Source organism: Cellulomonas sp. HD19AZ1 (assembly GCF_004535805.1).
Classification (GTDB): Bacteria; Actinomycetota; Actinomycetes; order Actinomycetales; family Cellulomonadaceae; genus Cellulomonas; species Cellulomonas iranensis.
The window spans coordinates 1-461,373 of record NZ_SPHX01000003.1 but is presented as its reverse complement, the minus strand read 5'-3'; the positions used below and the strand labels follow the sequence as shown (position 1 = coordinate 461,373).

The following is a 461,373-nucleotide window of genomic DNA, read 5'->3' as shown; positions in this document are numbered from 1 at the left end:
GACGACGTCGACGCGCGGCTCGCCGAGGAACCCGAGGTCGCGACCGGACGTCGCGTCCGCGACGAGCACCCGCACCCGCGCCTCGGGCAGGCCGCGCTCGCGCGCGACGCGCGGCACCTGCAGCGCCGCGTACGCGGGGCTGATGTCGGGGTCGAGCCCCGACGCGGACGCCGTCACCGCGTCGGCCGGGACGGCGGCGGGGGAGACGCCCTCGCGCGCGGCGACCTCGGTGCGTCGCCGCTCGACCGTCGCGAGCAGGTCGGGGTTCTGCGGGCCGAGGTTCGACGCGCCCGACGCGAGCGCGTCGTACCCGTCGCCCGCCGCGGACGGCCGGGGCAGGAACCAGCCGGGGCCGTCGAACGCCTGGCCGACCAGGCGCGAGCCGCGCACCTGCCCGTCGACGACCAGGGGCGACCCGTCGGCGCGGTCGGGCACGACGCGCCCGACGGCCCACACGGCCGTCGGGTACGCGACGCCGAGCAGCAGCGTGAGGGCCAGGAGCAGGCGCAGGCCGCCGAGGGCCTGCCGGGCGAACGCGGTCACGTCGGTCTCCTTCAGAACCCGGGCAGCAGCGCGACGACGAGGTCGACGAGCTTGATGCCCACGAACGGCGCGACGAGGCCGCCGACGCCGTAGACCAGCAGGTTGCGGCGCAGCAGCGCCCCGGCCGCGGCGGGCCGGTACCGCACGCCGCGCAGCGCGACGGGCACGAGCGCGACGATCACGAGCGCGTTGAACACGACGGCCGACAGCACCGCGGACTGCGGCGAGTGCAGCCGCATGACGTTGAGCGCGTCGAGCTGCGGGTACAGGCCCGCGAACATCGCCGGGAGGATCGCGAAGTACTTCGCGACGTCGTTGGCCAGCGAGAACGTGGTGAGCGCGCCGCGCGTGATGAGCAGCTGCTTGCCGATCGCGACGATCTCGATGAGCTTGGTCGGGTCCGAGTCGAGGTCGACCATGTTCCCGGCCTCCTTGGCGGCGGACGTGCCGGTGTTCATCGCGACGCCCACGTCGGCCTGCGCGAGCGCGGGCGCGTCGTTGGTGCCGTCGCCCGTCATCGCGACGAGCCGCCCCTCGGCCTGCTCGCGGCGGATGAGCGCGAGCTTGTCCTCCGGCGTGGCCTCGGCGAGCACGTCGTCGACGCCGGCCTCCTCGCCGATCGCGCGCGCGGTGAGCGCGTTGTCGCCCGTGATCATCACCGTGCGGATGCCCATGCGACGCAGCTCGTCGAAGCGTGCGCGCATGCCGGGCTTGACGACGTCCTTGAGGTGGACGACGCCGAGCGCCCGCGCGGGGGCACCGGCCACGGCCTCGGCGACGACGAGCGGCGTGCCGCCCGACCCGGCGATCTCGTCGACCGCGCGCGCGACGTCCGCCGCGGGGCTGCCGCCGTGCTCGCGCACCCACGCGAGCACGGCCGACGCCGCGCCCTTGCGGACCTGCCGCGCGGGCGTCGCGCCGTCGGCCGGCAGGTCGACCCCGCTCATGCGGGTCTGCGCCGTGAACGGCACGAACGTCGCGCCCCCGACGGCCGTGCCGCGCAGGCCGTGCGCGTCCTTGGCGAGCACGACGACCGAGCGGCCCTCGGGGGTCTCGTCGGCGAGCGACGACAGCTGCGCGGCGCGCGCGAGGTCCTCGACCGTGACGCCCTCGGCGGGCACGAACCCGACGGCCTGCCGGTCGCCGAGCGTGATGGTGCCCGTCTTGTCGAGCAGCAGCACGTCGACGTCGCCCGCGGCCTCGACCGCGCGCCCCGACAGCGCGAGCACGTTGCGACGCACGAGCCGGTCCATGCCGGCGATGCCGATGGCCGACAGCAGCGCGCCGATGGTCGTCGGGATGAGGCAGACCAGCAGCGCGACCAGCACGACGAGCGGCTGCGGCTGCCCCGAGTACACGGCGAGCGGCTGCAGCGTCACGACGGCCAGCAGGAACACCAGCGTGAGCGCCGCGAGCAGCAGGTCGAGCGCGATCTCGTTGGGGGTCTTCTGCCGGGCCGAGCCCTCGACCAGCGCGATCATGCGGTCGAGGAACGTCTCGCCGGGCTTGGCGGTGATGCGCACGACCACGCGGTCGGACAGCACGCGCGTGCCGCCCGTGACGGCGCACCGGTCGCCGCCGGACTCGCGGATCACGGGTGCGGACTCGCCCGTGACGGCCGACTCGTCGACCGACGCGACCCCCTCGACCACGTCGCCGTCGCCCGGGATCGTCTGGCCGGCCTCGACCACGACGAGGTCGCCGACGGCCAGCGCGGTGCCCGCGACCTCCTCCTCGGTGCCGTCGGCGCGCAGCCGCCGCGCGACCGTCGTGCTGCGCGTGCGGCGCAGCGAGTCGGCCTGCGCGCGGCCGCGGCCCTCGGCGACGGCCTCGGCGAGGTTCGCGAACAGCACGGTCGCCCACAGCCACGCCGCGATGGCCCACGCGAACGCCGACGGGTGCAGCACCGCGAGCACCGTGCAGGCCAGCGCGCCGACCCACACGACGAACATCACGGGCGTGCGGACCTGGTGGCGCGGGTCGAGGCGGCGCGCGGCCGGGCCGAGCGCCGCGAGCAGCTGGCGCGGGCCGAACACGCCGCCGGTCCGCGCGGCGGACGTGCGGGCGGCCGCGGGGGCGGCGCTCGCGGCGGGGTCGGTGCTGACGGGTGTGGCGGTCACAGGAGTGCCTCCGCGACGGGGCCCAGCGCGAGCGCCGGGACGAACGTGAGGGCCGTGACGACGACGGTCACGACCGCGAGCAGGCCCGCGAACAGCGGGCCGTGGGTGGGCAGCGTGCCCGCGGTGACGGGCACGCGGCGCTGCCGCGCGAGCGTGCCGGCGAGCGCGAGCACGAGCACGACCGGCACGAACCGGCCGAGCAGCATGACGACCCCGAGCGTGACGTCCTGGTAGGGCGTCGCGGCGCCGAACCCGGCGAACGCCGACCCGTTGTTGTTGGCGGCCGACGCGTACGCGTAGAGGATCTCGGTGAGCCCGTGCGCGCCCGGGTCCTGCACCGACGCGGCGACGCGTGCGGGCACGCCCGCCGTGAGCGCGGCGCCGACCAGCACGAGCGCGGGCATGGTGAGCACCGACAGCGCGACGAGCGTGACCTCGCGCTGCCCGATCTTCTTGCCGAGGTACTCGGGCGTGCGGCCCACCATGAGCCCCGCGAGGAAGACCGTGAGGACGGCGAGCACGAGGATGCCGTAGAGCCCCGACCCGACGCCGCCCGGCGCGACCTCGCCCAGCACCATGTTGAGCAGCGCGGTCCCGCCGCCCAGCGCGGTGAGCGAGTCGTGCGACGCGTTGACCGCGCCCGTCGACGTCGCGGTGGTCGACGCCGCGAACAGCGCGGACGCCGCGGGACCGAACCGCACCTCCTTGCCCTCCAGCGCGGCCCCGGCCAGCGCGGGCACGGCACCGTACCCGCGGGTCTCGGCCCACGTGAGCACGGCCGTGGTCGCGGCCCACAGGCCGCCGGTCGTCGCGAGCACCGCCCAGCCCTGGCGCAGGTCGCCGACCATGCGGCCGAACGCGCGCGGCAGGCTGAACGGGACCGCGAGCAGCAGGAAGACCTCGAGCAGGTTGGTCCACGGCGCGGGGTTCTCGAACGGGTGCGCGCTGTTGGCGTTGAAGAAGCCGCCGCCGTTGGTGCCGAGCAGCTTGATCGCCTCCTGCGACGCGACCGGCCCCGTGAGGAGGGTCTGCGTGCCGCCGTCGAGCGTCGTGACGGTCTGCGGGCCCGTGAACGTCTGCACGACGCCGCCGAGCAGCAGCGCGACGGCCGCGACCGCGGCCAGCGGCAGCAGCACGCGCACGGTGCCGCGCACGAGGTCGACCCAGAACGACCCGAGCCGGTCGGTGCCCGACCGCGCGAACCCCCGCACGAGCGCGACGGCGACGGCCATGCCGACGGCCGCGGACACGAAGTTCTGCACCGTGAGCCCGGCGGCCTGCGCGAGGTGCCCGAGGGCCTGCTCGCCCGAGTACGACTGCCAGTTCGTGTTGGTGACGAACGAGACCGCGGTGTCCCACGCGGTCGTCGGGGCGAGCCCGGCGCGGCCCAGCGAGAGCGGCAGCCACGCCTGCAGGCGCAGCAGCGCGTACAGCAGCACCACGGACACGAGCGAGAACGCGAGCACCGACCGCGCGTACACCGACCACCGCTGGTCGGCGTCGGGGTCGATGCCGCCCAGCCGGTACAGCGCGCGCTCGACGCGCAGGTGCCGGGGCGAGGTGAACGTGCGCGCCAGGTGCTCGCCGAGCGGCACGTGCACGGCCGCGAGCAGCGCGACCAGCAGGCCGACCTGCAGCCAGGCCGCGACCGCGGCGCTCACCGTCGCTCCGGGTGCAGCAGCGCGCGCAGCAGGTACGCCGCGAGGCCCACGGCCACGACGAGGGCGGCGACGGTCTCGCCGCTCACGGCCGGTCCACCCGGTGCGCGAGCCCGCGCACGAGCGCGGCGAGCAGCCCGAACAGGCCGCCGGTGAGGACGAGCAGGACGAGGTCGGCCACGGGTGCTCCTCGTGGTCACCGCCGCGGGGGCGGGGCGACCGCCGTGGTCACCGCGACGAGCGTGCTCCGCGGCGGGTGCGCCGGGACCGCGTCCTGACGGTTCCCTGACGCCCGCTGACCGGGCCCGTACGTGCGCCCGTACTCGTACCCGGTCCCGGACCCGGGCCGCGCCCCCACGCCGGGGCGCCCGCGCCGGACGACGGCCGAGGGGGCGGTCGGCGTCCGGCGCGGCGGTGGCCCGGGCCCGGGGTCAGGAGGCCGCGCGCAGCGCGTCGCGCAGCTCGGCGCCCGCGCCGTCGCGCCCGAACAGCGGCAGCACGGCCAGCGGCGCCTCGACGTCCACGCGCGCGCCGCCCGCGTGCACCTCGCCCGTGCGGACGTCGGTCCACGACGCACCCGCGGGCAGGTGCACGGTGCGGGACGTCGCGCCGGGGTGCACGACGGGCGCGACGAGCAGGTCGGGGCCGAACAGGTACTGGTCGGTGACCTGCCACGCGTGCGGGTCGTCGGGGAACTCGTGGAACAGGCCGCGCAGCAGCGGCTGCCCGTCCTCGTGCGCGGCGCGCATGAGGCGGCGCACGTACGGGCGCAGCGCCTCGCGCACGCGCAGGTAGCCGGTGAGCACGCGCTCGACGTCGGGCCCGTAGCTCCACAGCTCGTTGGGGGCGCCGGACGCCATGCGCGACGACCCGTCGGCCGCGGTGACGGGCCGGCTGGGCTGCCGGTCGCCGTGCATGCGCAGCACGGGGCTGAACGTGCTCATCTGGAACCAGCGCACCAGCAGCTCGTGGAACGCGGGGTCGCGCACGTCGCCGCCGTGGAACCCGCCGATGTCGGTGGTGAACCACGGGATGCCCGCGACGCCCATGTGCACGCCCGCGACGACCTGGCGGCGCAGCGCCTCCCACGAGCACGCGATGTCGCCCGACCACACGAGCGCGCCGTACCGCTGGCTGCCCGCCCACGCGCACCGCACGAGGTTGACGACCTCGGTCTCGCCCGCGGCGCGCAGCCCGTCGTGGAACGTGCGCGAGAACAGCTGCGGGTACACGTTGCTCACCTGCGCGCCCGGGCCCGCGTGGAACCGGTAGTTGTCGAGGTCGTAGCGCCCGTACTCGGGCTCGGCCTCGTCGAGCCAGAAGATCCGCACGCCGTGCTCGTGGTAGCTGCGCCGGCACAGCTCCCACAGCGCGGCGCGGGCGCCCGGGTGGGTGACGTCGACGAACATGCTGGGCCCGCCGAACGCCATCTGGACCTCGAGCCCGCGGTCGGCGCGCACGAGGTGGTTGGCGCGCGAGAGCGCGGCGAAGTTCTCGGAGTCGACCGACACCTGCGGCCACACCGAGACCATGAGCTCCGTGCCGAGGTCGCGCAGCTCGGCGGTCATCGCGGCCGGGTCCGGCCAGAACTCCTCCTCGAACCGCTCGTCGCCCATGTGCGGCCAGTGGAAGAAGTCGGCCACGACGACGTCGACGGGCAGGTCGCGGCGGTGGTGCTCGCGCGCGACCTCGAGCAGCTCGTCCTGCGACGCGTAGCGCAGCTTGCTCTGCCAGAGGCCGAGCGCGTGCTCGGGCATCATCGGCGCGTGACCGGTCGCGTCGGCGTACGCGGACGCGATCTGCGCGGGGGTGCCGCCCGCGGTGACCCAGTAGTCGAGCTGGCGCGTGCTCTCGGCGACCCACTCGGTGCGGTTGCGCCCGAACGTCGCGCGCCCCACGGCCGGGTTGTGCCAGAGCATCCCGTACCCCGCGCTGGACACGACGAACGGCACGGACGCCTGCGAGTTGCGGTGGACGAGCTCGAACGTGCTGCCCTTGAGGTCGATGAGGTCCTGCTGGTAGAGCCCCATGCCGGCCAGGTGCTCGTCGGGGTCCGACGTGAAGCTCGCGACGAGCCGGTGGTCGCCGCCGACGTGCGCGCGGAAGTCCCGCGCGCGCAGCTTGAGCGCGCCGCCGGTGCCGTGCTCCTCGAGCAGCACGCGGCCGTCCGCGTCGAGGAACCGCACGCGGCACCACGCGACCTGGTAGCCGACCTGCCAGTCGAGGTGCTGCCCGGCGGTGAGCTCGACGGTCAACCGGCCCTGCACGAGGCGGGCGGTGGTGCCGTCGACCTCGATCGCGGGCGGCGGGCCGTCGGGTGCGGGCAGCAGCGCCCAGTCGGTGTCGAGCACGTCGCCCGTGACGGACGCGCGCACGCGCACGGCGTCGGCGCCCCAGGGGTCGACGACGAGCGTCTCGCCGTCGCCGGTCCAGGTGAGCCGACGGCCGTCGGTCCGGAAGTGCTGCACGTGGGTCTCCCGCGGTCGGTGGGTCCGGTCTCGCTCCTGTGGAGAACCGGTTCACCACGCCGAGCACGCTAACCCGCTCGCGGGTGGGGAGGCAACGGGTCGATCGAGGGGCCGGTCACGGATGGTCGCGCGCGGGGCGGCGGGGGCGGGCGGGGTGGTCGGCCGCACGTCGCGCGCCCCGCCGCCCGGTCGCGGTGGTCAGTCGCGCAGACCCCGCCCGGGCGCGGCCGTCGTGGCGCCCGGGTGCAGGACGGCGGGCAGCAGGTCGACCGCACCCGCGGCGGCGCCCGCGAGCTCGTCGAGCGCGCGCTCGACCGCCCGCGCGACCATCGCCCGCCCGGGCAGGTCGACGAGCGTGAGGTCCGGGTGCCCGGCCACGGGCTGCTCGACGGGGGAGAGCGCGACCAGGGAGACGTCGCCCGGCACCGAGCGGCCGCGCCGGTGCAGCTCGGTCACGAGCTCGTCGACCGCCGCGACGTCGAGCACGAGCACCGCCGTCAGACCGTGCAGGTCCGCGAGCGTCGCGTCCAGCCACGCGGCGACGTCGCCCCGCGCGCACGCGCCGAACCGGCCGCGCACGCCCCGGTCGTCGCACGCGCGGGCGAACCCGGTGCGGAACCGGTGCCGGAACGACAGCTCGTCGGCGTCCGGGTCGGCGGGGTCCTCCGGGCCCGCGAGCACGGCCACCTCGCGGTGCCCCAGGTCCGCGACGTGCCCGAGCATCGTGCGCGCGGCGTCGGCGAAGTCCAGGTCGACCGCGCTCAGGCCGTGCGTCTGCGCCGGCCAGCCGACGAGCACGACCGGCTGCGGCAGCGCCGCGAGCACCGGCAGCCGCGCGTCGTGCAGCCGCACGTCCATGACGACGAGCGCGTCGGCCAGCACGTCGCCCGCGAGCTCGTCGTCGCCCCGGCCCATGAGCAGCACGTCGTACCCGCGCGGCTGCGCCGTGTACATCGCCGCGCGCACGAACCGCATGAACACGTCGACGTCTGCCTCGCGCGAGCCCGGCCGGTACGACGCGAGGAGCCCCAGCACGTTGGTCCGCCCCAGCGCCAGCGCGCGCGCCGCGGGGGACGGCCGGTAGCCCAGCCGCTCGACGCTCGCGAGCACGCGCGCCACCGTCGCGTCCGGGAACCGCTTGCGGCCCGACAGCACGTTCGACACCGTGCTCGGCGCGACGCCCGCGTCGGCCGCGACGTCCCGGATGGTGGCCATGCGGGTCAGGGTATGCGGGTGGGCTGTCGACATGGCCTGTTCGCCGCGAGAGGTGTACCACCTGAGGTGGATGTATAGAGCAATTCGCTATACGACTGTATGATCCCCTTCATGGATCGCGCGCTCAACCCCTACGCGCCCGGGTCGGGCCTGAGACCGCCCGCGATGGTCGGGCGGGAAGCGCAGGTGGAGGCGTTCGACACGGTGGTGGCACGCACCGGCAACCACCTGCACAACCGAGGCATGGTGCTCTCGGGGCTGCGCGGCGTGGGCAAGACGGTCCTCCTCAACGAGCTCCGCGCCCATGCCGACTCCCACGGCTGGTTCACCGTGGCGATCGAGGCCGTTCCCGGCGACGCCGGGGCGCGTGCGGTGCGAGGAAAGCTCGCGCGCGAGCTCCTGGTGGCGGCTCGCCGCTACAACCGTCCGGGCGCGCGTGAGCGGCTGAAGGGCGTACTCGGCAGCATCGGGTCGTTCTCGGCGACCATCGGGGTCGCAGGCGTGTCCCTGGGGATCGAGACCACCGAGGGGCGTGCCGATACCGGCCAGGTCGACCTCGACCTCGAGGAGATGGTCGACGACGTCGCGACGGCGCTGCGGCCGGAGGGCAAGGGCTTCGCCATCTTCATCGACGAGATGCAGGACGTCGACGACGAGCTCCTGACGGCGCTGCTCGCCGTGCAGCACGCCGCAGGGCAGCGACAGTGGCCCTTCTACGTCATCGGCGCCGGTCTCCCGAGCCTCCCGTCCACACTCAGCGAGTCGCGTTCCTATGCCGAGCGCTTGTTCGACTACCACGAGATCGGGCCCCTGAGCCGCGACGCCGCCGGTGCTGCGCTGGCCACGCCAGCGGAGAAGGTCGGGGCGAGATACGGTGCGCAGGCGCTCGACCTCCTCGTCGAGGCGGCCGCGGGCTACCCCTACTTCCTCCAGGAGTACGGCAAGGCCATCTGGGACGTCGCTCCGGCGAAGGTGTTCACCGAGGCGGACGCCGAGCGCGCGCTCGAGCTCGGGCGCGCGCAGCTCGACCAGGGCTTCTTCCCGGCGCGGTGGGATCGAGCGACACCCGCCGAGCGCGCGTATCTGCGGGCGATGGCCGAGGACGGTGACGGGGGATCTCGGAGCGGCGAGGTCGCCCGTCGACTCGGCAAGCAGATCGGGAGCCTCGGGCCCACCCGGGCGCAGCTCATCGCGAAGGGTCTGGTGTACGCGCCCGAGCACGGCCGGATCGCCTTCACCGTCCCCGGCATGTCCGACTACATCGGGCGGCAGCACACCGAGTAGGTCGGGGCGGGCGTGAGCCGGCACGGCGCGACGAGGAGTCACGGCGACGCGGGGGCCCGGCGGGGTGGAGCGTCGTCCTGTCCCGGTGGTGCCCGGCCGTGCCGCGCGGGACGATGCGGGCATGGCCACGCAGACGTTCACCACGACCCTGCTCCTCGACGGCAACAACACCGGCGTCGAGGTGCCGCCCGCGGTCGTCGAGGCCCTCAGTGCGGGCAAGCGCGCCCCGGTCGTCGTCACCGTGAACGGGCACACGTACCGCTCGACGCTCGCCGTCATGGGCGGGCGTCACCTGATCCCGTTCTCGGCGGCGCACCGCCGCGAGACCGGCCTCGCGGGCGGCGACCCGATCGAGGTCACGCTCGAGCTCGACACGGCACCGCGGGTCGTCGAGGTGCCGGCCGATCTCGCCGCGGCGCTCGACGCGGCCCCCGGGGCGCGCGCCGCGTTCGACGCGCTCTCCCCGAGCGCCCGCAAGGCGCACGTCACGGCCGTCGAGGGGGCCAAGGCGGCCGAGACCCGCGCGCGGCGCGTGGCCGCGGTCGTCGAGAAGGTGCTCGCCTGAGCCTCGCGGCGCGGGGTCAGTTGCGCGCGCGGACGGCCGCGTCGAGCGCGCTCGTGAGCTCGGCCAGGCGGTGCCGCCCGGCGGGTGCGGGCGGGTAGCGGCGCAGGACCGCGGGCACGGGCGGTGCCGCGAGCCCCGCGAGCGTCGCGACGGCCTCGTCGGCCGCGCGACCGGCGTCGTCACCGGCGGCGACGGCACGGAGCTCCGCGACGCGCGCCACGCACGCCGCCGCACGCAGGATGTGGCCGACCTGCGTCGCGCGCGCGATCGGGTGCAGGTAGGCGGCCGCCGCCGCGTCGCCGCACGCGAGCGCGCCGAGCCGGGCGACCTCGTCGTCGACCGCGGCGGCGGCCCGGTGCGCGGCGACCGCGGCCGTGCGCTGCCGGTTGCTGCGCGCGGCGCCGTCGGTGAACGCGCGGGCGGCGGCGAGCGCCTCGCGGGGCCGCGGGTCGTCGGGGACGGCGGCCTCGAACGCGGGCAGCACCTGCGACGCGCAGTCCGCCGCGTACCGGGCCACGGCCCGCAGGTCGTCGGTGCTGAGCTCGACGTGGTCGGGTGCGGCGGTCACGTCGTCATCCTGCCGTGCCGCCGCGTCGTGCTCTCGGCGGCGCCGCGGCCGAGGCCCGCGTCGCTCTCCGATCGTCCGGCCCGGCTACGCGTCGAGCGCCGTGCTCCTGACGGGCCGGCGGCCCGTGCGCTCGGCGACGGCGGCGACCTCGTCGGACGTGTACGCGCTGCGCGTGCCCGAGATCGACATGCCGGCGGCCGCCGCGAGGGTCTTGAGCGGGTAGGGCTGCGGCGCCACGAACTCGCGGCCGTACGCGACGAGCATCCGCAGCCGGTCCTCGGCCTCGCGCATCTCGGTGCGGGCCCGCTCGATCTCGGCAAGCAGCACGTCCTGGCGCGTGGGTGACCGGTCGCCGTCGGCGACGCGCAGGTACCGCTCGAAGACCTCGCGCTGGCGCACCACCTCCTCGCGCACGGCCTCCAGCGGTGCCCGCGTCAGCTCGTCGGCGTCCGCGGGCGCCGGGGCGGGCACGGGCAGGACGATGTCGATGATGTCGTCGATCGCGTCGCGCTTCTCCATGCGTTCACCGTACGCAACGGGTTGCGATCATCGCAACGAATAGCGACGAGTGAAACACGAAGAGCGTCAGCCGTGACCCACGTCGGATCGGCGAGCAGCGCGGGTTCGTCCTCCGACGGAGGGTGGGAGCCCTGGCCGCCGCGCCGGGTAGGACCTCGGTCCCGGCTCCCGCGTAGCATGACCGCCGTGTCCGGGCCGGGTGACGTCGCGGCGCCACCTGATGGCGCCCGTCGACTGACCCGTGGGCTGGGTGCGGCGATCGCCTCGACGCTCGTCGCGCTGGTGTCGCACGTGACGGCGGGAGGCGCGCTGCCGGGCCCCCTCGGCGTCGTGGTCCCCCTGGTCTTCTCGTTCACCGTGTGCTCGGTGCTGGCCGGCGTACGGATGCGCTGGATGCGGTTGTCCGTGTCCGTCGCCGTGAGCCAGCTGATGTTCCACGTCCTGTTCGTCCTCGGTGCGACCACCCCCGGGACGACGTCGTCGTCCGCCGTCGGCCATGCCGGCCACCACGGCGCAGACGCGGCGGGCCTGCTGGCCGGCACCGCCGAGCCGGTCGCGCACCTCGCCCACGCGTCGGCGGGGATGTGGGTCGCGCACGCCCTGGCGGGCGTGGTGACGGTGCTGGCGCTGCGCCACGGCGAGGTCGTGGCGGCGCGCATCGCGGCCGTGCTGCTGCGGTTCGCGCGTCGGCTGCTCGTGCTGCTCCCGCGGCCCACGTCCGTGGTCGCGCGCCCTGCGGCCGCGGCGATCGTCGTCGCCGACGGTCCCGTCCGTCGTGTGCTCCTGCTCGCGCTGGGAGGCGTCACCCGTCGTGGCCCGCCGCTCGCCGGTCGTCCTGCCCTGACCTAGCCGGCGCGGCTGACGCGCTGGTCCGACGACCTGTCGGGGACACCTGCCCGGTGCGCGACTGCCGCGCCCCGGAGTCCCGTGGCGTGTGCCCGGCACCGCGTGAGGTGTTTCGACGTGACTTCGTCCTTCAGGCGCGCCCTGGGGCGGGCCGTGGCCGTGAGCTCGTTCGCCGGGCTCATGCTCCTCGGCTCGTCCACCGTGGCGTCCGCGCACGACCAGCTGATCGACAGCGTCCCCGGTGGTGATCGACGCCTCGAGCAGGCGCCGGTCGAGATCCGGCTCGAGTTCTCGGCCGAGGTGATGGACGTCGGGGCCGCAGTGGTCGTGGCCGACGCCACGGGCGAGGACCGGGCGACCGGAGCGCCGGTCGTCGACGGTCAGGTCGTGACGGTTCCGCTGGAGCCGGACCTGCCGGACGGCGGCTACACGGTGCGGTGGCGGGTGGTGTCCTCCGACGGGCACCCCATCACCGGATCCATCCCCTTCGGTGTGCGGGACGACCCGCCGTCGGCGTCGCCGACAGCACCGAGCGCGACGTCGTCGACCACCGCCGACCCCCAGGGCCCCCAAGCGGGGGCCGAGGGGTCCACGGCCGCGTCCGGCGACGGGCCGTTGCGCACCGTGCTGGTCGCGGCGGCCGGCGCCGGGATCGCGGCAGGGGTCTACGCGGTGGTCCTCGTCGTCCGCCGTCGGGCACTCACCCGGGCGCGCTGAGCGCGCCCCACCACCTGTCTTCCTTCCGAACGAATGAGAGCTGAGATCGTGATGTCTGTTCGACACACCCTGTCCACCCTTGCCGCGGCCGCCGCGGTGCTCGCCCTGGCCGCGTGCGGGACCGACGCCCAGAGCGCCGACACGAGCCCGACCGCCACCGGTGCGAGCAGCGCCGGTGAGTCGGTCGTCCTCGAGGACGGCTGGGTCAAGTCCGCCGACTCCGGCATGTCCGCGGCGTTCGGCGAGCTGGAGAACACCGGCGACTCCGACGTGACCGTCGTGTCGGTGACCAGCCCGGCCTCTTCCGCGATGGAGCTGCACGAGACCGTCGAGAACGAGTCCGGGCAGATGGTGATGCGCGAGAAGGCCGACGGGTTCACCATCCCCGGCGGGACGTCGCTGAGCCTGGAGCCCGGCGGGAACCACCTGATGCTGATGGACCTCGTCGAGCCGCTGCACGCCGGCGACGAGGTCGCCTTCACCCTGACGTTCTCCGACGGCTCCACCTACGAGTTCACCGTCCCGGCCAAGGACTACTCCGGAGCCAACGAGACGTACGAGGGCGGCGAGCACATGGACATGGGCGAGCACGCGGACATGGGCGAGCACATGGACATGGGCGACGAGTGATGGCCCGAGACCGGACGCCTGAGGCCGGTCGCAGCGGACCCAGCCGGCGGCAGTTCCTCCTGGGAGGGGCTGTCGCCGGCGCCGGCGCGGTCGTCGCGGTCGGTGCCGATGCACTGACCCGGCGGTCGACGAGGTCCGACGACGCGACGACGAGCCCGCCGGAGGTGGGCGAGGCGCTGCACGGCACCGAGACCGTCGACTTCCACGGCACGTACCAGGCCGGGATCGCCACGGCGCCGCCGCAGGCCTACGCCACGCTGGTGGCCCTGGACCTGCACACGCAGACCGACCGGGACGGTCTGCGGCGGATGATGCAGCTGCTCACCGACGACGCGGCCCGCCTCACCCGGGGGGTCGCCGCCCTGGCCGACTCGGAGCCGGAGCTCGCTCTGGTGCCCTCCCGGTTGACCGTGACCTTCGGGTTCGGCCCCGAGCTGGTGCGCCGCGCCACGACGGTCGACGCCCCGTCGTGGCTGCGCCCGCTGCCCGCCTTCGGGATCGACCGGCTGCAGGACGCGTGGAGCGACGGCGACCTGCTGATCCAGGTCGCCGCCGACGACCGGATGACCGTCGCGCACACCGTGCGGATGCTGCTCAAGGACACCCGAAGCTTCGCCCGGCTGCGCTGGACCCAGCCCGGGTTTCGCCGAGCTCGCGGGTCGCAGGCCTCCGGCACCACGATGCGGAACCTGTTCGGACAGGTCGACGGCACCGTCAACCCCGCACCGGGGACCGCCGACTTCGACGAGCTGGTGTGGATCCGCGACGGCTGGCTGGCCGGCGGCACCGGGGTCGTCGTGCGTCGGATCGCGATGAACCTCGACAAGTGGGACGAGCTCGACCGCAGCGGCCGCGAGCAGTCCGTGGGGCGCTACCTGTCCAACGGGGCGCCGCTGACCGGTGCGCAGGAGCACGACGAACCCGACTTCGAGGCGACCACCGCGATCGGCTTCCCCGTCATCCCGGAGTTCTCGCACGTGCGCCGTGCACGCTCCGAGGACACCCGGCAGCGGATCTTCCGCCGCGCGTACAACTACGACGACGCACCCGTCGGCGAGCAGATCTCGAGCTCCGGGCTGCTGTTCGTCTCCTACCAGGCCGACGTCGACGCCCAGTTCGTCCCGCTGCAGCAACGGCTCGACGAGCTCGACCTGCTGAACGAGTGGACCACGCCGATCGGCTCCGCCGTCTTCGCCGTCCCGCCCGGCTGCGCCGAGGGCGGCTTCATCGGAGAGACCTTGCTGACATGACCACGCCCACCGCACCGGGCCGCACGCTGCCCGCGGCCACCACGACGAGCCCACCGCGTGCCCGCAGGCGCTGGCTCGGCCCGCTCCTGCTGCGCCTGCACTTCTACGCCGGGGTGTTCGTCGGGCCGTTCATCGTCGTCGCGGCGATCAGCGGCGGGCTGTACGCCCTGACCCCGCAGATCGAACGGGTCGTCTACGCCCACGAGCTCACCGCAGCGTCACCCGACGCCGCCGCGCTGCCGCTGGCCGACCAGGTCGTCGCGGCCCGCGAGCACGTCGGCCAGGGCGAGACGCTCGTCGCGGTGCGACCCGCTCCCGAGCCGGGCGCCACGACCAGGGTCATGTTCGCCGGCACCGACCTCGGGCCCAGCGAGACCCGTGCGGTGTTCGTCGACCCCGGCACCGCCGAGGTCCGCGGCGAGCTGACGACCTACGGCACGAGCGGGGCGCTCCCGCTGCGTACCTGGATCGACCAGCTGCACCGCAGCCTGCACCTGGGTGACCCCGGCCGGCTCTACAGCGAGCTGGCAGCGTCCTGGCTGGGGATCATCGCCCTGTCCGGTCTGGCGATGTGGGTGGTGCAGTTCCGCCGCACCCGACGCCGCCGGGACATGCTGCGCCCCGGGACGGGCAGGACGCCCTACGCCCGCACCCGCAGCCGCCACCTCGCCGTCGGCATCTGGGTCATGGCCGGGGCGCTGTTCCTGTCCGCGACCGGCATCACGTGGTCCCAGCACGGCGGCGCCAACGTCACCGACCTGCGTGGCGCGCTCGGATGGTCGACCCCGGCCGTCAGCACCGCGCTGGACGGAGGCGGCGACGGCGCAGGTGACGAGCACGCAGGTCACACCACAGCGGTCACCCCGGGCGTCAGCAGCGGGACGTACGCACCCGGCGCGTTCGACTCGGTCCTCTCCGTGGCGCAGGAGGTCAACGTCAACACCGGCCTGGTGGAGATCCGGCCACCGGCCGAACCCGGCACGGCATGGGTCGTGCAGGAGATCCAGCGGAGCTACCCCACCGAGGTCGACGCCGTCGCGATCGACGGCACGACCATGCAGGTCACCGACCGGGTCGACTTCGCCGAGTTCGGCCTGATCGCCAAGCTCGCACGGTGGGGCATCGACCTGCACATGGGGTCGATGTTCGGTCTGCCCCACCAGATCGTGCTGTTCGTGCTGGCCTCCGGCATCGTCTCGATGGTCGTCTGGGGCTACACGATGTGGTGGCAGCGCCGACCCACCCGCACGCAGCATCGGCCCGGCGCGCCTCCCGCGCGCGGCGTCCTGCGGCAGGTCCCGTGGTGGGGCGCCGTGGCCGTGATCGCGGTCGCCGCGGCCGTCGGGCTGTTCCTGCCGCTGCTCGGGGTCACCCTGGCTGCGTTCCTGCTCGTCGACCTGCTGCTGGCGTGGGTCGCTCGTCGTCGCGACTCGTCGCGACGACGAGCGAGCCCGGCGAGGGCCGACGCCCACGGCGCGTGAGCAGCGCCTGGGCGACCGCGGACAGCGCGGCCACCGCGAGCGGCGGGAGGCGCAGGTCGCGCCGGGCGGGCGTGCCGTCAGCCGGCCGCCCACGACGGGTCGGCGAGCAGCGCCCGCAGCTCCTCCACGAGCCGCGCCGTGTGGAAGCCGTCCGCCGCCGCGTGGTGCACCTGCACCGCGAGCGGCAGCAGCACCCGCCCGTCGCGCTCGACGTACCGGCCCAGCGTGAAGATCGGCGCGAGGTGCGTGCCCGGCGTCGCCGTGATCGTGAACCCCGTGAACGACGTCCACGGGATGCTCGACACGTCGAACGTGGCGGCCGGCCGCGGGCCCTGCGGGAACAGCTCGCCCGACCCCGCGTGCTCGGCCACCACGGCAGCGGCCGCGGCGTGGAACGCGGCGTAGTCCGGGTCGTACGGCACCCACAGGCTCGCGAACGTCTCGCTGCCGGGGTGCATCACGGTGAACGACGGGTGCACCACGGGCCAGACGGCAGGCGCGCCGTCGGTCGTGAGCGTCATGCGGAACTCGTCGTGCCGGTTCACCACCGACGCGATCGCCCACACCTGCGTGAGGTAGGTGCGGCGCCCCGCTGCGCGGACCGCGGCGACGAACGCGGTGACGTCGACCTCGACCGTCATCGCGTACGTGCACGGCACGGCGCGCAGGTAGTGGGCGAAGTGCTGCCGCCGGGGCCAGGTGTCCAGGTCGATGAGGGCCGGAGCGTCCACGCGGTCCATCGTCGCAGGCCGGGCCCAGGGCCGGCCGCCGCTGCGCGCGCGGGGCGGCGCACAGGCGGCTGCGCGACGATCGGTGAGGACCGGTCGGGACCCGGCGACGGTCGTGAGCCGACCGGCGGGGAGGACGAGGAGGACGGGGAGCATGACGGCAGGAGCAGGGATCGCGGTCGAGCTCGTCGAGGCGCAGCCGGCGGACCTCGACGCGTTCGCGCGCCGCGTGCAGGCGGCGTTCGCGCTCGCGGTCCCGGCGGGAGCGGCGCCCGGCATGGCCGAGCCGATCCCGTCGGACGAGGACCTGCGGGAGTCGTTCGCCGCGCCCGGCGCCGAGGTGCTGCACGTCGTCGTCGGCGGGGAGCGTGTGGGCGGTGCGGTGGTGAGCGTCGACCGGGAGGCGGGGCGCGGCAGCCTCGACTTCTTCTTCGTCGACCCCGAGCACCACGGGCGGGGGGTCGGGCGCGCCGCCTGGCGCGCGATCGAGTGTCGCTACCCGCGCACGCGCGTGTGGGAGACCATGACGCCGCACTTCGAGGTGCGCAACATCCACTTCTACGTCAACGTGTGCGGCTTCCACGCCGTCGAGTTCTTCCACCCGGGTCACCCCGATCCGCACGCGCCGGCCGCGGGGTCGGGGCAGGGCCACGACGACGACCTGATGTTCCGCTTCGAGAAGCGGATGGCCTGACGGCGCCGCGCCCGCTCAGCCCGCCACGTGCGCCGTGAGAAACGTGCGGACGTCGGCCAGCTCGGCCGCGTCGATGCCGTGCGCGAGGCCCGGGTAGGTGCGGGCCGTCAGGGTGCTGTGCGCGGGCAGCCACGCGGCGGTGCGCTCGATCGCGTGCGGCGCGATGACGGTGTCGAGCTCGCCGCGGCCCCAGAAGACCGGGGGGCGCGTGCCGGCCAGCGTGGCGTCGCCGGGTCGCTCGCCGCCCGCGACGAAGCCGCCGAGCACGACGGTCGCGGCGACGCGCGCGGGTCGCGTGCGCAGCAGCTCGGTGGCCATGAGCCCGCCCTGCGAGAACCCGAGCGGCGCGACCGTCGCGTCCGGTCCGAGCTCGGCGTCGACCCACGCCCAGATCGCGTCGGCGGCCGCCGCGACCGGTGCCGGGTCGGGGGAGCCGGGCGTCGTGATCGGGAACCACGAGGCGCCGCCGTGCGGCAGGTCGAGCGGTGCGCGCAGCGCCGCCCACGGCAGGCCCGACGGCAGGTGCGGCGCGAGGCCCGCGAGGTCGTGCTCGTGCGAGCCGAACCCGTGCAGCAGCAGCACGGTCGGGGCGGCCGGGTCCGCGCCCGGCGCGGGGGAGCGGACGGCGCGCAGCGTGCTCACCGGGCCAGCAGCTCGTCGGTCGTCGTGCCCGGGACGGACACCGTGACCTGCGTGCCCCACGGGTCGCGCAGCTGCACCGCGCGGCCGTCGTCGGCGAACGCCAGGCCCGCCGCGCGCAGACGCCCGACGAGCGCGTCGAGGTCCGCGCGACCGGGCACCGTCACGGCGACGTCGCCCAGGCCGAGCGTCGAGGCGCGCGGCCCGGCGCCGCGGCTGTTCCACGTGTTCATCGCGACGTGGTGGTGGTACCCCCCGGCGGACGCGAACAGCGCGCCCGGGTAGCCGCGCGTGGTGGCCTCGAAGCCCAGGGCGTCGAGGTAGAAGGCCTCGGCGGTCGCGATGTCGCCGACCTGCAGGTGCACGTGGCCCACCTTGCCGGCCAGCTCGGGCCCCGCGTCGAGGGCCTCCTGCGTGAGGTGCTCGCGCAGGTAGCCGTTGGGGTCGAGGAACTCGGTGGACATGACGAGCTCGCCGTCGCGGTGCAGCCACAGGCTGCGGTCGCGGTCGGTGTAGAGCTCGATGCCGTTGCCCTCGGGGTCGGTGAAGTAGAACGCCTCGGAGACGAGGTGGTCGGACGAGCCGACGAACCGGCTGCGCGGGTCCTGCGCGGCGCGGTAGACGGTCGCGGCGAGGCTCGCGGCGTCGTCGAACAGGAACGCGGTGTGGAACAGGCCGGCCTGGTGCGGGTCGACGGCGGGCAGGCCCGGGGTGTGCACGAGCCGGACCATCGGCGTCGTGCCGCGGCCCAGCACGCGGTGCACCTGCTGCCCGCGCACGCGCTCCTCGAGCGGCTCCATCGCGATCGCGTCGGCGTAGTAGGTGGTCATGGCCTCGAGGTCGCCGACGTGCAGCGTCACGGCGTCCATCGAGGTGGTGGCGGCCAGGACGCGCTCGTCGGCGGGTCCGGCGGACGTCGTGGTGCTCACGGTGACCTCCGAATAGTTGTTGATACAAGTAGAGAGTACGCCGAGAAGGTTGATGCTTCAAGTGGCGAGCGTCACGGCTTCCTGTGAGGGCGGATCGCTGCGCATCGTGTTTAGACTGACTAGTCAGTTCAAAAGATCCGAGGGTGCACCCGTGACCACCACCAGCCTCACCGCACCGGACGCCGCGTCCGACGCCCCCCGCCACGCCGCCGACCCCGCCACCACCGGTGCGCCGGACGTCGCGGCACCCGCCGACGCACCCCGCGAGGGTGCCGGCACCGCCCCCGGGGCACCCCCGCCGCCCGCCGTCCTCGACGCGCGCGCCGCGCACGTCCGCGGCGCGCGCGGCGCCGTCTTCGGCCCGCTCGACGCGACCTCCGCCCAGCCCGTCACCGTCGTGCTCGGCGACCGCGGCTCGGGCCGCACGTCCTTCCTGCTCGCGACGGCCGGGCGCATGCGCCTGACCTCCGGCCGCCTCACCGTCCTGGGTCGCGACACCTCCCGGGCCGCCGCGGCCGTGCGCCAGCGCGCCGGCATCGCGGGCTTCGACGGCATCGACGACCTCGAGCCCGTCGTCTCCGTCGGCGCCGTCGTGCGCGAGCGGCTGTCCTGGGAGAGCCCCTGGTACCGCCGCACGCCGCGCGTCACGGCCGCACGCCTCACCGCGCTGCTCGGCCCCGTGCTCGGCGACGTGCCCGTGCCGGAGCCCGGCCTCCTCGTGCGCGACCTCTCCGAGGCGCAGGACCTGCTCGTGCGCGTCGCGCTCGCGCTGCTCGCCCGCCCCGAGGTGCTCGTCGTCGACGACCTCGACGCCGTCAAGAACCCCCACGAGCGCGCCGTCGTCGCGCGCTGCCTCGAGGCCCTCACCGACCCCGCGCACCCGCAGCACGTGCGCGCCGTCGTCCTCGGCAGCGCCGACCCGCGCGACACCGACCTGCTCACCCCCGACCGCACCGCCGTCGTCACGCTCACCCGCTGAGCGACGACCCGCGAGAACGAGAGACCCATGTCCGTCCTGTCCACCGGCACCGAGCTGCGGCGCTTCCGCCGCGGCGTCCTGCCGAAGATCGCGCTCGCCGTGCTCTTCGTCATCCCCCTCATCTACGGCGCGCTGTACCTCTGGGCGTTCTGGGCGCCCACCGACCACCTCGACCGGCTGCCCGTCGCGCTCGTGGACGAGGACGTCGCGGTCACCCGGGCCGACGGCACGACGCTGCACGCGGGCGCCGACGTCACGCAGCGCCTGCTCGACGGCGGTGACCTCGGCTGGCGGCTCGTCGACGCGAAGACCGCCGCCGACGGCGTCGCCGACGGCAGCTACTACTTCTCCGTGACGATCCCCGCGGGCTTCTCCGCGAGCCTCGCGACCCTGTCCGAGGACGACCCGCAGCCCGGCACGATCGACGTCGTCTACGACGACGCGAACAGCTTCCTCGCCGACACGCTCGGCAAGACCGCGATGGTCCGGGTGCGCGACGCGGTCGCCGAGTCCGTCACGCGCGACGCCGCCGACACCATGCTCGTGGGCGTCTCGACGCTCGCGGACGGCGTGCGCGACGCCGCCGACGCCGCGACGCGCCTCGACGACGGCGCGCAGCAGCTCAACGGCGGCGCGGGCGCCCTCGTGGTCGGCCTCGGTCAGCTCGCCGACGGCTCCGCACGCCTCGGCGACGGCACCGCGCAGGTCAGCAGCGGCACGGCCCAGCTCGCGTCCGGCCTGCAGACCGCGCACGACGGCGCCGGGCGCCTCGTCGACGGCAGCGGTGCCCTCGCCGACGGCCTCGCGTCCGCCGACGCGGGTGCGCAGAAGCTCAGCGGCGGCGCCGGCACGCTGTCCACCGGGCTGGGCGACCTCGCGACCGGTGCGCACGACGCCGCGACCGGTGCCGCGACCCTCGACGGCGGCCTCCAGCGGCTCGCGCCCGGCGCGACGACCCTGCGCGACGGCCTCGCGTCCCTCGACGAGAAGGCGAAGGCGCTGCCCGCGTCCGCGACGGCGCTCGCCGACGGCGCGACGCGCGTCGCCGGCGGCGTCACCGCGCTGCAGCAGCTGCGCACCGCGAATCCCGACATGACGCTCGCGCAGCTCGACGCGGTCCTGCAGTCCAAGGGCTCGAGCATCGACGCGCTCGCGGCCGGTGCCGGTGCCGTCAGCACCGGCGCGGGCCAGCTCTCGGCGTCCGCGACCCCGCTCGCGAGCGGCGTCTCCCAGCTGCACGCGGGGGCCGACCGGCTCGCGTCGGGCCTCGGCGACGCGGCCACCGGCGCGACCACGCTGCACACCGGTCTCGCCCGGCTCGACCAGGGCGCCGCCTCGGCGGCCTCCGGAGCGCGCGACCTCGCGACCGGGGCGCAGAGCCTCGCGACGGGCGTCGCGCAGCTCGACACCGGTGCGCACACGCTCGCCGACGGCACGCAGACCCTCGCGTCGGGCCTCGGCACCGCCGCGGGCAAGGCCGGTCAGCTCGCCGACGGCGCCGCGCAGGTCGCCGACGGCGCCGCGACGCTCCGCACGGGCGCCTCCACGGCGGCGGCCGGCTCCACGACGCTCGCCGACGGCACGCGGACCCTCGCCGAGGGTGCCGGCACGTTCGCCTCGACCCTGCAGGACGGGGCGGCGAAGGCCCCGTCGTTCACGTCCGACCGGGTCGAGCGCACGGCCGACGCCGTCGCGACGCCCGTCACGCTCGACGAGACCACGCACCACGAGGTGCAGGGCTTCGGCGAGGGCTTCGCGCCGTTCTTCATCGCCCTCGCGACGTTCGTCGGCGCGCTCATCACGTGGCTGATCCTGCGGCCGCTGCCGCGCCGCCCGCTCGCGTCCGGCGTCTCGGGCCTGCGCACCGTGCTGACCGGCTACCTGCCGGCCGCCGCGGTCGGCGTGGTGCAGGTCGTCGTCATGATGTTCGTGCTGGTGCTCGGCATCGGCATGCAGCCCGTGCACCTGATCGGCATGGCGGCGTTCATCCTGCTCACCACGCTCGCGTTCCTCGCGCTGCAGCAGATGTTCGTGGTGCTGCTCGGCACGGCCGCGGGCCGCGTCGTGGCCCTCGTGCTGCTCATGCTGCAGCTGTCGTCGTCGGGCGGCACGTACCCCGTCGAGACCACGCCCCGGTTCTTCCAGGCGCTGCACCCGTACATGCCGGCCACCTACGTGGTCGACGGCCTGCGCGAGCTCGTCGGCGGCGGCGTCGACCAGCGGCTGTGGGCGGCGGTGCTGGTCATGTCAGCATTGCTGATCGGCTCGCTCGCGGTGAGCGCGTGGTCCGCGCGCCGGCAGAAGGTGTGGACGATCGCCCGGCTCCACCCCGAGCTGAGCGTGTAGCGGACGACGGACCGACGGAGACGAGGAGGCACCGTGGCACGCCGACCCACCCGGCAGGCGATCCTGGACGCGGCGATCACCGTGGCGGCCCGCCGCGGCATCACCGGCGCGTCGATGGACGAGGTCGCGGAGGAGGCGCAGGTCGCCAAGGGCAGCCTCTACTACAACTTCGACTCCAAGGACGCGCTGTTCTCCGAGGTGCTGCGCACCGGGTTCACGCGGCTCGTCGACACGGTGTCCGCGGCGCGGACCGGCCTCACCGGCCGGGCCGCGCTGCGGTCCGTGGCCGTCGCGACCATGACCCTGCTGCAGACCAACCCCGAGCTCGCCAAGCTCATGGCCGCCGAGCTGTTCCGCACCGACCGCACGTGGGGCGACGCGCTCGCACCGATCCGGTCGGACGTCGCGGTGCACTTCCGCGACGTGCTGCGCGAGGTCCGCGCCGAGCAGGGTGCCGACCCCGCGACGGTCACCGGGATCTCGGGGGCCGCGCTGCTGGGCGCGCTCGCCGTCGCGAGCCTCGACTGGTTGCTCTTCCACCCCGACCTGGACGTGCAGGTGGCGGTCGACGAGGTGCTGGTCACCGTCGGGGCGTGAGCGTCCGCGCGGCGCTCGCCGCACCGGATCGCGGTCGCGGGACGCGCGCGCGGGGCAGGTCTGGTGCAATGGGTCGGTGCTGCTGCGGATCGAGTCCCGGCGCGGGTCGATCCCGAAGGCCCGTCACTGGGTCAACGAGCGGACCCGCGACCTCGGGATGTCGCCCGGCACCGTCGCGACCGTCGAGCTGCTGACGAGCGAGCTGGTGACCAACGCGGTGCGGCACGGGTCGGCCGAGGCGATCACGGTGCGGGTCGAGTCGACGCGCACGACGTGCACGGTCGCGGTGACGGACGCGGGCGACGCGCTGCCCGTGGTCCGGTCGAGCGGGCCGCACGTGCCGGGCGGGCACGGCATGCGTCTGGTCGAGCGGCTCGCGGCGCGCTGGGGCGTGCGCCCCGAGCGCGGCGGCGGCAAGACCGTGTGGTTCACGGTGCCGCTCGAGGGCTGACGCGCGACGGCGACGCCCGCGAGGCGGCCGGTCAGACCAGCTCGACCAGCGAGTCCAGGCCCGTGAGCGTGAGCACGTCGCTCACCTGACCGCTCGCGCCGCGCACCCGCACGCGGTCGGGCGCCGCCGCGGCGGCGAGCGACGCGACCAGGCCGATGAAGCCCGAGTCGATGTACTCGGCGCCCGCGACGTCGACCGTGCGGACGCCCTCGGCGGCGAGCCGCCGGCCCGTCTCGGTGCGGGGAGCGCCGACGTGCTCGGCGAGGCCCTCGACCACGAACACGTCGATCTCGCCCGTCGCGACGAGCGTCGTCGGGTCGGCGTCGTCGACGAGCAGCTGGCCGCCCGGGGAGTCGTCCAGGGTCTCGTCGTGCGCAGTCACGGCCTCAGTATGCCGGGCGTGCGCGCCGCCGCACGGCGAGATCAGGCGCGGCGGCCCGGCACGAGCTCGGGGCCCGCCTCGGGCGGGCGCGGGCGGTCCTGCGGGAACGCGCGGACCGCGAGCAGCGCGACGTCGTCGCCGCTCGACGCCGCGAGCGTCGCGACGAGCCGGTCGCAGAACTCGTCGAGCGGCAGGTCCGCCAGCTCCTCGGCCAGCGCGCGCAGCCGCTCGAGCCCCACCTCGAGGCGCTCGGTGCGCCGCTCGACCAGACCGTCGGTGTACAGCAGCACGGTCGACCCGGGCGCGAGCGCCACGGTGTGGTCGTGGCGGGCGTTGTGCGGACGCAGGCCCAGCAGCACGTCGTTGCGCCGACGCAGCAGCTCGGCCCGGCCGTCGGGGTGCAGCAGCAGCGGCGGCAGGTGACCCGCGTTCGACCAGCGCAGCGTGCGCACGCCGCGCTCCGCCTGCTCGGGGGTCTGCTCGACGCGCGCGACGACCGCGGTGCTCATGGTCGTGATCCCCAGGTCGTGCATCGCCCAGTCGAGCGCCGCGAGCACGCCCGCCGGCGGCCGCGCGATGGCGTGCGCACCGCCGCGCAGCACGTTGCGGGTCTGCGCCATCGACACCGCGGCGTGCAGGTCGTGCCCTGTGACGTCGCCGATGACGAGGCACGTGCTGCCGTCGCGCACGAGGAACGCGTCGTACCAGTCGCCGCCGATCTGCGAGCCCGTGGTCGCCGGCACGTAGCGCGCCACGAGCTGCAGGTGGTCGGGCTGCGGCAGCGCGGTGAGCAGGCTGCGCTGCAGCTCCTCGGCGAGGTCGCGGCGCACGGCCTGCAGGTGCGCGTTGTCGAGCGCGAGCCCGATCTGCGCCGTGACGTCGCGCAGCGTCGTGACGTCGGCGTCGACGAACTCGCCGCGCTCGGCGCACCGCGCGAGCGTGATGACCCCGCGCGTGTGGCCGCGCCCGCGCAGCGGCAGCACGACGAGCGTCTGCGGGGCGAGCCGCCGCAGCAGGTCCTGCGCCTGGCCCGGGCGGACGATCACCTCGGGGGCGGGGGAGCCCACGCGCAGCACGGGGCGCGACGTCGCGAGCACCTCGGCGATCACGGACGTGCCGGTCAGCGCGGGCACGCGCAGCGCGCGGTAGGCGTCCAGCACCGGCTGCAGGTCGGGGTCGGCGTGCAGCGCGGCGACGTCGTGCAGGCGCGTGCGCCACGACCCGCCGCCCTCGTCCAGCAGGCTCGCGATCGCGAAGTCCGCGAGGCCGGGCACGAGGTGCGGCAGCACGGCCTCGAGGGCCCGCACGGGGTCGGCCGCCTCGGCGAGCTCGGCCGCGACCGCAGCGAGCAGGTCGGAGCGCGCGCGGCCCTCCTCGGCGAGCGCGAGCGCGCGCCGCCGCTCGGTGATCTCGGTGAAGTACGCCGCGACGCCGCCGCGCTCGGCCACCGCGCGGACCTCGTACCAGCCGTCGAGCGGCGCCGGGTAGTAGGCGTCGAACGTGCGGGGCTCGCCCGTGCGCGCGACGGACCGGTAGGCGTCCTCGAAGTCGCTGCCGACGGCCGCGGGGAACAGCTCCCACACGTCGCCGCCCAGCAGCGTGTCGCGCGTCGTGCCGAGGATGAGCTCGGCCTCGGCGTTGACGTACCCGAAGCGCCAGTCCGCGTCGAGCCAGTAGTACCCGACCGACATCTGCTCGAGGATCTCGGTGACCCGCAGCTCGCCCTCGCGCAGGGCCGTCGTGTCGGTCGCGACGCCCACCACGTGCGTCGCCGCGCCGTCGGGGCCGGCCAGCGCGCGGCCGCGCGCCGTGAGCCAGCGGGTCGTGCCGTCGGGACGCCGCACGCGGAACTCGGCCTCGTAGACGCCGCACGTCGCGATCGCGCGGTCGAGCGCCGCGGTCACCGGCGGCAGGTCGTCGGGGTGCAGGCGTGCGTCGAACGCCTCGATGGTGCCGCCGAACGTGCGCTCGTCGTACCCGAAGACCTCGAGCAGCGTGGCGTCCCACACCAGGCGGCCGGTCGTGAGGTCCCACTCGAACGTGCCGAGGCCCGCAGCCCGCGCCGCGGAGTCGAGCAGGGCGAGCCGTGCCGCGTGCGCGTCGACGGGGCCGTCCGCCCCGCCAGCGCCCTGCGCCGATCCCCGCACGTGCTCTCCCCGCCGCCGACGCATGCCCTCGGTGGAGCGTGCCACGCCCGGGGCGCCGCGTCGACACGACGCGGACCTCGCGCGGGAGCGGCCGCGCACGGCACGATCGGTCCGGGGCCCGGTGTCGGTGCTCGGCCCTACGCTGAGCCGCCCGCCCGTCCTGCTCGCGCCCGCGCACGCCCCCGGAGGACCGATGAGCACGCCGTCCGCAGCCCCCGCCTCCGCCTCCAGCACTGAGCCCGCGGTGCCCGCGCGCGCCGACAGCCACGACGTCATCCGCGTGCACGGCGCGCGCGAGAACAACCTGCAGGACGTGAGCGTCGAGCTGCCCAAGCGACGGCTCACGGTGTTCACGGGCGTCTCGGGCTCGGGCAAGAGCTCGCTCGTGTTCGGCACGGTCGCCGCCGAGTCGCAGCGCCTCATCAACGAGACGTACAGCGCGTTCGTGCAGGGGTTCATGCCGACGCTCGCGCGGCCCGACGTCGACCTGCTCGACGGCCTGACCACCGCGATCATCGTCGACCAGGAGCGCATCGGCGCGAACCCGCGGTCGACGCTCGGCACGGTGACCGACGTGCACGCGATGCTGCGCATCCTGTTCAGCCGGCTCGGGCAGCCGCACGTCGGGTCGGCGCAGGCGTTCTCGTTCAACACCCCGACGGTGCGCGCGAGCGGCGCGATCGCGGTCGAACGCGGCGCGAAGCGCGCCGAGAAGGTGTCGTTCGAGCAGATCGGCGGCATGTGCCCGCGGTGCGAGGGCATGGGGTCGGTCACGGACTTCGACCTCACGGCGCTCTACGACGACAGCAAGTCGCTCGAGGAGGGCGCGCTGACCGTCCCCGGCTACACGATGGACGGCTGGTACGGGCGGATCTTCCGCGGCGCGGGGTTCTTCCCGGCCGACAGGCCGATCCGGGACTTCACCGCCACGCAGCTGCACGCGTTGCTGCACCACGAGCCCGTGCGCATCAAGGTCGACGGCATCAACGTCACCTACGAGGGCCTCATCCCCAAGATCCAGAAGTCGTTCCTGGCCAAGGACGTCGACGCGATGCAGCCGCACGTGCGCGCGTTCGTCGAGCGGGCCGTCACGTTCACGACCTGCCCCGACTGCGACGGCACGCGCCTCAACGAGGGCGCGCGGTCCTCGCGGATCGCGGGCAGGAACATCGCGGACGTGTGCGCGATGCAGATCACCGACCTCGCGCAATGGGTGCGCGGCCTCGACGAGCCCGGCGTCGCGCCGCTGCTCACGGCGCTGCGGGACGCGCTCGACGCGTTCGTCGAGATCGGCCTGGGGTACCTGTCGCTCGACCGGCCCTCGGGCACGCTGTCGGGCGGCGAGGCCCAGCGCACCAAGATGGTGCGGCACCTGGGCTCGGCGCTCACCGACGTCACGTACGTGTTCGACGAGCCCACGGTCGGGCTGCACCCGCACGACGTCGCCCGCATGAACGACCTGCTGCTGCGCCTGCGGGACAAGGGCAACACCGTGCTCGTCGTCGAGCACAAGCCCGAGGCGATCGCGATCGCCGACCACGTCGTCGACCTCGGCCCCGGTGCCGGCACGGCGGGCGGGCGCGTCGTCTACGAGGGCACGGTCGAGGGGCTGCGCACGGCGGACACGCTCACCGGCCGGCACCTGGGCTACCGCGCGACGCTCAAGCCCGAGGTGCGCACGCCCACGGGTGCGCTCGAGATCCGCGGCGCGTCGACGCACAACCTGCGGGACGTCGACGTCGACGTGCCCACGGGTGTGCTCGTGGTCGTCACCGGGGTCGCCGGGTCGGGCAAGAGCTCGCTCATCCACGGTGCGCTCGCGAAGCGCGAGGGCGTCGTCACGATCGACCAGACCGCGATCCGCGGCTCGCGGCGCTCCAACCCGGCGACGTACACGGGTCTGCTCGAGCCCGTGCGCAAGGCGTTCGCCAAGGCCAACGGCGTCAAGCCCGCGCTGTTCAGCGCGAACTCCGAGGGCGCGTGCCCGGTGTGCAACGGCGCGGGTGTCATCTACACCGACCTCGCGATGATGGCGGGCGTCGCGACCACGTGCGAGGTGTGCGAGGGGCGCCGCTTCCAGGCGTCGGTGCTGGAGTACCGCCTCGGCGGCCGCGACGTCGCCGAGGTGCTCGCGATGCCCGCGGCGGACGCGGCCACGTACTTCGCCGAGGGCGAGTCACGGGTACCGGCGGCCCTCGCGATCGCGCAGCGGCTGGTCGACGTGGGCCTCGGGTACGTGACGCTCGGGCAGCCGCTCACGACGCTCTCGGGCGGCGAGCGGCAGCGCCTGCGCCTCGCGACGCACCTCGGCGAGAAGGGCGGCGTCTACGTGCTCGACGAGCCCACGACGGGCCTGCACCTGGCGGACGTCGCGAACCTGCTGGGGCTGCTCGACCGGCTGGTCGACGCGGGCCGCTCGGTCATCGTGATAGAGCACCACCAGGCCGTCATGGCGCACGCCGACTGGATCGTCGACCTCGGGCCGGGTGCGGGGCACGACGGCGGGCGCGTCGTGTTCGAGGGCACGCCCGCCGACCTCGTCGCGGCACGCTCGACCCTCACGGGGCAGCACCTCGCGGAGTACGTGGGGGCGCCGGCCTGACGGCCGTCAGAGCCGCTTCTCGAGCAGCACGACGTCGAGCCAGCGGCCCGCGTGCGGGCCGTGCGTCATGAGCCCGAGGCGTTCGCGCGTGCCGACCGTGCGGAAGCCCGCGGCGGCGTGCAGCGCGAGGCTCGCGGTGTTCTGCGGGAACACGCCCGCCTGCACGGTCCACAGGCCGCCGTCTCGCGCCGAGTCGAGCAGCCGGTCGAGCAGCAGCCGCCCGACGCCCCGACCGCGTGCGGCGGGGGCGACGTACACCGAGTGCTCGACGACGCCCGCGTAGACGCACCGCCCGGAGACCGGGGAGACCGCGACCCAGCCCAGGACGTCGTCGCCGTCGAGCGCGACGTACCGGTGGTCGGCCAGGTGCCCGGCGTCGAACTCCTGCCACGTCGGGGGCTGCGCCTGGAACGTCGCGACGCCCGTGGCGATGCCGGCCGCGTACGCGTCCAGGACCCCCGGCGCGTGCTCCTCCCGCATCGCGGCCACGGTGACGCCGGCCGAGGTTGGCCCCGTCGTGCGCGCACCGGTGGTCCCCGCGGTCACGCGTCGGGCCCGTCCAGCAGGTGCGCGCCGAGGTGCGCGGTGAGCGCGCGGACGGCGTCGGGCACGAGCGTGTAGTACGCCCAGACGCCGCGCTTCTCGCGCGTGACGAACCCGGCCTCCGCGAGCACCTTGAGGTGGTGCGACACCGTGGGCTGAGTGAGCCCGACGGGCTCGGTGAGGTCGCACACGCAGGCCTCGCCGCCGTCGTGCGCGGCGATGATCGACAGCAGCCGCAGCCGTGCCGGGTCCGCGAGCGCCTTGAGCGTGCGGGCGGTGCGCTCGGCGTCGGCGGCGTCCATGGTCGGGCCGGGCGCGGGGCTGCAGCACGCGTCGGCGGCGGTCGCCGTCACCGGGATCAGGTCGAGGGGCACGTCGTCATCATGGCGCGGGGATCGACGGATGTCGATGTTGACAGCGTGGCGCGGGCGGGCCACGCTCTGGGGCATCGACCGATATCGATACGAGGAGCGTGGCCGGTGGACGACATCCGGGAGCAGGTCAGGGCGCGGTACGCGGTGGCGGCGCTGCAGGGCGGTGGCGACGCAGGCTGCTGCGGCGGCGACGCGGTCGGGGGCTGCGGCCCGGCGGGCGTGGTGGTCGACGAGCGGTTCGGGTCGGCGCTCTACGACGCGCAGGACGCCGTCGCGGTTCCGCCGGAGGCGCTCGCGGCGTCGCTCGGCTGCGGCAACCCGCTCGCGGTCGCCGAGCTGCGCGCGGGCGAGCGCGTGCTCGACCTCGGGTCGGGCGGCGGCATCGACGTGCTGCTGTCGGCGCGGCGCGTGGGTCCCACGGGCTTCGCGTACGGCGTCGACATGACCGACGAGATGCTCGACCTCGCGCGCGCCAACGCCGTGCGCGCCGGCGCGGCCAACGTCGAGTTCCTGCGCGGCACCATCGAGGACCTGCCGCTGCCCGACGGCGCGGTCGACGTCGTCATCTCCAACTGCGTCGTCAACCTCTCGCCCGACAAGCCCGCCGTCCTCGCCGAGGCGTTCCGCGTGCTCGTGCCGGGCGGCCGGCTCGGCATCTCCGACGTCGTCGCGGAGGACCACGTCACGCCCGAGCAGCGCGCCGAGCGCGGCTCGTACGTCGGCTGCATCGCCGGTGCGCTCTCGCGCGGCGAGTACCTCGCGGGCCTGGCCGCTGCGGGGTTCGTCGACGCCGAGGTGCGGTTCACGCACCGCGTCGCCGACGGGATGCACGGGGCGATCGTGCGGGCGCGCAAGCCCGTCGGGTGATCCTGCCGTGCCCGCGGGTGCGTGCAGGGCGCGAGGTGGTCAGCGCCGGCAGGTGAGGCGCGACCACGTCCACCACGCCGCCGCCGCCGCGGCGGCGCCCACGGCGACGGCGAGCGCGAGCTGCGGTGTCGTCACGGCGGTGCCGCCGCTCGCGGCCCACAGCGCCGGCGCCGCGAGCGGCATCCAGCCCCCGGCGCCGGCGAGCGCGCCGACCTGCGCGACCACGACGAGGCCGACGGTGCACCCGACCCCGGCGAGCAGCGAGCGTGCCGCGGTCGCGGCGAGCGCCACGGGCGTCGTCATCGCCCCGGTCAGCAGGACGAGCACGCACAGCCTCGCCAGGCCTGCCCACACCGCGCGGTCCGGCGCGCCGTAGCCGAGCGCGAGGCCGAGCGCGAGCAGCCCCGACGTCAGGGCGACGCCCACCAGCGCGACCCAGCATGCGTAGACCGCCAGCTTCGCGAGCGCGATGCGCCCGCGCGTCACGGGGAGCGCGAACAGGCCCACGATCGTGCCGTCCGTGAACTCGCGCGCGAACAGCCACGCCAGCACGGTGCCGCAGCCGAGCATGCCGGCGGCCGCCGTGACCTGGCCGGCGCCCGACAGCAGCCCCGTCCAGTCGAGCGCCGCCGCGGGGCCCGCCTTCGCGATCATCGCCGGGTCGCCGCCGGCCACGGCCGCGGTGATCCCGCCGAGCACGGCGATCGTCCCGCCGACGAGCGCCACCGTGGCGATCAGGCCGACGGGTGAGCGCCGGAGCTTGGTGGCCTCGGCGCGCAGCGCGGCGTTCACCGTGCCGCCGTCCCGACGCCCGCGCGACGGTCGTCGTCGTGGATGCGGTCGAAGAAGGCGCGCTCGACGTCGGGGCCGTCGGTGGCGAGCTCGCCGATGAGCCGGCCGCGGTTCATCAGCAGCGTGCGCCCCGCCGTCCGCGCGACCTCGTCGAGGTGGTGGCTGCTCACCAGGACGGCCGCACCGTCGGCGGCGCGGCGCGTGAGGTGCTCGCGCAGCAGGATCACCGAGGCCGGGTCGAGCGCGTTGCTCGGCTCGTCGAGCACGACGAGGTCGGGTCGGTGCTGCAGGGCCGCGGCCAGCCCGACGCGCTGCCGCGTGCCGAGCGACAGCCGTCGGAAGCGGCGGTCGGCGACCGGCCGGAGCTGCCACTGGTCGAGCGCCTCGTCGACGCAGCCCGGGTCGGCGTGGTGGAGCAGCGCCGCGAGGTGCAGGTTCTCCCGCGTCGTCAGCTCGGGGTAGGCCAGCGGGACCTCCACGAGGGCGCCCACGCGTGCCCACGACCTCGCGGGGGCGGTGGCGAGCGGTGCGCCCAGCACGTGCACGGTCCCGCGGGCCGGGCGCAGCATCCCGAGCGCGAGGCGCATGAGGGTGCTCTTGCCCGCTCCGTTCAGTCCGACGAGCGCCACGATCTCGCCCGCGGCGACGGACATCGTGACGTCGTGGACGCCGTCACCGTGCCCGAACCCGAGGCTCACCCGGTCGAGCCGGAGCGACGTCATCGCCCTGCCATCGCGTCGAGCGCGTGGCCGACGGCCGTGTCGAGCGGCTCCGTGCCGGAGCGCGCCCACTCGAGCAGCGCGGCGCCGAGGCCGGCGACGACCGCCGCGGACACGACCTGGGCCTGAGCCGGGGTGGCACCGCGTGCGTGGAGCGCGTCGGCCAGCGCGGCGATGGTGGGTGCCCCGCTCGTCTGCAGCGCGCCGTGCAGCGACGGCGTCGTGGCCACCAGCCGCAGTCGCGTGCGCAGCGCGTCGGTCAGCTCCGGGTCGAGCGTGCGCCAGGCCGCGCGGACGCCCTCGACGGTCGCCCGGAGCGGTGTCTCGGACGCCGGACGGTGGCGGACGGCGTCGGCGATCAGGGGGTCGAACGGGTCGTCGAGCAGCAGCGAGCCCTTGGTCGGGAAGTGGCGGAACAGCGTGACCTCGCTGACCCCCGCGGCGGCGGCGACCTGCGCCGTGCTCGTCGCGTCGTAGCCGTGGTGCTGGAAGAGGTGCAGTGCTGCGCGTTGCAGCGTCTCGTGCGTGCGGTTCCACCGGCTCACGGCGACAAATGTAAGTCACTTACATCAACGGGTCAACGCGGTCGCCACGGTGGCCGGACGGGCGTGGGGCAGACGTGCGGGCAGGGCCGCGACGCGCGCAGCCGGCGTCGGGGCGCTCGGTGTCAGGCGCCCACCGGCTCCACGCCGAGCTCCGCGAGCAGCGCCCGGACCCGCGCGCGGATCTCGTCACGGATCGGCCGGACCGCCGCGATGCCCTGACCGGCGGGGTCCTCCAGCGTCCAGTCCTCGTAGCGCTTGCCCGGGTAGAACGGGCACGCGTCGCCGCAGCCCATCGTGACCACGACGTCCGAGGCCTGCACCGCCTCGGGCGTGAGGACCTTGGGCTGCTCGGCGCGGATGTCGATCCCGACCTCGAGCATCGCGTCGACCGCGATGGGGTTGATCTGCTCGGCCGGCATCGACCCGGCGGAGCGGACCTCCACGGCACCGCCGGACAGGTGCCGTAGCCAGCCCGCGGCCATCTGCGAGCGGCCCGCGTTGTGCACGCAGACGAACAGGACCCTCGGGCGGGCGGCGTCGGCAGGGGTCTCGGCCATCGGTCGTTCTCCCTCGGGTCGTTCGGTGGTGGCGGTCGGACGCGTGCGTGCGCGCTCCGACGTCGCCACGGGTCGCTGGGCTTCGACTCCCGTCGATATTGATGGATGTCGAAGTAACCGTCAACGTACCGGGCGCGTGTGCCGGTGGAAGCAGGACGACCTCACGGGGTGCCGGTCCCGGACGTCTGCCCGGTCCCGCTTGCCGGCTCGGTGCTCGGCCCAAAGGGGCCACCTCCCCGGCCGCGCGCACCGGCCCGACGTCACGTACCGTGGACGGCGGTGTGCCGGGAAGTCTGGTCGGCGAGTCCCGTCGTCGACCCGCCCGGAGCCTGCCGTGAACCCTGACCTCCCTGCCGCCATGCCTGCGGCCGCCCTCCACGAGCCGTTCCTGCACCGCACGACGCCGTGAGCCTCGTGGCCCTCGTGGCCGGCGCCTGGGCGCTGGTCGCGGTCACCCCTGCCCTCGCCCGACTGATCGGCCCGCGCGCCGGGTGGGTCGTCGCCGCCGGGCTCACCGCGCTCGCGGTCGCGCTCGTGCATCTCCGCACGTCCGCGGGTGACGTCACCGAGTCCGTCGCGTGGATCCCCGCGGTCGACGTCGCGCTGCGCCTGCGGCTCGACGGCCTCGGGTTCCTGTTCGCAATGCTCGTGCTGCTCGTCGGGGCCGTCGTCATGGTCTACAGCACCGGGTACGTGCGGTCGCCGCGGCCCGTGGGCTTCTTCGTGCTCATGACCGCGTTCGCGGCCGCGATGCTCACGCTCGTGCTCGCCGACGACCTCGTCGTGCTGTTCGTCGCCTGGGAGCTCACGACGCTGTGCTCCTACCTGCTGATCCTCGTGTCCGGGCCCACCGCCGGGCCGCCCGCGACGCGCACGCTGCTCGTCACGGCCCTCGGTGGGCTCGCGCTGCTCGGCGCCGTCGCGCTCGTCGTCGTCCGCACCGGCACCACCGAGCTGACCGCCGCGCTCGCGTCCCCCGTGTGGGGCGACGACCCGGCCTTCGCCGGTGCGGTCGCCGTGCTCGTCGTGCTCGCGGCCATGACCAAGTCGGCGCAGCTGCCGTTCCACGCGTGGTTGCCCGACGCGATGGTCGCGCCCGCACCCGTCAGCGCGTACCTGCACGCGGCGGCCATGGTGAAGGCGGGCATCTACCTGCTGCTCGTGCTCGCGCCCGCGGCGTCGGCGTCGCCCCTGTGGTCGGGGACCCTCGTGGTGGTGGGCGTGACGACAGCGGTCATGGGCGCCGTCTTCGCGCTCCAGCGCACCGACCTCAAGGAGCTGCTCGCGTACTCGACCGTCAGCCAGCTCGGGCTGCTCGTGGCGGTGATCGGCGTCGGCACGCCGGGGGCGCTGCTCGCGGCCTGCGTGCACGTCGTCGCGCACGCGCTGTTCAAGTCGGCCGCGTTCATGACCGTCGGCGTGGTCGAGAAGCGCACGGGCACGCGCGACCTGCGCGAGCTGCACGGCCTCGCGCGCGCCATGCCGTGGACCGCCGCGATGCTCGTCCTCGCAGTCGTGAGCATGGCCGGCGTCGCGCCCGCGCTCGGGTTCGTCAGCAAGGAGCTCGTGCTCGACGCGTTCGTCACCGCCGACCCGGGCGCCGTGCTCGGCTGGGGGACCGTCGCGGTCGTCACCGTCGGCGCCGCGCTCACCGTGGCGTACAGCCTGCGGATGGTCGTCACGACCCTGCCCGGCCCCGCGCCCACGCCGCCCGCGCGCCCCGCCGACCCCGCGATGACGGCAGCGATCACGGTCACCGCGCTCGGCGGGCTCGCCGTCGGCCTCGTCCCGGGGACGCTCGACGCGCTCGTCGCGCCCGCGGCCGCGGTGGTCGGCGGCATCGACGTCGACCAGGTCCCGTACCTCACGCTCTGGCACGGCGTGACGCCCGCGCTGCTGCTGTCGGTCGCCGCGGTCCTCGGCGGCGTCGGGCTCACGCTCGTGCGCCGCCGCGTCGACGCGCTGCTGGTCGGGCGTCGGCTGTTCCCCGCCGACGGCACCGCCGTGGTGCAGCGCGTGGTCGACGGGATCATCGCCGGTGGTCGTCGCGTCGGCGACCTCACGCGGTCCGACGTCCCGGCGACGCACCTGGCCGTGCCGGTGCTCCTCGTCGGCGCGAGCACCCTGGGCCTGACCCGCCTGTGGTCCGGGCTGCCCGACGTCGGCCCCGTCACCGTGGGCGAGATCGCGCTGCTCGTCGGCGTCGCGGCCGGCGTCGTCGGCGTCGTGCGCGCGCGGCAGCGGCTGACGGCCGTCATCGCCACGGGCGTCGCCGGCTTCGGGGTCGTGCTGTGGTTCGTCGTGCTCGGCGCGTCCGACGTCGCGATGACCCAGCTGCTCGTCGAGATCCTCACGGTCGTCGTCATGGTGCTGGTGCTGCGCCGCATGTCCGGCACGTTCCGACCCGTGCGCGCGCGGCGTCAGGTCGTGACGGCCGTCGTCGCGCTCGCCGCGGGCGCCGCCGCCACGGTCGCGACGGTCACGCTCACCGGGCACCGGCCCCTGTCGGGTGCGGGGGAGTTCTACCTGCGCCGGGCCGAGGACCTCACGGGCGGCACCAACGTCGTCAACACGATCCTGGTCGACTTCCGCGCGCTGGACACGCTCGGCGAGCTCGTCGTGCTCGCCGTCGGAGCCGTCGCGATCACCGCGCTGCTCGACGCGCGTCGCGCGGTCGACCGGCGGTCGGTGCCGCTCGCCCGCACGCCGCTCGTGCCCGCCGGGCCCAACGCCGTCTTCCTCGGCGTGCTCGACCGGTACCTCGTCCCGCTCATGATCGTCGGGTCGGTGCTCCTGCTGCTGCGCGGGCACGACGCCCCCGGCGGCGGGTTCGTCGCCGCGCTGCTCGGTGCCGCTGCCCTCGTGCTCGCGTACCTGTCGGCCGCGACCGACGAGGTGCCGCGCGTCGAACGTCCGTACCTGTCGATCGCGGGCTGGGGCGTCGTCGTCGCGGTCGGCACGGGGCTGCTCGGGCTCGCCGAGGGCTCGTTCCTGCGCCCGCTGCACCTCGACGTGCTCGGCCTCAAGGTGACCACCGCGCTCGTCTTCGACGTCGGTGTGTACCTCGCGGTGCTCGGCGTGCTGCTGGCCGCGGTCGTCCGGCTCGGGCTGTCGCCCGCGTCCGACCGCCGCGCCGACGCCCGCCGGGCCCGCACGGCGCGAGACGCCGCCGCACCCGCCACCCGCACCCCGGCCGAGCAGAGCGGAGCCCCCCGATGATCCTCGCCCTGACCGTCGGGCTCCTTGTCGCGGGAGCCCTCTACCTGCTGCTGCAGCGCGACGCGCTGCGCGTCGTGCTCGGCTTCGTGCTGCTCGGCCACGGCGTCAACCTGCTGCTCTTCTCCGCCGGCGGCGTCGGACGCCGCGGCGAGCCGCTCGGGCAGGGGCCTGACCCCGCCGTGACGGCCGACCCCCTGCCGCAGGCGTTCGTGCTGACCGCGATCGTCATCGCGTTCGCCATCACCATCTACCTGCTCGTCCTGGCCGTCACGGGCACCGCGCGCGACGTGGCCGGGCCGGACGACGACGGGAGCCCGACGTGAGCGACCACCTCCTGCCCCTGCTGGTCGCCGTCCCGCTGCTCGGCGCGGGCGTCGTCCTGCTGCTGCGTGCCCGCCCGGCGTGGGTCGTGGCCACGACGCTCGCGCTCCTGGTCGCCGACGTGGCCGCGGGCGTCGCGCTCGTCGCGGCAACGCGCGGCGGCGACGTGCTGGCCCACCAGGTCGGCGGCTGGCCCGGCGGCATCGCGATCCCCGTGGTGGTCGACGCGTTCGCCGCGCTCATGCTCACCGTCGCGGGCGTGCTGACGCTCGCGTGCACCGCGTTCGCGGTCGCGTCCGGCACGGGTCGGCTGCCGCTGTTCGGCCCCCTGGTCCTGGTGCTGCTCGCGGGCGTCAACGGCGCGCTGGTCACGGGCGACCTGTTCAACCTGTTCGTGTTCGTCGAGGTCATGCTGCTGCCGTCGTACGGGCTGCTCGTGCTCGCACGGCGTCGCCGCGGCACCGAGCGGTCCGTCGTCGGGTCGCGGCTGTACGTCGCGTTCAACCTGTTCGTCTCGACCGTGTTCCTCGCGGGCGTCGCGCTCGTCTACGGCACGGCCGGCACCGTCAACCTCGCGGAGCTGGCCGGGGCCGCCGCGGAGTCATCGACCGTCGCGGCGGCCGCCGGGCTGTGCCTCGCGGCGCTGTCGATGAAGGCCGCGGTCGTCCCGGTGCACGGGTGGCTCGCACGCACCTACCCGACGACGTCCCCCGCGGTGACCGCCCTGTTCTCCGGCCTGCACACCAAGGTCGCGGTGTACGCGATCTACCGCGTCTACGCCGTCGTGTTCGACGGCGACCAGCGGTGGCTGTGGATCGGCCTCGTGCTGTTCACGGCGACCATGGTCGTCGGCGTCCTGGGCGCGGCCGGCGAGGGGCGCATGCGCGCGATCCTCGCGTTCCACATGGTCAGCCAGATCGGCTACATCCTGCTGGGCGTCGCGCTGTTCACGCACGCCGGCCTCACCGCCGGGATCTTCTACCTGCTGCACCACATGGTCGTGAAGGCGTCGCTGTTCCTGTCCGCCGGCGCGGTCGAGGAGCGGTACGGCACCGACGCGCTCGACGACCTCGCGGGCCGGGTGCGCCGCGAGCCCGTGCTCGCCGCGGCGTTCGGCGTCGCGGCGTTGTCCTTGGCCGGGCTGCCGCCGTTCTCCGGCTTCGTCGCCAAGCTCACGCTGATCCTGGCCGCGGTGCGGGCCGACCAGCTCGTCGTCGTCGCGCTCGCGCTCGTCGTCAGCCTCGTGACGCTGCTGTCGATGCTGAAGATCTGGGGCAAGGTCTTCGCCCCGACCCTCACCGGTGCCGTGGGCCGCGCCGACGACCCCGGCGGGCCGGCGACGGCCGACGGCGACGGGGGCGGAGGTGTCGCGACGCTGACCGCGACGAGCACGCGTCGTGCGCGCACCGCCCTGGCGGCGCCGGCCGTCGCGCTCGCCGGCGTCACGGTCGTGCTGGGCCTCGGTGCCCAAGGGCTGCTCGGCCTCACGGCGACCGCGGCCGACGGCCTGCTCGACACGTCCGGCTACGTCGAGGCGGTGCTGCCGTGATCCTCCGCGCCCTCACCCTCCCGGTCCGCGCCGTCGTGTTCCTGCTGTGGTTCGCCGGGCAGGTCGTCCTCTCGTCCGCGGCCGTCCTCGCCGACGTCCTGGTCTCCGGCCGGCGCAGCACGCCCCGCGTGGTCCGGCTCGACCTGGCCGACGCCGGCGACCACCACGTCACGGCGCTCGGCGTCCTCGTGACGCTCACCCCCGGCACGCTCGTGCTCGGCGTCGTCGAGCAGCCCGGCGGCACGCGCTCCGTGCTCGTGCACTCGATGTACCACCGCGACGAGACCACCGCCGTCGCCGACCTGCGCGACCTCGACGACCGGCTCGTGCGCGGCCTGACCCTGGGAGGACGACCGTGATCGTCATCGACATCGCCGTCGCGGGGCTCGCCGTGGCGTTCCTCGTGGCCGCGTGGCGCGTCGTCGCCGGCCCGACGCCCGCCGACCGCGTCGTCGCGGCCGACCTGCTGACGTTCAGCCTCATCGGGCTCGTCGCGCTCGTCGGCACGCGACTGGCCCGCGCGGGCACGTTCGACCTCGTGATCGTCGCGACCCTCGTGGCGTTCCTCGCGGCCGTCTCGCTGGCCCGTGCGCTGACGGGAGGCCATCGGTGAACGCCGCGGAGCTGGCCGGTCAGGTGCTGGTGCTGCTCGGCGCCGCGGTCTTCGTGGTCGCGGCGCTCGGCCTGCGCCGCTTCCGGGACCCCTACATGCGGATCTCGGCCGTCGCGACGGCTGGCGGCCTCGGCGTCGCGTGCGTCACCGTGGGGGCGGTCCTGCTCGACCCCTCGGTGGCGAGCGCGGCCAAGGTCGCGGTCGCGGTGGTGCTGCAGCTGCTGACCTCGGCGGTCGGCGGCATCGCGATCGCCCGCGCCGCGGTGGGGTCGGGCCACCGGTTCGCGCCGGGCACCGACACGCGCGCGCTCGACGCGCCCGACTCACCCGACGGGGAGGAGTGAGACGTGCTCATGCCGTCACGTGAGGATCACCGGGAGTGGGGTCACCGGGGAGGCGGCGTCGTGCTGCTCGCCGCGTGCGCCGTGATGGCCGCGCTGGCGTGGCTGGCACGGCGCACGCTGCACCTCGGTGACGACGACGAGGACGACGCGGCCGGGGTCGGCGTGGTCGAGCACCTGGTCGCCGTGGTGCCGCCGCTCGGCTGACCGCGGTACGGCCCCGCCCCGGGCGGGCGGGGCCGTACCGCGCGGTCAGGATCGTCGCGCGACGAGCGCGTCGACCGTCCCGGCGACGTGGCCCCACGCTGCGGGGTCGGGCAGGTGCCCGCACTCGAGCGGGACGACGTCCGTCCCCAGCAGGCGCCGCGCGGCGGGTGCGACGTGGGCGGGGGGCAGCAGCCGGTCGTGCACGCCGGCCATGACCACGGGCGGCCGCGACCGCAGGACGTCCGTGAACCGGTCGGCCTGCCGCCCGGGGACGAACCCGGGCCGCACGTGGCGCCCCACCAGCGTGAGCCACTCGACCAGCGCCGGGTCGACCCGCTCCGCGGGCGCCGCCAGGTGCTCGAGCAGCCGGTAGCTGGTCGCGGGCCGGGGCGCGGCACGCCAGCGCGCCGCGGCGGCGAGCAGCCGTAGCGGGAGCCGGGGGCGGCGCAGGCCGCCGGGGCTCACGAGCACGCGGCCGACGACGAGCGGTGACGACGCCGCGAGCGCGGCGGCGGCACCGAGCGCGTGCCCGACGAGCACGACGGGCCGGTCCAGCCGCGTGACGACCTCGTCGAGCCACGCACCGAGCTGGTGCACGCGGGCCCTCTCGACGCGGCGCCCCGAGCTGAGCCCGGGCTCGCCCGGCACGTCGGGCGCGACGACGTGCCCCCGCGCGGCGAGGGCCGTCAGCGCGGGCAGGTGCGCCGCGGCGCACGCGTTGGCCCCGGGCACGAGCACGACCGCGACCGGCACGTCGGAGTCGCCCGCCGTGAGCACGTGGGTCGGGCCGGCGACGGTGTCCCGGTGATCGCGGACGTGCGGCACGGCCCACGCGGAGAGCCGCGCGTCGCACCAGTCGTCGATCCGCCGCCGGGCGTGCGGGTCGTGCAGCGTCCGGTAGATGCTCTCCGTCATGGCGCTCACCCGCCCGGCCGGGCGGTGGGCGTGAGCGTGCGGGCAGGGGAGGTGGGGCGCACGGCGCTCCTCGGGTCGTCCGGACGTCGATGGCGCGTCGCAGCGCCAGCCGACCAGACTTCCCGGCACACCGGTGACCAGTGTAGGTCGGGCGCCCTGCTCCGCGCCCGCGGGCGTCCGGGCCGCGGGGCCCCGCCTGGTGCGTGAGAGGTCGATCCAGCACGCGGCTGGATCGACCTCTCACGGCACGGGGGTGTCAGGCCGTGACGACCTCGAGCGTGACGGGGACGTTGCCGCGCGTCGCGTTCGAGTAGGGGCAGACCTGGTGCGCGGCCTCGACGAGGCGCTCGGCGGCGGCCTGGTCGATCCCGCCGAGCTCGACGTGCAGGGTCACCTCGAGGCCGAACCCGCCCTCGCCGTTGGGGCCGATGCCGACCTCGGCCGTGACGGCCGAGTCGGTGAAGGTGACCTTGTCGCGGCGCGCGACGCTCTTGAGCGCGCTGTGGAAGCACGCCGAGTAGCCGGCGGCGAAGAGCTGCTCGGGGTTGGTCGCGCCGCCCGCGCCGCCCATCTCGCGCGGGACGGCGAGGTCGAGGTCGAGGAGGCCGTCCGACGAGCGGGTGTGGCCCTCGCGCCCCTCACCGGTGGCGGTGGCGACGGCGGTGTAGACGACGGACATGGCGGGACCTCCTGGGGAACAGCGAGAGAAAGAACAGTCGTTCTACCTATGGCGTACACTCCACCCTGAGGAGGTCGGGATGTCAAGCACGCACGACGCCGCCTACGGTTCGACCATGACCGCCGACGCCGCCCGCCCGTCCGCGCGGCCCGGCACCCGCTCGGCCGCCCGCGAGCGGCTGCTCGGCACCGCGTCCGCGCTGTTCTACGCCGAGGGCGTGCGCGCCGTCGGCGTCGACCGCGTCGTCACCGAGGCGGCCGTGACCCGCGCGACCTTCTACCGGCACTTCACCGGCAAGGAGGCCCTGGTCGTCGCCTACCTCGACGCGGTCGACGCGGGCGTCCGTGAGCGCGCCGGCGAGCTGCCCGACGCCCCGGACGACGTCGCCGCGTGGCTGCGGCGGCTCACCGCGGAGATCGGCGACGAGCTGTGCCGCCCCGGGTTCCGCGGCTGCGCCTTCATCAACGCCGCCGCCGAGTACCCCGACGCCGCGAGCCCCGTCCGCGTCGCCGTCCGGCGCCACCGGGAGTGGCTGCAGGACGCCGCCACGCGCGCGCTCGCGCGCACGGGCCACCCCGACCCCCGCGCCGCCGGCAGCCGCTGGATGGCGCTGCGCGACGGCGCGATGGTCGGCGCGTACCTCGGTGACGTCGACGACGCGCGCGCGGCCCTGCGCGCCGGCGTCGACGACCTGCTCGCGGGCCGCTGACCCGACGCGGCTCAGGCCGACGGCACCGGCGCGACCTCGGGCGCGGGTGCGTCCGCCGGAGCTGCGGCCGACGCGCGTCCCGCGACCCAGATCGTCGCGGCGCCCGCCGCCGACACCAGCAGGATCCCGGCGACGGCTCGCACGCCCAGCGGGTCGCCCAGCAGCGCGGCCCCCACGAGCGCGCCCGTCACCGGGTCCATCGCGAACAGCGTGCCGACGACGCGCGTCGAGCTCACGCGCACCGCGAGGAAGTCCAGCGAGAACGCGAGAGCGACGCCCAGCAGGCCCGACACGACGAGCACGCCCCACCCGCCGGCCGCGACGCGCGGCACGGCCGGCACCGAGAACGGCAGCAGCGCGAGCGCCCCCACGGCGACCGACAGCGCGAGCCCGTCGAGGCCCGCGGTGTCGTCGCCGACGCGGCCCGCGAGGAACGTGTACGCGCCGAACGCGACGGCCGCGCCCAGGCCGAACCCGACGCCGAGCGCGTCGACGCCACCCACCGGGCCGGCGACCAGCAGCACGCCCACGAGCGCCCCGGCCGGCAGCGCGAGCTCACGCCGCCGCGCGACGCCCGCCGCGGCCACCGTGAGCGGCCCCAGGAACTCGAGCGTCACCGCCAGGCCTAGCGGCAGCCGCTGCACAGCGGCGTAGAACAGCACGTTCATCGCGGCCATCGCGACGCCGTACAGCACGACGCCGCGCCACGCGCGCGGCGAGCGGCCCCGCAGCGACGGCCGCGTCAGCGCGAGCAGCACGACGGCCGCGACCGCCATGCGCAGACCGCTGACGCCGAGCGTCCCGACGGTCGCGAACAGCGACGACGACAACGCCGCCGACACCTGGATGCTCGACGAGCCGACGAGCACGAGGCCCAGCGCGAGCAGCGGGCCCGAGCGCGGGTGGGCAGCACGGAAGGAGGACAGGAAGGTCATGAGAGGTCCCGGGTGATCGAGCCGGACGTCGCCGGCGGGGGTGGTGTCGATCAGCGCGGGCCGTCGAGCCGCGGACGCAGGGCGTCCGCCGGGGGAGGGCCCGCTACCGGGCGCAGGGGCCGCGACGCGCGGCGCACCCGAAGCTGCTCATGGGATCCATGTGCCGGACCATAACCCCTGCGCGGGCCTCGCGGCGTCCCCGTCCCACGGCGACGGGCGGGACCGCTGCGCGCGAGGGGTCCACCCACCCCCGTGCCGGACCGTCGGCGTCACGAGGCGCGGCCCCGGTGCCACGCGGACCACAGCCGCGCGTACGGCTCGCAGCCCGCGAGCAGCTCGTCGTGCGTCCCGGTGGCCACCACGCGCCCCGCGTCGAGCAGCGCGATCCGGTCGGCCCGCGCCGCCTGGTCGAGCCGGTGCACGACCACCAGGGCGGTGCGCCCGGCCAGCACCCGGCGCGCGGCCACGTCGAGCGTGCGTGCCGCGCCCGAGCCCGCCTCGGCCGTCGCCTCGTCGAGCACGACCACGCGTGCGTCGGTCAGCGCGAGCCGCGCGAGCGCGACCTGCTGCGCGCGGTCCGGGGAGAGCGGCAGCCCGCCGGCGCCCACGGCCGTCCGCAGGCCCTCGGGCAGGTCGTCGACCCAGTCGGCGCCGACCAGGGTCAGCGCGTCGCGCAGCCGTGCGTCGTCCGCGTCCGGGCGTGCCAGTCGCAGGTCGTCGGCGAGCGTCCCCGCGAACACGTGGACCTCCTGCGTCACGGCCGCGACCGCGGTGGCGGCCCGCGGCGAGCCCGCCGGGGCGCCGTCGACCAGGACCGTGCCCGCGGTGGGCGCCACCGCGCCGGTCACGAGGCGCGCGAGCGTCGACTTGCCCGCACCCGACGCACCGACCAGCGCGACGACCTCGCCCGCCGCGACGTGCAGGTCCACGGCGTGCAGCACGGGCCGGTCGGGGTCGTACGCGAACGTCACGCCGCGCACGTCGATCGTGCCCGCGTCCGTCGTCGGCGCGTGCGTCCCCGCGTCCGCCGCCCGCGCGTCGGTCGTCCCCGGGGCGGCGTCGGGCGCGTCCCCGGCCGGGCCGTCCGCCGGCAGCACCCCGACGACGCGCGCGAGCGCCGCCTGCGCACGCTGCAGGTCGTCGACCTGCGAGAGCAGGATCCCGACGGGGTCGAACAGCCGGTGGACGAGCAGCGCGGCCGTCGTCGCGGCACCGACGGTCGCCGCGCCGGCACCCACGAGCCAGTACCCCACGACGAGCACCGCACCGAGGCCGACGAGCTCGCCGGCGTGCAGCCGGTGCGCGAACGCGAGCTGCACGCGCAGCCCTTCGACGGTGCGGTCGACTGTACGGAGCGACGCGCGCTCGACCTGCCCCTCGTGCGCGTCGGACGTGCCGAGGGCGCGGATCGTGTCGGCCGCGGTGACCGCCTCGAGCACCTGGTGCGTGCGGTCGGCCGCGGCCGCGCGCTCGGCGCGGAACACCGGGCCCGCGCGGCGCCCGAACGCGCGCACGCCCCACACCTGCAGCGGCACGGCGGTGAGCACCGCGACGGCGAACCGCCAGTCCAGCCCGGCCAGGCCGCCCACGGTCAGCAGGATCGTCGCGCCCGCGCCGCACACCGCGGGCAGCACCCGCGACACCGTGGTGCGCAGCACGTCGACGTCGCCGGAGACGCGCGCGACGAGGTCGCCCGTGCCCGCGCGCTCGAGGTGCGCGGGCGGCACGTGCAGGGCCGCGTGCACGGTGCGCTCGCGCAGGTCGGCGAGCGCGTGCTCGAACGTCCGGGCGACGAGCAGCCGGGCCACGGCGGCGAGCGCGGTCGCCCCGACGAGCGCGGCCACGAGTGCCGCCGCGGACCACCACAGGCGCGACGGGGCGGCGTCCGCCGCGACGGCGTCGACCATGCGGCCGATGAGCCACACCGGCACGAGCCCCGCGAACGCGCCGACGAGCAGGACGACCGCCGCGGCGGCGACGCCGCCGCGGTGCGTGCGCAGCACCTGCCACGCGTAGCGGCGCGTGGCGGCGGGGTCGGCGACGGGCAGCGCGGCGGCGGGCGGTGCGGTTGCGGCGGTGGGGACGGTGCCGGGGGCGGGGGTGCTCACGCGACCACCTCCCGGTAGGCGGGCACGCGCGCCAGCAGGTCGACGTGGGCGCCGGTGTCGGTGCCGTGCGCGTGCACCACGACGACGCGGTCGCACGCCGCGAGCAGCGTCGCCGACGACGTCACGAGCAGGACCGCTCGGTCGTCGCCGCGGCGCGCGTGCAGCGCGACGAGCTCGCGCGCCACGTGCTGCTCGGTGACCGCGTCGAGCGCGGTCGTCGGCTCGTGCAGCACGAGGACGGCGTGCGGGGTCGCCCAGGCGCGTGCGAGCGCGACGCGCTGCCGCTGCCCGCCCGAGAGCCGTGCCCCGGCGCCGTCGAGCACGGTCGCGAGGCCGTCCGGGAGGTGCTCGAGGACCTCGCCGACCGTCGTCGCGTGCAGCACGTCGGGGTCGGGCGGCGTGCCCGGGGTGCCGGCGGTGAGCACGTCGGCGAGCGGTGCCGTGACCAGCGCGACGTCGTGCGGAGGTGCGTGCACGGCGTCGCGCAGCGTCCGCGGGTCGAGCGCGGCGACGTCGACGCCGAGCACCCGCACGCCGGGGGTGACGCGGGTGCGGCCCGCGAGCGCCTCGACGAGCGCGCGCGTGCGGACCGCGTCGCCGGCGACGCCGACGACCTCGCGCCGTGCGACCCGCAGCGGGGGCAGCGGCGTGCCGTCGGCGGTCGTGGCGCCCGGCGTGACCTCGATCGCGACCGGGTGCGACGGGTCCGGTGCCGCTCCCGCTGCCGCGCCGGGTGCGGGGTGCAGCGGGGCGTCCTCGAGCAGCGCCGCGACCCGCCGGGCCGACGCGCGCCGGGCCGCGAGGTCCACGAGCACCCAGCCGACCGCGTCCATGGGGCGCTGCACGTACTGCGCGAGCCCCACGACCGTGACCATCTGGCCGAGCGTCATGCCGCCGTCGAGCGCGACGAGCCCCGCGGCGAGCGCGACGCCCGCGAGCACGAGCCCGGACAGCAGCGACGAGACGCCCGTGAACGCGACGCGCGCGCGGGCGGCGTGCAGCGCGGCGGCGAGCGCGTCGCGCGAGAGCGCGCGGTAGCGCGCGGCGGCGGCGGGTCGGGCGCCGACGCCGGTGAGCACGCGCAGGCCCGTGAGCATGTCGGCGGCCGCGCCGACGGTGCGTGCGGCGGACTGCTGCGCGGCGCCGGTGCGGGCGTCGAGCGGCCGCGACAGGTGGTGCAGCGCGACGAGCAGCGCGGGCGTCACGACGAGCACGCCGACGCCGAGCGCGGGCGACGCGTGGATCATGGCGACGGCCGCGACCGCGAGCGCGGCGAGCGCGGCGACGAGCTCGCCGACCGCCCAGGAGGTGCCGGCGACCTGTCCGGTGTCGGAGGTGAGGACCGCGTCGACCTCGCCCGCGGCGCGGGGTCGCGCGGTGCCGCGGTGCGCGAGGACACGGCGGACGCCGAGGAGGCGCAGGTCGTGCTCGCCGAGCGTCGTGACGTGCGTCGCGGCGAGCGCGCCGAACCGCCACGACCACGACAGCACGACGAACAACGCGACCAGCGCGCCGAGCAGCAGGCCGAGCGCGCGGCCGTCGCGGGGCAGCACGGCGTGGTCGATGACGGCGCCGACGAGCACGGGCACGAGGGCCTCGGCGACCTCGTGCAGCACGAGGCCGGTGGTCGACACGGCGAGCCGCGTGCGCCGACCGGCCGCGAGCAGCGCGTGACCGGCGACGCGGCGGACGGTCCAGGGCGTCGCGGACGCGGTGGCGGGTGCTGACGAGTCGCGCGTGCGCCTCGGCGGGGCGGAGACGGGGGAGGGCACGGCCCTAAGGTAAGGCGAACCTCATCGCAGCTCGAACCTGGAGGGTGACCGACCATGTCGACGATCGGCCAGGACGTCGCGGACGTCGACCTGACCGAGCTGGTGGCCGGGACGCGGGCGCGGCTGCTCACGGCGCTGCACGCGTCGGCGTCGCCGCGCGCGTGGGCGGCGCACGACCACGAGGACCACGAGCTGATCTGGGGCGTGCGGGGCGTCGTCACGGTGCGCACGGGCGACGAGCACCGGACCGTGCCGCCGAGCGCGGGCCTGTGGATCCCGGCGGGCGTGGCCCACGAGGTGGCGGCGTCCGCGGGCGCGCGCTTCTGGACGACGCACGTGGCCCGGCCGGTCGCGCCCGGCCTGCGGGGAGGTGCGCGTGCGGTGGCGGTCACGCCGCTGCTGCGCGAGGTGCTGCTCTACCTGCACAACCGCCTCATGCCGCAGGACGTGCGCGAGCAGGCCGAGACGCTCGCGCTCGCGCTGCTCGACGAGGCCGAGGTGCCGCCCGTGCTGCTGCCGGTGCCGGACGACCCGCGCGCGCTGCGCATCGCGCGGGCGCTCGTGGCGGACCCGGCCGACGACCGCACGCTCGCGCAGTGGTGCGCGCACGTGGGGTCGAGCGTGCGGCACATGTCGCGGGTGTTCGGCCGCGAGACGGGGATGACGTTCGCGCGGTGGCGCGTGCACGCGCGCGTGCGGGCGGCGACCACGCTGCTGCCGCAGGGGCTGCCGGTCGCGGCGGTCGCCCGCCGGGTGGGCTACCGCTCGCCGAGCGCGTTCGTGCACGCGTTCGGGGAGGTGACGGGGTGCACGCCCGGTGCCTACCTGCGGGCCGTGACCGTGCGGCCGGTCGCGGTGTCCCCGTGGGCGGATGACGACGAGGCGTGGCCGATCGCCGACACGGAACGGGTGATCGGCGACAGCGGCGGCCGCTGACGGGCATCGACGTCGAACTAAGGTGAGCCTCACCTGACTTCGACCCCGCGGCAGTGGCCCCGGGGCACGCGCGGCGCCCCGCGCCGCACCCGAGGAGACCTCATGACCACCACGTCCCGACGCCGCCCCGCGGCGCTCGCCCTCGCCCTCGTCGCCGGCCTCGCGCTCGCGGCCTGCTCGGCCACCGCCGACGGCGCGACCGGCGGTGCGCCGGCCGCCACGCGCACCGTCGACTCGGAGTTCGGCGAGGTCGAGCTGCCCACCGACCCGCAGGCCGCCCTCGGCTTCTACACCACGGACGTCGACATCCTGGCGACGCTCGGCATCCCGCTCGCGTCGTCGCAGCCCGTGCGTGACGGCTACACCGGCTTCCCGGCCTTCTTCCCGCAGGACGCGCTCGCGGACGTCGACACGTTCGTCAACTTCCCCGAGTACAGCTACGAGGCCGTCATGGCCGCCGCACCCGACCTGATCCTCAACGGGCTGGGCTACGACGAGGAGGCCGTGCAGCGCCTCGCCGAGATCGCGCCCACCTACTCCGTCAACGCGTTCGACGGCGCCGACTGGCGCGACAAGTTCCGCACCACGGCCGCCGCGCTCGGCCGCACCGAGCAGGCCGACGCGTGGTTCGCGCGCTACGACGCGCGCGTCGCCGAGGTCCGCGCCGAGCTCGACGCGCGCGACATCCACCCGCGCGTCGCCGCGATCGGCTGGTGGAGCGACCAGCTGCAGCTCTCCTGCTACGGCGTGCCGTGCCTCGTGTTCGCCGACCTCGGGCTCGACATCACGCCGCTGGCGCTGCAGGAGGGCGCCGCCCTCAGCCTCGAGCAGGTCGACCAGCTCGCCGACGTCGACGTCGCCGTCCGCAGCTACGCGCCCGGCCCCGCCGGCGAGTCGGCCGACGCCGAGACGCTGCGCACGCTCGCGACCAGCCAGGTCTGGTCGTCGCTGCCGTTCGTCGCCGAGGACCGCTACTTCCGCTACGACCTCGAGATGGACTACGGGTCGCCCAGCGGCCACGCGGCGTTCCTCGAGTTCCTCGCCGACAGCCTGCTCGGCTGACGTCGGCACGAGGGACGAGGGACGACGATGGCGCTCGACGGCGGTCTGACGCCCCGCATCTGGCGGGCCGAGGTGACGCACGTGCGCCGGCTCACGCCGGGCATGGTGCGCGTGACGCTCGGCGGTCCCGGCATGACGGAGTACCGCACCACGGGGGTGGGGGACGAGTACGTGCGGGTGTTCTTCCCGCACGCCGGGCAGGACGAACCCGTGATGCCGCGGGTGGCGGGACGGTCCTGGGAGTTCGACGACCCCGACACGGCCGCGCCCATGCGCACGTACACCGTGCGCGCGTGGCGGCCCGGCGAGGTCGACGTCGACTTCGTCGTGCACGACGGGGGCGTCGCGGCCGCGTGGGCGCTGCGCGCGCGGCCCGGCGACGTCGTCGGGCTCACCACGCCGATCGGCCTGTACGACCCCCCGGACGGCACGACGTGGCAGCTGCTGCTCGCCGACGCCACCGGGCTGCCCGCCGCGCTGCGACTGCTCGAGCAGGCCCCGCCGGGGGTCCGCACGCGCGCGGTGCTCGAGGTGCCGGACGCCACGCACCACCAGGACGTCGCGCCCGGTGCGCACGCCGACGTCACGTGGGTGCACGGCGGCAACGGCCACGGGCCCAGCGCCCTGGCCGACCTGCTGCCGGACGTGACCCTGCCCGACGGCCCCGGCTACGTGTGGGTGGCCGGCGAGACCCGCGTGCTGCGTGCGGTGCGCCGGCACCTGCGGCACGCGCGGGCGCTGCCCGGCACCGACTACAAGATCGTCGGCTACTGGACCGCGCAGGCCGAGCTGTGGCGCGAGCGGTACGACGCGCTGCCCGCGCCCGTGCGCAGCCGCCTCGCCTCCCTGTGGGACGACGCCGGGCGCGACCCCGAGGAGATCGAGGACGAGTACGACGACCAGCTGGAACGGCTCGGCCTGTGAGCACGACCGTCGACGCGGCCGACGCCCCGCCGGGCGCCTCGAGCGGCTCGGGCACCTCGGCCGCCGCGGGGGCCGTGACCCCGCCCGACCAGGCCGAGGCGCGGCCGCCCGGCGCGCACCGCGGCCGGTGGCTGGTCGCGGCCGTCGTCCTGCTCGTGGTCGCGGTCGGGGCGAGCCTCGCGCTCGGCGCCCGGCCCGTCGCGCTGGGCACGGTCGTCGACGCGTTCGTGCGGCCCGACGGGTCCGACGCGCAGTCGGTCGTGCTCGACCTGCGGCTGCCGCGCACCGTCCTCGGGCTGCTCGTCGGCGTGAGCCTCGGCCTGTCCGGCGCGCTGATCCAGGCGCTGACCCGCAACCCGCTCGCCGACCCGGGCATCCTCGGCGTCAACGCCGGCGCCCAGCTCGCCGTCGTGCTCGGCGCCACCGCGGGGGTCGTGACGCTGCGCGGGCAGCTGTGGCTCGCGTTCGCCGGCGCCGCGGCCGCGACCCTCGCGGTGTACGCGATCGGCGCGGCGGGCCGTGGCCGCCCCAGCCCGTTGCGCCTCACGCTCGCGGGCGTCGCGCTGGGCGCCGCGCTGGGCGGCGTCACGTCCGGGCTCACGCTGGTGTCCGAGCGGACCTACGACACGATGCGCGTGTGGGGCGTCGGGTCGCTCGCCGCACGCGACCTGGGGGTGGCCGCGACCATCGCGCCGTTCGTGGCCGTCGGCGTGCTCGTCGCGCTCGCCGTGGCGCGCCCGCTCAACGCGGTCGCGCTCGGCGACGACACCGCCGCGACGCTCGGCGCGCGGCTCGGGGCGACCCGCGTCGCCGTGGTCGTCGCCGTCACGCTGCTCGCGGGCGCCGCGACCGCCGCCGCCGGGCCCGTCGGCTTCGTCGGGCTCATGGTGCCGCACGTCGCACGGTGGCTCACCGGGCCCGACCAGCGCTGGGTGCTGACGCTGACGATGCTGCTCGCGCCCGTCCTCGTGCTCGTGTCCGACGTGACCGGGCGGCTCGTCATGCGACCCGCGGAGCTGCCGGTCGGCATCGTCACGGCGTTCGTCGGGGCGCCCGTGCTCGTGGCGCTCGTGCGCCGCCACCGGGCGAGCGGGCTGTGAGCGCGGCGCACGTCCGAGCCGTGCCGCCCGCACCGGCCGCTCCCGGCCCGGGCGACCTCGGCGCACCGCTCGGCCTGGCCGGTCCGCTCGACCGTGGGCGGCGCGAGCTCGTGCTGCGCTGCGGTCGCGTGAGCGTCGTCGTCGCGCGCCGCAGCGTCGTCGCCGTCACCGTGCTCGTCGTCCTCACGCTGGTGGTCGCGGTGCTCACGCTGGCCACGGGTGACTTCCCCGTCGCCCCGGCCGACGTGCTGCGCGCCCTGACCGGGCGGGCCGAGGGCAGGACCGCGACGGTCGTGCTCGGGTGGCGCCTGCCCCGCGCGGTCCTCGGGGTCGTGCTCGGTGCGGCGCTCGGCGTCGCCGGGGCGATGTTCCAGTCGCTCAGCCGCAACCCGCTCGGCAGCCCCGACATCATCGGCTTCAGCAACGGCGCCTACGCCGGTGCGGTCCTCGTGCTGCTCTCCGGGGGCACCGGCTACCTGACGGTCGCCGCGGGCGCGGTCGGTGGCGGCCTCGTCACGGCGCTCGTCGTGTACCTGCTCGCGTGGCGGCGCGGCGTGCAGGGCTTCCGTCTCATCGTCGTGGGCATCGGGGTCAGCGCCGTCATCTCGTCCGTCACGACGTGGTTGGTGCTGCAGGCCGAGGTGCGGCTCGCGGTCGCGGCGACCGTGTGGGGCGCCGGCACGCTCAACGGCGTCGGGTGGGACCAGGTCCGGCCCGCCGCGGGCCTCGGTGCCGTCCTGCTGCTCGGCGTCGTCGCCGTGTCCCGCGGCATGCACGCGCTCGAGCTCGGCGACGACGCGGGCGCCGCGCTGGGCGTCGGCGTCGAACGCACGCGGCTCGCGGTCGTCGTCGTCGGCGTCGCGCTCACCGCGGTCGCGACCGCGCTGACCGGCCCGATCGCGTTCGTCGCGCTCGCGGCGCCCCAGCTCGCGCGCCGCGTGCTGCGCGCCCCCGGCACGACGCTCGTCGGGTCGGCCGCCATGGGCGCGTTCCTGCTGGTCGCGTGCGACCTGGTCGCGCAGCGCGCGTTCGCGCCGCAGCAGCTGCCCGTGGGGGTCGTCACGGTCAGCCTCGGCGGGGCCTACCTGGTGTGGCTCCTGGTCCACGAAGCGAGGTCACGATGACGCAGCACCCCCCGGCACCCCTCAGCGCGCGCGGGCTGACGCTCGCGTACGACCGTCGCACGGTCGCGACCGACCTGTCCGTGGACGTGGGTCCCGGGTCGTTCACGGTGGTGGTCGGGCCCAACGCGTGCGGCAAGTCCACGCTGCTGCGCGCGCTGTCCCGCCTCCTGGCACCCGCCGCGGGGCAGGTCCTGCTCGACGGGCGCGACATCGCGCGGTACCGCACCAAGGAGGTCGCGCGTCGCGTCGGGCTGCTGCCGCAGACGTCGCAGGCGCCCGACGGGATCACGGTCGCCGACCTCGTGGGCCGTGGCCGGTTCCCGCACCAGGGGCTGCTGTCGCAGTGGTCCGCGGACGACGAGCGCGCGGTGCGCGCCGCGCTCGCGGCGACCGGCACCACCGACCTGTCGGGGCGCCTGGTCGACGAGCTGTCCGGCGGTCAGCGGCAGCGGGTCTGGGTGGCGATGGTGCTCGCGCAGCAGACCGACCTGCTGCTGCTCGACGAGCCGACGACGTTCCTCGACGTCGCGCACCAGGTCGAGCTCATGGACCTGTTCGCGGCGCTGCACGCCGCCGGGCGCACGGTGGTCGCGGTGCTGCACGACCTCAACCAGGCCGCGCGCTACGCGACCCACCTGGTGGCGATGCGCGGTGGCGAGGTCGTCGCGCAGGGCGCTCCCGGCGACGTCGTCACGGCGGACCTCGTGCGCGACGTGTTCGGGCTCGACTGCGTGGTCGTCGAGGACCCGGTGTCGGGCGGGCCGCTGGTCGTGCCGCGCGGGCGGGCCTGGCCGGCACCCGCGCCCGGGTCGGTGGCCGCGGCTCAGCCGCGCAGCTCGACGCCGATCTGCACGGCGTCCAGCTCGGCGAGCGCGCGGTCGAGCGTCGAGGACGGGTAGGTGCCGAGGTCGCGCAGGTGCAGCAGCTCGGCGCGCTGCGCACCCAGCAGCGTGACCATGAGCCGCTGGTCGGACGCGCGCTGCGCGGCGTGCTGCTCGTCGTCCGCCTCGACGGCCGCGTCGATGGCCGCGAGCCTGCGGCGCGCGCGCTCGACGGTCGCGCTCGGGTACGGCGTGCCGTCGGGCTGCGCGAGCCCCGGGTCGTCGAGCCGCTGCACGGCGGCCCGCCGCAGCTCGGTGCGCAGCGCGGTGAGCTGCTCGGCGTCGTCGTCGTCCCGGGCCGTGAGGCCGAGGCGTCGCGTGAGCCACGGCAGGGTGCCGCCCTGGACCAGCAGCGTCCCGGCGGCCACGACGAACGCGACGAGCACGAGCAGCGAGCGCTGCGGCGTGTCGGACGGCAGCGACTGCGCGGCCGCCAGCGTCACGGCGCCGCGCATGCCGGCCCACACGAGCACGACACCCTCGCGCGGGCCGAACCGCTCGGCCGTGAGGTAGTCGATGTCGGCGATCTTGCGGCGCACGCGCCGTCCCACGGCCTCGGCGCGGTCGGCCGGGTCGGGCAGGGCGGCCGCCGCGACGCGTCCGCCCGCGCGGAAGCCGGCGCGGAACCGTCGGCGACGACGGCCGGTCGAGCGGGGCGCCTGCGGCATGCGGCCCTCGTCGAGACGTTCCTGGGCGGACTCGAGCCAGTCCCGCAGCGCGGGCGTCCGCCGGGCGCGGCGCGCGAGCTCCCACACCGACCACGCGACGAACAGCGAGCGCACCGCGATGACGATGGTCGCGGTGAGGACGCCGAGCAGCAGCGCCGTCCACAGGCTGCCGTGCGCCTGGCGGACGTCGAGCACGAGCCCGAACACCTCGAGCCCCATGACGAGGAACACCGCGCCCTCGAGCAGCAGCTCGATCGTGCGCCACACCGCGTTCTCGGTGACGCGGTCACGCGCCCGCAGCGCGCGGGGCGCGGCGTGCCCCGTGACGAGCCCCGCGGTCACGGCCGCGACCAGGCCGGACGCGCCCAGGTGCTCGGCGGGCAGGTACGCGACGAACGGCACGACGAACGAGATCGCGACGTTCGACGTGGTCTGCGTGACGTGCCCGCGCGCCCACACGTGCAGGCGCCCCACGACGTACCCGACGACGACGGCCACGACGACCGCGAACACGAAGTCGCCCGCGACGCCCCACAGCGACACCGTGCCCGCGGTCGCGACGATCGCCGAGCGCAGCAGCACCAGGGCGGACGCGTCGTTGAGGAGCGACTCGCCCTCGAGGACCGTGACGATGCGCGGCGACACCCCCGCCTTGCGGACGATCGACGTGGCCACCGCGTCGGTGGGGCTGACGATCGCACCCACCGCGATGGCCGTCGCGAGCCCGAGGTCGGGCAGCAGCGCGTCGAGCGTGAACCCGACCGCGACGGTCGAGACCAGCACCAGCACGACCGAGAACGCGGAGATCGTGCGCAGGTCGCGCCGGAAGTCCATGGTCGGCACGTTGGTGGCCGACGAGTACAGCAGCGGTGGCAGCACGACCCCGAGCACCCACTCGGGCTGGATCTCGATCTCGGGCACGAACGGCAGGAAGCTCACCGCCACGCCCACCAGCACGAGCAGCAGGGGAGCAGCGACGCCCACCCGGGGGGCGAACGTCGTCACCAGCACGATCACGAGCACGGCGAGCACACCGGCGGCCACCAGGTCCATGCGTCACCTCACGGTCGGCGCGGCAGGGTCGTAGCCGAACCTACGCCCCCGAGGACGTCCACCCCCGCGGCATCCACCCCACCCGCCCACCCCCCCGCGCATCCACCCCACCCCGCCCGCCCCGTCCCCCGCGTCGCCCTCGTCCTGCCGACGGACAGCGCCGCGGTCGACGGACAGGCGTACGCCGCTGTCCGTCGACCCGTACCGCTGTCCGTCGGCGAGCGGGCGACCGCCGCGGCGCGAGGTCAGCGGGCGTCGTGGTGCGCGGTCGCGGCGACCGCGTCCGCCTGGCGCGCGGGGCCCACGAGCAGCCGGTTGACGACGTACAGCACGACGCCGACCGCGAGCAGCACGCCGGCGCGCGCGTACACGTCGGCCGAGCGCCCCGACAGCGGCGACGCGAGCACGAGCGACACGACCGCGCCCAGCACGGGTGCCCACGTCGGTGCCCGGAACCCGCCGCGCTCGTCGCCGTCGACGGGCGCGTCCGCGTCGTCGGGACGCCGCCGCAGCACCAGCACCGACACGTTGACCACCGCGAACACGAGCAGCAGGAGCAGCACGGTCGTGTCGGCGAGACCCGACAGGTCGCCCGTGCTCACGAGCGTGAGCGCGACGGCCGTCGTGAACGCGATCGCGACCCACGGCGTGCGGCGGCGCCGGTCCACGCGGCCCAGCCACGCGGGCACGATGCCCTCGCGCGACATCCCGTAGACGACGCGCGACGCCATGATCATGTTGATGAGCGCGGTGTTGGACACCGCGACGAGCGCGATGAGCGCGAACAGCCACGGCGGGAACGCCAGGCCCGCGACCCGTACGACCTCGAGCAGCGGCCCGCTGGACTCCCGCAGCGTCGCCGTGTCCACGAGCATCGACGTCGTGAACGCGACCGCCAGGTAGATGACGCCCGTGATGGCGATGCCCCCGAACAGCGCGCGCGGGAAGTCGCGCCGTGGCGCGCGGCACTCCTCGGCGAGGTTGACGGAGTCCTCGAACCCCAGCAGCGCGTAGAACGCGAGCGCGGTCCCGCCGAGCACGGCCACCCACGCGGGCCCGTCGGTCGTCAGGGTCATCGCACGCGACGGGTCGCCCTCGCCCGCGAGGAACGCGCGCACCCCGATCGCGAGGACGACGAGAAGCCCCGTGACCTCGACGGCCGTCAGCACGAGGTTGACGCGCACCGACTCGCTGATGCCGATCGCGTTGACCACCGCGACCAGCAGCACGAACGCCCACGCCGCGACGAGCGTCGGCACCGTCACGAGCTCGGCGAGGTAGTCGCCGCCGAACGCGCGCGCCGCGGCACTCGCGCTCGTGATGCCGCTCATGAGCACCGCGAACGCGACGAGGAACGTGACGAACGGCCGCCCGAACGCGCGCTGCGCGTACACCGCCGCGCCCGCCGCGCGCGGGTACCGGCTCACGAGCTCGGCGTACGCCGTCGCGGTGAGCGCCGCGAGCGCGAACGCCACGACGAACGGGATCCAGATCGCGCCGCCCACCTCGGCGGCGACCTTGCCGGTCAGCGCGTAGATCCCCGCCCCGAGGATGTCGCCCACGACGAACACCAGGAGCATCCGGCGGCCGACCGTGCGGCGCAGCGCGGGCTCGCCGGTGCTGTCGTCGTCCGCGCGGGGGGCGGGCTCCGCTGCGGCGGGGTCGGTGGCCACGGCGACCTCCCGGGCTCGGACGGCCGGCGGCCGTCGGTGCCGCCAGTGTCGCGCCGGGCCGGTCGGCCCGCTCGGCGAGCGGGCGCCGCACGCCCGACCTACGCTCGCAACCTCCCGGCGACGTGGCCCGGCGACCCGGCCGCGCGTGCCGGTGACCCGGGTCGCCCGCCGCCCGTCAACGACCCGTCGGTCCCCGGGGCCGGCGCGAAGGAGGACCCATGAAGGGCAAGGCCGCGTTCGTCGTCGGCGCCGGTGTCGGCTACCTGCTGGGCACCCGTGCCGGACGCCAGCAGTTCGAGAAGATCAAGTCGTGGGCGTCGGACACGTGGCACGACCCGCGCGTCCAGGGCTACGTGCAGGACGCCGAGAAGACCGCGACCGAGTTCGCGCGCACGCAGGGCGCCGCGCTCAAGGACAAGGCCGTGTCGACCGCGAAGGCCCGGTTCTCGGGGTCGGACGACGACGCGTCGGAGACGGCGGCCGGCACGTGGGAGCCGTCGGACGGCCCGCTCGTGGACGCCGACGACGCCAACCCGGACGCGACGCGTCCCTGACACGTCCCGGCACCCACGGCCCGCTCGATGGCAAGGTAGGGCCGTGGGTGTCGAGCACATCGTGGTCATGGGTGTCTCCGGGACCGGCAAGTCGACCGTCGGGCAGGCGCTCGCGGACCGGCTCGGCCGGCCGTTCCTCGAGGGGGACGCGTTCCACCCGGAGGCCAACGTCGTGAAGATGCGCGACGGCGTGCCGCTCACGGACGACGACCGCTGGCCGTGGCTGCGGACCCTGCGCGACGCGATGAGCGAGCACGCGGCGGCGGGCACGTCGACGGTGGTCGCGTGCTCGTCGCTGCGGCGCGTGTACCGCGCGGTGCTGCGCGAGGCGCAGGGCCACGTGCGGTTCGTGCTGGTCGACGTGCCGGCCGACGTGCTGCGCGACCGCATGGTGCACCGCGCGGGGCACTGGATGCCGCCCAGCCTGCTGGAGTCGCAGCTCGCGACGCTCGAGCCGCTGCAGGTCGACGAGGACGGCGTGACCGTGCCCGTCGCGGGCGCGCCCGACGTCGTGGTGGCGGACGCGCTCGCGGCGCTCGAGGCGTGGCGCCCGGCCTGACGGCGCTCCTGCGGCCGTCGCGCCGGGCGGGCCGGAGATCGGCGCGGCCGGGGGCGTCGCGCCGCCCGTAGGCTGCGGCGAGTGCCTTCCGTGCTCGTCGACCTGACCCCCGTCCGCGTCAGCCCGGCGTTCCGGCGCCTGTGGCTCGGCCTCTCGGTCGCGAACCTGGGCGCGCAGCTCACGGTCGTCGCGGTCGGCCTGCAGGTCTACGCGCTGACGTCGTCGACGCTCGCGGTCGGCGTGCTCGGGGTGTGCGCGCTCGTGCCGCTCGTCGTCTTCGGCCTGTACGGCGGCGCGCTCGTCGACCACTACGACCGCCGGACCGTCGCGCTCGTCGCGTCGGTCGTGTCGTGGGTCGCGGTGCTGGGCCTGGTCACGCAGGCCGCGCTCGGCAACGAGCACGTCGGGCTGCTGTACGGGCTGGTCGCGGTGCAGTCCGCGGCCGGTGCCGTGAACTCCCCGGCGCGGTCGGCGATCATCCCGCGGCTGCTCGAGCCGCGCCTCATGCCCGCGGCGAACGCGCTGCAGACCATCGGCTGGAACACCGCGCTCACGGTCGGGCCGCTCGCGGGAGCGCTGCTCGTCGCGGGCGTCGGGTACGCGTGGGCGTACGCGGTCGACGCGGTGCTGTTCACGTTCGCGCTGACCGCGCTGCTGCGGCTGCCGCCCGTGCCGCCCGAGCCGTCGGCGCACCGGCGCGAGCGGCTCGGCCTCGGGTCGGTGGTCGACGGCCTGCGGTACCTGGGCACGCAGCGCAACGTGCGCATGACGTTCCTCGTCGACCTGGTCGCGATGATCACGGCGATGCCGCGCGTGCTGTTCCCCGCGGTCGGCGTGCTGTACCTGGGCGGCGGCGAGACGACGACGGGCGTGCTCGTCGCGGCCATCGCCGTGGGCGGGGTGGTGGCGGGGCTGTTCTCGGGCGGGCTCGCGCGCGTGCGCTGGCAGGGCCGCATCATCGCCGTCGCGATCACCGCGTGGGGGCTGTCGATCGTCGCGTTCGGCGTCGTGCTCGTGACCGCGGGCCGCACGACGCCCGACCACGTGCTGCCCGTCGCGCTGGCGCTCGCGGTCGTGACGCTCGCGCTCGCGGGTGCGTCGGACACCGTGTCGGCGGTGTTCCGCCAGACGATCCTGCAGACCGCGACGCCCGACGACATGCGCGGCCGGCTGCAGGGCGTGTTCGTCGTGGTCGTCGCGGGCGGGCCGCGCCTGGGCGAGCTCGTGCTCGGCGCGCTCGCGACCCGCGTGGGCGAGGGCTGGGCCGCCGTGCTGGGCGGTGCCGCGTGCGTCGTGCTGCTGTGGGTCCTGGTGCGCGCGCAGCGCACGTTCTGGCGGTACGACGCGCTGCACCCGACGCCCTGACGCGCGCCTGGCGGGGCGTGGGGCCGCGTGTCGGTGCCACGCCGTACGGTTCCTCGCATGGCGCTCTCGCTCGGTCTGCTCGGCATCGTCACGCGTGACATGGCCGCGTCCCTCCGCTTCTACCGGTCACTCGGGGTCGCGATCGACGACGGGCAGGACGACGCCCCGCACGTCGAGGCGCGGCTCGACGACGGCACGCTGCTCGCGTGGGACACGGTCGAGACCGTCCGCTCGTTCGACCCGGACTACGTGCCGCCGACCGGCGGGCACCACGTCGCGTTCGCGTTCGACGCCGGCTCGCCGGCCGGGGTCGACGCGACGTACGCCGCGATGGTCGCCGCCGGTCACACGGGGCACCGCGCGCCGTGGGACGCGTTCTGGGGCCAGCGGTACGCGGTGCTGCTCGACCCCGACGGCAACGCGATCGACCTGTACGCGGCGCTCGACGCGGGCTGAGGACGGCGCGGCCAGGGTCGCGCGGTCGCGTCAGGGGCGCGGCACGTTCCGCAGGTTCGAGCGGGCCATCGCCATGACCTCGCCGAGCCCGCCGCCGAGCACCTCCTTGCTCATCGCGGCGGTGAACCCGGCGACCTGCTTGCGCGTGATCTTCGGCGGGATCGACAGCGCGCGCGGGTCGGTGACGAGGTCGACGAGCGCGGGACCGTCGTGCGAGAACGCCTGCCGCAGCGCCGCCCGGATCTGCGTGGGGTCCTCGACGCGCACCGACGGGATGCCGACGGCCTGCGCGACCGCCGCGTAGTCGACGTGCGGCGAGTCGGTCGCGTACGACGGCAGGCCGTCGACGAGCATCTCGAGGCGCACCATGCCGAGCGTCGCGTTGTCGAACAGGACCACCTTGACCGGCAGGTCGTAGTGCTTGAGCGTGATCAGCTCGCCCAGCAGCATCGACAGGCCGCCGTCGCCGGCCATCGCGACGACGTGCCGCTGCGGGCCGCCGTCGTCGCGTGCCGCGAGGGCGGCGCCGATCGCGTGCGGCACCGCGTTGGCCATCGACCCGTGCAGGAACGACCCGATGACGCGGCGCCGCCCGTTCGGGGTGACGTACCGCGCCGCCCACACGTTGCACATGCCGGTGTCGACGGTGAACACGGCGTCGTCGGCGGCCTCCTCGTCGAGCAGCACGGCCGCGTACTCGGGGTGGATGGGCGTGTGGTGCTCGACGTCCTTGGTGTACGCCCCGACGACGCCCTCCATGGCGCGGCGGTGCTTGTCGACCATCTTGTCGAGGAACCGACGGCTGCGCTTGCGCTGCACGAGCGGCAGCAGCGCACGCAGCGTCTCGCCGACGTCGCCGAGCACCACGAGGTCGTTGCGCGTGCGCCGGCCCAGCCGCGTGGGGTCGACGTCGACCTGCGCGGTGCGCACGTCGGACGGCAGGAACTGGTCGTAGGGGAAGTCGGTGCCCAGGAGCAGCAGCAGGTCGGCGCCCTCCATGGCGGCCTGGCACGCGCCGTACCCGAGCAGCCCTGACATGCCGACGTCGAACGGGTTGTCGACCTGCACGTGCTCCTTGCCGCGCAGCGAGTGCCCCACGGGTGCGGCGATCCGGTCGGCCAGCGCGAGCACGTCGGACCGGGCGCCCGCGACGCCGGCGCCCGCGAAGATCGTCACCTTGCCCGCGGCGTCGATCGCGTCGGCCAGCGCCTGCACGGCGTCCGCGTCGGGCACGACGCGCGGTGCGGGCGGCGGCGTCAGCACGTCGACGCCGTCGTCGTGCGCGGCCTGGTCGGCGACGTCGCCCGGCAGGCTCAGCACCGCGACGCCGGGCGCGCCGTACGCGTGGTGGATCGCCGAGCGGATCACGCGCGGCGCCTGCTCGGCGGTCGACACGAGCTCGGAGTACACCGAGCACTCGAGGAACAGCCGGTCGGGGTGCGTCTCCTGGAAGTACTGCGTGCCGATCTGCGCCGAGGGGATGTGCGACGCGATCGCGAGCACGGGCACGCGCGTGCGGTTCGCGTCGTACAGGCCGTTGATGAGGTGCAGGTTGCCGGGCCCGCAGGACCCGGCGCACACCGCGAGCCGGCCCGTGATCTCGGCCTCGGCGGCCGCCGCGAACGCGCCCGCCTCCTCGTGCCGCACGTGCACCCACTCGATGTCGGCGCCGTCCTCCCGCGCGCGCCGCACCGCGTCGACCACGGGGTTGAGGCTGTCCCCGACGATCCCGTACACGTGCCGCGCACCCGCGGCGATGATCTGCGAGACGAGCTGGTCGGCGACGGTGCGACGTGCCACGGGGGACCTCCGAGGGGTGGTGGGGTTCCTCCTCATCGTCGGCCCGCCACCGGGTGCCCGCACCCGCACGGGGTGTGAGCCGCGAGACGTCGGCGCCTCGTCGGTGCGCCGGGCTGGGCGGTCGTGCCCGGCGACGTGCGTGCTCAGCGGCGCAGCAGCTCGTCCAGCGCCCAGCTCAGGAGCTCGCCGGACGTGCGGCGGTACCACGCGCCGCCCTCGCCGTCGTACCCGCGGGGCTCGGCCTCGACGTGCAGGATCATGCTCATGTACATGCGGTAGAGCATGAAGCGTACGTAGGCGTCCTCGTCGTCGAGGCTCAGCGGCGCGCCGCCCTCGCGCAGCCCCGCGAGCAGGCGCGGCGCGGGGGTGTCGCGCCCGAACTGGTCGGCGCCGATCAGGTCCATCAGCGGGTCCGCCCACAGCGCGCGCTCGGGGTCGATGACGCCGACGAGCTCGCCCTCGTCGGTGACGAAGACGTTGCCCTCCCACAGGTCGCCGTGCACCAGCACGGGCGTCGTGACCCGGGCGAGCACGCCCTGGTGGCGCGCGAGCACGGTGCGGACGTCGTCGGGCCGCAGGTCGACGCCCCACCGGACGCCGTCGCCGAGGATCGCCTCGACCATGCGCCCGAACGCCTCGGGCCACGTGTCGCCGTGCAGCCGCGCCCCGGCGGGGCCGTCGGAGCCCGCGGGCTCGGCGACCGAGCGCACGTAACCGAAGCGCTCACCGGTCACGGCGTGCAGGCGCGCCATGAGCACGCCGAGCTCGTGCTGCGTGCGTGCCGCGCGCGGGTCCTCGTCGACCTTCCCGAAGCCCGACTCCTGCCAGGGCGTGCCGGGCAGGAACGACGCGACGACGACGTCGCCCGGCAGGTCCGTGCGCGAGCCGTCGAACCGCAGCAGCCGCGGCATGCGCAGCTCCGGCCGGTCCGCCGCGAGCTCGTAGACCAGCGCCTCGGAGCGCACGAGGTCCAGCTCGTACGTCATGAGCCGCTCGGTCGCGGTCGGCGCGGTCTTCACGACCACGCGTGTGCCGTCCGCGAGGTCGACCGCGTACGTCGTGGCGAAGTAGCCGCCGGTCAGCGGGGTCGCGCCGGTCAGCTCCCCGACGGGGGCGACCACGCGGGTCAGGGCGGCGATCGTCGCGTCGTCGACGGTCGGGGCGAGGGCAGCGCTGCTCACGGCCGTCACCCTAGGGGTGCGACCGGCCCCGGCCCAGGACTTCGCGCAGGGTCGCCCGGGTGTCGCGGTCCGCGCCCGGGTGCGGTGTGCTCCGCACGACCGGACCTGCCGGGCGCCGCACGACGCGCGAGGTGCGGAGCCGAGGGCCGTCAGCGCCCGGGGGTGTCGCCCGTCCGGTCGGTGGCCAGCTCGGCAGCCGCGACGGCCGCGCCCGCGGTGGGGCTCGTCGGCTGGTCCTCGACGCACGTCGCGTCGGCGAGCGCGTCCGCGCCCGCGGCCGGACCGGCGTCCGGGGGTGTCGTCGGCACGTCACCGGGTGCGTCGGACGCCGCGTCCGCGCCCGCACGCGCCGCCGCCTGCCGCCGCAGGGACGGCAGCGCGACCAGCGTCGCGACCAGCGCGGCCGCGCCCGAGGCCACGACGACGAGGAAGCCCGCGTGCGAGCCGCCCGCGTCGATCTGCGTGCCGGCGAGCGACGACCCGACCGACACCCCGACGCTCAGGCCCGTGCCGACCCAGGTCAGGCCCTCGGTGAGCCGCCCCGCCGGCACGAGCTCCGCGACCAGGGCGTTGCCGTTGATGATCGACGGTGCGATCGCGAACCCGACCACGAACATGACGCCCGCGAGCGCCCACAGCGACTGCGTGAGGAAGAACGCGCACACGCCGATCGCGAGCGCGACCACGCCGATCGCGAACCGCCGGTGCAGCGGCGACACCCAGTGCCGCGCGCCGTACAGCAGCCCGGAGATGAGCGAGCCGAGCGCGAACACCGCGAGGATCAGGCCCGCCGCTCCCTTGCTGCCCTGCTCCTCGGCGAACGCGACGGTGGCGACGTCGGTCGCGCCGAAGATCCCGCCGATCGCGACGAACACCAGGATGATCACGAGCATGCCGGGCCGCGCGAGCACGCTGCCGCGCGGGCGGGGCTCGTGCGCCGCGGCGACGGCGGGCTCGGTGCGGCGCAGCGACAGGAACGCCAGGCCCCCGAGGAGCATCGCGACGACGGGCACGATCAGCCCGGCGGTCGGCGCGACGCTCGTGGCGAGCGCGGTCGCGGCGACGGGGCCGACCACGAACACGAGCTCGTCGAGCGCGGACTCGAGCGAGTAGGCGGTGTGGATGCGCCGCGGGTCGTCGCCCAGCACGTGCGTCCAGCGCGCGCGCACGAGCGAGCCGAACGACCCGATCGTCGCGCCCGCGAGCACCGCGGTGACGTACAGCCACGCGGACGGCGCGTGCACCGACGCCGCCACGATCAGGCCGACGATGCTCGTCGCCGAGACCACGATCGCGGGGCGCATGACGCGCGCCTGCCCGTACCGGTCCACGAGGCGTGCGATCTGCGGGCCGCCCGCGGCCTGCGCGACGACCATCGCGGCGGACACCCGCCCGGCCAGCCCGTACGACCCGTACAGCGACGAGATCATGAGCACGATGCCGATGCCGACCATCGACATGGGGAGGCGGGCGACGACACCGGTGGCGGAGAACGCGAGTGCGCCGGGGCGCGCGAGGACGTCCCGGTAGGTCTGGAGCATGTGCTCATGCTCGCACCCGTCGCCGACACCCTCCGCCACGCGTGCGCGGGCCGCGGCGGTCGCCCATGATCGACGCCATGAGCGACGTGGTGGTGACCGACGTGCCCGCCGAGGGCCGGTTCGAGGCGCGCACGCCCGGCGGCGAGCTGCTGGGCCTCGCGGCCTACGTGGTCGACGACGGGCGCGTGGTGTTCACGCACACCGAGGTCGAGCCGGCGGCCGAGGGGCAGGGCGTCGGCTCGGCGCTCGTGCGCGGCGCGCTCGACGACGTGCGCGCGTCGGGGCGACGCGTGGTCGCGCTGTGCCCGTTCGTCAAGGCGTACGTCGCGCGGCACGCCGAGTACCAGGACCTGCTGGACCACCGCTGACCCGGTGACCGGATCGCACTCTCACCCCCTCCTGCAGAGCGTGAGAGTGCGATCGGGTCACCTCTCCCGTGGAGCGCGAGAGTGCGATCCGGTCACCTCTCCCGTGGAGCGCGAGAGTGCGATCCGGTCACCCGGGGTGGTGAGAGTGCGATCCGGTCACCCTCTCCGTGCGGCGTGAGAGTGCGATCCGGTCACCCTCTCCGTGCGGCGTGAGAGTGCGATCCGGTCACGGTCCCCGGGGGCGTCAGGCCTGCAGCGCCTGCGCGACGACGTCCTTCGCGGCCTCCTGCACCTGCGCGAGGTGCTCGGGGGACACGAACGACTCGGCGTAGATCTTGTAGACGTCCTCGGTGCCGGACGGGCGGGCCGCGAACCACGCGTTCTCGGTGGTGACCTTGAGGCCGCCGATCGCGGCGTCGTTGCCCGGCGCGCGCGTGAGCTTGGCCGTGATCGGCTCGCCCGCGAGCTCGGTGGCCGTGACCTGCTCGGGAGAGAGCGCCGCGAGCGTCGCCTTCTGCTCGCGCGTGGCCGCGGCGTCGACGCGCGCGTAGAACGACTCGCCGAACCGGTCGACGAGCTCGGCGTGGTGCTGCGACGGGCTCCTGCCGGTCGTCGCGAGGATCTCGGAGGCGAGCAGCGCGGGCAGGATCCCGTCCTTGTCCGTCGTCCACACCGTGCCGTCGGTGCGCAGGAACGACGCGCCCGCGGACTCCTCGCCGCCGAACCCGACGGACCCGTCGATGAGACCGGGCACGAACCACTTGAAGCCGACCGGCACCTCGAGCAGGCGGCGGTCGAGCGACGCCGCGACGCGGTCGATGAGCGACGACGACACGAGCGTCTTGCCGATCGCGGTGCCCGCGGGCCAGCCGGGGCGCGCGCCGCCGTAGAGGTACGCGATCGCGACGGCGAGGTAGTGGTTGGGGTTCATGAGCCCCGCGTCGGGCGTCACGATGCCGTGCCGGTCGGAGTCGGCGTCGTTGCCCGTCGCGATGTCGAACGGCGTCCGCCCGTCGGGGCCGGGCTGCATGCGCTCGAGCAGCGACGCCATCGCGTACGGCGACGAGCAGTCCATGCGGATCTTGCCGTCCCAGTCGAGGGTCATGAACGCCCACCGCGGGTCGACCTCGGGGTTGACGACCGTGAGGTCGAGCCCGTAGCGCTCGCCGATCGCGCCCCAGTACTCGACGGATGCGCCGCCGAGCGGGTCGGCGCCGATGCGCACGCCCGCCGCGCGGATCGCGTCGAGGTCGACGACGTTCGCGAGGTCGTCGACGTACGACGTGAGGTAGTCGTGCTTGCGGGTCGTGGGCGCCGCGAGCGCCTGCACGACACCCACGCGCGGCACGTTCCGCCACCCGCTGCGCAGGATCTCGTTGGCGCGGTCCGCGATCCACCCGGTCGCGTCCGAGCCGGCGGGACCGCCGTGCGGCGGGTTGTACTTGAAGCCGCCGTCGCGCGGCGGGTTGTGCGACGGGGTGACGACGATGCCGTCGGCCAGGCCCGGGCCGTGCGTGCGCACGCCCGCGGCGGTGCCCGCGCCGTTGTGGCGCAGGATCGCGAGCGAGACCGCGGGCGTCGGGGTCCACGAGTCGCGCGCGTCGACGTGCACCTCGACCTCGGCCGCCGCGAGCACCTCGAGCGCGGTCGTCCACGCGGGCTCGGACAGCGCGTGCGTGTCGCGCCCGATGAACAGGGGGCCGTCGGTGCCCTGCGCGCGGCGGTACTCGACGATGGCCTGGGTGATCGCGACGATGTGCGCCTCGTTGAACGCGCCGTCGAGCGCGGACCCGCGGTGGCCCGACGTGCCGAACACGACCCGCTGCGCGGGGTCGTCGAGGTCGGGCTCGCGGTCGTGGTACGCGGTCAGCAGGGCGTCGACGTCGACGAGGTCGGAGGGCTGGGCGGGGGTGCCGGCGCGCGGGTGCATACCTTGATCCTCCCGCAGCCGGGCCCCGCCGCGCACCTGCTCGGACCACCCGTGCACCGCCCCGGTCCGGGGTCGGGGGGGCTCGGTGGGTGGGCGGACCGGCGCAGGGTCGTGGGCACCGACTCGCTAGGCTGGCGCGCATGGCCAAGAAGACGACCGAGTTCGTGCTGCGCCCGTTCGAGGGGCTCCCGGGTGAGCCCGACTGGGTCGCGATGCGCGAGCTCGTGCCCGCCGCGACCGCGACGGTCCGCACGACCGCCGAGCACGGCGCGCGTGACGTCCTCGTGACGACGATCCTGCCGAACTCGTGGGCGGCGCTGCACCGCGCCGACGGCGTCGTGCTCGTCGCGCTGCAGACGGGCACGAGCTCGGGCGACGCGTCGCGCGACGTCGCGACGGCCCTGCTGCTCGCGCTCGACGCCGAGCCGGGCACCGCGATCGAGACCATCGGCCTGCCGACCCCCGGCCCCCGCCTGCAGGACGTCCTCGACCCGACCGTCCCGTTCGAGGTCACGGTCCAGGAGAGCTTCGCGTACTGGCTGGACCCCAGCACCGAGATCACGCCCGACCTGCAGGCCGCGATGGAGGACGCCGATGCCGGCATCGTCGACACGCGCCGGCTGGCGTCCGTCGAGTCCGCGTACTGGTGCCGCATGGGGGCGCGCGAGTACCTGCGCTGGGCGCAGGCCGACGACGAGCAGGTCGTGCTCGACGGCCTGGCGCGCCTGCACGGCCGCCGGGAGTCCGGGTTCGACGGCCACAAGTTCATCGGGTACTTCCGCGCCGCGGGCATCGTGGTCCCGGTGTGGGAGCTCGCGCGCGGCTCGGAGGCCGAGGACGTCGAGGACGGCGTGAAGGCGTTCGCGCCCGCGCTCGCCGCGGCCCTCGCGGACGACGCCCCGCTCGACGCTGACGCGCGCCGCGCCCGCGCGGGCCTCGTGGCACGCCAGGTCACGCTGCGCTGACCTGCCGCTCACCAGGACCGTCCCGGGCGCGCGGTGCGCGCCCGGGCCCGTCGCTCGTGAGGCGACCACCCTCCCGCGGTCGATAGGGTGGTCACCGTGACTGGCACGGGGAGCGAGGGCGTCCGACCGGGGGCCGACGCGACCGACGACGCGACCGCGACCCCCCCGACGGCGGAGCGCCGTGCGCCCGCGCCGCGCACCGCCCGCCCCCCGCGGCAGCGGGTCGCCGTGATCATCCCGGCGAAGGACGAGTCGCGCCGCATCGCGGCGACGGTCCGCGCCGCCCGGGCGATCCCGTACGTCGACCTCGTGCTCGTCGTCGACGACGGCTCGGAGGACAACACGCAGCACGTCGCGCGCGAGGCCGGTGCGGTCGTCGTGCGGCACTCGCACAACCGCGGCAAGGCCGCAGCGATGGAGACGGGCGCCGCTGTCGTCGCGATGCGCGACGCACCGGACCGGGCGCCGCGGCACCTGCTGTTCATCGACGGCGACCTCGCCGAGACGGCCGTCAACACCGCGCCGCTCGTGCCGCCGGTCCTCGAGGGCGTCGCCGACCTGACGATCGCACTGCTGCCGCCGCAGCCCGGCGCGGGCGGGCGTGGCATCGTCGTCGGTGCCGCGCGGCGCGCGATCGCGTCGATGACCGGGTGGACCCCCACGCAGCCGCTGTCGGGCATGCGCTGCCTCACGCGGGAGGCGTTCGAGGCGGCCACGCCGCTCGCGCGCGGCTGGGGCGTCGAGACGGGCATGACGATCGACCTGCTGCGGCAGGGCTTCCGGGTCCTCGAGGTGCCGTGCGAGCTGCGGCACCGTCCGTCGGGCTCCGACCTCAAGGGTCAGCTGCACCGTGCGGCGCAGTACCGCGACGTGCAGATCGCCGTCAACGCGCGCCGCGCACGCGCCGCGGTCGGCGGGCTCAAGCGGGCGACGACCCCTCGGGAGCGTCCGGCCGAGCGCTGACCTCGGCGGCGCCGTCGGGCGTCGCGCCGGGCCCGGTCGCGTCGACGTCGTCCGCGCCCGCGTCGAGCCGCCACTGCGCGGCGGCGGCCACGAGGCACGGCACCGCGACGGCGATGCCCATGGCCGGGACGATGATGCCCGAGTCGTTCATGAGGAACCCGACCGTGAGCGCGACACCCGTGGCCGCGACCGCCGGCCGCAGCAGCGGGACCGCGCGCTGCAGGCCGGCCAGGGGCGACCCCTCACCCATCAGCGCGCCGCGCCGCGGGCGCGGGCCCACGAGCACGAGCAGCACGAGAGCGACGCCGCCGATCGCCAGCACCAGGTAGCGCCACGACGTCAGGACCCGCAGGTTCACCGAGAGCTTGCGCCAGACCACGTCCCACAGGCCGCCGTCGATGACGGTGTCGAGGAACCGGCCGACGTGCGTGCGGTCCGCGGCGGGGCGCAGCCAGTCGAGGTACGCGAAGCCCAGCACGACGGCACCGCCGACGGCGCACACGATCAGCACGGTCCGCCACGAGACGCGACGGCCGCTGACGGCCACCGCGAGCATCGCGAACGCGACGAGCAGCGCGGGCGGGCCGCCGAAGTCGGCGCCCCACGACGGCGAGCCGTTGACCACGACGATCGCCAGCCCGATCCCGGCGACCGCTGCGACAGCGGCCCGGCGGTGCCCGCGGCGCAGCAGCGCGTCGGCCACGACCACGGCGACGAGGACGCCCGCGGCCAGGACCAGCGCGAACGCCTGGTTGCTCATGCCGTAGAACCGCGCCGCGAGGATGCGGTGCGCACCGAGCGGCGAGTCGACGAGCAGGTTCGAGCCCGTGACGGCGTCGACCAGGATCACGCCCACCGTGACCCCCGCGACCCCGCCCGCCGGCCCGAGCACGTACCGCCGCCACGGCCCGGCGAGGGCGACCGCCGTGACGACGGCGACCCAGCCGACCACGACCGCCCAGAACGCGGTCGCGGGCCGGTCGGCGCGCCACCACGGCACGGTCCCGGCGAGGAACGACGCGACGGGGGCGGCGCCGAGCGCGAGCGCGGCGACCTGCAGGGCCCTCAGCGCGGGACGCAGCGGTGCGCGGTCGGTGCGCCCGCGCAGCAGCAGCACCACGGCCGCGACGAGGAACAGCGCGGCCTGGCTCAGCACCATGCGCGCCGAGAAGGCGCCGTGCACGCGCGTGATCGCGCTGGCCTCCTCCTGGATGTCGAGCACGCGCGCGACGCGTGCGCCGCCGGTCGCGGGCCCGGGCGTCGGGACGATCTGCGCACCGGGGATCGTGGGCACGTCGGGCAGGCCCAGCAGCGACAGGAGGGTCGGCGTGACGTCGACGGTCTGCACGAGCCCCTGCTGCCGCGTGGACCCCGACGTGAGCAGGCTCGCGCCGTAGGCGTCACCGCCCGGGCGCGGTCCGGTCGCGGCGGCGAGCTGCAGCGCGACGCGTCCCGAGTCGGCCAACGACACCACGAGCACGGTCGCGTCCGTGCCGCGCAGGCCGTCGAGCACGGCGTCGACGTGCGCGTCGATCGTCACGGCCTGCTGCGCGCGCGTCGGCTCGACGATCGACTCGGACCCGGGCAGCTCCTGCGTGCCGCCGAGGCCGAGCCCGGGGTCCTCCTCCTCGCCCGGCGCGACGGTCGGGGTGGGGGTGCTGGGGCGGGCCGCGGTCGCCCAGCCGGGGTCGCGGACGACACCCGCGTCGACGACGACGAGCTGCGAGGTCGCGGCGGCCTCGCGCACCGCGCGCTGCAGGTCGCGCTGCTGCGCGGGCATGCGCAGGTGCGTGCCGACCGGGACGCCGTCGGCGTCGGCGAGCGCGATCGCGGCGCCCGGGCCGATGCCGGTGGCGGTGGTGCCGGACCGCTCGAGCTCGCCGCCGAGCAGGCCGAGGCGCGCGCGGTAGGACTCGCCCGCGGCGGCCGCGCGGTAGTCCTCCCAGCCGGGGACCTGACCGGACTCGCCGGGGTCGCGCAGCGTGCGGCACGTGCCGTCCTCGGCGGGCAGGTCGGCGGCGCGGTTGCCGGCGGAGACGGCGAGCCAGCCGTCGGCGGGGCACGCGCGCGAGCGCACCGAGCGGGTCGTGACGTCGCCGACGGATCCCGCGCGGGACAGGCCCCACAGCGCGGGCGTCGTGAGCGACCCGATGTCGTCCCAGCGCAGCCCGGCGACGCCGACGAGCACGACGGGCCCGGGCGCGGCGTCCGGCTCGGCGGCGTGCGCGGGCGCCGCGACGAGGAGGGCGAGGCCGGTGACGAGGGCAGCGGTCAGCGCGCGGAGGGTCCGGGGCACCGACCCAGCGTACGTGCGGGCACTAGGCTCGGCGGCGCCGCGGGCGCGGCCGCGCACCGAGCGGACGCGAAGCCCTCGCGGCGCGTGCACAGGTCCGCCGCACGCGGGCCTCGACGGCGACGACGTGCGGAGGGAGTGGGCATGACGGTGCTGCGCTACGCGTACCTCGGGCCGGCGGGGACGTTCACGGAGGAGGCGCTGCGGCAGGTCGCGTCGAGCGACGACGCGGTCTACCTGCCGCAGACGGACGTGGGTTCGGCGCTCGCGGCCGTGCGCTCGGGCGACGCCGACCGTGCGGTGGTCGCGATCGAGTCGACCGCGGAGGGCGGCGTGACCGCGACCCTCGACTCCCTGGCGACGGGTGAGCCGCTCGTGCTGCTGCGCGAGGTGCTGGTGCCGGTGCAGTTCACGCTCGTCGCCGCGCCGGGGGCGCGGCTGGCCGACGTGCGGCGCGTGTCGGCGCACCCGCACGCGTGGGTGCAGTGCCGGCGGTGGCTCGCGGCGCACGTGCCGGGTGCGGTGCACGTGCCGGCGACGAGCAACACGGCGCCGGCGGCGCTGCTGTCGGACGCGCTCGCGTCGGGGGACCCGGACGCGGCCCGGGGGCTCGCGTTCGACGCGGCGCTCGTGCCGCCCGCGGCCGTCGCGACGTACGGGCTCGCACCGCTGGCCGAGCGCGTGGCGGACAACCCGTCGGCGCTCACGCGGTTCGTCGTCGTGGGCCCGCCGGGGGAGGTGCCCGCGCCGACGGGGGCCGACAAGACGACGCTCGTGGTGCACCTGCCCGACAACGAGGCGGGTGCGCTGCTCGCGATGCTCGAGCAGTTCGCGGCGCGCGGCGTGAACCTCTCGCGCATCGAGTCGCGCCCGATCGGCGACGCGCTGGGTCGGTACTCGTTCTCGATCGACGCCGAGGGGCACGTCACCGACGAGCGGATGGGCGAGGTGCTGATGGGCCTGCACCGGCGCTGCCCGTACGTGCGGTTCCTCGGGTCCTACCCGCGCGCGGACGCGGTCGCGCCGCTCGTGCACGTGGGCACGGCGGACGCCGACTTCGTCGAGGCGCGGCGCTGGCTGTCGCGGCTGCGGGCGGGCGACGCGACCTGACGAGCGCGGGCCGGCGCGGTCGGGCTCGGCCCGACGCCCGACCTGCCCCGGCCTGCGACGGGCGTCAGCGCGCGACGCGCACCACGAGCGCGCCGGGGTCGACGCGCGCCGTGAGCTCGCGCGCGCGGCCCACGATGTCGCCGTCGACCTGCACGTGCTCGCCGCCCGCGACCTCGATGTGCAGCTCGCGCGCGCGGGCGTGGTCGATGCGGCCGATCTTGTTGGGCAGCTCGTTGCGCACGCCGACGCCCTGCAGCACGACCTCGCCGAGCAGCTGAGCCCAGCCGGCGATGCCGCCGCGCGTGTCGATGACGGCGACGTCGAGCACGCCGTCGTCGAGCACCGCGTCGGGCAGCAGCGTGATGCCGCCGGGCAGGCGCCCGCAGTTGCCGATGAGCAGGCTGCGCAGCCGCACCTGCTGCGCGGGCCTGCCGTCGAGGGCGAGCCGGACGCGCAGCCGGCGGCCGTGCAGGTGCTTGACCCCCGCGACGAAGTAGGCGATCCAGCCCATGCGTGCCTTGAGCTGGTCGTCGGCGTCGGCGACCATCGCGGCGTCGAACCCGAGGCCGGCGATGACGAGGAAGATGTGGTCGCGCGGCTCGTCGGTGTCGGCCGGCTCGTCGTCCGCGGCCTCGGCGACGTCGTCGTCCATCTCGGACTCGTGCCGCAGGACCCGCAGCCAGCCGACGTCGATGCGCTTGTCCTGGCCGTCGAGCGCGAGCTGCATCGCGCCGATCGGGTCGTTGAGCGGCACGTCGAGGTTGCGGGCCAGGAGGTTGCCGGTGCCCAGGGGCATGAGGCCCATCGGCACGCCGGTGCCCGCGAGCGCCTCGGCGACCGCGCGCACGGTGCCGTCGCCGCCGACCGCGACGACGAGGTCGGCGCCGGCCGCCACGGCCTCGCGCGCCTGCCCGACGCCGGGGTCCTCGACGGTCGTCTCGAACCACAGGGGCTCCGGCAGGTACTGCTCGCTCGCGGCCTTGCGGACGGCCGCGCGCAGCGACGTCACGTCGGGCTTCGAGGGGTTGGCGACGAACGCGACGAGCTGGCCGCGCGGCGCCTGCCCGGCGTCGGCGCCGGCGGGCGCGACGGCCGCCACCTGCGCGCGCAGGCGGCCCTGCTGGCGGTAGACCCACAGCCCCAGCGCGACCGCCACGAGCGCCAGCACACCGGCGGAGACCGCCACCCACCCGACCCACGACATGCCCGGAATCTACGGCCGTGCGGGCCCGGGCGCAGGCCGGGACGCGCCACGGGCGCCCGGGGGCGGTCGCCGGGGCCGGGTCGGTAGGGTCGGGGGGTGATCGATCTGCAGCTCCTGCGCCAGGACCCGGACGTCGTGCGTGCCAGCCAGGTGACGCGCGGCGAGGACCCCCACCTCGTCGACGAGGTGCTCGACGCGGACGCGCGTCGTCGCTCCGCGCTCACCGAGTTCGAGACGCTGCGCGCCGAGCAGAAGTCCCTCGGCAAGCGGGTCGCGCAGGCGTCGGGCGACGAGAAGCAGGCACTGCTGGCGCACACCAAGGACCTCGCGGCGCGGGTCAAGGCGTTGCAGGCCGACGCGGCGGCGGCCGAGGAGCGCGCGACCGAGCTCGCGCGGCGCATCGGCAACGTCGTGGAGGAGGGCGTGCCCGCGGGCGGCGAGGACGACTACGTCGTGCTCGAGCAGGTCGGCACGCCGCGCGACCTCGCGGCCGAGTACGGGCCGGACTTCGTCGTGAAGGACCACCTGGACCTGGGCGAGGGCCTGCGCGCGATCGACACCGAGCGCGGCGCCAAGGTCTCGGGCTCGCGGTTCTACTTCCTCACCGGCATCGGCGCGCGCCTGGAGCTCGCGCTGCTCAACGCGGCCGTGGACCTCGCGACGCGCAACGGCTTCACGCTGACGATCACGCCGACCCTCGTGAAGCCGGAGATCATGGCGGGCACCGGGTTCCTGGGCGCGCACGCCGACGAGATCTACCGGCTCGAGGCCGACGACCTGTACCTGGTCGGCACGAGCGAGGTCGCGCTCGCGGGCTTCCACGCGGGCGAGATCGTCGACCTGTCGGACGGTCCGCTGCGGTACGCCGGGTGGAGCGCGTGCTACCGCCGCGAGGCCGGGTCGTACGGCAAGGACACGCGCGGCATCATCCGCGTGCACCAGTTCCACAAGGTCGAGGCGTTCGTGTGGGCGCGCCCGGAGGACGCCGCGGACGAGCACCGGCGGATCCTCGCGTGGGAGAAGGAGATGCTCGCGCTCGCCGAGCTGCCGTACCGCGTGATCGACACCGCGGCGGGCGACCTGGGCAGCAGCGCGGCGCGCAAGTTCGACTGCGAGGCGTGGCTGCCGAGCCAGCAGCGCTGGCTCGAGCTCACGTCGACGTCGAACTGCACGACGTTCCAGGCCCGCCGCCTGGGGGTGCGCGAGCGCACCGAGGACGGCACGCGCACGGTCGCGACGCTCAACGGCACGCTCGCCACGACGCGCTGGATCGTCGCGCTGCTGGAGAACCACCAGCAGGCCGACGGCTCGGTGCGGGTCCCCGAGGGCCTGCGCCCGTACCTGGGCGGCCTCGAGGTGCTGGAGCCGGTGCGGTGAGCCGCACGCGCCTCGTCGCGCTCGACGTCGACGGGACCCTCATGTCGTACGACGGCGTGATCTCCGCGGAGGTCCGCGCGGGGGTCGCGGCGCTCGTCGAGGCGGGCGTGCACGTGGTCGTCGCGACGGGGCGCGCGGTGCACTCGGCGACGCGCGTGGCGGCCGACCTGGGCCTGACGACGGGTTACGTGGTCGCGTCCAACGGCGCCGTGACGGCGCGGCTCGACCCCGACGAGCCGGGCGGGTACGCGCTGGTGCGCACCGTGACGTTCGACCCCGGACCGGCGCTGCGGACGCTCGCGCTGGAGCTGCCGGACGCGCTGTTCGCGGTCGAGGACCTCGGCGTGGGGTTCCTGGTGTCGCAGCCGTTCCCGCCGAACGAGCTGACGGGCGAGCAGACGGTCGCGACGCTCGACGAGCTCGCGGCGGCCCCGGCGACGCGTGTCGTGGTGCGGGCGCCGGACAGCACCCCCGAGGAGTTCCACGCGCTGGTCGAGCGCGTCGGTCTGCGCGAGGTGACGTACGCGGTCGGCTGGTCGGCGTGGCTCGACCTCACGCCGGGCGGCGTCACCAAGGCGAGCGCGCTCGAGGACGTGCGTCGCGAGCTCGGCGTCGAGCCGTACGAGACGCTCGCGCTGGGCGACGGCGAGAACGACGTCGAGATGCTGCGGTGGGCCGCGTGCGGCGTCGCGATGGGCCACGCGAGCGACGTCGTGCGGTCCGCGGCGGACGAGGTGACGGGCACGATCGAGGACGACGGCGCGGTCGAGGTGCTGCGGCGCGTGCTGCGCTGACGCGCCCTGCACGACCCCGCGGCGACGCCGCCGCAGGCCAGCACGCCGCGTGCGTGGGGCCGTGGGCACGAGGTCCCAGGTGAGCGCATTCCGACGTGCCTCAGGGGCGACGTGACCGAATCGTGACCGAATCGAGCGCTGCCCTGCTTGCGACGACGCGCCGGACGGCGTTGTGTCGTTGCGCCGGTTATCGGAGGACAACGACGTTTTGGGGGATCGATGAGGCACATGCACAGGCGTGCCGGCGCACTGGTCGCCGGGACGGTCGCGGCGCTCGCGCTCGCGGCCTGCAGCACGGGTGAGGGCGGGACGCCGGGCGGCACCGGGACGTCCGGCGGCACCGCCGGCGGGTCGGTCGACTGCGCCGACTACGAGCAGTACGGCGACCTCAGCGGCAAGACGATCACGGTCTACGCCGGGATCGTCGCGCCCGAGGACACGCCCTACATCACGTCCTTCAAGCCGTTCGAGGAGTGCACGGGCGCGAAGGTCGACTACCAGGCCGACAAGCAGTTCGAGCAGCAGATCCTGGTCCGTGCGCAGGCGGGCAACACGCCCGACATCGCGATCGTCCCGCAGCCCGGCCTGCTGGCCCAGCTGGTCGCGACCGGCACGGTCAAGGCGGCACCGGAGGGCGTCGCCAAGAACGTCGAGGAGTTCTGGGACCCGTCCTGGAAGGAGCTCGGGTCCGTCGACGGCACGTTCTACGCCGCACCGTCGGGCGCGAGCGTGAAGTCGCTCGTCTGGTACTCGCCGAAGCAGTTCAAGGACAACGGCTACGAGGTCCCGCAGACGCTCGACGAGCTCAAGAGCCTCACCGAGAAGATCGTCGCGGACGGCAACAACAAGCCGTGGTGCGCGGGCATCGCGTCCGGCGAGGCCACGGGCTGGCCGCTCACCGACTGGATGGAGGACTTCGTCCTGCGCGTCGGCGGCGGCGACGTGTACGACCAGTGGGTCAAGCACGAGATCGCGTTCAACTCCGAGGTGCCGACCGAGGCCCTCGACATGGTCGGCGAGTACCTCAAGGACCCCGCCAACGTGAACGGCGGCTTCGGCGACGTCTCGACGATCGCCACCACCGCGTTCCAGGACGCGGGCCTGCCGATCCTGCAGGACCAGTGCTCGCTGCACCGCCAGGCGTCGTTCTACGCGGCGAACTTCCCGGAGGGCACGAACATCGCCGAGGACGGCGACGTGTTCGCGTTCTACCTGCCCGCCAAGGACGACTCGACCAAGCCGGTCCTCGGCGCCGGTGAGTTCGTCACCGCGTTCTCCGACCGCCCCGAGGTGCAGGCCCTCCTCGAGTTCTGGTCCACCGACACGTGGGCCAACCTCAAGGCCAAGGCCTCGTCCGACGAGACCAACGGCGGCTGGATCTCCGCCAACAAGGGTCTCGACACCGCGAACCTCGTGAACCCGATCGACAAGCTCTCGGCCGAGATCCTGCTCGACCCGGCCTCCGAGTTCCGGTTCGACGGCTCCGACCAGATGCCCGCCGCCGTCGGCAACGGCGCGTTCTGGCGCGAGGCGACCGCGTGGATCACGGGGCAGTCCACCCAGGAGACGCTCGACAAGATCGAGGCCGCCTGGCCGTGACGGGTGACGTGACGCGCGGGTCCTGACGGGCCCGCACGTCCGGTCCGCGGCCGGACCGTCCCGCCCCGCGTGGTGGGACGGTCCGGCCGTCATCCTCGGTGCGCGCGTGCGCCCCGCCCCCGTCCACGGTCCCCTGCCCTGGGAGGCTCGATGAACATCGCCGACAAGCTCGTCGCGATGGTGCTGGCGCTCGTGGCGTTCGCCGCGGTGATCGGCCTGGTCCTGCTCGTCGTCTCGTTGCTGGAACGGCGCGGCGCCCGCCGCGTCGCGTGGTTCTTCGTCGGCCCGACCGTGCTGCTGCTGCTCGTCGGGCTCGTGTACCCCGCGGGTCGCACGGTCGTGCGCTCGCTGTACGACGCGGCGGGCTCGTCGTTCGTCGGCCTGAGCAACTACACCGCGGTGTTCAGCTCGCCCGACCAGCTCGTGGTCCTGCGCAACACCGTGCTGTGGGTGCTCGTCACGCCCGTCGTCGCGACCGTGGTCGGCCTGCTGTACGCGATCTGGGTCAACGGCGCACGCGGCGAGGCCGCCGCGAAGGCGCTGATCTTCCTGCCGATGGCGATCTCGTTCGTCGGCGCGTCGATCATCTGGAAGTTCGTCTACGAGTACCGGTTCTACGACCCGACCGTCGCCAACAACCCCGCCCAGATCGGCCTGCTCAACCAGCTGCTGGTGTGGGTCGGCCTGCCGCCGCAGCAGTTCCTGCTGAACCAGCCGTGGAACAACCTGTTCCTCATCGTCGTGATGATCTGGATCCAGGCGGGCTTCGCGATGACGATCCTGTCGGCCGCGATCAAGGCGATCCCCGCCGAGATCGTCGAGGCCGCGCGCCTCGACGGCGTCACCGCCACGGAGATGTTCCGGTTCGTCACCGTGCCCGCGATCCGCCCGACCCTGGTCGTGGTCCTCACGACCATCGCCATCGGGTGCCTCAAGGTGTTCGACATCGTCCGCACCATGACCGGTGGCCTCTACGGCACCTCGGTCGTCGCGAACGAGTTCTACACGCAGTCCTTCACGGCCGGGAACCAGGGGCTCGGCGCCGCGCTCGCGGTCCTGCTGTTCATCCTGGTGATCCCGATCATCGTCTACAACGTCCGGCAGCTGCGGCGAGCGGAGGCACGATGACCACGACCCCGCCCCCGCCGCAGGTCGTCGCACCCGCCGGCAGCGACGCCGGCACCGTGCGCGGCGACGTCGGCGCCACGCTGCGGGCCACGAAGAAGCGCCTGACGTCGCCCTGGGCGACGTTCGCCGCCGTCGTGCTCGCGGTGATCTGGACCATCCCGACGTTCGGGCTGCTCGTCACGTCGTTCCGGCCCGCGGCCGACATCAACGCGACCGGCTGGTGGACCGTCCTGACGAACCCGAACTTCACGCTCGAGAACTACCAGACGGTCATGGCGGTCGACTCGTCGCAGTCGCTGCTGCCGTTCATCATCAACTCGGTCGTCATCACGATCCCGTCGGTCGTGCTGCCGATCTTCCTCGCGACGCTCGCGGCGTACTCGTTCGCGTGGATGCGGTTCCCGGGCCGGGACGCCCTGTTCGTCGCCGTGTTCGCGCTGCAGGTCGTCCCGATCCAGGTCACGCTCATCCCGCTGCTGACGCTGTACGCCGACATCGGCGTGGCGGGCACGTTCTGGGCCGTGTGGATCTCGCACACGATGTTCGGCCTGCCGCTCGCGGTCTTCCTGCTGCACAACTTCATGCGGGAGATCCCGGGCGAGCTGATCGAGGCCGCGCGCGTCGACGGCGCCGCGCACGTCACGGTGTTCTTCCGGCTCATGCTGCCGCTGCTCAAGCCCGCGCTCGCGGCGTTCGGCATCTACCAGTTCCTGTGGGTGTGGAACGACCTGCTCGTGGCGCTGACGTTCGCCGGGTCGTCCAACACGGTCGCGCCCATGACCGTCGCGCTGTTCAACCTCACGGGGACCCGCGGGTCGCAGTGGTTCCTGCTGTCGGCGGGTGCGTTCGTGTCGATCATCGTGCCGGCGCTGGTGTTCCTGTCGCTCCAGCGGTACTTCGTCCGCGGCCTGCTCGCGGGGTCCGTCAAGGGGTGAGCCGCACGCCCGGGGGCGGGCACGGCGCCGCGTAGCCTGGCGCCGTGCCCGCCCCCGCGCTGTTCGTCGTCTCCGGGCTGACGCAGTACCTCGGCGCGGCGGTCGCGGTCGGGCTGTTCGCGGTGCTCCCCGCGGGCACGGTCGCGTGGCTGCGCGTCGCCGTCGCGGGCGTGCTGCTGCTCGCGTGGCGCCGGCCGTGGCGCGTGCGCGCGCTGTGGGAGCCGCGGAGGCTGGCGGTCACGGTCCTGTTCGGCGTGGTCCTGGCGACCATGAACGTCGCGTTCTACGTCGCGATCGAGCACCTGCCGCTCGGCACGGCCGTCGCGCTCGAGTTCCTCGGCCCGGTGGCCGTCGCCGCCGTCACGGGCTCGGGCTGGCGCGAGCGCGCCGCGATCGGCGTGGCCGCCGTCGGGGTCGTGCTGCTCGCGGGCGTCAGCCTCGACACCGGCCCGGCCGCCGTCACCGGGCTCGTGGCGATCGGCGTGGCCGCGGCGTGCTGGGCCGGCTACATCGTGCTCGGGCGGCGCGTGGCGCGCGCCGGCACGCCCGGCGCGAGCGGCCTCGCGGTCGCGATGGCCGCGGGCGGGCTCGTGCTCGCGCCGTTCCTCGCGGGCGGCGCCGGGCCCGTGCTGCACGACGCCCGGCTCGCGCTGCTCGTCGTCGTCATCGCGGTGTGCTCGTCGGTCGTGCCGTACGCGCTCGAGCAGGTCGTGCTGCGACGCGTGAGCGCCGCGACGTTCGCGGTGCTGCTCGCGCTGCTGCCCGCGACCGCCGCGGTCGTCGGCGCGGTCGTCCTGCGGCAGCTGCCGCACGGCCTCGAGCTCGTGGGCCTCGTGCTCGTGTCCGGCGCGATCGCGCTGACCGCGCGCGGCGGGGGCGACCCGTCGGGCCCGAGCCCGGGCGACGGGCAGCCGCCCGCGCCGGGCTGACGGACGCCCGGCGTCGGAGGTCGCCGGGGCTAGAGGTACTGCCCGGTCGACGGGCGCATGTCGTCGGGCCCGTCCTGGCGCCCGGTCGGCACGCCGAACCCGCCGCCGGGCACCGACGGGTGGCCCGGCGGGAGCGCGCGTCGCATCTGCGTGAGCTGCGCCTGCGCGGCCATCTGCTGCGCCACGAGCGCGGTCTGGATGCCGTGGAACAGCCCCTCGAGCCACCCCACCAGCTGCGCCTGCGCGATCCGCAGCTCGGCGTCGGACGGCGCCGCGTCCTCCGCCAGCGGGAGCGTGATGCGGTGCAGCTCGGCGACGAGCTCGGGGGACAGCCCCTCCTCGAGCTCGTGCAGCGACCGCTCGTGGATCTCGGCGAGCCGCGCGCGGGCCGCGTCGTCGAGCGGCGCCGAGCGCACCTCGTCGAGCAGCTGCTTGATCATCGTGCCGATGCGCATGACCTTCGCGGGCTGCTCGACCATGCCCGTGACGTCCTCGTCGCGCGTCTCGTCGGGCTGCGCGCCCCGGCCGTCGTCGCCCCCGCCGGCCGCGGGCACGACCACGACCCGCGGCCCGTCGGGCGCGTGCTCCGCGCGTGCCGGGTCGGGGGAGGTGCCGTCGTGCCGCTCGCCGTCGCTCACCCCGCCCATCATGGTCGAGCGGGCCGCGCGGCGCAGCCCCGCGCGGCGAGCCCCGCAACTACGCTGGCGGCCATGGCGTGGCTCAGCACACCGGCGCACGCGCGCTGGCTCGAGGGCGAGACCGACCGGCTGTGGGACTTCGGGCGCGCCGCGCGCGCCCGCACGGGGTTCGCGCGGCTCGACGACGTCGGGCGGCCGCTGCCCGGCCCCGCCGAGCTGTGGATCGCGTGCCGCATGACGCACGTCTACGCGCTCGCGCACCTCGCGGGCCGGCCCGGGTCGGCCGCGCTCGTCGACCACGGGGTCGCCGCGATCTCGGGCCCGTTCCACGACGACGCGCACGGCGGCTGGTTCGCCGAGGTCGACGCCGACGGCACGCCCCGCGACACGACCAAGGCCGCGTACCCGCACGCGTTCGTCGTGCTCGCCGCCGCGAGCGCGACCGTCGCCGGCCGCCCCGGCGCGCGCGACCTGCTCGACGCCGCGCTCGCGGTGCAGGAGCAGCGGTTCTGGGACGACGCCGCGGGCATGGTCGTCGAGGAGTGGGACCGCACGTTCACCGAGCTCGACCCCTACCGCGGCGTCAACGCCAACATGCACACGGTCGAGGCGTACCTCGCGGCGGCCGACGTCACGGGCGACCGCGTCTGGCTCGACCGGGCGGCGCGGATCGTCGAGCGGGTCGTGCACGGCTTCGCGCGCGCGAACTCGTGGCGCATCCCCGAGCACTTCGACGCCACGTGGGCGCCCGACCTCGAGTACAACGCCGACATCCCCGCCCACCCGTTCCGCCCGTACGGCGCGACGATCGGGCACTGGTTCGAGTGGGCGCGCCTCACGCTGCACACGCGCGCGGCGCTGACGGCCCGCGGGGACGTCGCCCCCGCCTGGATGCTGGACGACGCGGTCGCGCTGGCCGACGCGGGCGTGCGCGAGGGCTGGCACGTCGACGGCGCACCGGGATTCGTCTACACGGTCGACTGGCAGGGGCGACCCGTGGTGCGCGAGCGCATGCACTGGGTCGTGGCCGAGGCGGTCGCGGCGGTCGCGGCGCTGCACGCCGCGACCGGCGACCCGCGCTGGGACGACCTCTACACGCAGTGGTGGGAGTACGTCGGCGAGCACGTGATCGACCGCGACGGCGGGTCGTGGTGGCACGAGCTGGGCACGGACAACCGCGTGACCCGCACGGTGTGGGCCGGCAAGGCGGACCTCTACCACGCGGTGCAGGCGACGCTGGTCCCGCGGCTGCCGCTGACGCCCGTGATCGCCCCGGCGCTCGCGGCCGGGCTGCTGGACTGACGAGCCGCGCGGGCCTCCACGACCGGGCGGCACGCCCTCAGGGCAGCAGCAGGACCTTGCCGAACACGTCGCCGCGCTCGAGCAGCTCGTGCGCGCGGGCGGCCTCGGCCAGGGGCAGACGTTCCTGCACCACCGGCCGCACCCGGCCGTCGAGCACGAGCGGCCACACGTGCTCGCGGACGTCCTGCACGATCCGCGTCTTCTGCGCGGCGGGGCGGTCCCGCAGCGTCGTCGCGATCACCGACCCGCGCCGTGCCATGAGCGCCGGCAGGTCGAGCTCGCCGCGCGCCCCCTGCTGCAGCCCGATGACCACGAGGCGCCCGCCCTCGGCGAGCAGCCGGACGTTGTCGCCGAGCGCGCGACCGCCCAGCACGTCGAGCACGACGTCCACGCCCCGCCCCTCCGTCGCGCCCTGCACCACCTCACGCACGTCCTGCGCGCGGTGGTCCACCACGACGTCCGCCCCCAGCGCGGCCACGCGTGCGCACCGCTCGGCGCCGCCCGCGGTCGCGACCACCCGGTGCCCGAGCGCGTGCAGCACCTGCACCGCGACCGATCCCACGCCCCCCGACCCGCCGTGCACGAGCACCGTCTCGCCCGGCGCGAGGTGCGCGGCCCGCATGTTCGACCACAGCGTCGCGACGGCCTCGGGCAGCCCGGCCGCGTCGACGAGGGACACGTGCGCCGGCACGGGCAGCACGTGCGTCGCGTCCACCACCACCCGGTCGGCGTAGCCGCCGCCCGCGAGCAGCGCCGCGACCCGGTCCCCGACCTGCGGGGAGGCGCCGGCGAGCGGTGCGCCGTCGTGCGTCGTCGCGGGCGGTCCCACCGCGGCGACCGTGCCCGCGACCTCGAGGCCCGGCCACGGCGGGGCGCCGGGCGGCGACGGGTAGTGCCCCGCCCGCTGCAGCAGGTCAGCACGGTTCACGCCCGCGGCGGCCACGTCGAGCAGGAGCTGACCCGGGCCCGGCTCGGGCTCCGGCACCTGCGCGACGCGCAACGCCTGCGGGCCCCCGGGGGAGTCGACCACGACGGCACGCACCGCGGCACGGTAGGCCGACCGGGTGGGTGGGTGCCCGGAGGCGCGCCGGGCGCGCAGCCCGGGGGTGCCCGATTCGCGACGAACGTGGCGTATCGGTACGGGTGACGTCCGTGGCAAACTCTGGCGGCGGGCTAATGGTCCGGTGTTCAGGTACCGATGAAGCGCAGACGGCAGTCACCTGCGGTGACCGCGTTGCGGGCGCGAGCGGTATCCCGCGTGAGCGTCCGACGTCGGGCGAAAGGGAAGGATCGACATGCTGCGACGGCTCGGAATCCGTGCCAAGGTCCTGGCGGTCCTCGCCGTGCCCATGATCGTCCTGCTCCTCGCAGGCACCTACATCTCCCTCGGCGCGATCCAGGACCTGCGCTACGCCCAGGCCACGCAGAACGTCGTCCGCACGCTCGACGTCATGTCCCCGGTGTCGGCCGCGCTCCAGCAGGAGCGGATCCTCTCGCTCACGGGCGCCTCGGCGGAGCAGATCGCCGCCGCCCGCCAGGCCACCGACCAGGCGCTGTCCGCGGCCCGCGAGGTCACGCAGGACATCGACCTGTCGCAGTTCCCGGCGTCGGTGGTGCGCGACTTCCAGGACCAGCAGAAGACGTACTCGAGCGGTCTGCAGCAGGTCCGCGACCGCGTCGACAACCAGACGCAGCGCGCGATCCTCCGCAACGGCTTCCAGGACATCGTCGACGGTCAGGACCACGTCGTCGAGGGCGTCGCGAACTCGCTGCGCGACCGCGACCTCGCCACCTACATCCGCGCCAACCGTGAGGTCGCCCTCCTCGTCGACGCGCTGGTCAACGAGTACATCACCGGTGTCGAGCTCAAGACCGCCCCGATCGACAGCCCCGTCGCGGCGCGGACGTTCGCCGACCAGGTGACCGCCACCGAGCTCGCCCGCGAGCGCGCCCGCACCGCGGTCGGCGACCTGCGCCTCGACGGCGTCGCGATCAGCACCGGTGACCCGAACGCGGCCGTCCGCTCGATGCGCGCGCTCCTCACGCAGGGCACGCTCGCCGCGTTCGGCTCGGTCGACCTCGAGCAGTGGTCGCAGGAGACCACGACCCAGTTCACCGCTCTCGCGTCGATCAACCAGTCGATCATCGACAAGGCGACCGACACCGCCGCGGACGCCGCGTCGTCCGCGCGTGACACCGCCGTCGTGACCGTCGGCATCGCGATCGCGGCCCTCGCCGCGTCCTTCCTCCTCGCGATCACCGTCGCCCGGTCGATCGTCGTCCCGCTGCGGCGCCTCACCGGCGCCGCCGCGGACGTCCGCGAGCAGCTGCCCCGCCTCGTCGAGCAGGTCTCGACGCCCGGTGAGGGCCCCGAGATCACGCTCGCCCCCATCCCGGTCCGCTCCAACGACGAGGTCGGCCGCCTCGCGCAGGCGTTCAACGCGGTGAACGCCACGACCGTGCAGGTCGCGCAGGAGCAGGCCGCGCTGCGTGGCTCGATCGCCGAGATGTTCGTCAACGTCGCGCGTCGCGACCAGGTGCTCCTCAACCGTCAGCTGTCGTTCATCGACTCGCTCGAGCGCGCCGAGGAGGACCCGGGCACGCTGGCGAACCTGTTCCGCCTGGACCACCTCGCGACCCGGATGCGCCGCAACGCCGAGTCCCTGCTGGTGCTCGCCGGCATCGACTCGGGCCGTCGCCTGCGCGACGCCATGCCGCTGTCCGACGTCATCCGGACCGCCTCCTCCGAGATCGAGCAGTACGACCGCGTCGAGCTCGACCTGCAGGTCGACCCGCACATGCTCGGGTTCAACGCCCTCTCGGCCGCCCACCTCATCGCCGAGCTCCTCGAGAACGCCACCGTGTTCTCGGAGCCCGAGACGCCCGTCGTCGTCACCACCGGCATCACCGGCGGTTCGGTGATCGTCCGGATCACCGACCAGGGCCTGGGCATGACGGACGCCGAGATCGAGGCCGCCAACACCAAGATCGTGTCCGTCTCCGCCGGTGACGCGCTCGGCGCGCAGCGCCTGGGCCTGTTCGTCGTCGGCCGCCTCGCGCAGCGCCTGGGCGCCGAGGTCACGCTGCGCAAGCGGGTCGGGGGCACCGGTACCGAGGCGTTCGTCCGGTTCCCGAACACGCTGTTCTCCGCCAACGAGGTCAACGCCTACGGCGCGCCGCCCGCGGCGCAGGTCCCGGCCCCGGCGGCGCAGCAGATCGAGGCGCCCGCGGTCCGCGAGGTGGACCTCGCGCAGCTCACCGACGGCCAGACCGACCTGGGCCTGCCGCGGCGGCGCCGGGGCGACGAGGCCGGTGCCGCGCCGCTGCCGACCGCGCCCGCCGCGGCGCGTGCGCCCATCACGGAGGCCGGGGCTCCCGCCGCCGGCCTGGTCGGGACGCCCGGCGAGCTGCCGACGCGCTCGCGCAAGACGTTCGACGAGGACAACATCGTCCTGCCCGTGGCGCCCGAGACGACGCTGTCGCCCGAGCTCTCGGTCGACACGGGCGAGTGGTCGCCGGCCGTCCTGGCCGCGCCGCGCGCCACCGGGCTGCCCACGCGGTCGCGCTCCGCCGCACCCGCTCCCGTCGCCGAGCCCGAGCCCGACGCCGGGCGGCAGGCGGCCCTCGCCGACCCCGCCGCACGTGCGGGCCTGTTCTCCGGGTTCCGCGGACGCGAGGCGGCCGTGCCCGCGCCGGACCCCGCTCCCGCGCCCGAGGCGCCGACGTCCGAGGCCGCCCCCGCGGTCGAGGTGCCGGCGCTCGAGCCCGACCCCGCTCCCGCGCCGCAGGCCGACGCCTGGTCCGCCCCGACCTGGCAGGGCGAGGCCTCCTCGCTGCCGTCGCGCGGCGGTGCGTCCGACCTCGCGCAGCGCCAGCCGCAGGACGACACGACCCCCGCCTGGCAGGCGCCGCAGGACGAGCAGCCGTGGGCGCCCGTGCAGGCCGAGTCGCAGCCGCTGGAGGCGGCGCGCGCGGACGAGCAGGCGTGGTCCTCCCCGGCGGCACCGTCCTGGGAGGCGCCGCAGGACGAGCAGCCGTGGGCGCCCGTGCAGGCCGAGTCGCAGCCGCTGGAGGCGTCGCTCGCGGACGAGCAGGCGTGGTCCATGGCGGACGCCCCCTCCTGGGACGCGCCGCAGGACGAGCAGACGGCCCACGACGCGCCGTCGACGCAGCAGGAGCAGCCCGTGTGGGCGCCCTCCTGGGACGCCGGCGCGACCGAGCGGCACCCGGAGGCGGAGCCCGACCGGGCGACGCCGGACGCCGCTGCGGTCGAGGCGCAGCCTGAGACCGAGCCCGAGACCGAGACCGAGGCTGAGCCGGCCTTCACGGCCTACAGCGGCTACTCGGGCTGGGCGGGCGGCGGCGCCGAGCGCCCCGCCGTGGAGTACACCGAGCCCTACGCGCCGTTCGGGCGGTCGCTCGACGAGGCGCGTGCGTGGCACACGGGTGCGATCCCGGTCGTGCCCGAGCCGGCCGCCGAGGAGGCTCCCGGCTGGTCGGCGCCCGCCGCCGAGCAGCAGCCCGCGTGGGCGTCCGCCGAGGACGCGCACCCCGACTGGGGCCTGGCCAGCACGCAGCAGTCCGCCGAGCCGCAGCCCGACTGGGCCGCTGCCGAGCCGCAGCCCGACTGGGCCGCTGCCGAGCAGCAGCAGCCGGTGTGGCCCGTCGCCGAGCCGGCGGCCGAGCAGCAGCCCGTCTGGGCGGCCGCCGAGCCGCAGCCCGCGTGGTCCGCCGAGCCGCAGCCGGCCGTCCCGACGTTCGAGCTCGAGCCCGACGTCGAGGAGGAGGTCGCCGCACCCTGGGCGCCCGTCGCCGCGACGCCGCCGACGACCGTCGCCCCCGTCCCGGCGCCGCCGGTCGACCCCGAGCCCGCCCCGCAACCGGTCGCCGAGGCCTGGCGCACGCCGTCGTGGCAGCAGGCGTCGCCCGCGGGGGACGCCGCGCCGGCGGCACCGTCGGCGGTCGACCCGGCACGTCCCGCCGCGCCCCTGTGGGCCCGGCCGGTCGCCGCCGAGCAGCCCACGCAGATGTTCTCGCCCGTCGAGTCCGCGGACGCCGTCGCGCCCTTCGACCCGCCGGCCGCACCCGCGCCCCAGGCTCCCGTCGCCGCCGCACCGGCGCCGGCACCGGCCTGGCCGGCCGCCCCCGCGGCCCCCGCGTCGCCGGCCGCGCAGCCCGCGTTCAGCGACCTCGTGGCGCCCGAGGAGGACAAGCCTCGACGCCGGTGGGGGAACTTCTTCAGCCGCAAGCGTGACGAGCCCGCGCCCGCGCCGCAGCAGCCGGCCGCGCCGACCCCCGAGGTCACGCGCACGCCCGTCCGCTCGTCGGCCTGGAGCCCGGACTCGGCGCCGGCTGCGCCCGCGCAGCCCGCGCCCGAGGCCACCGGCTGGCAGGCCCCGTCGTGGTCGGCTCCCGCCGCGCCCCCGCAGGCGGCACCCGCGCCGGCCCCGGCGGCGGCCGCGACCCCGCCGGAGGCGCGCACCGCGCCGTCCTGGTCGCCCCCGGAGTGGGCCGCGCGCCAGCCGGCCGCGCCCACGGCGACCGTCCCCCACCCGTCCGTCCCGCCGTCGACCGCGCCCCGCGTGGGCACGCTCGACGACGAGGTCGCGGCGATGCTCGCCCTGCGGTCGGACATCCAGGAGCAGGCTCTCTCGGAGCTGAGCCAGCTGTCCGCGTACCGGCCCAGCGCGGTCGGTGCAGGCGGTTCGGAGCGTCTCATCAAGCGTGTGCCGAGCGCGGTCCCCGCCGCGCCCGCACCGATGGAGGAGCGCCCCGTCCAGCGCGACGCCGACCAGCTGCGGTCCCGGCTGTCGAGCTTCCAGTCGGGCACGTCGCGCGGACGGCGTGCCTCCACCGGACCAGAGAACGGTGACCACCAGTGATCCGACAGCCCCAGATCTCCGGTGACCTGCGTGTCACCGGCGACACCCCGCCCGCAGTCGGCCCAGACTGCACCATGAAGGAGGAAGTGTGACCGCGCTCAGCACCGAGGCAGCCAACTTCGGCTGGCTCCTGGACAACTTCGTCCGGACCGTGCCCGGCACTCGCCACACGCTCGTGGTGTCGGCCGACGGTCTGCTCATGGCGATGTCCGAGCAGCTCGACCGCACCAGCGGCGACCAGCTCGCGGCGATCGTCTCGGGCATGTCGAGCCTGACCCGTGGCGCGTCGCGCCAGCTCCGTGCGGGGGAGGTGCGGCAGGCCATCATCGAGATGGACCACCTGTTCCTCTTCCTCATGAGCGTGTCGAACGGCTCGGTCCTCGCCGTCGTCGCCGAGTCGACGTGCGACGTCGGCCTCATCGGCTACGAGATGGCGATGCTCGTCTCCCGCACCGAGGCGACGCTGACCCCGCAGCTCATCTCCGAGATGCGCGGCCAGCTGCCCGTCGACGGCGCGACCCGGGCCCCGGTGGCCTGAGGGCACGCGGATGAGCGAACACGTCGAGTACGAGGCCAGAACGGTCCGGCCCTACGCCGTGACCGGCGGTCGCGTGCGCTCGGCCCGCTCCGACCTGCCTCTCGAGGCTCTGGTCGAGGTCATGCCGGGCGCCGTGGCGAGCACGGGCCTGACCCCCGAGAAGCGCGCGATCATCCAGCACGCGTCGGCCGGGTACATCTCGGTCGCCGAGCTGTCGGCGCTCCTCCACCTCCCGCTCGGTGTCGTCCGGATCATCGTGTCCGACCTCGCCGATGCCAACTACGTGCGCGTGCACACCTCTCAGCCGGTCGAGGTCAACACCGGTGAGTCCCCCGCCCTGTCCCTGAGCGTGCTGGAGAGTGTTCTCAATGGCATTTCCGCCCTCTGACGCCGCTGTCGCCGCTCCGGCCGGGGCTGCGGGCGCCGTCGCCCCCACCGTCGTCAAGATCGTCGTCGCGGGCGGCTTCGCCGTCGGCAAGACGACGTTCATCGGCTCGATCTCCGACATCGAGCCGCTCAACACCGAGGCCGCGATGACCGAGCACTCCGTGGGCGTCGACGACGCCGGCGGCGTGACCGACCGCAAGACGACCACGACGGTCGCGATGGACTTCGGTCGCATCGCGCTGCCGGGCTCGCTGTGGCTCTACCTGTTCGGCACCCCGGGCCAGGACCGCTTCCTCTTCATGTGGGACGACCTGGTGCGCGGCGCGATCGGTGCGGTCGTCCTGGTCGACACCGACCGGCTCGACCAGTGCTTCCCGGCCGTCGACTACTTCGAGTCGCGCGGCATCCCGTTCGTCGTGGGCGTCAACTGCTTCGACGGGATCGCCAAGCACCAGCTCGACGACGTCCGCGAGGCGCTCGCCATCCCGGCGCACGTCCCGGTCCTGTACACGGACGCGCGGTCGCGCGCCGCGACCAAGCAGGCCCTCATCGCGCTGGTGCAGCTCGCCATGGAGCGCCTGCGTCAGCGGTGAGCACGTCACCCACGGACGGCCGGACCCCCACGGGGGCCGGCCGTCCGCGCGTCCGGGGCCAGGATGGGGGCGTGCCCGCGCCCCGTCCCGTCCCGGCCGCGGAGGTGCTGCGCCCGCGTGACCCGGCGGCCGAGGTGTACGTCGACGGATCGGCGCTGAGCCGTTACGTGCCGCAGGCGCCCGAGTCGTCCGCGTGGTCCGCGTGGGCCGCGGAGCACGAGGCCACCGCGGTCGTGTCGTCGGTGTCGGTGCTGGAGGCACGCGTCGTGGCGGGTCTCGTGGGCGTCGACGCGGCGCTGGCCGTGCTGGACGCGCTCGTGCGGCTGCCGCGGCTGCGGCTCTCGGACCAGGCGCTGCGGCGCGCCGTGCTGCTGCCGGCGGGGCTGGGCCCGTTCGTGGCGCTCCACGTGGGCGCGGCGCAGGCGCACCTCGACGTGCGCGCGGTCGCGACGTACGACGCGCCGACGGCGCGCGCAGCCGATGCGGTCGGGCTCGCGGTGGTGACGCCGGGCCGGCCGACCGGGTGGTGGCGCTGAGCATCGGTCGTCGGCGTGCCGCGGCCCGGGACCGCGTGCCGTCGTCGGGCCCCGCGACGGCGGGTGAGGATGGTGCCGTGACCGCCGACCTCGACCGCCACGCCCCGCGCTGGCACGTGCGCGCGCCGCACGGCTGGCTCAACGACCCCAACGGCGTCGGCCGGTGGGACGGCCGCTGGCACGTGATGTACCAGTGGAACCCGCACGCGCCGGTGTGGGGGGACATCCACTGGGGGCACGCGAGCTCGCCGGACCTGCTGCGCTGGGACCACGAGCCGACCGCGCTGGCGCCGCGCCCCGGCACGATCGACGCGGGCGGGGCGTGGAGCGGCGTCGCGGTGCACGACGACGGCGACGTCGCGCTGCTGTACAGCGCGGTGCGCGACCGTGGGCCGAGCGCGGGCGTCGCGGTGGCGCGGCGTGGGCCCGACGGCACGTGGGTGCAGCCGGACCGGCTCGCGGCGCCGCACCCGGACGCGCCGGGTGTGGTGGACGTGCGGGACCCGTTCGTCCTGACGGTCGACGGGCGGCGGCTGGGCGTGCAGGGTGCCGGGGTCGACGGCCGGGGCGCGGTGCTCGTCTACGACGTCGCGGACCTCGACGACTGGCGGCCGCTCGGCACGCTGCTCACGGCCGACGAGGCGGGGGACCAGGCGGGCGCGGAGCAGCCCGGCGAGGTGTGGGAGTGCCCGCAGCTCGTGCGCGTCGGCGACGCGTGGGTGCTGCTGGTCTCGTGGTTCGAGCGTGCGCACGGCCCCGAGCGGTTCGGGGTGACGGCATTCACGGGGCGGCTCGACGTGTCGGGGGAGGCGCCGCGTTTCGTGGTCGAGCGCGCGGCGCCCCTGGACGCGGGGCCGGACCTGTACGCGCCGCAGGCGTACGTGGCCGACGACGGGCGCGTGCTGGTGTGGGGCTGGTCGTGGGAGGGGCGCGGTGCCGCGCACGCCGAGCGGCCCGCGCACGAGGTCGCGGCCGCGGGCTGGGCGGGCGTGCTGACGTGCCCGCGCGAGCTGGTGCTGACGCCGGACGGGACGGCCGTGACGTGCCCGGTCGCCGAGCTGGCGGGGCTGCGGGGCGGCGCGCTGCCCCTGGTCGACGGAGTGCTCGGCACCGACGAGCCGGCGTTCCGGGTCGCGGCGTCCGGGCCGGTCGTCATGTCGCTGGTCGACGGCGCGGACGAGGTGCGGGTCTGGGCGTCGGACGGGCCCGCCGAGGTGCTGGTCGACGGCTCGCTGGTCGAGGCGTTCGAGCCCGCGCGCAGCACCACGCTGCGCGTCTACCCGCGCGGTGCGCAGCGGTGGCGCGTGCAGGCGTCGGGCGACGCCGAGGCGCACGTGCTGCGGGTGCCGGGGGAGGACGCGTCCGCCGTCGACTGACCCGCGCGGTCGCGCACGGTGCGGCTGATGCGCCGACACCCGCCTCGGTCGCGGCTCGGTGTGGGAAGATCGTCGCCGCCGTTCGGCTCGTCCGCGCGGCACCGGGAGGGCTGGCTGAGCGGCCGAAAGCGACGGTCTTGAAAACCGTTGGTGCGGTGACCCCGTGCTCAAGGGTTCGAATCCCTTGCCCTCCGCCACGCCGACGCCCGGCGCCGCCCGCACACCGCGGCGCGGGTGGCCGGTGTGGTCCCAGGGGTGCGCCCCTACGATGGCGGGTCATGAGGCTCGACCCCGACTTCGTCGACGCACCGCCGCGTCGCGACCCGTCCGCCCCGCCCGAGGACTTCCCGAGCGCCACGCCGCAGGAGCGGCTCGACACCGCGCGGCGCATGCGCGGCGCCGACACGGGGCAGTTCGGCCCCGTGCCCGCGCCGGGCGTCGACCGGCAGGAGATCGAGATCCCGACGCGCGCCGGGTCCATCCGGGCGCGGGTGTACCACCCGCAGGCCGGGGTCGACGGGCCCGGGTTCGTGGTGTGGGTGCACGGCGGCGGGTTCGTGCTGGGCGACCTCGACACGTCCGAGCACACGGCGGCCGAGCTCGCGCGGACCGCGGGGCTCCCGGTCGTGAGCCTGCACTACCGGCGTGCGCCCGAGCACCCGTACCCCGCGGCGATCGAGGACGCGCAGGACGCCGTGCGGTGGCTCACCGGCCCCGACGGCGCGGCGGTCGGCGTCACGGGTCCGTTCGCGGTCGCCGGGGACTCGGCGGGTGCGTCGGTGTCGCTCGCGCTGTGCCAGCTCGCGACGCGCGGCGAGTGCCCGCGCCCGGCGTTCGCGCTCGCGGCGTACCCCGACGTCGACCACGTCGAGCTGCGCGCCGCCGCGGACAACCAGATCGGGCTGCTGTTCGAGCGGTCGTACCTGCCCGACGACGCCGTGCGCACCGACCCGCTGGTCTCGCCGGTGCTCGCGGCGCCCGAGGTGCTCGCCGACCTGCCGCCGACGCTGCTGCTCATCGCCGAGCTCGACGCGTTCCGCGACGGCGAGGAGGCGTTCGCCGAGCGCGCACGGGCCGCCGGTGCGCCGCTGTCGGTGCTCACCGCCAACGGCATGCCGCACGGGTTCCTCGACCAGACGTGGCGCTCGCCGGTCGCGCGGCGTCTCGCCGTCGCCGCGTTCGCGGCCGTCGGGCACGGGGTGCGCGAGGCGCGCTGACGTCTGCGGTGGACGCGGGCCGATGACGCCCGCGGTGCGCGCGGCCCGCTGACGCCGAGCCGAGGGCCGCACGGTCGGTCAGGACGCCCGCCCGGTTCCGGCGCGCCGTTCACCCGGGCGTCTCCCGGCGGTCGGGGCGACGGCCTACGCTGCGCGCATGGGTCACCCCGGCACCGAGGCCACCGTCGACGCCGTCGACGACGTCGTCCCTGCTCCCGCCCGCGGGCAGGTCGCCGCGTGGGCGTCCTGGGACTGGGGGTCGGCCGCGTTCAACGCGGTCGTCACGACGTTCGTCTTCACCGTCTTCCTCACGAGCGGGGCGTTCGTCGAGCCGGGTGCCGACGAGGCTGCGACCAAGGCCCTGCACAGCCAGTGGCTCGGCTGGGGCCTGGCCGCCGCGGGCCTGCTCGTCGCGCTCACCGCGCCCGCGCTGGGCGCGCTCGCCGACGCGGGCGGGCGGCGGCGCCCGCTGCTCGCGGTGACGTCCGGGATCGTCGGGCTGTCGGTGCTCGCGCTGTGGTTCGTCGAGCCGGTCGAGGGCGGCATGACGCAGGCCGTGCTGCTCGGCATCGTGCTGCTCGCCGTCGGGACCATCGCGTTCGAGATCGCGTCGGTCGCGTACAACGCGCTGCTGCTGCAGATCAGCGGCCCGCGGACCATCGGGCGCATCAGCGGCATCGGGTGGGGAGCCGGGTACGTCGGCGGGATCGTGCTGCTGCTCGTGCTGTACGTGGGCTTCATCCAGCCCGACGTCGGGTGGTTCGGCGTGACCTCCGAGGGCGGGCTCGACGTGCGGGTCTCGATGCTCGTCGCGGGTGCGTGGTTCCTCGTCTTCGCAGTCCCCGTGCTGCTGTTCGTGCCCGACCACCGCCGCCCCGGCGCACCGCCGGCGCGCGTCGGCGTCGCGGGGGCGTACCGCGCGGTCGGCGCGCACGTCGCGCAGCTGTGGCGCGAGCGCCGCTCGACGCTGCGGTTCCTCGTCGCGTCCGCGGTGTTCCGCGACGGCCTGACGGGCGTGTTCACGTTCGGCGGCGTGCTCGCCGCCGGCACGTTCGGCTTCTCGCCGGGGGACGTCATCGTGTTCGCGATCGCCGCGAACGTCGTCGCCGGCGCCTCGACCATCGCGTCGGGCTGGCTCGACGACCGGTACGGGCCGCGGCGCCTCGTCACCGTCGCGCTCGTCGTGCTCGTGCTGTCCGGGTCGGCCGTGTTCTTCCTGCACGACGCCGGCAAGAACGCGTTCTGGGTCGCGGGGCTCGTGCTGTCCGCGTGCGTCGGGCCCGCGCAGTCGGCGTCCCGCGGGCTGCTCGCGCGCCTCGCCGAGCCGGGCCGCGAGACCGAGCTGTTCGGCCTCTACGCCACCACGGGCCGCGCCGCGACGTTCCTCGCACCCGCGGCGTTCGCGCTCGCGATCGCCCTCGGCGGCGGGAAGGAGCAGTACTGGGGCGTGCTCGGCATCGTCGCGGTGCTGCTGGTCGGGCTCGTGCTGTTCGTGCCCGTGCGGTTCCCGCGCGGGCTGGGGGTCGACGGCCGCCGCGACGTCACGGAGCCCGGCGCGTGAGCGTGCTGCCCGGCCCGGGCGCCGAGGCGTGGGAGCCCGACCGGCTGCTGCCCGGCTACGAGGCGTGGACGCTGCCCGGGTGGGTGGCACCCGCCGTCGGTCCGCTCGCGCGGCAGGTCGCCGCGGGCGGTCCGGACCCCGTGCTGACGCTCGTGCGCCCGGTCGAGCGGCCCGTGCACCCGCGCGGCGTCGTGGTCCTGCTGCACGGCTACAACGACTACGTCTTCCAGACGCACGTGGTCGACGCGCTCGCGGCCGCCGGCTGGGCCGCGCTGGGGCTCGACGCGCGCCGCGCCGGTCGCTCCTGGCATCCGGGCGACGTGCCGCACTACCAGGGCGACCTGCGCGAGCAGGCGTCGGACCTCACGCGCGCGGTCACGGTCGCGCGGCGCACGTGGTCCGGGCTGCCCGTCGTCGTGCACGGGCACTCGTGCGGCGGGCTCGTCACCGCCCTGTGGGCGCACGCGCACCGCGGCGGCGCCGGGGCCGACGCGATCGTGCTCGACAGCCCGTTCCTGTCGTTCGAGCGCTCGTGGGTGCGGCCGCTGCAGGACGGTGCGCTGCGCCCGCTGGCCCGGCGCGCACCGCTGCGCGTCGTCGCCGCCGCGCCGTCGCGGTACGCCGCTCGCCTCGCGGAGCGCTGGGACTTCGACACGTCGCTGAAGTCCCCCGGGGGCGTGCCCGCGCGCGCCGGGTGGCTCGCGGCCGTGCGCGCGGGCCACCTGCGCGTCGCCCGCGGGCTCGAGATCGACGTGCCGGTGCTCGTCGCGCGAGCGGCCCGCTCGGCCGCCGACGTCGACGGGCCCGGCCTCGACACCGCCGACACCGTGCTCGACGTCGCGACGATCGCCGCCCTCGGGCCGCGCCTCGGTCGCGACGTGCACGAGCTGGTCGTCGAGGACGGCGTGCACGACCTCACGCTCTCGGCCGAGGGGCCGCGCCAGGTCTACCTCGACGCGGTGACGGACTTCCTCGACCGGCTCTGACCCGCTCCCCGGGCGACCCGCGGGCCCGCCCGCGCACCGCCACCCGAGACGTCACCGCCGCCGAGTGCGCCACCACGCCGCCGAGTGCACCCGTCGCTTCTGGTGCACTCGGCGGCGATCGGGCGCACTCGGTGCGGGTGTGGGCGTAAGGGCGTAAGGGCGGGCGTCATGCGGGGGTGCGGACCACCAGGACCGCGTCGGCGGGGGCGTCGAGGGCCTCGTAGGTGTGGTCGGTGTCGCTCGTCCAGGTGGTCGCGTCGCCCGTGGCGAGCGTGACCTGCGCACCCGCCGCCCCGACGCGTGCGCGGCCGCGGGTCACCACGAGGTGCTCGACGACGCGCGGCCCGTGCGCGGCCGACGTGTGCACCCGCCCGGGCTCGAGCCGCAGCGCGTAGACCTCGACCGTGCCGGCGTCGTCGGCGTGCGCGTCGAGCAGCCGGGCGGTGATGCCGGGTGACGCGACCTGCGTGCCGACCCGCTCGGCCAGCAGCCACGACAGCGGCAGCCCGAGCGCGCCGGACAGCGCGTACAGCGTGCCGAGCGTCGGGTTGCGCGCGCCGTGCTCGATCTCGGAGAGCGAGCCCTTGCCGACGCCGGCGGCCGCGGCGAGCGCACCGAGCGACAGCCCGCGCTCGGTGCGCGCACGGCGCAGCCGCTCGCCGATGAGTGCGGGCAGGGCGTCGGCCGGCGTGGTCGGGGCGGGGTGCGGGTCGGCGGGCACGCGACGAGCATAGGAGGCTGTTCCGTCGACGGAACACGTGGGCTACCGTTCTGTTCGTGGAACGCATGCAGCCGCACCTCGTGGGACTCGTCACGGCCCTCGTCGGGTTCACGAGCTCGTTCGCCGTCGTCCTCGCCGGGCTGCGCGCCGTCGGCGCCGACCCGCGCCAGGCCACGTCGGGGCTCGTCGCGCTGTGCGCCGTGCAGGGCCTCGCGACCGTCGTGCTGTCGCAGCGGTACCGCACGCCGCTGACCGCCGCCTGGTCCACGCCCGGCGCCGCGCTGCTCGTCGCGACCGGCACCGTGGCCGGCGGGTGGCCCGCCGCGGTCGGCGCGTTCGTCGTGTGCGGCGGGCTCCTGGTGCTCACGGCGCTGTGGCGGCCGCTCGGGCGGCTCGTCGCCGCCGTCCCCGCACCGCTCGCGCAGGCCATGCTCGCGGGCGTCCTGCTCACGCTGTGCCTCGCACCCGTGCGGGGGCTCGTCGCGGCGCCCCTGCTGGTGGGGCCCGTCGTGCTGCTGTGGCTCGTGCTGCTGCGCGTCGCGCCCCGCTGGGCGGCGCCCGCGGCGTTCGCGGCGGCGCTCGTCGTGGCCGTCGTCGTCACGACGCGTGCCGGCCACCCGCCCGCGCTCGTGGCACCGCTCGTCGAGCTCACGGCGCCCTCCTTCACGCCGGGCGCGCTCGTCGGGATCGCCGTGCCCCTCTACCTCGTGACGATGGCCTCGCAGAACGTGCCCGGTGCGGCCGTCGTCGCGTCCGCGGGGTACGCCGTCCCGTGGCGCGCGTCGCTGCTGGTCACGGGTGCCGGGACCGTCGCGGGTGCCGCGGCCGGCGGGCACGCCGTGAACCTCGCGGCCATCACGGCGGCGCTGCCCGCCTCGCCCGACGCGCACCCCGACCCCGCGCGGCGGTGGGTCGCGTCCCGCACGGCCGGCGTGTGCTACCTGGTGCTCGCGGCGCTCGCCCCGACGCTCACGGCGCTCGTCGCCGCCGCCCCGGCCGGGCTCGTCGAGGCCGTCGCGGGCCTCGCGCTGCTGCCCGCGCTGGGCTCGGCGCTCGCGGTCGCCGCGGCGGACGCCGACCGGCGGGTGCCCGCGCTGGTGACGTTCCTGCTCGCGGCCAGCTCGGTCACGATCGCGGGGGTCGGCTCGGCGTTCTGGGGGCTCGTCGCGGGCCTGGTCGCGTGGCGCTGGCTGCGTCCGCGCGTCGCGGCGCCGGTGCCGTCCCGCACCTGACCCCGCCCGCCGGCGACCTGAGCCCCCACCTGCCGTCGGTCGCCCACCGACGGTCACCCGTCACCGGTCACCACGCCGCCGACTACGCCCCCGGCGAGTGCGGGGTTGTGCCGCTGGTCGTGGCCGAGAACCGGCAGAACCCCGCGTTCGGCGGATCGGGTGGGCCGGTGGGCGGCGGGTGGGCGGTTCGTCGACCGCCGCGGGCGTCCGGTGGCGAGTGCGGGGTTGTGCCGGTGGTGGCGGCCGGGAACCGGCAGAACCCCGCGTTCGGCGGATGGGGTGGGCCGGTGGGTGGTGCGACGGCCGCGGACGACGACGGGCCGGGCGCCCTCGGTGAGGGTGCCCGGCCCGTCGGGTGCCGTGCGTCAGAACGCCGCGACGACCTCGCCGTCCGGCCAGCGCTTCTCGATGAACGCACGAACCTCGTCGGAGTGCAGCAGGCCGTCGAGCTTCACGAGCGCGGGGTTCGACTTGTCCTCCGAGCGCACCGCGAGGAAGTTCGCGTACGGGTTGTCCTCGCCCGACTCCAGCAGGATCGAGTCCTTCGCGGGGTTCAGGCCCGCCTCGAGCGCGTAGTTCCCGTTGATGATCGCGGCGTCCACGTCCTGCAGCGAGACCACGAGCTGCTCGGGCGCGGTCTCGACGAACTCGAGGTTCTTCGGGTTGTCCTTGATGTCGAGCAGGGTCGCGTCGCCGTCGGTCTCCTCGAGCGTGATGAGACCGCCCTTCACCAGCAGGTCGAGCGCGCGCGACTGGTTGCCCGGGTCGTTCGTGATGCCGACGACGCCGCCGTCGGGGATGTCGTCGACCGACTCGACCTTCTTCGAGTACACGCCGTACGGCTCGATGTGCACACCGTCGAAGTGGTCGAAGTCGAAGCCGTTCTCCTCGACCTGCGCCGTGAAGTACGGCAGGTGCTGGAAGTAGTTGGCGTCGAGCTCGCCCTCGGCGAGCGCCGTGTTCGGCAGCACGTAATCCGTGAACTCGCGGATGTCGAGGTCGAGACCCGCGTCGGCAGCGAGCTCGTCCTGCACGAACTGCAGGATCTCGGCGTGCGGCACGGGGCTCGCGCCGACCACGAGGGTCGTGGTGCCCGACGCGTCGGTCGAGCCCGCGGACGCGCCGGCGTCCGGGTCGTCGCCACCCGCGCAGCCCGTCATCACCAGGGCCGCTGCGGACAGGACGGCTGCGGTGCGGACGATTCTCTTCATCGCGGGTGTTCCTCTCAGGGTCCGTCCCCCGGTCGGGGACGACGTGCGGGGGCCGCGGTCGCGGCGGGGCGTGCTCACCTGTGGTCCAGGCGGCGGGCGACGGCGTCGCCGACGAGCTGGACCACGGTGACCAGCACGACGATGACGACGACGGACGTGTACAGGACGGTCGGGTCGAACCGCTGGAACCCGTAGGTGATCGCGAGGAACCCGAGGCCGCCGGCGCCGATCGCGCCGACCATCGCGGAGTACCCGATGAGCGCGATCACGGTGACGGTGAACCCGGAGACGATCGCGGGCAGCGCCTCGCGCACCAGCACCGCGCCGAGGATCTTCGGCGTCGTCGAGCCCATGACGCGCGCGGCCTCGACCTTGCCGGGGGCGACGTCGCGCACCGCGGTCTCGACGAGCCGCGCGAAGAACGGGATGGTCCCGAGGCTGAGCGGCACGACCGCGGCCTCCCACCCGAGGCTCGTGCCGACGATCGCCCGGGTCACGGGGATCACGGCGACGGCCAGGATGATGAAGGGCAGCGCGCGCAGCGTGTTGACGACGAACCCGAGCACGGCCGACGCCGTCCGGTTCGGCGTGAGCCCGTCGGACGCGAGCGAGCGCAGCAGCAGCCCCAGCGGCAGCCCGACGACGAGCACGACGAGCGCCGACAGCCCCACCATCTGGAGCGTCTCGACGGTCGCCTCGGGGAGCTTCTGCTGGATGACGCGGTTGGTCGTGAGCTCGATCCACAGGTCGCCCATCACGCCACCTCCTGCCCGGCGTCGGTGGTGGTCGGCACGGCGAGCGGGTCGAGCCCGGCGGCGCGCAGCCGCTCGACGACCTCCGGCACGCGCCCCGTCGGGGCGTCGACGATGAGCCGGCCGACCCGGACGCCGCCGAGCGGCTCGACCGTGGCGGACGCGACCTCGACGTCGTCGCCCAGCGCGGCGACCGCGGCGAACGCGACGCTGGTCGGCACGGCGTCGGTCGAGAACACGGCCTCGACGAGCGCGCGCCGGTCGCCGGGCGGCAGGTCGGGCACGGGCACCAGCGCGCGGGACAGCGGCGAGCCGACGGCCGTGACGACCTGCGCGAGCGCACCGGTCTGCACGACCCGGCCGTGCTCGAGCAGCGTCACGTGGTCGCACACGTCGCGGACCACGGCGGGCTCGTGCGTGATGACGACGACCGTGATGCCGAGCCGGTCGCGCAGGTCGCGCACGAGGCCGAGGATCTGGCGCGTGGTCTCCCCGTCGAGCGCCGACGTGGGCTCGTCGCACAGCAGCACGCCGGGCTCGGTGGCCAGCGCGCGGGCGATGCCGACGCGCTGCTTCTGCCCGCCGGACAGCTGTGCGGGGTAGGCGCCCGCGCGGTCGCCGAGGCCGACGAGGTCGAGCAGCTCGGCGACCCGGGCGGCGCGCTCATGGCGGCGGACCCCGGCGACCTCGAGCGGGTACGCGACGTTCGCGGCGATCGTGCGCGAGTCGAGCAGGTTGACGTGCTGGAAGACCATGCCGGTGCGGCGGCGGGCCGCGCGCAGCTTGTTCTCGGCGAGGTCGGAGATCGTCACGCCGTCGACCCGGACCGTGCCGGACGTGGGGCGCTCGAGGCCCGTGAGGCAGCGGATGAGCGTCGACTTGCCGGCGCCCGAGCGGCCGACGATGCCGTGCACGGTGCCGCGCTCGACGTGCAGGTCGATGCCGTCGAGGGCGACGACGTCACCGTCGGGCGACGCGTAGACCTTGCGGAGACCGGTCAGCTCGATCACGGGGGTCCTTCGAGGTGGTGCCGCGGGCGGGGCACGCAGGGTGCCGGTGCGGCGGGCGGGGGACGACCCGGGGCGCGGACGAGCGGCAGCGGGTCAGGGGAGCGCGCGAGGGGCGCGCGGGGTCGCCGTCAGCGACACATTCGGGCACGGCACATGCAGGCGGCGACGGCGTGGGCCGGTCGCGGCGCGTGCGTGTCGATGTGTGCCATGCCGGTCATGCAAGCACGCGGCGCGGACGCGCCCGCGCACCGTCTCGACATGTGGGACCACATGTCGAGACGGCGTGTCAGATCCCGTCGGACGTCTGCGACGGCGGTCTCACAGGTCCAGCAGCGGGATCACCGGCGGACCGGCGACGACGTTCTCCAGCGGGCGCTCCGCCAGGAGCGCGGTGAGCTGGCGCCGCGCGAGCTCCGTCAGCCGCGCCGCCGTCAGCGGCGTGCGCCGCCCCACCTCCGGCGTGACCAGCGCGTTCGGCGCCCGCCACAGCAGGTGGTCGGGCGGCAGCGGCGACGGGTCCGTGACGTCGAGCGCGGCCCGCAGCCGGCCGGACCCGAGCTCGTCGACCAGCGCGTCGGTGTCGACCACGCGCCCGTGCGCGACGTTCACGAGCAGCGCGTCGTCGTGCATCGCCGCGAGGAAGTCCTCGTCGACCAGGTGCGTCGTCGCGTCGGTGAGCGGCACCGCGAGCACCACGACGTCCGCGCGCGGCAGCAGGTGCGGCAGCTCGTCGACCCCGTGCACGCGGCCGTCGAGCGTCTCGCGCGCCGTGCGCGCCACGACCGTCACCGACGCGCGGAACGCGCGCAGCCGCGCGACGACCTCCGTGCCGACCGCGCCGGCGCCGACCACGAGCACCCGGCTGCCCGTGAGCGACCCGACCCGGCCCGGTGCGGGCGACCAATGCTGCACGGTCATCCGGCGCGCCGCGTCGTCGATGCCGCGCAGCTGCGCGAGCGCGAGCCCGACCGCGAGCTCCGCCGCGCCGTCGGCGTGGACGCCTCGCGCGTCGGCCACCGTCACACCCGTCGGCAGGACGCCCGCGAGCCCGCCGTGCCACGCACCCGCGAGCTGCACGAACCGCAGGTGCGGCGCCTGTGCGACCCGCTCGAGCACGCGGGGGTCGGGCGTGCCCGGCACGAGCGCCGCGTGCACGTCGTCGAGCGTGAGGCCCGCCGGTCCGTCGTCGGCGGTCGGGTCCCACAGGCCCGTGCGGGCGCCGCGCGGCGGGGCCCCGAACATCAGGCGCAGCTCGGTGGTGGGGAACGTCCAGGTCAGCACGGACACATCCAACCGTGTCCGGGTTGCCTGCGTATGTCCGTCCGCCGTCGCGTGCGTCACCCGCGCGGGTGCTCCTCGTGGGCGACCCCGTGGCCGACCCCGCGGACGCCCCCGCGACGTCAGTCGACGAGCGCCGCGCGCAGCGCCGTGACCTCGTCGTCGGCCAGCCCGAGCCCGTGGGTCAGGTACCCGTCGAACGACCCGAACCGGTCCGCCATCGCGTCGAGCGCGGTGTCGAGGTACTCGGCGCGGACCTCCAGCAGCGGCACGAGCAGCGCGGGGTCGCCGCCCGCGTCGGCGAACCGGTGCAGCAGCGGCCCGTACATCGCCCGGACCGTCGGGTTCACCGCCAGGTACTCCGCGCGCACGCCGTCGAGGTCGACGCCCGCGGCGAGCAGCAGCACGGTCGTCGCCCAGCCCGTGCGGTCCTTGCCGGCCGTGCAGTGGTACAGCACCGGGCCCGCCGCCGGGTCGAGCACGTGGCGCAGCAGCGTCGCCCAGCCCGCGCGGGCGGCGTCGCCGACGACCAGGTCGACGTAGGTCTCGCGCATGCGCGCCGCCGGGTCGAGCGCCGCGAGGGCCTGCTCGAGCCGCTGCGGGTGCGCCATGAGCTCCGTGAGGTCGGCCGCCGGTGCCTGCGGGTCCTGCGTGAGCACGTCGGCGTGGACGCCGCGCGCCCCGGCCGGCAGCACGTCGGGCGCGGCCGCGCGCTCGGCGGCGGTGCGCAGGTCGACGACGGTCCGCACGCCCAGCGCCGCGATCGCGGGGTCGGCCGCGATGGCCGGCGCGCGCAGCTCGGCCGAGCGGAGCGCGACGCCCCGGCGCACGGTGCGGCCGTCGGCGGTGCGCCGGCCGCCGACGTCGCGCAGGTTCGCGAGCACGTCCGACGCGACGACGTGCGGGTCGGTCGCGGTGCGGGCGCCCGGTGCGGGCGCGGGCTCGCCGGTCGGCGTCGTGGGCGGGTGCGGGGGCAGCGTCGCGTCGTCGTCCACGCCCCGAGCCTGGCACACGTCGTCCCGGGCCGACCCGCGGAACCGCCGGTCGCCGACGACGCACGAGGACCACCGGTCACCACGGGGGGCGAGGTGACCGGTGGTCGGTCTCGAGGGGAGAGCCGGCCGCGGGCGTCAGCCCGTGCGGCGGACCTCCTGGCGGTCGCGCCGGTCGCGCACGGCGACGCCCAGCGTGCCGAGCTCGGACGCGAGCGCGTCGGCCGTCGCGGGGTCCTCGTCGCCGAGGGCCGTGCGGCGCCGCACGAGCAGCGCGTCGGCGCCGTGCGGCGTGCCGGGCCGGCCCTGCACCCAGCGCCGCCACTCACCGGCGTACGGGTCGCCGTCGTCGGACCACGGGTACCCCGCGGCGCGCAGCGCGGCACCCGTGCGGCGCAGCAGCGCGTCGGCGGGGCAGCGCAGCAGCTGCCGGCCGCCGCACCCCAGCACCACGAGGTCGTCGCCGTCGGCGTGCACGTGCTCGACCGCGGCGCGCGGCACGAACCGCTCGTGGCCGTGCCGCGCCACGCCGATGCCGTCGGCCGACACCTCGACGACCCCGACGTCCTGCCGCCAGCGCTCCCAGCACCACACCCCGGCGGCGCCGCCGAGCACCGCGACGACCCCCACCTCGGGCGCGGCCGGCGCACCCAGCAGCAGGTCGCGCAGCCACGGCAGGGGGACCAGCACGGCGTCGGCCCACACCACCAGGGGCTCGAGGACGCCGCCGACGCCCGCGCCGAGCACCAGCCCCACGCCCGTCAGCACGGTCAGGGCGCGCCCGCCCAGGGCGACGGCCGTCACGGCGCCGGCGTCGTCCGTCGACCCGTGGGCCGCCGCGACCGGGGCGCGGTGCGACGACACGCCTCCCCATCGGTCACGACGCCACGGAACGAAGGGACGACGGGCGCCCGTGTCGGCGCCCCCTCGTAGGGTGGGCGCCGTGCCCGAGGGTCATACCGTCCACCGCGTCGCCCGCCAGCTCACGCTCGACCTCGTCGGGCGGCCGCTCGCCGTCTCGTCCCCCCAGGGCCGCTTCGCCGCCGGTGCGGCCCGGCTCGACGGCCGCACCATGACGCGCGCGTCGGCCGTCGGCAAGCAGCTGTTCTGCGCGTTCGGCGACGACGACGTGCTGCGCGTCCACCTCGGCCTGTACGGCGCGTGGGACCTCTACGGCGACGTCAGCCCGCTCGGCGACGGCGAGCGCGTGCGCGGCAGCCTGGGCGCGCCGCGCGTGCGCCCCGGCGCCGCGATGGACGCCCAGCCCTCGACCCGCCGCCTGCGCATGGGCGAGGACGAGACCGAGCACGCCGCCGACGACGGCCTGGAGTGGCCGCCGCCCCCGCTGGGTCAGGTGCGCGTCCGGCTCGACTCGGGGTCGGTCGTCGCGGACCTGCGCGGGCCGTCCGCGTGCGAGGTGCTCACCGCCGACGAGGCCGCGCTCGTGCGCGCCCGGCTCGGCCCCGACCCGCAGGAGGTCGAGGACCTCGACGCCGCCGGTGACGTGGTCGTCGAGCGCGTGACCCGCCGGAACGTGCCGGTCGGTCAGCTGCTCATGGACCAGGCGGTCGTCGCGGGCATCGGCAACATCTACCGCGCCGAGCTGCTGTTCCGGGCACGGCTCGACCCGTGGACGCCCGGCCGGCGCGTGCCGCCCGACACTGTCCGCGCGCTGTGGCGGGACTGGGCCGTGCTGCTCGCCGACGGCATCCGCGACGGCGTCATGCTCACGCGCGAGGACCTCGACGCGGCCGGCCGTGCGCAGGCTCGGCACGACCCCACCGCGCGGCACTGGGTGTACGGGCGCGGCGGTCTGCCGTGCCGCGTGTGCGGCACGCCCGTGGTCGTCGAGGAGATGGCCGCGCGCAAGCTGTACCGCTGCCCCGCCTGCCAGGTCTGAGCCCGGCGGCGTCAGGCGTCGGTGCGCGCCACGGGGTCGTCGCCCGTGCCGCCGTCGGCGGGGCCGTCCGCCCCGGGGTACGGCGCCGTGCGCTCACCCACCGGCACCTCGGCCGCGAGCGTGTTGGCCCGGGTCGCGAGCGGGCACGCCCACGCCGGGTCGTACGCGCACGACGGCGCGTACGCGAAGTTCAGGTCCACCACCAGGCGGCCCACGTGGTCGGTGCCGAGGTCCGCGCCCTTGATGGTGTCGAGCACGTAGCGGCCCCCGCCGTACGTCACCGTGCCGGCGAGCGCGTCGCGCACCGGCAGGAACAGCCCGCCGGCGTACCCGCGCACCGACCAGAGCGTCAGCCGCCCGAGGTCCCCCAGCTCGACCACGCCGATGCGGTCGAACCCGACGACGCCGTCGGTGCCCGTCGCGACGTCGAGACGCTGCTGGCCCGCGCGCTCCACCTCGACCTCGAACCGGTACGCCGGGTCGTACGGCGCGACGTCCAGCCCGTCGAAGACGGCCCGTGCGTCGGCCGTCAGCGGCGACGCCGGGTGGTAGGCGAACAGCTCGTCGCGCTGCTGCACCCACACCGCGTGCGCACCGGCGGGATCGTCGACCGCGAGCGCGCGGACCTGCGCGTACGTCTGCGACGTGCGACGACGCCAGTCGGCGACGTCGAGGGCTGCGGTCAGGGGCGTGGCGTCGTGCACGTGTCCACCGTCGCAAGCGCGGGCCGCTCGCGCACCTCGAACGCGCGCGCGCCGACGCCGTTCACCCGCCCGCGCCACGGCAGCCCCCGACGGCGGGGCGTGCGAGGCTGACGGCATGGATCTGCGCATCTTCACCGAGCCCCAGCAGGGCGCCAGCTACGACGACCTCCTCGCGGTCGCGCGTGCCACCGAGGACCTCGGCTTCGACGCCTTCTTCCGCTCCGACCACTACCTGGTGATGGGTGACGGCGACGGCCTCCCCGGCCCCACCGACGCGTGGACCACGCTCGCGGGCCTCGCGCGCGAGACGAGCCGCATCCGGCTCGGCACGCTGGTGTCGGCCGCCACGTTCCGGTACCCGGGCGTGCTCGCGATCCAGGTCGCGCAGGTCGACCAGATGTCCGGCGGGCGCGTCGAGCTCGGCCTGGGGGCGGGCTGGTTCGCGGCCGAGCACGCCGCGTACGGCATCCCGTTCCCCGAGAAGCGGTTCGGCCTGCTCACCGAGCAGCTCGAGATCGTCTCGGGCCTGTGGGGCACGCCCGTGGGGGAGACGTTCAGCCACGCGGGCGAGCACTACACGCTGACGGACTCGCCGGCGCTGCCGAAGCCCGTGCAGCGCTCGCCGCTCGACGCGTCGCGCGCGGGCGTGCCGATCATCGTCGGCGGCGGCGGTCCGACGCGCACGCCGGGCCTGGCCGCGCGGTTCGCCGCCGAGTACAACCAGTCGTTCCCCGAGGTCGCGAGCGTCCCGGCGCGCATCGCGCGGATCAACGAGGCGTGCGTCGAGATCGGTCGCGACCCGGGCACGCTCGTGCAGTCCGTCGCGCTCGTGATGTGCGTCGGGCGGGACGAGGCCGAGCTCGCGCGGCGCGCCGCGGCGATCGGGCGCGAGGTGCCCGAGCTGCGCGAGCACGGCATCGCAGGAACCCCGGGCGAGGCCGTCGAGCGGCTCACGTGGCTCGCCGAGCAGGGCGTGCAGCGCGTGTACCTGCAGGTCCTGGACCTCGCGGACCTCGAGCACCTGCAGCTCGTGGCCGACGAGGTCGCGCCGCACCTGCCGCGCTGACCTCGTGCGCGGACGTCAGTCCGCGGCGGCGGTCCGGGCGACCACGGCGTCGTCCGGACCGCCGCGCGTCGCGGCCGCGGCGTCGGCGCGGACCGACGCGCGGGGGTCGTGGCCCGGCGGACGCAGCAGGTGCGCGACCGCGACCACGAGCAGCACGACGAGCGTCACGTTGCGCGCCGCGAGCACGAGCGTCGCGAGCGGCCACCCGGACACCACGTCGCCGTACCACCACGGGTAGACCCACTGGGTCGCGGCGGCGACGCCCAGCAGCGTGACCGCGGTGCGCCGCCACCACGGGCGCCCGAGCGCGAGCGCGACGGCCACCGGCGGTGCGAGCCACGACTGGAACTGCGGGCTGCCGACCTTGTTCGCGACGATCAGCGTGAGCGCCAGGACGAATGCGCCGCGCAGCACGAAGTCGCCCCGCAGGACGTCGTCCGACCAGAACCGGGCGCCGTCGCGGCGCCGGCACCACCACAGCAGCGCGGTCACGGCCAGCACGCCCGCCACGAGCACCGCGCCGAGCGCGTCGGCCGTGGCCTGCGTGCCGGGGCCGTCGATCTCCCACGTGACCAGGCCGCGGTTGAAGACGTGCTCGACGCGCGTCGTGAACAGCCCCGCGACGAGCCACGGCGTGGCCGCCACGGCCTCGAGCTGCAGGCCGCGCGCGTCCTGCTCGAGCACGAACGACGCGACCTCGTCGCCGCCGCCGAGCAGGGCGACCGTGCCCACCACGAGCGCGCACACCGCGGCGCCCGGCAGCACGACCCGCCGCCAGGGGCGTCGGGTCGCGAGCAGCAGCGGCAGCACCGCCGCGCCGGGGGCGACCTTGACCCACGCGCCCAGCGTGAGCAGCGCGGTCGAGGTGCGCGGGTGCGTCAGCGCGACCAGCAGCGCGACGAGCGTCACGGGTGCGGCGACCGCGTCGAGCCGGCCGATGGCGACAGGGCCGAGCAGCACGAGGAACGCGAGCCACCACACGGCCGCGACGTGGCCGTTGCGGCGCCGGAGCAGCAGCGCGACGGCGGCCGCGTCGAGCGCCGTGACGAGGCCGCACCAGGCGAGCGCGTAGGGCGCGTCCGGCGTCACGCCGGCGACGCCGGCGGCCAGCATCGGCAGCAGCGCGGCCGCCGGGTAGACCCACGGGCCGTCGAGCACGGGCCACGTCCCGGTGGTCAGACCGGTCGCGACCCAGCGCCGGTAGAGGTCCACGTCGCCGAACGACGCGCGCGCGAGCAGCGTCGTGCCCAGGTACGTCAGCCACAGGTGGGCGAGCACGAAGGCCAGCCACACCAGGGGTGTGCGGAGACGCGTCGGGACGACGGGTGCGCTCAGGGCGGGCCTCCGGTGTCGACGGCGGGTGAGGCGGCGTCAGGGTACGGGACGCTCGTGTGCGCCAGCCCGGTCCGGCGGGGGCGGCGCCGTCCCCGGCGCGCCGCGGCACGGCGGGCCGGGGCGCGCCTCAGACCGTGCGGTGCGGCGGGACCGTGGTCGGTGCGCCGTGCATGCCGCCGGGTGCGGGAGGGAAGCCCGGGGCGGCCTCGGCGGGGTCGGCGTCCTCGCGCTCGTCGGGGGCCGGGTCGGCCGTCGGTGCGGTCGCGACGACCGGGTCCGGCGTGCCGTCGGTGCGCGCCGCGGCCTCGTCGTCGAGCGGCTCGTCAGGGCTCGTGGGGACGGACATGGTCGGTCTCCTTCCGTGGTCCGGCAGCGGGACCTCCACCGTCCCACGGGGGGTCGCGCGCCGCGCGGCGACGTGCGCCCGCGCGCCGCGACGGTCGTCCCGGACGCCGGGTCCGCGGGGTCGCTACCCTCACGTCGGCGGTGACGGCGAGAGGCGGAGGCATGAGCAGCTGGGGCTGGACGACGCACGGCGACGGGCGCACCGTCGCACCGGGCGAGGTGGTGGCGCCCGACGAGCGCCTGGCGTGGGGTCGCACGATCGGCATCGGCATGCAGCACGTCGTCGCGATGTTCGGCGCGACGTTCCTCGTGCCGCTGCTCACGGGCTTCTCGCCGCAGACGACGCTGTTCTTCTCGGCGCTCGGCACGGCGGTGTTCCTGCTGCTCACGCGCAACAAGCTGCCCAGCTACCTGGGCTCGAGCTTCGCCTTCATCGCGCCGGTCGGGGCGGCCACGGCGGCCGGCGGCCAGTCCGTCGCGGTGGGCGGGATCCTCGTCACCGGGCTCGCGCTCGTGCTGGTCGGCGTGGTCGCGCACGTCGCCGGCACGCGGTGGATCGACGCGCTCATGCCCCCGGTGGTGACGGGCACGATCGTCGCGCTCATCGGCTTCAACCTCGCACCGGCCGCGTGGGGCAGCTGCCAGGACGGCGGGTCGTGCTCGGGGTTCCGGGCCGCACCCGTGACGGCGACGGTGACGCTGCTGTCGATCATCCTCGCGACCGTGCTGTTCCGCGGGATCCTCGGGCGGCTCTCGATCCTCGTCGGGGTGCTCGCGGGCTACGCGGTCGCGCTCGTGCGCCACGAGGTCGACCTGGACCCCGTGCGGGACGCGGCGTGGATCGGCCTGCCGCCGTTCGTCACCCCGACGTTCGACGTCGCGGTGCTGGGCCTGTTCCTGCCGGTCGTGCTGGTGCTCGTCGCCGAGAACGTCGGGCACGTGAAGTCGGTCGCGGCGATGACGAACCGCGACCTCGACCCGTACGTGGGCCGTGCGCTCATGGCGGACGGCCTCGCGACGACGCTCGCGGGCACCGGCGGCGGGTCGGGCACGACGACGTACGCCGAGAACATCGGCGTCATGGCGGCGTCCCGCGTGTACTCGACCGCCGCCTACTGGGTCGCGGCGGCCACGGCGCTCGTGCTGTCGCTGTCGCCCAAGTTCGGTGCGCTGGTCGCGACCATCCCCGCGGGCGTGCTCGGCGGTGCGGCGACCGTGCTGTACGGCATGATCGGCCTGCTCGGCGCCCGCATCTGGGTGCAGCACCGCGTCGACTTCTCCGCGCCCGTGAACCTCATGCCCGCGGCCGTCGCGCTCATCATCGGCATCGCGAACTTCGTGTGGACCGCGGGTGACCTGCGGTTCGAGGGCATCGCGCTCGGCACGGCCGCCGCGATCGGGCTCTACCACCTCATGCGGCTCGTGGCCCGGTGGCGGGGGACGAGCCAGGAGCCCGCGACGCCGGCCTCGGTGCCCGGCGGCGACGAGATCACGCACTGACGGGCGCCGGTGCGCGGTGCACGTCCGCCGCGCACCGGCCCCTCCGTCGGCCGCTCGGCCGGCGGGCTGCTCAGCCGGCGGGCTGGTCGCCCTCGGCGGGCTGCTCGCCCTCGGCCGGCTGCTCGCCCTCCGCCGGCTGCTCGCCGTCCGCGGGCTGCTCGCCCCCGTCCGCCTGCTCGCCGTCCTGGGTCGCGGCGGTGAGCTCGGAGAACGGCGTGCAGCCGCTCGGCCCCACGAGCGGGGTCGCCGGGTCGAGCACGACCTGCTCGGGCGGCAGCAGACCCTCGAACCCGGACCCGACGGTGAGGTCGATGCGCGCGTCCGCACGGTCGGCGAGCTGCAGCACGGCGTCCGGCAGGTACGCGAGCAGCGTGTACGCGGCCGCGCTGCCGGCCGGTCCGTAGACGATGCGGCCGACCCCGGACACCGACGGCGCGTTGTCGGTGGCGCCGACGACGAACCCGAGCCCGGTCAGCGACTGGGCCGTCTGCCGCGCGAGCCCCGCCGTGCCGGCGCCGTTGTACACGTCCACCGTGATCTGGTCGTTCGGCACGGGCAGCGCGCCCTCGGGCGGGCAGTAGACCGCGACGCTCTCCGCCGCGGCGGTCGGCTTCGCGGAGAAGCCGCGCTCGAAGAACGGCAGCGACAGGTTGTCGGTGTACATCGCCGCCGCGCCGAGCCCGGCCACGCCCAGCCCGGCGATGAGCACGCCGAACACGACGGCCTGCCGCTCGTGCACGTGCCGGCGGCGCAGCGCGCGCGCCCGGTCCTGGTCGCTCATGCTGCGCCCCCCGTCCTTCGCTCGACCCGGTCGCCGTGCGTCACGTCAGCACCAGCACCCGCGCGTGCAGCAGCGCCCGCTGGTGCAGCGCCGCGCGCACCGCGCGGTGCAGCCCGTCCTCGAGGTAGAGGACACCCTTGTACTCGACGACGTGCGCGAACAGGTCGCCGTAGAAGGTCGAGTCCTCGGCCAGCAGCGCGTCCAGGTCGAGCGTGCGCTTGGTGGTGACGAGCTCGTCGAGCCGCACCTGCCGCGGGGCGACGTCCGCCCACTGCGCCGGGGTCGTCAGCCCGTGGTCCGGGTACGGGCGCCCGTCGCCCACGGCCTTGAAGATCACGGGCCGAGTCTAGGGGGTCGGTGGCGGCCTGCCCGGGAGCGTCCACCTCGCGTCCCGGGCCTCACCTGCGGCGCGGGCGGCCCGTCGGTGCGAGCGTGGTCCGGACGGGTGAGCGGCGGACGCCGTCGGGCCCGGTCGGCGTGCCGTCGCTACAGTCGCGGGCATGCCGTCGCTGTACGCGCTCAAGCCCTGGTACACCCGGCGGCTGCACCGGTTCGTCGCGGGTGCCGTCGCGCGCGGGACGTCGCCCGACCTGTTCACGGCCGTGGGCGTCGTCGCGGCCGCGCTCGCGGGCGTCGCGCTCGCGTTCGCGTGGTGGCCGCTCGCGTTCCTGCTCCTGGCGGCGCGGCTCGCGGGCGCCAACCTCGACGGCGCGGTCGCGCGCGCCCGCGGCGTGTCGCGGCCGTGGGGCTTCGTGCTCAACGAGCTGGGCGACCGCGCGTCCGACCTGCTGATGTTCGCGGGGCTCGCGGTGCTCGCCGCCCGCACGGGCGGCGAGCCGCTCGTCGGGCTGTCGCCCCTGACGTGGGTGCTCGTGGCGGCCGTGGCGGCGACGCTGCCGACGGTCGTGTCGGTGTCCGGCGCGGGCGCGGGGGCGCCGCGGCTCAACGGCGGGCCGCTCGGCAAGACCGAGCGGTGCGCGCTCGCGGTCCTCGGCGCCGCGCTGCCCGGCCTGCTCGCGGGGGTCGCGCTCGTGGTCGTCGTCGGCTCGGTGCTGACCGCCGTGCTGCGCGCGCGCCGGATCCACCGCTCGCTCACGCGCGGGCCCGTCGGCTCCCCGGGGACGGTCGCGTGAGCGTCGACCCCACGCAGCGCCCGGGCGTGCTCGACCCGCTCGCCGCGTGGACCGGGCTGGACCGCACGGCGTACGCGCTCGACCTGCGGCTCGGCGGCTGGCACGTCGACCTCGACGGCCGGGCCGTGTTCCTGCTCGCCCTCACCGCGGGGATCCTCGCGGTCGCGGCCGTGCCCGTGCTCGCGTCGCGCCGGCCCGAGCTGCGGCGCCGCTGGACGACGTGGGCGCTGATCCTGCCCGTCATCGGCGTCCCGATGTGGCTCGGCCCGGGGCCCACGGCCGTGCTCGCGGCGCTGCTCGCGCTGCAGGCGGTGCGCGAGTACGCCGCGATGACGCGGCTGCCGCGCCCCGAGACCGCGATCCTGCTGGTCCTCGCGGTCGCCTACCCGCTCGCGGCGTGGCTCGACCCGGCGCTGCTCGGGCTCGTGCCGCTCGTGGCGCTGCTGTGCGCCGTGCCGGCGGTGCTCGCGGGCGACGTGGACCGCGGCGTCGAGCGCGCGACCGGTGCCGCGTTCGGGTCGATCTGGTTGTGCTGGTCGCTCGCGCACCTCGTGCTCGTCGGGTCGGACGCGTTCCTGCTGTGCTTCGCGGCCGCGGCGGCCGACGTCGCCGCGTGGTGCGGCGGGCAGGGGCTCAAGCGGTTCGCGTGGGCGCGTCGACCGCTGTCGCCGCTCAGCCCCAACAAGACCGTCGGCGGGCTCGTCGGGGCGGCGATCGGTGGCACGCTCGTCCTCGTGGTGCTCGGCGCGGTGTCGCCGGGACTGGTCGTCGCGGTCGTGCTCGGCGGTGTGGGAGGTGACCTGGTGGAGTCGATGGTGAAGCGGCGGGCGGGCGTCAAGGACGCGGGCACGTGGTTGCCCGGGTTCGGCGGCCTGCTGGACCGCGTGGACTCGCTGCTGCTGGTGCTGCCGCTCGCGTGGGTGCTGGCGTGAGCGCCGACGACCGCACGACGGCCGCCGACGACGCCGCGTCCTCCCCGGCGGCGGACACCCCGGGCGCTGCGGGCGCGCCCCCCGCGCACGGTCACCACGGCGGTCACGCGGGCGACGTGCTCGCGGCCTCGGGCGACGCGCTGCGGCGCCTGCGCCGCCGGGTGGGCCTGCCGCCGGGCTTCAACCTCGCCGGTGCCGTGCGGCACACCGTCTGGCGCAACGTGTTCCACCTGGTCGGCGGGTTCCGCGTCGTGGGCTCGGCGCCGTACGAGGCGATGGTCGTGGTCGCGAACCACTCGTCGCACGCCGACACCCCCGCGCTCATCGCGGCGTTCCCCGCGCCGTACAAGCCGGTGGTCGTCGCGGCCGACGACTACTGGTTCGACAACCCGTGGAAGGCCCGCGCGCTCCGGCTCGCGATCGGCGCGGTCCCGGTGCGGCGGCAGGGCGGCGGCGGGTACGAGTCGCTGCTCGACGGCGCGACGCAGGTGCTGGGCAGCGGGTCGAGCCTCCTGGTGTTCCCCGAGGGCACGCGGTCGACCGACGGGCGGCTCGGGCGGTTCCGCAGCGGCGCGCTGCGCATCGCGCAGGAGTTCGACGTGCCGATCCTGCCCGTGGCGGTCGTGGGCACGCACGAGCTGCTCGCGAAGAAGGGCCGCCTGACGCCGGGTCCCGTCGAGGTGCGGGTCGGTCACCCCGTCGACCCGCACGGCCTGACCGACATGGCGCCGCTCGTGGCGCAGATCGAGGGCATGCTCGCGGCCGGCCCGCCCGTGCCGTCCCGGTCGCGCACGTGGCGCGTGCTGCGGGGCGTGATGTCCGGCCCCGCGGGCATGGTCGGAGCGGTGGCCTGGGGCTTCGCCGAGGCCGTAAGCCTGCCCGTGACGTCCGAGATGTACCTCGTGCTGGTCGCGGCGTCCCACCCGCGGCGCGTCGTGCCGGCCGCCGCGTGCCTCGCGGTCGGGTCGGTCGCGGGCGTGCTCGTGACGCGCGCGCTCACGGCGCGCGGTGAACGTCCGCCCGCGCCGCTGACGACGCCCGCGATGCGGGCCCGCGCCGCGGCCGACCTGGCGGTCGGGGCGCGCGGCATCTGGCGGCAGGCCCTCAACGGCGTCCCGGTGAAGGTGTACGCGGCCGAGGCGGGTGCCGCGGGCGTGCCCGCGGTGCCGCTGGCCGCGCACGCGCTCGGCGCGCGGGGTGCGCGCGCGCTCGCGGTCGGTGCGGTCGTCGGGGCGGCGGCGGGCGTCGCGGCGCCGGTGCTCCGCCGGTTCTACGGCCCGTACCTCGCGGCTGCGGGCGTCACGTTCGGCGTGGGGCTCGCGGCGGTCGTGCGGCGCTGGAGCCGCTGACCGCCGCGAGCCCGCCCGCGGGTGCCGGCCCCCTCAGCGCGACAGCAGGACCACGCCGACGACCGCGAGCACCGCGATCGCTGCCTGCACGCCCGTCGTCACGAGCGTGAGCCGGCCGGTCTCGCGGCGGGCGGCGGCGAGCGCGGCCTCGCGGTCGCCGCCGGGGGCGACGACCGGGTCCTCGAGGGTCGGGCGGCGGCGCGCCAGGACGACGGCCGCGAGCGCGACGGCCGCGCCGCCGAGCGTGACGGGCGCGGCGGGGAGCGTGGCGACCTCCCACGCACGTCCCAGCAGCACCAGCACGACGGTCGGCACCATGGGCGCCATCACGACGAGCGACGCGCGCAGCGGGGAGCCGGTGACGAGGAACCGCAGCAGGGGCGTGCCGTAGCGCTGCAGCACGAACGGCGTGACGACCACGACCACGACGACCGCGAGGATCCCCACGGTCAGGGTCAGGGCACCTGACTTCACCCAGGCGCCGAGGCCGTTGAGCGCGGCGACGAACCCGGCGGCGCCGAGCGCGTAGGGCACCATGTCGCGGGGGTCGTCGGGCGTGGGGCGCGCCGCGGTCTCGGCGACCTGCTCGGCGTACCGGGTCGCGTCGCCGAACGCGTCCTGCGCGGTCGTGCCGGAGTCGAGCACGTGGGTCTCGATCTCGGTGAGGACGTCGCCGATCACGTCGCCGGGGACGTCCCGCAGGCGCAGCTCGAGGACGAGCGCCTCGGTCCAGTCGGGGTCGACGTGCGGTGCGAGGGTCGCGGGGTCGAGGCTCACGGGGCCACCTCCGGTGTCGTGACGAACGTCTGGGTGAGGGCGGCGAAGCGCGACCAGCGCGCGCCCTCGTCGTGCAGGTGCGTGCGGCCCGCGGCGGTGAGCGCGTAGTACTTGCGCCCGGGGCCGCCGTCGCCGGGCCGCCACTCCTCCTCCACGAGGCCCGCGGCGTGCAGGCGCGCGAGCAGGGGGTAGAGCGTGCCGCCCTTGATCTCCCCGAGGCCGGCGGCGGCGAGCCGCTGCGCGATCTCGTAGCCGTACGTGGCGCCGGCGGTGAGCACGCGCAGCACGCACAGCGTGAGGATGCCGCGCAGCCAGTCGCTCGGCCAGTCGGCCGGTACGGCGGTGCCGGGGGTGTCCTCGGCGCGGGAGCGGGTGGGCATGACTAGACAGTACGACTGACTAGATAGGAACACAACCTAGGTGCTCCGCCGGGTCCGACCCGCACCTCGGTACGTCGTCGAACCCCGACCCCGGAAACGGCGAAGGGCGCCCCGACCCGGAGGTCGGAGCGCCCTTCGCGAGAGCTGTCAGGCTCGCTGAGCGGAGGCTCAGGCGGGCTCGACGTTCGAGGCCTGGGGGCCCTTGGGGCCGGCCTGCACGTCGAACTGCACGCGCTGGTTCTCCTCGAGCGAGCGGTAGCCCTGCGTCTGGATGGCCGAGTAGTGGACGAAGACGTCCGGGCCGCCGTCCTCGGGGGCGATGAAGCCGAAGCCCTTCTCGGCGTTGAACCACTTCACGATGCCAGTAGGCACTGTCATTCTCCTCATGCGTGTACTACGACCCCGACGACCGGGACCGGGTGAATCACGGTGGCCGTCGTCCGCTCCGGAGAAGGTGGACAAGCACAGCACTGCGACTACGGGTACACAGTAGCCGGACACGGGCGTGCGAAGCGAGGCCTTCACCCCAAGTCGTCCCGGCCCGGACGGCGGACGCTCAGCCCGTGGACCCCTCGGCACCCGCGAGCACGCGTGCGCGCAGCCCGCGCAGCATGCCCCGCGTCATCACCGTGCTCAGCAGGCACGACCGCTCCGCCACGAGCCGCGACGCCGCCGACGTGTACACGTACCGCTCGCGCACCACGACCCGGGTGCCCCCGCGGGGGTCCGGCCGCAGCACGAACGCCCACGAGAACCCGTACGGCGGCGGCGCGGCCCCCGCGGGCGCGTCCGGTCCGCGCAGCACGAGCGCCCGGCCCGGGTCGACGACCGCGACGTCCAGCCCCTTCGCGGGGTGCAGCCGCACCACGTCACCCACCGCGAGGTCCTGCCACGCGGGCTCCACCCGGTCGGCCGAGCGGATGTCGCAGCCGACCAGGTTCTCGAGCACGTCGTACGAGTAGAACCCGCCGCGCCCCTGCCCGATCTGCACGAGCCACGGCCACACGTCCTGCGGACGTGCCGCGACACCGATCGCGCGCGTCGCGACGAGGTCCGCGCCCGGCGTCAGGTCGTCGCCCGGCAGCGTCGCGTCCAGCTCGTCCTCGCGCGCGCCCCACTGCAGGCCCCACGCGCGCACCACGGGCAGGCCCGCGACGCCCAGCGCGAGCGTCGTCCCCAGCACCTCGCGCGGGCGCGGCAGCGGCAGGCGCAGGGTCAGGTGTCGGCGGTCCACGCGTCCACCGCACCACGCGGCGCCCGCGGGCGGTTGAGCCGAACGTCCCGTCCGCCGCGCCGGGCCGGGCGTGCCACGCTGGGTCGATGAGCAGCCAGCCCGACCCCGCCGGCACCGCCACGCCCCCGACCGGCGCCCTCACCGACGTGCGCGGCGTCCGCGTCGGGCACGTGCAGCGCGTCGGCGACGGGTGGCTCACCGGCGTGACCGTCGTCCTCCCGCCACCCGGCACGGTCGGCGGCGTCGACGTGCGCGGCGGCGGACCCGGCACGCACGAGACCGACGCGCTCGACCCGCGCACGCTCGTGCCGACGGTCGACGCGGTCGTGCTCACGGGCGGCAGCGCGTTCGGCCTCGTCGCCGCGCACGGTGCGCAGCGGTGGTGCGCCGAGCAGGGGCGGGGGTTCCCCGTGTCGCCCGTGCCGGGCCGCGTCGTGCCGATCGTGCCGGCAGCGGCCGTGTTCGACCTCGGACGCGGCGGCGACTTCACGGCGCGCCCCACCGAGCAGATGGGCCACGACGCCGCGGCCGCCGCGCACGCGTCGGGCGACGGCGCACCCGTCGCGCGGGGCGGGGTCGGCGCCGGCACGGGGGCGGCGCTCGCGGGCGCGTCCTACCGCGGCGGCGTCGGCACGGCGTCGGTGCGCCTGCCCGACGGGCCGGCCGCGGGCGTCGTCGTCGGCGCGCTCGTCGTCGTCAACGCCGCGGGCGCGCCGACGGGCCTCGGCGCCCCCGCCGCCGCACCCGGCGGTGCGCTCGACGCCGACGGCGCGCGCGTCGTCGACGCCCCCGCCGACCCGCCGCTCAACACCACGCTCGTCGTCGTCGCGACCGACGCCGCGCTCGACCCCGCCGAGACCTCACGCACCGCGACCACCGCCCACGACGGGCTGGCGCGCGCGCTCGACCCCGTGCACACGCTCGCCGACGGCGACACGGTCTTCGCGCTCGCGACCCAGGCGGTCGCGCTGCCCGCCCCGCGACCCGACCGCGTCGCGGCGCTCGTCGCGGTGCAGGCGGCCGCCGCCACCGCGGTCGAGCGCGCGGTCGTCGACGCCGTGCGGTCGGCGCGCGGCGTGCGCACGCCCGCGGTCGAGCTGCCGGGCTGGACGGACTGACACCCGGCCGACGGACCCCCGCGGCACGCCGCGCCCGGCCCGCACGGCCACGTCACCCGGACGGTCTACGTCCCGCGCGCCCGGGCGCTGCCGCGACTCGCTACGCTCCCGCTCGCACGGACCCGCGACCGGGTCCCCCCGAGCCGGGAGCCAGCATGAGCACGAGGACGCGCGCGGCAGTCGCGGTCGGGACACTGATCGGGTTCTACCTGTTCGCCGGAGCGCTCGTGGTCGGCCTCGGGCTGCTCGCGGTCCTGGCCGTCCGGTCGGGCTCGGGCGCCAACGGCGTCAAGCTCGCGGCCTTCGCGGCGCTCGCGCTGGGCGGCATCGTCGTCGCCCTGTGGAAGGTCGCCCGGGCGCGCCCGGCGCCGCCCTCCGGCCCGCTCGTGCTGCGGTCCGACGCGCCCGAGCTGTGGGGTGTGGTCGACGAGGTCGCCGCGCTCGCGGGCACGGCCGGGCCCGACGAGATCCGGCTCGTCCCCGAGGTCAACGCCGGCGTCATGGAGGACGCGCGACTGCTGGGCCTCGTCGGTGGCACGCGGCGGATGGTCCTGGGCGTGCCGCTGCTGCACGGCCTGACCGTCTCCCAGCTCCGCTCGGTGCTCGCGCACGAGCTCGGTCACTACTCGCACGACGACACCCGGCTGTCGGTGGTCGTGCACCGGGGTCGGGAGGTCATCGGCGCGACCGTCGAGCAGCTCTCGGGGTCGCTGCCCGGCTGGCTGCTGCGGCAGTACGGCAAGCTCTACCTGCTGGTCTCGGCCGCGACGAGCCGTCGCCAGGAGCTCGCGGCCGACGCGTTGTCCGTCCGCGCCGTGGGCCGTGCGACCGCGCAGTCGGCGCTGCGCGAGGTCGGCGTCGTCGACGCCGCGTGGGACTTCTACCTGGGTCAGTACGTCAGCACGGGGTGGGACGTCGGCCTCGCCCCGTCTCCCGCGGCGTTCTTCGGCGGGTTCCCGCAGCTGCTGGCCGCACGTCACGGCGAGCTCGGCGACCTGCGCACCGCGTCGTCCGACGGCCGCGGCAGCCGCTGGGACAGCCACCCGCCGACGGACGAGCGGCTCGTCGCGATGGACCGCCTGCCCGACGTCGCGCACGTGCCCGACGGTCGCCCCGCGCGCGTGCTCGTCCCGCGGCTCGATCAGCTCGCGGCCGCGCTGGCCGACGAGACGGTCGCCTACGAGGACCGTCGCCGGCTCGACTGGCCCGACCTGGTGCCGCCCGCCGTCGCGGCGGACGAGCAGCGCCGCGCCGACGCCGTGCACCGCGTGGTCGCCCGGCTGGCGGGCGTGCCGCGCGGCAGCGTGGGCGCCCTGCTCGACCTGGTCGAGCAGGGGCGTGGCGTGCAGCTCGCGCGCGAGCTCGGCCTCGAGCCCGCTCCGGTCCACGCACCGGACGCCAACGCCTTCGGCGGTGCGACCCTCGTGGACGCGCTGGCCTCCGTGCTGGGAGCCGCGCTCGTCGCCGCGGGCGCCGCGCGGTGGACGCTCGACTGGGCCGGCCCCGCCGCGCTGCGCACGACGGCCGACGAGCCCGTCGACCTCGCCGCGCACGCCCGGCGCGCGGCCGACCCCGCGCAGGTCGCGCACGTGCGCGCCTGGCTCGTCGACCTGGGTGTGGACGTCGAGGCGGTCGGCCAGGTCGCCGAGCGTGCGACCGCGCACGGCGCGAGCGTCGTCGCCGGGCTCGCGACCGTGGCTGTCGACGGTGCGCCCCACGACGTGCTGGTCCTCGACCGCGGCCTCGTCCTGGTGCCGTGCCCCAAGAAGCCCGAGGGCGGCAAGGCCCGGCTCGCCGCCTACCTCGACGTCCCGGTGCACCGCCTCGCCGAGACGCACCGCTACGTCGCCTACGAGGACGTGCGCGCGGCGACCGTCCGGCGCGCGGTGCCCGTGCACGCGGTCCTCGCGCTGCACGACGGCACGACGATCGTGCTGAAGGAGCGGTGGACGGGCGACACGCTGACGAAGCAGTCGCAGGAGGTGCTGGCGGGCCACCTGGCGTCGTTCGCGCCCCTGGACGAGGCGGCCGCCCGGACCCCGTGAGGCTCGCCCCGGCCGGGCCGCACCCGGACCGGCGCCTCGCGTCGGCCCCTCAGGCCAGGCCCAGCAGCTCCTCGCTGCGCTCCCACAGCACGCGCGCGAGCGTCGGGTCGTCGCCGCGGTGGTTGACGCGCGCGATCCGGCCGTCGGCCCAGTACTGGCCGGACGGCCAGTCGACGTCGGGCCGCTCGCCGGCCAGGCGCACGAGGTCCGCGGCGCCCTGCTCGGGCGTGCGCAGCACGCGCTGGCCGAGCGGCGACCGGTAGAACCAGCCGAACAGGTCGTGCGACGTGCCCGCGAAGCTCGTCGCGACGCCGCCCGGGTGCACGGCCGCCGACGCCAGGCCGGCGCGGTGGTACCGGCGGTGCAGCTCGCGCGTGAACAGCAGGTTCGCGAGCTTCGCGTCGGCGTACGCGCGGAACGGCACGTAGCGCCGCTCGTCGTGCCGGCCGCCCAGCACCAGGGCGTCGGCCGTCGTCAGGCGCGACACGCGGTGCGCCGCGCTCGACGTCGTCACCACCGCCGGGCCGTCCGACGCGAGCAGGCGGTCCAGCAGCAGGTGCGTCAGCAGGAACGGCGCGAGGTGGTCCACCTGGAACGTCGTCTCGAGGCCGTCCTGCGTCCACGTCAGCTCGGGGAACAGGCCGCCCGCGTTGTTCACCAGCGCGTCGATGCGCGGGTGCGCCGTGAGCAGCTCGTCGGCGAGCGCGCGCACCTGCGCCAGGTCCGTGAAGTCCGCGAGGTGCGCGGTCGCCCCGGCCTCGTCCGCGACGCGCCGTGTGCGCTCGGCGTTCCGGCCGACGACGACGACCTCGTGGCCCGCCGCGGCGAGCGCGCGCGCCGCGGCGGCGCCGATCCCGTCGCTCGCTCCCGTGACGACGACCGTGCGGGGGTGGTGGGTCACGCGGGGCTCCTCGGGGTGCGGGATCGTCGGACGGGCGTCGGCGGGGGTCAGCGGGCGTCGAGCAGCCCGCGCAGGTACGCGGCCTGCCCGGTGTGCTCGAGGCAGTCCGCCAGCACGCTGACGAGCCGCACGCCGAGCGTCACCGGCGGGTCCCACTCCTCGTCGACGACCGTGCCGAGGTCGTCGTCGTCGATCCGCTCGAGGTACGCCAGGGTCTGCGCGGTCGTCGCGTCGAGGTAGCCGAGCAGCAGCGCCGGGTCCGCGTCGACGCGCGCGACGTCGGCGGGGGACTGGCCGTAGCCGGTCGCGTCGGCGGCGAACGGCAGCGCGAGGCGCGCCGCCCAGCCGTCGGCCGTCCACACCTGCTCGACGCCCGCGAGCGGCGCGACCTGCGCGTCCTGCACGCGCGCGGTGTGCCACACGAGCCACGCGAGCGTGTTGGCGCGCGGGCCGGGGCGCCACGTGCGGCCCGCGATGTCCACGCCCTCGAGCGCGCGTCGCAGCGCGGGCGGCACCCGCTCGAACCCGTCGGCCAGCACCGTGCGTGCACCTGTTCCCGTCACGGGCCCGACGCTACGACGCGCGGCTGTGCGCCGCACGGCGACCTCGCGTGCCGGGGTCCCGCTGCGTGGGTGCCGGGCGTGGGTGCCGGGCGGCGGGTGCCGGCGTGCGTCGTGACGCGGATCAGCCGACGGTGCCGATGACGCGCAGCCGCGTCCCGAGCGCGACGTCCTCGACGCGCACGCGGAGCCCGCGCGCGGCCGGGAACGCGTCCCCGACCAGCGGGCCGAGCCGGTCGAGGTCGACCTCGACGACGGTCGCGCCGTCCTGCGTGGACGCGGTCGCGACACCGGCCGGCAGCTTCCCGAGCTGGTCTCGGACGCCGTCGGTGACGAACCCGGAGAGGTCCAGGCGCACCTTCGGGTGCGACGCGACCAGGGCCACGCGCCATCGCCGCCCCTCGACGCCGCGGTCCTCGACGCGCACGTCGACCGGTCCGGCCATCCGCGTCGCGAGGCGCACGGCCCCCGGGACGCCGGGCAGCTCGTGCACCCGGACCCGGGCGTGCACCGCGCGGTCGTCGCCGCGGACGTCGGTGACCGCGGGCGGCAGCGCGTCGGCCGCACGGGCCAGCGCGAGGGCCTCGTCGAGCGTGAGGGTGAGCTCCATGCGCCCAGGCTACGAGCGGGCGGCGGCACACGCGGGGCGGCGGGCGCACCGCTGCGGGGCCGCGTCGGGTGCGTGGCGTCGGCCGGCACGGCAGCGGGACGTCCGGCCCTGCGGCGCGCGCCGGGACGCGGGACGATGGGGGCGACGCCGTGCGTGACGGCACCGACCGAGGAGGGCGGCATGCACCTGCAGCACCAGAGGTGGAGCGACCTGAGCGCGCGGCGGCGCGTCGGCGTCGTGGTCGTGTCGGCGGCGCAGCTCGCGCTCACGGCCGCGGCGTACCGGGACCTCGCGCGCCGTGATGCCGACGAGGTCAACGGCCCGAAGGCGGCGTGGGCGCTCGCGATCCTCGTGAACTGGGTCGGACCGCTCACGTACTTCGCGAAGGGGCGCGTGCGGTCCTGACGCCGGGCCCTGACACGGTTCCGACCGGCGAGGCCGCGACCGTCACACGTCGACGAGCCGGAGCCGGACCCGCACGGCGTCGCCGACCGCAGCGCCCGCGGCCTCGCGCACCGCGCGCTTGACCGGCAGCACGAACGTCTCGCGGCGCTTGTCGGGGAACAGCGACGTGCGCCACGTCGTCGGGCCCAGAGTCACCTCGACGCGGACCGACCCGAACCCGCCCTGCCGGCCGCGCGTCAGGTCGTCGACCTCGTCCGCGACGTCGAACGGCAGGTCGACGAACACCCAGGACCCGGCCTGCCAGAGGGTGGTCTCGACGTCGTACTGCGGCACGCCGCGACCGTACCCGGGGGCGCCCACACGCGGGGTCCCGCGCCGGCGCGCCGAGCGCGGGTCAGTCGACGGTGCCGGGCGCCGCGTCGACCGCGCCCGACGCCAGGTCGCGCAGCAGCCGCGCCCCGGCCTGCACGGTGTCCGGCGGCATGCCGTCACGCAGACGGCGCGCGACGACGTCGTCGAGCCGCGCGAGCGGGTCCCGCTCCGCGACGGCCGCGAGGAACGCGACGAGCAGCGCGCGCAGGTGCGGGCGCGTGACCGCGACGGCCGCGACGTCCCCCGCGGCGCCGTCGACGCCCGCGACCGCGGCCTCCGCGAGCACGATCGCCGTGTGCCCGAGGTCGAGCGCCGGGTCGCCCGTGCGTCCCGACGCCCAGTCCACGACCACGGGCCCGTCGGCCCCGAGCAGCACGTTGGCGGGGTGCAGGTCGAGGTGCAGCACGCGGTCGCCCCCGGCCGTGCCGAGCGGCGGGGGCAGCGCGTGCAGGCGCGCGTGCAGGTCGGCCAGCACCGCGGCGACCGCGTCGGCGTCGAGCGTGCCGGCGACGTACGCCTCCAGCAGCGTCGGCCCGTCGACACGCTCCATGACCATGCCGCCCGGCTCCTGCTCGTGCAGCGCGGGCACGGGGTAGCCGTGCGCGGCGACGTGCCGGTGCAGCGCGACCTCGGTGGTGGTGTCGCGGCCGTCGAGGTAGCGGCGGCGCACGAGGCCCGGGCCGGCGTCGAGGACCACCGCCTCGCGGCCGCGCGCGACGACCGCGCCGTCGGCGGGCTCCGTGGCGGGCGCGGCGTCGGCGGGCGTCACGACGCGTGCCCGGAGCGGCGGTGCAGGTCGGCGGCGACGATCACGACGCGAGCGTAGGGCGTGGCCGACGCGCCGGGTGGCCGCCGCGCGCGGTGCACGCCGTCCGGGGTCAGGCGCAGCCCTGCTCGGTGAGCCACGCGCGCGCGGCGTCCGCCGCGGCGGCCCCGCTGCCCGTGTCCGTGTCCGGTGGGATCGGCTCCTCGCCCAGCAGCTCGCCGGTGTGCGACTCGGTGACGCCGACCGTGAGCTGCAGCGTCGCGCCCGTGTAGAGGGGGATCTGCTGGTTCACGCTCGCGTAGCCCGCCGTCGGGACGCCGAACACGTGGACGTGGTCGCGGCCGCGCAGCGCGATGAGCGTCTGCTCGCCCGAGCTCGCGGTGCGCTCGTCGACGAGCACCGCGACGGGTACGTCCAGGCGGGGCGACGAGCGGGGTGCCGTGATCGACGTGCCGCCACCGGTGACGCGTCCGCGCGTGAGCCGCACCTCGCTGCGCCGCTCGCCGGTCACGAACGTCTGGAGCACGCCGTCGGGCAGGAGCTTGGCCACGCCCGCGACCATCGGGCCCATGTCGCCGCCGGAGTTGCCCCGCAGGTCCACCACGACGCCGCACACGCCCGGCTCCGCGAGACCCGCGGCGAGGGTGTCGGTGTACGCCTGCGCGGCCGCGAGGTCGCCCGTGAACTCGGGCACCACGAGCGTCGCGACGCCGCCGTCGCGCTCGACGGACGCGGGCTGCTGCGGTGCAGGAGCGGTGTCGCCGGTGCGCGCCGGGACGAGGGTCGAGTGCGGGCCGCCGGCGACCTGCACGGCCTCGGCGAGGATCGCGTCGACGTCCTCGAGCGTCGCGGCCGTCGCGATCGCGCCGCGGGCCCGCTCGCGCTCGTCGTGCCACTGCGGCGACGACGCGTTCAGCCCGCCGTCGAGCATCGTCAGGACGGTGTCGCCGTAGCGCTGCGGCGTGGGCGGCACGAGCCAGACGTTGAAGCGGGGCCCGACGAACCACACGAGGCCGACGCCGGCGACGACGAGCAGGAGGACGGCGCTCAGGAGCGCGACGAGCAGACGGCGGGCACGACGGGGGCGGGGCACGGTGTTCCTTCCGGGGGGCTGCTCCCAGCGTCGCCGGTGCGGCGGGGCGAGCGCTTCCCCCGGGGGTCTGACCTGCGCAGGCGCCGCGTCAGCCCCTCGCACGACGGGCGACGGCGACGACTGCGACCGCGCCCGCGACGGCGAGCCCGCCCGCGACCGCGGTGAGCCCGCCGTACCCGACCTGCGCGAGCGCGACGCCCGCGAGCGCACCGCCGCCCGCACCGGCCAGCGACATCAGCGCGTCGGACACGCCCTGGACCGTGACGCGCTCGTCGCCGGGGATCGCGCCCGCCATGACCGCCGAGCCGGCGACGTTCGCGGCCGACCACCCCACGCCCAGCAGCACGAGCCCCACGGTCACCGCGCCGTGGCTGCCGCCGCCGACCCCCGAGACCACGGACGCGACGACGAGCACCGCGAGCCCGCCGACCAGCACGGCCGTCGCCCCCAGCCGGTCCGCGAGCGCGCCCATGACCGGCGACAACGCGTACATGCCCGCGATGTGCAGGCTCACGGTCAGACCCACGAGCTCGATCGACGCCCCGTGCCCGGCCATGTGGACGGGCGTCATCGACATGACCGCGACCATCACGGCGTGCGCCACGAGGATCCCGACCAGCGCGGCCACGGCGCGCGGGTACCGCCCGAGCGTCGCGAGCGCCGCGCGCAGCGGCACGTGCGGGCGCGGCCCGGCGGCACCGCCGCCGAGCGTGCGGGCCGTGAGCAACGGGTCGGGACGCAGCCCGACCCACAGCACGAGCATCGCGGCGACCATGCCGACGGCCGAGAACACGAACACGGCCGCGAGCTCGGGCAGACCCGTGAGGCGCGACGTCGGCTCGCCGAGCCGCACGAGGTTCGGTCCCGTGACGGCACCGACGGTCGACGTCCACACGACGAGCGACAGGTCGCGCGCCCGCGTCCCCGCGGTCGACAGGTCGGTGGCCGCGAACCGCGCCTGCAGGTTCACCGCGCTGCCGACGCCCATGAGCGCCGCCCCGACCAGCAGCAGCGCGAACACCTGCACGACCGCGGCGACGACCACCACGACCGCACCGACCGACGCGAGCGCGAGCCCGGCCGACAGCGACGCGCGCCGCCCGCGGGCCAGCGCGAGGCGTGCGAGCCACAGCGCGGACAGCGCCGCGCCGAGCGTCGCGGCGGTCGTCACCGACCCGGCCCACGCGTCGGACCCCGACAGCTCCACCGCGATGAGCGACCCGACCGACACGACCGAACCCGCCGCGACGCCGCTGAGCACCTGCGCGAGCGCGAGCAGCCCGACCGTGCGGCGGCGCAGGCCCGCGGGCGCGCCCGTCGGCGGGGCCGGCGCCGGGGCGAGCGGCAGCGGGGCGACCGGGACCGCGTCGGCCGGGGGAGGTGGGGTCGGGTCGGCGGTCACGACGGGAGCGTAACCAGGCGTGGACGGCCCCGGCCCCGGCCGTGGTCGCGGCCCCGCCGAGGGCGGGGACGTCAGGTGCTCGCCGTGCCGGTGCTCGTCGTGCCGGTGCTCGGCGCGTCGGTGCTCGGCGCGCCTGCGCCGGCCGGACCGCCGTCCGTCGTGTCGCCGGCCGCACCGTCCGTCGGGCCCCCGGTGGTGCCGCGCGTCGTGGGGCCGGCGGCCAGCGCCTGCGAGATCGTCGCCGCCTCCTGCGTGACCGTGGCCGGGTCGACGAGGTCCGCGGCCTGGTCGGTGAGCAGCGCGACCAGCGCGTCCAGGTGGTCCTGCGCGGCCCCGCTCGTCACCGCGCTCGCGGTGAGCTCGGCGAGCGCGTCGTCGTAGGCCGCCGCGAACGCGTCCGTCGCGAGGAACCGCGTCACGAGCGCGTTCCCGACGCCGCCCGGTCCGCCACCGCCCGGCATCCCCGCCGCACCGCCCGCCGCGTCGCCGCCGCCCGGACGCGCGGCGCGCTCGCCGTCCTGCGGGGCCTCGCCCTGCGGCGGCCAGCCCTGCGGGAGCTCGCCGTCCGCGAGGTCCGGCAGCTCGCCCTGCGGGGGCGTCGGTCGCTCGCCGCCGTCGGCCCCGGGCTCGCCGCCGGGCATCCCACCGCCCGTCCCGCCGCCCATGCCGCCGCCCATGCCGCCGGAGAACGACAGGTTCTGGTCCCACGCGACCACCGTGAACAGGCCCGTCGTCTCGTCCCAGCGCAGGTAGGAGTTGTTGCCGGGGCCGTCGATGTCGTCCCAGTTCTGCACGACGTCCTGCGCCGCGAGGTACCGCGCGAACGCGTCGACGTCGAGGTGGTCGCCCAGCTGCGCCGCGAACTCCTCGTCGCTCGCGTCGTTCACGAGCGCGAGCAGCTCGATCAGGGGCGTGTACTGCTCGTCCTCCGGCAGCGAGCTCGTGCTGCTCTTGACCTCGAACGCGTCGGCGTACGCGCTCGCGTCCTCGCCGCGGTACGACCAGTCGCCCTCGCTGTCGGCCTTGTAGGTGATGCCGGGGTTCTCGAACGTGTCGGCGTTCCACAGGTCGTCGTCGGGCAGGTCCAGCACCAGCCGCAGCCGCTCGTCGCCGCCGTTGACGCTCAGCCGCACGTACGTCGCCTGCTCGGCGGGGACGTCCGCGAGCGCGAGCACCTGCAGCGCGACGGCCTCGTTGAGCGACGACTGCGTGCTGCTGCCGCGCACCACCAGGTCGGTGCGGCCCGCGTACTGCTGGCCGTCGACGTACTTGTCGAGCCGGATCAGCCACGGCAGGCCCGCGGGGTCGTCGGCGGAGACGGAGCCCTCGCCCAGGTCGTCGCGCGCGGGGGCGTCCGCGGGGGCCTCAGCCGTGCCGGCGCCGTCGGTCGTCGCGTCCGCGTCGTCGGTCGCGCCCGCCCCCGCGTCGTCCGTCCCCGGGCGCGACGCGAGGCCGCGCAGGCTCGAGTTGCCCTTGAGGCGCAGCCCGACGTCCTGGAGCTCCTGGCCGTCGATCACGACGGTCGCCCGGATCCACTCCTTGTCCCCGGTCGCGGCGTACGCGTCGAGCATCGCCTGGTAGTCGTCCTCGTCGTACGTCACGGCGATCGAGTGCACCGTCGTCGTGTCGAACAGGTCCGCGCCCGCGGTGGCGCTCGCCGCGGCGCTCGTGCCGGACGCGCCGGACGCGGCGTCCGTCGCGGGGACGGAGCACGCCGCGAGCGTCGCCGCGAGCACCGCCGCGACCGTCGCGCGCAGCGCCCGGCGTCGTCGGTGGGTGGAGGTCGGGAGGTCGTCGTGGTGGTCCATGCGTCGACCGTGCCCTGCGGCGCTGTGGCCTCGCTGTGGTGCGCACGGGTCGCGGCCGTGAGACGCCGCCTCGGCCCGAGCGGATTTCACCCGCTGCCAGACCGGGAGGAATGACCCGTGCCCGGGCGAGCCGGTCGGGCCGGACGGGTGAAGCGGTGCGGGCGTCGGGGTGGCGCACCGGGCGCCACCTAGCGTGTGGCCGACCCGCACCCGCCCCAGCCCGGGAGACCTCGTGCACGCTCGCCCCCACCGCCCGCCCACGGGGCGCACCCGCCGCCTGCGACGCGTCCTGAGCGGCGTCCTCGCCGCCGCGCTCGCGGTCCCCGCCCTGCTGCTCGCCGCGGCCCCGGCGACCGCCGCCGGCTTCTCGGTGGCCGGGGCGCCGTCCATTGCGTCGTCCGCGTGGGTCGGGACGCCGCTGTCGGTGTCGTTGGCCGGCATGGACATCTCTCCGGCCGTCGACTCCTACCGGGTCTCGTGGCGCTGGTCGGACGGCACCCCGCGCGCGGTGCTCGAGTCGCCGGACACGGACTACACGCCGACCGCCGCCGACCTCGGCCGCTCGCTGTACGCCGACGTGCTGCTGCGCGGCGCGAACGGCGAGCTCTACGCGATCGGCACGAACCTCACCGGCGCGGTCGCGCTGCGCGGCTTCGACGAGGTCCCGACGCTCGCGGTCACCGGGTCGGGCGTGGTCGGCGAGCCGCTCACGGTCGACGTCACGGGTGCGTGGTCGCCGACCCCGGACGACGTCGAGTACGTGTGGCACCGGTACCCGGTCGACGCGGTCGTCGCGTCCGGCACCGGGCCCGCCGCCGCCACCTACGTCCCCACGGTCGACGACATCGGCTCGACGTTCTACGTCGTCGCCACCGCGTCGCGCCCCGGCTACGCCGACAACACGCAGACCTCGACCGCGTCCACGACGGTCCACCTCGGCTCGTTCGCGGGCGTCGAGCGTCCGACGGTCACGGGGACGGGCGTCGTCGGCTCGCCGTTCACGGCGGCGCTCGACGTCACGGGCACGACGCCCGCGCCCGCGTCGGTGGACTTCCAGTGGTACCGCACCGACGGCACGCCGGTCGCCGGTGCGACGTCCGCGACGTTCACGCCCGGGCTCGACCTGGTCGGCGAGCCGCTGTACGTCGTCGCGACGCTGCGCGGGCCGGGTCACCAGGACTTCGTCACGCTCGGCTCGGACTACTCCGCGACCGTGAGCCCCGCGTCCTTCGAGGGGGTCGGCCGCCCCGTCGTGACGGGCTCGGGCGTCCTCGGCACGTCGTTCACGGCGTCGCTCGACGTCACGGGCACGACGCCCGCGCCCGCGTCGGTGGACTTCCAGTGGTACCGCACCGATGGCACGCCGGTCGCCGGTGCGACGTCCGCGACGTTCACGCCCGGGCTCGACCTGGTCGGCGAGCCCCTGTACGTCGTCGCGACGCTGCGCGCGCCGGGCCACCACACGTACGTCACGCTCGGCTCGGACTACACGCGCACCGTCTCGCTCGCGTCCTTCGCACCTGGTGCCGCGCCCGTGCTCACGGGCCACCACGTGCTCACGGGCACGCTCACCGCGACGCTCGACACGTCCGCGTGGACGCCGCGCCCGCAGTCGCTCACGTACCGGTGGTTCCTCGCCGACGGCACGCCCGTCGCCGGCGAGACCGACGCGACGCTGCGGCCGACGGCCGCCCTCGTCGGCGAGAGCGTGTACGTCGAGGTCACCGCGCACGCCGAGGGGTACCAGCCCTACGTCATCGCGTCGGCCCCGAGCGGCACGATCGCCGCGGCCACCGCGGCCGTCTCGCAGCCCGTCGTCGTCACCGGCTCCACCGTGACCGTCGAGGTCTGGGGCCTGCTGCCCGACACCGACTACGCGCTCGAGCTGCACTCCACGCCCGCCGCGCTCGGCACGTTCCGCTCGTCGTCGCAGGGCGTCCTGCGCGCCACGGTCACGCTGCCCGCCGGCACGACCCTCGGCGCGCACTCGGTCGTCGTCCTGCTCGACGGCGCCGAGGTCGCCCGGGTGGGGGTCACGGTCACCGCGCCCGGTGTCGCGCCCGCCACGCCGGCCGCTCCGGTGGCGGCGGCCCCCGCCGTGGCCGCCCCCGCCGCAGCCGCGCTCGCCACGACCGGTGCGGGCGACGCGTCCGCGCTGCTCGCCGTCGTCGCGCTGCTGCTCGTCGTCGGCGCCGCCACGGTGCGGGTGGCTGCCCGGCGCTGACCTGCCCGGCCGCGAGGCCCTGCACGACCGACGGCCCCGACCCCGCGCGAGCGGGGCGGGGCCGTCGTCGTGCGTGGCCGCGGCGGGTCGTCTCGCTGATCTCGCTCTGCGGTGGTCCCGCGACGCGGGGACCGGTCGTCGCGACGCTCTCGGGCGGCTCGTCGGCTGCTGGGTGCCTGGTGGCGCAGCGGTGCCCAGCGCCGCCCACGACGAAGGGCCCGCCCCACATCGCTGCGGAGCGGGCCCTTCGGCTGCGGAGGATGGGGGATTCGAACCCCCGAGGGCGTGAACCCAACACGCTTTCCAAGCGTGCGCCATAGGCCACTAGGCGAATCCTCCAGGCTGCGGCGCTCCCGCCGGGCGGGCGCGCTGCGGGTAGGAGTCTAGCCGAGGACGACGGTGCCGTCGGACGCCGCCCGGCGCACCGGAGGTAGGGACACGCGCCGTGTGGGCGGGTCGTGGTGGGGTGGGCGCATGGTCGCGCGCACGGGTCCGTGGAGCACGCTGCCGGTGCGTCGCGTCCAGGCGGGGGACCCCAAGCTCGACGGCGAGCGCGGCGGGGACTGGCACCTGCGCGTGCCGGCGGTGCGGCAGGTGCTGGAGCACGGCTGGGACCTGGGCCCGGCGACGGTGCTGGTCGGCGAGAACGGTGCGGGCAAGTCGACGCTGGTCGAGGGGATCGCGACGACCTTCGGCATGGCGGGCGAGGGCGGGTCGACGGGGTCGATGCACCGCACGCGGCCCACCGAGTCGGGGTTCGCGCACGACATCCAGCTGGTCCGCGGGGCGGGCGCGCCGCGGCGCGGGTTCTTCCTGCGCGCCGAGACGATGCACGGCTTCTACACGTACCTCGACGAGCACCCCAGCGCCCGCGACCCCGAGTTCCACGCGTTGTCGCACGGCGAGTCGTTCCTCGAGCTCATCGGCTCCCGGATGACGCACCCGGGCCTGTACGTGCTCGACGAGCCCGAGTCCGCGCTGTCGTTCACCGGCAGCCTCGCGCTGCTGCAGCACCTGCACGACCTGGTCCGCAACGACTCCCAGGTGATCCTGTCGACGCACTCGCCGCTGCTCGCGGCGCTGCCCGGCGCGACGATCTACGAGGTCGGCGAGTGGGGCCTGCGCGAGTGCGCGTGGGACGAGCTCGACCTCGTGACGTCGTGGCGCGGGTTCCTCGACGCACCCGAGCGGTACCTGCGGCACGTCCTGGACGGCTGACGGACGAGACCGGGCGCCGACGGCTCAGCGCGCCGGCTGGACCATCGACGCCCGGCCTCGCGAGCTGCCTGTCCCGTCAGGTGGACGACGTCAGGCGTCGAACCGCTCGCCGCGCTCGCGGACCCTCCCGGCCCCGAGCCCGCCGCGCGCGTCGGCGTCCCACGTGTAGACCTCGGTGCCGGTGACGAACACGTGCTCGGCGCGCGACGTCACGTCGAGCGGGTCGCCCGACCACACGACCACGTCGCCGTCGAGCCCGGGCGTGAGCGACCCGATGCGGTCGTCGAGGCCGAGGAACTGCGCCGGGTTCACGGTCAGCGCGCGCAGGGCCGTGTCCCGGTCGAGGCCCTCCTTCACGGCGAGCGACGCCTGGTGCACCAGGAAGTTGATCGGCACCACGGGGTGGTCGGTCGTGATCGCGACCCGCACGCCCGCCCGCGCCAGCACGCCGAGGTTCTCGATCGCGCGGTCGCGCAGCTCGACCTTGGACCGCGCCGTGAACATCGGCCCGAAGATTACCGGGACGTCGCGCTCGGCCAGCACGTCGGCGATCGACGCCGCGTCGGTGCCGTGGTTGACCACGAGCCGGTACCCGAACTCGTCGGCCAGCCGCAGGGCCGTCGCGATGTCGTCGGCGCGGTGCGTGTGCTGGTCCCACGCGAGCTCGCCCGCGAGCACCGCCGCGAGCGTCTCCTTGCCGAGGTCACGCTCGAACGGCTCGCCCGCCGCGGCCGCCGCGTCCCGCCGGGCCGCGTACGTCTGCGCGTCGACGAACGCCTTGCGGATGACGGCCGCGACGCCCAGTCGCGTCGACGGCAGCTGCTTGCGCTCGCCGTACACGCGCTTGGGGTTCTCGCCCAGCGCGGACTTCACCGACACGTCGTGCCGGATCACCTGCTCGTCGACCGTGCGGCCGCCCCACGTCTTGAGCGCGACCGTCCGCCCGCCGATCGGGTTGCCCGAGCCGGGCTTGACGACGGCCGACGTCACGCCGCCCACGAGCGCGTCGCGGAAGCCCTCGTCCTCGACGTTGACCGCGTCGATCGCGCGCAGCGCCGACCCGTCGGGCGACGTCATCTCGTTCGCGTCCTCGCCGGCCCAGCCCTGGGCCTCCTCCCAGACGCCCATGTGCGCGTGCGCCTCGACGAACCCCGGCAGCACCCAGCGACCGCGCGCGTCGACCACGCGCACGCCGTCCGGCACCACCACGTCCGTGCCGACGGCCGTCACGACGCCGTCCTCGACCAGCACGGTCGCGTCCGCGATCGGCTCCGACGCGACCGGCACGACGTACCCGCCGACGACAGCGACCGACCCGCGGGTCGTGCCGATCGGCAGCCGGCCGGGCGAGGTGGCGCGCGAGGTGGACGACGGGGACGTGACGGTGCTGCGGGTCTGCTCGGGCATGACGTCCATCATGGCCCCGGTCGTGACCGCCGCGTGCGGGACCGGCCGCGCGCTGTGGAACGCACGGCCGGTGCGCGGTGTGTGGGGTGCGTGGAGGTCGCCGCGGGACCCCCGCCGGGCGGATGTCCGGATCGTCCGACCCGGTTAGCGTGGCCGCCATGACCCAGGAGCGACCGCGCACCCCCGACGACAGCCCCCCGTACGCGCCCGGCGTCACGCACGACCGCCTCGCCGACCGGTGGCCCGGCGACGCGTGGCGCGGCCCGCTGCTCGGCGTGGCCCTGGGCGTCCTGACCCTCCCCGCGGTGACGACCGTGCTGGTCGCGCTGCTCGTGCTCGCCGCCCGCGGCGAGGCCGCCTGGCTGCTCGTCGCGGGCGTCGCGCTCGTCACGTCGGTGCTCGGGGGGCTCGGCGCGGGGATCGCGCTGCGGCGCGGGCACCGCGGCGTCGTGCACCGGGTCGCGCTCCTCGCGGGCGTGTGGGGCGTCGCCGTCGTCGTCGCGGCGGTCGCGCTCGCGCTCGCGTCCGACCTGTCCGACCGCGTGGGCGTCGCCGTCATGCTCGTGCTCGGCGGCACCTACACGCTCGTGCTGGCGCTCGCGCTGTGGGGCGCGTCGCGCGTCATGCCGGCCCCCGCCGCCCCCGCGCCCGCCGACCCGCCCGCCGACGACGCGGACGACCCCGCCCCCGTCTCCGCCCCGACACCGGCGCGCGACGCCGCCGCGCCGCCCGCACCCGGCGACGCCGAGCTCGCGGACTGGCCCGCGTGGGGAGGCGACGACGCGCCCACCCCCACGGCCGAGGAGGTCGTGGTCGAGGAGGTCGTCGACGCCGAGGTCGTCGACGCCGAGGTCGTCGAGCCCGCCGCGCCGCCCGTGCCGCCCACGCGCCCCGCCGAGCCCGCGCGACCCGCCCGCTCGGCGTCGTCACGCCCCGTGCGCCCCGCGGCGCCGGACGCGACCCCGGCGCCCTCGCGGCCGCCGCGCCGCAGCGTGACCTCCGGCGGCGCGGGCGCATCGCGCCGCACCGGCCCGGCGGGCGGCGGCCCGGCGACCGAGCGCATCGTCCCCGAGGACGGCGACGGCGGCCCGCCCACGCAGCGCCTGCCCCCCGTCACGCCGTGACCACGCGCGACGCCGCCCCGGGTCCCGGGGGCGGCGTCGCCTGCGTTAAGGTGGTGGGCAGACCCCTCGTGCGGCGTCATCTCGCTGAACCCCCCCAGGGCCGGAAGGCAGCAAGGGCAGGTGAGCTCTGGCGGGTGTGCGGGGGGTCCTTGCATGCCCGGCCACGACCACGGGCACGAGCGCGGCCGCAGGCGCCGTCGCGGACCCGGCCGTGAGCGCCGCGCCCCCTCCGGGACCTCCCCGACGCCCCGCACCACGACGTGCGACCGAGGTCGTGCCGCGCCCAGCGTGCCGTCCCCCCGCGGGCGGACGGCACCCCCGCACGGACGACACCCACGCCGGACGCGGCGGCACGTGCCCCCGCCGGACGATGGGTGCCATGACCGACCCGACCATCCCCGCCCCCGGAGACCTCGTGCCGCCCGCCACCGGGACGGCTCCCGACGCGGCCCGGCCCGTGACGTCCGCGTGGACCGGCGCGGCCCCCCGCCTCGCCGGGCGCGGGCTCGTGCACCGCTTCGGCACGACCACCGCGCTCGCGGGTGTCGACGTCGACCTCGCCGACGGCGAGTCGCTCGCCGTCATGGGCCCCTCGGGGTCCGGCAAGTCGACGCTGCTGCACGTGCTCGCGGGCATCATCGTGCCGTCCGGCGGCACCGTGACGCTGCGCGGCGAGCCCGTGCAGGCGCTGTCGGAGAAGAAGCGCTCGCTGCTGCGGCGCACGCGCTACGGGTTCGTCTTCCAGTTCGGCCAGCTGCTGTCGGAGCTGTCGGCGCTCGAGAACGTGGCGCTGCCGGCGATGCTCACCGGGGCGTCCCGGTCCGACGCGCAGGCCGCCGCGGGCCAGTGGCTCGCGGCGCTCGGCCTGGCCGGCGCGGAGGGGCGCCGGCCAGGCGAGCTCTCCGGCGGGCAGGCGCAGCGCGTCGCGGTCGCCCGCGCGCTCATCACGCGGCCCGAGGTCGTCTTCGCCGACGAGCCCACGGGCGCGCTCGACCAGCAGACCGGTCACGACGTCATGAAGGTCCTCGTGGACTCCACGCGGGCCGTCGGCTCGTCGCTCGTCGTCGTCACCCACGACGCGGACGTCGCGGCCTGGTGCGACCGCCGCATCGACATGCGCGACGGCCTGGTGGTGCCGCCCGGTTCGACGACGGGCGAGGGCGTCGGCCCGCGCCCGGGCGAGAAGCCCGGCCGCGCGCTGCCCGACGACCTGGGCTCCGCGCGCGTCTCCGACGTCTTCGGCGGTGCGCGGTGAGCATCAGCCCCGTCCTGGCGCTCGCGCCCCGGCTGCAGCGCGCCGGCGGCCGCGACTCGCGCACCACCACCGTCCTGGCCGTCACGGCGTTCACCGTCACGACCGCGCTGACGCTGTCGGTCGTCGCGGCGCTGCTCGGCTTCGTCGACCGCGCCGAGAACCCCGTCACGCAGTTCGACCGTGACATGGGCGGGTTCTACGTGACGCTCGCCGTCACCGCGACGATCCTGCTGGTCGTGCCGCTGCTGACGCTCGGCGGCGCCGCGGCCCGTCTCGGCGTCGCGCGCCGGGACGCGCGCCTCGCGGCGCTGCGGCTCATCGGCGCGACGCCCGGCGAGGTCGTCGGGCTGACCCTCCTGGAGACCGCGCTGCAGGGGTTCGTCGGCGCCGTGCTCGGCACGGGCCTGTACGGCCTGCTGCTGGGCGTGTGGACGCAGATCCCGTTCCAGGGGCGTCCGTTCACGGTCGGCGACCTGTGGGTGGGTGTGCCGGTCGTGCTGCTCGCGTGGCTCGTCGTCCCCGTGCTCGCCGCCGTCAGCGGCGCGGTCACGCTGCGCCGCGTCGTCGTCTCGCCGCTGGGCGTCGCGCGGCGCGAGACGAAGCCGGGGCTCACCGCCGTCCGTGTCGTCGTGGCGCTCGCCGCGGTCGCCGCGTTCATGTTCGTGTCGATGAACGGCCAGATGTTCGCCGCGATCCTCGTGACGATGCTGCTGGGCATGCTCGCGGTCGCGTTCCTCGCGATGAACGCGATCGGGCCGTGGGTGCTCGGCGTCATGGGCCGCGTGCGGCTGCGCCGCGCCCGCACGCCCGCGCAGCTGCTGGCCGCGCGTCGCCTGCTCGACGACCCGAAGGCCATGTGGCGGATCGTCGGCGGGCTGGGTCTCGCGTCGTTCGTCGCCGGGTGCCTCACGGCCGTGCCGGCGCTCGTGTCGCTCGTGGGGGACAGCGACCCGGACGCGGTCATGCAGATGTCCGACATCCGCACCGGGGCGATCCTCACGCTCGCCATCACGTTCCTGCTGTCGGCCGTGTCGGCCGGGATCGCGCAGGCCGCCGCCGTGCTCGACCGGCGCCGCGAGCTGTCGCTCGCGCGCCTCGCGGGCGTGCCGGACGACCTGTTCGACCAGGTGCGCCGGCGCGAGGTGCTCGCACCGCTGCTGTTCACGTCGGTGGGGTCGGCGCTCGCGTCGTTCGTCATGTTCTTCCCGCTGTTCGGGCAGATCATCCTGTCCGCGCCGTCGGGGCTGCTGCTGCTCGTCGGGAGCCTGGCCGTCGGCATCGCGCTCGTGCTGCTGGCCACCGAGGCGTCGCGGCCGCTGCTGCGCCGCACGCTCGCCGAGACGGTCGTCCGCGCCGACTGAGCCGGACGCACCGCGCCGGACCGCCGGGCCCGCCCCTCCGCCGGGGCGGGCCCGGCGTGCGTCGTGGCGGCTCGGCCCGTGTCAGGTGCGGCGGTCCGGGTCGGGTGTCGCGGCACGCGACTGCACCACGAGCTCGTCGACGGCCGCCGCCCCCGCGACCGCGGCGACGCACCACAGCGCACCGGTCCACCCGGCGAGCGCGAGCAGCGGCGCCGTGAACACCGCGAGCCCGGCGACCCGGTTCGCGGCCGTGTGCCGCGGGACGACCCGCCGGAACCGCCGCACCCCGACGGCGACGGCCGCGACCTTGATCACGGCCACGCCCGCGGCGGCGGCCAGGAGCTGCACGGCCGCGTCGCCCAGCAGCCGCGCGACCAGCCACGTCGCCGCGACGAACAGCAGCACGTCGGCGGCCGAGTCGATCCGTGCACCGCGCGGCCCCGCCGTGCCCAGGCGCCGCGCGAGCGGCCCGTCGAGCGCGTCGGTGAGCCCCGCGGCCAGGTACAGCGTCACGAGCAGCGCCGGCCGGTCGACGGTGAGCGGCAGCGCGAGCGCGAGCACGCCCCGCGCGGCCGACAGCGCGTCCGGCAGCCACCGCCCCACGCGCCCGCACGCTACGCGCCTCCGGTCCGCAGCGCCCCGGACCTCCGCCCTGCCGCCACCCGGCCCCACCGCCCCGCCGCCGACCGCGGGGTTCTGCCGGTCTACGGGGCCCGTGGGCGGCGGAACCCCGCGTTCGTCGGTGCTGCTCGGCGGCATCGGGCGGGCTGGACGAGTCGCCTCGGCGACCGCGGGGCGCGCCGGTCTCGGGTCCCAGGAGCGGTGCGGGTCCGCGTCGGGCCGGCCGGCGGTCCGGGAGGTGGCCACGGGCCGACCGGCGTGAGGAGGTGCGGTGGACGACGGGGACCACGTGTCTGCGGCGGCACGTAGGCTCGTCGGGTGACGACTGCGCTGTACCGCCGGTACCGGCCCGAGTCCTTCGCCGAGGTGATCGGCCAGGACCACGTGACCGCCCCCCTGCGGCAGGCGCTGCGCTCCGGGCAGACCAACCACGCGTACCTCTTCTCCGGCCCCCGCGGGTGCGGCAAGACGACGAGCGCCCGGATCCTCGCGCGCTGCCTCAACTGCGCCGAAGGGCCCACCGACACCCCGTGCGGCGTCTGCCCGTCGTGCGTCGAGCTCGCGCGCGGCGGCCCGGGGTCGCTCGACGTCGTCGAGATCGACGCGGCCAGCCACGGCGGCGTCGACGACGCGCGTGAGCTGCGCGAGCGCGCCACGTTCGCGCCCGCCCGCGACCGGTACAAGGTCTTCATCCTCGACGAGGCGCACATGGTCTCGCCGCAGGGCTTCAACGCGCTCCTCAAGATCGTCGAGGAGCCGCCGCCGCACGTGAAGTTCATCTTCGCGACGACCGAGCCCGACAAGGTCATCGGCACCATCCGGTCGCGCACGCACCACTACCCGTTCCGGCTCGTGCCGCCCGACGTGCTCGTGCCGTACCTCGAGCAGCTCTGCACCACCGAGGGCGTGCCCGTCGGCGCGGGCGTGCTGTCGCTCGTCGTGCGCGCGGGCGCCGGCTCGGTGCGTGACACGCTCTCGGTGCTCGACCAGCTCGTGGCCGGCGCCGGCCCGGACGGCCTGGAGTACGAGGGCGCGGTCGCGCTGCTCGGCTACACGCACACGTCGCTGCTCGACGACCTCGTCGACGCGATCGCCGCACGCGACGGCGCCTCGGCCTTCCGCGTCGTCGAGCGCGTCGTCGCGACGGGCCACGAGCCGCGCCGGTTCGTCGAGGACCTGCTCGAGCGGCTGCGCGACCTCATCGTCATCGCCGCCTCGGGCGAGGCGGCCGCCGCCGTGCTGCGCGACGTGCCGGCCGACCAGCTCGACCGCATGCGCCGCCAGGCCACGCACCTCGGCCCGTCCGAGCTGTCCCGCTCGGCCGACCTCGCCAACGCCGCCCTCACCGAGATGGTCGGCGCGACGTCGCCGCGCCTGCACCTCGAGCTGCTCATGGCCCGCCTGCTGCTGCCGAGCGCCGACGACTCCACCACGGGCCTCGGTGCGCGCGTCGACCGGCTCGAGCGCGGGCTGCCGGCGGTCCCGACCGGTGCGGGGTCGTCCGCGTCGGTCTCCGCTCCTGCGACCGCCGTCCCCGTGCAGCCGCACCCGTCGGTGGCGGCCCCCGCTCCCGCCGGTCCTGTCCCTGCCGGCCCCGTCGCCGGCCTTGCGCCCGCCAGCTCTGCGCCCGCACCTGCCGAGGCGCCGGTGCGTCCGGGTGCCGCGTCGGTGGGTGGGCCGGCCGCGGCACCGCCCGCCGCGACCCCCGACGGCCCCGCCGACCCGCGCACCGCCGCCGACCCCGCGCCGGGCGCCGACCCGCGGACCGCGGCAGACCGCGTGCCCGCGGTCGACCCCGCGTCCGGCGGTCGCGGACCGGCGCGGCACCCGGCCGCCGACGCCGCTGCGGCGGGCCGGCGACCGGACGCCACCGAGCCCCCCGCGGGTCCGCGGGACGAGGGTGCGGAGCCGACCGCGTCGACCACGGGTGCGCCTGGCGGGACGACGCCGCACCAGGACGCCGCGCAGCACGACGCGCAGCAGACGGCCGCCCGCGACGAGCGGGTGCGCGACGCGGCCGCGTCGTGGGGCGCCGCCTCGACCGGCGCTGCCTCGACCGACGCTGCCTCGGCGGGCACCGCCTCGACCGGCGCTGCCTCGACCGACGCTGCCTCGGCGGGCACCGCCTCGACCGGCGCTGCCTTGACCAACGCTGCCTCGACGGCTGCCGCCTCGGCCGGCACCGCCTCGACCGACGCCGCGACTCCGTCCGCACGACCGGCCCCCGCGCCCGTCGCCGCACCGGCGCCTCCGGAGCCGGCCGCCCCCGCCACCGCGCCCGCTGCCACCGCGCCCGCGGCCGCCGCGCCCGGGGCCGCCGCTGCGGCCGCCGACACCGAGATGCTGCGCCGGCGCTGGCCCGACGTGCTGACCACGCTGCGCCGCCTGCGGCTGCCGTCGTGGGCGCTGGTGAACCAGCACGCGCAGATCCTCGAGCTGGACGCGACCACCCTGCGCCTCGGATTCGCGCAGCCCGGCCTCGTGACGACGTTCCGCAACAGCAACCACGCCGACGTCGTCGCGCGTGCGCTCGCCGAGACCCTCGGCGTCACCGCCCGCGTCGAGGCGGTGCTCGACGAGCCGGGCGGCGGCCGCGGGCATTCCGGTCCGGCGGGACCCGCGGCGCCGACGCCGCAGGTCCCCGACGTGATCTCGCCCGAGCGCGCCGCGGCGTCCTGGGGCGACCCCGCGCCTGCCGCCCCGGCCCCCGCCGGGTCGGACGCGCCCCCCGCCGCCGACGCAGCGCGTGGCACCGCACCGGCCACCGGCCACGACGACGCCCGCCCGGCGCCCGTGGGAGCCGCCGCCGCCCACGCCCACGGAGCTACGGGGGCGCCGGACCGCTCGGCCGGTCGCGCCGACGACGGACCGGGCGACCGCCCCGCCGCCGCGTCGGGCCCCGCCGCCGCGCCCGTCCCCACCGACGAGGCCCGCCCCACCGACGAGGCCCGCCCCGCCGCCGGCGCCACCCGGCCGACCCCGCCGTGGGAGCCGGACCCGGTCGCCGAGGCCGCCGGCGCCCCGGCGGCCGAGGCCGCGACGGCCCCGGGTTCCGCGACCCCGCAGACATCCGACGGGCGTCCGGCGGGGGCCGCGACCCCGGCGGCACCCGCCCCGGGGGCGCCGCCCGTCGTGGCGCACCCGCACGACGACGACATCCCGCCGGGTGACGAGCCCGACGACCCGTGGCGCGACGGCCCCCCGCGTGCGAGCGCGCCGCGCGCCGCGGCCCCGACGTCGCAGCCCGCGTCGCCGCCCGCCCGGGGTGCGGCGGCACCCGCGTCCACGGGCCGTCCCGCCCAGCGCGCGTCCGCGCCGGCCGCGGGTCAGGCGTCCGCACCGGTCGCCGGGCAGGCGCCCGCGGCGCCGCCGCCCCTCGGCCCCGGCGCGACCGCGCGCGAGCGGGGCGTCGCCGCCGCGCGCGCGGCCGCCGCGCAGTCCCGCAGCCGTGTGCAGGAGCCCGACGAGCCGTCGCCCGACGACCCGACCATCGGCCAGTCGAACCTCGTGGGCGTCCAGCTCGTGGCGCAGGTGCTCGGCGGCCGCGTGATCGACGAGCAGACCGACATCTGACGCGGCACCCGTCGGGGGCCCGCGCGGCGGCGACGGCCCGCGGCGCCCTCGCCGCCGTGACTCCGGTGAGTGCGCGCTCGTCCGCCTGGGTGAACCTGCGACGCCCTGTCGCAGGACTGCGACACCCCTGCGACGTCCCGACGATCGCCGCATGGGCGCTTCGCCCTACGTTGTGTGCCATGTCCGACGTCACGGCCCGGCCCGTCCGCCGCACCGCCACCGCCCTCGCCGTCCTGCTCACCGGCACGCTGCTCACCGCCTGCGGCGCGTCCGTCGAGGACGCCGCCCCGGCCAGCCCCGCCCCGACGCGTCCCGAGCGCACGACGCCGTCGCCGACGCCCACGGGCCCCGCGGTCCCGACCGTGCACGGCTACGGGCCCGGCGAGATCCCGCCCGTGCCGATGTTCCTGCTGCCCGACCTCAGCATGCTCGACGCGTCGCTCGCGGGCTTCGCGATCCAGGTCGACGACGCGGTCGGCGACCTGCCGGGCGTGCGCGTCGAGACGCAGCGCTGCGAGGCCGAGGGCACTCACGTGGGCGAGCTGCTCGCGTACGGCGACGGGTCGGGCACGTTCACCGGCCCCGACGGGTCGGTCGTCAACTACGGCGACGGCTCGGGCTCGTACTCCCTCAACGGCGTCGCGGTCACGGTGTACGGCGACGGCTCGGGCACGTACAGCGACGGCGCGACCTCGGTCGTGAGCTACGGCGACGGGTCAGGCAGCTACGCCGACGGCACGACGGCGGTGACGCTGTACGGCGACGGGTCGGGCACGTGGTCCCGCGGCGACCGCTCCATCACCAACTACGGCGACGGGTCGGGCACGGCGTCGGACGGCGACGTGTCGATCACGAACTACGGCGACGGCTCGGGCCTGTACGCGTCGGCGGACCTGACGATCAACAACTACGGCGACGGCACGGGCCTGGTGAACGGCACGCCGGTCGAGGTGGAGCCGCTGCCGCCGGTGCCGCCGCTGGGGAGCTTCCCGTCGATGGGCGTCATCGCGCCGGTGCCGTCGTGCGGCACGCGCCTCGTCCTGGACTCGTCGGTCCTGTTCGACTTCGACAGCGCGCAGGTGCGCCCCGACGCGGCGGCCACGCTCGACGCGGTCGCCGCCGTGCTCGCCGACGTCCCGGCGGCACGGGTCGAGGGCCACACCGACTCGGTCTCCGACGACGCGTACAACCAGACGCTGTCCGAGAAGCGCGCCACGGCCGTGGTCGCCGCGCTCGCGCAGCGCGGCATGGGCGGCGACCTCGAGGCCGTCGGGTTCGGCGAGTCCCGCCCTGTCGCGCCCAACGAGCTCGACGGCCAGGACAACCCGGCGGGTCGCCAGCTCAACCGGCGCGTCGAGATCGTGGTGCCGTCGTGACGCGGCGCCCGCGCACGGTGGTCGGCGCCCGCGCTGTCGTGGCCCCGGTCGTGGTCACGGCGGCGGTCGCCGTGCTCGCCGGCGCGTGCTCGGTCCGGGTCGTCGACGCCGACGCGACGGCCACGCCGACGGACGAGCTCGCGGTCCACGCCGAGACCGGTGCGGACGACGGCGGGGTGCAGCCGGTCCCGGCGCCCACGCGGTCGGGCGACCGCCGGGGCCTCGGCGGCACCCCGGCGGCCACGGCCGGCGCCCCGCGCGGCTCGGGTCTGCCGCCGCTGCTCGAGCGTGCCGGGCTCCAGGAGTCCGTCACGCAGACCGCGACGTGCGGCGGCGGCGACCTCACCGTCGTCGAGGTCGGTGCGACCGTCGAGGTCACGGACGACTGCGCGACGCTGTCGGTGCAGAGCGCCGACACGCGCGTCGTCGCGGGCCGCGTCGAGCACCTCGTCGTCGAGGCCGCGGGCGTGCAGGCCGTCGTCGCGGACGTCGGCACCGTCACGGTCGACGGCGCGGGCGTCCGCGTCGCGTGGGAGGACGGCACACCCCGCGTCGAGGCGTCCGGCGCCGATGTCAGCTACGGCCCCGTGGGTGTCGTCCGCCTCGACGTCGACGGCTGACGGCTCCGCACCCGTCGTCCCGGACGCCCACCCCACGCACCCGCCCCGACAGGAGGACCCCGATGAGCACCCCGACCCCGCCGCCGTACGGCACCCCGCCCGGCCCCGGCACGCCCCCGCCCTACGGCACGCCGCCCGCCGCCGCGCCCTACGGCGCTTCCCCCTACGGTGCGGGCCCGTACGGTCAGCCGTACGTCGCGCGCCGCATCAACCCCTTCGCCATCGCGGCGTTCGTCACGGGCCTGCTGGGCTTCGCGCTCATCCCCGTGGTGCTCGGCCACATGGGGCTCGCGCAGATCCGGCGCACCGGTGACGGCGGTGGCTGGATGGCCGTCATCGGCCTCGTGCTCGGGTACGGCATGTGCCTCGTGTACGCGGCGATGGTGCTGCTCGTCGGCGGCAGCCTGTGGTGGGGGACGCGCTAGTGGACGACGCGCCCCACGTGCTGCTCGTCGACGACGAGCGCGCGATCCTCGACGGCCTCGCGCCGTTCCTCGAGCGGTCGGGGCTGCGCGTCAGCACGGCGGGCGACGGGCAGCAGGCGCTCGACGTCCACGCGGCCACGCCCGCGGACATCCTGGTGTGCGACGTCCTCATGCCGCGGCTCGACGGCCGCAGCCTGGTGCGGCGGCTGCGCGCGGGCGGCGACTGGACGCCCGTCGTGCTGCTGACGCAGGTGGGGGAGTCCTACGAGCGCTCGGCGGCCCTCGAGGAGGGCGCCGACGACTACCTCAACAAGCCGTTCGACCCGCAGGAGCTGCTCGCGCGCGTGCGGGCCGTGCTGCGCCGCGCGGTGCCCGGGCAGCCGCCGCTCGCGACGGCCGAGGTGCTGGTCAGCGGGGACCTGCGCGTCGACCGCGCGGCACGGCGCGTGACGCTCGCGGGCGCTCCCGTCGCGCTGACGCCCAAGGCGTCGCTGCTGCTCGACTACCTCGTGACGCACCCGGGTGAGCTGCTCACGCGCGAGCGGCTGCTGTCGGCGCTGTGGGGGTTCGAGTCGATGGTGACGACGCGTGCGGTCGACCACCGGGTCGCGGAGATCCGGCGCGTGCTCGGGGACGACGCGGGTGCGCCGCGGTTCGTCGAGACCGTCCCGCAGGCGGGGTACCGGTTCTGCGGCACGGTGACGCGCGGGGTGCGCGCGTGAGCGTGCCGCGCGGCCTGCGGCCGTGGTTCGTCGTGGCCGGTGCGGTCGCGCTGCTGGGCCTGGTGGCGGGCGGTGCGCTCGCGCTCAGCGGGCGCGCGTGGGTGCTGGTCGTGACGACGCGGCTGCCGCTCGCGCTCGCCGTCGGCGGGGTGGTCGTCGCGGGTGCGGTCGTGGCCGTGGGGGCCGCGCGCGGTCGGCGGGTGCGCGTGCGCGCCGCGGCGGTCGCGGACGCCGAGGCCGCGGCTCGCGCGGACGAGCGCGCACGGCACCGGCGGTTCCTGCAGCGGCTCGACCACGAGCTGAAGAACCCGGTGACGGCCATCCGTGCCGCCGTCGCCGGCTTGGGCCCGGCGGCCGCGTCGGACGACGGCGCGGCGCGCGCGCACGCGACGCTCGACGCGCAGGCGGGCCGGCTCGCGCACCTGGTCGCTGACCTCCGCAAGCTCGCCGAGCTCGAGACGCAGCCGATCGAGCAGGAGGACGTCGACGTCGCGCAGGTCGTGCGCGACGCCGTGGACGACGTGCTCGCGCAGGCGCAGGCGGCGGGCCGCCCACGCCCCGCGGTGACGGTGTCGCTGCCGACCGTGCCGTGGCCGCTGCCGCACGTCCGCGGCGACGTCGACCTGCTGTACCTGGCGGTCTACAACCTGCTGGGCAACGCCGTGAAGTTCTCGCCGCCGGGCACGCCGGTGGAGGTCCGCGGGTCGGACGAGGGCGGGACCGTCGTCGTCGAGGTCGCGGACTCCGGCCCGGGCGTGCCGGACGACGAGGTGGGCGTCGTGTTCGACGAGCTCGCGCGCGGCCGTGACGCGCGCGGCACGCCGGGCTCGGGGCTGGGCCTCGCGCTCGTGCGCGTCATCGCCGAGCGGCACGGCGGCCGCGCGACGCTCCGCTCACGCGTCGGCCACGGCACGGTCGTCCGTCTGCACCTGCCCGCCGACCGCCCCTGACGCCGGCTGGTGCGTCTGCTGGTGGTCGCGGATCTGGCTGGTGCACCCCTGGTGGTCTCCGACCCGCCGTCAACTGGTCAGGGATCCCCGCAGGTGCGCTTGAGCTGGTCGCTTCTCTGACCAGTTCGCGCCGTCGAGCGGATGCGGTTCTCGCCTCGGACGTCGGACTCACCCGGCGACCTGGCCGGTCGGCCCGGTCGCGCGGCCGGTGGGGCCCTGTGGGGGTGTGACCGCGGCGGTGGCAACTGGTCACGTCTTCCGATCGGAGGTCGGCAGACGGTCACTCGTGTGACCAGTGCGCGCGGCTGGGGCAGAAGAGTGCGGCGGGTCGGGTCGGGAGGGGTGGCGGGCGGCCCGCGGCGGGGGAACTACGCTGGCGGGGTGTACGAGGGCGCGATCCAGGACCTGGTCGACGAGCTCGGGCGGCTGCCCGGGGTCGGCCCCAAGAGCGCCCAGCGCATCGCGTTCCACATCCTGGCGGCCGACCCGGCCGACGTGCGTCGGCTCGCGGACGCGCTGACCGAGGTCAAGGCGCGCGTGCAGTTCTGCGAGATCTGCGGCAACGTCGCGCAGGAGCCGCAGTGCCGCATCTGCCGCGACCCGCGCCGGCTGCCCACCACGATCTGCGTGGTCGAGGAGGCCAAGGACGTCGTCGCGATCGAGCGCACGCGGGAGTTCCGCGGCAGGTACCACGTGCTCGGCGGCGCCATCAACCCGATCGCGGGCGTCGGCCCGGACGACCTTCGTATCGCCCAGCTGATGACCCGCCTGGCCGACGGCACGGTCACCGAGGTCATCCTCGCCACCGACCCGAACGTCGAGGGCGAGGCCACCGCGACCTACCTGGCGCGGCTGCTCGTGCCGATGGGTCTCACGGTCAGCCGGCTCGCGTCCGGCCTGCCCGTGGGCGGCGACCTGGAGTACGCGGACGAGGTGACGCTCGGCCGCGCGTTCGAGGGCCGTCGCCGGCTCAGCGCGTGACGTCGACGACGACGGAGGGGACACCATGACGACCGACGAGCGACCCGTGGCGGACGCGGACCTGCGCGAGATCGGGGAGGCCGTCGCCGGCGAGTCCCGCGGGTTCCTCACCACCGTGACGGAGGTCGCGGCGGGCTCGGCGCCCGAGGCGTCGCTGCCGCTGCTGCTGCTCGCGCTGTCCGACCTGCTCGCGGCGGGTGCGCGGCTGGGTGCGACGACCGACGTCGTCCCGACGTCGCGGTTCGAGCCCGACGTCGGGCCCGACGCGGACCTCGAGCCGCTGCGCACCAGCCTCGCGAACCTGCTCGAGGGCATCGACGAGTACGTCGAGGTCGTCGACCCGCTGCTCGGCCCGGAGGTCGAGGAGTCGACGATCTCGGGCGACCTCGTGGCGATCGTCGGGGCGCTCACGCAGGGTCTCGCGCACCACGAGCGCGGCCACGTGCTCGAGGCCCTGTGGTGGTGGCAGTTCAGCTACCTGTCCGACTGGGGCGAGCGCGCGGCGTCGACGCTGCGCGCGATCCAGACGATCCTGGCCCACGTGCGGCTCGACGTCGCGGACGACGTCGCGGCCGAGGCGGAGTACGACGCGCTGCAGCCCTGACCCGGGCGCGTCGGCCGGCCGGGCGCGACCCGACCGGCGTGACCCCGCCGGGCCCGACGCCGTCAGGCCACGCGCGTGCCGCGCGGCAGCGTGCGCTGCGGGATGCGCAGCCGCCGCACCGCCGTGACGAAGCCGAGCCCGCCCAGCAGCAGGTTCGCGGCCAGTCCGTAGGGCCAGACCGGGCCGGCGTGGTCGCGTGGCAGGGGTGCGCCGTCGCCACCCCAGTCGCCGCACTCGTCGCGCACGTCGGGCTCGCCCAGGCGCAGGTCGCGCACGCCCTGCGTGCTGCTGCGCACCTCGTCGACGACCGACCCGGAACCGACGGACGTGCCGGGCAGCGCGCCGTCGGCGACGATCACGAACGGGTTGATCGCGAGCAGCCACCACGTGCCCTCGGTGTGCGCGACGGTCCGCTGGGTGGTGAACACCTCGCACGTGGGTGCGGGCGGCGTGGACGACGCGAGGTCCTCGTCGTCGAGCGACGCCCAGTACTCGTCGGGCACGCCGTAGACCTGGACCTCCTGCGTGCTCGACAGGAACGGGAACGTGAGCCCGAAGAACACGGGCGAGAACACCGTGAGGGCGGCCACGGTGACGAATGTCAGCACGGTCGACCCGGCGGGGCGCGCGGCGCGCGCCGACCAGCCCAGGCCGATGCCGCACACGGCCGCGAGCAGCAGCGCCGTCAGCACCAGCACGCGCGGCAGCGTCCAGACGGGCACGCCGCCCATGAGCAGCGCGATCACGTAGAACGGCAGGCTCACGACGAGGAACGCGCACGCCGACGCCCACGCGGCGAGCAGCTTGCCGAGCGCGATCTCGACGGGTGACAGCAGCGTGACCTGCAGCGTCGCGAGCGTGCCCGCGCCGCGGTCGCCGTTGACGGCCGTCGACGTGAGCGTCGGCGTGACCAGCAGGCCGAGCCCGAGCACGAGCACGGTGACGACCGCGCCGAGCACGACCCCACGGCTCTGCGTGTCGCGGGAGCCCTCGTCGACGAACAGCAGCACGCCGCCTGCGAGCAGCGTGATCGCGGCGACGACCGCGAACCACACGAGGAGCGCGACCTTCCACCGCGAGGACCGCACGCGCTGGCGCAGCTCGAGCGCGGCGACGGTCCGCACGCCGTGCCACGTGAGCGTCCAGGTGCCCACGGCGGGCGGGGCGGCGGGCGGGGTCGCGGCCGCGGGGGCCGGGGTCTGCACGGTCATCGCCGCTCCTCCTCCAGGGCCAGGTACGCCTGCTCGAGCGCGCTGCCGGCGGGCGCCGACGACACGACGGGCACGCCCGCGGTCACCGCGTCCCGCAGCAGCGCCGCGGCGGCGGTCTCGCCCGCGACGTCGACGAGCACGCCGCCCGTGACGGTGCCGCCGGGTGCCGCGCCGAGCGCGCGCTCGTCGGGCCGCCAGGGCACGTCCGCCGACTCGAGCCACGTCGTGAGCGCGCCCAGGTCCAGCGCGCGCACGTGCCACGTGCGCAGGCCGGTCGCGGCGTCGCCGCCGGGGCGTCCCACGACCGTGCGGCCGCGCGACAGGAACACGGCGTCGTCGGCCATCTCGTCGAGCTCGGACAGCACGTGCGACGACACGAGCACCGTGCGGCCCTCGTCGGCGAGCCGGCGCAGCAGCAGGCGCAGGTCGACGCGCGAGCGCGGGTCGAGGCCGCTGGCGGGCTCGTCGAGCAGCAGCACCTGCGGGTCGTGCACGAGCGCGCGCGCCAGCCCGAGGCGCTGCTTCTGCCCGCGCGAGAGCACCGCGGCGGGCTGGTCGGCGTACTCGTCGAGGTGCACGGTCGCGAGCAGCTCGTCGACGCGCGCGTCGGCGACGGCCCGGTCGACGCGGTACGCCGCGGCGAACGTCGTCAGCACCTCGCGCGCCGTGAGGGAGTCCCACGTGCCGAACGCGTCGGGCATCCACCCCGTGCGGGCGCGGGCCGCGGCGCTCTGCGTCACGGGGTCGTGGCCCGCGACCCGCACGTGCCCGGCGTCCGGGACGAGCAGGCCGGCGAGGACCAGCAGGAGGGTGGTCTTGCCCGAGCCGTTGGGCCCGACCAGCGCGGTCACGGCACCGGCACGGGCGACCAGGTCGACGCCGTCGAGGGCCTTGACGGCACCGAACGCGCGGCGCAGGCCGCTGACCTCGATGCCGACCGACGGCGCGGGGGTGGGAGGCGTCTCACCAGGCATGACGTCACGCTAGGACGCCCCGGGTGGCGCGCGCGTCCACCCCGGGGCGGACGGGTGCAGGGCGCGGGTCCGTCGATGGTGGTGCCGCGGACGGGCGTTGAGCAGACCGGTTCGGTCGGGTTATCGTGCCCGGGTCCGGTGGCGTCCGTGCCGTCGGCGGGGTGAGGAGGACGCTGTGCGCGGTCCCGTCCTCGTGCTCGCCGTCCTGGCGCTCGCGTCCGTGATCGGCCTGGTGTGGCGGGCTCGCAACGGTCGGTTCCGCGCGTCGGGTGGGTCGGGGTCCGCGGCCGACGACGCCCGGGACGCGCGCCTGGGCGCCGAGGACCTGGGCGTCACGCCGGGGGAGCGAGCGACGTTCGTGCAGCTCTCCAGCGAGGTGTGCGCCGCGTGCCGCAGCACGCACCGCGTGCTCAGCGCCGTGGCGGCGACCGAGCCGGGCGTCGTCCACGTCGAGCTCGACGCGGCGCAGCGGCTCGACCTCGTCGAGCGGTTCGGCGTCCTGCGGACGCCGACGACCCTCGTCCTGGGGCCGGACGGCGCCGTCGTCGGGCGCATGTCCGGTGCGACCGACCGCGCGCAGGCGCTCGCCGCGCTCGCGTCCTGTCCGCGGCCCCGCCGGGACGCCGCTGCCCGCTGACGTCGCCCGGACGTCGGCCGCGGCCCCGCCGGGGCCCTGCCGCACACCGTCCCGCGACGCACCAGGAGCACCGATGACCTCGTCCCGTCCCACGCCGTCCGTCCCCACCGCTCCCGCTCCCGCGCCCGGTGGGATCGACCCGCGAGGTCCGCGCGTGGGGGCCGCCCTCACCGCCGTGCTGCTGGTCGTCGTCCTGCTGCTGGGCGGAGGCCTGCCCGCGACCCTGCTGCTCGCGGTCGTCGCCGCGGGCTTCGCGACCGGCGCCGCGCGCGGCGTCGGCGGCACGTGGCAGGCGTGGGTGTTCGCGCACGTCGTGCGCCCTCGGCTGGTGCCGCCGACGGAGCTGGAGGACCCGCGCCCGCCGCGGTTCGCGCAGCTCGTCGGCCTGGTCATCACGGGCCTCGGGGTGCTGCTCGCGCTGCTCGGGGTGGCCGCGGCCGTGCCGGTGGCCGCCGCGCTGGCGCTGGTGGCCGCGTTCCTCAACGCGGCGTTCGGGCTGTGCCTCGGCTGCGAGCTCTACCTGCTCGGTGCGCGCCTGCGCGCGCGCACCTGAGTCGTCCGCTCGGGCCTGCGGGGGCGCGCGGTCGCACATCGTCCGGCATGCGAAACCGTGCCCGTCCGCATCCTGGGCCCGGCCTACACTCGCGGGGTCCTGCCCGTCTCCCGGAAGCGTCCAGACCCGTGGCCCTCATCGTGCAGAAGTTCGGCGGCTCGTCCGTCGCCGACGCCGCCAGCATCAAGCGCGTCGCGAAGCGGGTCGTCGAGACGAAGAAGGCCGGGCACGACGTCGTCGTCGTCGTCTCGGCCATGGGCGACACCACCGACGAGCTCATCGACCTCGCGCAGGAGGTCACGCCGCTGCCGCCGGTGCGCGAGATGGACATCCTGCTGACCGCGGGCGAGCGCATCTCGATGTCGCTGCTCGCGATGGCGATCAACACGCTCGGCGTCGAGGCCAAGTCCTTCACCGGCCAGCAGGCCGGCGTCATCACCGACGAGGTCTACGGCAAGGCGCGCATCATCGACGTGTCGCCCAGCCGCATCAAGGACACGATCGCGCGCGGCGAGGTCGCGATCGTCGCGGGCTTCCAGGGCGTCAACCCGTCGACCAACGACGTGACGACGCTGGGCCGCGGCGGCTCGGACACCACGGCGGTCGCGCTCGCGGCGTCGCTCAAGGCCGATGTCTGCGAGATCTTCACCGACGTCGACGGCGTGTTCACCGCCGACCCCCGCATCGTCCCGACCGCGCGCAAGATCGGCCGCATCGGGTACGACGCGATGCTCGAGATGGCCGCCAGCGGCGCCAAGGTGCTCGGTCTGCGCTGCGTGGAGTACGCGCGCCGCTACGAGGTGCCCGTCCACGTGCGGTCCTCGTTCTCGACGCACACCGGCACGCTCGTCACCGACCAGGAGGACCCCAGCATGGAGCAGCCGATCATCTCGGGCGTCGCGCACGACCGCAGCGAGGCCAAGATCACGGTCGTCGGCGTCCCGGACGTGCCCGGCAAGGCCGCGCGGCTCTTCGAGATCGTCGCCGAGGCCGGCGTCAACATCGACATGATCGTGCAGAACGTGTCCGCGGCCGCGACGGGCCTGACGGACATCTCGTTCACGCTGCCCGCCACCGACGGCGCCACGGCCACGGCCGCCCTGACGGCCGACCAGCCGTCGATCGGCTTCGAGTCGCTGCAGTACGACGACACGATCGGCAAGCTCTCGCTCGTCGGCGCGGGCATGCGCTCGCACCCGGGCGTGTCCGCCAAGCTGTTCGCCGCGCTGTCGGAGGCGAACGTCAACATCGAGATGATCTCGACGTCGGAGATCCGCATCTCCGTCGTCACGCGCGCCGACCAGCTGGACGACGCCGTGCGCGCCGTCCACACGGCGTTCGACCTGGACGACACCGAGACCGAGGCCGTCGTGTACGGCGGGACGGGGCGCTGACGTGGCCGAGGGACTGAGGATCGCCGTCGTCGGGGCGACGGGCCAGGTCGGCGCGGTCATGCGCCGCCTGCTGGACGAGCGCGACTTCCCGGTCGCGTCGGTGCGCTACTTCGCCTCCGCGCGCTCGGCGGGCACGACGCTGCCGTGGCGCGGTGACGACGTCGTCGTCGAGGACGTCGCGACCGCCGACCTCACGGGCATCGACCTCGCGCTGTTCTCCGCCGGTGGCGGCACGTCGAAGGAGCACGCGCCGCGGTTCGCCGCGGCCGGCGCGATCGTCGTCGACAACTCCTCGGCGTGGCGCCGCGACCCGCGCGTGCCGCTCGTGGTGTCCGAGGTGAACCCCGACGCGCTCGACGAGATCGAGATCGGGATCGTCGCGAACCCCAACTGCACGACCATGGCCGCGATGCCCGTGCTCAAGGTGCTGCACGAGGAGGCCGGCCTGCGCCGGCTGATCGTGTCGACGTACCAGGCCGTGTCCGGCTCGGGCCTCGCGGGCGCGCAGGAGCTCGACTCGCAGGTGCGTGCCGCGGTCGAGCAGGACACGCTCGCGCTCGTGCACGACGGCGGCGCCGTCGCGTTCCCCTCCCCGGAGAAGTACGTCGCGCCGATCGCGTTCGACGTCATCCCGCTCGCGGGGTCGATCGTCGACGACGGCCTGCACGAGACCGACGAGGAGCAGAAGCTCCGCCACGAGTCGCGCAAGATCCTCGACGTCCCCGACCTGCTGGTCTCGGGCACGTGCGTGCGCGTGCCGGTCTTCACGGGGCACTCGCTGAGCGTCAACGCCGAGTTCGAGCGTGAGATCACGGTCGAGCGCGCGACCGAGCTGCTGTCGACGGCCCCGGGCGTGCAGCTCGCGGACGTGCCGACGCCGCTCGTCGCGGCCGGCCAGGACCCGTCGTTCGTCGGCCGCATCCGTCAGGACGAGGGCGCGCCCGAGGGCCGCGGCCTCGCGCTGTTCATCAGCAACGACAACCTGCGCAAGGGCGCCGCGCTCAACGCGGTCCAGATCGCCGAGGTCCTCGCGGAGCGCCGCTTCGGGATCACGCGCGCCTGACGCCGCACCACCCCTGGCGTGAGAGGGCGATCCAGCACCACGTCCGGTGCGGGATCGCCCTCTCGTGCGTGCGCCGCCCCGCGGCGCCCCCGCCCGGACAGCCGTGAGAGTGCGATCCAGTCCCGCCCTTCGGGCGTGAGAGTGCGATCCAGCCCCGCCCTTCGAGCGTGAGAGTGCGATCCAGCCCCGCCCTTCGAGAGTGAGAGTGCGATCCAGCCGCCCGGCCGGTGCTGGATCGCACTCTCGCGGGAGGGGGAGGGGAGGGGTGGGGAGGGGTGCGAGCCCGACGTCCGGAGCCGCGACCTCAGCGCGTCGGTGCGGCCAGGCCGGTGCGGTACGCCCACACGACGGTCTGCAGGCGGTCGCGCGTGCCGAGCTTGGTCATCGCGCGGCCCAGGTGGGACTTCACGGTCGACTGCTCGACGAACAGCGCGTCGGCGATCTCGGCGTTCGACATGCCCTGCGCGAGCAGCCGCACGATGTCGGTCTCGCGCGGCGTCAGGAGGTCCGCCTCGGCGCCCGGCGGCGGTGCGGGGCGGCGGCGGGCGAACTCGGCGATGACGCGCCGTGTGACGGTCTGGTCGAGCATGCCGTCGCCGCGTGCGAGGCGGCGGATCGCGTCCGCGAGGTCGGCGGGGTCGGCGTCCTTGAGCACGAACCCGTCGGCGCCCGCCTCGAGCGCGCCGAACACGTACTCGTCGAGGTCGAACGTCGTGACCACGAGCACTGCTGGCAGGTCGCCCGCGCGGTCGGCGACGATCCGCCGCGTCGCGGTCAGCCCGTCGCCGCCGGGCATGCGCACGTCCATGCACACGACGTCGGGGCGCGTGCGGGCCACGACGTCGACGGCCTCGGGGCCGCTCGCCGCCTGCCCGACCACCTCGATGTCCCCGGCGTCCTCGAGCAGCACGCGGAACCCCGCGCGCACCACCGCCTGGTCGTCCACCAGCACGACGCGGATCACGCCGTCACCTCCGTCCCGTCGTGCGGTGCGGCCGGTCGGCCGCCCGGCAGGTCCTCGTGCTCGTCGGCCTCGACCGGGACGCGCGCGTGCACGCGCCAGCCGCCGTCGGGCGTCGGCCCGGCGTCGAGCGTGCCCCCGACGAGCGCGGCGCGTTCGCGCATGACCGCGAGCCCCGCGCCGCCGTGCTCGCCGCGCGTGCCGCGCACGCCACGGCTCGCGGGTCCGTTCGTCACGTCCACCACGACGGCGCCCGGCGCGTGCTCGACCCGCACCCGCACGCGGGCGCCGGGTGCGTGCTGGCGCGCGTTCGTCACCGCCTGCTGCGCGATCCGGTAGAGCGACACGTCGCCCAGCGGTGCGAGCGGCGCGACGTCGCCGGCGACGACGAGCTCGACGTCGTCACCCAGGTCGCGGGCCTGCGCGACGAGGTCCGGCAGCGCCGCGAGCCCCGGCAGCGGTGCGGTGCCGTCGGGCGCGTCGTCGCCGCGCAGCAGCCCGACCACCTGCCGCAGGTTGTCGAGCGTCGCGCGGCCCTGGTCGCGCAGCCAGCGGGCGCCCTCGCGCGCCGCGTCGGGGTCGCGGTCGACGAGCCGCTCGACGGCCGCCGCCTGCACGACCATGCCCGACAGGTGGTGCGCCGCGACGTCGTGCAGCTCGCGCGCCAGCCGCGCGCGCTCGGCCGCCACGGCCGCGTGCACGCGCGTGTCGCGGTCCCGCTCCGCCTGCTCGGCGCGCTCGCGCAGCAGCACGAGGTGCGCGCGCCGCGTCGCGACGTACACGCCGACCAGCGCCGACGCGAGCCACACCGCCAGCGACGTCGACACGTGCGTCGCGACGTCGAGCGCGGTGCCGCCGCGCACGAGCACGGCGACCGTCGCGAGCGCGGCCTCGGCGACGCCGGCCCCGGCGGCCAGGCGCAGGGCCCGCGCCGCCGGGAGCAGCGTGCCGACCGTTGCGGCGGCGACGAACGGCGCGAACGACCGCACCGACAGGTCGGGCGCCACCGCGACGAGCGCCACCTGCGTGGCGACGACGAGCGCGACGCACGCCGCGAGCCGCACGCGCCGCAGCACGAGGGCCGCGGACTGCGCGGCGATCAGCAGCAGCAGCGCGAGCCGCCGCGCGGGGGAGACCGCGAGCTCGTCGGGCAGCAGCCCGACGCTCGCGAGGCTCAGCAGCACCGCGACGACGGTGCACGTGACGGCCAGCAGCGCGTCGCGCGCCACGGGACCCCGCACCCCGCAGCGGTCCAGGAACGCGTCCCAGCGCGCGCCGGGCGCCGTGAGGTGCGTGGTCGCCATGGTCGTCATCCTCTCGTGCGGGGCCGGCGGCGGCAGGTCGCCGGCGGTCGGTCGTCAGTACGTCAGGTCCGGCGAGAGCAGGTGGACCTGCAGCGCGGCCCACGACGTCCCGACGAGCGCGGCGAGCACGACGGTCGCGGTGACCGTGCGCCACCACCCGGTGCGGGCCCGGGCCTCGGCGACCACGCGCCACGCGGCCGCGAGCACGCCCAGCACGCCCAGCGCGGTGAGCACCTGCAGCACGCGCAGCACCGCGTCCGGCACGGGCTGCAGGCCCACGAGCGTGAGCACGACCAGCACCCAGCCGGCCAGCGCGGCGAGCGTCGCGAGCGCCGCGAGCCGCGTCGTGAGGCGTGCGCGGCGGACGTCCGTCGGCGGCGTGGCCGACGCCCCGACCGGCGGCGTGGCCGACGCCCCGACGGGCTGCGCGCCGGACGTCGCCGCGGGCACCGCGCCCGTGGCCGTCACCGACCCGGCCGGCACCGCGGACCGGCGCGCCGCCCGGCGTCGGCGCACCCGGCGCACGACCGCGCCGACGGGCCACGCGAGCACCGTGAGCAGCAGCACGAGGGCTCCGCCGGCCAGGACGGGCACGACCGCGGCGCGCGCGGGCGTCACTGGCAGCAGCGTCATGGCGGAGTCGTGGCCGATCACCTCGACGCGGCCCGCGTCGTCGAGCCGCACGGCCAGGCGCCGGTCGGAGTCGACCTGGCGGAACACCCACGGCTCGACCTCCTCGTACACGGCAGGCGTGAGCTGCCCGGGGCCGGGTGTGAACAGCACGCGGTCGCCGTCGACGACCTGCGCGACCGTCGGCTGCAGCACGCCCGTGGCGGTGAGGAACGTCGAGACGAACTTGCGCCCCGGCTCGTAGCGCCCGGCCAGCGCCTGCGCGTGCTCGGCACGCGTCGCGTCGTCGACCGTGCCCGCGGCCGGCGCCTCGTCGGCGGGGAAGTAGCGGTCCGCGAAGCCCGCGAGCAGGTCCTCGCGCACCTGGTACGCGGCGCCACCGGTGCCCGTGCTGTTGAGCGACAGGAACAGGCCCGTGTCGTCGTCGGGCCACAGCTGCAGGTGCGAGTGGAACGCGGTCGTGTCGCCGCCGTGCCCCACGACCCGGTGGCCGTGGCGCGACTCGTCGAACCAGCCGAGGCCCATGCGCTCGCCCTCGGCCAGGGCGCCGAGCGTGTCCGCGCCGAGCGCGGGCTCCTGCATGAGCGCGCGCGTCGCGTCGGACAGCAGCGGCTCGCCCGTCGTCGGGTGGCCCAGGTGCGCGAGCATGAACCGCGCCATGTCGGTCGCGGGCGCGCTCAGCCCGCCCGCGGGCGGCTGGCCGACGACCTCGAAGCCCACGGGCGCGTCGTCGGACGTCGGGTAGCCCTGCGACACGCGGTCCGCGAGGTCCGCGGGCAGCGGCTGCGCGAACGTCGAGGACGTCATGCCCGCCGGTGCGAGCACGTGGTCGGCGACGTAGTCCTCGAACGGCTGCCCGCTCACGGCCTCGACGACGTACCCGGCCAGGGCGTTGCCGTAGTTCGAGTAGGCGGGCGTCGTGCCCGGCGCGTACACCTGCTGGGGCGGGTCGGTGACGAGCGACGCCCGCAGGTCGGGCACCGTGCCCTCGCCGCCGATGAGGCCCGTGAGCCGCTCCTCGAACCCGCCCGTGTGGGTCAGCAGGTCACGCAGCGTGACCGGCCGCTCGTACCCGAGGTTGAGCCCCGTGTACCGCTCGACGTCGGTGTCGAGGTCGACGCGGCCGTCCTCGACGAGCTGCATGACGGCCGTCGCGGTGACCATCTTCGACACCGAGCCGGGGCGGAACAGCGTGCGGTCGGGGTCGACGGGTGTGCCGGCGGCGACGTCGGCCTCGCCGAAGCCGCGGGCCGTGACGACCTCGCCGTCGTGCACCACGGCGACGGTCGCACCCGCGATGCGGCCCTCGGCGAGCGCGTCGGGCACGGTGGCGTCGAGCCACGCGTCGACGTCGGCGGTCGTGAGGCCCGCGGTCGACGCGGGCTGCGGGGTGCGCGGCTCGGGGACCTCGGGCGCGGCGCCGCACGCCGTGAGCAGGCCGAGGCCCGCGACGAGCGCGAGGGCGGGGGCGACGCGGCGCGCGAGCCGCCGACGGGTCGTGGCGTGCGGCGTCTCGGGCGCCGCGGGGGCGTGGGGCGGGTGGGGCAGCGCGCGGTCGGTGCGCGGTCCCGGCGGGGTGACGGGCATGGCTCCTCCTGCGCCGCGAGGGCCCGGACGTGTCCCGGGACGTGACCTCGTGGCCTGCGTCCAGGCTGGTCGCCGCGGGGTGCCCGGGTCTTCGGGCGCAGCGGGGAACCTCGCTTGCGACCTTCGGGGGAGACGACGGCGGCCGGCCCTCGCCGTGAGCGGGAGCCGGCCGTGCGTCGACGGGCGGGTGACGGTGCCGGGCGGCGGCCCGGCGCGGCGTCAGAACGCGCCGATCGGCGTGCCCTGCGCGTCGGCCTCGAGCGTGTACGAGCCGTAGGGGCCGCTGAGGTACACGCGGACCGTCACGGCGCGGTCCTCGTCGGACCCGATCCAGCCGGCGGCGATGTGCCCGCTCGTGATCTCGCCCGCCGGGATCCCCGACGCCTCGACGGCCTGCTCGTACAGCCCGGGCAGCGCCGACCAGTCCACCGCGGAGAGGTCGAACTCCTCGCTCGGGTCCGGCTGGATCGTCGCGGGACGCTCGCGGGTCGCGTTGCTCGCGACCGCCCACCACGTGTCGTACGCGGCGCGGCCGGGCGCGACCGGTGCGGTCACCCACACCTGGTCGTCGTACGCGAGGACCTCGGTGACCGTGGTCGTGCCGGCGGCGTCGGCGAACCGCTGCACCGCCTCCGCGACCCGGCCGGGCCCGCTGAGGTACGACGCGTCGCCGTGGCCGACGCCGCCCGAGCGCACGCCCAGCAGCACGTCGTCGCGCTGCTGCCACGTGGGCACCGCGACGCCGACGGCGGCGATCAGCAGGTACACGAGGAACCGCACGCCGCGGCCCTTGCGGCCGACCGGCAGGATCGGGCGCCTGCGGCCCGGCACGGGCTTGTCCGGGTCCCGCTCCCACAGGGGCGCGTCGGGCGTGGCGTGGATCCGCACGGGCGGCGCGGGCTCGTCGACGATCGCGACGTCGGGCGCGTCCTCGCCCACGCGGACGACCGCGAGCACCGTCCCAAGCAGGCGCCCCGGCATCTGCGCCGCGTCGATGAGCTCGCGCACGACCGTGCGGTACGGGCCGCGGTCGCGGGGGTCGACGAGCAGCTCGACGTCGTACTGCGGGACGTCGTTGATGACGGTGCCGGTGCGGCGCACGTCGAGGACCTTCGCACCCGCGAGGCGTCCCGCGGCGCGTGCGGCCTCCACCGCCTCGGCGTCCGGCGGCGCCATGCTCGCGAACGAGCGCGCGACGTTCACGAGCACGAGGCCGATGATCGTGATCGGCAGCGCGGCCATCCACACCCACGAGTACCGGTCGTCGCCGGTGGACCAGTGCAGGAGCGAGGCGCCGATGCCGGCACCGGCGACGAACGCGATGAGGAGACGGATCACGTACCGCACGGTAACAAGGGACGCCGCTGACCTGCTGTGATGCGGACGACACGTGACGTGCGGCGTTCCGGCGGCCCGCCCGCCGGAACGCTGCACGACGCCCCGGGCCGTCAGCCTCGCGGGTCGATCGGGAAGTTCTGGTCGAACACGTGGTCCGGGTCGTACGTGCGCTTGAGCGCGCGCAGCCGGTCGAGCGTGAGCGGCGGGAACGCGTCGAGCAGCCGCTCGGGCCGCGGGTCGGTCTCGAACGACAGGTACAGGCCGTCCATGTGCGGGTGCGCGAGGCGGTCCCACGCGTCGTCCAGGCCCGTGCGGGCCGACCGACCGGCGAACGCCGTGACCGAGAACTGCTGGTGCCGGTGCGCGTACGCCGTCGCGTCGGGCGCGACGTCGTTGCCGGCGCCGCCCGTCGCGCGCAGCTGCACGAGCATCGTCTCGCCCGAGAGCAGCAGGCGTGCCAGGTCCGCCGCCGCGACGTCGGTCATCGCGGGTAGCAGCCCCGAGCGCGTCACGGGCGGCGCGCCGCCGTCGTGGTGCCGCGCGACCGGCCCGACCACGCCCGCGTACGGCGTGAGCGTCGCGCGCTGGTCGAGCACCGGCCCCGCGCCCAGCAGCTCCTCGAGCGCCGCGACGGCCGCGGTCGTGTCGTCGTCGGCCCACACGGTCATGGCCTGCGCCATGGGCGGCCGCCCGCCGCCGCCCGCCTGCACGTGCAGGAAGCTCGTGAGCTGCCGCGGCGCGTCCTGCACCGTGCGGCCCCAGCGGTCGAGCAGCGCGGCCGGGTCCGACGCGTCGAACGTCATGGTCGCGAAGACCACGTCGGGGTACTCGCGCGCCTCGACCTCGACCCACGTGACGACGCCCAGGTTGCCGCCCGCGCCGCGCAGGCCCCACAGCAGCTCGGGCTCGTGCTCGGCGTCCACCACGTGCACCGTGCCGTCCGCCGTGACGACCTCGGCCGCGACCACGTGGTCGACCGTCAGGCCGAACGACCGGCCCAGCAGCCCGATGCCCCCGGTCGTCGCGAGGCCGCCGACGCCGACGCCGCCGTAGTCGCCCGACGAGATCGCCCAGCCGTGCGGCGCGAGCGTCGCGGCGACCTTGCCCCAGGTCGCACCCGCGCCCAGCCGGACGCGTCGCGACGCCTCGTCGACGACCATGACCTCGTCGAGCGCGGCGACGTCGAGCAGCACGCCGCCGTCGTTGGTCGAGCGGCCCGAGATGCCGTGCCCGCCCGAGCGGACCGCGAGCGGGCCGCGCTGCTGCCGGGCCCAGCCCAGCGCGTCGACGACCTGCGGGGTCGTGCGGGGCAGCAGCACGACGCCGGGCGCGCCGCGGCGCATGTACGTCGAGCGCAGCGCGCCGTAGCCCCGGTCGCCGGGCTCGACCGCGCGCACGTCGGACGGGACCGTGTCGTACGCGATGCCGTCGACGCGCTTCGCGAGCGCCGCCGCGGGGCGGACCGCGCCCGTCACGGTGCCGGACGTCGCGCGCGCGGCGTCGACCTGGTCGCGGACCGCGGGCACGACCTGCTCGGCGAACGTCTGGAGGGTGCGCGGGTCGTCGGTGCCGAGCACGAACGTGCCGATGCCGTCCTCGAGCGCGTACCGCACGAGCGTGTCGACCCACTGCTCGGGCGGGCCGTCCAGGCCGTCGCCGGGCGCGGGGGAGAAGCGCCCGTTGACGTTCAGCAGGCGCCGGATCTCGCGCGGGTCGCGGCCCGCGGCCGTCGCGGCCTCGTCGACCGTCGCGTTGCCGCGCGTGAGGTCGCCGGGCTGCAGGTAGCCGAGGGACGGCAGCCAGCCGTCGGCCTTGCGGCCGACCAGTCGCAGCATGCGCGGCTTGTACGCACCGACCCAGATGCCGATGTCGTGCGCGGGCGCGGGGCCGCGCTTGGCGCCCGCGAGACGGTGGTGCTCCCCGCCGACGCGCAGCGCGCCGCGGCCGTCGGCGTCCCACAGCGCGCGGATGACGTCGATGGCCTCGTCGAGCGCGTCGACGGCCTGGCCGGGTGTGAGGCGCGGCGTGCCCATGGCCTCGATCGCGTCCCAGAACGCGCCCGCACCGAGCCCGAGCTCGACGCGCCCGCCCGAGAGCAGGTCGAGGCTCGCGGCGGCGCGCGCGAGCACGGCCGGCGGGCGCATCGGCACGTTGAGGACGTTGCCCGACAGGTGCACGCGCTCGGTGCGCGCGGCGACCCAGGACAGCAGGGTCCAGGTGTCGAGGAACGACGGCTGGTACGGGTGGTCCTGGAACGTCACGAGGTCGAGGCCGACCTCCTCGGTGAGCACCGCGAGCGCGACCGGGGTCTGCGGGTCGGCGTTCTGCGGCGTGAGGAACGTGCCGAACCGCAGCTCGTGCCCGTAGTCGGTCATGGTGACTGTCTCCCGTGGTCGTGTTCTGCGCAGATCATATGCACGACAGACGATCTTGTGCGCCGCGCGTATGCTGCGGACGTGAGCACGCAGACGCCCGCCCGCGCCGCCGACGACCTCGGCTGGCAGCTCGGCGCGCTGCTGACCCGCTGGCGGTCGGCCGTCGGCGCCGTGCTCGACGGCATCCCCGCCGGTCCCCGCGGCTACCACCTGCTGCGCGTGGCCGTCGCGGCCGACGTGCCGCCGACGCAGGCCGCGCTCGCGTCCCACCTCGGCATCGACCGCACCGTCATGACGTACCTGCTCGACGACCTGTGCGACGCGGGCCTGGTCGAGCGCTGCCCCGACCCCGCGGACCGGCGCGTGCGCCGCATCGCCGCCACCGACGCCGGCCACGCCGCGCTCGCCGACGTCGAGGGCCGCATCGCCGCCGCCGAGGACGACGTGCTCCGCGCGCTGGCGCCGGCCGAGCGCACCGCGCTGCGCGGGCTGCTCGCGCGCGCCACGGGCCCGGCCCCCGACGGTCAGGACCTCTGCGCGGTCGTCACCCCCGCCTGACCGCCACCCCGGCCCGGCAGCCGGCCCACGACCGACCGTCACCGGCCGGCCGGCCACCACCTCGGGCCGGCCGCCGGACCACCCGACCCGCCGCTCCATCCTTGCCCTCCCCGCCCGAGCGCGGGGTTCTGCTGTTCCTGAGGGCCCGTGACCGGCAGAACTCCGCGTTCGCGGGCCGGAAGGGGGTCGCCCGGACTGGGAGTGCATCGCCGCGGACCGGTGTCGAGTGCGGGGTTCTGCCGGTGGTCGAGCCTCATGGCCGGCCGAACTCCGCGTTCGGCCGCCGAACTCCGCGCTCGGTGACGGGGGTGTGGGGCGGGGGGAGCGCGGGGAGGTGTGGGAGCGGGGGATCGCGGGTCCCTGGATCGTCGTGGCCTTCTGCGGTCCGGCGGTCGCGCGCACGCTGGCGGGACGGCGCCACCGACCGGGTGGTGTGGGAACCCGAGGAGACCTCATGACCGACATCCGCATCGCCCTCGTCACGGGCGGCAACCGCGGGCTGGGACGCGCGGCGGTCGCGGCGCTCGCGGCCGACGGCCTCGACGTCGTGCTGACCTACCGGCGGCACGAGGACGAGGCGGCGGAGGTCGTCGCGCAGGTCGAGGCGCTGGGGCGGCGTGCGGTCGCGCTGCGGCTCGACACGGCCGACCTCGCCGACGTCGAGGGGTTCGCGGCTCGCCTCGTCGACGCGCTGCGCGGCACGTGGTCGCGGACGACGTTCGACGTTCTGGTCAACAACGCGGGCCACGCGGTGCCCACGCCCCTGGGCGGCACGACCGCGGACGACCTGCAGCGGCTGTTCGACGTGCACGTGCGCGGGGTCTTCCTGCTGACGCAGGCCCTCGCGCCGCTGCTGGCCGACGGCGGCCGCGTGGTCAACGTCTCGAGCGGGCTCGCGCGGTTCGTGCAGCCCGGCGACCACTCGGCGTACGGCGCGATGAAGGCCGCGGTCGAGGCGCTCACGCGGTACTGGGCCGTCGAGCTGGGCGGTCGCGGGGTCACCGTGAACGTCGTCGCGCCCGGGCCGGTGGCGACCGACTTCGGCGGCGGGGCGGTGCGCGACGCGGCGGGCCTGCGGGACGCGCTCGGCGCGCAGGCGGCGCTCGGGCGCGTCGGGGAGGCCGCGGACATCGGGCCCGTGGTCGCGGCGGTCGCGTCGCCGGCCCTGGGCTGGGTCACCGGGCAGCGGATCGAGGCGTCGGGCGGCACGCGACTGTGACGTCGCGGGCGTCGCGTGCCCGCCCCTTGTGCACCCGCCGGTTCTGTGGTTCATTAGTCGAGTAATGAACCACAGAACCGGCAGGGAGGGGCACCGTGTTCGACGGCCGTGACCCCGTGTACCTGCAGATCGCCGACCAGATCCGCCAGGACGTGCTCTCCGGCGCGCTGGCCGCGGAGGAGCAGGTCATGTCGACCACGCAGTACGCGACGACGTTCCGCATCAACCCCGCGACGGCCGCCAAGGCGTTCGCGCAGCTCGTCGACGAGGGCGTGCTCTACAAGCGGCGCGGCGTCGGCATGTTCGTCGCGCCCGGCGCCCGTGAGCGTCTCGTCGCCGACGCGCGCGAGTCGTTCTTCGCCGACACGGTCGACCCCGTCGCCGACGCCGCGCGCGTGCTCGGCATCGACGTCGAGGACGTCGTCGCCCGGCTGCGCACCCGCGCCGCGAGCGAGCCCGCCGCACCCGTCACGGCCCCGCCCGCCACCCCCGCCGCACCCGAGGAGGGCTCCCGATGACCGCGACCACCGCCGGCTGGGGCGTCGAGCTGCAGGGCGTCACGCAGCGCTTCGGCGACGTCGTCGCGCTCGACGACGTCAGCCTGACCGTCCGCCCCGGCACCATCACGGGCCTGCTGGGCCGCAACGGCTCGGGCAAGTCGACCCTCGGCTCGCTGCTGGCCGCGTTCCGCCGCCCCACCGCGGGGCGCGTGCTCGTCGACGGCGAGGAGCCGTGGGAGAACGAGCGCGTGGTCCCCGGCGTGTGCTTCGTGCGGGAGTCCGGCGACGTGCTGGACGACTTCTCGATCAAGGACAACCTCGCGTACGTCTCCGGCGCCCGCCCGACGTTCTCGCACGAGCTCGCGGGCGAGCTGCTCGACCTGTTCGAGCTCGACCCCAAGCGCAAGCCCGGCAAGTTCTCGCGCGGCAAGAAGTCCGCGTTCGGCATCGTCCTGGGCCTCGCGTCGCGTGCGCCGCTGACGATCCTCGACGAGGTCCACCTCGGTCTCGACGCGCCCAGCCGCTACGCGTTCTACGACGCGCTGCTCGCCGACTACGCCGCGCACCCGCGCACGATCGTGCTGTCGAGCCACCTCATCGGCGAGATCGAGCGCCTGGTCGAGGACGTCGTGGTGCTCGACCGCGGGCGCGTGCTCGTCGCGCAGGACGCCGAGACGCTGCGCGCCGAGGGCGTGTCCGTCACCGGCCCCGCCGCCGCGGTCGAGGCGTTCGTCGCCGGGCGCGAGGTCCTCGCGACGCAGCGGCTCGGCGGCACCACCCAGGCCACCGTGCGCGGCGGCGTCGCGGAGGGCGACGTGCGCCGCGCACGGCAGGACGGGCTCGAGCTCGGGCCCGTGCCGCTGCAGGACCTGTTCGTGCACCTCACCGACCCGCAGCGCGCCACGCACGTCGGGGGTGCCCGGTGACCGCCACGACCGCACCCGCCGTGGCCACCCGGGCGCCGGCCCGCACGTCCCCGACCCTGCACGTCGCGCGCCGCCAGGGCGTCGCCGCGCTGCGGCTCGCCGCGTGGTTCTGGCCGATCGCGCTGCTCGCGCTCGCCGCCGTGACGATCACGGCATGGGTGGTCGAGGGGCGGGTCGACGTGTCGATCGCCGTGCACGGCCGGCAGGCGCTCGTCTGGTTCCTGTTCTCGCAGGCCATCCAGGTCGCCGCGACGTACCCGCGCGTCCACGTCGCGGCCGGAATGACCCGGCGCAGCCTCGTGCGCGGGACGCTGCTGGCGTCGGGTGCCACGGGCCTCGCGTACGCGCTGGTGCTCACCGGCGTCGTGCTGGTCGAGCGGTGGCTGCACGGCCTCGCGGGCTGGGGCTCCGCACTCCGCGAGGTGCAGCTCGCCGGCGAGCGCGCCCCGCTGTGGGCGCTGCCCATCGACACCGTCGTCCTCACGCTGCTCGCGATCACCACGGGTCTGCTCGTCGGCATCACCTACCAGCGGTGGGGCGCCTGGGCCACGCTCACGCTGCCGCTGACCGTCGGCCCGCTGCTCGCGCTGCTGTTCCTCGGCATCGCCCCGACGGGTGACGTGCCCGGGCTGGGGGACGTCGCGCCGCGTGCGCTGGTCGGCCTCGCCGGCGGCGTCGGTGCCCTCGGCGTCCTCGTCGTCGCCGCCGCGTTCGCGGTGATCGCGCGGCGGCTGCCCCTGTCCGCGCAGGCCTGACGGCGACGAGCCCGGGAGACCCACGATGACCACCACCACCGCACCGACCCGGCCCCGCGACCCGGTGCTGCGCGCGGCCGCGCGGATGGCGCGGCTCAACCTCCGGCTGTTCGCGTGGTTCTGGGTGGTCGTCGTCACCGCCGTCGTCCTCGGCGTCGTCGTGCTCTGGCGCGTCGACGGGGAGGTGGGCACCGCGGTGTCGCTGTACACCCGGCAGGGCGTCGTGTGGTTCCCGTTCTCGCTCGCCGTGCTCGTGGTCGCCGCGCAGCTGCGCGTGCACGTCGCCGCCGGGCGGACCCGGCGCACGTTCGTCCGCGCGTCGCTGGCGGTCGCGGTCGGCACGGGGGTCGCGTACGCGGTGGTGCTGCAGCTGCTGGTGCTCGCGGAGCGCGCCGTGCACGACGCCGCCGGGTGGGGCTGGCGGATCGCGGACCCGATGCTCGCCGACGAGTCCTCGCCGGCCGGCGTGCTGCTCGCCGAGCTCGTCCTGTTCGTCGTCGCCGCGAACGTGTCGGGCCTGCTGGTCGGCGTCGTGTACCAGCGGGCACCCGGCTGGTGGGGGACGCTCGCCCTGCCCCTCACGGTCGGCCCGCTGCTGGGCGTGGCCGCCCTGCTCGGCGGTGCCGGCGGGGACGCGCCCGTGGCCCGCACGTGGTCCGCCGCCGCGCCGCCGCTGCTCGGCGGGGCCGCGCTCGTCGTCGTCATGGCCGTGGCGTACGCCGCGGTCACCCGCACCGTCGAGATCCGCCAGCGCACGGCCTAGCCCCGCCCGGCCCCACCCCGCCCGCCCGCACGAGCACGACGTCACCACGGGACCGCCCGCCGGCCCCGCGGCACCGCGCACCCGCGCGCACCCGCGTCTCCCCACGTCCACCCACCCTGGAGGTCACGATGACCACCGCCCCCGTCGTCCGGGCCGAGCACCTGCGCAAGGCCTACGGCAGCACGCTCGCCGTGCAGGACGTCTCCCTGACCGTCGAGCGCGGCGAGATCTACGGCGTGCTCGGCCGCAACGGCGCCGGCAAGACCACGACCGTCGAGATGATCGCCGGGCTGCGCCGCCCCGACGGCGGCACGGTCGAGGTGCTCGGGCTCGACCCGACGCGCGACGCCGCGACGTTGCACGAGCAGGTGGGTCTGCAGCTGCAGGAGTCCGCGCTGCCGGACCGGCTGCGCGTCGCCGAGGCGCTCGACCTGTACGCGTCGTTCTACGCCGACCCCGCCGACCCGGCGGACCTGCTCGACCTGCTGGGGCTGGCCGCCAAGCGCGACGCCGCCTTCAAGGACCTCTCGGGCGGGCAGAAGCAGCGGCTGTCCGTCGCGCTCGCGCTCGTCGGGCGGCCGCAGCTCGCGATCCTCGACGAGCTCACCACCGGGCTCGACCCGCACGCGCGCCGCGAGACGTGGGCCGTGGTCGAGGCGATCCGCGACGCGGGTGTCACGATCGTGCTGGTCACGCACCTCATGGAGGAGGCCGAGCGGCTGTGCGACCGGATCGCGCTCATCGCGTCGGGCCGGGTCGCGGCGGTCGGCACGCCCGCCGAGATCGTGCGCCTCGCGCACGGCGAGCAGGTGCTGCACGTGCGCCCCGAGGCCGCCGTGCCGGACGCCGCGCTCCTCGCGGCGCTCGCGGACGTCCCCGACGTGCGGGACGCGCGCGTGGTCGACGGCGCGCTCGTCGTGCGCGGCGGCGGTGCGCTCGTGCAGGACGCGCTCGTCGCGCTCGCGCGCGCGGGGGTGCGCACCACCGACGTGCGTCTCGAGCGCGCGTCGCTCGAGGACGCGTTCGTCTCCCTCACGGGTGCGGACGCCGACCCGGCCGCGTGGACCGACGCCGACCCCCGACCCGCCACGACCGCTGCGGAGGTGTGACATGAGCCCCACGACCCCTGTCCCGGCCGGTGCGCCCGTCCCCGCGGGCGGCCCCGCCCCCACGCGTGGGCGCGGCGCGCTCGCACCGGCCCCGCACGACGCCCGCCGGCGCACGGGCCGCGGCGGCGCGCTGCTGCGCATGACCCTCGTCGAGGCGCGGCTGTTCCTGCGGGACCCGTCGGTGCTGTTCTTCTCGCTGCTGTTCCCGGCCCTGCTGCTGACGGTGCTGGGCCTGGTGATGCCGTGGGCCGACCAGCCGTACGACGAGGGCGACCCCGCGCTCGCGGGGATCTCGGCGATCACGGGGTACACGCCCACGGTCCTCAGCCTCGCCGTGGGGACCGTCGCGCTGTCGACCTTCCCCGCGGTCGTCGCGACGTACCGGCAGCGCGGCGTGCTGCGCCGGCTCTCGACGACCCCGGTCGGCCCGGCGCGGCTGCTGGTCGCGCAGGTCGTGGTCCACCTGGTCGCGCTCGTGGCGGCCGCGCTGCTCGCGGTCGGGGCGGGCGTCGTCGTGCTCGGCATCGCGACGCCCGTGCACGTCGCGACGGTGCTGCTCGCGTTCCTGCTGGCCGTGCTGTCGACGTTCGCGCTCGGGTCGCTGGTCGCGGCGCTCGCGCCGACCGCCGCGGCGGCCAACGGCTGGGGCATGACGCTGTACTTCGTGTCGCTGTTCTTCGCGGGCGTGTGGCTGCCGCTGCCGCTCATGCCGGACGTCGTGCAGGCGCTCGCGCGGTGGACGCCGCTGGGCGCCGCGACGCAGGCCATGACGGCGGCGTGGGTCGGGCAGCCGTTCCCGGGCGCGGAGCTGCTGGTCATGGGTGTGTGGGCCGCGGTGGGGCTGCCGCTCGCGGTGCGGCTGTTCCGCTGGACCTGAGGCCCGCGCGGCGCGGCGGCACGGCGCCGTCGCGCGTCGGTCGGGGGCGTGCCTGGTCGCGCTCCCACCAACCGCCGTCCCTAAGCGTTTCGCGACCTGGACGGCACCTGTGCGCCCCCACAGAGTGAGCCCGTCCAGGCCGCGCCCGGGCGCGACGCCCGTCGTCGCGACCCCCGCGGTCCGTTCCTTCGTGCAGGACCGGGCGGCGGCACCGAGGCCGCCGCCCGGGCCCACGCCGGCACCGAGGCCGCGCGTGGTCGACGCCAGGAAAGGTTCGCACCATGACCTCACCCACCCGACGGCGCGCCGTCAGAGCGGCCTGGGCCGTCCTGACGAGCGTGACGCTCGTGGCCGCGGGCGGCGCGCAGGCCGCCTCCGCGCTGTCCGGCGGCGGGCCGGCCCCGGCCGCCGCCATCGTCAGCGACGAGTACAAGACGCGGTTCCTCGAGCAGTACGAGAAGATCAAGGACCCGGCCAACGGGTACTTCAGCGCGCAGGGCATCCCGTACCACGCGGTCGAGACGCTCATGGTCGAGGCGCCCGACTACGGGCACGAGACGACGTCGGAGACGTACTCCTACTGGATCTGGCTCGAGGCCCTCTACGGGCAGGCCACCGGTGAGTGGGCACCGCTGAACGCCGCGTGGAAGAACCTCGAGACGTACATGATCCCGCAGAAGGAGGACCAGCCGACCAACGCGTCGTACGACGCGAGCAAGCCGGCCACGTACGCCGCCGAGTACAACCACCCGAGCAACTACCCGTCGCAGCTGAGCAGCGGCGTCTCGGTCGGCCGCGACCCGCTCGCCGCCGAGCTGCGCTCGGCGTACGGCTCGCCGGACATCTACCAGATGCACTGGCTGGGCGACGTCGACAACGTCTACGGCTTCGGCGCCGCACCCGGCCCCGGCTGCCAGCTCGGCCCGTCGCACCAGGGCATGTCGCTCATCAACACGTTCCAGCGCGGCCCGCAGGAGTCGGTGTGGGAGACCATCCCGCAGCCCACGTGCGACGACTTCACGTCGGGCGGGCGCAACGGGTTCCTCGACATCTTCACGGGTGACGCGTCGTACGCGAAGCAGTGGAAGTACACGTCGGCGTCCGACGCCGACGCGCGCGCGATCGAGGCGGTGTACTGGGCCAACAAGTGGGCCACCGAGCAGGGCAAGCAGGCGCAGGTCGCCGAGACCGTCGCCAAGGCGTCGAAGATGGGCGACTACCTGCGGTACACGCTGTTCGACAAGTACTTCAAGCAGATCGGCTGCACGTCGCCGTCCTGCCCGGCCGGCAGCAACCGCGAGTCCGCGCACTACCTGCTGTCCTGGTACATGGCGTGGGGCGGTGCGCTCGACACGTCGTCGCCGTGGTCGTGGCGCATCAGCTCGTCGCACGCGCACTTCGGCTACCAGAACCCGTTCGCCGCGTGGGCCCTGGCCAACGACCCGGCCCTGACGCCCAAGTCGCCGACCGCCAAGTCCGACTGGACGAAGGCCCTCGACCGGCAGCTCGAGTTCTACACGTGGCTGCAGTCGAGCAACGGCCCGATCGCCGGCGGCGCGACGAACAGCTGGGACGGCGCGTACGCGCAGCCCCCGGCCGGCACGCCGACGTTCTACGGCATGGCCTACACCGAGGCGCCCGTGTACGCCGACCCGCCGTCGAACCAGTGGTTCGGCATGCAGGCGTGGGGCGTCCAGCGCGTCGCCGAGCTCTACTACGAGACCGGCAACGCGAAGGCGAAGAAGATCCTCGACAAGTGGGCCGACTGGGTCGTCGACCACGTCGAGACCGACGGTGCGGACTGGTCGGTGCCGTCCGAGCTGACGTGGTCGGGCAAGCCCGACACGTGGAACCCGACCAACCCGGGCTCGAACGCCGGTCTCACGGTCACCGTCAAGAGCTCGGGCCAGGACGTCGGCGTCGCCGGCGACACGGCGCGCGCCCTGCTGTTCTACGCCGCCCGCTCGGGCGACACCGCGGCGCGTGACACCGCCAAGGACCTGCTCGACGCGATCTGGGAGCACAACCAGGACTCGCTGGGCGTCACGTCGGTCGAGACGCGCGGCGACTACCAGCGGTTCGACGACGTCTACACCGCGGGCGGCAACGGGGTCTACGTGCCCAACGGCTGGTCGGGCACCATGCCCAACGGAGACCAGATCAAGCCGGGCGTGTCGTTCCTCGACATCCGGTCGTTCTACAAGCAGGACCCGCAGTGGTCGAAGGTCCAGACGGCGCTGAGCACGGGTGTCGACCCGCAGTTCACGTACCACCGGTTCTGGGCCCAGACGGCCATCGCGGGCGCGCTGTCGGACTACCACCGCCTGTTCGAGAGCGACGGCACGACGCCGACGCCGACCCCGACGCCGACGGTCACGCCGACGCCGACGCCGACCGTGACGCCGACGCCGACGGTCACGCCGACCCCGACGCCGACGGTCACGCCGACCCCGACGCCCACGGTCACGCCCACCCCGACGCCGACCGGTGCGTGCACCGTGAGGTACACGGCCAGCAGCTGGAACTCCGGCTTCACGGCCTCGGTGCGCGTGACGAACAACGGCACCACCGCGCTGAACGGGTGGAGCCTGCGGTTCACGTTCGCCAACGGGCAGACCGTCCAGCAGGGCTGGAGCGCGACCTGGGCGCAGTCCGGCACGAGTGTGACGGCCACCAACGCCGCGTGGAACGGCACGCTCGCACCGGGCGCGTCGGTGGACATCGGCTTCAACGGCTCCCACTCGGGGACCAACACCGCGCCGACGTCCTTCACGCTGAACGGCGCGACCTGCGCCGTCGGCTGACGCACCCGCCGGCCCTGCGCCGGCGGACCTGACCGTGACCCCATGCACGGCAGGGGAGGGGCCGGTCCCGGGACGATCCCCCGGGGCCGGCCCCTCGGTCGTGCCCGCCGCCGTCGTGACGGCCACAGTGCCGACCGCCGCGCCGGGGGTGGGGGCAGCCCTACCCCCGGTCCGTGGGCGAGCACGGGCGCGGGCGCCGCGCCCCGCGCCCTAGGTTCGTGGTCATGACCTCCGGCCCCGTCACCGTCCCGCCCCGCGCGGGCCGGTCCACCCCGTCCACCACGGCCCTGCGCGACCCGTCCGACCACGTCCCGGCCGACGTCGACGTGCAGCACGTCGCACCCGCGCTGCGTGGCGGCCGCGCGCTCCTGCTGGCCCCCGTCTCCGCCGCCACGTGGAGCGGGGCGGGGCAGCTGGCGATCTCGACGCTCTTCACCGTGCTCGCCGCGATCCTGCTGATCACCGGCGTCGCCGTGGGCGTGGGCACCGCGCTCGTCGTGGTCGGCGTCCCGGTCCTGCTGGGCACGCTCGCGCTGGCCCGCGGCTACGGCCGCGTCGAGCGCACGCGGCTCGCGGCGCAGCTCGGTGTGGTCGTGCCGCCGCCGTCGCCCGCGCCCGCCGGGTGGGGCCGGCGGTCGTGGTGGCCCCGTGCCCGCGACGACCGCGCGTGGCTCGCGGTCGCGCACGCCGCGGTCACGAGCGTCCTGACGTCGGTCGCGGTGCCGCTGGCCGCGTCGTTCGCGGCGGTGCCGTGGGTGCTGCTGGCGACGCCGTTCGTCGACGCCTCGCGGCAGCCGTTCGACGTGATCCACGTGCCGGCGTACGTGGCGGTGCCGGTCGCGGTCGTGCTGCCGTGGGTGTCCGCGCTGGTCGTGCAGCTCACGACGCTCGCGCAGGTGCGGCTGGGTCGTGCGCTGCTGGGCGGCCGGTCGCGTGCCGACGTCGAGCGCGCCGCCCGCGAGGCCGAGACCCGCGCGAACGCGGCCGAGGGGCGTGCCGAGCACCTGCGCGAGACCCGCAGCGCGGCCGTGGACGCGGCCGACGACGAGCGCCGCCGCATCGAGCGCGACCTGCACGACGGCGCGCAGCAGCGCCTGGTCGCGCTGGGCGTCGAGCTCGGGGTCGCGCGCCGCGCCGCCGCGCACGACCCGCAGGCCGCGGTCGCGGCGGTCGACGCCGCGCACGGCGAGATCAAGGAGGTGCTCGCCGAGCTGCGCGACCTCGTGCGCGGCGTGCACCCGGCCGTGCTCACGGACCGCGGCCTCGACGCGGCGCTCTCGGCGCTCGCGGCGCGCAGCCCGGTGCCGGTCGACGTCGAGACGCGCGGCCTCGAGCCCGGCATGTGCGTGCAGGCCCAGGCCGCCGCGTACTTCGTGGTCGCCGAGGCGCTCACCAACGTCGCCAAGCACGCGCACGCCGCCCAGGTGGTGGTGCGCGCGACCGTGGCGGGCGACCGGCTGCGCGTCGAGGTCGCCGACGACGGCCGCGGCGGGGCCACCGCCGCACCCGGCGGCGGGCTCGACGGCCTGCGGCGCCGCGTCGAGGCGCTCGACGGCGCGTTCCTGCTGCTCAGCCCGGCGACGGGCGGCACCGTGCTCACCGTGGAGGTGCCGTGCGCATCGTGATCGCCGAGGACTCGGTCCTCCTGCTCGACGGGCTCACGCGGCTGCTGACCGCCGAGGGCCACGACGTCACCGGGTACCGCACGGCCGACGAGCTCGTCGCGGTGCTGGGCGACCCCGACGCTGACCTCCCGGACCTGCTGCTGACCGACGTCCGGATGCCGCCCACGCACACCGACGAGGGCCTGCGGGCCGCCGTCCACCTGCGCGGCCTGCACCGCGGGCTGCCGGTGCTGGTGCTCTCGCAGTACGTCGAGGCCCGCTACGCGCGGGAGCTGCTCGCGGCCGACGCCCGCGGCCTCGGGTACGTCCTCAAGGACCGCGTGGCCGACGTCGACGACTTCCTCGACGCGCTCGCGCGGGTCGCGGCCGGCGGCACGGTCGTCGACCCCGAGGTCGTCGCGCAGGTGTTCGCGCGGTCGCGGCGCAGCACGCTCGACGCGCTGACCCCCCGCGAGCGCGACGTCATCGGCCTGATGGCCGAGGGCCGGTCCAACGCGGCCATCGCCGAGCGCCTCGTCATCGGCCTGCCGGCCGTCGAGAAGCACGTCACGTCCATCCTCACCAAGCTCGACCTCCCGCCGGACGCGTCCGACCACCGCCGTGTGCTCGCGGTGCTGCGCTGGCTCGAGGACGCCCCCACGAACGGAACCCCGCGATGACCACGCCCACCACGCCCGCCGCACCCGCCCCGGCTGCCGCCGACACCCCGCCGCCCGTCGGCCGCCCGTCTCGCCGGGGCCGCGTCCTGACGATCGTCGGTGCCGTGCTCGCGGGGATCTGCGTCGCGCAGCTCGCGCAGCAGGGCCTCGCCGAGCTCACCGCGACGACCGAGACGACGACCGAGTCGGTGCCGGCGGCCGCCGTCGTCGAGATCGTCGCCGACGGGTCCGTGACGGTGCTCGCGACCACGGGTGACACGGTCGAGGTCGAGCGCCGGACGCGCGCCCTGTGGCGCACCCCGGACTCGTCCACCGAGCAGGGCGACGACCGCGTGGTGGTGCGCCACACGTGCGGGTGGCGCTTCATCGGCACGTGCCGCACGAGCACGTCGGTGCGCCTGCCCGAGGGCACCGACCTCGTGGTGCGCACGAGCGACGGCGACGTCGACGCGGAGGGCGCGTTCGCGGCGGCGACCGTGCGCACGTCGTCCGGGCACGTCACCGTCGTCGGGGCGCGCGGTGCGGTCACGGCGCGCTCGTCGGACGGCTCGGTGACGGTGTCCAACGTCGGTGGCGCCGTGCAGGCGCGGACCTCGTCGGGGCGCGTCGAGATCATCGGGGCGAGCGGTGCGGTCGCGGCCCGCTCGTCGGACGGCGACGTCATGGTCCGCGACGCGGGCGGCGGCGTGGAGGCACGCACGTCCTCGGGGCGCGTCGAGGTCGACGGCGCGGGCGGGACGACGTCGGCACGGTCGTCGGACGGTGCGGTGCTGGTGGCCGGGGTCGACGGCGACGTGAGCGCCGTGACGAGCAGCGGCCGCGTGACGGTGCACGGCACGGGTGCCCCGGTCGCGCTCGACATGAGCACGAGCAGCGGCCGCCAGACCGTCGACGCACCGACCGACCCGGGTGCGTCGCGCTCCGTGACGATCCGGTCGTCCGACGGCGACGTGTCCTACCTGGGGCCGCGCGGCTGACCGGCGCGTCGTGCGGTGCGCAACTCGTGTGCGCACCGCGCGACGTCCGGGTGAGCGTGGGGGCCGTGCGTGCGCACGGCCCCCACGGGTCGTCCGCGCGTCCCAGCCGACGCCCCGCCGACGACCCCGCCGGCGTCCCGCCGACGAGAGGCCCCGCATGCCGTCCGACCCTGCCCCGTCGTCCGACCCCGCCCCGTCGTCCGTCGCCGCGCTGCGTGCCGTGCTGCGCGAGCGCACCGGCCCGGACGCCGACGTCGACCCCGCGCCCCTGCACGACTCGTCGCCCGTGCACGCCGCCCGGTTGGGCGACGGCACGCGCGTGGTGGTCAAGCCCGCGCTCGACGACGGCCCCGGGCAGCGCGCGCTCACGGCGTGGGCGCGTGCGCTGGTCGCCGCAGGCGTGGGTGCCCTGGCCCCGGTCGACGGCCTCCCCGTGCCGCTCGCGGTGCCCGGCCCGGACGGCGTCGAGCACCGCGTCGTGTACCCGTTCGTCGACGGACGCCCCGTGCACCTGCCCGCCGACCTCGCGCTGCTCGGCGACCTGCTGGGCCGCCTGCACGCCGCGTCCGCACCGCTCGCCGACGACCCGGCGCTCGCCGACCTGCCGCGCTTCGCGTGGCCCGAGCACGACGCCGCGTCGGTCGCCGAGGACGGCGACGCGATCGCCGGCGTGGTCGCTCGGCTGGGGCTGCCCGACGAGGTCGCGGCGCGCTGGGCCGACGAGCTCGAGGGGTTCTGGGACGCGCAGCTGCCGCGCGTGCGGGACGCGGCGCTGCCCGCGTGGCCGGTCGCGCTCGACGTGCGTGCGGTCAACGTCGTCGTGGGCGACGACGGCCCGGTCATGGTGGACCTCGAGAACGGCGAGGTCGCGCCGCGTCTGCTGGACCTCGCGTACACGGCGCTCTTCGCGGGTCACGAGGCGGGCCCGGCGGCGCTGCCGGACGCACGCGAGTGGGCGGTGCTGCGCGACGCGTACCTCGCGGTCGCGCCGCCGCTGACGCCCGCCGAGCGCGCGCGGTGGGAGGACGCGCTGGTGTACATGCGCCTCGAGTGGGGCACGTGGATGCTCACGGAGGGCACCGACGACGCGGAGTGGGCCGACCCGGCGCGCCGGGGGTACCTCACCGACCTGCTGCTGCTCGAGCCGGGCCGCTGGGCGCTCTGACGTGCGCCTGCGCCGGGAACGCGAAGAGGCCGGACCCTGAGGGTCCGGCCTCTTGCGTCGGTGCCCGTGGACACCGTCTGTCGGGGTGGCGGGATTTGAACCCACGACCTCTTCGTCCCGAACGAAGCGCGCTACCAAGCTGCGCCACACCCCGGTGGAGCCTGGTAAGGATAGCCGACGAGCGGCCCGGACACGAAATGCGTCAGGGCGACGTGAGTGTGAGGAGCGTCGCCTCGGGCCGGCACGCGAACCGCACGGGCGCGTACGGCGACGTGCCGAGGCCCGCTGACACGTGCAGCCACGACGACCCCGCGCCGGCGGGGCGGTCGGGCCGCGCGCCCGGCCAGCCGTGCAGACCCTTGGCGCGCCGCAGGTCGAGGTCGCAGTTGGTGGTGAGCGCGCCGAGGAACGGCACCGCGAGCTGGCCGCCGTGCGTGTGCCCGGCGATCGTCAGGTCGACGCCGTCGGCGTGCATCGCGTCGAGCACACGGCGGTACGGCGCGTGCGTCACGCCCAGGTGCAGGTCGACCGCGGGGGACCGGCCGTCGGACGTCCGCGCGTCGTCCGGGCCGCCCGCGGGCGGCATGCGGTCACGGTCGAGGTGCGCGTCGTCCGTCCCCACGAACGACAGCGTGCGGCCGTCGACCTCGAGGACGTCGCGGCGGTTCGACAGGTCGATCCAGCCCGCGCCCGTCAGCCGCGCCACGAGCTCGCGCCACGGCAGCGCGACGGGCGGCCCGGCCGGTGTGCGGCGCGCGTCGGGCAGCAGGTAGCGCGCCGGGTTCTTGAACGACGGCGCGACGTAGTCGTTGGAGCCGAGCACGAACGCGCCCGGCAGCTGCAGCAGCGGCTCGAACGCGCGCAGCAGCGCGGGCATCGCCTCGAGGTGCGCCCAGTTGTCACCCGTGTCGACCACGAGGTGCGGGTCGAGCGACGCCAGGTCGCGCACCCAGTCGACCTTGCGGTGCTGCCCGGGCGTCAGGTGCAGGTCCGACACGTGCAGGATCCGCAGCGGGTCCTGCCCCGCCGGCAGGACCGGCACGGTCACCTCGCGCAGCGCGTACCAGCGCACCTCGACGAGCGCGGCCCACGCGAGCGCGGCGGCGCCGGCGAGCGCGAGCCCGCCCGCGGCGCGCAGCGCACCCGCGCCGGGGTGCGCGCTGCGCGCCGTCACGGGTTCTGGTTCCCGGGGTTGCCCTGACCGTTGTTGCCGCCCTGGCCTCGCCCGCCACCACCCGGGCCGCCACCACCCGGGCCGCCACCGCCCGGGCCGCCGGCGTCACCGCCCGGCGCGGCCGGGTCGGGCGCCGGGGGCTGACCGTTCGACAACGTCAGCGTGATCGTTGCGCCGCGCGTCGCGCTCGACGCGGACTGCTGCGCGACCGTCCCCGCCGGGTACGGCGACTGGACCTGCTCGCCCGAGACCGACACCCGGAAGCCCGCGCGCTCGAGCGCGCCGCGCGCGTCGGACTCGGACCGTCCGACGACGGACGGCACGGCGACCCGCTCGCCGAACACCTCGCGGTCGCCGGCGTTGCTGAACCCGGGGTTCTCGGCGCCCGCGAGCACCTGCGTCATGAAGCGGCTCCACGTGGGCCCGGCGATGGACGAGCCGTACGGGCCGCGGTAGTACGTGCGGCCGTTGATCGTCTGACGGTTCATCGAGCGCATCTCGCCCGGGAAGCCGACCCAGACCGCGGTGGCGCGCAGCGGCGTGTAGCCGACGAACCAGTTGTACTCGTTGCTCGAGGTGGTGCCGGTCTTGCCCGCGGCGGGGAACGGCGGCTTCGCGATGTCCTTGCCGGTGCCGGTCCAGACGTTGCTCAGCGCGAAGTTGATGGCCGACGCGTACTTGGGGTCGATGGCCCCGTCGCGGCAGTCCGCGCTCGGCACCGGGAGCTCGGCGCCCGTCGAGTCGACGATGCTCGTGATCGCGATCGGCTTGCAGTAGGTGCCGTCCGCCGCGAACGTGGCGTAGGCGGCCGCCATCTGCAGCGGCGACGTCGAGTTGGTGCCGAGGACGGACGACGGGTACGGGCTGAACGGCACGTCGCCCATCGGGCGGCCCTCGGCGTCGTTCGAGCTGGGGTTGCCGGCGCGCGTCACGCCGAGGTCCGCGGCGCCCTGCATGATGTTGCACAGGTCGAGCTGCTGGGCCATCGCGATGTACGCGGAGTTGACCGAGTTCTTCGTCGCGTCGATGACGGTCTGGTTGATGGCTCTGCCGCCCTCGGAGTTCCGGAACGGGTACTCACCCGTGAGGCGTCCGACGCACGACGCCGTGAACTCGCTGTTGTTGTACTTCAGGCGCGTGCCGTTGACCGTCTCCTGCAGCGCGTGCCCCTGCTTGAGCCACTCCAGCAGCGTGAACACCTTGAACGTCGACCCCGGGGCGAAGCCGCCCGAGCCGCCGTACCGGTAGCTCGTGTTGTAGTTGACCGACGTCTCGCGCTCGCCCTGGTTCTGCAGCGCCGAGTAGGTGCGGTTCTGCGCCATCGCGGTGATCTTGCCGGTACGCGGCTCGACCGAGACGATCGCGGAGGCGACCCCGGACGGGTCGTCGACCGGCACGCCGTTCTTCACCTCGGCGTCGGCGACGGCCTGCTCGCCGGGGACCAGCGTGGTCGTGATGGTGAGGCCGCCGCGGTAGAGCCTGCTCGTGCGCTCGGCCGCGGTCTCGCCGAAGACGGGGTCGTTCCCGATGACCTTGGTGACGTAGTCGCAGAAGAACCCGGACCCGGGCACGGCGTCGCCGGCCGTCATGCAGCCCTGCCGCAGCGGCTGCACGTTGAGGGTGTCCTGCACGGGGGTCGCGAGCCCGGCGTCGAGCTCCTCCTGCGTGATGAAGCCCTCGCGGTGCATGTCGCGCAGGACGCGGTCGCGGCGGGTCTGCGACGTCTTGTAGCGCGCCTGGTGCTCCTCCTCGGTCTGCGAGGCCGCGCCGACCGGGTCCCACTTCGCGGGCGACTGCGTGATGCCGGCGATGGTCGCGGACTGCAGGTAGTTGAGCTGGCTCGCGGGGATCCCGAAGTAGTACTGCGCCGCGGACTCGACCCCGTACACCGACGAGCCGAACGCCGCGATGTTGAGGTACTTCTCGAGGATCTCGTCCTTGGACATGTTCTTCTCGAGCGTGATGGCGATCTTCGCCTCGCGGAGCTTGCGCGCGATGCCCGGCAGGCCCTCGCTCTCCTGCGCCTCGCGCGTGAGCCGGTCGCGCTCCTCCTTGGTCTCGGCCCGGAGCGCGGCGTCGACGAAGACGTTCTTGACGTACTGCTGCGTGAGCGTCGACGCGCCGCCGCCGTCGCCGCCGACGAGCGTCGCGATCGCCGCGCGGAGCATGCCCTGCGGGTCGACTCCCGCGTGCTCGTAGAACCGGCGGTCCTCGACCGCGACGACCGCCTTCTGCATGATCGGCGCGATCTCGCTCAGGGGCACGACCACGCGGTTCTGGTAGAAGAACGTCGCGAGCAGGGTGCCGTCGGCCGCCAGGATCTCCGACTTCTGCGGCAGGGTCCGCTGCTCGAGCTCGCTGGGCACCTCGTCGAACGCCGTGGCGGACATCGTGGCCACGCCGTTGGCGGCCGCGACGCCGGGCAGCACGAGGCCCGCCGTGAGCAGGCCGCCGATCCCGGCGACGAGGACGAAGGAGAGGAGCAGCGCCAGCGCCTGGACGGCGTTGACCTGGCGTCCACGCGAGCGGGCAGGGTTCGGCATACCCGAGAGGGTACCGGCGGTGCCTGACGCCGGGCCTTCGGCGCCTTGCCCCGCGCCTCACCTCCACCGGACCTGCACACCCGGACGGGGCCGTCCGGCGGAAAGACACTTCCGGGGGCTCGTCAGGGGCGCCCGCGGGCCAGTACCTTCGGCGACACGCTGGGACGACACGCGGAGGTTGACGGTGGCAGGGCAGGGGGCGCAGGGGGTGCAGGTGCACGACGGGCACTGGACGGCTCGGGCGCAGTGCGGTCAGGGCAAGGTGGCCCCGGACGCGCTGTTCGTCGAGGGGGCGGCGCAGCGGGACGCGCGGGAGGTGTGCCACCGGTGCCCGGTGCGGCTCGAGTGCCTCGCCGACGCGCTCGACAGCCGCGCCGACTTCGGCGTGTGGGGCGGCATGACCGAGCGGGAGCGTCGCGCGCTGCTGCGCCGCCGCCCCGAGGTGGTCTCGTGGCGGGCCGAGCTGGTCGACGCCGACGACATGGCGGTCCTCGGCGTGTGAGCGCTACCACGACGCCCGCGGGGCAGGTGCGTCGAGGCCTCGGGACGGGGTGCCGGCGCGATGTCGCCCGCGGCTAGGGTGGGCGCATGGCGACCCAGTGGGAGTACGCGACCGTTCCGCTCATCATCCACGCCACCAAGGCGATCCTCGACCAGTGGGGCTCCGACGGGTGGGAGCTCGTCACGGTGATCCAGGGTCCCGACGCGGGGCTCGTGGCATACCTCAAGCGGCCCAAGGACGCCTGATGGCGACGTCGCGCGTCGCGGACCGCCTCGCGGAGCTCGGCCTGACGCTGCCCGACGTCGCGGCACCCGTCGCGGCCTACGTCCCCGCCGTGCGCAGCGGTGCGCACGTGTGGACCTCGGGGCAGCTGCCGTTCGTCGCCGGCACGCTCGCGGCCACGGGCAAGGTCGGCGCGGCCGTCGACGTGGAGACCGCCACGGGCCTCGCGCGCACGGCGGCCCTCAACGCGCTCGCGGCCGTCGGCGCGCTGCTCGCGGCGGAGGAGGGCGGCGACCCCGTCGCCGCGCTGGACCGCGTCACGCGCGTCGTCAAGGTCGTCGGGTTCGTCGCGAGCGAGGCGGGCTTCACGTCGCAGCCCGCCGTGGTCAACGGCGCGAGCCACCTGCTGCACGACGTGCTCGGCGAGGGCGGCGTGCACGCGCGTTCCGCCGTCGGTGTCGCGGTGCTCCCGCTGGACTCCCCGGTCGAGGTCGAGCTGGTCGTCGAGACCGCCTGACGGCCTCCGGCGTCGGCGCCGGACGACGAGGGGCCCGGTCCGCCTGCGCGGATCCGGGCCCCGTCGTCGTCGGGCGTGGCCTCAGCGCGCGCGGCGCTCGAGACGGTCGACGTCGAGCAGCACGACCGCGCGGCCCTCGCGGCGCACCCAGCCGCGGGCGGCGAAGTCCGCGAGCGCCTTGTTCACCGTCTCGCGCGACGCGCCGACGAGCTGCGCGAGCTCCTCCTGCGTGAGGTCGTGCGCGACGCGGATGCCCTCGTCGACGGGCTGGCCGAACCGCGTCGACAGGTCCAGCAGCGCCTTGGCGACACGACCGGGCACGTCGGAGAACACGAGGTCGGCGAGCGCCTCGTTGGTGCGACGCAGCCGGCGCGCGAGCGCCTGCAGCAGGTGCTCGGCGACGCTCGGCTTGTCCGCGAGCCACGCCACGAGGTCGTGGTGCCCGAGCTCGAGCACGACCGCGTCGGCGACCACCGTCGCGGTCGCGGTGCGCGGCCCCGGGTCGAACAGCGACAGCTCGCCGAACATCTCGCCCGGGCCGAGCACGGCGAGCAGGTTCTCGCGGCCGTCGTTCGACCGGCGGCCGAGCTTGATCTTCCCGTCCCGCACGAGGTACAGCCGGTCGCCCGGCTCGCCCTCGTGGAACAGCACCTCGCCGCGCGTGACGTCGAGGACCTTCATCGACGCGATCAGCGCGGTCGACGACCCCTCGTCCATGCCCGCGAACAGCGGTGCCGTCAGCACGATGTCCTCCGCCACGGCGGTCCCTTCTCCTCTTCCCGCGGAACCGCGGGCGTGCATCGCGTCCGACGCTCACGGCCGGACGCCCCGTCCGCCAGTGTGCCCCATCCGGGGCCCGCCGCGCGCCCGCGGGCGCACCGGGGCGTCGGTTCAGCTGCCCTCGACCGAGCGGGTGCGGCGCCGCACCGCGGCGGTCGGGTCGGCCGCCACGTGCGCCACCAGGCGCGAGGTCGTGCCGGCGAGCGCCTCCAGCACGCCCGCCTCGTAGCGCGCGAGCTGCGCGTCGAGCGACCGCAGCTGAGGAAGCGCTCCCACGTCGTGCCCCGTCGTCCCCTCGCCGAGCGTCGCGCGCAGCTCGTCGGGCCGCGGCACCTCGAGCGCGACCTCGAGCGGCAGCGCGAACGCGACGTGCTCGCCGAGCGGCCCGGGCGTCGCCGCCCCCGCGACCGTGAGGTCGATCCGGGCACGCACCAGGCGTCGCCACCAGGCCACGAGGTCGCGCTCGGCGCGCAGCGCCCGACGCTCCAGGCGCAGGTCGTGGAGCGGTCGCTCGACGCGGGACGGCATGACCGTGGTTCGGCGGGCGGCGGCCCGGCCTTGACCGTTCCGCGACGGATCACCCGATCTCTTCACCCGCTGGGAGCAACGGGAACGCTTGCCTGTGACCGGCTTTACTCTCGAGGCATGGCGCCCACCCGTGCAGAGACCGCGCTCGCGCGCACGCGCCGCGCGCGACGGATCGACCGGGTGCTGGCCGAGCGCTACCCCGACGCACGCTGCGAGCTCGACTTCCGGAGCCCCTTCGAGCTGCTCGTCGCGACCGTGCTGTCCGCCCAGACCACCGACGTGCGGGTCAACCTCACGACCCCCGAGCTGTTCGCGCGGTGGCCCGACGCGGAGGCGATGGCCGGCGCCGACCCGAGCGAGCTCGAGGAGGTCCTGCGCCCCACCGGGTTCTTCCGCGCCAAGGCCCGCTCCCTCACCGGCATCGGGCGCGCGCTCGTCGAGCGGTTCGGCGGCGAGGTGCCCGCGCGCCTCGAGGACCTCGTGACGCTGCCCGGTGTGGGCCGCAAGACCGCGAACGTCGTGCTGGGCGACGCGTTCGGCGTGCCGGGCATCACGGTCGACACGCACGTGCAGCGGCTCTCGCACCGTCTGGGGTACACCACGAGCGACGACCCGGTGGTGATCGAGGCCGAGCTGGGGGCGCTGCTGGAGCGCCGCGACTGGACCATGGCGTCGCACCGGCTGATCTTCCACGGTCGGCGCACGTGCTTCGCGCGGCGACCCGCGTGCGGTGCGTGCCCGGTCGCGTCGCTGTGCCCGTCGGCAGGCATCGGCGAGACCGACCCCGTGCGGGCCGAGGCGATGCTCAAGGGCTGACCGGAGCCCGCACGTCGCTCAGCGCGGCGGGTCGACCTGCGAGAGCCAGTCGACCAGCAGCTCGCCCACGAGCTCGGGCGCCTGGTCGGTGAGGTAGTGGCCGGCGTCGCGCAGCAGCTCGAACCGGTACGTGGTCGCGACGTGCGCGGTCCCGGGGCGCAGCGCCGCGGACGTGGCGGGCCGCAGGCCGTCGCGCCGCCCGTGCACCTGCAGCACGGGCACGGGGCGCGCGTCGCGCAGCACCGCCCGGTACCGCCCGCCGTCCGGGCGCGGCGTCGACCGCACGAGCCAGCGCACCTGCTCGAGCTGGCTGTGCGCGGCGAACGGCACCCGCGCCGCGCGCCGGTACGTCTCGACGGCCTCGGCGTCCGGCCGGCCCGCGACCCCGCCCCAGTGCGCGAGCATGCGGTCCACCAGGTCGCCGCGGGTCATGGCCCGCTCGGGGAACGACGGGAGCTGCGCGAACGCGAGCAGCGAGGTCGCCGCGGGCCTCGGGGGCGTGCGGGGCAGCGCGAGCGCGTCGAGCGGGTGCGGCGCGCCCAGCACCGCGACCGCGCGGACCACGTCGGGGTGGTAGGCGGCGGTCGCCCACGCGACGTCGCCGCCCGTGCCGGCGCCGACCACGACCGCGTCGTCGGCGCCGAGCGACCGCACGACGCCGGCCGCGTCGGCGGCGAGCGTCGGGACGTCGTAGCCCTGCGGCGGCTTGTCGGAGCAGCCCGTGCCGCGCAGGTCCATGGCCGCGACGCGGTAGCCGGCGGCGGCGAGCACGGGCAGCTGGTGCCGCCACGCCCACCACAGCTGGGGGACGCCGTGCAGCAGCAGCACGAGCGGCGCGTCCTGCGGCCCGGACAGGGCCACGTGGAACCGCGCACCGTTCGCGGTGACGAAGCGGTGCTCCCACGGGCCGTCGAGGAGGAGCGACGCGGAGTCGACGGTGGTCATCGGGTGCGAACCTACCGGTTCGCCGCGCCGTCGGGGCGGTCGTCGGCCGTGACGTCCGCGGCGCGGGCGGTGTGGACGCGGGACCTCCAGGCCAGCAGCACGGACCCGATCGCCGCCGCGACCACGGACGCCGCGAGCACGGCCACCACGACGTGCTCGTCGTGCGCGGAGCCCTCGCCGAACGCGAGCACGCCCACGAGCAGCGACACCGTGAACCCGATGCCGGCGAGCGCGCCGACCGCGAGCACGTCCGCCCACGAGAGCCCGGGCGCCAGCCGGGCGCGGGTGAAGCGCGCCAGCAGCCACGTGGCGCCGAGGATCCCGAGGGGCTTGCCGAGCACGAGGCCCAGCGCGACACCCTGGGCGACGGGGTCGCCCAGGGCCGCCCCGAGGGTCTCGGGGGCGATCGTCACGCCGGCGGCGAACAGCGCGAAGACCGGCACCGCGACGCCGGCCGACAACGGCCGCCACACGTGCTCGTACCGTTCCGCCAGCGACCCGTCCGGCAGGTCGGGGTCGTCGTCCTCGGCGGCGTCGCCGGGGGTCGCGCGGAGGCGGCGCGCGGAACCGGGCGAGGCGGGCACCATGAACCCGAGCAGCACCCCCGCGATCGTCGCGTGCACGCCCGACGCGTGGAGCAGGCCCCACGCCGCGAGCGCGAGCGGCACCAGGAGCCACGGGCTGCGCAGGCCGCGCGCGAGCGCGACGCCGAACGCCGCCACCGCGACCAGCGCCCCGGCGAGCAGGCCGACAGCGACGTGGTCCGTGTACGCGACGGCGATGACGACGATCGCGAGCAGGTCGTCGACGACCGCGAGCGTGAGCAGGAACGCGCGCAGCGCGACCGGCAGCCCGCGCCCGACGAGCGCCAGCACGCCGACGGCGAACGCGATGTCGGTGGCCGTCGGCACCGCCCACCCGACCGGTGCGCCGTCGGGGCGCGTGAGGTTGACCGCGAGGTAGATCGCGGCGGGCACGAGCATGCCCCCGACCGCGGCGACGGCCGGCAGCACGGCCGTGCGCACGTGGCGCAGCTCGCCCACGACCATCTCGCGCTTGAGCTCGAGCCCGACGACGAAGAAGAAGATCGCGAGCAGCCCGTCGGACGCCCAGTGCGCGAGGCTCAGGTCGAGGTGCAGCGCGGCCGGCCCCACGACCGTGTCGGACACCGCGCGGTACGTGCCGGGCGACGCGTTGGCCCAGACGAGGGCCGCCAGCGCCCCGAGCAGCAGCAGGACGCCGCCGGTGCGCTCGTCGCGCAGCGTGTCGCGCAGGTTGCGCTCGCCACCGACGGACGGGCGCGTGAGCAGGCGCGGGCGAGGGCGGGGTGAGATCGGCACGGGGCCTCCGAGGGGTCGACGCAGCGGCTGCCGACCAGGCTTCCCGGCGCTCCCTGCCCCCAGCGTACGGCCCGGTCGGCGCGCGTGCGCACCGCGTCCACCCGCCCCGGCGGGGGCGTCAGGCGTCCGCGGGCTCCGGCACGTCGGCGCGGTCGTCGACCGGGCGGCGGTCCTTCGGCGGGTCGAACCGGTAGCCGACGTTGCGGACCGTGCCGATGAGCTGCTCGTGCTCGGGCCCCAGCTTGGCGCGCAGGCGCCGCACGTGGACGTCGACCGTGCGCGTGCCCCCGTAGTAGTCGTAGCCCCAGACCTCCTGCAGCAGCTGTGCGCGCGTGAACACGCGGCCCGGGTGCTGCACGAGGTACTTGAGGAGCTCGAACTCCTTGTACGTGAGGTCGAGGGGCCGGCCGCGCAGGCGGGCGGTGTAGCCGCCCGCGTCGATCGTCAGCTCGCCCGACGAGATCTCCTGCGGCGCGTCGTCGTAGGCGGCGGTCGCCGCGCGCTCCATGACGAGGCGGAACCGCGTCTCGACCTCGGCGGGGGTCGCGTGCTCGAGCACGAGGTCGTCGGCGCCCCACTCGGCGGTGACGACCGTCAGGCCGCCCTCGGTGAGGACGAGCACGAGCGGCACGGTCAGACCGGTGGCGCGCAGCAGGCGGCACGTGGTGCGCGCGGTGACCAGGTCGCGCCGCGCGTCGAGCACGACGATGTCCGCGTCCGGCGCGTCCACCAGGGCGGACGGCTCGACGGGAAGCACACGGACCCGGTGGGACAGGAGCCCCAGCGCGGGCAGCACCTGTGCCGAACCCCCGGACGCAGGCGTGAGGAGCAGCAGATCCGCCACCGGTCACCTCCTGGCTGCGAGTGGGGACACGCTACAACGTGCCGCCCCGCGCACGGGCACGGTCTCGCGGTACGACCCTCGGCACCACCCGTCCGCGCGCCGCGTCCCGCCCGGGCGGGACGCGGGGTCTGCGAGAATCGCCCGCGTGCCTGCCGACCCCCGCTGGACCCGACGCGCCCCGGAGCGACCCGTGACGACGCCGCACGGCGGCCCGCGAGGTGGGCGATGAGCGTCGAGACCCGGTCGGTCGTCACGGCGGTGCTGGCCGCGGTCGTCGCGGTCGCGGGCTACTTCGGCATGCTGCCGCTCGCGGTGGTCAGCGCCGTGCTGGTGGTCGCGCTCGCGGTCGGCTGGCCCGCGCTCGCGGGGCTGCCGTTCACACCCGGCGCCGGCGCGGTCGTCGGCCTCGGCGGCCTGGGCGCCGTCGCGGCCGTGACGATCACGCCCGAGGACCCGTTCCTGCAGCACATGGCGCTCGTGCTCGCGGGCGCCGTCGTCCTGGCGTTCGTCAACGAGCTGCTGCGCCGCGACGGGCGCGTGCGCATGGTCGAGTCGGTCTCGGGGACCGTCACCGGCACGGTGCTCGCGGTGTGCGTCACGGGCTGGGTCGCGACGGCGCGCCTGACGGGCGGCGACGAGCTGGTCGTCGCGGGTGCGATCGCGCTCGCGCTGGGCTCGGCCGCGGTCGCGCTGCGCGGCCGCCCGTGGGTCGTGTACCTCGTGACCGTGGCCGCGGCGACGGCCGGCGGCACGCTCGTGGGGTGGCTGCTGCCGACCGTGCACCTGACGGCGGGCGTCGCGCTCGGCGTGGGCGTGGGCGTGCTGGTCGCGGCGATGCACGCGCTGTTCGACCGGCTGCCGGCGCTCGTGCGGCGCGTGCCCGCGCTCGCGGTGGTCGTGCTGCCGGTGACCGTGACGGGCGTGCTCGTGTACGTCGCGGGGCGCGTGCTCGCCGGCTGAGCGGGGCCCGGGACCACGCGGTGCCGGCCGCTCGGGACGATCCGAGCGCCGTGCGTCGTTAGGATCGGTGCATGACTGCGCTCGAGGGCTTCTTCATCGGCCTGCTCGTGGCCGCCACGCTGACGATCGGGTGGTTCGCGACCTTCGTCGTGTACCGCCTCTACAAGGGCCAGCGCTGAGCCCTCGGCGCTGACCGCGCCCGCGTGCCGCCGACCCGGCGGTGCGCGTCCCGTGCACGTCGCCGGCCACCGCCGGTGCGCGCCCGAGCCGAGGAGGCACTGTGCCGTTCGTGCTGCCCGAGGGCCTCGCGCCCGAGGTCTACCCGCTCGCCTGGCTGGTCGGCCGCTGGCGCGGCGAGGGCGTCGTCGGGTACCCCGGCATCGAGGAGAGCGCCTTCACGCAGGAGCTCGAGGTCACGCACGACGGGGGGCCGTACCTCGCGTACCGCACGACGATCCGCCTGGTCGTCGCACCCGACGACGCGGCCGCGCTGACGGGCGACGACGCCCCCGCGCCCGACGGCGACCCGGACGCCGCCCGCGGCGGCGCGACCGCCGACGCGCACGACGGCCCCGTGTGGTCCACGGAGTCCGGGTACTGGCGCGTGCCGCCCGAGCGCCCGTCCGACCTGCCCGAGGACCAGCACCCCGTCGAGCTGCTGCTCGCCGACCCCTCCGGGAACGTGTCGGTCTACGTCGGGGCCGTCGGCAAGGGCCGCATCGACCTCGCGTCGGACCTGATCGCGCACACCGCGTCGGGCGCGGCCGTCAACGCGGGCAAGCGTCTGTACGGGCTCGTCGAGGGCGACCTCATGTGGGCGCACGACCTCGCCGCGTTCGGGCAGCCGCTGCAGTCGTACGCGTCGGCACGCCTCAGCAGGGTGGACGACTGACGTGACCACGCAGCCCGGCACCGAGCCCGCCGCCACGCCGGCCGACGCGGACGTCGCACCGGTCGAGCCGCGGCACCGCAGCCCGCTGCTCGCGCGGCGCGGCGCCGTCGCCGGCGCCGGGCCCGACGCGGGCGTGGCCTGGCACTACGGCGACCCGACCGCCGAGCAGCGCGCGCTCGCGCGCGGCGGCGCGGTCGTCGACCAGTCGCACCTCGGGGTCGTCACCGTCACCGGGCCGGACCGGCTCACGTGGCTGCACTCCCTGACGTCGCAGGACGTCGCGACGCTCGCACCCCGCACGTCCACCGAGCTGCTGGTGCTCGACCCGCACGGCCACGTCGAGCACGCCGTCGGCGTCGTCGACGACGGTGCGACCACGTGGCTGCTCACCGAGACGGCGCCTGCGCTCGCGGCGTGGCTCGACCGCATGCGGTTCATGCTGCGCGTCGAGGTCGCCGACGTCACCGACGCGTGGGCGGCGATCGGCGAGCCCGTCGACGCCGAGGGCGCCGAGGGCGAGCCCGTGACGTGGCGCGACCCGTGGCCCCGCACGGCCCCGGGCGGGACGCGCTACGGCGCCGAGGACGCCGCGCACCCCGGGGTCGACCGGCCCTGGCGGCTCGTGCTCGTGCCGCGCGAGCGGCTCGCCGACGAGGTCCGGGCCCGCGAGGCCGCGGGCTGGCCGCTCGTCGGCACGTGGGCGTCCGAGGCGCTGCGGGTCGAGGCGTGGCGCCCGCGCGCGACCCACGAGGTCGACGACCGCACGATCCCGCACGAGCTCGACTGGCTGCGCACGGCCGTGCACCTGCACAAGGGCTGCTACCGCGGCCAGGAGACGGTCGCGCGCGTGCACAACCTGGGCCGCCCGCCGCGCCGGCTCGTCATGCTGCACCTCGACGGCTCGGGGCACCTCGTGCCCGAGGTCGGCGCGGCCGTGCGACTGCCGGGCGCCGCGGCGCCCACGGCCGGGGGCGGCGAGGCCGCCGAGCCGGGTCGCGCCGTCGGGCGCGTCACGACGGTCGCGCGGCACCACGAGCTGGGTCCGGTCGCGCTCGCGGTCGTCAAGCGCTCGGTGCCCGAGGACGCGGTCCTGCTGGTCGACTGCGACGGCGGTGCCGTGTCCGCCGGCCAGGAGGTCGTCGTCCGCGGCGAGGGCGTCACGGCCGACCGGCCCGCGCCGCGCGGTCCGCTGACCCGGGGGCTCGGGCAGCACCCGATGCTCGGCCCGTGACGCGCGCGGCGGGCGCGTCGTGAGCGCGGCGTCCTCGCTCGCGTCGTCCGCGACGCTGCGGCTGCAGGTCGAGTCCCGGGTCCGTGCCGGCTGGGCGCGCGTGCGCGCGTCGTGGCCGCTGATCCTCCAGGCGTCCCTCGCCGCCGGGCTCGCGTACGGCATCGCCCTCTACGTCGCCGGTCACCGCGCGGGGTTCTTCGCGCCCGTCAGCGCGTGGGTCGCGCTCGGGTTCTCGCGCAACCGCAACGTGCGGCGCGTCGCCGAGCTGGCCGTCGGGGTCGCGATCGGCGTCGGCGCGGGCGACCTCGTGGTGCACGTCATCGGCTCCGGCGTGTGGCAGATGGCGCTCGTGCTGCTGGTCGCGGCGCTGCTGGGCCGGTTCCTCGACCGCGGCCTGATGCTCACGACGCAGGCCGGCGTCCAGGCGATCGTCATCGTCGGGCTGCCGCCGACCACGGGCTCGCCGTTCGGGCGCTGGGTCGACGCGCTCATCGGCGGCGGCGTCGCGCTCGCGGTCGCGCTGCTCACGCCCACCGACCCGCGGCGGCACCCCCGGACGCTCGCGCAGGCCGCGGTGCAGGAGCTCGCGGCGGTGCTGCACCGGCTCGCGGGCGGCCTGCGGTCGCGCTCGGTGGACGACGTCGAGTCCGCGCTGCTCACGGGCCGGGCCTCGCAGCCCGCGCTCGACGAGTGGCGCGAGGCCGCGCGCTCGGCGGCCGACCTCGTCCGGCTCGCGCCCGCGCACCGCCGGCACCGCGGCGAGCTGCACCGGCTCGTCGACGAGTCCGTGCTGCTGGACCGCGCGATGCGCAACGCGCGCGTGCTCGCGCGGCGTGCGATCGCCGCGGTCGAGGACGGGCACGTGGCGCCCGCGCTCGCGGACGCGGTCGAGTCCGCGGCCCGGTCCACCGACGACCTCGCGTCGGCCGTCGGGTCGGGGCACGACGCACGGGCGGCGCGCGAGCGGCTGCTCGACCTCGCGGCGACGCTCGACCCGCACACGCTCGTCCCCGAGGACTGGCAGGCGCAGTCGCTCGTGCTGCTGCTGCGCTCGCTCGTCGTGGACCTGCTCGAGGCGGCGGGCGCGTCGCCGCAGGACGCGCGCGCGGCCCTGCCCGAGCTCTGACGGCGCTCCTCGGGCCCGGACGCCGGGCGCGCCCCGCGCGGGTCTGCGCGGGTCTGCGCGGCGCGCCCGGTAGCGTCCGGGGGCATGGAGGTCGCGGTCAGCGCGTTGCGCGCGGAGCTCAGGCAGTGGATCGAGACGGCGCGGTCGGGGCAGGACGTCGTCGTGACCGAGCGCGGCGTGCCCGTCGCGCGCCTGGTCGGGATCGAGTCCGCCGACCTCGTCGCGCGGCTCGAGCGCGACGGCCTGCTCACGGCCGCCGAGGGCGACCGGCCCGCCGCCGAGCCCGAGCGTGCCGCGGGGGCCGCGCGCGCGGTCTCGGGCCTCGTGCGACGGCTGCGGCGCTGACCGTGGCGCTCGCGTACCTGGACACCAGCGCGCTGGTGAAGCTGTGCGTCGCCGAGCCGGGCACCGCGCTGGTCGCGGCCGTGTGGGACGGCGCGGACCTCGTCGCGACGTCGCGGCTGGCCGACGCCGAGGTGCGGGCGGTGCTCGCGTCGGGGCGGCGCGCGGGCGCGCTCGACGACGACGCGGCGCGCACCGCGGCGGCGGCGTGGCACCGGCTGCGGCCCGGCCTGCGACTCGTCGAGACGACGCCCGCGGTGCTCGACGCGGCGGCGCGGCTCGTCGACCGGCACCCGCTGCGGGCGGCCGACGCGGTGCACCTCGCGTCGGCCCTCGCGCTGCGCTCGCCCGACCTGCTCGTGCTCGCGTGGGACGAGCACCTCGCCGCCGCGGCGCGCGCCGAGGGTCTGACGGTGCTGCCGCGCGGCTGACCGCCACGCCGTCTCGTAGGGTCGGGGCGTGAACTTCATCTGGTCGGTGCAGGCGCTGCTGTTCTTCGTCTTCTACCTGACGATCTTCGTGCTGAGCGCGTGGGCGCTGGTCGACTGCCTGCGGCGCCCGGCGGGGGCGTTCACGGCGGCGGGCAAGCGCACCAAGCAGTTCTGGACGTGGGTGCTCGTGGCCGCGGCGGTCGTCGCGTTCATCTCGGTGCCGATCCCCGGGTTCCCGTCGTTCGGCCTGAGCTTCCTCGCGCTCGGCAGCGCGGCGGCCGCGATCGTCTACCTGGTCGACGTGCGGCCCGCGGTCGGGCCGTACTCGGGACGCCGGGGCGGCGGCTCGCGGGGCGGGTGGTGAGCGGGCGCGCCGTCGCGGCGGCGGCGGTCCCGCTCGCGGACGTCGTGCGCGGCGACCTCGTGGAGTCGGTGCACCTGGGGCACGTCGTCGTGCTCGCGCCCGACGGTGCGGTGCGCCTCGCGCTCGGCGACCCCGAGGTCGTGGTGTGGCCGCGGTCGTCGCTCAAGCCGGTGCAGGCCGTCGCCATGCTCCGCGCGGGCCTCGACGTGGACGGCGAGGAGCTCGCGCTCGCGTGCGCGAGCCACTCGGGCGAGCCCGGGCACCTCGACGTCGTGCGGCGCGTGCTCGCGGGCGCCGGGCTGGGGGAGGGCGACCTGCAGAACACGCCCGACTGGCCGCTGTCGGCCGACGCCGCGTGGCAGCGGCGCACCGACGGGTACGCGCCCGCGCCGCTCACGCAGAACTGCTCGGGCAAGCACGCCGCGATGCTCGCGACGTGCCGCGCGGCGGGCTGGGACGTCGCGGGGTACCGCGACCCGACGCACCCGCTGCAGCGGGCCGTGGTGGCGACGACGGCCGAGCTGACGGGCGCGCCGGTCGACCACGTGACGGTCGACGGGTGCGGCGCGCCGCTGCTGTCGACGACCCTGGTCGGCCTCGCGCGCGCGTTCGGCGCGATCGCGTCCGAGGGCGACCCGGCGTCGCCGCTCGCGCGGGTCGCGCGCGCGATGACGTCGCACCCGTGGCACGTCGGCGGCACGGGTCGTGACGTCACGGACGTCATGCGGGCCGTGCCGGGGCTGGTCGCCAAGGACGGCGCCGACGGCGTGTACGCGGCGGGTCTGCCGGACGGCGGCGCGGTGGCGCTCAAGGTGCTCGACGGGTCGGCGCGCCCGCGCGCCGCCGTGCTGGCCGCGGCGCTCGCGGTCGCGGGGGTCGACCCGGGGCTCGTCGCGCCCGTGGGCGCGACGCCCGTGCTGGGCCACGGGCAGCCGGTCGGCGAGGTGCGCGCGACGTTCGGCGGTGCCGCGTGAGGGCGGTCGTCCAGCGGGTCACGCACGCGGCCGTGCGCGTCGACGGCGAGGTCGTGGGGCGGATCGACCGCCCGGGTCTGCTCGCGCTGGTCGGCGTGACGCCCGGCGACGGGCCCGCGCAGGTCGAGGTCGTCGCGCGCAAGATCGCCGAGCTGCGCATCCTGCGCGACGAGCGGTCGGCCGTCGACGTGGGTGCGCCCGTGCTCGTCGTCAGCCAGTTCACGCTCTACGCCGACGTCCGCAAGGGCCGCCGGCCGACGTGGAACGCGGCGGCGCCGGGGCCGGTCGCCGAGCCGCTGGTCGACGCCGTGGTCGCGGCGCTGCGGGCGCGCGGGCTCGAGGTCGCGACGGGCCGGTTCGGCGCCGACATGGCCGTCGAGCTGGTCAACGACGGGCCCGTGACGATCCTCGTGGAGTCCGCGCCCGCGTGACGTCGCCGCGCTCGCGCCGAGCGCGGCGGGGGAGCGCGCGCGCCGGGACGCGAGGAGGGCCCCTCGGAGTAAGCGTCCGAGGGGCCCTCCCGTGACCGCGTGCCCACGCGCCACCGGTCGCCCGGTGGCCGGCGCCGCTGTTGACGGTGCGGCTCCGTCCCGGCACCCGACGGTCCGGCGCACCGGTCCGCCGCGGGCGGGACGACCACGATCGACCTCGCGGTACCGGTGCGTCCCCTGCGTCGTCATCCACAGGTCGACGGGTCTCCCCGCCGAGGCGTCCACACGTTCTCCGCTCGGTCCGTCCCCGCCGGTCGCACGCCCTCCACGGGCACTCCTGGAGGAGTGTTTCCGCAGGTGGCGGGCGGTCGGTCGAGGTCGATGACCCATGTCTAGTCCTGTGCGGCGAGCGCCACAAGAGGGTGGCGCGGGGCGATTTCGTCCACCGCTCCGTCCACAACACTCTCCACAGGGATACCTGGGAATCCATCCGTCAGACACAGGGGTGTGGACAGAATCTGTGGACACGCCACCTGCCGGTCACCCGACGGCCCACCGCGCTCGGTAACCTGGACCCCGGTACGAGGCCCCTCGGAGTAAGCGTCCGAGGGGCCTCGCCGTGTCCCGGGCGGGCTCACGCCACCGCGGCGTCCAGCGCGGCGACCTCGTCGGCCGTCAGCTCGAGGTCCGCGGCGCGCACCGAGTCCTGGATCGACGCGGGGCGTGACGCACCCGGGATCGGGATGACGACGTCGGCCTGCGCGAGCTCCCACGCGAGCGTCACCTGCTGCGGGCTCACGCCGTGCGCGTCGGCGACCTCCTGGAACGCGGCGTAGCGCGTGCCCAGGTCCCGCGCGCTGCGGATGCCGCCCAGCGGGCTCCACGGGAGGAACGCGACGCCCAGCTCGGCGCACAGCTCGAGCTCGGGCTGCGACGAGCGGAACGACGGCGAGTACTGGTTCTGCACCGACGCGAGCCGGCCGCCCAGCAGCTCCTGCGCGAGGCGGATCTGGTCCGGGTCGGCGTTCGAGATGCCGGCCATGCGGATCAGCCCCGAGTCGAGCAGCTCGACGATCGCGCCGAGCGACTCGGCGTACGGCACCTGCGGGTCGGGGCGGTGGAACTGGTAGAGGCCGATCTGCTCGACGCCCAGGCGGCGGGCCGACGCCTGCGCCGCGGCGCGCAGGTGCTCGGGCGAGCCGTCGAGCGTCCAGGAGCCGTCGCCCGGGCGCAGGTGCCCGCCCTTGGTCGCGACCACGACGCCCGACGTGTCGCCGCCCCACGAGCGCAGCGCCTGCGCGATGAGCTCCTCGTTGTGGCCGACCTCGTCGGCGTGCAGGTGGTACGCGTCCGCGGTGTCGATGAGCGTGACGCCCGCGTCGAGCGCGGCGTGGATCGTGGCGACCGAGCGCTCCCGGTCGGGGCGGCCCTCGATGCTCATGGGCATGCCGCCCAGGCCGACGGCGCTGACGGGGACTCCGGCGAGGTTGCGTGTCTTCATGCGTCCATCCCACCCCGCGCGGGCCCGCGCCGCACGCCGTCGCGCGTCCGGCGCGTCCCCTCGGCCCTCGGTCAGGGCAGTCGCAGCAGCGCGCGCAGCGTGCGGACCACGCCGTTGTCCGCGTTGGACGGTGCGACGTACCGCGCGTGCGCGCGGACGTCGGGGTGCGCGTTGTCCATCGCGAACGACCACTGGGCCGCGTCGAGCATGCCGAGGTCGTTGAGGTAGTCGCCGAACGCGACCGTCTGCGCGGACGTGACCCCGAGCGCGGCCTGCACGTCGCGCAGCGCGTGCCCCTTGTCGGCCGTCGGGCTCATGACGTCCACCCAGTGCTCGCCGCTCACGAGGACGCGCGCCGCGTCCGAGAACGCCGCGAGGGCCGGCGCCACGCCCGTCTCCGCCGGGCCGAAGTCGTACACCGCGACCTTGAGCACGGTGTCCTCGACGGCCGTGAGGTCCGGCACGTGCTCGAGCAGCGCGTAGTACGGCTCGCACTGCGCGAGGAACGCGGCGTCGGTGCGCTCGACGTACGCCGACGCGCGCCCGCACAGCACGACGCCCACGTCGGCGCCGCCCGCGGCGTGCGCCCGCACGGCCCGCACGACGTCCCGTGCGGTCGCCGGGTCCAGGCCGTCGACCGCGAGCACGTCGCCGTCCCGCACCACGAGCGCGCCGTTCTCCGCGACGTACACCAGGTCGTCGCGCCCGAGCTGCCGGCGCAGCGTCGCGTACTGCCGCCCGCTCGCGGGGCACACCGCGACGCCGCGCGCCACGAGCGCGTCGAGCAGCGGCCAGAACGACGGGTCGACGCGCTTGGCGTCGTCGAGCAGCGAGCCGTCCATGTCGACGGCGACGAGGCGCACGTCGGGCACGACGTCGAAGGCGGGGGGATCGGTCACGCGCACGTGCTCGATCCTCGCACCCGCCGGGCCTCCACCCGGCTGCCCCAGCGCGACGTCACCAGTTGCGGCCGCCGCGCCCGCCGCCGCCGGTGCCCGGCTGGTCGCCGCCGCCGCGCCCGCCCGAGCCGCCCTCGCCCTCGCCCTCGGCGCCGTCACCACCGCCACCGCCCGCCTGACCGTTGCGCTCGGCGAGCTGCTGCTGGCGCTCGGCCTCCGCCTGTGCGGGGTCGGGTGCGCCCTGGTCGCCCGGGCCTGCGCCGGGCGCCGGGACGTCGTCGACGGTGCCGTCCTCGGCCGCGCGAGCGAGCTGGTCGACGCCCGTCGCGAGGTCCAGCAGGTCCTGCATGCGCTGCTCGGCGGCGGCCTGCGGCGACGACGACGCGTCGTCCTCGCCGCCGCCCTCCTGCTCGTCCTGGCCGCCGCCCCCGCCGCCCTGGTCCTCCTGGTCGTCCTCGCCCCCGCCGCCCTGCGAGGGCGGCGGCGTGCACGCCGGGTCGCCGAGCGCCTCGGCCGCCAGGGCCGCGTGGTCGGCGGCGATGCGGAGCAGGAACGAGGCGTACGACATCTCGTCGGCCAGGACGGGCGGCTCGTCGCCGTACCGGGGTTCGAGGTCCGCGGGGTCGTACGGCTCGCCCGCGGCCTGCGCCGCGAGCGCGTCGGCGAGCTTCCTCGCGTACTCGAGCTGCTCGTCCGCGCTCTTCACCGCCGAGGCCTCGGCGGCCTGCAGCGCGAGCGCGCGGTTGGTCTGCACGTCGCACCGGTGCTGCTCGGGCACCCCGGCGAGCGCCTCGTCGAGGTGCTGCACGGCGCGCGTGTACCGGCCCGCGCGGTAGGCCGCGGTGCCCGCGTTGAACGCGGCCCTCCACCGCTCGACGATCGTGCGGTCCTTGACCTGCTCGAACGCGTCGAGCGCACGCCACTCGTCGCCGTGGTCGTAGACGTCCCGTGCCGCGGCGTAGCCGGGCGCCATGCGGGAGACGTTCAGCGCGAACGCGAGCAGCAGGAGCGCGGGCAGCCAGCTCCAGAGCAGCAGCCGCCGGCGCCGCCGTCGGTGCAGCGGCATCGCGGCGATGCGCGCGCGCTTCGCGGCGCGGCGCTCCTTGCGGGTGGTCGGGCGGCCCGTGCCGCGCGCGGCCGCCCGCGCCTGCGCGGTGCGCTGGCTCAGCTCGACGGCCGCGCGGCGCGCGGCGCGGCGCTGCTCCTCGGCCTCGGCGCGCCGACGCTGCTGCTCGGCCCCGCGGCGCCGCCGGTCCCGGCGGTCGTCGTTGCTCATGAGGTCCTCCTGCGGCGACGGCTCGACGCGCGCGCCCACGTCCACGCCTCGGCGGCGAGCAGCGCGCCCGCGAGCAGCGCGAACGGCCACACCAGGTCGCGCTGCGTCGACAGGTCCGCGCGGCCGTCGGCGGCGATCGCCGCGACGTCGACGTCGGCCACGAGGTCGGCCGTCGGGGTGGGGCCGTCGCGGTGCACGTACGGCACGCCGAGCTCGGCGGCGACCTCGCGCAGCGCGGCCTCGTCGGCACGCGACAGCGCGGGGCGCGACGGGTCGTCGGGGTCGGGGATGTAGGGCGCGTCGGGGCGGGCCACGCCGTCGAACTCGCGCATCGGCGCACCGGCCGCCGTGCCGTACCCGAGCACGGCGCCGCCGTCGACGAGCTCGGCGACCTCCGCGAACGAGCCCGGCTCGGCGTCGGCGGTCTGCTCGCCGTCGGACAGGTAGAACACCAGGCGCACCATGGCGGGGTCGCGGTCGCGCGCGTCCTGCAGCGACCGCGTCAGCACCTCGAGCGCGCGGTCGCGGCTCGTGCCCGCCGACCCGGCCGTGACCTCCTGCGTCACGGTCTGCGCCCACGCGCGCACGGCGTTCACGTCGTCCGTCAGGGGCAGCTGCGTGCCCGCCTCGTCGGCGAAGCCCACGACCGCGTACGAGCCGCCGGGCAGGTCGCCCGCGAGCGAGACCACGTCGTGGCGCACGCCGTCGAGACGCTGCACGGCCGGCTCGGGCGGCAGGCCCGGGCCGCGGACCACGGGGTCGCCCGGGCCCCAGTCCTCGGCGGCCATCGAGCCCGTGCGGTCCACCACGAACCACACCTGCACGCCGACGCGCGCACCGCCGGCCTGCGTCGCCGCGGTCGTCGGCGTGAGGCCCACGACGCCCAGCACGACCACGAGCGCGGCCCGCCGCCACCACGTCCACCCGCCCGCGCGCGGCGCGTCGGACCGCCGCACGCGCAGCCGTCCGCCCGTGCGCTCGACCCGCAGCGCCAGCGCCTGCCCGACGCACACCAGCAGCACCGGCACCGCCGTGAGCAGCACGACGGCGACGGGCACGACCGTGCGGGCGTTCATGCGCGCACCCGCCAGGCCAGCACGACCGCCGCGAGCCCCGCGACGTACAGCAGCACGACCCACCCGTCGGAGTCGTCGGTGACGACGCGCTCGGGGTCGGCGTCCATCGCCGCGAGCTGGCTGGCCTGCACGCGCGCGAGGATCGCCGGCACGGCGCCCGCGTCGTCGGCGGTGGTGAACGTGCCGTCCGTCGACTCCGCGGCGAGGCGCATCTCGGTGGCGGTCGACGCCGCGAACGTCTCGCGCCCCGCGGCGTGCAGCGCGTGCAGCACGACGCCGCGGGACGCCGCGAGCGCGGCCGCCTCGGGCAGCGTGTAGATCGGGGACCCCCACACCTCGTTGTCGGTCGCGAGCACGACCGAGCGCGACCGGTCGGCGTCGAACTGGTCGAACAGCAGCGTGCACGACGCGAGCCCGTCGCCGACCAGCGACGCCTGCCCCTCGAGCCCGGACGTGCCGCGGTAGATGGCCTCCGCCTCGGGAGAGCGGGGGTCGGCGAACGCCTCGCGTGCCGCGCGCAGCTGCTCGGACACCAGCGTGTAGTCGTCGGTCAGCGGGAACACGGTCGACGACGTCGAGTCGAACACCGCGAGGGCCACGCGCTCGCCCGTGAACCCCTCGACCAGCCGCTCGAACGTCGCGACGACCCGCTCGTCGTAGTCGACCATCGACCCCGACACGTCCAGGCACAGCACGATGTCGCGGTTCGCGAGCTCGCGCGTGCGCTCCTCGACCGTGACGGGCCGCGCCGCGAGGACGCCCGCACCGACCGCGGCCGCGGCGACCGCGAGCGCGAGCCCCACGCGCAGCGCGCGGTACCGCACGCGCCACGCGCGCAGCGCCGGCACGCGCCGCAGGTCCTCGGTGTTGGCGACGCCGGTGGTCGCGCGACGGTCGCGCAGCAGCAGCCCCACGAGCACGGCCGCGGCCACGACGCCCAGCACGACCGGCACCAGCCACGGCACCTCGAGGCCCGCGCGCGTCACCACGAGCGCACCCGTGCCCGGGCCTGGTCCAGCGAGCGCGTGACGCGCGTGCGGGACGACCGGGCGAACGCGGGCACCGACGACTGCTCGAGCAGCGGTGCGAGGGGGCGCGTCTCGCGGCGCTCGCGCGCCTGCGAGGCCGTCATGGTCGTGGTGTCGACGCCCGTGCGGACGCTCGCGAACTCGCGGACCGCGGCGCGCAGCTCGAGGTGCGCGCCGCGCGCGTCGACGTCACCCGCGCGGTAGCGCCGCTCGACCTCGTCGAGGCGCGCGAGCGTCGTGGCGCGCAGCATCGCCCACGGGTCGGTGCTCGCCTTCGCCGCGGGGCGCGCGGCGGGGGCCGGGGTGGGCTCGGGCGGTGCGCCGGCGGGGCGGCGCGTCCACAGCAGCACGCCCACGAACCACGCGGCGACCAGCACGACGATCGCGCCGGCGACCCACGGCCACCACCACGAGAACGGCATCGGGTCGACGAGCTCAGCGGCCGGCACGGCGCGACCTCCCCAGCAGCGCGACCATCTCGTCGAGCACGTCGTGCGTGCTCTCGACGCTCACCGACCGCACGCCCAGCCGCCGCAGCCTGCCCTCGACCTGCGCGTGCCGCTCGGTGCGCGCCGCGGCCACGGCGTCGCGCACGGCGCGGCGGCCCCGCAGGTAGGCGGGCAGCGACCAGCCCGTCACGACGTCCCGCACGCGGCGCCCGCGCGGCGGCGCGACCACGGGCCGGCCGCGCTCGGTCGCCGCCGAGCCGCCCGCGAGCGACCCCGGCGCGGCGCCCAGACCGGCCGCGAACAGATCCGCGTCGACGACCTGCACGACCATCACCTCGTGCCGCGTGCGCAGCCGCGCGAGCGCGCGCTCGTCGGCCTCGCCCGGGCGCGCCTCGTCGGTCACGACGACCACCAGGGACCGGCGCGGCGTGCCGCGCAGCACGCGGTCCAGCAGGCGCGCCAGGGCGCCCTCGGGCGCGTCGGGGTCGAACGTGCGCTGCACGCGCCGCAGCAGCACCTCCAGGTGCGTCGTCCCCGCGCCCGACGGCACCTCGACCACACGGCCCGCGTCGCCCGCCACGAGGGACACGCGGTCGCCGCGCTGGTGCGCGAGGTGCGCGACCACGTCGGCCACGAGCTGCGCGACCTCGTGCTTGGGCTCGCCGCCGGCCGACGTCGCGGTCATGTGCCGCCCGGTGTCGACGACCAGCACGAGCGTGACGTTCGACGTCTCGACGTACCGCTTGACCACGGGCTGCGCCGAGCGCGCCGACGCCCGCCAGTCGATGTCGCCCACGTCGTCGCCCGGCGTGTAGACGTGCAGGTCGTCGACCTCGTCGCCGTGGCCCTTCCAGACCGCGCGGTGCCGTCCGTCGAGCAGGCCCGTGGCGCGCCGGAGCGTGGGCAGCTCGAGGCGCGCGCGGACGAGCGCGAGGCGGGACCGGGCGGGCACGGGGCTCAGGGCACCGGGACGGCGTCGAACACCGACGTGATGATCGACTCGGTCGACACGTCGTCGGCGATCGCGTCGAACGTGCGCACGATGCGGTGGCGCAGCACGGCGTTGCGCAGCGTGTGGACGTCGTCCGGGACGACGTGGCCGCGACCCGCGCGCAGCGCGACGGCCTGCGCGACCCGCATGAGCGAGATCGACCCGCGGGGGCTCGCGCCCATCCGCACGAGCCGGTCCAGGCCCGGGACCTGCACGGGGCCGCGGCCGCGCGTCGTCGCGACGAGGTCGACGACGTACCGGCGGATCGACGCGTCGACGTACACCTGGTCGACCAGGCGCTGCAGCCACGCCACCTCGTCGAGCCCCAGCCGGTCCGCGTCGAGCGGGCGGACCATGCGGCCGTCGGAGATGCGGTCGAGGATCTCGACCTCCTCCGCGGGGTCCGGGTAGTCCAGGACCTCCTTGAGCAGGAACCGGTCCATCTGCGCCTCGGGGAGCACGTGCGTGCCCTCCTCCTCGACCGGGTTCTGCGTGGCCAGCACCATGAACGGCGACGGCACCGCGTGGATCTCGCCCGCGATCGTGGTCTGCCGCTCCTGCATCGCCTCGAGCATCGCCGACTGCGTCTTGGCCGACGAGCGGTTGATCTCGTCGAGCAGCACGACGTTGGCGTGCACGGGGCCCAGCTGCGTCGTGAACTGCGACGTGCCGTAGTTGAAGACCTGCGTGCCCACGATGTCCGACGGCATGAGGTCGGGCGTGCACTGGATGCGGTGGAACGACCCCGACACCGCGTGCGCGAGCGTCTGCGCGGCCGTCGTCTTGGCGAGGCCCGGCACGGACTCGAGCAGCACGTGCCCGCCGCACATCAGCGCGACGACGAGCGACGTGCGCAGCTGCCGCTGCCCGACGACGCGCTGGTCGAAGACCGCGTCGATGCGCTCGCACAGCGCGATCGCACGCGAGCGGTCGGACGGGGAGACGGTGTCGCGAGTCACGGCGGGCAGGTTACCTGTGACAACGCACGCCCGCGCGCTCGGGCGTGTCGGGCGGGCACCGCGTGTCGCCGTGCCCCGCCACCACCACCACCCGCGGTCGAGTGCGGGGTTCGGCCGGTTCTCGGCACCGGGTAGCGGCAGAGCTCCGCGTTCGAGGGGGTGACGGCGGTGGGTCCGGTGGGTCCGGTGGTCGGTCAGGTGAGCCAGGTGCGGACCGCGTCGACGACGGGCGGGTCGGCGGGGGCGTGCCCGCCGGGGACCGTGACGAGCGTGACCGGCCCGGCGAGCGCCGCGAGGTGCTCGGTCAGCTCGGCGGGGCTGCCGTAGGGGTCGCTCGCGCCGCTCACCGCGAGCACGGGGACGGTGACGCGCGGCAGGTGCGCGACGCGCAGCGTCTCGGGCTTCGCGGGCGGGTGCAGCGGGTACGACAGCAGCAGCAGGCCCGCGACCGGCAGCCCGTCGGCGACCGCGACCGAGCACATGCGTCCCCCGAACGAACGACCGCCGACCATGAGCCGGTCGGTGCCGACGCCCAGGTCGGCCGCGAACGCCGTGGTCTCCTCGACGATCCGGGCCGGGGCGGCCTTCGCGCCGCGCGGCACGTCGACGCGCCGCACCGGGACCCCCACGGCGGTGAGGGCCGCGTCGAGCGCGACGAGCGTCGCGTGGTCCCGCGTCGCGCTCGCGCCCGGCGTCAGGAGCACGCCCGCGACCTCCGCCGGACCCGGTCCGTCCCGCAGCACCCGCACGTCCGCCATCCCCGCATCCTCCCGCACCCGACCGCACCGCACCGTGGCACGGACGTCGCCGTCGCGCTCCCGTGCACGCGCGACGCGGTCGGACGTCGCGCGTGCACGGACGGACCGTGCGGTGCGCCGGTGGTGCTCGATCGCTCTCTCGCGCGGGTGCTCAGGTCTGCCTGCGCGCCGGTAGGAGGTGCTGGATCGCTCTCTCGCGGGCGGGTGGTGGTGCGGCGGGTGGGTCAGGGGGTGGCGAGGAGGTCGCGGACCAGGGCCGGGACGGCCTCGTCGATGGGGGCGCGGACGACCTCGTCGGCGAGGTGGTCGTACGGGGTCGGCTCGGCGTTGACGACCACCAGGCGTGCGCCCGCGTCGACCGCGAGCGGGGCCAGGCCCGCGACGGGGTGCACCGTCAGCGTCGTGCCGATCGCGACGAACGTGTGCGCGTCGGTCGTGGCTGCGACGGCACGGGCCAGCGCGTCGTCGGGCAGCAGCTCGCCGAAGTACACGACGTCGGGCTTGAGCACGCCGCCGCACGCCGTGCACGCCGGGTCCGGCTCCGCGGCCAGCCGGTCGAGCACGTCGCGCGTCGGGACGCCCGCGCCGCAGCGCAGGCACGACGTCGTCGCGAGCGACCCGTGCAGCTCGACGACCGACGCGGGGTCGGCGCCCGCGACCTGGTGCAGGCCGTCGAAGTTCTGCGTGAGCGTCGCGATCAGCACCCCCGCGCGCTCGAGCTCGACGAGCGCGCGGTGCGCCGGGGTGGGTCGCGCGTGCCACACCGGGTGCCCGGCCCACGTGCGCCAGCCGCGTGCGCGGACGCCCGCGTCGCGCACGTACCGGTCGATCTCGAGCAGCTCGGCCGCGGCCGGGTCCCGCGTCCACACGCCCTGCGGCCCGCGGAAGTCGGGCACGCCCGACGACGTCGAGATCCCCGCGCCGGTCAGCACGGTGACGGTCGGTGCGTGGTGGTGGTGCGGCACGGTTCTCCCGGGGTCGGCGGCTGCCGTCGAGCGTAGGCGCCGTCGGCGCGCGGTCAGGCCGCGTCGAGCGCGGCGACCACGCGGTCGACGTCGTCGGAGTCGTTCCAGACGTGGAACGCGAGCCGGACGCCGCCGCCGCGCCCCGCGACCCGCAGGCCGGCGGCGTCGAGGCGTGCGCGGACGGAGCCGTCGTCGTCGGCCAGGGACACGATCGCGGAGCCGGCCGGGTCCAGCCCCAGCCGGCCGCGCAGGTCGTCCGCGAGCCCGACGTCGTGCGCGTGCACCGCGGCGACGTCGACGCGCGCGAACGCGTCGAGCGCGGGTGCGGCGCCGACCCAGCTCAGCCACGCGGGCGACGTGTCGAACCGGCGTCCGTCGGAGGCCAGGCGCATGTCGGTGCCGTAGACCGACGCCCACGGGTCGTCGCCCGCGTACCAGTTGGCCGCGAGCGGGCGCAGCCGCGCGGCCGCGGCGGGCGTCGTCGTCGCGAACGCCGTGCCGCGCGGCGCGCACAGCCACTTGTACGCCGAGCACACCGTGACGTCCGCGTGGTCCGCCGGTGCGGGGACGAGCGGCAGCCAGCCGGCCGCCTGCGTGACGTCGACGAGGCTGACCGCACCGACCCGCGCGGCCGCGGCGCGCACGGCCCCGACGTCGGCGACGCGCCCGTCGCGCGACTGCACGAGCGACGTCGCGACGACGTCGCAGCCGTCGGCGGCCGCCTCGGCCAGGTGCCCGACCGGCACCGCCCGCACGGTCACCCCGCGGTCGGCGTGCGCGAGGAACGGGTACGTGACCGACGTGAAGTCGTCCTCCGCGACGACGACCCGACCACCGTCCGGCACCGCCGCCGCGACGAGCCCGACCAGCGGCGACGTCTGCGCGCCGATCGCGACGCGCGTGACGTCGACGCCCGCGACGCGTGCGTACGCGGCGCGTGACGCGGCGACCGACACGTCGTAGGTGGCGGGGGTCGCCTCGCCCGCGGTCCACGCGTCGAGGGCCGAGCGCAGCGCGTCGGCGGTCGCCGTGAGCGGCAGGCCCGACGTCGCGGCGTCGATGTGCCCGGGGACGCGCCGGAACATCGCCCGCAGGTCGGCCAGCGGCAGGGTGCCCGGACGCGGGGCGGCGGGGGTGACGGTCGTCATGCGTCCACCCTCACGGAGCCGATGACATCACACAACGGCTAGTCATGACGGCCCTGCATCACCGACAGTTATGGTTCGGCCATGTCGCCCACCCGCCACCACGGCGCACGCGGCCGCACCCGGGCGTCCGCGGACGACCGGGACGTCCGGGCGCCCGGCACGCCAGCGCCCGTCGTCGTCACCGCCGACGGCGAGCCGCCCCCGGTCGCCGACGTCCCCCGGACGTTCCCCGCGCACGCGCTCGACGTGGCCGCGCTGCGCATGGTCCAGGCCGTCGCCGAGCACGGCACGCTCACGGCCGCGGCCGCCGCGCTCGGCGTTAGCCAGCCCGCCGTGTCGCAGCACCTGCGCCGCCTCGAGCGCCGCCTCGGCACCGCGGTGCTCGACCGCAGCGGACGGTCCGTGCGGCTCACGGAGGCGGGGCGGGTGCTGGCCCGCCACGGGGCGACCGTGTCCGCCGCGCTGCACGCCGCATCGGCCGAGGTCGCCGCGCTCACCGGGCTGCGCGCGGGCGTCGTGCGGCTCGTCGCGTTCCCGTCCGCGTGCGCGACGCTCGTGCCGCGCGCGCTCGCGGACCTGCGCGTGCGCCACCCGGGGCTGTCCGTCACGCTCGTCGAGGCCGAGCCGCCCGAGTCCGTCGCGCTGCTCGCCGCGGGCGAGGCCGACGTGGTGCTCACGTTCGCCTACGACGACCTGGCCCGGACGGTACGCGGCACGGACGACGCCGAGCGCCCGGCGGACGACGTGGCGACGGCGGCCCCGGACCCGCGCCTCGTGCACCGCCGGCTGCTCACCGACCCGACGCTCGTCGCGCTCCCGGCCGGCCACCCGGCCGCGACCGTCGACGGTCTCGCGCTCGGCGACCTCGCCGCCGACACGTGGATCGCGGGGTGCCCGCGCTGCCGGCGGCACCTGCTGACGTCCGGGCGGGCGGTCGGGTTCGAGCCGCGCGTCGCGTACGCGACGGACGACTACCCGGCGGTCCTCGGCCTGGTCGCCGCCGGTCTCGGCGTCGCCGTGCTGCCGGGACTCGTGCGCGCGACCGCCGCGGGCGTGCCGGGTGTCGTCCTGCGCCCCGTCGACGGGACGTCGGCACGCCAGGTCGACGCGGTCACGACGCGCGACCTGCTGCGCGTCCCCGCCGTCGTGGCGACCCTCGACGCCCTGACGTCGGCGGCCGCCCCCGCCTGACGGGCGCGCGACCCCCGGGTGGGTAGCGTGAGGGGGTGGACGTGAGCGGACGGCCCGAGGCCGGGGACGGCGCGCGCGGCCGCGTCGTCATGCAGGTGCGGTGGTCGGACGTCGACCTGTTCGGGCACGTCAACAACGCGGCGTTCCTGCGGTACCTCGACGACGCGCGGTTCACGCTCTTCCCGCGCATGGGCGTCGACGAGGCCGGCGCCATGACCGCGTCGCTGCTGGTGGTCGTCAAGCACGAGATCGACTACGTCGCACCCATCCGGTTCCGGCTCGCGCCCGTCGTCGTCGAGGTGTGGGTGCCGCGCCTGGGTCGGTCGTCGGTCGACTTCGCGTACGAGGTGCTCGACGGCGACGGCCCCGACGCGGGCGTCGCGCTGCGCGCGCGCTCGCGGATGGTGCAGCTCGACCGCGCGACGCACACGCCGCGTCCCTTCACCGACGAGGAGCGCGCGACGTTCGCCGCGTTCCCCGGGCCCTCCCCGGAGCTGCGCGGCTGGTGACCGCTCGCACCCGGTGACCGCTCCGACCCGGTGACGGCCGGACGCCCGTCGCGGTTGTCCGGGATCGTCCGGACCCGCGCCGGTCGGGTGCGCCGCCGCCCGTGACGCGGCGAGCATCGCCGACGGGGCGAGCGGCGTGCCCGCGGCCCCGCGGACGACGCGCGACCCCCGCGCGCGCCGGAGACCGGGAGGACCCATGGGACGCATCACGCGCGTGGCGGGCGCGGCGGCGGTGCTGGCGCTGCTCGCCGCCGGCTGCACGGCGGCCGACGAGCCGGACACGGACACGACCATCACCGACGCGGCGACGCCCGAGCCGGGCCCCGGCTCGCTGACCATCCGCTGGCTCGCGTACACCGGGTCGGGCGAGGGGGCGGTCGGCGAGACCGAGCTGACGCGCCGCCCGCACGACGACGGCGACTTCCGCGTCGAGTTCTCCGAGAACGAGGTCGGCGGCATCGGGCCCGCCGCGCAGGCCGGCGCGTGGAACGCGGCGATCGTCTCGACGCTGCTGCTGGGGCTTCCGCTGAGCGGCGAGTTCCGGTTCGAGACGAGCGGGCGCGTCGACGGCCCGAGCGCGGGCGCCCTGACGACGGCCGGGCTCATCGCGCTGCAGCGCGGCGACACGTTCCTCGACGACGTCACGATGACCGGCACGATCAACCCGACCGGCACGATCGGCCCGGTCGGCGGCATCCCCGAGAAGGTGCAGGCCGCGGCCGACGAGGGCTTCACGACCGTCCTCGTGCCGCTGGGGCAGCGCAACTCGCCGAACCAGGCCGGCGAGGTCGTCGACGTCGTCCGGCTCGGCGACCGCGAGGGCGTCGAGGTCATCGAGGTCGGCGACGTCTACGAGGCGTACGGGCACCTCACCGGCGAGCCGCTCGAGGCGCCGCGCCTGGGCGGCGACCCGCGGCTGTCGAACCAGTCGTACGACAAGGTCTCGGCGCAGGTCGAGGCGACGCTCGCGCGCTACGACACCGCGTTCCGCCGGTTCGAGGCGCTGCCCGCGGAGATCCGCACGACGCTCGCGTCGTCCGGCCTGCTCGACGCGGCCGCGACCGCGTCGGTCGACGCGAGGGACCTCGCGCAGCAGGGCCAGCAGGCCGGGGCGTTCCTCGAGGCGCAGCAGGCCGCGATGCTCGTCGAGACGCTCGTCGGCGCCGGGGAGTGGATGAACCCGCTGTTCACGCAGGGCCTGCCGGGTCTCGAGCTGCTGTTCCGCGACGCGCTCGACCTGGGCCCGACGAGCGCACGCGTGACGTCGTTCCTCGACCAGCTCTCGACGTACTCGCCGCGCACCGTCGCGGACGTCGAGGGCCTCGTGCAGGGGTACGCGGGCACGTTCGACGCGTACTCGCTCATGGTGTTCGCCCACCAGATGATCGCGAGCATCAAGGCGCGGTCCGACGCGGGCGGCTACGCGTCGCTCGAGCAGCTCTTCACCGACCTGTCCGGGCCGCTGCTGTACGCGCGGCTCAGCGAGGCGATGCTGACGTCGACGCAGGCGACGTTCGAGCTCGGCCGCGACAACCCGGGCACGCCCGTGCACGAGGACGTCGACCTGGGGGCGGTCGGCGACTTCTTCCGTCGCGGCGCCGACGCCAACCACACGGCCTTCCGCGAGATCGTCGTCGCGCCGCTCGCGCAGCAGCACGGCCTGAGCGAGGAGGACGTGCTCGCGCGGCTGAGCGGCGCCGACATGGCGGTCGCGTACGCGACCGTCGAGCGCAGCCTGCTGCCGGTGATCACCGACTACATCGGCGAGGGCAAGCCGAACGCCGACTACGCGGCCCTCGCCTACGGCGTCACCAACTACGTGCGCAACGCGGGCCTCATCGACAAGTACTACAACAACGCCGACCTGGGCCCGGGCTTCGAGATCACGGGGGTGCGGTGGCAGGCGGCGCTCAACCGCGCGCTCGACCTGGGCCGGCAGCAGCTCGGCGCCGAGGTCGACGCGCTGCGGGCGCACGACGTCGACCCGGTGCTCGGCGTCGGGTCGTACGAGGCTGCCGGGGTCATGCGCAACGGCACGGACTCCGAGCGGTTCAGCGCCGTGAACCAGTACGCCTCGGGCTTCGTGACGGCGCGGATGATCTCCTACCTCACCGGCCGCGACCTCGCCGAGGCCGCCGGCTGAGCCGGGGGCCGACGTTCAGGCCGGGTCCGCCGCGAGCGAGTCGTCGTGCGCGGGCCCGGCCGGCAGGCCCAGGGCGGCGAGCCCGGCGGCCGCACGCGTGGCCTCGTGCGCGTACCGCAGCGTGGCGGCCAGGTCGGCGGCCGTCCGGTAGCCGGCCCCCGCGAGGTCCGCGCGCCCCAGCGCGCGGTGCGTGTCCGCGAGGTTGTTGAGCACGGACACCTCGAGGTGCGGGTCGCCGATGCGGCGGCCCTGCGCGAGCGCCTCCCGGTGGTGGTCCGCGGCCGCGTCGTGGTCGCCCGTCGCGTCGAGCGCGATGCCGACGTTGGTCAGCGCGTACGCGACGACCCGGTCGTCGCCGCACGCACGGCCGATCGCCAGGGCCTCCCGTGCGGTGGCCAGGCCGTCGACGGCGTGCCCGAGCGCGAGCAGCACGTCCGACAGGTTCACCAGCGCGTTGCCCTGGCCCTCGCGGTCGCCCGCCGACGCGCTCTCGGCGGCGGCGCGGCGGTGCTCGGCCGCGGCCTCGTCGAGCCGGTCGAGGCGGCGCAGCACGATCGCCAGGTTGTCGCGCGCACGCCCGGCGTCGCGGACCCGCCCGCCGGCCACGAGACCGTCGAGCAGCTCACGCAGCAGCGCCGCGGCCTCGTCGTACCGCCCGGTCTGGGCCGCGACGATCGCGAGCGCCTGCGTGCACTCCTCGGCCTGCTCCCGCACGCCGTGCCGCTCGAACCCGCGGCGCGCGGCCGTGAGGAGCGCCGTCGCGTCGTCCCACTCGGCGCGCCACACGCTGAGCCGCCCGAGCGCGAGCGTCGCGCGCAGCACGCCGACCTCGTCGCCCGCCGCACGCGCGACGTCCCGTGCCCGGGTGTGCAGGAGGCGCGCGGTGTCCCACCGCGAGTACTGGTTGAGCGCCCACCCGAGCGCCTCCGACAGCTCGACGACCTGCTCGGCGTCCGGCCGGGTCGCGGGGTCGACGAGCAGCAGCACGTCGGCCGTGAGCCGGTCGAGCCACCCGCGGGCCTCGCGCGCGTCGACCTCGGGCCAGCCGGACCGGGTGCGGCTCGTGAGGCGCACGCGCTCGCCGCCGAGCGCGTGGTGCACGGCCCACGCGCGCTGCACCCACAGCTCGCGCAGCCGCGCGAGCGCCTCGACGCGCTCCGACGGCGGGTCCTCGTCGGCGCCGACACCCGCCGCGTACGCGCGCACGAGGTCGTGCAGCGCGACGCCGTCCGCGTCGCGGTGGACCAGGTGCACGGCCTCGAGGCGTGCGACGTCGCGCTCGGCGCCGCCCGTCGTCGTGCCCGTGAGCACCGCGACCTCGCGCGCCGACAGCGTGCGGCACGGCTGCGCGGCCAGCAGGCGCAGGGTGCGCGCGGTACGTGGCTCGAGGTCGAGGTAGCTGAGGTGGAACGCCGCGTGCACGGCCTCCTCGACGCGCGCCGTGCCGAGACGTTCCGTGACCCGGTCGGCGTGGTCGGCCAGCGACCACGACGGCGTCCCCGCGACGTGCCGGGCCGTCAGCTCGAGCGCCAGCGGCAGCCCGCCCAGCGCGTCGACGAGACGCCCCGCGGCGGCCGGCTCCGCGTCGACCCGCTGCGGGCCGACGACGGCCCGCAGCAGGTCGAGCGCCGCGTCGGCGGCGAGCGGCCGCACCGTGACGCGCTCGTGCGGCAGCGCCGCGGGCAGGCGCAGCCGGCGCCGCGACGTCACGACCACGCGCATCCCCGGGACCTGGGCGAGCACGGTCACGTGCTCGGCCGCGGGCACGTCGTCGAGCACGAGGAGCACGGTCCGCCCCGCGAGGTGCCCCGCGAGCGCGGTGCGCGCCGCGGCGACGTCGGCCGCCGCGGGCAGCCGCACGTCGAGGTGCCGCGCGACGGCCGCGACCACCGCCGTCGGCCCGGCCGGGCGGCGCGACGGCGACGACCCGTGCACGTCGAGGTGCAGCGCGCGCTCCGCGACCCCGGCCGCCACGAGGTCGTGCGCGACGGCGCGCGCGAGCGTCGACTTGCCGACGCCCGCCATGCCCTCGACCAGCACGACCGGCACGTCGCGCTCGACGACCGCGCGCCGCGCGACCTCGCGCTCGCGCGCCCGCCCCACCAGGAGCGCCGGTCCGCCGACTGCGAGCCCCTCGCCGTGCGCGGCCTCGGTCCAGCGGGCCGGTGCACCGGCCAGACCGGCCGCGGCGAGCCACGCGGATGTCTCCTCGGCGCCCAGCCCGAGCGCCGCGAGCACGTCGCGGACCAGTGCGACGTCGACGCGGGCGCGTCCCGGTCGGAAGCAGTCGTACACGGTGCTGCGGGCGGGGGCGGCGCCGGGCTCGCCGCGCGCGGCCCGCACCTGCCCGACGCGCGCCGCGATCACGGCGTACGACGGCGACCCCGCCTGCGCGCGCAGCGCGACCAGGCGTGCGGCGACGTCGTCGAGCCCCGCGTCCTGCGCCATGCCGCCCCTCCCACCGTGCGACCAGGCCCTCGACCCTAGCGACGGACCGCGCACCGGCGCGGGCGGGTCCACCCGGGACCGCGCGGGACGCACCGGAACGGCCGCGGGGGTGTCCCCCGGGTGGGTGATCTGGGTAGGTTCCTCCCCGTGCCCGAGCAGCCCCCGGCCGTGCCCACCGTCACCCCCGCGTCCGGCGCCGTCGCCGTCGTGCCCGAGGACGCCGAGCACGCCTCCGCCGGACCGGCCGGCGTCGCCCTCGCGGCACTCGCGCTCGCCGCGGTCGTGGCCGCGTGGGTCGGCCTGACGCACCTGGGCGGGCTCGTCCCGGGCGTCGTCGGGCGCGTCGCCGCCGACGGCCCGCAGGCGCGTGCGCTCGCGTTCTGGGCGCTCGCGTGGGGTGCGCTGCTGCCGTGGGTCGCGACGCTCCTCGTCGCGCACGACGGCCGCACGCCGCGGTGGCGGGGCTCGCGCGGGTGGGCGCGCGCCGGTGTGCCGCTCGTGCTCGTGCCCGTCGCGGCCGCGCACGTCGTGCTGGCGCTCGCGACGCTCGGGCCCCGCGGGACGTCGCCCGAGGAGTCGGTCGCGCAGGTCGCGCTGCTGCTGCCCGCGCACCTGCCCGCGTACGACGTGTGGGTCGGGGCGACGTGCGGCGCGTTCACCGGTCTCATCGGCCTGGTGCTCGGCGTGGCGGCCGCCGCGGGCGCCCTCGACGCGCGCGCGGGGCTGCTGCCGCGCGCGGTGTGGTGGTCGTGGCTCGTGGGCTGGCCGGCGCTGCTCGTGGGCGTCGCGCTCGTGGTCCGCTGACGCCGGACGGCGTCGGGCCGCGCGGCGTCCGGCCGCGCACGACGCCGGGGCGGGACGTCTCCGCTCAGTCCGCGGCGTCGAGCCGGGCGGCGACGTCCGCCGGGAAGCCGCCGGTCGCCAGCGGGCCCCACCGCTCGGGCGTGATCCGCAGCAGGCTCTTGCCCTGCAGGCGCATCGCGGCGCGGTACTCGTCCCAGTCGGGGTGCTCGCCCGCGATGCACCGGTAGTAGTCGACCAGCGCGTCCTCCGCCTCCGGCATGTGCAGCACCTCCGCGCTGCCGTCGACCTGCACCCACGGGCCGTCCCACTCGTCCGACAGCACGCACACCGACACGCGGGGGTCGCGCTCGGCGTTGCGGGTCTTGGCGCGGCCCGGGTACGTCGAGACGACGAGCCGCCCGGCGTCGTCGACGCCGCCGCTCACGGGGGAGACCTGCGGGCGCCCGTCGGCGCGGGTCGTCACCAGCAGCATGCGGTGCCGGGGACGGACGAAGTCGAGCAGCGTGGTGAGGTCGACGGGCGTGGCGGTCGCGACGGTGCGGGGCATGCCGCGACCCTACGTCGCGCGCGCCGTCGCCACCCGGCCGCCGTGCGGGCCGCTCAGCCCAGGCCCAGCAGCCCGCGCCACGTCCGGTAGTGCTGCACCGCGATGCCCTCGAAGCCGGGCGTGCCCCGCAGCGCCTGCGCGGCCAGCGCCGTCTCGCGCGCGAGCGCCTGCGCGCCGTCGTCGCCGAACGTCCACTGCGCGCCGCCCGCGACGGCCGGCGTGTCCGTCTCGACGCCCACCGTGAACGGCAGCCCCGCGCGCACGGCCGCGGCCACGGCGTCGGCGGACAGCGCGAGGATCCCGTCGTCGCCCTGCGCGTGGTCGACGAACGCGACGACGTCGACGCGGTCGGCGCGCGCCATCGCGGCGTCCGCCACCGACCCGTCGCCCCACGGCTCCCACGCGAGCCAGTAGGGCACGTCGACGCCCAGGCCCACGCCGGGCGGCAGCTCGGCGCGCACCGCGTCGAGCAGCGCGAGCCAGCGCGTCACGGACCCGGCGCGGTCGGTGCCCCACGCGGGCAGCGTCCACGGCTCGACGTTGAGCTGCACGTGCGTCACCGCGCGGTCGTGCGTCGCCGCGCGCATCCACTGCACCGCGAGCTGCGGCTGGTCGAGCCACGGCGGGTCGCCACCGAGCACGCCCACCGACGCGCCCTCGGCGCGCACGGCGTCGACCGCGGCCGTGAGCCACGGCGCGACGGGGCCCTCGTCGGACGCCCACGGCGCCGACAGGTGCACGGTCGTCAGGCCGTGCTCGCGGACGAACGCCGCGAGCTGCGCGGGCTCGGCGGGCGCGTAGCCGGTGCCCCGGGGGTCGACCGCGCGGTCCACGGGGTTGTCCCACACCCACATCGTGCTGGTCACGGGCGGCGGGGGCGGGGTGGCCGTCGCGACGTCCTGCGCGAACGCGAGGGACAGGCCCGCGAGCGGCAGCGTCGTCAGCGCCACGACCGCGGCCGCGCGCCGCAGGTGGTCGCGCGCCGTGCGCGCGGGGGCTCCCGCGGCGGTCTCCGCGGCGGTGCGTGCGGTCGTGCGTGCTGCGGCCATGCGACGTCCCCCCGGAGGTCGGTCGCGACCCGTGAGTGGCGTGCGTCACGGATCGCTGTGCGACCCCGATCGTCACCCGCCGGGGCGACCCGTGCGAGGGGAGCGGAGCAGGTTCCCCCGGACGGCCGCGGACGGGCCGGGACGTTCCGGGCCAACCCCGCGGTCAGGCCTCGCCCGGGAGTGCGCGACGTACGACCAGACGGGTCCACGACCCGAGGTACAGCCGGTCGCCGTCCTGCAGCTCGTGGCGCTGACCTGCGGGGATGGGTACCTCGGGGAGCGGCTCGCCGACGCGCGCGACGTACGTGCCGTTCGACGACTGCAGGTCCTCGACCCACCAGCGCTGCCCGTCGGTGTTGAGCTGGCAGTGCCGCCGCGAGACGCCCGAGTCGGCGCCCGCGTCGACCTGCGGCCGGATGTTCCGCGACGCCGACGGCCGCCCCACGAGCACGCTGCGCTCGCGCAGCGGCACGAGCACGGGCAGCCCGACCGACGGCATGGGGTCCTCGGCCTGCTGCGCGGCGTACCAGTCGGGGTCGACCCACAGCTCGGCGACCCACGCGTCGTCGCCCGGGGTCGGGGGCGCGAGCGGCGGGTCGGCGGGTGCGGTCTGCTGCGCACCGGGCGCTCCCGGCGCACCGGGCGCGGCCGTCGCGGCCGGCGATGCTGCGGGCTCGCCGGCCGGGTCCGCCGCGTCGACGCCGGGTACGGCCGGGGGAGCGGCCGGCGGCGTGACGCCGGGCGGCGGGGTCAGCGGGGTCGGGCCGGTCCCGGTGCCGGCCGCGGGGGCCGGGGCGGGGGCCGGTGCGCCGAGGTCCAGCGACGACGTCGGCGCCGCGGCCGCCGGGGCCACGGGCGTCGCGCCGGTCGTGAAGTCGTAGCCGCAGTTCTCGCAGAACAGCGCACCCGACGCCGCGGGGGACCCGCAGTGCGGGCACGTCGACGGGCCCGCCGCAGCCGGTGCGGGCGTCGCCGCCGCGGGCGCGGCCGACGCGATCGGCGTGCCGCACACGTCGCAGTAGTCGGTGGCCTCGCTCGTGTGCCCCTGCGGGCAGGTCACGGCGCTCACCGCCGCACCCGCGTGGTCTTCGTCGAGGCGGTGTCCAGGGCCATCTCGTCCAGGCGCGACGCGCCCCGCTTGAGCCTCACGGTGCCGTGCTCCTCGTCCTCGATGTCGACCACGCGTCGCAGCTTGCTCGTGGCCTCCTCGTTGCCGGTCTCGGCCGCGAGCTGCACGGCCCGCCCGAGCTTGACGGTCGCGGTCGCCTCGTCGCCCGCGGCCTTGGCGGCCAGACCCTCCTGGATCGCGTCGGCGAGCTCGGCCTGGCCCGTGTAGTGCGCGACCTCGGGGCTGATGCGGGCGGTCAGCGACGCGTCGTCCGACCACGCGGCCTTGACCAGCCCGGACGCGAGCACCTCGTCGCCGACCGCGATCTGCACGCGGGCCGCGAGCTGCTCGTTGCCGACCGTGCGCGACGGCACGCGCACCGCCACGTGGTAGTCGCGCGACTCGTCCGCCCACGCGCCCGTCGGGTAGGCGCCGACCAGCGGCGTGATGTCGGTGCGCCGGGCCGTGAGGTCCTCGACCGTCGGCGCGACCTGCCGCACGAACAGCACCTGCCCGCCCTGCGGCGTCCACACCCGCAGCTGCGCGTCGGCCACGCCGCGCGCGAGCGACGCCGCGAGCAGCGCCCGGAAGTCGTCCGCGATGTCCGCCGGGTCGGCGATGAGCTCGACCGTGCCGAGCAGCGCGGTGGAGATCTCGCGCAGCTCGTCGACCTGCCAGTGCTGGCCGACGCCGCGCGCGTCGCACTGGAACCGGCCCGTGACGTCGCGGATCGCGGCCGTGAGCTGCTCGCGCGGCTCGGACTCGTTCTTGCCGTCGGTCAGCAGGATCGCGTGCCGCTGGGTGGCCGCCGGCTGGGTCGCGAAGATCTGGTCCGCGAGGCGCAGCCACGTGCTCATCGCGGTGCCGCCGGTCGCCTTGAGCGCCGCCACCGCGCGCTTGGCCTCGGCGCGCGCGCCGGGCTCCATCTGCACGATCGCGACGCGCGCGTTCGGGTACGGGAACACGCGCTGCGCGACGTGGCTGCCGCTGACGATCGCGAACCACGTCCCGTCGGGGATGTGGTCGAGCGCGACCTGCGCGGCGTGCTTCGCGGCCTCGAGGGTCGGACCCGTCATGGAACCCGACGTGTCGATCATGACGACCTCGGCGACGCCGCCGTCGGCGGTGACCGCCCCGCCCACGCCCTCGGCGGTGACGGTGACGATCGCGTGCACGTCCGTGCCGCCGTCGGGCAGGAACTCGTTCTGGAAGACCTCGGCGCGGAACGTGGCCACGGTGCTGGCTCCTCGGGGGTGGCGAAGCGGGCGGGACGGGGTCGGCGGCTGGTCAGGCGGTCGGCGGGGCGGCGGTGCGGGGTCCTCCCGCGAGGCTACCGGCCGGTCGACGGCGCACGGTCGGGACGGTGCCGGGGTCGTCCTCGGCCGTCGTGCCGGGCGCGACGTCGGTGCCCGCGGGGCCGGCGACGCGCGCGAGCGCGACGGTCACGTTGTCGTGCCCGCCGCGCGCGTTGGCCCAGCCGACCAGGTCGCGCGCGACGGCCACGGGGTCGGGCCCGAGCCGGTCGACGGCGTCCCGGACCAGCCCGGCGACGACGTCGGGAGCCGACCCGTAGTTCCACAGGCCGTCGGAGCACGCGAGCACCCAGCCCGGCCCCGCGGGCCGGGTCGCGACGGTCCGGGCCGTCGCGTCCTCGGCGTCCGCCCCGAGCCAGCGCGTGATCGCGTGCGCGTCGCGCGAGCGCTCGGCCTGCTCGCGCGTCATGCCGCCGGCCACGAGCTCGGCCGCGAGGGAGTCGTCCTCGGTGAGCTGCTCGGCCGGCCCCGCGTCGGGCAGCCAGTACACGCGCGAGTCGCCCAGCCACGCCGCGACCAGCAGCGTCGGGCCGGCGAACGCGGCGACGAACGTGCACGACGGCGGGTCCTCGCGCGACGCCGCGTCGTCGACGGCCGCGCGCACCGCGGCGTCGGCCGCGTGCCCCGCCGCCACGAGCAGCCGCGACCACGCACCCGCGTCGGGCGCGGGCGCCTCGACCGCGCCGAGACCGCCCACGAGCAGGTCGCGCGCGGCCTGCGCGGCCGCGCGGCTCGCGCGGTCGGAGTCCGGGGCGGACGCGACGCCGTCGCACACCACGAGCACCGCGACGTCGCCCGCCGTGCCGAGCGCGAGCGCGTCCTCGTTGCGGCGGCGTCGCACGCCGACGTCGCTCACGCCGCCGACGTCCTCGGACGCACGCCGCTCGACGTGGTCGCGCTCGCGCGGTGCGCGGGCGCCGCACTCGAGGCAGTACCCGTCGGGGGCGATCTCGCCGCCGCACGCGGGGCACGGGGTGGGCTCGGCGTCCGCCGCGTCGGGGGCGCCGTCGCGTGCTCCCTGCGGCGCCGCGGCGCCGGCCACGGTCGCGTCCGGGTCGCCCGGGTCGCCGTGCTCGCCCGGGGTGGCAGGGGCGGCGGGCCTGGCGACGCCTGCGGCTGCGTCCGCCGGGCCCGTCGACGGCGCGGCCGTCCCGTCGGGCGTCGTGCTCGCGCCCGCGGGTGCGAGCACCGCGCCGCACGCCTCGCAGAACCGTGCCCCCGGGCCCGCGGCCTCGCCGCACGCCGGGCACACGGCGGCGTCGGGAGCCCCGGCCGTCACCACGCCGTCCACCGCCGCACCCGGTTCGCGCGGTCCACGAGCGCGACGCGCTCCGCCCGGTCCGCGGTGAGCTCGGCCTGCTCGCGGTACGCGCCCTCGAGCGCGGTGCGCAGGTGCGGCTCGGTGGCCTCGGCGCCGTCGAACGTCGCGCCGCGCGTCGTGCGCCCGCTCGTGACGAGCTCGAGCGCCGTGCTCAGCACGTCGACGCGCAGCGCCGCGCGGTCGGCCGGCGCGAGCGTGACCGAGCGCACCGAGTCGAGCGCCGCCGACAGCGCGCGCAGGTCCTGGCGCGACCGCGCCAGCACGCGGGCGCGCAGCAGCCGTGCCTGCGGGTAGGACGAGCGCGTCGGCGTCACGAGGTCGAGCGCGGCGAGCGCGCCGTCCACGTCGTCCGCGGCGCGGCGCAGGCGCGCGAGCCCGAACGCGGCCGGCGCCGTGTAGTTCGCGTCCGCGTACGCGCACGTCGCGTACAGCTGCTCGGCGACGAACGGCTCGTCGGACAGCTCGCACGCCGCCGCGAGCGCGAGCTTGGGCGCGAGCTCGCCCGGCACCTGCCCGTACACCGCGTTGAACGACGCGCGGGCCGCGACCGCGTCGCCCGCCGCGAGCTGCGCGAGGCCCTGCGTCCACACCGCGCGCCACTCCCACGGGTCGTCCGCGAGGATCGCGTCCACCGCGGACGCCGCGACCTCGGGCCGCCCGGCCTCGATCGCCGTCGTGGCGCGCAGCAGCCGCACCTCGACGCTCTCGTCGGGGGCCGACGCGAGCGCGACGAGCCGCTGCTCGGGGTCGGCCACGTTGACGCCCGCGAGCCACCCGGCCATCGGGTCGTCGGGGTCGACCCGCAGCGCGGGCAGCTCGTGCCACGCGAGCGGCCGCTCGACCTGGTCGGTCGTGGGCGGCTCGAACAGCACCGACGCCGCGCTGGTCAGCGGCGGGTCGCCCGCGCCGCGGTCGGCGGCGACCACCTCGCGCAGCACGCCGAGCACCTGCGCGCGCATCTCGTCGACCGTGCCGAACCGGTCTGACGGGTCCGGTGCGCACGCCTTGGCGAGCAGCCGGTAGAACGAGTCGTACCGCTGGAACACCGGCGTCTGCTCGACGGGCGGCAGCGCCGCGACGTACGTCGTGGTGTTGCCGCGGAAGTCGAGCACGAGCGTCGCGAGCGTGCGGCCGATCGTGTAGACGTCGGACGCGACCGAGGGACCGTCCTGCGCGACCTCGGGCGCCTGGTAGCCGACCGTGCCGTAGATCGCGGACTCGTCGTCGTCGACGCGGCGCACGCCGCCGAGGTCGATGAGCTTGAGCGCGTCGCCCGCCTGGATGACGTTGTCGGGCTTGAAGTCGCAGTACAGCAGGCCCACGTCGTGCAGGTACCCGAACGCGGGCAGCACCTCGAGGACGAACGCGAGCGCCTGGTCGACGGGCAGCGGGTCGACCGTGCCGGTCGCGTCCCGCCGGTCGGTGAGCAGCTGCTTGAGCGACCGCCCGCCGACGTACTCCATGACGGTGTACCCGTCGCCGTCGTGCTCGACGAAGTTGTAGATCTCGACGATCAGCGGGTGCTCGACCCGCGCGAGGAACTGCCGCTCGGCGATGGCCGCGGCGACGGCGTCCTCGTCGCCCGTGTTGAGCAGACCCTTGAGCACGACCCACCGGCCCGACACGTTGCGGTCGCGCGCGAGGTAGATCCAGCCCATGCCGCCGTGCGCGAGGCACCCGACGACCTCGTACTGCCCCCCGACGAGCGTGCCGGGCGTCAGCCGCGGGTCGAAGTCGAAGCGCGCGCCGCACTTGGGGCAGAAGCCCTGCGTGCGCGCGGGCACGCCCTCGCGGCCGCGGCCCACGGGCTCGCCGCACGACGCGCAGAACCGCTTGCGCTCCGGCACCTGCGGGTCGGCCATGACGGCCTGCAGCGGGTCGGCCACGGGGGCGGGCGGCACGCTCGTGAGCCCCGCGCCGAGGCGCGCGCGGCGCAGGCGGGTCGAGGTCGTGCCGAGCCGGCGCGTCGTGCGCGAGCCGGTCGCCGCGGTGCGCGCCGAGCCGAGCGCGGCCGACGCGAGGCGCGTCGAGCTGGTGCGGCCCGTGCGGGTCGAGCGCTCGGCGTCCGGGTCGCCGCCGGCCGCGCCGGGCGTAGGGACGCCGCCCGCGATGCCGGTGCCGAGCATGGCCGAGGGCGTGCGCGCGGCCGCGGTGCGACCGGTCGCCCCGGCGCCGGCGGCGGGGGAGGCGGCGGCGGCCGGGGGCGTGGTCGTGCCGGTGCTCGTCGACGCGGCGCCCGCGGGCGCGGGCGAGCCGCACACGTCGCACCAGCCGTCCTCGTAGCTGCCGGTGCACCCGGGTTCGCGGCACGCGGTGGCGCTGGTCATCGGGGTCCTCCCTGTCCGCCCGGCAGCGGCCGGGCCAGGTGCTCGTACTGCTCGACGAGGGCGCGGGCGAGGGCGACGTCGCACGGCGTCGCGTCGACCGCGGCGCGCGCCTCGTCGTGCGCGGCCCGCACGGTCGGGGACGCGTCGCGGCCGTTGCCGGCGGCGAGCGTCGTGGCCTGGCCGACGCGGTAGCGCAGCTCGGCGCGCTCGCGCAGCGGCTCGCTGTACGCGTCCTGCGCGGCGTCGAGCGCGCGACGCACGGCGTCGAGGCGCGCGACGTACGCGTCGAGCCCTGCGCGGTCCTCGGGGACCGGGCCCAGGCGCGAGACGTCGGGCACGGCGTTGCGCGGCGGGTCGACGACCTCGCGGCGGCACCGCTCGGCGAGCTCGTGCAGCGCGGGCTCGCGCGCCTCGAGCGCCGCGGCGGTGGTGTGCGCGTCGACGCGCGCGCGGGCCAGCGAGCGGCGCTGCGACACCGCGACCATGAGGTCGCGCTCGGCGCGCGCCGCCTGCGTCTCGAGCTCCGCGAGCGGCCCGGTGACGTCGCCGCCGCGCGCGGCCTGCTCCGACAGCCGCTGCTCGCGCGTCCGCAGGCCCGCGACCCGCTCGTGCGCCGCGGCGTCCGTCCCCGCGAGGTCCTCGGCGCGCACGAGCGACGCCCGCACGCCGCGCAGCCGCGCGACGACGTCCGCCGTGTCGGGGTCGAACGCGAGGCGCGTGCGCAGCGCCGACACCATCGCGTCGCACAGCGTCAGCGCCTCCGGCAGCGACACCGGTGCGGCGCCCGCACGCGTGTCGACGCGCCCCCACACGAGCTGCGACATGCGCTCGCGCTCGACCTCGGTCACGCGCCCCGAGTCCCACACGGCCAGCAGCTCGTCGGCGCGCGTGCGCACCGACTGCCACACCGTGAGCGCGAGCACCACGTCGGGCGTGTACCGCTGCGCGTCGGCCGTGGCCTGCGCCGCGGCGTCCAGCGCGTCGAGGCGCGACCGGCGGTCGTCGAGCCACGTGAGCAGCCCGTCGAGGTACGTCATGAGGTCGCGCGCGGGGATCGCCTCGCCCAGGCGCCCGGGCGCGACCGGCGCGACGACGTCCCCGCTGGCCATCACGCTCACGAGCGCCCGTAGACGGACGCGGGCGGCGCCGGCGCGGGGCCGAGCGCCTCACCGAGCCACCGGTCGTACAGCGCGGCCCAGCGGCCGTCGGCCTTCATCGCGTCGAGCACGCCGTTGACGTACCGCACGAGGTCGACCTGGTCGGCCGCGACGCCCAGGCCGTACGGCTCGGCGCTGAACGCGTCGCCGACGACCTTGGCGTACGGGTCCTGCGCGACGAACCCCGCGAGCACCGTGTCGTCGCCCGTGATCGCGTCGACCCGGCCCTGCTGGAACAGCGCCAGGCACGCCGAGTGCGTGCGGGCCCCGACGGCCTCGACGTCGTAGTCGGCCAGCCGGTCGAGCGTCGTCGTGCCCTCGGGCGCGCATACCCGCTGCCCGGCGAGGTCCGCCATGCCCGTCGCGTCGGACTCGGTGCTGACGAGCACCTTCTGCCCGGCCTGCAGGTACTCCGCCGAGAACGCGATCTGCTGCCAGCGGTCGCAGTTCATGGTGAACGCGCGCGCCACGAGGTCGACCTCGTGGTCCTCGAGCACGCCGATGCGGTCGCCCGCGGTGATGACGCGGAACCGCACGGCGTCGGGGTCGCCCAGCAGCGCCGCGGCCACCTGCCGCGCGACGTCGACGTCGAAGCCCTCGATCGTGCCGGTGAACGGGTTGCGGGCGCCCATGCGCAGCGTGTCGGCGGACACGCCGACCAGGAGGTAGCCGCGGTCGCGGATCGCGGCCATGGTCGACCCGTCCGGGACCGAGCCGTCGCCCGGGGCGTACGAGGTCGTCGCGTCGTCGCACGTCACGGCCTGCGGCGCGGGCGACGCGGGCGGCGGCGCGGACGCCGTGCCGGACGCGGACACCGTCGCGCTGGTCGTGGGCGTGCAGCCCACGAGCGTGGCCGCGAGCACCGCGACGACCGCCGCGGCGCGCGCGAGCCGGGTTCGGCGGCGCGCGACCGCCGCGTGCTGCGTGGTGCGTGCGCTCACCGGTACTCCTCCCGTCGGGGCCGCAGCCCGGTCCACGCCAGCACCGCACCGGCGCCGCCGACGGCCAGGAGCGCCCAGCCGAGCCACGCGCCCGCGGGCCGCAGCCCGTCGGCGACCTGCTGCCCGCCCGCGTCGACCGCGGCCGCGAGCGCACCCGACAGCGCGTCGAACAGCGCGGGCGGTGCACCCGGGTCGTCGCTCGTGACGAACGCGACCGCGCCGTCCCAGTCGCCGTCGTCGTCGCGCTGCCGGACCTCGTCGTGCGCCGCGACCCACGCGTCGAGCCGGTCCACGAGCGAGCCGTCCAGGCGCACGCCGTCGCGCTCGAGCGCGGTGCGCGCGTCGGCGACGTTCGCACGGAACGTCTCCTCGTACGACGCGCCCGAGCCGCGGCGGATCAGCGTGAACGCCTCCTGCGAGCGGGCGTCGTTGACCAGCGCGAACGCCTGCGACGTCTGCACGGTCGCGCGGTACGCGTCGTCGCGCACCTGCGCGGCCCGTGCCCCCGCCCCACCGAGGACGGCGCCGCCGACCGCGCCGACCAGCACGACCGCGACGGTCGCCGCGACGAGCCCGACGTTGAACGTGCGGCGCGTGCGACGCGCGACCCACACCTGCACGAGCGCCAGCACGACGAGCGCGAGCACGGCCACCGCGACGACCATCGGCGCCGCGAACCGGGCCGTCGCGATCTCGTCGTCCACCTGCTGCTGCTCGGCGGCGACGAGCGCGTCGAGCGCCGGCACGACGTCGTCGCGCAGCACGGCCGACGCCTCCTCGAGGTACGCCGACGCGACCGGGAAGCCCTGCCGGTTGTTCGCCCGCGCCTGCTCGACCAGCCCGGTGTACCGCGTGAGGTCCGCGCTCACGGCAGCCAGGCCGTCGGCCCCGTCGGGGCCCGTCGCGGCGAGCGACGTCAGCGCCTGCGCGCCCGCGTCGACGGCCGCGTCGTACCGCGTGCGCAGCTCGACCGGCTCGAGGCCGCCCACGAGGAACGCGGTCGTCGCGGCGGCGTCCGCGGCGACCAGCTGGTTGCGCGCGTCCTGCAGGCCGACGAGCTGTGCGGCCGCGTCGCGCGCGTCCTCCACCGCGAGCGACTGCGAGGACACGGCCAGCACCCCGAACAGCCCGGTCAGCGCGGTGACGACGGCCGCCAGCGCACCCCACACGCGCAGCCCGCGCGGGGTCGAGCCCCAGCCGCTCGTGGGGTGCGGGGGCGGTGCGGTGGCGGGCGCGGTCGGGGCGGATGGCGCCGCGGGGGACGCGGTCGTGGTCACGCGGGCTCCTCGGTGGGCTCGGAGTCGGTGCGGGGGGTGGTGCCGAGGGTGGATCGGCCCGGGTCGGCGTCCGGGACGGGCAGGTCGGGCGCGACGTCCTCGACGTCGGTCGCGAGGTCCTCGGGCAGGAGCGTGCGCAGCTGCTCGACGGTCGGCTCGGCGACGTCCCGCAGCCGCCACGCGTGCCGCAGCACCGCGCGGTCGAGCAGGTTGCGCGCGTACCGGCCGTTGCCGAAGCCCTCGTGCCGCGGCTGCGCGGCGACGATCTCCTCGAGCAGGTCGAGGCACGCGGGCGACGGCTCGAAGTCGGCACGGCGCGCGGCGAGCGCGAAGATCTCGCGCAGCTGGGCGTCGGTGTAGTCGTCGAACGTGACGGTCGTCGCGAACCGCGACTCCAGGCCCGGGTTCGTCGCGAGGAACCGCGCCATCGGCAGCGGGTAGCCCGCGACGATGACGACGAGCTCGTCGCGGTGGTCCTCCATGTCCTTGACCAGCGTGTTGACGGCCTCGGTGCCGTACTGGTCGTCGGCCAGCGCGTACGCCTCGTCGATGAACAGCACGCCGCCGATCGCGCGCTGCACGACCTCGGTGGTCTTCGCGGCGGTCTGGCCGAGGTACCCGGCGACGAGCTCGGAGCGGTCGACCTCGACGAGGTGCCCCTGCGCGAGCAGCCCGAGCGCGCGGTACAGCCCGGCGACCAGGCGCGCGACGGTCGTCTTGCCGGTGCCCGGGTTGCCGACGAACACGAGGTGCCGCGTGAGCGACGGCGTCGTCAGGCCCGCGTCGGCGCGCAGCCGCTCGACGCGCAGCAGCTGCGCCTGCTGCCGGATCTCGCGCTTGACGCGGTCCAGGCCGACGAGCGCGTCGAGCTCCGCGAGCAGCTCGTCGAACGTCTTCGCGGGCGGCGCGCCGCCCGCGTCGTCAGGCCTGGTCGCCTCGCCGACCGCGACCGCGGCCCCGGCCCCCGCCGCCCCGCCCACCTGGCCGGCCCCACCCCCGTGGGCGTGAGAGGTCGATCCAGCACCCCCGCCGGGTCCGGTCGCCCCACCCCCTGGGGCGTGAGAGGTCGATCCAGCACCCGCCCCGGGTGGCGCGCCCGCCGGGTCGGCCACCGCGACGCCCGCGGCCGCGCGCTGCACCGCGGCGGTCACCGAGGCCGCGGCGACGACGCCGAGCGCGGGCGCGCCGAGGTCGCACGCGGCGGACGTGACGTGCGCGAGCGCGTCGGCGTACGCCCCGGCGTGCGGGGACCGTGCCGTGGTCAGCGACGTGAGCAGGTCGGTCGGCGCGTGCCGCCACCGGCGTGCCGACCCGGCCGCCGCGAAGAACGCCGTGAGGTTGTCGCCGCCGCGGCCCGTCGCGGCGAGCCACGCGGGTGCGGCGCCGGGTGCGGACTCGGCGACCGCGGCGGCCAGGCGCTCGCCCTCGTCGCGCACCGCAGCCGTGTCGAGGCCGGCGGCGGAGCCGGCCGCGACCAGCGCGTCCAGGGCCTCGGCCACCGTGCCGGTCGCCGGCGCGGTCACGACGCCCCCGCCCCGGGCACGTCGAGCGACGACTGCCCGAACTTCTCGGCGAGGAACTCGCCGTGCGCCACGAGCGCCTGCGCGTCGGCGCGGTACACCGCGTCGGAGATCTTCTCGAGCGTGACCGCGAGCAGGTCGAGCTGGTCGCACAGCACCATGAGCGACGTCCGCCCGCGCGACACCACGCGTCGGTCCGCGAAGTCGCGCGGCAGCCGCAGGTACCCGTCGACGGCCTCGGGCAGGTAGCTCGTCGCGGTCGCGACGACCGTGTACGCCTGCCGGTCGCCGACGCCGAACCGGTCGAGCCGCGGCACCATGTCCTCGACCGTGCCGGTGATGCGGTGCACGCGCGCGGTGACCGCGGCGGGCACGCGGCCCTCGATGCGCGCCTCGACGTCGCGCACGGCCGTCGCGATCTGCTCGGCCGTCGGCACGGGGTCCTCCTCGACGACGACGGCCGGGCGCGCGCGCCCGAGCAGGCGCGCCACGAGGTCGCCCAGCGCGCTCATCGCCCGACCCCCGTCCCGCTCGTCGTGCTCATCCGTCCGCCCGCCGCCGTGACCGCTGCCGTGACCGTCGCCGGGCTCGCCCCCGTGCGCGCTCGTGCCGTCAGCGCAGGCCCAGGTCGAGCGAGCCGCTCGACGCGTCCGTGCCGTCCGAGCGCGACACCCGGTCCAGGTACTGCTTGGCCTTGGCGGTCTCGGTCTCCAGCACACCGACGGTCTGCGCCATCGAGTCCAGCGCCTGCACCTTGAACGTGTCGATCGAGTCCATCGCGGCGAACACGTCGGCGAACGACTGCTGCAGCTGCGGCAGCCCGATCGTCGCGCTCGCGGCCTGCTGCTGGATCGTCACCGACTGCTCGCGCAGCATCTTCGACGTCGACGCGATCATGTTCGACGTCGTGGTGTTGAGCGCCGAGATCTGGTCGAGCACGAGCTTCTGGTTGTTGAGGGCCTGCGCGACCAGCACCGCGGTGCGCAGGGCCGCGACGGTCGTGGTCGTCGCGCGGTCGACGCCCTTGATGAGCTCGACGTTGTTCTTGATGATGATGTCGATCGCGAGGTAGCCCTGGATCGACACCGCGAGCTGCGTGAGCAGGTCCTGGTGCTTCTGCCGCACGTAGAACAGCACGTCCTCGCGCAGCGCCCGCGCACGCTCGGGGTCGGTCGCCTCGGCCTGCGCGATCTTCGCGGAGAGCTGCGCGTCGAGCGCGCTCGCGACGTAGATGTACTGGTTGAGCCGGCCCATGGTGTCCCACAGGTGCTGCTTCTCGAGGTTGAGCGCCGCGTTGTCCTTGCGCAGCTCGTCCTGCCCCCGGTACAGCGCCTTGACGATCGCGTCGATCTGCTTCTGCGAGCTCTCGTAGCGGCGGAAGTAGTCGGTCAGCGAGTCGCCGAACGGCAGGAACCCGAGCAGCTTGCGCCCGACCGTCTTCTCCGACGGGTCGAGGTCCTCGACCGTGCGGCGCAGGTCCATGAGCGACTTGCCGACCTGCGACGTGCCCGACACGCCGCCCTCGCGCAGCTCGCGCACCGGCACCTGCAGCAGCCGGTTCGACGTGTCCGCCGCCTGGCGGATGTCGGTGTCGCCCATGAGGCGCACGTCGTCGCCCTTGGCGGCGAACTCCGGCGAGCCCGCCTGCACGGCGTCCAGGCCCGCGAGGTAGGCCGCGACCTTCGCGTCCAGGCCCGGCAGCGCGGCCGGGTCGACGCGCGGCGCCATCGCGGGCGCGTCGGTCGCCGCGACGGGCGCGACGGGTGCCGGCGCCTCGAGCGCGAACGCGGCCGCGGGGGCGGGCGGCTGCAGGGGGCTGGGCTCGCTCATGCTGGTCCTCCGGGAGCGCGGGCTGCGCGGCGCCGCCTGACGTGACGGTCCAGGTCAACGTACCGGACGGGGGTCCGGCGAGAACGAGAACGTCCGGGTGCTGAGGGCGGTTCCCCACCTTCAGCCACAGGCGCGCCACCGGGTCTGCGGCCGCCCCGACGTAAGGGACGCGCGCCCGCAGAAGCACGTCGTGTTGCTGCGGGAGGCCGAGGGTCGACCTCGAGGGCAGTCTCGTCGCCAGGTCGCTTGGTCGGCCGATGGTCTGGCCGCACCCGTTGGCGTGGTGCAGGCAACCCAGCTGTTGCGCTCACCGCGATGGCTGGCCCGGGTGGTCGTTGCGTGCGCGTCACCGGCGTCCTGTGCGGGCCGGTGACGGCGCTACCCGGCTTCGGGCTGCGCCGTCGTCAACGCCGCAGGACGCCCCGTCCCCCGCCTGAGGCCGGAAAGGTCAGTACCGCGCCCCCGGCGATCCCGGTCAATGCGACGGCGAGCCATGCCCCTGCGTCGACCGCCGCGTGGTCTTCCAGGACGGGGCACGCACCCGACGTCTCGTCGTCTGCACACACCGCCCATGGGCGCAGCAGCAGCAAGGTGGCTCCGACTGCCGAGACGATGAGGAGCAGCGCACCGATCGTGCGCCTGCGGACTCTTGTCGCGCCATCACAGTTCATTGGCGGTGGTCCAGTTGCAGCGATGCCTCGCGACGCCCCACACCCACGTCGTGGTGCGAGTCGGCCGGAACTTCTCAAGGTTCCACTCGCCAGTTGCAATGTTGTAGAAGCCGCCCCAGACATGGCACTCGTACTGCTGCCGCAAGGTTGCCTTCTCGTTTAGACGTGGCGCTTTGGCGGTCGCCTCTGCCCATCCTGACGAGAGCATGATCTCGATTCCCGCAGCGTTGGGGGCGTGTGTGACATTTCCCCACGTCGACTTCCACAGGTTAACACGCAACTGGCCGTTGTAGGTGTCCTGGGTGATCTTGCTAAACAAATCAATACCGAGCCAGGGGTCCGCGACCACGGGGTAGGCGGTGTGAGAGGACCGGTGCTCCACGATCTGGACGAGTGAGTTGTCGCGAATCTCGAAGTGGGTCGGGACTTCATCGCCGTTTGCGTCTCTTGCCCACGGCGGCGCCGCGCCGACGATCAATGAATCGTCCGCGTCGACATACCACACGGCCCCGTTGTCTAGCCGTTTGAACGACGCACCGTCAACGGGTGGGATGTCGAAGCTAAACTCTGTCGGTGACGTCGCGTCGTTCGCGGTGAAGACGACCTGAACAGATCCGTCCGCCTTTTCCACAGCGCCGAAGGTCGACGTGTCGCCGATGACGGCTACGTCCCCCGAGGGCAGCCGGTCGACCTGGGCACCTTCTCCTACGGGGAGGCCGACCGACAGGCCGGAAAAGGTGAGCTCTGCCGTCGTCATCGTCTCGTCAGCGTCGATCTCGACGTCACGGCGGCGATCCCCGGGCGCGAGGGTGTCCTCTGTGAACACCTCGGGGGCGACGGCGGCGACAGCGTCAACGAAATCGGCGACACCGCTCTTGCTCGCGCCTGCTCCTGGAGGTGCGACACCCGCGAATACCAGAAGGGCGGTCCCGCCTAGCGCGAGGCTCGTGCGAAAATATGGCATAATATCGCCCCCCTGATTGACGATCACACCGTCAGATTCCAATACGAAACATAACGTTAGCGGCATCGCGCAGTCTCCCGGGTCACTCGAAAGGGTGAGGTGCGAGACTGCCACCGCCGTCTCCGTGACTCCCGGTAGGGGCGGGCTCCCGTGGTGACGCGGGTCGAGGGCTGCGCAGCGCCCGATCAATCCGACGATTCGCGGTTCGCAGTGGAGCTCGGCCCGTTGATAGGTGTTCACGTGGTGTTCTCCATGATGGCGGTGACGGTGACGAAGCCGTGGTGGCCGTGTTCGTCGCGGAAGTCGCGAAAGTCGCGGGGGTGTGCCTGGTGCTCTTGATTGTGGTGATCGCGACTTCGGCGTGGGCGTGGGCGTGGGTGACGCCGCTGACGAGCGGGCCTCGCTGGTCGGCCGCCAAGACTCCAGGGCCGGGACGAGCGGCTCGGTCCATGTGTCGCGACGACCTTCGCGACCCCGCGCAGCGTGTGCATGCCGTCCGCTGCAGCCATCAGTGAGATCGTGGACGGGAGCGTCCGGAGCTGTCCCTGACGGGCTACGCCTGCTCGAGAGGTCGGGTCGGGTCGTCCAGGCGCTGCAGCGACGGTCGTGGGCCTCGCGGGCGTGGCCGGTCGGACGGTCGTCACGATCTGGTTGGCGCACGGGATGAGGTGGAACGCGTCGACCGATGACTGCCGCCGTCGGTAGGTGGAGTGGTGATCTCCTCGCAAGGGCCGCGGGCGTGTCGGGCGCGATGACCTCGGCCCGGTGGCGTCAGGCGGCGTCGTCCTTGGTACGCCGGGTCGCAGCACGGCCCCGGTCGCGCCGGTCGACCATCCTGAGCACGGCGAGGGTGTCCGATCGGCGCGCGCGGTCGTCCACGACTCGATCCGCCGCACGCCGCTCCCGGCTCGCCGAACCATCTCGCTGAACCATCTCGCCGACTGGCACCGGTGCCGGGAGAAGGGGGCGCGGGGGTGCTCGTCGAGCGGGCGGCACGCGACCGCGACGACCACCGGCAGGTGAGGCGCCCTCACCTCTCCGCCTGCGGCGAACACGGGACGTCGTGGGGGTACCCCGCCGTTAGCATCGAAACACGCCGCTCTGTCGGCTCCGTGCGCACCACCGACGCACGGCGCAGCCGGGGCACGCCGCTCGTGAGGAGTGCACATGTTCGAGAGATTCACGGACCGAGCCCGTCGCGTGGTCGTCCTCGCCCAGGAAGAGGCGCGGATGCTCAACCACAACTACATCGGCACCGAGCACATCCTCCTGGGCCTGATCCACGAGGGTGAGGGTGTCGCGGCCAAGGCCCTGGAGTCGCTCGGCATCTCCCTGGAGGCGGTCCGCGCCCAGGTGCAGGAGATCATCGGCGAGGGCCAGCAGGCGCCGAGCGGGCACATCCCGTTCACGCCGCGCGCCAAGAAGGTGCTGGAGCTGTCGCTGCGCGAGGCGCTGCAGCTCGGCCACAACTACATCGGCACCGAGCACATCCTGCTCGGGCTCATCCGCGAGGGCGAGGGCGTCGCCGCCCAGGTCCTCAACAAGCTCGGCGCCGACCTCAACCGCGTGCGCCAGCAGGTCATCCAGCTCGTCTCGGGCTACCAGGGCAAGGAGCCGGTCGCCTCGGGCGGCCCGGCGGAGGGCCAGCCGTCCGGCTCGGCCGTGCTCGACCAGTTCGGCCGCAACCTCACGCAGGCGGCCCGCGACGGCAAGCTCGACCCGGTCATCGGGCGCGAGAAGGAGATCGAGCGGGTCATGCAGGTGCTGTCCCGCCGCACCAAGAACAACCCGGTGCTGATCGGTGAGCCCGGCGTCGGCAAGACCGCCGTCGTCGAGGGCCTCGCGCAGGACATCGTCCGCGGCGACGTCCCCGAGACGCTCAAGGACAAGCAGCTCTACACGCTCGACCTCGGCGCGCTGGTCGCCGGCTCGCGCTACCGCGGCGACTTCGAGGAGCGCCTGAAGAAGGTCCTCAAGGAGATCCGCACGCGCGGCGACATCATCCTGTTCATCGACGAGATCCACACGCTCGTCGGTGCGGGCGCCGCCGAGGGCGCGATCGACGCCGCGTCGATCCTCAAGCCCATGCTCGCGCGCGGCGAGCTGCAGACCATCGGCGCGACCACGCTCGACGAGTACCGCAAGTACGTCGAGAAGGACCCGGCCCTGGAGCGGCGCTTCCAGCCGATCCAGGTCTCCGAGCCGAACCTGCAGCACGCGATCGAGATCCTCAAGGGTCTGCGCGACCGCTACGAGGCGCACCACCGCGTGTCCATCACGGACTCCGCGCTCGTCGCCGCGGCCACGCTCGCCGACCGGTACGTCAACGACCGGTTCCTGCCGGACAAGGCGATCGACCTGGTCGACGAGGCCGGTGCGCGCCTGCGGATCCGCCGCATGACGGCCCCGCCGGAGCTGCGCGAGCTCGACGAGCAGATCGCCGAGACGCGTCGCGACAAGGAGTCCGCGATCGACGAGCAGGACTTCGAGAAGGCCGCGCGCCTGCGCGACGAGGAGAAGCAGCTCGGGCTCAAGCGCGCCGAGAAGGAGAAGGCCTGGAAGAACGGCGACCTGGACGCCGTCGCCGAGGTCGACGAGGAGCTCATCGCCGAGGTGCTGGCCAACGCCACGGGCATCCCGGTGTTCAAGCTCACCGAGGAGGAGTCCAGCCGGCTGCTCCACATGGAGGAGAACCTGCACAAGCGGGTCGTCGGCCAGGACGCCGCCATCAAGGCGCTGTCGCAGGCCATCCGCCGCACGCGCGCGGGCCTCAAGGACCCCAAGCGCCCCGGTGGGTCGTTCATCTTCGCGGGCCCCACGGGCGTCGGGAAGACCGAGCTGGCCAAGGCGCTCGCCGAGTTCCTCTTCGGGGACGAGGACGCGCTCATCCAGCTCGACATGTCGGAGTTCTCCGAGAAGCACACAGTCTCGCGGCTCTTCGGCTCGCCCCCCGGGTACGTCGGGTACGACGAGGGTGGACAGCTCACCGAGAAGGTGCGCCGCCGGCCGTTCTCCGTCGTGCTGTTCGACGAGGTCGAGAAGGCCCACGCGGACATCTTCAACTCGCTGCTGCAGATCCTCGAGGACGGTCGACTGACCGACTCGCAGGGCCGCGTGGTCGACTTCAAGAACACCGTCATCATCATGACCACGAACCTCGGCACGCGGGACATCGCCAAGGGCGTCATGACCGGCTTCCAGGCCGGCGGCGACCTGTCGACGTCGTACGAGCGCATGAAGGCCAAGGTCAACGACGAGCTCAAGACGCACTTCCGTCCCGAGTTCCTCAACCGCGTCGACGACGTGGTGGTCTTCCCGCAGCTCTCGCAGCCCGAGATCTTCGCGATCGTCGACCTGATGATCGCCAAGCTCGACAAGCGTCTGCGCGACAAGGACATGGGCATCGAGCTCACGCCCGCCGCGAAGAAGCTGCTGTCCGAGAAGGGCTACGACCCGGTGCTCGGCGCCCGGCCGCTGCGCCGCGCGATCCAGCGGGAGATCGAGGACACGCTGTCCGAGAAGATCCTGTTCGGCGAGCTCAAGGGCGGCGAGCTGGTGGTCGTCGACGCCGAGGGCGAGGGCCTGCTCGGGGAGTTCACGTTCCGTGGCGTGCCGCGCGGCACGCAGGACAAGGAGCCGGTCGCCGTGGGTGCGTCGTCCGGCACGCCGGGCTCCGGCACCGACGTCCCGCCCGCCCCGTCCTCGGGTGCGCGCAGCGGCGACGCCGGCACGGGTCTCGCCCCCGCCTGACCCACCCCGCACCACCGACGGCCCCGGTCCCCTCGCGCGAGGGGACCGGGGCCGTCGTCGTGCGTCTGCGCGCAAGCACGGGCGGTGCCGCGACAGAGTCGGGGCATGAGGACACGACGGGCAGCGTGGACGGTGGTCGGTCGGCTGGTCGGCGGCGTGGTGCTGCTGGGCGGGTGCGCCGGGGCTGCGCCGCCGGGCGGGGAGCCGCCGGGCGGAGAGATGGGGCGCGGGGGCGCCGCCGAGGTAGTCGACGCCGCCGACTGCGCCGTGCAGGAGGTGGTGGTGGCGCTCGGTGCCGGCGACGGCGAGGGGCTGCCCGCGGCGCCGCGTGCCGGTGCGGTCCCGCGCGGGTTCGAGCCGGTGGCCGCGGTGGAGTGCCGGCTCGCGGCCCTGGCGCTCGTCCCGGGGCCGGCGCCGGAGCTGGTCCCCGAGCTCGGCGCGCCGGCCGTGCCCGGGGACTCGGCGGGGGCACGGGTGCCGCCCGGGAGGACGGTCGAGGCGCCGGCGCTGCCCGGGGCGGTCGAGGATGCGCCCGCGGCGCCCGGTTCGTCGAGGACCGAGGGTTCGGAGCCGACGTCGCCGGGCGTCCGCATCGACGCGGTCCGCCTCGAGGGAGACCTCGGCCCGCTGCTCGCGCAGCTGCGCCGACCCGACGTCGCAGCGCGTCCGGACCAGGCGTGCATGGCGATGTTCCAGGCCGTCCCCGTGCTGTACCTGGTCGACGCCGACGGCCGCGCGGTCCGCGTCACGTGGCCGACCGACGCGTGCGGCTTCCTGCGTGAGGGCGCGATCGAGTCCGTCGCGACGCTGACGGAGGTCGACCGCGACGAGCTCACCCTGCCCTGATCGTGCGAGCCGCCCCGGCGTCGACGGACAGCTCCACGGACCACGGACAGGTGCGTGCCGCTGACCGTGGGGCCGGGAGCCCGTCCGTCGGCGGGGGCGGCGGCGGGCGGCGGTGAGGCGTGGTCGTGTCCGCGCAGACGCCCGACGTGGCCGGGTGCCACGCGCGGGGCCGGCAGCCGGTCGAGCGTGGCGCCCGACTTGCACCTCTCCCGCGGAACGGGGACGGTGGCGCCGGGCCGCACAGCGCGGCGACCCGCCGCGGCGGGTGGACGAAGGTGGTGCCGGTGGCGGAGACGGACCTGGTCGAGCTGGTCGACGAGCACGGCACGGCCGGCGGGCGGACGACCGTCGCGGAGGCGCACGCCGCGCCGGGTCGGCTGCACCGCGCGTTCTCGGTGCTCGTGACGCGACCCGACGGCGCGCTGCTGCTGCAGCGTCGCGCGCACGCCAAGGTGCGGTTCGGCGGGCTGTGGACCAACTCCTGCTGCGGGCACCCCGCGCCCGGCTCCGACCTGCTGACCAGCGCGACCACGCGCGTCCGCGACGAGCTGGGCGTCGACCTGGTCGACGCGCACGAGGTCGGCACGTTCGTGTACCGCGCACCCGACGCCGGGTCGGGCCACGTCGAGTGGGAGCACGACCACGTGGTGGTCGGCCGCGTCGAGGGCGAGCTGGCGCCCGACCCCGACGAGGTCGTCGAGACCGCGTGGGTCACGCCCGCGCAGGCCCGGGCCCTGGTCGACGCGGGTGAGGTCACGCCGTGGTTCGCCGACGTCCTGCGGGTCGCCGCCGCGGCGTCCTGACCACGCGTCGTCGGCATCCGCACGGCCCGTCCGCACGGATCGCCGCGCCGAGTGCGGTAGATCCCCGCCGAGTGCGCCACTCGTTCCACCCGCGCTCGGTGGCGAAGTACCGCGCTCGACGGTGAGGGCCGTGCCCGGCGGTAGCGGGGCCGCGGGATGGGTCGAGCGTCAGGCCGGCGGGGCGGTGACCGTCCACCACGTCGACGCGTCGGGGGTGAACGTCGTCGTCGGGGCTTCGCGGGTGCCGGCGAGCAGGGCACCCGTCGCGGCGTGGACCAGCCGGACGCGGGAGCCCTCGCGCCACGCGCCGCCGCCGTCGACGACGACGGTCCAGCGCGCGATCGCGCCCTCGACGCGGTCGGCGACCTCGTCGCCGGGCATGGGTGCGTGCCCGGCGCGGCCGTCGAGTGCGTCGGTGCCGTCGTCTCGCCGTGCGTCTGCGTCGTCTCGCCGCTGGGCGTCCGGGTCGTCGTCTCGCCGCCGTGCGTCCGCGTCGTCTCCCCGCCGTGCGTCTGCGTCGTCGTCCTGGCCCGTGAGCGCGGGCTCCGCGTCGACGACGGTCAGGTGCCGGCCGCCCCCGGCCGTGGCCGCACCGGCCCGCGACCCCGCGGAGCCCGGCGGGCACGTGCGGGGGTGCCCGGTGCCACCGTCCACGGGCGGGTCCGGGTGGAGGTGCACCGCGTCGCCGTCGGTGAGCGCCCGGGCCGGGCCCTGCGCGAGCGCGGGTACCCACGACGAGCCGGTCGACGGTGCGGTGGCCGCGAGGGCCGGACGGTCGCCGTCGACGACGAGCAGCAGCCCCGTCGTGACGTGCACGAGCCCGACCGGCGCCCCCGCCCGCACAGCCGCACGCGGACGGCGCGAGGCGCTCGGCAGCGGCGGCGGCGTGCGCGGTGCGTACGCGTGCCGGAAGAACCCGCGCCACAGCCGGCCGTTGCTCGCGCGCCACCCGTCGGGCGTCTCGACGAGCGTCACGGCGCGACCCGGCGAGTTCGGGTCGTGGAGGGTCAGCGTGACCGCGTCGCCGTCGCGCGCGAAGCCCGTCGCGACGACCTGGTGGTTGTCGCCCGCGCGCAGCAGCGACCGCGCCACGACCATCCCCAGCACGACCGGCTGCCCCTGCGCGAGGGCGCGCAGCACGCCGGGCAGCTCGCGCCGCGTGCGCGTGCGGACGCCCGCGAGCGGGCCGTGGTCCGCGTCCGGCAGCACGGACCACGTGAGGAAGTGCAGCGCCGACGGCGTGCGGAACGAGTCGAGCTGCCGCCGCGCGAGGTGGTCCGCGACCACGTGCCCGTCCGGCGGGACCCGGTCCGGCGCGAACAGGTGGGGGCCCCACGCGGGCACGTCGCGCCCGGCGAGCGCGTGGTCGAGCACCGAGTACGCCATGCCGCCGCAGCGTCCCGCCGTCGCGACCCGCGTGCCGGTCGGCAGCGTCGCGAGCACGTTGACGAACCCGTTGGCGAACGCGTACCCGTCGACCACGTCGTCACCTCCCGACCGCACCCGCCCACCCTGCCACCGGGGGTGGGCGTCGGCGCGACGTGGCGCGGGCCGGGAGCGCCGGCACGCCACGGCCGTGCGTCCGCACCTCGGGGTGACGACCTGGCCGGGCGGCGCGTGACACGTGTCGGCACCGGGGCGCCCAGCCGGAGGTGAGCCCGTCGGTCGTCGGCTGTCGGTCCGGCGGCTCGTCGGTCGGCGTGCGCGACGGCCGGTCGGCAGGACGGTGCCCCGGCCCGTCGGCTACCGGGCGCCGACAGCCGTGTCACCCGCTGCCCCGGCCGCGGGTGAAGCAGAGCCTGGTCGGGCCCGTCACGGTGGCCGCGCGAGCCCCACGGGCGCCGCGCGGTCTACTGTGCACTGACGCGTACACCCGGCGTGCGCGTCTGCCTGGTTTCGGAGGTGGCCCGGTGCGCGGTGCTCGTGCGCTCCCCGGAGGTGCGGCGTGAGCGCGCGCCCCCGGCCCCCTGCCATCACGGACGTCGCGACCGCGGCGGGGGTGTCGTACCAGACCGTCTCGCGCGTCATCAACGACCACCCGAACGTCGCGACCGAGACGCGCGAGCGCGTGCTCGACGCGATGCAGCGGCTCGGGTACCGCCGCAACATCGCCGCGCGGTCGCTCAAGACGCGGCGCTCGGGCGTGTTCGGCGTCGTGTCGTCGGGCTCGCACCTGTTCGGGCCGACGCGCACGCTGCTCGCGATCGAGCAGGCCGCGCGGTCCAAGGGCCTGTTCGTGTCGCTCGCGACCGTCGACCTGCAGCACAAGGACGAGGTCGCCGCCGCGATCGAGCACCTGCTCGACCAGGGCGTCGACGGGATCGTCGTCGTCGCGTCGCACGACCAGGCGGCGGCCGCGGTGCTCGAGGCGCGCGCCGACGTGCCGGTGGTCGTCGCGGGACGCGTGGGCCCCGAGCACACGCTCGCGGTCGCGATCGACCAGGAGGCGGGGGCGAAGGTCGCGACGCAGCACCTGCTGGACCTGGGGCACCGCGACGTGCTGCACCTGGCGGGGCCCGCGCCGTGGGTCGACGCGCGCGCCCGTGCGGTGGGGTTCCGCGAGACCATGGCCGCGGCCGGGCTCGCGCCGCGCACGCTGTGGGCCGACGACTGGAGCGCCGAGGTCGGGTACCTCGCCGGGCGCGAGCTCGTGGACCGCGTGCGGCGGCTGCGCACGACGCTGCCGACGGCGGTTTTCGCCGCGAACGACCTGCTCGCGCTGGGCATGATCCACGCGCTGGCCGACGCGCGCGTGCGCGTGCCGGACGACGTGTCGGTGGTCGGGTACGACGACGGGGACGGGTCGGCGCACTTCGTGCCGCCGTTGACGACGGTCGCGCAGGAGCTCGACGAGCTGGGGTACCGGTGCGTCGAGCTGCTGCTCGCGGCGCGCGACGGCGTGGCGACGTCGACGGCGGTCGCGGTGTCGCCGCGGCTGCTGGTGCGCGAGAGCACGGCCCCGCCGCGCGACCCCGCGCGCGTGGTGCTGCCGCCCGTGCGCGGCGCGGTGGCCGTCACGGCGCCCGAGCCGGCGCAGCGCGGTGCCGACGGCTGATCGGCGCAGGTCAGGACGGTCGTCCGACCCGGACCTCCATGTGATCGCTCACATCCCATGACCCGTGCGGGTGTCCAGCGCCGTGGCCTGCGACGACACCCGTGACCGAAACGCAACACGAACGCGTTGACGGAACCTGTTGAGAACGTTCACACTCATCCCGTCACACACCCGGACGGGCCGTCGAGGACGACGGCCACGCTGCTCGAGGAGGAGCTGCATGAAGGGCAACACGCGTACGCGCACCGCGATCGCCGGTGCCGTCTCGGCGATCACGATCCTGGCCCTCGCCGCCTGCGGCGGCGGCGACACCGACGCCGGCGGCGACTCCGGCAGCTCGGGGGGCAGCTCGGGCGACACCATCCGCGTCGGCTTCTCGCAGCTCGGCGCCGAGTCGGGCTGGCGCACCGCCAACACCGAGTCCGTCAAGGCCAGCCTCACGAAGGACGCGGGCTTCGACCTCACGTTCGTCGACGCGCAGCAGAAGCAGGAGAACCAGATCAAGGCGCTGCGCGACTTCGTCGCGCAGGACGTCGACGTCATCGCGTTCTCACCGGTCATCGAGACCGGCTGGGACGAGGTCCTGCAGGAGATCAAGGACTCCGGCATCCCGGTCGTGCTCGTCGACCGCACGGTCGACACGACCGTCGACGACCCGTACGTCACGTGGATCGGCGCCGACTTCAAGCAGGAGGGCACCACCGCCGGCGAGTGGGTCAAGGAGAACGCGCCCGACGCCAAGATCTTCGAGCTCCAGGGCACGCTCGGCTCGGGCGCGCAGGTCGACCGCGAGGCCGGCTTCGGCGAGGTCGTCGGCGACCAGATCATCGGCAAGGCGTCCGGCAACTTCACGCGCGCCGAGGGCAAGACGGCCGTCGAGGCGGCCCTGCAGGCCTACCCCGACATGACGATGATCTTCACGCACAACGACGACATGGGCCTCGGCGCCATCGAGGCCATCGAGGCCGCGGGCAAGGTCCCCGGCAAGGACATCCAGATCGTGTCCGTCGACGGCGTCCGGGACGGCCTGCAGGCCCTCGTGGACAAGAAGTTCAACTACGTGGTCGAGTGCAACCCCGTGTTCGGGGACCAGCTCGCCGACCTCATCAAGAAGGTCGCCGACGGCGAGGACGTGCCGAAGGAGACCATCGTGATCGACAAGGCGTTCGACCAGACGATCACGCAGGCCGACGTGGATGCCCGCGCCTACTGACGCCCGCAGCACCGGCCCGGGCGGGGGACACCACCCGCCCGGGCCGGGCCCGTGCAGGCCCGCGCAGGAAGGACACCGATGTCCGCAGCACCCCCCGCACCCGTCGTGCAGATGACCGGGATCTCGATCGCGTTCCCCGGCGTCAAGGCGCTCGACGACGTCGCGTTCCGGCTCTTCCCGGGCGAGGTCCACGCCCTCATGGGCGAGAACGGCGCCGGCAAGTCGACGCTCATCAAGGCGCTCACGGGCGTCTACCAGATCGACTCCGGGCGCATCGAGGTCGACGGCCACGAGGTCCGCCTCGACGGCCCGAGCCAGGCGCAGGCCGCCGGGATCTCCACGGTCTACCAGGAGGTCAACCTCTGCGCGAACCTCACGGTGGCCGAGAACGTCATGCTCGGCCACGAGGTGCGCCACGGGCCGTTCATCGACTGGCGCGCGACGCGCCGCAAGGCCGCCGAGTACCTGCGCCGCCTGCACCTCGACGTCGACCCGCGCTCGATGCTGTCGTCGCACACCATCGCGGTGCAGCAGCTGTGCGCGATCGCGCGCGCGCTCGTCGTCGACGCCAAGGTGCTCGTGCTCGACGAGCCCACGTCGAGCCTCGACAACGCCGAGGTCGCCGAGCTGTTCCGCGTCGTGCGCAGCCTCAAGGACGACGGCGTCGCGGTGCTGTTCGTCTCGCACTTCCTCGACCAGATCTACGAGATCTCCGACCGCATCACGGTGCTGCGCAACGGGCGCCTCGTCGGCGAGCACAGGGTGGCCGACCTGCCGCGCCGCGACCTCATCGCCGCGATGATCGGCAAGTCGGGCGACGCGCTCGCCGGCATCGAGGAGAAGGCGCGCTCGACCATCACGATCCACTCCGACCGCGAGACGCCGTTCCTCACGGCCGTCGGCCTGGGCAAGAACGGCTCGGTGCAGCCGTTCGACGTCGACCTGTACGCGGGCGAGATCCTCGGCGTCGCAGGCCTGCTCGGGTCCGGCCGCACCGAGCTCGCGCGGCTGCTGTCCGGCGCCGACCGCCCCGACACGGGCGACGTGCGCGTGCAGAGCGCCCTGACCCGGCTGACGTCGCCGCTCGCGGCGCTCGCACGCGGCATCGCGTACTCGACCGAGGACCGCAAGAAGGAGGGCATCGTCGGGGACCTCACGGTCCGCGAGAACATCGCGCTGGCGATGCAGGCCCGCCGCGGCACGTGGCGGCGCATCCCGCGCCGCCAGCTCGACGACGTCGTCGCCCGGTACATCACCGCGCTGCAGATCAGCCCGCCCCACCCGAACGCGCTGATCCGCAACCTGTCGGGCGGCAACCAGCAGAAGGTGCTGCTCGCGCGGTGGCTGGCCACGGCGCCGCGCCTGCTGATCCTCGACGAGCCGACGCGCGGCATCGACGTCGGCGCGAAGGCCGAGATCCAGAAGCTCGTCACCGAGCTCGCGCAGGACGGCATGTCCGTCGTCTTCATCTCCTCCGAGCTCGAGGAGGTGCTGCGGCTCAGCCAGCGGCTCGTCGTCATGCGGGACCGCCAGAAGGTCGACGAGCTCGTCAACGCCGACGACGTCACGACCGCCACCATCCTCGAGACCATCGCCGAGAGCGGAGCACGCGCATGAGCCCGACCACGGCCCCCGGCCAGCGCGCCGCCGGACCCGCCCGCGGGTCGCGCGGTGCCGACGTCTGGCGCGAGGTCACCCACCACGGCCTGTTCTGGCCCCTGCTCGCGCTCGTGCTGCTGATCCTCGCGTGCGGCGTCGCGAGCCCGGGGTTCCTCGACGTCACGGTCCGCGACGGCCACCTGTTCGGCCAGCTCGTCGACCTCATGCGCAACAGCGCGACGCCGCTGCTGCTCGCGCTCGGCATGTGCCTCGTCATCGCGACGGGCGGCATCGACCTGTCCGTCGGTGCGGTCATGGCGATCGCGCTCGCGGTGTCGCTCACCTACCTCGACAACGCCCCCGACCCGTCGGCGCCCGGCACCGTGCTGACCGCGGTGCTGCTGGGGCTCGCGGTCGGCGGCCTGGGCGGGATGTTCAACGGCGCGATGGTCGCCGGGCTCGGCATCCAACCGTTCATCGCGACGATGATCCTCATGGTCGCCGGGCGCGGCATCGCGATGCTCATCACGCAGGGGCAGATCACGACCGTCACGAGCCCGCCGTTCAAGTCCATCGGCTCCGGGTTCGTGCTCGGCGTCCCGACGCCCGTCGTCATCGCGGTCGTCACGTTCGGGCTCGTCGTGCTGCTGGTGCGGCGCACCGCGCTGGGCATGTTCCTCGAGTCGATCGGCATCAACCGCGAGGCCAGCCGCCTCGCGGGCGTCCGCTCGCGGCGCACCACGTGGACCGTCTACGTCATCGCGGGCGTGCTCGCGGGCCTCGCGGGCCTCGTGTACGGCGCACCGACCATGGCGGCCGACGCCAACAACATCGGCCTCATGAAGGAGCTCGACGCGATCATGGTCGTCGTGCTCGGCGGCACCAAGCTCGACGGCGGCCGGTTCTACCTCGGCGGGCTGCTGGTCGGCGCGATGCTGCTCAGCACGCTCGAGCGGGCCGTCATCATCTTCCAGCTGCCGTCGCAGACCACGCCGCTGTTCAAGGCGATCGTGCTGATCGCGGTCTGCGTCGCGGCGTCGCCGACGCTGCGCGCCATGCTGCGCGGGCGACGACGCGCCGACCGGTCGGACGCCCCGGCCGCCCCCGTCGAGACGACGCCCGCCCAGGAGGTGACGGCATGAGCACCGACGAGATGGTCCGCACCGACCGGCCCGCCGGCACGGTCGTGCGCCGCGCGCGCCGCGCGCTGAGCGGGTTCGACCGCCGGTTCCTGCCCGTGCTCGGCACGGTCCTCACGCTCGCGATCATGCTGGGCGTGGGGCAGGAGCGGTACTCCACCGAGCGCGTCGACTTCATCAGCATGAAGCTGCTGTCGAACCTGCTCGTCGACAACTCCTACCTGCTGGTGCTCGCCGTCGGCATGACGTTCGTGATCCTCACCGGCGGCATCGACCTGTCCGTCGGTGCGGTCGTCGCGCTCGTCGGGCTGTCGATCGCGGAGATGTTCACCGCGGGGCTGCCGCTCGTGGTCGTGCTGCCCGTGGCCGTGCTCATCGGCACGGCGTGCGGCCTGCTCATCGGCGTCATGGTGCAGGTGTTCGACATCCAACCGTTCATCGCGTCGCTCGCGGTCATGTTCCTCGCGCGCGGCCTCGCGAACGTCATCAGCGTCAACTCCCTCAAGATCGACGACGCCGAGTTCTCCGGCCTGGCCGCGTGGAGCCTGAAGTTCGGCGAGGGGCGCGACCTGTGGCGCATCAACGCGAGCATCCTCGTGGCGCTCGCGGTGCTGTTCATCGCGTTCCTCGTGCTGCACTACACGCGCTTCGGCCGGTCGGTGTACGGCCTGGGCGCGGGCGACGGGGGCGCGGCGGTCAACCTCATGGGCCTGCGCCCCGCGCGCACGCGCGTGTGGGTCTACGTCATCTCCGGCACGTGCGCCGGCATCGCCGGCGTGCTGTTCGCGCTCTACACGAAGTCCGGGTTCAACCTCACGGGCATCGGCATGGAGCTCGACGCGATCGCGGCCGTCGTCATCGGCGGGACGCTGCTGTCGGGCGGCGTCGGGTTCGTGCTCGGCACGGGAGCGGGCGTGCTCGTCTACGGGCTCATCCAGGTGCTCATCGCGCGCGAGGGCCTCGACTCGTGGTGGACCCGCGTGTTCATCGGCGTCGTGCTGCTCGCGTTCGTCGTGCTGCAGCGCGTGCTGGCGGTCCGGCGCCGCTGAGAGGCCGCGCCCGGACGTGCGACGCGCCGGCACCCCGCGGGGGTGCCGGCGCGTCGTGCTTCGGGCGTGTCGTGCCGTGAGCGTGTCGTGCTGTGGGCCGTCGCGCCATGCGCCGTCGTGCTGTGAGGCTGCCGGCCGTCGTGCCGCGAACCGGGACGGCGGCGGGGCGCCACCGTCCCGGCCGGTGGGACGAGCGGTCGACGACACCGGGCGGAGTGCGTCCGGTGCCGGGGGGGGGACGACATCGGCCCGGTCTCGTCGTGGCCACGTCTCACGGGGCGGTCGCGTCACCGGGGAGGCGGGCGGCGGCGAGGTCAGCCCACGGGTCGGATGCGACGCGGCGTGGACCTGGATCGGCCGCGCGGGCGACGGGTCTGGACATGCGGCGGCTGCGCGACGGGCGACGGGTCTGGACGTGCGGCGGCTGCGCGACGGGCATCAGGGCCCGGACGTGCGACGGGTCGGCCCCCCGTGCGGGGTGCCGACCCGTCGCGATCCGTCGTCGGGCTCAGGCGTACGCGGCGACCACCCGGGCGCCCGACGCGCTGCGGGCGCGGGCCACCGCGGCCGTGCTCGCCAGCACGCTGCCGACCGCCCACAGCGCGAGCGCCACGACCGCACCCGCGACCGACGCGCTCGACTCGCCGAGCGCGCCGCCCAGCGCGTCGGCGACCGCACCGACCGGCAGCCAGCCCACCGACGTCGCGACCCAGGACGGGACGGTCGCCGCGAGACCCGCGACGAGGAACCCGAACCCGGCCACCAGCGCGATGCCGCGCCCCACCGTGCCGAACCACGCGGCGAGCGCCTGGTGGAACGCCGCGAGCGCGACCGCGGCGAGGCCGCCGAGCCCGGCCAGCGCGAGCGTGCGCCCGACGCCCTGGCCCGTGATCGCCCCCGCCAGCGCACCGGTCGCGACACCCGCGACCAGCGCGACCGCGGCCGGGACGCCGAGCGCGCTCAGCGCGAGCGCGAGCGCCGGGCGCGTCGAGCCGGCGGCGCGCGCCGGCAGCGGCCGGAACGCGAGGAACAGCACGAGCGCACCGACCCACAGCGCGACCGCGACGAGGGTCGAGGCGCGACCCAGCGGCGCCGTGACCGTCGAGGACGGCGCCGCGACGGGCGCCGTCACGACCTGCGCGAGGGTCGCGCGCTCGTCCTCGGGGGTCGTCGGCAGCTGGTCGACCGCCTGCGTGAGGCCCGAGCCGAGCGTCGCCGAGCCCTCGGCGAGCTGCCCCGCACCCGCGTCGGTCTGCCGCACGCCGTCGGCGAGCTGCGCGCTGCCGTCGGCGAGCTGGTCGGCGCCGCCGCCGAGCTGCGCGACACCCGCCGCGAGCTGCGACGTGCCGCCCTGCAGCTGCGACGCCCCCGACGCGAGACCGGACGCGCCCGACGCGAGGCCCGACGTGCCGGTCGCGAGCTGCCCCAGCCCACCCGCGAGCTGGTCGGCGCCGCCCGAGAGCTGCCCGAGGCCGCCCGCGAGCTCGTCGGCGCCGGTGGCGAGCTTCCGCGCACCGCCGTCGAGCTGCGTGGCGCCGCGGGCGAGCTGGCGCAGGCCGACGACCAGACCCGGGTTCTGCGGCGTGCCGTCGCCGTTCACCGCGAGGCCGAGGCTGCCCGCGACCTGCTGCGCGCCGCCGAGGAGCTTCTGCACCCCGGCGATCTGCGCGTCGAGGCCGTCGACCTGCGTCTGCAGGCCGGTGCGCTGCTGCTGCAGGACGGGCAGGAGCGTGCCGAGGCTCACGCAGGTGGGGTCGGCGGAGGTCGGCCCGCACTCGGCCTCCTCGAGGCCCGCCTGTGTCTGCGCGATCGTGGTGTCGAGCTCGGTGAGCGCCGCGGCGGCGCGCGCCCGACCCTCGGTCGAGCCCTCGAGGAGCTGCTGCAGGCCGCCCGCGACCCCCTCCGCACCGGTCACGAGCCGCGGCAGCGGCGTGACGCCGTCGGCGGTCTGGCCGAGCCCGGCCGCGAGCCGCCCCGTGCCGGTCGTGAGGTCCCGGGCACCCTGCGCGAGCTGCTGCGCACCCGCGGCCGACTGCTGCGTCCCGTCCGCGAGCTGCCGCGCGCCCGCCGCCGACTGCCCGGCGCCGTCGGCGAGCTGCGCCGCACCGCCCGCGAGCTGGCGCGCGCCGCCCGCGAGCTGTGCGGTCCCGCCGACCAGCTGGTTCGCACCGCTGCCGAGCTGGTGCACGCCGTCGGCGAGCTGCGTCGCGCCGCCCGCGAGACCGTCGGCGCCCGTCGCGAGCTGCCCCGTGCCGTCGGCGAGCTGCCGCGTGCCGTCAGCGAGCTGCGTCGCGCCGTCGGCGGCCTGGCCGAGCTGGTCCTTGAGCGTCGAGAACCCGACGAGCACGTTCTCGACGTACGTCGTGGTGAGCTGCTCGCCGAGCACGCGCGTCGCGGCGGTCGCGACCGCGTTGGCGACGACCTGGTCGACGGCGGTCGCCGAGTCGGGCGTCGTGACCTGGACCGTCGCCTGCTGCGGCGTCGACGCGGGCGTGCCCGTCTCGATGCCGGCCGCCGCGGCCTGCGGTCCCTCGCCCTGCGCGTCCGTGCCCGTGGCACCGGCCGTGGCGTCGTCCGTACCGGCCTCGGCCGACCCGCCGCCCACGGCCGCGGTGAACGACGTCGCCGCGGACGAGAAGTTCTCGGGGATCGTCACGGCCGCGGCGTACGTGCCGTCGGCGAGGCCGGCGGTCGCGTCGTCCTCGTCGGTGACGACCCAGTCGAAGTTCGCGCTCACGTCGTCGCCCGAGGTGAGGGCGCTCGCGAGCTGACGACCCAGCGGCGTGTACTGCCCCTGGACCGTGACCGGCTGGTCGAGGTTGACGACGGCGGCCTTGACGCGCGGCAGCGCGTCGGCCGGGGCCCACGCGGCCGCGAGCAGCAGCACGACGAGCGCGAGCGGCGCGGCGATCGCGACGACCACGGCCGGCCAGCGGCGGGCGGGGGAGGTGCGGGTCATGACAGGTCCTTCCTGCGCGCTCATGCGAGGGCGCCGGCGGAGGGCGCGAGCGTGGTCACGGGGGTGCCGTCGGGCAGCAGGTCGTCGGCGGGCTGCTGCCCGACCGTGCCGAGCACGAGGGTCGTGCCGCCGGCCGCCGCGTCGGCCAGCAGCGCGGCGACGCGACGTCGTTCGCGCACGTCGGTGACGACGTCGGTGCGGTCGACCGCGAGCACCGTCGGGCCCTCGGCGACGGCGGCGGCGAGCGCGTCGACGCCCTCGGTGCGCAGGTCGACGTACCCCGCGCGGCGGCGGACCGCCGCGGCGCGGACCGGCAGCAGGTAGCCCGCGACCTTGAGGTCGCCCGCCGCGGGCTCGAGCCGCCCGGTGACGGTGAGCAGCAGCGCGGCCAGGCGCGCCGGGTCCTCGGCGTGCACGACGAGCGCGTCGCTGCGCCGCACGTCGAGCTGCACGAGGTCGGCACCGTCGGCCACGGCCAGGCGCAGGTCGCGCGCCGCGACGACCACGTCGTCCGACCCGGGCCACCCGCGCATGGTGATCTCGCGGTGCAGCGACTCGCCCTCGACGTCGAACGACGGCAGCGCGCGGTCGAGGCTCTTCGGCATCCACCAGGCCTTGTCGCCGAGCAGCTGCAGCACGGCGGGCACGAGGGTCATGCGGACGACGAACGCGTCGACCGCCACTCCGACCGCGAGCCCGAGCGCGATGGGCTTGATGTTGATGTCGCCCTCGGGGACGAACGCGAAGAAGACGGCGACCATGATGACGGCGGCCGCGGTGACGACCTTGGCCGAGCTGACGAAGCCCGTCGCGATCGACGCGCGCGCCTTGCCGGAGTGCACGTAGTCCTCGCGGATGCGGGACACGAGGAAGACCTCGTAGTCCATCGCGAGGCCGAACAGCACGCCCATGAGCACGATCGGCATGAACGAGATGACGGGGCCGAGCCGCGACACGTGCAGCAGGTCGGCGCCGACGCCGTGCTCGAACACGCTCGTGACGACGCCGAACGCGACCGCGACGGACAGCAGGTAGCCGACCGTGGCCTTGAGGGGCACCGCGACCGAGCGGAACACCATCGTCAGCAGCACGAGCGACAGCCCGACCACGAAGACCGCGAACGGCAGCAGGGCCGCGCCGAGCTTGGCCGAGACGTCGATGCCGACGGCCGTGAAGCCGGTGACCGCGAGGTCGAACCCGTACTTCTCCTTGATCTCGGGCCGCAGGTCGCGGATCGCGTTGACCAGGTCGGCGGTCTTCGGGTCCGTCGGCCCCGTGGTGGGGACGACCTGCACGATGCCGGTGTCGATCGACGCGTTGGGCGTCGCGAGCGGCACGTCCTGCACGCCGGGGAGCGCGCGCAGCTCGTCGGCGACGTCCTGCATGAGCTGCAGCGGGTCGTCGCTCGTGACGATGCTGCCGGTGACGACGAGCGGGCCGTTGGCGCCGGGGCCGAAGTGCTCCGAGATGCGGTCGTACGTGACGCGCTGCGAGGACCCGGTGGGTTGCACGCCCGCGTCGGGGAGCGCGAGGCGCAGGTCGAGCGCGGGGAACGCCAGCGCGGCCATGGCGCCGACGGTCACGACGACGGTGATCCACGGCTTGGCGGTCGCGAGGCGCACCCAGCCGGCGAAGAACCGGTTGTGCTGCGCGGGCAGGTCCCACTCGTCGTCGCCGTGCGGGGCGGGGTCGGAGGCGTCGGCGGGGGTGGTGGCGGGTGCCGCGTCGCGCCCGGCTGCGGGCTGGGCGGCGGCGGGCTGCGCGGCCGCGTGGCGGCGCGCGCGGCGCGACGGCCGCGGCACGAGGCGCGTGCCGGCGACGCCGAGCATCGCGGGCACGAGCGTGATGGAGATGAGCACCGCGACGCCGACGGCCATCGCCCCGGCGACGCCCATGACGCCGAGGAAGGGGATGCCCGCGACCGACAGGCCGACCAGCGCGATCATGACCGTGAGGCCCGCGAAGATGACGGCGGAGCCGGCGGTGGCGTTGGAGCGTGCCGCGGCCTCGTCCGGTGGCAGGCCGGTCGCGAGCAGCTCGCGGTGGCGCGACACGATGAACAGCGCGTAGTCGATGCCGACCGCGAGCCCGAGCATGAGCGACAGCAGCGGCGTCGTGCTCGTGACCGACGTGAACGCCGCCGCGACCAGCACGAGGATCGTCGAGATGCCGACGCCGAGCAGCGCGTTGAGCAGCGGCATGGCTGCGGCGGCGAACGAGCCGAGCGTGAGCAGGAGCACGACGAACGCGACGACGACGCCGAGCGCCTCGGTGATGCTCAGGCCGGGGAACTCCTGCGAGAACAGCTGCCCGCCGATGGTCGCGTCGTAGCCGTCGGGCAGGGCGGCCGCGAGGTCGTCGGTGAGCGCCCGCAGCTCGTCCTTGACGTCGGCGCCGATCGCGACGCCCTCGCCGCGCAGCGACAGGACCATGATCGCGGCCTCGCCGTCGTCGCTCGTCTCGGACGCCCCGGGCGTCGTGGTGTCGAACGGCGAGACGGCGGACGTGACGCCCTGGACGTCGGCGAACCGCTGCGCGGCGTCGTCGACGGCGGCGACGACCGCGGGGTCGTCGACCTGGCCGCCGTCGGTGCCCACCACGAGGACCTGCGCGGTGGTGCCCGCCGCCTCGGGGAACGTCGCGGCGAGCCGGTCGAGCGCGGCCTGCGACTCGGTGCCGGGGATCGTCACGGAGTTGTCGAGCTTGCCGCCGAGCAGCACGGCGCCGGCGCCGAGCAGGACCAGCACGGCCAGCCAGGCGCCGATGACGGCACGGCGGCGCGCGTACGCGGCGCGGCCGAGGCGGTAGAGCGCAGAGGACACGGCTGCTCCAGGGTCGGTGGGTGCGGGGGAGGACGGCGGCGTCCGGCGACGCGGCGCACGAGATGCGACGCGCTTCGATACGAGACTGTATGCGATACGGGACCGTATGCGATACACGACTGTATCCAAGCGCTAGGATCGACGCCGGACCTGTGAGAGCCCGACGACCCCACGACGCCCCGGGAGGTGGCCCATGACCGACGCACCCGTCGACGTCGCCGCCGACCCGGCCGTGTCGCGCCGCCGGCAGCACACCCGCGAGCGCCTGCTCGACGCCGCGTTCGGCCTGTTCGCCGAGGAGGGCGTCGACGCGACGTCCATCGAGGCCGTGTGCGAGCGCGCGGGCTTCACGCGCGGCGCGTTCTACTCCAACTTCGAGAGCAAGCACGAGCTGCTGCTCGCGCTCGCGGCCCGCGAGCACCGCCGCCGCATCGCCGAGCTGCGCGACGCGCTCGCGGTCGCGCAGGCCACGTGCGCCGCGGGTGCCGAGCTCGACCTGCAGGACATCTCGTCGTTCCTCGAGATCCTGCTCGAGCGCATCTCGCACGACCGGCGGTGGCGCGTCATCAACGCCGAGCTCACGCTGCTCGCGATGCGGCACCCCGAGATCGCGCGCCGGCACCACGACCTCGACCGGCAGATGTCGGACGAGGTCGCCGACGAGATCGAGCTGCTCATGCCACGCCTCGGCCGGCGCCTCGTGCTGCCCGCCCGCCAGCTGCTGCGGCTGCTCGCGGCCGGCTACATGGCGGACCTCGAGGCCGCCGACCTGTCGGCCGACCCCGAGCCCGCGGCCCGCGCGCGCGCCGACGCGGCCGCGTGGCTGCCGATCGTCGCGGACCGGCTGACCGAGCCCCTCTGACCCCGCGGGCCGTCCGTCGTCTTCCAGGCTCGGCGTGCCCTGCGCGGGCCGAGGGGCGCGCCGCCGGGCGTCAGGGCGGGTAGGCCGCCGCCAGTGCCGCGTGCCGTGCGCGCGTGAGCGGGACCACGACGCCGTGCTTGGTGTCGGGCGGCAGCGAGAACCCCGGCACCTCGCGCCAGTCGCCCGACGCGAGGTCGTCGGTGCGCAGCGCGAGGTAGCCCTGCGGCCGCACCGAGTACTGGTCGACCCACAGGTACCAGGTGCCGTCGCGGTGGTCGCGGAAGACCAGCGGCGCCTCGACGTGCGCGTACCGGTCGTCGGCGAGCCGCGCGGCGACGACCTCGAAGTCGTCGGCGTCGAGCGCCGAGCCCGCCTCGTGGAACAGCCTGAGCGACCCGGGCGCGTCGGCGTCCTGCTTGGAGAAGCGGTGCACGCGCCCGTCGGGCGCGAGCGCGGCGGGCACCACGGTCGTGTCGATGACGCCCGTGCCGTGGTCGATGAGCACGCGCGCGGGGGTGACGGTACGGAAGTCGCGCGTGCGGGCCACGAGCACGCGCGGGTACGACGCCGCGGCGTGGTGCACGTCGTCGGGCGGGTACAGCGACGACGAGAACGTCACCGCGAACTCGCGCGTCGCCGGGTCGTACGTCGCCTCGGGGGCCCACGCCATGCCCGCCACGGGCGGCGCGACCTCGAGCAGCCACGGTTCCGACCAGCGCACGAGGTCGGTCGAGCGCCACACCACGAGGCTGCGGCTGCCGTGCCGGGTCCACGCGTCCCACCCCGCGTCGTCGCCGCCGTAGATGCGCAGGTCCGTCGCGAGCAGGAACCACTCGCCGTCGCCAGCGACGAGGTGCGGGTCGCGCACGCCCGTCGTGCCCAGCGTCGACGTCAGGACGGGGCGGCTGCCGTTCGCGCGGTACCAGCGCAGCGGGTCGTCGCCCTCGGACAACGAGAAGTAGATGCGCTCGCCGTACCCGTCGGGGTCCTCGACGTGGTGCACCAGCAGGTAGCCGTACGGCTCGTCCACCAGGGCCTCCGGGGTGACTGGATCGCGCTCTCGCGGTTCAAGAGGGGGGGCGGGCCGCCCTCCCCGGGGTCGGGGAGGGCGGCCGGGTCGTCGTCGGACGACCGTGGTCAGACGACCGTCGCGGTGCCCGACAGCGCGGTCCAGGACTCGGGCGCGAGGCGCACGGTCGTGGTGCCGGTCGCGCTCGCGGTCACGGGGGCCGCGTCGAGCGTCGTCACGTGCTCGGCGGCGACCTTCGCGGCGTGCGCGGGGCCGTGCACGGCGGGCTCGTGGTCGGCCGTGACCTGCGTGCCGCCGCCCAGCGTGAGCGCGACGCCGGGGTGCCGCAGCTCGACCTCGACGGCCTCGGCGGTGCGGTTGACGAGGAACACGCCGAGCTCGCCGGCGTCGGGCTCGCCCGCCCACGTGACCGCGGCGGTGACCGTCGGGACGTCGCCGTGGCGCGCCGTCGTGTACGTCGGGGCCTGCACGCGCACGTCGAGCACGTCGCCCTGCGCGAGGCGCGTCGTGGCCGCGAACGGGTGGTAGGTGGGCTGCTTCCACGCCTCGCCGCCCGGCTCGGTCATGATCGGCGCGATGACGTTGACGAGCTGCGCGAGGCACGCGACGGGCACGCGGTCCGCGTGGTTGAGCAGCGTGACCATGAGGTCGCCCAGGACCACGGCGTCGAGGCCCGAGTAGACGTCCTCGATGATGCGCGCGGGCTGGTGCTGCAGCGGCAGGTTCGACTCGCCCGGGAACCGCGTCTCGAGGTACCAGACGTTCCACTCGTCGAACGAGATGGTGATCTGCTTGTCCGAGCGCTTGCGCGCGCCGACGGCGTCGGCCGACGCGACGACGCGGCGGATGAAGCGGTCCATGCTGGTCCCGGAGCCGAGGAACGACGCGCGGTCGCCGTCGTGCTCCTCGTAGTACGCGTGCATCGAGATGTGGTCGACCAGGTCGTACGTGTACGACAGGACGGTCTGCTCCCACTCGCCGAACGTGTCCATGGTCATGGACGACGACCCGCACGCGACGAGCTCGATGGTCGGGTCGACGAGCTTCATGGCCTTGCCGGCCTCGGCGGCGAGCTTGCCGTACTCGTGCGCGTCCTTGTGGCCGATCTGCCACGGGCCGTCCATCTCGTTGCCGAGGCACCACAGCTTGACGCCGTACGGCTCGGTGCGGCCGTTGGCGATGCGCAGGTCGGCCCAGCGCGAGCCGGCGACGCCGTTGCAGTACTCGACGAGCGCCGCGGCCTCGGCGACGCCGCGCGTGCCCAGGTTGACGGCCATCATCGGCTCGATGCCCTCGCGCTCGGCCCACTGCAGGAACTCGTCGGTGCCGATGAGGTTGGGCTCGACCGTGCGCCACGCGAGGTCGATGAACGGCTTGCGCTGCTCGACGGGCCCGACGCCGTCCTCCCACACGTAGTTGGAGACGAAGTTGCCGCCCGGGTAGCGCACCACGGTGACGCCGAGCTCGCGCGTGAGGTCGGCGACGTCGCGGCGGAAGCCGTGCTCGTCGGCGGTCGCGTGGTCGGGCTCGTAGATGCCCGTGTAGACCGCGCGGCCGAGGTGCTCGACGAACGAGCCGAAGAGGCGGCGGTCGAGCGTGCCGGTGCGGAAGTCGGGGTGCAGCAGGACGGTGGCGTGCGCGGTCATCGGTGCTCCGGGGTCGGTCCGCGGCGCCGACGCACGGGTGCTCGGGGCGCGCGGGATTTCACAACGTTGTAAACCCGCCCAGCATACCCGCCCCGGGCACCCGCCCACCGGGACCCGCGCGGAACCGTTCCGGCGTCGGAACTGGCCAGAGAGGTGACCAGCTCCGACGGCTCGCCGCCGAGACGTGACTGGTTCCGCGGCGCCCGCCGGCACCGGGCGGTTCAGGGGCGGGGTGGTGGCGTCAGGATCTGGTGGCGGGCGGTCGTGACGGCCGTCAGGAGGTCGCGCTCCGACTCGGTGTGACGGCGCAGGTCGGCACGGCCCGACAGGGCCTGCTGCCGCAGGAACGCGAGCGACGTCGCGTCGCGCTGGAACCGGCGCATCGCGTCCGCCGCCGCCGGACCACCCGTGCGGGCCGCCCAGCCGACGGCTGTGCTGCGCCGCGGCAGCGACGCGAGCATCTCGACCTCGTGCGGCGCGAACCACCCGGCGTAGCCGTACTCGGTGAGGCGGCGCCGGATCACCTCGGACTCCTGACGGCGCAGCCACACCGCGATCCCGACGACCCCCGCGAACAGCGGCACCTGCACGACCGCGAACACCGCGAGGTACGCGTCGCCCGCCGCGAGGTTGGTGGCGTTCCACAGCCCGTGGCCGATCATCGCGGCGAGCAGACCGAGCGGGAGCAGCCACCACGCCGCCCCCCGGTGCCGCGACCGGGCCGCGAGCCCCAGCGCCGCGCCCGTGCACGCCGTGAACAGCAGGTGCGCGAACGGCGTCGCGAGACCGCGCATGACGAACGTGCCGGCCAGCGCCTCGCCCGCACGCCCGAAGTACAGGACGTTCTCGGTGAACGCGAAGCCCGCCGCGACGACCCCCGCGTACACGATCCCGTCGACCACGCCGTCGAAGTAGCGCCGCCGCGCGAGGAACAGCACGAGGACGCCCGCGCCCTTGGCGGCCTCCTCGACGATCGGCGCCGACACCAGGGCGGCCGCACCGGCGCCGGCCTGCAGGTCGCCCGTCGCGCTGGCGACCGTCCAGAGCGTCAGGTCGTTGACGACGAGCGACACGAGCACCGCGACACCCGCGCCCCACAGCAGCCCGAACGCGAGCGCGCCGAGCGGCTCGGGCTCCCAGCGGTCGAGCCACCGGATGCCGGCCAGCACCACCGCGAGCGGCACGAGCGCGAGCACCGTCCCGACGACGCCCGCCGCGACGCCGACCTCCACGAGCACGAGCCCGAGCGCGGCGAGCGCGCCGACCGCGAGCAGTGCGACGAGCAGCAGCCCGAGCACGTCGCGGGTCGTGGTGCTGCGCCGCGGGGGCACCCACTGCGGCGGGACCGCCCCGGGCGGTGCGGCCGGGCGCGAGGGGTCGTGGAGGCTCACGCGCACACACTAGGCGCGGCGCGGCGCGCCCGGCTCGGTGCGCGCAGGGCCCGTCGCTCGTGGCGACGCGGCCGACGGTGCGCTCACGGCACGTCGTCGTCCCGGTAGGTGCGCGGGACCGCGGCGGCGACCCGGCTCACGACCTCGTAGGCGATGGTCCCGGCGCTCGCGGCCCAGTGCGCGGCCGTGGGCACGCCGCCCGCACCGGGCGGGCCGAAGAGCGTCACGACGTCCCCGGGGGCGTCGCGGGCACCGGGCCCGAGGTCGACGACGAGCTGGTCCATGCAGATCCGCCCGACGACCGGGGCCGCGCGGCCGCCGACGTGCACGCGGGCCGGCCCGCGACCGTCGGTGGACGCGTGGCGCGGCACCCCGTCGGCGTAACCCAGCGGCACGAGCCCGAGCACCGTGCGGCGCGTGGTCCGGTGCTCGCTGCCGTACGACACCGTGGTCCCGGCCGGCACCGTCCGCACCGCCGCGAGGCGGCTGCGCAGCGTCATGGCGGGCGTCAGCATGCTCGCGCGCGGGTCGCCGGGCGGCAGCGGCGACAGGCCGTAGACGGCGAGGCCGGGGCGCACGAGGTCGTAGTGCAGGCGCGGGTCCGTGAGCGTGCCCGCCGACGCGGCGACGTGCCGCAGCGGCACCTCGATCCCCACGCCTCGCAGCACGTCGGTCGCGTCCTCGAACCGCGCGACCTGGTCGTGGGTGGCGGGGTGCCCGGGGGTGTCGGCGCATGCGAGGTGCGTCCACAGTCCGACGACCTCGACGTGACCGGCCCCGGCCAGGGACGCGGCGCGGCGGGCGAGCGACGCGAGCTGGTCCGCGCCGACGCCGTTGCGGCCCATGCCCGTGTCGACCTTGAGGTGGACGCGCGCGACCCTGCCGGTGTTCCGCGCGGCGGCGGCGGCCTCCTCGAGCGCCCACGGTGCGCCCACGGACACGTCGACCTCGGCGGCGAGCAGGCGCGCGAAGGGCGCGCTGGGCGTGTGCAGCCAGGTCAGGACGCGGGCGTCGGCGGGGCGCAGCTCGGTGCGCAGGCGCAGCGCGTCGGACGCGCGCGCGACGCCGAACCAGGTCGTGCCCGCGGCGAGCGCGGCGCGCGCGACGGGGAGCAGGCCGTGCCCGTAGGCGTCGGCCTTGAGCACGGCCATGACCTGCGCGCGGCCGGCGGCGGTCCGCAGCACCCGCAGGTTGTGGCGGATCGCGGCGAGGTCGACGACGGCTGCCGACTCCGGCTCGTCGTCGCCGGCCGACGGGGTCGGGGTTCGGGTCGTCGTCGCGACGTCAGCGGCGGTCACGCGTCGCCCCCGGCCAGTACACGCTGTCGGGGACGGCCCGGGCGCCGAAGATCGCCTGCCCGACGCGCACGCACGTGGCGCCCTCCTCGACGGCGATCTCGTAGTCGCCCGACATGCCCATGGACAGCTCGCCCGGGCCGACGAGGTCGGGGTCGGTGTCGCGTGCGCGGTCGCGCAGGGTCCGCAGCAGCGCGAAGCACTCGCGGACCCGCGCGGGGTCGTCGCTCAGGACGGCCAGCGTCATGAGGCCGCGCACCCGCAGGTGCGGGTAGGCGGGCAGCGCGGCGAGGAACGCGGGCAGCTCGTCGGGTGGCAGCCCGAACTTCGAGTCCTCGGCGGACGTGTTGACCTGGACGTGGACGTCGAGCGTGCGGCCGGCTGCCGCGAGTCGGCGGTCGAGCGCCTCGGCGACGCGCAGCCGGTCGAGGGCCTGGAGCTCGGACGCCCAGGTGGCGACCTCGCGCGCCTTGTTGGTCTGCAGGTGGCCGATCACCGACCAGCGGACGTCGAGGTCCGCGAGGGCGTGGCGCTTGCGCGCGGCCTCCTGGACCTTGTTCTCGCCGAGCTCGCGGCACCCCGCCTGCACGGCGAGGCGGAGGCGGTCCTCGGGGACGGTCTTGCTGACGGGCAGGAGCCGGACCTCGTCGGGGGACCGCCCGGCGCGCTCGGCCGCGGCGGCGATGCGGGACCGCACGCGGGCGACGGCGCGGCCCAGGCCGCCGACGTCGTGCGCCGTCGGGTAGCGCTCCGCGGGCGTCACGGCGGCGATGTTTGGCATAGGCCAAACGCTAACATAGGCTCAGGCTGAACCGGGAGGTGCCGCGTGGACGTGACGATCGACGGCCGGACGGCGGGCGACATCGCCGCGAGCGTGCGCGCGCTCGTCGACGGCGGAGCGCTCGCCCCGGGCGACCCGCTGCCCCCCGTGCGGACGCTCGCCGCGCAGCTCGGCGTCAACCGCAACACCGTGGTCGCCGCGTACCGGCAGCTCGCCCAGGCCGGCGCGGTCGTCACGCGCGGGCGGGCCGGCACCCGCGTCGCCGGCGCCGACCACCTGCCCGAGGAGGGCTTCGCGCGGGACGCCGTGCTGCGCGACGTCGGCAGCGGCAACCCCGACCCGCGGCTGCTCCCCGACCCGGCCGCCGTGCGCGTGCCGCCCGCGGCGCCGGTCCTCTACGGGCAGTCGACGCTCGACCCCGCGCTCGCCACCTGGGCCACCGACCACGTCACGGCGGACTGCCCGCGCGAGCTGCGCGTCTCGGTGACCGGCGGCGCCGTCGACGGCGTCGAGCGGCTGCTCGCCACGACCCTCGCGCCGGGGGACCTCGTCGCGCTCGAGGACCCGTGCTACCTCACGAGCATCAGCACGGTCCGGCGGGCCGGCTACCTGCCGGTCCCCGTGACCGTCGACGCGGAGGGCATGACCGTCGACGGGCTGCGCGCCGCGCTGACGGCCGGGGCCCGTGCGGTCGTCTGCACGCCGCGCGCCCACAACCCCACGGGCGCGAGCCTGAGCGAGCGGCGGGCCGCCGCGCTGCGCCGCGTCCTCGCGCCGCACCCGAACGTCCTCGTCGTCGAGGACGACCACTTCTCGCTGCTGTCCCGGTCGCCGTACCGCAGCGTCGTCGGCCCGCGGCACGCCCGGTGGGCGGTCGTGCGCTCGGTCTCGAAGTTCCTCGGGCCCGACCTGCGGCTCGCCTACGTCGCGTCCGACCCCGAGACCGCCGAGCGCCTCGCCGCGCGGCTCGGCCCCGGCACCACGTGGGTCAGCCACCTGCTGCAGCGCACGGCCGCGGCGCTGCTCACGGACCCCGCGACGCACGACCTGCTCGCCAGGGCGCGCGACCGCTACGCGCACCGCAACGCGGCCTTCGTCGACCTGCTCGCCTCCCGCGGCCTCGCCGCGACGGCGCCGGACGGCCTCAACGTGTGGGTCGCGCTGCCCGCCCCGTCGTCCGACGTGACCGCGCGGCTCATGCGCCGCGGGTGGCTCGCGCGCGACGGCGCGGACTTCGCGCTCGAGCGCCGCGTCCCGCGCGCTCCCCACCTGCGGCTGACCGTCCACGACCTCGACGACGACGACGCGGTCCGGCTCGCCGACGACCTCGCCGCCGCGACGCGACCCGCGGGCCGGCCCTCCCGCTGAGCCGGGGACCTCCCGCGTCCCTGCGTGCCCGCCGGGGAGGACCCAGGTCTCGCCGGCGCCCGCGTCCGGCGTCGTAGGGTGACCGCGGCCCGTGCTCAGGTCGCCGGGCCACGACGACGGGGTGGTGGCATGAACGAGGTCGAGCGCGAGGTCCGGGCACGGATGCGCGCCCAGGGGCTCTACAACGACGAGGGCCCGGGGCTCGAGGCGCTGGTCGAGGAGCGGCAGCGCGCCAAGGAGCTCACGTGGCGCTTCAACATGATGAACCCGACGGACGTCGCGGGCCGCCAGGCGCTCGCGCGCGAGCTGTTCGGACCCATGGGCGAGCGCGTGTGGATCGAGGCGCCGCTGCAGGTGTCGTACGGGTACAACGTGTCGTTCGGCGACGACGTGTTCGTCAACGTGGGCTTCACGCTCGTCGACGACATCGAGGTGACGATCGGCTCGCGCGTGATGATCGCGCCGAACGTGACGATCACCGTCACGGGCCACCCGGTGCACCCGCAGCTGCGCGCGGAGATGGAGCAGTTCTCGGCGCCCGTCGTCATCGAGGACGACGTGTGGCTCGGCGCGCACGTCGTCGTGCTGCCGGGCGTGACGATCGGCGCGGGCTCGATCGTCGCGGCGGGCAGCGTCGTGACGAAGAACGTGCCGGCGGGCGTCGTCGTGGGCGGCGTGCCCGCGCGCGTGCTGCGCCCGATCACCGACGCGGACCGTGAGTTCGCCTACCGCGCGCCGGGCACGCTGGCCTGACGGGGGGCGCCCGCGCGGGCGCCCGGCCCCGGGTCGGGCGCCCGCGCCGCGAGTCTGCGGGCGGCGCGCCGGTCGAGCTCGGCGTTGACGACCCCGCCGGTGAGGATGACGATCGCCGACACCCACAGCCACAGCACCGCCGCGAGCAGCGCGCCCAGCACCTGCGCGGCGACCTGCACGAGCCGCCCGCCGTCGACGTCGGGCCCGGACGGCCCCGCGACCTGCAGGTAGACCGCGAACGCGGCGGCCACGAGCACCAGGCCGACCGTGCCGACGAGCGCGCCGGGCACAGCCCGTCGCCACGTGGTGCCGCGCGGCAGGTTCGGCCCGTAGCGGTACAGCAGCGTCAGGTAGGCGCCCGCGACGAGCACGACGACGGGCCAGCGTGCGAGCGCCCACACCGTGCCGAACGCGTCGCCCAGCCCGAGGCGCTGCGCGATCTCGTCGCCACCGCCGAGCAGCGGCCCGACGACGACGAGCACGAGCACCGTGACCAGGGTGACGAGCCCCCCGAGCGCGAGCGCGAGCCCCAGCACGACCTGCGCGACGACGCCGCGCCGCTCGGGCACCGTGTAGGCGTCGTCGAGCGCGCGGATCGCCGCGCGGAACATGCGGCTCGCGAGCCACAGCGTCAGCAGCACCGACCCGATCGCGAACCCCGTGCGCTCCTCGCGCAGCAGACCGCGTACCAGCGGGACGAGCGCCTCCTGCGCGACGTCGTCGGCCAGCACGTGCGACACGGCCCCGACCACGGCGTCCTCGACCTGCGCGACGCGCTCGGGGTCGGTGAGCCGCTCGAGGTACCCGAGCGACGCGCCCAGCGCGGTGACGAGCGGCACGGCCGAGATCAGCGCGAAGTACGTCATCTCGGCGGCCAGGCCCGTGATGCGCACGTCGACGACGCGGCGCACGCACCGCACGACGAACGGCAGCACGTCGAGCCGACCGACCCGCACGGGGTGCCGGTGGGCCCACGCCTCCACGCGGTCGAGCGCGGTGCGCCCGTCGCGCCCGGGCAGCCGCGCGCGCACGTGCGGGACGGCGTGCGCCACGCCCAGCACGGCGGCCGGGGCGACCACCGCGACGGCGACGAGCACGAGCCACGCGGGTGCGCGCTCCGCCGTGGCCGCCGCGACCGCACCCCACGCGGCCAGGCCCGCCGCGAGCGCCACGAGCGTCGTCGTGGCCACCGCGAGCGCCGACGCCGCGGCCGACGCGCGCCGGCACGCGGCCGCCCCCAGCACCGCGAGCGCGGCGACGGCGACGAGCAGCACGGGGTCTCCGGGAGGGTCGGGGGCGTCCCGGCATCGTAGGCGCGGCGGGGTGCGTGGGCGTGCGGGGCGTGCGCCGTGCCGCGTCGGACGGGCGCCCGGAGCCGGACGCGCACCGCCCCGGTGACCAGAGGGGTGGTCACCGGGGCGGTGGGTGCGCGGCGCGGGCCGCGCGGTGCGGAGCCTGTCAGCCCCGCAGGCGGGCCCGACGTCGCAGGGCCACGGCCGCCGCGCCGCCGAGGACGAGCGCGAGCCCGACCCCGAGCGCGACGCCGACGTTCGCGCCGGTCGTCGCGAGCGGTCGCGAGGCGCTCGTCGGCGTGGTCGTGCCGGTCGCGCCGCCGTCCGTCGACCCGCCGGTGGACCCCCCACCGGTCGAGCCGCCGTCCGTCCCGCCCGCCGCGGTGACCGTGAGCGTGGCCGACGCCGAGTACGCGCCGCCGAACTCGTTGGCCGCGTAGACGCGGAACTGCGCGCCCGAGTCGGCCAGACGGGCCGGCACCGTGAGCGTGGTGCCGTCGGCGAGCGCCGCGGCGCGCGCCGTGCTCACCGTGCGCGCGTCACCGCTCGCGTCGGCGACGTCGGTCCACGTGCCGTCCACGAGCTGCTGCCACGTCACCGACGGCGCCGGGGACCCCGTGACCGCGACGGTGAACGTCGCGTCGGTGCCGTCGACGGCCGTGGTGTCGGCCGGGTCGGTCGTGACCCACGCGACAGCCCCCGCGTCGGAGCGGTCGCCGGCCTGCTGGTCGGCGACGAACGACGCGACCCACGACAGCGCCGAGTTCCAGTTGACCGTGATCTCGTTGGTCGACCAGGACTGGATGTTGTCGACGTAGCAGAGCTGCGGCGCGCACATGTGCTCCGGGTTGTACAGACCCTGGATGATCGGGTCCCACGTGCCGACGTCCGAGTTGGGGCCGCCGGCCACCGACCCGCGGGGCGGGTTGGGCAGCGACTCCGTCAGGGAGTGCGAGAACCACCGGCTGTGCTGGTTCTTCGAGAACACCGTGCCGTAGCCCGTGACGTACGACTGGTTGAGCGCGTTGCGGCCCATCAGGTAGTCCATGGACTCGACGACGGCGTCGGCGAACCGCTGGTCGCTCGTGAGGTCGAACGCCGTGCCGAGCACCACCTGGTTGTTGAGGACCGCGGAGTTCGAGCCCCACTCGTACACGCCGTCGGCGTTGCCCGAGTACGCCGTGCCGAACGGCTCGGCGGCCTGCCGCGACAGGTACAGCTCGGCGCCGTCGACGACGGACTGCCGGATCGCGGTGCGGCCCGGGATCGCGGACTCGACCGTGGCGAGGTCCATGCGGCCCAGCGCCGCGACGTCGCCCCAGAAGAAGCCGCCCTTCGTGAACAGGTCGGCCGTGTGGTACTCGTTCGCGAGCACCGCGTCCTGGTAGACCTGCTCACCCGTGGTCAGGTAGAGCTCGGCGGCGGCCCAGTAGAACTCGTCCTGGACCTCGTCGTCGTCGTACGGGCCGCCACCCGGGCTGGGGTCGGCGTTGGGGGCCGGCTGCAGCAGGTCGGGGTGCGCGACGGCCGCGTCGTACGCCACGCGGCCCGCGGCGAGCAGGTCGGCGGCGAACTCGGGGTCGTACTGCTCCCACAGGCGTGCGCCCTGCGCCGCGACGGCCGCGAAGTTGAGCGTCGCCGCGGTCGACGGGCGGTGCAGCCGGCGGGGCTGCGGGTCGTCGGCGGGCAGCAGCGGCAGGCCCGTCCAGTCCACGTCGTGCACCTTGTGGTGGACCATGCCGGCGAGCGGCTGCCCGGCCGGCACCTGCATGCGCATCATCCACTCGAGCTCCCAGCGGGCCTCGTCCAGCGGGTCCGGGACGCCGTTGGTCTGCTCGTCGCGCGGGATGTCGAGGCTGCCGTCGCCGAGCGGCGCGGCGTCACCCGTGGGTGAGGTCAGCGCGCGCTCGTACGTGCTGAGCACCTGCGCGACCGCGATGCCGCCGTTGACGACGTACTTGCCGTGGTCGCCGGCGTCGTACCAGCCGCCGACCACGTCGAGCGTGTAGTCGCACGTCCAGTCGCCGTAGAGGCCCTGCGCCTCCTCGGGCGTGATGCAGGGGACCGCGTAGTCGCCCTGGTTGGGCGTCGCGTCGCCCGGGCGGCCGACGTGGCCGGCCTCGCGGCTGTACGCCTCGTCGCCCATGATCGAGCCGTCGATCGCGATGCCGCTGCGGGCCGGGTAGAAGTAGTTCAGCGCGTCGTGGCGCAGGTCCTGGTAGAGGTCCGCGCCGATGGCGAACGGGTGGCTCGTGTCGTCGTCGGCCGTGAGCGTGTAGGTGCCCGGGGTCGTGACGTCGTCGAACTCGATCTCGTGCACGTTGACGCCGGCGGTCGGGTCGACGCCGCGGGGCGTCGTCGTCCCGGACGCCACGACGGTCGACCCGGAGGTCAGCCGCCACTCGACGGGGTCGGTCGCCTCGGTGACGAGCGTCGCGCGCTTGGGGCCCGCGGGCAGGTAGCCGACCTGGTTGACGCGCACGCGGGGCCCGGTCTCGGGCTCGTAGGCGGGCGGCGCCTCGGTGGTCTCGACGAACGACACGTCGTTGACGCAGAACGTGTACGGCGTCGCGCGGCGGCCGAGCTCGACCTGGATCCGGCCGAACGCCGCGGCGGGGTCGGCGCTGAAGGACGCGTTGGCCGTGAACGGGAACGTGAAGGTGCGCGGCTCGGACGTGAGCGACGCGCTCGCGTCGAGCACGCGGTGCCACGGGTCGCCGTACTGGCCGACGAGCACGTTGACGTCGGTCGACGCGTCGCCCGCGCCGGGCACGTACGCCGTGAGCTCGAGCACGTAGTTGCGGCCCTCGGTGACCTCGACGTACTTGCGCTCGAGGCCGGCCTCGTAGGCGGCCGCGTAGCCGCCGCGCAGGTCGATGCAGGCGCCCTGGCCGTCGGCGCTCGCGCGGGCCGTGCCCGCACCGGCGCCGGGGGCGTCGTAGAGGTCGAAGTCGCCGGTGTCGCCGCCCGCGAACGAGTGGACGATGCGCGTGCCCGACGTCATCGAGAAGTTGTCGACGCAGAACGTGTAGGGCGCCGCCTGGCCGCCCAGCTGGAACGAGATCTGCCCGGTGCCCGTGGTCCAGTCGTCGGCGACCGGCGAGTCGGGGTTGCCGGGCCGCGTGGGCCAGTCGGCGGGCGTGAACGTGAACTCGACGCGCTGCGGCGTGTCGGTGCCGTCGAGCACGACCTGGTGGCCGAACGCCGCGGGGTACCCGAGGCCGCCCTGCATCGGGATCGTGACGGGCGCCGACGCGCGTGCGTCGAACGAGACGGTGTACGTGGTGCCGCGGTCGTACGTCACGTCGTCGTGCTGGAGCGCGCTGTCCCACGGGTTGACGCCGCCCTCGGCGGTCGCGCACAGCTCGCCGTCCGTGACGCCGGAGGTGACCGTCCCGGCGTTCGCGTACGAGATCCAGCCCTGCGCGTCGCCGTCGGCGAAGTCGTGCACGCCGGAGACGGGGGCTCCGGTCGCGGTCGACGCGAGCGCGGGCAGCAGGAGCAGGGCGGCCGACGTGGCGCCGGCGAGCCATCGGGTGCGCCGCCGTCGGCGCGGGGCGTGAGAGGGAACCACGGTGTCTCCGGGGGGACGTGCGCTCCGGCGGGCGGCGCGCGGGCTGGTCGGGCGGGCGGACTGCGAACTGCGGACTGGAAGCGCTTCCACGCTCCGGCGGACGGGGCGACCTGGTCGCCGGGCGGTGGGTCAGGGGGCGGTCGGGGGTGGTGCTTCGCGGTCGCGGCGAGCGGGTCGTGCGGTGCCGGGTGGCGTCGGGACCCCCTCGTCGCGGGCCGGCGGCGGCGTCGCAGCGGTGCGGGCGCCGAGCCGGTCGGACTGGACGCGCTTCCAGTCCGGTTCCCGATGGTCTGACGCCGGCCGTCGGCGTGTCAAGGTCGTCGCGCTGCTCATCACCCTGACGGGCGGTGGTGCGCGCGCACGCCGTGACAGGGAGCGCTGCCCGTCGTGACGGGTGCACGACGCGTCCGGTGGTAGCCTCGCGCCGACCACCACGCCGCGAGGGGGCACCGATGACAGGGCGGACCGGACGGGCTCCGACCCTCGACGAGGTGGCCGAGCGGGCCGGCGTCTCACGGTCGGCGGCGTCGCGCGTCATCAACAACGCGAACCACGTCAGCCCCGCCACCCGGCGCGCCGTCGAGCGGGCCGTCCGTGACCTGGGGTACGTGCCCAACGTGACGGCCCAGGCGCTCGCGCGGCAGCGCGTCGGCGCCGTCGTCCTCGCCGCGTCGCACGACAACGCCGAGCTGTTCGGCGACCCGTTCTTCGGTCAGGTCATCGTCGGCGTGACGTCCGCGCTCGAGAACGCCGACCTCGACCTCAAGCTCCTGCTGTGCCACTCGGAGCGGGGCCACGACCGCGTGCGTCGCATGCTGCGGCGACCGCGCGCGGACGGCGTCATGGTCATGGCGCTGCGGGGTGACGACCCGCTGCAGCGCATGGTCGAGGAGTCCGGGCTGCCGGCCGTGTACGGCGGGCGTCCGCTGCACGGGCAGCCCGCGTGGTACGTCGACGTCGACAACCGCGGGGGCGGCCGGAGCGCCGCCGAGCACCTCGTGGGCCTGGGGCGACGGCGGGTCGCGTCGATCGCGGGGCCCACCGACTCGCACGCGGCCGTCGCGCGGCAGGACGGCGTGGCCGACGCGCTGTCGGCGGCGCGCCTCGACCCGACGCTCGTCGAGCACGCCGACTTCACGCGCGACGGCGGTGCGCGCGCCATGGAGCGGCTCCTCGAGCGGGCCCCCGACCTCGACGCGGTCGCGGTCGCGTCGGACAACATGGCGGTCGGCGCCGTCCAGGTGCTCCGGCGCGGCGGGCGCCGCGTCCCGCAGGACGTGGCCGTCGTCGGGTACGACGACCTCCCGGTCGCGCAGCTGGCCCAGCCCGCGCTGACCACCGTGCAGCAGCCGATCCGCGCGCTCGGGTACGAGATGGCGCGCCTGCTGCTCGCGGTCGTGGCGGGCGAGGAGCCGAGCTCGCTGCTGCTGCCGACGCGCCTGGTGGTGCGCGACTCGGCGCCCGTCGCCGTGCCCGCGCACGGGGCGTGACGCGGGCGGCGTCCACCGCGACGTCAATGCTCAGCATGCTGAGGGATTCGGCCGTAGCCTGGGCGCCATGACGTCCGACCATCCCGACGCCCCGCCGGCCCGGCCCGCGCAGGTCCGCCCCGCGCGCCGGGCCGCCCACCCCTCCGGCCACCGCGCGGGGCTAGCCGTCCGCGCGCTCGTCGGCCTCGCGCTCGTCGCCGCACCCGCGTGGGTCGCGGCGACCGCCGGGGGAGTCGTCGTCCACCAGCACGCGAGCCTCGGCGTGCTCCTCGTGTCGTCCGCCGTCGCGGGCGTGTGCGTGCTGCTGCGGGTCGTCGCGCTCGCGCACCGCCCGGCGCGGCCGGGGCGCCGCGGCGCCCGCCGCGTGGTCGTCGGCCTCGGCGCGGGCCTCGGGTACCTCGTGCTCGCGGTGCTCGCGGTCGCCGCCGCGTGGCTGCGCCCGTTCGGCGCCACCGACGCCGCGCTCGCCGCCCTGCGGCCCGACGCGACCGTCGACGTGCAGGAGCACGCCGGCTGGTACGCGTTCGTCCCGCGCGGCACGTCCCCCACGACCGGCCTCGTGTACTCGCCCGGTGCGCGCGTCGACGTGCGCGCGACCGCCGCCGTGCTGCGCTCCCTCGCCGAGCGGGGCTACCTCGTCGTCGCGCTCAAGGAGCCGCTCGGCATCGCCCTGACCTCGCCGCAGCAGTCCGCCGGCGCGATCGCCGCGTTCCCCGACGTCGCGCGCTGGGCGGTCGGCGGGCACTCGCTCGGCGGCGTCGCCGCGGCGTCCTTCGCCGCCACGCACGACGACGTCGACGGCCTGCTGCTGCACGCGTCGTACCCGCTCGGCGACATGAGCGGGGCCGACCTCGTCGTCGCGTCCGTCTCCGGGTCGCGCGACGGGCTCACGACCCCCGCCGACGTCGACGCGTCACGTGCCCACCTGCCGGCCGGCACGACGTTCACGCAGGTCGACGGCGCCGTCCACGCGTCCTTCGCCGACTACGGGCCGCAGCCGGGCGACGGCGAGCCCGGCGTCCCGCGCGCGCAGGCGCAGGCCGCGATCGTCCGCGCGAGCCTCGACCTGCTCGTCGCGGTGGACCGCGGCTGACCAGCGCGGCGACGCCCCCGACGTGCCGCGTCCCCGCACCGGGTCGATGCTGGGGACAAGGGGGCAGGGCGCGACGACGAGGCGTGCCGCCGCGCCGCCCCACGGCCGACGACGACGGGGGCTCGTCATGTGCACAGGGATCCGCTTCACCGACGCCGAGGGGCACGGCTACCTCGCCCGCAACCTCGACTGGACCACGGGCTACGGCCAGCGCGTCGTGGTCACGCCCACCGGCTACGCGCCGAGGTCGCCGTTCGGCGCGGTGCCGGACGTGCGGCACGCCGTCATCGGCATGGGCATCGTCGAGGAGGGCGTGCCCCTGTACTTCGACTGCGGCAACGACGCCGGGCTCGCCGTCGCGGGCCTCAACTTCCCCGGCTACGCGGACTACGCGCCCGGTCCGCGCGACGGCGCGACCAACGTCGCCGCGTACGAGCTGCCGCTGTGGGTGTGCTCGCAGTTCTCGAGAGTCGACGAGGTCGCCGCGGCCGCGCGGGACATGGTGATCGTGGACAAGCCGATCAACGACCGGTTCCCCAGCTCGATGCTGCACTGGATCGTCGGCGACGCCGACCGCGCGATCGTCCTCGAGCAGACCGCCGACGGCCTGCACGTGCACGACGACGACGTCGACGTGCTGACCAACCAGCCCGGCTTCGGGTGGCACCACGAGAACCTGCGCAACTACCTCAACGCGTCGCCCGCGTTCCCCGAGGAGGTCGTGCTCACGCGCGCGCGGCTGCACCCCTTCGGGTCCGGTGCGCACATGCGCGGCATCCCCGGCGACTACTCCTCGCCGTCGCGGTTCGTGCGCGTCGCGTACGCGCACGCCCACCACCCGGTGCGCGCCACCGAGGAGGAGAACGTCGTGCGCGCGTTCCGCACGCTGCAGCAGGTCCAGATGCTCGACGGCAGCGCCGCGATGGAGTCCGGCGAGTTCGAGACCACGATCTACACGGGCCTGTTCTCGTCCCGGACGTCGACCTACTACTGGTACACGTACGACGACCTGACGATCCGCAGCGTCGCGCTCGCGGACCACGCGCCCGACGGCACCGAGCTGGTCGTGGTGTAGCCGGCGCGGCGCGGGCGCCCGGGCCCGCGCGTCACGCGTCGGCGTACGACTCCACGACGGACAGGTCGAGCGCGAACTCCACCGGGTAGTCGCCGAACAGCAGCCGTCCCGCCTCGTCGGCGGCCGCCCGCACGGCGTCCGCCACCTGCGCGGCGTCCTGCGCGGGGGAGTGCACCACGACCTCGTCGTGCAGGAAGTACGCCAGGTGGGCGCGCCCGTCCCCGATGCCGCGCAGCCGGCGGCGCAGCGACGCGAGCCAGCACAGCGCCCACTCGGCGGCCGTGCCCTGCACGACGAAGTTGCGCGTGAACCGCCCGCGGTCACGGGCCCGGCGCCGCACGTCCCGCACGTCGTCGGCGTCCGCGCCCTCGGCGCCCGCCGCACCCAGCCGGTCGAGGAAACCCGCGCTCGCGGGAGGCGACGTGCGGCCCAGCCACGTCGAGACCACCTCGCCGCGCTCGCCCGCGCGCGCCGCGTCCTCGACCAGCGCGACCGCCTGCGGGTACGCGCGCGTCAGGCGCGGCATGAGCATCGCGCTCGCACCGGTCGTCGCGCCGTAGATCGCCCCCAGCAGCGCGTACTTCGCGTCGGTGCGGGTCGCGACGATCCCCGCGTCGGCGATGCCCTGGTACAGGTCGCTCGCACGCGCGGCGTCGGACATCGCGCGGTCGCCCGACATCGCGGCCAGCACGCGCGGCTCGAGCTGCGCGGCGTCCGCGACGACGAGCCGCCAGCCGGGGTCGGCGTGCGCGGCCGCCCGCAGCGACACCGGCAGCTGCAGCGCACCGCCGCCGTCGGTCGCCCAGCGCCCCGTGACCACGCCCCCGACGACGTACGTGGGCCGGAACCGGCCGTCGTGCACCCACGCGTCGAGCCACGCCCAGCCGTTCGCGCTCAGCAGCCGCGACAGCCGCTTGTACTCCAGCAGCGGCTCGACCACGGGGTGGTCGAGCTCGCGCACCTCCCACTTGCTGGTCGACGCGAGCGAGAACCCCTGGCGGCGCAGCGACGCGAGCAGGTGGGGCTGCGAGTCCGGGTTGAGGCGCGGGTCGTCGAGCAGCGTGCGGACCGTCGCCGCGAGCTCCTCGAGCCGCCGCGGCCGGCCGCCGCCCACGGGCCGCGGCCCGACGAGCGCGGTGAGCAGCGCGTCGTGCCGCACCGGGTCCCACGGCAGGCCGTCGTGCTGCATCTCGGCCGCGACGAGCGCGCCGCTCGACTCGGCCGCGAGCAGCAGCCGCAGCCGCCCGGGAGCGCTCGACCCCGCGACGGCGGCCAGCTGCGCGTGCAGCTCGGCGAGCAGCGCGGCCGCGGACGCCCCCGTGGACGCCTCCGCGGACGCCTCGTCGGGCGTCCCGGCGGTGCCGGTCGTGGGCGCCGACGCGGGCGGGGGCGTCGCGGCGCGCGCGTCGTCCTGCTCGTCGAGCTCGCGCAGCGCGTCGAGCAGGTCGGGCTCGTGGGGCGGCGGCTCGTCGGGCGGCGGCACGTCGAACGGGCCGGGCGGTGCGGCCTGCAGCGACGACCCGGCGGCGGCGCTCGCGTGGCGCAGGATCGCGTGGCACAGCCGCAGGTCGTGGCAGCGCTCGACGCGCACGCCCGCGCGCAGCAGGTCCGGGGCCCAGCGGCGCGTGTCGTCCCACACCCAGCGTGGACGGGACTCGGCCTCGGCGGCGGCGACGGCGTCGACCCACGCGTCGACGCCGACCGTCCGGGCGCCGGTCGGCCGGGCGTCCGCGTCGAGCGACGTCAGCGTGACGGTGCGCGCGGACGCGTCACGGGTGAGCAGGACGGACGCGGGCACGGCTCATCCTCGCGCGGACCACCGACACCGGGCGCCCGGTGCCAGCGGGGGCTCAGCGCGCGAGCGCCGCCCGGACCGCGGCGCCGGGCACCGCGAGCAGCGTCCCGCCGTCGTGCCCGTCGAGCGTCGCGACGAGGTCGGTCGTGTCGGGGTCGATGAGGAGCTGCACGTCGTCGTCGCCGCGCACGACGCCGGGCGTCCGCAGCGCCGCGGTGACGAGGTGGCACGGCCACTGCCGCCGGGTGACGCCGACGTCCTGCAGGAAGTGGACCACCAGGTGCTCGCCGTCGCGGTGCACGGTCGTCGCGACGGTGGCCGCGGTGTGCACGAGCACGCACTCCGCCGACGTCAGCACGGGTGTCGCCCCGGACTCGCGCATGGTTGCCGTCCCTCGGTGGTCGCCGTCGTGGTGGCCCTGCCCCTGCCCGACCGCGGCGGTGGCCGGGTCGCGAGGGACGCTATCCGGCCCCGCCGACACAGGGGGGTGGCGGAGCGGGTGAGATACGTCGCGATCGGGTGACGTGCGGCGGCGCGTGACCCGTGCGGGCCACGAACGGTGCGCGCGCGGGTGCTGCCGTGCGGCGGATCCGACGGTTTCCGCACGGTAGGTCTCCTGCGTTAGCGTCGGGAGCAGCCAGGTCGTATCGATCCGAACGTCGAAGAGGACCCCGTGGACACGCTCCCCTACCAGGACCCGTCGCTGCCCATCCCGCAGCGGGTCGCCGACCTGATCAGCCGCATGACCCTGCCCGAGAAAGCGGGTCAGATGCTGCAGCTCGACGCGCAGCCGGGCGTCGAGGACCTCGTGCTCGAGAAGCACGTGGGCTCGATCCTGCACGCGTCGCCGCAGCGCGTCCTCGAGGCGCTCGACGCGGTCGACCGCTCGCGCCTGCGCATCCCGCTGCTCATCGCCGACGACGCGATCCACGGCTACTCGTTCTGGCGTGGCGCGACGATCTTCCCGACGCAGCTCGGCGCGGCGGCGTCGTTCGACCCGGCCGCGGTCGAGGCGATGGCGCGCGTGACGGCCGTCGAGGTCTCCGCGACGGGTCTGCACTGGACGTTCTCGCCGGTCGTCTGCCTCACGCGCGACCTGCGCTGGGGCCGCGTCAACGAGACGTTCGGCGAGGACCCTTTCCTGCTGGGCGAGCTCGCGTCGGCGATGGTGCGCGGCTACCAGGGCGACGGCCTGACCGACCCGACCGCGGTCCTCGCGTGCGCCAAGCACTTCGCGGGGTACTCCGAGACGCAGGGCGGGCGTGACGCGTCCGAGGCGGACATCTCGCGCCGCAAGCTGCGCTCGTGGTTCCTGCCGCCGTTCGAGCGGGTCGCGCGCGAGGGTGCGCGCACGTTCATGATCGGCTACCAGTCGACCGACGGCGTGCCGATCGTCGTCAACAAGTGGCTGCTGCAGGACGTGCTGCGCGGCGAGTGGGGCTACACCGGCACCCTCATCACCGACTGGGACAACGTCGGGCGCATGGTCTGGGAGCAGAAGATCGCGGTCGACCCCGAGGACGCCGCCGCCAAGGCCGTCGCCGCGGGCAACGACATGGTGATGACGACGCCGTCGTTCTTCGAGGGCGTGCAGAAGGCCGTCGCCAACGGGCGCGTGTCGGAGGAGCAGCTCGACGCGGCCGTCGCGCGCATCCTCACCGTCAAGTTCGAGCTGGGCCTGTTCGAGGACCCGCGCCGCCCCGACCCGGTCCGCCAGGCCGAGGTCATCGGGTCCGACGAGCACCAGGACATCAACCTGCACGTCACGCGCAGGTCGCTCGTGCTGCTGCAGAACTCGGGCGTGCTGCCGCTGGGCGGCGGGCTCGTCTCCGACCTCGACGGCCGCGCGACGGCGCCCGACGGGTCGGCGCCCGCGCCGCTGCGGCTCGCGCTGGTCGGCCCCAACGCCGACGACGTCGACGCGCAGCTCGGCGACTGGGCGGGCCGCTCGGGCCAGGTCGACTGGATGCGCGAGGAGGGCCACCCGCGCGAGATGACCGAGACGGTCCTCGACGGCCTGCGGGGCCTGCTGCCCGAGACGTGGGAGCTCACGTACGCGAAGGGCGCCGAGATCGGCTGGCTCGGCCCGGACCCCGAGGGCGAGTTCCACCCCGACGGGCAGCCGCGCATGCCGATCATGCACGCGGCCGAGCCGGACGCGGCGATGATCGCGGAGGCCGTGGCCGCCGCCGAGGCGGCCGACCACGTCGTGGCCGTCGTCGGCGACACGATCGGCCTCATGGGCGAGACGCGCTCGACCGCGACGCTCGACCTCGTGGGCGGGCAGGTCGCGCTGCTCGACGCGCTCGCGGCCACCGGCACGCCCATGACGGTCGTCGTCATCGCGTCCAAGCCGCTCGTGCTGCCGGACTCGGCCCTGGCGGCCGACGCGATCGTGTGGGCCGCGAACCCCGGCATGCGCGGCGGGCGCGCGATCGCCGAGCTGCTGCTCGGCACGATCGACCCGGCCGGCCGCCTGCCGGTGACGTTCCCGCGGCACGTCGGCCAGCAGCCGGTGTACTACAACCAGCTGCGCGGCCAGCACGGCAACCGGTACGCCGACCTCACGCAGGACCCGGCGTTCGCGTTCGGCGAGGGGCTGTCGTACTCGACGGTCGAGTACACGGACCTGACGCTCGCGGAGCCGGTGCTCACGCGTGACGGCGTCGTGCGCGCGCAGGTCACGGTGACGAACACGGGCACGCGCCCGTCGCACGAGGTCGTGCAGGTGTACGTCAGCGACCTCGTGACGTCGCTGACGTGGGCGGACAAGGAGTTCAAGGCGTACCGCCACGTCGACGTCGCACCGGGCGAGTCGGTCGTGGTCGACGTCGAGCTGCCGGTCGCGGACTGCACGATCGTCGACGCCGAGGGCGCGCGGGTCGTGGAGCCGGGCGACTTCGCGCTGCTGGTCGGCCGGTCGTCGCGCGACCGCGACCTGCTGCGCGCGGGGTTCACGGTCACGGCCTGACCGGACGTCGCCGAGGGGCCCGGGCGGCGGGTGCCGCCCCGGCCCCTCGTGCGTCCCGCGACCTTTCTCTTGCCATGATGGAAAGTGAGTCTTAGTCTTTCCGTCATGGAAAACCACTCCACGCCGTCCGACCCTCGGAGCGCGCACGAGCTGCTCGCCGACCTCGAGGCCGACCGCTCCGCCGTCGGGACGCGGGTCGGGACGCCGACCTGGCAGATGCTCGTCGGGGGCGCGCTCGTCGCGGTGTTCGTCGCGTCCCCCCTGCTCGGCAAGGACGTCGCCACGGCGGTCCAGATCGGTTTCGTCGCCTTCGCGATCGTCACCTCGTCGTACCAGCGGCGACGGCTCGTACGTCCCCGAGGCGCCGGTCCGGCGGGCGTGCTCGTGATGCTGCTCGTGCTCGCCTTCGTGCTGCTGATGCTCAGCGTGTCCTACGGGCTCGTCGCGGGCGCTCTCGGGCCGTGGGTCGTGCTGCCGGCCCTCGCGGCCGGGGGAGCGACCCTGCTCGGCGTGCGCTACCACGATGCGCTCGTCCTGCGGCGCGTGACCGGTGTCCGCTGACCGTCGCGCGGCCGAGGCCGCGCGGTTCGACGAGGTCGTCCACGCGCCCGTCCGGCTGCGCGTCTGCGGGCTGCTCGCCGCGGCCGAGGAGGTCGAGTTCTCGGTGGTGCGCGACGCGGTCGACGTGTCCGACGCGACGCTGTCCAAGCACGTGAAGGTCCTCGTGGACGCCGGCTACGCGGCCGTGCGCAAGGCGCCGTCGTCCGTCCGGACCGACGCGCGGCTGCTCACGTGGCTCCGCCTGACGCCCGCCGGCCGCCGCGCGTTCTCCGCCCACGTCGCCGCGCTCCGCGCGATCGCCGAGGGCCTCACCCCCTGACCGGACGGCCATCCCGCGCCTCCCCACCCCGTGAGACGTCGATCCAGCCCCCCGCTGGCGTGAGAGGTCGATCCGACCCACCCCCACTGGCGTGAGATGTCGATCCAGTCCACCCCCGCTGGCGTGAGATGTCGATCCAGTTCACCCCCCCCGCTGGCGTGAGATGTCGATCCAGTCCGCCACTTCGTTCGTGACCTCTCGGCAGCACCCCCGGTTCGCCGGGAGCGGGCGATCACGCCCCGAACCAGGGGTCGTCCTGGGTCGCCGCCGCGAGGCCCGGTGACGAGCCGTCGACAGCTCGTCGACGAACGGTCGAACCTTGCGGGACGACCGGACGACCCGGACCGCGTCCGACCGGCGGGAGCATCACGATGACCCGGTGACCGTCCCGTCCGCACCGCCCGCCCACCACGTCCGTCCGTCCAGCGTGCCGCCCGTGCCGTCCGCCGTCGGCGCGCAGGTGCTGCGAGGCCCCCGGTGACCGCCGACGCCGAAGTCGCGGCACCGACCGCGCACGTGACTGCCGTCGTGCCCCGGCGCCTCGGCCAGGTCGCCGTCCCCGTGCGGGCCGTGCGGGCGGTCGACCGGGTCGCCGACGTCGAGATCCTGTTCCGCGCACCGGCGTGCCAGGGCGTCGTCGTGCGCGACGACCGCGGCGCGGGTCGAGTGGGGCTGCTGACGCGTCACCGCTTCACCGAGGTCATGACCGGGCGCCTGGGCTACGGCCGTGCGGTGCTCGCGCGCCGCGTCGTGGGGGAGGTCGCCGACTGGTCGCCGCTCGTGCTCGACGCGTCGACGAGCGTCGTCGACGCCGCGCGCGCCGCGATGGCCCGCGACGCCGCGGTCCGGCACGACGACGTCCTCGTGCCCGGCCCGTCGTGGTCCGCCGCGAGCACGGCCGACCTGGTGCAGGCCCTCACGGCGGCCGTGGCCGACCGCTCGGCCCGCGACCCGCTCACCGGCACGCTGAGCCGCGCGCACCTCGTGGCGACGACCGCGCGCTGGGCGTCCGACGCGCTGCCCGGCACGCAGCGCCGCCTCCTGCTCGCGGCGGTCGACGTGGACCGCATGGACGACGTCAACGCGACGCACGGCCTCGCCGCCGGCGACGCGCTGCTGCGGGCGCTGGCCGACCGCGTCGCGGCCGCGGTGCCCGACGGCGGCGTCGTGGCCCGTCTCGACGGCGACGCGTTCGCGGCGCTCGTGCTGCTGCCCGCGGTCCACGAGCACCGTGCGCGCGAGGTCGTCGCGTCGCTGCGGCAGCGGCTGCACGGCGCATGCGCGGACCTCGGCGTCGACGTGCGCGTCGCGGTCACCGCGTCGGTCGCGGGGTGGGCCGACGCGGGACTGCTGCTCCTGGAGGTCGAGCGCGAGCTGCGCTCGTCCCGCACCCACGGCACCACGACGTCGTCGCCCTCGTCGGGCGCCGCGCGCGCCACGCTCCCCACGCGCCACTGACCCCACCCGTGAGAGGGCGATCCGGTCCGGCGTGCGGGTCGTGGGTCAGCCCGGCCGGCGGTGGTGGAGGAGACTCGATCGCGCTCTCGCGGCAGAGGGGGGTGGCCTTCTCGAGCCGTGGGTGGGCGGCGCAGGCGGGTGGGTCGTGCGGCGCACGCTCCTCCTGCGCGTGAGAGGGCGATCCAGTCCTGCGTGCGCCTCGTGGCACCGGCTGGCCGCGGCGAACGTGACTCGATCGCACTCTCGCCGGTGGGGGTGGGGCGGGCGGGGTCCGTCAGCGGGCGGGCGGCGAGGGGCGTCAGCGGGTCGGGCGTGCCCCGAACGCCTCGGGCACGGCCTCGGCGAGCGCGCGCGTCTCGGGGTGCTGCGGGTCGCGCAGCACGTCGCGCAGCGGCCCGGACTCCACGATCGCGCCCTCGGCGAGCACGAGCACGTGCGACGTCAGGCGGTCGAGCAGGCGCACGTCGTGCGACGCGACGAGCAGGCCGATGCCGTCGGCACGCACGAGCGCGCGGATGTCGCCCGCGATCTCCTCGCGCATCGCGGGGTCGACGGCGGTCAGCGGCTCGTCGAGCAGCATCAGGTCGGGGCGCGCGGCCAGCGCGCGGGCGATCGCGACGCGCTGCCGCTCGCCGCCCGAGAGCGTGCCGACGCGGCGCGTGACGAACCGGATGGGCATGCCGACGACGGCCAGCGCGGCCTCGACGTCGTTGCTCGTGGTGCGGCCGGCCTTGCGGGCCTCGGTGAACGCGTCCTGGACGGTCTGCTCGACCGTGCGCTGCACGTCGATGCCCGCGAGCCCGTTCTGGTGCACGGTGCGCAGGCGCGCCTTGACCTCCTTGCGGCGGCGCATCGGGGTCTTGCCGACCGGGATGCCGTCGAGCGTCACCTGGCCCTGCGCGGGGCGCATGCCGCCGCCGAGGATCTCGACGAGCGTGGACTTGCCGACGCCCGAGCGGCCCAGCAGCCCGACCGCGTCACCGGGGCGCAGCGTGAGGTCGACGCCCGCGAGGACGGGCGGGCCGCCGTAGCCGGCCCAGACGTCGGTGGCCTCGAGGACTGCGCGGGTGCTGCTCATGCGTGCTGCTCGTCTCGTCTCGTCGTCGGCGCCCGGCCGGGTCGCCCTGCTGGTCCCAACGTACGGGCCGCGCCGGGAGATCCCATGATCCGCGCGCGGGTCCGGCGCGGGTCGCGGGCGGCCCGCGTCAGCCGCGCGGCCGGTACGGGCCGGTGCTGCCGCGCACCACGAGCTCGGTGGGCACGGACTCGAAGCTGCCCTCGCGGCGCCCGGACTCGATGGCCTCGAACAGCTTGAGCACGGCCACGCGGCCGGACTCGTCGAACCGCTGGCGGACGGTCGTGAGCGGGGGCCACAGCCACCCGGACTCGTCGATGTCGTCGAATCCGACGACCGACACGTCGTCGGGCACGCGCCGTCCGGCCTCGTGCAGCGCGCGCAGCAGCCCGACGGCCATCTGGTCGTTGGCGCTGAACACCGCGCTGACCGCGGGGTCGGCCGCGAGCGTGCGCCCGGCCTCGTACCCGGACGCCGCGCTCCAGTCGCCGCGCACGACGGGCGGCACGTCGCGGCCCGCGGCGCGCAGCAGCCGCTCCCACTCGGCCTCGCGCTCGGCCGCGGAGTGCGACGTGGTCGGGCCGCCGACCATGTGGACGGTGGGGTGGCCCAGGTCGAGCAGGTGCTCGACGGCCTGGCGCGCGCCGCCGCGCTGGTCGGCGTCGACCGCGGGCCGGTCGCCGGGTGCGGCGGAGTCGAGGATGACGACGGGCGTCGCGGACGGGATCTGCGTCGAGTTCTCGAGGTGGATGTGCTCGTCGCGGATGACGAGGATGCCGTCGACCGACTTCTCGTCGAGGTGCGTGAACGCCGTGCTGATGTCGGACTCGCTGGTCGAGCGCACGGGGTTGAGGACGATCGAGTAGCCGCGGTGCGCGGCGGCCTCGGCGAGCGCGTCGATCGACCGCGTGTTCCCGTACGACGCGAGGTCGTAGACGATGACGCCGATGGTGCGGAACGACCCGCGGCGCAGCGCGCGCGCCGCGCTGTTGGGGCGGTAGCCGAGGCTGTCCATCGCGGCGAGCACGGCGTCGCGCGTGCCGGGGGCGACCTTGGGGCTGCCGTTGGTCACGCGCGACACGGTCTGGGTCGACACGCCGGCGAGGCGTGCGACGTCGATGAGGGACACGCCCCGGCCGTCCGCGGCGGGTGGCTCGCTCGTCATCGTGGGGGTCTCCGGTCGCTGCTGGCGTCGTGGGGGACCGTACCGCGACGCCGGTCGGCAGCTGTGCCGGGGGTCCGGATCGCGGTCCGATCACGGTTCGATCACGTCGGTTGACGGGTCTCGACGGGCCCATGTTAACGTCAACACATCCGATGTCGACGTTAACACCGTCGACGGGTCGCCGACACAGGAGTCGGCAGCCGAAGGGAGACGACGATGTCCGTGGCGGCAGCACCGCCCCCGGCGCTCGCGGAGACAGCCCCGCGCCGCCGGACCCAGCGCTCGTTCACGGGCCTGTTCTTCACCGCGCCGTTCCTCGCGGTGTTCGCGTTCGTGTTCGTCACGCCGGTCCTCTACGCGCTCTACCTCAGCTTCTTCCGCGACCGGCTCGTGGGCGGGCGCTCCTTCGTGGGCGTCGAGAACTACGTCCAGGTCTTCGGCGACGCGAAGTTCTGGGAGGGCGCCGGACGCGTCGGGCTGTTCCTCGCCGTCCAGGTGCCGGTCATGCTCGCGCTCGCGCTCGTCGCGGCCCTCGCGATCGACAGCGCACGGCTGTACGGCACCGGCTTCTTCCGCATCGCGATCTTCCTGCCGTATGCCGTGCCCGGCGTCGTCGCCGTCCTCATGTGGGGCTTCATGTACGGCGACCGCTTCGGCCTCGCCGGCAACATCAACGACCTGCTCGGCAGCCAGGTGCTCGCACCGCTCACGCCGCAGTGGATCCTGGTCGCGATCGGCAACATCGTGACCTGGCAGTTCGTGGGCTACAACATGCTGATCTTCTACTCGTCGCTCAAGACGATCCCGAGCGAGCTGTACGAGGCCGCCGCGATCGACGGCGCGGGCCCCCTGCGCATCGTCCGGGCCATCAAGATCCCCGCCCTGCGGGGCGCGATCGTCATCGCCACGATCTTCTCGATCATCGGCTCGATGCAGCTCTTCAACGAGCCGAACATCCTGCGCACGATCGTCCCGAACGTGATCTCGACCTTCTACACGCCCAACATGTACGCCTACAACCTGTCGTTCGTCGGGCAGCAGGTCACCTACGCCGCGACCGTCGCGATCGTCATGGGCGTGATCACGGGCGTGATCGCCTACGTCGTGCAGCTGCGCGGGCAGCGGGAGGCCACGCGATGACCGCCGCCACGACCCCGCGCCTGCGCCGCGCCGCGGCCCCGCGGCTCGACACCCGCGCCGACCGTCCCGTGCGCCGCTCGCCGGGCCTGACGATCGCGATGACGCTGTTCCTCGTCTACTCGCTCGTGCCGCTCGCGTGGCTCGTCATCAACGCGACCAAGACGCAGCCCGGCCTGCTCGACTCGTTCGGCCTGTGGTTCGCCGACGACTTCGCGCTGGTCGACAACGTCCGGCAGGTGCTCACCTACAACGACGGCATCTTCGTGCGCTGGTTCGCCAACACGCTGCTGTACGTCGTGGTGGGCGCCGGGGGAGCGACGGTCCTCGCGACCTTCGCCGGCTACGGCCTGGCCAAGTTCGACTTCCCCGGCAAGCGCGCGGTGTTCGCGGTCGTGCTCGGGTCCATCGCGATCCCCGGCACCGCGCTCGCGGTCCCGACGTTCCTCATGTTCTCCGAGCTGGGCCTGACCAACACCATCTGGGCGATCATCATCCCGTCGCTCATCTCGCCCTTCGGGCTGTACCTCGTGTGGATCTTCGCGCAGGACTCCGTGCCCACCGAGGTGCTCGAGGCGGCCCGCGTCGACGGCGCGAGCGAGCTGCGCACGTTCCTCACGATCGCGCTGCGCATGATGGTGCCGGGCATCGTCACCGTGCTGCTGTTCGCGGTCGTCGCGACGTGGAACAACTACTTCCTGCCGCTGATCATGCTCAACGACCCCGCGCTGTTCCCGCTGACCATCGGTCTGCAGAACTGGAACGCGCAGGCGGTCGGGGTCGGCTCGACGCCGATCTTCCACCTGGTCATCACCGGGTCGGTGCTGACGATCCTGCCGATCGTCGTCGCCTTCCTCCTCCTGCAGCGCTACTGGCAGTCCGGCCTCACCGCCGGGAGCGTCAAGGCGTGACGAGCGTCCCGGGCGCGGGAGTGCGCCCGGGCACCCCACCCCCCGGCCCGTCGGGCCCACACGATGAAGTGGAAGGACACCCCATGGATGCACGGACCCACCGGCGGCCCCGCGCGGTGCTCGCCGCGGTCGCGCTGGTCGCGACGCTCGGTCTGACGGCCTGCTCGGGCGGCGACGACGGCGGCAGCGGGGGCGGCGGGGGCGGCGACGCCTCGGCCGACGCGGTCGACGCGGCCCTGGAGAAGGGCGGCGAGATCACGTACTGGACGTGGACGCCCTCGGCCGAGGCGCAGGTCGCCGCGTTCGAGGACGCGTACCCGAACGTCAAGGTCAAGCTCGTCGACACCGCGGCGGCCGCCGACCACAACCTGCGCCTGCAGAACGCGATCACCGCCGGCAGCGGCGCGCCCGACGTCGCGCAGCTCGAGTACCAGTCGCTGCCGCAGTTCGTGCTGCCCGGCAGCCTCGTCGACCTCACCGAGTACGGGTTCGCGGACCTGGAGGACAAGTACACGGCCTCGACGTGGGGGTCGGTGACCATCCAGGACGGCATCTGGGGCCTGCCGCAGGACTCCGGCCCGATGGCGCTGTTCTACAACAAGCGCGTCTTCGACGAGAACGGCATCACGGTCCCGACGACGTGGGACGAGTACGTCGAGGCGGGCCGCAAGCTGCACGCCGCGGACCCGACGAAGTACATCACCAACGACGCGGGCGGCGACGCGGGCTTCGGCACGTCGATGATCTGGCAGGCCGGCGGCCGGCCGTTCCAGGTCGACGGCGAGACGGTGACGATCGACCTGCAGGACGAGGGCGCGCAGCGCTGGGCCGACACGTGGAACACGCTCGTGCAGGAGGAGCTCGTCTCGGAGATCTCCGGCTGGAGCGACGAGTGGTTCGCCGCGCTGGCCGACGGCTCGATCGCGTCGCTGCCCATCGGCGCCTGGATGCCGGGCGTGCTGGAGTCCGGCGCGGCGGGCGGGTCGGGCGACTGGGCCGTCGCGCCCATGCCGACGTACGACGGCGGTGAGGCCGTCACGGCGGAGAACGGCGGCTCGGCGCAGGTCGTGCTCGAGCAGTCGAAGAACAAGGCGCTCGCGGCCGGGTTCCTGCGCTGGCTGAACTCGTCGCAGGACTCGATCGACGTCTTCCTGGAGTCCGGCGGCTTCCCCGCCACGGTCGCGGACCTCGAGTCCGACGACTTCCTCAACCAGGAGTCGGAGTACTTCGGCGGGCAGCAGATCAACAAGGTGCTGGTCGACGCCGCGAACTCGGTCGGCAAGGGCTGGCAGTACCTGCCGTGGCAGGCCTACGCCAACAGCATCTACTCCGACACGGTCGGCCAGTCGTACCTCAACCGCGCCGACATCAACGACGGCCTCAAGGCGTGGCAGGAGCAGAACGTCACGTACGGCCAGGAGCAGGGCTACACGGTCGAGGCGGGCTGACCCGCCGGGTGCGCCCGGCCGGCACCCCCTCGGCCGGCCGGGCGCACCCGCCCCTCGCCCTCGCGCGCCCCGCCCGCACCACCCGAGCACCACCGCACCACCCGGAAGGACGCACCCGTGCCCGCACAGCCCCGCATCCGCTACGGCGGCGACTACAACCCCGAGCAGTGGCCGCAGGAGGTGTGGGACGAGGACGTGCGGCTGATGCGCCGCGCGCACGTGACGACGGCGACGGTCGGGGTGTTCTCGTGGTCGCGCCTCGAGCCCCGCCCGGGGGAGTACGACTTCGCGTGGCTCGACGACGTGCTCGACCGCCTGCACGCCGGGGGCGTGCGCGTCGACCTCGCGACGGCGACCGCGTCGCCGCCCGCGTGGTTCGCGCAGCGCTACCCCGACGCGCTGCCGGTCACCGAGGACGGCGTGCGGCTCGCGTTCGGGTCGCGGCAGCACTACTCGCCGTCGTCCCCGGACTACCGGCGGCACGCGCTCGCGCTCGTCGAGCAGGTGGTGCGGCGGTACGCCGACCACCCGGCGCTCGAGATGTGGCACGTCAACAACGAGTACGGCTGCCACGCCGCGCTGTCGTACGACGTGCACACGGTCGCCGCGTTCCGGGCGTGGCTGCAGGACCGCTACGGCACGGTCGACGAGCTCAACCGCGCGTGGGGCACCGACTTCTGGTCGCAGCGCTACGCGGCGTTCGACCAGGTGGGCGTGCCGTCGGCCGCCCCGTCGTTCCGCAACCCCGGTCAGCTCCTGGACTTCCGGCGCTTCAGCTCCGACGCGATGCTCGCGCTGCACCGCGCCGAGGTCGAGGTGATCCGCCGCCACAGCCCGGACGTGCCGATCACGACCAACTTCATGGGCTTCTTCCCGCACACCGACTACTGGGCGTGGGCGCGGCACGTCGACGTCGTCAGCGACGACTCCTACCCGGACCCGGCCGACCCGGCCGCGCACGTGCGGCTCGCCGCGCAGCGCGACCTCATGCGCGGCCTGGGCCAGGGGCGGCCGTGGCTGCTCATGGAGCAGGCGACGAGCGCCGTCAACTGGCGCGAGCGCAACGCGCCCCGCCCGCGCGGGCAGCACCGCGCGCACTCGCTGCAGGCCGTCGCGCGCGGCGCCGACGGGGTCCTGCACTTCCAGTGGCGGCAGTCCGCGGCCGGGGCCGAGCGGTTCCACTCGGCGATGCTGCCGCACGCGGGCGAGGACACGCGGCTGTTCCGCGACGTCGTCGCGCTCGGCGAGGAGCTCGCGGGCCTGTCCGACCTCGTGGGGCAGGGTGTCGACGCGCGCGTCGCGATCGTCCTCGACTGGGACGCGTGGTGGGCGCTCGACCAGCCCGCGACGCCCGCGCGGCTCGACTACGTCGACCGGTTCCTCGACTGGTACGCGCCGTTCCTGCGCCGCGGCGTGACGGTCGACGTCGTCGCCGCGGGCGCCGACGTCACCGGGTACGACCTGGTCGTCGTGCCGCTGCTGCACGCCGCGCAACGCGAGCACCTCGAGGCCTACGACGCGTACGTGCGCGGCGGTGGGCACCTGGTCGTCACCTACGCGACCGCGCTGGTCGACCAGGACCTGCACGTGTACCTCGGCGGGTACCTCGGGCCGCTGCGCGCGACGCTCGGCGTGCGCGTCGAGGAGGTCGCGCCGACGGCCGGGCCCGACGGCACGTCCGGCCCGGGGCTGCGCCTCGCGGGCGAGGTCGCGGGCGACGCGGCGCTGTGGCAGGACGTCCTGGTGGTCGACGACGCGCAGGTCGTCGCGACGTTCGCCGACGGGCACGCCGCCGGGGGAGCGGCCGTCACGCGCCGCGCGTGCGGCGACGGCGTCGCCTGGTACGTCGCCACCCAGCCGGCCGCGGACGTGCTCGACGCGCTCGCGGACCGCTGGCTGCGCGAGGCCGACGTGCCCGCGCTGCTCGCCGCGCCGGTGGCGGGGGTCGAGGCCGTGCGCCGCGGCGACCGCCTCGTCGTCGTCAACCACACCGCCGCGCCCGTGTCGCTCGACGTCGCCGGGCGGCGCGTGGACCTCGACGCGCACGACGCGCACGTGCTGGACGCGGGGGCGGGCGCGTGAGCACGTTCGAGATCGGCGAGCGCGACTTCCTGCTCGACGGGCGCCCGCACCGCGTCGTGTCCGGGGCGCTGCACTACTTCCGCGTGCACCCCGACCTGTGGGCCGACCGCATCCGGTCCGCGCGCCTGCTGGGGCTCAACACGATCGAGACGTACGTCGCGTGGAACTTCCACGCGCCGCGCCGCGGCACGTTCGACCTCACGGGCCCGCGCGACCTGGGTCGGTTCCTCGACCTCGTGGCCGCCGAGGGCATGCACGCGATCGTGCGCCCCGGCCCGTACATCTGCGCCGAGTGGGACAACGGCGGCCTGCCCGCGTGGCTGCTGGCCGACCCGAGCATCGGCGTGCGGCGCCACGAGCCCGGGTTCATGGCGGCGATCGGCGAGTACCTCGACGCGGTCCTGCCCGTGGTCGCGGCGCGCCAGGTGGACCGCGGCGGGCCGGTGGTCGCGGTGCAGGTCGAGAACGAGTACGGCGCGTACGGCGACGACAAGGGCTACCTGCAGGCGCTCGTCGACCTCACGCGCGCGGGCGGCATCACGGTGCCGCTGTTCACGTGCGACCAGGCCGACGACGCGATGCTCGAGCGCGGCGGGCTGCCCGGGCTGCTGCGCACCGCGACGTTCGGGTCGCGCGCGGCCGAGCGGCTGGCGATCCTGCGGCGGCACCAGCCGACGGGCCCGCTCATGTGCATGGAGTTCTGGAACGGCTGGTTCGACTCGTGGGGTCTGCCGCACCACGTCGCGCCCGCCGAGGCGAACGCGCAGGACCTCGACGACCTGCTCGCCGCGGGCGCGTCGGTCAACCTCTACATGGTGCACGGCGGCACGAACCTGGGGCTGACGAACGGCGCCAACCACAAGGGCACCTACCTGCCCATCACGACGTCGTACGACTACGACGCCCCGATCGCCGAGCACGGCGCGGCGACGGCCAAGTACCACGCGATGCGCGCCGTGCTCGCGCGGCACGTGCCCGTGCCCGACGAGCTGCCGGACACCCGTCCGCCCGCGCCGGTGCTGGCGGTCGCCCTGACGCACCGCGCGCCGCTGGCCGCGCTCCTCGACGTCGTGGCGGGCGTGCCGCGCGCGTGGGACCACGTGCCGACGGCCGACGAGGCCGGCCACTGGAACGGGTTCGTCGTGTACCGCACGCGCGTGCGCGCCGACGACCGCGTGCTCGTGGTCGGCGAGGTGCGCGACCGGGCCGTCGTGCTGCTCGACGGCGAGCCGGTCGGCGTGCTGTCCCGCACGGCGCACGAGCACGTGCTGGCGCTGCCGGCGCGCGCGGGCGAGCTCACGGTGCTCGTCGAGGACCAGGGGCGCGTCAACTACGGCCCGCGCATCGGCGAGCCCAAGGGGCTCGTCGGCCCCGTGCGCACCGCGGTGCGCGAGCTCACCGCGTGGACGACGTCCGCGCTGCTCGTGGACCCGCTGCCCGCGGCCGCGACCGACCGGCTCGCGCCCGTGCCCGCCGCCGAGCCGGTCGCGGGCCCCGCGCTGCTCGCGGGGACGTTCGACGCCGAGCCCGGGGTCGACCACTTCTGGTCGACCGACGGGTGGGGCAAGGGCCTGGTGTGGGTCAACGGCACGCTGCTCGGGCGGTACTGGTCGGCCATGCCGACGGGCACGCTCTACGTGCCGGGGCCGCTGGTGCGCGAGCGCAACGAGGTCGTGGTCCTCGAGCTCGGCGGCGCGGCCGACGCGGTCGTGCGGTGCGTCGCGGAGCCCGTGCTCGGGCCGGTCGACGTCTGACGGGACCGTCGGTCGACGAGGTCCGTCGGGCGACGAGGTCCGTCGGGCGACGAGGTCCGTCGGGCGACCGTCGCCAGAGACGACCCGCCGCCGTCCCGGTCCGTGGGACGTGGCCGTGACGAGACCGGGCTGACATCGCTCATCCGCCGTGAGGGTGACGTCAGCCCGGTCTCGTCGACAGTGCGTCTCGCGGTACGGGCGGCTCGGTGAGGGCCGTCGGACCCGGGCGGACCGGTCGCGCCGGGCGGGACCGGTCGCGGGCCGGGCGAGGGCGGGTCGACGCCGGTCGGTGCCGACGGGAGCCGGTCCGTGCGGTGCTCAGCGTCGCCGGGCGACCAGCACCGCGTCCCGCACGGCCACCTCGACCCCGTCGTGCTCGATCGTCCGCTCGAGCACCTGCGGCTCGATCGCGTCCCACTGCGCCGGGTCGAGGTCGGCCGCCACCTGCTCGGCCGTGTGCCCGAGGCGCGCGAGGTGCGGGCGCGGCACGGGCCCGTCGACGTCCGACAGGTCGTGCCCCACGACGAGGAGCGTGCCGCGGGGCGCGACCGCGTCAGCCAGCCACCCCCAGCCCCGGCCGCCCTCGGCGTGCAGGTAGTGCGACGTCACGAGGTCGTACCGGGCGGGCGGCACCCACGTGCGCAGGTCGGCCTCGACCCACGTGACGTCGAGCCCGCGCCTGGCGGCCTCGGTGGCGCCCCGGTCGAGCGCCGTGCGGGAGGCGTCCACGGCGGTCACACGCCAGCCGCGCGCCGCGAGCCACAGCGCGTCACCGCCCTCGCCCGCACCCGCGTCGAGCGCGGTGCCCGGCGGCAGATCGCACGCGACCTGCGCGAGCGACGCGTTGACCCGCCCGCTCCACAGCGTGCCGCGCGTGCGGTACCGCTCCTCCCACCACGCGGGGTCGAGCGTCACCGCGGGGTCGTCGAGGTCGTCGTGGCGCTGGTCGTGGTGCATGGTCTCTCCTTGGTCGTGGAGCTGGTCCGTCGGTGGGGTGGGCTGGATCGCGCTCTCGCGGTGGTGTCGTGCTCCCGGGGTGCGCCGGTGCGCCCTCTCGCGACGTGGGGGCGGCGCCGGCGGTGCGGTCCGGGGTCAGGGGCGGGTCGTGACGCGGGCAGCGCGGGCGGCGGCGACGTCGGCCGTCACGAGCGACGCGTTGACGTGCGCGCCCGCGAGCGAGCCGGCCGCGATGCTCGCGGCGAGCGCGTGCTGCGGGCCGGTGACATTGCCCGCGGCCCAGACGCCCGGCACGGACGTCGCGCCGGTCGCGTCCACCGCCACGGCGCGACCGACGTCCTCGCCCAGGAAGTCGAGCGCGGTGGTCTGCAGGCCGAGGCCGTCGACCACCGCGTCGTCGAGCACCGCGCGCGTCCCGACGAACACCGCGTCGCACGGCACGACGTCGCCGTCGGCCGGCACGAGCCCGGTCAGGGCGTCGTCCTCGACCTGCACGGACGCGACCCGGCCGGGCACGACGCGCACGCCGCGCGCGGCCAGGTCGGCGCGCTGCTCGGCGTCGGGCGCGAACGCGTCGTGCGTGAGCAGCGTGACGTCGGCGCTGAGCTGGCGGACCAGCAGCGCGGCGTGCACGGCGCGCGGGCCGGTCGCGAGCACCGCGAGGCGCCGGTCGCGGACCTCCCAGCCGTGGCAGTAGGGGCAGTGCAGCACGTCGTGTCCCCAGCGCTCGCGCAGGCCCGGGACGTCGGGCAGCACGTCGCGCATGCCCGTCGCGACCACGAGCCGGCGTGCGCGGTGCGTCCGGTCGTCGGTCGTCGTGACCTCGAACGCGGGCTCGGCGGCGGGGCCGGGCGCGGGGACCGTCCGCGCGGCGACGACCCGGGCGCTCGCCACCTCGACGCCGTAGCGGGCGACCTCGTCGCGGCCCGCGGCGAGCAGCGCGGACGGCGGCGTGCCGTCGTGCGTGAGCAGGTTGTGGGCGTGCGGCGAAGTCGCGTTGCGCGGATCGCCGGCGTCGAGGACGCGCACGGTGCGGCGCGAGCGACCGAGGCTCAGCGCGGCGGACAGGCCCGCGGCGCCGCCGCCGAGCACGAGGACGTCGACCGGGGTCAGGGGTGCGTCAGGCATGGCACGAGCCTGCGCGGCGTTGTGCCGTCTTGACAAGAGCCGTTGCCATCATGGCAAATGGAGCCGTGGACGACCTCGACGCGGTGCTCGACACCGTCGGCCCCCGGCTGCGCGCGCTCCGTGAGCAGCGCGGCGCGACGCTCGCCGACGTCGCGGGCGTCACCGGCGTCTCCGTCAGCACGCTGTCGCGCCTCGAGTCGGGCCTGCGTCGCCCCACGCTCGAGCTGCTGCTGCCGCTCGCGCGCTTCCACGACGTGACGATCGACGAGCTCGTCGACGTCCCCGCGGGCGACGACCCGCGCGTGCCCGCGCACCCCACGGTCCGTCACGGCGTGACGTACGTGCCGCTGAGCCGCCGCACCGAGGGGCCCCGCGCGTTCCGCATGGTCTACCCGCCGCGCGTGCACGCCGACGCCGACCGTGAGCCCCGCGTGCACGACGGCTACGAGTGGCTGTACGTGCTCTCCGGCTCGCTGCGGCTCGTGCTCGCCGGGCGCGAGCTCGACCTGGCCGCGGGCGAGGCCGCCGAGTTCGACACACGCGTGCCGCACTGGCTCGGCAACGTGTCCGGCGGCGCCACCGAGGTGCTCGCGGTGTACGGGCCGCAGGGCGAGCGCATGCACGTGCGCGCGCGTCCGCGGCGTCGCGACTGACCGGTCACCGTCCGGTCCGTGGGACGGCCGGCGGGCGAGCCCGGGCTCGCGACCGGTGCAGGGCTGGCCCGGCGGACCGAGCCCGGTCTCGCGGTGGCCGCCGCCCGGATCGTGGATCACCGGGGCGTCCGTGGCGCGCCAGGCGGTCCGGTGACGGAGCGCCTGGGGCACCGTCACCCGGCTCAGCCGAGCGTCGCGGCCACCACCAGCAGCACCGGCACGCACAGCACCGTCGAGACGAGCCCGGCGTCGCGCGCGAGCGCCTCGCCGTGGCGGTAGCGCATCGCGTACACCAGCACGTTCTGCGCGGTCGGCAGCGCCGCCATCGCGACGACCGCGAGCAGCGCGGGCGCCGGCAGCCCCAGCGCGGTGCCGACTCCCCACGCCACGAGCGGGTGCACCGCCGCCCGCAGCGCGACGGCGAGCGCGAGGTCGCGCCGGGGCGCGCGGCCCCCCGTGCCGCGCGGGGCCGCGAGCGACAGTCCGAACGTCACGAGCGCGAGCGGCGCCGCGGCCGCGCCGACCAGCCGGAACGGCTCGTACAGCGCCTCGGGCGCCGACCACGGCAGGGCCGCGAGCGCGAGGCCGGCGAGCGTCGCGAGGATGATCGGGTTGGTCAGCGTGCGACGCGCGACGGCGGCGGCGCGGAGCCGCGCGGGCACCGGATCGGCCGGGACGGCCCCGGTGCCCGTCGTCCCGCGGTCGGGTGCGTCGACGGCGCCGTCCCGCGCCGCGTCGTCCTGACCGGCCCGTTCGCGCGCCGCGTGCGCGTCGAGCACCGTGAACGCGACGGGTGCCAGCACGAGCAGCTGGAACAGCAGCGTCGGGACGACCGCGACCGGGTCGTCGAGCAGGTACACGGCGAGCGGCAGCCCGATGTTGCCGGCGTTGACGTAGGACGACGCGAGCGTGCCGACCGTGACGTCGGCGGCCGGGCGCCGCCAGACCACGCGCAGGACCAGCGCGGCCGTCGCCGCGACGAGGGCCGTGCTCGCCCACGTGGCGGCCGCCGTGCGGGACACCAGCAGGTGCAGGTCGGCGTGCGCGACGGTCGACAGCAGCAGCGCGGGCGTCGCGACCGCGAACACGACGCGCGCGAGCACGGGCGCCGCGCGCTCGCCGAGCACGTGCCACCGCCCGAGCGCCCAGCCGAGCGCGACCACGGCCGCCATGGTGCCGAGCGCGGTGAGCACGGCGGTCATCGACGCGCGTCCCGGGTCACGCGTCGATCCTCGCACGGGGCGCCCGCGCCTCGGAAAGCGCTAGCCGTCGGGTCGCGCGCACGGCTCTCCGCACGGCGCGGCCCGCCCCGGTGCCGACCTCGTCCGGGATGTCCGACCACGTCACGCGCGTGTGACACCGCGCGCGCGGCGGTGCGACGGCGGCAACGCGCACGCAACGCCCGCGACACGTCCGGCTGCGAGCCTTCCCGGGCGCAGGGGGCGCCGCCTCGGTCACGCCGGATCTCCGGCGTCGGCCGTCCGTCCCCGGAAGGACCCGCCCATGCGCGACCGCTCACCCCGCACGAGGGCGCGACGCCGTGCGCTGCACGCGACCGTCGCCGCCCTCGGCCTGCTCCTCGTCGCCGCGGCCCCCGCCGCCGCCGCGCCCGCCGTCGACGAGGTCGCCCTCACCGGCCCGACCGCCGCCGTCCCCGCGGGCGCGTCGGTCGACGTGCGGCTCGACCTGCGAGCGGCCGCCGACGTGTACGCCTACGAGGCGACGCTCGCGTTCGACCCCGCCCTGCTCGCGTACGACCAGGTCACCGACGTCCCCGCCGGCGGTTTCGACGACGTCACGACGGCCCCGGGCGGCGTCACCGTGCGGCACACGCGTCTCGGCACGTCGCCGTCCCTCACGGGCGACGTCACGACGACCGTGCGTCTCACGGCCCTCGCCGGCGGCACCGCGACGGTCCGGCTCGCCGACCTGACGCTCGTCGGCTCCGACGCCGCCACCGACACCCGGGCGGACGCCGCGTCGCTCGACGTCGTCGTGACGCCCGCCCCGACGCCGACGCCGACCCCGCCCGCCCCGACCGCACCCGCGCCGTCGCCCTCCGACGGCGGCGCCGCGGCGCCGTCCCCCTCGGCGACGACCCCCGCCGGCGCGGCCGCAGGCACGGGCACCGGCACCGGCACCGGCGCGGGCGCGGGCGCGCTGAGCGCCACGGGTGCGCAGGTCGCGGGCGTCCTCGCGGTCGCGCTCGCCGCGCTCGGCCTCGGTGCCGTGCTCGTCCGCCGGCGGGCGGTGGCGTCCCGATGACCCGACCGACCCACCCGACCTCGTCCGCACGCCCGGACCCGCAGACCCCCACCTCCCCGACCCGCAGGAGCCGACCCGTGCACCGACAGCACCAGCGCCGCGGCGTCGCGGCCGTCACCGTGGCGGGGGGCCTCGTGCTCGCCGCCGCCCTCGCGACCCCCGCGGTCGCCGAGCCCGTCCCGGCTCCGGGGCCGGCGAGCGCGACGTTCCTCACGCCGTACCTCACCGAGCTCGACGTCACGGGCGACCGGCAGGTCACCGCCGCCGACCTCGACGTCGTCGCCGCGCACCTCGGCGCGACCTCGGCGTCGCCGGGCTGGTCGGACGTCGCCGTGGCCGACGTCGACGGCGACGGGACGCTCACGGTCGCCGACCTCGCCGCCGTCGCGCAGCGCATGGTCTACGACGACGGCCCGTTCGAGCTCGTCGAGGCGAGCGTGCTCGACATGCAGGCGGCGATGAACGCGGGCGTCACGACGTCCGTCGCGCTCACGCAGGCGTACCTCGACCGGATAGCCGCCTACGACCGGACCCTCGTCGACACGGGTGCCGGCGGGCGTCCGCTGAGCTCGGTCATCGCGGTGAGCGACGTCGCGCTCGCGGCCGCGGCCGCCGCCGACGCCGAGCGTGCCGCGCACGGCATGACGAGCGCGCTGCTGGGCGTCCCGGTCGCAGTCAAGGACAACTACGACACGCTCGACATGCCCACCACCGGCGGCTGCGGCTGCTGGACGGACAACCGGACCACGACCGACGCGACGATGGTCGCCGGCCTGCGGGACGCGGGCGCCGTGATCCTCGCGAAGGCGAGCCTCGACGAGTTCGCCTACGGGTTCGTGTCCGAGTTCTCGGCGGGGCAGCCCGTCGGCTCGACCGTGCGGGTGGCCAGCCCGTACGCGACGTCGCGCAGCGCGGGCGGCTCGTCGGGCGGCACGGGCGCGGCCATCGCCGCGAACCTCGCCGGCATCGGGTTCGGCACCGACACGGGCGGCTCGATCCGCGTGCCGTCGTCGTACAACCAGCTCGTCGGGGTCCGGCCGACCGTCGGTCTGGCGAGCCGCGACGGCATCATCCCGCTCGCGCTGAGCCAGGACACGGGCGGCCCCATGACCCGCTCGGTCCTCGACGCGGCCGTCGCGCTCGACGCCGTCGTCGGCGTCGACGAGGCCGACCCGGTGACGGCCACGCAGGCGGGCCACGTGCCCGAGTCGTACACGGCGGCGCTCGACCCCGAGGCGCTCGACGGCACGCGCATCGGCTACGTCGCGTCGATGGTCGGCAGCAACCGCACGACCGTGCGGCTGTGGGCGCAGGCCCGTGCGGCGCTCGAGGCGCGGGGCGCGACCCTGGTCGAGATCCCCTCGTCGCCCGAGCTCTCCGCGGTCCTCAACGAGCCGAGCGGCAGCACCAACGAGTTCCGCCGCGACCTCGCCGCGTACGTCGAGCGGCACCTCGCGCCGCAGGTGCAGGCCCGCACCATCGAGGACATCCTCGCGACCGACCACTTCGTGACGTCGCGCCGCGGCGTGTACGAGCAGCGGGCCGCGGTCACCGACGAGCAGTACGACGCGTGGGCGGGCCCGACGGGCAGCCACACGGTCGCGCTCGCGACGGGCCGCGCGTACGTCACGCAGCTCATGGACGACCTCGACCTCGACGCGATCGCCTACCCGGGCGGTGTGCCCTACGGCACGCAGGGCACCAACATGCGGCTGAGCCCCAACACGGGCCTGCCGGCCGTGACGGTGCCCATGGGGCAGGCGACGGCCGAGGACGCGACGGTCCCGGGGGCCGGGGTCAACCTCGAGCTCGTGGGTCGCGCGTTCGACGAGGGCACGCTGCTGGGCCTCGCGTACGACTTCGAGCAGACGACCCGGGCACGCACGACGCCCGCGCTGTACGGGCCGCTCGGCTGAGCGGCGCCGCGTGGTCGCGTCCCCCGGGGCGGGGCCACGCGGGACGACGACGGCCCCCGCCCGGTGCTCCGGGCGGGGGCCGTCGTGCGTGCGGCAGGGGTCAGAGGCCTGAGTCGCGCATGGTGCCGGTGAGGCCGCCGTCGAGGTGCACGACGATGCACTGCAGGACGTCGTCGCCGGCCGCCCAGCTCTCCGAGGTCGGGTACAGCAGCGTGTAGTCCAGCGCGGAGTCGAGGTACTCGGTGCCGACGAAGCCGGCGAACTCGCCCTCGCAGTACTGCGTGTAGAACTCGTCACCGGCCTCGTACTGCTCGTCGGTGAGCTTCGTCTCGGCGTAGATCTCCGCGTCGTGCTGCTCGGAGCACGGCGTCGCGGGCAGCGACGAGAACTCGGTCGCGTCCGACGAGTCGAGGTAGTTGAGGCAGTCGCCGACCTGGAGCGAGAACACGTCGGCCTCGGCGGACGCGGTGATCTCGCCGCCGGGCTGGTCGCGCTGCGCCTCGGGGGCGGAGTCGCCCGTGACGGCGTCGAGGATGGAGCCGCAGCCCGAGAGCGTCACGGCGAGCGCGACGACGGCGAGCGGGGCGAGGGCGGAGCGGAAGGTACGGGAAGTCACGTCCAGCGATCCAACCAGGACGTTCGTCCGGTGGATACCGAATTGGGCGCGCGTCCGGGTGAATCCCTGTGAGGCTGCTGTGGGTCGCGTCACGTCTCACCCGGACGGGTGTCCGTGCAGGTCACGCGCGGCGGAACCCGTGACGCGCGTGACGCCCGGCCGTGAGCGCGACCTCGCCGCCGCCCGCACCGTCCACTGGTCACATCGGGCGCTGGCTCGCCCACGCGACACCGACCACTGGTCAGATCGAGCGCCGCGTCACGGCGTGTCGGGCTCCGAAGTGACCAGTGGTCACCCGGGAGGGGTGGTGTCGGGCTCCGAGGTGACCAGTGGTCGCTCCGGGGTCAGGGGGTCAGCGCCGGTTGCAGGTCGCGCAGCGCCGACCGGACGGCGGCGCGGAACGCGGTCGACCCGGCGACCTCGGCCGGGAACACGTCGCGCAGCGCGAGCAGCCCCTCGACCGGGTCCGGGCCGGTCGCCGCGGCCGCCAGCCGGTCCGCCACCGGGTCGTCGAGCGCGACCGCCCGGCCGCCGACCACGAGGTCGCCGGCCGCGGCCGCGCGCACGTACGCGACCCACCCGGCGACCGCGTGCGCGGCCGCGTGCGGCACCGCGCCGGCGGCCAGCCGGTCGGCCACGGTGCCCAGCAGGCGGACGGGCAGCTTCTGCGACCCGTCCATCGCGACCTGCACGGTCGTGTGCCCGGTGCGCGGGTTCGCGAACCGGTGCAGCACCTCGTCGCGGTACGCCCGCAGGTCCGTGCCCTCGGGCGCCACCAGGGTGGGCAGCACGTCCTCGTCGAGCAGCGCGCGGACGACCGCCGCGAGCTCCGGGTCGGCCACGGCCTCGGCGATCGTCGCGTGGCCTCGCAGCGCGCCGAGGTACGCCAGCGTCGAGTGCGCCGCGTTGAGCACGCGCAGCTTGGCGCGCTCGAACGGGGCGACGTCGTGCGTGAACGTCGCACCGGCGCGCTCCCACGCGGGGCGGGGCGCGGCGAACGCGTCCTCGACGACCCACTGGAAGAACGGCTCGCCGACCACGAGCGCCTCGTCGTGCAGGCCCAGCAGCGCCGCGGCCTCGGCGCGGTGCGCGTCGGTCGTCGCGGGCACGATCCGGTCGACCATGGTCGACGGGAAGCGTACCGACGACGCGACCCACGCCGCGACGTCGTCGGACCCCGGCACCGCCGCGAGCGCCTGCCCGACGAGCCCCGCGAGCACGCCGCCGTTCTCGGTGAGGTTGTCGCAGCACACGACGGTCAGCGGCGCGCCCGACGTGCGGTGCCGCCGCACGAGGCCGCGCACGAGCGTGCCGATGGGGGTGCCCGCGGCCGCGTCGTCGTCGGTGCGCAGCTCGGCGGCCGCCGCGGCGAGGTCGGCCGCGACGTCGGGCGCCGTGGTGTCGAGCGCCCCGTCGGCGCGGCGGCGGTAGCCCTTCTCCGTCACGGTGAGGGTCGCGACGTGCGTCGTCGGCGCCGCGAGCGCGTCCAGCACGCGCGCCGTGTCGCGCCCCGGGTACGCGACCTCGCGCACCGAGCCGACGAGCCGCACGCTCGACGCGTCCGCCCCCGTGGTCAGGACGCCGTACAGGCCGTCCTGCGGGCCGAGCTGCTGCACGACGCGCGGGCTGCGCTGCGTGACGCCCAGCAGGCCCCAGCCGGTCTCGCCCGTCGCGGCCGCCGCGTCCTCGGTGCACACGGCCTGGTGCGCGCGGTGGAACGCGCCGATCCCCAGGTGGACCTGCCCGACCGTGAGCTCGCGCGGGTCGACCGCGGGGCCGCGCACGGCGTCGGGCAGGCCACGCGCGGCGCGCTGCGCCCAGGTGGTCGCGGACAGGCGGGGCGGCGTCATCGGGGCTCCACGAGGTCGGGTCGGCGGTCGGGCGGCGGTGCGGTCGACCCGCGCACCACGAGCTCGACGGGCAGCACGGTGCGCGGCGCGGCGTCGTCGCGCGGTGCCAGCAGCAGGTCGACGGCGGTGCGGCCGAGACGTGCGAGCGGCACGGCGACGGTCGTGAGCGCGGGCGTCACGAGCGTCGCGACGGGCGCGTCGTCGAACCCGACGACGGACACGTCGTCCGGAACTCGGACGCCGCGCGTGCGCAGCCGGTCCAGGACGCCGAGCGCCACGAGGTCGTTGTGCGCGAGCACGGCGGTCGCGCCGCTCGCGAGCGCGAGGTCGGCCGCGGCGACGCCGCCCGCGAACACGGGGGCGTGCGCGCCGAGGTCGACGACCTCGACGTCGACCCCGGCGGTCGCGAGGCCGTCGCGACGACGCGCGTCGGACCACGAGCCGGCGGGGCCGCCCGCGTACGCGACGCGGCGGTGGCCGAGCGCGCGCAGGTGCCGCACGGCCTGGCGCACGCCGTCGCCGTTGTCGACGACGACCGACGGCAGGCCCGCGCCCTCGCGGTTGACGAGCAGCACGGGCCGGTCGCCCGCGGCGACGTCGGCGAGGTCCTCGGCGGACATGCGCGGCGAGCACAGCAGCACGCCGTCGGCCTGCGCGCCGAGCTGCGCGACGAGCTCGGCCTCGAGCAGCGGGTCCTCCTCGGCGTCGGCGACGACGACGGCGTGCCCGGCGCCGCGGGCGCGGGCCTGCACGGCCTTGGCGACGGCCGAGAAGAACGGGTTCTCGAGGTCGGGCACGACGAGGCACAGGTGGCCGCTGCGTCCGGTGATGAGCTCGCGTGCGGCGCGGTTGGGGCGGTAGCCGAGCTCGCGCGCGACGCGCTGCACGAGCTCGCGCCGCTCGGGGGCCACGAGGTCGGGCGCGCTGAGGGCGCGCGACGCGGTCGCGGGGGAGACGCCGGCGGCGCGTGCGACGTCGCGCAGCGTGACGGCCATGGGTGCTCCTCCGCGTCGGGGCCGGGCAGCCCGCGGGCGCCGGTCCCGGTGCGCCGACGCGATGAATGCGATTTCATCATGCGGCTCTCGGCGGGTGCAAGCGATCGCGCATCGGCCTTGCGTTGTCCCGTGATCGCCTGGCAGGGTCGTCCTGCAAACGTATTCATCGTGGTGGGCGAGGACGCCCGCACCGCGGCTGCGCACCGCTGCGCCGCCGCGGCCCACCGCCGGAGGACCGCATGACCGATCCCACCGCCCGCTGGGCGCTCCACCCCGACCGTGCCCTGCCGGCCGACCCCGTCACGCGCCCCGTGGCCCGGCAGATCCTCGACGCCACGCAGCACCTGCCGATCGTCTCGATGCACGGCCACGTCGACGCGGGCCTGCTCGCGCGCGACGAGCCGTTCGGCGACCCCGCGTCGCTGCTGGTCATCCCCGACCACTACCTCGTGCGCATGCTGGTCTCGCAGGGCGTCCCGCACGACGCGCTCGGCGTGCCGCGGCGCGACGGCCGCCCGGTCGAGACCGACCCGCGCGAGATCTGGCGCGCGTTCGCGGCGCACTGGCACCTGTTCCGCGGCACGCCCACGCGGTTCTGGCTCGAGCACGTGCTGGTCGACATCCTCGGCGTCGAGGAGCGGCTGTCCGCCACGACGGCCGACGCCGCCTACGACACGATCGCGGCGCGACTCGCCGAGCCGGGCTTCCGCCCGCTCGCCCTGCTCGACCGCTACGACATCGAGATCATCGCGACGACCGACCCCGCGTGGGCGTCCCTGACGGACCACGCGGACCTCGCGGCGCGCGGCTGGGGCGAGCGGGTCGTCCCGACGTTCCGGCCCGACGCGGTGCTGCACCCCGACCGGCCCGGCTGGGCGCAGGACGTCGCGCTGCTGGCCGAGCGTGCCGGCACGTCGATCGGCTCGTACCGCGAGTTCGTCGCGGCGCTCGAGGCGCGCCGCTGGGCGTTCGTCGAGGCCGGCGCCCGCGCGACCGACCACGGCCACGTGCGCGCCGACACCACGCCGATGGACGAGGTCGACGCGGCCGCGGTGTTCGCGGCGGCGCTGCGCGGCGACGTCGACGCGGCGGCGGCGCAGGCGTTCAGCGCGCACATGCTCTTCGAGATGGCCCGCATGTCCACGCAGGACGGCCTGGTCATGCAGCTGCACCCCGGGTCGCTGCGCGACCACGACCCGCGCGTGCTCGCCGAGCGCGGGCCCGACGTGGGCTACGACATCCCCGTCGCGACCGAGTACGTGCGCGCGCTGCGCCCGCTGCTCACCGCGTTCGGGCACCACCCGAACCTGCGGCTCGTGCTGTTCACGCTCGACGAGGACACGTTCAGCCGCGAGCTCGCGCCGCTCGCGGGCGTGTACCCGGCGGTGCGGCTCGGCGCGCCGTGGTGGTTCCTCGACACGCCCGACGGCATGCGCCGGTTCCGCGAGGCCGTGACCGACACCGCGGGCTTCGCCAACACCACCGGGTTCGTCGACGACACGCGGGCCTTCCTGTCGATCCCGGCGCGGCACGACCTGTCGCGGCGCGTGGACGCCGGCTTCCTCGCGCGCCTCGTCGTCGAGCACCGCCTCGACCTCGACGAGGCGCTCGAGACCGCGGTCGACCTCGCGTACGGCCTGCCGCGTCGCGCGTACGCACGCCCGGGCGCCGCCGATCCCGGCCCGGCCGCCGCGGTCCCGCAGGGGGCCCGGTCGTGACCGGCTCGCCGGCCCGGGCCGCCGCGGTCGCCGCACCCGCGGACGTGCTCGCGCGGCTCGCCGCGCACCGGCTCGTCCCGGTCGTCGTCGTCGACGACGCGCACGACGCCGACGCGCTGGGCTCCGCGCTCGTCGGCGGCGGGCTGCCCGTCGCCGAGGTGACGTTCCGCACCGCCGCCGCACCCGACGCGATCCGCGCGCTGCGCGCCCGCGGCGACGTGCTCGTCGGCGCCGGCACCGTGCTGACGGCCGCGCAGGTCGACCAGGCCGTCGCGGCCGGCGCCGACTACGTCGTGTCGCCCGGCACGTCGCGCGCCGTCGTCGAGCGGTGCGCCGAGCACGGCGTGCTCGCGCTGCCCGGCGCGGTCACCGCGAGCGAGGTGCAGGCCGCGCTCGAGCTCGGCGTCACCACGGTGAAGTTCTTCCCCGCGGGCACGTCCGGCGGTGCGGCCGCGATCGCGGCGCTCGCCGCGCCGTTCGGCGGCGTGCGCTTCGTCCCCACCGGCGGCGTCGGGCCCGCGAACCTCGCGGAGTACCTCGCGCTGCCAGCCGTCGCCGCGGTCGGCGGCTCGTGGATGGTCCCGCGCGACCTCGTGCGCGCCGGCGACGTCACGGGCGTCCGCGCGCTCGTCGCCGACGCGGTCGCGCTCGCAGCAACCCTGCGCCCCGCCTGACGCCGCCCACCCCCTCCGCGAGAGTCCGATCCAGTCCCCACCCTCTCCGCGAGAGTCCGATCCAGTCCCCACCCTCTCCGCGAGAGTCCGATCCAGTCCCCACCCTCTCCGCGAGAGTCCGATCCAGTCCCCACCCTCTCCGCGAGAGTCCGATCCAGCCCCCACCCTCTCCGCGCGAGTCCGATCCAGCCCCCACCCTCTCCGTGAGAGGTCAATCCAGTCCCGCCGTCAGGAGCCGACGATGTCCGACCTGCGTCTCCGTCCCGCGTCCGAGTGCCGCTACGACGCCGTCTCGCTGGGCGAGGTGATGCTGCGGCTCGACCCCGGCGAGGGGCGGATCCGCACCGCCCGGCAGTTCCGCGCGTGGGAGGGCGGCGGCGAGTACAACGTCGCGCGCGGCCTGCGACGCGCGTTCGGCCTGCGTGCCGCGGTCGTCACCGCGCTCGCCGACAACGAGGTGGGTCGGCTCGTCGAGGACCTCATGCTGCAGGGCGGCGTCGACACGTCGCTCGTGCGGTGGGTGCCCTACGACGGGACCGGGCGCGAGGTCCGCAACGGGCTGAACTTCACCGAGCGCGGGTTCGGCGTGCGCGGCGCGGTCGGCGTGTCCGACCGCGGCCACACCGCCGCGTCGCAGCTCGCCCCGGGCGACGTCGACTGGGAGCACCTGTTCGGCGAGCTCGGCGTGCGGTGGTTCCACACGGGTGGCATCTTCGCGGCCCTCTCCGACACCGCCGCGGCGACCGTGCTCGAGGCCGTCACGGCCGCGCGCCGCCACGGCACGGTCGTCTCGTACGACCTCAACTACCGCCCGTCGCTGTGGAAGGCGGTCGGCGGCCGCGCGCGGGCGCAGGAGGTCAACCGCGGCATCGCCCCGCACGTCGACGTCATGATCGGCAACGAGGAGGACTTCACGGCCGCGCTCGGGTTCGAGGTCGAGGGCGTCGACGAGCAGCTCACCGACCTCCAGGTCGACGCGTTCGCGGCCATGATCGAGCGCGTCGCCGCGCAGTACCCGGACGTCCAGGTCGTCGCGACGACCCTGCGGACCGTCCGCTCCGCGACCGTCAACGACTGGGGTGCGCTGGCCTGGTCGCGGGCCTCCGGCCTCGTGCAGGCGACCCACCGGCCGGGCCTGGAGATCCTCGACCGCGTCGGCGGGGGCGACTCGTTCGCGTCGGGCCTCGCGTTCGGCCTCCTCGACGGGCAGCCCCTCGCCACGGCGGTCGAGTACGGCGCCGCGCACGGCGCGCTCGCCATGACGACCCCGGGCGACACGTCCATGGCGTCGAAGGCCGAGGTGGTCCGGCTCGCGGGCGGCGGGGGCGCGCGCGTCGACCGCTGAGACGTGCCCTGGCGTCCGGGCCCGGCCGCGGCGCGTCGGCGCCGGCCGCAGATCGAGGGCCGGAGCCCCCACGGCCCGACCGGGCCGTGCCCTAGCCTTCGAGCATGGCCACGAGCGTCACGCTGAGCGACGTCGCCCGCGAGGCGGGCGTGTCGCTCGCGACCGCCTCGCGCGCGATCAACGGCAGCGCGACCCGCACGGTCCGGCCCGACCTGAGGGAGCGCGTCCTCGAGGCGGCGCAGCGGCTGCGCTACACGCCCGACGCCAACGCGCAGGCCATGGCGCGCGGCCGCACGACGTCCGTCGGCCTCGTGGTGCACGACATCACCGACCCGTACTTCTCGTCGATCGCCGCGGGCGTCACGGCCGCCGCCGACGCCGCGGGCCTCCAGGTCACGCTCACCGACACGCGGCACGACCCCGAGCGCGAGGTCGAGCTCGTGCGCCTGCTGCAGCGGCAGCGGGCCCGCGCGATCGTCGTGGTCGGCGGCCGGCACGACGACGAGGCCGGCAACGACGTCATGCGGCGCACCCTCGCGGAGTACGCGGCCTCGGGCGGGTCGGTCGCGCTCGTCGGGCAGCCGGTGCTCGACGTCGACACGGTCGTGCTCGAGAACGTCGCCGGGGCCGGTGCGCTCGCGCGGGCGCTGCACGCGCGCGGGTACCGACGGCCCGCGGTGCTCGGCGGTCCCGACACGCACCTCACGGCGCGCGAGCGGCGCGACGGCTTCACGCACGCGTTCGCGGCGCTCGGGACGCCCGTGGACCCCGCGCACGTCGTCCCGAGCGCGTTCACGCACGAGGGCGGCGAGGCGGCGATGCGCGAGCTGCTCGCGGTCGGGGCGGACGTCGACGTGGTGTTCGCCGTCAACGACGTCATGGCGCTCGGGGCGCTCGCGGCCGCGCGCGACCTGGGCGTGCGCGTGCCCGAGGACGTCGCGCTCGCGGGTTTCGACGACATCCTCACGCTGCGGGACGTCGTCCCGGGGCTGACGAGCGTGCGGGTCCCGCTCGTCGAGGTCGGTCGGCTCGCGACCGGGCTCGCGCTCGACGCGCACGCCGAGGGTCCCCGCGTGCGCACCGTGCCGACCGAGGTCGTGCTGCGCGCCTCCACGCCCGACCGCAGGGTCTGAGCCGCGGCCCTCAGCGCTCGGCGACGAGCGGCGGGATGCCGTACACCTCGACCGCGGTGCGGCCGAGCACGCGGGCGACGGCGTGCGCGTCCAGCCCCGCGAGGGTCGCGCGCAGGCCGCCCCACACCTGCGGCCAGGACGCGTGCGCGTCGAGCGCGGTCGGCCAGTCGCTGCCGGCCATGAGCCGGTCGGCGCCGAAGACGTCCACCGCGTGGTCGACCGCGGGGCGGACGTCGTCGACCGTCCACCCGGGCCCGGCCGCGCGCCCGAGCCCGGCGAGCTTCGCGACGACGTTCGGCAGCTCGGCGACGCGGCGCAGCGCGTCCGCCCAGGTCCGCCACGCGGCGTGGTCGCCCGCGCGGAGCGCCGCCAGCGGCGGCGCCCCCAGGTGGTCCACCACGACCGTGAGCTTGGGGTGCCGGTCCGCGACGGCCGCGACGTGCGCGAGCAGCGCGGGCGTGGTCGCGGGGACGTCGAGGACGAGCCGTCGCTCGCAGAGCAGCGCGAGCCCGTCGTCGACCGCGTCGCGCAGCAGCCACTGCGGGTCGCTCTCGCGGTCCACGTGGTGGCTCACGCCGACCACGGGCTCGGTCCGCCAGTGGTCGAGCTGGGCGGCGGCGTCGTCGGGCTGGTCGAGCGGCACCCACGCGACGACGCCGAGCACGTGCGGCGAGCAGAGCGCCTGGAACAGCAGGTGCTCGCTGTCGGCGCGGTTGTCCGCGGACTGCACGAGCACCACGCCGTCCACGTGGTGCTCGTGCAACGCTCCGCCGACCTCGTCGACCCGGTAGGTCCGCCGCAGCAGTGCCGGGTCGTGCGACATCCAGGGGTAGTGGACCGTCTCGGGGTCCCACGCCTGGAGGTGCGCGTCCACGACGTCGTAGGGCATGTCAGCGACCGTAGCCCGACCGGCTCGTCCGAAACGTGTCACCGGTCAGATCCTCATAGAACCCTCATAGAAAGGGCTGTGACTGGAAGCGCGTCACGTCCGCCCACGCGTGCGAGTCGGACGAGCGTCCATGCAGGTCACCACGGTTGAGCAGCAGGTCACGAGCCTGTCGGCGGGTGAGTCACGACCCAGTCACGGGACGGGTCATCGACCCACCGCGTAGCCCTGCCTCCCGCGGGGGTTCGCCGCCGCCTGCAGCAGGCCGTCGGCCCGCACGCCGGCCGCGCTGATGCGGCCCAGCGTCCAGGGCCCCGCGTCCGCCACCGCGTGCCCGCGCGCGGCCAGCCCCGCGAGCACCGCGGGCCCCAGCCGCGACTCCGCGACCAGACCGCGCGGCACGTGCGTGCGCGGGTGGAACGACCCGTGCACGTGCGACGAGTGCCACGCCGGCGCGTCGATCGCCTCCTGCAGGTCCAGCCCGCCCAGCAGGTGCCGCAGCAGGAACGGCACGGTCCACTGGTCCTGCTGGTCGCCGCCCGGCGTGCCGAACGCGAACCCGTGCCCGTCGCCCAGCGCGAGCGCGGGGCTCAGCGTCGTGCGGGGCCGTCGACCGGGAGCGAGGCTCGCGGGCAGGCCGTCCTCGACCCAGAACATCTGCGCGCGCGTCGGCAGCGCGAACCCCAGCCCCGGCACCACCGGGCTCGACTGCAGCCACCCGCCCGACGGCGTCGCGGACACGCGGTTGCCCCACCGGTCCACGACGTCGACGTGGCACGTGTCGCCCGGGCTCAGGCCGATCGGGGACACGGTCGGCTCGCCCAGCCCCGCGACGCCCGGCCCGCGCGCGTCGCCCGCGTCCGCCGCGGCGCGGGCGGCGACGAGCGCCCGGGCCAGCCGCGGCGTGCGGCCGTCCGGCGACCCGGGCCGGTACCCGCCGTCGGCCTCCGCCCCGACCAGTCGCGCGCGCTGCGCGGCGTACGCGGGGGACAGCAGCGCGTCGAGCGGGACCTCGCCGTCGTCGCCGTACCAGGCGTCACGGTCGGCCGCGGCGAGCTTGGCGACCTCCGTGACCACGTGCACGAGCTCGGTGAGCGGGCCGTCCGGAGCGTCGCCCGCACCGGGGGCGGTCGCCGCGCGCACCAGGTCGTCGACCCCCAGCGCGTCGAGCAGGCGCAGCTGCTGCAGCAGCACGGGGCCCTGGCCCCACGCGGCCGTCTTGTGCACCTCGACGCCCGCGAACGGCACCGCGACGGTCGGCTCCTCGGTCGCGCGCCAGGCCGCGAGGTCGTCGCCCCGCAGGAAGCCCGTGTGCGCGCGGCCCGTCGCGTCGTGCACGGGCGTGCCGGACACGAACGCGTCGACCGCGTCGGCCACGAAGCCCTCGTAGAACGCGCGGCGCGCGGCCTCGACCTGCGCCTCGCGGTCCGGTCCGGCGGCCGCGGCCTCGGCGACCAGCCGCTCGAACGTCGTCGCGAGGTCCGGGTTGGTGAACCGCGCGCCCGGTGCCGGGAGCGCACCGCCCGGCAGGTACACCGCGGCGCTCGTCGGCCAGTGCGCGCGGAACATGTCCGCGACGGTCGCGACCGTGCTCGCGGCGGCGGCCACGAGCGGGTACCCGTCGCGCGCGTACCCGATCGCGGGTCCCAGCACGTCCGCCAGCGGGAGCGTCCCGTACCGCGCCAGCAGGTCGAGCCACGCGCCGAACGCGCCCGGCACGACCGCCGCGAGGTGGCCCGTGCCGGGCACCTCGTCGACGCCGAGCGCGCGGTACGCGGCGGTCGTCGCGCGCGCCGGGGCGACGCCCTGCCCGCAGATCACGAACGTGCGCGCGTCCGACGCGCGGTGCCCGATCAGCGGCGCGTCGCCCCCGGGGCCGTTGAGGTGCGGCTCGACGACGGTCAGCGCGAACCCGGCCGCGGCGGCCGCGTCGAACGCGTTGCCGCCCGCCTCGAGCGTGCGCATGCCGACCGCGCTCGCGAGCCAGTGCGTCGAGGCGACCATGCCGAACGTGCCGGTGAGCAGGGGGCGGGTGGCGAACAGCGCACGATCCTCACACGGTGCGCCGACGCGAGACCTCAGACGCCGCCCGGGAACCCCAGCGCGCGCCACGCCTCGTACGTCGCGACCGCCGCCGCGTTCGACAGGTTCATGGACCGGCGGCCCGGCAGCATCGGGATCCGCACCTGGTCGGTCACGCGCGGGTGCGCCAGCACGTGCGGCGGCAGCCCGCTCGGCTCGGGGCCGAGCAGCAGCGCGTCGTCCGCGCGCCAGTCGACGTCGGTGTAGCGGCGGGTCGCCTGGGTCGTGAACGCCAGCACGCGCGACGTCGGCAGCGCGGCCAGCAGGGCCTCGAGGTCGGCGTGCACCACGACGTGCGCGAGGTCGTGGTAGTCCAGGCCCGCACGGCGCAGGCGGGCCTCGCTCAGGTCGAAGCCGAGCGGCTCCACGAGGTGCAGCGTCGCGCCGGTGCCGGCGCACATGCGGATCGCGTTGCCGGTGTTGCCGGGGATGCGGGGCTCGTAGAACACGACGTGCACGGGCCGATCCTGCCACCCGGGACGCGGGTGCCCCGCGCCGGCGGCGGGTGGTTGGGTGGGGGCGTGGACGACGAGGTCGGCGCGACGACGCGCCTGCAGCTGCGGCTCGACGCACCCGCGGAGCGCTGGACGGACGCGTTCCCGGTGGGGAACGGGCGCATCGGTGCGATGGTGCACGGCGGCACGGCGCACGAGCTCGTGCAGGTCAACGACGACACGTGCTGGTCGGGTGCGCCGCTCGACGGGCCGCCGCGGCCGGTCGGTCCGCTCGGCGACGACGACCCGCCCGCGGTCGTCGAGCGGGCGCGGGCCCGGCTCGCGGCCGGCGACCCGCTCGGCGCCGAGCGCGAGGTGCAGCGGCTGCAGACCGGCTGGTCGCAGGCGTACCAGCCGCTCGTCGACGTCGAGCTCGACCACCCCGCGGCCGCGGGCGACGACGGCTACCGGCGCGTGCTCGACCTGGGCCGCGGGGTCGTGACGACGACGTGGCGGGCGGCCGACGGCACGCCGTGGCGGCAGGACGTGCGCGTGAGCCACCCCGACCGCGCGCTGCTGCTGGAGCGTGCGTCGCTGCCGGTGGTCGCGTCGCCGGGGGCCGCGGCGCCGGGGGGCGGGGGCGCCGCGTCGCCCGGGCCCGTGCCCGCGGGGGCGGGCGACGCACCGCACGACGTGCGCGTGCGCCTCGCGTCGCGGCACCCGTGGGCCGTCGCCCCGACGTCCGCGCACCGCGGGTCCGCGGACGACCCCGCCCGCGGGCGTGCCCGCGTCGTGCTGCGCGCGGCCGTCGACCTGCCGTCGGACGTCCTGCCGGACTACTCCGGCGAGCCCGACCTCGTGACCTACGGCGGCCGCGCCGTGCACGCGGGCGTCGCGGTCGCGGTGCTCGCCGACGGGCCGGGTGCGACCGTCGACGTCGCGGACGGCGAGGTGCGCGTGCGCGGCGCCGGTCGCGTGCGCGTCGTGCTGACGACCGCGACCGACCACGACGTCGCGGCCGGGACGCTGCACGGGGACCGGTCGCGCGTCGCGGCCGAGGCCCGCGCCGCGCTCGACGCCGCGCTCGCGGACCTCGACGGCCTGCCCGCCCGGCAGGAGGCCGACCACGGCGCGCTCATGGGGCGCGTCGAGCTCGACCTGCGCGCGCCCGGCGAGGACCCGCCCACCGCGGGGGCGGACGGCCCCGGTCCCGTGCCCGACCTGCCGCTCGACGCGCGCCTCGTGCGGCACGCCCACGGCGCGCCCGACCCGCACCTCGCGGTGCTCGCTTTCCAGTACGGGCGGCACCTCACGGTCAGCGGATCGCGGCCGGGCACGCTGCCGCTGAACCTGCAGGGCATCTGGAACCCGCACGTGCAGCCGCCGTGGAACGCGAACTACACGATCAACATCAACACCGAGATGAACTACTGGCCGACGCTCGTGGGGGACCTCGCCGAGTGCCACGAGCCGCTGCTCGCGTGGCTCGACCGGCTCGCGGCCGCGGGCGAGGCCACCGCGCGCACGCTGCACGGCGCACGGGGGTGGGTCGCGCACCACAACAGCGACGCCTGGTGCTTCACGGGCCCCACGGGGCGCGGGCGCGACTCCGTGAGCTGGTCGTGGTGGCCCTTCGGCGGGGTGTGGCTCGCGCGGCACGTCGTGGACCACCACGACTGGACGGGCGACGACGACGCGCTGCGCCGGCACTGGTCCGTCGTGCGCGGCGCGGCGCTGTTCGTGCTCGACACGCTCGTCGAGCTCCCCGACGGCTCGCTCGGCACGGCACCGGCCACGAGCCCCGAGCACCACTACCTGCTGCCCGACGGTCGCCACGCGGCCGCGGGCGTGTCGACCACGTCCGACCTCGCGATGGCCCGGGACCTGCTCGACCACGTGCCCCGTCTGGCGCCCGTCGTGGGCGAGCGCGACGAGGACCTGCTGGCCGCCGTCGACGGCGCGCTCGACCGCCTGCCCACGGAGCGCGTCGCACCGGACGGGCGGCTCGCCGAGTGGTCGGCCGACGTGCCGGACGCGGAGCCCGCGCACCGCCACCAGTCGCACCTGTACCGCGTGTTCCCCGGCACGTCGATCGACCCGGACGCGGCGCCCGCGCTGGCCGCGGCCGCGCGGCGCACGCTCGACGCGCGCGGGCCCGACTCGACCGGCTGGTCGCTCGCGTGGCGGCTCGCGCTGCGCGCCCGCCTGCGCGACCCCGACGGGGTGACCGCGCTGGTCACGGCGTTCCTGCACCCGGTCGACGCGGACCCGGCCGACCTGCCGCCGGCCGCCGCGCCCGCGGCGGAGCGCGGCGGGGTCTACCGCTCGCTGCTGTGCGCGCACCCGCCGTTCCAGATCGACGGGAACCTCGGGTTCACGGCGGGCCTCGCCGAGGTGCTCGTGCAGGCGCACCGCCGCGGTCCGGACGGCGTGCGCGAGGTGCACCTGCTGCCCGCGCTGCCCGCCGCGTGGCCGTCCGGACGCGTCCGCGGGCTGCGGCTGCGCGGCGGGCTGCGGCTCGTGGACCTCGCGTGGCGGGACGGGCGCGTCGTGCGGGCCGTGCTCGCGGCGGAGCGCCGCGTCGTCGTCGACGTGCGCGAGGGCGCCGAGCGCCGGCAGGTCGTGGTGCGCCCGGGCGAGCCGACGGTCGCGGTGGGCTGACCCGCCGCGGCGGTGCGGGGAGGGCCGTCAGGCGGGCGCCGGGGCCGTGGACTCCCGGACGACGAGCTCGGTGGCCAGGTCGATCCGCAGGTTCGCCGGGCGCTCGCCGGCGGCCAGGCTCAGCACCATCTGCGTCGCGGTGCCGGCCATCTCGCGCAGCGGCTGGCGCACGGTCGTGAGCGACGGCCCGAGCCACTGCGCGAGCGGGATGTCGTCGTAGCCCACGACCGAGACGTCCTCGGGGATCGACAGGCCCAGCTCGCGCACGGCGCGCATGACGCCGAGGCACTGGTAGTCGGAGCCCGCGAAGATCGCGGTGGGGCGGTCGGCGCGCTGCAGCAGCCGCAGGCCGTGCTCGTACCCGCCCGTGACGTGGAAGTCGCCCCAGCGCACCAGGTCGGGGTCGGCCTCGACGCCGGCCTCGGCGAGCGCGCTGCGGTAGCCGTCGACGCGGGCGCGCGAGCACAGCACGTCCGGAGGCCCGGCGATGACGCCGATGCGCCGGTGCCCGAGCGCGAGCAGGTGGCGGGTCGCGATGAGACCGCCGTTCCAGTTGTTGGACCCCACGGTGGGTACGCCGGCCGGCGGCTCGCCGAACGTGTCGACGACCACGAACGGGATGGAGCGCGACTCGAGCTGGTGGCGCTGCGTCGCGTCGAGCGTCGAGAGCACGAGCAGCACGCCGAGCGGGCGGCGCGCGAGGATGTCGTCGATGAGGTCCTGCGGCGGGCGGTGCGCACCGCCGAGCTCGGACAGCACGACGCCCACGCGGCGCGCCGCCGCGGCGTCCTCGACGCCCTTGATGACCTCCTGGGCCCACGCGTTGTCGATGTGGTGGAACACCAGGTCGATGAGGCTCGGGTCGCCCGAGCCGCGCCCGCGGCGCCGGCGGTAGCTGTGCTCCTCGAGGATCGCCTCGACGCGGGCCCGCGTGGCCGCGGCCACGTCCGCGCGGCCGTTGAGCACCTTGGAGACCGTCGGCACGGAGACCCCCGCGAGCGCCGCGATCTCGGCGATGGTGACGGTGCGTCGTCCGTCGGTCGACGTGGTCACGGGGCCTCCTCCGGCCGGGCTCGCCTGACTGCGGGTGGTGACGTCGTCGTCGGGTGCCCGTGATGTGTCCGCAAGTTTCGAGGGCACGGTAGCACCCGGGAGGGTGCGCGGGGGAGCGTCCGACAGGGCCGCTCGGCGCCGGTGCGCGGCCGTCGTGGGACGTCCTGGGCGCCGCCGGAGGCTGTCCCGGACACCCGTCCGGTCTCGGTTCGGCCACGGAGGTTGACGGCACCGCAAACGTTTGCCTAACGTGGCAGCCCTCACGTTCGGCGGAATGGGCCGCCGACACGTTTCGACCACGAGGGCGTGGAGAACCGATGCAGGCGGAGCAGCACGAGACGGGGCCGGCGGACGCCGGGACGCCGCCGCACGACCACGTCCCGCACCTGACGAGCACCACCACCCCCGGGGTGCTCCTCACCCGCGAAGGGTGGTGAAGCCATGTCCACGCAGGACGGAGTGACCGTCGACGGCACGGTCGCCGCGCAGACGACGGTGGACCGCACGCAGCGCGCCGCCGCACCGGTCGCGCAGGGCGCCGGCTCGTCGGGCCCGCGCGACCGCGCGGCCCGCAAGCGCCGCGAGGGTCACGTCACGTGGGGGCGCGCGCTGCGCCGGGACTGGCAGCTGTACTCGCTGCTGGTCCTCCCGCTCGTGTTCTTCCTGGTCTTCCGCTACGTGCCGATGCTCGGCAACGTGATCGCGTTCCGCCGGTTCCGGCCGGGCGGCTCGATCTTCGGCGAGGAGTGGGTCGGTCTGCACTACGTGCGGATGTTCATCAACGACCCCACGTTCTGGAACGTCTTCCAGAACACCCTGGTGCTGGGCGTCCTCAGCCTCGTCATCATCTTCCCGCTGCCGATCGTGCTGGCGCTCATGCTCAACGAGCTCCGCTCGCAGCGGTTCAAGCGGATCATCCAGACGATCTCGTACCTGCCGCACTTCATGTCGATCGTCATCGTCGCCGGCTTGGTGTTCCAGCTCACGGCCATGCGCGGCACGGTCAACCAGGTCATCACCGCGATCGGCGGCGACGCGATCGGGTTCATGCAGCTGCCCGAGTGGTTCCGGACCATCTACATCAGCTCCGAGATCTGGCAGACCGTCGGCTGGGGCACGATCCTCTACCTCGCCGCGCTGTCGACCATCGACCCGCAGCTCTACGAGGCCGCGCGCATCGACGGCGCCAACCGGTGGCGCCAGACGTGGCACGTCACGCTGCCCGGCATCCGGCCCACCATGGTCGTCCTGCTGATCCTCAACATCGGCACGTTCATGGCCGTCGGGTTCGAGAAGATCCTGCTGCTGTACAACCCCCTGCTCTACCCGACCGCGGACGTCATCGCGACGTACCTGTACCGCGTCGGCATCGGGTCCAGCCAGTTCTCCTACGCCACGGCCATCGGCCTGTTCGAGGCGCTCATCGGCCTCACCCTCGTCCTGTCGGCCAACGCGATCTCGCGCCGAGTGGTGGGAGCCTCCCTGTGGTGACCGTCGACAACGTCACGCGCCTCGACAAGAAGCTGTCGAAGCCGACCGTCCGGGCGGTCAAGGAGACGCGGGCCTACACCGCGTTCCGCGTCGTCAACGCGACGCTCCTCGTCCTCATCGCGGCGATCACGCTCTACCCGTTCGCGAACCTGGCCGCGCAGGCGTTCAGCTCCGAGTCGTACATCAACTCGGGGCAGGTCACGATCTGGCCGCGCGGCTTCAACCTCACGACGTTCGACCTCGTCATGAGCGACTCGATGTTCTGGCGCAACTACCAGAACACGGTCTACTACACGGTCGTCGCGACGCTCGTCGCGATGGTCCTCACCACCACGTACGCGTACGCGATCTCCAAGTACCGCCTCAAGGGGCGCACGGTGTTCATCGGCATCGCCGTGTTCACCATGTTCTTCAACGGCGGCCTGATCCCCAACTACGTGCTGGTCAACGAGCTGGGCCTGCGCAACACCGTGTGGGCCATCGCGCTGCCCAACGCGATCAGCGTGTTCAACCTCCTGGTCATGAAGTCGTTCTTCGAGAACTTCTCGACCGAGCTCGAGGAGGCCGCCGAGATCGACGGCCTGAGCACGTACGGCAAGCTCTGGCGCATCGTCCTGCCGCTGAGCAAGGCGGTCATCGCGACGATGGTGCTGTTCTACGCGGTCGCGTTCTGGAACTCGTGGTTCGCCGCGTTCCTCTACATGGACCACCGCGAGCTGTACCCGGTGACCGTCTACCTGCGGAACCTCATCGCGGGCGCCACGAGCGTCGACGGCGCGGCCGGGTCCTCCGAGGCGACGCAGATCGCCGCCAACGTCAAGGCGGTGACGATGCTCCTCACCGTCCTGCCGATCGTGTGCCTGTACCCGTTCATCCAGAGGTACTTCGTGTCGGGCGTGATGCTCGGCTCGGTCAAGCAGTGACCTGATCGCCCCACCCGCGCCCCGCCGGGGTCGCGGTGCCACTTCCACGGATCCGGACGACGACGTTCCCCCGGAAGGAGAACCATGAGGACCACCAAGAAGCGGTCGGTGGCGTACGCCGCGACCGCCGCGACCCTCGCGCTGGCGCTGGCGGCCTGCGGCAGCGGTGGCGACGGCGGGGACGGCGACAAGCCGTCCGCCGAGGACATCGGCTCGGTCGGCGCGATGGAGGACTTCGCGGTCGGGACGACGTTCAAGGCGACGGAGCCGGTGACGTTCGGCCTGATGTACCGCGACCACCCGAACTACCCGCTCAAGGACGACTGGGACATCCTCACGAAGTTCAAGGAGAACCAGAACGTCTCCTTCGACATCACGTCGCGTCCGCTGTCGGACTGGGACCAGGCCAAGTCGGTCGCCATCGGCGCCGGCAACGCGCCCGACATCATCTCGGTGACGCACCCGGGCCAGGAGGCGCAGTTCGTCGCCGGCGGCGCGATCCTGCCCGTGAGCGACTACATCGACTACATGCCCAACTTCAAGGACAAGGTCGAGAAGTGGGACCTGCAGGACGACGTCGACCGGATGCGCCAGGAGGACGGCAAGTTCTACCTGCTGCCCGGCCTGCGTGAGTCCGTCCGCCCGATGTACACGTTCGCCGTGCGCAAGGACGTCTGGGAGCAGCTCGGCCTGAGCCTCGAGCCCGAGACGTTCGACGACTTCGCGGCCGACCTTGCGAAGGTCAAGGAGGCGTACCCCGACAAGTTCCCGATGTCCGACCGCTGGTCGGCCAACGGCCCGATCGAGGCGACGCTCAACATCGCGGCGCCGAACTTCGGCACCGCGGCGGGCTGGGGCTTCGGCGAGGGCACGTACTGGGACGCCGACGCGAAGGAGTTCGTCTACGCCGGTGCGATGGACGAGTACCGCGACCTGCTCGAGTACTTCCACGGGCTCGTCGAGGACGGTCTGCTCGACCCCGAGAGCCTCACGCAGGACGACGACCAGGCGCAGCAGAAGATCGCGTCGGGCCAGACGTTCGCGCAGCTCACGAACGACCAGGAGATCCTCAAGGTCCGCACCGCGTTCGCCGAGCTGGGCACGCCCGGCGAGGTCACGATGATCCGCGTGCCGGCCGGTCCCGCGGGTGACTTCGTCGCCGGCGGACGCCTCGTGAGCGGCGCGATGCTGTCGTCGAAGGTCAAGGACTCCGACCACCTCAAGGCGATGCTGCAGTACCTCGACTGGCTGTTCTACTCCGACGAGGGCCTCGAGTTCTCCAAGTGGGGCGTCGAGGGCGAGACGTACACCAAGGACGCCGACGGCAAGCGCACGCTCATGCCGGAGATCGACCAGAACGACCTCAACCCGGGCGCGCCCAAGAAGCTCAACGTCGACTACGGCTACCACAACGGCGTCTGGATGCTCGAGCACGGCTCGTCCGACGAGCTCGACCAGTCGATGCTGCGTCCCGAGGTCGTCGAGTTCGTGGAGTCGATGTCCGACAAGGAGCTCGCTCCGGTCGCGCCGCCGGCCCCGCTGAACGAGCTCGAGCGCGAGCAGGTCTCGCTGTGGCAGACGGCCCTGAAGGACCACGTCTGGCAGAACACGGCCGCGTTCATCCTGGGCCAGCGCTCGCTGGACGACTGGGACGCCTACGTCAAGGAGCTCGAGGGCAAGAACATGCAGCAGTACCTCGACGTCGTGAACGGCGCCCAGGAGCGCTTCGCCGAGAAGAACGGCTGACCGGTGACGGCCGGGTCGCCCTCCGCACCGGAGGGCGACCCGGCCGTCGCTCATCGGGGCCCGGCAGGGTCCCGCACCCCCGCACCACCCCGGCACGCCCCGACCCGTCCTTGGAGCACCGTGCGCACCGTCGTCCCGTCCCAGCCGTCCGGCCCCCTGCCCACGTCCTGGCGCGAGTGCGTCGGCACCGGGCGCATGAACCTCGCGCTGCGCGCGGACTACCGCGACTCGCTCGCGCAGGTGCAGCGCGACATCGGCTTCCGGCACATCCGCGGGCACGGCCTGCTGTCGGACGACATGGGCCTGCTGCGCACCGACGAGGTCGACGGGCGCACCCACACGCGGTACGCGTTCACGTACGTCGACCAGGTGCACGACTTCTTCCTCGAGGTCGGGATCCGGCCGTTCCTGGAGCTCGGGTTCATGCCCTCGCAGCTCGCGTCGGGCGACCAGACCGTGTTCTGGTGGAAGGGCAACGTGACGCCGCCGCGCGACCACGCCGAGTGGGTCGCGCTCGTGCAGGCGCTGCTGCGGCACCAGATCGAGCGGTACGGGATCGAGGAGGTCCGGCGCTGGCCGGTCGAGGTCTGGAACGAGCCGAACCTCGCGGGCTTCTGGAAGGACGCCGACCAGGCGGCCTACTTCCGGCTGTTCGAGGCCACGGCCCGTGCGGTCAAGGACGTCGACGCCGAGCTGCAGGTCGGGGGCCCCGCCATCTGCGGCGGCTCGGACGACGCGTGGTGGGCGCCGTTCGCGGACTTCGTGACGAGCCGCGACGTGCCGATCGACTTCGTCAGCCGGCACGCGTACGCGACGGGCCCGACGCAGGAGATCCCGTTCGGCACCTACCAGACGCTGCAGCCGCCGGCGTGGCTGCTCGGCGAGTTCGACGTGCCGCGCCGCTACCTCGAGGGCACGGCCCTGGCGGGCCTGCCGGTGCACATCACCGAGTTCAACACCTCGTACCGGCCGGACAACCCGATCCACGACACCGCGTACAACGCGGCCTACCTGGCGCCCGTGCTCGCGGGCGGCGGCGACCTGGTCGACTCGTTCTCGTACTGGACGTTCTGCGACGTCTTCGAGGAGACGAACGTGCCGACGTCGTTCTTCCACGGCGGGTTCGGCATGCTCACGCACCGTCAGGTGCCCAAGCCGACGTACCACCTGTACGCGTTCATGGCGCGCATGGGCCGCGACGTGCTGGCCCGCGGCGACGACCACCTCGTGTGCGCCGACCCCGACGGGCGCGTGACCGTGCTGGCGTGGCAGCCGGTGGGCGGCACCGAGGCTCCGGACGCCGCGCCCGAGCACCGCGTCGAGCTGTCCCTGCCGGTGCGCGGCGACGCCGTGTTCGCGCTGCGCGAGCGCGTCAACGAGCACGACGGCAACGCGTTCGCCGCGTGGCGGGAGCTCGGGCGTCCGATGTCGCCGACGGCGCGCGAGCTCGACCTGCTGCGCACGTGCGCGGCGCCCGCCGTCGAGCACGACGTGCTGCGCGCGCACGACGGCCGCGTCGACCTCGACCTCGCGCTGGCGCGCCACGAGGTGACGTTCGTCGAGCTGACGCCCGTGACGCCCACGCACCACGAGGGGCTCGACGACCGCCGCATCCTGGGCGTCGACGACGACCGGCTCGTCGCGGCGCACGAGCGCGTGCGAGCATGACGACGATGACGCAGCGCAGCGACCCGCTCGACGAGGTCGGCTCCGGCCCGCTCTCGCGGGGTGCCGCCGTCGTGCTCTGGGTCCTGACGATCAGCGTGCTCGTGGCGCTCACGGGCGGTGTGCCGCTCGCGCTCGTGCCGTTCCTCGCCGCCGACGCCGCCAACGTGTGGATCGTCGCGCTGCTCGCCCTGCCGCTGGGGCCCGCGCTCGCGGCCGCGATGTTCGCGTGGCGGCGGTTCCTCGCCGAGCGCGACCTGCACCCCGGGCGGCACTTCTGGCGCGGGTACCGCGTCAACGCGGTCGACGTGCTGCGCTGGTGGGTGCCGTTCGTGGCCGTGCAGGCGGTGATCGGGTTCTCGCTCGCGAACCGCGAGGCGGCCGGCGTGCCCGGTGCGTACGGCGTCGCGCTCGTGGTCCTGGCCGTCGCGACGCTGCTGTGGGCGGTGCTCGCGCTCGCGCTGTCGTCGCACCTGAGCCTGCGCACGCGCGACGTCGCGCGCCTCGCGTCGTACTACCTCGCGGCCCGGCCGCTGGTCACGCTCGGCGTGCTGTCGCTGCTCGTGCTGTGCACCGGGGTCGTGCTGTACACGTCCGACTGGGTGCTCGTGCTGCTCGCGGGTCTGCTCGCGCTGGCCGCGACGACCACCACCGAGCCCGTGGTCCGCGACGCGACCGCGCGCTTCACGGCCTGACCGGCCCCTCTCCCACGGGCCGTGCCCCGACGGCCCGGCCGTCCCCCGTCCGTCCCCACCCCACCGCGAGGTGTCCCGTGACCCTGCCCGCAGGCGACCACGTCCGCTACGGCGGCGACTACAACCCCGAGCAGTGGCCCGCGCCCGTGTGGGACGAGGACCACGCCGCGTTCGACCTCGCGCACGTCACGACCCTCACGGTCGGCGTGTTCGCGTGGGCGCACACGCAGCCCGCCGAGGACCGCTACGACTTCACGCGGCTCGACGCGATCGTCGAGCGCGTGCACGCCGAGGGGCGGCAGGTCGTGCTCGCGACGCCGAGCGGCGCGATGCCGCCGTGGCTCGCGCGTGCGTACCCCGACGCGTGCCGCGTCGACCTCGAGGGTCGCCGCCACGTCTACGGGCAGCGGCACAACCACTGCCCGTCGTCGCCCGCGTTCCGGCGGCTGTCGGTCGCGATGGCCGCGCGCCTCGCCGAGCGGTACGGCGACCACTCGGCGGTAGTCGCGTGGCACGTCGGCAACGAGTACGGCGGCGCGTGCTACTGCGACCTGTGCGCGGCAGGCTTCCGCGAGTGGCTGCGCGCGCGGTACGGCACGCTCGAGCGGCTCAACGACGCGTGGAGCACGCTGTTCTGGTCGCACGTCTTCGGGGACTGGGACGAGGTCGTGCCGCCGTCGATGCTCTCGGAGCACTGGCGCGGGCCGAACCACACGGCGTTCCAGGGCATCACGCTCGACTACCGGCGCTACATGTCCGACCGCCTGCGTGAGGGGTTCGTCGCCGAGAAGGCCGCGATCCGCGCGCACGACGCGACGACGCCCGTGACGACCAACCTCATGGGCTTCTACCAGCCGGTCGACTACCACCGCTGGGCCGACGACCTCGACTTCGTGTCGTGGGACAACTACCCGCCGCTGCCCGACGACCCGCTGCGCACGGCCGCGCGCATGGCCGCGACGCACGCCGCGATGCGCGGCCTCAAGAGCGGTCAGCCGTTCTGGGTCATGGAGCAGACGCCGTCGATCACGGCGTCGCGCGACGTCAACCCCGTCAAGCGGCCCGGCGTGCTCGCGCTGTGGACGTGGCAGTCGGTCGCGCACGGCGCCGACGCGACCCTGTACTTCCAGATGCGCCAGTCGCGGGGCGCGTGCGAGAAGTACCACGGGGCGCTGCTCGACCACTCGGGCCGCACCGACACGCGCGTGTTCCGCGAGGCCGCTGACCTCGGCGCGGCGCTCGCGACGACGGGGTCGACGCTGCTCGGCGCGCGCACGCCCGCCCGCGTCGCGCTGCTGCTCGACTGGGACTCGTGGTGGGCGGTCGAGATGACCGACGGCTACAACCGGCACGTGTCCTACCTGCAGACGCTGCTGGCGCACCACCGCGCGCTGTGGGACGCGAACGTCGACGTCGACGTCGTCCCGCTCACCGCCGACCTCGCGGCGTACGACGTGGTCGTCGCACCCCTGCTCCACGTGCTGAAGGGCGACGTCGCGCAGCGGCTGACGGCGTTCGTCGAGCGCGGCGGCTCGCTCGTGACGACGTTCTACGGCGGGCGGGTCGACGCGTCCACCAACGCCTTCCTCGGGTCGCCGCCGCTCGACGCGCTCGTGGGCGCGCGCGTCGAGGAGACCGACTCGGGCGTGCCCGGCGCCGCGAACCCCGTGACGCTCACGCTGGACGGCGTGACGACGACGCACGACGCGACGCTCGTGTTCGAGCTGCTCGTGCCGGAGGACGGCACCGAGGTGGTCGGCACCTACGGCGCCGACTTCTACGCGGGCCGCGCGGCCGTGACGCGCGCGCGGCGCGGCGCGGGCTCCGCGTGGCACGTCGCGACCGGGCTGGACGACGCGGGCCTCGCGCGCGTGCTGCGGCACGTCGTCGCCGGGCACGGGCTGCTCGGCCCGCACGCCGACGACGAGGGCGTCGAGGTCGCGCACCGCGTCGCGCCCGACGGCACGCGTCTCGCGTTCGTGCTGCACCACGGCGACGCGCCGCGCACCGTGACGTCCCAGGTCGCGGGCGTCGACCTGCTCACCGGGCGGACCGTCGCCGCGGGCGAGCAGCTCGTGCTGCCGCCGCGGCAGGTGCTGGTGCTGCGCGGCTGACGCCGAGACCCGGTCCGGGATGCGTGACGAATCCCGAAGTCGATACCATCGCGGCATGACCATCCAGATCACCGTGCGCCTCGACGACGGGCTCGTCGAGGCCCTCGACTCCCTCGTCGCCGCGGGTCGAGCCCGCAGCCGGGCGTCCGTGGTCGAGGACGCGCTGGAGCGGCACCTGCGGCGCGAGCTCGCCGCGCGCGACGCCGCGCTGCTGACGGGCGACGCGGCCGGTGCGCACGACCTCGACGCGCTCGCGGCGTGGGCACGTCGGCAGTCGCTGCCCTCGATCGACTGATGCGCCCGATCCACGTCGCGCAGCTCGACAAGGCGCGGCCCGTGCTGGTGCTGACGCGGGAGCTGGTCCGGCCGCACCTGACGAGCGTCACGGTCGCGCCGATCACCTCGACGGTGCGCGGCCTCTCGACCGAGGTGCCGCTCGGACGCGCCAACGGGCTCGACCACGCGTGCGTGGTGAGCTGCGACAACGTCCAGACGGTGCCCGCGAGCGCGCTCGGCCGTGTCGTCGGATACCTGCTTCCCGACCAGGAGCGCGACCTGGCGCGTGCGCTCGTGCTCGCGTTCGACCTCGACGCGTGAGGTCGACCACACCGCTCACCGCGTCATGGCCGTCAGTCACAGGCGATTCGCCCGGACGGCCGAACGGACATGTCGGACGCGGTGGCTAGGCTCGACCCTCGGGTCGAGCCGGTGCCCACGGGTCCCGGTCCGCCCTGCCGTTCCACCACCACCCGACCGGGGAGATCATGGGCTTCTTCACCAAGGACACGTCCGCACCGCCGCCGCCGGCGCTCGGCCCGCTCAGCCGCGACCGCGTGACCGCCGCGCTCGACGCGCGCGACATGCGCTACGGCATCGACGACGACGGCGACGTCGGCGGCTACTGGGACGGCCACCTCTTCTACTTCTTCATCATGGGTCAGAACGGCGAGTACCTGCAGACCCGTGGTCGCTGGAACCGCAAGGTCGGGCTCGACCAGCTGCAGGCGATCACCGAGATCGTCAACGAGTGGAACGCCTCGAAGCTGTGGCCCAAGGGCTACGTGCGGGCCGAGGACGGCGTGGTCGGCGTGTACGCCGAGCACACGGTCGACTACGAGCACGGCGTGAGCGACGCGCAGGTCGACCTGCAGCTCGCGTGCGGGATCTCGACCGGGCTGCAGCTCTTCGAGCACCTGGACGAGAAGTACCCCGCCGAGGCGGCGGCCGCCCGGGCGGAGATGGACGAGAACTGACCGTGGAGAACCAGTCCACCGCGGCGGGCCGGGCCTTCCAGGTCGACCTGCGCGGCGTCGTCGACCTGCTGGCACGGCACCTGTACTCGGGGCCCCGCGTCTACGTGCGCGAGCTGCTGCAGAACGGCGTCGACGCGATCACGGCCCGCCGCGCCGTCGACCCGGACGCACCCGCCACCGTGCGGCTGCGTCCGGGCCCCGACGGCACCCTCGAGGTCACCGACACGGGCGTCGGGCTCACGCCCGCGCAGGCCGAGGAGCTGCTCGCGACCGTCGGGCGCTCGTCCAAGCGCGACCTCGACCTCGGGCTCGGCCGCGAGGAGTTCCTCGGGCAGTTCGGCATCGGCCTGCTGTCCGCGTTCATGGTCGCGGACGAGATCGAGCTGGTGTCGCGCTCGGCGACCGACCCGCAGGCGCCGCCCGTGCGCTGGGTCGGCTACGCCGACGGCCGCTACGACCTGACGGTCCTGCCCGCCGACGCGCCCGTCGAGCCCGGCAGCACCGTGCGCCTGCGCGCGCGCCGCGACACCGACCACTGGCTCGCGGCCGAGACGGTCGTCGCGCTCGCCGAGGAGTTCGGCGCGCTGCTGCCCGTCGACGTCGCGGTCGAGGTGCCGCTGCCCGGGGCGCAGGGCACCGCGTGGCGCCGCACGAGCGAGCCCGTCCTGCCGTGGCGCGCGCAGTACCGCGACGACGCCGAGCGCACCGCCGCGCTCGCGGCGTACTGCGAGCGCACGCTCGGGTTCACGCCGCTCGCGCACATCGACCTCGAGGTCCCGCTCGCGGGCCTGTCGGGCGTCGCGTTCGTGCTGCCCACGGCCGTGCCGCCGGGCGCCGGGTCGCGGCACCGCGTGTACCTCAAGCGCATGCTGCTCGGCACGCAGGTCGAGGACCTGCTGCCCGACTGGGCGTTCTTCGTGCGCTGCGTCGTCGACACCGGCGTGCTGCGACCCACCGCGTCGCGCGAGCAGCTCTACACCGACGACACGCTGCTGGCCGCGCAGGAGGCGCTCGCGGCCCAGGTGCGCGCGTGGACCGTCGCCACGCTCACCTCGCCGTCGTCGACGAGCCGCAAGGTCGTCGCGACGCACCACCTCGCGCTGCGCTCGCTCGCGGTCGTCGACGACGAGGTGCTCGACCTCGCCGCGCAGGTGCTCCCGTTCGAGACCACCGACGGCACCCAGACCCTCGCGGCCGTCCGCGAGTCCCACGGCGACGTGCTGCACACGACGCGCGTCGAGGACTTCCGCCGCGTCGCTCCCGTCGCGCGCGCGCAGGGCATGACGGTCGTCAACGCGGGCTACGTGTACGACGCCGACCTGCTGGCCCGCCTCGCGCGCCGGCCCGGCTGGCACGTGCGCGAGCTCAACGCGCAGGACGTCGCGCAGGTGCTCGAGCCGCTCGAGCCGCTCCGCGAGCTCGAGGTCCTCGACCAGGTGCGCGCGGCCGACGCGGTCGTGCGCCCGCTGGACTGCGACCTCGTCGTGCGCCGCTTCGAGCCCGAGGAGGTGCCCGCCGTCCTGCTGGAGGACCGGGAGGGGCGGCACCGCAGCGACGTGCGCCGCACGGTCGCCGAGGCGGACGACCTGTGGGGCGGCGTCCTCGCGGGTCTCACCGACGCGACCGACGACGCGCCCGCGCGCCGGCTCGTGCTCAACGACGCGAACCCCACCGTGCGGCGGCTGCTCACCGCCGCACCCGACGCGCCCGTGCTCGCGGCCGGCGTGCGGTCGCTCTACGTCACGGCGGTGCTGCTGGCCGGCGAGCCGCTGCGCGTGCGCGAGGCCGAGCTCATGAACGACGCGATGGGCGTGCTGCTCGACGCGGGGCTGAGCCCCCGCCCCGAGCCGCGCGTGCCCGACGAGACCCAGGAGGACGTGTGACCCGCTCGCTCGACGAGGCCAACCGCGAGATCTCGAGGGTGCGGTCGCTGCCGTACGGCGCCGCGCGCACGCAGGCCGCCGAGCAGCAGGTGCGGCTCATCGAGGCCGAGGGGCCCGACAAGGCGCGCGCGTTCGCGCTGTCGGTGCTCGTCGAGTCGCTCGTGTGGAACGGCGAGGTCGACAAGGCGTACCTGCCGTTCACGCAGCTCGTGCGCTGGTACGACCAGCACCCCGAGCACTTCGACGACATGGACGTCCAGGGCATGTTCTGGACGTTCAAGTGGATGGTCGGGCACCTGTCGGACTTCCCGAACGTCCCGGCCTCGCAGATCGAGGCGACGCTCGAGGACATGGAGCGGCGCTACGCGCTGGCCGGCCTGGGACGCGACGCGGTCGCGTTCGAGCGGTTCTCGCTGGCCCGCACGCGCGGCTCGGCCGACGTCGACGCGCTCTACGAGGAGTGGGTGCGCACGCCGCGCGACGAGTACTCGCAGTGCGAGGTCTGCGACCCGGGCGACCGCGCGACGTACCTCGTCGAGCGCGGCGACGCCGAGGAGGCGCGCCGCCTCATCGAGCAGACCCTCGCGACGGGGCAGACGTGCGCGACCGAGCCGGCCGACATGCTGTCGACGCTCGCGCTGATCCACCTCGACGCGGGGCGAGCTGCGGAGGCCGCGTCGGCGCACCGCCGCGCGGTCGCCGCGCTCGCCGAGGCCGAGTCCGACATGGCGGGTGCGCGCGGCGAGCGGTTCGAGCTGCTCGCGCGCGGCGGTCAGCCGACGCGCGCGCTGCGCGCGCTCGTGGTCGACCAGCGCCTGCTCGTGCAGGCCGACACGCCGCGGGACCGCCTGATCTTCCTGCTGCACGTGGTCGCCGGCACGTCCGCGCTGCTCCCCGAGCACGCCGACGTGCCCGTCACGCTCGACGGCGTGCCCGCGACGGACGTCGCGTCGCTGCGCACGTGGGCGGATGCGGAGGCCGAGACGCTCGCGCGCGCGTTCGACGCGCGCAACGGCACCGACCGGTACGCCACGCTGCTCGCCCGGGCGCGCGCGACCCGCCCGGCGGACGTGCGCCTCGACCTCGACGTGATCCGCACGGGCGGCCCGTCCGGCGCCCCCGTGGCGGCGGCACCCGCCGCGCCCGCCGCCCCCGCGTCCGCCGCCGACGGCGCCGAGGCGGCGGAGTCGGCCGTGCAGCGCGCCGAGCGCCTCGTCGCGGACGGGGACCTCGTGTCCGCCGCGGGTGCGTGGCTCGACGCGGCGGCCCAGGCGGAGGCCGCGGGCCGGCTCGCCGAGTCCGGGTTCGCGACGGCCGAGGCCGCGCGCTGCGCGCAGGAGGCCGGTGACGAGGACGGCGCCGCCGCGACGTACCCCGGCGCGGTCGCGCGCATGCGGGCCGGTGGCGTGCCGCACGTCGACGTCGTGCCGGTCGTCGTCGCGTGGGGCCCGGTCGCGGTCACCACCGGCACGGGGCCCGCGCTGCTCGAGGCCGTCGACGGCCTGCTGGACGGCCTGGCCGAGCCGACGCCCGACGCCGACGCGCCCGCCCCGGCCGACGCCGCCGCGCACGCCGCGGGCGCCGAGCTCGACGAGCGGGTCGCGCGCGCCCGTCGGCGTGCCCGCGCCGACCTCGACGACACCGCGGCGCGCGTGCTCGCGTCCATGGGGCCCGAGCACGCGGCCGACGCCGCTGCGCGCGCGTCGCGGGCCGCCGAGACGTACGCGGCCGTCGACGCGGTCGCCGACGCCTCGCACGCGTTCTGGCTGGCCGGGCGCCTGCACCACGCGATGGGCGGCGTCGACGACGCGATCTGGAACCTCGAGTCCGCCGTCGAGGGCTTCGGCATCGCCCGCGCCACCGAGCCGCGCGGCGCGGCCGCGTCGATGCTCGTCGACATGCTGCGCGCCGCCGGTCGTGACGACCGCGCCGACGAGGTCGTGGCCTCGCTCACGCGCTGAGCGCACCGCGGGCCGGGACACCACGGTGTCCCGGCCCGCGGCGTCCGTGCCTGCCGCCTTCGTGCGTGCGGCGTCGGTGCGTGCGTTGGTCGCCCGCCGCTGGGGACGCCCCCACACGTGCCCGGTGGCGCGGTGGTCGTCCACAGGTGCGCCGGACCGCGCCCGCGCGGTGTCCGGAATCGGTAGGTTCTTGCGCCATGGGTCGGCAGGGGACGAGGACGCGGCGAGTGCGGGCGGGGCGACGAGGACGAGCCGCGCGGGGGGCAGCAGCGACCGCGGTGCTCGGCACGGTGCTGCTCGTCGCGGGCTGCGCGCCGGGCGGCGGCTCGGGCTCACCGACGCCGACGCCGACCTCGACCCCCACGGCGACGAGCACCCCGACGGCCGCACCGCCCCCGACGCCGATGGCGTTCCCCACGCCCGACCCGGCCATCGCGGAACCCACCCCCGAGGGCGCCGTCGCCGCCGGCACGCAGTTCCTCGCGCTGTACGACTACGCGTACTCGACCGGCGACGCCGCGCCGCTGCTGGCGATGTCGGCGGAGGGGTGCGAGTACTGCACCTACGTGGGCGACAAGGTGCAGGAGATGGTGGACGGCGGATACGCCAGCATCCGAGAACCCGCACGGGTCATGTGGTCCGACAGCGCGGAGATCCGCGAGGACGAGTGGTTCCGGGTGCATCTGCGGGTCGAGCAGGGGCCGTTGTTCACGGTGTCGCCCGACGGAGCTCGAGAGCAGACCTCGGACGGGTCGATCGTCGACATGATCTTCGCCGTCTCGTGGGTCGAGGGGTGGCGGGTCGAGGCCGTCGACGTCGTACAGCCCGGGGTCGCCCAGTGAGGTTCCGACGGGCCGCTGCTCACCCGCTCGTCGGTCTGGCCATGGTGGTGGCTGTCGCGGTACCCGCGGATGCTCGTACGGCGACCAGCGTCGACCACGGCGGGCTCGGCACGGACGCCCGCGCGGCGCCGAACGGGAGAGCCGTCGACATCCTCGGCCGCTGGTCGGACGGACAGTCCGGGCGGACACCGTCACCGCCCGTGTCGTCCGCCTCGAACATCGAGCAGGAGGAGCTGCTCTCCCGTGCGTGCGCAGGCCCCGGGAGTGAGCGAATGACCCCGGGTGACCCGACGTGCTTCGGCTTCGGCGCGCCCGTGTGCGAGGAGGGTGAGACCCCGCGCGCGCCGCGGTGGACCCGGTCGCGGGTGCTCCCGTCGGGTGCGTGGAGCGAGTGGAGCCTGCAGGACTACGGCGCGTGCGTCGGGCCGGACGCCGCGGTCCCCGTGCTGACGGCCGAGGACTTCCGGCGGCTGCCGCTGCCCGCCCCGACGCTGCACGTGCAGCCCGACGGCGACTGGGTGCTCGTCAACGTCGAGACCATCGTCTACACCGACCCGAGCCCGGTGACGCTGACGACGGACCTGCTGGGGCACGAGGTGACGGTCGAGGCGACCCCGCGGGAGTTCACGTACGACTGGGGCGACGGGCACAGCACCACCACGCGCGACGCCGGCCGGCCGTACCCGGCGCTCGACGTCGTGCACCGCTACGAGCAGCCCGGGCGCGTCGCGATCACGCTGACGACGCAGTGGACCGGCCGCTACCGGGTCGCCGGGGACGCGCAGTGGCGCGACGTCACGGGCACCGCGCAGACCTCGGTGACGGGCCCCGCGCTCGACGTCGAGGAGCGCACGTCGCGCCTGGTGTCCGGCACGTGCCGGCAGCAGCCCGACGCCCCGGGCTGCGCCGGCAGCGCCACCGGGTAGCCCCGCCCGTGGGCGCGCCGGGCGCCGACGCGCGGCGGCACCCCGCATCGGCGCCCGCCGGGGATCACGCGCAGCGCGGCGCCCGCCGGGATCATGCGCGGCGCGTCGCCCGGCGCGGAGCACGCGCAGCGAGGACGGGCCCGAGGTCCCGATGCCGCGGTCGCGGTTCCTCACGTGAGGGCAGCGACCGTCGATAGGTGCGGGGACGGCGACGACGCGTCGAGGCACCGACGCGAGGGGGAGCGAGCGCATGCGGACGTCCACAGGGACGCGGACGGTGGTGCCCACGGGCGAGGTCAGGACCTTCGCCCCCGACGAGCTGATCGTGTCGAAGACCGACCTGCAGGGCCGCATCACCTACGTCAACGGCACGTTCCGCCGCGTGTCCGGCTACGACGAGAGCGAGCTGCTGGGCCGCCCGCACAACGTCATCCGGCACCCCGACACGCCCCGCGCGGTGTTCCGGCTGCTGTGGGACGAGCTGCGCGCCGGCCGCGAGATGTTCGCCTACATCAACAACCTCGCCAAGGACGGCGCGTCGTACTGGGTGCTCGCGCACGTGACGCCGTCGCGCGGCGCCGACGGCGGCGTCGTCGGGTACCACTCGAGCCGCCGGCTGCCGGAGCCCGCCGCGGTCGCCGAGATCGAGGCGCTCTACGCGCGGCTGCGCGCCGCCGAGTCCACGCAGCCCACGCCCCGTGCCGCGCTCGAGGCGTCGTCGACGCTGCTCGACCACGAGCTCGCCGCACGCGGCTGCACGTACGACGAGCTGGTCTGGCAGGTCGTCGCCGGCCAGGGGCGTGCCGCGTGACGCGCCCCCGCCGCCGTCCCGCGCCGACCGGGACCGTGCCCGCACCGTCCGCGGCGCCGGACGGCCGGGCCGCCGGCCCGGACCCGCAGGCCGAGGCGCTCGCCGCCGTCGTCGACACGCTGTGCGCCGCGAGCCGTGGCGACCTCGAGCGCCGCGTCCCCGAGCTGCCCGGCACGACGCTCGGCCCGGTGCGCGAGTCCCTCAACGACCTGCTGGACGTCGTCGACACGTTCGTCCGCGAGGCCGCCGCGACGCTCGGTGCGGCCGCCGAGGGCCGCTACCACCGCCGGCTGCTGCAGCGCGGCCTGCAGGGCGCGTACCGCGACGCCGCGAGCCGCATCGACGCGGGGCGCGACATGCTCGCGACCGCGCACGCCGACCGCGCCGCGCAGGAGGCGCGGCTCGTCTCCGAGACCGGCCGGGTGTCCGGGCTCGTGGCGCAGGCGTCGGGCGAGCTCGCGTCCTCGGCGCACGCCGTCGCGGCGTCGGCCCGCGCCGGTGCCACCGAGGTCGACCACGCGCGCACGATCATGGCCGAGCTGGAGCGCACGTCGGCGCAGATCGACGCGGCGGCCGCGCTGATCCGCACGGTCGCGTCACGCACGCGGCTGCTCGCGCTCAACGCGACCATCGAGGCGGCGCGCGCCGGCGACGCGGGCCGCGGGTTCGCCGTCGTCGCGTCCGAGGTCCGCACGCTGGCCGACGAGGTCACGGGCAACTCCGCGCAGATCGCCGACGAGGTCGCGGCCGCGCAGGCCGCGTCGACGGCGGCCGTCGCGGCCATGGAACGCATCGGCGTCGTCATCGACGACATGAGCGACGAGGTCGACCGCATCACGCGCGCCGCGGGCGACGACGGGCTGGGCAGCCTCGCCGGGACCCTCGAGCAGGAGGTCCTGCGCTTCTCGCGGGGATGACCGTGCGCAGGGCCGCGCGGACGGACGCGCGCCGGGTCGCGCGGACGGACGCGTGCCGCGCGCGGTGCGGTCGCCGTCCGGGCGGCCGCGCGGCCTAGCCTGGGGGCACCCCCACCCGCGAGGAGCGACGATGCCCAGCCTGGACCCGTACCGTGCCGCCGACGACCGGTACGCCACGATGACCTACCGCCGCACCGGGCGGTCGGGGCTCGACCTGCCCGCGCTCTCGCTGGGGCTGTGGCACAACTTCGGCGACACGACGCCGTTCGGCACGCAGCGCGACATCCTGCGGCGCGCGTTCGACCTGGGCGTCACGCACATCGACCTCGCCAACAACTACGGCCCCCGGCCGGGCGCGGCCGAGGAGAACTTCGGCCGGCACCTCGCCGCCGACCTGCGGCCGTACCGCGACGAGCTCGTCATCTCGACCAAGGCCGGCTACGACATGTGGTCGGGCCCGTACCAGGACGGCGGGTCCCGCAAGTACCTGCTGCAGTCGCTCGACGCGTCGCTCACGCGCATGGGCCTGGACCACGTCGACGTCTTCTACCACCACCGCCCGGACCCCTCGACGCCGATCGAGGAGACCATGGGGGCGCTCGCGCACGCCGTGAGCAGCGGCAAGGCCCTGTACGTCGGGGTGTCTAACTACTCGCCGGCGCAGACCCGCGAGGCGCACGCCGTGCTCGCCGAGATGGGCGTGCGGCTGCTGATCCACCAGCCCAGCTACTCGATGTTCAACCGGCACGTCGAGAACGTGGGGGAGGGGCAGCGCGAGTCGCTGCTCGACGCCGTGGGCGACCTCGGCGTCGGCATGATCGTGTTCTCGCCGCTCGCGCAGGGCCTGCTCACGGGCAAGTACCTGGGCGGTGACGCACCCGCCGGGTCGCGCGCGGCCGGCGCCAGCCCGTTCCTGTCCGACCGCTCGCTGTCGCAGACGTACCTCGCGCGGGCCCGTGCGCTGAACGAGGTCGCCGCGTCCCGCGGGCAGAGCCTCGCGCAGCTCGCGCTGTCGTGGGTGCTGCGCGACGACCGCGTGACGTCCGCGCTCATCGGCGCGAGCTCGGTCGCGCAGCTCGAGGACAACGTCGCGGCGCTCAGCGCACCGCCCCTGACCGACGCCGAGCTCGCGGCGATCGACGAGCACGCCGTCGACGGCACGGGACGCTGACGCCCCGACCCTGACGGAAGGCGGTGACGACTGACCGCGGCGGGTCCCGCCGCGGTCAGTCGCCCGCGCCCAGGCGCTCGCGCAGCCGGTGCGCGTCGGCGAGGTGCCGCAGCATGATCGCGGCGGCGCGGTCGCCGTCGCGCTGCGCGAACGCGTCGAGCAGCTCGCGGTGCTCGCGTGCGCTCTTCTCGCGGTCGCCGCCCTGCGCGCGCACGAGCGCCGCGAGGTAGAAGCTGCTGATCTGCCGCAGGTTGCGCAGCACCTCGCCGAGCCGCGGCGAGCGCGCGTAGGTGATGACCTCGAGGTGGAACCGGCGGTTGAGCTCGAGCCACGTCGCGTGGTCGGGGGCCGCCTCCATGTCCTGCTCCGAGCGGCGCAGCGCCGCGAGCTCGGCGTCGGTGATGCGCTCGGCCGCGCGGCGGGCCGCGAGCGGCTCGAGCAGCAGCCGCATCTCGTTGATCTCGACGGCCTCGTCGAGGTCGACGTCCCGCACGGTCGCGGCGCGCTGCGGGTGCACCTCGATGAGCCCGTCGTTGGCGAGGTCGCGCATGGCCTCCCGCACGGGCGTGACGCTCGTGCCGAAGCGCTCGGCGATCTCGCCCTGCACGAGGCGCGCGCCGGGCGCGTAGACGCCCGAGAAGATCGCCTCGCGGATGCGCTCGCGGACCCAGACGTGCGCGGTGACCGGGGCGTCGGCTCGCGTCGCGTCGGTGGGGCTCACGGCGGACATGCTCGCACGCGTCGCGCGGTCGCGGGCGGGCCCTGCGGGTCGGGGTCCGGCGGGCGCGAGCGTCATCGGGGCCTCCGTTACAGCGCCTTTACGTGGGACGTACGCCGGTGAAACGAGCCCGGCGTAGAACATCTATAGATTATAGAACCGACGAGAAGGAGCCCCCGTGACCACGACCCTGGCACCGGCCCCGAGCGGGTCCGCCACCGGCACGACGAGCGACGCGCAGCTCGTCGTCGAGCACGTGCACCGCCGGTTCCCCAGCCCCGAGGGCGGCACGGTCGACGCGCTCGTCGACGCCGACCTCACCGTCCGCCCCGGCGAGTTCATCTCGCTCATCGGCCCCAGCGGCTGCGGCAAGAGCACGCTGTTCAACCTCATCGCCGGGCTCGACACCCCCACCGAGGGGCGCATCCTCATCGACGGCGTCGACCGGTCCGGGCAGCAGGGCCTCGTCGGCTACATGCTCCAGAAGGACCTGCTGCTGCCGTGGCGCACCGTCCTGGAGAACGTGGTCCTCGGGCTCGAGATCGGCGGCGTGCGCCGCAAGGCCGCGCAGGCCATCGCGAAGCCGCTGCTCACCACGTACGGGCTCGGCGGCTTCGAGGGCCGGTACCCCGCGCAGCTCTCGGGCGGCATGCGCCAACGTGTGGCGCTGCTGCGCACGATCCTGTTCAACCGCGACGTGATCCTGCTCGACGAGCCGTTCGGCGCGCTCGACGCGCAGACCCGCGAGCACATGCAGGAGTGGCTCCTCGACCTGTGGGACGACTTCCAGAAGACCGTCCTGTTCGTCACGCACGACATCGACGAGGCCATCTACCTGTCCGACCGCGTCGTCGTGATGTCCGCCCGGCCCGGGCGGATCGTCGCGAGCTTCGACGTCCCCCTCGACCGGCCCCGCAAGCCGTCGGTCGTCACGAGCGCCGAGTTCGTCCGCCTCAAGGCCGACGCGCGCGAGCTGCTCAACGGCGCCCACCGGACCCACGACGCCCAGGAGACCCGATGACCGCCACGGCCACCGCGCCCGCCACGACCCCGCAGGCCGGTCCCGCCACCGGCCCGGCCGGCCCCGCGGCCGCGCCCGTCACCGCGCAGGACTCGCTGCGCGAGCTCGGCCGCCTGCGCAGCAGCGTGCTCCCGGTCGTCCGGCGCCGCCGCGGCGCGAGCGAGCCCAGCGCGTGGAGCGTCAACCTGCTGCGCGTCGGGGTGGTCGTCGCGGTGCTCGCGGGCTGGGAGCTCGGCGTGCGGGCCGGCTGGATCGACGCGTTCTTCTGGAGCCAGCCCTCGCGCATCTGGGACACCGCGGTCGTCGCGTTCACGCAGGGCGGGATCCTCGCCGACGTGCGGTTCACGTTCACGTCGACCGTGCTCGGGTTCGTCATCGGCGTCACGGGCGGCGTGGTCCTCGGGCTGTCGTTCTGGTGGTCGCGGCGCTACGCGCTGGTCGCCGAGCCGCTCGTCATCGCGTTCGAGGCGATGCCCAAGCTCGCGCTCGCGCCGATCGTCGTGCTGGTGCTCGGGCTCGGCATGGGCTCGAAGGTCGCCATGGCGACCGCGCTCGTCGTCGTCATCCAGACCCTCAACACGTACGCGGCCGTGCGGTCCGTCGACAAGGACCTCACGACGCTCCTGTACTCGCTGGGCGCGTCGCGCTGGCAGGTGTTCCGCAAGGTCGTCGTCCCCTCGACGCTGCCGTGGATCGCGTCGAGCCTGCGCGTGGGCATCGGGCTCGCGCTCACCGGCGCGATCGTCGGCGAGTACATCGGCTCCAACGCGGGCCTCGGCCGGATGATCCACTACGCCGGCTCGACGTACGACATCGCGCTCATCTGGGTCGGCGTGTTCACGCTCGCGATCCTGTCGATGCTGCTCTACGTCGTCGTCTCCGGGCTCGAGCGCCGCCTGCTCAAGGGCCTCGCGCACACCCGCTGAGCCCCCGCCGACACGCGCGGCCTCCGCCCGCACGCGCCGCCCCCGCGCGTCGACCGCGCACCCCCGAACCCGGGCCCGGACCCCGCCGGCCCCGTCCCCCCCGTCACCCCACCCTCGGAGGACCCGTCGTGAAGACCCTCTCCCGTGCTGCCCTCGTCCCGGTCGCCGCGGCCCTCGCGCTCGCCCTCGCGGCGTGCAGCCCCGGCTCCGGCACCACCACCGCCGCGGCCGCCGACGGTGACGCGCCGACGTCGCTCACGCTCGCCGAGCCCGTGCACGGCGTCGGCTACCTGCCGCTCTACGCCGCGCAGGACCTCGGGTACTTCGCCGACGAGGGCCTGGACGTCGAGGTCACGACCCTGACCGGCGGCGGGCACGTCAACGCGACGCTCGCGGGCGAGGTCTTCGGGTTCATCGGCGGCCCCGAGTCCGGTGCGGTCGCCAACGTCAAGGGCGCCGACCTCGTGACCGTCGCCAACGTCGTCAACCGCGGGAACGTGTACGTCGTCGCCGCCACCGGCGAGGAGCCCGCCCCGGGCGCCGACCTGGGGGAGTACCTGCGGGGCAAGACGATCGCCGGCGGCCGCTACGGCGGCACCCCCAACGCGATCCTGCGGCACGTCCTCATCGGCCTGGGGCTGGACCCCGAGACCGACGTGACGCTCCTCGAGATCGAGGACTCCAGCGCGATCCCGTCGGCCGTGCAGGCCGGGCAGGCGCAGGTCGCCGTGGTCGCCGAGCCGCAGCTGGGACTCGGCATCCAGCAGGGCCTGTGGGGCGAGCCGATCATCAACCCGCTGCAGCTGCTCGGCCCGTACGCCTACTCGTCGATCGTCGTGCCGCGCGCGACCGTCGACGACGACCCCGAGCTCGTGCAGGCGTTCGTCGACGCGCTCGCGCGGGGGCAGGAGCGCATCGAGGAGGACCGCGCGTACGCCGAGGAGCTCGCCGCCGCGCAGTTCCCGACCATGGAGCCCGCGGTGCTCGCCGCGACCCTCGACCGCGCGTACGCCGACGGCCTGTGGGGCGGCAGCGTGCTCACCGAGGAGGCGGTCGAGACCGCGCTCGAGGTCGCCCGCAGCGGCCAGATCCTCGACGACTCCGCCGTCCCCCAGACGTTCGACGTCATCGCCGACACCCGGTTCGTCCAGGACTGACCCCACCCCCACCCGGAAGGACCCCCCATGACGTACCCCACCTCCCGCTTCGCGCCCGGCACGGCCGCCGTCGTCGTGGTCGACGTGCAGAACGACTTCTGCGACCCCGCCGGTGCGTGCGCGCAGCGCGGCAGCGACGTGGCCGGCGCGGTCGCGATGGTGCCGCGGCTCGAGCGGTTCCTCGACGCGGCCCGCGCGGCCGGCGTGCTCGTCGTGTTCGTCCAGACGACGCACGACGCGACGACGAACTCCCCGGCGTGGCTCGCGCGCCGCGGCGACCCGGTGCCCGGTGCGCCGACGCCCGTCGCGACGTGCGCGACCGGCACGTGGGGCGCCGACTTCTACCGGGTCGCGCCGCAGCCCGGCGAGCCCGTCGTGGTCAAGCACCGGTACTCGGCGTTCGCGGGCACGAACCTCGACGTGGTCCTGCGCAGCGCGGGCGTCGACTCGCTCCTGCTCACGGGCGTCTCGACCAACGTGTGCGTCGAGTCCACGCTGCGCGACGGGCTGTTCGCGGAGTACCGCGTGACGCTCGTCGAGGACTGCGCGGCGAGCTTCGAGGCCGAGGCGCACGCGGCCACGGTCGCGAACGTCGAGCAGTACTTCGGCGTCGTCGCCACGAGCGAGGAGATCGGCGCGACGTGGTCGGCGCTCTCCCGGGCCGCGTGAGCACGGGACGCCCCGGCGGCCGGCGCCCGCGGCGCCCCGGCACGGACCGGCCGGTGCGCCCCGCGCGCGCCGGCCGGTCGGCCACCGCGCTGCTCGCGGTGCTCGGCGTGACCTACTGGGCGGCGCACACCATGCTCCGCCCGCTGATCGGCCCGTACGTGCTGGCCGGCGGCGGCAGCGAGCAGCAGGCGAGCCTCGCGCTCGCGTCGTTCGCGATCCTGCCGACGCTCCTCGCGATCCCGCTGGGGGCGCTGACCGACCGGTGGGGCGTCCGCACGCTGCTCGTCGTCGGCGGCGCGACCATGGCGGTCGGCGGCGGTGTGCTGGTGCTGCCGCTCGGGCTGCCGGGCGTCGTCGCGAGCCAGGCCGTGATCGGCGTCGGGACGCTCGCGGTGTGGGTGAGCCTGCAGACCGTGGCGACCCTGCCGCAGGCGGCCGACGAGGCGCCGCGTGCGCGCAACGCGCGGCTCGCGACGTTCTCGCTGTTCCTCGCCGCCGGGCAGGCGGTCGGCCCCGCGCTCGGCACGGGCGTCGCCGAGGTCGGCGGGTACGCCGCGAGCTTCGTGGTCTACACGGCGCTGTCGCTCGTGCTGGTCGGGCTGGGGCTCGCGGTGCGCGTCGAGCGGCCCACCCGCGGAGCCGCCCCCGTGCCCGTGCTGCGCTCGTTCCGCGACGCCGCGGCGATGGTGCGCGTGCCCGCGGTCGCGACGACGCTCGTCGTGAGCTTCACGGCGCTCGTCGTGCTCGACATCCGCACCGCGTACCACCCGCTCGTGCTGGGCCAGGCGGGCGTGCCGCAGTGGCAGGTGGGCCTGCTGCTGTCGGTCGCCGCGGCGGCGGCGTTCGTGTCGCGGCCGTTCTTCCCGCTCGCGATGGCGCGGCTGCGCGAGTCCACGACGGTCGGGCTCGTGCTCGTGGTGTCGTCGGTGTCGGTCGTCGCGGTCGCGTTCGTGCCGCCCGTGCCGTGGCTGCTGGCCGTGCTGGCCGCGGTCAACGGGTTCGCGCTCGGGTTCGCACAGCCGCTGACGCTCGCGCTCATGGCCGACCACACGCCCGCCGACCGGCGGGGCCTCGCGTCGGGGCTGCGCTCGACCGCCAACCGGGGTGCGCAGCTCGCCAACCCTGCGGCGTTCGGGCTGCTCAGCGGGGTCGTCCCGCTCGTCGGCGCGTTCGGCGTGGTGGGGGGTGCGCTGCTCGTGACGTCGGTCGCGAGCACGTGGGCGCTGCGGCGCGCGGCGCGGTCGACGACGGCGCCGTCGTCCGCGGACGAGGTCGCGCCCCCGGCCGTCAGGCGCCAGGAACCCGGCCGGGCGGCCGCAGCCCCGGCGCCGGTCGCGGTCCCCGACACGGCGTGAGGGGGTGCCGTCGGCGGACGACGGCACCCCCTCACGCGTGGTCCGCGCGGTCAGTAGATCGGGCGACCGCTCGCGTCGGGCACGCCGGACTTGCGGAAGAAGTACGTCCGCACCTGGTCGCGCCACTCGGTGGCCGAGCGCACCTGCTCGGCGAGCCGCTCGGCGACGCGCGCGTGCAGGCGGTCGTCGACGAGCCCGCGCAGGGCCTCCCAGCGCGGCACCCACGACTCGACGACGTCGACCGCGTCGGCGCGCGTGTCGTAGATGTGCTGGATGACGGTGGTGCCGCTCTTCAGCACGTGCTGGTAGGGCACGTGGTGGAAGAACAGCAGCAGCTCGTCGGGGCACGTCGCGAGGTCCTCGTACACCGCGTCCCACGGCGCCGGGTACTGGCCAGTGAACCCGGTGCCCGTCGCGACCGTGCGGTCCACGCCGATCCCGTCGCGGTCGGCGAAGTGGTACGTGCCCCACTTGGAGTACTCGTACCCGTCGACGTTGGGCCCGTAGTGGCCGCGCAGCGGGTCGACCATGAAGCACACGCCGAGCGGTGCGGTGTACTTCTCGTACGTGAGCCACGAGTCGTCCATGAACGCGTGCAGGGTCTCGCGCACGCGCGGGTCCGCGCCGGGGAACGTGAGGTCCAGCCACTCGTCGAGCAGCGCGACCGGGTCCGCCGACGGGTCCCAGGCCAGGCGCCCGTACGCGTACAGGTTGGCCTGCGCGAGCGGGTGCCCCGTCCAGAACTCGTCGTCGCCCACGTTGGACACGGCCGTGATGCCGCCGGCCCGCAGCTGCGCGCCCTCGGGCGTCCGGGGGCCGGGCAGCCCCGACGCGATGTCGGCGACCGTGCGGGTCGCGTCCTCCGCGAGCGGGAAGCCCAGCACGTCGGACCACAGCGGGCCCAGGTAGCACACGTGCTTCTGGTGGCCCGTGTACTCCTGCGTCACCTGCAGCTCGACCGCGACCCGCGTGCGCGGCATCGCCGCGATCACGGGGGACACGGCCTCGCGCACCTGGAAGTCCAGCGGCCCGTACTTGACCTGCAGCACGACGTTGTCGTCGAACCTGCCGTCGAGCGGCGCGAAGTGGTCGTACGCCGCACGCGCGCGGTCGGTGCGCCGGTCGCGCCAGTCCTGCTCGTGGTTGTAGACGAACGCGCGCCAGAACACCGTCCCGCCGTGCGGCGCGACCGCGCGGGCCAGCAGGTTCGCACCGTCGGCGTGGTCCCGTCCGTACGCGAACGGGCCCGGCTGCCCCTCGGAGTCCGCCTTGACGACGAACCCGCCGAAGTCGGGGATCGTCGCCCACACACGGTCGGCCGTCGCGGCCCACCACGCCTGCACGTCGGGGTCCAGCGGGTCGTTGGTCGCGAGCCCGCCCAGGCGCATGGGCGACCCGAACGACACTGACAGGTACGTCCGCACGCCGTGCGGGCGGAACACGTCGGCGACGCGCGCGACGTCCGCGAGCCCGTCCGTCAGCAGCCGCGCCTCGGTGGCGTGCACGTTGACGTTGTTGATCGCGACGGCGTTGACGCCGATCGACCCGAGCAGGCGCGCGTAGTCGGCCACGCGCGACAGGTCGTCGCGCACGCGACCGTCGGCGTAGAAGATCGACCCGCCCGCGTACCCGCGCTCGACCTGCCCCATGACGGGGTGCACGTCGATGTTGTCCCAGTGGTCGAGCATCCGCACGGGCGCGCCGGGGAGATCGATGACCCCCTCGTGGTCCGCCCCGAACGCGTGCTCGCCGAGGCGGACGACGGCGTGCAGGCCGTAGAGCAGGCCGGTGGCCGCCCCCGCGACGACGGTCGTGACGCCGCCGGTGCGGACCCGGTGGAACATCTCGGGCGTCAGCGGCGCCCCGGCGGTGCCGTCGAGCGCACCGTCGGTCGCGAGCGCGACCAGCGGCGTGTTCGGGTGGGTCGACACGGCGGGCCACCGCGCCGACGCGGAGCCGCGCTGCATCGCCCGCTCGGCGACCAGCAGCACGAGGTCGTGCGCGCGGACCGTCGCGGCGTCGGGCAGCGGGTCGGCGGCGTCCAGCACGGTGAGCGAGCCGCCGTGCGCGGCCGTCGCGCGCCGCAGCTCGGCGACGACGGTCTCGCCGACGGGGCCCGCGTCGGGCCCGACGGCGACGAGCACGCGCCGCGAGCCGACGGGCGCGAACGCCGCGTCGGGCAGCCACGCGGGGTGGACGGGCGGGGGGCCGGTGGTGTGGTCGGTCATGGCGGTCACCAGTCGTGCACCGTCCCGTCCTTGAGTCGGTTGAACGGCAGGTACGCCGCCTGGTACGGGTGGCGCGCAGCCGCCTCGTCGTCGTGCTCGACGCCCAGACCGGGGGCGTCGCCGGGGTGCAGGTAGCCGTCGGTGAACGTGAAGGACGTCGTGAACACCTCGTACGTCGTCGCGGAGTGCTGCATGTACTCCTGGATCCCGAAGTTGTGGATCGCGAGGTCCAGGTGCAGCGCCGCGGCCATGCCGACGGGCGAGATGTCGGTGGGCCCGTGGATGCCGGACTTGATCTGGTACTGCGCGGCGTAGTCGAAGATGCGGCGCAGCGCGCTGATGCCGCCGGTGTGCGTGACGGCCGAGCGCACGTAGTCGATGAGCTGCTCGCGGATGAGCGTCTGGTAGTCCCAGACGGTGTTGAAGACCTCGCCGATCGCGAGCGGCGTCGTCGTGTGGTGGCGCACCAGGCGCAGCGCGTCCTGGTTCTCGGCGGGCGTGCAGTCCTCGAGCCAGAACAGGTCGTACGGCTCGAGGTCCTTTCCGAGGCGCGCGGCCTGGATGGGCGTCATGCGGTGGTGGCCGTCGTGCAGCAGCGGCAGCTCGGGGCCGAACTCGTTGCGCACGGCCTCGAAGACCTGCGGGATGTGCCGCAGGTAGGCGCGCGTGTCCCAGTCCTCCTCGGCGGGCAGCGGCGCGCGCTGCGCGGGCTCGTAGTCGTACCGGCCCGACGACGACGGCTGCGCGGCGACCCCGTACACGGCGTCGATGCCGGGCACGGACGTCTGCACGCGGATCGAGCGGAAGCCCGCGTCGAGGTGCTCGCGGATCGAGTCGAACAGCTCGGGCAGGTCACGGCCGGACGCGTGCCCGTACGCCATGAGACCGTTGCGCGACGCGCCACCGAGCAGCTGGTACAGCGGCAGCCCGGCGATCTTGGCCTTGATGTCCCACAGCGCGACGTCGACCGCGGCGATCGCGGCCATCGTCACGGGACCCCGGCGCCAGTACGCCGAGCGGTAGAGGAACTGCCAGGTGTCCTCGATCTTGTGCGCGTCCCTGCCGATGAGGAGAGGGACCACGTGGTCGGTGAGGTAGCTCGCGACGGACAGCTCGCGTCCGTTGAGCGTCGCGTCCCCCAGGCCGACCACGCCGTCCTCGGTGACGACGCGAAGGGTGACGAAGTTGCGGCCTGGGCTGGACACCAGCACCTCGGCGGTGCGGATGGCGGTGCCGGACATCGGGATGGCTCCTTCCGCCCGTCCGCGACGTCGCGGCGGGCACTGGTGAGACTAGGCCTCGACACGGTAGGCTGGCAATCGTTTGCCAGCAACAGCGGCCCCGCGCACCGTCGCACGGGGTCCGACGAGCACACCGGGAGGGTGCATGGCCGTCCGGCGCCAGCCCACGTTGCGTGACATCGCCGCGGCCGCGGGGGTCGCCGTCTCGACCGCCTCGCGCGCCCTCACGCGCCCCGGTCGCGTCAACGCCGACACCGCCGAACGCGTCATGGCCGTGGCCAAGGAGCTCGGCTACATCCCGAGCGCGTCGGCCCGTGCGCTGCTGTCCGGCCGCACCTCGACCGTCGCGCTCGTGCTCCCCGACGTCACCAACCCCGTGTTCTTCGGCCTCGTGCGCGGCACGTCCGCGCGGCTGCGCGAGTCCGGGTACGTGCAGGTGCTCGCGGACACGGAGGAGTCGGTCGAGGTCGAGGCCGACACGCTGCGCAAGCTGCGCGGCCAGGTCGACGGCGCCGTGCTCGCCGCCTCGCGTCTCACCGACGAGCAGATCGCCGCGGCCGCGGCCGACCTCGCGCTCGTCGTCGTCAACCGCACGATCCCCGGGATCCCGGGCGTGCTGCTCGACACCGCCGGCGGCATGGTGCAGGCCATCGAGCACCTGGCCGCGCTCGGTCACACGCGCATCGCCTACGCGGGCGGGCCCGCGACGTCGTGGTCCGACCGGCGCCGCCGCGAGGCGCTCGTCCCCGCGGCCGAGCGGCTCGGCGTCGAGCTCGTCGTGCACGGCCCGTACTCGCCGGTGCGCGACTCCGGGCCCGCCGCGGCCGACGCCGCGCTCGCGGCCGGGGTCACCGCCGTCATGGCGTTCAACGACCTGCTCGCGTTCGGCATCCTCGAACGGCTCGACGCGCTCGGCGTCGACGTCCCCGGGCGCATGAGCGTCACGGGCTGCGACGACATCTTCGGCTCCGACCTCGTCCGCCCCGCGCTGACCACCGTGCGCTCGCCCGTCGAGCGCGCCGGACGCATGGCCGCCGACCTGCTCCTCGCGCGCCTCGACGGCGACGGGAACGGCGCCGACGACGCGGACGGTGACGCGCAGGACGACGCCGACGCCGAGCGCGCCGTGACCGCCGAGCCCGTGCTCATGCCGACGGACCTCGTGCAGCGCGCGTCGACGGGCCGCCCGACCGTCTGACCGCCCCGAACGAACGCCCCGACGCCGCCCGGCGTCGGGGCGTTCGTCGTCATGCCCGAGGTTCACGGACCCCCGAGGCAGAGGTGTACATCGCACGGATGCGCCGATGTACGTCGACGTGCGAGGTGGTCGGCGCGAGCGGGCTGCGCGGCGCCCCGCTCGGACTCGTCCCGGCGCCGATCCGTCCTCGCTCGCCGGGGTGGGGTGCTCCGGCGTCCAGATCACGGTTCAGAAACGACTGTCGTACGTACGACAACCGCGTGTTAGCGTACGACAACCGCCAGCGACGGCGGCAGCACAGGCGAAACCGGGGGCGCTCGCCGACACGTCATCGAAGGAGATGAGCAATGAGCGTCATCCGGGTGGACGCCACACGCGTGCTCGGACGCGTCGACCGACGGCTGTTCGGCGGGTTCGTCGAGCACCTCGGCCGCAGCATCTACGGCGGGCTCTACGAGCCCGGTTCGCCGCACGCCGACGAGCACGGGTTCCGGTCCGACGTCGTCGCCGCCCTCAAGGACCTGCGGGTCCCCGTGCTGCGGTGGCCCGGCGGCAACTTCGTCAGCAACTACCACTGGACCGACGGCATCGGCCCGGTCGAGGACCGCCCCACCCGCATGGAGCTGGCCTGGCACCTCACCGAGAGCAACCACGTCGGCACCGACGAGTTCCTGCGCTGGTGCGAGCGCGAGGGCATCGAGCCGTTCCTGTGCGTGAACATGGGCTCGGGCTCGCTCGACGAGGCGCAGTCCTGGGTCGAGTACTGCAACGCGCCCGTCGGCACCTACTGGGCGGACCTGCGCGCCGCCAACGGGCACCCCGAGCCGTACGGCGTGAAGCTCTGGGCTCTCGGCAACGAGATGTACGGCTCCTACCAGGTCGGCTCGCTGCCGGCCGAGCAGTACGTGGTCAAGGCGCGGCAGTTCGCCGCCGTCATGAAGCGCACCGACCCCTCGATCCAGCTCATCGCGTGCGGCAAGGACGGCCTCGACGAGTGGGACCGCATCGTCCTCGAGGGTCTCGCCGACATCGTCGACATGCACTCCATCCACACGTACACCGGGTCGCCGAACTACTGGGTCAACCAGTTCGCGCCCTACCAGGCCGAGCGCGCGCTCAGGCGCATGCGCGCACTCATCGACGACGTCGCCTACCGCAAGGGCCTCGACAAGAAGGTCCGCATCTCGTACGACGAGTGGAACGTCTGGTACCGCTACACCGAGGGCATCTTCGCGCCGTCGGACCAGCCGCCGCTCGAGGAGCGGTACGACCTCGGCGACGCGCTCGCGGTGTCCACCTACCTCAACATCTTCCTGCGGCACTGCGACCTCATCGGCATGGCCAACCTCGCGCAGATGGTCAACGTCATCGCGCCGATCTTCACGCGCACCGACAGCCTGTTCCTGCAGACGATCTACCACCCGTTCCGGCTGTACTCCGAGCACACGCAGGCGCTGTCGGTCGACACGTTCGTCGACGGCCCCACGCACGTGCTCGAGGAGCGTCCCGAGTGGGAGCACTGGATCTGGCGAGCCCCGGTGTCCGACATGAACCCCTTCCAGCTGCTCGACGCCAGCGCGACCCGCGACGAGGACGGCACGACCGTCACCGTGACGGTCGTCAACCGGGACCGCGAGAACGCGGTCGACGCGCGCCTCGACCTCGTGGCCGCGCAGGTCACCGGCACGGCGCAGGTCTCGACCGTCGTCGGCCCCGAGCCCTACGCGACCAACGACTTCGACCACCCCGAGACCGTGCACGTCGTCGAGGACCAGGTCGACCTGCGTGGTGACGCCACGTACCGCTTCGCCCCGCACAGCACGACCGTGCTGCGCATCCCCCTCGCGCTCGTCTGAGCGCGCGGATCCGAACGCACCACAGGAACAGAGAGGTTCTGAGGACATGAAGAAGCGCATCGCAGCGCTCGCGGTGGCCGTCGCGCTGCTCGCATCGGCCTGCACGACGGGGAGCCCCTCGGCGTCGGGGGGGAACGCCGAGCCCGGCTCGCTGCCCACGCTCGAGCAGAAGGACACCTACACGATCGGGTTCTCGGCCCAGCAGTCCGACCACCCGTGGACCATCGCGCTCAACGAGTCGATCAAGTCCGAGGCCGAGAAGCGCGGGCACAAGGTCGTCACGACCGACGCGCAGGGCTCGACCGCCAAGCAGGTGTCGGACGTCGAGTCGCTCATCGCCCAGCGGGTCGACGTCATCGTCATCAGCCCGCGCGAGGAGAAGCCGCTCGCCGAGGCGACCATCAAGGCGCGCGACGCGGGCATCCCGGTGTTCATCGTCGACCGCAAGGTCGACGCGTCGGTCGCCGAGCCCGGCAAGGACTACGTCGCCTACATCGGATCCGACTTCGTGGCCGAGGGGCGCGCCGCCGGTGAGTGGCTGGTCGAGCGACTCGACGGGACGGGCAAGATCATCGAGCTCACGGGCACGACGGGGTCGTCGGCCGCCGACGACCGGCACAAGGGCTTCATGGAGGCGCTCGAGGGCTCGAGCATCGAGATCGTCGCGTCGCAGGACGGCGACTTCGTGCGGGACAACGGGCGTCAGCTCATGGAGACGCTCATCCAGCAGTACCCCGACGTCGACGGCGTGTTCGCGCACAACGACGAGATGATGCTCGGCGCCATCACGGCCATGACCGCCGCCAGCAAGAAGCCGGGCACCGACATCGCGACCGTCTCCGTCGACGGCCAGAAGGAGGCCCTGCAGGCGATCGTCGACGGCACGCTCGGCGCGACCGCGGAGTGCAACCCGCGCTTCGGCCCCGCCGTGCTCGACGCCATCGAGGCCTACGGCAAGGGCGAGAAGGTCACGCCCGAGCAGGTCAACACCGACGCGTTCTACGACGCGTCGAACGCCGCGGCCGAGCTGCCGAACGCCTTCTGACCCACCGGCCGGCGCCCCGGCCCGCCCGCCACGAGCGGTGCGGGCCGGGCGTCGGCACTCACAGATCGGTCACCACCATGGAGAACGCGCCACTGCTGCGCATGGCAGGGGTGAAGAAGGCCTTCGCGGGCACGATCGCCCTGAGCCAGGGCGACCTCACCGTGCAACGCGGTGAGGTGCACGCCCTCATGGGCCAGAACGGAGCGGGCAAGTCGACGCTCATCAAGGCCCTCACCGGCGTCGTCGCACCCGACGCCGGCACGATCGAGCTCGACGGGGTGCCCGTCGCGTTCCGCTCGCCGCACGACGCCCAGCGCGGTGGCGTCAGCCCCATCTACCAGGAGATCAACCTGGTGGGGCTGCGCACCATCGCCGAGAACGTGTTCCTCGGCAAGGAGCTGCGGCGCGGCCCCTTCCTTGCCCGTCGGGCCATGGAGGAGCAGGCCGCCGAGCTGCTGCGGCGGGTCGGCGTCGACGCCGACCCGCGGCTGCCGCTCGACGCCGTCAGCACCGCGACCCAGCAGATGGTCGCGATCGCCCGCGCGCTGTCGTTCGAGTCGCGGCTGCTGATCATGGACGAGCCGACGTCGTCGCTGCACGACCGCGAGGTCGACACGCTGTTCGAGGTCATCGCGGGCCTGCGCGACGACGGCGTGTCCGTCGTGTTCGTCAGCCACAAGCTCGACGAGCTCTACCGGATCTGCGACGCCGTGACGATCCTGCGCGACGGCCGGACGGTCCGCTCCGGGTCGCTGCGGGAGATCAGCCGCATCGAGCTCGTCTCGACGATGCTGGGACGCGCGCCCGAGACCATCGAGACCGCCGGGCAGACCGCGTTCGTGCGCGCCGGCAACCCCGACGCGTCCGCACCGGTGCTGCTCGACGTGCGCAACGTCGCCTCGGGCGACCTGTGCCGCGACGCGTCGTTCACGCTGCACGCGGGCGAGGTGGTCGGCGTCGCCGGGCTGCTCGGCTCGGGTCGCAGCGAGCTCGCGGGCGCCGTCTACGGCGCGCAGCCGCGGACGGCCGGTGACGTCGAGCTCGACGGCGCCGAGCACACGCCGCGTTCGGCGCGCGACGGCCTGCGTGCGGGGCTCGCGCTCACGCCCGAGGACCGCAAGGTCACGGGCCTCGTCGGTCAGATGAGCATCGCCGAGAACGTCACCCTGTCGATCCTCGACCGGGTGAGCCGCTGGGGCGTCGTCGACGAGAAGGCCGAGGCCGAGCTGGTCGGGCGCTACGTCAAGCGGCTCGGCATCAAGGCGTCGGGGCAGGACCAGCCGGTGGACCAGCTGTCCGGAGGCAACCAGCAGAAGGTGCTGCTGGCGCGGTCGCTCGCGTCGACGCCGCGCGTCCTCATCCTCGACGAGCCGACGCGCGGCGTGGACGTCGGGGCCAAGCAGGAGATCCAGCGGCTCGTGTCCGAGCTGGTCGCGGAGAAGAAGGACGTCGGGGTCCTCATGATCTCGTCGGAGATGGAGGAGATCATCGAGGGCTCGAACCGGATCATGGTGATGCGCGACGGCGTGACCGTCGCGTTCCTCGACGCCGGGTCCGTCACCAACGGCCAGCTCATGATGTACATGGCCTCGGGCGGCGCGCGCGAGTCGGCGGAGGTCGCGTGATGGCCACCACCCTCGCACCGCAGGCGTCCGTCGACGACCTGCGCCGCCAGTCCTGGATCCGCCGGCGCGACCTGCTCGCGACCAACGGCGTGTGGGTCGCGCTGATCGGCCTCGTGCTGTTCAACGTGGTCGCGACCCGCGGCTTCGTGTCGGTGCAGACCCTGCAGACCAACCTCGGCCAGATGGCCACCGTCGGCATCTGCGCCGTGGGCCTCACCCTCGTCATGGCCACCGGTGGCATCGACCTGTCGGTCGGCTCGCTCATGGCCGTCGCCGGGGCCTCCGCGGGCGTGCTCGTGCTCGCGGCGCCCGCGGTGCTCGACGTCCCCGTGCTCGGCCTCGTGCTCGTGGTCCTCACCGGCATGGCCGCCGCGGCGGTGCTCGGCGCGGCCAACGGGTACCTCGTGGGTCACCTGCGGATCCAGCCGATCGTCGCGACGCTCGTCGTCATGATCACCGCGCGCGGCATCGCGCAGATGGTCACCAGCGGGCGGCTGTACACCGTCGAGAACGACTCCGTGGTGTGGCTCGGGCGGGGTTCGATCCTGGGCCTGCCCGTCATGGCGTGGGTCATGCTCGTCGTCGTCGTGGTCGCGAGCTGGGTCGCCCGGCGCACCGTCCTGGGGCGGCGCATCGTCGCCGTCGGCGGCAACGAGACCGCCGCGGCGCTCGCGGGCATCCCCGTGCGCCGCACGATCACCACCGTCTACGTCGTGGCTGCCGCGCTCGCGGGCCTCGCGGCGCTGCTCAGCGTGGGCGTCAACGGCACGGTCGACACGGCGAACCTCGGGCTCGGGTACGAGTTCACGGTCATCAGCGCGGTCGTCGTCGGCGGCACCGCGCTGACCGGCGGGCGCCCCCGCATCTGGGGGAGCATCGCGGGGGTCGCGCTGCTGCAGCTGCTCGGCTTCACGCTGGCCAGCCACGACGTGGCCAAGGAGGTCGCGTCCCTCGTCCAGGCGGCGGTCATCGTCGCGGCGGTCACCACCCAGCTCCGGCGACGTCGGTAGGGAGACGCACATGAGCACCTCACAGACCCTCCCGGCACCTGCCGCCCCCGCGCCCGCGGGGGCCGGCGGACCGGCCCGCCGCGCGTGGCGCGCGGTCACGTCGCGGCCCACCACCGCGATCCTCGCGGGTGTCCTCGCGCTCGTCGCGGTCGCGATGCCGCAGTTCTACAACCCGTACAACGTCGTCGCGATGCTCGGCTCGCAGGACCTCGTGTGCATCGGCCTCATGGCCATCGGTGCGACGTTCGTCATCTCGGCGGGGGAGATGGACCTCTCGCTGGCGGGCGTGTGCGTCGCGTCGAGCATCGTCGCGGGCCTGCTGGCCCCGCAGGGCGCTCTCGTCGCGGTCGCGGGCGCGGTCGGGCTCGGCCTCGTCGCGGGGCTCGTCAACGGGCTGCTCGTCGGCAGGCTCGGGCTGCCGTCGTTCATCGTGACGCTCGCGATGCTGATGGCGCTGCGCGGCCTGTCGCTCATCATGGCGGGCAACGGGCGCGTGCCCGTCGACCGCGGGTTCGGGCTCGTGACCTTCTACAACACGCGCGTCGGCCTCGTGCCGCTCGTGTTCGTGGTCTTCGCGCTCATCGCCGTGCTCGCGAGCCTCGCGTACACGCGCACGTCGTTCGGCACGCACGTGCTGGCGGTCGGCGGCGACCGGCGGTCCGCCGAGATGATGGGCCTGCGTTCCGGGCGCATCCAGATCGCCGTGTTCGTGGTCTCGGGCGCGCTGTCGGGTCTCGCGGGCGCGTTCCTGCTGGCCAAGACGACGACCGGCAACCCGCTCGAGGCGCAGGGCTGGGAGCTCACCGCGATCGCGGCGGTCGTCCTGGGCGGCACGCTGCTGAGCGGCGGGCGGGGATCGGTCAGCGCGACCATCTCGGGCGTCGCGCTGCTGGCGATCGTCTTCCAGATCCTCAACTACGTCAACGGCATGGGCCTGGAGATCAACACGTACCTGCAGAACGTGATCCGCGGCCTGTTCATCCTCGCGGTCGTGGTGATCCAGGCGGTCGCGCTGCGGCGTCGGTCGTCCGCCCCACGGGTCCGCGCGGCCTGACGTCCACCGGTGCCCGGTGCCGCCCCGCGGGGTCAGGCGCCGGGCATCGGCGCGGGTCCGGTGCTGCGCCGCACGACCAGCTCGGGCTCGACGAGCACGCTGGTCCGTTCGTCGCCGCGCACGAGGTCGAGCAGCATCGCGATGGACTGCCGGCCCACCTCGTCGAAGTCCTCGCGGATCGTCGTGAGCGGCGGGGAGTAGAACTCGGCGTCGTCGACGTCCCCGAACCCGATGACCGACACGTCCTGCGGCACCCGGTACCCGTCGACCGCCAGAGCGCGCAGCACGCCGAGCGCCATCTGGTCGTTGGCGGCGAAGATCGCGGTCGGCGCGACCTCGCGCATGATCTGCCGCCCGCGCTCGTACCCCGAACGCGCGGTCCAGTCGCCGACGAACGTCGGCAGCACCGGCAGCGACGCGCGCTGCACGCGGTGGTACCAGGCTTCCATGCGGACGTTCGCGTCGACCCAGTCGAGCGGCCCCGCGAGGTGCACGAGCCGGCGGTGGCTGAGCGAGACGAGGTGGTCGACCGCGAGCCGCGCCGTCGCCTGGTTGTCGAGCTCGACCGTGTGGTGCGGGAACCTCGTCGAGGGTGCGACGACGACGGTCGGCACCGACACCTTGAGGTCGTGGATCACCGACAGCGCCTCGTAGTGCGGCGCGACGAACACGATGCCGTCGACCGCCTGCTCGAGCAGCGAGTCCAGCACGCTGCGGACGCTCGCGGCCGTGAGGCTCGGCGAGTGCGCGAACGACACGAAGTAGCCGGCCTCGTGGGCGGCGCGGTGCACCGCGCGGATCGTCTCGTACGGGCCGGTGCGGTCCATGCCGCAGTCGACGACGCCCAGCACCTTGGAGAACTGCGTGACGAGCGCGACCGCGGCCGTGTTCCGGTGGTAGTCGAGCTCCTGGATCGCGCGCTGCACGCGCTCGCGCGTCTGCTCGGACACGTTCGGCTTGTCGTTGAGGACGCGTGACACGGTCTGCACGGACACGTCCGCCAGCTGCGCGACGTCCTGCATCGACGGCTTGCGGGGCCGGGCGTGGTCGGGCGGCACGTCGCTCCTCGTTGCGGGACGTCGGCACGAACGTGCCGGTCAGGGCGTTGGTATACGCCCGACAAGGGCACGAGTCTAGGGGGTGGGGGACGCGGACGCGCGGGGCGGTGCGTCCTGGGCGACCGCGGGCGTCGCGGGGTCAGGCCGTCCCCGCGAGCGCCGCCAGCACCCCCTCGGCGTACCGGTCGAGCTTGGCCGCACCGACGCCGCTGATCGTGCCGAGCTCGTCACGGCTCGCCGGCCGCCGCGTCGCGATCTCGCGCAGCGTCGCGTCGTGGAACACGACGTACGCGGGCACGCCCTGCTCCTTCGCGGCGGCGCCGCGCCACGCGCGCAGCGCCTCGAACAGCGCCGCGGCGTCCGCGTCGAGGTCGGCGGCGGCCGTCGGGCGTCCCCCGCGCGAGCCGCGCGACGTGCGCCCCGTGCGCTCGGGCTCGCGGCGCAGCCGGACCTCGCGCTCGCCGCGCAGCACGGCTCCCGACGCCTCGGTGAGCCGGATCGTGCCGTAGCCGTCGGTGTCGACCGCGAGCAGCTCGGCCGCGAGCAGCTGACGCACGACGCCCCGCCACTCGCCGTCCGACAGGTCCTGCCCGATGCCGAACGTCGACAGCGCGTCGTGCCCGAGCTGCTGCACGCGCGGCGTCGCCTTGCCGCGCAGGATGTCCACGAGGTGCCCGACGCCGTAGCGCTGCCCCCGCTGGTCGAGCCGCACGACCGTCGACAGCAGCTTCTGTGCGGGCACCGTGCCGTCCCACGACTGCGGCGGCTCGAGGCAGGTGTCGCAGTTGCCGCACGGCCCGTCGGACTCCTGCCCGAAGTACGCGAGCAGCTGCACGCGGCGGCAGTCGACCGTCTCGCACAGCGCGAGCATCGCGTCGAGGTGCTGCGTGAGGCGCCGCCGGTGGGCCGCGTCGCCCTCGGACGTGTCGATCATGCGGCGCTGCTGCACGACGTCCGCGAGCCCGTACGCGAGCCACGCGGTCGACGGCAGGCCGTCGCGTCCCGCGCGCCCCGTCTCCTGGTAGTAGCCCTCGACCGACTTGGGCAGGTCGAGGTGCGCGACGAACCGCACGTCCGGCTTGTCGATGCCCATGCCGAACGCGATGGTCGCGACCATCACGACGCCGTCGTCGCGCAGGAACCGCGACTGGTTCTCGGCGCGCACGCGGCGGTCGAGCCCCGCGTGGTACGGCAGCGCGTGCACGCCCGCGTCGACCAGCGCGGCCGCGGTCTGCTCGACCGACACGCGCGACAGGCAGTAGACGATGCCCGAGTCGCCCTCGTGCTCGGTGCGCAGCAGGTGCAGCAGCTGCGCGCGCGGGTTGTCCTTCGGCACGATCCGGTAGCGGATGTTGGGCCGGTCGAAGCTCGCGACGAACTGCGCCGCGTCGGTGAGCTGCAGGCGCTCGCAGATCTCGCGGTGCGTCGCGCGCGTCGCGGTCGCGGTGAGCGCGACGCGCGGCACGCCGGGCCACCGCTCGTGCAGCAGCGACAGCGCGAGGTAGTCGGGCCGGAAGTCGTGCCCCCACTGCGACACGCAGTGCGCCTCGTCGATCGCGAACAGCGCGACGTGGCCGCGGTCCAGCAGGTCGAGCGTCTCGGGCACGCGCAGCCGCTCGGGCGCGAGGTACAGCAGGTCGAGCTCGCCCGCGAGGAACGCGTCCTCGACCGCGCGGCGCTGGTCCCGCTCCTGCGTCGAGTTGAGGAAGCCCGCGCGCACGCCGAGCGCCGACAGCGCGTCCACCTGGTCCTGCATGAGCGCGATGAGCGGCGACACGACGACGCCCGTGCCCTCGCGCACGAGCGCGGGCACCTGGTAGCACAGCGACTTGCCGCCGCCGGTGGGCATGAGGACCACCGCGTCCCCGCCCGCGACCACGGTGTCGACGACCGCGGCCTGGTCGCCGCGGAACGCGTCGTACCCCCACACGCGGTGCAGCACCTCGGCCGGCGTGCCGTGCGACGGCGCGGGACGGCCCGCCGCGGTGCTGCGCGGCCGGGTCGCGCGCGGGCGGGAGGCGGCCGCGGACGACCCCGCCGCCCACGGGTCCTCGCCCCACGGGGCGTCGTCGGGCGGCACGTCGTCCGGCGGGGGCGCCTCGTCCCACCACGGCTCGACGGGAGCGTCGTCCCACGCGGCGTCGGGCGGCGCCTCGGCGGGAGCGGCGGGCGCGTCGGCGGTCCGGTCCGCGCGGTCGCGGCGCAGGGGGCGGGGCGAGGGGTCCGGCAGCACCCGCCCACCCTACGAGCCGACGCCGACGTCCGGCCCGTGCCCGCCGCCCCTGTGGACGGACGGTGCGGGTCCGGGTGCGGTCACGCGCACGGCGAGACGCGGCGCCCGCGCGATCCGTAGGCTGACGCCATGGGAACCGCACTGGTCACCGGCGCGAGCGCCGGCCTCGGTCTGGAGTTCGCCTGGCAGCTCGCCACGGCGCGGCACGACGTCGTCCTCGTCGCGCGCGACGAGGAGCGGCTGACCCGCCTGGCGCGGCAGCTCGAGGCGGCCGCGGGCGTGCGGGCCGAGGTGCTGCCCGCCGACCTCACCGTGCCCGAGGACGTCGAGCGCGTCGCCGAGCGGCTGCGCACGGACGAGCGACCGGTCGGCCTGCTCGTCAACAACGCGGGCCTCGGCCTCAACCAGCACTTCGTGGAGGGCGACCTCGACGCCGAGCTGCGCGCCCTCGACCTCATGGTCCGCAGCGTCATGGTGCTGTCGCACGCCGCGGCCGGCGCGATGGTCGCGCGCGGGCGCGGCGCGATCCTCAACGTCGGCTCGGTCGCCGGCCTCATCGCGTCCGGCACCTACTCGGCGCACAAGGCGTGGGTCCGCACGTTCACCGAGGCGCTCGCGGTCGAGCTCAAGGACACGGGCGTGACCGCGACGGTCGTCTGCCCGGGCTTCACGCACACCGAGTTCCACGAGCGCGGTCGCATCGACACCGCCCACTACCCGGAGATCGGCTGGCTGCAGGCCGAGGACGTCGTGGCCACCGCGTTCGCCGACGTGCGCCGCGGCGTCGTCATCTCGACGCCGAGCCTGCGCTACAAGGCCGCGTCCGCGCTGCTGCGGATCGCGCCCCGCTCGGCCGTGCGCGCGTTCGGCGGGTACCGGCGCGCGCTGCTCGACGAGGCGATCGAGGGCCGCGACGGCGCGTGAGCCGTGCCGGCGGCCCGCACGGGGCGCGGCCGTCGCTAGTCTGTCGGCCGTGAGCAGCGACCTGACGTCCACCCCGCGCGAGCAGCTGCGGGACCTCATCGTCGAGCTGGCCGTCGTGCACGGCCGCGTGACGCTGTCGTCCGGCAAGGAGGCCGACTACTACGTCGACCTGCGCCGCGCGACGCTGCACCACCGCGCGGCCCCGCTGATCGGGCACCTGCTGCTCGACCTGCTGGAGGAGGCGGGGCTCGGCACGGCCGAGATCGACGCGGTCGGCGGGCTGACGCTCGGCGCCGACCCGGTCGCGACGTCGCTGCTGCACGCGGCCGCGTCGCGCGGCCAGGACCTCGACGCGTTCGTCGTGCGCAAGGAGGCCAAGGCGCACGGCATGCAGCGCCGCATCGAGGGTCCCGACGTCGCGGGCCGGCGCGTCGTGGTCGTCGAGGACACGTCGACCACGGGCGGGTCGCCCATCGCGGCCGTGCAGGCCGTGCGCGAGGCCGGCGGCGAGGTCGTGGGCGTCGCGACGATCGTCGACCGCGGCACGGGTGCGCGCGAGGCGATCGAGGCGCTGGGCGTGCCGTACCACCACCTGTTCGGCCTGGCCGACCTCGGCCTGGCCTGAGCGACGCGCGCCGTGCAGCGGGGGGTGCGGGTCGGCGCGGTCGTCGTGCTGGGCCTCGTCGGGTTCCTCGTCGTCGGCAGCCAGCTCTCGTCCGACCACCCGGGCGGCGGGCTGCTGGTCGTGGGCCTGCTGGTCGGCGGCGGCATCGCGGCGGCCGGCTGGTGGTTCCGGCGGAAGCGGCAGGAGCAGCTCGCCGCGTGGGCGCTCGCGACCGGCTGGGCGTACGCGCCGCGCGACCCCGGGCTGGGGCTCGCGCAGCTGCACACCGCCCGCCCGTTCGGCCAGGGGCACAGCCGCACGACGTCGGACGTCCTGACGGGCACGTACGACGGGCTGCCCGCGGTGTCGTTCACCTACGAGTGGACCACGGGCTCCGGTGACGAGAAGCGCACCTACCAGGTGCACGTCGTGGGGCTCGCGCTGCCCGCGTTCCTGCCGACGCTCGACGTCACGCCCGAGGGGTTCGGTGCGCGGGTCGCGAAGGCGTTCGGTGCGCGCGACCTGCAGCTCGAGTCGGCGGCGTTCAACGACGCCTACCGCGTCGACGCCCCCGACGCGCGCACCGCGCACGCGATCCTGCACCCGCGCACGCTCGAGCGGCTCCTGCAGGCGGACGCGCTCGGCACGTCGTGGCGCATCGAGGGCACGTGGCTGCTGTCGTGGGAGACGGGCACGACCGACACGACGCGGATCGCGCCGCGGCTCGGCGTGCTCTCGGCGGTCGTGCGCGGCGTGCCGCGGCACGTGTGGCAGGACCACGGCTACGACCCGGCGACCGACGGCCCGCCGGGGGACCGTGCGCGGCGGTGGGCGCCGTGGGGCGCGCCGACCGGGTGACCTCGTCGGCGACGGGCGGTCCGCGTGCGTCCCGGCGGCCCGGTGTCGCTACGATCGGACGACGTCCCGACCCCCTGGAGGATCCCCCGTGACCGGTGGCCTGATCGCCGTGCTCGTCGTCGTCGCCCTGGTGGTGGTCGTCCTGCTGTGGGCGGTCGCGCAGTACAACGGGTTCGTCCGGCTGCGGAACCTCGTGCAGGAGTCGTGGCGGCAGATCGACGTCGAGCTGCACCGCCGGCACGACCTGATCCCCAACCTCGTCGAGAGCGTCAAGGGCTACGCGGCGCACGAGCGCGGCGTGTTCGACGAGGTGACGCGCGCCCGCGCGGCAGCGGCCGGACCCGGTGCCGGGCCCGCCGAGCAGGCCGCGCAGGAGAACGCGCTGAACGCCGCGCTGGGCCGGCTGCTCGCGGTCGCCGAGAACTACCCGGTGCTGCGCGCGAGCGAGAACTTCCAGCAGCTGCAGGCCGAGCTCGCCAACACCGAGGACCGCATCGCGGCGGGCCGCCGGTTCTACAACGCGAACGTCCGCGAGCTCAACACCAAGGTCGAGACGTTCCCGGCCAACGTGATCGCGAACATGTTCGGGTTCACTCGCGCCGAGTACTTCGAGGTCGACGACCCGCAGATCCGGCAGGCGCCGTCGGTCAGCTTCTGACGCACGCCGTTCGACGAGGCCCCGGTGACGCGCGCGTCACCGGGGCCTCCTCGTACGTGAGTCAGGCCGGGACGCGCAGCCCGGGGACGTCGGCGACGGCCGCGCGCCACCGGTCGACGAGAGACGTGGTCGGGTCGCGCAGCCACTGCAGCTGCAGGCCGTCCATGAGGCCGAGCGCGACGCTCGCGAGGTGGTCGGGGTCGTGCGGCGGGGGCACGACGGCGGCGAGCGCGGCGAGCGCGGTGCGCTGCCGGTCGGCGAAGTACGCGTGCGCGGGGTGGTCGGGCGTGAGGGACTCGGCCTCGAGCACGGCGTAGAGGCGCACGACCTCGGGCTGGGTCGCGTTGTGCTGGACGAGGTGGTCGCACAGCACGTCGAGCGTGACGCCCGCGGCGGTGAACAGGTCGGTGCCCCAGATGCCGCGCCCGGGGCCGTGGGGGACGCCGAGGCGGTCGGCGAGCGCGAGGGCGTCGAGCTCGTCGCGGCGCTCGAGCACGGCGACGAGCAGCCCGGTCTTGGACCCGACGTGGTGCAGGAGCCCGGGGACTGTCATGTCGCACGCGTCGGCGACGTCCTGCGTGGACAGGCCCCAGTAGCCGCGCTCGGCGATGAGCGCGGTGGCCGCGGCGAGGATCTGGTCGCGCCGGCGGGGGCCGTCCATGCGGACGCGCGGGCGGGTGCGGGCGGTGGGCACGTCCCGATGCTCTCACGCCACCCGTTCGGGCGAGGGTGCTTCCGGGGTCGTTCCGCGGCTGCTTAACTAGTACCTACTAGGTACTAGTTAGCGGCGACGTCGCCGCGAGTGAGGAGACACCGGTGTCACCCGTCATCACGAGCTACCCCGAGGCCGTCGCCGCCGTGCGCGCCGGCACCCCCGCGCCCGACGCCGCCCGCGCGCTCTACGACCTGCTCACCGACGACGAGCGCCTCGGCCTGCTCGACGGCGACCAGGAGTTCTGGCCCGGCATGGCCGAGATGATGCAGGTCGGCTACAACACCCGGCCGCTCGTGCACGGCGAGGTCCCGCGCCTCGGCATCCCCGGCCTGCGGTTCAGCGACGGGCCGCGCGGCGTCGTCATGGGCCGCTCGACCGCGTTCCCCGTCTCGATGGCGCGCGGCGCCACGTGGGACCCCGACCTCGAGGAGCGCGTCGGCGCCGCGATCGGCGCCGAGGTCGCGGCGCAGGACGGCAACTTCTTCGCAGGCGTCTGCATCAACCTGCCGCGCCACCCCGCGTGGGGCCGCGCGCAGGAGACCTACGGCGAGGACCCGCTGCTGCTCGGCGAGCTCGGCGCCGCGCTCACGCGCGGCGTGCGCCGGCACGTCATGGCGTGCGCCAAGCACTACGCGCTCAACTCGATGGAGAACGCGCGCTTCACGGTCGACGTCACGTGCGCGCAGGACGTGCTGCACGAGGTCTACCTGCCGCACTTCCGCCGCGTCGTCGAGGAGGGCGTCGACGGCATCATGTCGGCCTACAACTCCGTCAACGGCGAGTGGGCGGGGCAGCACCCCGAGCTGCTCACCGACGTGCTGCGCGGCGACTGGGGCTTCGAGGGCGTCACCGTCTCCGACTTCATCTTCGGCCTGCGCGACGCCGCCGCGTCCCTCGAGGCCGGGCTCGACGTCGAGGAGCCGTTCCGCCAGCAGCGCGCGCAGCACCTGCCGCAGCAGATCGCCGCCGGCGCGACGTCCTGGGACGCCGTGCGCCGCTCCGGCGAGCGCGTCATCGCGACGCAGCTGCGGTTCGACGCCGAGCACGACGCACCGCGCCCGCCGCTCGAGGTCGTCGCGAGCGCCGAGCACCGGGCCCTGGCGCGCGAGGCCGCCGCCCGCGCCGTGGTCCTGCTGCGCAACGAGCCCGTCGACGGCACGCCCGTGCTGCCGTTCGCGCCCGGGTCGCTGCGGCGGCTCGCGGTCGTCGGGCGGCTGGCCGACCTGCCCAACACGGGCGACCACGGGTCGTCCGACGTGCGGGCGCCCGAGGTCGTCACGGCCCTCGCGGGCCTGCGCGCCGCGCTGCCCGGCACCGAGGTCGTGCACGTCCCCGAGGACGACCCGCAGGCCGCCGCCGCGGTCGCCGCGACGTGCGACGCCGCGGTCGTCGTGGTCGGCTACACCGCCGACGACGAGGGCGAGTTCACCGACGCGTCCGCCATGGCGCGCCCCGAGATCACGGCCCTGTACCCGCCGCTGCCCGACGGCACGGCCGCGACGCACGTCGCCGCCGCGGGGGAGTCCTCGCTCGGCGCGGGCGGCGACCGCGAGCGCCTCACGCTGCGCCCCGTCGACGAGGAGATCGTGCGCGCCGTCGCCGCGGCCACGCCGCGCACCGTCGTCGCGGTGGTCGCCGCGGGCGCCGTGCTCACCGAGTCCTGGCGGCACCACGTGCCCGGCCTCGTCATGTCCTGGTACGCGGGCATGGAGGGCGGCCACGGCCTCGCCGACGTGCTGCTGGGACGCGTCGACGCCGCCGGGCGGCTGCCCTTCAGCATGCCGACCTCGCAGGACCACCTGCCGCCGTTCGACCGCGACGCCACCGCCGTCACCTACGACGCCTGGCACGGCCAGCGCCTGCTCGACCGCGACGGCGTGCCCGCGGCCTACCCGCTCGGGTTCGGCCTGTCGTACACGACGTTCGCGCTCGGCGACCCGGTCGCGCGCCGCACGGGCGTCGAGAGTGCGCAGGTCGACGTCACGGTCACCAACACCGGCGCGCGCGACGGGCGGCACGTCGTGCAGGTCTACGCGACGCACGCCAGCGACCCCGTGCGCGCGCTCGTCGGCTTCGCCGCCGTCGAGGTCCCCGCCGGCGGCGCGCGACGCGTCACGGTGCCGCTGTCGCTGCGGCCCCTGCAGCGCTGGGACGCCGCGACCCGCACCTTCACGACGCCCGCCGGTGACGTGCACCTCGAGGTCGCCGCGCACGCGGGCGACCCCGACGCCACCACCACGACCCTCACCCTCGCCTGACCCACCCGCCCGACGCCCCGGGTGGGTCCGGGGCGTCGGGCCCTCGAGAAAGCCGGACGACGATGTCCACCACCCTCCCCGCCGGCGGCGCGACCGCGCCGTCGCCCGCCACCCTCACGCGCGGCGGCCACGCGCGCCTCGTCACGGCGCTCGTGCTCGGCGCCGTGCTCTGGATCGGCCCCTACGTCGCGAGCATCACGGTGCTGCTGCCCGCGCGCCTCGACCAGATCGCCCCCGACAGCAAGGTCCAGGTCGTCGCGACCCTGTCGATCGTCGGGTCGGTCGTCGCGCTGCTCGCCAACATCCTGTTCGGTGCGCTGTCCGACCTCACCCGGTCGCGCCTCGGCAAGCGCACCCCCTGGATGGTGCTCGGGTCGGTCACGACCTGCCTGCTGCTCCTGCTGCTGTCGCGGGCCGAGTCCGTCACCGCGCTCGTCGTGACGTGGTGCGTGTTCCAGCTGTTCCTCAACGCGATCGTCGCGCCCCTGGTCGCGGTGATCCCCGACCGCGTGCCCGAGCGGCAGCGCGGCACGTACTCCGCCGTGTACGGCGTCGGCATGATGGTCGGGATGGCCGGCGCCAACGTCGTCGCGTCCCGGTTCGTCACCGACCCCGCGACCGGGTTCCGGCTCATGGGGTTCGCGATCCTGCTGGCGGGCCCCGTGCTCGCGCTGCTCGCGCCCGACCGGTCGAACGCCGGCGAGCCGCGGCCCGCGTTCTCGCGCGCGATGCTGCTCGACAACTTCTCGTTCCCGCGGCGGGGCGCGCGCGACTTCTACCTCGCGATGTCCGGCAAGCTGCTGTTCGTCCTCGCGATGTTCTCGATCACGGGCTACCAGCTGTACATCTTCACCGACCACCTCGGCATGGACGCCGACGGCGCGGGCGGCATGATCGCGACGATGGCGCTCGTGCAGCTCGTGCTGTCCCTCGTGTGCGGGGCGGTCGCGGGGCCCGTGTCCGACCGGCTCGGCCGGCGCAAGGTCCTCGTCGTGGGGGCGACCGTGCTCATGGCCGTCGGCCTGCTCGTGCCGTTCGTGTGGCCCGTGCCCGCCGCGATGATCGTGTTCGCCGCGATCAGCCTCGGCGTCGCGTCGGGCGTCTTCAACTCGGTCGACCAGGCGCTCAACTACGACGTGCTGCCGAACCCCGAGGCGGCCGCCAAGGACCTCGGCATCCTCAACATGGCCAACACCGGCGGGCAGATCCTCGGTCCCGTGCTTATGGGGGCGGTCGTCGGCGTGACCGGCGGCTACGGCGCGGGCTTCCCGGTCGCCGCGGTCGTCGCCCTCGTCGGTGCCGTGCTCATCCTGCGGATCCGCTCGGCGCGCTGAACCCGACGACGCCCGCGCCGCACCGTGACGGTGCCGCGCGGGCGTCGTGCTGCGCGGGTGCGGTGCGCGCCGCACCGCGGCGCCGTGTCGGCGGGGCCGGGCGTCAGGACGAGAAGGCCGCGATGTGCGCGTCGGACGGCGCGGTGTGCCGGTCCGGCGCCAGCAGCGACGGCAGCCGGTGCAGCAGCGGGTCGACGAGCCCGCGCCGCGGGTCGAGCGCGTGCGCGTGCTCGAGCCGCTCGAGCAGCACGCCCACCTCGCACGTCGTGAGCCCCAGGGTCGTGGCGAGCGCCGCGGGCTCGATGAACCGGTCGGTCGTCGCGCAGACCGCCGCGAGCAGCCGGTCGAGCGGGCAGCGCTCCTCGCCGCGGCACACGTCGTGGTGCAGACCGGCCGCGACCCGCTCGACGAACGCCGGGCCGACGTCGCCCAGGTCGCGGTGCTCGGCGATCGCGCGCGGCAGGCCGCCGTGGCGCAGGAAGGCGGCGCGCACCTGCGCGGCGTCCGCCGCGGGGTCCGCGGTGACGAGCTCGGCGAACGTCGCGGGGCGCAGGTGGAGCACCTGCACGGCTCCGCACGGCGTCGCGGCGCGCAGCGCCGCGAGGTCCGCGGGGTCGAGCACCGACGTGGTCGCGAGGACCTGGTGCCCGCGGCGGCACGCCTCGGCGACCGCAGCCGGCCACCGGGGCACCGTGCCGACCTCGTCGACCACGAGCACCCGGGCGCCGTCGCACGCCGGCGCGCCCGTGCGGGTCGGCAGCCGGAGCACGGCGGCGACGTCGACGCCGCCCATGCGGCGCGGCCGGTCGTCCTCGTCGAGGTGCTCGACCGGCACGAGCACGACGCGGCGCGGGTCGACGGCCGGGTCGGCCACGAGGTGCGCGACGACGTCCTTGACGGCCGTCGTCTTGCCGACGCCGCGCGGCCCGACCACGAGCGTCACGGTGCCCGGGCGCGGCCCGGCCGCGAGGTCCGCGAGCACCGCGCGGGCCGTCGCGGTCGCGAGCGGCCACTCGTGCGCGTCGCGCGTCGTCAGCTCGGGGTCGTCGAGCACCCAGGACGCGCGGCGGCGGCGCGACCACCAGGGGTTGGTCGCGCGCAGCACCTGGGCGAGCTCGTTGTTGCGCACACCTCAGCGTGCGCCCTCGTCAGAGCCCCGACGAGGGACGAACGGCCTCGCCGGGCCGTGGTACGGGCGTGCGCGTCAGACCATCTCGAGCAGGTCCTCGACGGAGTCCAGCACCTGGGTGGGGCGGAACGGGAACCGCTCGACGTCGGTCGCGCGCGTCGAGCCCGTGAGCACGAGGTAGGTGCGCAGCCCGGCCTCGATGCCCGCGATCACGTCGGTGTCCATGCGGTCGCCCACCATGACGGTCGTCTCGGAGTGCGCGTCGATCCGGTTGAGCGCCGAGCGGATCATCATCGGGTTCGGCTTGCCCACGAAGTACGGCTTGCGGCCGGTGGCCGCCGAGATCATCGCGGCGACGGCGCCGGTCGCGGGCAGGTCGCCCTCGGCGCTCGGGCCCGTGACGTCGGGGTTCGTCGCGATGAAGCGCGCGCCGCCCTGGATGAGGCGGATGGCCTGCGTGATCGCCTCGAACGAGTACGTGCGTGTCTCGCCCAGCACGACGAAGTCCGGGCGCGCGGCGGTGAGCGTGTAGCCGGCCTCGTACAGCGCGGTCGTGAGGCCCGCCTCGCCGATGACGTACGCCGAGCCGCCGGGCATCTGGTCGGTGAGGAACTGCGCGGTCGCGAGCGCCGACGTCCAGATGGCCTGCTCCGGCACGTCGATGCCCGTCGCGGCCAGGCGCGCCCGCAGGTCGCGCGGCGTGTAGATCGAGTTGTTCGTGAGGATGAGGAACGGGCGCTCCGCGGCCTGCAGCGCGCCCACGAACTCGGCGGCGCCCGGCAGCGCGTGGTTCTCGTGCACGAGCACGCCGTCCATGTCGGACAGCCACGAGCGGATCTCGCGCGTCATCGCGCACCCCGCCCGGCGTCGTCGCCCGGCAGGTCGACGACCTCGGCGCCCGCCTGCCCGGCGACGGGCTCGGTGGCCGCGTGGCCGAAGACCTCGCGCTCGACCGCGGCGCGCTCGACCGGCTCGTCGTACGCCGTGTCGCGGCCCTCGACCGTCTCGCCGGCCTTCTCCTTGCGGCGCGCGCGCCACAGCTCGAACGCCACGGGCAGCAGCGACGCGAGCACGATGACGACGAGCAGCGCCTCGATGTTGTCCTTGATGAACGTGACGTTGCCCAGCAGGTAGCCCAGGAGCGTCACGCCGACGCCCCACAGCAGGGCACCGACCACGTTGAACGACACGAAGTGCCGGTAGCTCATCTTGCCGACGCCGGCCGCGACCGGGGCGTACGTGCGCACGAACGGCACGAAGCGCGCCACGATGATCGTCCGGCCGCCGTACCTGTCGAAGTACGCGTACGTCTGGTCGATGTACTTCTGCTTGAAGAACCGCGAGTCGGGGCGGCTGAACACGCGCGGGCCCAGCTTGCGGCCGATCGCGTACGCGACCTGGTCGCCCGCGAACGCCGCGAGGAACAGCATCAGGCACAGCACCCAGATGTTGAGCTGGAGCGAGTCCTGCGCGACCAGCGCGCCCGCCGTGAACAGCAGCGAGTCGCCGGGCAGGAACGGGAACAGCAGCCCGGTCTCGATGAACACGACGGCCGTGATGCCGATCAGCGCGGCCGTGCCGAACGACGCGATGAGGTGGTCGGCCTGCAGGAAGTCCGGACCGAGCGCCGGCAGCGGGCCGCCGGCCAGCAGCGGCGCCACGTCGGTGGTCAGTGCGGCGGCGAGCGCCGACGTCGTCAACATGGCCCTCAGCCTACGGCGCGGGACGTCGCCGGACGGCGCCCCGGAGCGCCTGGTTAGGGTGGAGCGGTGGCTCATGACGCGACCTCCCCGGCCGACGCCCCCACCACCTCGACCCTCGCGGCACCGCGCACGACGTGGTCCCGTGCCCCCCTGCACGCCGCCCGCGGCGGGCTCATCGGCGCCGCCGAGTCCGTCCCCGGCATCTCGGGCGGCACCGTCGCGCTCGTCGTCGGCCTGTACGACGAGCTGATCGCCGCGGCCGCGCACGTCGTGCACGCGGGCCGCGCGTTCGTCGTCGGGGTCGTGCGCCGCCGCGGCACCGCCGAGGCCGCCGCCGCGCTGCGCCGCGTCGACTGGCGCCTCGTGCTGCCCGTGCTCGCGGGCATGGCGGTCGTGCTCGTGCTGTCGCTGCGCACGCTCGCGCCGCTCCTGGAGAGCCACCCCGTGCCGACGCGCGCCGTGTTCGCGGGGATGATCGCGGCGTCGGTCGCCGTGCCGCTCGGCATGATGCCGGCGCGGCCGCGCGTGCGGGACGGCGCCTACGCGCTGGTCGCGGCCGTCGCCGCGTTCCTGCTCACCGGCCTGCCGCCCGTCGCGATCGAGGAGCCGTCGCTCTGGTACGTCGTGCTGGGCGCCGCGATCGCGATCAACGCGCTCGTCGTGCCGGGCCTGTCGGGCTCGGCGCTGCTCGTGGTGCTCGGGCTGTACGTGCCCGTGCAGGCCGCGCTCGACGGCCGCGACGCCGCGTTCGTCGGCGCGTTCGCGCTCGGGGCCGTGCTCGGGTTCGCGGCGTTCGTGCGCACGCTGCAGTGGCTGCTGCACGAGCGTCGCCAGGTCACCATGGCCGTCGTCACGGGCCTCATGGTGGGCTCGCTGCGCGCGCTGTGGCCGTGGCAGGACGACGACCGCGGGCTGCTCGCGCCGCAGCAGGGCGACGTCGGCCAGGTCGTGCTGCTGGCCGCCACCGGCGCCGTCGTGGTCGGCGCGCTCGTCGCGTGGGAGCGGCGGCGCGCCGCCCGCGCGCGGGCCGCGGCCGACACGGCGTCGTGACGCACGAGCCCGCCGCACCCGACGGGACGCCGTCGGACCCCGCACCCGCCGAGGTGGGGGTCGGGCCGTGGCCCGGCGGGCCCGACGCGTGGCCCGACGACCCGCGGTACGACCCCGAGCTGCTCGCGCACGGCGACCGTCGCAACGTCGTCGACCGCTACCGGTACTGGACCGTCGAGGCGATCGTCGCCGACCTCGACACGCGCCGCCACGCGTTCCACGTCGCGATCGAGAACTGGGCGCACGACCTCAACATCGGGTCCGTGGTCCGCACCGCCAACGCGTTCAACGCCGCGGGCGCGCACGTCGTGGGTCGGCGCCGGTGGAACCGCCGCGGCGCGATGGTCACCGACCGCTACCTGCACGTGCACCACCACCCCGACGCGGCCGCGCTCGCGGACTGGGCGGCGCACGCCGGTCCGGGCGGGTCGCGGCTGCCTCTCGTCGGCGTCGACAACGTCCCGGGGTCGGTGCCGCTCGAGGGGTTCGCGCTGCCGCGCGCGTGCGTGCTCGTGCTGGGGCAGGAGTCGACCGGCCTGACCCGGGAGGCGCAGGACGCGTGCGACGTCGTCGTGCACGTCACGCAGCACGGCAGCACGCGCTCGCTCAACGCCGGGGCCGCCGCCGCGATCGTCATGCACGCGTGGGCCGTGCAGCACGTGCCCCGCTGAGCGGCCCCGTGCAGCCCCGGGCGGCCCCGTGCGGCACCGGGACGAGGGTCCCGGTGGACGTCCCGGACGGCGGGTGCCCCGGTGGTGGCAGACTCAGGTCGTACCGCTCCCCGACTCTTCAGGAGAACAGCGATGCCCATCGCCACCCCCGAGGTCTACGCCGAGATGATCGACCGGGCGAAGGCCGGCAAGTTCGCCTACCCCGCCGTCAACATCACGTCGTCCCAGACCGTCACCGCCGCCATCCAGGGCTTCGCGGAGGCCGAGTCGGACGGCATCATCCAGGTGTCGGTCGGCGGCGCCGAGTACGCGTCGGGCTCGACGATCAAGAACCGCGTGTCCGGCACGCTCGCGCTCGCGGCGTACGCGACCGAGGTCGCCAAGCACTACGGCGTCACGATCGCGCTGCACACCGACCACTGCGTCAAGAAGAACCTCGACTCGTGGGTCCGCCCGCTGCTGGCGCTCGAGGCCGAGCAGGTCAAGCGCGGCGAGAACCCGACGTTCCAGTCGCACATGTTCGACGGCTCGGACATCCCGCTCGACGAGAACCTCGTCATCGCGGCCGAGCTGCTCGAGCTCTCGCAGGCGGCCCGCACGATCCTCGAGATCGAGGTCGGCGTCGTCGGTGGCGAGGAGGACGGCCACGAGGCCGAGATCAACGAGAAGCTCTACACGACGGCCGAGGACGGCCTGAAGACCGTCGAGGCGCTCGGCGCGGGCGAGAAGGGCCGCTACCTGACGGCCCTCACGTTCGGCAACGTGCACGGCGTGTACAAGCCGGGTGCGGTCAAGCTGCGCCCGTCGATCCTTGCGGACATCCAGCGCGAGGTCGGCGCGAAGATCGGCAAGGAGTCGCCGTTCGACCTCGTCTTCCACGGCGGGTCGGGCTCGACGGCCGCGGAGATCGCCGAGGCGGTCGACAACGGCGTCATCAAGATGAACATCGACACCGACACGCAGTACGCGTTCACGCGTCCCGTCGTCGCGCACATGTTCACCAACTACGACGGCGTCCTCAAGGTTGACGGCGAGGTCGGCAACAAGAAGGCCTACGACCCGCGCGCCTGGGGCAAGCTGGCCGAGGCCGGCATGGCCGCGCGCATCGTCGAGGCGTGCCAGCAGCTGCGCTCGGCGGGCACCCGGATCTCCTGACCCGGAGCCGCCACGCGGACGGCCCCGACCCCCCTGCCGGGGGTCGGGGCCGTCCTGCGTCGCGGGTGCGGCCGGTCGCGCCCGGGGTGGATCTGGGTCGGCGTCAGGCCGGTGGGTCGACCGGCTCGAACGGCGCGGCGTCGTCCTCGTCGACGACGTCGAGCAGCTCGCCGATCCGCGTGACCTCGAGCAGGAACCGCACGGTGGGCGGCACGCGCAGCAGCCGCACGCGGTGCTCGCTGCGGATCGACAGCCGCGCGAGGAACGCGACGCCCGACGAGTCCATGAACGTCACGTGGTGCGCGTCCACCTCGATCGGCAGGCCGCGCTGCTCCGCCTCGGCCGTGGCCTCCTGCAGCTCCGGGCCCAGGTCGGCGTCGACCTCGCCCGAGAGCACGATGCGCGTGCGGTCCGTGCCGACGATGACCTGCACCGCGCCGGGCTCGCCGGCCGTCGCGGGGGCGGCCTCCGGGGCCGTCGCCTCCGTCGTGGCGGCGTCCTCGCCTGCGGAAGGGCTGTTACCGTCTCGCACGATGCTCCTTCCGAGCGCCGGGGGGCTCGCCGAGGTGGCCGAGCGGTTCGTCCGTTCGGCACGCTAGACGATCGGAGGTGGTGATGGTCAACTCCCACGCCATCGAGCCGGCGGTCGAGCGTACGTCGTCGGCGCGTCGGCGGCGCGTCGCGCACCCGGCGCCGCAGGTGGGCCCCGGTGCGCTCGGCGCGGCGGCGGCCGCGACCCCCGTGCCGCTCGCGCTGCTGCACGCCGCGGACGACGCGCTGCACGTCGCGTGGGTCAACGACGCGCTCGCGCGTGCCGTCGGCTACGCCGCCGACGACGTCGTCGGCGTCGACGTGCTGACCGACCCGCGCGTGCGCCCGGCGGACCGGGCCGCGGCCCGCGCCGTGGCCGCGGCGGGCGCGTCGTCGTACGACGTCGTGCTGCGCCGCGCCGACGGCGTGCACGTGCACTGCGTCGCCCACCTGGCGCCCGTGGACGGCGCCGACGTGCCCGACGGCACGCTCGTCGCCGCCGTGCAGGACCTCACGGCGGAGCTCACCGCGCACGCCGAGCAGCAGGCGATCGTCGCCCACGAGCGCCGCGAGCGCCGCAGCCTCGCGCTCATCGCGCGCGTCTCCGACCTGCTCATGGACGTCGACGAGCCGCAGGGGCTGCGCGAGATCGCGGCGCTGCTGGAGTCGCAGGTGGTCGCGACCGCGGCGTTCTTCCTGTCCGAGAAGGGCCTGTGGGCGGCCGACGGCCTGGAGCAGTACCACGCGAGCCCCCGGCACCCGGCGCTGCCCGGGCGGCCGCCCTCGCGCTGCCCGCACGACCCGGTCGCGACGCTGCTCGCGGGCGGCGGCGACGAGCCCGTCGAGCTCGACCTGTCCGCCGAGCACGCCGAGGGCTCGTACGCGCGCTGGCTCGCCGAGCGGCTCGGCGGCGAGGGTCTCGACCCGCGCGTGGTCGTGCAGCCCGTGCCGGGGCGCCGGCGCACGGTCGGCCTGCTGGTCGTGCGGCCGCGCACCGGGTCCGGGCTCGCGGGCCTCGACGGCGCCGACCGGACCGTCGTCGAGCTCGTCGCGCGCCGCGTCGGCCTGTCGATCGACAACGTGCGCCTCTACGACCGCGAGCACCGGCTCGCCGAGACCCTGCAGCGCGCGATGCTCCCCGAGCAGGCCGAGGTCGAGGGCCTCGACGTGTGGACGTACTACTCGCCCAACGCCGACGACGCGCAGGTCGGGGGCGACTGGTACGACGTCCTGCAGGTCGACCCGACCACGGTGGGGGTCGTCATCGGCGACGTCGTGGGCCACGACGTCGAGGCGGCCGCGACCATGGGCCAGCTGCGCTCGGTGGTGCGCTCGTACGCGTTCGACAACACGACGCCCGGTCCGGTGCTCGAGCGGGTCGACCAGCTCTTCGCCGGCATGCGGATCCCGCGCGCCGCGAGCCTCGTGCTCGCGACGCTGCGCCGCGCCGACGCGGGCGCCTGGACGCTGCAGTTCTCGCGCGCCGGGCACCTGCCGCTCCTGCACGTGCGCGACGGGCACGCGCAGCACCTGCTGGGCCGCGGCGGCCCGCTCGTCGGGTTCGGCGGCGGGCCGCGCGCGACCGACGAGGTCGCGCTCGCACCCGGCGACGTCGTGGTGTTCTACACCGACGGCCTCGTCGAGCGCCGCGACCGCAGCCTGCGCGACGGCCTGACGGTCCTCGAGTCGGTCGCCGCCGCCGTGACGGCGCGCGACGCCGCGGGCATCGGCGAGGACCTGCTGTCCCGCCTCGCGGACCACCCCGAGGACGACGTCGCCGTCGTGGTGGTGCGCGTGCCGGCGCTCGACGAGCACCTCGGCGGCGCCGTCAGCCCGCGCCGCCGCCGCTGGGCGCTGCCCGGCGAGCCCGCGTCGATCGGCCGCGCGCGGCACGCCGTGGTGCGCACGTGCGAGGCGTGGGAGATCGACGACGCCTCCAACGCCGAGCTCGTGGTGTCCGAGCTGGTCGCGAACGCGGTCCTGCACGGCTGGGGCCACGTCGCGCTGCAGCTGCACGACACGGGCGACGGCCTGCGCATCGAGGTCGAGGACGCCAACCCGACGCCGCCCGTGACGACCGACGGCCACCCGGGCCGCGTGGGCGGGTACGGCATGCAGATCGTCGAGCGGCTGGCCGACTGGGGCTGGCGGCAGTCGCGCGGCGGCAAGGTCGTGTGGGCCAAGATCCGCCCGGGCGCGCTGCCCGCGTCGGCGTCCGAGGCGCCGCGTCGCGACGCCTGACGCCGCGGGGCGCGGTCAGAGCGGGCGGTCCGCAGACGCGTCCCGCGGGGCGGGACGTCAGGCGGGGGCGGGGGCGCCTGCGGGGCTGCCGGCCTGCGCGCCGGCGTCGAGCTCGCAGCGGTGGTCGGGGTCGATGCGGAACAGCTCGAGCGCACCGCAGATCTCGAGCACGAACAGGTCGCGGTCCGCGGCGCCGCGCAGCACGGTCGCGCCGCCCCGGCGGCGGCCCGCGTCGGCGAGCGAGATGAGGAACGCCGCGCCCGTGGAGTCCATGAACGTCACGCGGCACATGTCGATGACCAGGAGCTGGCGTCGCAGCCCGACCACGCGGGCCGTCACCTCGGGGAACTGCTCGCGCTCGGCGAGGTCGAGGTCGCCGGCGACCACCAGCGTCGTGGTGGTGGACGACGTCGCGATCTCGATCATGAACGTCCCTGGGCTGCGGGGCCGCGCGGCGGCGGGCGGGCTGCTGGTCGGTCGTTCGACTGTAGCCGCGGGCAACGGCCCCCGCGACCGGGGTGGGGCCCGCGGTGCGAGACTGGCGCCATGAGCCACGAGAACCTCCTGGGCGGTCCCGCGCCCACGCTGCTGCCCGCCGACGGCGCCGACGCGACGGCCCGCGCGACCCTCGCGACGGGCGTCGACGCGCGCGCCGCGGTGCCCGCCGCGCCCGCGTCGTCGCTGCTGTGGGCGCTGCTCGCGGAGCAGTCGGACGACGCCGTGGCGGCGTACGCGTACGCCCGGACCGGCTACCACCGGGGGCTCGACGCGCTGCGCCGCGCGGGCTGGCGCGGGCAGGGCCCGGTGCCGGTCGCGCACGAGCCGAACCAGGGCTTCCTGCGCGCGCTGCTCGCGCTCGCCGAGGCCGCCGCCGCGATCGGCGAGGACGACGAGGCCGCGCGCTGCCGGCAGTTCCTCGCGGACTGCGGCACGTCCGCCGGCGAGGTCGCCGCGCTGCGCTGACGCCGTGACGCGTGCCGTGCCCGGCCGCGCGGAGCGGGACGGTGCGGTGCGTCGCGGTGCCGGGCGGCGGGACGCCCCGCGGTCGTGTCCCCGCGCTCCGGTACCCTTCCGGGTGGTACGCGTCACCTGCCGCGCGTGCTCGGGTCACCCGCGCCGCGAGCCCGCTCGCGCCCGTCTGCGGGGCGGAGCCGCATCGCTGGGCAGCGGGAAGTGGTGATCGCACATGCCGGCCGTCGTGGTGCTCGGTGCCCAGTGGGGCGACGAGGGCAAGGGCAAGGCGACCGACCAGCTCGGTGGGCGCACCGACGTCGTCGTGAAGTTCAACGGCGGCAACAACGCCGGGCACACGGTCGTCATCGAGGGGGAGAAGTACGCGCTGCACCTCCTGCCGTCGGGCATCCTCACGCCGGGCGTCGTCCCGGTGATCGGCAACGGCGTCGTCGTCGACGTCGAGGTGCTGTTCGAGGAGATCGACGCGCTCGAGGCGCGCGGCGTCGACACCTCGCGCCTGCTGGTGTCGTCCGCCGCGCACGTCATCGCGCCGTACAACCGCACGATGGACAAGGTCACCGAGCGGTTCCTCGGCAAGCGCCGCATCGGCACGACGGGCCGCGGCATCGGTCCGACGTACGCCGACAAGATCAACCGCATCGGCATCCGCGTGCAGGACCTGTTCGACGAGGGCATCCTGCGGCAGAAGGTCGAGGGCGCCCTCGACCAGAAGAACCACCTGCTGGTGAAGATCTACAACCGCCGCGCGATCACGGTCGACGAGACCGTCGAGGACCTGCTGCGCCACGCCGAGCGCCTGCGCCCGTACGTCGCGGACACGCCGCAGTTCCTCAACCACGCGCTCGACGAGGGCAAGACCCTCGTGTTCGAGGCCGGCCAGGCGACCATGCTCGACGTCGACCACGGCACGTACCCGTTCGTGACGTCGTCGGCGTGCACCGCGGGCGGCGCCTGCACGGGCTCGGGCGTGGGGCCCACGCGCATCGACCGGGTCGTCGCGGTCGCCAAGGCGTACACGACGCGCGTCGGCGAGGGACCGTTCCCGACCGAGCTGCTCGACGCCGACGGCGAGTGGCTGCGCCAGACCGGCGGCGAGTACGGCACGACCACGGGTCGTCCGCGCCGCACCGGCTGGTACGACGCGGTCGTGGTGCGGTACGCGTCGCTCGTCAACGGCCTGACCGACCTCGTGGTCACCAAGCTCGACACGCTCACGGGGCGCGACCGCATCCCGGTCTGCGTCGCGTACGACGTCGACGGCCGCCGCGTCGAGGACATGCCGATCGACCAGACCGACTTCCACCACGCGAGGCCCGTCTACGAGTACCTCGACGGCTGGACCGAGGACATCTCGCAGGCGCGGCACGTCGACGACCTGCCGGTCGCGGCCCAGCGGTACCTGCAGTTCCTCGAGGACGTGTCGGGCACGCGCGTGTCGTCGATCGGCGTCGGCCCGGGCCGTGAGGCGATCATCGTCCGGCACGAGCTGCTGGGCTGAGCCGCCAGGCACGGTCCGGTGGGCCGGGACCCGTGACCGCCCCGGGAGCCGCGCGACCGCGGCTCCCGGGGCGGTGCCCGTTCAGCCCTCGACCGGGGCGGGGGCGGGCAGCTCGTGCGCGTCGACGTCGCGCTGCCGCAGCAGGGCCGCCGCGGCGGCCACGGCGACCACGCTGAGCGCGGTCGCGCCGAGCAGGACCGGGGCGAGCCCGTGGCGCGTCGCGAGGACGCCAGCGACGAGCGCACCGGCGGGCATGAGGCCGTAGCCGAGCGTGCGGGCGGCGCCGGCGACGCGGCCCAGCAGGTGCGCCGGGACGAGGCGCTGGCGGACGGTCTCGCTGATGACGTTGCCGACGGTGCTGAGCAGGCCGAGCAGCACGAGGACGACGGCGAGCGGCGCGACGCGCGGGACGAGCACGGGCACCGCGAGCAGCGAGAACGCGAGCGCCCAGCAGGTCACCATGAGGCGCACCTCGCCGACGCGGCGCACGAGCGGCTCGCCGAGCACGGACCCGGCGACCGCGCCGACGGCGATGCCGAGCGTGAGCAGCGGGTAGGTCTGCTCGGTCATGCCGACGGCCGAGCCGGGCCCGACGACCCACAGCACGAAGACCGCGAAGTAGGCGGCGCTGCACATGTTGAGCACCGCGCCGGTGAGCACGACGACGCGCAGCACGCGGTGCCGCGTGACGAACCGCAGGCCCTCGCGCACGTCGGACCAGGCGCTCGTGCGGCGCGCGGCGGCGTCGGGGGAGGCGGCCCCGTCGGCGGTCGTCGAGGGTGTGGTCGGGGCGGGCGTGGCGGGTGCGGTGCGGCGGTAGCGGCCGGGCACGTGGCGCCACAGCACGAGCGCGCCCGCGACGGCGAGCGCGGCGGGCACGCCGAGCACCCAGCCGGTGCCGAGCGTGAGCAGCGCGCCGGCGACGGGCGCGCCGAGGAAGGCGTTGGCGACCTGCTGCACGGCCATGACGCGGCCGTTGGCGGCGGCCAGGCGCTCGCGCGGGACGAGGTCGGGGACGATCGCGCCGGCGGCGAGGTCGACGACGACCTCGGTGACGCCGTAGGCGAGCACGAGGCCGACGAGCAGCGGCACCGTGAGCGCGTCGGTCGCGGCGAGCCAGCCGCCGACCGCGAGCAGCGCGGCGCGCGCGGCGAGGCCGGCGATCTGCAGGCGGCGCCGGTCGCCGCGGTCGACGAGGACCCCGGCGGTGAGACCGAGCACGAGCCAGGGCAGCCAGGTCGCGGCGGACAGCAGCGCGATCTTGTCGGGGGAGCGCGTGAGGCCGAGCGCGACGAGCGGCACGCCGACCGCGACGATCCCGTCGCCGAGGTTGGCGGCGCCGGTCGCGGTGAGCAGCGCGGCGAAGCGCCGGCCGAGCGGGCGGGGTGCGTCGGGGGTGGCGTCGGTCGCCGGCTCGGGGGTGGGCGGCGGCGGGGCGGGGGCGGCGGGCGGGGCGGTGGCGGTCACGGTGTCCTCGCGGCGGCTAGGGTGGGAGAGAGCTTTGCAGAGGATCTCTGCAAAGAAGTTCTGCAAAGGTATCTCTGCACATGACGGATGACAAGACCCCGGACGAGCGCGCCCTCGGCCCCGAGGCCCTCAAGGCCTTCGCGCACCCCCTGCGCATGGCGATGTACGCCGAGCTGCGCAACGGTGGGCCCGCGACCGCGACCATGCTCGGCCGCCGCCTGGGGGAGTCGAGCGGGCAGACGAGCTACCACCTGCGCCAGCTCGAGAAGCACGGCTTCGTCGAGGACGACCCCGGCCACCCCGCCGGGCGCGAGCGCTGGTGGCGCGCCGTCGGGTTCCGCATGGACGACCTCGACGCGCTCGACGACCCGGGGTCGGCGCAGGCCGTGCGCGCGGTGCTGCAGAGCATGATCGCCGAGCGCGCCCAGACCCTCACCGCGTGGGCCGCGTCGCTCGACGAGGTCCGCCAGGACTGGGACGTCCAGGTGTTCTCCAACGTCACCGCCGACCTCACGCAGGACGAGGCCGCCGAGCTCGTCGAGCGGCTCACCGCCGTGGTCGAGGAGATCACCGAGCGCGGCCGCGTCGCCAAGGAGGAGGGGCGCACCGACGGGCGGCGCCGCGTGCGGCTCTACCTCGACGTCCTGCCCCTGCCCGAGCCGCGCGGCACCTGACCGGGCGGGGTGCGCGCCCCGTCGACGACGCGTGCGGACGCCCCGGCTGCCGTCGCGGGCGCGGCCGGTAGGGTCGGGGCCCGTGGAGATCCTCGTCGTCGGCACCGGTGCCCGTGAGCACGCCCTCGTCCGCACGCTGTCGCTCGACCCCGCCGTGAGCGCGGTGCACGCGGCCCCCGGCAACCCGGGCATGGCGCGCCAGGCGACCCTGCACGCGGTCGACCCGCTCGACGGCGCCGCCGTCGCCGCGCTCGCGACCGGCCTCGGCGTCGACCTCGTCGTCGTCGGGCCCGAGGCGCCGCTCGTCGCGGGCGTCGCCGACGCCGTGCGCGCCGCCGGTGTCCCGGTCTTCGGGCCGTCCGCGCAGGCCGCGCAGCTCGAGGGCTCCAAGGCGTTCGCGAAGGACGTCATGGCCGCCGCGGGCGTGCCCACCGCCGCCGCGCGCGTCGCGACGACGCTCGACGAGGTCGCCGCCGCGCTCGACGAGTTCGGCGCGCCCTACGTCGTCAAGGACGACGGGCTCGCCGCCGGCAAGGGCGTCGTCGTCACCGAGGACCGCGACGCTGCCCTCGAGCACGCCGCCGCGTGCCTCGCCAAGGAGGGCGGGCGGATCGTCGTCGAGGAGTACCTCGACGGGCCCGAGGTCTCGCTGTTCGTGCTGTGCGACGGCACCGACGTCGTGCCGCTCGTGCCCGCGCAGGACTTCAAGCGCGCGTACGACGGCGACGAGGGCCCCAACACCGGCGGCATGGGCGCCTACACGCCGCTGCCGTGGGCGCCCGCGGGCCTGGTCGACGAGGTCGTCGAGACCGTCGCGCGCCCGACCGTCGCCGAGATGGCCCGCCGCGGCACGCCGTTCGTCGGCGTCCTGTACTGCGGGCTCGCGCTCACGAGCCGCGGCGTGCGCGTCGTCGAGTTCAACGCGCGGTTCGGCGACCCCGAGACGCAGGTCGTGCTGGCGCGGCTCGGCACGCCGCTCGCGGGCGTGCTGCTCGCCGCGGCCGAGGGCCGCCTGGCGGACCTCGACCCGCTGCACTGGCGCGCCGACGCCGCGGTCACCGTCGTGGTCGCGTCGCACGGCTACCCGGGCGACGTGCGCACGGGCGACCCCATCACGGGCCTCGACGGCGCCGACACCGTGCCCGGCGTCCACGTGCTGCACGCCGGGACCGCGGTCCGCACGACGGACGACGACCCCGAGAACCCGCTCAACGACCCGCTCCTGGTCTCGGCGGGAGGGCGCGTGCTCACCGTCGTCGGCGTCGGCGAGACCATCGCCGACGCGCGCCGCGCCGCCTACGTCGCGGTCGACCAGGTCGCGCTCGCCGGGTCGCACCACCGCACGGACATCGCGCTCGCAGCCGCCGAGGCCTGACGCGCCCGGCGCGCGCCGCGCCGACCCGCAACCACCCGCCCGGGTGGCGTCGGGGTGCTACCACCCCCGCACGTGCTGGGTGCTACCACCTCACTTTCGCCGGATCTCCCGCCGTGCCTTCAGATCCGGGTGACGCGCTGTCGATGGGACGAACGACCCACAGACAGGAGCACACCCATGCGCCCGACGCCGTCGCACGCGTCCTCCACCCGCCCGCCGAGCGCGCGCGCCCGACGCGCCCTGAGCGCGGTGGCGACCCTCGCCCTCGCCGTCGGCGCGCTCGTCGCCGTGCCCGGCGCGGCCCACGCCGCCGCCGCGGTGCCCGGCGGCACCAGCCGCGCCGCGGCGGTCCCGCTGCCCGTGGCCGACCTCGACTCGAGCTTCACCGCGACCAACGCCCACATGAGCACCGCGCGGGGCCAGGACGGCCAGTCCTGGTACAACGTCACGTGGTACTCGTGGACCCCGTCGGCCGACGTGCGCGTCTACATGCGCGCCACGTCCACCAGCCCCGTCGGCTGGGACAACACGCTCGAGGTGTGGTCGGGCTCGACGCTGCTCGCGCAGAACGACGACTCCTACGGGCTCGACGCCGCGCTGCGGCTCGACCTGCAGGCCGGGACGTCGTACCGGATCGGTCTCGGCGGCTACCGCGCCGTGCACAAGGGCGAGGTCACCCTGCAGTTCGCGACCCGCACGCCGACCGCGCCGCGCGAGCCGTCCGTGACGGCCGCGCCGGGCGGTGCGACCGTCACGTGGGCGGCCCCGTCCGACCTCGCCGGCGGCGTCACCGGGTACCGCGTGCTCTGCACGCCCGAGGGCGGGCAGGAGGTCGAGTGCGGCGGCGTCACCGGCACGCCGCCGCCGACGTCGACGACGGTCGACGGCCTGACCAACGGCACGCGCTACGCGGTGCGCGTCGTGGCCACCAACGTGATCGGCGACTCCGAGGGCTCCGCACCCGTCACGGTCGTCCCGCAGGACACGTCCGCCACCACGGTGACGACCCAGCCCGAGGTGCCCGTGAGCGGGCAGCCGTTCGCGGTGCGGGTCGCCGTCACCTCGGCGGCCGCGGTGACGGGGACCGTCGACGTCACGATCGGCGACGACGTGCGCGCCGGTGTCCCGCTCGTCGACGGCGCTGCCGTGGTCGAGGGTCTCGTCCGGTCGGCGGGTCCCCTGCGCGTGAGCGCCACCTACGCGGGCACCGCGTCCCTCGCCGGCTCGAGTGCCACGCACGACACGACCGTCGTGCGGCGCGCGCAGCAGGTCACGCTCGACGCGCTGCCCGCCGACCTCGTCTACGCGGGCGCGCCCGTGCGCCTGCACGGCGCGTCCGACCAGGGCCTGCCGGTCACGTACTCGGCGGACGGCGCGTGCGCCGTGCGCGGCGACGTCCTCGACCTCGTCGACGTCGGCACCTGCACCGTGACCGCCGCGCACGCCGGCGACAGCGAGACCGAGCCCGCGTCGGCCACGGTGACGGCCGAGGTCGGCCGCCGCTCGCAGTCCGTGGCGCTCGCGCCGCTGCCCGCGCTCGTGTACGGGCAGGCGCCCGCCGAGCTGTTCGCCGCGTCGAGCGTGGGCCTGCCCGTGCAGGTGGACGCGCAGGGCGCGTGCCGCGTCGAGGACGGGCTCCTCGTCGTCACCGACGTCGGCCCGTGCACCGTGACCGCCGTCCAGGACGGCGACGAGCGCACCAGCCCGGCGCAGGCCGTGGTGCGCACGGGCGACGTCGCGCGCCGCCCGCAGACCGTCACGATCGGCGCGTTCGCCGCGCCGACGCTCGGCCGGCCCGTGCCGACGGTCGTCGCGACCTCCGACCTGGGCCTGCCCGTGACCCTCACCGCGACGGGCGCGTGCACCGTGGTCGACGGCGCGCTCGTGGCCGTCAGCACCGGCGAGTGCGTGGTGACCGCGCAGCAGGCGGGCGACGCCCGCACGCTGCCGGGCGCCGCGTCGACGACCGTGGTCGTCAGCGGCCCCGACGCGACCGTCACGCTCGTGCTCGACGCGCGCCTCGGCTCGACCGCCGCCGGCGCGCCGGTCTCCGGGCGCGGCGAGGGCCTGCGCCCCGGCACCGAGGCGACGCTCGTCGTCCACTCGACGCCGCGCACCGTGGCGACGGGTGTCGTCGCGGCGGACGGCACGGTCGTCCTCACGGGTGTCCTGCCCACCGACCTCGAGCCCGGCACGCACCGGCTCGTCGTGAGCGGCACCGGCTTCGACGGCCGCGCCGTGACCACCGAGACGACGTTCGTGCTCGCCGACGACGGCACGTTCGTGCAGATCGGCGACCGGCGCGTCGCCGCGCTGGCGACCACGGGCGGGGACGCCGCGTCGACCGCCGGTGTCGCAGCCCTGTGGCTCGTGCTCGGTGCGGGGCTCGTCGTGGTGGCGCGCCGCCGCGCGGCCGCCGCGCGCTGACACCGCCCCGGGGTGCGGGCGGACGACGCCCGCACCCCGGGACGCCGCGCGCCTGGCCGCGCGGCGCCCGCTCCCTGGTCGCCGCTGCCGCGCGGCGGCCGGGCACGCCAGACTGTGCGCGTGAGCGACGCGCACCCCACCCCCTCGGGCCCCGGCGACCTGCCCGGCTGGCGCCACGTCTACTCCGGCAAGGTCCGCGACCTGTACGAGCCGGACTCCTCGGCCGCGGGGGTCGCGCTGCGCGACCGGCACGGCGACGTCGTGCTCGTCGTCGCGTCCGACCGCGTGTCCGCGTACGACCAGGTGCTGAGCCCCGGCATCCCCGACAAGGGCGTGGTGCTCACGCAGCTGAGCCTGTGGTGGTTCGACCAGCTCGCGGACCTCGTGCCGAACCACGTCGTCGGCACCGACGTGCCCGCCGCGGTCGCGGGCCGGGCCATGGTCTGCCGGCGGCTCGACATGTTCCCGGTCGAGTGCGTCGCGCGCGGCTACCTCACGGGGTCGGGCCTGGCCGAGTACCGCACGAACGGCGAGGTCACCGGCATCCCGCTGCCCGCCGGGCTGGTCGACGGCTCGCGGCTGCCCGAGCCGATCTTCACGCCCGCGACCAAGGCCGAGCTCGGCGAGCACGACGAGAACGTGCGGTTCTCGGTCGTCGTCGACACCGTCGGGCCGCAGGCCGCCGAGACGCTGCGCGACCTGACGCTCGCGGTCTACGCGCGCGCCGAGCAGATCGCGCGCGAGCGCGGCGTGGTCCTCGCGGACACCAAGCTCGAGTTCGGCACCGACCCGACGACGGGTGCGGTCACGCTCGGCGACGAGGTCCTCACGCCCGACTCGTCGCGCTTCTGGCCCGCCGACGCGTGGCAGCCGGGGCGGGCGCAGCCGAGCTTCGACAAGCAGTTCGTGCGGGACTGGCTGACGTCGGACGCGTCCGGGTGGGACCGGGCGTCGGACGCGCCGCCGCCCGCGCTGCCCGCCGACGTCGTCGAACGCACCCGCGCGCGCTACCTCGAGGCGTACGAGCGGCTCACGGGCGCACCGCTCGCGCTCTGACCTCAGCGCAGCGTGACCTCGGCGAGGTCGCTCAGCTCGCGCCACGCGAGCGCCTGCGGCGCCGTCACCGCGAGCACGTCGGCGGCCGGCAGCGGCCCGAGGTCGAGACCCGTGAGGTCGGCGACGTCCGCGACGGGCACCTGGAACGTGCGGAACGGCCCCAGCGGCGGCGGGTCGTCGACGGCCGCCGCCGCGTGCGTGCGGGCCGCGAGCTCGTCGGCCCGCAGCTGCGGCGTCTGGTCGAGCACGAACCCGGCGGCCGCGAGCCGGCGGCCTGCGTCGAGCGCCCACGCGACGACCTTCCAGAACCGCCGCGGGATCCCGACGCCCCGGTAGACGGGGTCGTCGCCCGCGAGCACCGGACCCGTGAGCACCGCGAGCCGCAGCCGCTGCGCCTGCGCGTGCTCGAGCACGTGGTCCTCGAGCCCGAGCCACAGGTCGCGCCCCTGGTTGAACCCCGACGCCTGGGGCGCCGCGTTCGGGTACGCGAACGTCTCGCGGTTCGCGCGCGCCGCGACGCCGGGCTCGCCCCACACGGGGTCGCGCCGCCGCACGAGGTGCCCGCGGTCGAGGTCGTTGCGCGCGTACAGCTCGGGCCCCGCCTGCTCGTCGGCGGGCACGCGCGGGTCGAGGTGCCAGTCGTCGCCGCGCGGCACGTCGCGCAGCACGGTCCCGTCGACGGTGACGGCCGTGGCCGCCGCGAGCCGTCGCACGGGGTCGAGCAGCACCGTGAAGTGCGTCGACGGCAGCGTGCGCACGCGCTGCGCGGGGACCGGCAGCGGCACCACCGGTCCCAGGAACGTCGGGTCGTACCCCTCCACGTGCCACCCCTGCCCACGAGCGGTCGGACGGACGTCTCCACGCTACCCACGTCGGCGCGGGCGCGCCGCGTCCGCGATCCACGATCCGGTGCGAGGGTGCCCACCGCGGCCGCCTGCCGGGCGGACCGGCGGGCGGGCCCCCTGGTGGGACCTCCTGGCTGGACGCCGCCGCCGCGCCCGGTCGGCGACGGCTCCGCGGCCACCCCCGCCCGTGCCGCGTCCGGGCTGTGAGACAGGAGGTGCGCGAGACCGGGCGCAGGTCGTCCACGCGGCTCGTGGACGACCCCGAGCCCGGTGTCGTGACCGTCGCGTCCCGCAGGTCGGGACGTGGGCGGCCGCGGCGTAGCCTGCGAGACGTCCCGTCGCACGTCCCGGAGGTCCGGTGGTCCTGCCCCGTCCGCTCGTCCTGCACCGCGCCCGTCTGCTCGGCGCCGACGCGCCCGTCGACGTCGTCGTCCGTGACGGTCGGCTCGCGGCCGTGCGCCCGGTCGGCGCGGCCCTGGACGGCGCCGCCGGCGCCGCCGGCGCCGAGGTCGTCGACCTCGACGGACGGTGGGTCGTGCCGGGCCTGTGGGACCAGCACACGCACCTCACGCAGTGGGCGCTCGCGCGCGGGCGGCTCGACGTGTCGACGGCCGGGTCCGCCGCCGAGGCCGTGGCCCTCGTGGCCGGGCGGCTGCGCGCGCAGCCGCCCGCACCGGGGCGCCCGCTGGTCGGCATCGGGTTCCGCGACGGCACGTGGCCCGACCTGCCGTCGGCGGCGCTGCTCGACGCGGTCGCGGGCGACGTGCCCGTGGTGCTCGTGTCGGGGGACCTGCACTGCGCGTGGGTGTCGACCGCGGGCCTGCGCATGTTCGGCGTGACCGCGCACCCCACGGGCGTGCTGCGCGAGGCCGAGTGGATGCCGCTCATGGGCGCGCTCGACCACGTGACGCCCGCCGAGCAGGACGCGCTGGTGGCGGACGCGCTGCGCGTCGCGGCCGCCCGGGGCGTCGTCGGCGTGGTGGACCTCGAGATCGCCGACAACCTGGCCGCCTGGCGGCGCCGCGTCGCGGCCGGCGACCCACCCGTGCGGGTGCGGGCGGGCGTGTGGCAGCCGTACCTCGACCGCGTCGTGCGCGAGGCCCTCCACACGGGCGACCGCGTCGCGGGGGACCGCGTCACGCAGGGTCCGCTCAAGGTCATCGTCGACGGCTCGCTCAACACGCGCACCGCGTGGTGCCACGACCCGTACCCGGGCGTCGAGGGCGCGCTCGCGCACGGCGTGCTCACCGTGCCGGCCGACGAGCTGGTGCCGCTGCTGCGGCACGCGCACGCGCACGGCCTGGCGTGCGCGGTGCACGCGATCGGCGACGCCGCCAACACGCTCGTGCTCGACGCGTTCGCCGCGACCGGCGCACGCGGGTCGGTCGAGCACGCGCAGCTCCTCGACCCGGCCGACGTGCCCCGGTTCGCCGCGCTCGGCGTGACCGCGAGCGTGCAGCCCGCGCACGCGCCCGACGACCGCGACGTCGCCGACCGGCACTGGGCCGGTCGCACCCACCGGGCGTTCCCGCTGGCCGACCTGCACGCCGCGGGCGCGACGCTCGTGCTCGGCTCCGACGCGCCCGTCGCCCCGCTGGACCCGTGGCTGGCGGTCGACGCGGCGGTGTGGCGCACGGGCGACGACCGCCCGTCGTGGCACCCCGAGCAGGCGCTCGACGCGGTCACCGCCCTCGCCGCGTCGACCGACGGCCGGCCCTCGGGCCTGCGCGTGGGCGACCCCGCGGACCTGGCGGTCCTCGACGATGACCCGCTCGCGCTCGCGGCCACGCCCGGCGGGGTCCGCGCGGTCCGCGTCGCCGCGACCCTGCTCGCGGGCGACTGGACGCACACGACCCTCTGACGCCGGCACCGGCACCGACGCGACGTCGCCGGGGCTCGCCGGCTCCACCGCCCGCCGAGTGCGGGGTTCTGCCGGTTCCGGTGGCTCATGACCGGCAGAACCCCGCGTTCGGTGGGGTGGGTGGCCGTGGTGGGGCGCACCGTGACGCGAGTGCGGGGTTCTGCCGGTTCGGGTGGCTCATGAGCGGCGGAACCCCGCGTTCGGCGGTGTGGGGGAGAGGTGGGTGGCGGGGAGGTGGGGGCTCGGGCGGTCCGGCGGGGTGCGCTCGCGGGCGTGGACGGGCACCGGACGGGACCGGCCCGGGCCTTAGGATCAGCACCGACCCCCCACCGTCGCGAACCAGGGAGCACACCCGTGGGACGAGTCGTCGTCGACGTCATGCCGAAGCCCGAGATCCTCGACCCGCAGGGCAAGGCCGTGGCCGGTGCGCTGCCGCGGCTCGGGTTCGGGCAGTTCACGTCCGTGCGTCAGGGCAAGCGGTTCGAGCTCGAGGTCGACGGGCCCGTGACGCCCGAGGTCCTCGAGGCCGCCGCGGCCGCCGCCGAGCAGGTGCTGTCGAACCCTGTCATCGAGGACGTCGTGCGCGTCGCGGACATCGAGGCCGACGCGGCCGCGACCGTCTCGTCGCAGGGCCTGGCCTGATGGGTCGCATCGGGGTCGTCACGTTCCCCGGCACGCTCGACGACCGGGACGCGGCGCGCGCGGTGCGCCTGGCCGGCGGCGAGCCGGTCGCGCTGTGGCACGCGGACGCCGACCTCAAGGGCGTCGACGCGGTCGTGCTGCCGGGCGGGTTCTCCTACGGCGACTACCTGCGCGCCGGCGCCATCAGCCGGTTCGCGCCCGTCATGGGCGAGATCGTCGACGCCGCGGGCAAGGGGCTGCCGGTGCTGGGCATCTGCAACGGCTTCCAGGTCCTCACCGAGGCGCACCTGCTGCCGGGCTCGATGATCAAGAACGACCACCTGCACTTCGTGTGCCGCGAGCAGGTGCTCAGCGTCGAGAACGCCGACACCGCGTGGACGCGCGCGTACGCGCCGGGCGAGCGGATCACGATCCCGCTGAAGAACCAGGACGGCCAGTACGTCGCCGACGAGCGCACGCTCGACGAGCTCGAGGGCGAGGGTCGCGTGGTGTTCCGCTACCAGGGCGGCAACCCCAACGGCTCGCGTCGCGACATCGCGGGCGTCAGCAACGCCGCGGGCAACGTCGTGGGCCTCATGCCGCACCCCGAGCACGCGGTGGAGGCCGGCTTCGGGCCTGACAGCCCGGACGGTCCGCGCCGCGGCACCGACGGGCTGCGGTTCTTCACGTCGGTCCTGCAGGCACTCGTCTCCTGACCGCGCGCTGACGACGGGCGTGCCGGGGACGACGGGCGACGTGCGGGTCGAGCGCGTCGCGTGGGACGACGCCGACGCGCGCGTGCTGCGCGACGAGCAGCAGGCCGAGCTGCGCGCACGCTACGGCGACGACGACGCCGGGCACGCCATGACGGGTGACGGGATCGTCGCGACGGTGCTGGTGCGGCTCGACGGCGCACCCGTCGCGTGCGGGGTGCTGCGCGACGTGTCCGCCGGGATGGGCGCGGGCACGGGCGAGGTCAAGCGCATGTACGTGCGCCCCGACGCGCGCGGGCGCGGGCTCTCGCGGCGCGTGCTCGCCGAGCTCGAGGACGCGGCCCGTGCGCACGGCTGCACGCGGCTCGTGCTCGAGACCGGTGTGCTGCAGCCCGAGGCGATCGGGCTGTACCTCGCCGCCGGCTACCGGCCGGTCGAGAACTACGGCGAGTACGTGGGCGTCGTCGACTCGCGCTGCTTCGCGCGCGACCTCGCCGTGACGGCCCCGCCCCCTCGCGGTCCACGCGGGGCCGCCGGCCGCCGGGACGCCGTCGACCAGGTCGCCGAGCGCGCCGTCGAGCACACCGAGGACCCCGCCCGGGACCACGTCGTCGAGCACGTCGCGTGGCGGCACCCTGATGCGGTCACGTTGCGGCGCGCCATGCTCGACGAGCTGGCACCGCTGTACCCCGAGCACGTGCCCGGCGGCCCCGCGGCGTCCCCGCTGGTCGAGGGCGCGCCCGACGGCACTGCCCTGACGACGGTCCTGCTGCGCCGCGACGGCGTCGCGGTGGCGTGCGCGACGCTGCGGTCCGCGCCGGCGTGGGGTCCGCGCACGGGTGAGCTCAAGCGCCTGTACGTCGCGCCCGCGGCGCGTGGCGCGGGGCTCGCGCGGCGTCTCGTGCGGCTCGTGGAGGACGCGGCGCGCGAGCGCGGGCTGACGCGCGTCGTGCTCGACACCGGCATCCGGCAGCCCGCCGCGATCGCGCTGTACCGGTCGCTCGGGTACCGGCCGGTCCGCCCCGTGGCGGGGTGGGAGGCGCTGCCGTTCTGCCTGTGGTTCGCGCGCGACCTGTGACGTGCCCGGCGGGCCCCGCTACGGCGTGAGGCCCGCGACCACGTTGACCAGCAGCGCGACGATCACCGTGCCGAACGTGTAGGACAGCAGCGCGTGCGCGAGGAGCGTGCGGCGCAGGTCGGACGACCGGACGTCGGGGTCGGACATCGCGAAGCTCATCGCGACCGTGAACGCCACGTACGCGAAGTCGGAGTACCGCGGCGGGGCGTCCTGGTGGAAGTCGATCTCGCCGGTGGGCGGCGTGTACCAGGACCGCGCGTACCGCATCGCGTAGACCGTGTGCAGCGAGGTCCAGGAGGCGACGACCGCGACGAGCGCGGCGGCGAGCGCGACGACGCGCCCCCGGTCGTGGGTCGCGAGCACGACGCCCACGCCGACGAGGCTCATGACCCCGGCGACCAGCACGATCGCGTGCGTCACGAACCGGGTCGGCTCCTCGCGGGTCGCGTGCGTCCGGGTCTGCTCGGCGTCCAGCGGCCAGCAGAACACCCACGTCCACACCGCGTAGACGAGCCCGGTGGTGGCCCAGCCGCCCAGCACCGCGGCGACGACGGACGACCACGGGACGGCCGTCTGGACGACGAGGGACACGGCGACACCCGCGACGGCGGCGACCACGAGCCGCGTCGCCGGTGTCACGTCACCTTGCGCGACGTCCCTGGCCACGGCCCCATCCAACAGCGCCCCGGCCGTGCCCGCACGGGACCGGCGCGGTGCGCGGTCCGGAGCGGTGCGGTGCCGGGGCGACCGGGCAGGTGCGTCCACCGCCCGGGCGGCGGGCGGCGCCTCACCTGGGCGGCCCCGGCGAGTGCGGGGCGGACGGAGGTCCCGGGCCGCGGCGCCCGGCCGCTGCCAGTGTCGGGCCATGTCGACGAGCACCCGCCCCGCGCCCGACCTCGGCACGGCGTCCCGGTGGCGGAACCTGGCGCTGTACGCGTTCGCGGTCTTCGGGTGGGAGCTCGTGGTCGGCCTCGCGCTCGACGGTGCGATCCGGGGCGCCGTCGGCGAGCGGTGGGCGCCCGCCGTGCACTGGCTCGTCACTGCCGCCGGGTGGCTCGCCGGGGCGCTGCTGCTCCTGCGGCACGCGCCGTGGCGATCCGACGACCCCGTGGCGGCCCCCGCGGGTCCCGGGCGCGCGCGTCGTGCCGCGTACGCCGCCGCGGCTCTGGTGCTCGCCGTCGGGTCGCGCGCGGCGCTGACGCACGAGTGGAAGCCGCTCGCCGAGGCGGTGCGGCTGCACGACGACGTCGGCTCCGCGTTCGCGCCCAGCCTCGCGGCGCTCGTCGTGTACTACCTCGCCGAGGTGCTGGTGATCGTCACGCTGCTCGGCTACGGGCAGCGCTGGGGCGAGGCCGCGCGGGGGCGGAGCGACGTGCCGTGGGGCGGGTTCGTGCTCGCCGCCACGTGGGGGCTCGTGCACGTGCTGCTGCAGGGGCCCGCGGGCGGGGCGTACGCGATGGGGGCCGCGGTGCTGTACGGCGTGCTGCACCGCGCGGTGCGCGGTCGCCTCGGCCTGACGTATGCGCTCGTCGCCACCACGTTCGTGCTGTAGCGGGGCCCCGGGACGCCCGAGGGGTGACCGGGGGGTGGTCGCGGTGCGTGCGTCCGGCTATGGTGCCTCCATGTTCTCGGTCCGGGTGTGTTGTCGCTGAGCTGACGACCCCGCGCGCGTGCGGCTCCGCCCACGCGACGCACCCCGTTCGACCCGAGGGAACTCCCCGTGGCTCAGCCCGTTCTCGCGCCCGCCCGCGCGACCCGTCGTCCGTCCACCGCCCGTCCCGACGTCCCGCGCGTCGAGGTCGCCGGCCCCGCCCGCCGCGGCGTGGAGTTCCGGCTCGACGCCGACGCGCTCGACCCCACCACGATCGCCCTGGCCGCCGCGCGCGCCGACGTCGTGCACCTCGTCCACTCGGCCGCGCTGCCCACTCCCGCAGCCGTGCGCGCGCTGGTGAGCGTGCTCGAGGACGAGGTCCGCGCCGTCGGGCGCGACCGCGACGAGGTCCGCGTGGTCCTCGAGGTCGAGACCGTCGTCGCCGACGACGAGGCCGACGCGGCCCGGCGCCGCATCGCCGTCGCGTACGCCGAGGCGTTCTCCGGGCTGACGTGGTCGCCGTCCGCGACGTGGCTCGTCGCGCCGCGCGACGCGGTGCGCGCCGCCGCGCTCGATCTCGCCGCACGCGCGGGTGTCGACACGGTCGCGCTCGTGCTCGTCGGGTCGTCCGCGCGGCACGCGGACGCGCTCGGTCTGTGACGCACCGGCCACGCGGCCTGGGTGGACGGCCGGTCCCTCGGGCCGGCGCGTCGGTGCGGTCGCGCCCCGCGGGTGCGGCGCACCCCGCACGTGCCTAGCGTGGCCGGGCGGGCCACCGGGCCCGCGCGACGGACGGAGGGCACCATGGCCGGCACGACCTGGAACGAGCAGGACGACGCCCCGACGCACGACGAGGCGGTCGCCAAGGTCGGCGAGCTGCTGCGCGACCACCACCTCGCGATGCTCACCACCGTCGACGCCGACGGCGCGCTCGTGAGCCGCCCGATGGGTGTGCAGGACGTCGAGTTCGACGGCGACCTGTGGTTCTTCACGGCGCTCGACAGCCACAAGGTCGCGGAGATCCGCGCGGGCAGCCCGGCGAACGCGGCGTTCGCGGGGTCGTCGTCGTGGCTGTCGGTCTCGGGGACGGCCGAGGTGCTCAAGGACACTGCGAAGGCGCGTGAGCTGTGGGGGCCGGTGGCCGCGGCGTGGTTCCCCGACGGCCCGGAGACCCCGAACCTCGGGCTGATCAAGCTGCACGCGGACACCGCCGAGTACTGGGACAGCCCCGGCGGTCGCCTGGCGACCGTGATCAGCCTCGTCAAGGCGAAGGTCACGGGCGAGGCGTACGACGGCGGTGAGAACGCCACCGTCGACCTCTGACCGCGACTCGCCGGCACGTCCGCACGCACGACGCCCCGCCCCGGTGACCCGGGACGGGGCGTCGTGCGTCTGCGGTCGGTCCGCGGGCCGCGGCGCGGCGGGTCAGACCAGGCGCTGGGCGGGCGAGGCCTTCGCCGTCTCGGACGGGTCGGACACGACCACGTCGCCGAGCACCTCGTCGATGCGGGTCAGCACCTCGGCCGGCAGCGTGACGCCCGCGGCCTTGGCGTTGTCGTGCACCTGCTCGGGGCGCGACGCACCGATGATCGCGGCGGCGACGTTGTCGTTCGACAGCACCCACGCGATCGACAGCTGCGCCATCGTCAGGCCCAGCTCGTCGGCGATCGGCTGCAGGCCCTGCACGCGCTCGAGCACCTCGTCGCGCATGAACCGCGCGATCATCTTCGCGCCGCCCTTGTCGTCGGTCGCGCGCGAGCCCTCGGGCAGCGGCGCGCCGGGCTTGTACTTGCCGGTGAGCACGCCCTGCGCGATGGGGGACCACACGACCTGCGAGACGCCGAGCTCGCGCGAGGTCGGCACGACCTCGGGCTCGATGACGCGCCACAGCGCCGAGTACTGCGGCTGGTTCGACACCAGCTGCACGCCCAGGTCCTTCGCGAGCGCGTGACCCGCGCGGATCTGGTCGGCGGTCCACTCGCTCACGCCGATGTACAGCGCCTTGCCCTGGCGGACGACGTCGGCGAACGCCTGCATCGTCTCCTCGAGCGGCGTCTCGTGGTCGTAGCGGTGCGCCTGGTACAGGTCGACGTAGTCGGTGCGCAGGCGGCGCAGCGACCCGTCGATCGACTCGCGGATGTGCTTGCGCGACAGGCCGGTGTCGTTCGGGCCGCCGGGGCCGGTCGGCCAGTAGACCTTCGTGAAGATCTCGAGCGACTCGCGCCGCTCGCCGGCCAGGGCGTCGCCCAGCACGGACTCGGCGACCGTGTTGGCGTACACGTCGGCCGTGTCGAACGTCGTGATGCCGACGTCGAGCGCGGCGCGCACGCACGCCGTCGCGGTGTCGTTCTCGACCTGGGACCCGTGGGTCAGCCAGTTGCCGTAGGTGAGCTCGGAGATCTTGAGGCCGGAGTTGCCGAGGAATCGGAAGTGCATGCGCCCAGCCTCTCACCCGCGCCCGACACGGGCCCGCCCGTGCGTCCCCGTGGCCGGTGACGGGGGACGGGCCCGGCCCTGGTCGGGCCCCCGGCCCTGCGCTAGCGTCCCCGCCATGCGACCCCGACGACGCCTCGCAGCCCTCCTGCTCGCCCCGGCGGCGGCCCTGGTGCTCGCCGCGTGCTCCGACGGCGAAGCCCCCGCCCCGGGGCCGACGTCGCCCGTGGCGCCGAGGGCCGGGGCGGGGGCGTCCGAGCCGCCGTCCCCGGACGACCAGCGTGCCGTGCTCGCGCAGGCGGGCGACGCGACCGAGGCGTTCGCGGGCGCCGTCGCCGGCGGCGGGACGCAGCGCGCGACGCTCGCCGACGTGACCGCCGGGTCGTACGCGCCGCGCGTCGTGTGCACGTCGGACGACGGCGCGCCCGTCACGGTCACGGTCGTCGCCGACGGCGCCGAGGTCGCGTCGTCCGAGGCGCCGTGCGTGCCGCTCGTCCAGGGCGGCGCGACCATGGCCGACGGCCCGTCGTTCGACCTGCCCGGCGGGGCGGTCGACGTGACGGTGACGGCCGCGACCGACGCCGTGGTCGCGGTCGGCCTCGTCCCGGCGGGCTGACGTCAGCCCGTGAGCGTCGCGAGCGCCTGCGCGAGGTCGTCGCGCAGGTCCTCGACGTCCTCGAGCCCCACCGACAGCCGCACGGTCGCCTCGCCGATGCCGACCGCGGCGCGGCCCGCGGGGCCGAGCTTGCGGTGCGTCGTCGTCGCGGGGTGCGTGACGATCGACTTGGCGTCGCCGAGGTTGTTCGAGATGTCGACGACGCGCAGCGCGTCGAGCACGCCGAACGTGGCCTTCTTCGCGACGTCGGCGGGCGCGTCGGGCGGGACCGCGAGGTCGAACGTCACGACGGTGCCGCCGCCGGTCTGCTGCGCGCGCGCCAGGTCGTGCTGCGGGTGCGACTCCAGGAACGGGTACCGGACGCGCGCGACGCCGGGCTGCTCCTCGAGCCACCGCGCGAGAGTGAGCGCCGACGCCGCCTGGTGGCGCACGCGCACGCTCATGGTCTCCAGGCCCTTGAGCAGCACCCACGCGTTGAACGGCGAGAGCGACGGCCCGGTGTTGCGCAGCAGCGTCTGCACGGGTCCGCGCACGTAGTCGGCGGACCCGAGGATCGCGCCGCCGAGCACGCGCCCCTGCCCGTCGACGTGCTTGGTGGCGGAGTACACGACGACGTCGGCACCGTGCTCGAGCGGGCGCGAGAACACGGGCGTCGCGAAGACGTTGTCGACGACGACGGTCGCGCCGGCCGCGTGCGCGAGCCGGCTCACGGTCGCGATGTCGACGAGGTCCTGCATGGGGTTCGACGGGGTCTCGAAGAACACGACGTCGGCGGGCGTCGCGAGCGCGGCCTCCCACTGCGCGGGCACGTGCCCGTCGACGTAGTCGGTGCGCACGCCCCACTTCGCGAGGATCTCGTCGAAGATCACGACCGACGACCCGAACAGCGCGCGCGCCGCGACGATGCGCGAGCCGGACCGCACGAGCGCGGCCAGCGCGGTGAACACCGCGGACATGCCCGACGCGGTCGCGTAGCAGGCCTCCGCGCCCTCGAGCAGCCGCAGCCGCTCCTCGAACGTCGTCACGGTGGGGTTGCCGTAGCGCGAGTACAGGAAGCGGTCGACGTCGCCGGCGAACCCGGCCTCGGCCTGCGCGGCCGTCGCGTACGTGTACCCCTGCGTGAGGAACACGGCCTCGGACATCTCGCCGAACTCGGTGCGCACGAGCCCGCCGCGCACCGCGAGCGTGTCGGGACGCAGCGTGGACCGGTCGAGGCGGTGGTCGTCCCAGTCGCCCGGGCCCGGGGGCAGGTCGGGGGTCGCGCCGCTCACGGCTGGACCCACGGCAGGCCGTCGGCGCGCCAGCCGACGTGGCCGCGGTGGCCGTCGGGGCCCGTCGGACCCTCGAAGCCCTCGAGCACGTTGTACGCGGGCCCGTAGCCGGCCGCGGTCGCGGCCTGCGCCGCGCCGATCGAGCGCTGGCCCGAGCGGCACAGGAACACCACGGGCCGGCCGTCGCCCGGCGTGACGCCGGTCGCGGCGAGCTGCTCGAGGAACCGCGGGTTGGGCTGCCCGGACGGGTACTGCACCCACTCGACGAGCGCGGCCTGCCGGCCGACGGGCCGCAGGTCGGGCACGCCGACGTAGCGCCACTCGGCGTCGGTGCGCACGTCGACGAGCACGGCGTCGTCGCGCTCCTGCAGGATCTGCCAGGCCTCGGTGGCGGTGACGTCCCCGGCGTAACCGGGGGCGGGACGCGGCTGCACGGTCATGGTCCTCCCATCGTCTCTGGCGGTAGCACCCTGCGCCACGGTCGCCCGTGCGGGTTGCTGCGGCGTCGTCGAGCCAGATCTCTCGGCCGCTCTGGATGGTCGCGGCGATGCTACGCCCGACCGGGCGGCGTCGTCGCGGGCGTCTCACGGCGGGCGTCCCACGGCGGGCGGCGCGCCGCGCGGGCACGTGCGGCGCCGTGCCAGGGTGGGTGCCGATGGACGTCCCCGAGGGCTTCGCGCTCCGCCCCACGACCGCGGCCGACGTGCCCGCGCTCACGCGCCTGCTGCACGCCGCCTACGCCGACCTCGCCGCCGCCGGCCTGAACTTCACGGGCGCGACGCAGAGCGACGAGGTGACGGCGGCCCGCACGCTGGGCGGCGGCGCGTCCTGGGTCGTCGTCGACGCCGCCGGTGCGCTCGCGGGGACCGTCACGTGCAGCAGCCCGCCGAGCGGCGGGCTGCGCGCGCTGACGGCCGCGGCGCGCGCGCCCGGCCGGGTGTGGCTCAACCAGCTCGCGGTCCGTCCGGACCTGCGTGGGCGCGGCCTGGCGTCCGTGCTGTGGGGTGCGCTGCGGTCGTGGGCGGTCGACCGCGGCGCGGGCTCGGTGGGGCTCGACACGGCCGTCCCGGCGCGCGGGCTGCGGCGGATGTACGCGCGTTGGGGGTTCGCCGAGGGCGACGTGGTCCAGTGGCCAGGCAAGGCGTACCGGAGCGTCGTCATGGTGCGCGACCTGCCCTGACGTCCGGTCCGGGCCGGTCTGCTCGTCCCTCGAGGCGAGACGTCGCGTCTCGCATCCCGAGAACTGCGGCGCGTCGCCGTTGACACGCGCCGGACCCCGCACCGATCCTCGACCCAGGTCAAGAGTGTCAGCGCGAAGCCCCGGCTCGCTGGCCGGCAACCCTCCAACCGCGGTGGGGTGCCCCGGGTGACGACCTGGTCGCGCGCCGTCCGGCGCCGGCAAGCGCGGGACCGGCCGGTCCCGAGGGACCCGTACCGGAGGTACCACCATGACCACCGTCACCGAGCTGCTCGCGTGTGCCGACGAGGCGTCCGGCGCCGCCGTTCCCACCGGCCCTGCCGTGCTCGACCCCGGCCCGCTGCTGCCCGTCACGGGAGCGTCCACGACCGTGCCGCTGGTCGACGGCACGAGCCGCACGTACGCCAACCTCGACTGCGCGGCGAGCGCGCCCGCGCTCGCGTCCGTCGCCGCACGCGTCGCCGAGGTGCTGCCCCTCTACGCGTCGGTGCACCGCGGCGCCGGGTACCTGTCGCAGGTGTCGACCGCGCTGTACGAGGCGTCGCGGCAGTCGATCGCCCGGTTCGTCGGCGCGCGCGAGGACGACGTCGCGATCGTCACGCGCAACACGACCGACTCGCTCAACCTGCTCGCGGGCGTCGTGCCCGAGGGTGGGGCCGTGCTCGTGCTCGACGTCGAGCACCACGCCAACCTGCTGCCGTGGGTGCAGCGCAGCACGGGCGCGCGCGCCGGCACCGGCCGGGTCGCGACGGTCCTGCCGATCGCGGAGACGGTCGCCGCGACGCTCGACGCGCTGCGCGACGAGCTCGCACGCCGCCCGTACGCCCTGCTCACGCTCACCGGCGCGTCGAACGTCACGGGCGAGTCGCTGCCGCTGGACCGCGTCGTCGCGCTCGCGCACGCGGCCGGCACCCGCGTCGCCGTGGACGGCGCCCAGCTCGTGCCGCACCGCGGGTTCTCGCTCGCGGCCTCGGACGTCGACTACGTCGCGTTCTCGGGCCACAAGACGTACGCGCCGTTCGGCGCCGGCGCGCTCGTGGGGCGCCGCGACTGGCTCGACACCGGCACGCCGTACCTGGCCGGCGGCGGTGCCGTGCGCGACGTGCGCACCGACCGCACCGTCTGGCAGCCCGCCCCCGCGCGCCACGAGGCGGGCTCGCCCAACGTGCTCGGCGCGATCGCTCTCGCGCAGGCCTGCGACACGCTCGCGGCGCTGCCCGCCGGTGCGCTCGAGGCGCACGAGCAGGCGCTGCGCGAGCGGCTCGTGGCCGGCCTCGAGGCGATCGACGGCGTGCGCGTCGCGCGCATCTGGCCCGACGCGGTCGACCCCGTGGGCGTCGTGACGTTCACGGTCGGGGACCTCAACCCGGGGCTCGTCGCCGCGTACCTGTCCGCCGAGCACGGCATCGGCGTGCGCGACGGGCGGTTCTGCGCGCACCCGCTGCTCGCGCGCCTCGGCGCGTCGCACGGCGCGGTGCGCGCGTCGGTCGGTGTCGGCACGACCGTCGAGCACGTCGACCGGCTCGTCGCGGCGCTCGCGACGCTGCTGACGGGCGGCCCGGCCGCGTCGTACGAGGTCGTCGACGGCTGCTGGACCGTCGCCGACGACACGCGCCCGCTGGTCGAGGTCCGCGGCCTCGACCACCTGGCCGCGACCGCGGCCGCCGCCTGCGGCCCCGCGCTCGACGACTGACCCCCACCCCGCGAGGGGTCGATCCAGCCCCACCCGGGGGTGGTGACCCCACCCCCGGTGTGGTGAGAGCTCGATCCACCCCACCCTTGGGTGGTGAGAGCTCGATCCACCCCACCCTTGGGTGGTGAGAGCTCGATCCACCCCACCCTTGGGTGGTGAGAGGTCGATCCAGCCCCACCCTGCACGGGGTGAGAGGTCGATCCAGTCACCTCTGCCGGGCACCGCGGAGAAATGACGCCACGCCTGACCGGGGCGCCCGCGAGGATGGGCGCGTGCAGCACGATCTGACCCTCGAGGGCCACGGCGCCCGCCTCGTCCCGCTCACGCGCGAGCACGCCGCGGCGCTCGCGGCGTTCGTCGACGAGCGCGTCTGGCGCGGCATGACGACGCCCACGCCGCGGGGCGTCGACGACCTGCTGGGCGTCGTCGAGACCGCGCTCGCGACGCCCGCGCGGTACGCCTTCGCGGTGCTCGTCGACGGCGAGGTCGTCGGGTCGACGTCGTTCTACGACGTCGACCTGCGCATGGGGCGCCTCGAGGTCGGGCACACGTTCTACGACCCGCGCGTGTGGGGCACGCACGTCAACCCCGCGTGCAAGCTCCTGCTCATGACGCACGCGTTCGAGACGTGGGAGGTCGCGCGCTGCGCGTACCGGGTCGAGGCGCGCAACGCCCGCTCGATCGCCGCCGTGACCAAGCTCGGCGCGCGGCCCGAGGGCCGGTTGCGCGGGCACCGCGTCGCGGCCGACGGCACGCGCCAGGACTCGTTGTACTTCTCGGTGCTCGCCGACGAGTGGCCCGACGTCCGCGCACGGCTCGTGGACCGGCTCGCGGGGCACGACGTCGCCGACGGCCGCACGTCGGTGCTGCTGATCGGCGGCCGCTCGGGCGTCGGCAAGTCGACGGCCGCGGCCGCGGTGCACGACCTGCTCGTCGCGCGCGACGTGCCCCACGCGCTCGTCGAGGGCGACGCGCTCGACCTCGCGCACCCCGCGCCGTGGGAGCACGGCGTCGCGGCCGCGAACCTCGCCGACGTCTGGCGGCGCTACCGCGCGCTCGGGCACCGCCGCCTCGTCTACACCAACACGGTCAGCGTGCTCGAGACCGAGACGCTGGCGGCCGCCGTCGGGGACCGCCCGCACGTCACGTCCGTGCTGCTCACGTCGTCCGACGCGACAGCGCGCGAGCGCCTCGCGCGCCGCGAGCAGGGCGCGTCGTACGACGCCCACGTGGCGCGCTCCGACGCCGCGGCGGCTCGGCTCGAGCAGGCCGCTGGGCCGCACGTGCACCGCGTGCCCACCGACGGCCGCACGCCCGCCGAGGTCGCGGCAGACCTGGTCGCGCTCGCGGGCTGGTGAGCACGACGACGACCGGGCGCTGACCGCGGGCCGGCATCCGCGGATCGGGGGACCGGGACCGGGGTACCGGGATCCGCGCCCGGGACCCGTCGACCGGGGCCCGGGGGCCGCGACCCGCGGCTGGCTCCCCCCAAGCATGGCCGGCGCAGTCAGTCCTCGACGACCAGCCCGACGTGGTGCGCGAGCAGCGGCGCGAGGTCGTACAGCTGGTCGGTGCTGACCCGTGCCCCGCCCAGCCCGCCCACGCCGTCGACCGCGCGCAGCCGCGCACCGCGCAGGTCGCACGCCGTGAGCCGCGACTGCGAGGCGTCGAGGCGCCGCACGTCGCAGTCGACCACGACGAGCCTGCCGACCCGGGCGTGGCTGAGGTCGAGGTCCCCGAGCGTCACGCCCTCGAGGCGCAGCTCGTCGACCGTGGACTCGCGCAGGTCGAGGTAGTCGACCTTGCCGCCGGTCACGCGCACCCGGGTCCAGCTCGACCCGAACGCGCTCAGCGCACCGATCCGCACGTCGGCGAGCGTCGTGTCGCGCCACGTCGACGACGGTGCGCGCAGCGTGCCCGCGCGCACGGCCCGCCACGTCGAGTCGAGAACGCGCGCGCGGTCCAGGTCGACGTCGTCGAGGTCGCAGTCCTCGACCGCGCACTCGAGGAAGCGCGCGCCGGTGGCGTCGCGGCCGCGCAGGTCGAGCCCGCGGAACGCCAGGCCGTCGAGGTCGGCGTCGGGCTCCAGGTCGTACGCGTCACCGGTGAGCATGGACCGACCTTCCCACGCGCGTCGGACACCGGAGGCCGGACGTCCCGCCGGCAGTCAGGGGGTGATCGGCGTGACCGTGCCCGTCAGGTGCGGCTTGCCCGACCGCGGGTGCCACACCGCGAACGCGTGGCCGTCGTCGTCGCGCGCGACGCGCACGTCGGGCGTCGCGGGCAGCAGCACCGGCGCCGCGAACTCGACGTCCCACGCGAACGCGTCGCCGCGCGCCGCTCCGACGTCGGCCAGCGCGCGCGACGCCGTGAACATGCCGTGCGCGATGGCCCGGGGGAACCCGAACGCGCGCGCGGTGAGCGGGGACAGGTGGATCGGGTTCCGGTCGCCCGAGACCGCCGCGTACCGCCGGCCCGTGTCGGCGGGCAGCTCCCAGCGGCCCGTGCGCACCGGTGGCGTGAAGGCGGCACGCTCGGCCCCGCCGTCGTCCCGGCCGTCCGGCAGCCGCACGCCCTTGGCGAGGTACGTCGAGACGCCGCGCCACGCGACGTCGCCGTCGGCGGCGACCTCGGTGACGAGGTCCACCTGCGTGCCCGACCGGTGCGGCCGCAGGTCGCGCGCCCACGCACGGACGCCCAGGCGGTCGCCCAGGAGGAGCGGCCGACGCTGCTCGACGCGGTTCGCCAGGTGCACCATGCCCAGCAGCGGCAGCGGGAAGTCGTCGCGCACCATCACCGCGGTCGCCACCGGGAACGCGAGCACGTGCACGAACCCCGCGGGCAGCGCGTCCGTCGCCGGCTCGCCCAGCAGATGCTGGTATGCCGTGAGGTGGTCGACGTCGGCGCGCACGTCGTCGACCGCGTAGGTGACCTCCGGCAGCGTCCAGCCGCCACCGCCACCGCCACCGCCACGCCGGCGCGCGGACGCGACGAGCCCCCGCGCGTACAGCCCGCCGAGCCCCGGCACCCGCGGCAGCGCGACCAGCGCGTCCGGCGCGCCGCGCGTCACCGGCCCACCAGGTTCTGCCCGCAGACCCGCAGCGTGCGGCCCACGACCCCGCCGGCCGCGGGTGACGCGAGGAACGCGATCGCCTCGGCGACGTCGACCGGCTGGCCGCCCTGCTGCAGCGAGTTCAGGCGCCGTGCGACCTGCCGCGTGAGCGCCGGGATGCGCGCGGTCATCTCGGTCTCGATGAACCCCGGCGCGACCGCGTTCGCGGTGCCGCCGAACGGCACGAGCAGCGGCGCGGTCGCGCGGACCATGCCGATGACACCGCCCTTGGACGCCGCGTAGTTGGTCTGCCCGCGGTTGCCCGCGATGCCCGACGTCGACGCGAGCGACACGATGCGCGGCGCGTCCGTGAAGTCGCCCGACGTCAGCAGCGCCTCGTTGATGCGCAGCTGCGACGCGACGTTCACCGCGAGCACCGACGCCCACCGGTCCTCGCCCATGTTGGCGAGCAGCTTGTCGCGCGTGATGCCCGCGTTGTGCACGACGACGTCGAGCCGCCCGTGCCGCGCCGTGGCGTGCGCGAGGATCCGCTCGCCCGCGTCGGGCGCGGTGACGTCGAGCTGCAGCGCCGTGCCGCGCACGCGGTTGGCGACCTGCGCGAGCTGCTCGCCCGCGGCCGGGACGTCCACCGCGACGACCGTCGCGCCGTCGCGCGCCAGCACGTCGGCGATCGCGGCACCGATGCCGCGCGCCGCACCGGTGACGACCGCGACCTTGCCGGCCAGCGGGCGGTCCCAGTCGGTCGGGAGCTCGCCCGCGTCGGAGTCGACCTCGAGCAGCTGCCCGTCGACGAACGCCGAGCGCGTCGACAGGAAGAACCGCAGCGCGCCCACGACGCTCGGGGCCGTCACCGGCACGCCGTCGGCGACGACCACGCCGTTGCCCGTCGCACCGCCGCGCAGCTCCTTGGCGAGCGAGCGCAGCAGCCCGTCGACGCCCTGCCGCGCGGCCGCGACCGCGGGCGCGTCGTCGGCGCCCGCGGGGCGCGACACCGTGACGACCCGGCCGCCCGCCCGCAGGCCCTTGAGCACCGCGCCCGCGGCGAGCACCGGTCCCTGCAGGTCGTCCGGGTGCGTGACGTCGGTGAGCACGAGCACCACGGCCGCGTACCGCACGTCGGGGGTCGCGTGCCGGTGCACCTCGAGGTCCCAGCCGTCGAGGACCGCGGGGGCGTCACCCGTCGGCGCCACGCCGCCCGCGGGTGACGAGAGCAGGGTCGCGACCGCGTCGGCGTCGGCGCCCGTGCCGAGCACGAGCGCGGGGCCGTCGAGCAGCGGCTGCCCGGGCCGGTGGCGGCGCAGCACCGCGGGGCGGGGCAGGCCCAGCTGGGCGGCGAGCTTCTTGGTCAGCCCGCTGTTGACGAGCTCGAGGTACCGGTCGGTCATCACGACTCCTGCGTCGTCGGTGGGGCGGGGGCGCACCCGAGCGGGTGCGGGTGCGGTGCGCGGTCAGGCGGCCTCGAGCAGCGCGGTCAGGCCCAGGCCGCCCGCGGCGCAGATCGACACGAGCGCGCGCACGGGGGACTCGTCGCCGGCCGCGACCTGCGCGGCCCGGCGGGCGTGCAGCTCCTTGGCGATCGTCGCGACGATCCGGCCGCCGGTCGCGGCGAACGGGTGCCCGGCGGCGAGCGACGAGCCGTGCACGTTGAGCCGCGCGGGGTCGACCGTGCCGAACGCGCCGTCGAGGCCGAGGCGCTCACGGCCGAACTCGTCGGACCCCCAGGCGGCGAGGGTCGTGAGGACCGTCGACGCGAACGCCTCGTGGATCTCCACGTAGTCGAGGTCCTCGAGCCGCAGGCCGTGCCGTGCGAGCAGCCGCGGCACGGCGAACACGGGCGCCATGAGGAGCCCGTCGACGCCGTGCACGAAGTCGACCGCGCCGGCCTCGGCGTCGACGACCGCGGCGAGCGGCGTGAGGTCGTGCGCCGCGGCCCAGTCCGCCGACCCGAGCAGGACGGTCGACGCGCCGTCGGTGAGCGGCGTCGAGTTGCCGGCGGTCATGGTCGCGGGCGCGTCGAGGCCCAGGCCGAACGTGGGCCGCAGCGAGGCGAGCTTCTCGAGCGAGGAGTCGGCGCGCAGGTTCGCGTCGCGCGTCAGGCCGCGGTACGGCGTGACGAGGTCGTCGAAGAAGCCCGCGTCGTACGCGGCTGCCAGGCGCTGGTGGCTGCGCAGCGCGAGCTCGTCCTGCGCCTCGCGCGTGATGCCCCACTGCGCGGTCGTGAGGGCCTGGTGCTCGCCCATCGACAGGTGCGTGCGGGGCTCGGACGTGCGCGGCGTCGCGGGTGCGAGGTCCTTCGGCCGCAGACGCGCGAGGGCCTTCAGGCGCTGCTGCGGGGTCTTCGCGTGCGACAGGTCGAGCAGCACGCGGCGCAGCCGGTCGCTCACGGCGATCGGGGCGTCGGACGTCGTGTCGACGCCGCCCGCGACCGCGGACTCGAGCTGGCCGAGGCGGATCTTGTTGGACAGGGACACGACCGTCTCCAGGCCGGTCGCGCAGGCCTGCTGGACGTCGTACGCGGGGGTCGTCGGGGCGAGGGCCGAGCCGAGCACCGCCTCGCGCGTGAGGTTGAAGTCGCGGCTGTGCTTGAGCACGGCACCCGCGGCGACCTCGCCGATCGTCTCGCCCTGCAGCCCGAACCGCGCCACGAGGCCGTCGAGCGCGGCGGTGAGCATGTCCTGGTTGGACGCCTGCGCGTACCGCCCGCCGGCGCGCGCGAACGGGATCCGGTTGCCGCCGAGGACGTACGCGGGGCGGGGGAGCGTGTCGGAGGCTGCGGTGCTCGTGCGGGTGGCCATGGGGCGGTCCCTCTCGGCGTCGATGACGGTGGGTCGCGAGCGGCGCCGGGCGGCTCTGCGCGAGGGCCGTTGGTCCCGGACCTGTGTCCGAAACCCACAGTACCTGATACCTTCGGTTTCGTGAGTTCTGTCACACAGGGACCGTCGACGGCGACGTCCCCCCGCCGCAGCCGCGACGACGCGCCCGGACCGTCCGCCGCCCGGGCGCTCCCGGTCGCCCTCGCCGGCACCCCCGTCGAGACGCCCCTCGGCGGCGACCACGACGCCCCCGAGGACGGGCGCTCCACGCGGTGGGCCGACCACCGCGAGGCCCGCCGCGCCGAGCTCGTCCGCGTCGCCCGCCGCACCGTGCACCACCACGGCCCCGACGTCTCGATGGAGGAGATCGCGGCCGCCGCGGGCACGTCCAAGTCGATCGTCTACCGGTACTTCAGCGACAAGACCGGCCTGCAGATCGCGGTCGCCGAGGCCGTCGTGCTGCAGATGCAGGGCGCGCTCGAGGGCGTGCTGCGCGTCGCGCCGACGCCGCGCGAGGGCCTGCGCGCGATGGTCGCGGTGTACCTCGAGATGATCGAGTCCTCGCCGCACGTCTACGCGTTCGTCACGCGCCACGGGTCGGTCGAGTCCGACGGGCCGCTCGGCCACTTCCTCGCATCCGTCACCGCGCTCGTCGCCGCGCCGTTCGCGCGCGGGCTCACCGACGAGCGCGACGGCCGGCGCGTGGCCCGCCGGCCCGCCGCCCCCTCCCACGACCCTGCGACGCCCGGCGGCGCGGCCACCCTCGCCGACCCCTGGGCCGCGGGCGCGGTCGGCTTCGTGCGCGGCGCGGGGGAGTGGTGGCTCGCGCACCGCGGCGAGCCGGGCGTGCCCGACCGCGAGGCGCTCACGGCCCAGCTCGCCGCCTGGCTCTGGGCCGGGCCCGTCGGCCTCCTCGCGCGCGACCACCCGCGCGCCGGCGACCCCGGACCCACGGCCCTCGACCCTCGTCCCGCCCACCCGGCGGCGCACCACCCCACGGCCGGCGACGACGCCGGCACCACCCCCAGGGAGCAGCGATGACGACGACGACCGACCGCCCCACCGCCCGCCCGGCCGCCGCCGACCCGCGCGTCGACGTCCCCGCGCTCGAGGAGCTCCTGCTGGGGCGGTACGCGGACCTGCGCCGCTCGGCGCGCGCGATCGTCGCCGACCCGGACTTCCAGAAGATCGAGGGCCAGCCGGTGGCCGAGCACCGCGAGCGCGTGCTCGCGCAGCTGCGGCGGCTCGAGTCGGAGCACGACGTGCTGCGCGCCTTCCCGGCCCGGCACGGCGGCGCCGACGACCACGGCGGCTCGCTCGCGCGGTTCGAGGAGCTCGTCGCGGCCGACCCGTCGCTGCAGATCAAGGCCGGCGTCCAGTGGGGCCTGTTCGCCTCGGCGATCCTGCACCTGGGCACCGAGCACCACCACGACACGCTGCTGCCCGACGCGATGCACCTGCAGGTGCCGGGCGCGTTCGCGATGACCGAGACGGGCCACGGGTCGGACGTCGCGTCGATCGGCACGACCGCCGAGTACGACGCGGGCACGCAGGAGTTCGTCATCCACACGCCGTTCCGGGGGGCGTGGAAGGACTACCTCGGCAACGCGGCGCTGCACGGCACCGCGGCCGTCGTCTTCGCCAAGCTCGTCACCGCGGCGCCGGGGCAGCCGCGCGTCGACCACGGCGTGCACGCGTTCTACGTCCCGATCCGCGACCCGCGGACCGGTGAGTTCCTGCCGGGCGTCGGCGGCGAGGACGACGGCGTCAAGGGCGGGCTCAACGGCATCGACAACGGGCGCCTGCACTTCGACCACGTGCGGGTCCCGCGGGCCAACCTGCTCAACCGGTACGGCGACGTCGCGCCCGACGGCACGTACTCGTCGCCCATCGCGAGCCCGGGGCGGCGGTTCTTCACGATGCTCGGGACGCTCGTGCAGGGGCGCGTCTCGCTCGACGGCGCCGCCGCCAACGCGAGCAAGATCGCGCTCGCGATCGCCGTGACGTACGCCAACCAGCGCCGGCAGTTCGCAGGGGGGACCGCCGACGAGGTCGTGCTGCTCGACTACGGGCAGCACCGCCGCCGCCTGCTGCCGCTGGTGGCGGAGGCGTACGCCGCGACGTTCGCGCACGAGGAGCTGCTCGCGGCGTTCGACGAGGTCTTCTCGGGTCGCGGGGACACGCCCGAGAAGCGCGAGGACCTCGAGACGCTCGCGGCGGCGCTCAAGCCGACGTCGACGTGGGCGGCGCTGCGCACGGTCCAGACCGCGCGCGAGGCGTGCGGCGGGCAGGGCTTCCTCGCCGAGAACCGGCTCACCGGTCTGCACGCCGACCTCGACGTCTACGTGACGTTCGAGGGCGACAACACCGTGCTCTACCAGCTCGTCGCCAAGCGCCTGCTCGGCGACTACGCGGCCTCGCTCAAGGCCCTGCAGTCCGACCGCGGCGACCTCGCACGGTTCGTCGTCGACAAGGTCGCCGACGCCGCGCTGCACCGCACGCCGCTCGTGCGCGCCGTGCAGACCCTCGGCGACCGGGGCGACGCGCGGCGCTCGGTCGGTCAGCTGCGCGACGAGGCCACGCAGCGCGAGCTGCTGACCGACCGCGTCGAGGCGATGGTCGCGCAGCTCGCGCAGGCGCTCGCGCCCGCGCGCCGGATGAGTCCCGAGAAGGCCGCCGCGCTGTTCGACGCCCACCAGCACGAGCTCATCGAGGCCGCGCGCGCGCACGCCGAGCGCGTGCAGTGGGAGGCGTTCACGCGCGGCCTCGCGCGCGTCGAGGACCCGGGGACGCGGCAGGTGCTCACGTGGGTGCGCGACCTGTTCGGGCTGACGCTCGTCGAGCGGAACCTCGCCTGGTACCTCATCCACGGGCGGCTCTCCGCGGGTCGCGCCCGCACCGTCACGTCGTACATCGACCGGCTGCTCGAGCGGCTGCGCCCGCACGCGCAGGACCTCGTCGACGCGTTCGGGTACGGGCCCGAGCACCTGCGCGCACCGATCGCGTCGGGCGCCGAGGCGCAGCGGCAGGACGAGGCGCGCGCGTACCTGCGGTCGCAGCGCGCGAGCGGCGACGCGCCCGTGCCGGAGAAGCACCTGAAGGGCTGACCCGCGTCGGGCACGCGGCGCGCTACCGTGCCGCGTGCCCGAGACGGTCCTGCGGTCGACGCCCGACGCGCCCTGGCTGCCGCCCGGCGGCCGCGCCGAGGTGGTGCGGTCGGCGGTCGCGCCCGTGCCCGCGGGGCTGGTCCGGCTGCTCGTGCGACGCGGCGACGCGGTGCTGTGCGTGCCGCGCGACGACGGCCGCGCCGACCTGCCGATGCGCGCCGTCGCCGCGGACGACCCCGACGGGTCCGCGGCGGCCGCGGCGCTCGCGCGGGACGTCCTGGGCCCGGGTGCGCGGCCCGTGCCCGTGGGGCACGTGCGCAACGTCGTGACCGCGCCCGACGCCGGGTACCCGTGGCCGGTGCCGCTCGCGCACTTCACGGTGTGGCGCGCCGACGGCGACCCCCGCGACACGGGGACGTGGGTCGACGTCCGCGACCCCGCGTGCGTGCTGCGCGAGCGGCACTGGTGGCCGCTGGTCGGCGACGACCCGGCCTGACGCGCCGCCGCGCCGCCGAGTCGCCGCGCCGCCGAGTCGTCGAGTCGTCGAGTCGTCGGACGACCGTCCCGCGCGCGCGTCTCCACGTGCGAGGCTGGACCACGCACCCACCCCTCGCCGCACCCGACAGGAGCCCCTCGTGGTCGACCTCGCCTACGTCATCGCCGGTTCGGAAGCCACCGGCGGCGCCGGCATCCAGGCGGACCTGCGCACGTTCCAGCAGCTCGGCACGTTCGGGCTCGGCACCGTGACCTGCCTCGTGTCGTTCGACCCCGCGCACGACTGGAACCACCGGTTCTTCCCGGTGCCCGCCGAGGTCATCGCGCAGCAGATGGAGGCCGCGACGGCCGCCTACGACCTCGACGTCGTCAAGATCGGCATGCTCGGCACGCCCGCGACCATCGACGTCGTCGCCGAGGGCCTGCGTCGTCAGCCGTGGCGGCACGTCGTGCTCGACCCGGTGCTCATCTGCAAGGGGCAGGAGCCGGGCGCCGCGCTCGACACCGACAACGCGCTGCGCGAGCAGGTCGTGCCGCTCGCGACGGTCGTGACGCCCAACCTGTTCGAGACGCACGCGCTGTCCGGCATGGCGTCCATCGAGACGGTCGAGCAGCTCACCGAGGCCGCGCGCCGGATCCAGGAGCTGGGCCCGCGCGTCGTCGTCGCGAAGGGCGGGGTCGACCTGCCCGGCGACGACGCGGTCGACGTGCTGGTCGACGGCGACGAGGTCACCGTGCTGCGGACGCCGAAGGTGGGGCGCGAGCGCGTCGCCGGCGCGGGCTGCACGCTCGCCGCCGCGATCACCGCCGAGCTCGCCAAGGGCGCCGACGTCGAGGACGCCGTGACCGCGGCCAAGGCGTTCGTCACCGCGGGCATCGAGGGCCGCATCGGCGGTCGCGCGCCGTTCGAGGTGGTCCGCCAGGGCGCCTGAGGGCTGCCCGGGGCAAGCATCTGTCGCCCCCAGAGGTGCGACGGCGAGGTCAGGCTTACCTTGCAAGAACGGGCCTCGCGTCCGCGAGGCCAGAACAGCAGGGGGCTGACGATGGTCACGAACACTCGCAGAGCCGCACGCCGTCACCACGAGCCTGACGTGGTGGAGCTGAACCCCGTCTTCGCCCGCCCGGGCGAGGCGACGGAGATCCCGAAGTTCCGCCTGCCGGACGAGGAAGCGCTCCCGGCGACGGCCTACCAGATCGTCCACGACGAGGCGATGCTCGACGGGAACGCCCGCCTCAACCTCGCCACGTTCGTCGGGACGTGGATGGACGAGCACGCGTCGCGGCTGTACCTCGAGGCCGCCGACAAGAACATGATCGACAAGGACGAGTACCCGCAGACGGCCGCGGTCGAGACACGATGCTGGACGATGCTCGCCGAGCTGTGGCACGCGCCCGACCCCGAGCACACGATCGGCACCTCGACGATCGGGTCGTCCGAGGCGGCGATGCTCGGCGGGCTGGCGCTCAAGCGGCGCTGGCAGCACGCGCGGCAGGCCGCGGGCAAGCCCACGGACCGCCCCAACCTCGTGCTGTCCAGCGCGGTGCAGGTCTGCTGGGAGAAGTTCTGCAACTACTTCGAGGTCGAGGCGCGGTACGTGCCGATCTCGTGGGAGCACAAGGTCCTCGACGGGTACGACCTGGAGTCCTACGTCGACGAGAACACGATCGGCGTCGTCGCGATCATGGGCGTGACGTACACCGGGATGTACGAGCCGGTGGCCGAGATCGCCGCGGCCCTCGACCGGATCCAGGAGGCGACCGGCCTCGACGTCCCGATCCACGTCGACGGGGCGTCGGGGGGCATGGTCGCGCCGTTCGTCCAGCCCGACCTCGCGTGGGACTTCCGCGTCCCGCGCGTCGTGTCGATCAACACGTCGGGGCACAAGTACGGCCTCGTCTACCCGGGGCTGGGGTGGGTCGTGTGGCGCGACCTGGAGTCGCTGCCCGACGACCTGATCTTCCGCGTGTCGTACCTCGGCGGGGACATGCCGACGTTCGCGCTGAACTTCTCCCGTCCCGGTGCGCAGGTCCTGCTGCAGTACTACCTCTTCATCCGCCTCGGCAGGGCCGGGTACACCGCGGTGCAGCAGACGTCCCACGACGTCGCCCTGTACCTCTCGGGGGAGATCGCGAAGATGCCCGCGTTCGAGCTGTGGAACGACGGGTCGGACATCCCCGTGTTCGCGTGGCGCCTGCGCGAGGGGCACACGTCGAACTGGAACCTGTACCACCTGTCCGACCGGCTCCGCACCAAGGGGTGGCTCGTCCCGGCGTACCCCATGCCGGTCGACCTCACCGACGTGACGGTGCAGCGGATCGTGGTGCGCAACGGGTTCAGCCACGACCTGGCGTCGGCGTTCCTCGCCGACCTGCGCGACGAGGTCGACTACCTCGACGCCCTCACCGGGCCGATGCCCGCCGAGGGTCAGCGCTCCGGGTTCCACCACTGAGCGCGGGGGAGGGAGACTCTCATGTCGACAGAGCACCGCACCCCCGCGCCCGGCGCCGCTGCCGCACCGCACGTGCGCGCCGACGGCACGCACGCCCCGAGCGCCGACCACGTCAAGCCGCACCCGTACGGGAAGCCCGGCGCGCGGCAGCCCGCCGGGCACTCCGGGCCCGCCATCGGGGCACCGGCGGCCGGGCCGGCGGCGTTCATGTCCGTCCTGCAGCTCGCGATGCTCACGGTCGTGGTCGTCGCGTCGCTGCGGTCACTGCCTGCCATCGCGACGTACGGCCTGGGCTCCGTGACGCTGTTCATCATCCCCGCGATCCTCTTCCTCGTGCCGACCGCGCTCGTCGCGGCCGAGCTCGCCACGGGGTGGAAGGGCGGGGTCTTCACCTGGGCGCGTGAGGCGTTCGGGGAACGCGTGGGCTTCGTCGCGATCTGGCTGCAGTGGATCCAGAACGTCGTCTGGTACCCCACGCAGATCGCGTTCATCGCCGCGAGCCTGTCGTTCGTCGTGAGCGACCAGCGGCTCGCGTCGAACGGCGTCTACACGGCGATCGTCATCCTCGTCCTGTACTGGGGCTCGACCCTCATCACGCTCGCGGGCGGGAACCTGTTCGCGAAGGTCGGGTCCTGGAGCGGCATCTTCGGCACGATCCTGCCGGCCGTGCTGCTCATCGTGTTCGGCGTCGTCTGGCTGGCGACCGGCGAGCGGTCGGAGACCTCGTTGGAGGCGTCGGCGGTGATCCCGCCGTGGACGGGCATCGCGTCGATCGTGCTCATCGTGTCCAACGTGCTCGCGTACGCGGGGATGGAGGTCAACGCGGTGCACGCCAACGACCTGAAGAACCCCGGACGCGGCTTCCCGCGGTCGATCGCGGTGGCCACGGTCCTCATCCTGCTGGTGTTCATCCTGCCGACGATCGCGATCTCGGTCGCCGTCCCGAAGAAGGAGCTCGGGGTGACGAACGGCATCAACCTCGCGTTCGAGCAGTTCTTCGACCACTGGGGCATGGGGTGGGGCACGCCGGTGATCTCGCTGCTCATCGCGCTCGGCGCGTTCGCGTCGGTCGTGTCGTGGATCGCCGGTCCCTCGCGCGGCCTGCTCGCGGCGGCACGCACGGGGCTCCTGCCCCCGGCGCTGCAGCGGCGCAACAAGGCGGGCGTGCAGAGCGGCATCCTGGCCGTGCAGGGCGGCATCGTGACGCTGCTCGCGCTGCTGTTCGTGCTCGTGCCGAACGGCAACACGGCGTTCATCGCGCTCGTCGACATGGCGGCGGCCCTCTACCTGATCATGTACATGATCATGTTCGCGGCCGCCATCAGGCTCCGGCGCTCGCAGCCGGACGTCGTGCGGACGTACCGGACGCCGGCCATGAAGCTCGTGGCGGGCGTCGGGTTCGTCGCGTGCGCCGTCGCGTTCGTCCTGGCGTTCATCCGGCCCTCGGGGTTCACCGGGCTCTCGGAGGTCGCCTACCCGCTGGTGGTCGCGGCCGTCGTGGTCGTGCTCGGTGGCCCGCCGCTGCTGTTCTACGCCCGTCGCCGGCCGACGTGGGACCGCCGCACCGCCGAGGAGCGCGCGACGACCGACGACGTGCTCGTGAACCCGCCGGACACCCCGGCGCCCACGAGCGCGCCCCGCACGGCCGCCGGGGGCTGAGCACCGCCGGACCCGCCGTGGGCGCGCGCCCCGACCGACACGTCACCGCCGTCGGTCGGAGCGCGCGTGCGCGTCCGCACCGGCTGCGCGGAGTGCGCCCGGCGCCGGTGCGGGACGCGTACCGTCTGACGGCGTGACACGAGCGCGCGCCCGGACGGTGACCACCGCGGTGGTGGTCCTGCTGCTCGCGGCCTGCGCACCGACCTCGCTGCCCGGGCCGGCCGCCGGCACGCCCACGCCCGGACCGGCGGCGCCCGCGACCGGGTCCGCGACGGACGGCGACGCGCTGCTCGACGCCGACGTCGTGCGGCAGCGCGGGCTCCCCCTCGGCGACGCCGGACGGGGTCACCTGCTGCCCGTACCGCACGACGCGACGGTCGACGTCGTCCCGGGCGAGGACGGCGCCGCCGCGTACGCCGTGGCGGCCGGCGGGGACCCCGCGGCGTGGGTCGCGGCGCCCGCGGGTGGCGGTGTCGCGCTCGAGACGGACGGCTCCGCCGTGCTCCGGGGGGCCGGCGGGGACGTGCTCGTCGCGCTCGGACGCCCGGCCGGCGAGGGCCGGACGGCGTCCTGGCAGGTCGAGGGCGACGTGCTGGCGCTGCGCGTCGGGACGCCCACCGACGGTGCGGCGGGCGCGGGTGGTGCGGTGTCGTTCGAGGTCGGGACCGCGGCGCTCACGTCGGCCACGTGGGGCGAGGCCGAGGGCGGTCGCTCGCTCGCGGTGGTCCCGGCGCCGTGGGTGCGCGGCGGCAGCCTCGCGGCGCAGCGCGCGCTGGAGTCGCAGCTCGAGGCGACCGAGCCGGAGGCCGCCACGCCCACCATGCGCGCGCAGCTGTGGTGCCACGTGCTCGGCGCCCCCGACAAGGCGTCGTGGAACCTTGAGCCGTGGCGACCCGAGGTCGGCACGGGCACCCTGATCGCGACGCGCTGCAACCCGACCGACGCCGACGCCTGAGCCGTCGCCGCGGGGGGCGGCGACGTCAGCCCCGGCGGCCTGCCGGTCGTCGTCGCTCGGGCCGGCAGGGCTCGCCCGGCCGCGGCCGTCGCACGTCGGCGGCCACGTCAGGACTCCGCGGCGCGACGGCGCCGCCACGTCACGAGCCCGGCGCCGAGCGCGAGCGCGAGCGCACCCGCGGCGACCAGCGTCCCCGTGCGCGCCCCGGTCGCGGCCAGCACCTCGGAGCGCTCCTGCGTCGCGGCGCGCACCTGCGCGCGGGAGGCGGGCGTCGCGTCGTCGCCGGCCGCGAGCACCTCGGAGCGCTCGGTGGGCGACGGGGCCGGGCTCGGCGTGCCACCGCCCTCGTTCCCGACCTCGGCGACGGGCGACGGGCCCGGGACCTCGCCCGCGGGTGCCGGCGTGGGGGCGGTCGGGGGCGTCGGCGGCGCGGGTGGCGTGATCTCCGGGGCGGGCGGCGCCGCCGGCGGCGCGGGCGGCGGGGTCACGGGCGGCGCGACGGGCGGCACCGCCGGGGGCGGCGTGGTCGCCGTGCGGCACACCGGCGCCTGGCCGCCCTCGCCGTGGTGCTCGTCGTACCCGGCGACCTGCACCCACGTCACGCACGCGTCGGCGGGCAGACCCGCGCGGTCCCACGTGAGCGTCGACGTGCCCGCGAGGTCGGCGTAGGGCGTGCCCGGACCCTCGACGTGCACGTTGCGCGACGCGCGACCGGCGGCCGTGGTGTAGACGACGTTGACGTGCCCGTGGACCTCGAAGACGTCGCCCGCGGGCAGCTCGAGGCCGGTCGGCGTGACGCGGTACGGCGTCGGGGAGTCGGAGCCCGCGCTCGCGGACGTCGCGGCCCCGACGAGCGTGAGCGCGGCGGCCGCGGCGGCGGCGGGGGCGGTGAGCAGGGCGGTGCGACGGCGCGACATCGGGTCCTCGTGTCCGGGGGAGGTGCCGCCCGTGGCGCGTTCGGGTGACGCACGGGGCGGCGGGCACGCGCAGGCTATCGGGCAGAACGGACGAAAAGGATGAGAACCGTGTGAGAAGTGGACGTACGTCGCACGGACGGAGCAACGGGACGTCTCGCCGACGTCTGCTCCCCGGCGTGCGTCGGCCGTGGACGCGCCGCCGTCGCGCCCTCGCGCGCCGGTACCCTGGGGCCGTCTGCCGACCTTGCGGCGCGGGTACCTGCGCGGGCGAGCGCCCCCACGGACCCGGCCCCCACCGAGGGAACCGATGACCACCGCACCTGCGCGCCCCGACGTCCCCCAGCACACGTCCGACACCGTCGAGCACGCCGCCGCGACGCCCGACCTCGAGCAGCCGTTCGCCGAGCTCGGCCTCAAGCCCGACGAGTACCAGCGGATCCGCGACATCCTCGGGCGGCGACCCACCGCCGCCGAGCTCGCGATGTACTCCGTCATGTGGTCGGAGCACTGCTCCTACAAGTCGTCGAAGACGCACCTGCGGCAGTTCGGCGACAAGACCACCCCGGCCATGCGCGAGCACCTGCTCGTCGGCATCGGCGAGAACGCCGGCGTCGTGGACATCGGCGACGGCTGGGCCGTGACGTTCAAGGTCGAGTCGCACAACCACCCGTCGTACGTCGAGCCGTACCAGGGCGCCGCGACGGGCGTCGGCGGGATCGTGCGCGACATCATCTCGATGGGTGCGCGGCCCGTGGCGGTCATGGACCAGCTGCGCTTCGGCGCGCCCGAGCACCCCGACACCGCGCGCGTCGTGCACGGCGTCGTGTCGGGCGTCGGCGGGTACGGCAACAGCCTGGGCCTGCCGAACATCGGCGGCGAGCTCGTGTTCGACGCCTGCTACCAGGGCAACCCGCTGGTCAACGCGCTGTGCCTGGGCGTGCTCCGGCACGAGGACATCCACCTGGCCAACGCCTCGGGCGTCGGCAACAAGGTCGTGCTGTTCGGTGCGCGCACGGGCGGCGACGGCATCGGGGGCGCGTCGATCCTCGCGTCCGAGACGTTCGACGACGAGAAGCCCTCGAAGCGCCCGTCGGTGCAGGTCGGCGACCCCTTCATGGAGAAGGTGCTCATCGAGTGCTGCCTCGAGCTGTACGCCGCGCGCGTCGTCGAGGGCATCCAGGACCTGGGCGCCGCGGGCATCTCGTGCGCGACGAGCGAGCTCGCGTCGAACGGCGACGGCGGCATGCACGTCGACCTCGAGAACGTGCTGCTGCGCGACCCCACCCTGACGGCCGGCGAGATCCTCATGTCGGAGTCGCAGGAGCGCATGATGGCCGTCGTCAGCCCCGAGAAGCTCGACGAGTTCCTCGCGATCACCGCGCGCTGGGACGTCGAGACCGCCGTGATCGGCGAGGTCACCGGCACGGGCCGGCTGACGATCGACCACCACGGCGACCGCATCGTCGACGTCGACCCGAAGACCGTCGCGCACGAGGGGCCGGTCTACGACCGCCCGTACGCGCGCCCCGCCTGGCAGGACGGGCTCGTCGCCGACTCGGTCAGCACGCCCGAGGGTGCGCGGCGGTACGCGCGCCCGGAGTCCGCCGACGAGCTGCGCGCGACGCTGCTGCGGCTGCTCGCCTCGCCGAACCTCGCGTCGCCCGCGTGGGTCACCGACCAGTACGACCGGTTCGTGCAGGGCAACACCGCGCTCGCGCAGCCCGACGACTCGGGCGTCGTGCGCGTCGACGAGACCACGGGCCTGGGCGTCGCGCTCGCGACCGACGCGAACGGCCGCTACGCCAAGCTCGACCCGTACACGGGTGCGCAGCTCGCGCTCGCCGAGGCGTACCGGAACGTCGCGACCGTCGGCGCGCGGCCCATGGCCGTGACCGACTGCCTCAACTTCGGCAGCCCCGAGCACCCCGACTCGATGTGGCAGCTGGTCGAGGCGATCCGCGGCCTGGCCGACGCGTGCCAGACGCTCGAGGTGCCGGTGACCGGGGGCAACGTGTCGCTCTACAACGGCACGGGTGAGCCCGGGCAGATCGACTCGTCGATCCACCCGACGCCCGTGGTCGGCGTGCTGGGCGTCCTGGACGACGTCGCGGACGCCGTGCCGTCGGGCTGGACGCAGCCGGGCCAGGCGGTCTACCTGCTGGGCACGACGCGCGCCGAGCTCGACGGGTCCGCGTGGGCCGACGTCGTGCACGGGCACCTGGGCGGCGTGCCGCCGCGCGTCGACCTCGACGCCGAGCGCCGCCTCGCGCAGGTGCTCGTCGCCGCGGCGCGCGACGACCTGGTCGACGCCGCGCACGACCTGTCGGAGGGCGGGCTCGCGCTCGCGCTCGTCGAGTCGAGCCTGCGCTACGGCGTGGGCGTGCAGGTCGACCTCGACGCGTTGTGCGCGCGCGACGGCGTGACGCCGTTCGAGGCGCTGTTCTCCGAGTCGCAGGCGCGCGTGCTCGTCGCCGTGCCGCGCTCGGAGGAGGTGCGCCTGCAGGACCTGTGCACCGCGCGCGGCGTGCCCGCGCTGCGGCTGGGCGAGACGGCCGAGACGTGCTCGCCGGGCGCCGGGACGCCCGTCGACGACGCGGACCACGCGCACGCGGCCGCCGTCGAGGTGCGGGGGCTGTTCACGCTGCCGCTCGCCGAGGCCCGTGCCGAGTGGGAGGCGACGCTGCCGCGCCTGTTCGGCTGACGGCACCTGCTCGACCCCGACGCCCGCCCTCGCGCCCCGTGCGCGGTGGCGGGCGTCGTCGCGTCCGGAGGGGGCGCCGGGGCGGTGTGCGTCCCGGATCGTGGACGTCGTGTCCGCGGGCGTTGACACCCGCCACCCACGGGCATAAATTTCCGATCAATCAAGTCGGCTTTACGTCGACGACACAGGTCACGAGCTCCGACGCGAAGCCCCGGCTGGTCGGACGGCAACCCACCCGCGCGGCGGGGTGCCCCGGGTGAGGACCAGGCGCACGCCGTGCGCAACGACCGCGAGGGACGGACCGACATGGAGCGACAGGTGAGCAGGCAGACGGCCGCGCGGCGCGAGCACGCGACCTGTCCGGCGCCGTGCCCGGCGCCGCGCGCCTGTCGCTGACCCTCCCGCGGCGCCCGCGTGCCGCCGCGCTCGTCGCGCACCCGGCTCGTCGCGCACCCGGCTCGCCGTCGCCGATGCGGTGACGGCGCCGACGCGGTGACGACGCCCGCCCGCTGACGCGTCCGCGCCGCGCGTCGACGCCCCGGGCACGCGCCCGCCGTCGTGCCCGCGTGCGGCCCGCCGCGTCCCGCGCCGTCCTCCGTCGTCGCACCCCCGGTGCCCCCGGAGCGCCGCGCCCCCACCCCGCCCTGCCCCTCACCCCGGGGACCCGCACCCCCTCGTCCACCGGCGAGGGTGCGGCCCCGCGCACCCCTGGAGCACCCGTGCCCGACACCCACCCGTCCCTGCACCTCGGCGTCGACCTCACCGACGCCGGAGCCCACCCCGCCGCGTGGCGCACCGTCCCGGCCGCCGCGCACGGCTGGTTCGACCCCCGCCGCACCGCCGACCTGCTGGCGACCGCGCAGCGCGGCCTTCTCGACCTCGCGGTCCTCGACGACGACCACGTGCTGCAGGAGGCACCCGTCGGTGGCCTGCAGGGCCGGCTCGACGCGGTGCTGCTCGCGGCGCACCTCGCACCGCGCAGCGCCGGCATCGGCCTGGTCGCGCGCACCGACACGACGCACACCGAGCCGTTCCACGTCTCGAAGGCGATCGCCACGGTCGACCACGTCAGCCGCGGGCGCGCGGGGTGGCAGGTCGGCTGGTCCACGGGCCCCGCGCAGGCCGCGGCGTTCGGGCGCAAGGACCCGCAGGACCACGACGACGCGGTCGACGAGGCCGCCGAGGTCGCGCACGTCGTCGGGCTGCTGTGGGACTCGTGGGAGGACGACGCCGTGATCCGTGACGTCGCGACCGGCCGCTACGTCGACCGCGACAAGCTGCACCGGGTCGACCACGCGGGCCCGCGGTTCTCGGTCGCCGGGCCGTCGATCACGCCCCGTCCGCCGCAGGGCCGTCCGCCGGTCGTCGTGCCGGTCACGTCCGACGCGACGCTCGCGCTCGCGGCGCGCCACGCCGACGTCGTGCGGCTGCGCGCGACCGACGTGAGCGCGGCCCGCGCGCAGCGCGACCGCCTGCACGAGCAGGCCGTCGCGGCGGGGCGGGACCCGCGCGACCTGCGCGTGCTCGTCGACACCTCCCTGCTGCTGGCCGACGACCGGTCGTCGGCGGCGGCGCGGCTCGCGGTCCTCGACGACCTGGCGGGCGAGCCGTGGCGCCCGGCGTCGCTCACGCACGTCGGCACGCCGGCGGACCTCGCGGCCGTGCTCGACGCGTGGCGCGAGGTGGTCGACGGGTTCCACCTGCTGCCGGCGGTGCTGCCCACGGACCTCGACGCGGTGGTCGACGGGCTGGTGCCGCTGCTGCAGGACGCGGGCCTGTTCCGCACCTCCTACCCGGGCACGACGCTGCGCGACACCCTCGGGCTCGCGCGCCCCGCCAACGTCCTCGCCGCGACGGCCTGAGAGGGGTCCGTCATGACCACGCGTCCGCGCAAGCAGGTCCGGCTCGGGGTGCACTTCCCGGGCGTCAACAGCACGACGGTGTGGAGCGACCCCACGGCCGGCAGCCAGGTCGACTTCTCGTCGTTCGAGCACCTCGCCACGCGCGCCGAGGCCGCGCACCTGGACTTCTTCTTCCTCGCCGAGGGCCTGCGGCTGCGCGAGCACAAGGGTCGCATCCACGACCTCGACGTCGTCGGGCGACCCGACACGCTGCCCGTGCTCGCGGCCCTCGCCGCGGTGACCGACCGCCTCGGCCTGGCGGGCACCATCAGCACGACCTTCAACGAGCCGTGGGAGGTCGCGCGGCAGTTCGCGACGCTCGACGTGCTGTCGCGCGGGCGCGCCGCGTGGAACCTCGTGACCAGCCCCGACGCGTTCACGGGCGCCAACTTCCGCCGCGGCGGGTACCTGCCGTACCCGCTGCGCTACGAGCGGGCCCGCGAGGTCGTCGACGCGGCACGCGCGCTGTGGGACTCGTGGGACGACGACGCCGTGCTGGCCGACCCCGCGGCGGGCAGGTTCCTGCGGGACGGCGGCGTCCGGCCCGTCGCGCACCACGGCCCGCACGCCGACGTGGTCGGCACGTTCCCCGCACCGCGCGGCCCGCAGGGGCACCCGGTGCTGTTCCAGGCCGGCGACTCCGCCGACGGTCGCGACTTCGCGGCCGCCACGGCCGACGTCGTGTTCTCGATGCACTCGACGTTCGACGCCGGGCAGGCGTTCTACACCGACGTGAAGTCGCGCCTCGCGGCGCACGGGCGCACGCCCGACGAGCTGCTGATCCTGCCCGCCGCCACCGCCGTGATCGGCGACACCGAGGCCGAGGCGCACGAGCGTGCCCGGCACGTCCGCCGCCAGCAGGTGTCCGGTCCCACGGCGATCGCGTTCCTCGAGCAGGTGTGGGGCCGCGACCTCGAGGCCTACGACCCCGACGGCCCGCTGCCCGACGTCGACCCCGACGTCGAGAACGCGTCGATCACGCGCGGTCGCGTGCGGCACGCGAAGGACCCGCTCGCGGTCGCCCGGCAGTGGCGCGAGCAGGCCGAGGCGAACCGCTGGTCGATCCGTGACCTCGTCATCCACGCCACGACGCGGGGCGGGTTCGTCGGAACGGCGCGGCAGGTGGCCGACGACATCGACCGCCACGTCCAGCAGGACGCGTCCGACGGCTTCATCCTCGTGCCGCACCTGACGCCGCACGGCCTCGACGACGTGCTCGACCAGGTCGTGCCCCTGCTCGCCGAGCGCGGCTCGTTCCGCGCGGAGTACACGGGCGAGACCCTGCGCGACCACCTCGGCCTCCCGCGCCCCGCCCGCCGCGACCACGCCGCGCACGGCGGCCCGTCGACCGCCCGCCCGCTCGCCGCCGTCGGCCGCTGAGCCCCGCCACCCCTGTCCCCCGGAAGGACGTCATGACCACCGCACCGCATGCCTCCGCACGGCGCCCCCGCGCACGCCTCCGGGCGGTCGCCGCGCTCGTCCCGGCCCTGCTGCTCGCCGCGTGCTCGACGGCCGCGGCCCCCGCCGTCGGCCCGTCCGACGCGGCTGCGGCGAGCGCCGACCCCGTGCCCGGCGGCACGCTGCGCTTCGCGCTCGGCGCGTCGCCCAGCGGCGTCGACCCCCAGCAGGTCGGCTCGAACGTCAGCATCTACGTGGCCCGCCAGCTCGCCGACTCGCTCACCGACCAGGACCCCGAGACCGGCGAGATCGTGCCGTGGCTCGCGACGAGCTGGGACGTGAGCGACGACCTCACGCAGTTCACGTTCCACCTGCGCGACGGCGTCACGTTCTCCGACGGCACGCCCCTGACGGCGGCGACCGTCAAGGCGAACCTCGACGTGCTGGCCCGCGGGCTCGGCGCCGGGTCGGCGCTCGCGACGAGCTACCTCACCGGGTACGTCGAGACGCGCGTCGACGACGAGCGCACCGCGACCGTCGTCTTCGAGGCGCCCAACGCGCAGTTCCTGCAGGCCACGTCGACGGTCTCGCTCGCGATCCTCTCCGACGCGACCACGCGGGTCGCGCCCGAGGCGCGGCTGCAGGGCGACGTCGTCGGCTCCGGCCCGTTCGTGCTCGAGAGCTACACGCAGGACCAGGGCGCCGTGCTCACGCGACGCGACGGGTACGCGTGGGCGTCGGGCGTCTCCGACCACGACGGCGAGGCGTACCTCGACCGGATCGAGTTCACGGTCGTCCCCGAGTCCGGCGTGCGCGCCGGCGGGCTCGCGTCCGACCAGTTCGACGCCATCGGCGACGTGCTGCCGCAGGACGTCGCGCAGGTCGAGGCGGCCGACGGCGCCGTGCTCACGCGCACCAACCCCGGTGTCGTGTTCGTGCTGCAGCCCAACGTCACGGCCGCGCCGCTCGACGACCCCGACGTGCGCCGCGCGGTCAACCTCGCGATCGACCGGCAGCAGATCGTCGACACCGTGCTGTCCGACGCGTTCCGGCCCGCCACGAGCGTGCTCGCGTCGACCACGCCCGGGTACGTCGACCTGTCCGACGGCCTCGCGCTCGACGCCGACGCGGCGGCCGACCTGCTCGACGACGCCGGCTGGGAGCCCGGCGACGACGGCATCCGCGAGAAGGACGGCCGGCGGCTCACGTTCGACGTCGTCTACGCGCCCCTGTTCACGGGGTCGCAGGCCGTGCTCGAGCTCGTGCAGCAGCAGCTGCGCGCCGCGGGCGTCGACCTGCAGATCCGCCAGCAGACCCCCGCCGAGCAGCAGCAGTCGCTGACGGCGGGCGCGTTCGGCACGTACTACTACAACGTCACGCGCGCCGACGGCGACATCCTGCGCACGCAGTTCTCGTCGACGCTGCGCAACATCAACCAGCGCCCGGCCGACGACGTGCTCGACCCGCTGCTCGACGCGCAGCTCGCCGCCGCCGACCCCGCAGCGCGTGCCGACCTCGTCGCGCAGGCGCAGCGCGAGGTGCTCGACCAGGGGCTCGCGATCCCGCTGTTCGAGCTCGCGCAGTCCATCGGCGTGGCCGGCGGCGTGCACGGCGTGGCGTTCGACGCGTCCTCGCGGCTGCTGTTCCACGACGCGTGGATCGAGCCGACGCCGTGACCCGGTACGTCCTGCACCGCGTCGTCGGCGCCGCGGCCGTGCTGCTCGCCGCGTTCACCGCGGCCTTCGCGGTCCTCTACCTGCTGCCGAGCGACCCGGTGAGCATCATGCTCGACCAGAGCTCGACCGGCGGGTACGTCGACCCCGCGCAGGTCGACGCGCTGCGGGCCAGGTACGGGCTCGACCAGGGCCCGCTGCAGCAGTACCTCGGCGCGCTGGGGCGCACCCTGCGCGGCGACCTCGGCACGTCCGTCGCGTCGGGGGCGCCCGTGGCCGGCCTGATCGCGGCCGCGCTGCCCGAGACCGCGCGGCTGGCGGCCCTGGCCCTGGTCCTCGCGGTCGTCGGCGGCGGTGCGCTCGCGACGGCCGCGACGTGGACGCGGTCGGCGCGCCTGCGGGGCGTCCTGCTCGCGCTGCCGCCGCTCGGCGTCGCGGTCCCGACGTTCTGGGTCGGGCTCGTGCTGCTCCAGGTGCTGTCGTTCCGGTACCCGCTGTTCCCTGCCGTCGGCAACCGGGGCGCCGCGAGCCTCGTGCTCCCGGCCGTCACGCTCGCGATCCCGCTCGGCGCGACCGTCGCGCAGGTGCTCGCGCACGGCATGGGCGCCGCGTGGCGCGCGCCGTACGTCGAGACCGCGCTCGCCAAGGGCGCCACCCGCACGCGCGTGCAGCTGCACCACGTCACGCGCAACGCCGTGCTGCCGGCCCTCACGCTGCTCGGCGTACTCGTCGGGAACGTGCTGGCCGGCTCCGTGGTCGTCGAGACCGTGTTCTCGCGGCAGGGGTTCGGGCGGCTCGTGCAGGCCGCTGTCACGACGCAGGACCTGCCGGTCGTGCTCGGCCTCGTGGTCGTCGCGGCCGCGGTGTTCGTCGTCGTCAACCTGCTGGTCGACGTGGCGTACCCGCTGCTCGACCCGCGCCTGACCCGGGGGAGGGCCGCCGCATGACCGTCGCCGAGACCGCCGCCCCCGTGGCCGTCCGCACCGGGGTGCCGACGCGCGCCCGCCGCGGCCCGCACGTGCTGCCCGCCCGCCTGCGGCACCACCCGCTGACGCGCCCCGGTGCGCTGCTCGCGCTCGCAGTCGTGGCCGTGGTGCTCGCCTGGGCCGTCGTGCCCGGCGCGTTCACGTCCCACGACCCGATCACCGGCGTCCCGGCCGACGCGCTCGCACCACCCGGCGCCGCGCACTGGTTCGGCACCGACCACCTCGGCCGCGACCTGTACGCCCGCACCGTGCACGGCACGGCGCTGTCGGTGCGCGCCGCGCTCGTCGCGGTCGCCGTCGCCGCCGTGGCCGGGTCCGCGATCGGGGTGGTCGCCGGGTTCGTCGGCGGGCGCGTCGACGACGTGCTGATGCGCGGCACCGACGTGCTGCTCGCGATCCCGAACCTGCTGCTGTCCCTCGCGGTCGTCACCGTGCTGGGCTTCGGGACCCTCGAGGTCGCGCTCGCGGTGGGCGTCGCGTCCGTCGCGACGTTCGCCCGGCTCATGCGCGGCGAGGTGCTGCGCGTGCGACGCGCGACGTACGTCGAGGCCGCGCACCTCGCCGGCGCGGGGAGAGCGTCGGTCGTCGTGCGGCACGTGCTGCCCAACGCGGCAGGCCCCGTGCTCGCGCTCACGACGGTCGAGCTGGGCGGCGTCGTGCTCGCCGTGTCGGCGCTCAGCTTCCTCGGCTACGGCGCGACGCCCCCCACACCCGAGTGGGGCTCGCTCGTCGCCGAGGGACGCAACTACCTCGCGTCGGCGTGGTGGTGCTCGACGCTGCCCGGCGCCGTGATCGCGGTGGTCGTGCTCGCCGTCGGGCGCCTCGGGCGCGCGGTCGGACGACCCGGGAGGACCGCCCGATGACCGCCGACGTCCTGACGGCCCGCACCGCCGGCCACCCGTCCCGGCCCGGGGGAGACGCTCGACCCGTGCTGGTCGTGCGTGACCTGCACGTCACCTACCGCGGCACCGACGGCGACGTGCCGGCCGTGCGCGGCGTCGACCTCGACGTCCACGCGGGCGAGGTCGTGGCGCTGGTCGGCGAGTCCGGCTCGGGCAAGTCCAGCACCGCGCACGCCGTGGTCGGCCTGCTGCCCGCGAACGGCGCCGTCACCGGCGGCGCGCTCACGCTCGGCGACGACCCGCGCACGGCCCTCGACCTCGCGACGCTGCCCGAGCGCGCGTGGTCGCACGTCCGCGGCGCCCGCCTCGGGCTCGTGCCCCAGGACCCGGGCGTCGCGCTCAACCCCGTGCAACGCGTGGGCGACCAGGTCGCCGAGGTGCTGCGCATCCACCACCGCACGACGCGCCGCGCGGCGCACGCCCGCGCGGTCGAGATCCTCGACGCCGTCGGCATCGACGCGCCCGCCGCACGGGCCCGGCAGTACCCGCACCAGCTGTCGGGCGGCATGCGGCAGCGCGTGCTCATCGGCATCGCGCTCGCGTGCGAGCCCGAGCTGCTGGTCGCCGACGAGCCGACCAGCGCGCTCGACGTCACGGTGCAGCGGCGCGTGCTCGACCTGCTCGCCGACCTCACGGCACGCACCGGCACCGCGGTACTGCTCATCACGCACGACCTGGCCGTCGCCGCCGACCGGGCCGACCGCGTCGTCGTCATGAAGGACGGGCGCGTGGTCGAGCACGGGGCGACCGCGCAGGTGCTGCGCACCCCGCGCCACGCGTACACGCGGGAGCTGCTCGCCGCGGCCCCGGGGCTCGCGGCCCGGGGCGCGGGCGGTGCGCCGACGGCGCGCGGCGCCGTGCCCCCGGCCGCGCGCCCTGCCGCGAGGACGGCGCCGCGGGCGACCCCACGGGTGGACGTCGCGGCGAGCGGGGCGCCCGCGCTCGTGGAGGTCGACGGGCTCACCCGCACGTTCCGCCTCGGCCCGCGGCGGTCGGGTGAGGTGCTGCGTGCGGTGGACGGCGTGACGTTCGCGGTGCCGCGCGGCTCGGCGTTCGCGCTCGTGGGGGAGTCGGGGTCCGGCAAGTCGACGACGGCGCGGCTCGTGCTCGGCCTCGACCGGCCCGACGCGGGCGCGGTCCGGTTCGACGGCGTCACCGTCGCCGCGGCCCGGGGCGTCGCCCTGCGCGACCTGCGGCGCCGCACCCAGCTGGTCCACCAGGACCCGTCGACCGCGCTCGACCCGCGCTTCACGGTCGCGCGCGCCGTCGACGAGCCGCTGCGCGCGCACCGGGTCGGCACGCCCGCCGAGCGGCGCGAGCGCGTCGCCGACCTGCTCGCCCACGTGCACCTGTCGCCCGACCTCGCGCGTCGCCGACCCGCCGAGCTCTCGGGCGGGCAGCGCCAGCGCGTCGCGATCGCGCGCGCCCTCGCGCTCGACCCCGAGCTGCTGGTGCTCGACGAGCCGACCAGCGCGCTCGACGTGTCCGTGCAGGCCCGTGTGCTCGACCTGCTCGCGGACCTGCGCGAGCGCCGCGGCCTGACCTACCTGTTCGTCTCGCACGACCTCGCGGTCGTCCGCCGCGTCGCCGAGCACGTCGGCGTCATGCGGGCCGGCCGCCTGGTCGAGACCGGGCGCACCGCGGACGTCCTCGACGACCCGCGCGACCCCTACACCGCCGAGCTCGTCGGCGCGATCCCCGGCACGCACGCACGAGAGGACCAGCCATGACCCTGCAGGACACCGCCACCCGACCGGCCGCCGACACCCCGACCGACGCCCCGTCCGCGTCGGACCGGGCCGCGACCGCCGCCGCGCACGCCGCGTGGCGCGCCGCGCGCGAGGACGAGCTGCGCGCACCGCACGGCTGGCTCTCGCCCGTCGCGTACCTCGCCGTCCCGCACGCCCCGACCGTGCTGGGCGACGTGCCCGGCCGCTGGTGGGTCGACGCCGACCAGGTGCACCACGCGGTCGGTGCCGACGTCACGACGCACGCGGTCGCCGAGGGCGGCTCGCAGGTCGTGACGACCTACCTGCCCGCCGGGCGCGCCTCGGCGGGCGACGCCGATCCCTCCGAGGTCGCGGTCGAGCTCGTGCGGCGCACGTGCCGGTTCGCGCTGCGGCTGCGCGACCCGCACGCGCCCGCGAGGCGGGCGTTCACCGGCGTGCCGGCGTACGACCACGACGCGTCGTGGGTGCTCGACGTGCCCGTCCGGTGGTACGCCGAGCCGCGCGAGGTCGTCGTGGGAGCGGCTCGGCCCGGTCTCGTGCACCGCGTGCAGGTCGTCGGCGAGGTCGACGTCGCGCGGGACGGGCGGCGCGCGACCCTCGCGCTGACCGGCGCGCCCGGCGGCGCGGTGACGCTCCTGTTCAGCGACGAGGCCGACGACGTCGCGCCGTGGCGCGTCGTGCAGGCCGGGGTCCCCGGCCCCGGTGCGACGACGCTGCGGCTCGACCTCAACCGCGCCGTCAACCTGCCGTACGCGTTCTCGGAGCACGGCACGTGCCCCGCACCCGTGCCCGGCAACCACCTGCCGTTCGCGGTGACCGCGGGTGAGCGGGTGCCGCGGTGACCACGACCGCGCCCGTGGGGGCCGGTCCCGTGCCCGGCGACGCGCTCGAGGTGCGCAGCGTGCACCTGCACGACCCGCTCGTGCGGCCCCTGATCGACGAGCTCGCGCACGAGTACTGGTCGCGGTACCGGCGCCTGCTGACCGCCGAGCAGCTGCGCGACGAGATGGAGCACTACCCGGCGGAGGAGTTCGCACCCCCGGACGGCGAGCTGCTGCTCCTGCTCGCCGACGGCGCCCCGCTCGCCGGGGGTGCGTTCCGGCGCCGCACCGAGGCCGAGCTGGGGGACGTGGCGCGCCTGGAGCGGGCCGGCACCCGGCGCCGCGACGGGACGCCCGCGGTCCGCACGGCCGAGCTCAAGCGCATCTGGACCCACTCGGCCCACCGCCGCCGCGGGCTCGCACGCCGCGTGCTCGCCGAGCTCGAGCGGCGCGCCACGGCCCGCGGCTACCGGCGGCTCTACCTCACGACCGGTCCGCGGCAGCCGGAGGCCGCCGGTCTCTACCTGACCACGGGCTACCGCCCGCTGTTCGACCCGACGGTCGCCCCCGCCGGTCCGCTGCCGTTCGAGAAGTGGCTGGAGGTCACGACGTGAGCACGCACCTCGCGCAGGACGAGTCGCGCCTGCTGGTCCCGCCGCCCGCGCGGCACCCGGCCGACCCGGCGGCCGGCGCCGGACCCGACGCCGGGGCCGCCGACGGACGCAGCGGCCGCGACGACCGGCTCGACGACCGTCTCGAGGGCCTGCGGATCGTCCCGGCACGGCACCCCGGGCGCTGGGTCGCGACGGCCGCGGTCGCGGTCCTGCTCGCGATGGTCGTCAGCTCGCTGGTCACCAACGACCGCTGGGAGTGGGGCGTCGTCGCGCAGTACCTCACGTGGCCGTCGGTCGTCGAGGGCGCGTGGGCGACCGTGCGGCTCACCGCCGTCGCGGCGGTCGTCGGGTTCGCGCTCGGCACGGTGCTCGCGCTCATGCGGCTGTCGCGCTCGCCGCTGCTGCGGTCGGTGTCCTGGGCGTACACGTGGGTGTTCCGGTCGGTGCCGCTGCTGCTGCAGCTGCTGCTCTGGTACAACCTCGCCTACCTGTACCCGCACCTCAGCCTCGGCGTGCCGTTCGGCCCCGAGTACCTGTGGTTCGACACGCTGTCGGTCGTCGACAAGTTCTGGGCCGCGATCCTCGGGCTCGGCCTCTCGCAGGCCGCGTACTCCGCCGAGATCGTGCGCGCCGGGATCCTGTCGGTCGACCAGGGGCAGCACGAGGCGGCCGCGTCGCTCGGGCTGCCGCGCCGCCGCCAGGTGAGCCGCATCATCCTGCCGCAGGCCATGCGCACGATCGTGCCGACGGCCGTCAACGAGGTCATCGGGCTGCTCAAGGGCACGTCGATCGTCTACGTGCTCGCGTACGGCGAGCTGTTCTACATCGTCAGCGTCATCTACGGCCGCAACGGGCGCGTCGTGCCGCTGCTGCTGGTCGCGTCGCTCTGGTACCTCGTGCTGACCACGCTCATCACGGTCGTGCAGTACTACGTCGAGCGGCACTACGCGAAGGGTGCGCTGCGCACCCTGCCGCCCACGCCGCTGCAGCGCGCGCGGTGGACCGTCCAGGTCGCGGGCGCGCGGTTCACCGGGCGTGACGTGCCACCGGGCGTGCCACCGGCGTACGCCGCGCGGGCGCGCGTCGGGGTGCTGACGCGCACGTCGCGCACGGTCGCGCCGACCGCGGGGGAGCGGGCGTGAGCGCCGCGACGTCCGCGGCCGTCGACCGGCTCGCGGACGCGACGGGCCGCGTCGAGCTGCACGACGTGCACAAGGCGTACGGCACGCTCGAGGTGCTGCGTGGCGTGTCCCTGACGCTCGAGCCCGGGTCGGTCACGGTCGTGCTCGGGCCGTCGGGGTCGGGCAAGTCGACGCTGCTGCGCGTCGTCAACCACCTCGAGAAGGTCGACCGCGGGTTCGTCGCGGTCGACGGCGAGCTCGTCGGGTACCGCCGGCGCGGGCGCACGCTGCGCGAGCTCACCGAGCGCGACGTGCTGCGGCAGCGCACGCGCATCGGCTTCGTGTTCCAGTCGTTCAACCTGTTCCCGCACCTCACCGCCGTGGAGAACGTCGTCGAGGCGCCCGTCGCGGCGCAGGGCAGGCCGCGCGCCGAGGTCGAGGCGGAGGCGCGCGAGCTGCTCGCGCGCGTCGGGCTCGCCGACAAGGCCGACGCACGCCCGCGCCAGCTCTCGGGCGGTCAGCAGCAGCGCGTCGCGATCGCCCGGGCGCTCGCGCTGCGGCCGTCGGTGCTGCTGTTCGACGAGCCGACGTCGGCGCTCGACCCCGAGCTCGTCGGCGAGGTGCTCGACGTCATGAAGGACGTCGCGCGCACCGGCACGACGCTGCTCGTCGTCACGCACGAGATCGGGTTCGCACGCGAGGTCGCCGACACCGTCGTGCTGCTCGACCGCGGCGTCGTCGTCGAGCAGGGCCCGCCCTCCCAGGTGCTCGACGCGCCGCGCCACGAACGCACGCGCGCCTTCCTGCAGAAGGTCCTCTGACCCCGACCCGCCCGCACGTCCCCTCCTGCCACCCGCCCGTCCCGCGGCGCGCCGTACCGCGCGCCGTCCTCCCCACCCCGAGAGGTCTCCCGTGACACCGAACGCCCGCACCTCCCGCGCGCTCGCCGCGCTCGCCCTGCTGCCGCTGCTCGCGCTCACCGCGTGCTCCGGGGTCAGCACGCAGGCGCCCGCCGCCGCGGCGCCCGACGACGCGGGCACCTCGACCGCCGCGGCACCCGCCGGGCTCGCCGTGAGCACGAGCCCCGACCAGGACCGCGTGCGCACCACCGAGTCGCCCGAGGCGATCGCGCTGCTGCCCGCCGCGTGGGCCGCCAAGGACGAGCTCGTCGTCGCGATCAGCGCCGGCGCCGCACCGCCCCTGGGGTTCCTCGCGGACGACGACAAGACACCCATCGGCAACGAGACCGACATCGCCCAGCTCGTGGCCGACGCGCTCGGCAAGGAGCTGCGCCTCGAGGTCAAGGCGTGGGCCGACTGGCCGCTCGCGCTCGGCTCGGGCGACGTCGACGCCGTCATCTCCAACGTCACCGTGACCGAGGAGCGCAAGGAGACCATCGACTTCTCGACGTACCGCAACGACGAGCTCGGCTGGCTCGTCGCGGCCGACTCCGACGTCGAGCGCATCGCCGAGCCGGCCGACGTCGCGGGCCTCGTCGTGGGCGTCGGCTCGGGCACCAACCAGGAGAAGATCCTGCTCGAGTGGGACCGGCAGAACACCGCCGCCGGGCTCGACCCGGTGCAGGGACCCGAGTACTACGAGCAGTTCTCCGACGTCCTGCTCGCGCTGCAGTCCGGGCGGCTCGACGCCTACGTCGGGCCCAACGCGTCGCTCGCGTACCAGGCGGCCGTCAGCCCGCAGGACTTCAAGGTCGTCGGCACGCTCAACGGCGGCTGGCCCGACACCGCGCAGATCGCCGTCGCGACCCGCAAGGGCGCCGACGCGGCCGACGCCGTGACCGCCGCGATCAACCACGCGATCGCCGACGGCAGCTACGCGAAGGTCCTCGAGCGCTGGGGCCTGACGTCCGAGGCCGTCGCGGAGTCGCAGACCAACCCGCCCGGGCTGCCGAAGACGTCCTGACGGCGTCCCGCACCCGCTCGCCCACCCACCCACCCACGTACGCGTCGCGCCCGCGACGGGAGAGGAGCACGCATGACCGAGCACGTCGACCACGTCGTCGTCGGCGGCGGCGTCATGGGGTCGGCCGCGGCCTGGCACCTCGCCCGGCGCGGGCGCGACGTCGTCCTGCTGGAGAGGTTCGCACCCGGGCACGTGCACGGCGCGTCCCACGGCGCGTCCCGCATCTACCGCACGACCTACCCCGAGCCCACCTACCTCGACCTCGCGCAGGAGGCGCTGCGGTGGTGGCGTGAGCTCGAGGCGGCGACGGGTGCCGCGCTGCTCGAGATCACCGGAGGCGTGAGCCACGCGCACCCTTGGACGCCGTCGGCGGCGCGCGCCGAGGCCGTGGCCGCCGCGTTCGCGGCGCGCGGGATCGCGCACGCGTGGCTCACGCCCGACCAGGCCGCCGAGCGGTGGCCCGGCCTGCGGTTCGAGGGCCGCGTGCTGCACGAGACCGCGACCGCCGGCCGGCTGCACGCCGACCGTGCCGTCACCGCGCTGCAGCGCGCCGCGGCCGCGCACGGCGCCGACGTGCGGCACGAGGCGCCCGTGCGGCACCTCGAGCCCGTGCCCGGAGGCGTGCGGGTCGTCACGCGGCACGGCGACCTCGTCGCGCGGCGCGTCGTCGTCACGGTCGGGGCGTGGAGCGCGGGGCTCGTCGGGCCGCTGCTCGCCGCGCCGCCGGCCGGCTCGCGCACCGGCCCGCACGTGGGGCCCGAGGACGTCCTGCCGCTCGTCGTCACGCAGGAGCAGCCCGCGCACCTCGCCGCGCGCGACCCCGCGCTGCTCGCCACGTGGCCGAGCTTCACGCACGACCCCGGCCCCGCCGCGGGCTGGCCCAGCGGCGTGTACGGGCTGGTGACACCGGGCGAGGGCGTCAAGGTCGGGTTCCACGGCGTCGGGCCCGTCGCCGACCCCGACCGTCGCACGTACCGGCCCGAGCCCGCGCAGCTCGCGGCCCTGCGCGACTACGTGCGCACGTGGCTGCCCGGGCTCGACCCCGACGACCTCGCACCCGTGAGCTGCACGTACACGACCACGCCGGACCACGACTTCGTGCTCGACCGGCGCGGACCGCTCGTCGTCGGCGCCGGGTTCTCCGGCCACGGCTTCAAGTTCGCGCCCGCCGTCGGGCGCGTGCTCGCCGACCTGGCCACGGGCGACGCGCCCGGCCCCGCCCCGTTCGCGCTCGCCCGGTTCGCGCGCACCCCGGCCGGCCCGGCCCGGGCCGCGCGTGCCGCCGTCCCCACCCCGAGAGGCTGACCGATGACCCACCCCCGCGCGGCCCGCGTGCCGCTGTCCGTCCTCGACCTCGCCGTCGTCCCCGAGGGGTCGACCGGCGCCGCTGCGCTGCGCACCGCCGTCGACCGCGCGGTGCTGCTCGACCGGCTCGGCTACCGGCGCGTCTGGTACGCCGAGCACCACCTCGGCGCGGGCGTCGCGTCGGCGGCGCCGGCGGTGCTCGCTGCGGCCGTGGCCGCCCGCACGTCGCGCATCCGCGTGGGCAGCGGGGCGGTGCTGCTGAGCACGACGAGCCCGCTGGTCGCGGCCGAGCAGTTCGGCACGATCGCGGCGCTGCACCCCGGGCGCGTCGACCTCGGGCTCGGGCGCGCGCTCGCGCCGCGCGACGTCGGCGGACGGCGCCCCGACCAGCCCGCACCGGCGCCCGCACCCGCGCGGGACGTCGACGGGCTGCACGTGCCCGCCGCGCCGCCGCTCGACCTCGGCGACTCGGCGCTGCGCGAGCGGCTGCTCGCGCAGCAACGGGTCGTCGGCGCCTCGCGCACGGCCGCGAGCTTCCGCGCCGAGCTCGAGCTGGTGCTCGCGCTGCACGCCGGCACGTACCGCGACGAGGACGGCCGCCCGTACGTCAGCCCGCCCGTGCAGGGCGCCGACTGGCAGCTGTGGGTCCTCGCGTCGAGCGCCGGCGAGAGCGCCCGCGTCGCGGGCGAGCTGGGTCTGCCGCTCACCGCGAACTACCACGTGAGCCCGGCGACGACGCTCGACACGGTGGCCGCGTACCGCGCGGCCTTCCGGCCCGGCGTGCTCGCGGCGCCGTACGTCGCGGTCTCGGCCGACGTGCTCGTGGCGGACACCGACGAGCGCGCCCACGACCTCGCCGCGCCGCACGCCGACTGGGTGCTGTCGATCCGCCGCACCGCGGGCGGCGCCCGCACCTACCCACGGCACGCGTCGGTCGCCTGGGAGGACCGCCCCGACGACGAGCGCGCGGTGCTGCGCGACCGCGTCGACACGCGGTTCGTCGGCGACCCGACCGCCGTCGTCGCCGGCCTGCAGACGCTGCAGCGCGTCACGGGGGCCGACGAGCTCGTCGTCACGACGTCGACCCACGACCCCGCCGACACCGCGCGCTCGTTCGCGCTGCTCGCGCACGCGTGGGGGCTGCCCGCCGAGGGGGCGCCCGCACCCGCCGCGGCGCCCGAGCGGCACCCCGCCCCGGCCCTCGCCACCCCCTGACCCCTCTCCGTGAGAGGTCGATCCAGCCCCACGTGGAGCGAGGCCGGATCGCCCTCTCGGCGCGAGAGGGCGATCCAGCCCACGCGGCGAGACCGGATCGCTCTCTCCGCGCGAGATGTCAATCCAGTTCGACCCGACCCGACCCGACCCCAGGAGAGCACCGTGCCCGTCGAGTTCCTCGGCATCGCCGCCCCGTCCGACGCGTCCGAGACGTCCGCACGCACGACGTCCGGCCCGCTCGACCTCGCCTACCTCGAGCGCCTCGTGCGCGCGCACGCCGACCACGGCTGGACGCGCGTGCTGTTCGCCTACGGCTCGTCCGGCGCCGACCCGGCCGCGCTCGCGGCGTACGTCGCGGCGCGCGTGCCGGACGTCGAGCTGCTGCTCGCGCACCGCCCCAACGTGTCGGCGCCGACGTACGCGGCCAAGACGTTCGCGACGCTCGACCAGGTGTCGGGCGGGCGGCTCTCCGTGCACTTCATCACGGGTGGCAACGACCACGAGCAGCGTCGCGAGGGTGACACCCTCACCAAGGACGAGCGGTACGACCGCACGGGCGAGTACATCCGGGTCGTCAAGCAGGCGTGGGCGAGCGAGACCCCGTTCGACCACCACGGCACGCACTACGACCTCGAGGACTTCGTGCTCGACGTCAAGCCGTTCGGCGGCCGCACGCCGACCATCTCGTTCGGCGGCTCGTCGGACGCCGCCTACCGGGTCGGCGCCGCCGAGGCGGACGTCTTCGCCGTGTGGGGCGAGCCGCGGGCGCGCACGCGCGAGCAGATCGAGCGCGTGCACGCCGAGGCCACGGCGGCCGGGCGTGCGACGCCGCCGCGCATCCACGCCGCGTTCCGGCCGATCGTCGCGCCGACCGAGGCCCTCGCGTGGGAGAAGGCGCACCGCGTGCTCGACCGCATCGAGGCGCGCAAGGCCGCGCTCGGGGGCGCGCTCAGCCGCCGCCACCCGATCGACGCACCCGAGAACGCGGGCTCGCAGCGGCTGCTGCAGATCGCGGCCGAAGGGGACCGGCACGACGAGGTGCTGTGGACGGCGACCGCCCGGGCGACGGGCGGGGCCGGCAACTCCAACGCGCTCGTCGGGACGCCCGAGCAGGTCGCGCAGGCCCTGCTCGCGTACTACGACCTGGGTGTCCGCGTGATCTCCGCCCGGGGGTACGACCTGCTGGACGACGCGGTCGACTTCGGCCGGTACGTCATCCCGCTGGTCCGGGAGGGGGTCGCCGAGCGCGACGCCGCCGCGGCCCGCGTCGCCTGACGCCCGCACCGCCGCCGCCCGCCCGACCCCGCCGCCCGCACCGCCCGCCGACCGCGAAGGACCCCTCGTGCGCTTCCAGCTCCTCGACATCGTGTTCAACCCGCCGCACCCGGTGACGGGGGCCGCGGTGCCGCCCGCCGACCGGCTCGCGCGCGTCGTCGAGCACGCCGTGCTGGCCGAGGAGCTGGGCTTCGACTCGTTCGCGGTCGGCGAGCGGCACGCCGGCGACGTGCTGTCGTCGGCGCCGACCGTGCTCCTCGGCGCGATCGCCGCGCGCACGTCCCGGATCCTGCTGTCGACGGGCGTCACGGTGCTCTCGCTGCTCGACCCGGTGCGCGCCGCGGAGGACCTCGCGACGGTCGACCAGCTGAGCCGCGGGCGGCTGGAGATCGTCATCGGCAAGGGCAACGAGGTGCTGCAGTACCCGCTGCTGGGCCTCGACCTCGACAAGCAGTACGAGTACCTCGAGGAGAACCACGGCCTGCTGCGCCTGCTGCTCGCGCGGGAGGACGTCACGTGGTCGGGGCGGCACCGCGCGCCGCTGGAGCACGCGACGACGCTCCCGCGGCCGTTCGCGGGACCGTTCCGCGTCTGGCACGGCTCGGCGACGTCCCGGTTCGCGGTCGAGCTCGCCGCGCGGCACGGCGAGCCGATCGTCAGCGCCAACGCGCTGCAGCCGCGCGAGGCGTACCGCGTGCTCGTCGACCAGTACCGCGAGCGGTACGCCGCGCACGGGCACGACCCGGCGCGCGCGTTCGTCGGCGCCGGGTCGGGCGGGCTGTACCTCGCGGACACCGACGCCGAGGCGGTCGCGCAGTACCGCCCGATCTACGAGGGGCAGGTCGCGGCGGCCGCGCGCCGCGGGTACGGCCCCGACGCGGTCGGCAGGGCGCCGGCGTTCGCGACGGTCGAGGACGCGGTCGAGCGCGGCCCGGCGCTCGTCGGCACGCCCGAGCGGGTCGCGGCGAAGATCCTCGACTTCCACGCGTCGTTCGGGCACGACCTGCAGTCGGTGTCGGTGAACCACCTGCTCGACCCCGCGCACCAGGAGGACGTCCTGCGTCGGTTCGTCGAGGAGGTCGTGCCGGTGGTCCGGGCCGCGGCCCCGACGCGGCTGTGGGGGCCGGACGACGCGGGCCGTGCCGCGGGCTTCACGGCCGGCGCGGGCCCGGTGCCTGCCGACGCGGGCTTCGAGCGCCGGTCCGTGGGCGGCGCCGGGGGGCTCGCCTCGATCGCGCGCTGACCGCCCGTGTCGGGCCGGTGCCGGCCGCCCGCGGCCGCGGGCTCCGCTGCGCCCGGGGGTGCTCGTGACGTGCGCGACCGGGTGCTCGTGACGTGCGCGACCGGGCGCTCGTGACGTGCGCGACCGGGCGCTCGTGACGTGCGCGAGAGGTCGATCCGGTCTCGTCCCGGCGGGACTGGATCGACCTCTCGCGGGGTGGGGTGGGGACTGGATTGACCTGTCGCGGGGTGGGGTGGGGACTGGATTGACCTCTCGCGGGGTGGGGTGCGACTGGATCGACCTGTCGCGGGGTGGGGTGGGGACTGGATCGACCTCTCGCGGGGCGGTGGGGTGGGTCAGGTCGGGGGGACGAGGCGGTGGTAGGCGCGGTCGCGGTAGACGAGGGGCTGCGCGTCGGTCACGCCGTGCGCGAGCGCGCGCAGCGACACCAGGTAGCTGTCGCCGACGGGCGTGCGCTGGACCACCCGCGCCCGCACCCACGCGAGCGCGCCGTCGACCACGGCCTCGCCCGTGGGCAGCGCGGTCCAGCCGCCGTCGGCGAACCGGTCGACGCCCGACGTCGCGAACCGCGTCGACACGTTCTCCTGGCCCTCGGCGAGGAACGACACCGCGACCGTCGACGCACGTGACAGGGCGGGCCAGGACGACGACCCGGACGCGAGCGAGAACGCGAGCAGCGGGGGAGCGGCCGACACCGAGATGACGGACGTCGCGGTGAAGCCGACGTGCGCGTCGCCGTCGCGGAGCGTCACGACGGCGACGCCCGCGGCGTGCCGACGGAACACCTGCTTGTACTCGTCGGCCGTGAGCGCGGGCTCGTCGTGGTCGGCCAGCGCGCGCTCGAGGTGGCGCAGGTCCGGCGTGCTGGTGCTCATCGCACGACCGCCGGCGCGGGGGTGGCCTGGCGGGTGGCCTGCGAGGCGGTCGGCGAGGCCGGCGTCGGCGCCTCGGACGCACCGGGTGCGCCGAGCGCCCGGCGCAGCGGCCGCTCGGCCCGTTCCCACCACCGTGCGACCGCGGGGCCCAGGTCCGCGAGGTCGGCGTCCAGGATGCTGAGCGTGCGTGTCGGGACGGTCGCGCCGAGCTCGACGAGCACGGGCCGCAGGTGCACCTCGCCGACGAGCGTGTGCGCGGGCGTGGCCGAGACGACGAGCGGCACGGCGACGACGCGGGCGAGCGCGTCGGGCCCGTAGAGGTCGAGGAACGACTTGAGCAGCCCCGTGAACGAGGCCTTGTAGACGGGGGTCGCGACGACGAGCACGTCGGCACCGGCGGCGGTCGCGAGCGCGGCGTCGACGTCGGCCGGGCGGGGCTGCGCGTGCAGCCCGGGCGCGTGCGCGGCGAGGTCGACGACGGCGGGGTCGGCGCCCGCGCCGAGGTGGCCGGCGAGCGTGCGGGCGAGGGCGGTCGCGGCGCCGAGCGTGCGCGAGCCGGGGCGGGGGTTGCCGACGAGCGCGACGACGGCGGGGTGGGGTCGGGTCATGAGGGGTCTCCGGGAGCAGGGGGCCCGCGTGCGGGCGTCGTCGGCGTGACGACGCGACGGCGCGGGGAGGAGCGGACGGGAGGGGGCGCCGCGTGCGGGCGCCGCTGCGTGAGCGGGCTGCGGGGCACGCGGCCGGGCGAGGTGGGCCGGGCGCGTCGACATCGGCGCGCGGCGGCGCCGTGGGCGGTCACGCGACCGCCCGCGGGGCGCGTGCGCGGGCGGCGGCGGGCGCGCCGGTGCCGTGCAGCGGGTCGGGGGTCGCGTCGTCGCGCGCGGCGTCCTGGGCGACGTCGCGCACGAGCGTCGGCAGGTCGCCGCCGAGCCGGACGCGCTCGAGGAACTGCACGACGGCGCCGGCGACCGTGCGGTGGGCCGCGTCGTTGAGCACGTCGTGCCGGCCGTCGGTGACGAGCAGCACGTGGCGCGCGCCCAGCGTGCGGTAGGCGGCGACCGCGTGCTCGGCGGGGCTGATGCGGTCGTCCTCGCCGTGCAGCGCGAGCACGGGCACCGGCAGCGGTGCGTCGCGCGGGTCGGTGAGGTCGGCGGCGACGATCGCGGTGACGTCGGCGAACAGGCTCGTGCGCGTGGCCTGCGCGAGCACGCGCTGGTGGGCGGGGCACGCGGACCGTGCGTCGAGCTCGGCGTCCCACGTGAGCGAGCGGACGCCCGCGGCGGTCGGCACGCCGGCGAGCACGACGCCGGCGACGTCGAGCACGCGCGCGAGGCGGGCGGCGGCGAGTGCGCCCGCGTCCGTGCCGACGAGGACGTGCGGGGCGGGGAGCGTGGTGAGCAGCGCGGCGACGGCCTGCGGTGCGGGGTCGGCCTCGCCGACGGCGACGACGCGGTAGGCGTCGGCGGCGAGGCGGCGACCGAACCGCTCGTAGACCTCGGGGGTCTCGCCGCGGCCGACCAGCACGACGACGGTGCCGCGTGCGTCGGGCCCGCCGACGGGCTCGGTCCAGGTGCGCAGGGCGGAGGTGCGCAGCGTCGCTGCCGGGTGTGCGGCGGTCGTCACGGCGGGCTCCTGTCGGGGCGGTCGAGCGGGTTCCTCGCAGCGTAGGCATGCTCCAGATAAAAGGAGATGAATTTGGTCTGGTTTCTCGCGACGTGAGACGTCGCGCGCGTCCCGCCGACGGCGTCGGCCTCGGGGCCGCAGCGGGTCGAGGCGCCGACCGACCCCGGTGCGGACGTCCGGGTCGACCTGGGCGCGGTCGACCGGGCCGTCTCCTGCCTCGCCCCCTGAGCGAAGCTCAGTCGCGCCCGTCCGTCGCGGGCGGGTGCGGCAGCCACGGACCCACGACGTCGGTGCTCGCGCCCGTGGACTCCCGGGCCACGATGCGGAACGCGGCCTTGTGGAAGCGCCGGGGGCGCAGCGCGCGGTCGCCGTCCTCGATCCGCTCGACGAGCATCGCGACGGCCGTCTCGGCGATCTCCTCGCGGCCGGGGTCGACGGTGGACAGCGAGGGCGTGGTGAAGCGGCCGTCCGCGATCGCGTCGAACCCGATGACCGCGACGTCGTCAGGCACGCGGCGGCCGGCCTCCGCGAGGGCGCGCAGCACACCGATGGCGAGGCTGTCGTTGAGCGCGAGGACCGCGTCGAACTCGACGCCCGACGCGATGAGCTCGCGCGTGGCCTCGACGCCGTTGACGGGCAGCCACGGCGCGACGACGACCTCGAGGCGCGGGTCCTCCGGCACGCCCGCGACCGTGAGCGCCTCGCGGTAGCCGCGGACGCGCAGGTCGGAGGGGCGCATCTGCCCCGTGCGGCGGTCGGGGTGCGCACCGACGACGGCGATGCGCCGCCGGCCGAGCGACAGCAGGTGCTCGACCGCGGCCCGCGCGCCCTCGACGTTGTGCATGGTGACGTGGTCGTTCGGCCCGCCGAAGATGCGCTCGCCGAGCAGGACGAGCGGGTAGGTCACGTCGTCGAGGAGGCCGCGGTCCTCGGTGCCGAGGTGCTCGGGGCTGAAGAGCAGACCGTCGGTCTGCCGCAGGCCGTTGGCCAGGACGGCCGTCTCGTGCGCGCGGTCGGCGCCGGCCTGGCCGATGATCACGCTGAGGCCGCGACGCTCGGCTGCCGCGATCACGGCGTCGGCGAGCTCGGCGAAGTAGGGCTGGCGCAGCTGGGGGACGGCCAGCCCGATGACGCCCGTGCGCCCGGACCGCAGCCCGCGCGCGGAGAGGTTGGGCCGGTAGCCGAGCTCGTCGATGGCGCGCTGCACGCGCGCCCGGGTCTCGGGGCTCACGTGCGGGTGGTCGTTGACGACGTTGGAGACCGTCTTGTTGGAGACACCCGCCAGCTGGGCGACGTCGTGCATCGTCACCTTCACGCCGGAGCCGCCGTCCGGTGTGCCGGGAGGTGCGCCCGGCGGAGCGCCCGACTTCTCGTCATGGGCATGAGGTTGACAGGTCCGTCGCGGGGAAGCAATAGTGGCCGAGCCATTACGACGTCGTAAACGGCCAGGTCAGCGGTGTTCAACGTCAGAGACGACGGCACATCGCGCCTCTCGGGGCGGTGCTCTGGCGCTGCTCGGCCCGTCATCGACGACGAGCGACCCGGGCGCCTCCTTGGAGGCAGGAGGAGAAGAAGTGGCTCAGCCCCCAGGACGCCTCGCGTCCCGAGCACCGGCCGCCGGCCGGTGGAAGGACCTGCTGTACTCGCAGCGCCTCGCCCCGTACTTCTTCATCGCGCCGTTCGTCGTCACGCTGCTCGCGTTCTGGGCGGTGCCGCTCGTGCGCACGTTCGTCATGAGCACGCAGAACGTGATGTTCGGCGAGGCCGCGTTCGTCGGCACGGACAACTTCGAGCGGCTGTGGCGGGACCGGATCTTCTGGCAGGCGATGTACAACAGCGCCCGCTACATGGTCCTCACTCTCGTCATCCTCATCCCCGTCCCGCTGCTGCTCGCGGTCGTGATCAACGCGCGGCTCGGGTCGCCCCGCCTGAAGAACCTCTTCAAGGCGTCGATGTTCGTCCCGGCCCTGACGTCCGTGGTCGTGGCCGGCATCATCTTCCGGCTCATGTTCGCCGAGACGAGCACGGGCCTGGTCAACCAGGTGATCGCGTGGTTCGGGGCGGACCCCGTGCGGTGGCTGCGCACCGACGTCGGTGGTCTCGTCGCGCTGCTGGCGCTGGCGACCTGGCGCTACACCGGCGTCAACATCCTGTACTTCCTGTCCGGCCTGCAGTCGATCCCCGACGAGTACTACGAGGCGGCGTCGATCGACGGTGCCGGCAAGCTCCGGCAGTTCTTCTCCATCACCCTGCCGAACATCAAGCCGACCATGGTCTACGTCACGACCATCAGCATCTACGGCGGCCTGGCGATGTTCCTCGAGAGCTTCATGCTCTACGCCGGCAACAGCTCCCCGAACAACCAGGGCCTGACGGTCGTCGGCTACCTGTACCGCCGCGGCATCGAGGAGAACGACCTCGGCTACGCGTCCGCCGTGGGGGTGGTCCTGCTCGTCGTGATCATGGCGATCAACCTCACCTACCTCACCCTCACCGGCACGTTCAAGAAGGAGTCCCGATGAGCGCGCCGACCACCACGACCGTGCCGACCCCTTCGGGGGAGCGCGCCACGAGCGACCCCGGTCGTCGCCGGTACCCGCTGCCGCGCGCGATGTTCGTGACGATCCAGAGCGTCTTCCTCGCCGTCATCGGGCTCATCGTCCTGGTGCCCCTCGCGGTGATCTTCGTCGGCACGTTCCAGGACGGCGGCGAGATCATGCGCAGCGGCCTGCGGCTCGACGTCGACGTCTCGTCGCTCCGGCTCGACAACTACGTCATGCTCCTCACCGACTCCGGCCTGTACTTCCGGTGGTTCGCCAACTCGGTGGGACTCACGGTCGTCCAGGTGGCCGGCACGCTGCTCGTCAGCTCGTTCGTCGCCTACGGATTCGCGATGTACGACTTCAAGGGCAAGACCGCGGCGTTCATCGCGGTGCTGCTCCTGATGACCGTGCCGTTCGAGATCATGATGCTGCCGCTGTACGTCATGGTGAACGACCTCGGGCTCGCGGACTCGTACGCCGTCATCGTCCTCCCGTTCCTCGCGGCGTCCGTGACGATCTTCTTCTTCCGGCAGTACTTCACGGGGATCCCCAAGGAGCTGCTCGAGGCGGGCCGCGTCGACGGCGTCACCGAGTTCGGCATCTTCTTCAAGGTCGTCCTGCCCATCTCGCGGCCGGCGCTGGCCGCCATGGGGATCCTCAACGGCATGGTCACGTGGAACAACTTCCTGTGGCCCCTGCTGGTGCTGCGCTCCGCGGAGAAGTTCACGCTGCCCATCGGTCTGAACACCCTGCTCACGCCGTACGGGAACAACTACGACCTGCTGATCATCGGGTCCTTCTTCTCCCTGCTGCCCGTCCTCGTGCTCTTCCTCTGCTTCCAGCGATTCTTCGTCGCCGGGATGACGGCGGGGGCGCTCAAGGGCTGATCGTCCACCCCGCCACCCGCACCACACAACGAAACGGAGTCACCACCATGGCAGGACCACGCAGGTACCCGGCGCTCGTCGCGGCCGGCCTGGCAGGCGCGCTCATGCTCTCGGCGTGCAGCGGCGGCTCGGACGAGCCCGCGGCGGCCCCGGCCGACGGCGAGGCCACCGCGCTCGACATGTGGGTGTTCGCCGAGCTCCACGCGGACTACTACGAGCAGATGGCCGAGGAGTGGAACGAGCAGAACCCCGACCGTCCCGTCGACCTCGACGTGACCGTCTACCCGTACCAGGACATGCACAACAAGCTGCAGCTCGCGGTCAACTCGGGCTCCGGACTGCCGGACGTCGTCGACATCGAGGTCAACAAGTTCGGCAACTTCGTGTCCGCGGACGGCCGCACCCCGCTCATGGACCTGTCCGAGGCCGCCAAGCCCTACCAGGACGACATCGTCCAGGCGCGGCTCGACCTCTACACCCGCGCGGACAAGATCCTCGGCTTCCCCATGCACGTCGGGGCGTTCGTGACCTTCTACAACGCCGCCCTGCTCGAGGAGGCCGGGATCGACTACACGACCATCGAGACCTGGGACGACTTCTCGGAGGCCGGCGCGACGTACCACCAGGCGACCGGCAAGGCGTTCGGCGTCGCCAGCACGTCCGTCAACTTCGTCGAGCCGCTCATCGTCGCGCAGCTCGGGGGCAACTTCTTCGACGAGGACGGCGACGTCGACGTCGCCAACCCCGACGTCGTCAAGGCGTTCGAGATGCAGAAGGCCATGCTCGACGCGGGCGCCATCTCCACCATCCCCGGCGGCAGCCCCGACGACGAGCAGGCGTTCGGCGTCATCAACAGCGGCGACTACGCCGCCGTCGTGTACCCCGCCTGGTACACGTCGCGCTTCGTCGACTACATGCCCGACCTCGCCGGTGACGTCGCGATCGCCCCGGCGCCCGTCGTCGAGGGCGGCGAGGTCGCCACGATCGGTGGCGGCGGCACCGGGACGGCCGTCATCGAGTCGTCGCCGAAGAAGGACTTCGCGGCGGAGTGGCTCGCGTTCGCCAAGCTGTCGCCCGAGGCGAACGTCGCCGTGTGGGAGGTCCTCGGCTTCGACCCCGTCAACATGTCGGTGTGGGAGGACGAGGCGGTCACGAAGGACCCGGAGAACAAGTTCAACAAGTACTTCCGCACGAACCTGTTCGACGTGCTCAACGAGGTCAAGGACGGCATCGGCCACTTCGACGGCTTCGCCAACCCGAACCTGCCGACGCTGAACAACCTCTTCACGACCACCACCCTGACCGAGGTCTACGAGAACGGCGTCGCGCCGCAGCAGGCCCTCGACCAGGCGCAGAAGGACCTGCAGAACCAGCTCGGCCAGTAGTCGCGGGTGCCCGGGCGTCGGTACCCCCGGCGCCCGGGCCCGCGGCCCACCCGCGCCCCCGGCCCGTACGGTGGGCCGTTCGGCCCACTTACCCACGGCCGGACCGTTGAAAACTCGGGGCATGACAGCAGACCTGGCGGCAGCCCCCGGCCGCGTGGTCGTCGTCGGTGCGGGCATGGTCGCGCACCGGTTCGCGGAGCAGCTCTGCCGCCGCGACGGCGACTGGACCCTCACGGTGATCGGCGACGAGCCGCACGCCCCCTACGACCGCGTGCACCTGTCCGAGGTGTTCGCCGGTCGGACCCCCGAGGACCTCGTGCTCGACACGAGCGTGTGGGACGACCCGCGCGCGACGCTCGTCACGGGCGACCGCGTCGTCGCGCTGGACCGCGCCGCGCAGACCGTCACCACCGCGTCGGGCCGCGTCGAGCCGTACGACCAGCTCGTGCTGGCCACGGGCTCGTGGGCGTGGGTGCCACGCGCCGAGGGCACCGACCTGCCCGGCGTGCTGCGCTACCGCACGCTCGCCGACATGGTCGACCTGCGCACGTGGGTCGAGGGCCGGGCCGCCGCGCTCGGGCGCCCGCTGCGGGGCGTCGTCGTCGGCGGCGGCGTGCTGGGCCTGGAGGCCGCGGCCGCGCTCGGCACGCTCGGCGTCGCGCCCACCGTCGTCGAGTTCGCCGACCGGCTCATGGCCGTGCAGCTCGACGCGGGCGGCGGCGAGGCGCTGCGCGTCCTGGTCACCGAGCTCGGCATGGAGATCCGCACGTCGACCGCGGCGAGCCGCGTGCTCGCGGGCGACGAGGGCACGGTCGCGGGCCTCGAGCTGTCCGACGGCGAGGTGCTGCCGGCCGACGTCGTCGTCTACTCCACGGGCATCCGCCCGCGCGACCGCCTCGCGCGCGAGGGCGGTCTGCCCGTCGCCGAGCGCGGCGGCGTCGTGGTCGGCCCCACGTGCCGCACCGAGGACCCGGCGGTCTGGGCGATCGGCGAGGTCGCGAGCCACGACGGCGAGTGCGCCGGCCTGGTGGCCCCCGGCAACGCGATGGCCGACGTCGTCGTCGACCGGCTGTTCGGCGGCGACGCGGTCTACGCCAAGGCCGCGGACGGCACCAAGCTCAAGGGCGTCGGGGTCGACGCCGCGGCGTTCGGCGACGTCCTCGGCCTGACGCCCGGCGCGCTCGAGGTGACGTTCGCCGACCCGGTCGCGCGCACCTACCGCAAGCTCGTGGTGTCCGACGACGCGCGCGTGCTGCTCGGCGGCGTGTTCGTCGGCGACATCGAGCTGTACTCGCAGTTGCGCCCGCTGCTGGGCCGGCCGCTGGGCGCCGACCCGTCGGCGTTCCTCGCGCCGGCCGGCGGTGCCGCGCCCGTGCAGACCGACCTGCCCGACGACGTCGTGCTGTGCTCGTGCTCCCACGTGTCGGTCGGCACCGTGCGCGCCGCCGTCACCGAGCACGGCTGCCGCAGCGTCGGCGAGGTCAAGACCTGCACGCGCGCGGGCACGGTCTGCGGGTCGTGCGTGCCGCTGCTCACCAAGGTCGTCAACGGCACGCTCGAGAAGGCCGGGTTCACGGTCTCGAGCGCGATGTGCGAGCACTTCGGCATGCCGCGCGCCGAGCTGTACGCGCTCGTGCGGGCCGAGGGGCTGCGGACGTTCTCCGAGATCGTCGCGCGGCACGGGCAGGGCCGCGGCTGCGCGGTCTGCAAGCCGGTCGTCGCGTCGATCCTGTCCTCGCTGGGCATCGGGCACGTGCTGCAGCCCGACCAGGTGACGCTGCAGGACACCAACGACCGCCTGCTGGGCAACATGCAGAAGGACGGCACCTACTCGGTGGTCCCGCGCATGCCCGGCGGCGAGGTCACGCCCGAGAAGCTGCTCGCGTTCGCGCAGATCGCGCACGACTTCGGGCTGTTCACGCGCGTCACGGGCGCGCAGCGGCTCGGCATGTTCGGTGCGCGGCAGGACCAGCTCCCGGAGATCTGGCGGCGCCTGGTCGACGCGGGCTTCGAGTCCGGGCAGGCGTACGGCAAGTCGCTGCGCGCCGTGAAGACGTGCGTCGGGTCGACGTGGTGCCGGTTCGGCGTGCAGGACTCGTCGAGCATGGCCGTGCGCCTCGAGCTGCGGTACCGCGGCCTGCGCGCGCCGCACAAGTTCAAGGTCGGCGTCTCGGGCTGCGCGCGCGAGTGCGCCGAGGCGCGCGGCAAGGACGTGGGCGTGATCGCGACCGAGAAGGGCTGGAACGTGTACGTCGGCGGCAACGGCGGCTTCACGCCCCGGCACGCCGACCTGCTCGCGGAGGACCTCGACGACGACCGTCTGATCCAGGTCATCGACCGGTTCCTCGCGCTGTACGTGCGCAGCGCCGACCGTCTGCAGCGCACCGCGCCGTGGGTCGCGTCCTACCCGGGCGGCATCGACGCGCTGCGCCGCGTCCTGGTGGACGACGCCGACGGCATCGGCGCCGAGCTCGAGGCCGAGGTCGCGCGGCACGTCGGCGCGTACGTCGACGAGTGGCGCGCGACCCTCGAGGACCCCGAGATGCTGCGGCGCTTCACGCCGTACGTCAACGCGCCCGACGCGACCGACACCGACCTGTCGTACGTGCCCGTGCGCGGGCAGGCGCGCCCGGCCCGACCCGACGAGCAGGGCTACCCCGACCTGCTGTCCGCGCGTGCCGCCGGCACCCAGGAGGAGCGATGAGCACGGTCCCCGCCGAGGGCGTCCGCGTGTGCGCGGTCGACGACCTGCTGCCCGAGTGCGGCACCGGCGCCCTGGTGGGCGAGGACCGGGTCGCGCTGTTCCGGCTCGCGTCCGACGAGGTGCTGGCCGTCCAGCAGCGCGACCCGTACACGGGCGCCAACGTGCTGAGCCGCGGCATCGTCGGCGACGTCGCCGGTGCCCCGACCATCACGTCGCCCCTGCTCAAGCAGGTGTGGGACCTGCGCACGGGCGCGTGCCTCGACCCGGTCGGCAAGGACCCCGTCGACCTGCGGGTCTACCGCGTGGTCGTCGACGGCGAGGACGTCCGGGTCCTGCCGTGACCCTGCTCGCGGGGCTCGACCTGACGGGCCGCACGGTGCTCGTCGCGGGGGCCGGGCCCGTCGGCGTGCGACGCGCCCGCGCGGCCGTCGCCGAGGGCGCGCACGTGCGGCTCGTGGCCCCCGACGTGGGCGCGGGCGTCGACGACCTCGGCGACGCCGTCGAGGTGCACCGCCGCGCGGTGCGCGCCGCGGACGTCGACGACGTGTGGTTCGTGCACGCGTGCACGGGCGTGGCCGACGTCGACGCGGTGCTCGCGGCGTGGGCGCACGAGCGGCGCGTGTTCTGCGTCGTCGCGTCCGACGCGGCGCGCGGCACGGCCCGCACGGTCGCCGCGGCGCGCGTCTCCGGCCTGCACGTGGGGGTCCTCACCGACGGTCCGCCCGACCCCGGGCGCGCGGTCGCGGTGCGCGACCGCCTCGTCGCGCACGTCGCCGCGGGCGGCGTCGTCGTGGGGGAGGTGCGCCCCGGCAGCGGCGGCGACGACGTGCTGCGCGCCGGCGAGGTCGCGCTGGTCGGCGGCGGTCCCGGCGACCCCGCGCTCATGACGGTCCGCGCGCGGGCGCTGCTCGCGCAGGCCGACGTGGTCGTCACCGACCGGCTCGGCCCGACGTCGGTGCTCGACGAGCTCGCCGACGACGTCACGGTCGTGCACGTCGGCAAGGCCCCCGGGCGGCACACCGTGCCGCAGGAGCAGATCGACGCGCTGCTGGTCGAGCACGCGCTCGCCGGGCACCGCGTGGTGCGGCTCAAGGGTGGCGACCCGTTCCTGTTCGGACGCGGCGGCGAGGAGGTCGCGGCGTGCCGCGCAGCGGGCGTCCCCGTGCGCGTCGTGCCCGGCGTGACGTCCGCGGTCGCCGCCGCCGAGGCCGCCGGCATCCCCGTGACGCACCGCGGCACGAGCGCGCGCCTGCACGTCGTCAACGGCCACGGCGCGCTCACCGACGTCGACCTCGCCGCGCTGCGCGCGCCCGACGTCACGGTCGTCGTCCTCATGGGTCTGGCCGGCCTGCCCCGCCTCACGGCGCAGGCCCTCGCGGCGGGCGTCGACCCCGCGCAGCCCGCCGCCGTCGTGTCCCGCGCGACCCTGCCCGGGCAGCGCGTCGTGCGCGCACCGCTCGCCGCACTCGCGCAGCGGGCCGCCGACGAGGGGCTCGGGTCGCCGAGCGTCGTGGTGGTGGGGGACGTGACGGCCGCGGGGCTGCTGGAGCGTCGGCCCGCCTGACCCCGGGCGCGGGACCCGCTCGCCGTGCCGATCCCGCGGCGGCTCGACGTGCCCGGCAGGAGGGCTCGTCCTCACCCGGGCGACGAGCCGCCGCGCCCCGGCGACGGCGCCCGCCCGTGCACGGGCCGCGCGTGCGGCGGCGGTGCCCCGACCTCGGCGATGGTGTGCCCGCTGCACGCGGCGGTCGTGACGGTCGCGCGGTGCACGCGGTCCAGGCGGAACCAGCGCATCGCGTCGCGCAGGCGGCACCAGCCGATGAGGTACCACCAGCCGTTCGCGGCCGCGAACAGCACGGGCTCGACGTCGCGCGTGGACACCGTGCCGTCGCCCGCGGCGTAGCCGATGCGCACGACGCGCTGGTCGGCCATCGCCTGCTCGAGCGCCGACCGGACCGCGCGGCTCGGCACCGGCGGGGCGTCGACCCACACGCGCTCGGCGAGCTGCATCGCGCGGTCGCGCGTGCGCGGGTCGAGCACGTCGAGCACCTTCTGCACGGCCGCGCCGGCCAGGTCGGCGTACGGCGCGTCCGGGGCGGCCGAGACCGCCGCGAGCAGCGCGACCGCCTGCGCCGGGCTGAGGTTGACGGGCGGCAGCGACGCGCGGGCAGCGAGCCCGTAGCCGCCGCCAGGACCCGGCCGCGACCACACGGGTGCACCGCTGCGCTCGAGCGCCGCGACGTCGCGCTTGACGGTGCGCACCGACACCCCGAACTCGTCCGCCAGGCGCTCGGCGGTGCAGCCGCGCGCACCGCTGCGCCGCAGCATCTCGGACAGCGCGTGCAGGCGCTCGGCTCGCTTCACCCGGCCACGGTACAGATCGTGCCGGAAACGGTGACACCACGGTGTCCGGGCCCCGGTCGACGATCGAGGCATGAGCACCCCCGACACCACCCCGACCGTCGTCCTCGTCCCCGGCCACTGGCTGGGCGCGTGGGCCTGGGACGACGTCGTCACCCACCTGCACGCCGCCGGTCTCGCGACCGCCGCCCTCACGCTGCCCGGCCTCGACCCGCACGACCCCGACCGCGCGACCCGCACGCTCGACGACCAGACCGCCGCCGTCGAGGACGCCGTGCGCGCCGCCGCCGGGGCGGGGCACCCCGTCGTGCTCGTCGCGCACAGCGGCGCCAACGCGCCCGTCAGCGTGCTGCTCGACCGTCACCCCGACCTCGTGACGCACGTCGTGTGGGTCGACAGCGGACCGGCGGCGCCCGGCGCGGTCTTCGCGCCCGGCGCCCCCGCCGACCTCGTCGAGCTCCCGCTGCCCGACCTCGACGCGCTCGGCGCGCAGGCCAGCCTCGACGGGCTGGACGCCGACGCCCTCGCGCGGTTCCGCGACCGCGCCGTCCCCGAGCCCGGGCCCGTCCTGACGCAGGCCGTCGAGCTGACCGACCCGCGCCGCCTCGACGTGCCCACGACCCTCGTGTGCTGCTCGATCACCGGCGCCCAGGTCCGCGAGCTCGCGGACGCCGGGCACCCGATGTTCGCCGAGGTCGCCGGGCTGCGGCACGTCGACGTCGTCGACCTTCCCACGGGGCACTGGCCCATGTGGAGCCGCCCGGCGGACCTCGCCGACGTCGTCGCCGCGGTCGCCCGCCGGGCGGCCGGCTGAGGCTCGCGCCCCGGCGGGGGCGGGGCCGTCGCGCGCCCCGCTCCCGCCGGGCGGGCGGCCGCCGGGGGCGCCTACAGTCGTCCCCGTGCCCGGCCGTCCCGTCCGTCTGCCCGCCCCCGTCGTCGACGACACGACCACCGTCGCTGCCGGGCTCGCGGCCCTGCGCGCCGAGGTCGAGCTGCCCGTGACCTACCCGCCGGCCGCGCTCGCCGAGGCGGCGGACGCCGCGCGTGCGCTGCCGGCCGGCGGCCACGCGCCCGGGGACCGCGCCGACCGCACCGACCTGCCGCTCGTCACGATCGACCCCGCGGGCTCGACCGACCTCGACCAGGCCGTGCACGTCGCGCGCCACGGCGCGGGCTGGCGCGTGCACTACGCGATCGCGGACGTCGCGGCGTTCGTCGTGCCCGGCGGGCCGCTCGACGCCGAGACGCACCGCCGCGGCCTGACCTGCTACAGCCCCGACGGGCGCGTGCCGCTGCACCCGGCCGTGCTGTCGGAGGGTGCCGCGAGCCTGCTCGCCGACCAGGACCGCCCGGCCGTGCTGTGGCGCGTCGACCTCGACGCCGACGGCGAGCCCACCGACGTGCACATCGAGCGCGCGCTCGTGCGCAGCCGCGCCCAGCTCGCGTACGACCATGTGCAGCGCGACCTCGACGCGGGCACCGCCGACGACGTGCTGCAGGGCGTCGCCGCGGTCGGCCGGCTGCGCGAGGAGCGCGAGCGCGCGCGGGGCGGCGCGTCCCTCGACGTGCCCGAGCAGGAGGTCGTGCGCGCCGACGACGGCACGTACGGCCTGCGGTTCCGCGCGACCCTGCCCGTCGAGGGCTGGAACGCGCAGGTCTCGCTGCTCACGGGCGTCGTCGCCGCGCGGATCATGCTCGACACGGGCGTCGGCGTGCTGCGCACCCTGCCGCCGGCCGACCCGCGCGACGTCGCCCGGCTGCGCCGTACCGCCGCCGCGCTCGGCATCGACTGGCCCGAGTCCGTGCCCTACGCCGAGCTGCTGCCGACCCTCGACTCGCGGCGCGGCCCGCACGCCGCGTTCCTCAACGAGGCCACGACCCTGTTCCGCGGCGCCGGGTACACGGCGTTCGGCGGCGACGTGGCCGCGCCCACGGGCGACGCGGCCGAGCACGCCGCGATCCGCGCGTCCTACGCGCACGTCACCGCCCCGCTGCGGCGGCTGGTCGACCGCTACGGCACCGAGGTCTGCCTCGCGGCGGTCGCGGGCCGCGACGTCCCCGACTGGGCCGCCGCCGCGCTCCCGGGCCTGCCGGCCACGATGTCCGCGACCGGCCGCCGCCTGGGCGCCTTCGACCGCGGCGTGCTCGACCTCGTCGAGGCGGTCGTGCTCGCGCCGCACGTCGGCGCGACGTTCTCCGGCGTCGTCGTCGACGCGGACGAGCCCCGCGAGGGCCGCGCACGCGGTGCGCTGCAGCTGCGCGAGCCCGCGGTCGTCGCGCGCGTGACCTCGCACGACGGTCCGCTCCCGCTGGGCGGCGCGCTCGACGCGCGGCTCGACGAGGTCTCGGTGCCGCAGCGGCGCGTGCGGTTCGTGACGCCGTGACGCGCCGGACCGTCCTGCGGGCCGTGGGCGTGCCGCTCGGCGTCGCGGCGCTCGTCGCGGGGGTCGGTGCGGCCGCGGGGCTGTGGGGTGCGGACCCCGAGCCGCCGCCCGCCGTCGCGACCGTGTCCTGGGAGGGCGTGCTCACCGCGCCCACGACGGCCCCGACGCCGGCCGACCCGACGCCCGAGGCGCCCGCCCCTGCGCCCGAGCCGTCCGCACCGGCGTTCGACCTCACGCGCCACTCCACGACCGACCCGACCAGCCCCTGGGTCGTCGTCAACAAGCAGCACCCGGTCCCCGCCGAGCACGTGCCGCCCGACCTGGTCGACGTCGCGCCCGGCGTGCAGCTGCGCGCCGACGTCGCGCCCGACCTCGCGGCGATGGTCGAGGCCGCCGCACCCGCCGGCGCGCGCCTCGGGGTCCTCTCGGGGTACCGGTCGTACCGGGACCAGGCGGCGACCCGTGCGGCCATCGAGGCCCGTCGCGGGTTCGAGCACGCCGAGCGGTACTCGGCCCGGCCGGGGTTCTCCGAGCACCAGACCGGGCTCGCGGTCGACCTCGGCTCGGGCACGCAGCCGGGCTGCGACCTGCAGTCCTGCTTCGCACAGACCGCCGAGGGCGCGTGGCTCGCCGAGCACGCCTGGGAGTTCGGGTTCGTCGTGCGCTACACCGAGGCGAACACCGAGGTCACGGGCTACGCGCCCGAGGGCTGGCACCTGCGGTGGGTCGGCCGCGACCTGGCCGCGTACCTGCACGGCGCGGGCGTCGGCTCCCTCGAGGAGGCGTTCGGGGTGCCCGGCGGGCCGGTCTACGCCGGCGGCTGACCCGCGACGCGGGCCGCGGACCCGCGGAAATCCGCGTGCCGGGCGCGGGGCGAGCGGCCTACCGTCGCGGCCATGCCCGACCCCACCGCGTCCGACGCCGCCGCGTCCGAGCACGCACCGTCCGTCGCGCCGTCGGCCGCCGCCGACGGCGGGCCGTCGCGCGCCCGCGTCGTGCGGGTGGACCGGGGTGCGGTGCGGGTCGTGCCCGCCGACGACCTCACGGCCGAGCCGCGGCGCGCGGCCCTGCCCCGTGACGGTCTCGTGCCGCTGCCCGACGGCACGCCCGTGCCGCCCGCGGTGGGCGACGTGGTCGACGTCGAGGAGGTCGACGTCACGGGAGGGGAGCCGCGCGTCGTCGCGCTGCACGAGCGGCGCACGGCGCTCGTGCGGGACTCCGCGGGACGCACGTCGCTCGAGCAGGTCGTGGCGGCGAACGTCGACGTCGTGCTGGTCGTCGAGCACCTCGACCCCGACCCGGCGCCGGGGCGCGTCGAGCGGCTGCTGACGCTCGCGTGGCGCTCGGGCGCCCGCCCGGTCGTGGTCCTCACCAAGGCGGACCTCGTGCCGGACCCGGACGGCATGGCCGCGCAGGTCGCCGAGCTGGCGGTGGGCGTCGACGTGCACGTCGTGAGCGTCGTGACCGGGCGCGGGCTCGACGCGGTGCGCGACCTGCTCGAGCCGGGGGTCGCGCTCGTGGTGGTGGGGCCGTCGGGCGCGGGCAAGTCGACGCTGGTCAACGCGGTCGTGGGTCGTGACGTGATGGCGACGGGCGAGGCGCGCGCGGACGGCCGTGGGCGGCACACCACGACGCACCGCGAGCTCGTGCCGCTGCCCGGCGGCGCCGTCCTCATCGACACGCCCGGCGTCCGTGGCGTCGGTCTGGTCGCCGAGCCCGACGCGATCGACGCGGCGTTCGCCGACGTCGCCGCGCTCGCGGCGGCGTGCCGGTTCCGCGACTGCGCGCACGAGACGGAGCCGGGCTGCGCGGTGCGCGCCGCGGTGGCCGACGGCGAGCTGAGCGAGCGTCGGCTGACGAGCTGGCGGCACCTGCTCGCGGAGGCGGCGCACCAGGCCCGCCGGGCGGACGCGCGGCTCGCGGCGCAGGAGCGCGAGCGGCGCAAGCAGGCCACGCGCGAGTACCACCGGCACGTGCGCGGCCCGCGGGGAGCGCGCGGCTGACGTCGGGCCCTGACGGACGTGGAGGCGCAGGTCGGGGCGCTGGGAGCGCTGCCGGTCGGCGAACCGGTTCGACGGCACCGAGTCGCGATGCCGAAACGATTAGGAGACCCCGCAGCGCTCGCCATCCCTCACCCGCCTCGGGTGTGATCGACAGGTCGCCCGGGCAGGCGCGTCGACGACGACGCCCGTCCCGGGGGTGCCGGCCGCGGCCGTGCCGCACCGGTGCGCACCCCACGTCGACCCACCCGAGGAGAGCCCATGTCCCCCCGATCGAACGTGTCGCGCCTGCGGCGCACGGTCGTCGCGGCCACCGCCGCCGCGGCGGTCGCGACCGCCGGCCTCAGCGCGCTCACGGCGACCGCCGCGCAGGCCGCGGCCGGCTGCCGCGTCGACTACGCCGTGTCGAGCCAGTGGTCCGGCGGGTTCGGCGCCACCGTCACCGCCACCAACCTCGGCGACCCCGTGTCGTCGTGGGACCTGCGCTGGACCTTCCCGAACGGCCAGAGCGTCCAGCAGGCGTGGAACGCCACCGTCTCGACCATCGGCTCGCAGGTCTCCGCCAAGAACGTCGGGTGGAACGGCAGCCTCGGCACCGGCGCCTCGGCGCAGTTCGGCTTCAACGGCTCGTGGAGCGGCAGCAACGGCGTGCCCGCGTCGTTCACGCTCAACGGCACGACGTGCACCGGTGGCGTCACGCAGCCGACGACGCAGCCGACGACGCAGCCCACGACCCAGCCCACCACGCAGCCGACGACCCAGCCGACCACGCCGCCGGTGTCGAGCAGCCAGTTCTACGTCGACCCCGAGACCGCCGCCTACGCCGCGTGGCAGGCCGCGTCCGGCAACGACAAGAACCTGCTCGCCAAGATCGCCCTCACGCCGCAGGCGCTGTGGATCGGCGACTGGGCGAGCGCCGCCGAGACGCAGGCGACGGTCCGCGACTACACCGGCCGCGCCCGCACGGCCGGCAAGACCGCGCAGATCGTCGTCTACGCGATCCCCGGGCGCGACTGCGGCTCGTACTCCGGTGGCGGCGTCGCGACCTCCGAGTACGCGCGCTGGGTCGACACCGTCGCGGCCGGCATCCAGGGCAACCCGTGGGTCGTCCTGGAGCCCGACGCGCTCGCGCAGCTCGGCGACTGCGCCGGCCAGGGCGACCGCGTCGGCTTCCTGCAGTACGCCGCGAAGTCCCTGACCGCCAAGGGTGCCCGCGTGTACATCGACGCCGGCAACTCGGCGTGGCTCTCGGCGTCGGAGGCCGCCAACCGCCTCAACCGCGTCGGCTTCAGCGACGCCGTCGGGTTCTCGCTCAACGTCTCCAACTACCGCACCACCGCCGAGGCCAAGGCCTACGGCCAGGAGATCTCGCGGCTCACGGGCGGCAAGCGGTTCGTCATCGACACCTCGCGCAACGGCAACGGCGCGAGCGGCAGCGAGTGGTGCAACCCGCGCGGCCGCGCGCTGGGTGACAAGCCCGTCGCGGTGAACGACGGCTCCGGCCTCGACGCGCTGCTGTGGATCAAGCGCCCCGGCGAGTCCGACGGCACGTGCAACGGCGGCCCGTCGGCCGGTGCCTGGTGGCAGGAGATCGCGCTCGAGCTCGCGCGCAACGCGAAGTGGTGACCGCGGTGGTGCGGTGACGCTCGCGTCGCCGCACCACCCGCACCGGCGCAGCACCGCCCGCCGTGCGGCGGGACGAGGCCGCGGGCACCCCGCACCGGGTGCCCGCGGCCTCGTCGCGTCGGCGCACGGACCCGCGAGAGCACCCCCGGCGTACGCTCGCGCGAAACCCGGACGACCACGGACCGGACGTCCTGTCCAGGAGACGGACGTGCGGCTCTAGGCTCGACCAGTTTCCCGATCCTCGCTGAGCAGAGCGGAGTCGACATGAAGCTGCAGCTGCAGCACGCCCTCGAGCAGGTGCTCGCCCGGAACCCCGGCGAGCGCGAGTTCCACCAGGCGGTCACCGAGGTGTTCGAGAGCCTGGGTCCCGTGCTGGACCGGAACCCGCACTACGTCGACGCCGCGGTGCTCGAGCGCCTGTGCGAGCCCGAGCGGCAGATCATCTTCCGCGTGCCGTGGGTCGACGACTCGGGGCACGTGCGCATCAACCGCGGCTTCCGCGTCGAGTTCAACTCCGCGCTCGGCCCGTACAAGGGCGGCCTGCGGTTCCACCCGTCGGTGTACCTCGGCATCGTCAAGTTCCTGGGCTTCGAGCAGGTCTTCAAGAACTCGCTCACCGACATGCCCATCGGCGGTGGCAAGGGCGGGTCCGACTTCGACCCGCGCGGCCGGTCCAACGGCGAGGTCATGCGGTTCTGCCAGTCGTTCATGACCGAGCTGTACCGGCACATCGGCGAGCACACCGACGTGCCCGCGGGCGACATCGGCGTCGGCGGCCGCGAGATCGGCTACCTGTTCGGCCAGTACAAGCGCATCACCAACCGCTACGAGTCGGGCGTCATCACCGGCAAGGGCGTCACGTGGGGCGGCTCGCTCGTCCGCACCGAGGCCACCGGGTACGGCACCGTGCTGTTCGCCGAGCGCATGCTCGCGACACGCGGCCTGTCGTTCGACGGCATGCGCGTGGTCGTCTCCGGGTCGGGCAACGTCGCGATCCACGCGATCGAGAAGGCGCAGGCGCTCGGCGCGCACGTCGTCGCGTGCTCCGACTCGCGCGGCTACGTCGTCGACGAGAAGGGCATCGACCTCGACGTCCTGCGCCAGGTGCGCGACGTCGAGCGCAAGCCCGTCTCGGCGTACGTCGACAGCCGCCCCGGTGCGCACTACGTCGCCGACGCGCGCGTGTGGCAGGTCGACGCGCAGGTCGCGCTGCCGTGCGCGACGCAGAACGAGCTCGACGAGCGGGACGCCAAGCGCATGGTCGACGCGGGTCTGCTCGCGGTCGCCGAGGGCGCCAACATGCCCACGACGCCCGAGGCCGTCGCGCTCCTGCAGGACGCGGGCGTGCTCTACGCGCCCGGCAAGGCGGCCAACGCCGGTGGCGTCGCGACGTCCGCGCTCGAGATGCAGCAGAACGCGACGCGCGACTCGTGGTCGTTCGAGCACACCGAGGAGCGGCTCGCCGGCATCATGGCGCGCATCCACGACCGCTGCGCCGAGACCGCCGAGGAGTACGGCCACCCCGGCAACTACGTGCTCGGCGCCAACATCGCGGGCTTCACCAAGGTCGCCGACGCGATGCTCGCCCTCGGCGTCGTCTGACGCCTCTGACCCGTCTGACCCGTCCGGCCCCGGCCGGCCCGTCCGCCCGACGCCCCCGTGATCGGTCGCGCCCGCCGGCTCCGGCACGCGACCGTTCACGGGGTCGTCGTCGGTCGGCGCGCGTCTGCGCGACGGATCGCGGCATGGGCCGTCCTCATGTGAGCCCGTGATCGGTCGTGCGGCGGCTGTCGGGTGCGCGACGGGTCGCGGGGTGGGCGCGGGGGTGGCGGGCTCCGGCGGGTGAGCCCGTCATCGGTCGTCGCGGAGGTGCCGCGGGGCGACCGATCACCGTGTCGCAGCGCGCGGCATCCGCCGTGCCGTGTGGGGGAGGATGGGGGCGTGCCGCCCCGCCGACGTACCGACCCCGCCGACGGCCGCGCCGCGCTGCAGGCGTGGCGCGCCGACCCCGACGGCGTGCCGCTCGCGACGCGCCGCACGGCCGTGCGGTTCGCGCTCGAGGAGCTCGCCGACGTCGCGCCGGGGAACTCGGTCGAGGTGCGCGTGCCGCCCGACGGCGCCGTGCAGGCCGTCGAGGGCCCCCGGCACACGCGCGGCACGCCGCCCAACGTCGTCGAGACCGACCCCGTCACGTGGCTGCGGCTCGTCACCGGCGACCTCACCTGGGACGACGCCCTGGCCTCGGGTCGCGTGCAGGCGTCGGGCGAGCGCGCCGACCTCGCCGGGCTCCTGCCGCTGCAGGCCGCCCGCCCCCGCTGACCGTCCGCCCCGCACCCGCTCTACCGCCCCGGCCCACCGCCGCCCGCGTGCCACCTCTTCGCCCTCTCCCCGCCGACGGACAGGCTCGCGGACCGACGGACAGGGGCGTGCACGTGTCCGTCGCGTCGGGACGGTGTCCGTCGCTGGTGAGGCGGGGCCGCCGGAGGGGCTGACCTAGGATCGGTGGGTGCCCGACGCCCCCCGCCCCGACGACGCGCGCCCCGACGAGACCGACGGCGTGCCCGGTGACGTCGCGCGCCCCGACGTGCCCGGTGACGTGCCGTCCGAGGCCGAGCTCGAGCGCATCGCGACGCCCGCGACCGTGCGGCGTGCCCCGCGGTACCGCGCGTTCATGGTGACCGGTGCCCTCGTGGGCGTCGTCGTCGCGCTGGTCGTCGCGTTCGCGACCGCGGGCAGCAGCGGGGTGGCGTCCGACGACGGCGGCGTGCTGCCGTTCCTCGGCGGTCAGAACGGCGTGCGCTGGCTGCTCGCGCTGACCGGCGCGGTCGTGGGCTGCTTCGCCGGCGGTGGCGTCGCGGCGTTCGTCGACCGTCGCAGCGCGCGCCGCGCGCAGCGTTCCGTGCGGCCCTGACCTGGGAGGACGCACCCCGAGCGCGGTGGGTGCGACGCCTCGCGGACCGGGTGGACCCGCCCCCTGCGGGGTGTGCGACCATGGTCCCGTGGCCCCCCGCGCAGACGGACGTCTCAACCACGACCTTCTACCCGGCGAGAAAGGCCCGCAGGACGCCTGCGGGGTCTTCGGCGTCTGGGCTCCCGGTGAGGAGGTCGCGAAACTCACCTACTTCGGGCTCTACGCGCTCCAGCACCGGGGTCAGGAGTCGGCTGGCATCGCGACGTCGAACGGTTCCCAGCTCCTCGTCTACAAGGACATGGGACTGGTCTCCCAGGTGTTCGACGAGACCGCGCTGAACGCCCTGCAGGGGCACATCGCGATCGGGCACACGCGCTACTCGACGACCGGCGGGTCGACGTGGGAGAACGCGCAGCCGACGCTCGGCCCGACGGCCGCCGGTACGGTGGCGCTCGGCCACAACGGCAACCTCACCAACACCGCCGAGCTCGTCGACCTCGTCGCCGAGCGGTACGGCAGCCAGCGGCGCGGCGAGCTCGCGCGCGGCAACACGACCGACACGGCGCTCATCACGGCGCTGCTCGCCGGCGACCCGGACCACACGCTCGAGGCCACGGCGCTCGAGGTGCTGCCGCGCCTGCGCGGCGCGTTCTGCCTCGTGTTCATGGACGAGCGCACGCTCTACGCGGCGCGCGACCCGCAGGGCGTGCGACCGCTGGTCCTCGGCCGGACCGAGCGCGGCTGGGTGGTCGCCTCCGAGACGCCCGCGCTCGACATCGTCGGTGCGTCGTACGTGCGCGAGGTCGAGCCCGGCGAGTTCATCGCGATCGACTCCGACGGTCTGCGCTCGACGCGGTTCGCGCCCGTCGACCGCGCGGGCTGCGTGTTCGAGTACGTGTACCTCGCGCGCCCCGACACCGCGATCAAGGGGCGGTCGGTGCACGCGGCGCGCGTCGCGATGGGGCGCCGCCTGGCCGTCGAGCACCCGGTCGAGGCCGACCTCGTGATCCCCGTGCCCGAGTCCGGCACGCCCGCCGCCGTCGGGTACGCCGCGGAGTCCGGCATCACGTTCGGGCAGGGCCTGACGAAGAACGCGTACGTCGGTCGCACCTTCATCCAGCCGTCGCAGACGCTGCGCCAGCTGGGGATCCGCCTCAAGCTCAACCCCCTGAAGGACGTCATCCGCGGCAAGCGCCTCGTGGTCGTCGACGACACGATCGTGCGCGGCAACACGCAGCGCGCGCTCGTGCGGATGCTGCGCGAGGCCGGCGCGGCCGAGGTCCACATCCGCATCACGGCACCGCCGGTGAAGTGGCCGTGCTTCTACGGCATCGACTTCGCGTCGCGCGCCGAGCTCATCGCGAACGGCCTGGGGGTGCGCGAGATCGCGCAGTCGCTCGGCGCCGACTCGCTCGGATACCTGTCGGAGGACGGCATGATCGCTGCGACCGAGCAGCCCGCGTCGCAGCTGTGCACGGCCTGCTTCAGCGGCGTGTACCCCATCGAGCTGCCGCCGAGCGAGCAGCTCGGCAAGCACCTGCTCGAGCAGAACGAGCTGCCGCTCGGCCAGCCCGAGGACGGCCTGCTGTCGATCGTCCCGACGTCCGGTGGCGCGTCCGCGCTGGAGCACCCGTGAGCGCCCCGCAGCCGGTGACGTACGCGTCGGCCGGTGTCGACACGGAAGCCGGCGACAAGGCCGTCGAGCTCATGAAGGACGCGGTGCGCGCGACGCACGGCCCGCAGGTGCTGGGCGGCGTCGGCGGGTTCGCCGGGCTGTACGACGCGTCCGCGCTGACGGCGTTCCGCCGGCCGCTGCTCGCGACGTCCACCGACGGCGTGGGCACGAAGGTCGCGATCGCCCAGGCCATGGACGTGCACGACACGATCGGGTTCGACCTGGTCGGCATGGTCGTGGACGACATCGTCGTGGTGGGCGCACGGCCGCTGTTCATGACCGACTACATCGCGTGCGGCAAGGTCGTGCCGGAGCGCATCGCCGACGTCGTGCGCGGCATCGCGGCTGCCTGCTCGGTCGCGGGCACCGCGCTGGTCGGCGGCGAGACCGCCGAGCACCCGGGGCTGCTCGGCCCCGACGAGTACGACGTCGCGGGCGCCGCGACGGGCGCGGTCGAGGCCGACGAGCTGCTGGGGCCCGAGCGCGTGCGCGAGGGTGACGTGCTGGTCGCGCTCGGGTCGTCGGGCCTGCACTCCAACGGCTACTCGCTGGTGCGCCGCGTCGTGCAGGTGGCGGGCTGGGGCCTGGACCGGCACGTGGACGAGCTCGGGCGCACGCTGGGCGCCGAGCTGCTCGAGCCGACGCGCGTCTACGCGTCCGACTGCCTCGCGCTCGTCGAGCGGTTCGGCGTGGCGGGCGTGCACGTGTTCTCGCACGTCACCGGCGGTGGGCTCGCGGCGAACGTCGCGCGCGTCCTCCCGGCGGGTCTCGTCGCGGACGTGGACCGCGCCTCGTGGGTGCTGCCGCCGGTGTTCTCGCTGGTGCAGGGGCTCGGGCAGGTGCCGTGGGGCGACCTCGAGGGCACGCTGAACCTGGGCGTCGGCATGGTGGCGGTCGTCGCGGCCGACGTCGCGGACGACGTGCAGCGCGCGGCGCGCGAGCTCGGCATGCCCGCGTGGGTGCTCGGCTCGGTCCGTGCGTGGCGCGACGAGGACGCGACCGCCATCGACGTGGTCGCCGGCACCAAGGGTGTGCAGGGTGGTGCGGTGCGGATGCACGGCACCTACCGCACCGTCTGACCGGCACGGCGACCCCGGCGCGGGCTCCGCGTCGCCGTCGGCTCGCGCTCCGCGTCCGACGGCGCTGGCGCCGCGATGCGGGCGCTCGCCGGGCCGGTGACGGCAGCCTTCGCGAGCGGGGTCGGCGGAGCGGCCCCGACGTCGCGGCACGGTCGGACGCGCGCCGCACGCCGTGCGCGACCGGACGGCGGCGCGGGACGCACCGCGCGGCGGGCTGGCGGCCGGGTCGGGGCGTTCGAACGGTCGACGACGGACGCCGGGTGCAGGTCGGCGCCGCCTCGACGAGGCGGCGCCGACGAGCGCACGACGACAGCACCTCCGTCGTCGACTCGGCGCGTGCTCGACGCACGACGACCGTCGACGGTGTGCTCACACGTCAGCGTCGGACGAGAGAAGCCGACGGGTGCCGAGGGGAACCGCACCCGTACGACCCGAACGCGGTCAGCGCTCGTCGTCCTCCGAGGGCCAGCGGTCCCAGCCGGCGGGCTCGCTGTCGTCCGTGTCCACCGCGCTGCGGCGGCTGTCCGTGACGACGTCGTTGTGGCGGCGAGACGAGAGCTCCTGCTCGAGAGCCCGGTAGTTCGTGTCGGGGCTGAAGTACTTCAGCTCCCGAGCGACCTTCGTCTGCTTTGCCTTCTGACGGCCGCGCCCCATGGCATCGACCCCCTCTAACGTGGAAGCGGGGCGGCTCCGTGCTCACACGTGCGGCCCCGGGGTGCTGTATCAGTCTCTTCGTGTGGCAACGGTACATGGTCGTCATCCATTCCGACCACCTGCGCGCGGGTGGGGTCGGCCACGATCGCACCTCGTGCTGGTCGGGCGTTCAGGACGGCCGTGACGCCGGTGCGTCGCCCGCTGTGACTCGCGCGCCCGACATCTCACCCGTCAGGTCCGGACTTCGACCCCCCAGATACCACAATGCGGACGTCCTGACTGTGAGGTACATCACATTCACCCCCTCGTTGGGCCCCTCGTGTGGCCCGTGACGGCCGCGTTCGCTCTCCGAACTCATGGTTGGGTCGTGGGAGGGTGATGTTCACGCTGGTCAGCACGCTGCGGCTCGTGCCTGGTGCTCCGCGGGCGCCCTCGTCGCCGAGACGGACGTCACACGAACGGGCGATTCGGGTGGCGGAGGTCGCCCAGATGTGTCCGGGTTCGCGGGGGTTTAGGGTCGTGCCACGGACGGCGCTCCAGCGACGTGGCGACGCCCGGGGCGGTCGAGGAGCTCGTCTCACCGGCCTCCCGGACGAAGCCGAGGTGTCCCGGAGTGCCCGATGTGTCAGATTCGTGTGACGACCGATGTGCCCGACCGGGCAGTCCCGGATCCGGCCTGAAGCTCCATCGCCGGGTCACGAGCAAGGAGGTAGAACCGTGTCCACCCACTCGTCAGAGACCGAGGCCCTCTTGACACCGTCCGAGGTCGCGACGCTCTTCCGAGTCGACCCCAAGACGGTCACGCGCTGGGCCAAGTCCGGCAAGCTGTCGTCCATCCGCACCCTCGGCGGCCACCGCCGCTACCGCGAGTCCGAGGTGCGGGACCTGCTCAACGGCGTGCCGCAGCCTCGCGGCACCGACGCCTGAGGGCGCAGCACCACCAGACGCCCGTCCGGGCCGACGCGCACCGTGGGGGAGTGCGTGCGGACGGCGGGCGTCCTGCGGACGCCGTAGGCGCCCGCCGGGACAGCAGGCAGCGCGACGGCCGCGTCCCGACCCGCGGATCCACCGAGGGCCGGGACGCGGCCGTCGTCGTGCCGGCGGGCGCCCGTCGTCGAGCGTGCGTCAGTCGCGGACGACCTTGCGCACGACCCCGGCCACCACGAGCGCGACCACGACGCCGGCGACCACGAGCACCTTCCGTGCGTGGTCCCGGTCCTCGGGGAGCGCCGCGGGGTCGGTGGCGTCGAACCACAGGCGGCGGCCGCGGGCCTTGGCGCGCTCGGCCTGCCGTGCAGGGTGGACGCGGTCGACCAGCGCGTCGACCGTCGCGGCCAGCTGCTCGCGCGACAGCGTGACCTCGGCCTCGAGCGCGGCGATGTGCGGGGTGGGCGTCGTGTCCTCGGTGCTCACTGCTGGAACCCCTTCTTGACGGCCTCGACGTCCTGCTGGACGTTCTCGATCGCACGGTCCGGCACGGGCGGCGTGCCCTGCTTGAGGTGGCGCACGCCGAGCAGCGCGAGCACGGCCGTGACCAGGAGCAGCACGACCGACACGATGAGCGCGGCGAGCCACGCCGGGACGGCGTTCGCGAGGCCGATGATGGCCGTCGCGATGAACGCCGACAGCGTGTACAGGCCGAGCACGCCCGCGCCCACGAGCAGGCCCGCGCCGATGCCGACCTGCTTGGCCTTCGACGCGAGCTCCGCCTTGGCGAGGTCGATCTCGGCCCGCACCAGGCGTGCCGCCTGCTCGCTGAGGTCGGCGACGAGCTGACCCAGCGACCGGGGGTCCTGGGGCTCGTCGGGGCGGGCGTCGGTCGCCCATCCGGAGTGCGTTGCCATTCGAGGACCTTCCTCACCTGCGGGGACGGGTGCTGCCGAAGGTCTTCAGTCTGCTGGTCCGCCCGGCTTCGCGCGAGGCCAGCCCGCGTGCCGGCGTGCCGTGCGGCCCGCGGGCGGGGCGCACGCGGGGGGTCGGGCGGGGCTCAGTCGGCCCAGGGGTGCACCTGCTCCTCGGCCGGGTGGGTGCTCGGCGGCACGGGGATGAGGCTGGGGCCGGCGGGCAGCATCGCACGGCCCCACGCGGCGGCGCCGGCCGCGAGCAGCACCAGCGCGGCCCCGACCAGCAGCGCGGACAGCCACAGCGGCACCACCTGGGCCAGCGCCACGACGCCCGCGAACGCGAGCAGCGCGACGCCCAGCGCCGTCAGCAGGGCGGCCGCCGCGAACGCGATGGCTGACGGGCGGATCTGCACCGCGCGCGTCCGCACGCTGCGGCTCACGGCGTCGAGCTCGTGCTGGACGGCGGCGCGGACCTTGTCCTCGGCGCGGACGATCCTGTCGCGCGTGCGCTCGGAGAACGGGTCGGTGATGCGGTCGAAGAGTCGTGTGCGGGGTCGCTCGCTCGTGGCGGTCACGGGGTGTCCTCGGTCGGTGGGCCTGTGATCCCACGCTAGGCGCGCAGGTGGCGCGCGCGGTCGGGACGATGGGCCCGAGCACGGCGGCGGGCGGGTGAGGTGCCGGGTGGTGCGTGCTGCCGCTCAGGACGGCGTCCCGTGCGGCGGGGCGGGGCGGCGGGGGCGCTCGGGGTGTCGAGCGGGGCGGGCGGCGGACCCGCGGCGCGGCGTCGACTCCCGGCGGCGAGGTGCGCGGAGAGACGCGAAGACCCCCGGGCGTCCGCCCGGGGGTCTTCGGTGTGGTGTGGCTCCGACCGGCGTCGATCCGGTGACCTTTCGATTTTCAGTCGAACGCTCTACCAACTGAGCTACAGAGCCTCGATACGAGGGAGCCGACCTCTCGGTCGGCCCTCGCAGCGACCCCGACGGGACTTGAACCCGCGACCTCCGCCGTGACAGGGCGGCGCGCTAACCAACTGCGCTACGGGGCCTCGTGACGACCGAGGCCGTCGTGAAGCTTCCTGCTGATCCTGCTGCACTGCTCGTACCCCCAACGGGATTCGAACCCGTGCTACCGCCGTGAAAGGGCGGGGTCCTAGGCCGCTAGACGATGAGGGCGGGTGTCCGCCCCGGACGTCGAGGCGTCGGAAGACCGGTGATAACCATACGGGGTCTGCGGCCGATCGCCAAAACGATCCCCGCGCCGCCCGTCGCGGACGTGCTCGCGCCCTGCCGGCGCGCGCGTGACCAGGCAGGATGAGCCCGTGGTCGAGATGACGCGCGAGGAGTTCGAGGACGCGGTGCGCGACGCGCTGGACGAGATCCCGGAGGAGCTCGCCGCGATGATGGACAACGTCGTCGTGCTCGTCGAGGACGACGCCCCGGCCGACGACCCCGACCTGCTCGGTCTCTACGAGGGCACCCCGCTCACCGAGCGCGGCGAGTTCTGGGCCGCGGGGTCGCTGCCGGACCGGATCTTCGTCTACCGCAACCCGACGCTCGCGATCTGCGAGGACCGTGACGAGGTCGTCGAGGAGGTTGCGATCACGGTGGTGCACGAGGTCGCGCACCACTTCGGGATCGACGACGACCGGCTGCACGCGCTCGGCTGGGGCTGAGCCGCGCCGCACGTGAGGGGGCGGGGGCGGTCGCCCTCCACGACCGCCCCCGCCCGCGCGCGTCCGTCAGCTGGTGAGCAGCCGCAGGCCGTACGCCTGGAGGATCTCGTTGACCGGCTGGAAATACGTCGTCCCGCCGGTGCTGCAGCTGCCCGACCCGCCCGACGTGACGCCCTGGGCCTGCGTGCCCGCGACGAGCGAGCCGCCCGAGTCGCCGCGCTCGGCGCAGACGTTGGTGCGGATGAGGCCCGAGACGGTGCCCTCGGCGTAGCGGACCGACGCGTTGTAGGCCTGCACGGTGCCGCAGCGCCAGCCCGTCGTGCTGCCCGACCGGCAGACGTACGCGCCGACCGCGGCCTGCTGCGACCCGGTGACCCGCACGGTGCCGCCCGCGTAGTTGTTGACCAGGCCGCGGGGGGTGTCGCCCGACCCGACCTGGACCCACGCGTAGTCGTTGCCCGGGAACGACGAGCCGCGGAACGTGCCGCTGGGCGACGTGGTCGTCGCGCCCGTGCGTCCGCAGTGCCCCGCGGTGACGAAGCCGCCCTGCACGGCGAACCCGACCGAGCAGCGCGACGTCTGGTTGATGTAGTACGCGTTGCCGCCGATGACGTCGGCGAACGTCGACGGCGCGTCGGGCGAGGTGGTGAGGGTGACGGCGTCGGCGGGGACGCCCGCCGCGGCGACGAGCCCGGCCGCCGCGTCGGTGGACGCGCCCACGGCCTCGACGACGACCTTGTTGGTGGTGACGTCGACGTACCAGGTCGCGACGTCGGCGGGCAGGCCGGCGGCGTCGAGGCGTGCGCCGAGCCCCTCGAGGTCGGCGAGCGTGCGGTCCACGGCGACGGTGGTGACGCCGGACGCCATGGGGCCGCGCACCTTGTCGGGCGTGGTCGTGGCGACGTGCACGGTGCCGGCGGCGGGGTCGACCCACGAGCCGGCGTACGACGTGCCGAGCGCCTGCGTGAGCGTGCGGACCTTGGTGGCGGCGTCGGCCTGGAACGACAGGCGCTGCGACGCCTCGGCCCGCGGGACGCCGAGGTCCCGCTCGAGCGCGTCGACCATGCCCGCGGGCAGGTCGGCGGAGGGGGCCGCGCCCGGTTGCGGCGCGGCCGTCGCGGGTGCGACCAGCGGGGCGAGGAGGAGTGCCAGCGCGGCGGCGCCGACCGCCGCGGCGCGGCGGGTGCGTGCGGGTGTGCTCATGGGGCTGCCTCTCGAGTCGGTGGTGACCGTGACAGTCACACTAGGCAGTGACTCCCGTCGAGGCGGACATCACTCTTGGGTCATACCGCCGGGCGTGCGTCGCGCCCGGCAGCCGTCTCGGAGCCGTCGCGACGACGCGCGGCGAGGCCCGCCAGCTCGTCGCGACGCGCGTCCCGTGCCGCCGCCAGCAGACGCGTGCGCAGACCCTCGGGGGCGTCGTCGTGCACGCCCAGCCACGTCGACCACGTCAACGGCGCGCCCCGCAGCGCGACCGGGCGGACCCCCTGCGGCAGGGCGCCGAAGGGCTGCGCGAGGGCCACCGCGGCCCCGGCGCGCACGAGCTCGAGACCCGTCGCACGGTCGCACTCGCTCGGCGTCGGCGGCGCGAAGCCCGCCCGTGCGCACGCCCGCAGGAAGCACGCCGCGAAGCAGCTGTCACCGGCGCCCTTGACCCAGCGCTCGCCCGCGAGCTCGGCGAGGTCCGCCTCGTCGCCGCACGCGTGGTCGTCGCGCACGAGCACGTGCACCGCGTCCGTCCCGACCAGCCGCCAGTGCACGCCCGGCGTCCCCGGCGGCAGCGCGTCCCCGCACATCCCGGCCAGCACCACGTCGTGCGCGCCGGCGGAGAGCTCGTCGGCGGCGCGGCAGCACTCTCCTGCCGCGCGCAGCGTCGGCGGCGTCGCACCCCCGCGCGCGAGCCGCGCGACGAACCGGCCCGCGAGCGCCGAGCCCGCGGACGTCACGCGCAGCGTCGGCGCCGGGTCGCCCGACGCGACGCGTCGTGCGTCCTGCAGGAGCGCGTCGACCGCCGGCAGCAGCGTGCTCGCGCGGTCGAGCACGAGCATGCCCAGGGGGGTCGGGCGCACGCCGCGGTGGTCCCGCACGAAGACGGGTCCGCCGAGCGCGCGGTCGATGCGGGAGAGCTGAGCGCTCAGTGCCGGCTGCGCGATCCCGAGCGCCGCGGCGGCCTTCGTGATGCTGCCGAGGGAGGCGACCGTGGCGACGGTGCGCAGGTGCCGGACCTCGAGGTCCATGCGCCCGAGCCTACGGGCGCGTGACGGCGTCTGTCACGGGCGGCTGTCATGCCGGGGTCGGTGACCGTGACACCACGGAGCGTGCCGCGGCCCGGCTAGCGTGGCCGCATGGTGCGAGTCGGGGTGGTCCTGCTGCCGCAGGAGCGGTGGTCCGTGCAGCGCGAGCGCTGGCGGCGCGTCGAGCAGATGGGCTTCGACCACGCGTGGACGTACGACCACCTCGCGTGGCGCGACCTCGCCGACGAGCCGTGGTTCGCGACGGTCCCGCTGCTCGCCGCGGCCGCGGCCGTCACCGAGCGGATCGGGCTCGGCACGTGGGTCGCGTCGCCGAACTTCCGCCACCCCGTGCCCTTCGCCAAGGACGTCATGGGGCTCGACGACGTGTCGGGCGGGCGGTTCGTGCTGGGCGTCGGCGCGGGCGGCGAAGGCTGGGACGCCGGCGTGCTCGGCCCTGCGCCGACCCGCGGCGAGCGCACGCGCCGCTTCGCCGAGTTCCTCGAGGTCCTCGACGCGCTCCTCACGCAGCCCGTGACCGAGCACGTCGGCGCGTTCTACGAGGCGCACGCGGCGCGCATGCTGCCCGGCACGATCGCGCGGCCGCGCACACCGTTCGTCGTCGCCGCCAACGGCCCGCGGACCATGGCGCTCGCGGCCCGGTACGGGCAGGGCTGGGCGACGTACGGACCGGGCACGGGCGTCGGGGACGGCGTCGACGAGACGGCCGCGCAGGAGTCCTGGTGGGGCGGCCTCGCGCGCATGGTCGACGCGTTCGACCAGGTCGCGGACGGGCGCCCCGTGGGTCGCTGGCTGAGCCTCGACGGCGCGCCGCGGTTCTCGTTGACGTCGGCCGCGCTCGCGGTCGAGGGCGTCGAGCGTGCGGCGGCCCTCGGGTTCGGCGACGTCGTGCTGCACTGGCCGCGGCCGTCGGGCGTCTACGCGGGCGACGAGCGCGAGCTCGAGCGCCTCGCGGCCGAGCTGCCGCGCCTGCAGGCGCTCGAGCCCGCGCCGCGCTGACCGGGGTGTCCGGGCCGCTCAGCCCCGGGCGCGGCGGTGCGCGTCCCAGGCGCTCGCGACCATCTGCTCGGGCGTGTGGCGCATGACCCAGTCGAGGTCGCGCGCCGCCGCCTCGCCCGACGCGACGATGCGCGCGGGGTCGCCCGGCCGGCGCGGCCCGACCTCGGGCGTGAAGTCGACGCCGGTGACCCGTGCGACGGTCGTCATGATCTGGGCGACCGACAGGCCGTCGCCCGAGCCGAGGTTGTAGACGCGCTCGAGCGGCCGGTCGGCGGCGAGCGCACGGGCGGCCGCGACGTGCGAGACGGCGAGGTCGGCGACGTGCACGTAGTCGCGCACGCACGTGCCGTCGGGCGTCGGGTAGTCGTCGCCGTTCACGCGGGGCGTGCGGCCGGCGGTGATCGCGTCGAGCACGAGCGGGAAGAGGTTGTGCGGGGACGAGTCGTGGAGGTCGGGGGAGCCCGAGCCGACGACGTTGAAGTACCGCAGCGAGGTGTGGCGCAGCCCGGTGGCGACGCCCTGGTCGCGCAGCAGCCACTCGCCGATCAGCTTGGACTCGCCGTAGGGGGACTCGGGGGCGGTGGCGGTCGTCTCGGTGACGACGTCGACGTCGGGCGTGCCGTAGACCGCCGCCGACGACGAGAACACGATCTGCCCGACGCCCGCGTCGGCCATCGCGGCCAGCAGGTGCGCGGTGCCGGTGACGTTCTGCTCGTACGTGTGCAGCGGTCGCTGCACGGAGACGCCGGCGTACTTGAAGCCCGCGAGGTGCACGACGCCCGTGACGGCGTGCTCGACGAGCGCCGCGCGCACGGCCGCGGTGTCGACGACGGACGCGCGCACGAGCGGCACGCCCGCGGGCACGAACTCGGCGTGCCCGCTCGAGAGGTCGTCGAGCACGACGGGGGAGAGCGTGGCGTCCCCCGTGTCGCGCACCGCGTCCTGGAACGCGCGCACCACGTGCGCCCCGATGTACCCGGCCCCGCCCGTCACCAGCCATGTCATGCCGCGAGCATACCGACCCGATCGAACACAAGGCAACAGATTCGAACAACTTCCGACATCGTCGTCGAGCGTCCGGATCCTCCCGGTCTTCCGGTGGCGCCGTGGACGATGCTCAGTACGCTGAGGATTCCGCAGGCGGGACGGCAGGGAGGGGAGCACGTGAGCCAGGGCGACGTCCACCGGTGCAGCGCCGGTCACCCGATCCTCCCCGACGACGACGCCGCTGCCCAGGGGGGAGCGCACGGGGCGCTCCTCGCCCACGGCGTCGAGCACGTGACCGTCGCGGCCGAGCACCTGCTGCGCGACGTCCTCGCGTCCCAGCGCACGCGCGCCGCCGCCGAGGACCCCGCGTGCGGCGAGCTGTGGGGCGACCTCGACGCCGTGCTCGGCGGCAAGCTCATGCGTCCCCGGCTCGCGGCCGCCGCCTACCTCGGCCTCGGCGGCACCGACGTCGGCGCCGCCGCGCACCTCGCCGCCGCGCACGAGCTGCTGCACACCGCGATGCTCGTGCACGACGACCTGCTCGACCACGACGAGGTGCGCCGCGGTCGCGCGAACGTCGCCGGGCGCACGCGCGCCCGCGTCGCCGCGCAAGGTCACGGACCCGCGGTGGCCGGGCAGCAGGCCGCGGCCGGTGCGCTGCTGGCCGGCGACGCCGCGCTCGCGCAGGCGTTCGGCCTGCTCGCCGGCGCCGCCCCCGCCGCACCCGGCGCCCTGCCCGAGCTGCTGCGCCTGCTGGCCGACGGCGTCGGCACGACCGTCGGCGGCGAGCTGCTCGACGTGCGGGGCGCGCTCGCGGCGCCCGCCGACGTCGACGCGCTCCTCGTCGCCGAGCTCAAGACCGCGGTGTACTCGTTCCGCGTGCCGCTCGAGTCCGGCGCCGTGCTGGCCGGCGCCGCGCCCGGTGCGCGGGCCGTGCTCGCCGACGTCGGCACCGCGCTCGGCGTCGCCTACCAGCTCGTCGACGACGAGCTCGGCGCGGTCGGCGACCCCGCGGTCACCGGCAAGTCCGTGCTCTCCGACCTGCGCGAGGGCAAGCGCACCGAGCTCCTGCGGATCGCGTACCGGCGTGCCGACGCCGCCCAGACCGCGGTGCTCGACGCGCACGTCGGACGCCCGGAGCTCGACGCCGACGGCGCCGACGCCGTGCGCGCCGTGCTGCACGCGACCGGTGCCGTCGAGGCCGTCCGCACGTCGGCCGCCCGCCACGCCGACATCGCGCGTACGCTCGCCACGACCCTGCCGGAACCGCTGGCCACGTACCTGCACGGCGTGGTCGACGACCTGGCCGGGCGCGAGCGCTGAGCCCGACAGCCCCGCCGCAGCAGCAGGACCGCACCACCCGCACGACCCGCCCCGAGACGAGGACGCACGACATGCGCACGGCCCCCACCGGCCAGGTCCTGTACGACACGACCGCGACACGGGCGAGCGCCGTGGTGCTGCGCGCCTACTCCACCTCCTTCGGGCTGGGCACGCGGCTGCTCGGCGGCCGCGCGCGGCGCGACATCGAGGCGGTCTACGCGCTCGTGCGCCTCGCGGACGAGGTCGTCGACACCTACCGCGGCCCCGACGCCGGCGCCGAGCTCGACGAGCTCGAGGAGCAGGTCGCCCGCGCGCTGCGCACCGGCTACTCGACGAACGTCGTCGTGCACGCGTTCGCGCGCACCGCGCGCCGCACCGGCATCGGCCACGCCGAGATCGACCCGTTCTTCGCGTCGATGCGCGCCGACCTCACGGTCCGCACGCACGACCGCGAGAGCTACGAGCGGTACGTCTACGGGTCCGCCGAGGTGGTGGGCGTCATGTGCCTGCGCGTGTTCCTCGACGCGGAACTCCGCCTCGGCGACCCGCGCGTCGACCCCGCGCCCGAGGCGGTGGCCGGTGCGCGCGCGCTCGGCGCTGCGTTCCAGAAGATCAACTTCCTGCGGGACCTCGCCGCCGACTCCGGCGACCTGGGCCGCGCCTACCTGCCGGGCGTCGACCCGGCGCACCTGACGGAGGACGACGTGCGGGCCGTGCTCGACGAGATCGCGGGGGACCTGGCGCGGGCGCGCGCCGCGCTGCCGCTGCTGCCGACCCGCGCCCGGTGCGCCGTGGCAGCGACCACCGGCCTGTACGACCGGCTGCTGGCCGACCTCGCCGCCACGCCGGTCGAGGTGCTGCGCGAGCGGCGCGTGCGCGTGCCCGGCCCGGTCAAGGCGCTCGTCGTCGCCCGCGCCGTCGGGGGCGTGCTGGCCGACGAGGCGGGCGACCGCGTGCGGCAGGCGGGCCCGGTGCGGCGCGTGCGACGGGCGGTGGCCCGGTGAGCGCGCACGCGCCCGTGCACGTCGTCGTGGTCGGCGGGGGCGTCGGCGGACTCGCGACCGCCGCGCTGCTGGCCCGGGGCGGCGCGCAGGTCACGCTGCTGGAGCGGCACGACCGCCTCGGCGGCCGCGCCGGCACGTGGGAGCAGGACGGGTTCCGGTTCGACACCGGGCCGTCCTGGTGGTTCATGCCCGAGGTGTTCGAGCACACGTTCGCGCTGCTCGGCCGCGACCTCGCGGAGCACGTCGAGCTGCAGCGCCTCGACCCCGCGTACCGGCTGTTCCCCGAGCCCGGGCAGGGCGTCGACCCGTTCGAGGTGGTCGCGGACCCCGTGGCGAACGCCGCGACGTTCGACGCGCTCGAGCCGGGTGCGGGGGCCGCGATCCGGCGCTACGTCGACGACGCGGGAGAGGCCTACCGCACCGCGCTCGACCACTTCCTGTACACGACCTTCGAGCGTCCCGACCGCGCGCTGTCGACCGACGTGGTGCGGCGTTCCGGCACGCTCGCGCGGCTGCTCACCGAACCGCTCGCCGCCCGGATCGCGCGCACGGTCGAGCACCCCGTGCTGCGGCAGGTGCTCGGCTACCACGCCGTGTTCCTCGGGTCCTCGCCCTACCGGGTGCCCGCGCTGTACTCCCTCATGAGCCACCTCGACCTCGGCGAGGGCGTCTACTACCCCCGCGGTGGCATGTACACGCTCGTCGAGGCGCTCGAGAAGGTCGCGGTCGAGGAGGGCGTGGACGTGCGCACGGGTGCCGACGTCGTCGGCATCGAGGTCGAGGACGCGCCCCGCACGCCGCGCGAGCCGCGCCGCCGGGGCACCGCGCGCGCCGTGCTGCTGGCCGACGGCACCCGGCTGGCGGCCGACGTCGTCGTGTCCGCGGCCGACCGGCACCACACCGAGACCGCGCTGCTCGACCCCGCCCACGCCGACCTGCCCGCCGACGTGTGGGACCGCCGCGGCCCCGGGATCTCGGCGCTGCTCGTCATGGCGGGCGTGCGCGGCGAGCTGCCCGAGCTCGCGCACCACTCGCTGTTCTTCACGCGCGACTGGCCGGGCAACTTCGACGCGATCCTCGGGCCCGGCCGCTCGACGCCGCCGTCGGGGCTGCACGTGCCCGACGTCGCGTCGCTGTACGTGTCGCGCACGACCGCGTCGGACCCGACCGCCGCCCCCGCGGGCCACGAGAACCTCTTCGTGCTCGTGCCGTTCCCCGCCGACCCGGCGATCGGCACGCGTCCCGGCGAGCTCGACGCGCACGCCGACCGGTACCTCGACCAGCTCGCGTCGTGGGCGGGGATCAGTGACCTGCGCGAGCGCACCGTGCTGCGCCGGGTCGTCGGGCCCGCGGACTTCGCGCGCGACATGTCCGCGTGGCGCGGCACCGCGCTCGGCATGGAGCACACGCTGCGCCAGTCGGCGATGTTCCGGCCCGGCGTCGCGTCGCACCGCGTGCCGAACCTGCTGCACGTCGGCGGCGGCACCGTGCCCGGCGTCGGGCTGCCGATGGTGCTCATCGGCGCCGAGCTCGTCGCCAAGCGACTGCTGGGCGAGACGTCCGGCCGCCCGCTGCCCGCACCGCTGCGCCCCGGCTACCTGGGTGCGGGCCTGCCGCGCGGCCTGTGGTCGCGCGTCGCCGCGGGCCGTGACGACGTCCGCCGGGGCGGGGTGCGCGCGTGATCGGGTTCGCCTACCTCGGCGCGCTCGCGGTCTCGCTGGGCGGGCTCGCGCTGCTCGACCGGCGGTTCCGGCTCGCGTTCTGGTACGACGCCCGGCGCTCGGCGTGGACCGTCGGGCTGGGCGTCGTCGGGTTCCTGCTGTGGGACCTCGCGGGGCTCGCGCTCGGCATCTTCGCGCGCGGGGACTCGCCGCACATGACCGGCGTGCTGCTCGCGCCCGAGCTGCCGCTCGAGGAGGCGTTCTTCCTCACGCTGCTGTGCTACGTGGGCCTGCTGCTGTGGCGGTGGTTCGACGTCACGGCCGCGCAGCGGGAGGCCGGGCGGCGCGCGCTCGCGGCGACCGACGACGCAGGCCGCTCCGGGCGTCCCGACGACGCGGGGGGTGCCGCGTGACCAACATCGTCATGAACGTGCTGGTGCTCGTGGCGCTCACGGCCGTGTCGTGGCCCGTGCTGCGGCGGATGCGCGGGTGGCCGCTGCTGTGGGCGAGCGTGCACGTGTGCCTGCTGACGATGGTGTTCGACACGATCATGATCGACGTCGGCCTGTACGAGTACGCGACCGACAAGATCCTCGGCGTGTACGTCTGGGGCGCGCCGCTCGAGGACTTCGCGTACGCGATCGCCGCCGCGGTGTTCGTGCCCGTCCTGTGGGTGGTGCTCGGGCGCTCGCCGCGCACGTCGTCGCACGCCCGCGCGGCCGCGACGGGGCCGGCGGCACCCTCGGGGCTCGACGATGAGGTCGCCGGCTGATGCGCGAGGTGCTCGCGGCCTCGCGGCCGTTCTCCTGGGTCAACACCGCCTACCCGTTCGCCGCCGGGTGGCTCATGGTCACCGGTGGGCTGGTCGATGTCCGGCTCGTCGTCGGGACGCTGTTCTTCCTGATCCCGTACAACCTGCTGATGTACGGGATCAACGACGTGTTCGACTACGCGTCCGACCTGGCCAACCCCCGCAAGGGCGGCATCGAGGGCGGGCTGGTCGCACCCGAGCGGGCGCGTGCCGTGCACCGCCGGATCCTGTGGGCCTGCCTGCTGACGACCGTGCCGTTCGTGGTGTGGCTGCTCGCGCTCGGGTCGCCGCTCGCGGGCGTCGTGCTGCTCGTCGTGCTGCTCGACGTCGTCGCGTACTCGGCGCCGCGGCTGCGGTTCAAGGAGCGGCCCGTCCTGGACTCGCTGTCGTCGTCCGTGCACTTCGTCGGACCGCTGCTGTACGCCCTGGTGCTGGCCGGCGCGGACCTGACCGCGCGCACCACGTGGCCCGTGCTCGTCGCGTTCCTGCTGTGGGGCATGGCCTCGCACGCGTTCGGCGCCGTGCAGGACGTGCAGGCCGACCGCGCGGGCGGCATCGGGTCGGTCGCGACCGTCCTCGGCGCGCGCCCCACGGTGCTCGCCGCGACCGGCGCGTACGTCCTCGCGGCGCTGCTGCTGCTCGCGCTGCCGTGGCCCGGCGTGCTCGCCGCGCTGCTGCCGCTGCCGTACGCCGTGAGCACGTGGCGGTTCCGGCGGGTGACCGACGAGACGTGCGAGCGGGCCAACGTGGGCTGGCGTACGTTCCTCTGGCTCAACCTGCTCACGGGGTTCCTCGTGACGATGCTGCTCATCGCGGTCGCGCTCGGCGCGTAGCCGCCGGACGGGACGGAGGACCGCGTGCGCGACGCGTGGACGTGGCCGGCGTACGTGGGGGTCATCGGCGGGACGCTGCTGTTCGCGGCGATCTTCCTGCCGGTCGTCGCGTGGCAGTACCGCCGCTACGGCCGGCTGTCGGGGCGGCGCGTGCTGCTGGTCGCCGCGGTCACGACGTACGCCGTCGGGCTCGCCGCGTACACGCTGCTGCCGCTGCCCACGGGCGACCTCGCGCAGTGGTGCGCGCAGCACGCGGCGGGCCACAACCTGCGACCCCTCGGGTTCCTCGCCGACATCCGCACCGACACCGCCGGCCTCGGCGTGCGCGCGACGCTGCTGTCGGCCGCGGTGCTGCAGGTCGTGCTCAACGTCGTGCTGTTCGTGCCGTGGGGCGTGGCGGTGCGCGCGCTGCTGCGCCGCGGCGTGCTCGTCGCGACCCTCAGCGGGCTCGCGGCGTCGGTGCTGATCGAGACCACGCAGTACACGGGGATCTTCGGGATCATCCCGTGCTCGTACCGCGTCGCGGACGTCGACGACGTGCTCATGAACACCCTCGGCGCGCTGCTCGGAGCGCTCGTCGCACCGCTCGTGCTGCGCGTCGTCCCCAGCGTGCAGGCGCTCGAGGTCGCTCGTCGGCAGCCCCGACCCGTCACGGTGTGGCGGCGCTGGACCGGCATGCTGCTCGACTGGGCGCTCGCCACCACGCTCGCCACGGTGCTGCTGACGCTGTGGCGCGTCGGCGAGGCCGTCGCGGGGCAGGAGCCCGGGTCCCGGCCCGGCGTCGAGGCCGTGCTCGGGCTCGCCGTGCCGTGGGTCGCGGTGTTCGTGGTGCCGCCGTTCGTGGGCGACGGCGCGTCGTGGGGTCAGCGCGTCGTGTGGCTGGGGCCGCGGTGGGCGGGGCGCGTCGGCGGCGTCGCGCAGCGGGTCGCGCGGGCCGGCGTCGTCGGCGGGGCGTGGTGGGTGCTCGACGGGCTCGCCGACGTGCCCGGCGTCCCCGAGCCGGTCGGCTCGCTCGCCGGGCTGCTCGCGACGCTGCTCGTGGTCGCCGCCGTGCTCGCGGTGCCGTTCACGCGCGGGCGGCGCGGGCTGTCGGGGACGCTGACGGGTGCCGACGTCGTGGACGTGCGCGGCTGACGGCACGGGCCGGGCGGGGTCGGGGAGACTCCTCGCGGTGTCTCCCCGTGCTGTCCCCCTCGGCGGTTCAGGGGCGTGCGGCGGGGAGCGCGACCCGGACGTCGAGCCCGCCGGCCGCGCGCGGCGTGATGTCGAGCGTGCCGTCGTGCGTCGTGACGATGCGGTCCACGAGCGCCAGCCCGAGCCCGTGGCCGCCCGCACCGCGCGCCAGGCGCCCCGCGCCGCGCAGGAACGGCTCGACGAGGCGCGCCGCGGCCTCGGGGGTGAACACCGCGCCGGTCGTCCCGACCACGAGCACGGCGGTGCGGTCGACGGCGTCGGTCGTCGTCGTCACGTGCGCGCGCCCGTCGGTCCCGCTGTGCCGCAGCGCGTTCTGGACGAGGTTGGTCACGAGCTGCGCCAGCAGGCTCGGGTCGCCCACCACGCGGGCCGGCGCGAGCGCCGTCGTCACCGTGACGCCGCGCCGCGCGGCCTCGTCGGCGTTCTCCGTGAGCGACGCGCGGACCAGCGTGGCGAGGTCCACGACGTCGGCACGCGCGCCCACGGCCTGCGCGTCCGCGAGCCGCAGCAGCGCCTCGGTGAGCGTGATCGCGCGCGCGTTCGTCACGCGCAGCCGCTCGACCAGCACCGGGTAGTCCTGGCCCTCGGGGTCGCGTGCGGCGACCTCCAGCATCGTCGCGGTCACGGCCAGCGGCGTGCGCAGCTCGTGCGACGCGTTGGCCGCGAAGCGCTCCTGCACCTCGTAGGCCGCGTGCAGCTCGTCGAGCATGTGGTCGACCGCGTCGGCGACCTGCCGGAACTCGTCGTTGCGGCCACCCAGCGCGACCCGGTGGCCGCGGTCGCCGGCGGCGACGCGGACGGCCTCGGTGATGCGCTGCAGCGGTCGCAGCACCCACCCCGCGAGCAGCCAGCCGCCCACCATCCCGACGATCGCGAGCGCCGCGAGCGCGAACCCCGACACGCCGACGACGGCCTGCAGGATCTCGCCGCGGGTCGCGACGACCGTGCCGCCCGAGTCGCGCGGGTTCGCGGCCGTGAGCGGGTAGTCCGGCACGTAGCGCAGCACGACGTACACGCCGAACAGCAGGATCGCGCCCGCCGCGACGAGGAACAGCGCGTAGCTCAGCGCGAGCCGCAGCCGCGCGCTGACGCGTACGGGCGGGGGCGCGCCGGTCACGCGTCCGCCCCGCCCAGGCGGTACCCGGCGCCGGGCACGGTCGTGATGAGATCGGGCTCGCCCAGGGCCTTGCGCAACGTCGAGACGGTCACGCGCGGCGCGGTCGTCAGCGGGTCGGCGTGCTCGTCCCACGCCTTCTCCAGCAGCGTCTCGGCGCTGACCACGCCCCCGTCGGCCTGCATGAGCAGGTGCAGGACCGCGAACTGCTTGCGCGTGAGCCGCACGTACCGTCCCGCGCGGTACACCTCGCGGCGGAACGGGTCGAGCCGCAGGTCCGCGTGCTCGAGCACGGGCGGCGCCGCGGCCACGGGCCGGCGCGACAGCGCGTGCAGCCGCACCACCAGCTCGGCGAGCTCGAACGGCTTGGTGAGGTAGTCGTCGGCGCCCAGGCGGAAGCCGCCGACCTTGTCCTGCAGGCGCGTGGCGGCCGTGAGCATGAGCACGCGCGTGCCGGGGTGGTCGCGCGCCACGACGCGGCACACGTCGTCGCCGTGCGTGCCGGGCAGGTCGCGGTCCAGGACCACGACGTCGTAGTCGTTCACCGCGATCCGCTCGAGCGCGTCGTCGCCGTCGAGCGCGACGTCCGCCGCGATCGCCTCGAGCCGCAGCCCCGCCTGCAGCGCCTCGGCGAGGAACGGCTCGTCCTCGACGACCAGCACCCGCATCGCGTCCCCCTCGTGGTCGTCGTCCGGACCTCGAGCGTAGGCCGGGCCGTGTTGCGGAAACGTGAGCTGCGCGCGTCACGCCCGCGCAACGTCCCCGCTGGTGGAGTCGGTCCGCACCCCCGGACCAGGGCGGTGCGGAGAGGAACACATGGACACCCCCACTCGTCGGCGTCGCGCGCTCGTGCTCGTCGGGACCGTGGTCGTCGTGGTCGTGGCGGTCACGTGGGCCCTCACGGGCGCGGGCCTGCTGGGCTCGGCCGCGTCGGGAGCCCCCGGGGGCGGCGTGCCGTCCGCCGCGGGAGACGCGCCCCAGCCCGACCTCGACCTCGACCCCGACCGGGAGCCCGGCGTCGAGGACGGCGTCATCGACCGCGGCGACGGCGTGACGATCTTCGACACGCACCTGCCCGCGATCGCGAACCTCGACCCCGCGCTGCGCGCCGCGGTCGAGCAGGCGACGACCGACGCCGGGGCGCGCGGCGTCGAGATGGTCGTGACGTCGGGCTGGCGCAGCGCGCACTACCAGCAGCACCTGCTGGACGAGGCGGTGCGCACCCGCGGCAGCCTCGAGGAGGCCCGCAAGTGGGTCAGCACGCCCGAGCTGTCGCGCCACGTCACGGGCGACGCCGTGGACATCGGCTACACCGACGCCGACAGCTGGCTCGCCCAGCACGGCACGCGCTACGGCCTGTGCACGACGTACGCCAACGAGATGTGGCACTTCGAGCTCGTCACCGAGCCCGGGGGCGAGTGCCCGCCGGCGAAGGCGGACGGGTCGAGCTGATCCGGGGGCTCGTGGGCGGCGCGGCGTCCCGGCTCGCGCCGGCGTCAGGCGGTCTGGCGGATCGCCTCGCCCGCGATCTCGATGCGGACCGTGCGGCCCACGAGCCAGCCGCCGGTCTCGAGCGCGACGTTCCACACGAGGCCGAAGTCCTCGCGGTCGATCTCCGTGGTCGCGTGGAAGCCGAAGATGTCGCGTCCGTACGGGTCGCGCCGCGCGCCGCCGAAGTCCATGCGCAGCGTGACCGAGCGCGTCACGTCGCGGATGCGCAGGTCGCCCGTGACGTCGAACCGCGAGCGGTGCCGGTCGGCGCGCTCGATCGTGTCGGCCGAGACGCGCTGCCGGTCGGCGTTGCGGTTGCGCAGCCGCGCCCACTGCAGGATCGCGTCCTGCTGGCCCTGCCACGTGACGCCCGTGCTGCGGAACTCGATCGTGGGGAAGCGCGTGACGTCGAGGAAGTCCTCGCCCTTGAGGTGCGCGTCGCGGTCGTCGTGGTGCGTGGTCAGGCTCTCGGTCGCGATGATCGCGCGCACCGACGACGTGAGCGGGTCGTCGCCGACCACGACGGTGGCCGCCGCGCGCGCGAACTCGCCGCGCACCGGGCTGACCATCATGTGCTGCGCGACGAACCCGACGCGCTTGTGCGCCTCGTCGAGCTCGTACGCGCCCGGGGCGGGGATCTCCAGGCCCTGCCACGCGCGCACGGGTCGCTGCGTGGCCTGCGTCGTGTCGCTCATGCGTCCTCGTCCCCACGTCGTCCGGCCCGGCCCGTGGGCCGCGCGGGCGCGCGACGCGAGGGGCGGGCGTCGTCGGCTGCTGCGCTCGCCGGCGGGCGTGCCGCCGGCCTCTCCACCGTCGGAGACGTGCGCTCGGTACGCACGGCGGTGAGAGAAGATTCAACCATCCGGCGGGCGTGAACCAGGACATCCGGAACGTTTCACCCGCACGAGGGGTGCGCGCGACGGTGTGTCGTGCGGAGTGTCGGCGCGGAGGGGCGGGTGTCGAAGGCGCCGCCGGTCGAGGGGTGGGACGGCACGTGCTGACGGGCGTGCGATCCGCGGGGCGGGTGACGGCGGACGGGCGACGCCCGCAGGCCGTCAGACGTGCAGGAGGTCCCGCACCGTCGGGGCGTCGGCGGGGCCCGGCTCGACGACCACCGCGTCGCCCGCCCGCACCTGCCCCCGCTGCACCACCCGCAGGTACGCACCCACGCGGCGCTCCTGCGCGAACCGCTTGACCCAGCCGCGCTCGTCGTCGCCGCCGACCCAGCGCGCGAACGTCGAGCACGGCGTGCGTGGGCCGGTCACCTCGAGCACCACGCGGTCGCCGACGTGCCACCGCTCGCCGACGCGCGCCGCGTTCGGGTCCAGGCCCGCGACGCGCAGGTTCTCGCCGAACCAGCCCGGCGGGAGGTCGCGGCCCAGCGCGGCCGCCCAGTGGTCGGCGTCGTCCTGCCCGTACGCGTACACGGCCTGCGCCTCGCCGCCGTGGTGCTTGCGGTCCGCCTGCACGTCCGCGTACAGCCCCAGCGGGCCCACCTTCACCGGGCCGTCGACCGGGCGCTTGTCGATCGCGGTGACGCCCACCGGGCCGGAGTCAGGACGGAGGGCGTGCACGACGCACACGGCGAGGATCGAGGCCACGCAGCCAGGGTAGGCGGCGACAGCGGGTGGCCCGCAGCCGGGGCCCGTCACGGGTCGGGCGAGGACTCAGGCGCGTGCTCAGGCGAGGAGGGAGCGGGCGCGCTCGTACTGCGGGGCGAGCGCGAGGTCGGCGCCCAGGGCGGCGGCGGCGCGGTGCGGCCACGCCGGGTCGGCGAGCAGCGGGCGGCCCAGCGCGACCGCGTCGGCGGACCCGTCGGCCACGACCCGCTCGGCGTCCTGCGGGTCCGTGATGAGCCCCACGGCGACCGTCGGCACGCCCGCCTCGGCGCGCACGCGCGCCGCGAGCGGCACCTGGTACGCCGGACCCGTGGGGATGCGCACGTGCGGCAGGTTGCCGCCCGACGACACGTGCACCATGTCGACGCCCAGCGGTGCGAGGTCCCGCGCGAGGCGCACCGTGTCGTCGCCCGTCCAGCCGGCCGGCTCGACCCAGTCCGTCGCGGACACCCGCACGAGCACGGGCATCATGTCCGGCACCGCGGCGCGCACCGCCGTGACGACCTCGCGCACCAGGCGCGTGCGGTTCTCGAACGAGCCGCCGTACGCGTCGTCGCGCACGTTCGAGTCCGGCGAGCAGAACTGGTGCAGCAGGTACCCGTGCGCGGCGTGCACCTCGACCACGTCGTACCCCGCCGCGACCGCACGGCGCGCGGCGTCCGCGAACGCCGCCACGACGTCCGCGACCTCCTCGACCGTCAGGGCGTGCGGCGTCGGGTGCGCGTCGCTGAACGCCACCTCGCTCGGCCCGACGACAGGCCAGCCGCCCGCACCGTCCGCGAGCGGGCTGCCGCCGCGCCACGGCGCGTCGGTGCTGGCCTTGCGGCCCGCGTGCGCGAGCTGCACGCCCGCGACCACGCCCTGCGCGTGCACCAGGTCGGTCACCGTGCGGTGCGCCGCGACCTGCGCGTCGTCCCACAGGCCCAGGTCGAACGGGCTGATGCGCCCGTCGGCCGTCACGGCCGTCGCCTCGACGATCACGTGCGCGACCCCGCCCACCGCGCGCGAGCCGTAGTGCTGCACGTGCCACGCGTTCGGCGCACCCGCGTCCGGCCCGTCGGCGGCCGCCGAGTACTGGCACATCGGCGCCATCCACACGCGGTGCGCGAACGTCGTGCCACGGATCGACAGCGGGGAGAACAGCGCGGACATGCGGGTGCCTTCCGGGGGAGGTGCGGGGTCCGGGCCGTCGGACCCGAGGGTCGGGGCGGTCCGGAAGCGAGCGTACGTCCGGTGATGAGGGTGCGCCGGACGGGACCGAGCGACGTGCGTCGGAGCGGGCGCCACCCGCTCGGCGCGCGGGGGACCGGGTGCGCCCGCGTGCGCCCGACGTCGCGCGCGGTTGGCAGGATGGGGGTGTGACCAGCACGCCCGCCCGGTCCGCCGGGCACCCCCGCCAGCAGCCCACCGGCCTCGACGCCGAGGACGCCGCGCTCGCGCGAGCCCTCGCACCCCGCCCCGAGCGCCGCACCGCACTGGCTCTCGCGGCGGTCGCGCTGCTCACGCTCGGCTGGTGGATGCTGCGGCTCGGCGCGCACGAGGCGAGCCTCGTGCGGTGGGACTGCGGCGGCGGGTCGTGCGCGACGAACGACTTCGCCGGGGCGGCGCCGTCGCTCGGCGGCATGGCGATCGTGCTCGGAGCCCTGCTCGGTGCCGGCGTGGTGCGGTGGGTCGCGCCGGCGGTCGCCGCGGTCGTCGCGACGTCGGCGCTGCTGCTCGGGTGGCGGGGCGCCGTCGCCGAGGGGCTGGTCACGGCCGGGGCCGTGCGCGTGCCGATGGTCATCACCGGGGTGCTGCTCGCGCTCGCGGTCGCCGCGACCCTCGTCGCTCTGGTGAGGCACGTGCGTCGCGTGGGGACCCTCGCGCGGCTCGCGGGACGTCGCGCCGCGTGGGCGCGCGTCACCGACTACGACACCGACGAGCAGGGGCGCGTGCTCGGCACCCTGCACTTCGACGACGCCCGCGGCGTGCGGCACGCGGTGCGGACCGTCGTGCCCCGCCGGGCGTTCGCCGTGCCCGCGCAGGCGCTCTACGACCCTGCGCGGCCCGACGACGCGGCGCGGGTGCGGGTCGGGCTGCCGGTGCAGCCGCTCACCGCCGCCGCCCGGCAGACGCGCGAGCGGGCGTTGCGGGTGAGGGTGCCGTTGGCGGGGGACGACCTTTGAGCGAGCACACCGTCGAGCCCGAGGTCGCCGGTGGGCTGGGTCCCGGCACCGTCATGGACCGTGCGGTGCACCCGCCGCGCGTCGAGGTGCTGCACCTCCACCTGGAGGGGTGGCTCGGCGACGACCTGCTCGAGACGTTCCCGTGCTTCGTGGTGACGGAGTCGCTTGGGTCGCGGCTGCGTGCGAGCAGCCTGACGGGGTTCACGCTCGCGGACGTCACGATCAGCACCAGCGAGGAGTACGCCGAGCGCCATGCCCCGGGGCCGCCGCGATTCCGGTGGCTGCAGGTGACGGGCCGGCGCGGCACGGACGACCTGTGGGTCGACGACGACCTGCTCCTGCACGTGACCTCCGAGGCGCTCGCGGTCCTGCGGCGAGGGAGGCTCGACCATGCGGTCGTGGTGCGCGTCGACGGTGAGGAGGCGTCGGACTGCGCTCGGGCCGGGTGCAGAGCGCCGTGACGTCGGGCATCACCTCGGGTGCACGCGCTGGCCGAGGGCTCCGCGTTCCATACGCGGGCTCGCCGCCGGGACTCGAGCGAGCCACCCTGCGGTGCGGTGGTCCGATGTGCAGTCGGTCCGGGTGGGCCCCGTGGGGATCGAACCCACAACCCGCGGATTCGCCGCTCGAGCGGACCTCCTGGACGTGGAAGTCGCCCAGCTCACGAGATACGTCGACACGGCGAACGCAGCGCGGCTCGAGGGCACACTGTCACCGACGGGTCGCGTCAGCACCGAGGGCGCGTTGCGCGCCCGTGCGTCTGCTGCCGCCGCAGCGGAACGTGCGCGCGCGATCACGGCCGGCACGCCCTACAAGTGGCAGGTCGGGCACGGCCCCGACACGACGTGGACCGGCTCGGCCGTCGGTCGTGAGTGGCACGATCAGACCCAGCGCGTGAACGCGAGCCTGGGCGGGTCATCCCGTGCCTACCCGATCGGCTACCGACCAACGATCTTCCAGGTCAAGTTCGTCGACGGGCGTCTGTACCCGCAGATCACAGGAGGCTGACATGACGCGCACTCGATGGGATGTGCTCCTCGGCGAGATGGGCATCGTCGCGACGCAGATCTCTCAGGCTGCGCCTGGCGTCTACCCGCTGTCTGCGCCCCGCCTCGGTGCGGACGAGGAGTCGATCAAGAAGGCGGAGGAGCGACTCGGTCATCCTCTCGACGACGGCTTTCGCGAGCTCCTGCATCACGCCGACGGCTGGCCCGGGGCTTTCCTCGACGGCGACGTCCTAGGGACACGGGGCCTCGGGATGGGACCGCTGTGGGAGCGCGGGAACGCTGCCCTGGATCAGTTCTACGAGTACGGTCTGGTCGACGGTCTCCCTGCGCGCGATCAGCTCTACCCGATCTTCGTCGCACCGCATCAGCAGGACGTGATGGCTCTGCGCCTCGACGGGCCGATGACCGAGGTCGGCCACGAGGTGCTGTGGTTCGCCAACGAGCTCGTTGACCGGTGGCCCGACGTGAGTCAGTGGTGGTTCGGCGGCATTGAGATCGCGCGCCAGACGCTCGACTACGTCCTACAGAGTCGCTGAGAGCAACACGGCGTCCACTGCCTTCACTCCTGTCCGCTGCGGCATGGGCCCCGCCCTCATCGCCACCAGAGGACACACGACCCGAGAGCGCACGACCAGGGGTTCATCCGACGTCACCCGGCCCGCCGGGCACGACGACGCCTCGCCATGCCCGCGTCGCACATCGGAGCGAGCATGGCCCCGTGACGCAGCCAACGCCCTACGCCGGCCCGAGCCACGCCGAGCTCGCGGCCGCGCACCGACGCATCCGCAACGACTGCCCGGTCCAACCGCGGCACCTGCAGCACGATGGCCGCACACCGATCGACATCGTTGCCCGCATCGTGTGGGAGCACGACGGCGAGGACCGGATCAGCACGCGCGCGATCGACTAGGTCGGGCGCGACGTCCTCGTCGAGATCAGCGACTGACGGTGGCAGACCAAAGGCGTGTGGCTCCACGCGTCGAACGTCGTACGACGCCGACGGGTGTGCGGCACTGGACAACCGTCCAAGGCTGTTGCCTGCGCTCTGCGCACCGCCAAGCAGAGGCGGCTCTCACTGCCTGCTGCACGTCTGCTGCACGGAGAGCCTCTCAGTTGCTCAACTGCGAGCAAACGTGCAGTGAGTACGGTGGGCCCCGTGGGGATCGAACCCACAACCCGCGGATTAAAAGTCCGCTGCTCTGCCAGTTGAGCTAGAGGCCCGGGTGATGCGGGATTTGGCCTGAACAACCCTAGGAGAAGACAAAGGGGGAAGTCTCAGCGCTTGGTCGACCGCACGCGCCCAGTCGCAGCGTACCGGTGCGGGCGGCCTGGGGGTCACCGCCCATGAGTGCCACCGAGCAGCGACAGTGCACGTTCGAGTGGGCGCGTGACTCAGCCCTGATCGCCCCACCGTTCGGCATCCGCGTCGTGGAAGGCGGCCGGGTCTGCTGCACGAGTAGGTGACACCCACGTGTGGTGCCGGTGGGCGCCGCTGGAAGGATGTGCACCGTGCCCAGGCCCTATCCCAAGGAGTTCCGCGACGACGTCGTGGCGGTGGCTCGCCGCGGGGACGCTTCGATCAAGCAGATCG

The 461,373-nt window shown here is 75.7% G+C and carries 411 protein-coding genes, 7 tRNA genes, 1 other RNA gene and 3 riboswitches (1 of these 422 only partly in view); of the genes, 251 read left to right on the top strand and 168 right to left on the bottom strand.

The genetic code is table 11. The annotated features are described in order from the left end of the window. The 6 genes from kdpC to E4A51_RS08280 all read right to left on the bottom strand — a co-directional run. Positions 1-543, bottom strand: partial view of a potassium-transporting ATPase subunit KdpC gene (gene kdpC / locus E4A51_RS08305; protein ID WP_134851421.1) — the 5' portion only. 36 nt of this gene lie to the left of the window's left edge; only the first 543 of its 579 coding nucleotides appear in the window; the start codon lies at positions 541-543; its stop codon lies off the left edge, out of view. Between the two features lie 11 nt (positions 544-554). After that, positions 555-2,663, bottom strand: a complete 2,109-nt coding sequence (kdpB, locus tag E4A51_RS08300; protein ID WP_134851420.1) for a potassium-transporting ATPase subunit KdpB — start codon at positions 2,661-2,663, stop codon at positions 555-557. Continuing rightward, positions 2,660-4,324 (bottom strand): potassium-transporting ATPase subunit KdpA, encoded by a 1,665-nt coding sequence (gene kdpA, locus E4A51_RS08295; protein WP_070319401.1) that lies wholly within the window; start codon positions 4,322-4,324, stop codon positions 2,660-2,662. Before kdpA ends, kdpB begins: the two co-directional genes overlap by 4 nt. After that, entirely contained in the window at positions 4,321-4,410 is a 90-nt protein-coding gene (kdpF, locus tag E4A51_RS18280; RefSeq protein ID WP_160309413.1) for a K(+)-transporting ATPase subunit F, read from the bottom strand. The genes kdpA and kdpF overlap by 4 nt, the downstream gene beginning before the upstream one ends. 342 nt (positions 4,411-4,752) lie before the next feature. Continuing rightward, positions 4,753-6,789 carry a TIM-barrel domain-containing protein gene (locus tag E4A51_RS08285; protein ID WP_134851419.1) on the bottom strand — a complete coding sequence of 679 codons (2,037 nt, stop codon included), beginning with the start codon at positions 6,787-6,789 and terminating at the stop codon, positions 4,753-4,755. A 198-nt stretch (positions 6,790-6,987) separates the two neighbouring features. After that, a complete protein-coding gene (locus E4A51_RS08280) occupies positions 6,988-8,004 on the bottom strand; it encodes a LacI family DNA-binding transcriptional regulator (protein WP_070319403.1) in 1,017 nt (338 codons plus the stop codon). Positions 8,005-8,115: 111 nt separating this feature from the next. On the opposite strand from E4A51_RS08280, the gene E4A51_RS08275 reads away from it, so the two are divergent. Together E4A51_RS08275 and E4A51_RS08270 are read left to right on the top strand one after the other, a co-directional pair. After that, a complete protein-coding gene (locus E4A51_RS08275; protein ID WP_134851418.1) occupies positions 8,116-9,288 on the top strand; it encodes an ATP-binding protein in 1,173 nt (390 codons plus the stop codon). 121 nt (positions 9,289-9,409) lie between these two features. Then, positions 9,410-9,853 carry a YdeI/OmpD-associated family protein gene (locus E4A51_RS08270; protein WP_070319404.1) on the top strand — a complete coding sequence of 148 codons (444 nt, stop codon included), beginning with the start codon at positions 9,410-9,412 and terminating at the stop codon, positions 9,851-9,853. A gap of 16 nt (positions 9,854-9,869) precedes the next feature. On the opposite strand, the gene E4A51_RS08265 is transcribed toward E4A51_RS08270, so the two are convergent. After that, positions 9,870-10,421 carry a putative immunity protein gene (locus tag E4A51_RS08265; protein WP_070319405.1) on the bottom strand — a complete coding sequence of 184 codons (552 nt, stop codon included), beginning with the start codon at positions 10,419-10,421 and terminating at the stop codon, positions 9,870-9,872. A gap of 84 nt (positions 10,422-10,505) precedes the next feature. Next, positions 10,506-10,940 (bottom strand): hypothetical protein, encoded by a 435-nt coding sequence (locus E4A51_RS08260; RefSeq protein ID WP_070319406.1) that lies wholly within the window; start codon positions 10,938-10,940, stop codon positions 10,506-10,508. Positions 10,941-11,126: 186 nt separating this feature from the next. Between E4A51_RS08260 and E4A51_RS08255 the strand changes: the two genes are divergently transcribed. The 5 genes from E4A51_RS08255 to E4A51_RS08235 all read left to right on the top strand — a co-directional run bounded on the left by E4A51_RS08255 (position 11,127) and on the right by E4A51_RS08235 (position 15,864). Continuing rightward, positions 11,127-11,789, top strand: a complete 663-nt coding sequence (locus E4A51_RS08255) for a hypothetical protein (RefSeq protein ID WP_134851417.1) — start codon at positions 11,127-11,129, stop codon at positions 11,787-11,789. Positions 11,790-11,903: 114 nt separating this feature from the next. After that, on the top strand, positions 11,904-12,503 hold the full coding sequence (locus E4A51_RS08250) for a copper resistance protein CopC (protein WP_240696422.1): 600 nt from the start codon (positions 11,904-11,906) through the stop codon (positions 12,501-12,503). Positions 12,504-12,554: 51 nt separating this feature from the next. Further along, positions 12,555-13,133 carry a copper chaperone PCu(A)C gene (locus tag E4A51_RS08245; protein WP_134851416.1) on the top strand — a complete coding sequence of 193 codons (579 nt, stop codon included), beginning with the start codon at positions 12,555-12,557 and terminating at the stop codon, positions 13,131-13,133. Continuing rightward, entirely contained in the window at positions 13,133-14,383 is a 1,251-nt protein-coding gene (locus tag E4A51_RS08240; protein ID WP_134851415.1) for a Dyp-type peroxidase, read from the top strand. Before E4A51_RS08245 ends, E4A51_RS08240 begins: the two co-directional genes overlap by 1 nt. Beyond that, a complete protein-coding gene (locus E4A51_RS08235) occupies positions 14,380-15,864 on the top strand; it encodes a PepSY domain-containing protein (RefSeq protein ID WP_134851414.1) in 1,485 nt (494 codons plus the stop codon). The genes E4A51_RS08240 and E4A51_RS08235 overlap by 4 nt, the downstream gene beginning before the upstream one ends. 77 nt (positions 15,865-15,941) lie before the next feature. Here E4A51_RS08235 and E4A51_RS08230 read toward each other — a convergent pair whose 3' ends face one another. After that, the gene (locus E4A51_RS08230; protein WP_134851413.1) at positions 15,942-16,604 is read right to left on the bottom strand and encodes a CatA-like O-acetyltransferase; all 663 of its coding nucleotides are present in this window, start codon (positions 16,602-16,604) and stop codon (positions 15,942-15,944) included. A 142-nt stretch (positions 16,605-16,746) separates the two neighbouring features. On the opposite strand from E4A51_RS08230, the gene E4A51_RS08225 reads away from it, so the two are divergent. Next, a complete protein-coding gene (locus tag E4A51_RS08225; RefSeq protein WP_134851412.1) occupies positions 16,747-17,286 on the top strand; it encodes a GNAT family N-acetyltransferase in 540 nt (179 codons plus the stop codon). A 15-nt stretch (positions 17,287-17,301) separates the two neighbouring features. On the opposite strand, the gene E4A51_RS08220 is transcribed toward E4A51_RS08225, so the two are convergent. Both E4A51_RS08220 and E4A51_RS08215 read right to left on the bottom strand, forming a co-directional pair. Then, a complete protein-coding gene (locus tag E4A51_RS08220; protein WP_134851411.1) occupies positions 17,302-17,928 on the bottom strand; it encodes an alpha/beta hydrolase in 627 nt (208 codons plus the stop codon). After that, entirely contained in the window at positions 17,925-18,854 is a 930-nt protein-coding gene (locus tag E4A51_RS08215) for a VOC family protein (protein WP_082739939.1), read from the bottom strand. The genes E4A51_RS08220 and E4A51_RS08215 overlap by 4 nt, the downstream gene beginning before the upstream one ends. Positions 18,855-19,005: 151 nt before the next feature. Between E4A51_RS08215 and E4A51_RS08210 the strand changes: the two genes are divergently transcribed. From E4A51_RS08210 to E4A51_RS08195, 4 genes are all read left to right on the top strand, one after another. Continuing rightward, positions 19,006-19,833: an ATP-binding cassette domain-containing protein gene (locus E4A51_RS08210; RefSeq protein WP_167748856.1), complete on the top strand. Its 828-nt coding sequence runs from the start codon at positions 19,006-19,008 to the stop codon at positions 19,831-19,833. 27 nt (positions 19,834-19,860) lie between these two features. Further along, a complete protein-coding gene (locus tag E4A51_RS08205) occupies positions 19,861-22,179 on the top strand; it encodes a YhgE/Pip domain-containing protein (protein WP_134851409.1) in 2,319 nt (772 codons plus the stop codon). A 33-nt stretch (positions 22,180-22,212) separates the two neighbouring features. Beyond that, complete coding sequence (locus E4A51_RS08200; RefSeq protein ID WP_062104188.1) at positions 22,213-22,776, top strand: TetR/AcrR family transcriptional regulator; 564 nt, start codon at positions 22,213-22,215, stop codon at positions 22,774-22,776. A gap of 76 nt (positions 22,777-22,852) precedes the next feature. Next, positions 22,853-23,227, top strand: a complete 375-nt coding sequence (locus E4A51_RS08195; RefSeq protein ID WP_070319415.1) for an ATP-binding protein — start codon at positions 22,853-22,855, stop codon at positions 23,225-23,227. Positions 23,228-23,258: 31 nt separating this feature from the next. On the opposite strand, the gene E4A51_RS08190 is transcribed toward E4A51_RS08195, so the two are convergent. Both E4A51_RS08190 and E4A51_RS08185 read right to left on the bottom strand, forming a co-directional pair. Beyond that, positions 23,259-23,609, bottom strand: a complete 351-nt coding sequence (locus E4A51_RS08190; RefSeq protein WP_070319416.1) for an STAS domain-containing protein — start codon at positions 23,607-23,609, stop codon at positions 23,259-23,261. Between the two features lie 41 nt (positions 23,610-23,650). Further along, a complete protein-coding gene (locus E4A51_RS08185) occupies positions 23,651-25,756 on the bottom strand; it encodes a SpoIIE family protein phosphatase (protein ID WP_167748855.1) in 2,106 nt (701 codons plus the stop codon). A 193-nt stretch (positions 25,757-25,949) separates the two neighbouring features. On the opposite strand from E4A51_RS08185, the gene E4A51_RS08180 reads away from it, so the two are divergent. Next, positions 25,950-28,358, top strand: a complete 2,409-nt coding sequence (locus E4A51_RS08180; protein ID WP_134851407.1) for an excinuclease ABC subunit UvrA — start codon at positions 25,950-25,952, stop codon at positions 28,356-28,358. A 6-nt stretch (positions 28,359-28,364) separates the two neighbouring features. Here E4A51_RS08180 and E4A51_RS08175 read toward each other — a convergent pair whose 3' ends face one another. Next, entirely contained in the window at positions 28,365-28,838 is a 474-nt protein-coding gene (locus tag E4A51_RS08175; RefSeq protein WP_134851406.1) for a GNAT family N-acetyltransferase, read from the bottom strand. 62 nt (positions 28,839-28,900) lie between these two features. After that, entirely contained in the window at positions 28,901-29,275 is a 375-nt protein-coding gene (locus tag E4A51_RS08170; RefSeq protein ID WP_070319419.1) for a helix-turn-helix transcriptional regulator, read from the bottom strand. Between the two features lie 105 nt (positions 29,276-29,380). Here E4A51_RS08170 and arsM point away from each other — a divergent pair, with 105 nt between their 5' ends. Next, the gene (gene arsM, locus E4A51_RS08165; RefSeq protein ID WP_206119990.1) at positions 29,381-30,142 is read left to right on the top strand and encodes an arsenite methyltransferase; all 762 of its coding nucleotides are present in this window, start codon (positions 29,381-29,383) and stop codon (positions 30,140-30,142) included. A gap of 39 nt (positions 30,143-30,181) precedes the next feature. Here arsM and E4A51_RS08160 read toward each other — a convergent pair whose 3' ends face one another. From E4A51_RS08160 to E4A51_RS08145, 4 genes are all read right to left on the bottom strand, one after another. Beyond that, complete coding sequence (locus E4A51_RS08160; protein ID WP_134851404.1) at positions 30,182-30,934, bottom strand: ABC transporter permease; 753 nt, start codon at positions 30,932-30,934, stop codon at positions 30,182-30,184. Further along, positions 30,931-31,656: an ABC transporter ATP-binding protein gene (locus E4A51_RS08155; protein WP_070319422.1), complete on the bottom strand. Its 726-nt coding sequence runs from the start codon at positions 31,654-31,656 to the stop codon at positions 30,931-30,933. The genes E4A51_RS08160 and E4A51_RS08155 overlap by 4 nt, the downstream gene beginning before the upstream one ends. Next, positions 31,653-32,198 (bottom strand): TetR/AcrR family transcriptional regulator, encoded by a 546-nt coding sequence (locus tag E4A51_RS08150; protein WP_134851403.1) that lies wholly within the window; start codon positions 32,196-32,198, stop codon positions 31,653-31,655. The genes E4A51_RS08155 and E4A51_RS08150 overlap by 4 nt, the downstream gene beginning before the upstream one ends. 122 nt (positions 32,199-32,320) lie before the next feature. Next, positions 32,321-32,755 (bottom strand): arsenate reductase ArsC, encoded by a 435-nt coding sequence (locus E4A51_RS08145; RefSeq protein WP_134851402.1) that lies wholly within the window; start codon positions 32,753-32,755, stop codon positions 32,321-32,323. A 405-nt stretch (positions 32,756-33,160) separates the two neighbouring features. On the opposite strand from E4A51_RS08145, the gene mbhE reads away from it, so the two are divergent. Genes mbhE through E4A51_RS18275 form a run of 7 tightly spaced genes read left to right on the top strand, consistent with a single transcriptional unit; the run spans position 33,161 to position 39,005 of the window. After that, entirely contained in the window at positions 33,161-35,974 is a 2,814-nt protein-coding gene (mbhE, locus tag E4A51_RS08140; RefSeq protein WP_134851401.1) for a hydrogen gas-evolving membrane-bound hydrogenase subunit E, read from the top strand. Further along, complete coding sequence (locus E4A51_RS08135) at positions 35,971-36,297, top strand: sodium:proton antiporter (RefSeq protein ID WP_134851400.1); 327 nt, start codon at positions 35,971-35,973, stop codon at positions 36,295-36,297. Before mbhE ends, E4A51_RS08135 begins: the two co-directional genes overlap by 4 nt. Further along, on the top strand, positions 36,294-37,844 hold the full coding sequence (locus E4A51_RS08130; protein ID WP_070319427.1) for a monovalent cation/H+ antiporter subunit D family protein: 1,551 nt from the start codon (positions 36,294-36,296) through the stop codon (positions 37,842-37,844). Before E4A51_RS08135 ends, E4A51_RS08130 begins: the two co-directional genes overlap by 4 nt. Next, a complete protein-coding gene (locus tag E4A51_RS08125) occupies positions 37,841-38,203 on the top strand; it encodes a Na+/H+ antiporter subunit E (protein ID WP_134851399.1) in 363 nt (120 codons plus the stop codon). Before E4A51_RS08130 ends, E4A51_RS08125 begins: the two co-directional genes overlap by 4 nt. Next, positions 38,200-38,457: a monovalent cation/H+ antiporter complex subunit F gene (locus E4A51_RS08120; protein WP_062100983.1), complete on the top strand. Its 258-nt coding sequence runs from the start codon at positions 38,200-38,202 to the stop codon at positions 38,455-38,457. Before E4A51_RS08125 ends, E4A51_RS08120 begins: the two co-directional genes overlap by 4 nt. Then, a complete protein-coding gene (locus tag E4A51_RS08115) occupies positions 38,454-38,801 on the top strand; it encodes a monovalent cation/H(+) antiporter subunit G (protein ID WP_070319429.1) in 348 nt (115 codons plus the stop codon). Before E4A51_RS08120 ends, E4A51_RS08115 begins: the two co-directional genes overlap by 4 nt. Before the next feature lie 60 nt (positions 38,802-38,861). Beyond that, positions 38,862-39,005, top strand: a complete 144-nt coding sequence (locus E4A51_RS18275; RefSeq protein WP_167748854.1) for a hypothetical protein — start codon at positions 38,862-38,864, stop codon at positions 39,003-39,005. 45 nt (positions 39,006-39,050) lie between these two features. Here the strand turns inward: E4A51_RS18275 and E4A51_RS08110 are convergent, their stop codons facing one another. Then, a complete protein-coding gene (locus E4A51_RS08110; RefSeq protein WP_134851398.1) occupies positions 39,051-39,920 on the bottom strand; it encodes an alpha/beta hydrolase in 870 nt (289 codons plus the stop codon). A gap of 256 nt (positions 39,921-40,176) precedes the next feature. Beyond that, positions 40,177-40,599, bottom strand: coding sequence for an organic hydroperoxide resistance protein (locus E4A51_RS08105; RefSeq protein WP_134851397.1), 423 nt, complete (start codon positions 40,597-40,599; stop codon positions 40,177-40,179). Positions 40,600-40,714: 115 nt separating this feature from the next. Between E4A51_RS08105 and E4A51_RS08100 the strand changes: the two genes are divergently transcribed. Beyond that, the gene (locus E4A51_RS08100) at positions 40,715-41,308 is read left to right on the top strand and encodes a TetR/AcrR family transcriptional regulator (RefSeq protein WP_070319443.1); all 594 of its coding nucleotides are present in this window, start codon (positions 40,715-40,717) and stop codon (positions 41,306-41,308) included. An 11-nt stretch (positions 41,309-41,319) separates the two neighbouring features. Here the strand turns inward: E4A51_RS08100 and E4A51_RS08095 are convergent, their stop codons facing one another. From E4A51_RS08095 to E4A51_RS08085, 3 genes are all read right to left on the bottom strand, one after another. Then, positions 41,320-42,243, bottom strand: a complete 924-nt coding sequence (locus E4A51_RS08095) for a DMT family transporter (protein WP_070319432.1) — start codon at positions 42,241-42,243, stop codon at positions 41,320-41,322. Positions 42,244-42,512: 269 nt separating this feature from the next. Beyond that, complete coding sequence (locus E4A51_RS08090) at positions 42,513-44,351, bottom strand: ABC transporter ATP-binding protein (RefSeq protein ID WP_134851396.1); 1,839 nt, start codon at positions 44,349-44,351, stop codon at positions 42,513-42,515. Beyond that, positions 44,348-46,123, bottom strand: coding sequence for an ABC transporter ATP-binding protein (locus E4A51_RS08085; protein WP_134851395.1), 1,776 nt, complete (start codon positions 46,121-46,123; stop codon positions 44,348-44,350). The genes E4A51_RS08090 and E4A51_RS08085 overlap by 4 nt, the downstream gene beginning before the upstream one ends. A 54-nt stretch (positions 46,124-46,177) precedes the next feature. Between E4A51_RS08085 and E4A51_RS08080 the strand changes: the two genes are divergently transcribed. From E4A51_RS08080 to E4A51_RS08055, 6 genes are all read left to right on the top strand, one after another. Further along, positions 46,178-47,059 carry an AraC family transcriptional regulator gene (locus tag E4A51_RS08080; RefSeq protein WP_134851394.1) on the top strand — a complete coding sequence of 294 codons (882 nt, stop codon included), beginning with the start codon at positions 46,178-46,180 and terminating at the stop codon, positions 47,057-47,059. 102 nt (positions 47,060-47,161) lie between these two features. Then, entirely contained in the window at positions 47,162-48,121 is a 960-nt protein-coding gene (locus tag E4A51_RS08075) for an ABC transporter substrate-binding protein (RefSeq protein ID WP_134851393.1), read from the top strand. A gap of 27 nt (positions 48,122-48,148) precedes the next feature. Continuing rightward, positions 48,149-49,045, top strand: coding sequence for a siderophore-interacting protein (locus E4A51_RS08070; protein ID WP_134851392.1), 897 nt, complete (start codon positions 48,149-48,151; stop codon positions 49,043-49,045). Then, complete coding sequence (locus E4A51_RS08065) at positions 49,042-50,145, top strand: iron chelate uptake ABC transporter family permease subunit (protein WP_134851391.1); 1,104 nt, start codon at positions 49,042-49,044, stop codon at positions 50,143-50,145. Before E4A51_RS08070 ends, E4A51_RS08065 begins: the two co-directional genes overlap by 4 nt. 74 nt (positions 50,146-50,219) lie before the next feature. Continuing rightward, positions 50,220-51,269 carry an iron chelate uptake ABC transporter family permease subunit gene (locus E4A51_RS08060; RefSeq protein WP_134851494.1) on the top strand — a complete coding sequence of 350 codons (1,050 nt, stop codon included), beginning with the start codon at positions 50,220-50,222 and terminating at the stop codon, positions 51,267-51,269. After that, positions 51,266-52,168 (top strand): ABC transporter ATP-binding protein, encoded by a 903-nt coding sequence (locus E4A51_RS08055; RefSeq protein ID WP_134851390.1) that lies wholly within the window; start codon positions 51,266-51,268, stop codon positions 52,166-52,168. Before E4A51_RS08060 ends, E4A51_RS08055 begins: the two co-directional genes overlap by 4 nt. Here E4A51_RS08055 and E4A51_RS08050 read toward each other — a convergent pair. Beyond that, the gene (locus E4A51_RS08050) at positions 52,093-53,871 is read right to left on the bottom strand and encodes a sodium:proton antiporter (protein ID WP_070319438.1); all 1,779 of its coding nucleotides are present in this window, start codon (positions 53,869-53,871) and stop codon (positions 52,093-52,095) included. The genes E4A51_RS08055 and E4A51_RS08050 overlap by 76 nt on opposite strands. A gap of 245 nt (positions 53,872-54,116) precedes the next feature. Continuing rightward, complete coding sequence (locus E4A51_RS08045; protein ID WP_240696420.1) at positions 54,117-55,544, bottom strand: APC family permease; 1,428 nt, start codon at positions 55,542-55,544, stop codon at positions 54,117-54,119. Between the two features lie 218 nt (positions 55,545-55,762). Between E4A51_RS08045 and E4A51_RS08040 the strand changes: the two genes are divergently transcribed. The 4 genes from E4A51_RS08040 (at position 55,763) to E4A51_RS08025 (ending at position 58,478) form a co-directional block, all read left to right on the top strand. After that, positions 55,763-56,098: a YtxH domain-containing protein gene (locus E4A51_RS08040; protein ID WP_087508781.1), complete on the top strand. Its 336-nt coding sequence runs from the start codon at positions 55,763-55,765 to the stop codon at positions 56,096-56,098. 43 nt (positions 56,099-56,141) lie between these two features. Beyond that, positions 56,142-56,657 (top strand): gluconokinase, encoded by a 516-nt coding sequence (locus E4A51_RS08035; RefSeq protein ID WP_240696419.1) that lies wholly within the window; start codon positions 56,142-56,144, stop codon positions 56,655-56,657. Between the two features lie 81 nt (positions 56,658-56,738). Further along, positions 56,739-58,022 (top strand): MFS transporter, encoded by a 1,284-nt coding sequence (locus E4A51_RS08030; protein ID WP_046529391.1) that lies wholly within the window; start codon positions 56,739-56,741, stop codon positions 58,020-58,022. A 57-nt stretch (positions 58,023-58,079) separates the two neighbouring features. Continuing rightward, complete coding sequence (locus E4A51_RS08025; RefSeq protein WP_134851389.1) at positions 58,080-58,478, top strand: VOC family protein; 399 nt, start codon at positions 58,080-58,082, stop codon at positions 58,476-58,478. A 30-nt stretch (positions 58,479-58,508) separates the two neighbouring features. Here the strand turns inward: E4A51_RS08025 and E4A51_RS08020 are convergent, their stop codons facing one another. The 3 genes from E4A51_RS08020 to E4A51_RS08010 all read right to left on the bottom strand — a co-directional run bounded on the left by E4A51_RS08020 (position 58,509) and on the right by E4A51_RS08010 (position 63,000). Then, positions 58,509-60,314 (bottom strand): pyruvate dehydrogenase, encoded by a 1,806-nt coding sequence (locus E4A51_RS08020; RefSeq protein ID WP_206119988.1) that lies wholly within the window; start codon positions 60,312-60,314, stop codon positions 58,509-58,511. Between the two features lie 107 nt (positions 60,315-60,421). After that, the gene (locus tag E4A51_RS08015; RefSeq protein ID WP_240465519.1) at positions 60,422-61,459 is read right to left on the bottom strand and encodes a phosphotransferase family protein; all 1,038 of its coding nucleotides are present in this window, start codon (positions 61,457-61,459) and stop codon (positions 60,422-60,424) included. Between the two features lie 149 nt (positions 61,460-61,608). Further along, on the bottom strand, positions 61,609-63,000 hold the full coding sequence (locus tag E4A51_RS08010; RefSeq protein ID WP_134851387.1) for an MFS transporter: 1,392 nt from the start codon (positions 62,998-63,000) through the stop codon (positions 61,609-61,611). A 77-nt stretch (positions 63,001-63,077) separates the two neighbouring features. Here E4A51_RS08010 and E4A51_RS08005 point away from each other — a divergent pair, with 77 nt between their 5' ends. Next, entirely contained in the window at positions 63,078-63,368 is a 291-nt protein-coding gene (locus E4A51_RS08005) for a GNAT family N-acetyltransferase (RefSeq protein ID WP_134851386.1), read from the top strand. Positions 63,369-63,612: 244 nt separating this feature from the next. On the opposite strand, the gene pgm is transcribed toward E4A51_RS08005, so the two are convergent. Continuing rightward, positions 63,613-65,298, bottom strand: coding sequence for a phosphoglucomutase (alpha-D-glucose-1,6-bisphosphate-dependent) (gene pgm, locus E4A51_RS08000; RefSeq protein WP_134851385.1), 1,686 nt, complete (start codon positions 65,296-65,298; stop codon positions 63,613-63,615). Positions 65,299-65,438: 140 nt separating this feature from the next. Here pgm and E4A51_RS07995 point away from each other — a divergent pair, with 140 nt between their 5' ends. Further along, complete coding sequence (locus E4A51_RS07995) at positions 65,439-66,263, top strand: DUF5926 family protein (protein WP_070320331.1); 825 nt, start codon at positions 65,439-65,441, stop codon at positions 66,261-66,263. Between the two features lie 96 nt (positions 66,264-66,359). Then, positions 66,360-67,226: a glycosyltransferase family 2 protein gene (locus tag E4A51_RS07990; protein WP_255430546.1), complete on the top strand. Its 867-nt coding sequence runs from the start codon at positions 66,360-66,362 to the stop codon at positions 67,224-67,226. Here E4A51_RS07990 and E4A51_RS07985 read toward each other — a convergent pair. Beyond that, positions 67,183-69,522, bottom strand: coding sequence for a hypothetical protein (locus tag E4A51_RS07985; RefSeq protein ID WP_134851384.1), 2,340 nt, complete (start codon positions 69,520-69,522; stop codon positions 67,183-67,185). The genes E4A51_RS07990 and E4A51_RS07985 overlap by 44 nt on opposite strands. Before the next feature lie 141 nt (positions 69,523-69,663). On the opposite strand from E4A51_RS07985, the gene pheA reads away from it, so the two are divergent. Then, positions 69,664-70,629: a prephenate dehydratase gene (gene pheA, locus E4A51_RS07980; protein ID WP_134851383.1), complete on the top strand. Its 966-nt coding sequence runs from the start codon at positions 69,664-69,666 to the stop codon at positions 70,627-70,629. 64 nt (positions 70,630-70,693) lie between these two features. Here the strand turns inward: pheA and E4A51_RS07975 are convergent, their stop codons facing one another. Continuing rightward, the gene (locus E4A51_RS07975; RefSeq protein ID WP_134851382.1) at positions 70,694-71,833 is read right to left on the bottom strand and encodes a diacylglycerol kinase family protein; all 1,140 of its coding nucleotides are present in this window, start codon (positions 71,831-71,833) and stop codon (positions 70,694-70,696) included. Positions 71,834-71,929: 96 nt separating this feature from the next. Between E4A51_RS07975 and serS the strand changes: the two genes are divergently transcribed. From serS to E4A51_RS07945, 6 genes are all read left to right on the top strand, one after another. Then, the gene (gene serS, locus E4A51_RS07970; protein ID WP_062100957.1) at positions 71,930-73,210 is read left to right on the top strand and encodes a serine--tRNA ligase; all 1,281 of its coding nucleotides are present in this window, start codon (positions 71,930-71,932) and stop codon (positions 73,208-73,210) included. Beyond that, the gene (locus tag E4A51_RS07965) at positions 73,207-74,004 is read left to right on the top strand and encodes an HAD family hydrolase (protein ID WP_046529375.1); all 798 of its coding nucleotides are present in this window, start codon (positions 73,207-73,209) and stop codon (positions 74,002-74,004) included. The genes serS and E4A51_RS07965 overlap by 4 nt, the downstream gene beginning before the upstream one ends. Before the next feature lie 228 nt (positions 74,005-74,232). Then, a complete protein-coding gene (locus E4A51_RS07960; RefSeq protein ID WP_307416503.1) occupies positions 74,233-75,603 on the top strand; it encodes an ABC transporter substrate-binding protein in 1,371 nt (456 codons plus the stop codon). Between the two features lie 150 nt (positions 75,604-75,753). Next, positions 75,754-76,731 (top strand): carbohydrate ABC transporter permease, encoded by a 978-nt coding sequence (locus tag E4A51_RS07955; protein WP_070320326.1) that lies wholly within the window; start codon positions 75,754-75,756, stop codon positions 76,729-76,731. Beyond that, positions 76,728-77,666: a carbohydrate ABC transporter permease gene (locus tag E4A51_RS07950; protein WP_082131488.1), complete on the top strand. Its 939-nt coding sequence runs from the start codon at positions 76,728-76,730 to the stop codon at positions 77,664-77,666. The genes E4A51_RS07955 and E4A51_RS07950 overlap by 4 nt, the downstream gene beginning before the upstream one ends. Before the next feature lie 44 nt (positions 77,667-77,710). Then, positions 77,711-78,595 (top strand): DMT family transporter, encoded by an 885-nt coding sequence (locus E4A51_RS07945; RefSeq protein ID WP_134851381.1) that lies wholly within the window; start codon positions 77,711-77,713, stop codon positions 78,593-78,595. Between the two features lie 29 nt (positions 78,596-78,624). Here E4A51_RS07945 and E4A51_RS07940 read toward each other — a convergent pair whose 3' ends face one another. Beyond that, a complete protein-coding gene (locus E4A51_RS07940; RefSeq protein WP_070320324.1) occupies positions 78,625-79,242 on the bottom strand; it encodes a bacterial proteasome activator family protein in 618 nt (205 codons plus the stop codon). 63 nt (positions 79,243-79,305) lie between these two features. Here E4A51_RS07940 and E4A51_RS07935 point away from each other — a divergent pair, with 63 nt between their 5' ends. Beyond that, positions 79,306-80,535, top strand: a complete 1,230-nt coding sequence (locus E4A51_RS07935; RefSeq protein WP_134851380.1) for an AGE family epimerase/isomerase — start codon at positions 79,306-79,308, stop codon at positions 80,533-80,535. A 37-nt stretch (positions 80,536-80,572) separates the two neighbouring features. Here E4A51_RS07935 and E4A51_RS07930 read toward each other — a convergent pair whose 3' ends face one another. Further along, a complete protein-coding gene (locus E4A51_RS07930; RefSeq protein WP_134851379.1) occupies positions 80,573-81,577 on the bottom strand; it encodes an NAD(P)H-quinone oxidoreductase in 1,005 nt (334 codons plus the stop codon). Between the two features lie 253 nt (positions 81,578-81,830). Between E4A51_RS07930 and E4A51_RS07925 the strand changes: the two genes are divergently transcribed. The 10 genes from E4A51_RS07925 to E4A51_RS07880 all read left to right on the top strand — a co-directional run bounded on the left by E4A51_RS07925 (position 81,831) and on the right by E4A51_RS07880 (position 93,611). Further along, positions 81,831-86,417, top strand: a complete 4,587-nt coding sequence (locus E4A51_RS07925; protein WP_134851378.1) for an ATP-binding protein — start codon at positions 81,831-81,833, stop codon at positions 86,415-86,417. Positions 86,418-86,505: 88 nt separating this feature from the next. Next, positions 86,506-86,955: a roadblock/LC7 domain-containing protein gene (locus E4A51_RS07920; protein ID WP_046529366.1), complete on the top strand. Its 450-nt coding sequence runs from the start codon at positions 86,506-86,508 to the stop codon at positions 86,953-86,955. A 10-nt stretch (positions 86,956-86,965) separates the two neighbouring features. Continuing rightward, positions 86,966-87,343 (top strand): DUF742 domain-containing protein, encoded by a 378-nt coding sequence (locus E4A51_RS07915; RefSeq protein ID WP_046529365.1) that lies wholly within the window; start codon positions 86,966-86,968, stop codon positions 87,341-87,343. Beyond that, positions 87,324-87,935, top strand: coding sequence for an ATP/GTP-binding protein (locus E4A51_RS07910; protein WP_046529364.1), 612 nt, complete (start codon positions 87,324-87,326; stop codon positions 87,933-87,935). The genes E4A51_RS07915 and E4A51_RS07910 overlap by 20 nt, the downstream gene beginning before the upstream one ends. Positions 87,936-88,006: 71 nt before the next feature. Continuing rightward, positions 88,007-88,471: a hypothetical protein gene (locus E4A51_RS07905; protein ID WP_052748339.1), complete on the top strand. Its 465-nt coding sequence runs from the start codon at positions 88,007-88,009 to the stop codon at positions 88,469-88,471. A gap of 77 nt (positions 88,472-88,548) precedes the next feature. Further along, positions 88,549-89,847: a glycoside hydrolase family 32 protein gene (locus E4A51_RS07900; protein ID WP_167748853.1), complete on the top strand. Its 1,299-nt coding sequence runs from the start codon at positions 88,549-88,551 to the stop codon at positions 89,845-89,847. A 104-nt stretch (positions 89,848-89,951) separates the two neighbouring features. Further along, positions 89,952-90,044 (top strand) — tRNA-Ser (locus E4A51_RS07895). A gap of 81 nt (positions 90,045-90,125) precedes the next feature. Continuing rightward, positions 90,126-91,064: an alpha/beta hydrolase fold domain-containing protein gene (locus E4A51_RS07890; protein WP_134851376.1), complete on the top strand. Its 939-nt coding sequence runs from the start codon at positions 90,126-90,128 to the stop codon at positions 91,062-91,064. Between the two features lie 157 nt (positions 91,065-91,221). Then, a complete protein-coding gene (locus E4A51_RS07885; protein WP_134851375.1) occupies positions 91,222-92,625 on the top strand; it encodes an MFS transporter in 1,404 nt (467 codons plus the stop codon). Next, positions 92,622-93,611: an alpha/beta fold hydrolase gene (locus E4A51_RS07880; RefSeq protein ID WP_167748852.1), complete on the top strand. Its 990-nt coding sequence runs from the start codon at positions 92,622-92,624 to the stop codon at positions 93,609-93,611. Before E4A51_RS07885 ends, E4A51_RS07880 begins: the two co-directional genes overlap by 4 nt. Positions 93,612-93,777: 166 nt before the next feature. Here E4A51_RS07880 and E4A51_RS07875 read toward each other — a convergent pair whose 3' ends face one another. Beyond that, complete coding sequence (locus E4A51_RS07875; RefSeq protein WP_206119986.1) at positions 93,778-94,332, bottom strand: helix-turn-helix domain-containing protein; 555 nt, start codon at positions 94,330-94,332, stop codon at positions 93,778-93,780. A 65-nt stretch (positions 94,333-94,397) separates the two neighbouring features. On the opposite strand from E4A51_RS07875, the gene E4A51_RS07870 reads away from it, so the two are divergent. Then, positions 94,398-95,564: a benzoate/H(+) symporter BenE family transporter gene (locus tag E4A51_RS07870; protein WP_206120011.1), complete on the top strand. Its 1,167-nt coding sequence runs from the start codon at positions 94,398-94,400 to the stop codon at positions 95,562-95,564. A gap of 365 nt (positions 95,565-95,929) precedes the next feature. On the opposite strand, the gene E4A51_RS07865 is transcribed toward E4A51_RS07870, so the two are convergent. The 6 genes from E4A51_RS07865 to E4A51_RS07840 form a co-directional block, all read right to left on the bottom strand. Then, on the bottom strand, positions 95,930-96,775 hold the full coding sequence (locus E4A51_RS07865) for a MetQ/NlpA family ABC transporter substrate-binding protein (protein WP_134851372.1): 846 nt from the start codon (positions 96,773-96,775) through the stop codon (positions 95,930-95,932). A 74-nt stretch (positions 96,776-96,849) separates the two neighbouring features. After that, the gene (locus E4A51_RS07860) at positions 96,850-97,530 is read right to left on the bottom strand and encodes a methionine ABC transporter permease (RefSeq protein ID WP_062102036.1); all 681 of its coding nucleotides are present in this window, start codon (positions 97,528-97,530) and stop codon (positions 96,850-96,852) included. Continuing rightward, complete coding sequence (locus E4A51_RS07855; RefSeq protein WP_134851371.1) at positions 97,530-98,537, bottom strand: methionine ABC transporter ATP-binding protein; 1,008 nt, start codon at positions 98,535-98,537, stop codon at positions 97,530-97,532. The genes E4A51_RS07860 and E4A51_RS07855 overlap by 1 nt, the downstream gene beginning before the upstream one ends. Positions 98,538-98,855: 318 nt before the next feature. Then, complete coding sequence (locus E4A51_RS07850; RefSeq protein WP_233421133.1) at positions 98,856-99,818, bottom strand: NAD(P)-dependent oxidoreductase; 963 nt, start codon at positions 99,816-99,818, stop codon at positions 98,856-98,858. Between the two features lie 119 nt (positions 99,819-99,937). Beyond that, positions 99,938-100,810: a tyrosine-protein phosphatase gene (locus E4A51_RS07845; protein ID WP_240696418.1), complete on the bottom strand. Its 873-nt coding sequence runs from the start codon at positions 100,808-100,810 to the stop codon at positions 99,938-99,940. A gap of 135 nt (positions 100,811-100,945) precedes the next feature. Further along, the gene (locus E4A51_RS07840) at positions 100,946-101,671 is read right to left on the bottom strand and encodes a hypothetical protein (protein ID WP_087510337.1); all 726 of its coding nucleotides are present in this window, start codon (positions 101,669-101,671) and stop codon (positions 100,946-100,948) included. 79 nt (positions 101,672-101,750) lie between these two features. On the opposite strand from E4A51_RS07840, the gene E4A51_RS07835 reads away from it, so the two are divergent. Continuing rightward, entirely contained in the window at positions 101,751-102,707 is a 957-nt protein-coding gene (locus E4A51_RS07835; protein WP_070319797.1) for an Fpg/Nei family DNA glycosylase, read from the top strand. 11 nt (positions 102,708-102,718) lie between these two features. On the opposite strand, the gene E4A51_RS07830 is transcribed toward E4A51_RS07835, so the two are convergent. After that, positions 102,719-103,411: a DUF1684 domain-containing protein gene (locus E4A51_RS07830; protein WP_070319779.1), complete on the bottom strand. Its 693-nt coding sequence runs from the start codon at positions 103,409-103,411 to the stop codon at positions 102,719-102,721. Between the two features lie 115 nt (positions 103,412-103,526). On the opposite strand from E4A51_RS07830, the gene E4A51_RS07825 reads away from it, so the two are divergent. After that, positions 103,527-104,477 carry a TIGR03560 family F420-dependent LLM class oxidoreductase gene (locus tag E4A51_RS07825; RefSeq protein WP_134851368.1) on the top strand — a complete coding sequence of 317 codons (951 nt, stop codon included), beginning with the start codon at positions 103,527-103,529 and terminating at the stop codon, positions 104,475-104,477. A gap of 15 nt (positions 104,478-104,492) precedes the next feature. Here the strand turns inward: E4A51_RS07825 and E4A51_RS07820 are convergent, their stop codons facing one another. Both E4A51_RS07820 and E4A51_RS07815 read right to left on the bottom strand, forming a co-directional pair. After that, positions 104,493-105,770 carry a glycosyltransferase 87 family protein gene (locus E4A51_RS07820; RefSeq protein WP_052748333.1) on the bottom strand — a complete coding sequence of 426 codons (1,278 nt, stop codon included), beginning with the start codon at positions 105,768-105,770 and terminating at the stop codon, positions 104,493-104,495. A gap of 169 nt (positions 105,771-105,939) precedes the next feature. After that, complete coding sequence (locus E4A51_RS07815) at positions 105,940-106,158, bottom strand: hypothetical protein (RefSeq protein WP_070319780.1); 219 nt, start codon at positions 106,156-106,158, stop codon at positions 105,940-105,942. A 161-nt stretch (positions 106,159-106,319) separates the two neighbouring features. Here E4A51_RS07815 and E4A51_RS07810 point away from each other — a divergent pair, with 161 nt between their 5' ends. Further along, the gene (locus tag E4A51_RS07810) at positions 106,320-107,657 is read left to right on the top strand and encodes a uracil-xanthine permease family protein (RefSeq protein WP_070319781.1); all 1,338 of its coding nucleotides are present in this window, start codon (positions 106,320-106,322) and stop codon (positions 107,655-107,657) included. Between the two features lie 70 nt (positions 107,658-107,727). On the opposite strand, the gene E4A51_RS07805 is transcribed toward E4A51_RS07810, so the two are convergent. Beyond that, positions 107,728-108,438 (bottom strand): LytR C-terminal domain-containing protein, encoded by a 711-nt coding sequence (locus tag E4A51_RS07805; protein WP_134851367.1) that lies wholly within the window; start codon positions 108,436-108,438, stop codon positions 107,728-107,730. A 40-nt stretch (positions 108,439-108,478) separates the two neighbouring features. After that, positions 108,479-108,775, bottom strand: a complete 297-nt coding sequence (locus E4A51_RS07800) for a type II toxin-antitoxin system VapB family antitoxin (RefSeq protein WP_046529352.1) — start codon at positions 108,773-108,775, stop codon at positions 108,479-108,481. A 163-nt stretch (positions 108,776-108,938) separates the two neighbouring features. Between E4A51_RS07800 and E4A51_RS07795 the strand changes: the two genes are divergently transcribed. Genes E4A51_RS07795 through E4A51_RS07785 form a run of 3 tightly spaced genes read left to right on the top strand, consistent with a single transcriptional unit; the run spans position 108,939 to position 111,852 of the window. Then, positions 108,939-109,571 carry a CDP-alcohol phosphatidyltransferase family protein gene (locus tag E4A51_RS07795; protein ID WP_134851366.1) on the top strand — a complete coding sequence of 211 codons (633 nt, stop codon included), beginning with the start codon at positions 108,939-108,941 and terminating at the stop codon, positions 109,569-109,571. Continuing rightward, positions 109,568-110,503 carry a phosphatidate cytidylyltransferase gene (locus E4A51_RS07790; RefSeq protein ID WP_052748332.1) on the top strand — a complete coding sequence of 312 codons (936 nt, stop codon included), beginning with the start codon at positions 109,568-109,570 and terminating at the stop codon, positions 110,501-110,503. Before E4A51_RS07795 ends, E4A51_RS07790 begins: the two co-directional genes overlap by 4 nt. Then, positions 110,500-111,852 (top strand): lysophospholipid acyltransferase family protein, encoded by a 1,353-nt coding sequence (locus E4A51_RS07785; protein ID WP_134851365.1) that lies wholly within the window; start codon positions 110,500-110,502, stop codon positions 111,850-111,852. The genes E4A51_RS07790 and E4A51_RS07785 overlap by 4 nt, the downstream gene beginning before the upstream one ends. Before the next feature lie 33 nt (positions 111,853-111,885). Here E4A51_RS07785 and E4A51_RS18270 read toward each other — a convergent pair whose 3' ends face one another. The 4 genes from E4A51_RS18270 to E4A51_RS07765 all read right to left on the bottom strand — a co-directional run bounded on the left by E4A51_RS18270 (position 111,886) and on the right by E4A51_RS07765 (position 114,243). After that, positions 111,886-112,629 carry a hypothetical protein gene (locus E4A51_RS18270; protein WP_052748331.1) on the bottom strand — a complete coding sequence of 248 codons (744 nt, stop codon included), beginning with the start codon at positions 112,627-112,629 and terminating at the stop codon, positions 111,886-111,888. Further along, the gene (locus E4A51_RS07775; RefSeq protein WP_134851364.1) at positions 112,626-113,009 is read right to left on the bottom strand and encodes a PadR family transcriptional regulator; all 384 of its coding nucleotides are present in this window, start codon (positions 113,007-113,009) and stop codon (positions 112,626-112,628) included. Before E4A51_RS07775 ends, E4A51_RS18270 begins: the two co-directional genes overlap by 4 nt. Positions 113,010-113,177: 168 nt before the next feature. Beyond that, positions 113,178-113,381 (bottom strand): cold-shock protein, encoded by a 204-nt coding sequence (locus tag E4A51_RS07770; protein ID WP_046529349.1) that lies wholly within the window; start codon positions 113,379-113,381, stop codon positions 113,178-113,180. A 184-nt stretch (positions 113,382-113,565) separates the two neighbouring features. Beyond that, a complete protein-coding gene (locus E4A51_RS07765; protein ID WP_240696417.1) occupies positions 113,566-114,243 on the bottom strand; it encodes an SRPBCC family protein in 678 nt (225 codons plus the stop codon). An 86-nt stretch (positions 114,244-114,329) separates the two neighbouring features. Here E4A51_RS07765 and E4A51_RS07760 point away from each other — a divergent pair, with 86 nt between their 5' ends. Together E4A51_RS07760 and E4A51_RS07755 are read left to right on the top strand one after the other, a co-directional pair. Further along, the gene (locus E4A51_RS07760) at positions 114,330-115,361 is read left to right on the top strand and encodes a P1 family peptidase (RefSeq protein ID WP_134851363.1); all 1,032 of its coding nucleotides are present in this window, start codon (positions 114,330-114,332) and stop codon (positions 115,359-115,361) included. Between the two features lie 155 nt (positions 115,362-115,516). Then, positions 115,517-117,406: a M48 family metallopeptidase gene (locus E4A51_RS07755; protein WP_087510510.1), complete on the top strand. Its 1,890-nt coding sequence runs from the start codon at positions 115,517-115,519 to the stop codon at positions 117,404-117,406. Positions 117,407-117,455: 49 nt separating this feature from the next. Here the strand turns inward: E4A51_RS07755 and E4A51_RS07750 are convergent, their stop codons facing one another. The 3 genes from E4A51_RS07750 to E4A51_RS18690 all read right to left on the bottom strand — a co-directional run bounded on the left by E4A51_RS07750 (position 117,456) and on the right by E4A51_RS18690 (position 119,477). Further along, the gene (locus E4A51_RS07750) at positions 117,456-118,307 is read right to left on the bottom strand and encodes an SDR family NAD(P)-dependent oxidoreductase (protein ID WP_134851362.1); all 852 of its coding nucleotides are present in this window, start codon (positions 118,305-118,307) and stop codon (positions 117,456-117,458) included. A 47-nt stretch (positions 118,308-118,354) separates the two neighbouring features. Then, the gene (locus tag E4A51_RS18695) at positions 118,355-118,870 is read right to left on the bottom strand and encodes a DUF664 domain-containing protein (RefSeq protein WP_240696416.1); all 516 of its coding nucleotides are present in this window, start codon (positions 118,868-118,870) and stop codon (positions 118,355-118,357) included. A 121-nt stretch (positions 118,871-118,991) separates the two neighbouring features. Further along, entirely contained in the window at positions 118,992-119,477 is a 486-nt protein-coding gene (locus E4A51_RS18690; protein WP_070319790.1) for a hypothetical protein, read from the bottom strand. 180 nt (positions 119,478-119,657) lie between these two features. Here E4A51_RS18690 and E4A51_RS07735 point away from each other — a divergent pair, with 180 nt between their 5' ends. Then, positions 119,658-119,882: a PLDc N-terminal domain-containing protein gene (locus E4A51_RS07735; RefSeq protein ID WP_046530858.1), complete on the top strand. Its 225-nt coding sequence runs from the start codon at positions 119,658-119,660 to the stop codon at positions 119,880-119,882. Positions 119,883-119,924: 42 nt separating this feature from the next. Here the strand turns inward: E4A51_RS07735 and E4A51_RS07730 are convergent, their stop codons facing one another. The 5 genes from E4A51_RS07730 to E4A51_RS07710 all read right to left on the bottom strand — a co-directional run bounded on the left by E4A51_RS07730 (position 119,925) and on the right by E4A51_RS07710 (position 125,323). After that, positions 119,925-120,215: a DUF1905 domain-containing protein gene (locus tag E4A51_RS07730; RefSeq protein WP_046530857.1), complete on the bottom strand. Its 291-nt coding sequence runs from the start codon at positions 120,213-120,215 to the stop codon at positions 119,925-119,927. A 61-nt stretch (positions 120,216-120,276) separates the two neighbouring features. After that, complete coding sequence (locus E4A51_RS07725; protein WP_134851360.1) at positions 120,277-121,023, bottom strand: phosphotransferase; 747 nt, start codon at positions 121,021-121,023, stop codon at positions 120,277-120,279. Positions 121,024-121,132: 109 nt separating this feature from the next. Continuing rightward, positions 121,133-122,113: a S41 family peptidase gene (locus E4A51_RS07720; protein ID WP_134851359.1), complete on the bottom strand. Its 981-nt coding sequence runs from the start codon at positions 122,111-122,113 to the stop codon at positions 121,133-121,135. 88 nt (positions 122,114-122,201) lie between these two features. Beyond that, the gene (locus E4A51_RS07715) at positions 122,202-123,515 is read right to left on the bottom strand and encodes an MFS transporter (RefSeq protein WP_240696415.1); all 1,314 of its coding nucleotides are present in this window, start codon (positions 123,513-123,515) and stop codon (positions 122,202-122,204) included. Between the two features lie 71 nt (positions 123,516-123,586). Continuing rightward, entirely contained in the window at positions 123,587-125,323 is a 1,737-nt protein-coding gene (locus tag E4A51_RS07710; RefSeq protein WP_134851358.1) for a CotH kinase family protein, read from the bottom strand. A 232-nt stretch (positions 125,324-125,555) separates the two neighbouring features. On the opposite strand from E4A51_RS07710, the gene E4A51_RS07705 reads away from it, so the two are divergent. Then, positions 125,556-127,547 carry a hypothetical protein gene (locus tag E4A51_RS07705; protein WP_134851357.1) on the top strand — a complete coding sequence of 664 codons (1,992 nt, stop codon included), beginning with the start codon at positions 125,556-125,558 and terminating at the stop codon, positions 127,545-127,547. Between the two features lie 254 nt (positions 127,548-127,801). On the opposite strand, the gene E4A51_RS07700 is transcribed toward E4A51_RS07705, so the two are convergent. Continuing rightward, positions 127,802-127,886: transfer RNA gene (locus E4A51_RS07700), tRNA-Ser, on the bottom strand. A gap of 135 nt (positions 127,887-128,021) precedes the next feature. Here E4A51_RS07700 and E4A51_RS07695 point away from each other — a divergent pair. Continuing rightward, positions 128,022-128,765, top strand: a complete 744-nt coding sequence (locus tag E4A51_RS07695; protein ID WP_134851356.1) for an ATP-binding cassette domain-containing protein — start codon at positions 128,022-128,024, stop codon at positions 128,763-128,765. Between the two features lie 90 nt (positions 128,766-128,855). Here the strand turns inward: E4A51_RS07695 and E4A51_RS07690 are convergent, their stop codons facing one another. Further along, complete coding sequence (locus tag E4A51_RS07690; RefSeq protein WP_134851355.1) at positions 128,856-130,172, bottom strand: amidohydrolase; 1,317 nt, start codon at positions 130,170-130,172, stop codon at positions 128,856-128,858. 158 nt (positions 130,173-130,330) lie between these two features. Between E4A51_RS07690 and E4A51_RS07685 the strand changes: the two genes are divergently transcribed. From E4A51_RS07685 to E4A51_RS07670, 4 genes are all read left to right on the top strand, one after another. After that, complete coding sequence (locus E4A51_RS07685; RefSeq protein WP_134851354.1) at positions 130,331-131,296, top strand: hypothetical protein; 966 nt, start codon at positions 130,331-130,333, stop codon at positions 131,294-131,296. A gap of 57 nt (positions 131,297-131,353) precedes the next feature. After that, positions 131,354-131,450: signal recognition particle sRNA small type (gene ffs, locus E4A51_RS07680), an RNA gene on the top strand. Between the two features lie 225 nt (positions 131,451-131,675). After that, positions 131,676-132,551 carry an ABC transporter ATP-binding protein gene (locus E4A51_RS07675; protein WP_070320956.1) on the top strand — a complete coding sequence of 292 codons (876 nt, stop codon included), beginning with the start codon at positions 131,676-131,678 and terminating at the stop codon, positions 132,549-132,551. Then, positions 132,548-133,912, top strand: coding sequence for an FtsX-like permease family protein (locus tag E4A51_RS07670; RefSeq protein WP_240696414.1), 1,365 nt, complete (start codon positions 132,548-132,550; stop codon positions 133,910-133,912). Before E4A51_RS07675 ends, E4A51_RS07670 begins: the two co-directional genes overlap by 4 nt. An 81-nt stretch (positions 133,913-133,993) precedes the next feature. On the opposite strand, the gene E4A51_RS07665 is transcribed toward E4A51_RS07670, so the two are convergent. Next, a complete protein-coding gene (locus tag E4A51_RS07665; RefSeq protein ID WP_070320957.1) occupies positions 133,994-134,515 on the bottom strand; it encodes a CDP-alcohol phosphatidyltransferase family protein in 522 nt (173 codons plus the stop codon). Between the two features lie 336 nt (positions 134,516-134,851). On the opposite strand from E4A51_RS07665, the gene E4A51_RS07660 reads away from it, so the two are divergent. From E4A51_RS07660 to E4A51_RS07625, 8 genes are all read left to right on the top strand, one after another. Beyond that, on the top strand, positions 134,852-138,106 hold the full coding sequence (locus E4A51_RS07660; RefSeq protein WP_134851352.1) for a DNA polymerase III subunit gamma and tau: 3,255 nt from the start codon (positions 134,852-134,854) through the stop codon (positions 138,104-138,106). 179 nt (positions 138,107-138,285) lie between these two features. Continuing rightward, positions 138,286-139,482 carry an OmpA family protein gene (locus E4A51_RS07655; protein ID WP_134851351.1) on the top strand — a complete coding sequence of 399 codons (1,197 nt, stop codon included), beginning with the start codon at positions 138,286-138,288 and terminating at the stop codon, positions 139,480-139,482. After that, positions 139,479-140,102 carry a hypothetical protein gene (locus tag E4A51_RS07650; protein WP_134851350.1) on the top strand — a complete coding sequence of 208 codons (624 nt, stop codon included), beginning with the start codon at positions 139,479-139,481 and terminating at the stop codon, positions 140,100-140,102. The genes E4A51_RS07655 and E4A51_RS07650 overlap by 4 nt, the downstream gene beginning before the upstream one ends. 62 nt (positions 140,103-140,164) lie before the next feature. Further along, positions 140,165-140,527, top strand: coding sequence for a DUF4190 domain-containing protein (locus E4A51_RS07645; RefSeq protein ID WP_134851349.1), 363 nt, complete (start codon positions 140,165-140,167; stop codon positions 140,525-140,527). Beyond that, positions 140,527-141,249 (top strand): response regulator transcription factor, encoded by a 723-nt coding sequence (locus E4A51_RS07640; protein ID WP_082659757.1) that lies wholly within the window; start codon positions 140,527-140,529, stop codon positions 141,247-141,249. Before E4A51_RS07645 ends, E4A51_RS07640 begins: the two co-directional genes overlap by 1 nt. Continuing rightward, on the top strand, positions 141,246-142,199 hold the full coding sequence (locus E4A51_RS18555) for a sensor histidine kinase KdpD (RefSeq protein WP_070320718.1): 954 nt from the start codon (positions 141,246-141,248) through the stop codon (positions 142,197-142,199). Before E4A51_RS07640 ends, E4A51_RS18555 begins: the two co-directional genes overlap by 4 nt. A 381-nt stretch (positions 142,200-142,580) precedes the next feature. Then, a complete protein-coding gene (gene recR / locus E4A51_RS07630) occupies positions 142,581-143,180 on the top strand; it encodes a recombination mediator RecR (RefSeq protein WP_046529335.1) in 600 nt (199 codons plus the stop codon). Positions 143,181-143,205: 25 nt separating this feature from the next. Continuing rightward, on the top strand, positions 143,206-143,784 hold the full coding sequence (locus E4A51_RS07625) for a DUF5063 domain-containing protein (RefSeq protein WP_070320717.1): 579 nt from the start codon (positions 143,206-143,208) through the stop codon (positions 143,782-143,784). 62 nt (positions 143,785-143,846) lie between these two features. Here E4A51_RS07625 and E4A51_RS07620 read toward each other — a convergent pair whose 3' ends face one another. Beyond that, the gene (locus tag E4A51_RS07620) at positions 143,847-144,995 is read right to left on the bottom strand and encodes an ABC transporter permease (protein WP_134851348.1); all 1,149 of its coding nucleotides are present in this window, start codon (positions 144,993-144,995) and stop codon (positions 143,847-143,849) included. After that, positions 144,992-145,969: an ABC transporter ATP-binding protein gene (locus E4A51_RS07615; protein WP_134851347.1), complete on the bottom strand. Its 978-nt coding sequence runs from the start codon at positions 145,967-145,969 to the stop codon at positions 144,992-144,994. The genes E4A51_RS07620 and E4A51_RS07615 overlap by 4 nt, the downstream gene beginning before the upstream one ends. Before the next feature lie 175 nt (positions 145,970-146,144). Between E4A51_RS07615 and E4A51_RS07610 the strand changes: the two genes are divergently transcribed. The 4 genes from E4A51_RS07610 (at position 146,145) to E4A51_RS07595 (ending at position 149,616) form a co-directional block, all read left to right on the top strand. Further along, entirely contained in the window at positions 146,145-146,606 is a 462-nt protein-coding gene (locus E4A51_RS07610; protein WP_070320714.1) for a thioredoxin family protein, read from the top strand. Positions 146,607-146,679: 73 nt separating this feature from the next. After that, positions 146,680-147,159 carry a DUF4395 domain-containing protein gene (locus E4A51_RS07605; protein ID WP_046529330.1) on the top strand — a complete coding sequence of 160 codons (480 nt, stop codon included), beginning with the start codon at positions 146,680-146,682 and terminating at the stop codon, positions 147,157-147,159. A 128-nt stretch (positions 147,160-147,287) separates the two neighbouring features. Beyond that, positions 147,288-148,553 carry an aspartate kinase gene (locus E4A51_RS07600; protein WP_046529329.1) on the top strand — a complete coding sequence of 422 codons (1,266 nt, stop codon included), beginning with the start codon at positions 147,288-147,290 and terminating at the stop codon, positions 148,551-148,553. 1 nt (position 148,554) lies between these two features. Beyond that, on the top strand, positions 148,555-149,616 hold the full coding sequence (locus E4A51_RS07595) for an aspartate-semialdehyde dehydrogenase (protein WP_070320713.1): 1,062 nt from the start codon (positions 148,555-148,557) through the stop codon (positions 149,614-149,616). A gap of 304 nt (positions 149,617-149,920) precedes the next feature. On the opposite strand, the gene E4A51_RS07590 is transcribed toward E4A51_RS07595, so the two are convergent. From E4A51_RS07590 to E4A51_RS07570, 5 genes are all read right to left on the bottom strand, one after another. Beyond that, positions 149,921-150,580, bottom strand: coding sequence for a response regulator transcription factor (locus E4A51_RS07590; protein WP_134851346.1), 660 nt, complete (start codon positions 150,578-150,580; stop codon positions 149,921-149,923). Continuing rightward, positions 150,577-151,881, bottom strand: coding sequence for a sensor histidine kinase (locus tag E4A51_RS07585; RefSeq protein ID WP_134851345.1), 1,305 nt, complete (start codon positions 151,879-151,881; stop codon positions 150,577-150,579). Before E4A51_RS07585 ends, E4A51_RS07590 begins: the two co-directional genes overlap by 4 nt. Positions 151,882-151,935: 54 nt before the next feature. Continuing rightward, positions 151,936-154,098, bottom strand: coding sequence for a serine hydrolase (locus E4A51_RS07580; RefSeq protein ID WP_134851344.1), 2,163 nt, complete (start codon positions 154,096-154,098; stop codon positions 151,936-151,938). 219 nt (positions 154,099-154,317) lie between these two features. Further along, positions 154,318-155,436 (bottom strand): hypothetical protein, encoded by a 1,119-nt coding sequence (locus E4A51_RS07575; protein ID WP_134851343.1) that lies wholly within the window; start codon positions 155,434-155,436, stop codon positions 154,318-154,320. Between the two features lie 110 nt (positions 155,437-155,546). Then, entirely contained in the window at positions 155,547-157,811 is a 2,265-nt protein-coding gene (locus tag E4A51_RS07570) for an LLM class flavin-dependent oxidoreductase (protein WP_134851342.1), read from the bottom strand. An 81-nt stretch (positions 157,812-157,892) separates the two neighbouring features. On the opposite strand from E4A51_RS07570, the gene E4A51_RS07565 reads away from it, so the two are divergent. The 13 genes from E4A51_RS07565 to E4A51_RS07505 all read left to right on the top strand — a co-directional run bounded on the left by E4A51_RS07565 (position 157,893) and on the right by E4A51_RS07505 (position 171,748). After that, complete coding sequence (locus E4A51_RS07565; RefSeq protein ID WP_070320692.1) at positions 157,893-158,369, top strand: MarR family winged helix-turn-helix transcriptional regulator; 477 nt, start codon at positions 157,893-157,895, stop codon at positions 158,367-158,369. 454 nt (positions 158,370-158,823) lie between these two features. Next, positions 158,824-159,588, top strand: coding sequence for an SDR family NAD(P)-dependent oxidoreductase (locus E4A51_RS07560; RefSeq protein ID WP_070320693.1), 765 nt, complete (start codon positions 158,824-158,826; stop codon positions 159,586-159,588). 95 nt (positions 159,589-159,683) lie between these two features. Continuing rightward, entirely contained in the window at positions 159,684-160,106 is a 423-nt protein-coding gene (locus E4A51_RS07555) for a GntR family transcriptional regulator (protein WP_070320694.1), read from the top strand. After that, positions 160,103-161,014, top strand: a complete 912-nt coding sequence (locus E4A51_RS07550; RefSeq protein ID WP_070320695.1) for an ABC transporter ATP-binding protein — start codon at positions 160,103-160,105, stop codon at positions 161,012-161,014. The genes E4A51_RS07555 and E4A51_RS07550 overlap by 4 nt, the downstream gene beginning before the upstream one ends. Then, positions 161,011-161,769, top strand: a complete 759-nt coding sequence (locus E4A51_RS07545) for a hypothetical protein (protein ID WP_070320696.1) — start codon at positions 161,011-161,013, stop codon at positions 161,767-161,769. The genes E4A51_RS07550 and E4A51_RS07545 overlap by 4 nt, the downstream gene beginning before the upstream one ends. A 25-nt stretch (positions 161,770-161,794) precedes the next feature. Continuing rightward, positions 161,795-162,532, top strand: coding sequence for a hypothetical protein (locus tag E4A51_RS07540; protein ID WP_134851340.1), 738 nt, complete (start codon positions 161,795-161,797; stop codon positions 162,530-162,532). A 128-nt stretch (positions 162,533-162,660) separates the two neighbouring features. Then, positions 162,661-163,641: an ABC transporter ATP-binding protein gene (locus E4A51_RS07535; RefSeq protein WP_134851339.1), complete on the top strand. Its 981-nt coding sequence runs from the start codon at positions 162,661-162,663 to the stop codon at positions 163,639-163,641. A 1-nt stretch (position 163,642) separates the two neighbouring features. After that, positions 163,643-164,518 (top strand): ABC transporter permease, encoded by an 876-nt coding sequence (locus E4A51_RS07530; protein WP_082740308.1) that lies wholly within the window; start codon positions 163,643-163,645, stop codon positions 164,516-164,518. 281 nt (positions 164,519-164,799) lie between these two features. Beyond that, the gene (locus E4A51_RS07525; protein ID WP_134851338.1) at positions 164,800-167,322 is read left to right on the top strand and encodes a glycoside hydrolase family 48 protein; all 2,523 of its coding nucleotides are present in this window, start codon (positions 164,800-164,802) and stop codon (positions 167,320-167,322) included. 224 nt (positions 167,323-167,546) lie between these two features. Beyond that, positions 167,547-168,947, top strand: a complete 1,401-nt coding sequence (locus tag E4A51_RS07520) for a sensor domain-containing protein (RefSeq protein WP_134851337.1) — start codon at positions 167,547-167,549, stop codon at positions 168,945-168,947. Next, a complete protein-coding gene (locus E4A51_RS07515; RefSeq protein ID WP_046529315.1) occupies positions 168,935-169,606 on the top strand; it encodes a response regulator transcription factor in 672 nt (223 codons plus the stop codon). The genes E4A51_RS07520 and E4A51_RS07515 overlap by 13 nt, the downstream gene beginning before the upstream one ends. Then, entirely contained in the window at positions 169,603-170,583 is a 981-nt protein-coding gene (locus E4A51_RS07510) for a DUF4097 family beta strand repeat-containing protein (protein WP_134851336.1), read from the top strand. Before E4A51_RS07515 ends, E4A51_RS07510 begins: the two co-directional genes overlap by 4 nt. 157 nt (positions 170,584-170,740) lie before the next feature. Beyond that, entirely contained in the window at positions 170,741-171,748 is a 1,008-nt protein-coding gene (locus E4A51_RS07505) for a hypothetical protein (protein WP_134851335.1), read from the top strand. A gap of 80 nt (positions 171,749-171,828) precedes the next feature. Here E4A51_RS07505 and E4A51_RS07500 read toward each other — a convergent pair. From E4A51_RS07500 to E4A51_RS07490, 3 genes are all read right to left on the bottom strand, one after another. Next, positions 171,829-171,902, bottom strand: a tRNA-Pro gene (locus E4A51_RS07500). A gap of 48 nt (positions 171,903-171,950) precedes the next feature. After that, positions 171,951-172,922 carry a metallophosphoesterase gene (locus tag E4A51_RS07495; RefSeq protein WP_134851334.1) on the bottom strand — a complete coding sequence of 324 codons (972 nt, stop codon included), beginning with the start codon at positions 172,920-172,922 and terminating at the stop codon, positions 171,951-171,953. Beyond that, complete coding sequence (locus tag E4A51_RS07490) at positions 172,919-175,465, bottom strand: transglycosylase domain-containing protein (protein ID WP_134851333.1); 2,547 nt, start codon at positions 175,463-175,465, stop codon at positions 172,919-172,921. Before E4A51_RS07490 ends, E4A51_RS07495 begins: the two co-directional genes overlap by 4 nt. A gap of 184 nt (positions 175,466-175,649) precedes the next feature. Between E4A51_RS07490 and E4A51_RS07485 the strand changes: the two genes are divergently transcribed. From E4A51_RS07485 to E4A51_RS07480, 3 genes are all read left to right on the top strand, one after another. Continuing rightward, complete coding sequence (locus E4A51_RS07485) at positions 175,650-175,967, top strand: WhiB family transcriptional regulator (protein ID WP_276209593.1); 318 nt, start codon at positions 175,650-175,652, stop codon at positions 175,965-175,967. A gap of 86 nt (positions 175,968-176,053) precedes the next feature. Beyond that, complete coding sequence (locus E4A51_RS18265) at positions 176,054-176,212, top strand: hypothetical protein (RefSeq protein WP_087510177.1); 159 nt, start codon at positions 176,054-176,056, stop codon at positions 176,210-176,212. After that, on the top strand, positions 176,212-176,706 hold the full coding sequence (locus tag E4A51_RS07480) for a RidA family protein (RefSeq protein ID WP_134851332.1): 495 nt from the start codon (positions 176,212-176,214) through the stop codon (positions 176,704-176,706). The genes E4A51_RS18265 and E4A51_RS07480 overlap by 1 nt, the downstream gene beginning before the upstream one ends. 81 nt (positions 176,707-176,787) lie before the next feature. On the opposite strand, the gene E4A51_RS07475 is transcribed toward E4A51_RS07480, so the two are convergent. Both E4A51_RS07475 and E4A51_RS07470 read right to left on the bottom strand, forming a co-directional pair. Continuing rightward, complete coding sequence (locus tag E4A51_RS07475) at positions 176,788-177,465, bottom strand: Crp/Fnr family transcriptional regulator (RefSeq protein WP_134851331.1); 678 nt, start codon at positions 177,463-177,465, stop codon at positions 176,788-176,790. A gap of 132 nt (positions 177,466-177,597) precedes the next feature. Further along, on the bottom strand, positions 177,598-178,014 hold the full coding sequence (locus tag E4A51_RS07470) for a hypothetical protein (protein WP_134851330.1): 417 nt from the start codon (positions 178,012-178,014) through the stop codon (positions 177,598-177,600). A gap of 117 nt (positions 178,015-178,131) precedes the next feature. Here E4A51_RS07470 and nth point away from each other — a divergent pair, with 117 nt between their 5' ends. Further along, positions 178,132-178,830, top strand: a complete 699-nt coding sequence (gene nth, locus E4A51_RS07465; protein ID WP_134851329.1) for an endonuclease III — start codon at positions 178,132-178,134, stop codon at positions 178,828-178,830. An 18-nt stretch (positions 178,831-178,848) separates the two neighbouring features. Here the strand turns inward: nth and E4A51_RS07460 are convergent, their stop codons facing one another. The 3 genes from E4A51_RS07460 to E4A51_RS07450 all read right to left on the bottom strand — a co-directional run bounded on the left by E4A51_RS07460 (position 178,849) and on the right by E4A51_RS07450 (position 181,959). Further along, positions 178,849-179,775, bottom strand: a complete 927-nt coding sequence (locus E4A51_RS07460) for an alpha/beta fold hydrolase (RefSeq protein ID WP_134851328.1) — start codon at positions 179,773-179,775, stop codon at positions 178,849-178,851. A gap of 11 nt (positions 179,776-179,786) precedes the next feature. Beyond that, entirely contained in the window at positions 179,787-181,115 is a 1,329-nt protein-coding gene (gene nhaA, locus E4A51_RS07455; RefSeq protein WP_134851327.1) for a Na+/H+ antiporter NhaA, read from the bottom strand. 118 nt (positions 181,116-181,233) lie between these two features. After that, a complete protein-coding gene (locus E4A51_RS07450; RefSeq protein WP_046529305.1) occupies positions 181,234-181,959 on the bottom strand; it encodes a response regulator transcription factor in 726 nt (241 codons plus the stop codon). A 225-nt stretch (positions 181,960-182,184) separates the two neighbouring features. Between E4A51_RS07450 and E4A51_RS07445 the strand changes: the two genes are divergently transcribed. The 9 genes from E4A51_RS07445 to dtd all read left to right on the top strand — a co-directional run bounded on the left by E4A51_RS07445 (position 182,185) and on the right by dtd (position 188,710). Next, on the top strand, positions 182,185-182,919 hold the full coding sequence (locus E4A51_RS07445) for a hypothetical protein (protein ID WP_070319505.1): 735 nt from the start codon (positions 182,185-182,187) through the stop codon (positions 182,917-182,919). A 280-nt stretch (positions 182,920-183,199) separates the two neighbouring features. Then, the gene (locus E4A51_RS07440; protein ID WP_046529303.1) at positions 183,200-183,811 is read left to right on the top strand and encodes an FABP family protein; all 612 of its coding nucleotides are present in this window, start codon (positions 183,200-183,202) and stop codon (positions 183,809-183,811) included. Between the two features lie 85 nt (positions 183,812-183,896). Then, the gene (locus tag E4A51_RS07435) at positions 183,897-185,042 is read left to right on the top strand and encodes a folate-binding protein YgfZ (RefSeq protein ID WP_070319515.1); all 1,146 of its coding nucleotides are present in this window, start codon (positions 183,897-183,899) and stop codon (positions 185,040-185,042) included. Between the two features lie 19 nt (positions 185,043-185,061). Continuing rightward, on the top strand, positions 185,062-186,168 hold the full coding sequence (locus tag E4A51_RS07430) for an aromatic acid exporter family protein (RefSeq protein WP_134851325.1): 1,107 nt from the start codon (positions 185,062-185,064) through the stop codon (positions 186,166-186,168). 84 nt (positions 186,169-186,252) lie between these two features. Beyond that, a complete protein-coding gene (locus E4A51_RS07425; protein WP_046529301.1) occupies positions 186,253-186,513 on the top strand; it encodes a type II toxin-antitoxin system Phd/YefM family antitoxin in 261 nt (86 codons plus the stop codon). Between the two features lie 2 nt (positions 186,514-186,515). Beyond that, positions 186,516-186,941, top strand: coding sequence for a type II toxin-antitoxin system VapC family toxin (locus E4A51_RS07420; RefSeq protein WP_046529300.1), 426 nt, complete (start codon positions 186,516-186,518; stop codon positions 186,939-186,941). Positions 186,942-186,969: 28 nt separating this feature from the next. Then, a complete protein-coding gene (locus tag E4A51_RS07415; protein WP_087508565.1) occupies positions 186,970-187,305 on the top strand; it encodes a DUF2516 family protein in 336 nt (111 codons plus the stop codon). Then, positions 187,302-188,279, top strand: coding sequence for an asparaginase (locus E4A51_RS07410; protein WP_134851324.1), 978 nt, complete (start codon positions 187,302-187,304; stop codon positions 188,277-188,279). Before E4A51_RS07415 ends, E4A51_RS07410 begins: the two co-directional genes overlap by 4 nt. Then, positions 188,276-188,710: a D-aminoacyl-tRNA deacylase gene (dtd, locus tag E4A51_RS07405; protein ID WP_070319503.1), complete on the top strand. Its 435-nt coding sequence runs from the start codon at positions 188,276-188,278 to the stop codon at positions 188,708-188,710. The genes E4A51_RS07410 and dtd overlap by 4 nt, the downstream gene beginning before the upstream one ends. 634 nt (positions 188,711-189,344) lie before the next feature. Here the strand turns inward: dtd and E4A51_RS07400 are convergent. The 11 genes from E4A51_RS07400 to E4A51_RS07350 form a co-directional block, all read right to left on the bottom strand. Continuing rightward, positions 189,345-190,211 carry an aldo/keto reductase gene (locus E4A51_RS07400; RefSeq protein ID WP_070319502.1) on the bottom strand — a complete coding sequence of 289 codons (867 nt, stop codon included), beginning with the start codon at positions 190,209-190,211 and terminating at the stop codon, positions 189,345-189,347. Positions 190,212-190,282: 71 nt separating this feature from the next. After that, positions 190,283-191,053 carry a Cof-type HAD-IIB family hydrolase gene (locus tag E4A51_RS07395; RefSeq protein ID WP_082739957.1) on the bottom strand — a complete coding sequence of 257 codons (771 nt, stop codon included), beginning with the start codon at positions 191,051-191,053 and terminating at the stop codon, positions 190,283-190,285. 115 nt (positions 191,054-191,168) lie between these two features. Next, complete coding sequence (locus tag E4A51_RS07390) at positions 191,169-192,386, bottom strand: hypothetical protein (RefSeq protein WP_134851323.1); 1,218 nt, start codon at positions 192,384-192,386, stop codon at positions 191,169-191,171. Continuing rightward, positions 192,383-193,462: a VWA domain-containing protein gene (locus E4A51_RS07385; RefSeq protein WP_134851322.1), complete on the bottom strand. Its 1,080-nt coding sequence runs from the start codon at positions 193,460-193,462 to the stop codon at positions 192,383-192,385. Before E4A51_RS07385 ends, E4A51_RS07390 begins: the two co-directional genes overlap by 4 nt. After that, positions 193,459-194,451 carry a VWA domain-containing protein gene (locus E4A51_RS07380; RefSeq protein WP_134851321.1) on the bottom strand — a complete coding sequence of 331 codons (993 nt, stop codon included), beginning with the start codon at positions 194,449-194,451 and terminating at the stop codon, positions 193,459-193,461. Before E4A51_RS07380 ends, E4A51_RS07385 begins: the two co-directional genes overlap by 4 nt. Continuing rightward, complete coding sequence (locus E4A51_RS07375) at positions 194,445-194,939, bottom strand: hypothetical protein (RefSeq protein ID WP_070319498.1); 495 nt, start codon at positions 194,937-194,939, stop codon at positions 194,445-194,447. The genes E4A51_RS07380 and E4A51_RS07375 overlap by 7 nt, the downstream gene beginning before the upstream one ends. Next, a complete protein-coding gene (locus tag E4A51_RS07370) occupies positions 194,926-195,891 on the bottom strand; it encodes a DUF58 domain-containing protein (RefSeq protein ID WP_240696413.1) in 966 nt (321 codons plus the stop codon). Before E4A51_RS07370 ends, E4A51_RS07375 begins: the two co-directional genes overlap by 14 nt. Positions 195,892-195,896: 5 nt before the next feature. Further along, complete coding sequence (locus E4A51_RS07365; RefSeq protein ID WP_046529295.1) at positions 195,897-196,889, bottom strand: MoxR family ATPase; 993 nt, start codon at positions 196,887-196,889, stop codon at positions 195,897-195,899. Between the two features lie 194 nt (positions 196,890-197,083). Next, complete coding sequence (locus tag E4A51_RS07360) at positions 197,084-197,647, bottom strand: alpha/beta family hydrolase (protein WP_134851320.1); 564 nt, start codon at positions 197,645-197,647, stop codon at positions 197,084-197,086. A 224-nt stretch (positions 197,648-197,871) separates the two neighbouring features. Then, entirely contained in the window at positions 197,872-198,612 is a 741-nt protein-coding gene (locus E4A51_RS07355) for a Sir2 family NAD-dependent protein deacetylase (RefSeq protein ID WP_070319494.1), read from the bottom strand. Between the two features lie 53 nt (positions 198,613-198,665). After that, positions 198,666-199,760, bottom strand: a complete 1,095-nt coding sequence (locus E4A51_RS07350; RefSeq protein WP_070319493.1) for an aminotransferase class V-fold PLP-dependent enzyme — start codon at positions 199,758-199,760, stop codon at positions 198,666-198,668. 81 nt (positions 199,761-199,841) lie between these two features. Here E4A51_RS07350 and E4A51_RS07345 point away from each other — a divergent pair, with 81 nt between their 5' ends. The 3 genes from E4A51_RS07345 (at position 199,842) to E4A51_RS07335 (ending at position 203,603) form a co-directional block, all read left to right on the top strand. Further along, positions 199,842-200,951 (top strand): LysR family transcriptional regulator, encoded by a 1,110-nt coding sequence (locus E4A51_RS07345; protein ID WP_233421103.1) that lies wholly within the window; start codon positions 199,842-199,844, stop codon positions 200,949-200,951. A gap of 41 nt (positions 200,952-200,992) precedes the next feature. Next, positions 200,993-201,460, top strand: coding sequence for a thioesterase family protein (locus E4A51_RS07340; RefSeq protein ID WP_233421102.1), 468 nt, complete (start codon positions 200,993-200,995; stop codon positions 201,458-201,460). 196 nt (positions 201,461-201,656) lie between these two features. Beyond that, positions 201,657-203,603 (top strand): S16 family serine protease, encoded by a 1,947-nt coding sequence (locus E4A51_RS07335; protein WP_052748315.1) that lies wholly within the window; start codon positions 201,657-201,659, stop codon positions 203,601-203,603. A 15-nt stretch (positions 203,604-203,618) separates the two neighbouring features. Here the strand turns inward: E4A51_RS07335 and E4A51_RS07330 are convergent, their stop codons facing one another. After that, on the bottom strand, positions 203,619-206,051 hold the full coding sequence (locus E4A51_RS07330) for a tetratricopeptide repeat protein (RefSeq protein ID WP_134851319.1): 2,433 nt from the start codon (positions 206,049-206,051) through the stop codon (positions 203,619-203,621). A gap of 147 nt (positions 206,052-206,198) precedes the next feature. Between E4A51_RS07330 and E4A51_RS07325 the strand changes: the two genes are divergently transcribed. Continuing rightward, positions 206,199-206,855, top strand: a complete 657-nt coding sequence (locus E4A51_RS07325) for a hypothetical protein (protein WP_134851318.1) — start codon at positions 206,199-206,201, stop codon at positions 206,853-206,855. 64 nt (positions 206,856-206,919) lie between these two features. On the opposite strand, the gene E4A51_RS07320 is transcribed toward E4A51_RS07325, so the two are convergent. The 13 genes from E4A51_RS07320 to E4A51_RS07260 form a co-directional block, all read right to left on the bottom strand. Continuing rightward, complete coding sequence (locus tag E4A51_RS07320) at positions 206,920-207,402, bottom strand: PPOX class F420-dependent oxidoreductase (RefSeq protein WP_046529290.1); 483 nt, start codon at positions 207,400-207,402, stop codon at positions 206,920-206,922. 53 nt (positions 207,403-207,455) lie between these two features. Beyond that, positions 207,456-208,451 carry a hypothetical protein gene (locus E4A51_RS07315; protein ID WP_240696412.1) on the bottom strand — a complete coding sequence of 332 codons (996 nt, stop codon included), beginning with the start codon at positions 208,449-208,451 and terminating at the stop codon, positions 207,456-207,458. Positions 208,452-208,614: 163 nt separating this feature from the next. Further along, positions 208,615-209,520, bottom strand: a complete 906-nt coding sequence (locus tag E4A51_RS07310; protein WP_070319489.1) for an FHA domain-containing protein — start codon at positions 209,518-209,520, stop codon at positions 208,615-208,617. Further along, on the bottom strand, positions 209,517-210,794 hold the full coding sequence (locus tag E4A51_RS07305; protein WP_070319488.1) for a VWA domain-containing protein: 1,278 nt from the start codon (positions 210,792-210,794) through the stop codon (positions 209,517-209,519). Before E4A51_RS07305 ends, E4A51_RS07310 begins: the two co-directional genes overlap by 4 nt. Positions 210,795-210,846: 52 nt before the next feature. Further along, on the bottom strand, positions 210,847-212,163 hold the full coding sequence (locus E4A51_RS07300; protein WP_134851317.1) for a PP2C family serine/threonine-protein phosphatase: 1,317 nt from the start codon (positions 212,161-212,163) through the stop codon (positions 210,847-210,849). Further along, a complete protein-coding gene (locus E4A51_RS07295) occupies positions 212,148-214,520 on the bottom strand; it encodes a serine/threonine-protein kinase (protein ID WP_134851316.1) in 2,373 nt (790 codons plus the stop codon). The genes E4A51_RS07300 and E4A51_RS07295 overlap by 16 nt, the downstream gene beginning before the upstream one ends. Beyond that, on the bottom strand, positions 214,517-215,629 hold the full coding sequence (locus E4A51_RS07290; protein WP_134851315.1) for a hypothetical protein: 1,113 nt from the start codon (positions 215,627-215,629) through the stop codon (positions 214,517-214,519). The genes E4A51_RS07295 and E4A51_RS07290 overlap by 4 nt, the downstream gene beginning before the upstream one ends. Before the next feature lie 5 nt (positions 215,630-215,634). Then, the gene (locus E4A51_RS07285; protein WP_070319485.1) at positions 215,635-216,618 is read right to left on the bottom strand and encodes a glutamate ABC transporter substrate-binding protein; all 984 of its coding nucleotides are present in this window, start codon (positions 216,616-216,618) and stop codon (positions 215,635-215,637) included. Next, complete coding sequence (locus E4A51_RS07280) at positions 216,615-217,895, bottom strand: hypothetical protein (protein WP_134851314.1); 1,281 nt, start codon at positions 217,893-217,895, stop codon at positions 216,615-216,617. The genes E4A51_RS07285 and E4A51_RS07280 overlap by 4 nt, the downstream gene beginning before the upstream one ends. After that, on the bottom strand, positions 217,892-219,418 hold the full coding sequence (locus tag E4A51_RS18915; RefSeq protein ID WP_134851313.1) for an AAA family ATPase: 1,527 nt from the start codon (positions 219,416-219,418) through the stop codon (positions 217,892-217,894). The genes E4A51_RS07280 and E4A51_RS18915 overlap by 4 nt, the downstream gene beginning before the upstream one ends. After that, the gene (locus tag E4A51_RS07270) at positions 219,415-219,927 is read right to left on the bottom strand and encodes a hypothetical protein (RefSeq protein ID WP_062102881.1); all 513 of its coding nucleotides are present in this window, start codon (positions 219,925-219,927) and stop codon (positions 219,415-219,417) included. Before E4A51_RS07270 ends, E4A51_RS18915 begins: the two co-directional genes overlap by 4 nt. A gap of 100 nt (positions 219,928-220,027) precedes the next feature. After that, positions 220,028-221,245, bottom strand: coding sequence for a toxic anion resistance protein (locus E4A51_RS07265; RefSeq protein ID WP_070320243.1), 1,218 nt, complete (start codon positions 221,243-221,245; stop codon positions 220,028-220,030). 660 nt (positions 221,246-221,905) lie between these two features. Continuing rightward, positions 221,906-222,907, bottom strand: a complete 1,002-nt coding sequence (locus E4A51_RS07260; RefSeq protein ID WP_167748851.1) for a DUF2599 domain-containing protein — start codon at positions 222,905-222,907, stop codon at positions 221,906-221,908. 1,140 nt (positions 222,908-224,047) lie between these two features. Here E4A51_RS07260 and E4A51_RS07255 point away from each other — a divergent pair. From E4A51_RS07255 to idi, 3 genes are all read left to right on the top strand, one after another. Beyond that, entirely contained in the window at positions 224,048-226,630 is a 2,583-nt protein-coding gene (locus E4A51_RS07255; RefSeq protein WP_134851311.1) for an ATP-dependent Clp protease ATP-binding subunit, read from the top strand. A 105-nt stretch (positions 226,631-226,735) separates the two neighbouring features. Then, complete coding sequence (locus E4A51_RS07250) at positions 226,736-227,476, top strand: hypothetical protein (RefSeq protein WP_134851310.1); 741 nt, start codon at positions 226,736-226,738, stop codon at positions 227,474-227,476. A gap of 284 nt (positions 227,477-227,760) precedes the next feature. Then, positions 227,761-228,279 carry an isopentenyl-diphosphate Delta-isomerase gene (idi, locus tag E4A51_RS07245; protein WP_167748850.1) on the top strand — a complete coding sequence of 173 codons (519 nt, stop codon included), beginning with the start codon at positions 227,761-227,763 and terminating at the stop codon, positions 228,277-228,279. Positions 228,280-228,447: 168 nt separating this feature from the next. On the opposite strand, the gene E4A51_RS07240 is transcribed toward idi, so the two are convergent. Then, positions 228,448-229,761: a hypothetical protein gene (locus E4A51_RS07240; RefSeq protein ID WP_134851308.1), complete on the bottom strand. Its 1,314-nt coding sequence runs from the start codon at positions 229,759-229,761 to the stop codon at positions 228,448-228,450. Positions 229,762-230,224: 463 nt separating this feature from the next. Between E4A51_RS07240 and E4A51_RS07235 the strand changes: the two genes are divergently transcribed. The 5 genes from E4A51_RS07235 to E4A51_RS07215 all read left to right on the top strand — a co-directional run bounded on the left by E4A51_RS07235 (position 230,225) and on the right by E4A51_RS07215 (position 236,334). Further along, complete coding sequence (locus tag E4A51_RS07235; RefSeq protein WP_233421175.1) at positions 230,225-231,334, top strand: LacI family DNA-binding transcriptional regulator; 1,110 nt, start codon at positions 230,225-230,227, stop codon at positions 231,332-231,334. A 220-nt stretch (positions 231,335-231,554) separates the two neighbouring features. Beyond that, a complete protein-coding gene (locus E4A51_RS07230) occupies positions 231,555-232,547 on the top strand; it encodes an ABC transporter substrate-binding protein (RefSeq protein WP_082131470.1) in 993 nt (330 codons plus the stop codon). A gap of 78 nt (positions 232,548-232,625) precedes the next feature. Then, positions 232,626-234,164 carry a sugar ABC transporter ATP-binding protein gene (locus E4A51_RS07225; RefSeq protein WP_070320249.1) on the top strand — a complete coding sequence of 513 codons (1,539 nt, stop codon included), beginning with the start codon at positions 232,626-232,628 and terminating at the stop codon, positions 234,162-234,164. Beyond that, a complete protein-coding gene (locus E4A51_RS07220) occupies positions 234,161-235,288 on the top strand; it encodes an ABC transporter permease (protein WP_134851307.1) in 1,128 nt (375 codons plus the stop codon). Before E4A51_RS07225 ends, E4A51_RS07220 begins: the two co-directional genes overlap by 4 nt. Next, positions 235,285-236,334 (top strand): sugar ABC transporter permease YjfF, encoded by a 1,050-nt coding sequence (locus E4A51_RS07215; protein ID WP_134851306.1) that lies wholly within the window; start codon positions 235,285-235,287, stop codon positions 236,332-236,334. Before E4A51_RS07220 ends, E4A51_RS07215 begins: the two co-directional genes overlap by 4 nt. Positions 236,335-236,842: 508 nt before the next feature. Here E4A51_RS07215 and E4A51_RS07210 read toward each other — a convergent pair. Next, the gene (locus tag E4A51_RS07210) at positions 236,843-239,293 is read right to left on the bottom strand and encodes a YhgE/Pip domain-containing protein (RefSeq protein ID WP_167748849.1); all 2,451 of its coding nucleotides are present in this window, start codon (positions 239,291-239,293) and stop codon (positions 236,843-236,845) included. Between the two features lie 20 nt (positions 239,294-239,313). Then, the gene (locus tag E4A51_RS07205; RefSeq protein WP_206119980.1) at positions 239,314-242,115 is read right to left on the bottom strand and encodes an MMPL family transporter; all 2,802 of its coding nucleotides are present in this window, start codon (positions 242,113-242,115) and stop codon (positions 239,314-239,316) included. A 193-nt stretch (positions 242,116-242,308) separates the two neighbouring features. On the opposite strand from E4A51_RS07205, the gene E4A51_RS07200 reads away from it, so the two are divergent. Continuing rightward, entirely contained in the window at positions 242,309-242,977 is a 669-nt protein-coding gene (locus E4A51_RS07200; protein ID WP_052748311.1) for a TetR/AcrR family transcriptional regulator, read from the top strand. 70 nt (positions 242,978-243,047) lie between these two features. Here E4A51_RS07200 and E4A51_RS07195 read toward each other — a convergent pair whose 3' ends face one another. The 5 genes from E4A51_RS07195 to E4A51_RS07175 all read right to left on the bottom strand — a co-directional run bounded on the left by E4A51_RS07195 (position 243,048) and on the right by E4A51_RS07175 (position 249,120). After that, entirely contained in the window at positions 243,048-244,007 is a 960-nt protein-coding gene (locus tag E4A51_RS07195; protein ID WP_134851304.1) for a glycoside hydrolase family 43 protein, read from the bottom strand. A 107-nt stretch (positions 244,008-244,114) separates the two neighbouring features. Further along, complete coding sequence (locus tag E4A51_RS07190) at positions 244,115-245,653, bottom strand: alpha-N-arabinofuranosidase (RefSeq protein WP_046529269.1); 1,539 nt, start codon at positions 245,651-245,653, stop codon at positions 244,115-244,117. 221 nt (positions 245,654-245,874) lie between these two features. Then, entirely contained in the window at positions 245,875-247,044 is a 1,170-nt protein-coding gene (locus E4A51_RS07185) for a PrsW family intramembrane metalloprotease (protein ID WP_134851303.1), read from the bottom strand. Positions 247,045-247,127: 83 nt separating this feature from the next. Beyond that, complete coding sequence (alr, locus tag E4A51_RS07180; RefSeq protein ID WP_134851302.1) at positions 247,128-248,342, bottom strand: alanine racemase; 1,215 nt, start codon at positions 248,340-248,342, stop codon at positions 247,128-247,130. Continuing rightward, positions 248,329-249,120 (bottom strand): YggS family pyridoxal phosphate-dependent enzyme, encoded by a 792-nt coding sequence (locus tag E4A51_RS07175; RefSeq protein WP_134851301.1) that lies wholly within the window; start codon positions 249,118-249,120, stop codon positions 248,329-248,331. Before E4A51_RS07175 ends, alr begins: the two co-directional genes overlap by 14 nt. 45 nt (positions 249,121-249,165) lie before the next feature. Here E4A51_RS07175 and E4A51_RS07170 point away from each other — a divergent pair, with 45 nt between their 5' ends. Then, complete coding sequence (locus E4A51_RS07170; protein ID WP_134851300.1) at positions 249,166-250,488, top strand: aminotransferase class I/II-fold pyridoxal phosphate-dependent enzyme; 1,323 nt, start codon at positions 249,166-249,168, stop codon at positions 250,486-250,488. A 129-nt stretch (positions 250,489-250,617) separates the two neighbouring features. Beyond that, positions 250,618-251,241, top strand: a complete 624-nt coding sequence (locus tag E4A51_RS07165) for a sugar O-acetyltransferase (RefSeq protein ID WP_070320537.1) — start codon at positions 250,618-250,620, stop codon at positions 251,239-251,241. Here E4A51_RS07165 and E4A51_RS07160 read toward each other — a convergent pair. Both E4A51_RS07160 and E4A51_RS07155 read right to left on the bottom strand, forming a co-directional pair. Continuing rightward, on the bottom strand, positions 251,214-252,515 hold the full coding sequence (locus tag E4A51_RS07160) for a YihY/virulence factor BrkB family protein (protein ID WP_134851299.1): 1,302 nt from the start codon (positions 252,513-252,515) through the stop codon (positions 251,214-251,216). The two genes, E4A51_RS07165 and E4A51_RS07160, sit on opposite strands and share 28 nt — an antisense overlap. Positions 252,516-252,699: 184 nt before the next feature. Continuing rightward, the gene (locus tag E4A51_RS07155) at positions 252,700-256,107 is read right to left on the bottom strand and encodes a glycoside hydrolase family 9 protein (protein WP_134851298.1); all 3,408 of its coding nucleotides are present in this window, start codon (positions 256,105-256,107) and stop codon (positions 252,700-252,702) included. A 452-nt stretch (positions 256,108-256,559) separates the two neighbouring features. Between E4A51_RS07155 and E4A51_RS07150 the strand changes: the two genes are divergently transcribed. The 3 genes from E4A51_RS07150 to bsh all read left to right on the top strand — a co-directional run bounded on the left by E4A51_RS07150 (position 256,560) and on the right by bsh (position 259,765). After that, positions 256,560-257,597: a LacI family DNA-binding transcriptional regulator gene (locus tag E4A51_RS07150; protein WP_134851297.1), complete on the top strand. Its 1,038-nt coding sequence runs from the start codon at positions 256,560-256,562 to the stop codon at positions 257,595-257,597. Positions 257,598-257,664: 67 nt separating this feature from the next. After that, positions 257,665-258,690: an alpha/beta hydrolase gene (locus E4A51_RS07145; RefSeq protein ID WP_134851296.1), complete on the top strand. Its 1,026-nt coding sequence runs from the start codon at positions 257,665-257,667 to the stop codon at positions 258,688-258,690. A 127-nt stretch (positions 258,691-258,817) separates the two neighbouring features. Continuing rightward, positions 258,818-259,765, top strand: a complete 948-nt coding sequence (bsh, locus tag E4A51_RS07140; RefSeq protein ID WP_134851295.1) for a choloylglycine hydrolase — start codon at positions 258,818-258,820, stop codon at positions 259,763-259,765. Positions 259,766-259,796: 31 nt separating this feature from the next. Here bsh and E4A51_RS07135 read toward each other — a convergent pair whose 3' ends face one another. Together E4A51_RS07135 and E4A51_RS07130 are read right to left on the bottom strand one after the other, a co-directional pair. Further along, entirely contained in the window at positions 259,797-261,563 is a 1,767-nt protein-coding gene (locus E4A51_RS07135; RefSeq protein WP_134851294.1) for a bifunctional 3'-5' exonuclease/DNA polymerase, read from the bottom strand. Positions 261,564-261,615: 52 nt separating this feature from the next. Then, positions 261,616-261,942, bottom strand: coding sequence for a hypothetical protein (locus tag E4A51_RS07130; RefSeq protein WP_046529260.1), 327 nt, complete (start codon positions 261,940-261,942; stop codon positions 261,616-261,618). Positions 261,943-262,233: 291 nt separating this feature from the next. On the opposite strand from E4A51_RS07130, the gene E4A51_RS07125 reads away from it, so the two are divergent. The 4 genes from E4A51_RS07125 to E4A51_RS07110 all read left to right on the top strand — a co-directional run bounded on the left by E4A51_RS07125 (position 262,234) and on the right by E4A51_RS07110 (position 266,869). Continuing rightward, entirely contained in the window at positions 262,234-264,531 is a 2,298-nt protein-coding gene (locus tag E4A51_RS07125; protein ID WP_134851293.1) for a glycoside hydrolase family 3 N-terminal domain-containing protein, read from the top strand. Between the two features lie 105 nt (positions 264,532-264,636). Continuing rightward, positions 264,637-265,092, top strand: a complete 456-nt coding sequence (locus tag E4A51_RS07120; RefSeq protein ID WP_134851292.1) for a hypothetical protein — start codon at positions 264,637-264,639, stop codon at positions 265,090-265,092. Further along, the gene (locus tag E4A51_RS07115; protein ID WP_134851291.1) at positions 265,082-265,411 is read left to right on the top strand and encodes a transcriptional regulator; all 330 of its coding nucleotides are present in this window, start codon (positions 265,082-265,084) and stop codon (positions 265,409-265,411) included. Before E4A51_RS07120 ends, E4A51_RS07115 begins: the two co-directional genes overlap by 11 nt. A gap of 516 nt (positions 265,412-265,927) precedes the next feature. Continuing rightward, on the top strand, positions 265,928-266,869 hold the full coding sequence (locus E4A51_RS07110) for a diguanylate cyclase (RefSeq protein WP_134851290.1): 942 nt from the start codon (positions 265,928-265,930) through the stop codon (positions 266,867-266,869). A gap of 298 nt (positions 266,870-267,167) precedes the next feature. Here the strand turns inward: E4A51_RS07110 and E4A51_RS07105 are convergent, their stop codons facing one another. Next, the gene (locus E4A51_RS07105; protein ID WP_134851289.1) at positions 267,168-267,947 is read right to left on the bottom strand and encodes an ABC transporter ATP-binding protein; all 780 of its coding nucleotides are present in this window, start codon (positions 267,945-267,947) and stop codon (positions 267,168-267,170) included. 127 nt (positions 267,948-268,074) lie between these two features. Further along, positions 268,075-269,109: a LacI family DNA-binding transcriptional regulator gene (locus E4A51_RS07100; RefSeq protein ID WP_134851288.1), complete on the bottom strand. Its 1,035-nt coding sequence runs from the start codon at positions 269,107-269,109 to the stop codon at positions 268,075-268,077. A 216-nt stretch (positions 269,110-269,325) separates the two neighbouring features. Here E4A51_RS07100 and E4A51_RS07095 point away from each other — a divergent pair, with 216 nt between their 5' ends. From E4A51_RS07095 to E4A51_RS07075, 5 genes are all read left to right on the top strand, one after another. After that, positions 269,326-270,249 (top strand): carbohydrate ABC transporter permease, encoded by a 924-nt coding sequence (locus E4A51_RS07095; RefSeq protein ID WP_046529254.1) that lies wholly within the window; start codon positions 269,326-269,328, stop codon positions 270,247-270,249. Continuing rightward, positions 270,246-271,157 carry a carbohydrate ABC transporter permease gene (locus E4A51_RS07090; RefSeq protein ID WP_046529253.1) on the top strand — a complete coding sequence of 304 codons (912 nt, stop codon included), beginning with the start codon at positions 270,246-270,248 and terminating at the stop codon, positions 271,155-271,157. Before E4A51_RS07095 ends, E4A51_RS07090 begins: the two co-directional genes overlap by 4 nt. A gap of 83 nt (positions 271,158-271,240) precedes the next feature. After that, complete coding sequence (locus tag E4A51_RS07085) at positions 271,241-272,605, top strand: sugar ABC transporter substrate-binding protein (RefSeq protein WP_134851287.1); 1,365 nt, start codon at positions 271,241-271,243, stop codon at positions 272,603-272,605. A gap of 117 nt (positions 272,606-272,722) precedes the next feature. Continuing rightward, complete coding sequence (locus E4A51_RS07080) at positions 272,723-274,687, top strand: beta-galactosidase (protein WP_134851286.1); 1,965 nt, start codon at positions 272,723-272,725, stop codon at positions 274,685-274,687. Further along, complete coding sequence (locus E4A51_RS07075; RefSeq protein ID WP_134851285.1) at positions 274,684-276,441, top strand: beta-galactosidase family protein; 1,758 nt, start codon at positions 274,684-274,686, stop codon at positions 276,439-276,441. Before E4A51_RS07080 ends, E4A51_RS07075 begins: the two co-directional genes overlap by 4 nt. A 318-nt stretch (positions 276,442-276,759) precedes the next feature. Here the strand turns inward: E4A51_RS07075 and E4A51_RS07070 are convergent, their stop codons facing one another. Beyond that, entirely contained in the window at positions 276,760-277,398 is a 639-nt protein-coding gene (locus E4A51_RS07070) for a bifunctional 2-polyprenyl-6-hydroxyphenol methylase/3-demethylubiquinol 3-O-methyltransferase UbiG (protein WP_134851284.1), read from the bottom strand. Positions 277,399-277,533: 135 nt separating this feature from the next. Beyond that, positions 277,534-278,526 carry an NAD(P)/FAD-dependent oxidoreductase gene (locus tag E4A51_RS07065; protein WP_134851283.1) on the bottom strand — a complete coding sequence of 331 codons (993 nt, stop codon included), beginning with the start codon at positions 278,524-278,526 and terminating at the stop codon, positions 277,534-277,536. Between the two features lie 65 nt (positions 278,527-278,591). Between E4A51_RS07065 and E4A51_RS07060 the strand changes: the two genes are divergently transcribed. After that, complete coding sequence (locus E4A51_RS07060) at positions 278,592-279,179, top strand: helix-turn-helix domain-containing protein (RefSeq protein ID WP_240696411.1); 588 nt, start codon at positions 278,592-278,594, stop codon at positions 279,177-279,179. Between the two features lie 182 nt (positions 279,180-279,361). On the opposite strand, the gene E4A51_RS07055 is transcribed toward E4A51_RS07060, so the two are convergent. Further along, the gene (locus E4A51_RS07055) at positions 279,362-280,381 is read right to left on the bottom strand and encodes an AEC family transporter (RefSeq protein ID WP_134851281.1); all 1,020 of its coding nucleotides are present in this window, start codon (positions 280,379-280,381) and stop codon (positions 279,362-279,364) included. Positions 280,382-280,682: 301 nt separating this feature from the next. On the opposite strand from E4A51_RS07055, the gene E4A51_RS07050 reads away from it, so the two are divergent. Continuing rightward, positions 280,683-281,444 (top strand): cohesin domain-containing protein, encoded by a 762-nt coding sequence (locus E4A51_RS07050; protein ID WP_134851280.1) that lies wholly within the window; start codon positions 280,683-280,685, stop codon positions 281,442-281,444. Positions 281,445-281,521: 77 nt separating this feature from the next. Then, a complete protein-coding gene (locus E4A51_RS07045; protein WP_240696410.1) occupies positions 281,522-283,360 on the top strand; it encodes an amidase family protein in 1,839 nt (612 codons plus the stop codon). 100 nt (positions 283,361-283,460) lie between these two features. Here E4A51_RS07045 and E4A51_RS07040 read toward each other — a convergent pair whose 3' ends face one another. The 3 genes from E4A51_RS07040 to E4A51_RS07030 all read right to left on the bottom strand — a co-directional run bounded on the left by E4A51_RS07040 (position 283,461) and on the right by E4A51_RS07030 (position 286,821). Next, the gene (locus E4A51_RS07040; protein ID WP_070320861.1) at positions 283,461-283,976 is read right to left on the bottom strand and encodes a septum formation family protein; all 516 of its coding nucleotides are present in this window, start codon (positions 283,974-283,976) and stop codon (positions 283,461-283,463) included. A 344-nt stretch (positions 283,977-284,320) separates the two neighbouring features. Then, positions 284,321-285,826, bottom strand: a complete 1,506-nt coding sequence (locus tag E4A51_RS07035; protein ID WP_134851278.1) for a mannitol dehydrogenase family protein — start codon at positions 285,824-285,826, stop codon at positions 284,321-284,323. Continuing rightward, positions 285,823-286,821 carry a LacI family DNA-binding transcriptional regulator gene (locus tag E4A51_RS07030; protein WP_070320863.1) on the bottom strand — a complete coding sequence of 333 codons (999 nt, stop codon included), beginning with the start codon at positions 286,819-286,821 and terminating at the stop codon, positions 285,823-285,825. Before E4A51_RS07030 ends, E4A51_RS07035 begins: the two co-directional genes overlap by 4 nt. Before the next feature lie 239 nt (positions 286,822-287,060). Here E4A51_RS07030 and uxaC point away from each other — a divergent pair, with 239 nt between their 5' ends. From uxaC to E4A51_RS07010, 4 genes are all read left to right on the top strand, one after another. Next, positions 287,061-288,539 carry a glucuronate isomerase gene (gene uxaC, locus E4A51_RS07025; RefSeq protein ID WP_134851277.1) on the top strand — a complete coding sequence of 493 codons (1,479 nt, stop codon included), beginning with the start codon at positions 287,061-287,063 and terminating at the stop codon, positions 288,537-288,539. After that, a complete protein-coding gene (gene eda / locus E4A51_RS07020; protein WP_082740327.1) occupies positions 288,536-289,213 on the top strand; it encodes a bifunctional 4-hydroxy-2-oxoglutarate aldolase/2-dehydro-3-deoxy-phosphogluconate aldolase in 678 nt (225 codons plus the stop codon). Before uxaC ends, eda begins: the two co-directional genes overlap by 4 nt. A 241-nt stretch (positions 289,214-289,454) precedes the next feature. Further along, on the top strand, positions 289,455-290,558 hold the full coding sequence (locus E4A51_RS07015) for a sugar kinase (protein WP_134851276.1): 1,104 nt from the start codon (positions 289,455-289,457) through the stop codon (positions 290,556-290,558). A gap of 104 nt (positions 290,559-290,662) precedes the next feature. After that, positions 290,663-291,691, top strand: a complete 1,029-nt coding sequence (locus E4A51_RS07010; protein ID WP_134851275.1) for a LacI family DNA-binding transcriptional regulator — start codon at positions 290,663-290,665, stop codon at positions 291,689-291,691. Positions 291,692-291,701: 10 nt separating this feature from the next. Here E4A51_RS07010 and E4A51_RS07005 read toward each other — a convergent pair whose 3' ends face one another. The 3 genes from E4A51_RS07005 to E4A51_RS06995 form a co-directional block, all read right to left on the bottom strand. After that, positions 291,702-292,580 (bottom strand): amidohydrolase, encoded by an 879-nt coding sequence (locus tag E4A51_RS07005; protein WP_134851274.1) that lies wholly within the window; start codon positions 292,578-292,580, stop codon positions 291,702-291,704. Positions 292,581-292,784: 204 nt separating this feature from the next. After that, positions 292,785-294,581, bottom strand: coding sequence for a gamma-glutamyltransferase family protein (locus E4A51_RS07000; RefSeq protein WP_134851273.1), 1,797 nt, complete (start codon positions 294,579-294,581; stop codon positions 292,785-292,787). A gap of 74 nt (positions 294,582-294,655) precedes the next feature. Beyond that, complete coding sequence (locus E4A51_RS06995) at positions 294,656-295,117, bottom strand: tRNA (cytidine(34)-2'-O)-methyltransferase (RefSeq protein ID WP_070320873.1); 462 nt, start codon at positions 295,115-295,117, stop codon at positions 294,656-294,658. Positions 295,118-295,180: 63 nt separating this feature from the next. On the opposite strand from E4A51_RS06995, the gene E4A51_RS06990 reads away from it, so the two are divergent. Beyond that, a complete protein-coding gene (locus tag E4A51_RS06990) occupies positions 295,181-297,754 on the top strand; it encodes a glycoside hydrolase N-terminal domain-containing protein (protein WP_167748848.1) in 2,574 nt (857 codons plus the stop codon). Between the two features lie 27 nt (positions 297,755-297,781). Here the strand turns inward: E4A51_RS06990 and E4A51_RS06985 are convergent, their stop codons facing one another. Continuing rightward, complete coding sequence (locus E4A51_RS06985) at positions 297,782-298,807, bottom strand: LacI family DNA-binding transcriptional regulator (protein ID WP_046529236.1); 1,026 nt, start codon at positions 298,805-298,807, stop codon at positions 297,782-297,784. A 441-nt stretch (positions 298,808-299,248) separates the two neighbouring features. On the opposite strand from E4A51_RS06985, the gene E4A51_RS06980 reads away from it, so the two are divergent. From E4A51_RS06980 to E4A51_RS06905, 16 genes are all read left to right on the top strand, one after another. Further along, positions 299,249-300,298: a sugar ABC transporter permease gene (locus E4A51_RS06980; protein WP_240696409.1), complete on the top strand. Its 1,050-nt coding sequence runs from the start codon at positions 299,249-299,251 to the stop codon at positions 300,296-300,298. Continuing rightward, on the top strand, positions 300,292-301,221 hold the full coding sequence (locus tag E4A51_RS06975; protein WP_206119978.1) for a carbohydrate ABC transporter permease: 930 nt from the start codon (positions 300,292-300,294) through the stop codon (positions 301,219-301,221). The genes E4A51_RS06980 and E4A51_RS06975 overlap by 7 nt, the downstream gene beginning before the upstream one ends. Before the next feature lie 84 nt (positions 301,222-301,305). Further along, positions 301,306-302,967: an extracellular solute-binding protein gene (locus E4A51_RS06970; protein WP_134851271.1), complete on the top strand. Its 1,662-nt coding sequence runs from the start codon at positions 301,306-301,308 to the stop codon at positions 302,965-302,967. Between the two features lie 120 nt (positions 302,968-303,087). Next, positions 303,088-304,635, top strand: coding sequence for a xylan 1,4-beta-xylosidase (locus E4A51_RS06965; protein ID WP_134851270.1), 1,548 nt, complete (start codon positions 303,088-303,090; stop codon positions 304,633-304,635). 5 nt (positions 304,636-304,640) lie between these two features. Beyond that, on the top strand, positions 304,641-305,327 hold the full coding sequence (locus E4A51_RS06960) for a hypothetical protein (RefSeq protein WP_046530812.1): 687 nt from the start codon (positions 304,641-304,643) through the stop codon (positions 305,325-305,327). A 77-nt stretch (positions 305,328-305,404) separates the two neighbouring features. Beyond that, positions 305,405-307,441, top strand: coding sequence for a beta-galactosidase (locus E4A51_RS06955; RefSeq protein WP_134851269.1), 2,037 nt, complete (start codon positions 305,405-305,407; stop codon positions 307,439-307,441). 55 nt (positions 307,442-307,496) lie between these two features. Then, the gene (locus E4A51_RS06950; protein ID WP_052748303.1) at positions 307,497-307,736 is read left to right on the top strand and encodes a ribbon-helix-helix domain-containing protein; all 240 of its coding nucleotides are present in this window, start codon (positions 307,497-307,499) and stop codon (positions 307,734-307,736) included. Continuing rightward, positions 307,736-308,038 (top strand): type II toxin-antitoxin system PemK/MazF family toxin, encoded by a 303-nt coding sequence (locus E4A51_RS06945; RefSeq protein ID WP_070319049.1) that lies wholly within the window; start codon positions 307,736-307,738, stop codon positions 308,036-308,038. Before E4A51_RS06950 ends, E4A51_RS06945 begins: the two co-directional genes overlap by 1 nt. A gap of 167 nt (positions 308,039-308,205) precedes the next feature. Then, positions 308,206-308,694, top strand: coding sequence for a YbjN domain-containing protein (locus tag E4A51_RS06940; protein WP_046529230.1), 489 nt, complete (start codon positions 308,206-308,208; stop codon positions 308,692-308,694). 2 nt (positions 308,695-308,696) lie between these two features. Next, positions 308,697-310,577: an HSP90 family protein gene (locus tag E4A51_RS06935; RefSeq protein WP_134851268.1), complete on the top strand. Its 1,881-nt coding sequence runs from the start codon at positions 308,697-308,699 to the stop codon at positions 310,575-310,577. After that, entirely contained in the window at positions 310,574-312,538 is a 1,965-nt protein-coding gene (locus tag E4A51_RS06930) for a hypothetical protein (RefSeq protein WP_134851267.1), read from the top strand. Before E4A51_RS06935 ends, E4A51_RS06930 begins: the two co-directional genes overlap by 4 nt. 278 nt (positions 312,539-312,816) lie before the next feature. Continuing rightward, positions 312,817-313,380 (top strand): DUF6318 family protein, encoded by a 564-nt coding sequence (locus E4A51_RS06925; RefSeq protein ID WP_134851266.1) that lies wholly within the window; start codon positions 312,817-312,819, stop codon positions 313,378-313,380. A 272-nt stretch (positions 313,381-313,652) separates the two neighbouring features. After that, complete coding sequence (locus E4A51_RS06920; protein WP_134851265.1) at positions 313,653-314,306, top strand: hypothetical protein; 654 nt, start codon at positions 313,653-313,655, stop codon at positions 314,304-314,306. Between the two features lie 250 nt (positions 314,307-314,556). Further along, the gene (locus E4A51_RS06915) at positions 314,557-315,117 is read left to right on the top strand and encodes a PAS domain-containing protein (protein ID WP_046529225.1); all 561 of its coding nucleotides are present in this window, start codon (positions 314,557-314,559) and stop codon (positions 315,115-315,117) included. 35 nt (positions 315,118-315,152) lie between these two features. Further along, positions 315,153-316,034, top strand: coding sequence for a methyl-accepting chemotaxis protein (locus E4A51_RS18910; RefSeq protein ID WP_305038344.1), 882 nt, complete (start codon positions 315,153-315,155; stop codon positions 316,032-316,034). Positions 316,035-316,164: 130 nt separating this feature from the next. After that, positions 316,165-317,205 carry an aldo/keto reductase gene (locus E4A51_RS06905; protein WP_046529224.1) on the top strand — a complete coding sequence of 347 codons (1,041 nt, stop codon included), beginning with the start codon at positions 316,165-316,167 and terminating at the stop codon, positions 317,203-317,205. A gap of 55 nt (positions 317,206-317,260) precedes the next feature. Here E4A51_RS06905 and E4A51_RS06900 read toward each other — a convergent pair whose 3' ends face one another. Then, complete coding sequence (locus E4A51_RS06900; protein ID WP_167748847.1) at positions 317,261-317,926, bottom strand: GntR family transcriptional regulator; 666 nt, start codon at positions 317,924-317,926, stop codon at positions 317,261-317,263. Positions 317,927-318,101: 175 nt separating this feature from the next. On the opposite strand from E4A51_RS06900, the gene E4A51_RS06895 reads away from it, so the two are divergent. The 5 genes from E4A51_RS06895 to E4A51_RS06875 all read left to right on the top strand — a co-directional run bounded on the left by E4A51_RS06895 (position 318,102) and on the right by E4A51_RS06875 (position 323,051). After that, positions 318,102-318,944, top strand: coding sequence for an ABC transporter ATP-binding protein (locus tag E4A51_RS06895; RefSeq protein WP_201775262.1), 843 nt, complete (start codon positions 318,102-318,104; stop codon positions 318,942-318,944). Next, the gene (locus tag E4A51_RS06890; protein WP_134851263.1) at positions 318,941-319,870 is read left to right on the top strand and encodes an ABC transporter permease; all 930 of its coding nucleotides are present in this window, start codon (positions 318,941-318,943) and stop codon (positions 319,868-319,870) included. The genes E4A51_RS06895 and E4A51_RS06890 overlap by 4 nt, the downstream gene beginning before the upstream one ends. A 128-nt stretch (positions 319,871-319,998) precedes the next feature. Then, positions 319,999-321,027, top strand: coding sequence for an ABC transporter substrate-binding protein (locus E4A51_RS06885; protein ID WP_167748846.1), 1,029 nt, complete (start codon positions 319,999-320,001; stop codon positions 321,025-321,027). Positions 321,028-321,054: 27 nt separating this feature from the next. Then, positions 321,055-321,696: a cysteine hydrolase family protein gene (locus E4A51_RS06880; RefSeq protein WP_134851261.1), complete on the top strand. Its 642-nt coding sequence runs from the start codon at positions 321,055-321,057 to the stop codon at positions 321,694-321,696. 53 nt (positions 321,697-321,749) lie between these two features. Continuing rightward, on the top strand, positions 321,750-323,051 hold the full coding sequence (locus E4A51_RS06875) for an MFS transporter (protein WP_134851260.1): 1,302 nt from the start codon (positions 321,750-321,752) through the stop codon (positions 323,049-323,051). 50 nt (positions 323,052-323,101) lie between these two features. Here E4A51_RS06875 and E4A51_RS06870 read toward each other — a convergent pair whose 3' ends face one another. Both E4A51_RS06870 and manD read right to left on the bottom strand, forming a co-directional pair. Then, on the bottom strand, positions 323,102-325,279 hold the full coding sequence (locus E4A51_RS06870; protein WP_134851259.1) for an alpha-glucuronidase: 2,178 nt from the start codon (positions 325,277-325,279) through the stop codon (positions 323,102-323,104). A 5-nt stretch (positions 325,280-325,284) separates the two neighbouring features. Further along, positions 325,285-326,520, bottom strand: coding sequence for a D-mannonate dehydratase ManD (gene manD, locus E4A51_RS06865; RefSeq protein WP_134851258.1), 1,236 nt, complete (start codon positions 326,518-326,520; stop codon positions 325,285-325,287). A gap of 145 nt (positions 326,521-326,665) precedes the next feature. On the opposite strand from manD, the gene E4A51_RS06860 reads away from it, so the two are divergent. The 6 genes from E4A51_RS06860 to E4A51_RS06835 all read left to right on the top strand — a co-directional run bounded on the left by E4A51_RS06860 (position 326,666) and on the right by E4A51_RS06835 (position 334,308). After that, the gene (locus tag E4A51_RS06860; protein ID WP_134851257.1) at positions 326,666-327,718 is read left to right on the top strand and encodes a LacI family DNA-binding transcriptional regulator; all 1,053 of its coding nucleotides are present in this window, start codon (positions 326,666-326,668) and stop codon (positions 327,716-327,718) included. Between the two features lie 347 nt (positions 327,719-328,065). Continuing rightward, the gene (locus E4A51_RS06855) at positions 328,066-329,574 is read left to right on the top strand and encodes an alpha-N-arabinofuranosidase (RefSeq protein ID WP_134851256.1); all 1,509 of its coding nucleotides are present in this window, start codon (positions 328,066-328,068) and stop codon (positions 329,572-329,574) included. A 46-nt stretch (positions 329,575-329,620) separates the two neighbouring features. Then, entirely contained in the window at positions 329,621-330,619 is a 999-nt protein-coding gene (locus tag E4A51_RS06850) for an ABC transporter substrate-binding protein (RefSeq protein ID WP_134851255.1), read from the top strand. 77 nt (positions 330,620-330,696) lie between these two features. Then, a complete protein-coding gene (locus tag E4A51_RS06845; protein WP_134851254.1) occupies positions 330,697-332,244 on the top strand; it encodes a sugar ABC transporter ATP-binding protein in 1,548 nt (515 codons plus the stop codon). Next, a complete protein-coding gene (locus E4A51_RS06840; RefSeq protein WP_134851253.1) occupies positions 332,244-333,254 on the top strand; it encodes an ABC transporter permease in 1,011 nt (336 codons plus the stop codon). The genes E4A51_RS06845 and E4A51_RS06840 overlap by 1 nt, the downstream gene beginning before the upstream one ends. A 10-nt stretch (positions 333,255-333,264) precedes the next feature. Then, positions 333,265-334,308, top strand: coding sequence for an ABC transporter permease (locus E4A51_RS06835; protein ID WP_134851252.1), 1,044 nt, complete (start codon positions 333,265-333,267; stop codon positions 334,306-334,308). A gap of 32 nt (positions 334,309-334,340) precedes the next feature. Here the strand turns inward: E4A51_RS06835 and E4A51_RS06830 are convergent, their stop codons facing one another. Together E4A51_RS06830 and recQ are read right to left on the bottom strand one after the other, a co-directional pair. Continuing rightward, on the bottom strand, positions 334,341-335,366 hold the full coding sequence (locus E4A51_RS06830) for a LacI family DNA-binding transcriptional regulator (RefSeq protein ID WP_134851251.1): 1,026 nt from the start codon (positions 335,364-335,366) through the stop codon (positions 334,341-334,343). A 139-nt stretch (positions 335,367-335,505) separates the two neighbouring features. After that, positions 335,506-337,599: a DNA helicase RecQ gene (gene recQ / locus E4A51_RS06825; RefSeq protein ID WP_370297487.1), complete on the bottom strand. Its 2,094-nt coding sequence runs from the start codon at positions 337,597-337,599 to the stop codon at positions 335,506-335,508. A 129-nt stretch (positions 337,600-337,728) separates the two neighbouring features. On the opposite strand from recQ, the gene E4A51_RS06820 reads away from it, so the two are divergent. The 4 genes from E4A51_RS06820 to E4A51_RS06805 all read left to right on the top strand — a co-directional run bounded on the left by E4A51_RS06820 (position 337,729) and on the right by E4A51_RS06805 (position 340,643). After that, complete coding sequence (locus E4A51_RS06820) at positions 337,729-338,523, top strand: SDR family oxidoreductase (RefSeq protein ID WP_134851250.1); 795 nt, start codon at positions 337,729-337,731, stop codon at positions 338,521-338,523. A gap of 49 nt (positions 338,524-338,572) precedes the next feature. Then, positions 338,573-339,148 (top strand): orotate phosphoribosyltransferase, encoded by a 576-nt coding sequence (gene pyrE, locus E4A51_RS06815; protein WP_046529213.1) that lies wholly within the window; start codon positions 338,573-338,575, stop codon positions 339,146-339,148. Between the two features lie 12 nt (positions 339,149-339,160). Then, on the top strand, positions 339,161-339,985 hold the full coding sequence (locus E4A51_RS06810; protein ID WP_134851249.1) for a hypothetical protein: 825 nt from the start codon (positions 339,161-339,163) through the stop codon (positions 339,983-339,985). An 88-nt stretch (positions 339,986-340,073) separates the two neighbouring features. Continuing rightward, on the top strand, positions 340,074-340,643 hold the full coding sequence (locus tag E4A51_RS06805; protein WP_046529212.1) for a LemA family protein: 570 nt from the start codon (positions 340,074-340,076) through the stop codon (positions 340,641-340,643). A gap of 61 nt (positions 340,644-340,704) precedes the next feature. Here the strand turns inward: E4A51_RS06805 and E4A51_RS06800 are convergent, their stop codons facing one another. Beyond that, on the bottom strand, positions 340,705-341,337 hold the full coding sequence (locus tag E4A51_RS06800) for a TetR/AcrR family transcriptional regulator (RefSeq protein ID WP_206119976.1): 633 nt from the start codon (positions 341,335-341,337) through the stop codon (positions 340,705-340,707). Between the two features lie 122 nt (positions 341,338-341,459). On the opposite strand from E4A51_RS06800, the gene E4A51_RS06795 reads away from it, so the two are divergent. Both E4A51_RS06795 and E4A51_RS06790 read left to right on the top strand, forming a co-directional pair. Then, positions 341,460-343,616 carry a glycoside hydrolase family 3 C-terminal domain-containing protein gene (locus E4A51_RS06795; protein ID WP_240696407.1) on the top strand — a complete coding sequence of 719 codons (2,157 nt, stop codon included), beginning with the start codon at positions 341,460-341,462 and terminating at the stop codon, positions 343,614-343,616. Positions 343,617-343,678: 62 nt separating this feature from the next. Then, positions 343,679-344,950, top strand: a complete 1,272-nt coding sequence (locus tag E4A51_RS06790) for an MFS transporter (protein ID WP_134851248.1) — start codon at positions 343,679-343,681, stop codon at positions 344,948-344,950. A gap of 103 nt (positions 344,951-345,053) precedes the next feature. Here the strand turns inward: E4A51_RS06790 and E4A51_RS06785 are convergent, their stop codons facing one another. The 3 genes from E4A51_RS06785 to E4A51_RS06775 form a co-directional block, all read right to left on the bottom strand. Beyond that, positions 345,054-346,079, bottom strand: coding sequence for an AAA family ATPase (locus tag E4A51_RS06785; RefSeq protein WP_134851247.1), 1,026 nt, complete (start codon positions 346,077-346,079; stop codon positions 345,054-345,056). A 75-nt stretch (positions 346,080-346,154) separates the two neighbouring features. Beyond that, entirely contained in the window at positions 346,155-346,928 is a 774-nt protein-coding gene (locus E4A51_RS06780) for an HAD-IIA family hydrolase (protein WP_134851246.1), read from the bottom strand. Continuing rightward, positions 346,925-347,782, bottom strand: a complete 858-nt coding sequence (locus tag E4A51_RS06775) for a VTT domain-containing protein (protein WP_134851245.1) — start codon at positions 347,780-347,782, stop codon at positions 346,925-346,927. The genes E4A51_RS06780 and E4A51_RS06775 overlap by 4 nt, the downstream gene beginning before the upstream one ends. A 66-nt stretch (positions 347,783-347,848) precedes the next feature. Between E4A51_RS06775 and E4A51_RS06770 the strand changes: the two genes are divergently transcribed. The 3 genes from E4A51_RS06770 (at position 347,849) to fbaA (ending at position 350,658) form a co-directional block, all read left to right on the top strand. Continuing rightward, on the top strand, positions 347,849-348,832 hold the full coding sequence (locus E4A51_RS06770) for a DUF368 domain-containing protein (protein WP_240696406.1): 984 nt from the start codon (positions 347,849-347,851) through the stop codon (positions 348,830-348,832). Beyond that, positions 348,829-349,503 carry a TrmH family RNA methyltransferase gene (locus E4A51_RS06765; RefSeq protein WP_134851244.1) on the top strand — a complete coding sequence of 225 codons (675 nt, stop codon included), beginning with the start codon at positions 348,829-348,831 and terminating at the stop codon, positions 349,501-349,503. The genes E4A51_RS06770 and E4A51_RS06765 overlap by 4 nt, the downstream gene beginning before the upstream one ends. Before the next feature lie 84 nt (positions 349,504-349,587). Beyond that, the gene (gene fbaA, locus E4A51_RS06760) at positions 349,588-350,658 is read left to right on the top strand and encodes a class II fructose-bisphosphate aldolase (RefSeq protein ID WP_255430545.1); all 1,071 of its coding nucleotides are present in this window, start codon (positions 349,588-349,590) and stop codon (positions 350,656-350,658) included. Between the two features lie 103 nt (positions 350,659-350,761). On the opposite strand, the gene E4A51_RS06755 is transcribed toward fbaA, so the two are convergent. Further along, the gene (locus tag E4A51_RS06755; RefSeq protein ID WP_046529205.1) at positions 350,762-351,190 is read right to left on the bottom strand and encodes an STAS domain-containing protein; all 429 of its coding nucleotides are present in this window, start codon (positions 351,188-351,190) and stop codon (positions 350,762-350,764) included. Positions 351,191-351,273: 83 nt separating this feature from the next. Here E4A51_RS06755 and E4A51_RS06750 point away from each other — a divergent pair, with 83 nt between their 5' ends. Then, positions 351,274-353,430: a SpoIIE family protein phosphatase gene (locus E4A51_RS06750; RefSeq protein WP_134851243.1), complete on the top strand. Its 2,157-nt coding sequence runs from the start codon at positions 351,274-351,276 to the stop codon at positions 353,428-353,430. Positions 353,431-353,487: 57 nt separating this feature from the next. Here the strand turns inward: E4A51_RS06750 and E4A51_RS06745 are convergent, their stop codons facing one another. Next, positions 353,488-353,856 (bottom strand): STAS domain-containing protein, encoded by a 369-nt coding sequence (locus E4A51_RS06745; protein WP_046529204.1) that lies wholly within the window; start codon positions 353,854-353,856, stop codon positions 353,488-353,490. 120 nt (positions 353,857-353,976) lie between these two features. Here E4A51_RS06745 and E4A51_RS06740 point away from each other — a divergent pair, with 120 nt between their 5' ends. Together E4A51_RS06740 and E4A51_RS06735 are read left to right on the top strand one after the other, a co-directional pair. After that, complete coding sequence (locus tag E4A51_RS06740; protein ID WP_070319075.1) at positions 353,977-354,393, top strand: DUF3151 family protein; 417 nt, start codon at positions 353,977-353,979, stop codon at positions 354,391-354,393. Positions 354,394-354,616: 223 nt separating this feature from the next. After that, on the top strand, positions 354,617-355,903 hold the full coding sequence (locus E4A51_RS06735) for an adenylosuccinate synthase (protein ID WP_070319076.1): 1,287 nt from the start codon (positions 354,617-354,619) through the stop codon (positions 355,901-355,903). 81 nt (positions 355,904-355,984) lie between these two features. Here E4A51_RS06735 and E4A51_RS06730 read toward each other — a convergent pair whose 3' ends face one another. After that, positions 355,985-357,370, bottom strand: a complete 1,386-nt coding sequence (locus tag E4A51_RS06730) for an MFS transporter (protein WP_134851242.1) — start codon at positions 357,368-357,370, stop codon at positions 355,985-355,987. A gap of 80 nt (positions 357,371-357,450) precedes the next feature. Between E4A51_RS06730 and E4A51_RS06725 the strand changes: the two genes are divergently transcribed. From E4A51_RS06725 to E4A51_RS06710, 4 genes are all read left to right on the top strand, one after another. Further along, the gene (locus tag E4A51_RS06725) at positions 357,451-358,044 is read left to right on the top strand and encodes a helix-turn-helix domain-containing protein (protein WP_070320472.1); all 594 of its coding nucleotides are present in this window, start codon (positions 357,451-357,453) and stop codon (positions 358,042-358,044) included. Positions 358,045-358,126: 82 nt separating this feature from the next. Continuing rightward, the gene (gene purD / locus E4A51_RS06720; protein ID WP_134851241.1) at positions 358,127-359,419 is read left to right on the top strand and encodes a phosphoribosylamine--glycine ligase; all 1,293 of its coding nucleotides are present in this window, start codon (positions 358,127-358,129) and stop codon (positions 359,417-359,419) included. A 249-nt stretch (positions 359,420-359,668) separates the two neighbouring features. Further along, a complete protein-coding gene (locus tag E4A51_RS06715) occupies positions 359,669-361,846 on the top strand; it encodes a fibronectin type III domain-containing protein (protein WP_134851240.1) in 2,178 nt (725 codons plus the stop codon). A 114-nt stretch (positions 361,847-361,960) separates the two neighbouring features. Continuing rightward, the gene (locus tag E4A51_RS06710; protein WP_070320469.1) at positions 361,961-362,902 is read left to right on the top strand and encodes a phosphoribosylaminoimidazolesuccinocarboxamide synthase; all 942 of its coding nucleotides are present in this window, start codon (positions 361,961-361,963) and stop codon (positions 362,900-362,902) included. A gap of 2 nt (positions 362,903-362,904) precedes the next feature. Here E4A51_RS06710 and E4A51_RS06705 read toward each other — a convergent pair whose 3' ends face one another. Further along, entirely contained in the window at positions 362,905-363,723 is an 819-nt protein-coding gene (locus E4A51_RS06705; RefSeq protein ID WP_134851239.1) for a DNA/RNA non-specific endonuclease, read from the bottom strand. Positions 363,724-364,105: 382 nt separating this feature from the next. On the opposite strand from E4A51_RS06705, the gene E4A51_RS06700 reads away from it, so the two are divergent. The 4 genes from E4A51_RS06700 (at position 364,106) to E4A51_RS06685 (ending at position 368,020) form a co-directional block, all read left to right on the top strand. Then, positions 364,106-365,608: an amidohydrolase gene (locus E4A51_RS06700; protein WP_134851238.1), complete on the top strand. Its 1,503-nt coding sequence runs from the start codon at positions 364,106-364,108 to the stop codon at positions 365,606-365,608. Between the two features lie 354 nt (positions 365,609-365,962). Then, positions 365,963-366,250 carry a phosphoribosylformylglycinamidine synthase subunit PurS gene (gene purS, locus E4A51_RS06695; protein WP_046529196.1) on the top strand — a complete coding sequence of 96 codons (288 nt, stop codon included), beginning with the start codon at positions 365,963-365,965 and terminating at the stop codon, positions 366,248-366,250. Beyond that, complete coding sequence (gene purQ / locus E4A51_RS06690; RefSeq protein WP_070320467.1) at positions 366,250-366,945, top strand: phosphoribosylformylglycinamidine synthase subunit PurQ; 696 nt, start codon at positions 366,250-366,252, stop codon at positions 366,943-366,945. The genes purS and purQ overlap by 1 nt, the downstream gene beginning before the upstream one ends. Positions 366,946-366,964: 19 nt before the next feature. Continuing rightward, positions 366,965-368,020 carry a GNAT family N-acetyltransferase gene (locus tag E4A51_RS06685; protein ID WP_240696405.1) on the top strand — a complete coding sequence of 352 codons (1,056 nt, stop codon included), beginning with the start codon at positions 366,965-366,967 and terminating at the stop codon, positions 368,018-368,020. Between the two features lie 18 nt (positions 368,021-368,038). On the opposite strand, the gene E4A51_RS06680 is transcribed toward E4A51_RS06685, so the two are convergent. Then, on the bottom strand, positions 368,039-368,659 hold the full coding sequence (locus E4A51_RS06680; RefSeq protein ID WP_070320466.1) for a DUF1345 domain-containing protein: 621 nt from the start codon (positions 368,657-368,659) through the stop codon (positions 368,039-368,041). A 226-nt stretch (positions 368,660-368,885) separates the two neighbouring features. Here E4A51_RS06680 and E4A51_RS06675 point away from each other — a divergent pair, with 226 nt between their 5' ends. From E4A51_RS06675 to E4A51_RS06665, 3 genes are all read left to right on the top strand, one after another. Next, positions 368,886-369,572, top strand: a complete 687-nt coding sequence (locus tag E4A51_RS06675; protein WP_134851237.1) for a hypothetical protein — start codon at positions 368,886-368,888, stop codon at positions 369,570-369,572. 168 nt (positions 369,573-369,740) lie between these two features. Next, the gene (locus E4A51_RS06670; RefSeq protein ID WP_134851236.1) at positions 369,741-370,271 is read left to right on the top strand and encodes an LLM class flavin-dependent oxidoreductase; all 531 of its coding nucleotides are present in this window, start codon (positions 369,741-369,743) and stop codon (positions 370,269-370,271) included. A 144-nt stretch (positions 370,272-370,415) separates the two neighbouring features. Then, complete coding sequence (locus E4A51_RS06665) at positions 370,416-370,934, top strand: pyridoxamine 5'-phosphate oxidase family protein (protein ID WP_134851235.1); 519 nt, start codon at positions 370,416-370,418, stop codon at positions 370,932-370,934. A 102-nt stretch (positions 370,935-371,036) separates the two neighbouring features. Here E4A51_RS06665 and E4A51_RS06660 read toward each other — a convergent pair whose 3' ends face one another. Then, positions 371,037-372,047, bottom strand: coding sequence for an aldo/keto reductase family protein (locus tag E4A51_RS06660; RefSeq protein ID WP_046529192.1), 1,011 nt, complete (start codon positions 372,045-372,047; stop codon positions 371,037-371,039). A 115-nt stretch (positions 372,048-372,162) separates the two neighbouring features. Between E4A51_RS06660 and E4A51_RS06655 the strand changes: the two genes are divergently transcribed. After that, complete coding sequence (locus E4A51_RS06655; RefSeq protein ID WP_134851234.1) at positions 372,163-372,660, top strand: hypothetical protein; 498 nt, start codon at positions 372,163-372,165, stop codon at positions 372,658-372,660. 2 nt (positions 372,661-372,662) lie between these two features. On the opposite strand, the gene E4A51_RS06650 is transcribed toward E4A51_RS06655, so the two are convergent. Both E4A51_RS06650 and E4A51_RS06645 read right to left on the bottom strand, forming a co-directional pair. Next, on the bottom strand, positions 372,663-373,910 hold the full coding sequence (locus tag E4A51_RS06650) for an O-succinylhomoserine sulfhydrylase (RefSeq protein ID WP_134851477.1): 1,248 nt from the start codon (positions 373,908-373,910) through the stop codon (positions 372,663-372,665). A gap of 17 nt (positions 373,911-373,927) precedes the next feature. Beyond that, a complete protein-coding gene (locus tag E4A51_RS06645; RefSeq protein ID WP_046529190.1) occupies positions 373,928-374,371 on the bottom strand; it encodes a rhodanese-like domain-containing protein in 444 nt (147 codons plus the stop codon). A 4-nt stretch (positions 374,372-374,375) separates the two neighbouring features. Continuing rightward, positions 374,376-374,473: riboswitch (SAM riboswitch) on the bottom strand. A 113-nt stretch (positions 374,474-374,586) separates the two neighbouring features. Here E4A51_RS06645 and E4A51_RS06640 point away from each other — a divergent pair. The 3 genes from E4A51_RS06640 to E4A51_RS18965 all read left to right on the top strand — a co-directional run bounded on the left by E4A51_RS06640 (position 374,587) and on the right by E4A51_RS18965 (position 378,180). After that, entirely contained in the window at positions 374,587-375,111 is a 525-nt protein-coding gene (locus E4A51_RS06640) for a GNAT family N-acetyltransferase (RefSeq protein ID WP_167748845.1), read from the top strand. 116 nt (positions 375,112-375,227) lie between these two features. Further along, positions 375,228-375,342, top strand: a riboswitch (SAM riboswitch). 37 nt (positions 375,343-375,379) lie between these two features. After that, positions 375,380-376,822 carry an aminotransferase class V-fold PLP-dependent enzyme gene (locus E4A51_RS06635; protein ID WP_134851232.1) on the top strand — a complete coding sequence of 481 codons (1,443 nt, stop codon included), beginning with the start codon at positions 375,380-375,382 and terminating at the stop codon, positions 376,820-376,822. A 272-nt stretch (positions 376,823-377,094) separates the two neighbouring features. Next, positions 377,095-378,180, top strand: a complete 1,086-nt coding sequence (locus E4A51_RS18965; RefSeq protein ID WP_370297486.1) for a GNAT family N-acetyltransferase — start codon at positions 377,095-377,097, stop codon at positions 378,178-378,180. 149 nt (positions 378,181-378,329) lie between these two features. On the opposite strand, the gene E4A51_RS06625 is transcribed toward E4A51_RS18965, so the two are convergent. From E4A51_RS06625 to E4A51_RS06610, 4 genes are all read right to left on the bottom strand, one after another. Next, positions 378,330-378,935, bottom strand: coding sequence for a pentapeptide repeat-containing protein (locus E4A51_RS06625; RefSeq protein WP_134851231.1), 606 nt, complete (start codon positions 378,933-378,935; stop codon positions 378,330-378,332). 54 nt (positions 378,936-378,989) lie between these two features. Then, a complete protein-coding gene (locus E4A51_RS06620; RefSeq protein WP_240696404.1) occupies positions 378,990-379,892 on the bottom strand; it encodes a MaoC/PaaZ C-terminal domain-containing protein in 903 nt (300 codons plus the stop codon). Beyond that, positions 379,889-381,280, bottom strand: coding sequence for a 3-oxoacyl-ACP reductase (locus E4A51_RS06615; protein ID WP_134851230.1), 1,392 nt, complete (start codon positions 381,278-381,280; stop codon positions 379,889-379,891). The genes E4A51_RS06620 and E4A51_RS06615 overlap by 4 nt, the downstream gene beginning before the upstream one ends. 63 nt (positions 381,281-381,343) lie before the next feature. Beyond that, the gene (locus E4A51_RS06610) at positions 381,344-382,690 is read right to left on the bottom strand and encodes an acetyl-CoA C-acetyltransferase (protein ID WP_134851229.1); all 1,347 of its coding nucleotides are present in this window, start codon (positions 382,688-382,690) and stop codon (positions 381,344-381,346) included. Between the two features lie 120 nt (positions 382,691-382,810). Between E4A51_RS06610 and E4A51_RS06605 the strand changes: the two genes are divergently transcribed. The 7 genes from E4A51_RS06605 (at position 382,811) to E4A51_RS18550 (ending at position 391,374) form a co-directional block, all read left to right on the top strand. Further along, complete coding sequence (locus tag E4A51_RS06605; protein WP_134851228.1) at positions 382,811-383,749, top strand: TetR/AcrR family transcriptional regulator; 939 nt, start codon at positions 382,811-382,813, stop codon at positions 383,747-383,749. Next, positions 383,746-385,815, top strand: coding sequence for an acyl-CoA dehydrogenase (locus tag E4A51_RS06600; protein WP_134851227.1), 2,070 nt, complete (start codon positions 383,746-383,748; stop codon positions 385,813-385,815). Before E4A51_RS06605 ends, E4A51_RS06600 begins: the two co-directional genes overlap by 4 nt. A gap of 34 nt (positions 385,816-385,849) precedes the next feature. Then, positions 385,850-386,311, top strand: coding sequence for an NUDIX hydrolase (locus tag E4A51_RS06595; RefSeq protein WP_070320497.1), 462 nt, complete (start codon positions 385,850-385,852; stop codon positions 386,309-386,311). Between the two features lie 139 nt (positions 386,312-386,450). Continuing rightward, a complete protein-coding gene (gene thiD, locus E4A51_RS06590) occupies positions 386,451-387,242 on the top strand; it encodes a bifunctional hydroxymethylpyrimidine kinase/phosphomethylpyrimidine kinase (protein ID WP_046529180.1) in 792 nt (263 codons plus the stop codon). Between the two features lie 111 nt (positions 387,243-387,353). Continuing rightward, positions 387,354-388,760 (top strand): glutamate decarboxylase, encoded by a 1,407-nt coding sequence (locus E4A51_RS06585; RefSeq protein ID WP_070320498.1) that lies wholly within the window; start codon positions 387,354-387,356, stop codon positions 388,758-388,760. A 21-nt stretch (positions 388,761-388,781) separates the two neighbouring features. Next, the gene (locus tag E4A51_RS06580; RefSeq protein ID WP_082740247.1) at positions 388,782-390,419 is read left to right on the top strand and encodes an APC family permease; all 1,638 of its coding nucleotides are present in this window, start codon (positions 388,782-388,784) and stop codon (positions 390,417-390,419) included. Positions 390,420-390,552: 133 nt separating this feature from the next. Then, the gene (locus E4A51_RS18550) at positions 390,553-391,374 is read left to right on the top strand and encodes a DUF2599 domain-containing protein (protein WP_206119974.1); all 822 of its coding nucleotides are present in this window, start codon (positions 390,553-390,555) and stop codon (positions 391,372-391,374) included. Positions 391,375-391,481: 107 nt separating this feature from the next. Here the strand turns inward: E4A51_RS18550 and E4A51_RS06570 are convergent, their stop codons facing one another. Then, positions 391,482-392,291 carry an LPXTG cell wall anchor domain-containing protein gene (locus E4A51_RS06570; protein WP_134851226.1) on the bottom strand — a complete coding sequence of 270 codons (810 nt, stop codon included), beginning with the start codon at positions 392,289-392,291 and terminating at the stop codon, positions 391,482-391,484. A gap of 307 nt (positions 392,292-392,598) precedes the next feature. On the opposite strand from E4A51_RS06570, the gene purL reads away from it, so the two are divergent. The 16 genes from purL (at position 392,599) to E4A51_RS06490 (ending at position 413,099) form a co-directional block, all read left to right on the top strand. Continuing rightward, a complete protein-coding gene (gene purL, locus E4A51_RS06565; RefSeq protein WP_070320501.1) occupies positions 392,599-394,992 on the top strand; it encodes a phosphoribosylformylglycinamidine synthase subunit PurL in 2,394 nt (797 codons plus the stop codon). A 187-nt stretch (positions 394,993-395,179) separates the two neighbouring features. Continuing rightward, positions 395,180-395,285: riboswitch (SAM riboswitch) on the top strand. A 426-nt stretch (positions 395,286-395,711) separates the two neighbouring features. After that, positions 395,712-396,854, top strand: a complete 1,143-nt coding sequence (locus E4A51_RS06560) for an LLM class flavin-dependent oxidoreductase (RefSeq protein WP_206119972.1) — start codon at positions 395,712-395,714, stop codon at positions 396,852-396,854. A 12-nt stretch (positions 396,855-396,866) separates the two neighbouring features. Then, positions 396,867-398,273 carry an NtaA/DmoA family FMN-dependent monooxygenase gene (locus E4A51_RS06555; RefSeq protein ID WP_134851225.1) on the top strand — a complete coding sequence of 469 codons (1,407 nt, stop codon included), beginning with the start codon at positions 396,867-396,869 and terminating at the stop codon, positions 398,271-398,273. Between the two features lie 32 nt (positions 398,274-398,305). Then, positions 398,306-399,967 carry an ABC transporter substrate-binding protein gene (locus tag E4A51_RS06550; protein WP_134851224.1) on the top strand — a complete coding sequence of 554 codons (1,662 nt, stop codon included), beginning with the start codon at positions 398,306-398,308 and terminating at the stop codon, positions 399,965-399,967. Beyond that, entirely contained in the window at positions 399,964-400,911 is a 948-nt protein-coding gene (locus E4A51_RS06545) for an ABC transporter permease (RefSeq protein ID WP_134851223.1), read from the top strand. Before E4A51_RS06550 ends, E4A51_RS06545 begins: the two co-directional genes overlap by 4 nt. Continuing rightward, positions 400,908-401,813, top strand: coding sequence for an ABC transporter permease (locus tag E4A51_RS06540; protein ID WP_134851222.1), 906 nt, complete (start codon positions 400,908-400,910; stop codon positions 401,811-401,813). The genes E4A51_RS06545 and E4A51_RS06540 overlap by 4 nt, the downstream gene beginning before the upstream one ends. Further along, positions 401,810-403,582, top strand: a complete 1,773-nt coding sequence (locus tag E4A51_RS06535) for an ABC transporter ATP-binding protein (protein ID WP_134851221.1) — start codon at positions 401,810-401,812, stop codon at positions 403,580-403,582. The genes E4A51_RS06540 and E4A51_RS06535 overlap by 4 nt, the downstream gene beginning before the upstream one ends. Further along, complete coding sequence (locus tag E4A51_RS06530; protein WP_134851220.1) at positions 403,579-404,424, top strand: DUF1684 domain-containing protein; 846 nt, start codon at positions 403,579-403,581, stop codon at positions 404,422-404,424. The genes E4A51_RS06535 and E4A51_RS06530 overlap by 4 nt, the downstream gene beginning before the upstream one ends. Continuing rightward, positions 404,421-405,017 (top strand): GNAT family N-acetyltransferase, encoded by a 597-nt coding sequence (locus E4A51_RS06525; RefSeq protein ID WP_240696403.1) that lies wholly within the window; start codon positions 404,421-404,423, stop codon positions 405,015-405,017. Before E4A51_RS06530 ends, E4A51_RS06525 begins: the two co-directional genes overlap by 4 nt. Continuing rightward, positions 405,014-406,159: an amino acid ABC transporter permease gene (locus E4A51_RS06520; protein WP_134851219.1), complete on the top strand. Its 1,146-nt coding sequence runs from the start codon at positions 405,014-405,016 to the stop codon at positions 406,157-406,159. The genes E4A51_RS06525 and E4A51_RS06520 overlap by 4 nt, the downstream gene beginning before the upstream one ends. Next, a complete protein-coding gene (locus E4A51_RS06515; protein ID WP_070320868.1) occupies positions 406,156-406,959 on the top strand; it encodes an amino acid ABC transporter ATP-binding protein in 804 nt (267 codons plus the stop codon). The genes E4A51_RS06520 and E4A51_RS06515 overlap by 4 nt, the downstream gene beginning before the upstream one ends. 91 nt (positions 406,960-407,050) lie before the next feature. Further along, on the top strand, positions 407,051-408,061 hold the full coding sequence (locus E4A51_RS06510) for an ABC transporter substrate-binding protein (protein WP_167748844.1): 1,011 nt from the start codon (positions 407,051-407,053) through the stop codon (positions 408,059-408,061). Positions 408,062-408,133: 72 nt separating this feature from the next. Further along, on the top strand, positions 408,134-409,366 hold the full coding sequence (locus E4A51_RS06505; protein ID WP_134851217.1) for an FAD-dependent oxidoreductase: 1,233 nt from the start codon (positions 408,134-408,136) through the stop codon (positions 409,364-409,366). Between the two features lie 3 nt (positions 409,367-409,369). After that, a complete protein-coding gene (locus tag E4A51_RS06500; RefSeq protein WP_134851216.1) occupies positions 409,370-410,581 on the top strand; it encodes an LLM class flavin-dependent oxidoreductase in 1,212 nt (403 codons plus the stop codon). 162 nt (positions 410,582-410,743) lie between these two features. Beyond that, the gene (locus E4A51_RS06495; protein WP_134851215.1) at positions 410,744-411,856 is read left to right on the top strand and encodes an LLM class flavin-dependent oxidoreductase; all 1,113 of its coding nucleotides are present in this window, start codon (positions 410,744-410,746) and stop codon (positions 411,854-411,856) included. A 67-nt stretch (positions 411,857-411,923) separates the two neighbouring features. Continuing rightward, the gene (locus E4A51_RS06490; RefSeq protein WP_134851214.1) at positions 411,924-413,099 is read left to right on the top strand and encodes an LLM class flavin-dependent oxidoreductase; all 1,176 of its coding nucleotides are present in this window, start codon (positions 411,924-411,926) and stop codon (positions 413,097-413,099) included. Between the two features lie 335 nt (positions 413,100-413,434). Here E4A51_RS06490 and E4A51_RS06485 read toward each other — a convergent pair whose 3' ends face one another. The 4 genes from E4A51_RS06485 to E4A51_RS06470 form a co-directional block, all read right to left on the bottom strand. Then, positions 413,435-413,974: a flavin reductase family protein gene (locus E4A51_RS06485; protein WP_134851213.1), complete on the bottom strand. Its 540-nt coding sequence runs from the start codon at positions 413,972-413,974 to the stop codon at positions 413,435-413,437. Continuing rightward, entirely contained in the window at positions 413,971-414,582 is a 612-nt protein-coding gene (locus tag E4A51_RS06480) for an NADPH-dependent FMN reductase (protein WP_134851212.1), read from the bottom strand. Before E4A51_RS06480 ends, E4A51_RS06485 begins: the two co-directional genes overlap by 4 nt. Positions 414,583-414,769: 187 nt before the next feature. After that, positions 414,770-415,597, bottom strand: coding sequence for an alpha/beta hydrolase (locus E4A51_RS06475; RefSeq protein ID WP_070319314.1), 828 nt, complete (start codon positions 415,595-415,597; stop codon positions 414,770-414,772). 235 nt (positions 415,598-415,832) lie between these two features. Continuing rightward, on the bottom strand, positions 415,833-416,900 hold the full coding sequence (locus E4A51_RS06470; RefSeq protein WP_046530779.1) for a LacI family DNA-binding transcriptional regulator: 1,068 nt from the start codon (positions 416,898-416,900) through the stop codon (positions 415,833-415,835). A 271-nt stretch (positions 416,901-417,171) separates the two neighbouring features. Here E4A51_RS06470 and E4A51_RS06465 point away from each other — a divergent pair, with 271 nt between their 5' ends. The 6 genes from E4A51_RS06465 (at position 417,172) to cobA (ending at position 424,680) form a co-directional block, all read left to right on the top strand. Continuing rightward, the gene (locus E4A51_RS06465; protein WP_206119970.1) at positions 417,172-418,119 is read left to right on the top strand and encodes a carbohydrate ABC transporter permease; all 948 of its coding nucleotides are present in this window, start codon (positions 417,172-417,174) and stop codon (positions 418,117-418,119) included. Continuing rightward, positions 418,116-419,027 carry a carbohydrate ABC transporter permease gene (locus E4A51_RS06460; protein ID WP_206119967.1) on the top strand — a complete coding sequence of 304 codons (912 nt, stop codon included), beginning with the start codon at positions 418,116-418,118 and terminating at the stop codon, positions 419,025-419,027. Before E4A51_RS06465 ends, E4A51_RS06460 begins: the two co-directional genes overlap by 4 nt. A gap of 47 nt (positions 419,028-419,074) precedes the next feature. Beyond that, positions 419,075-420,412, top strand: coding sequence for an ABC transporter substrate-binding protein (locus tag E4A51_RS06455; RefSeq protein ID WP_070319312.1), 1,338 nt, complete (start codon positions 419,075-419,077; stop codon positions 420,410-420,412). A gap of 121 nt (positions 420,413-420,533) precedes the next feature. Beyond that, positions 420,534-423,116, top strand: a complete 2,583-nt coding sequence (nirB, locus tag E4A51_RS06450) for a nitrite reductase large subunit NirB (protein WP_134851211.1) — start codon at positions 420,534-420,536, stop codon at positions 423,114-423,116. Beyond that, positions 423,113-423,457 (top strand): nitrite reductase small subunit NirD, encoded by a 345-nt coding sequence (gene nirD / locus E4A51_RS06445; protein WP_070319310.1) that lies wholly within the window; start codon positions 423,113-423,115, stop codon positions 423,455-423,457. Before nirB ends, nirD begins: the two co-directional genes overlap by 4 nt. Next, complete coding sequence (gene cobA, locus E4A51_RS06440; RefSeq protein WP_134851210.1) at positions 423,454-424,680, top strand: uroporphyrinogen-III C-methyltransferase; 1,227 nt, start codon at positions 423,454-423,456, stop codon at positions 424,678-424,680. The genes nirD and cobA overlap by 4 nt, the downstream gene beginning before the upstream one ends. A gap of 71 nt (positions 424,681-424,751) precedes the next feature. Here the strand turns inward: cobA and E4A51_RS06435 are convergent, their stop codons facing one another. Next, complete coding sequence (locus tag E4A51_RS06435) at positions 424,752-425,480, bottom strand: YafY family protein (protein WP_134851209.1); 729 nt, start codon at positions 425,478-425,480, stop codon at positions 424,752-424,754. A gap of 70 nt (positions 425,481-425,550) precedes the next feature. On the opposite strand from E4A51_RS06435, the gene E4A51_RS06430 reads away from it, so the two are divergent. From E4A51_RS06430 to purM, 10 genes are all read left to right on the top strand, one after another. After that, positions 425,551-426,291 carry an alpha/beta fold hydrolase gene (locus E4A51_RS06430; RefSeq protein WP_070319307.1) on the top strand — a complete coding sequence of 247 codons (741 nt, stop codon included), beginning with the start codon at positions 425,551-425,553 and terminating at the stop codon, positions 426,289-426,291. Positions 426,292-426,376: 85 nt separating this feature from the next. Continuing rightward, positions 426,377-427,861: an RNB domain-containing ribonuclease gene (locus tag E4A51_RS06425; protein ID WP_134851208.1), complete on the top strand. Its 1,485-nt coding sequence runs from the start codon at positions 426,377-426,379 to the stop codon at positions 427,859-427,861. After that, positions 427,858-428,685 (top strand): M15 family metallopeptidase, encoded by an 828-nt coding sequence (locus tag E4A51_RS06420; protein ID WP_070319305.1) that lies wholly within the window; start codon positions 427,858-427,860, stop codon positions 428,683-428,685. The genes E4A51_RS06425 and E4A51_RS06420 overlap by 4 nt, the downstream gene beginning before the upstream one ends. A 72-nt stretch (positions 428,686-428,757) precedes the next feature. Next, positions 428,758-429,864, top strand: coding sequence for a ribosome small subunit-dependent GTPase A (gene rsgA, locus E4A51_RS06415; protein ID WP_082131447.1), 1,107 nt, complete (start codon positions 428,758-428,760; stop codon positions 429,862-429,864). A gap of 258 nt (positions 429,865-430,122) precedes the next feature. Next, a complete protein-coding gene (locus E4A51_RS06410) occupies positions 430,123-431,487 on the top strand; it encodes a glycoside hydrolase family 6 protein (RefSeq protein ID WP_134851207.1) in 1,365 nt (454 codons plus the stop codon). Between the two features lie 264 nt (positions 431,488-431,751). Then, positions 431,752-433,089, top strand: coding sequence for an NADP-specific glutamate dehydrogenase (gene gdhA, locus E4A51_RS06405; protein WP_046529156.1), 1,338 nt, complete (start codon positions 431,752-431,754; stop codon positions 433,087-433,089). Between the two features lie 339 nt (positions 433,090-433,428). Continuing rightward, positions 433,429-433,806, top strand: a complete 378-nt coding sequence (locus tag E4A51_RS06400) for a sterol carrier family protein (RefSeq protein WP_046529155.1) — start codon at positions 433,429-433,431, stop codon at positions 433,804-433,806. Positions 433,807-433,993: 187 nt separating this feature from the next. Next, positions 433,994-434,398 (top strand): histidine kinase, encoded by a 405-nt coding sequence (locus E4A51_RS06395; RefSeq protein WP_233421084.1) that lies wholly within the window; start codon positions 433,994-433,996, stop codon positions 434,396-434,398. Between the two features lie 88 nt (positions 434,399-434,486). Then, a complete protein-coding gene (gene purF / locus E4A51_RS06390) occupies positions 434,487-436,034 on the top strand; it encodes an amidophosphoribosyltransferase (protein ID WP_046529154.1) in 1,548 nt (515 codons plus the stop codon). Then, positions 436,031-437,152: a phosphoribosylformylglycinamidine cyclo-ligase gene (gene purM, locus E4A51_RS06385; protein WP_070319303.1), complete on the top strand. Its 1,122-nt coding sequence runs from the start codon at positions 436,031-436,033 to the stop codon at positions 437,150-437,152. Before purF ends, purM begins: the two co-directional genes overlap by 4 nt. A 441-nt stretch (positions 437,153-437,593) precedes the next feature. Here purM and E4A51_RS06380 read toward each other — a convergent pair whose 3' ends face one another. Continuing rightward, positions 437,594-437,806: a DUF3073 domain-containing protein gene (locus E4A51_RS06380; protein ID WP_046529151.1), complete on the bottom strand. Its 213-nt coding sequence runs from the start codon at positions 437,804-437,806 to the stop codon at positions 437,594-437,596. A gap of 645 nt (positions 437,807-438,451) precedes the next feature. On the opposite strand from E4A51_RS06380, the gene E4A51_RS06375 reads away from it, so the two are divergent. Beyond that, the gene (locus E4A51_RS06375) at positions 438,452-438,733 is read left to right on the top strand and encodes a BldC family transcriptional regulator (RefSeq protein WP_370297485.1); all 282 of its coding nucleotides are present in this window, start codon (positions 438,452-438,454) and stop codon (positions 438,731-438,733) included. Between the two features lie 198 nt (positions 438,734-438,931). Here E4A51_RS06375 and E4A51_RS06370 read toward each other — a convergent pair whose 3' ends face one another. The 6 genes from E4A51_RS06370 to E4A51_RS06345 all read right to left on the bottom strand — a co-directional run bounded on the left by E4A51_RS06370 (position 438,932) and on the right by E4A51_RS06345 (position 440,822). After that, a complete protein-coding gene (locus E4A51_RS06370; RefSeq protein WP_070319301.1) occupies positions 438,932-439,219 on the bottom strand; it encodes a DUF3618 domain-containing protein in 288 nt (95 codons plus the stop codon). Then, the gene (locus tag E4A51_RS06365) at positions 439,216-439,650 is read right to left on the bottom strand and encodes a phage holin family protein (protein ID WP_070319300.1); all 435 of its coding nucleotides are present in this window, start codon (positions 439,648-439,650) and stop codon (positions 439,216-439,218) included. The genes E4A51_RS06370 and E4A51_RS06365 overlap by 4 nt, the downstream gene beginning before the upstream one ends. A gap of 143 nt (positions 439,651-439,793) precedes the next feature. Continuing rightward, complete coding sequence (locus E4A51_RS06360; protein WP_070319299.1) at positions 439,794-440,225, bottom strand: phage holin family protein; 432 nt, start codon at positions 440,223-440,225, stop codon at positions 439,794-439,796. A 284-nt stretch (positions 440,226-440,509) separates the two neighbouring features. After that, positions 440,510-440,582, bottom strand: a tRNA-Phe gene (locus E4A51_RS06355). 39 nt (positions 440,583-440,621) lie between these two features. Beyond that, positions 440,622-440,695: transfer RNA gene (locus E4A51_RS06350), tRNA-Asp, on the bottom strand. Positions 440,696-440,749: 54 nt separating this feature from the next. Continuing rightward, positions 440,750-440,822: transfer RNA gene (locus E4A51_RS06345), tRNA-Glu, on the bottom strand. Positions 440,823-440,977: 155 nt separating this feature from the next. On the opposite strand from E4A51_RS06345, the gene E4A51_RS06340 reads away from it, so the two are divergent. Beyond that, positions 440,978-441,322, top strand: a complete 345-nt coding sequence (locus tag E4A51_RS06340) for a metallopeptidase family protein (protein ID WP_046530773.1) — start codon at positions 440,978-440,980, stop codon at positions 441,320-441,322. A 66-nt stretch (positions 441,323-441,388) separates the two neighbouring features. On the opposite strand, the gene E4A51_RS06335 is transcribed toward E4A51_RS06340, so the two are convergent. Both E4A51_RS06335 and E4A51_RS06330 read right to left on the bottom strand, forming a co-directional pair. After that, positions 441,389-442,525 carry a S1 family peptidase gene (locus E4A51_RS06335; RefSeq protein WP_070319298.1) on the bottom strand — a complete coding sequence of 379 codons (1,137 nt, stop codon included), beginning with the start codon at positions 442,523-442,525 and terminating at the stop codon, positions 441,389-441,391. An 80-nt stretch (positions 442,526-442,605) separates the two neighbouring features. Then, on the bottom strand, positions 442,606-443,559 hold the full coding sequence (locus tag E4A51_RS06330; protein ID WP_070319297.1) for a LysR family transcriptional regulator: 954 nt from the start codon (positions 443,557-443,559) through the stop codon (positions 442,606-442,608). 108 nt (positions 443,560-443,667) lie between these two features. Between E4A51_RS06330 and E4A51_RS06325 the strand changes: the two genes are divergently transcribed. Further along, entirely contained in the window at positions 443,668-444,573 is a 906-nt protein-coding gene (locus tag E4A51_RS06325; RefSeq protein ID WP_082739918.1) for an LLM class flavin-dependent oxidoreductase, read from the top strand. A gap of 18 nt (positions 444,574-444,591) precedes the next feature. On the opposite strand, the gene galE is transcribed toward E4A51_RS06325, so the two are convergent. Continuing rightward, positions 444,592-445,578, bottom strand: coding sequence for a UDP-glucose 4-epimerase GalE (gene galE / locus E4A51_RS06320; RefSeq protein WP_070319296.1), 987 nt, complete (start codon positions 445,576-445,578; stop codon positions 444,592-444,594). Positions 445,579-445,737: 159 nt separating this feature from the next. On the opposite strand from galE, the gene E4A51_RS06315 reads away from it, so the two are divergent. From E4A51_RS06315 to E4A51_RS06285, 7 genes are all read left to right on the top strand, one after another. Next, positions 445,738-446,883: a polyprenyl synthetase family protein gene (locus E4A51_RS06315; protein WP_167748842.1), complete on the top strand. Its 1,146-nt coding sequence runs from the start codon at positions 445,738-445,740 to the stop codon at positions 446,881-446,883. 71 nt (positions 446,884-446,954) lie between these two features. Next, entirely contained in the window at positions 446,955-447,887 is a 933-nt protein-coding gene (locus E4A51_RS06310) for a squalene/phytoene synthase family protein (protein ID WP_134851205.1), read from the top strand. Continuing rightward, the gene (gene crtI / locus E4A51_RS06305) at positions 447,884-449,569 is read left to right on the top strand and encodes a phytoene desaturase family protein (RefSeq protein ID WP_134851204.1); all 1,686 of its coding nucleotides are present in this window, start codon (positions 447,884-447,886) and stop codon (positions 449,567-449,569) included. The genes E4A51_RS06310 and crtI overlap by 4 nt, the downstream gene beginning before the upstream one ends. Further along, a complete protein-coding gene (locus E4A51_RS06300; RefSeq protein ID WP_070319294.1) occupies positions 449,566-449,961 on the top strand; it encodes a lycopene cyclase domain-containing protein in 396 nt (131 codons plus the stop codon). Before crtI ends, E4A51_RS06300 begins: the two co-directional genes overlap by 4 nt. After that, positions 449,958-450,320, top strand: a complete 363-nt coding sequence (locus E4A51_RS06295) for a lycopene cyclase domain-containing protein (protein ID WP_070319293.1) — start codon at positions 449,958-449,960, stop codon at positions 450,318-450,320. Before E4A51_RS06300 ends, E4A51_RS06295 begins: the two co-directional genes overlap by 4 nt. After that, complete coding sequence (locus E4A51_RS06290; protein WP_070319292.1) at positions 450,320-451,192, top strand: prenyltransferase; 873 nt, start codon at positions 450,320-450,322, stop codon at positions 451,190-451,192. The genes E4A51_RS06295 and E4A51_RS06290 overlap by 1 nt, the downstream gene beginning before the upstream one ends. Positions 451,193-451,216: 24 nt before the next feature. Next, positions 451,217-452,326 (top strand): VanZ family protein, encoded by a 1,110-nt coding sequence (locus tag E4A51_RS06285; protein WP_134851203.1) that lies wholly within the window; start codon positions 451,217-451,219, stop codon positions 452,324-452,326. 67 nt (positions 452,327-452,393) lie between these two features. Here E4A51_RS06285 and E4A51_RS06280 read toward each other — a convergent pair whose 3' ends face one another. Together E4A51_RS06280 and E4A51_RS06275 are read right to left on the bottom strand one after the other, a co-directional pair. After that, complete coding sequence (locus E4A51_RS06280; protein WP_134851202.1) at positions 452,394-453,503, bottom strand: HAMP domain-containing sensor histidine kinase; 1,110 nt, start codon at positions 453,501-453,503, stop codon at positions 452,394-452,396. Further along, entirely contained in the window at positions 453,500-454,168 is a 669-nt protein-coding gene (locus E4A51_RS06275; RefSeq protein WP_046529139.1) for a response regulator transcription factor, read from the bottom strand. Before E4A51_RS06275 ends, E4A51_RS06280 begins: the two co-directional genes overlap by 4 nt. Positions 454,169-454,316: 148 nt before the next feature. On the opposite strand from E4A51_RS06275, the gene E4A51_RS06270 reads away from it, so the two are divergent. Continuing rightward, a complete protein-coding gene (locus E4A51_RS06270; protein WP_134851201.1) occupies positions 454,317-454,952 on the top strand; it encodes a M15 family metallopeptidase in 636 nt (211 codons plus the stop codon). A gap of 44 nt (positions 454,953-454,996) precedes the next feature. Here E4A51_RS06270 and E4A51_RS06265 read toward each other — a convergent pair whose 3' ends face one another. From E4A51_RS06265 to E4A51_RS06255, 3 genes are all read right to left on the bottom strand, one after another. Then, positions 454,997-455,686 (bottom strand): YceI family protein, encoded by a 690-nt coding sequence (locus E4A51_RS06265; protein WP_134851200.1) that lies wholly within the window; start codon positions 455,684-455,686, stop codon positions 454,997-454,999. 360 nt (positions 455,687-456,046) lie between these two features. Continuing rightward, the gene (locus tag E4A51_RS06260) at positions 456,047-456,592 is read right to left on the bottom strand and encodes an MOSC domain-containing protein (protein WP_070319287.1); all 546 of its coding nucleotides are present in this window, start codon (positions 456,590-456,592) and stop codon (positions 456,047-456,049) included. 78 nt (positions 456,593-456,670) lie between these two features. Further along, positions 456,671-457,762: an NADH:flavin oxidoreductase/NADH oxidase gene (locus tag E4A51_RS06255; RefSeq protein WP_134851199.1), complete on the bottom strand. Its 1,092-nt coding sequence runs from the start codon at positions 457,760-457,762 to the stop codon at positions 456,671-456,673. Positions 457,763-457,968: 206 nt separating this feature from the next. Here E4A51_RS06255 and E4A51_RS06250 point away from each other — a divergent pair, with 206 nt between their 5' ends. The 5 genes from E4A51_RS06250 to E4A51_RS06230 all read left to right on the top strand — a co-directional run bounded on the left by E4A51_RS06250 (position 457,969) and on the right by E4A51_RS06230 (position 460,692). Further along, entirely contained in the window at positions 457,969-458,775 is an 807-nt protein-coding gene (locus tag E4A51_RS06250) for a hypothetical protein (RefSeq protein ID WP_134851198.1), read from the top strand. Continuing rightward, the gene (locus E4A51_RS06245; RefSeq protein WP_206119965.1) at positions 458,772-459,236 is read left to right on the top strand and encodes a hypothetical protein; all 465 of its coding nucleotides are present in this window, start codon (positions 458,772-458,774) and stop codon (positions 459,234-459,236) included. The genes E4A51_RS06250 and E4A51_RS06245 overlap by 4 nt, the downstream gene beginning before the upstream one ends. A gap of 130 nt (positions 459,237-459,366) precedes the next feature. Continuing rightward, positions 459,367-459,783 (top strand): hypothetical protein, encoded by a 417-nt coding sequence (locus E4A51_RS06240; protein ID WP_134851197.1) that lies wholly within the window; start codon positions 459,367-459,369, stop codon positions 459,781-459,783. 1 nt (position 459,784) lies between these two features. Next, positions 459,785-460,318 (top strand): SMI1/KNR4 family protein, encoded by a 534-nt coding sequence (locus E4A51_RS06235; RefSeq protein WP_134851196.1) that lies wholly within the window; start codon positions 459,785-459,787, stop codon positions 460,316-460,318. 182 nt (positions 460,319-460,500) lie between these two features. Then, the gene (locus E4A51_RS06230) at positions 460,501-460,692 is read left to right on the top strand and encodes a hypothetical protein (RefSeq protein ID WP_134851195.1); all 192 of its coding nucleotides are present in this window, start codon (positions 460,501-460,503) and stop codon (positions 460,690-460,692) included. A gap of 238 nt (positions 460,693-460,930) precedes the next feature. Here the strand turns inward: E4A51_RS06230 and E4A51_RS06225 are convergent. Beyond that, positions 460,931-461,003, bottom strand: a tRNA-Lys gene (locus E4A51_RS06225). Positions 461,004-461,373: the final 370 nt, after the last annotated feature.

Excerpts from the sequence above, each read along its gene's own strand:
- E4A51_RS06640 (WP_167748845.1), top strand. The coding sequence starts at position 374,587 with ATGGACGTCCCCGAGGGCTTCGCGCTCCGCCCCACGACCGCGGCCGAC.
- E4A51_RS07130 (WP_046529260.1), bottom strand. The coding sequence starts at position 261,942 with ATGCGCGAGTCCGGGGCGACACCCGTGCTGACGTCGGCGGAGTGCGTG.
- E4A51_RS07690 (WP_134851355.1), bottom strand. The coding sequence starts at position 130,172 with ATGCCCGAGCAGACCCGCAGCACCGTCACGTCCCCGTCGTCCACCTCG.
- E4A51_RS06735 (WP_070319076.1), top strand. The coding sequence starts at position 354,617 with ATGCCGGCCGTCGTGGTGCTCGGTGCCCAGTGGGGCGACGAGGGCAAG.
- E4A51_RS06655 (WP_134851234.1), top strand. The coding sequence starts at position 372,163 with ATGCGACCCCGACGACGCCTCGCAGCCCTCCTGCTCGCCCCGGCGGCG.
- E4A51_RS07605 (WP_046529330.1), top strand. The coding sequence starts at position 146,680 with ATGACCTCGTCCCGTCCCACGCCGTCCGTCCCCACCGCTCCCGCTCCC.
- E4A51_RS07000 (WP_134851273.1), bottom strand. The coding sequence starts at position 294,581 with ATGGTCGCCTCGACGCACTGGCTCGCGAGCGCGGTCGGCATGCGCACG.
- E4A51_RS06555 (WP_134851225.1), top strand. The coding sequence starts at position 396,867 with ATGACCACGCGTCCGCGCAAGCAGGTCCGGCTCGGGGTGCACTTCCCG.
- E4A51_RS06645 (WP_046529190.1), bottom strand. The coding sequence starts at position 374,371 with ATGACCGTGCAGCCGCGTCCCGCCCCCGGTTACGCCGGGGACGTCACC.
- E4A51_RS06775 (WP_134851245.1), bottom strand. The coding sequence starts at position 347,782 with ATGTTGACGACGTCGGCGCTCGCCGCCGCACTGACCACCGACGTGGCG.
- E4A51_RS06470 (WP_046530779.1), bottom strand. The coding sequence starts at position 416,900 with ATGCACGACGTCGCCCAGCTGGCGGGTGTCTCCAACAAGACGGTCTCC.
- E4A51_RS07175 (WP_134851301.1), bottom strand. The coding sequence starts at position 249,120 with ATGCCAAACATCGCCGCCGTGACGCCCGCGGAGCGCTACCCGACGGCG.
- E4A51_RS07360 (WP_134851320.1), bottom strand. The coding sequence starts at position 197,647 with ATGGCGGACGTGCGGGTGCTGCGGGACGGACCGGGTCCGGCGGAGGTC.
- E4A51_RS06580 (WP_082740247.1), top strand. The coding sequence starts at position 388,782 with ATGTCGACAGAGCACCGCACCCCCGCGCCCGGCGCCGCTGCCGCACCG.
- E4A51_RS06270 (WP_134851201.1), top strand. The coding sequence starts at position 454,317 with ATGGACACCCCCACTCGTCGGCGTCGCGCGCTCGTGCTCGTCGGGACC.
- E4A51_RS07250 (WP_134851310.1), top strand. The coding sequence starts at position 226,736 with ATGAGGACACGACGGGCAGCGTGGACGGTGGTCGGTCGGCTGGTCGGC.
- E4A51_RS08110 (WP_134851398.1), bottom strand. The coding sequence starts at position 39,920 with ATGACGGAGAGCATCTACCGGACGCTGCACGACCCGCACGCCCGGCGG.
- E4A51_RS06635 (WP_134851232.1), top strand. The coding sequence starts at position 375,380 with ATGACCACCGTCACCGAGCTGCTCGCGTGTGCCGACGAGGCGTCCGGC.
- E4A51_RS07015 (WP_134851276.1), top strand. The coding sequence starts at position 289,455 with ATGTCCGACCTGCGTCTCCGTCCCGCGTCCGAGTGCCGCTACGACGCC.
- bsh (WP_134851295.1), top strand. The coding sequence starts at position 258,818 with ATGTGCACAGGGATCCGCTTCACCGACGCCGAGGGGCACGGCTACCTC.
- E4A51_RS06610 (WP_134851229.1), bottom strand. The coding sequence starts at position 382,690 with ATGGCCACCCGCACGAGCACCGCAGCCTCCGACACGCTCCCCCGCCCC.
- E4A51_RS07655 (WP_134851351.1), top strand. The coding sequence starts at position 138,286 with ATGTCCGACGTCACGGCCCGGCCCGTCCGCCGCACCGCCACCGCCCTC.
- E4A51_RS08180 (WP_134851407.1), top strand. The coding sequence starts at position 25,950 with ATGAGCACGCCGTCCGCAGCCCCCGCCTCCGCCTCCAGCACTGAGCCC.
- E4A51_RS07270 (WP_062102881.1), bottom strand. The coding sequence starts at position 219,927 with ATGAGCGCGCTGGGCGACCTCGTGGCGCGCCTGCTCGGGCGCGCGCGC.
- E4A51_RS08135 (WP_134851400.1), top strand. The coding sequence starts at position 35,971 with ATGATCCTCGCCCTGACCGTCGGGCTCCTTGTCGCGGGAGCCCTCTAC.
- E4A51_RS06905 (WP_046529224.1), top strand. The coding sequence starts at position 316,165 with ATGCCCAGCCTGGACCCGTACCGTGCCGCCGACGACCGGTACGCCACG.
- E4A51_RS07775 (WP_134851364.1), bottom strand. The coding sequence starts at position 113,009 with ATGCCCACCCGCTCCCGCGCCGAGGACACCCCCGGCACCGCCGTACCG.
- E4A51_RS07200 (WP_052748311.1), top strand. The coding sequence starts at position 242,309 with ATGACCGACGCACCCGTCGACGTCGCCGCCGACCCGGCCGTGTCGCGC.
- E4A51_RS06530 (WP_134851220.1), top strand. The coding sequence starts at position 403,579 with ATGACCCTGCAGGACACCGCCACCCGACCGGCCGCCGACACCCCGACC.
- E4A51_RS07005 (WP_134851274.1), bottom strand. The coding sequence starts at position 292,580 with ATGCCCTACGACGTCGTGGACGCGCACCTCCAGGCGTGGGACCCCGAG.
- E4A51_RS06235 (WP_134851196.1), top strand. The coding sequence starts at position 459,785 with ATGACGCGCACTCGATGGGATGTGCTCCTCGGCGAGATGGGCATCGTC.
- nth (WP_134851329.1), top strand. The coding sequence starts at position 178,132 with ATGGCGCCCACCCGTGCAGAGACCGCGCTCGCGCGCACGCGCCGCGCG.
- purQ (WP_070320467.1), top strand. The coding sequence starts at position 366,250 with ATGGGTCGCATCGGGGTCGTCACGTTCCCCGGCACGCTCGACGACCGG.
- E4A51_RS07975 (WP_134851382.1), bottom strand. The coding sequence starts at position 71,833 with ATGTCGTGGGTCGGGTGGGTGGCGGTCTCCGCCGGTGTGCTGGCGCTC.
- nirB (WP_134851211.1), top strand. The coding sequence starts at position 420,534 with ATGACAGCAGACCTGGCGGCAGCCCCCGGCCGCGTGGTCGTCGTCGGT.
- E4A51_RS08275 (WP_134851418.1), top strand. The coding sequence starts at position 8,116 with ATGGATCGCGCGCTCAACCCCTACGCGCCCGGGTCGGGCCTGAGACCG.
- E4A51_RS07755 (WP_087510510.1), top strand. The coding sequence starts at position 115,517 with ATGAGCACGAGGACGCGCGCGGCAGTCGCGGTCGGGACACTGATCGGG.
- E4A51_RS06380 (WP_046529151.1), bottom strand. The coding sequence starts at position 437,806 with ATGGGGCGCGGCCGTCAGAAGGCAAAGCAGACGAAGGTCGCTCGGGAG.
- E4A51_RS07695 (WP_134851356.1), top strand. The coding sequence starts at position 128,022 with ATGGTCGCGCGCACGGGTCCGTGGAGCACGCTGCCGGTGCGTCGCGTC.
- E4A51_RS07815 (WP_070319780.1), bottom strand. The coding sequence starts at position 106,158 with ATGTCCGTCCCCACGAGCCCTGACGAGCCGCTCGACGACGAGGCCGCG.
- E4A51_RS06665 (WP_134851235.1), top strand. The coding sequence starts at position 370,416 with ATGGCCGGCACGACCTGGAACGAGCAGGACGACGCCCCGACGCACGAC.
- E4A51_RS06430 (WP_070319307.1), top strand. The coding sequence starts at position 425,551 with ATGAGCACCCCCGACACCACCCCGACCGTCGTCCTCGTCCCCGGCCAC.
- E4A51_RS08100 (WP_070319443.1), top strand. The coding sequence starts at position 40,715 with ATGACCGCCGACGCCGCCCGCCCGTCCGCGCGGCCCGGCACCCGCTCG.
- E4A51_RS07615 (WP_134851347.1), bottom strand. The coding sequence starts at position 145,969 with ATGCCTGGTGAGACGCCTCCCACCCCCGCGCCGTCGGTCGGCATCGAG.
- E4A51_RS06920 (WP_134851265.1), top strand. The coding sequence starts at position 313,653 with ATGACCCCGGGTGACCCGACGTGCTTCGGCTTCGGCGCGCCCGTGTGC.
- E4A51_RS08075 (WP_134851393.1), top strand. The coding sequence starts at position 47,162 with ATGACCACCACGTCCCGACGCCGCCCCGCGGCGCTCGCCCTCGCCCTC.
- E4A51_RS07230 (WP_082131470.1), top strand. The coding sequence starts at position 231,555 with ATGAAGGGCAACACGCGTACGCGCACCGCGATCGCCGGTGCCGTCTCG.
- E4A51_RS07385 (WP_134851322.1), bottom strand. The coding sequence starts at position 193,462 with ATGAACGCCCGCACGGTCGTGCCCGTCGCCGTCGTGCTGCTCACGGCG.
- E4A51_RS07540 (WP_134851340.1), top strand. The coding sequence starts at position 161,795 with ATGACCACCACCACCGCACCGACCCGGCCCCGCGACCCGGTGCTGCGC.
- E4A51_RS07910 (WP_046529364.1), top strand. The coding sequence starts at position 87,324 with ATGGCATTTCCGCCCTCTGACGCCGCTGTCGCCGCTCCGGCCGGGGCT.
- E4A51_RS07890 (WP_134851376.1), top strand. The coding sequence starts at position 90,126 with ATGAGGCTCGACCCCGACTTCGTCGACGCACCGCCGCGTCGCGACCCG.
- E4A51_RS07255 (WP_134851311.1), top strand. The coding sequence starts at position 224,048 with ATGTTCGAGAGATTCACGGACCGAGCCCGTCGCGTGGTCGTCCTCGCC.
- E4A51_RS08010 (WP_134851387.1), bottom strand. The coding sequence starts at position 63,000 with ATGCTCCAGACCTACCGGGACGTCCTCGCGCGCCCCGGCGCACTCGCG.
- E4A51_RS07335 (WP_052748315.1), top strand. The coding sequence starts at position 201,657 with ATGGGACGCATCACGCGCGTGGCGGGCGCGGCGGCGGTGCTGGCGCTG.
- E4A51_RS07345 (WP_233421103.1), top strand. The coding sequence starts at position 199,842 with ATGTCGCCCACCCGCCACCACGGCGCACGCGGCCGCACCCGGGCGTCC.
- purL (WP_070320501.1), top strand. The coding sequence starts at position 392,599 with ATGACCACCGCACCTGCGCGCCCCGACGTCCCCCAGCACACGTCCGAC.
- E4A51_RS08155 (WP_070319422.1), bottom strand. The coding sequence starts at position 31,656 with ATGACGTCGCTCCGGCTCGACCGGGTGAGCCTCGGGTTCGGGCACGGT.
- E4A51_RS07395 (WP_082739957.1), bottom strand. The coding sequence starts at position 191,053 with ATGGACGGCTCGCTGCTCGACGACGCCAAGCGCGTCGACCCGTCGTTC.
- E4A51_RS18265 (WP_087510177.1), top strand. The coding sequence starts at position 176,054 with ATGGCGACCCAGTGGGAGTACGCGACCGTTCCGCTCATCATCCACGCC.
- E4A51_RS08225 (WP_134851412.1), top strand. The coding sequence starts at position 16,747 with ATGACGGCAGGAGCAGGGATCGCGGTCGAGCTCGTCGAGGCGCAGCCG.
- E4A51_RS06455 (WP_070319312.1), top strand. The coding sequence starts at position 419,075 with ATGGCAGGACCACGCAGGTACCCGGCGCTCGTCGCGGCCGGCCTGGCA.
- E4A51_RS07070 (WP_134851284.1), bottom strand. The coding sequence starts at position 277,398 with ATGCACCACGACCAGCGCCACGACGACCTCGACGACCCCGCGGTGACG.
- E4A51_RS07220 (WP_134851307.1), top strand. The coding sequence starts at position 234,161 with ATGAGCCCGACCACGGCCCCCGGCCAGCGCGCCGCCGGACCCGCCCGC.
- E4A51_RS07795 (WP_134851366.1), top strand. The coding sequence starts at position 108,939 with ATGCCGTCGCTGTACGCGCTCAAGCCCTGGTACACCCGGCGGCTGCAC.
- E4A51_RS07445 (WP_070319505.1), top strand. The coding sequence starts at position 182,185 with ATGAGCGTCGAGACCCGGTCGGTCGTCACGGCGGTGCTGGCCGCGGTC.
- gdhA (WP_046529156.1), top strand. The coding sequence starts at position 431,752 with ATGAAGCTGCAGCTGCAGCACGCCCTCGAGCAGGTGCTCGCCCGGAAC.
- E4A51_RS07955 (WP_070320326.1), top strand. The coding sequence starts at position 75,754 with ATGAACATCGCCGACAAGCTCGTCGCGATGGTGCTGGCGCTCGTGGCG.
- E4A51_RS07490 (WP_134851333.1), bottom strand. The coding sequence starts at position 175,465 with ATGCCGAACCCTGCCCGCTCGCGTGGACGCCAGGTCAACGCCGTCCAG.
- E4A51_RS06585 (WP_070320498.1), top strand. The coding sequence starts at position 387,354 with ATGGTCACGAACACTCGCAGAGCCGCACGCCGTCACCACGAGCCTGAC.
- E4A51_RS08070 (WP_134851392.1), top strand. The coding sequence starts at position 48,149 with ATGGCGCTCGACGGCGGTCTGACGCCCCGCATCTGGCGGGCCGAGGTG.
- E4A51_RS06820 (WP_134851250.1), top strand. The coding sequence starts at position 337,729 with ATGGGAACCGCACTGGTCACCGGCGCGAGCGCCGGCCTCGGTCTGGAG.
- E4A51_RS06255 (WP_134851199.1), bottom strand. The coding sequence starts at position 457,762 with ATGTCCGCGCTGTTCTCCCCGCTGTCGATCCGTGGCACGACGTTCGCG.
- E4A51_RS07865 (WP_134851372.1), bottom strand. The coding sequence starts at position 96,775 with ATGAAGAGAATCGTCCGCACCGCAGCCGTCCTGTCCGCAGCGGCCCTG.
- E4A51_RS07935 (WP_134851380.1), top strand. The coding sequence starts at position 79,306 with ATGGCGTGGCTCAGCACACCGGCGCACGCGCGCTGGCTCGAGGGCGAG.
- E4A51_RS08205 (WP_134851409.1), top strand. The coding sequence starts at position 19,861 with ATGTCCGTCCTGTCCACCGGCACCGAGCTGCGGCGCTTCCGCCGCGGC.
- E4A51_RS07290 (WP_134851315.1), bottom strand. The coding sequence starts at position 215,629 with ATGGCCAGCGGGGACGTCGTCGCGCCGGTCGCGCCCGGGCGCCTGGGC.
- E4A51_RS07330 (WP_134851319.1), bottom strand. The coding sequence starts at position 206,051 with ATGGCGCAGGACGCGGGGCTCGACGACGTCGCCGCACGCCTGGTCGCG.
- E4A51_RS06535 (WP_134851221.1), top strand. The coding sequence starts at position 401,810 with ATGACCGCCGACGTCCTGACGGCCCGCACCGCCGGCCACCCGTCCCGG.
- uxaC (WP_134851277.1), top strand. The coding sequence starts at position 287,061 with ATGACCGATCCCACCGCCCGCTGGGCGCTCCACCCCGACCGTGCCCTG.
- E4A51_RS08080 (WP_134851394.1), top strand. The coding sequence starts at position 46,178 with ATGTCGACGATCGGCCAGGACGTCGCGGACGTCGACCTGACCGAGCTG.
- E4A51_RS07525 (WP_134851338.1), top strand. The coding sequence starts at position 164,800 with ATGACCTCACCCACCCGACGGCGCGCCGTCAGAGCGGCCTGGGCCGTC.
- E4A51_RS07400 (WP_070319502.1), bottom strand. The coding sequence starts at position 190,211 with ATGAAGACACGCAACCTCGCCGGAGTCCCCGTCAGCGCCGTCGGCCTG.
- E4A51_RS07520 (WP_134851337.1), top strand. The coding sequence starts at position 167,547 with ATGACCTCCGGCCCCGTCACCGTCCCGCCCCGCGCGGGCCGGTCCACC.
- E4A51_RS07885 (WP_134851375.1), top strand. The coding sequence starts at position 91,222 with ATGGGTCACCCCGGCACCGAGGCCACCGTCGACGCCGTCGACGACGTC.
- E4A51_RS07535 (WP_134851339.1), top strand. The coding sequence starts at position 162,661 with ATGACCACCGCCCCCGTCGTCCGGGCCGAGCACCTGCGCAAGGCCTAC.
- E4A51_RS06675 (WP_134851237.1), top strand. The coding sequence starts at position 368,886 with ATGTCGACGAGCACCCGCCCCGCGCCCGACCTCGGCACGGCGTCCCGG.
- E4A51_RS07090 (WP_046529253.1), top strand. The coding sequence starts at position 270,246 with ATGACCGCCGCCACGACCCCGCGCCTGCGCCGCGCCGCGGCCCCGCGG.
- E4A51_RS07105 (WP_134851289.1), bottom strand. The coding sequence starts at position 267,947 with ATGAGCAGCACCCGCGCAGTCCTCGAGGCCACCGACGTCTGGGCCGGC.
- E4A51_RS07505 (WP_134851335.1), top strand. The coding sequence starts at position 170,741 with ATGCCGTCCGACCCTGCCCCGTCGTCCGACCCCGCCCCGTCGTCCGTC.
- E4A51_RS07190 (WP_046529269.1), bottom strand. The coding sequence starts at position 245,653 with ATGACCGCGCACGCCACCGTCCTGCTGCACCCCGACTTCCGCACCGGC.
- E4A51_RS06410 (WP_134851207.1), top strand. The coding sequence starts at position 430,123 with ATGTCCCCCCGATCGAACGTGTCGCGCCTGCGGCGCACGGTCGTCGCG.
- E4A51_RS07620 (WP_134851348.1), bottom strand. The coding sequence starts at position 144,995 with ATGACCGTGCAGACCCCGGCCCCCGCGGCCGCGACCCCGCCCGCCGCC.
- E4A51_RS07050 (WP_134851280.1), top strand. The coding sequence starts at position 280,683 with ATGCGCGACCGCTCACCCCGCACGAGGGCGCGACGCCGTGCGCTGCAC.
- E4A51_RS08245 (WP_134851416.1), top strand. The coding sequence starts at position 12,555 with ATGTCTGTTCGACACACCCTGTCCACCCTTGCCGCGGCCGCCGCGGTG.
- E4A51_RS08105 (WP_134851397.1), bottom strand. The coding sequence starts at position 40,599 with ATGTCCGTCGTCTACACCGCCGTCGCCACCGCCACCGGTGAGGGGCGC.
- E4A51_RS06980 (WP_240696409.1), top strand. The coding sequence starts at position 299,249 with ATGTCCACGCAGGACGGAGTGACCGTCGACGGCACGGTCGCCGCGCAG.
- E4A51_RS06540 (WP_134851222.1), top strand. The coding sequence starts at position 400,908 with ATGACCGTCGCCGAGACCGCCGCCCCCGTGGCCGTCCGCACCGGGGTG.
- E4A51_RS07625 (WP_070320717.1), top strand. The coding sequence starts at position 143,206 with ATGACGACCGACGAGCGACCCGTGGCGGACGCGGACCTGCGCGAGATC.
- E4A51_RS06615 (WP_134851230.1), bottom strand. The coding sequence starts at position 381,280 with ATGACCGACCGGTACCTCGAGCTCGTCAACAGCGGGCTGACCAAGAAG.
- E4A51_RS08270 (WP_070319404.1), top strand. The coding sequence starts at position 9,410 with ATGGCCACGCAGACGTTCACCACGACCCTGCTCCTCGACGGCAACAAC.
- E4A51_RS18690 (WP_070319790.1), bottom strand. The coding sequence starts at position 119,477 with ATGGAGCTCACCCTCACGCTCGACGAGGCCCTCGCGCTGGCCCGTGCG.
- E4A51_RS08005 (WP_134851386.1), top strand. The coding sequence starts at position 63,078 with ATGAGCGACGTGGTGGTGACCGACGTGCCCGCCGAGGGCCGGTTCGAG.
- E4A51_RS07095 (WP_046529254.1), top strand. The coding sequence starts at position 269,326 with ATGTCCGTGGCGGCAGCACCGCCCCCGGCGCTCGCGGAGACAGCCCCG.
- rsgA (WP_082131447.1), top strand. The coding sequence starts at position 428,758 with ATGCCCGACCCCACCGCGTCCGACGCCGCCGCGTCCGAGCACGCACCG.
- E4A51_RS06960 (WP_046530812.1), top strand. The coding sequence starts at position 304,641 with ATGACGCAGCGCAGCGACCCGCTCGACGAGGTCGGCTCCGGCCCGCTC.
- E4A51_RS06275 (WP_046529139.1), bottom strand. The coding sequence starts at position 454,168 with ATGCGGGTGCTGGTCGTCGAGGACGAGCCGTTCCTCGCCGAGGCGCTG.
- E4A51_RS06325 (WP_082739918.1), top strand. The coding sequence starts at position 443,668 with ATGGTGCGAGTCGGGGTGGTCCTGCTGCCGCAGGAGCGGTGGTCCGTG.
- E4A51_RS07560 (WP_070320693.1), top strand. The coding sequence starts at position 158,824 with ATGACCGACATCCGCATCGCCCTCGTCACGGGCGGCAACCGCGGGCTG.
- E4A51_RS08020 (WP_206119988.1), bottom strand. The coding sequence starts at position 60,314 with ATGAGGAGGAACCCCACCACCCCTCGGAGGTCCCCCGTGGCACGTCGC.
- E4A51_RS07480 (WP_134851332.1), top strand. The coding sequence starts at position 176,212 with ATGGCGACGTCGCGCGTCGCGGACCGCCTCGCGGAGCTCGGCCTGACG.
- E4A51_RS06335 (WP_070319298.1), bottom strand. The coding sequence starts at position 442,525 with ATGAGCACACCCGCACGCACCCGCCGCGCCGCGGCGGTCGGCGCCGCC.
- E4A51_RS07710 (WP_134851358.1), bottom strand. The coding sequence starts at position 125,323 with ATGGACCACCACGACGACCTCCCGACCTCCACCCACCGACGACGCCGG.
- E4A51_RS07550 (WP_070320695.1), top strand. The coding sequence starts at position 160,103 with ATGACCGCGACCACCGCCGGCTGGGGCGTCGAGCTGCAGGGCGTCACG.
- E4A51_RS06600 (WP_134851227.1), top strand. The coding sequence starts at position 383,746 with ATGACGACGACGACCGACCGCCCCACCGCCCGCCCGGCCGCCGCCGAC.
- E4A51_RS07085 (WP_134851287.1), top strand. The coding sequence starts at position 271,241 with ATGGATGCACGGACCCACCGGCGGCCCCGCGCGGTGCTCGCCGCGGTC.
- E4A51_RS07805 (WP_134851367.1), bottom strand. The coding sequence starts at position 108,438 with ATGAGCGACCAGGACCGGGCGCGCGCGCTGCGCCGCCGGCACGTGCAC.
- E4A51_RS07295 (WP_134851316.1), bottom strand. The coding sequence starts at position 214,520 with ATGACCAGCGCCACCGCGTGCCGCGAACCCGGGTGCACCGGCAGCTAC.
- E4A51_RS06725 (WP_070320472.1), top strand. The coding sequence starts at position 357,451 with ATGACGGATGACAAGACCCCGGACGAGCGCGCCCTCGGCCCCGAGGCC.
- pgm (WP_134851385.1), bottom strand. The coding sequence starts at position 65,298 with ATGCACCCGCGCGCCGGCACCCCCGCCCAGCCCTCCGACCTCGTCGAC.
- E4A51_RS07150 (WP_134851297.1), top strand. The coding sequence starts at position 256,560 with ATGACAGGGCGGACCGGACGGGCTCCGACCCTCGACGAGGTGGCCGAG.
- E4A51_RS06790 (WP_134851248.1), top strand. The coding sequence starts at position 343,679 with ATGTCCACCACCCTCCCCGCCGGCGGCGCGACCGCGCCGTCGCCCGCC.
- E4A51_RS07860 (WP_062102036.1), bottom strand. The coding sequence starts at position 97,530 with ATGGGCGACCTGTGGATCGAGCTCACGACCAACCGCGTCATCCAGCAG.
- E4A51_RS07825 (WP_134851368.1), top strand. The coding sequence starts at position 103,527 with ATGGATCTGCGCATCTTCACCGAGCCCCAGCAGGGCGCCAGCTACGAC.
- E4A51_RS06845 (WP_134851254.1), top strand. The coding sequence starts at position 330,697 with ATGGAGAACGCGCCACTGCTGCGCATGGCAGGGGTGAAGAAGGCCTTC.
- galE (WP_070319296.1), bottom strand. The coding sequence starts at position 445,578 with ATGACATGGCTGGTGACGGGCGGGGCCGGGTACATCGGGGCGCACGTG.
- E4A51_RS07010 (WP_134851275.1), top strand. The coding sequence starts at position 290,663 with ATGGCCACGAGCGTCACGCTGAGCGACGTCGCCCGCGAGGCGGGCGTG.
- E4A51_RS06890 (WP_134851263.1), top strand. The coding sequence starts at position 318,941 with ATGACCGCCACGGCCACCGCGCCCGCCACGACCCCGCAGGCCGGTCCC.
- E4A51_RS07065 (WP_134851283.1), bottom strand. The coding sequence starts at position 278,526 with ATGCCTGACGCACCCCTGACCCCGGTCGACGTCCTCGTGCTCGGCGGC.
- E4A51_RS07645 (WP_134851349.1), top strand. The coding sequence starts at position 140,165 with ATGAGCACCCCGACCCCGCCGCCGTACGGCACCCCGCCCGGCCCCGGC.
- E4A51_RS06850 (WP_134851255.1), top strand. The coding sequence starts at position 329,621 with ATGAAGAAGCGCATCGCAGCGCTCGCGGTGGCCGTCGCGCTGCTCGCA.
- E4A51_RS06780 (WP_134851246.1), bottom strand. The coding sequence starts at position 346,928 with ATGACGCGCGAGATCCGCTCGTGGCTGTCCGACATGGACGGCGTGCTC.
- E4A51_RS07055 (WP_134851281.1), bottom strand. The coding sequence starts at position 280,381 with ATGACCGCCGTGCTCACCGCGCTCGGCACCATGGCGGCCGTGGTCGCG.
- E4A51_RS07100 (WP_134851288.1), bottom strand. The coding sequence starts at position 269,109 with ATGACGAGCGAGCCACCCGCCGCGGACGGCCGGGGCGTGTCCCTCATC.
- E4A51_RS06290 (WP_070319292.1), top strand. The coding sequence starts at position 450,320 with ATGCGCGAGGTGCTCGCGGCCTCGCGGCCGTTCTCCTGGGTCAACACC.
- E4A51_RS07460 (WP_134851328.1), bottom strand. The coding sequence starts at position 179,775 with ATGACCACCGTCGACTCCGCGTCGCTCCTCCTCGACGGCCCGTGGGAG.
- E4A51_RS06500 (WP_134851216.1), top strand. The coding sequence starts at position 409,370 with ATGACCCACCCCCGCGCGGCCCGCGTGCCGCTGTCCGTCCTCGACCTC.
- E4A51_RS07870 (WP_206120011.1), top strand. The coding sequence starts at position 94,398 with ATGCAGCCGCACCTCGTGGGACTCGTCACGGCCCTCGTCGGGTTCACG.
- E4A51_RS07035 (WP_134851278.1), bottom strand. The coding sequence starts at position 285,826 with ATGACGCCGCCCCGCCTGTCCGCGACCACCTGGGCGCAGCGCGCCGCG.
- E4A51_RS06550 (WP_134851224.1), top strand. The coding sequence starts at position 398,306 with ATGACCACCGCACCGCATGCCTCCGCACGGCGCCCCCGCGCACGCCTC.
- E4A51_RS07265 (WP_070320243.1), bottom strand. The coding sequence starts at position 221,245 with ATGAGCGAGCCCAGCCCCCTGCAGCCGCCCGCCCCCGCGGCCGCGTTC.
- manD (WP_134851258.1), bottom strand. The coding sequence starts at position 326,520 with ATGTCCGGCACCGCCATCCGCACCGCCGAGGTGCTGGTGTCCAGCCCA.
- E4A51_RS08235 (WP_134851414.1), top strand. The coding sequence starts at position 14,380 with ATGACCACGCCCACCGCACCGGGCCGCACGCTGCCCGCGGCCACCACG.
- E4A51_RS06505 (WP_134851217.1), top strand. The coding sequence starts at position 408,134 with ATGACCGAGCACGTCGACCACGTCGTCGTCGGCGGCGGCGTCATGGGG.
- E4A51_RS07145 (WP_134851296.1), top strand. The coding sequence starts at position 257,665 with ATGACGTCCGACCATCCCGACGCCCCGCCGGCCCGGCCCGCGCAGGTC.
- E4A51_RS06860 (WP_134851257.1), top strand. The coding sequence starts at position 326,666 with ATGGCCGTCCGGCGCCAGCCCACGTTGCGTGACATCGCCGCGGCCGCG.
- E4A51_RS06330 (WP_070319297.1), bottom strand. The coding sequence starts at position 443,559 with ATGGACCTCGAGGTCCGGCACCTGCGCACCGTCGCCACGGTCGCCTCC.
- E4A51_RS07925 (WP_134851378.1), top strand. The coding sequence starts at position 81,831 with ATGCTGCGACGGCTCGGAATCCGTGCCAAGGTCCTGGCGGTCCTCGCC.
- E4A51_RS07215 (WP_134851306.1), top strand. The coding sequence starts at position 235,285 with ATGAGCACCGACGAGATGGTCCGCACCGACCGGCCCGCCGGCACGGTC.
- E4A51_RS07320 (WP_046529290.1), bottom strand. The coding sequence starts at position 207,402 with ATGCCCCGCACCGTCGCGACCGCCACGCCCGTCGACCTCACCACGCTG.
- E4A51_RS08050 (WP_070319438.1), bottom strand. The coding sequence starts at position 53,871 with ATGGACCTGGTGGCCGCCGGTGTGCTCGCCGTGCTCGTGATCGTGCTG.
- E4A51_RS07350 (WP_070319493.1), bottom strand. The coding sequence starts at position 199,760 with ATGACGACCGTCACCCCCGCCGCCCCGCGTCCGGGCACCCTGCCGCTG.
- E4A51_RS06870 (WP_134851259.1), bottom strand. The coding sequence starts at position 325,279 with ATGACCGACCACACCACCGGCCCCCCGCCCGTCCACCCCGCGTGGCTG.
- E4A51_RS06880 (WP_134851261.1), top strand. The coding sequence starts at position 321,055 with ATGACGTACCCCACCTCCCGCTTCGCGCCCGGCACGGCCGCCGTCGTC.
- E4A51_RS06480 (WP_134851212.1), bottom strand. The coding sequence starts at position 414,582 with ATGACCCGACCCCACCCCGCCGTCGTCGCGCTCGTCGGCAACCCCCGC.
- E4A51_RS06855 (WP_134851256.1), top strand. The coding sequence starts at position 328,066 with ATGAGCGTCATCCGGGTGGACGCCACACGCGTGCTCGGACGCGTCGAC.
- E4A51_RS08145 (WP_134851402.1), bottom strand. The coding sequence starts at position 32,755 with ATGGCCGAGACCCCTGCCGACGCCGCCCGCCCGAGGGTCCTGTTCGTC.
- E4A51_RS07585 (WP_134851345.1), bottom strand. The coding sequence starts at position 151,881 with ATGGCGACCACGCACCTCACGGCGCCCGGCGCGCGCTGGGACGCGTTC.
- E4A51_RS07960 (WP_307416503.1), top strand. The coding sequence starts at position 74,233 with ATGCACAGGCGTGCCGGCGCACTGGTCGCCGGGACGGTCGCGGCGCTC.
- E4A51_RS06625 (WP_134851231.1), bottom strand. The coding sequence starts at position 378,935 with ATGCTCACCGGTGACGCGTACGACCTGGAGCCCGACGCCGACCTCGAC.
- E4A51_RS07165 (WP_070320537.1), top strand. The coding sequence starts at position 250,618 with ATGAACGAGGTCGAGCGCGAGGTCCGGGCACGGATGCGCGCCCAGGGG.
- E4A51_RS06750 (WP_134851243.1), top strand. The coding sequence starts at position 351,274 with ATGGTCAACTCCCACGCCATCGAGCCGGCGGTCGAGCGTACGTCGTCG.
- E4A51_RS08055 (WP_134851390.1), top strand. The coding sequence starts at position 51,266 with ATGACGCAGCACCCCCCGGCACCCCTCAGCGCGCGCGGGCTGACGCTC.
- E4A51_RS07315 (WP_240696412.1), bottom strand. The coding sequence starts at position 208,451 with ATGGCCGCAGCACGCACGACCGCACGCACCGCCGCGGAGACCGCCGCG.
- E4A51_RS07580 (WP_134851344.1), bottom strand. The coding sequence starts at position 154,098 with ATGCCCGTCACCCCGCCGGGACCGCGCACCGACCGCGCGCTGCCCCAC.
- E4A51_RS06950 (WP_052748303.1), top strand. The coding sequence starts at position 307,497 with ATGACCATCCAGATCACCGTGCGCCTCGACGACGGGCTCGTCGAGGCC.
- E4A51_RS08175 (WP_134851406.1), bottom strand. The coding sequence starts at position 28,838 with ATGCGGGAGGAGCACGCGCCGGGGGTCCTGGACGCGTACGCGGCCGGC.
- E4A51_RS06265 (WP_134851200.1), bottom strand. The coding sequence starts at position 455,686 with ATGAGCGACACGACGCAGGCCACGCAGCGACCCGTGCGCGCGTGGCAG.
- E4A51_RS06660 (WP_046529192.1), bottom strand. The coding sequence starts at position 372,047 with ATGCACTTCCGATTCCTCGGCAACTCCGGCCTCAAGATCTCCGAGCTC.
- E4A51_RS06460 (WP_206119967.1), top strand. The coding sequence starts at position 418,116 with ATGAGCGCGCCGACCACCACGACCGTGCCGACCCCTTCGGGGGAGCGC.
- E4A51_RS07950 (WP_082131488.1), top strand. The coding sequence starts at position 76,728 with ATGACCACGACCCCGCCCCCGCCGCAGGTCGTCGCACCCGCCGGCAGC.
- E4A51_RS06485 (WP_134851213.1), bottom strand. The coding sequence starts at position 413,974 with ATGAGCACCAGCACGCCGGACCTGCGCCACCTCGAGCGCGCGCTGGCC.
- E4A51_RS08280 (WP_070319403.1), bottom strand. The coding sequence starts at position 8,004 with ATGGCCACCATCCGGGACGTCGCGGCCGACGCGGGCGTCGCGCCGAGC.
- E4A51_RS07210 (WP_167748849.1), bottom strand. The coding sequence starts at position 239,293 with ATGACCCGCACCTCCCCCGCCCGCCGCTGGCCGGCCGTGGTCGTCGCG.
- E4A51_RS06945 (WP_070319049.1), top strand. The coding sequence starts at position 307,736 with ATGCGCCCGATCCACGTCGCGCAGCTCGACAAGGCGCGGCCCGTGCTG.
- E4A51_RS06745 (WP_046529204.1), bottom strand. The coding sequence starts at position 353,856 with ATGATCGAGATCGCGACGTCGTCCACCACCACGACGCTGGTGGTCGCC.
- E4A51_RS06970 (WP_134851271.1), top strand. The coding sequence starts at position 301,306 with ATGAGGACCACCAAGAAGCGGTCGGTGGCGTACGCCGCGACCGCCGCG.
- E4A51_RS07390 (WP_134851323.1), bottom strand. The coding sequence starts at position 192,386 with ATGAGCAACGACGACCGCCGGGACCGGCGGCGCCGCGGGGCCGAGCAG.
- E4A51_RS07735 (WP_046530858.1), top strand. The coding sequence starts at position 119,658 with ATGCACCTGCAGCACCAGAGGTGGAGCGACCTGAGCGCGCGGCGGCGC.
- E4A51_RS06340 (WP_046530773.1), top strand. The coding sequence starts at position 440,978 with ATGACGCGCGAGGAGTTCGAGGACGCGGTGCGCGACGCGCTGGACGAG.
- E4A51_RS07995 (WP_070320331.1), top strand. The coding sequence starts at position 65,439 with ATGGCCAAGAAGACGACCGAGTTCGTGCTGCGCCCGTTCGAGGGGCTC.
- E4A51_RS06365 (WP_070319300.1), bottom strand. The coding sequence starts at position 439,650 with ATGGCAACGCACTCCGGATGGGCGACCGACGCCCGCCCCGACGAGCCC.
- E4A51_RS06915 (WP_046529225.1), top strand. The coding sequence starts at position 314,557 with ATGCGGACGTCCACAGGGACGCGGACGGTGGTGCCCACGGGCGAGGTC.
- E4A51_RS07685 (WP_134851354.1), top strand. The coding sequence starts at position 130,331 with ATGACCCAGGAGCGACCGCGCACCCCCGACGACAGCCCCCCGTACGCG.
- E4A51_RS06310 (WP_134851205.1), top strand. The coding sequence starts at position 446,955 with ATGCGCACGGCCCCCACCGGCCAGGTCCTGTACGACACGACCGCGACA.
- E4A51_RS08025 (WP_134851389.1), top strand. The coding sequence starts at position 58,080 with ATGGCGCTCTCGCTCGGTCTGCTCGGCATCGTCACGCGTGACATGGCC.
- E4A51_RS07225 (WP_070320249.1), top strand. The coding sequence starts at position 232,626 with ATGTCCGCAGCACCCCCCGCACCCGTCGTGCAGATGACCGGGATCTCG.
- pheA (WP_134851383.1), top strand. The coding sequence starts at position 69,664 with ATGACGGTGCTGCGCTACGCGTACCTCGGGCCGGCGGGGACGTTCACG.
- E4A51_RS07470 (WP_134851330.1), bottom strand. The coding sequence starts at position 178,014 with ATGCCGTCCCGCGTCGAGCGACCGCTCCACGACCTGCGCCTGGAGCGT.
- E4A51_RS07120 (WP_134851292.1), top strand. The coding sequence starts at position 264,637 with ATGGAAAACCACTCCACGCCGTCCGACCCTCGGAGCGCGCACGAGCTG.
- E4A51_RS06375 (WP_370297485.1), top strand. The coding sequence starts at position 438,452 with ATGTGCCCGACCGGGCAGTCCCGGATCCGGCCTGAAGCTCCATCGCCG.
- E4A51_RS07425 (WP_046529301.1), top strand. The coding sequence starts at position 186,253 with ATGGAGGTCGCGGTCAGCGCGTTGCGCGCGGAGCTCAGGCAGTGGATC.
- E4A51_RS07915 (WP_046529365.1), top strand. The coding sequence starts at position 86,966 with ATGAGCGAACACGTCGAGTACGAGGCCAGAACGGTCCGGCCCTACGCC.
- E4A51_RS08240 (WP_134851415.1), top strand. The coding sequence starts at position 13,133 with ATGGCCCGAGACCGGACGCCTGAGGCCGGTCGCAGCGGACCCAGCCGG.
- nirD (WP_070319310.1), top strand. The coding sequence starts at position 423,113 with ATGAGCACGGTCCCCGCCGAGGGCGTCCGCGTGTGCGCGGTCGACGAC.
- E4A51_RS07530 (WP_082740308.1), top strand. The coding sequence starts at position 163,643 with ATGAGCCCCACGACCCCTGTCCCGGCCGGTGCGCCCGTCCCCGCGGGC.
- E4A51_RS07760 (WP_134851363.1), top strand. The coding sequence starts at position 114,330 with ATGAGCAGCCAGCCCGACCCCGCCGGCACCGCCACGCCCCCGACCGGC.
- E4A51_RS07675 (WP_070320956.1), top strand. The coding sequence starts at position 131,676 with ATGACCGACCCGACCATCCCCGCCCCCGGAGACCTCGTGCCGCCCGCC.
- E4A51_RS07940 (WP_070320324.1), bottom strand. The coding sequence starts at position 79,242 with ATGGGCGGGGTGAGCGACGGCGAGCGGCACGACGGCACCTCCCCCGAC.
- E4A51_RS07030 (WP_070320863.1), bottom strand. The coding sequence starts at position 286,821 with ATGGCCGTCACGCTGCGCGACGTCGCACGCGCCGCCGGCGTCTCCCCC.
- E4A51_RS07570 (WP_134851342.1), bottom strand. The coding sequence starts at position 157,811 with ATGACCGACTACGGGCACGAGCTGCGGTTCGGCACGTTCCTCACGCCG.
- E4A51_RS06835 (WP_134851252.1), top strand. The coding sequence starts at position 333,265 with ATGAGCACCTCACAGACCCTCCCGGCACCTGCCGCCCCCGCGCCCGCG.
- E4A51_RS08095 (WP_070319432.1), bottom strand. The coding sequence starts at position 42,243 with ATGACCTTCCTGTCCTCCTTCCGTGCTGCCCACCCGCGCTCGGGCCCG.
- E4A51_RS07810 (WP_070319781.1), top strand. The coding sequence starts at position 106,320 with ATGAGCAGCTGGGGCTGGACGACGCACGGCGACGGGCGCACCGTCGCA.
- E4A51_RS08260 (WP_070319406.1), bottom strand. The coding sequence starts at position 10,940 with ATGGAGAAGCGCGACGCGATCGACGACATCATCGACATCGTCCTGCCC.
- E4A51_RS08040 (WP_087508781.1), top strand. The coding sequence starts at position 55,763 with ATGAAGGGCAAGGCCGCGTTCGTCGTCGGCGCCGGTGTCGGCTACCTG.
- E4A51_RS06940 (WP_046529230.1), top strand. The coding sequence starts at position 308,206 with ATGGGCTTCTTCACCAAGGACACGTCCGCACCGCCGCCGCCGGCGCTC.
- E4A51_RS06740 (WP_070319075.1), top strand. The coding sequence starts at position 353,977 with ATGAGCCACGAGAACCTCCTGGGCGGTCCCGCGCCCACGCTGCTGCCC.
- E4A51_RS06570 (WP_134851226.1), bottom strand. The coding sequence starts at position 392,291 with ATGTCGCGCCGTCGCACCGCCCTGCTCACCGCCCCCGCCGCCGCCGCG.
- E4A51_RS08230 (WP_134851413.1), bottom strand. The coding sequence starts at position 16,604 with ATGGACCGCGTGGACGCTCCGGCCCTCATCGACCTGGACACCTGGCCC.
- E4A51_RS06840 (WP_134851253.1), top strand. The coding sequence starts at position 332,244 with ATGGCCACCACCCTCGCACCGCAGGCGTCCGTCGACGACCTGCGCCGC.
- E4A51_RS07510 (WP_134851336.1), top strand. The coding sequence starts at position 169,603 with ATGACCACGCCCACCACGCCCGCCGCACCCGCCCCGGCTGCCGCCGAC.